This is a genomic window from Izhakiella capsodis, assembly GCF_900115045.1.
Lineage (GTDB): Bacteria > Pseudomonadota > Gammaproteobacteria > Enterobacterales > Enterobacteriaceae > Izhakiella > Izhakiella capsodis.
The window spans coordinates 115,344-576,716 of record NZ_FOVC01000001.1 but is presented as its reverse complement, the minus strand read 5'-3'; the positions used below and the strand labels follow the sequence as shown (position 1 = coordinate 576,716).

At 51.0% G+C, this 461,373-nt stretch carries 391 protein-coding genes, 8 tRNA genes, 24 pseudogenes and 1 riboswitch (1 of these 424 cut by a window edge); of the genes and pseudogenes, 161 read left to right on the top strand and 262 right to left on the bottom strand.

Annotated elements, in window-relative coordinates; all coding sequences use genetic code 11:
• From tyrR to pspA, 7 genes are all read right to left on the bottom strand, one after another.
• Positions 1-1,233, bottom strand: partial view of a transcriptional regulator TyrR gene (gene tyrR, locus BM191_RS02680; protein WP_092874766.1) — the 5' portion only. 363 nt of this gene lie to the left of the window's left edge; the window shows 1,233 of its 1,596 coding nt (coding positions 1-1,233); it begins with the start codon at positions 1,231-1,233; its stop codon lies off the left edge, out of view.
• A 225-nt stretch (positions 1,234-1,458) separates the two neighbouring features.
• Complete coding sequence (locus BM191_RS02675) at positions 1,459-2,514, bottom strand: TIGR01620 family protein (protein WP_092874763.1); 1,056 nt, start codon at positions 2,512-2,514, stop codon at positions 1,459-1,461.
• The gene (locus BM191_RS02670) at positions 2,511-3,908 is read right to left on the bottom strand and encodes a YcjX family GTP-binding protein (RefSeq protein WP_092874760.1); all 1,398 of its coding nucleotides are present in this window, start codon (positions 3,906-3,908) and stop codon (positions 2,511-2,513) included. The genes BM191_RS02675 and BM191_RS02670 overlap by 4 nt, the downstream gene beginning before the upstream one ends.
• A complete protein-coding gene (locus tag BM191_RS02665; RefSeq protein WP_092875207.1) occupies positions 3,871-4,140 on the bottom strand; it encodes a phage shock protein PspD in 270 nt (89 codons plus the stop codon). The genes BM191_RS02670 and BM191_RS02665 overlap by 38 nt, the downstream gene beginning before the upstream one ends.
• A 41-nt stretch (positions 4,141-4,181) precedes the next feature.
• The gene (gene pspC / locus BM191_RS02660) at positions 4,182-4,532 is read right to left on the bottom strand and encodes an envelope stress response membrane protein PspC (RefSeq protein WP_092875205.1); all 351 of its coding nucleotides are present in this window, start codon (positions 4,530-4,532) and stop codon (positions 4,182-4,184) included.
• A complete protein-coding gene (gene pspB / locus BM191_RS02655) occupies positions 4,532-4,756 on the bottom strand; it encodes an envelope stress response membrane protein PspB (RefSeq protein WP_092874757.1) in 225 nt (74 codons plus the stop codon). Before pspB ends, pspC begins: the two co-directional genes overlap by 1 nt.
• A gap of 63 nt (positions 4,757-4,819) precedes the next feature.
• The gene (gene pspA, locus BM191_RS02650) at positions 4,820-5,491 is read right to left on the bottom strand and encodes a phage shock protein PspA (protein ID WP_092874754.1); all 672 of its coding nucleotides are present in this window, start codon (positions 5,489-5,491) and stop codon (positions 4,820-4,822) included.
• Between the two features lie 157 nt (positions 5,492-5,648).
• Between pspA and pspF the strand changes: the two genes are divergently transcribed.
• The 10 genes from pspF to BM191_RS16460 all read left to right on the top strand — a co-directional run bounded on the left by pspF (position 5,649) and on the right by BM191_RS16460 (position 15,038).
• Positions 5,649-6,656 carry a phage shock protein operon transcriptional activator gene (pspF, locus tag BM191_RS02645; RefSeq protein ID WP_092874750.1) on the top strand — a complete coding sequence of 336 codons (1,008 nt, stop codon included), beginning with the start codon at positions 5,649-5,651 and terminating at the stop codon, positions 6,654-6,656.
• A 202-nt stretch (positions 6,657-6,858) separates the two neighbouring features.
• Positions 6,859-7,095: a putative hemolysin gene (locus tag BM191_RS02640; RefSeq protein ID WP_092874747.1), complete on the top strand. Its 237-nt coding sequence runs from the start codon at positions 6,859-6,861 to the stop codon at positions 7,093-7,095.
• 151 nt (positions 7,096-7,246) lie between these two features.
• Positions 7,247-7,762 carry a YagU family protein gene (locus tag BM191_RS02635; protein WP_092874744.1) on the top strand — a complete coding sequence of 172 codons (516 nt, stop codon included), beginning with the start codon at positions 7,247-7,249 and terminating at the stop codon, positions 7,760-7,762.
• A gap of 409 nt (positions 7,763-8,171) precedes the next feature.
• A complete protein-coding gene (sapA, locus tag BM191_RS02630) occupies positions 8,172-9,779 on the top strand; it encodes an ABC transporter substrate-binding protein SapA (protein ID WP_230479502.1) in 1,608 nt (535 codons plus the stop codon).
• Complete coding sequence (sapB, locus tag BM191_RS02625) at positions 9,776-10,741, top strand: putrescine export ABC transporter permease SapB (protein ID WP_092874738.1); 966 nt, start codon at positions 9,776-9,778, stop codon at positions 10,739-10,741. The genes sapA and sapB overlap by 4 nt, the downstream gene beginning before the upstream one ends.
• Complete coding sequence (gene sapC, locus BM191_RS02620) at positions 10,728-11,618, top strand: putrescine export ABC transporter permease SapC (RefSeq protein ID WP_092874735.1); 891 nt, start codon at positions 10,728-10,730, stop codon at positions 11,616-11,618. The genes sapB and sapC overlap by 14 nt, the downstream gene beginning before the upstream one ends.
• Positions 11,618-12,610, top strand: a complete 993-nt coding sequence (gene sapD, locus BM191_RS02615; protein ID WP_092874732.1) for a putrescine export ABC transporter ATP-binding protein SapD — start codon at positions 11,618-11,620, stop codon at positions 12,608-12,610. The genes sapC and sapD overlap by 1 nt, the downstream gene beginning before the upstream one ends.
• Positions 12,611-13,417, top strand: coding sequence for a putrescine export ABC transporter ATP-binding protein SapF (gene sapF, locus BM191_RS02610; RefSeq protein ID WP_092874729.1), 807 nt, complete (start codon positions 12,611-12,613; stop codon positions 13,415-13,417).
• 150 nt (positions 13,418-13,567) lie between these two features.
• On the top strand, positions 13,568-14,356 hold the full coding sequence (gene fabI, locus BM191_RS02605; protein WP_092874726.1) for an enoyl-ACP reductase FabI: 789 nt from the start codon (positions 13,568-13,570) through the stop codon (positions 14,354-14,356).
• Between the two features lie 469 nt (positions 14,357-14,825).
• Positions 14,826-15,038: a hypothetical protein gene (locus tag BM191_RS16460; protein ID WP_143088779.1), complete on the top strand. Its 213-nt coding sequence runs from the start codon at positions 14,826-14,828 to the stop codon at positions 15,036-15,038.
• A 227-nt stretch (positions 15,039-15,265) separates the two neighbouring features.
• On the opposite strand, the pseudogene BM191_RS02600 reads toward BM191_RS16460, so the two are convergent.
• Positions 15,266-16,052: pseudogene (locus tag BM191_RS02600) on the bottom strand (LysR family transcriptional regulator).
• Positions 16,053-17,210: 1,158 nt separating this feature from the next.
• Between BM191_RS02600 and BM191_RS02595 the strand changes: the two are divergent.
• From BM191_RS02595 to pdeR, 5 genes and pseudogenes are all read left to right on the top strand, one after another.
• Complete coding sequence (locus tag BM191_RS02595; RefSeq protein WP_092874723.1) at positions 17,211-19,517, top strand: FdhF/YdeP family oxidoreductase; 2,307 nt, start codon at positions 17,211-17,213, stop codon at positions 19,515-19,517.
• Positions 19,518-19,668: 151 nt separating this feature from the next.
• The gene (locus BM191_RS02590) at positions 19,669-21,603 is read left to right on the top strand and encodes an exoribonuclease II (protein WP_092874720.1); all 1,935 of its coding nucleotides are present in this window, start codon (positions 19,669-19,671) and stop codon (positions 21,601-21,603) included.
• 167 nt (positions 21,604-21,770) lie between these two features.
• A complete protein-coding gene (locus BM191_RS02585; RefSeq protein WP_092874717.1) occupies positions 21,771-23,837 on the top strand; it encodes a carbon starvation CstA family protein in 2,067 nt (688 codons plus the stop codon).
• Between the two features lie 94 nt (positions 23,838-23,931).
• A pseudogene (locus BM191_RS17000) lies at positions 23,932-24,123 on the top strand (YbdD/YjiX family protein); the annotation flags it as partial.
• A 162-nt stretch (positions 24,124-24,285) separates the two neighbouring features.
• Positions 24,286-26,262 (top strand): cyclic di-GMP phosphodiesterase, encoded by a 1,977-nt coding sequence (gene pdeR, locus BM191_RS02575; protein ID WP_092874711.1) that lies wholly within the window; start codon positions 24,286-24,288, stop codon positions 26,260-26,262.
• A 6-nt stretch (positions 26,263-26,268) separates the two neighbouring features.
• Here the strand turns inward: pdeR and BM191_RS02570 are convergent, their stop codons facing one another.
• Complete coding sequence (locus tag BM191_RS02570; RefSeq protein ID WP_092874708.1) at positions 26,269-27,138, bottom strand: crotonase/enoyl-CoA hydratase family protein; 870 nt, start codon at positions 27,136-27,138, stop codon at positions 26,269-26,271.
• 494 nt (positions 27,139-27,632) lie between these two features.
• On the opposite strand from BM191_RS02570, the gene osmB reads away from it, so the two are divergent.
• Positions 27,633-27,851, top strand: a complete 219-nt coding sequence (gene osmB / locus BM191_RS02565) for an osmotically-inducible lipoprotein OsmB (RefSeq protein ID WP_092874705.1) — start codon at positions 27,633-27,635, stop codon at positions 27,849-27,851.
• An 81-nt stretch (positions 27,852-27,932) separates the two neighbouring features.
• Here the strand turns inward: osmB and yciH are convergent, their stop codons facing one another.
• The 5 genes from yciH to pgpB form a co-directional block, all read right to left on the bottom strand.
• Entirely contained in the window at positions 27,933-28,259 is a 327-nt protein-coding gene (gene yciH / locus BM191_RS02560; RefSeq protein WP_092874702.1) for a stress response translation initiation inhibitor YciH, read from the bottom strand.
• Complete coding sequence (gene pyrF, locus BM191_RS02555; RefSeq protein ID WP_092875203.1) at positions 28,260-28,973, bottom strand: orotidine-5'-phosphate decarboxylase; 714 nt, start codon at positions 28,971-28,973, stop codon at positions 28,260-28,262.
• A gap of 265 nt (positions 28,974-29,238) precedes the next feature.
• On the bottom strand, positions 29,239-30,408 hold the full coding sequence (gene lapB, locus BM191_RS02550) for a lipopolysaccharide assembly protein LapB (protein ID WP_092874699.1): 1,170 nt from the start codon (positions 30,406-30,408) through the stop codon (positions 29,239-29,241).
• Positions 30,409-30,414: 6 nt separating this feature from the next.
• On the bottom strand, positions 30,415-30,720 hold the full coding sequence (locus BM191_RS02545; protein ID WP_092874696.1) for a LapA family protein: 306 nt from the start codon (positions 30,718-30,720) through the stop codon (positions 30,415-30,417).
• Positions 30,721-30,841: 121 nt separating this feature from the next.
• Entirely contained in the window at positions 30,842-31,603 is a 762-nt protein-coding gene (gene pgpB / locus BM191_RS02540; RefSeq protein WP_092874693.1) for a phosphatidylglycerophosphatase B, read from the bottom strand.
• 228 nt (positions 31,604-31,831) lie between these two features.
• On the opposite strand from pgpB, the gene ribA reads away from it, so the two are divergent.
• Positions 31,832-32,419: a GTP cyclohydrolase II gene (gene ribA, locus BM191_RS02535; RefSeq protein ID WP_092874690.1), complete on the top strand. Its 588-nt coding sequence runs from the start codon at positions 31,832-31,834 to the stop codon at positions 32,417-32,419.
• Positions 32,420-32,468: 49 nt separating this feature from the next.
• On the opposite strand, the gene acnA is transcribed toward ribA, so the two are convergent.
• The 4 genes from acnA to topA form a co-directional block, all read right to left on the bottom strand.
• Positions 32,469-35,147, bottom strand: coding sequence for an aconitate hydratase AcnA (gene acnA, locus BM191_RS02530; protein WP_092874687.1), 2,679 nt, complete (start codon positions 35,145-35,147; stop codon positions 32,469-32,471).
• A gap of 370 nt (positions 35,148-35,517) precedes the next feature.
• Positions 35,518-35,676, bottom strand: a complete 159-nt coding sequence (locus BM191_RS02525) for a YmiA family putative membrane protein (RefSeq protein WP_092874684.1) — start codon at positions 35,674-35,676, stop codon at positions 35,518-35,520.
• A gap of 505 nt (positions 35,677-36,181) precedes the next feature.
• Entirely contained in the window at positions 36,182-37,156 is a 975-nt protein-coding gene (gene cysB, locus BM191_RS02520) for an HTH-type transcriptional regulator CysB (protein WP_092874681.1), read from the bottom strand.
• Positions 37,157-37,338: 182 nt separating this feature from the next.
• Entirely contained in the window at positions 37,339-39,927 is a 2,589-nt protein-coding gene (gene topA, locus BM191_RS02515; RefSeq protein WP_092874678.1) for a type I DNA topoisomerase, read from the bottom strand.
• 406 nt (positions 39,928-40,333) lie between these two features.
• Here topA and BM191_RS02510 point away from each other — a divergent pair, with 406 nt between their 5' ends.
• Positions 40,334-40,588, top strand: a complete 255-nt coding sequence (locus BM191_RS02510; protein ID WP_092874675.1) for a DUF2498 family protein — start codon at positions 40,334-40,336, stop codon at positions 40,586-40,588.
• A 40-nt stretch (positions 40,589-40,628) separates the two neighbouring features.
• Here BM191_RS02510 and sohB read toward each other — a convergent pair whose 3' ends face one another.
• Positions 40,629-41,675: a protease SohB gene (gene sohB, locus BM191_RS02505; protein ID WP_092874672.1), complete on the bottom strand. Its 1,047-nt coding sequence runs from the start codon at positions 41,673-41,675 to the stop codon at positions 40,629-40,631.
• Positions 41,676-41,897: 222 nt separating this feature from the next.
• Between sohB and BM191_RS02500 the strand changes: the two genes are divergently transcribed.
• Positions 41,898-42,659: a YciK family oxidoreductase gene (locus BM191_RS02500; RefSeq protein WP_092874669.1), complete on the top strand. Its 762-nt coding sequence runs from the start codon at positions 41,898-41,900 to the stop codon at positions 42,657-42,659.
• 8 nt (positions 42,660-42,667) lie between these two features.
• A pseudogene (gene cobO, locus BM191_RS02495) lies at positions 42,668-43,249 on the top strand (cob(I)yrinic acid a,c-diamide adenosyltransferase); the annotation flags it as partial.
• A 49-nt stretch (positions 43,250-43,298) separates the two neighbouring features.
• Here cobO and rluB read toward each other — a convergent pair.
• From rluB to rnm, 3 genes are all read right to left on the bottom strand, one after another.
• Positions 43,299-44,189: a 23S rRNA pseudouridine(2605) synthase RluB gene (rluB, locus tag BM191_RS02490; protein WP_092874666.1), complete on the bottom strand. Its 891-nt coding sequence runs from the start codon at positions 44,187-44,189 to the stop codon at positions 43,299-43,301.
• Between the two features lie 155 nt (positions 44,190-44,344).
• On the bottom strand, positions 44,345-44,965 hold the full coding sequence (locus tag BM191_RS02485; protein ID WP_092874662.1) for an L-threonylcarbamoyladenylate synthase: 621 nt from the start codon (positions 44,963-44,965) through the stop codon (positions 44,345-44,347).
• Positions 44,962-45,855, bottom strand: a complete 894-nt coding sequence (rnm, locus tag BM191_RS02480; RefSeq protein WP_092874659.1) for an RNase RNM — start codon at positions 45,853-45,855, stop codon at positions 44,962-44,964. The genes BM191_RS02485 and rnm overlap by 4 nt, the downstream gene beginning before the upstream one ends.
• 279 nt (positions 45,856-46,134) lie before the next feature.
• On the opposite strand from rnm, the gene BM191_RS02475 reads away from it, so the two are divergent.
• From BM191_RS02475 to BM191_RS02445, 6 genes and pseudogenes are all read left to right on the top strand, one after another.
• Positions 46,135-47,697 (top strand): anthranilate synthase component 1, encoded by a 1,563-nt coding sequence (locus BM191_RS02475; protein WP_092875201.1) that lies wholly within the window; start codon positions 46,135-46,137, stop codon positions 47,695-47,697.
• Positions 47,697-49,302: pseudogene (trpD, locus tag BM191_RS16995) on the top strand (bifunctional anthranilate synthase glutamate amidotransferase component TrpG/anthranilate phosphoribosyltransferase TrpD). The gene BM191_RS02475 and the pseudogene trpD overlap by 1 nt, the downstream one beginning before the upstream one ends.
• A gap of 2 nt (positions 49,303-49,304) precedes the next feature.
• Positions 49,305-50,666, top strand: a complete 1,362-nt coding sequence (gene trpCF / locus BM191_RS02460; RefSeq protein WP_092874650.1) for a bifunctional indole-3-glycerol-phosphate synthase TrpC/phosphoribosylanthranilate isomerase TrpF — start codon at positions 49,305-49,307, stop codon at positions 50,664-50,666.
• Between the two features lie 48 nt (positions 50,667-50,714).
• A complete protein-coding gene (gene trpB, locus BM191_RS02455; RefSeq protein WP_092874647.1) occupies positions 50,715-51,905 on the top strand; it encodes a tryptophan synthase subunit beta in 1,191 nt (396 codons plus the stop codon).
• Positions 51,905-52,708 (top strand): tryptophan synthase subunit alpha, encoded by an 804-nt coding sequence (gene trpA, locus BM191_RS02450; protein WP_092874644.1) that lies wholly within the window; start codon positions 51,905-51,907, stop codon positions 52,706-52,708. The genes trpB and trpA overlap by 1 nt, the downstream gene beginning before the upstream one ends.
• A 138-nt stretch (positions 52,709-52,846) precedes the next feature.
• Positions 52,847-53,164: a BON domain-containing protein gene (locus BM191_RS02445; RefSeq protein ID WP_092874641.1), complete on the top strand. Its 318-nt coding sequence runs from the start codon at positions 52,847-52,849 to the stop codon at positions 53,162-53,164.
• A gap of 61 nt (positions 53,165-53,225) precedes the next feature.
• Here the strand turns inward: BM191_RS02445 and ompW are convergent, their stop codons facing one another.
• Positions 53,226-53,858, bottom strand: a complete 633-nt coding sequence (ompW, locus tag BM191_RS02440; RefSeq protein WP_092874637.1) for an outer membrane protein OmpW — start codon at positions 53,856-53,858, stop codon at positions 53,226-53,228.
• Between the two features lie 343 nt (positions 53,859-54,201).
• Between ompW and BM191_RS02435 the strand changes: the two genes are divergently transcribed.
• The 3 genes from BM191_RS02435 (at position 54,202) to yciA (ending at position 56,038) form a co-directional block, all read left to right on the top strand.
• Positions 54,202-54,945 (top strand): YciC family protein, encoded by a 744-nt coding sequence (locus tag BM191_RS02435; protein ID WP_092874634.1) that lies wholly within the window; start codon positions 54,202-54,204, stop codon positions 54,943-54,945.
• A gap of 72 nt (positions 54,946-55,017) precedes the next feature.
• On the top strand, positions 55,018-55,560 hold the full coding sequence (locus BM191_RS02430; RefSeq protein WP_092874631.1) for a septation protein A: 543 nt from the start codon (positions 55,018-55,020) through the stop codon (positions 55,558-55,560).
• 46 nt (positions 55,561-55,606) lie between these two features.
• On the top strand, positions 55,607-56,038 hold the full coding sequence (gene yciA, locus BM191_RS02425; protein WP_092874628.1) for an acyl-CoA thioester hydrolase YciA: 432 nt from the start codon (positions 55,607-55,609) through the stop codon (positions 56,036-56,038).
• A 35-nt stretch (positions 56,039-56,073) separates the two neighbouring features.
• On the opposite strand, the gene BM191_RS02420 is transcribed toward yciA, so the two are convergent.
• On the bottom strand, positions 56,074-56,823 hold the full coding sequence (locus tag BM191_RS02420) for an energy transducer TonB (protein WP_092874625.1): 750 nt from the start codon (positions 56,821-56,823) through the stop codon (positions 56,074-56,076).
• Between the two features lie 188 nt (positions 56,824-57,011).
• Between BM191_RS02420 and BM191_RS02415 the strand changes: the two genes are divergently transcribed.
• Positions 57,012-57,308, top strand: coding sequence for a YciI family protein (locus BM191_RS02415; RefSeq protein WP_092874622.1), 297 nt, complete (start codon positions 57,012-57,014; stop codon positions 57,306-57,308).
• A gap of 74 nt (positions 57,309-57,382) precedes the next feature.
• On the opposite strand, the gene cydH is transcribed toward BM191_RS02415, so the two are convergent.
• On the bottom strand, positions 57,383-57,472 hold the full coding sequence (gene cydH, locus BM191_RS02410) for a cytochrome bd-I oxidase subunit CydH (RefSeq protein WP_094030731.1): 90 nt from the start codon (positions 57,470-57,472) through the stop codon (positions 57,383-57,385).
• A 281-nt stretch (positions 57,473-57,753) separates the two neighbouring features.
• Here cydH and purR point away from each other — a divergent pair, with 281 nt between their 5' ends.
• Positions 57,754-58,779, top strand: coding sequence for an HTH-type transcriptional repressor PurR (gene purR, locus BM191_RS02405; protein ID WP_092874619.1), 1,026 nt, complete (start codon positions 57,754-57,756; stop codon positions 58,777-58,779).
• 12 nt (positions 58,780-58,791) lie between these two features.
• On the opposite strand, the gene punR is transcribed toward purR, so the two are convergent.
• Positions 58,792-59,697: a DNA-binding transcriptional activator PunR gene (gene punR, locus BM191_RS02400; protein WP_092874616.1), complete on the bottom strand. Its 906-nt coding sequence runs from the start codon at positions 59,695-59,697 to the stop codon at positions 58,792-58,794.
• A 108-nt stretch (positions 59,698-59,805) separates the two neighbouring features.
• Here punR and punC point away from each other — a divergent pair, with 108 nt between their 5' ends.
• The 3 genes from punC (at position 59,806) to BM191_RS17625 (ending at position 63,114) form a co-directional block, all read left to right on the top strand.
• Positions 59,806-60,957 carry a purine nucleoside transporter PunC gene (gene punC / locus BM191_RS02395; protein ID WP_092874613.1) on the top strand — a complete coding sequence of 384 codons (1,152 nt, stop codon included), beginning with the start codon at positions 59,806-59,808 and terminating at the stop codon, positions 60,955-60,957.
• Between the two features lie 320 nt (positions 60,958-61,277).
• Complete coding sequence (gene cfa / locus BM191_RS02390) at positions 61,278-62,426, top strand: cyclopropane fatty acyl phospholipid synthase (RefSeq protein ID WP_092874610.1); 1,149 nt, start codon at positions 61,278-61,280, stop codon at positions 62,424-62,426.
• Positions 62,427-62,844: 418 nt separating this feature from the next.
• Positions 62,845-63,114: a hypothetical protein gene (locus BM191_RS17625; RefSeq protein ID WP_456236151.1), complete on the top strand. Its 270-nt coding sequence runs from the start codon at positions 62,845-62,847 to the stop codon at positions 63,112-63,114.
• Between the two features lie 289 nt (positions 63,115-63,403).
• Here BM191_RS17625 and BM191_RS02380 read toward each other — a convergent pair whose 3' ends face one another.
• Positions 63,404-64,039, bottom strand: a complete 636-nt coding sequence (locus BM191_RS02380; RefSeq protein ID WP_092874607.1) for a riboflavin synthase subunit alpha — start codon at positions 64,037-64,039, stop codon at positions 63,404-63,406.
• Positions 64,040-64,261: 222 nt separating this feature from the next.
• Between BM191_RS02380 and BM191_RS02375 the strand changes: the two genes are divergently transcribed.
• The 6 genes from BM191_RS02375 (at position 64,262) to BM191_RS02345 (ending at position 68,397) form a co-directional block, all read left to right on the top strand.
• Positions 64,262-65,635 (top strand): MATE family efflux transporter, encoded by a 1,374-nt coding sequence (locus tag BM191_RS02375; RefSeq protein WP_092874603.1) that lies wholly within the window; start codon positions 64,262-64,264, stop codon positions 65,633-65,635.
• Between the two features lie 165 nt (positions 65,636-65,800).
• Positions 65,801-65,877, top strand: a tRNA-Val gene (locus BM191_RS02365).
• 2 nt (positions 65,878-65,879) lie between these two features.
• Positions 65,880-65,956 (top strand) — tRNA-Val (locus BM191_RS02360).
• A gap of 66 nt (positions 65,957-66,022) precedes the next feature.
• Positions 66,023-66,099 (top strand) — tRNA-Val (locus BM191_RS02355).
• Between the two features lie 344 nt (positions 66,100-66,443).
• The gene (pykF, locus tag BM191_RS02350) at positions 66,444-67,856 is read left to right on the top strand and encodes a pyruvate kinase PykF (RefSeq protein ID WP_092874597.1); all 1,413 of its coding nucleotides are present in this window, start codon (positions 66,444-66,446) and stop codon (positions 67,854-67,856) included.
• Between the two features lie 304 nt (positions 67,857-68,160).
• A complete protein-coding gene (locus BM191_RS02345) occupies positions 68,161-68,397 on the top strand; it encodes a major outer membrane lipoprotein (RefSeq protein ID WP_013201929.1) in 237 nt (78 codons plus the stop codon).
• A 71-nt stretch (positions 68,398-68,468) separates the two neighbouring features.
• Here the strand turns inward: BM191_RS02345 and sufE are convergent, their stop codons facing one another.
• The 6 genes from sufE to sufA are packed head-to-tail and all read right to left on the bottom strand — an operon-like array spanning position 68,469 to position 74,065.
• Positions 68,469-68,885, bottom strand: a complete 417-nt coding sequence (gene sufE, locus BM191_RS02340; RefSeq protein ID WP_092874594.1) for a cysteine desulfuration protein SufE — start codon at positions 68,883-68,885, stop codon at positions 68,469-68,471.
• Positions 68,886-68,911: 26 nt separating this feature from the next.
• Positions 68,912-70,132, bottom strand: coding sequence for a cysteine desulfurase SufS (sufS, locus tag BM191_RS02335; protein ID WP_092874591.1), 1,221 nt, complete (start codon positions 70,130-70,132; stop codon positions 68,912-68,914).
• Positions 70,122-71,411: a Fe-S cluster assembly protein SufD gene (gene sufD / locus BM191_RS02330; protein WP_092874588.1), complete on the bottom strand. Its 1,290-nt coding sequence runs from the start codon at positions 71,409-71,411 to the stop codon at positions 70,122-70,124. Before sufD ends, sufS begins: the two co-directional genes overlap by 11 nt.
• On the bottom strand, positions 71,386-72,132 hold the full coding sequence (gene sufC, locus BM191_RS02325) for a Fe-S cluster assembly ATPase SufC (RefSeq protein WP_092874585.1): 747 nt from the start codon (positions 72,130-72,132) through the stop codon (positions 71,386-71,388). Before sufC ends, sufD begins: the two co-directional genes overlap by 26 nt.
• Positions 72,133-72,182: 50 nt before the next feature.
• Complete coding sequence (gene sufB, locus BM191_RS02320) at positions 72,183-73,685, bottom strand: Fe-S cluster assembly protein SufB (RefSeq protein WP_092874582.1); 1,503 nt, start codon at positions 73,683-73,685, stop codon at positions 72,183-72,185.
• A gap of 5 nt (positions 73,686-73,690) precedes the next feature.
• A complete protein-coding gene (sufA, locus tag BM191_RS02315; protein WP_092874579.1) occupies positions 73,691-74,065 on the bottom strand; it encodes a Fe-S cluster assembly scaffold SufA in 375 nt (124 codons plus the stop codon).
• Positions 74,066-74,452: 387 nt separating this feature from the next.
• Between sufA and BM191_RS02310 the strand changes: the two genes are divergently transcribed.
• Positions 74,453-74,848, top strand: a complete 396-nt coding sequence (locus BM191_RS02310; protein WP_092874576.1) for a hypothetical protein — start codon at positions 74,453-74,455, stop codon at positions 74,846-74,848.
• Between the two features lie 32 nt (positions 74,849-74,880).
• Here the strand turns inward: BM191_RS02310 and ydiJ are convergent, their stop codons facing one another.
• Entirely contained in the window at positions 74,881-77,958 is a 3,078-nt protein-coding gene (ydiJ, locus tag BM191_RS02305) for a D-2-hydroxyglutarate dehydrogenase YdiJ (protein ID WP_092874573.1), read from the bottom strand.
• Between the two features lie 243 nt (positions 77,959-78,201).
• On the opposite strand from ydiJ, the gene ydiK reads away from it, so the two are divergent.
• On the top strand, positions 78,202-79,323 hold the full coding sequence (gene ydiK, locus BM191_RS02300) for an AI-2E family transporter YdiK (RefSeq protein WP_092874570.1): 1,122 nt from the start codon (positions 78,202-78,204) through the stop codon (positions 79,321-79,323).
• Between the two features lie 538 nt (positions 79,324-79,861).
• Here ydiK and ppsA read toward each other — a convergent pair.
• Positions 79,862-82,246: a phosphoenolpyruvate synthase gene (ppsA, locus tag BM191_RS02295; RefSeq protein ID WP_092874567.1), complete on the bottom strand. Its 2,385-nt coding sequence runs from the start codon at positions 82,244-82,246 to the stop codon at positions 79,862-79,864.
• A gap of 470 nt (positions 82,247-82,716) precedes the next feature.
• Between ppsA and ppsR the strand changes: the two genes are divergently transcribed.
• Both ppsR and BM191_RS02285 read left to right on the top strand, forming a co-directional pair.
• Positions 82,717-83,550 carry a posphoenolpyruvate synthetase regulatory kinase/phosphorylase PpsR gene (ppsR, locus tag BM191_RS02290; RefSeq protein WP_092874564.1) on the top strand — a complete coding sequence of 278 codons (834 nt, stop codon included), beginning with the start codon at positions 82,717-82,719 and terminating at the stop codon, positions 83,548-83,550.
• 161 nt (positions 83,551-83,711) lie between these two features.
• Positions 83,712-84,749, top strand: a pseudogene (locus BM191_RS02285) (3-deoxy-7-phosphoheptulonate synthase).
• A gap of 111 nt (positions 84,750-84,860) precedes the next feature.
• Here BM191_RS02285 and BM191_RS02280 read toward each other — a convergent pair.
• The 15 genes and pseudogenes from BM191_RS02280 to thrS form a co-directional block, all read right to left on the bottom strand.
• Positions 84,861-86,300, bottom strand: a complete 1,440-nt coding sequence (locus tag BM191_RS02280) for a protein adenylyltransferase SelO (RefSeq protein WP_092874561.1) — start codon at positions 86,298-86,300, stop codon at positions 84,861-84,863.
• A gap of 97 nt (positions 86,301-86,397) precedes the next feature.
• Positions 86,398-87,138 (bottom strand): EAL domain-containing protein, encoded by a 741-nt coding sequence (locus BM191_RS02275; RefSeq protein WP_092874558.1) that lies wholly within the window; start codon positions 87,136-87,138, stop codon positions 86,398-86,400.
• 136 nt (positions 87,139-87,274) lie between these two features.
• Positions 87,275-87,742: a C40 family peptidase gene (locus BM191_RS02270; protein ID WP_407927842.1), complete on the bottom strand. Its 468-nt coding sequence runs from the start codon at positions 87,740-87,742 to the stop codon at positions 87,275-87,277.
• A 30-nt stretch (positions 87,743-87,772) separates the two neighbouring features.
• A complete protein-coding gene (locus BM191_RS16990) occupies positions 87,773-88,159 on the bottom strand; it encodes an ATP-binding cassette domain-containing protein (protein WP_230479486.1) in 387 nt (128 codons plus the stop codon).
• 112 nt (positions 88,160-88,271) lie between these two features.
• A complete protein-coding gene (locus tag BM191_RS16985; RefSeq protein ID WP_230479485.1) occupies positions 88,272-88,466 on the bottom strand; it encodes an ATP-binding cassette domain-containing protein in 195 nt (64 codons plus the stop codon).
• Positions 88,467-88,534: 68 nt separating this feature from the next.
• Positions 88,535-89,086: a glutathione peroxidase gene (locus BM191_RS02260; RefSeq protein ID WP_092874555.1), complete on the bottom strand. Its 552-nt coding sequence runs from the start codon at positions 89,084-89,086 to the stop codon at positions 88,535-88,537.
• Positions 89,087-89,124: 38 nt separating this feature from the next.
• Positions 89,125-90,106, bottom strand: a pseudogene (gene btuC, locus BM191_RS02255) (vitamin B12 ABC transporter permease BtuC).
• 505 nt (positions 90,107-90,611) lie between these two features.
• Positions 90,612-90,911 (bottom strand): integration host factor subunit alpha, encoded by a 300-nt coding sequence (gene ihfA / locus BM191_RS02250; protein WP_092874552.1) that lies wholly within the window; start codon positions 90,909-90,911, stop codon positions 90,612-90,614.
• 4 nt (positions 90,912-90,915) lie between these two features.
• Positions 90,916-93,303: a phenylalanine--tRNA ligase subunit beta gene (gene pheT / locus BM191_RS02245; RefSeq protein WP_092874549.1), complete on the bottom strand. Its 2,388-nt coding sequence runs from the start codon at positions 93,301-93,303 to the stop codon at positions 90,916-90,918.
• A 15-nt stretch (positions 93,304-93,318) separates the two neighbouring features.
• The gene (pheS, locus tag BM191_RS02240) at positions 93,319-94,302 is read right to left on the bottom strand and encodes a phenylalanine--tRNA ligase subunit alpha (RefSeq protein ID WP_092874546.1); all 984 of its coding nucleotides are present in this window, start codon (positions 94,300-94,302) and stop codon (positions 93,319-93,321) included.
• A gap of 141 nt (positions 94,303-94,443) precedes the next feature.
• Positions 94,444-94,488: a pheST operon leader peptide PheM gene (pheM, locus tag BM191_RS16455; RefSeq protein ID WP_001386830.1), complete on the bottom strand. Its 45-nt coding sequence runs from the start codon at positions 94,486-94,488 to the stop codon at positions 94,444-94,446.
• Positions 94,489-94,698: 210 nt separating this feature from the next.
• The gene (gene rplT / locus BM191_RS02235; RefSeq protein WP_092874543.1) at positions 94,699-95,055 is read right to left on the bottom strand and encodes a 50S ribosomal protein L20; all 357 of its coding nucleotides are present in this window, start codon (positions 95,053-95,055) and stop codon (positions 94,699-94,701) included.
• 93 nt (positions 95,056-95,148) lie between these two features.
• Entirely contained in the window at positions 95,149-95,346 is a 198-nt protein-coding gene (gene rpmI / locus BM191_RS02230) for a 50S ribosomal protein L35 (protein WP_001124225.1), read from the bottom strand.
• 98 nt (positions 95,347-95,444) lie between these two features.
• Entirely contained in the window at positions 95,445-95,987 is a 543-nt protein-coding gene (gene infC, locus BM191_RS02225) for a translation initiation factor IF-3 (RefSeq protein WP_092874540.1), read from the bottom strand.
• A 3-nt stretch (positions 95,988-95,990) separates the two neighbouring features.
• A complete protein-coding gene (gene thrS / locus BM191_RS02220) occupies positions 95,991-97,919 on the bottom strand; it encodes a threonine--tRNA ligase (RefSeq protein WP_092874537.1) in 1,929 nt (642 codons plus the stop codon).
• A gap of 364 nt (positions 97,920-98,283) precedes the next feature.
• Between thrS and BM191_RS02215 the strand changes: the two genes are divergently transcribed.
• The gene (locus tag BM191_RS02215; protein WP_092874534.1) at positions 98,284-98,535 is read left to right on the top strand and encodes a glycine zipper domain-containing protein; all 252 of its coding nucleotides are present in this window, start codon (positions 98,284-98,286) and stop codon (positions 98,533-98,535) included.
• Positions 98,536-98,621: 86 nt separating this feature from the next.
• On the opposite strand, the gene BM191_RS02210 is transcribed toward BM191_RS02215, so the two are convergent.
• Both BM191_RS02210 and BM191_RS02205 read right to left on the bottom strand, forming a co-directional pair.
• On the bottom strand, positions 98,622-99,377 hold the full coding sequence (locus tag BM191_RS02210; RefSeq protein ID WP_092874532.1) for a DUF481 domain-containing protein: 756 nt from the start codon (positions 99,375-99,377) through the stop codon (positions 98,622-98,624).
• 290 nt (positions 99,378-99,667) lie between these two features.
• Complete coding sequence (locus BM191_RS02205) at positions 99,668-100,207, bottom strand: YniB family protein (protein WP_092874529.1); 540 nt, start codon at positions 100,205-100,207, stop codon at positions 99,668-99,670.
• Positions 100,208-100,380: 173 nt separating this feature from the next.
• On the opposite strand from BM191_RS02205, the gene hxpB reads away from it, so the two are divergent.
• The 3 genes from hxpB to BM191_RS02190 all read left to right on the top strand — a co-directional run bounded on the left by hxpB (position 100,381) and on the right by BM191_RS02190 (position 103,382).
• The gene (gene hxpB / locus BM191_RS02200; RefSeq protein ID WP_092874526.1) at positions 100,381-101,049 is read left to right on the top strand and encodes a hexitol phosphatase HxpB; all 669 of its coding nucleotides are present in this window, start codon (positions 100,381-100,383) and stop codon (positions 101,047-101,049) included.
• A gap of 186 nt (positions 101,050-101,235) precedes the next feature.
• A complete protein-coding gene (locus BM191_RS02195) occupies positions 101,236-101,826 on the top strand; it encodes a metal-dependent hydrolase (RefSeq protein WP_092874523.1) in 591 nt (196 codons plus the stop codon).
• A 158-nt stretch (positions 101,827-101,984) separates the two neighbouring features.
• The gene (locus BM191_RS02190; RefSeq protein ID WP_092874520.1) at positions 101,985-103,382 is read left to right on the top strand and encodes an L-cystine transporter; all 1,398 of its coding nucleotides are present in this window, start codon (positions 101,985-101,987) and stop codon (positions 103,380-103,382) included.
• 122 nt (positions 103,383-103,504) lie between these two features.
• Here the strand turns inward: BM191_RS02190 and osmE are convergent, their stop codons facing one another.
• A complete protein-coding gene (gene osmE / locus BM191_RS02185; RefSeq protein ID WP_269017614.1) occupies positions 103,505-103,840 on the bottom strand; it encodes an osmotically-inducible lipoprotein OsmE in 336 nt (111 codons plus the stop codon).
• 531 nt (positions 103,841-104,371) lie between these two features.
• Between osmE and nadE the strand changes: the two genes are divergently transcribed.
• The 3 genes from nadE (at position 104,372) to cho (ending at position 107,072) form a co-directional block, all read left to right on the top strand.
• Positions 104,372-105,196 carry an ammonia-dependent NAD(+) synthetase gene (nadE, locus tag BM191_RS02180; protein WP_092874513.1) on the top strand — a complete coding sequence of 275 codons (825 nt, stop codon included), beginning with the start codon at positions 104,372-104,374 and terminating at the stop codon, positions 105,194-105,196.
• Between the two features lie 59 nt (positions 105,197-105,255).
• Positions 105,256-106,140, top strand: a complete 885-nt coding sequence (gene yddG / locus BM191_RS02175) for an aromatic amino acid DMT transporter YddG (protein WP_092875197.1) — start codon at positions 105,256-105,258, stop codon at positions 106,138-106,140.
• Between the two features lie 71 nt (positions 106,141-106,211).
• Complete coding sequence (cho, locus tag BM191_RS02170; protein ID WP_092874510.1) at positions 106,212-107,072, top strand: excinuclease Cho; 861 nt, start codon at positions 106,212-106,214, stop codon at positions 107,070-107,072.
• Positions 107,073-107,174: 102 nt separating this feature from the next.
• On the opposite strand, the gene spy is transcribed toward cho, so the two are convergent.
• The 5 genes and pseudogenes from spy to BM191_RS02140 all read right to left on the bottom strand — a co-directional run bounded on the left by spy (position 107,175) and on the right by BM191_RS02140 (position 114,464).
• On the bottom strand, positions 107,175-107,651 hold the full coding sequence (gene spy / locus BM191_RS02165; RefSeq protein WP_092874507.1) for an ATP-independent periplasmic protein-refolding chaperone Spy: 477 nt from the start codon (positions 107,649-107,651) through the stop codon (positions 107,175-107,177).
• 179 nt (positions 107,652-107,830) lie between these two features.
• The gene (lpxO, locus tag BM191_RS02160; protein WP_092874504.1) at positions 107,831-108,733 is read right to left on the bottom strand and encodes a lipid A hydroxylase LpxO; all 903 of its coding nucleotides are present in this window, start codon (positions 108,731-108,733) and stop codon (positions 107,831-107,833) included.
• A 619-nt stretch (positions 108,734-109,352) separates the two neighbouring features.
• A complete protein-coding gene (cobA, locus tag BM191_RS02150) occupies positions 109,353-110,186 on the bottom strand; it encodes a uroporphyrinogen-III C-methyltransferase (RefSeq protein WP_092875195.1) in 834 nt (277 codons plus the stop codon).
• Positions 110,187-110,191: 5 nt separating this feature from the next.
• Positions 110,192-113,140: pseudogene (gene nirB / locus BM191_RS02145) on the bottom strand (nitrite reductase large subunit NirB); the annotation flags it as partial.
• A gap of 646 nt (positions 113,141-113,786) precedes the next feature.
• Entirely contained in the window at positions 113,787-114,464 is a 678-nt protein-coding gene (locus BM191_RS02140) for a gamma-glutamylcyclotransferase (RefSeq protein WP_092874496.1), read from the bottom strand.
• 817 nt (positions 114,465-115,281) lie between these two features.
• Here BM191_RS02140 and chaA point away from each other — a divergent pair.
• Positions 115,282-116,373, top strand: a complete 1,092-nt coding sequence (gene chaA, locus BM191_RS02135; protein ID WP_092874491.1) for a sodium-potassium/proton antiporter ChaA — start codon at positions 115,282-115,284, stop codon at positions 116,371-116,373.
• A gap of 60 nt (positions 116,374-116,433) precedes the next feature.
• Here the strand turns inward: chaA and kdsA are convergent, their stop codons facing one another.
• The 6 genes from kdsA to hemA form a co-directional block, all read right to left on the bottom strand.
• Positions 116,434-117,288, bottom strand: coding sequence for a 3-deoxy-8-phosphooctulonate synthase (gene kdsA / locus BM191_RS02130; protein ID WP_092874488.1), 855 nt, complete (start codon positions 117,286-117,288; stop codon positions 116,434-116,436).
• 13 nt (positions 117,289-117,301) lie between these two features.
• Positions 117,302-118,111 (bottom strand): invasion regulator SirB1, encoded by an 810-nt coding sequence (sirB1, locus tag BM191_RS02125; RefSeq protein WP_092874485.1) that lies wholly within the window; start codon positions 118,109-118,111, stop codon positions 117,302-117,304.
• 3 nt (positions 118,112-118,114) lie between these two features.
• Positions 118,115-118,504: a SirB2 family protein gene (locus BM191_RS02120; RefSeq protein ID WP_092875193.1), complete on the bottom strand. Its 390-nt coding sequence runs from the start codon at positions 118,502-118,504 to the stop codon at positions 118,115-118,117.
• Between the two features lie 8 nt (positions 118,505-118,512).
• Positions 118,513-119,346, bottom strand: a complete 834-nt coding sequence (gene prmC / locus BM191_RS02115; protein WP_092874482.1) for a peptide chain release factor N(5)-glutamine methyltransferase — start codon at positions 119,344-119,346, stop codon at positions 118,513-118,515.
• A complete protein-coding gene (gene prfA / locus BM191_RS02110) occupies positions 119,346-120,428 on the bottom strand; it encodes a peptide chain release factor 1 (RefSeq protein WP_092874479.1) in 1,083 nt (360 codons plus the stop codon). The genes prmC and prfA overlap by 1 nt, the downstream gene beginning before the upstream one ends.
• Positions 120,429-120,514: 86 nt before the next feature.
• Complete coding sequence (gene hemA / locus BM191_RS02105) at positions 120,515-121,771, bottom strand: glutamyl-tRNA reductase (protein ID WP_092875191.1); 1,257 nt, start codon at positions 121,769-121,771, stop codon at positions 120,515-120,517.
• A 228-nt stretch (positions 121,772-121,999) separates the two neighbouring features.
• On the opposite strand from hemA, the gene lolB reads away from it, so the two are divergent.
• From lolB to prs, 3 genes are all read left to right on the top strand, one after another.
• On the top strand, positions 122,000-122,623 hold the full coding sequence (lolB, locus tag BM191_RS02100) for a lipoprotein insertase outer membrane protein LolB (RefSeq protein ID WP_092874476.1): 624 nt from the start codon (positions 122,000-122,002) through the stop codon (positions 122,621-122,623).
• Complete coding sequence (gene ispE / locus BM191_RS02095; RefSeq protein ID WP_092874473.1) at positions 122,620-123,489, top strand: 4-(cytidine 5'-diphospho)-2-C-methyl-D-erythritol kinase; 870 nt, start codon at positions 122,620-122,622, stop codon at positions 123,487-123,489. Before lolB ends, ispE begins: the two co-directional genes overlap by 4 nt.
• Positions 123,490-123,609: 120 nt before the next feature.
• Positions 123,610-124,557, top strand: coding sequence for a ribose-phosphate diphosphokinase (prs, locus tag BM191_RS02090; protein WP_092874470.1), 948 nt, complete (start codon positions 123,610-123,612; stop codon positions 124,555-124,557).
• Between the two features lie 269 nt (positions 124,558-124,826).
• Here prs and ychH read toward each other — a convergent pair whose 3' ends face one another.
• Entirely contained in the window at positions 124,827-125,102 is a 276-nt protein-coding gene (gene ychH / locus BM191_RS02085) for a stress-induced protein YchH (RefSeq protein WP_092874467.1), read from the bottom strand.
• A gap of 273 nt (positions 125,103-125,375) precedes the next feature.
• On the opposite strand from ychH, the gene pth reads away from it, so the two are divergent.
• Entirely contained in the window at positions 125,376-125,969 is a 594-nt protein-coding gene (gene pth / locus BM191_RS02080) for an aminoacyl-tRNA hydrolase (protein ID WP_092874464.1), read from the top strand.
• An 11-nt stretch (positions 125,970-125,980) separates the two neighbouring features.
• On the opposite strand, the gene BM191_RS02075 is transcribed toward pth, so the two are convergent.
• Complete coding sequence (locus BM191_RS02075) at positions 125,981-126,700, bottom strand: EAL domain-containing protein (protein ID WP_230479483.1); 720 nt, start codon at positions 126,698-126,700, stop codon at positions 125,981-125,983.
• Between the two features lie 336 nt (positions 126,701-127,036).
• Here BM191_RS02075 and ychF point away from each other — a divergent pair, with 336 nt between their 5' ends.
• A complete protein-coding gene (gene ychF, locus BM191_RS02070) occupies positions 127,037-128,128 on the top strand; it encodes a redox-regulated ATPase YchF (protein WP_092874461.1) in 1,092 nt (363 codons plus the stop codon).
• A gap of 691 nt (positions 128,129-128,819) precedes the next feature.
• On the opposite strand, the gene BM191_RS02065 is transcribed toward ychF, so the two are convergent.
• The 7 genes and pseudogenes from BM191_RS02065 to BM191_RS02030 all read right to left on the bottom strand — a co-directional run bounded on the left by BM191_RS02065 (position 128,820) and on the right by BM191_RS02030 (position 137,025).
• On the bottom strand, positions 128,820-129,155 hold the full coding sequence (locus BM191_RS02065; RefSeq protein ID WP_177203283.1) for a DMT family transporter: 336 nt from the start codon (positions 129,153-129,155) through the stop codon (positions 128,820-128,822).
• Positions 129,156-129,628: 473 nt separating this feature from the next.
• Positions 129,629-129,778: pseudogene (locus BM191_RS16980) on the bottom strand (DNA-invertase); the annotation flags it as partial.
• A 424-nt stretch (positions 129,779-130,202) separates the two neighbouring features.
• Complete coding sequence (locus BM191_RS02050) at positions 130,203-131,444, bottom strand: PAAR domain-containing protein (RefSeq protein ID WP_230479482.1); 1,242 nt, start codon at positions 131,442-131,444, stop codon at positions 130,203-130,205.
• Between the two features lie 449 nt (positions 131,445-131,893).
• Complete coding sequence (locus BM191_RS02045; RefSeq protein ID WP_092874452.1) at positions 131,894-132,181, bottom strand: hypothetical protein; 288 nt, start codon at positions 132,179-132,181, stop codon at positions 131,894-131,896.
• A gap of 154 nt (positions 132,182-132,335) precedes the next feature.
• Positions 132,336-132,581 carry a regulatory protein YcgZ gene (gene ycgZ, locus BM191_RS02040; RefSeq protein WP_092874449.1) on the bottom strand — a complete coding sequence of 82 codons (246 nt, stop codon included), beginning with the start codon at positions 132,579-132,581 and terminating at the stop codon, positions 132,336-132,338.
• A 636-nt stretch (positions 132,582-133,217) separates the two neighbouring features.
• Positions 133,218-134,189, bottom strand: coding sequence for an FAD:protein FMN transferase (locus tag BM191_RS02035; protein WP_230479481.1), 972 nt, complete (start codon positions 134,187-134,189; stop codon positions 133,218-133,220).
• A 58-nt stretch (positions 134,190-134,247) separates the two neighbouring features.
• Complete coding sequence (locus BM191_RS02030) at positions 134,248-137,025, bottom strand: flavocytochrome c (RefSeq protein WP_092874446.1); 2,778 nt, start codon at positions 137,023-137,025, stop codon at positions 134,248-134,250.
• Positions 137,026-137,622: 597 nt separating this feature from the next.
• Here BM191_RS02030 and BM191_RS02025 point away from each other — a divergent pair.
• On the top strand, positions 137,623-139,134 hold the full coding sequence (locus BM191_RS02025) for a DASS family sodium-coupled anion symporter (RefSeq protein ID WP_092874443.1): 1,512 nt from the start codon (positions 137,623-137,625) through the stop codon (positions 139,132-139,134).
• Between the two features lie 153 nt (positions 139,135-139,287).
• Positions 139,288-140,931 carry a class I fumarate hydratase FumA gene (gene fumA / locus BM191_RS02020; protein ID WP_092874439.1) on the top strand — a complete coding sequence of 548 codons (1,644 nt, stop codon included), beginning with the start codon at positions 139,288-139,290 and terminating at the stop codon, positions 140,929-140,931.
• 68 nt (positions 140,932-140,999) lie between these two features.
• On the opposite strand, the gene BM191_RS16695 is transcribed toward fumA, so the two are convergent.
• Complete coding sequence (locus BM191_RS16695; protein ID WP_177203275.1) at positions 141,000-141,137, bottom strand: hypothetical protein; 138 nt, start codon at positions 141,135-141,137, stop codon at positions 141,000-141,002.
• A gap of 110 nt (positions 141,138-141,247) precedes the next feature.
• Here BM191_RS16695 and BM191_RS02015 point away from each other — a divergent pair, with 110 nt between their 5' ends.
• Together BM191_RS02015 and treA are read left to right on the top strand one after the other, a co-directional pair.
• Positions 141,248-141,586 carry an ASCH domain-containing protein gene (locus tag BM191_RS02015; protein WP_092874436.1) on the top strand — a complete coding sequence of 113 codons (339 nt, stop codon included), beginning with the start codon at positions 141,248-141,250 and terminating at the stop codon, positions 141,584-141,586.
• A gap of 207 nt (positions 141,587-141,793) precedes the next feature.
• Positions 141,794-143,479, top strand: coding sequence for an alpha,alpha-trehalase TreA (gene treA / locus BM191_RS02010; protein WP_092874433.1), 1,686 nt, complete (start codon positions 141,794-141,796; stop codon positions 143,477-143,479).
• A gap of 39 nt (positions 143,480-143,518) precedes the next feature.
• Here treA and BM191_RS02005 read toward each other — a convergent pair whose 3' ends face one another.
• From BM191_RS02005 to aspS, 9 genes are all read right to left on the bottom strand, one after another.
• The gene (locus BM191_RS02005; RefSeq protein ID WP_092874431.1) at positions 143,519-144,076 is read right to left on the bottom strand and encodes a TorD/DmsD family molecular chaperone; all 558 of its coding nucleotides are present in this window, start codon (positions 144,074-144,076) and stop codon (positions 143,519-143,521) included.
• Positions 144,069-144,836 (bottom strand): phosphatase, encoded by a 768-nt coding sequence (locus tag BM191_RS02000; protein WP_092874428.1) that lies wholly within the window; start codon positions 144,834-144,836, stop codon positions 144,069-144,071. The genes BM191_RS02005 and BM191_RS02000 overlap by 8 nt, the downstream gene beginning before the upstream one ends.
• Before the next feature lie 55 nt (positions 144,837-144,891).
• Positions 144,892-145,833, bottom strand: coding sequence for a glyoxylate/hydroxypyruvate reductase GhrA (ghrA, locus tag BM191_RS01995; protein ID WP_092874425.1), 942 nt, complete (start codon positions 145,831-145,833; stop codon positions 144,892-144,894).
• Positions 145,834-146,032: 199 nt separating this feature from the next.
• Entirely contained in the window at positions 146,033-147,037 is a 1,005-nt protein-coding gene (gene ruvB / locus BM191_RS01990; protein WP_092874422.1) for a Holliday junction branch migration DNA helicase RuvB, read from the bottom strand.
• Positions 147,038-147,044: 7 nt separating this feature from the next.
• Positions 147,045-147,662, bottom strand: a complete 618-nt coding sequence (gene ruvA / locus BM191_RS01985) for a Holliday junction branch migration protein RuvA (protein WP_092874418.1) — start codon at positions 147,660-147,662, stop codon at positions 147,045-147,047.
• Between the two features lie 75 nt (positions 147,663-147,737).
• Complete coding sequence (ruvC, locus tag BM191_RS01980; RefSeq protein ID WP_092874414.1) at positions 147,738-148,262, bottom strand: crossover junction endodeoxyribonuclease RuvC; 525 nt, start codon at positions 148,260-148,262, stop codon at positions 147,738-147,740.
• 37 nt (positions 148,263-148,299) lie between these two features.
• A complete protein-coding gene (locus BM191_RS01975; protein WP_092874411.1) occupies positions 148,300-149,043 on the bottom strand; it encodes a YebC/PmpR family DNA-binding transcriptional regulator in 744 nt (247 codons plus the stop codon).
• A 46-nt stretch (positions 149,044-149,089) separates the two neighbouring features.
• Complete coding sequence (nudB, locus tag BM191_RS01970) at positions 149,090-149,521, bottom strand: dihydroneopterin triphosphate diphosphatase (RefSeq protein ID WP_092875185.1); 432 nt, start codon at positions 149,519-149,521, stop codon at positions 149,090-149,092.
• Between the two features lie 3 nt (positions 149,522-149,524).
• Positions 149,525-151,324: an aspartate--tRNA ligase gene (aspS, locus tag BM191_RS01965; RefSeq protein WP_092874408.1), complete on the bottom strand. Its 1,800-nt coding sequence runs from the start codon at positions 151,322-151,324 to the stop codon at positions 149,525-149,527.
• Between the two features lie 288 nt (positions 151,325-151,612).
• Between aspS and BM191_RS01960 the strand changes: the two genes are divergently transcribed.
• The 4 genes from BM191_RS01960 (at position 151,613) to cmoB (ending at position 154,997) form a co-directional block, all read left to right on the top strand.
• On the top strand, positions 151,613-152,179 hold the full coding sequence (locus BM191_RS01960; RefSeq protein ID WP_092874405.1) for a hydrolase: 567 nt from the start codon (positions 151,613-151,615) through the stop codon (positions 152,177-152,179).
• A gap of 167 nt (positions 152,180-152,346) precedes the next feature.
• Entirely contained in the window at positions 152,347-153,171 is an 825-nt protein-coding gene (locus tag BM191_RS01955) for a DUF72 domain-containing protein (protein WP_092874402.1), read from the top strand.
• Between the two features lie 117 nt (positions 153,172-153,288).
• Entirely contained in the window at positions 153,289-154,029 is a 741-nt protein-coding gene (gene cmoA / locus BM191_RS01950; protein WP_092874399.1) for a carboxy-S-adenosyl-L-methionine synthase CmoA, read from the top strand.
• On the top strand, positions 154,029-154,997 hold the full coding sequence (cmoB, locus tag BM191_RS01945) for a tRNA 5-methoxyuridine(34)/uridine 5-oxyacetic acid(34) synthase CmoB (RefSeq protein ID WP_092874396.1): 969 nt from the start codon (positions 154,029-154,031) through the stop codon (positions 154,995-154,997). The genes cmoA and cmoB overlap by 1 nt, the downstream gene beginning before the upstream one ends.
• Positions 154,998-155,071: 74 nt before the next feature.
• Here cmoB and BM191_RS01940 read toward each other — a convergent pair whose 3' ends face one another.
• Together BM191_RS01940 and cutC are read right to left on the bottom strand one after the other, a co-directional pair.
• Positions 155,072-155,695 carry a LysE family translocator gene (locus tag BM191_RS01940; RefSeq protein WP_177203274.1) on the bottom strand — a complete coding sequence of 208 codons (624 nt, stop codon included), beginning with the start codon at positions 155,693-155,695 and terminating at the stop codon, positions 155,072-155,074.
• Positions 155,696-156,085: 390 nt separating this feature from the next.
• Positions 156,086-156,841: a copper homeostasis protein CutC gene (gene cutC, locus BM191_RS01935; protein WP_092874390.1), complete on the bottom strand. Its 756-nt coding sequence runs from the start codon at positions 156,839-156,841 to the stop codon at positions 156,086-156,088.
• 91 nt (positions 156,842-156,932) lie between these two features.
• Here cutC and BM191_RS01930 point away from each other — a divergent pair, with 91 nt between their 5' ends.
• Complete coding sequence (locus BM191_RS01930) at positions 156,933-158,078, top strand: MalY/PatB family protein (protein ID WP_092874387.1); 1,146 nt, start codon at positions 156,933-156,935, stop codon at positions 158,076-158,078.
• Between the two features lie 9 nt (positions 158,079-158,087).
• Here the strand turns inward: BM191_RS01930 and BM191_RS01925 are convergent, their stop codons facing one another.
• The gene (locus BM191_RS01925) at positions 158,088-158,648 is read right to left on the bottom strand and encodes a VOC family protein (RefSeq protein WP_092874384.1); all 561 of its coding nucleotides are present in this window, start codon (positions 158,646-158,648) and stop codon (positions 158,088-158,090) included.
• Between the two features lie 474 nt (positions 158,649-159,122).
• Here BM191_RS01925 and argS point away from each other — a divergent pair, with 474 nt between their 5' ends.
• Positions 159,123-160,853, top strand: coding sequence for an arginine--tRNA ligase (gene argS, locus BM191_RS01920; protein WP_092874381.1), 1,731 nt, complete (start codon positions 159,123-159,125; stop codon positions 160,851-160,853).
• 117 nt (positions 160,854-160,970) lie between these two features.
• Here the strand turns inward: argS and flhE are convergent, their stop codons facing one another.
• From flhE to otsB, 16 genes are all read right to left on the bottom strand, one after another.
• Complete coding sequence (gene flhE, locus BM191_RS01915; protein ID WP_092875183.1) at positions 160,971-161,360, bottom strand: flagellar protein FlhE; 390 nt, start codon at positions 161,358-161,360, stop codon at positions 160,971-160,973.
• A 17-nt stretch (positions 161,361-161,377) separates the two neighbouring features.
• Positions 161,378-163,465, bottom strand: a complete 2,088-nt coding sequence (flhA, locus tag BM191_RS01910) for a flagellar biosynthesis protein FlhA (RefSeq protein WP_092874376.1) — start codon at positions 163,463-163,465, stop codon at positions 161,378-161,380.
• Complete coding sequence (gene flhB / locus BM191_RS01905) at positions 163,458-164,609, bottom strand: flagellar biosynthesis protein FlhB (protein WP_092874373.1); 1,152 nt, start codon at positions 164,607-164,609, stop codon at positions 163,458-163,460. Before flhB ends, flhA begins: the two co-directional genes overlap by 8 nt.
• A 183-nt stretch (positions 164,610-164,792) precedes the next feature.
• Complete coding sequence (gene cheZ, locus BM191_RS01900) at positions 164,793-165,437, bottom strand: protein phosphatase CheZ (RefSeq protein ID WP_092874370.1); 645 nt, start codon at positions 165,435-165,437, stop codon at positions 164,793-164,795.
• Between the two features lie 9 nt (positions 165,438-165,446).
• Positions 165,447-165,836 (bottom strand): chemotaxis response regulator CheY, encoded by a 390-nt coding sequence (gene cheY, locus BM191_RS01895; protein ID WP_092874367.1) that lies wholly within the window; start codon positions 165,834-165,836, stop codon positions 165,447-165,449.
• 41 nt (positions 165,837-165,877) lie between these two features.
• Positions 165,878-166,927 (bottom strand): protein-glutamate methylesterase/protein-glutamine glutaminase, encoded by a 1,050-nt coding sequence (locus BM191_RS01890; RefSeq protein WP_092874364.1) that lies wholly within the window; start codon positions 166,925-166,927, stop codon positions 165,878-165,880.
• Positions 166,924-167,799, bottom strand: a complete 876-nt coding sequence (cheR, locus tag BM191_RS01885) for a protein-glutamate O-methyltransferase CheR (RefSeq protein ID WP_092874361.1) — start codon at positions 167,797-167,799, stop codon at positions 166,924-166,926. The genes BM191_RS01890 and cheR overlap by 4 nt, the downstream gene beginning before the upstream one ends.
• A 77-nt stretch (positions 167,800-167,876) precedes the next feature.
• Positions 167,877-169,559 (bottom strand): methyl-accepting chemotaxis protein, encoded by a 1,683-nt coding sequence (locus BM191_RS01880; protein WP_092874358.1) that lies wholly within the window; start codon positions 169,557-169,559, stop codon positions 167,877-167,879.
• 231 nt (positions 169,560-169,790) lie between these two features.
• Positions 169,791-170,288 (bottom strand): chemotaxis protein CheW, encoded by a 498-nt coding sequence (gene cheW / locus BM191_RS01875; protein WP_092874356.1) that lies wholly within the window; start codon positions 170,286-170,288, stop codon positions 169,791-169,793.
• A 23-nt stretch (positions 170,289-170,311) separates the two neighbouring features.
• The gene (cheA, locus tag BM191_RS01870) at positions 170,312-172,318 is read right to left on the bottom strand and encodes a chemotaxis protein CheA (RefSeq protein ID WP_092875181.1); all 2,007 of its coding nucleotides are present in this window, start codon (positions 172,316-172,318) and stop codon (positions 170,312-170,314) included.
• Positions 172,319-172,328: 10 nt separating this feature from the next.
• The gene (motB, locus tag BM191_RS01865) at positions 172,329-173,393 is read right to left on the bottom strand and encodes a flagellar motor protein MotB (RefSeq protein WP_092874353.1); all 1,065 of its coding nucleotides are present in this window, start codon (positions 173,391-173,393) and stop codon (positions 172,329-172,331) included.
• A complete protein-coding gene (gene motA, locus BM191_RS01860; protein WP_092874350.1) occupies positions 173,390-174,277 on the bottom strand; it encodes a flagellar motor stator protein MotA in 888 nt (295 codons plus the stop codon). The genes motB and motA overlap by 4 nt, the downstream gene beginning before the upstream one ends.
• Positions 174,278-174,408: 131 nt before the next feature.
• Positions 174,409-174,987: a flagellar transcriptional regulator FlhC gene (flhC, locus tag BM191_RS01855; RefSeq protein WP_092874347.1), complete on the bottom strand. Its 579-nt coding sequence runs from the start codon at positions 174,985-174,987 to the stop codon at positions 174,409-174,411.
• Positions 174,987-175,337, bottom strand: coding sequence for a flagellar transcriptional regulator FlhD (flhD, locus tag BM191_RS01850; protein ID WP_092874344.1), 351 nt, complete (start codon positions 175,335-175,337; stop codon positions 174,987-174,989). The genes flhC and flhD overlap by 1 nt, the downstream gene beginning before the upstream one ends.
• A 1,067-nt stretch (positions 175,338-176,404) precedes the next feature.
• A complete protein-coding gene (gene otsA / locus BM191_RS01845) occupies positions 176,405-177,820 on the bottom strand; it encodes an alpha,alpha-trehalose-phosphate synthase (protein ID WP_092874341.1) in 1,416 nt (471 codons plus the stop codon).
• Positions 177,820-178,602 carry a trehalose-phosphatase gene (gene otsB, locus BM191_RS01840; protein WP_092874338.1) on the bottom strand — a complete coding sequence of 261 codons (783 nt, stop codon included), beginning with the start codon at positions 178,600-178,602 and terminating at the stop codon, positions 177,820-177,822. The genes otsA and otsB overlap by 1 nt, the downstream gene beginning before the upstream one ends.
• Positions 178,603-179,305: 703 nt before the next feature.
• On the opposite strand from otsB, the gene BM191_RS01835 reads away from it, so the two are divergent.
• From BM191_RS01835 to glgX, 4 genes are all read left to right on the top strand, one after another.
• Positions 179,306-180,079 (top strand): YoaK family protein, encoded by a 774-nt coding sequence (locus BM191_RS01835; protein WP_092874335.1) that lies wholly within the window; start codon positions 179,306-179,308, stop codon positions 180,077-180,079.
• A 416-nt stretch (positions 180,080-180,495) separates the two neighbouring features.
• Positions 180,496-182,283, top strand: a complete 1,788-nt coding sequence (gene treZ / locus BM191_RS01830) for a malto-oligosyltrehalose trehalohydrolase (protein ID WP_092874332.1) — start codon at positions 180,496-180,498, stop codon at positions 182,281-182,283.
• The gene (gene treY / locus BM191_RS01825; RefSeq protein WP_092874329.1) at positions 182,280-184,814 is read left to right on the top strand and encodes a malto-oligosyltrehalose synthase; all 2,535 of its coding nucleotides are present in this window, start codon (positions 182,280-182,282) and stop codon (positions 184,812-184,814) included. The genes treZ and treY overlap by 4 nt, the downstream gene beginning before the upstream one ends.
• Before the next feature lie 54 nt (positions 184,815-184,868).
• A complete protein-coding gene (gene glgX, locus BM191_RS01820; RefSeq protein WP_092874326.1) occupies positions 184,869-186,944 on the top strand; it encodes a glycogen debranching protein GlgX in 2,076 nt (691 codons plus the stop codon).
• A gap of 55 nt (positions 186,945-186,999) precedes the next feature.
• On the opposite strand, the gene BM191_RS01815 is transcribed toward glgX, so the two are convergent.
• The 9 genes and pseudogenes from BM191_RS01815 to emtA all read right to left on the bottom strand — a co-directional run bounded on the left by BM191_RS01815 (position 187,000) and on the right by emtA (position 195,338).
• Entirely contained in the window at positions 187,000-187,209 is a 210-nt protein-coding gene (locus tag BM191_RS01815) for a CsbD family protein (RefSeq protein WP_092874323.1), read from the bottom strand.
• 142 nt (positions 187,210-187,351) lie between these two features.
• Positions 187,352-188,554 (bottom strand): diguanylate phosphodiesterase, encoded by a 1,203-nt coding sequence (locus tag BM191_RS01810; protein WP_092874320.1) that lies wholly within the window; start codon positions 188,552-188,554, stop codon positions 187,352-187,354.
• A gap of 267 nt (positions 188,555-188,821) precedes the next feature.
• Entirely contained in the window at positions 188,822-189,916 is a 1,095-nt protein-coding gene (aguA, locus tag BM191_RS01805) for an agmatine deiminase (protein WP_407927850.1), read from the bottom strand.
• Entirely contained in the window at positions 189,894-190,781 is an 888-nt protein-coding gene (gene aguB, locus BM191_RS01800) for an N-carbamoylputrescine amidase (RefSeq protein WP_092874317.1), read from the bottom strand. The genes aguA and aguB overlap by 23 nt, the downstream gene beginning before the upstream one ends.
• 330 nt (positions 190,782-191,111) lie before the next feature.
• Positions 191,112-192,360: pseudogene (locus BM191_RS01795) on the bottom strand (oligosaccharide flippase family protein); the annotation flags it as partial.
• Positions 192,361-192,970: 610 nt separating this feature from the next.
• Positions 192,971-193,288 carry a glycosyltransferase family 2 protein gene (locus tag BM191_RS16970; RefSeq protein WP_230479480.1) on the bottom strand — a complete coding sequence of 106 codons (318 nt, stop codon included), beginning with the start codon at positions 193,286-193,288 and terminating at the stop codon, positions 192,971-192,973.
• A 778-nt stretch (positions 193,289-194,066) separates the two neighbouring features.
• Entirely contained in the window at positions 194,067-194,315 is a 249-nt protein-coding gene (locus BM191_RS01785; RefSeq protein WP_092874314.1) for a GlsB/YeaQ/YmgE family stress response membrane protein, read from the bottom strand.
• Between the two features lie 13 nt (positions 194,316-194,328).
• The gene (locus BM191_RS16965) at positions 194,329-194,451 is read right to left on the bottom strand and encodes a glycine zipper domain-containing protein (protein WP_230479479.1); all 123 of its coding nucleotides are present in this window, start codon (positions 194,449-194,451) and stop codon (positions 194,329-194,331) included.
• A 239-nt stretch (positions 194,452-194,690) separates the two neighbouring features.
• The gene (gene emtA, locus BM191_RS01780) at positions 194,691-195,338 is read right to left on the bottom strand and encodes a membrane-bound lytic murein transglycosylase EmtA (protein WP_092874311.1); all 648 of its coding nucleotides are present in this window, start codon (positions 195,336-195,338) and stop codon (positions 194,691-194,693) included.
• Positions 195,339-195,462: 124 nt separating this feature from the next.
• Here emtA and ldcA point away from each other — a divergent pair, with 124 nt between their 5' ends.
• Positions 195,463-196,389: a muramoyltetrapeptide carboxypeptidase gene (gene ldcA / locus BM191_RS01775; RefSeq protein WP_092874308.1), complete on the top strand. Its 927-nt coding sequence runs from the start codon at positions 195,463-195,465 to the stop codon at positions 196,387-196,389.
• A gap of 241 nt (positions 196,390-196,630) precedes the next feature.
• Here ldcA and BM191_RS17355 read toward each other — a convergent pair whose 3' ends face one another.
• The 3 genes from BM191_RS17355 to BM191_RS01760 form a co-directional block, all read right to left on the bottom strand.
• Positions 196,631-196,756, bottom strand: coding sequence for a hypothetical protein (locus BM191_RS17355; RefSeq protein ID WP_269017613.1), 126 nt, complete (start codon positions 196,754-196,756; stop codon positions 196,631-196,633).
• Positions 196,757-197,214: 458 nt separating this feature from the next.
• Entirely contained in the window at positions 197,215-197,607 is a 393-nt protein-coding gene (locus BM191_RS01765) for a hypothetical protein (protein ID WP_177203273.1), read from the bottom strand.
• Positions 197,608-197,967: 360 nt separating this feature from the next.
• Positions 197,968-199,419 (bottom strand): catalase, encoded by a 1,452-nt coding sequence (locus BM191_RS01760; protein WP_092874306.1) that lies wholly within the window; start codon positions 199,417-199,419, stop codon positions 197,968-197,970.
• 425 nt (positions 199,420-199,844) lie between these two features.
• Here BM191_RS01760 and BM191_RS01755 point away from each other — a divergent pair, with 425 nt between their 5' ends.
• The 4 genes from BM191_RS01755 (at position 199,845) to BM191_RS16690 (ending at position 202,270) form a co-directional block, all read left to right on the top strand.
• Entirely contained in the window at positions 199,845-200,744 is a 900-nt protein-coding gene (locus BM191_RS01755) for an SDR family oxidoreductase (protein WP_092874303.1), read from the top strand.
• Positions 200,745-201,082: 338 nt separating this feature from the next.
• Entirely contained in the window at positions 201,083-201,349 is a 267-nt protein-coding gene (locus BM191_RS01750; RefSeq protein ID WP_230479478.1) for a biofilm development regulator YmgB/AriR family protein, read from the top strand.
• Positions 201,350-201,412: 63 nt separating this feature from the next.
• Positions 201,413-201,480, top strand: a riboswitch (Fluoride riboswitch).
• An 86-nt stretch (positions 201,481-201,566) separates the two neighbouring features.
• On the top strand, positions 201,567-201,938 hold the full coding sequence (gene crcB, locus BM191_RS01745; RefSeq protein ID WP_092874300.1) for a fluoride efflux transporter CrcB: 372 nt from the start codon (positions 201,567-201,569) through the stop codon (positions 201,936-201,938).
• A 182-nt stretch (positions 201,939-202,120) separates the two neighbouring features.
• Positions 202,121-202,270, top strand: coding sequence for a hypothetical protein (locus BM191_RS16690; protein ID WP_177203272.1), 150 nt, complete (start codon positions 202,121-202,123; stop codon positions 202,268-202,270).
• Between the two features lie 494 nt (positions 202,271-202,764).
• Here the strand turns inward: BM191_RS16690 and icd are convergent, their stop codons facing one another.
• Positions 202,765-204,015: an NADP-dependent isocitrate dehydrogenase gene (gene icd / locus BM191_RS01740; RefSeq protein WP_092874297.1), complete on the bottom strand. Its 1,251-nt coding sequence runs from the start codon at positions 204,013-204,015 to the stop codon at positions 202,765-202,767.
• Between the two features lie 148 nt (positions 204,016-204,163).
• Between icd and rluE the strand changes: the two genes are divergently transcribed.
• The 8 genes from rluE to BM191_RS01700 all read left to right on the top strand — a co-directional run bounded on the left by rluE (position 204,164) and on the right by BM191_RS01700 (position 212,006).
• The gene (gene rluE / locus BM191_RS01735) at positions 204,164-204,763 is read left to right on the top strand and encodes a 23S rRNA pseudouridine(2457) synthase RluE (RefSeq protein ID WP_092874294.1); all 600 of its coding nucleotides are present in this window, start codon (positions 204,164-204,166) and stop codon (positions 204,761-204,763) included.
• Positions 204,764-204,839: 76 nt separating this feature from the next.
• Positions 204,840-205,316, top strand: coding sequence for an NUDIX domain-containing protein (locus tag BM191_RS01730; RefSeq protein WP_092874291.1), 477 nt, complete (start codon positions 204,840-204,842; stop codon positions 205,314-205,316).
• A gap of 57 nt (positions 205,317-205,373) precedes the next feature.
• Entirely contained in the window at positions 205,374-206,483 is a 1,110-nt protein-coding gene (mnmA, locus tag BM191_RS01725) for a tRNA 2-thiouridine(34) synthase MnmA (RefSeq protein ID WP_092874288.1), read from the top strand.
• 35 nt (positions 206,484-206,518) lie between these two features.
• Positions 206,519-207,169, top strand: a complete 651-nt coding sequence (gene hflD / locus BM191_RS01720; protein WP_092874285.1) for a high frequency lysogenization protein HflD — start codon at positions 206,519-206,521, stop codon at positions 207,167-207,169.
• A 20-nt stretch (positions 207,170-207,189) separates the two neighbouring features.
• A complete protein-coding gene (gene purB / locus BM191_RS01715; RefSeq protein WP_092874282.1) occupies positions 207,190-208,560 on the top strand; it encodes an adenylosuccinate lyase in 1,371 nt (456 codons plus the stop codon).
• 129 nt (positions 208,561-208,689) lie between these two features.
• Positions 208,690-209,364 carry a two-component system response regulator PhoP gene (gene phoP / locus BM191_RS01710; RefSeq protein ID WP_092874279.1) on the top strand — a complete coding sequence of 225 codons (675 nt, stop codon included), beginning with the start codon at positions 208,690-208,692 and terminating at the stop codon, positions 209,362-209,364.
• Positions 209,364-210,827, top strand: a complete 1,464-nt coding sequence (gene phoQ / locus BM191_RS01705) for a two-component system sensor histidine kinase PhoQ (RefSeq protein ID WP_092874276.1) — start codon at positions 209,364-209,366, stop codon at positions 210,825-210,827. The genes phoP and phoQ overlap by 1 nt, the downstream gene beginning before the upstream one ends.
• Before the next feature lie 54 nt (positions 210,828-210,881).
• On the top strand, positions 210,882-212,006 hold the full coding sequence (locus BM191_RS01700; RefSeq protein ID WP_092874273.1) for a ribosomal protein uL16 3-hydroxylase: 1,125 nt from the start codon (positions 210,882-210,884) through the stop codon (positions 212,004-212,006).
• Positions 212,007-212,102: 96 nt separating this feature from the next.
• Here the strand turns inward: BM191_RS01700 and pepT are convergent, their stop codons facing one another.
• The 5 genes from pepT to lolC all read right to left on the bottom strand — a co-directional run bounded on the left by pepT (position 212,103) and on the right by lolC (position 217,522).
• Positions 212,103-213,338 (bottom strand): peptidase T, encoded by a 1,236-nt coding sequence (pepT, locus tag BM191_RS01695; RefSeq protein ID WP_092874270.1) that lies wholly within the window; start codon positions 213,336-213,338, stop codon positions 212,103-212,105.
• Between the two features lie 136 nt (positions 213,339-213,474).
• Positions 213,475-214,308 (bottom strand): Sir2 family NAD+-dependent deacetylase, encoded by an 834-nt coding sequence (cobB, locus tag BM191_RS01690; RefSeq protein ID WP_092874267.1) that lies wholly within the window; start codon positions 214,306-214,308, stop codon positions 213,475-213,477.
• Between the two features lie 73 nt (positions 214,309-214,381).
• A complete protein-coding gene (gene lolE / locus BM191_RS01685; RefSeq protein ID WP_092874264.1) occupies positions 214,382-215,626 on the bottom strand; it encodes a lipoprotein-releasing ABC transporter permease subunit LolE in 1,245 nt (414 codons plus the stop codon).
• Positions 215,626-216,330 (bottom strand): lipoprotein-releasing ABC transporter ATP-binding protein LolD, encoded by a 705-nt coding sequence (gene lolD, locus BM191_RS01680; RefSeq protein ID WP_092874261.1) that lies wholly within the window; start codon positions 216,328-216,330, stop codon positions 215,626-215,628. Before lolD ends, lolE begins: the two co-directional genes overlap by 1 nt.
• Entirely contained in the window at positions 216,323-217,522 is a 1,200-nt protein-coding gene (gene lolC / locus BM191_RS01675) for a lipoprotein-releasing ABC transporter permease subunit LolC (protein WP_092874258.1), read from the bottom strand. Before lolC ends, lolD begins: the two co-directional genes overlap by 8 nt.
• A gap of 361 nt (positions 217,523-217,883) precedes the next feature.
• Between lolC and mfd the strand changes: the two genes are divergently transcribed.
• Positions 217,884-221,327: a transcription-repair coupling factor gene (gene mfd / locus BM191_RS01670; protein WP_092874255.1), complete on the top strand. Its 3,444-nt coding sequence runs from the start codon at positions 217,884-217,886 to the stop codon at positions 221,325-221,327.
• A gap of 61 nt (positions 221,328-221,388) precedes the next feature.
• On the opposite strand, the gene BM191_RS01665 is transcribed toward mfd, so the two are convergent.
• The 21 genes from BM191_RS01665 to yceD all read right to left on the bottom strand — a co-directional run bounded on the left by BM191_RS01665 (position 221,389) and on the right by yceD (position 238,352).
• Complete coding sequence (locus tag BM191_RS01665; protein WP_092874252.1) at positions 221,389-221,928, bottom strand: glycine zipper 2TM domain-containing protein; 540 nt, start codon at positions 221,926-221,928, stop codon at positions 221,389-221,391.
• A gap of 282 nt (positions 221,929-222,210) precedes the next feature.
• Positions 222,211-223,515, bottom strand: coding sequence for an NAD(P)/FAD-dependent oxidoreductase (locus BM191_RS01660; RefSeq protein ID WP_092874249.1), 1,305 nt, complete (start codon positions 223,513-223,515; stop codon positions 222,211-222,213).
• A 299-nt stretch (positions 223,516-223,814) separates the two neighbouring features.
• Positions 223,815-224,357, bottom strand: coding sequence for an alpha/beta hydrolase YcfP (ycfP, locus tag BM191_RS01655; RefSeq protein WP_092874246.1), 543 nt, complete (start codon positions 224,355-224,357; stop codon positions 223,815-223,817).
• A 39-nt stretch (positions 224,358-224,396) separates the two neighbouring features.
• Positions 224,397-225,410, bottom strand: a complete 1,014-nt coding sequence (gene nagZ / locus BM191_RS01650) for a beta-N-acetylhexosaminidase (protein WP_092874243.1) — start codon at positions 225,408-225,410, stop codon at positions 224,397-224,399.
• A 27-nt stretch (positions 225,411-225,437) separates the two neighbouring features.
• Positions 225,438-226,286, bottom strand: a complete 849-nt coding sequence (locus BM191_RS01645; RefSeq protein WP_092874240.1) for a phosphotransferase — start codon at positions 226,284-226,286, stop codon at positions 225,438-225,440.
• Positions 226,273-226,875, bottom strand: coding sequence for a penicillin-binding protein activator LpoB (gene lpoB / locus BM191_RS01640; protein ID WP_092874237.1), 603 nt, complete (start codon positions 226,873-226,875; stop codon positions 226,273-226,275). Before lpoB ends, BM191_RS01645 begins: the two co-directional genes overlap by 14 nt.
• A gap of 17 nt (positions 226,876-226,892) precedes the next feature.
• A complete protein-coding gene (locus BM191_RS01635; RefSeq protein ID WP_092874234.1) occupies positions 226,893-227,261 on the bottom strand; it encodes a YcfL family protein in 369 nt (122 codons plus the stop codon).
• 20 nt (positions 227,262-227,281) lie between these two features.
• Complete coding sequence (hinT, locus tag BM191_RS01630; protein ID WP_092874231.1) at positions 227,282-227,632, bottom strand: purine nucleoside phosphoramidase; 351 nt, start codon at positions 227,630-227,632, stop codon at positions 227,282-227,284.
• A 186-nt stretch (positions 227,633-227,818) separates the two neighbouring features.
• Positions 227,819-228,622 (bottom strand): metal-dependent hydrolase, encoded by an 804-nt coding sequence (locus BM191_RS01625; RefSeq protein WP_092874228.1) that lies wholly within the window; start codon positions 228,620-228,622, stop codon positions 227,819-227,821.
• A gap of 2 nt (positions 228,623-228,624) precedes the next feature.
• Positions 228,625-229,623: a DNA polymerase III subunit delta' gene (gene holB / locus BM191_RS01620; protein WP_092874225.1), complete on the bottom strand. Its 999-nt coding sequence runs from the start codon at positions 229,621-229,623 to the stop codon at positions 228,625-228,627.
• A complete protein-coding gene (gene tmk / locus BM191_RS01615; RefSeq protein WP_092874222.1) occupies positions 229,620-230,252 on the bottom strand; it encodes a dTMP kinase in 633 nt (210 codons plus the stop codon). The genes holB and tmk overlap by 4 nt, the downstream gene beginning before the upstream one ends.
• The gene (gene mltG / locus BM191_RS01610) at positions 230,242-231,258 is read right to left on the bottom strand and encodes an endolytic transglycosylase MltG (protein WP_092875175.1); all 1,017 of its coding nucleotides are present in this window, start codon (positions 231,256-231,258) and stop codon (positions 230,242-230,244) included. Before mltG ends, tmk begins: the two co-directional genes overlap by 11 nt.
• A 1-nt stretch (position 231,259) precedes the next feature.
• Positions 231,260-232,069, bottom strand: coding sequence for an aminodeoxychorismate lyase (gene pabC / locus BM191_RS01605; protein ID WP_092874219.1), 810 nt, complete (start codon positions 232,067-232,069; stop codon positions 231,260-231,262).
• 138 nt (positions 232,070-232,207) lie between these two features.
• On the bottom strand, positions 232,208-233,449 hold the full coding sequence (fabF, locus tag BM191_RS01600; RefSeq protein ID WP_092874215.1) for a beta-ketoacyl-ACP synthase II: 1,242 nt from the start codon (positions 233,447-233,449) through the stop codon (positions 232,208-232,210).
• A gap of 93 nt (positions 233,450-233,542) precedes the next feature.
• Complete coding sequence (gene acpP / locus BM191_RS01595; protein WP_092874212.1) at positions 233,543-233,776, bottom strand: acyl carrier protein; 234 nt, start codon at positions 233,774-233,776, stop codon at positions 233,543-233,545.
• Positions 233,777-233,930: 154 nt separating this feature from the next.
• A complete protein-coding gene (gene fabG / locus BM191_RS01590; RefSeq protein ID WP_092874210.1) occupies positions 233,931-234,665 on the bottom strand; it encodes a 3-oxoacyl-ACP reductase FabG in 735 nt (244 codons plus the stop codon).
• A gap of 14 nt (positions 234,666-234,679) precedes the next feature.
• Positions 234,680-235,609, bottom strand: a complete 930-nt coding sequence (fabD, locus tag BM191_RS01585; protein WP_092874208.1) for an ACP S-malonyltransferase — start codon at positions 235,607-235,609, stop codon at positions 234,680-234,682.
• Between the two features lie 15 nt (positions 235,610-235,624).
• Positions 235,625-236,578 carry a beta-ketoacyl-ACP synthase III gene (locus BM191_RS01580; RefSeq protein ID WP_092874206.1) on the bottom strand — a complete coding sequence of 318 codons (954 nt, stop codon included), beginning with the start codon at positions 236,576-236,578 and terminating at the stop codon, positions 235,625-235,627.
• Positions 236,579-236,584: 6 nt separating this feature from the next.
• Entirely contained in the window at positions 236,585-237,619 is a 1,035-nt protein-coding gene (plsX, locus tag BM191_RS01575) for a phosphate acyltransferase PlsX (RefSeq protein WP_092874204.1), read from the bottom strand.
• A 26-nt stretch (positions 237,620-237,645) separates the two neighbouring features.
• Positions 237,646-237,816, bottom strand: a complete 171-nt coding sequence (rpmF, locus tag BM191_RS01570) for a 50S ribosomal protein L32 (protein WP_038626789.1) — start codon at positions 237,814-237,816, stop codon at positions 237,646-237,648.
• Positions 237,817-237,830: 14 nt separating this feature from the next.
• Positions 237,831-238,352 carry a 23S rRNA accumulation protein YceD gene (yceD, locus tag BM191_RS01565; RefSeq protein ID WP_092874201.1) on the bottom strand — a complete coding sequence of 174 codons (522 nt, stop codon included), beginning with the start codon at positions 238,350-238,352 and terminating at the stop codon, positions 237,831-237,833.
• Between the two features lie 142 nt (positions 238,353-238,494).
• Between yceD and BM191_RS01560 the strand changes: the two genes are divergently transcribed.
• Complete coding sequence (locus BM191_RS01560; RefSeq protein ID WP_092875173.1) at positions 238,495-239,085, top strand: Maf family protein; 591 nt, start codon at positions 238,495-238,497, stop codon at positions 239,083-239,085.
• A gap of 23 nt (positions 239,086-239,108) precedes the next feature.
• Here BM191_RS01560 and rluC read toward each other — a convergent pair whose 3' ends face one another.
• Entirely contained in the window at positions 239,109-240,062 is a 954-nt protein-coding gene (gene rluC / locus BM191_RS01555; RefSeq protein ID WP_092874198.1) for a 23S rRNA pseudouridine(955/2504/2580) synthase RluC, read from the bottom strand.
• Between the two features lie 562 nt (positions 240,063-240,624).
• On the opposite strand from rluC, the gene rne reads away from it, so the two are divergent.
• Entirely contained in the window at positions 240,625-243,924 is a 3,300-nt protein-coding gene (gene rne / locus BM191_RS01550) for a ribonuclease E (protein WP_092874195.1), read from the top strand.
• Between the two features lie 222 nt (positions 243,925-244,146).
• Here rne and flgL read toward each other — a convergent pair whose 3' ends face one another.
• From flgL to flgB, 11 genes are all read right to left on the bottom strand, one after another.
• Positions 244,147-245,109, bottom strand: coding sequence for a flagellar hook-associated protein FlgL (flgL, locus tag BM191_RS01545; RefSeq protein WP_092874193.1), 963 nt, complete (start codon positions 245,107-245,109; stop codon positions 244,147-244,149).
• A 25-nt stretch (positions 245,110-245,134) separates the two neighbouring features.
• Positions 245,135-246,793: a flagellar hook-associated protein FlgK gene (flgK, locus tag BM191_RS01540; RefSeq protein ID WP_092874191.1), complete on the bottom strand. Its 1,659-nt coding sequence runs from the start codon at positions 246,791-246,793 to the stop codon at positions 245,135-245,137.
• Between the two features lie 115 nt (positions 246,794-246,908).
• Positions 246,909-247,847, bottom strand: coding sequence for a flagellar assembly peptidoglycan hydrolase FlgJ (gene flgJ / locus BM191_RS01535; RefSeq protein ID WP_092874189.1), 939 nt, complete (start codon positions 247,845-247,847; stop codon positions 246,909-246,911).
• Entirely contained in the window at positions 247,847-248,953 is a 1,107-nt protein-coding gene (locus tag BM191_RS01530; protein WP_092874187.1) for a flagellar basal body P-ring protein FlgI, read from the bottom strand. The genes flgJ and BM191_RS01530 overlap by 1 nt, the downstream gene beginning before the upstream one ends.
• A 10-nt stretch (positions 248,954-248,963) precedes the next feature.
• On the bottom strand, positions 248,964-249,665 hold the full coding sequence (locus BM191_RS01525) for a flagellar basal body L-ring protein FlgH (RefSeq protein ID WP_092874185.1): 702 nt from the start codon (positions 249,663-249,665) through the stop codon (positions 248,964-248,966).
• Between the two features lie 87 nt (positions 249,666-249,752).
• On the bottom strand, positions 249,753-250,535 hold the full coding sequence (gene flgG / locus BM191_RS01520) for a flagellar basal-body rod protein FlgG (protein WP_092874183.1): 783 nt from the start codon (positions 250,533-250,535) through the stop codon (positions 249,753-249,755).
• Between the two features lie 15 nt (positions 250,536-250,550).
• On the bottom strand, positions 250,551-251,306 hold the full coding sequence (locus BM191_RS01515) for a flagellar basal body rod protein FlgF (RefSeq protein ID WP_092874181.1): 756 nt from the start codon (positions 251,304-251,306) through the stop codon (positions 250,551-250,553).
• Between the two features lie 20 nt (positions 251,307-251,326).
• A complete protein-coding gene (gene flgE, locus BM191_RS01510) occupies positions 251,327-252,541 on the bottom strand; it encodes a flagellar hook protein FlgE (protein WP_092874179.1) in 1,215 nt (404 codons plus the stop codon).
• 25 nt (positions 252,542-252,566) lie between these two features.
• Entirely contained in the window at positions 252,567-253,241 is a 675-nt protein-coding gene (gene flgD / locus BM191_RS01505; RefSeq protein WP_092874175.1) for a flagellar hook assembly protein FlgD, read from the bottom strand.
• 10 nt (positions 253,242-253,251) lie between these two features.
• Positions 253,252-253,656 (bottom strand): flagellar basal body rod protein FlgC, encoded by a 405-nt coding sequence (gene flgC / locus BM191_RS01500; protein WP_092874172.1) that lies wholly within the window; start codon positions 253,654-253,656, stop codon positions 253,252-253,254.
• A gap of 3 nt (positions 253,657-253,659) precedes the next feature.
• Positions 253,660-254,073, bottom strand: a complete 414-nt coding sequence (gene flgB / locus BM191_RS01495; RefSeq protein ID WP_092874169.1) for a flagellar basal body rod protein FlgB — start codon at positions 254,071-254,073, stop codon at positions 253,660-253,662.
• 155 nt (positions 254,074-254,228) lie between these two features.
• On the opposite strand from flgB, the gene flgA reads away from it, so the two are divergent.
• The 3 genes from flgA to flgN all read left to right on the top strand — a co-directional run bounded on the left by flgA (position 254,229) and on the right by flgN (position 255,842).
• A complete protein-coding gene (gene flgA, locus BM191_RS01490; RefSeq protein WP_092874166.1) occupies positions 254,229-254,888 on the top strand; it encodes a flagellar basal body P-ring formation chaperone FlgA in 660 nt (219 codons plus the stop codon).
• A 220-nt stretch (positions 254,889-255,108) separates the two neighbouring features.
• Complete coding sequence (gene flgM, locus BM191_RS01485; RefSeq protein ID WP_092874163.1) at positions 255,109-255,405, top strand: flagellar biosynthesis anti-sigma factor FlgM; 297 nt, start codon at positions 255,109-255,111, stop codon at positions 255,403-255,405.
• A gap of 5 nt (positions 255,406-255,410) precedes the next feature.
• Positions 255,411-255,842: a flagellar export chaperone FlgN gene (gene flgN, locus BM191_RS01480; protein ID WP_092874160.1), complete on the top strand. Its 432-nt coding sequence runs from the start codon at positions 255,411-255,413 to the stop codon at positions 255,840-255,842.
• Between the two features lie 63 nt (positions 255,843-255,905).
• Here the strand turns inward: flgN and murJ are convergent, their stop codons facing one another.
• From murJ to rimJ, 3 genes are all read right to left on the bottom strand, one after another.
• Positions 255,906-257,444: a murein biosynthesis integral membrane protein MurJ gene (murJ, locus tag BM191_RS01475; protein WP_092874157.1), complete on the bottom strand. Its 1,539-nt coding sequence runs from the start codon at positions 257,442-257,444 to the stop codon at positions 255,906-255,908.
• Between the two features lie 126 nt (positions 257,445-257,570).
• Complete coding sequence (locus BM191_RS01470) at positions 257,571-258,500, bottom strand: Gfo/Idh/MocA family protein (RefSeq protein WP_092874154.1); 930 nt, start codon at positions 258,498-258,500, stop codon at positions 257,571-257,573.
• A gap of 29 nt (positions 258,501-258,529) precedes the next feature.
• Positions 258,530-259,114: a ribosomal protein S5-alanine N-acetyltransferase gene (rimJ, locus tag BM191_RS01465; protein ID WP_092874151.1), complete on the bottom strand. Its 585-nt coding sequence runs from the start codon at positions 259,112-259,114 to the stop codon at positions 258,530-258,532.
• Between the two features lie 586 nt (positions 259,115-259,700).
• Between rimJ and BM191_RS01455 the strand changes: the two genes are divergently transcribed.
• The 6 genes and pseudogenes from BM191_RS01455 to solA all read left to right on the top strand — a co-directional run bounded on the left by BM191_RS01455 (position 259,701) and on the right by solA (position 263,903).
• Positions 259,701-260,264, top strand: a complete 564-nt coding sequence (locus BM191_RS01455; RefSeq protein ID WP_092874145.1) for a lipoprotein — start codon at positions 259,701-259,703, stop codon at positions 260,262-260,264.
• 169 nt (positions 260,265-260,433) lie between these two features.
• A complete protein-coding gene (pyrC, locus tag BM191_RS01450; protein WP_092874142.1) occupies positions 260,434-261,480 on the top strand; it encodes a dihydroorotase in 1,047 nt (348 codons plus the stop codon).
• Positions 261,481-261,552: 72 nt separating this feature from the next.
• Positions 261,553-261,798 (top strand): DNA damage-inducible protein I, encoded by a 246-nt coding sequence (gene dinI, locus BM191_RS01445; RefSeq protein WP_092874137.1) that lies wholly within the window; start codon positions 261,553-261,555, stop codon positions 261,796-261,798.
• 133 nt (positions 261,799-261,931) lie between these two features.
• Positions 261,932-262,221 (top strand): annotated as a pseudogene (locus tag BM191_RS01440) (hypothetical protein).
• Positions 262,222-262,412: 191 nt separating this feature from the next.
• Entirely contained in the window at positions 262,413-262,667 is a 255-nt protein-coding gene (gene bssS / locus BM191_RS01435) for a biofilm formation regulator BssS (RefSeq protein ID WP_092874134.1), read from the top strand.
• A gap of 108 nt (positions 262,668-262,775) precedes the next feature.
• On the top strand, positions 262,776-263,903 hold the full coding sequence (gene solA, locus BM191_RS01430) for an N-methyl-L-tryptophan oxidase (protein WP_092875171.1): 1,128 nt from the start codon (positions 262,776-262,778) through the stop codon (positions 263,901-263,903).
• A 252-nt stretch (positions 263,904-264,155) separates the two neighbouring features.
• On the opposite strand, the gene proP is transcribed toward solA, so the two are convergent.
• Both proP and trhO read right to left on the bottom strand, forming a co-directional pair.
• Positions 264,156-265,619, bottom strand: coding sequence for a glycine betaine/L-proline transporter ProP (proP, locus tag BM191_RS01425; RefSeq protein WP_092875169.1), 1,464 nt, complete (start codon positions 265,617-265,619; stop codon positions 264,156-264,158).
• 409 nt (positions 265,620-266,028) lie between these two features.
• Positions 266,029-267,084 (bottom strand): oxygen-dependent tRNA uridine(34) hydroxylase TrhO, encoded by a 1,056-nt coding sequence (gene trhO / locus BM191_RS01420; RefSeq protein ID WP_092874131.1) that lies wholly within the window; start codon positions 267,082-267,084, stop codon positions 266,029-266,031.
• A 201-nt stretch (positions 267,085-267,285) separates the two neighbouring features.
• Between trhO and BM191_RS01415 the strand changes: the two genes are divergently transcribed.
• Both BM191_RS01415 and BM191_RS01410 read left to right on the top strand, forming a co-directional pair.
• The gene (locus tag BM191_RS01415; RefSeq protein ID WP_092874128.1) at positions 267,286-268,206 is read left to right on the top strand and encodes a Kdo(2)-lipid IV(A) acyltransferase; all 921 of its coding nucleotides are present in this window, start codon (positions 267,286-267,288) and stop codon (positions 268,204-268,206) included.
• Between the two features lie 396 nt (positions 268,207-268,602).
• Positions 268,603-269,001, top strand: a complete 399-nt coding sequence (locus BM191_RS01410) for a MysB family protein (RefSeq protein WP_092874125.1) — start codon at positions 268,603-268,605, stop codon at positions 268,999-269,001.
• 9 nt (positions 269,002-269,010) lie between these two features.
• Here the strand turns inward: BM191_RS01410 and BM191_RS01405 are convergent, their stop codons facing one another.
• The 3 genes from BM191_RS01405 to BM191_RS01395 all read right to left on the bottom strand — a co-directional run bounded on the left by BM191_RS01405 (position 269,011) and on the right by BM191_RS01395 (position 273,473).
• Positions 269,011-269,232: a YceK/YidQ family lipoprotein gene (locus BM191_RS01405; RefSeq protein WP_092875167.1), complete on the bottom strand. Its 222-nt coding sequence runs from the start codon at positions 269,230-269,232 to the stop codon at positions 269,011-269,013.
• 154 nt (positions 269,233-269,386) lie between these two features.
• Complete coding sequence (mdoH, locus tag BM191_RS01400) at positions 269,387-271,945, bottom strand: glucans biosynthesis glucosyltransferase MdoH (protein ID WP_092874122.1); 2,559 nt, start codon at positions 271,943-271,945, stop codon at positions 269,387-269,389.
• Positions 271,938-273,473: a glucan biosynthesis protein G gene (locus tag BM191_RS01395; protein ID WP_177203282.1), complete on the bottom strand. Its 1,536-nt coding sequence runs from the start codon at positions 273,471-273,473 to the stop codon at positions 271,938-271,940. The genes mdoH and BM191_RS01395 overlap by 8 nt, the downstream gene beginning before the upstream one ends.
• A 263-nt stretch (positions 273,474-273,736) precedes the next feature.
• On the opposite strand from BM191_RS01395, the gene mdoC reads away from it, so the two are divergent.
• The gene (gene mdoC / locus BM191_RS01390; RefSeq protein ID WP_092874120.1) at positions 273,737-274,879 is read left to right on the top strand and encodes a glucans biosynthesis protein MdoC; all 1,143 of its coding nucleotides are present in this window, start codon (positions 273,737-273,739) and stop codon (positions 274,877-274,879) included.
• Between the two features lie 11 nt (positions 274,880-274,890).
• On the opposite strand, the gene BM191_RS01385 is transcribed toward mdoC, so the two are convergent.
• The 11 genes and pseudogenes from BM191_RS01385 to uvrY form a co-directional block, all read right to left on the bottom strand.
• Positions 274,891-276,357: a phospholipase D family protein gene (locus BM191_RS01385; RefSeq protein ID WP_092874117.1), complete on the bottom strand. Its 1,467-nt coding sequence runs from the start codon at positions 276,355-276,357 to the stop codon at positions 274,891-274,893.
• Positions 276,358-276,736: 379 nt separating this feature from the next.
• Complete coding sequence (locus tag BM191_RS01380; protein WP_092874114.1) at positions 276,737-276,925, bottom strand: hypothetical protein; 189 nt, start codon at positions 276,923-276,925, stop codon at positions 276,737-276,739.
• A gap of 38 nt (positions 276,926-276,963) precedes the next feature.
• Positions 276,964-277,104 (bottom strand): hypothetical protein, encoded by a 141-nt coding sequence (locus tag BM191_RS16685; RefSeq protein WP_177203271.1) that lies wholly within the window; start codon positions 277,102-277,104, stop codon positions 276,964-276,966.
• 493 nt (positions 277,105-277,597) lie between these two features.
• Positions 277,598-277,708, bottom strand: a pseudogene (locus tag BM191_RS17480) (IS3 family transposase); the annotation flags it as partial.
• Between the two features lie 100 nt (positions 277,709-277,808).
• Positions 277,809-277,934 carry a hypothetical protein gene (locus tag BM191_RS17350; RefSeq protein WP_269017611.1) on the bottom strand — a complete coding sequence of 42 codons (126 nt, stop codon included), beginning with the start codon at positions 277,932-277,934 and terminating at the stop codon, positions 277,809-277,811.
• Between the two features lie 882 nt (positions 277,935-278,816).
• Positions 278,817-278,903, bottom strand: a tRNA-Leu gene (locus BM191_RS01365).
• A 12-nt stretch (positions 278,904-278,915) separates the two neighbouring features.
• Positions 278,916-278,989: transfer RNA gene (locus BM191_RS01360), tRNA-Cys, on the bottom strand.
• A 34-nt stretch (positions 278,990-279,023) separates the two neighbouring features.
• Positions 279,024-279,099: transfer RNA gene (locus tag BM191_RS01355), tRNA-Gly, on the bottom strand.
• Between the two features lie 151 nt (positions 279,100-279,250).
• Complete coding sequence (gene pgsA, locus BM191_RS01350; protein ID WP_092874105.1) at positions 279,251-279,799, bottom strand: CDP-diacylglycerol--glycerol-3-phosphate 3-phosphatidyltransferase; 549 nt, start codon at positions 279,797-279,799, stop codon at positions 279,251-279,253.
• Between the two features lie 70 nt (positions 279,800-279,869).
• Positions 279,870-281,702, bottom strand: coding sequence for an excinuclease ABC subunit UvrC (uvrC, locus tag BM191_RS01345; RefSeq protein WP_092874102.1), 1,833 nt, complete (start codon positions 281,700-281,702; stop codon positions 279,870-279,872).
• On the bottom strand, positions 281,686-282,354 hold the full coding sequence (uvrY, locus tag BM191_RS01340) for a UvrY/SirA/GacA family response regulator transcription factor (RefSeq protein ID WP_092874098.1): 669 nt from the start codon (positions 282,352-282,354) through the stop codon (positions 281,686-281,688). Before uvrY ends, uvrC begins: the two co-directional genes overlap by 17 nt.
• A 465-nt stretch (positions 282,355-282,819) precedes the next feature.
• On the opposite strand from uvrY, the gene BM191_RS01335 reads away from it, so the two are divergent.
• The 3 genes from BM191_RS01335 to cycA all read left to right on the top strand — a co-directional run bounded on the left by BM191_RS01335 (position 282,820) and on the right by cycA (position 285,656).
• The gene (locus tag BM191_RS01335; protein ID WP_092874095.1) at positions 282,820-283,044 is read left to right on the top strand and encodes a DUF2594 family protein; all 225 of its coding nucleotides are present in this window, start codon (positions 282,820-282,822) and stop codon (positions 283,042-283,044) included.
• A gap of 76 nt (positions 283,045-283,120) precedes the next feature.
• Entirely contained in the window at positions 283,121-283,465 is a 345-nt protein-coding gene (locus tag BM191_RS01330; RefSeq protein ID WP_092874092.1) for a GlpM family protein, read from the top strand.
• Between the two features lie 793 nt (positions 283,466-284,258).
• A complete protein-coding gene (cycA, locus tag BM191_RS01320) occupies positions 284,259-285,656 on the top strand; it encodes a D-serine/D-alanine/glycine transporter (RefSeq protein WP_092875164.1) in 1,398 nt (465 codons plus the stop codon).
• A gap of 30 nt (positions 285,657-285,686) precedes the next feature.
• On the opposite strand, the gene BM191_RS01315 is transcribed toward cycA, so the two are convergent.
• Together BM191_RS01315 and BM191_RS01310 are read right to left on the bottom strand one after the other, a co-directional pair.
• A complete protein-coding gene (locus BM191_RS01315; RefSeq protein WP_092874086.1) occupies positions 285,687-286,667 on the bottom strand; it encodes a metal-dependent hydrolase in 981 nt (326 codons plus the stop codon).
• A 26-nt stretch (positions 286,668-286,693) separates the two neighbouring features.
• Positions 286,694-287,293 (bottom strand): annotated as a pseudogene (locus tag BM191_RS01310) (TetR family transcriptional regulator C-terminal domain-containing protein).
• Between the two features lie 612 nt (positions 287,294-287,905).
• Here BM191_RS01310 and wrbA point away from each other — a divergent pair.
• Positions 287,906-288,507 (top strand): annotated as a pseudogene (gene wrbA, locus BM191_RS01305) (NAD(P)H:quinone oxidoreductase).
• Between the two features lie 20 nt (positions 288,508-288,527).
• On the top strand, positions 288,528-288,758 hold the full coding sequence (locus tag BM191_RS01300; protein ID WP_092875162.1) for a YccJ family protein: 231 nt from the start codon (positions 288,528-288,530) through the stop codon (positions 288,756-288,758).
• Between the two features lie 469 nt (positions 288,759-289,227).
• Here the strand turns inward: BM191_RS01300 and agp are convergent, their stop codons facing one another.
• The 3 genes from agp to BM191_RS01285 form a co-directional block, all read right to left on the bottom strand.
• Positions 289,228-290,907, bottom strand: a complete 1,680-nt coding sequence (gene agp, locus BM191_RS01295) for a bifunctional glucose-1-phosphatase/inositol phosphatase (RefSeq protein WP_092874080.1) — start codon at positions 290,905-290,907, stop codon at positions 289,228-289,230.
• A 294-nt stretch (positions 290,908-291,201) separates the two neighbouring features.
• Positions 291,202-291,528, bottom strand: coding sequence for an AzlD domain-containing protein (locus BM191_RS01290; protein ID WP_230479476.1), 327 nt, complete (start codon positions 291,526-291,528; stop codon positions 291,202-291,204).
• Positions 291,525-292,184: an AzlC family ABC transporter permease gene (locus BM191_RS01285; RefSeq protein ID WP_092874076.1), complete on the bottom strand. Its 660-nt coding sequence runs from the start codon at positions 292,182-292,184 to the stop codon at positions 291,525-291,527. Before BM191_RS01285 ends, BM191_RS01290 begins: the two co-directional genes overlap by 4 nt.
• Before the next feature lie 96 nt (positions 292,185-292,280).
• On the opposite strand from BM191_RS01285, the gene BM191_RS01280 reads away from it, so the two are divergent.
• A complete protein-coding gene (locus BM191_RS01280; RefSeq protein ID WP_092874073.1) occupies positions 292,281-292,829 on the top strand; it encodes a helix-turn-helix domain-containing protein in 549 nt (182 codons plus the stop codon).
• Between the two features lie 377 nt (positions 292,830-293,206).
• Here the strand turns inward: BM191_RS01280 and BM191_RS01275 are convergent.
• Both BM191_RS01275 and BM191_RS01270 read right to left on the bottom strand, forming a co-directional pair.
• Positions 293,207-293,294: transfer RNA gene (locus tag BM191_RS01275), tRNA-Ser, on the bottom strand.
• Between the two features lie 198 nt (positions 293,295-293,492).
• A tRNA-Ser gene (locus BM191_RS01270) sits at positions 293,493-293,580 on the bottom strand.
• Positions 293,581-293,809: 229 nt separating this feature from the next.
• On the opposite strand from BM191_RS01270, the gene yccA reads away from it, so the two are divergent.
• A complete protein-coding gene (gene yccA / locus BM191_RS01265) occupies positions 293,810-294,472 on the top strand; it encodes an FtsH protease modulator YccA (protein ID WP_092874070.1) in 663 nt (220 codons plus the stop codon).
• Positions 294,473-294,561: 89 nt separating this feature from the next.
• A complete protein-coding gene (locus tag BM191_RS01260; protein ID WP_407927838.1) occupies positions 294,562-294,900 on the top strand; it encodes a TusE/DsrC/DsvC family sulfur relay protein in 339 nt (112 codons plus the stop codon).
• A 3-nt stretch (positions 294,901-294,903) separates the two neighbouring features.
• Here the strand turns inward: BM191_RS01260 and yccX are convergent, their stop codons facing one another.
• The gene (gene yccX / locus BM191_RS01255) at positions 294,904-295,182 is read right to left on the bottom strand and encodes an acylphosphatase (RefSeq protein ID WP_092875156.1); all 279 of its coding nucleotides are present in this window, start codon (positions 295,180-295,182) and stop codon (positions 294,904-294,906) included.
• A gap of 85 nt (positions 295,183-295,267) precedes the next feature.
• On the opposite strand from yccX, the gene rlmI reads away from it, so the two are divergent.
• Both rlmI and hspQ read left to right on the top strand, forming a co-directional pair.
• A complete protein-coding gene (gene rlmI, locus BM191_RS01250; RefSeq protein WP_092874067.1) occupies positions 295,268-296,458 on the top strand; it encodes a 23S rRNA (cytosine(1962)-C(5))-methyltransferase RlmI in 1,191 nt (396 codons plus the stop codon).
• Between the two features lie 59 nt (positions 296,459-296,517).
• Positions 296,518-296,835, top strand: coding sequence for a heat shock protein HspQ (gene hspQ, locus BM191_RS01245; protein WP_092874064.1), 318 nt, complete (start codon positions 296,518-296,520; stop codon positions 296,833-296,835).
• A gap of 4 nt (positions 296,836-296,839) precedes the next feature.
• On the opposite strand, the gene BM191_RS01240 is transcribed toward hspQ, so the two are convergent.
• Positions 296,840-297,286, bottom strand: a complete 447-nt coding sequence (locus BM191_RS01240) for a CoA-binding protein (protein ID WP_092874061.1) — start codon at positions 297,284-297,286, stop codon at positions 296,840-296,842.
• A gap of 223 nt (positions 297,287-297,509) precedes the next feature.
• On the opposite strand from BM191_RS01240, the gene BM191_RS01235 reads away from it, so the two are divergent.
• Together BM191_RS01235 and BM191_RS01230 are read left to right on the top strand one after the other, a co-directional pair.
• Positions 297,510-298,112, top strand: coding sequence for a YccT family protein (locus BM191_RS01235; protein WP_230479496.1), 603 nt, complete (start codon positions 297,510-297,512; stop codon positions 298,110-298,112).
• 71 nt (positions 298,113-298,183) lie between these two features.
• On the top strand, positions 298,184-298,642 hold the full coding sequence (locus tag BM191_RS01230) for a methylglyoxal synthase (RefSeq protein WP_092874055.1): 459 nt from the start codon (positions 298,184-298,186) through the stop codon (positions 298,640-298,642).
• Between the two features lie 17 nt (positions 298,643-298,659).
• Here BM191_RS01230 and helD read toward each other — a convergent pair whose 3' ends face one another.
• A complete protein-coding gene (gene helD / locus BM191_RS01225; protein WP_092874052.1) occupies positions 298,660-300,714 on the bottom strand; it encodes a DNA helicase IV in 2,055 nt (684 codons plus the stop codon).
• A 125-nt stretch (positions 300,715-300,839) separates the two neighbouring features.
• Here helD and BM191_RS01220 point away from each other — a divergent pair, with 125 nt between their 5' ends.
• Positions 300,840-301,292 carry a YccF domain-containing protein gene (locus BM191_RS01220; protein WP_092874049.1) on the top strand — a complete coding sequence of 151 codons (453 nt, stop codon included), beginning with the start codon at positions 300,840-300,842 and terminating at the stop codon, positions 301,290-301,292.
• Positions 301,293-301,305: 13 nt separating this feature from the next.
• Positions 301,306-303,459, top strand: coding sequence for a YccS family putative transporter (yccS, locus tag BM191_RS01215; protein ID WP_230479475.1), 2,154 nt, complete (start codon positions 301,306-301,308; stop codon positions 303,457-303,459).
• Here yccS and BM191_RS01210 read toward each other — a convergent pair.
• A complete protein-coding gene (locus tag BM191_RS01210; RefSeq protein WP_092874043.1) occupies positions 303,422-304,045 on the bottom strand; it encodes a TfoX/Sxy family DNA transformation protein in 624 nt (207 codons plus the stop codon). The genes yccS and BM191_RS01210 overlap by 38 nt on opposite strands.
• Before the next feature lie 185 nt (positions 304,046-304,230).
• Here BM191_RS01210 and sulA point away from each other — a divergent pair, with 185 nt between their 5' ends.
• The 3 genes and pseudogenes from sulA to BM191_RS01195 all read left to right on the top strand — a co-directional run bounded on the left by sulA (position 304,231) and on the right by BM191_RS01195 (position 307,460).
• Positions 304,231-304,731 (top strand): SOS-induced cell division inhibitor SulA, encoded by a 501-nt coding sequence (gene sulA / locus BM191_RS01205; protein WP_177203269.1) that lies wholly within the window; start codon positions 304,231-304,233, stop codon positions 304,729-304,731.
• Between the two features lie 345 nt (positions 304,732-305,076).
• Positions 305,077-306,159, top strand: a complete 1,083-nt coding sequence (gene ompA, locus BM191_RS01200; protein WP_092875154.1) for a porin OmpA — start codon at positions 305,077-305,079, stop codon at positions 306,157-306,159.
• Between the two features lie 122 nt (positions 306,160-306,281).
• Positions 306,282-307,460, top strand: a pseudogene (locus tag BM191_RS01195) (IS4 family transposase).
• Between the two features lie 82 nt (positions 307,461-307,542).
• On the opposite strand, the gene matP reads toward BM191_RS01195, so the two are convergent.
• Positions 307,543-308,004, bottom strand: a complete 462-nt coding sequence (gene matP / locus BM191_RS01190; protein ID WP_092875152.1) for a macrodomain Ter protein MatP — start codon at positions 308,002-308,004, stop codon at positions 307,543-307,545.
• Positions 308,005-308,189: 185 nt separating this feature from the next.
• Between matP and BM191_RS01185 the strand changes: the two genes are divergently transcribed.
• Complete coding sequence (locus BM191_RS01185; RefSeq protein ID WP_092874037.1) at positions 308,190-309,947, top strand: AAA family ATPase; 1,758 nt, start codon at positions 308,190-308,192, stop codon at positions 309,945-309,947.
• Positions 309,948-310,016: 69 nt separating this feature from the next.
• Positions 310,017-310,535, top strand: coding sequence for a bifunctional 3-hydroxydecanoyl-ACP dehydratase/trans-2-decenoyl-ACP isomerase (gene fabA, locus BM191_RS01180; RefSeq protein WP_092874034.1), 519 nt, complete (start codon positions 310,017-310,019; stop codon positions 310,533-310,535).
• A gap of 58 nt (positions 310,536-310,593) precedes the next feature.
• On the opposite strand, the gene rmf is transcribed toward fabA, so the two are convergent.
• The 6 genes from rmf to rlmKL all read right to left on the bottom strand — a co-directional run bounded on the left by rmf (position 310,594) and on the right by rlmKL (position 318,583).
• Positions 310,594-310,761 carry a ribosome modulation factor gene (rmf, locus tag BM191_RS01175; protein ID WP_092874031.1) on the bottom strand — a complete coding sequence of 56 codons (168 nt, stop codon included), beginning with the start codon at positions 310,759-310,761 and terminating at the stop codon, positions 310,594-310,596.
• Between the two features lie 277 nt (positions 310,762-311,038).
• The gene (pqiC, locus tag BM191_RS01170; protein WP_407927837.1) at positions 311,039-311,620 is read right to left on the bottom strand and encodes a membrane integrity-associated transporter subunit PqiC; all 582 of its coding nucleotides are present in this window, start codon (positions 311,618-311,620) and stop codon (positions 311,039-311,041) included.
• The gene (pqiB, locus tag BM191_RS01165) at positions 311,617-313,260 is read right to left on the bottom strand and encodes an intermembrane transport protein PqiB (RefSeq protein WP_092874028.1); all 1,644 of its coding nucleotides are present in this window, start codon (positions 313,258-313,260) and stop codon (positions 311,617-311,619) included. Before pqiB ends, pqiC begins: the two co-directional genes overlap by 4 nt.
• Complete coding sequence (pqiA, locus tag BM191_RS01160) at positions 313,247-314,521, bottom strand: membrane integrity-associated transporter subunit PqiA (protein WP_092874025.1); 1,275 nt, start codon at positions 314,519-314,521, stop codon at positions 313,247-313,249. The genes pqiB and pqiA overlap by 14 nt, the downstream gene beginning before the upstream one ends.
• A gap of 16 nt (positions 314,522-314,537) precedes the next feature.
• Positions 314,538-316,454: an ABC transporter ATP-binding protein gene (locus tag BM191_RS01155; RefSeq protein ID WP_092874022.1), complete on the bottom strand. Its 1,917-nt coding sequence runs from the start codon at positions 316,452-316,454 to the stop codon at positions 314,538-314,540.
• Positions 316,454-318,583: a bifunctional 23S rRNA (guanine(2069)-N(7))-methyltransferase RlmK/23S rRNA (guanine(2445)-N(2))-methyltransferase RlmL gene (gene rlmKL, locus BM191_RS01150; protein ID WP_092874019.1), complete on the bottom strand. Its 2,130-nt coding sequence runs from the start codon at positions 318,581-318,583 to the stop codon at positions 316,454-316,456. Before rlmKL ends, BM191_RS01155 begins: the two co-directional genes overlap by 1 nt.
• Before the next feature lie 104 nt (positions 318,584-318,687).
• On the opposite strand from rlmKL, the gene BM191_RS01145 reads away from it, so the two are divergent.
• Positions 318,688-319,797 (top strand): YcbX family protein, encoded by a 1,110-nt coding sequence (locus BM191_RS01145; RefSeq protein WP_092874016.1) that lies wholly within the window; start codon positions 318,688-318,690, stop codon positions 319,795-319,797.
• 13 nt (positions 319,798-319,810) lie between these two features.
• Here the strand turns inward: BM191_RS01145 and BM191_RS01140 are convergent, their stop codons facing one another.
• From BM191_RS01140 to pepN, 3 genes are all read right to left on the bottom strand, one after another.
• Positions 319,811-320,353 (bottom strand): cell division protein ZapC, encoded by a 543-nt coding sequence (locus BM191_RS01140; RefSeq protein WP_092874013.1) that lies wholly within the window; start codon positions 320,351-320,353, stop codon positions 319,811-319,813.
• A 187-nt stretch (positions 320,354-320,540) separates the two neighbouring features.
• Positions 320,541-321,551 carry a quinone-dependent dihydroorotate dehydrogenase gene (gene pyrD / locus BM191_RS01135; protein WP_092874010.1) on the bottom strand — a complete coding sequence of 337 codons (1,011 nt, stop codon included), beginning with the start codon at positions 321,549-321,551 and terminating at the stop codon, positions 320,541-320,543.
• A 706-nt stretch (positions 321,552-322,257) separates the two neighbouring features.
• Positions 322,258-324,873: an aminopeptidase N gene (gene pepN, locus BM191_RS01130; RefSeq protein ID WP_092874007.1), complete on the bottom strand. Its 2,616-nt coding sequence runs from the start codon at positions 324,871-324,873 to the stop codon at positions 322,258-322,260.
• Between the two features lie 261 nt (positions 324,874-325,134).
• On the opposite strand from pepN, the gene pncB reads away from it, so the two are divergent.
• The 4 genes from pncB (at position 325,135) to BM191_RS01110 (ending at position 330,757) form a co-directional block, all read left to right on the top strand.
• Positions 325,135-326,340 carry a nicotinate phosphoribosyltransferase gene (gene pncB / locus BM191_RS01125; RefSeq protein ID WP_092874004.1) on the top strand — a complete coding sequence of 402 codons (1,206 nt, stop codon included), beginning with the start codon at positions 325,135-325,137 and terminating at the stop codon, positions 326,338-326,340.
• A 164-nt stretch (positions 326,341-326,504) separates the two neighbouring features.
• Entirely contained in the window at positions 326,505-327,905 is a 1,401-nt protein-coding gene (gene asnS / locus BM191_RS01120) for an asparagine--tRNA ligase (RefSeq protein ID WP_092874001.1), read from the top strand.
• Positions 327,906-328,211: 306 nt separating this feature from the next.
• Positions 328,212-329,384, top strand: a complete 1,173-nt coding sequence (gene ompF / locus BM191_RS01115) for a porin OmpF (protein ID WP_092873998.1) — start codon at positions 328,212-328,214, stop codon at positions 329,382-329,384.
• Positions 329,385-329,566: 182 nt separating this feature from the next.
• The gene (locus BM191_RS01110; RefSeq protein WP_092873995.1) at positions 329,567-330,757 is read left to right on the top strand and encodes an amino acid aminotransferase; all 1,191 of its coding nucleotides are present in this window, start codon (positions 329,567-329,569) and stop codon (positions 330,755-330,757) included.
• Positions 330,758-330,804: 47 nt separating this feature from the next.
• On the opposite strand, the pseudogene BM191_RS16960 reads toward BM191_RS01110, so the two are convergent.
• The 8 genes and pseudogenes from BM191_RS16960 to cmoM all read right to left on the bottom strand — a co-directional run.
• Positions 330,805-331,269 (bottom strand): annotated as a pseudogene (locus BM191_RS16960) (IS4 family transposase); the annotation flags it as partial.
• A 184-nt stretch (positions 331,270-331,453) separates the two neighbouring features.
• Positions 331,454-332,083, bottom strand: coding sequence for an MBL fold metallo-hydrolase (locus BM191_RS01100; RefSeq protein WP_092873992.1), 630 nt, complete (start codon positions 332,081-332,083; stop codon positions 331,454-331,456).
• A gap of 182 nt (positions 332,084-332,265) precedes the next feature.
• The gene (locus BM191_RS01095) at positions 332,266-332,817 is read right to left on the bottom strand and encodes a YcbK family protein (RefSeq protein ID WP_092873989.1); all 552 of its coding nucleotides are present in this window, start codon (positions 332,815-332,817) and stop codon (positions 332,266-332,268) included.
• Positions 332,818-333,001: 184 nt separating this feature from the next.
• Positions 333,002-334,645 (bottom strand): annotated as a pseudogene (ldtD, locus tag BM191_RS01090) (L,D-transpeptidase); the annotation flags it as partial.
• A gap of 296 nt (positions 334,646-334,941) precedes the next feature.
• Complete coding sequence (gene mukB / locus BM191_RS01085) at positions 334,942-339,408, bottom strand: chromosome partition protein MukB (protein ID WP_092873986.1); 4,467 nt, start codon at positions 339,406-339,408, stop codon at positions 334,942-334,944.
• Positions 339,408-340,127 (bottom strand): chromosome partition protein MukE, encoded by a 720-nt coding sequence (gene mukE / locus BM191_RS01080; RefSeq protein ID WP_092873983.1) that lies wholly within the window; start codon positions 340,125-340,127, stop codon positions 339,408-339,410. The genes mukB and mukE overlap by 1 nt, the downstream gene beginning before the upstream one ends.
• The gene (mukF, locus tag BM191_RS01075) at positions 340,108-341,430 is read right to left on the bottom strand and encodes a chromosome partition protein MukF (RefSeq protein WP_092873980.1); all 1,323 of its coding nucleotides are present in this window, start codon (positions 341,428-341,430) and stop codon (positions 340,108-340,110) included. The genes mukE and mukF overlap by 20 nt, the downstream gene beginning before the upstream one ends.
• Entirely contained in the window at positions 341,427-342,212 is a 786-nt protein-coding gene (cmoM, locus tag BM191_RS01070) for a tRNA uridine 5-oxyacetic acid(34) methyltransferase CmoM (RefSeq protein ID WP_092873977.1), read from the bottom strand. The genes mukF and cmoM overlap by 4 nt, the downstream gene beginning before the upstream one ends.
• Before the next feature lie 118 nt (positions 342,213-342,330).
• On the opposite strand from cmoM, the pseudogene elyC reads away from it, so the two are divergent.
• Positions 342,331-342,984: pseudogene (gene elyC, locus BM191_RS01065) on the top strand (envelope biogenesis factor ElyC).
• A gap of 132 nt (positions 342,985-343,116) precedes the next feature.
• On the opposite strand, the gene kdsB reads toward elyC, so the two are convergent.
• From kdsB to serC, 10 genes are all read right to left on the bottom strand, one after another.
• Positions 343,117-343,863 (bottom strand): 3-deoxy-manno-octulosonate cytidylyltransferase, encoded by a 747-nt coding sequence (kdsB, locus tag BM191_RS01060; RefSeq protein WP_092873974.1) that lies wholly within the window; start codon positions 343,861-343,863, stop codon positions 343,117-343,119.
• Entirely contained in the window at positions 343,860-344,042 is a 183-nt protein-coding gene (locus BM191_RS01055; RefSeq protein WP_092873971.1) for a Trm112 family protein, read from the bottom strand. Before BM191_RS01055 ends, kdsB begins: the two co-directional genes overlap by 4 nt.
• 272 nt (positions 344,043-344,314) lie before the next feature.
• Positions 344,315-345,295 (bottom strand): tetraacyldisaccharide 4'-kinase, encoded by a 981-nt coding sequence (gene lpxK, locus BM191_RS01050; RefSeq protein WP_092873968.1) that lies wholly within the window; start codon positions 345,293-345,295, stop codon positions 344,315-344,317.
• Entirely contained in the window at positions 345,292-347,040 is a 1,749-nt protein-coding gene (msbA, locus tag BM191_RS01045; RefSeq protein ID WP_092875146.1) for a lipid A ABC transporter ATP-binding protein/permease MsbA, read from the bottom strand. Before msbA ends, lpxK begins: the two co-directional genes overlap by 4 nt.
• A 34-nt stretch (positions 347,041-347,074) precedes the next feature.
• Entirely contained in the window at positions 347,075-349,342 is a 2,268-nt protein-coding gene (locus tag BM191_RS01040; protein ID WP_092873966.1) for a DNA internalization-related competence protein ComEC/Rec2, read from the bottom strand.
• Between the two features lie 175 nt (positions 349,343-349,517).
• Positions 349,518-349,841 carry an integration host factor subunit beta gene (gene ihfB / locus BM191_RS01035; RefSeq protein ID WP_269017616.1) on the bottom strand — a complete coding sequence of 108 codons (324 nt, stop codon included), beginning with the start codon at positions 349,839-349,841 and terminating at the stop codon, positions 349,518-349,520.
• Between the two features lie 50 nt (positions 349,842-349,891).
• Positions 349,892-351,568 (bottom strand): 30S ribosomal protein S1, encoded by a 1,677-nt coding sequence (gene rpsA / locus BM191_RS01030; protein ID WP_092873961.1) that lies wholly within the window; start codon positions 351,566-351,568, stop codon positions 349,892-349,894.
• A gap of 111 nt (positions 351,569-351,679) precedes the next feature.
• The gene (gene cmk / locus BM191_RS01025; protein ID WP_092873959.1) at positions 351,680-352,363 is read right to left on the bottom strand and encodes a (d)CMP kinase; all 684 of its coding nucleotides are present in this window, start codon (positions 352,361-352,363) and stop codon (positions 351,680-351,682) included.
• A 166-nt stretch (positions 352,364-352,529) separates the two neighbouring features.
• Positions 352,530-353,816 carry a 3-phosphoshikimate 1-carboxyvinyltransferase gene (aroA, locus tag BM191_RS01020; RefSeq protein WP_092873956.1) on the bottom strand — a complete coding sequence of 429 codons (1,287 nt, stop codon included), beginning with the start codon at positions 353,814-353,816 and terminating at the stop codon, positions 352,530-352,532.
• Positions 353,817-353,912: 96 nt separating this feature from the next.
• Entirely contained in the window at positions 353,913-354,998 is a 1,086-nt protein-coding gene (serC, locus tag BM191_RS01015) for a 3-phosphoserine/phosphohydroxythreonine transaminase (RefSeq protein WP_092873953.1), read from the bottom strand.
• Positions 354,999-355,298: 300 nt separating this feature from the next.
• On the opposite strand from serC, the gene ycaO reads away from it, so the two are divergent.
• The 4 genes from ycaO (at position 355,299) to pflA (ending at position 361,636) form a co-directional block, all read left to right on the top strand.
• Complete coding sequence (gene ycaO / locus BM191_RS01010) at positions 355,299-357,056, top strand: 30S ribosomal protein S12 methylthiotransferase accessory factor YcaO (RefSeq protein WP_092873950.1); 1,758 nt, start codon at positions 355,299-355,301, stop codon at positions 357,054-357,056.
• 455 nt (positions 357,057-357,511) lie between these two features.
• Positions 357,512-358,369 carry a formate transporter FocA gene (gene focA, locus BM191_RS01005; protein ID WP_092873947.1) on the top strand — a complete coding sequence of 286 codons (858 nt, stop codon included), beginning with the start codon at positions 357,512-357,514 and terminating at the stop codon, positions 358,367-358,369.
• Between the two features lie 77 nt (positions 358,370-358,446).
• Positions 358,447-360,729 (top strand): formate C-acetyltransferase, encoded by a 2,283-nt coding sequence (pflB, locus tag BM191_RS01000; protein WP_092873944.1) that lies wholly within the window; start codon positions 358,447-358,449, stop codon positions 360,727-360,729.
• A gap of 166 nt (positions 360,730-360,895) precedes the next feature.
• Positions 360,896-361,636, top strand: a complete 741-nt coding sequence (gene pflA, locus BM191_RS00995; protein WP_092873941.1) for a pyruvate formate lyase 1-activating protein — start codon at positions 360,896-360,898, stop codon at positions 361,634-361,636.
• Positions 361,637-361,704: 68 nt separating this feature from the next.
• Here pflA and BM191_RS00990 read toward each other — a convergent pair whose 3' ends face one another.
• The 6 genes from BM191_RS00990 to lrp form a co-directional block, all read right to left on the bottom strand.
• The gene (locus BM191_RS00990; protein WP_092873938.1) at positions 361,705-362,856 is read right to left on the bottom strand and encodes an MFS transporter; all 1,152 of its coding nucleotides are present in this window, start codon (positions 362,854-362,856) and stop codon (positions 361,705-361,707) included.
• A 700-nt stretch (positions 362,857-363,556) separates the two neighbouring features.
• Entirely contained in the window at positions 363,557-364,849 is a 1,293-nt protein-coding gene (gene serS, locus BM191_RS00985) for a serine--tRNA ligase (protein WP_092873935.1), read from the bottom strand.
• A 97-nt stretch (positions 364,850-364,946) separates the two neighbouring features.
• Positions 364,947-366,290 carry a replication-associated recombination protein A gene (locus tag BM191_RS00980; protein ID WP_092873932.1) on the bottom strand — a complete coding sequence of 448 codons (1,344 nt, stop codon included), beginning with the start codon at positions 366,288-366,290 and terminating at the stop codon, positions 364,947-364,949.
• Positions 366,291-366,297: 7 nt separating this feature from the next.
• The gene (gene lolA, locus BM191_RS00975) at positions 366,298-366,909 is read right to left on the bottom strand and encodes an outer membrane lipoprotein chaperone LolA (RefSeq protein WP_092873929.1); all 612 of its coding nucleotides are present in this window, start codon (positions 366,907-366,909) and stop codon (positions 366,298-366,300) included.
• A gap of 193 nt (positions 366,910-367,102) precedes the next feature.
• A complete protein-coding gene (locus tag BM191_RS00970) occupies positions 367,103-370,417 on the bottom strand; it encodes a DNA translocase FtsK 4TM domain-containing protein (RefSeq protein ID WP_092873926.1) in 3,315 nt (1,104 codons plus the stop codon).
• A gap of 120 nt (positions 370,418-370,537) precedes the next feature.
• Positions 370,538-371,032, bottom strand: a complete 495-nt coding sequence (gene lrp, locus BM191_RS00965; protein ID WP_092873923.1) for a leucine-responsive transcriptional regulator Lrp — start codon at positions 371,030-371,032, stop codon at positions 370,538-370,540.
• A gap of 507 nt (positions 371,033-371,539) precedes the next feature.
• Here lrp and trxB point away from each other — a divergent pair.
• From trxB to infA, 5 genes are all read left to right on the top strand, one after another.
• Positions 371,540-372,505, top strand: coding sequence for a thioredoxin-disulfide reductase (gene trxB / locus BM191_RS00960; protein ID WP_092873920.1), 966 nt, complete (start codon positions 371,540-371,542; stop codon positions 372,503-372,505).
• 139 nt (positions 372,506-372,644) lie between these two features.
• A complete protein-coding gene (gene cydD, locus BM191_RS00955) occupies positions 372,645-374,414 on the top strand; it encodes a heme ABC transporter permease/ATP-binding protein CydD (RefSeq protein ID WP_092873917.1) in 1,770 nt (589 codons plus the stop codon).
• Positions 374,414-376,147 carry a heme ABC transporter ATP-binding protein/permease CydC gene (gene cydC, locus BM191_RS00950; protein ID WP_092873914.1) on the top strand — a complete coding sequence of 578 codons (1,734 nt, stop codon included), beginning with the start codon at positions 374,414-374,416 and terminating at the stop codon, positions 376,145-376,147. The genes cydD and cydC overlap by 1 nt, the downstream gene beginning before the upstream one ends.
• Before the next feature lie 25 nt (positions 376,148-376,172).
• Positions 376,173-376,865, top strand: coding sequence for a leucyl/phenylalanyl-tRNA--protein transferase (gene aat / locus BM191_RS00945; protein WP_092873911.1), 693 nt, complete (start codon positions 376,173-376,175; stop codon positions 376,863-376,865).
• Positions 376,866-377,201: 336 nt separating this feature from the next.
• Entirely contained in the window at positions 377,202-377,420 is a 219-nt protein-coding gene (gene infA / locus BM191_RS00940; protein ID WP_002211347.1) for a translation initiation factor IF-1, read from the top strand.
• A 98-nt stretch (positions 377,421-377,518) separates the two neighbouring features.
• Here the strand turns inward: infA and clpA are convergent, their stop codons facing one another.
• The 4 genes from clpA to BM191_RS17345 all read right to left on the bottom strand — a co-directional run bounded on the left by clpA (position 377,519) and on the right by BM191_RS17345 (position 381,432).
• The gene (clpA, locus tag BM191_RS00935) at positions 377,519-379,795 is read right to left on the bottom strand and encodes an ATP-dependent Clp protease ATP-binding subunit ClpA (RefSeq protein ID WP_092873908.1); all 2,277 of its coding nucleotides are present in this window, start codon (positions 379,793-379,795) and stop codon (positions 377,519-377,521) included.
• Positions 379,796-379,823: 28 nt separating this feature from the next.
• The gene (gene clpS / locus BM191_RS00930) at positions 379,824-380,144 is read right to left on the bottom strand and encodes an ATP-dependent Clp protease adapter ClpS (RefSeq protein ID WP_092873905.1); all 321 of its coding nucleotides are present in this window, start codon (positions 380,142-380,144) and stop codon (positions 379,824-379,826) included.
• 524 nt (positions 380,145-380,668) lie between these two features.
• Positions 380,669-381,118: a hypothetical protein gene (locus BM191_RS00925; RefSeq protein ID WP_143088778.1), complete on the bottom strand. Its 450-nt coding sequence runs from the start codon at positions 381,116-381,118 to the stop codon at positions 380,669-380,671.
• A gap of 74 nt (positions 381,119-381,192) precedes the next feature.
• Positions 381,193-381,432 carry a DUF2813 domain-containing protein gene (locus BM191_RS17345; protein WP_092873899.1) on the bottom strand — a complete coding sequence of 80 codons (240 nt, stop codon included), beginning with the start codon at positions 381,430-381,432 and terminating at the stop codon, positions 381,193-381,195.
• Positions 381,433-381,567: 135 nt separating this feature from the next.
• On the opposite strand from BM191_RS17345, the gene BM191_RS00915 reads away from it, so the two are divergent.
• The 3 genes from BM191_RS00915 to ltaE all read left to right on the top strand — a co-directional run bounded on the left by BM191_RS00915 (position 381,568) and on the right by ltaE (position 385,388).
• Positions 381,568-382,467, top strand: coding sequence for a lysine exporter LysO family protein (locus tag BM191_RS00915; RefSeq protein ID WP_092873896.1), 900 nt, complete (start codon positions 381,568-381,570; stop codon positions 382,465-382,467).
• A 115-nt stretch (positions 382,468-382,582) separates the two neighbouring features.
• Positions 382,583-384,304 (top strand): ubiquinone-dependent pyruvate dehydrogenase, encoded by a 1,722-nt coding sequence (gene poxB, locus BM191_RS00910; protein WP_092873893.1) that lies wholly within the window; start codon positions 382,583-382,585, stop codon positions 384,302-384,304.
• A gap of 76 nt (positions 384,305-384,380) precedes the next feature.
• On the top strand, positions 384,381-385,388 hold the full coding sequence (ltaE, locus tag BM191_RS00905) for a low-specificity L-threonine aldolase (RefSeq protein WP_092873890.1): 1,008 nt from the start codon (positions 384,381-384,383) through the stop codon (positions 385,386-385,388).
• Between the two features lie 81 nt (positions 385,389-385,469).
• Here the strand turns inward: ltaE and BM191_RS00900 are convergent, their stop codons facing one another.
• Positions 385,470-385,793: a heavy metal-binding domain-containing protein gene (locus BM191_RS00900; RefSeq protein ID WP_092873887.1), complete on the bottom strand. Its 324-nt coding sequence runs from the start codon at positions 385,791-385,793 to the stop codon at positions 385,470-385,472.
• Between the two features lie 106 nt (positions 385,794-385,899).
• Between BM191_RS00900 and BM191_RS00895 the strand changes: the two genes are divergently transcribed.
• From BM191_RS00895 to artM, 5 genes are all read left to right on the top strand, one after another.
• Positions 385,900-386,439 (top strand): lipoprotein, encoded by a 540-nt coding sequence (locus BM191_RS00895; RefSeq protein WP_092873884.1) that lies wholly within the window; start codon positions 385,900-385,902, stop codon positions 386,437-386,439.
• A gap of 193 nt (positions 386,440-386,632) precedes the next feature.
• A complete protein-coding gene (gene artP / locus BM191_RS00890; protein ID WP_092875144.1) occupies positions 386,633-387,361 on the top strand; it encodes an arginine ABC transporter ATP-binding protein ArtP in 729 nt (242 codons plus the stop codon).
• 16 nt (positions 387,362-387,377) lie between these two features.
• Positions 387,378-388,109, top strand: coding sequence for an arginine ABC transporter substrate-binding protein (gene artJ / locus BM191_RS00885; protein ID WP_092873881.1), 732 nt, complete (start codon positions 387,378-387,380; stop codon positions 388,107-388,109).
• Between the two features lie 4 nt (positions 388,110-388,113).
• Positions 388,114-388,830 carry an arginine ABC transporter permease ArtQ gene (gene artQ / locus BM191_RS00880; RefSeq protein WP_092873878.1) on the top strand — a complete coding sequence of 239 codons (717 nt, stop codon included), beginning with the start codon at positions 388,114-388,116 and terminating at the stop codon, positions 388,828-388,830.
• Complete coding sequence (gene artM, locus BM191_RS00875; RefSeq protein ID WP_092873875.1) at positions 388,830-389,498, top strand: arginine ABC transporter permease ArtM; 669 nt, start codon at positions 388,830-388,832, stop codon at positions 389,496-389,498. Before artQ ends, artM begins: the two co-directional genes overlap by 1 nt.
• Positions 389,499-389,787: 289 nt before the next feature.
• Here artM and rlmC read toward each other — a convergent pair whose 3' ends face one another.
• The 6 genes from rlmC to BM191_RS00850 all read right to left on the bottom strand — a co-directional run bounded on the left by rlmC (position 389,788) and on the right by BM191_RS00850 (position 394,066).
• Positions 389,788-390,915 (bottom strand): 23S rRNA (uracil(747)-C(5))-methyltransferase RlmC, encoded by a 1,128-nt coding sequence (gene rlmC / locus BM191_RS00870; protein WP_092873872.1) that lies wholly within the window; start codon positions 390,913-390,915, stop codon positions 389,788-389,790.
• Positions 390,916-390,967: 52 nt separating this feature from the next.
• Positions 390,968-391,447 carry a YbjO family protein gene (locus BM191_RS00865; protein ID WP_092873869.1) on the bottom strand — a complete coding sequence of 160 codons (480 nt, stop codon included), beginning with the start codon at positions 391,445-391,447 and terminating at the stop codon, positions 390,968-390,970.
• A 394-nt stretch (positions 391,448-391,841) separates the two neighbouring features.
• Complete coding sequence (locus tag BM191_RS17475; RefSeq protein WP_177203267.1) at positions 391,842-391,991, bottom strand: hypothetical protein; 150 nt, start codon at positions 391,989-391,991, stop codon at positions 391,842-391,844.
• A gap of 170 nt (positions 391,992-392,161) precedes the next feature.
• Positions 392,162-393,064, bottom strand: a complete 903-nt coding sequence (gene rimK, locus BM191_RS00860) for a 30S ribosomal protein S6--L-glutamate ligase (RefSeq protein ID WP_092875142.1) — start codon at positions 393,062-393,064, stop codon at positions 392,162-392,164.
• 20 nt (positions 393,065-393,084) lie between these two features.
• Positions 393,085-393,807: an oxygen-insensitive NADPH nitroreductase gene (nfsA, locus tag BM191_RS00855; RefSeq protein WP_092873866.1), complete on the bottom strand. Its 723-nt coding sequence runs from the start codon at positions 393,805-393,807 to the stop codon at positions 393,085-393,087.
• Positions 393,808-393,832: 25 nt separating this feature from the next.
• Entirely contained in the window at positions 393,833-394,066 is a 234-nt protein-coding gene (locus tag BM191_RS00850) for a DUF1418 family protein (protein ID WP_092873863.1), read from the bottom strand.
• A 188-nt stretch (positions 394,067-394,254) separates the two neighbouring features.
• Here BM191_RS00850 and BM191_RS00845 point away from each other — a divergent pair, with 188 nt between their 5' ends.
• On the top strand, positions 394,255-394,518 hold the full coding sequence (locus BM191_RS00845) for a GrxA family glutaredoxin (protein ID WP_092873860.1): 264 nt from the start codon (positions 394,255-394,257) through the stop codon (positions 394,516-394,518).
• A 35-nt stretch (positions 394,519-394,553) separates the two neighbouring features.
• On the opposite strand, the gene ybjM is transcribed toward BM191_RS00845, so the two are convergent.
• On the bottom strand, positions 394,554-394,928 hold the full coding sequence (ybjM, locus tag BM191_RS00840; RefSeq protein ID WP_177203266.1) for an inner membrane protein YbjM: 375 nt from the start codon (positions 394,926-394,928) through the stop codon (positions 394,554-394,556).
• A gap of 266 nt (positions 394,929-395,194) precedes the next feature.
• Between ybjM and BM191_RS00835 the strand changes: the two genes are divergently transcribed.
• Both BM191_RS00835 and ybjG read left to right on the top strand, forming a co-directional pair.
• Positions 395,195-396,883 carry an aspartate:alanine antiporter gene (locus tag BM191_RS00835; RefSeq protein ID WP_092873854.1) on the top strand — a complete coding sequence of 563 codons (1,689 nt, stop codon included), beginning with the start codon at positions 395,195-395,197 and terminating at the stop codon, positions 396,881-396,883.
• Between the two features lie 416 nt (positions 396,884-397,299).
• Positions 397,300-397,905: an undecaprenyl-diphosphate phosphatase gene (gene ybjG / locus BM191_RS00830; protein ID WP_092873851.1), complete on the top strand. Its 606-nt coding sequence runs from the start codon at positions 397,300-397,302 to the stop codon at positions 397,903-397,905.
• A gap of 50 nt (positions 397,906-397,955) precedes the next feature.
• Here ybjG and BM191_RS00825 read toward each other — a convergent pair whose 3' ends face one another.
• Entirely contained in the window at positions 397,956-399,164 is a 1,209-nt protein-coding gene (locus tag BM191_RS00825) for a serine hydrolase (RefSeq protein ID WP_092873848.1), read from the bottom strand.
• A 668-nt stretch (positions 399,165-399,832) separates the two neighbouring features.
• Between BM191_RS00825 and rimO the strand changes: the two genes are divergently transcribed.
• Complete coding sequence (rimO, locus tag BM191_RS00820) at positions 399,833-401,140, top strand: 30S ribosomal protein S12 methylthiotransferase RimO (RefSeq protein ID WP_407927835.1); 1,308 nt, start codon at positions 399,833-399,835, stop codon at positions 401,138-401,140.
• A 31-nt stretch (positions 401,141-401,171) separates the two neighbouring features.
• On the opposite strand, the gene BM191_RS00815 is transcribed toward rimO, so the two are convergent.
• From BM191_RS00815 to BM191_RS00790, 6 genes are all read right to left on the bottom strand, one after another.
• Complete coding sequence (locus tag BM191_RS00815) at positions 401,172-401,621, bottom strand: DUF4385 domain-containing protein (protein ID WP_092875138.1); 450 nt, start codon at positions 401,619-401,621, stop codon at positions 401,172-401,174.
• A gap of 76 nt (positions 401,622-401,697) precedes the next feature.
• Positions 401,698-402,603: a glutathione ABC transporter permease GsiD gene (gene gsiD / locus BM191_RS00810; RefSeq protein WP_092873845.1), complete on the bottom strand. Its 906-nt coding sequence runs from the start codon at positions 402,601-402,603 to the stop codon at positions 401,698-401,700.
• A gap of 9 nt (positions 402,604-402,612) precedes the next feature.
• On the bottom strand, positions 402,613-403,533 hold the full coding sequence (gsiC, locus tag BM191_RS00805; protein WP_092873842.1) for a glutathione ABC transporter permease GsiC: 921 nt from the start codon (positions 403,531-403,533) through the stop codon (positions 402,613-402,615).
• Between the two features lie 49 nt (positions 403,534-403,582).
• On the bottom strand, positions 403,583-405,118 hold the full coding sequence (gene gsiB / locus BM191_RS00800; protein WP_092873838.1) for a glutathione ABC transporter substrate-binding protein GsiB: 1,536 nt from the start codon (positions 405,116-405,118) through the stop codon (positions 403,583-403,585).
• Positions 405,119-405,156: 38 nt separating this feature from the next.
• Positions 405,157-407,019, bottom strand: coding sequence for a dipeptide ABC transporter ATP-binding protein (locus BM191_RS00795; RefSeq protein ID WP_092875136.1), 1,863 nt, complete (start codon positions 407,017-407,019; stop codon positions 405,157-405,159).
• A 26-nt stretch (positions 407,020-407,045) separates the two neighbouring features.
• On the bottom strand, positions 407,046-408,002 hold the full coding sequence (locus tag BM191_RS00790) for an isoaspartyl peptidase/L-asparaginase (RefSeq protein ID WP_092873836.1): 957 nt from the start codon (positions 408,000-408,002) through the stop codon (positions 407,046-407,048).
• A 446-nt stretch (positions 408,003-408,448) separates the two neighbouring features.
• Here BM191_RS00790 and moeA point away from each other — a divergent pair, with 446 nt between their 5' ends.
• Positions 408,449-409,684, top strand: a complete 1,236-nt coding sequence (moeA, locus tag BM191_RS00785; protein ID WP_092873832.1) for a molybdopterin molybdotransferase MoeA — start codon at positions 408,449-408,451, stop codon at positions 409,682-409,684.
• A complete protein-coding gene (gene moeB / locus BM191_RS00780; protein WP_092873829.1) occupies positions 409,685-410,440 on the top strand; it encodes a molybdopterin-synthase adenylyltransferase MoeB in 756 nt (251 codons plus the stop codon).
• 278 nt (positions 410,441-410,718) lie between these two features.
• Here moeB and puuE read toward each other — a convergent pair whose 3' ends face one another.
• The 3 genes from puuE to BM191_RS00765 all read right to left on the bottom strand — a co-directional run bounded on the left by puuE (position 410,719) and on the right by BM191_RS00765 (position 415,332).
• Positions 410,719-411,654: an allantoinase PuuE gene (gene puuE, locus BM191_RS00775; RefSeq protein ID WP_092875134.1), complete on the bottom strand. Its 936-nt coding sequence runs from the start codon at positions 411,652-411,654 to the stop codon at positions 410,719-410,721.
• A gap of 375 nt (positions 411,655-412,029) precedes the next feature.
• Complete coding sequence (locus BM191_RS00770; RefSeq protein ID WP_092873826.1) at positions 412,030-413,622, bottom strand: ABC-F family ATPase; 1,593 nt, start codon at positions 413,620-413,622, stop codon at positions 412,030-412,032.
• Positions 413,623-413,844: 222 nt separating this feature from the next.
• Positions 413,845-415,332, bottom strand: coding sequence for a sugar porter family MFS transporter (locus BM191_RS00765; protein ID WP_092873823.1), 1,488 nt, complete (start codon positions 415,330-415,332; stop codon positions 413,845-413,847).
• A gap of 571 nt (positions 415,333-415,903) precedes the next feature.
• On the opposite strand from BM191_RS00765, the gene BM191_RS00760 reads away from it, so the two are divergent.
• Positions 415,904-416,086, top strand: a complete 183-nt coding sequence (locus BM191_RS00760; protein WP_092873820.1) for a hypothetical protein — start codon at positions 415,904-415,906, stop codon at positions 416,084-416,086.
• A gap of 4 nt (positions 416,087-416,090) precedes the next feature.
• On the opposite strand, the gene BM191_RS00755 is transcribed toward BM191_RS00760, so the two are convergent.
• The 6 genes from BM191_RS00755 to ompX form a co-directional block, all read right to left on the bottom strand.
• Positions 416,091-417,629 carry an efflux transporter outer membrane subunit gene (locus BM191_RS00755; protein ID WP_407927849.1) on the bottom strand — a complete coding sequence of 513 codons (1,539 nt, stop codon included), beginning with the start codon at positions 417,627-417,629 and terminating at the stop codon, positions 416,091-416,093.
• A 7-nt stretch (positions 417,630-417,636) separates the two neighbouring features.
• Positions 417,637-419,205 carry a DHA2 family efflux MFS transporter permease subunit gene (locus BM191_RS00750; protein WP_092873814.1) on the bottom strand — a complete coding sequence of 523 codons (1,569 nt, stop codon included), beginning with the start codon at positions 419,203-419,205 and terminating at the stop codon, positions 417,637-417,639.
• Positions 419,202-420,347, bottom strand: a complete 1,146-nt coding sequence (locus BM191_RS00745) for an HlyD family secretion protein (protein ID WP_092875132.1) — start codon at positions 420,345-420,347, stop codon at positions 419,202-419,204. Before BM191_RS00745 ends, BM191_RS00750 begins: the two co-directional genes overlap by 4 nt.
• 129 nt (positions 420,348-420,476) lie before the next feature.
• Complete coding sequence (locus BM191_RS00740) at positions 420,477-421,592, bottom strand: SLC13 family permease (RefSeq protein ID WP_092873811.1); 1,116 nt, start codon at positions 421,590-421,592, stop codon at positions 420,477-420,479.
• A gap of 22 nt (positions 421,593-421,614) precedes the next feature.
• A complete protein-coding gene (gene mntR, locus BM191_RS00735; RefSeq protein WP_092873808.1) occupies positions 421,615-422,082 on the bottom strand; it encodes a manganese-binding transcriptional regulator MntR in 468 nt (155 codons plus the stop codon).
• Positions 422,083-422,596: 514 nt separating this feature from the next.
• Positions 422,597-423,109, bottom strand: a complete 513-nt coding sequence (gene ompX, locus BM191_RS00730) for an outer membrane protein OmpX (protein ID WP_092873805.1) — start codon at positions 423,107-423,109, stop codon at positions 422,597-422,599.
• Between the two features lie 358 nt (positions 423,110-423,467).
• On the opposite strand from ompX, the gene rhtA reads away from it, so the two are divergent.
• Entirely contained in the window at positions 423,468-424,355 is an 888-nt protein-coding gene (gene rhtA / locus BM191_RS00725; protein ID WP_092873802.1) for a threonine/homoserine exporter RhtA, read from the top strand.
• A 313-nt stretch (positions 424,356-424,668) separates the two neighbouring features.
• Positions 424,669-425,172, top strand: coding sequence for a DNA starvation/stationary phase protection protein Dps (gene dps, locus BM191_RS00720; protein ID WP_092873799.1), 504 nt, complete (start codon positions 424,669-424,671; stop codon positions 425,170-425,172).
• Positions 425,173-425,451: 279 nt separating this feature from the next.
• On the opposite strand, the gene rlmF is transcribed toward dps, so the two are convergent.
• The gene (gene rlmF, locus BM191_RS00715) at positions 425,452-426,336 is read right to left on the bottom strand and encodes a 23S rRNA (adenine(1618)-N(6))-methyltransferase RlmF (protein WP_092873796.1); all 885 of its coding nucleotides are present in this window, start codon (positions 426,334-426,336) and stop codon (positions 425,452-425,454) included.
• Positions 426,337-426,493: 157 nt separating this feature from the next.
• On the opposite strand from rlmF, the pseudogene BM191_RS00710 reads away from it, so the two are divergent.
• A pseudogene (locus tag BM191_RS00710) lies at positions 426,494-426,815 on the top strand (urocanate hydratase); the annotation flags it as partial.
• Positions 426,816-427,058: 243 nt separating this feature from the next.
• Complete coding sequence (locus BM191_RS00705) at positions 427,059-428,219, top strand: M20 aminoacylase family protein (protein ID WP_092873793.1); 1,161 nt, start codon at positions 427,059-427,061, stop codon at positions 428,217-428,219.
• Here the strand turns inward: BM191_RS00705 and ybiB are convergent.
• Positions 428,213-429,187: a DNA-binding protein YbiB gene (ybiB, locus tag BM191_RS00700; RefSeq protein ID WP_092875130.1), complete on the bottom strand. Its 975-nt coding sequence runs from the start codon at positions 429,185-429,187 to the stop codon at positions 428,213-428,215. The genes BM191_RS00705 and ybiB overlap by 7 nt on opposite strands.
• Positions 429,188-429,197: 10 nt before the next feature.
• Positions 429,198-431,360, bottom strand: a complete 2,163-nt coding sequence (gene dinG, locus BM191_RS00695) for an ATP-dependent DNA helicase DinG (protein WP_092875128.1) — start codon at positions 431,358-431,360, stop codon at positions 429,198-429,200.
• A gap of 345 nt (positions 431,361-431,705) precedes the next feature.
• Here dinG and BM191_RS00690 point away from each other — a divergent pair, with 345 nt between their 5' ends.
• Together BM191_RS00690 and BM191_RS00685 are read left to right on the top strand one after the other, a co-directional pair.
• Positions 431,706-432,437: a MerR family transcriptional regulator gene (locus BM191_RS00690; RefSeq protein ID WP_092873791.1), complete on the top strand. Its 732-nt coding sequence runs from the start codon at positions 431,706-431,708 to the stop codon at positions 432,435-432,437.
• A 73-nt stretch (positions 432,438-432,510) separates the two neighbouring features.
• Positions 432,511-432,618, top strand: coding sequence for a protein YohO (locus BM191_RS00685; protein WP_092873788.1), 108 nt, complete (start codon positions 432,511-432,513; stop codon positions 432,616-432,618).
• A gap of 61 nt (positions 432,619-432,679) precedes the next feature.
• Here BM191_RS00685 and BM191_RS00680 read toward each other — a convergent pair.
• The 5 genes and pseudogenes from BM191_RS00680 to BM191_RS00660 all read right to left on the bottom strand — a co-directional run.
• Positions 432,680-432,895, bottom strand: a pseudogene (locus BM191_RS00680) (Rpn family recombination-promoting nuclease/putative transposase); the annotation flags it as partial.
• 148 nt (positions 432,896-433,043) lie between these two features.
• Complete coding sequence (locus BM191_RS00675) at positions 433,044-433,286, bottom strand: RES family NAD+ phosphorylase (protein ID WP_230479474.1); 243 nt, start codon at positions 433,284-433,286, stop codon at positions 433,044-433,046.
• Positions 433,270-433,711, bottom strand: a pseudogene (locus BM191_RS17420) (antitoxin Xre/MbcA/ParS toxin-binding domain-containing protein). The gene BM191_RS00675 and the pseudogene BM191_RS17420 overlap by 17 nt, the downstream one beginning before the upstream one ends.
• A gap of 284 nt (positions 433,712-433,995) precedes the next feature.
• Positions 433,996-434,193, bottom strand: a pseudogene (locus tag BM191_RS00665) (Rpn family recombination-promoting nuclease/putative transposase); the annotation flags it as partial.
• 116 nt (positions 434,194-434,309) lie between these two features.
• Positions 434,310-434,546, bottom strand: a pseudogene (locus tag BM191_RS00660) (recombinase family protein); the annotation flags it as partial.
• A 606-nt stretch (positions 434,547-435,152) separates the two neighbouring features.
• On the opposite strand from BM191_RS00660, the gene BM191_RS00655 reads away from it, so the two are divergent.
• Together BM191_RS00655 and BM191_RS16445 are read left to right on the top strand one after the other, a co-directional pair.
• A complete protein-coding gene (locus BM191_RS00655; RefSeq protein ID WP_092873785.1) occupies positions 435,153-442,892 on the top strand; it encodes a hypothetical protein in 7,740 nt (2,579 codons plus the stop codon).
• Between the two features lie 124 nt (positions 442,893-443,016).
• A pseudogene (locus BM191_RS16445) lies at positions 443,017-443,115 on the top strand (IS6 family transposase); the annotation flags it as partial.
• Positions 443,116-443,647: 532 nt separating this feature from the next.
• On the opposite strand, the pseudogene BM191_RS00650 reads toward BM191_RS16445, so the two are convergent.
• Positions 443,648-444,188, bottom strand: a pseudogene (locus BM191_RS00650) (IS110 family RNA-guided transposase); the annotation flags it as partial.
• A 292-nt stretch (positions 444,189-444,480) separates the two neighbouring features.
• On the opposite strand from BM191_RS00650, the gene BM191_RS00645 reads away from it, so the two are divergent.
• Positions 444,481-445,953 carry an MFS transporter gene (locus BM191_RS00645; RefSeq protein ID WP_092873782.1) on the top strand — a complete coding sequence of 491 codons (1,473 nt, stop codon included), beginning with the start codon at positions 444,481-444,483 and terminating at the stop codon, positions 445,951-445,953.
• Between the two features lie 26 nt (positions 445,954-445,979).
• Here the strand turns inward: BM191_RS00645 and idi are convergent, their stop codons facing one another.
• The 5 genes from idi to BM191_RS16915 form a co-directional block, all read right to left on the bottom strand.
• The gene (gene idi / locus BM191_RS00640) at positions 445,980-446,525 is read right to left on the bottom strand and encodes an isopentenyl-diphosphate Delta-isomerase (RefSeq protein WP_092873779.1); all 546 of its coding nucleotides are present in this window, start codon (positions 446,523-446,525) and stop codon (positions 445,980-445,982) included.
• A 231-nt stretch (positions 446,526-446,756) separates the two neighbouring features.
• Entirely contained in the window at positions 446,757-448,652 is a 1,896-nt protein-coding gene (locus tag BM191_RS00635) for a methyl-accepting chemotaxis protein (protein WP_092873776.1), read from the bottom strand.
• Between the two features lie 119 nt (positions 448,653-448,771).
• Positions 448,772-449,038: a suppressor of fused domain protein gene (locus tag BM191_RS16925; RefSeq protein WP_230479471.1), complete on the bottom strand. Its 267-nt coding sequence runs from the start codon at positions 449,036-449,038 to the stop codon at positions 448,772-448,774.
• A 1-nt stretch (position 449,039) separates the two neighbouring features.
• Positions 449,040-449,249: a suppressor of fused domain protein gene (locus BM191_RS16920; RefSeq protein ID WP_230479470.1), complete on the bottom strand. Its 210-nt coding sequence runs from the start codon at positions 449,247-449,249 to the stop codon at positions 449,040-449,042.
• 125 nt (positions 449,250-449,374) lie between these two features.
• Entirely contained in the window at positions 449,375-449,563 is a 189-nt protein-coding gene (locus BM191_RS16915; RefSeq protein WP_230479469.1) for a hypothetical protein, read from the bottom strand.
• Here BM191_RS16915 and BM191_RS16910 point away from each other — a divergent pair, their 5' ends adjacent.
• Positions 449,564-449,812: a hypothetical protein gene (locus BM191_RS16910; RefSeq protein ID WP_230479468.1), complete on the top strand. Its 249-nt coding sequence runs from the start codon at positions 449,564-449,566 to the stop codon at positions 449,810-449,812.
• Between the two features lie 412 nt (positions 449,813-450,224).
• Here the strand turns inward: BM191_RS16910 and bglX are convergent, their stop codons facing one another.
• On the bottom strand, positions 450,225-452,522 hold the full coding sequence (bglX, locus tag BM191_RS00625; protein ID WP_092873773.1) for a beta-glucosidase BglX: 2,298 nt from the start codon (positions 452,520-452,522) through the stop codon (positions 450,225-450,227).
• 187 nt (positions 452,523-452,709) lie between these two features.
• Between bglX and dld the strand changes: the two genes are divergently transcribed.
• Positions 452,710-454,416, top strand: coding sequence for a D-lactate dehydrogenase (gene dld / locus BM191_RS00620; RefSeq protein WP_092873770.1), 1,707 nt, complete (start codon positions 452,710-452,712; stop codon positions 454,414-454,416).
• A gap of 122 nt (positions 454,417-454,538) precedes the next feature.
• Here the strand turns inward: dld and BM191_RS00615 are convergent, their stop codons facing one another.
• Both BM191_RS00615 and pbpG read right to left on the bottom strand, forming a co-directional pair.
• Complete coding sequence (locus BM191_RS00615) at positions 454,539-456,986, bottom strand: DUF3772 domain-containing protein (protein ID WP_092873767.1); 2,448 nt, start codon at positions 456,984-456,986, stop codon at positions 454,539-454,541.
• Between the two features lie 307 nt (positions 456,987-457,293).
• A complete protein-coding gene (gene pbpG / locus BM191_RS00610) occupies positions 457,294-458,244 on the bottom strand; it encodes a D-alanyl-D-alanine endopeptidase (RefSeq protein WP_092873764.1) in 951 nt (316 codons plus the stop codon).
• Between the two features lie 384 nt (positions 458,245-458,628).
• Here pbpG and BM191_RS00605 point away from each other — a divergent pair, with 384 nt between their 5' ends.
• Together BM191_RS00605 and BM191_RS00600 are read left to right on the top strand one after the other, a co-directional pair.
• Positions 458,629-459,219, top strand: coding sequence for a DedA family protein (locus BM191_RS00605; RefSeq protein ID WP_092873759.1), 591 nt, complete (start codon positions 458,629-458,631; stop codon positions 459,217-459,219).
• Between the two features lie 165 nt (positions 459,220-459,384).
• On the top strand, positions 459,385-461,199 hold the full coding sequence (locus BM191_RS00600) for a glycoside hydrolase family 15 protein (protein WP_092873756.1): 1,815 nt from the start codon (positions 459,385-459,387) through the stop codon (positions 461,197-461,199).
• Positions 461,200-461,373: the final 174 nt, after the last annotated feature.

The following is a 461,373-nucleotide window of genomic DNA, read 5'->3' as shown; positions in this document are numbered from 1 at the left end:
GCTAAGTAAGGCCATCAACGGCGCAGAGAGTCGCGGGCAGGTAATACCCAACTCATCGGCAAAGCGGGCGACAAACATTTCACTCAGCGGGATAATATCCTGTGGACGCTCCCGCAGCGCCGGTAAATTGAGTGTGAGCACGTTGAGACGGTAATAAAGATCTTCACGGAATTCACCACGCTGAACTAACGCCAGTAAGTTTTTCTGCGTTGCACAGATGACTCGCACGTCAACATGCACCTCCTGCTCTTCGCCCACCCGGCGAAAGGTGCCGTCGTTTAAAAAACGCAGCAGCTTAGTCTGCATTCGCGAAGACATTTCACCGATTTCATCCAGCAATACCGATCCGCCGTTGGCCTGCTCGAAAAATCCCTTCTTCCCTTCCAGAGCGTTAGGATAAGCCCCCGGGGCGTGACCAAATAACTCGCTCTCTGCAACGTCATCAGGCAGAGAGGCACAGTTTAGCGCCAGGAAAGGCATTTTCCCGCGCGCACTGCGCAGGTGGCAGGCTCGCGCCAGCAGATCTTTTCCGGTTCCGGTTTCGCCAACAAATAGCAATGGCGCATCAAGCATCGCCAGCTTGCGCGCCTGTTCAACAACCTGGCGCATCCTGTCGCTCACCGCCACCATGTGCTGAAACTCTGTATCGTCGTTAACCGAAAGATTCTGCAACTGGCGCCCCATACGCGCCGTTGATTTGAGCATCACCACTGCGCCACTGAGAACTTGTTCGGTGGTGTAAATAGGCGTGATCTCCAATAGAAAATCACGGCCCTGTAGCACCACATGCTGTGATTGTGGGTCGACGCGCGAACTTTCAAACCAGCGCTGAAAATTAAATCCAGCGATTAAGCTTCCGGCATTACAGCTACGTAGCTTATCCTCACTGAGGGCAAAAAGCTGCTGGGCTGCCGGATTAGTCAGCTCGATTTTCGTTTTTAAATCAATGGAAAAAACCGGTTCAGGCAGGGCTATCAGCAATGCACTGAGTGCACGATGTTCCAGCTCAGAAGGCATCCAGCTGACGGTACGAACATCCGTTACGCCGGGGATCCGGCGGATTTCGCTCATCAGCGCACTGAAAATGGTGAAGTCAATAGCGGTAAAGTTAAGATAGATACGCCCTGTTAGCGCAATTTCGATACCACGCAAATCAATGCCGCGCTCAACCAATAAATCCAGTAATTCGCGCGTCAGACCAATACGGTCATAGCAAAAAACTTCCAAACGCATCGGGGCATCCTGATTAGAAAAAGGTGCAGAAGCAAATGATATGCTAACAGCTTGTCCCGAGATAAGAAATCTCTCAGAAAAAGTAGACCTTATGCCAGGAGTAAGCCGATCATCGCCGTACGCTATCAAAACATAAAATCATAAAATACATTATTAACAGACTTATATGCTAAATAAGTGAAAGTTACTGGCGTGGGAAAGCAGAACAGCGCCGGTAGATACCTGTTATTTTACCGGCGCTTTATGCAACGATCCTTTTAACTGAGCGATTAACTCACGGCGGAAATCCCCCAGCCTGGGCTTATCATCCTCCAGCCACGGCAGCGGACGGCAAAGCTCCATCGTTTTTATCCCTAATCGGGCAGTAAGCAATCCAGCACCGATCCCTTGTGCAGCACGGGCAGAGAGACGAGCCGCTAAATCCTGTGACATCCAGTCCAGACCAACTTCACGGATCAGTTCGCTGGCACCGGCGAAAGCAATGTTTAACAGCACCAGACGAAACAGGCGGATACGGCTGAAATAACCCAACTCAATGCCATAGATCGCAGCTAGCCGATTAACCAGGCGGATATTGCGCCAGGCAATAAAGGCCATATCCACGAACGCGAGCGGGCTGACAGCAATCATCAGTGTTGATTCCGCCGCCGAGCGACTGATTTCACGGCGCGCCTGTCGGTCTAGCACCGGCTGAACCAAACGTGCATACAGCACCACAATTTCACGATCGTTATGGGTTTCATGCAAGGAGGCATGCCAGCGCTGCAACGCGGGATGACTTTGGTTAAGGTCGGCTTGTTGTGCCAACTTTTCGCAAAACGCCCGCCCGCCGCCCATACGATGACTATTTAATAACTCCCGACCCGTCTCCCGCTCCTGTACACGCTGGCGCAGTCTGAACAGTCGACGCCATTCAATAATTAACGCACCAACGCCAGCAACAACAATCAGGCTGACCGAAGCCCCCGCTCCCAGTTCAATCCAGTCGCGGTTAACCCAGGCATTGTGAACCCAACTCGCACCCTGAGCCAGGGTACTCACAACAAACAGCGTCAGTCCGAGTCCGACAAGCCGCCGCCACAGGCTTCGCCTGGGACGCAAGGCAGCCTCTACTGCTCGCTCGCCAGCATCCTCGTCAATGACCTCACTGCTGAGATCTTCGGGGATAAAATCACTTTCTGAACTGGCGTCAAAATGTCTGGACGGTTTCAGAACGCTGTCCTTTGACTCTTGCAGGGACTCTGCAAAATCGATGCGTCCTCTCAGTGACTGATTACTCATCGCAGCTTATCTCCCAATAAAAATTCCATAACGGCATCCATGCGTATATGCGGCAACGGCTTGTCAACATCGAGTCGCTGCGGTCTGAACTGCTCAAACTGAAACCCTTGTTTCTGCCAGAAATCCTGTCCTGGCAGACGTGACGGAACCTCGCCAGGATAGAGCGTCAGAGCAGTGTCATCACTTAACCGATGTCCGCGCAACGCGGGAATTTTTTCGCCCTGCTGTTCAACCAATCCACTCTGCGTCGCCTGGACAGCGGCCAGCCCCATACAGTCAACGCTAATGCCTTCAAACGCTGCATTTTGCCAGGCATCCTGGACCAGTTGCTGAAGGAGTGAAACCAGGTTGGCATGTTGATCGGCCGTAATGTGATCGGCTTTGGTGGCGGCAAATAACAGTTTGTCTATCACCGGAGAAAAAAGTCGGCGAAACAGCGTACGCTGTCCGTATGAAAAACTTTGCATCAGCTGGGTTAAAGCCAAACGCATCTCATCAAACGCCTGCGGACCACTGTTAAGCGGTTGCAGGCAGTCGACCAGCACAATTTGCCGGTCGAAACGCAAAAAATGATTGCGGTAGAAGCTTTTCACCACGTGCTGACAGTAATACCGATAGCGCGCCTGAAGCATACCGAAATTGGAGCTGTCGTCAGCCTGCGTCAGGCTGGCTTGCATGGCGTCATCAGCCTGAGGCCAGGGGAAAAATTGCAGGGCGGGCGCCCCGGCCATTTCACCCGGCAGGACAAAACGGCCGGGCTGGATAAAATGCATCCCCCGCTGTTTGCACTGATACAAATACGCGGTCCACTGTGCTGAGATTTCTGCCAGCAGGCTTTCATCGGCAGGCGCCAACGGATCAAGTGAGGCGCAGCTTTTGCGCCAGGCCCGCGCCAGACTGGCACGCTCACCCTGTAGCAAAGCGATCATTTGCCGTGACCAGCTAAGATAATCTTGTGACAGCATTGGCAAATCAAGTAGCCATTCGCCTGGATAATCAACAATTTCCAGATAGAGCGTAGAAGTACTGACAAAATGGCGCATGAGCGACTCACGCGAACGAAACCGCAGTGCCAGGCGAACTTCACTCACACCGCGGGTGGGTGTTGGCCACGCTGGGGATTCACCATAGAGCTGCGCTAATCCCTGATCATAGCTAAAACGTGGAATGCCAAAATCACGCTGGGGTATGCGTTTAACACCCAGTAGGCGTCCTTCGCGGGCAGCGGAAAATAACGGTAGACGTGCGCCGGCATTGAGGCTGAGCAGCTGATTAACAAAGGATGTGATAAAAGCGGTTTTTCCGCTGCGGCTTAGCCCGGTTACCGCCAGTCGCAGGTGGCGATCGGTTCCACGATTAATCAGTGAAATGATTTCGTCTTGCATGCGTTTCATCTTTCTCCCTGATAATCCGTTTACCTAGCCTCGAAAAAATGCGGCTCAGCATGGGTTCCAGCGTCAACGTTAGCAACAGCCGCAGTGGCTTACGCGTGACCGACTTGACCGCCCAGCCGGCAATGCCACCCGGCACTGCAGCAACCGCATTAATAATGATAAATGTTCCTGCGCGCTTCAACGCCGGCGATGAGCGGCGTATTGCCTGATGAAATGACGAAGCTTTGCTCATAATATCTCCCCATCCGGCCCCGCTTTCACAGGTGCCGCTCATTATAACTGGCGAAAACGACTGCGGGTGGAAAAGGTTTCAGAAGTAACATAGCGCTCTACGTCGCGCAGACGATGTTCTCCCTGACGCAGGATCCTGTCTGCCTCGTCCAGCAACTGATGCCGGCTAAGGGGTATCTCTGCGCCGACCTCCCCCGGAGAGCGTGGATCTAGCACAAAACTTAGGATGATATAAAGCACCACGGTAAAAGCGAATAAGCCGAAAAACAGTGACAGCACGGTAATCACACGCACCAGCATCACCGGAATATCCAGATAGTGCGCGATGCCCGCACAAACGCCTTTTATTTTCCCCTCTTCCGGGATACGGTGAAGTTTACGCCCCTGAAACATCATGATTGCCTCCAGTTTGGGTGCTCAGCATCGAGAATTTCCTCCAGTGCCTTAATACGATCGGCCATACGCTGGGCCTGCTGAGTAAGATGCTGCAAACGCTGTATCTCAGAAGCGTTTGGCTCCCCGCCATTCTGGCGGTTACTGTAATGCAACCATAACCATACTGGCGCAACAAACAGCACAAATATGGTTAGCGGTATAGCTAAGAATAATGCGCTCATTCACTCTCCTTGACCTGAGTTTAACGTCCCGACAGCACCGGACATTGCCTCGTATAAAAATGATTATTCTGCATCTCGCAAATTCATGCGCGCTTTTAACGATGCTAACTGCTGGCTTATTTCATCGTCTGCTTTCAGATCGGCGAACTGTTGAACAAGGTTTTTGCTTTTACCAAACCTATGGCTTTCGGCTTCCGCTTCCATATGATCAATACGGCGTTCAAAAGACTCAAAACGGGCCATTGCATCGCTAAGCTTGTTGCTGTCCAGCTGACGACGTACATCTCGCGACGATGCAGCGGCCTGATGACGCAGGGTCAGTGCCTGCTGACGGGCGCGCGTTTCATTCAGTTTATTTTCCAGCTCGCCAACTTCCGCTTTCAGGCGCGCCAGCGTCTCATCAATCTGCGTGACCTCATTATGTAGCGACGCCGAAAGGCTGGTTAACTTTTGCTTTTCAATCAGCGCCGCTCGCGCCAGATCTTCTTTCTCTTTACGCAACGCCAGCTCAGCTTTTTCTTGCCATTCACCGATCTGCGCTTCTGCCTGATCAAGACGCCGTAGCAGCTGTTTCTTCTCTGCCAGCCCGCGAGCTGAGTTTGAACGAACCTCCACCAGCGTGTCCTCCATTTCCTGAATCATCAGCCGAACCAGTTTTTGTGGATCCTCTGCTTTATCCAGCAGCGAATTGATATTGGCATTAATGATGTCAGCAAAACGCGAAAAAATTCCCATTTGTTCATCCTCATAACGATGGCCGTGTATTCATGTTTCTTAATACAAATTACATGCCAACTTTTATCTCACTAATATTTAGACGTTTTAATAAGTTGCATTCGTCTGTGTAACATCTAAAGTGGTGAAAAAAACTAACTACCTGGTGATTTTCATCATGACAGAACATCTGGATACTCTGCTGGGAGAATCAAACCTGTTTCTTGAAGTGCTTGAGCAGGTATCAAAAATCGCCCGTCTGGATAAACCTGTGCTGATAATCGGTGAGCGTGGCACCGGTAAAGAGCTGATTGCACGGCGGCTACATTTTCTTTCACCTCGCTGGCAAGGCCCTTTTATTTCGCTGAACTGTGCCGCCCTGAACCAAAATTTGCTGGATTCTGAGCTATTCGGCCATGAAGCCGGTGCGTTTACCGGAGCACAGAAACGTCATCAGGGGCGTTTTGAACGCGCAGATGGTGGCACGCTGTTTCTTGATGAGCTGGCTAATGCACCGATGCTGGTACAAGAAAAGCTGCTGCGGGTTATCGAATATGGCCAGCTCGAAAGGGTTGGCGGGAGCCAGTCATTGCAGGTCAGCGTGAGACTGGTTTGTGCAACAAATGACGACCTGCCTGCGCTGGCGCAGCAAGGGCGGTTTCGTGCCGATCTACTCGACAGGCTGGCATTCGATGTTGTGCAGCTACCACCTCTGCGCCTGCGACACACTGATATCCTGTTGCTGGCTGAGCAGTTCGCTATCCAGATGTGCCGCGAGCTTGGATTACCTCTTTTTCCTGGTTTCACACCGCGGGCGGTTGACACCCTGACCCATTACTCCTGGCCGGGAAATATTCGTGAGCTCAAAAACGCCGTCGAGCGCTCTGTCTATCGCCACAACAGTAGCGAGGAAGCACTGGATAATATCGTAATCAACCCCTTTGCTACCTCCAGGCATATTGCTGCATCACCGACTGCAAAAGCAGAAAATATCCTGCCGGCACTGCCACTGGATTTACGACGCTGGCAAAACGACAGTGAGGCTAAATTGTTAAGCAACGCGCTTACCGCCGCCAGATATAATCAGCGCACAACCGCCGATTTGCTTGGCCTGACCTATCACCAATTGAGAGCGATAATGAAAAAACATTACAGGGCAGTCAAAAATTCGGTGGATAAAGATTAATTCGTGACCGTTCACAGGATGATAACTTGCTGGACAGGGTTGACTACCAGAGTCCAAAATTGATGGCTAAGTTGCTCCGCTGGCCATTGTAATATTGCATTGTTAAAAATTGGGTAGCTGAGGTTTATCCGCCTGTATAATGACCGTGACTCAATATGTTGCTTTTTGACCAGTTTCTTTTACCTGTTTAAGTTGAACCATAATGAAAAAACTATTTATTTTGATCGCGATGCTAACAATGGCCTCATGTACGGCAAGACATCAGGCGCTTACTCCGCAAACCGGCCTGGCTAACCCTGCTTCGGTTTATTGCGTAAAAATTGGCGGTAAAAGCGTCATGGTCAACACTAAAGGAGGCGTGACCGGAAATTGTATTCTACCCTCAGGTAAAGAAGTCGATGAATGGTCATTATATCGCCACGCACATCATAAAAATTAGTGCCGGATACGCAGGCAATAAAAGCAAAGTGATATTACTAATTTGTTGCGTTATTGTTTAATGCGTAATTTGCATTGCACTGTATCTTGCAGTGATAGCCACAGCATACACAGTGTGCTGACCACATGAACATTAAAGGGTTTTCATTTAAATGCTTAATATTTTCGAAACTACCGCAAAAAAAGAACGTAAGTTTGTTAGCGCTTTTTTCATCGGTATTATCACTGGCATCATCTCTGCTTTTATAAAATCAGGCACTGAAGATATTCTCCCTCCGCGCACGCCAGACCGCATTGCACCTCCGGTAAAAGTGCTTGATGACCTGGGTATAGACTGGCACAACCTGGCCTATCATTATTCCGACCAGATCGTCTATTGGGGAGGCAATGTAGTTCATATTCTTTTTTCAGTCGCCGCTGCCGTTTTTTACTGCATGTTCGCCGAAATTTTTCCGCGTATAAAGCTGCTGCAAGGAATTATTTTTGGTCTGTTTTTCGCGGTAGCCTGTCATGGCATTATCCTGCCTGCATTAAATCTTTCACCAGGCCTGAGCCACCTACCTTTTGATGAAGTCTTATCCGAAATCCTCGGGACCTGCCTGTGGGCCTGGTCAATTGAACTCCTGCGGATCAGTTTACGACAAAAGTTTACCCGTACTAAGGCCTGAACGACCCAATTCGCCGTAGTTATTACGGCGAATGCATTTTATGCCTGTGCTTGTCGTTTCTTAAAGCAGTATTCAGATTACAAAAAAAAAGCCCACGCAAGGTGGGCTAAAAATACTGGAAGCAATGTGAGCAATGTCGTGCTCTTCTTCGGTAGAGCCACCGTTGAAGCGCGAAACAATAATAATCATTCTCGTTATCATTTGTAAAGCCGTTTATTGAGAATTTTTCTCATTTCCATACTCTTCTTGCGCCTATCTTAAATCTGTTTAGCCGCTTTGAAGTTTCCATAAGCTGTAAATTGCGGCTTTTACTCTTTACTCCGCACCAAATTTGAGGCACAGGCTCAATGTACGGTACACTGAGAAAATTGCCTGAATTGACTGAAACTCTATGCGCACATTTCTTCTGATGCTGCTGTTCACGCCTCTGCTGTTTGCCAGACCGGCGCAGGCAGCGGAGAACAAAGACATTCGCCAGACCGGCTTCGTTTACTGTGTTAATGGCGTGATTAAGACCTTTAACCCCCAATTGTCGTCAGGTGGCGTAATCGTCGATACCGTGGCCGCTCAGATCTATGATCGCCTGCTCGGCGTCGATCCTTATACTTATCGGCTAGTACCGGAGCTGGCTAAAAGCTGGGAAGTGAGTCATAACGGTACAACCTATATTTTTCATTTACGTCACGACGTATCGTTCCAAACGACGCCCTGGTTCACTCCTACTCGTCAGATGGATGCCGATGATGTTGTATTCAGCTTCGAGCGTATCTTCAATCGTAAATCACCCTGGCATAACGTAAATGGCGGCCACTACCCCTATTTCGACAGCCTCCAGTATGCCAACGCGGTGAAGAGCATCCGCAAACTGGATCGCTACACGGTAGAAATCCAACTTGAAAAACCTGACGCCTCCTTTCTCTGGCATATCGCAACCCACTACGCGCCAATCCTTTCCGCTGAATATGCCGCTAAGCTTGCCCTTGAGGGCCGTAAGGAACAGCTTGACTTCAAACCAGTCGGTACCGGCCCTTTTCAGTTGCAACACTATCAGCCCGGACAGTTTATTCGCCTGCAACGCAATCCTTCCTACTGGAAAGGAAAACCACGCATGGAAACAGTCGTTATCGATCTTTCAGCCGGCGGAACCGGGCGATTATCTAAATTGCTGACGGGTGAGTGCGATGTCCTCGCCTACCCGGCCGCCAGCCAACTCTCGATCTTACGTGACGACCCGCGTTTGAGGCTGACATTACGACCCGGAATGAACATTGCTTACCTAGCATTCAATACCAGTAAAGCACCACTCAATCAACCTGACGTCCGTCAGGCTCTGGCGTTGGCGATCAATAATCAGCGTCTTATAGACTCGATCTATTACGGTACGGCAGAAACTGCCGCCTCAATTTTGCCACGCGCCTCCTGGGCATTTGACAACTCGGCACATGTCACCCCTTACGATCCGGATAAAGCAAAAAAGGATTTACAGGCGTTGGGCATAAAAAATCTACATCTGTCACTCTGGGTGCCGTCAGCATCCCAGGCATGGAACCCTAGCCCGCTGAAAACTGCCCAGCTGATTCAGTCAGATTTGGCACGGGTCGGGGTGCAGGTCACCATTCATCTCCTGGAGGGGCGTTTTCAGGAAGCCCGCCTGATGGAAACGAATCACGATTTGACGCTGAGTGGCTGGGCGACGGACAGCAACGATCCGGATAGCTTCTTACGGCCTTTGTTGAGCTGCGATGCGATCAGTTCACAAACCAATCTGGCGCACTGGTGCGATCCGAGATTCGATGCCCTGTTGCAAAAGGCTGTGCGTTCTCAACAACTGGCAACGCGAATAGAAGACTATGATCAGGCACAACAAATTCTTTCAAGCCAGCTGCCGATACTACCGCTGGCCTCTTCACTCCGTTTGCAGGCCTATCGATATGATATTCACGGGCTGGTATTAAGTCCTTTTGGCAATGCTTCATTTGCCGGGGTTTATCGTGATTCTGACAAGGAAAATCCATGATAATTTACACCCTCAGACGTCTTCTTCTCTGGGTTATTACCCTGTTTTTCCTTTCGCTGGTCGGCTTTAGCCTGAGCTATTTTCCTCCCCATGCGCCGCTTCAGGGGGACTCATTGTTTGACGCCTGGCACTTCTGGTTTAAAGGGCTGATGCACTTTGATTTTGGCGTATCAAGCATCAACGGCATAGCGATCAGTCATCAGCTGCGCGAAGTATTTCCCGCTACGCTGGAACTGTGTATTTTAGCCTTTACAATGGCACTGTTAGTCGGAATTCCACTGGGCATTTGTGCAGGGGTTTTACGTAATAAATGGCAGGATAAGCTGATAAGCACGGTAGCATTGCTGGGTTTCTCGCTGCCGGTATTCTGGCTGGCGCTGCTGCTTACGCTGTTTTTCTCACTGACGCTCGGATGGTTGCCAGTTTCTGGCCGCTTCGATTTGCTCTATCCCGTGGTAAATATCACCGGTTTTGGTTTAATAGATGCCTTTCTTAATCCGCCACAATGGCGTCATGAGATTATCATCAGCGTCCTTCGCCACTTGGTCCTGCCGGTCATTACGCTGTCCGTTGCGCCAACAACCGAAGTTACGCGCCTGATGCGTATTTCAACGCGCGAAGTAATGGAGCAGAACTACATTAAAGCAGCCGCTATTCGCGGCCTCTCACGCTTCACTGTTATCCGTCGGCATGTATTGCACAATGCGCTGCCGCCGATTATTCCCCGCCTCGGACTGCAATTTTCTACCATGCTGACTCTGGCGATGATTACCGAAGTGGTGTTTAGCTGGCCTGGAATGGGGCGCTGGCTGATTGACGCCATTCGCCAGCAGGATTACGCCGCTATTTCTGCCGGCGTGATGGTGATTGGCGGCTTAGTGATTAGTGTTAACGTCCTGGCCGACATTTTTGGCGCAATAATGAATCCACTTAAGCACAAGGAGTGGTATGCGCTTCGATAATCTCTACGCAGAAAAGCGGCAACCCAGCCCACTACGCCACACCTGCCGACTCTTCTATCGTGATACCAGCGCAATGATTGGCTTATATGCCTTCATCGGCCTGCTATTCTTATGCCTTTTCGGCAACCTGCTGGCCCCTTACAGTTCCGATCAGCAGTTTCTTGGCTATCAGCTGTTGCCACCCTCCTGGTCTCATTATGGGGATGTATCCTTTTTCCTCGGCACCGATGATCTAGGCCGCGATGTGCTCAGCCGTCTGCTCAGAGGCGCGGCACCTACGGTCGGTTCTGCAATAATTGTGACTCTGCTTGCCTCGCTGTTTGCCACGTTGCTTGGCATTTCCGCTGGATTAACTCACGGATTACGCTCCGCGATACTTAACCACATCCTGGATACCTTTTTATCAATCCCATCGCTACTGTTAGCCATCATCGTTATCGCCTTTATGGGTCCGGGATTCGATCATGCTCTGCTGGCGGTATTTCTCGCAGTGCTTCCGCGTCTGGTGAGAGAAATTTACAGTGCAGTGCATGATGAAATGGAAAAAGAGTATGTTATTGCCGCCCGGCTTGATGGCGCCCATAACAAGAGCATTCTATGGTATGCCATACTGCCTAATGTAGCCCCGCGGCTGGTCTCGGCATTTACTCGTGGATTATCGATGGTGATCCTCGATATTGCGTCACTGGGCTTTCTGAACCTTGGCGCCCAGCTGCCATCGCCAGAATGGGGCGTAATGATGGGCGACTCTTTGGAACTGATTTATGTTGCTCCCTGGACCGTTATGCTGCCTGGTGCCGCGATTATGATTAGCGTACTGATTGTTAACCTGCTGGGCGAAGGTATTCGACGCGCGATTATTGCGGGGATTGAATAATGGCATTACTGGATATACGTAACCTGACCATCGAATTTATGACTGCCGACGGGCCGGTAAAAGCCGTCGATCGCGTCAGTTTGAGTCTTGCTGAAGGCGAGATTCGTGGGCTGGTGGGAGAATCCGGTTCTGGGAAAAGTCTGATAGCCAAAGCGATCTGCGGCGTAACCCGTGAAAACTGGCGCGTCACCGCCGACCGCATGCGTTTTGAAGATGTCGACCTGCTAAATCTGACCGCCCGCGAACGCCGTAAGCTGGTTGGGCAGAATGTATCCATGATTTTTCAGGAGCCACAGTCTTGCCTCGACCCCTCCGAGAGCATCGGCCGACAGCTGATACAGGCGATCCCCGGCACAACCTTTCGCGGCCGCCTGAGCGAGCGTTTCCGATGGCGTCATCGTCGCGCTATCGAGTTACTCCATCGGGTAGGCATAAAGGATCACAAGGACATTATGGAGAGCTTCCCTTATGAGCTGACTCAGGGCGAGTGTCAGAAGGTAATGATCGCCATTGCTTTGGCAAACCAGCCACGTCTGCTTATTGCCGACGAACCCACCAATGCGATGGAACCAACGACCCAAGCGCAGATATTTCGCCTGCTTGCACGATTGAATCAGAATAATAACACCACCATCTTACTCATCAGTCACGATTTGCAAACCATGAGCCGATGGGCCGATCGCATCAACGTAATGTACTGCGGTCAGACGGTTGAAACTGCCGACAGTGAGGATTTAATTACCGCACCACATCATCCCTATACGCAGGCATTAATCCGCGCAATGCCTGATTTTGGCCGTTCGCTACCACATAAAAGTCGTCTGAATACCCTACCCGGCGCTATCCCTTCACTTGAAAGCCTGCCGATTGGCTGTCGCCTTGGCCCGCGCTGTCCTTACGCACAGAAAAATTGTATTGAAGTACCACGACTGAACGGCACCAAAAACCACCTGTTTGCCTGCCATTTTCCGCTGAACCTGGAGACGCCCTGAATGGTTGAAACACTGCTCGAGGTGCGTAACCTGAATAAAACCTACCGCTATCGGACCGGCCTGTTTCGTCGTCAGCATGTCGAAGCGGTAAAAAGCGTCAGCTTCACCCTGCGTGAACGCCAGACACTGGCGATCATTGGTGAGAACGGGTCGGGGAAGTCGACCCTGGCAAAAATGCTGAGTGGTATGATCGCGCCCAGCGATGGCGACATTATTATTGATGATCATCCGCTAGCTTTTGGCGATTATGGCTACCGTAGTCAGCGTATTCGCATGATTTTTCAGGACCCCAGTACCTCACTTAATCCGCGTCAACGTATCAGCCAGATTCTGGAGTTTCCTCTGCGCCTGAATACCGAACTGACAGCCGAAGAGCGGCAAAAACGCATTGTTGCTACCTTACGCCAGGTCGGGTTGCTACCCGACCACGCCGCTTACTATCCTCACATGCTGGCACCGGGACAGAAGCAGCGTATCGGTTTGGCGCGTGCGCTCATTTTACAACCAAAAGTTATTGTTGCCGATGAGGCACTGGCATCGCTGGATATGTCCATGCGTTCTCAACTGGTTAATCTGATGCTTGATCTTCAGGATAAACATGGGATTGCTTATATCTACGTTACACAGCATCTGGGTATGATGAAGCACATCAGCGACCAGGTGATCGTAATGCATCAGGGCGAGGTGATTGAACGTGGCGGCACGGCGGATGTGCTCTCCGCGCCGCTGCATGAACAAACCAAGCGCCTGATTACCAGCCATTTCGGCGAAGCATTAACTGCTGAGGCCTGGCGAAAAGACAAATAACCAACTGAATTATAATATCATTCAATCGTGTACGTTGTCAGATTAACGCCGTTAAACGAGTTGTGCTAGAATCGCCGGGTCGATTAACGCAGGCCGTATCTATAATCTCTCCCACGGCCGCAACAACAATGACTTATAAGGATTACAGCTATGGGTTTTCTTTCAGGTAAACGCATTCTGATTACTGGCGTTGCCAGCAAACTTTCCATTGCCTATGGTATTGCGCAGGCAATGCACAAACAGGGTGCAGAGCTGGCCTTCACTTATCAGAACGACAAGCTCAAATCCCGCGTGGAAGAGTTTGCCAAAGACCTCAGCTCTGACATCATTCTGCCGTGCGATGTTGCTGAAGATGACAGCATCAAATCGTTGTTTACTGAACTGGCAAAAACCTGGCCCAAATTTGATGGCTTTGTACACTCAATTGGCTTCGCGCCGGGCGATCAGCTCGATGGCGACTACGTAAACGCTGTAACCCGTGAAGGTTTTAAAATCGCTCATGATATCAGCGCTTACAGCTTCGTTGCGATGGCGAAAGCGTGCCGCCAAATGCTCAATCCAAATTCTGCGCTTCTGACGCTCTCATATCTTGGAGCAGAACGCGCGATACCTAACTATAACGTTATGGGTCTGGCTAAAGCCTCGCTGGAGGCCAACGTGCGCTATATGGCAAACGCTATGGGCCCGGAAGGGGTGCGTGTTAACGCGGTCTCAGCTGGCCCAATTCGTACGCTGGCCGCATCCGGCATCAAGGATTTTCGTAAAATGCTGGCGCACTGCGAGGCGGTAACGCCAATCCGCCGTACCGTCACCACTGAAGATGTCGGCAACTCTGCCGCTTTCCTGTGTTCTGATCTTGCCGGTGGCATTACTGGCGAAGTGGTTCATGTTGACGGTGGTTTTAGCATCGCCGCAATGAACGAGCTGGAGCTGAAGTAAGGGCTACGCGTGGGGCTGCGGCCTCACCCTCTTCTTTCCGTTATAGCGCCTGCAACAAGTTAATGCTGAAGATTCTTTTATCTGACCGCAAGGTCAGGCGAGGATAGTCCTGATATTCATTCTGTCGCCGCCCTGTTACTGCATGGTCAGCGCTGATAACAAAGCCTTTCTTTATGGGATCACCTCACTTTCCCGGTAATAATCACGGGTATCACAAGACCCTTGCCATCGGGCGGAAAGACACGCCGCCACGGAGGCAGATCCCTTTTTACTGGATGCCACCGGAAATCATGCAGAATTACTACAGCTAATGCGCACCAGCGTACGATGTTGCAAATCTCCGGGGGCCTATACCCGCAGCTTTTACCCACGCAGGTAACCACCAGTCACCTGCATACGTTAACGCTTTATGAGCGACTGAGCAGCGCATTATGGGTTGCGCAGCTTAGCAGTGTTCAGCAATTGTGCAATGATTATGCCGCCAGACTCAATCCGCAGGACCGGCCTGACGCTGGCCGACATTATCACCTTCCACCAGCTGATTGGTTTTATAATCTATCAGGCATGTATTATTGCCGGAATTTATGCATTCCGTCGACAGCACGTGAGATGGCTACGAAGGCGGGATATCAATCCGGATGCGCCTTTTGTTGCAATAGAAGACCCGTATAGATGGCACTGACCTTTACCGTGCCCGCAAAACAGCCATCTTTCAGCCAGTTAACGTGACATTGTCACTCAATGTGCTGATTAATATCTTCGATCAGGCGTGTTTAACCTGGTGCTACTGGTTAAAAAAGTTTCACTGACAATGAGTCAATTACAGCGGCAGGCAGATAACATTAGCCCACCGGCTGAGGCTGTATTCATGACAGGGGTTGGTGTCTGCAACGGTATTGCGATAAATATTCAGGAAAGAGCGTTAATCCTTGCTACCATCTGGTTTACACGTGCAACGTGAAAAAAATGCCCAGCCAGCGGCGTGACCCGACCTGGACTGGCAATCGCTACGGCACCGTAGCGTGCCATTGGGGGCATATTTACCGGTAATGCATGCAGTGACGGCAATAAATGCCCCACGGGCGATATCGCGCAGCCCAGCGCAGAGTGCACCGCCAGCATCAGTGGGAAAATCGAACGACTTTCCAGCACGATACGCCGCGTCACTTTTGCCTCGCGGAAAATAGTCCGGATTAAAAATCAGCTTAACATCGCAGTCAAAAAGCGGCTGGGCCTGAAACTGGAATCTGCTCAGCGTTGCCAGCTCAAACGAACCAATGCCGACATCAATGGTATGACTTTGCAGCGCCTCCCGCAGCTGGTCGGCACTCAGCACCGCCACGCAGTTATCCGACCGGGGAAACGGCTGGTTAACGCTTTTTAGCAGCGCGGCAAGTGCAAGGCTACATGCGGCACGATGCCAATGCGTAACGTCCCGTTGACGCCCTGCTTCAGCGACTCCACTTCCAGCTTTAACCCCTGTTAAACTGAAACAATTTCGCGTACCCAGTCCAGCACTCGCTCATCTCCTGCGGTAAACCCGGCAAAATTATGGCTGCGATTAATTAGTCGGACGCCCAGCTCACGCTCCAGATTTTTCAACCGCATTGATCACGTCGGCTGGCTGACGAAGCTGCCCGGCCAAAGTGGCGCTCGCGTTCAAGGTTACAGGGTATATCAATTGCATGATGTCTATTTTATTTCTCTTTTGCGGGATCATTTTATCTGGCATGAGGAGAAAAAGGAGCGCTGCATAGTCTGCCAACTGCGCTGGCTACCCCCGAACATTCCAGGTGTTTATCCCATCTCAACACTCATCTATCATCGACTAATTCAATGAGTAATTATTAAGATCGCTCAAACAGCGGGTACCAATGGCTCACTCACAGATCGTCCAGCTGAAAAAATATTGGTTTGAACTCATCTTATTGTCGTAGATAACTCATTCGAAAATCTCATTTAAAATCATCCCCGACCCAAAAAATAAACATATTCACTTCCACAGTGCCAGTGAAATAATAACGTTAAAAAGAAATTCACCTCTCTTCTGATGCAGTATATGTCTATGCGAAAGAAAAAATCACTTGTTCTAATCAGCATCAAATTTATAATAGCCCTAAATCGGATCCAGGAAGGATGAATGTCATATTAACGCGAAAAATTTCTGCCGCACGCTTAACAACATGAAGATTATTCTTAATTTAAAAAATGACAAAATATTTACCTTACGAATAGTAAATATTTATTTAAAATATTAATCCGCACTGGAGTCACACAAGTGCAAAATTTTTGCGATTGAGTTCTGTATACTGGATAACTCTAATTTTGGTACCACTTATCGATTTGTAATCCTACTCTCGGGGCCTGCCCCTCTGGCTGACTGACCAAATGCATTAATACCACTAATGTTTAATTTTAAATAAAAGCGCTGAACTGTAACAACATTTTCATTTCTAACCTGTCATTTTGCTAAAGGTAAATACCAATTACAGCGAAAATCTGATTATAAAATTCAGATGCTCTTTACTTATCCGAATCAAACAGTCAGATTTAGGGAACTCGTCAGCGCAGACCGAATCCTTTACAGTGCGCCTAAAAAGGACAGCCACTTATGATACAACGTTCAGGAAGCAGCACGATCCTAAATCGGTTAACATTATCACTCACCATTTGCTCCTTGATGGGCAATAAATGACCTCTTTTACCCGAGCTTACGTCCATTTACTCGCCACGACAAACCAGACTAATCGCACGATTTCCTCAATCAATTAGACAATTTATTTACATACAGCCACAATAATAAAACTATTAAGACAGATAATGCCAATAACTAGCCAACAATCTCTCGCCGACTATGAAATTTAAATCGCAGATCAAACCGTACCAATCAGCCGCTGGCGGCTGGGGTTCACTGGAAGCCACCACCCGTTTCGTTTTTGACAGCAAGCAGGTCATTAAAAATTTGCGCAATCTGATGCACGTAAACAAGGCAAAAGGCTTTGACTGCCCAGGCTGCGCATGGGGCGACGATAATAAAAGCACGTTCAGTTTTTGTGAAAATGGCGCTAAAGCGGTAACTTGGGAAGCGACTCGTCGCTATATTGATGCCGATTTCTTCAAGCGCTATAGCGTGACTCAGCTGTATCAGCAAAGTGATTACTTTCTCGAATATCAGGGCCGTATCGTTGAGCCACTTCGCTACAACCGCACGACCGATCACTATGAGCCAATCAGCTGGGATGACGCATTCGCTTTGATTGCCCGACATATCAAGTCGATGAGTAATCCGCATCAGATGGAGCTTTATACTTCTGGTCGCGCCAGTAACGAAGCCTCGTGGTTATATCAGCTGTTCGGCCGTATGGCCGGCACCAATAACTTTCCCGACTGCTCGAATATGTGCCATGAAGCAAGCGGTACCGGTTTAAAGAACAGTATTGGTGTTGGTAAAGGCACAATTCTGCTTAACGATTTTGAACAGGCTGACGCCATCTTCGTTTTTGGCCAGAATCCTGGCACCAATCATCCTCGGATGCTGCACAGCCTGCGCAACGCTGCCGATCGCGGCGCCCGCATTGTGACCTTCAACACGCTACGTGAGCGCGGTCTGGAGCGCTTTTCCGATCCGCAAAAGCCGGTTGAACTGCTGACCCCCTTATCAGGCGCAATTAGCTCTACCTATTATCAACCCCGTCTGGGGGGGGATATGGCTGCGGTACGTGGCATGGTAAAAGCATTGCTGGAAATCCATCGCCTGCGCATCAATGCAGGCGAAGAGGGGATTTTCGCGCAGGCGTTCATCGCTGAACATACCCAAGGTATGGATGACTATCTTGCGGTGGTGGACGCAACGGACTGGCATACTATTACCCAACAATCCGGGCTCAGCGAGCAGCAGCTACGTCATGCTGCGACGGTTTATCAGCAGGCCGAGCGCGTTATCTGTACCTGGGCGATGGGGATCACTCAGCACAAACATTCGATTGATACTGTCCGTGAAATCGTTAATCTCCAGCTACTTTTCGGTCAGCTTGGTAAGCCGGGTGCCGGTCTGTGTCCGGTTCGGGGACACAGTAATGTGCAGGGTAACCGGACGATGGGTATCGATGAAAAGCCGGGCGCCGCATTCCTCGATAGCCTGGCGGCACATTTTAACTTTTCGCCGCCGCGCGAAGCCGGACATAACACCGTGCAAGCATTAGAGGCGATGCTGCGTAACGAAATTAAAGTATTCATTGCGCTGGGTGGCAACCTTGCCGCCGCCGCACCTGATAGCCCGCGTACCGAAATGGCATTGCAGCGTTGTGGGCTTACCGTTCAGATCAGCACCAAGCTCAACCGTACTCACCTGGTACCAGGAAATGAGGCGCTGATTTTGCCAACGCTTGGCCGTACCGAAGAAGATATACAAGCCAGTGGCGCCCAGTTTATTACCGTCGAGGACTCATTCAGTATGGTTCATGCCTCGCAAGGCGTTGGTAAGCCGCTATCCGACACACAGCGTTCGGAAACCGCAATAGTGGCAGGCATTGCTCAGGCGACCTTAGGCAACGAGAAAATAGACTGGCTGGCGCTCGCCGGAGATTACAACCTGATACGTGACCATATCGCCGCTACCATTCCAGGCTTTGCAGACTTCAATCAGAAATGCGAGCATCCCGGTGGGTTCTGGCTGGGAAATGCAGCGGCGCAATACTGCTTTAATACCGATAGCGGTAAGGCCAATTTTAGCGCGGCCAGTCTGCCCGCTTCGTTATTTCCGTCTATCGGCCAGAATGAAGCGCCCTTCACCCTACAGACTCTGCGCTCTCACGATCAGTACAACACCACTATTTATGGTCTTGACGACCGCTACCGGGGCGTATACGGCCAGCGCGAGGTGCTATTTATTCATCCTGATGATATGACTGATATGGGGCTGAAAGCCGGCGACAGCGTCGATATCGAAACACTCTGGAATGATGGCATCATCCGGAAAGTGGAAGGGTTCAAATTGGTACCCTATGCGATCCCTCGCGGTAACCTGGCCGCGTATTATCCGGAAACCAACCCACTTGTACCTCTTACCAGCTATGGCGATGGCACCGGGACGCCGACGTCAAAATCAGTGCCGGTAAAAATTACCCTTTCGCAAAATCATGACGATCTACGTATTGTCTGATAGTGCGCTTAGCCCGTGCGTGATACCGTACGGGCATCCCCGTCGCACCCATGTTTTTCTCCGTTTACTGCGGTCAATATTAACCTTGCCGCCCGCGTGCTATTCGCGTAAAACTGTCACCCGCTCTTAGGCCACTAAAACTGTTGAAATTATGTTCCAGGATAATCCGCTGCTTGCGCAGCTCAAAGAGAAGCTTCACTCCCAAACCCCACGCGTTGAAGGTTCAGTGAAAGGCACGGAAAAAGGCTTTGGTTTTCTAGAAGTAGATTCGCAGAAGAGTTACTTCATTCCACCACCGTTTATGAAAAAAGTGATGCACGGAGATCGCGTGGTAGCTATCCTCCAAACTGATAAAGATCGCGAAATTGCCGATCCGGAAACGCTGGTAGAGCCATTCCTTAGCCGTTTTGTCGGTCGGATACAGAAAAAAGACGATCGCCTTTTTATTATTCCTGACCATCCGCTGCTCAAAGACGCTATTCCCTGCCGCCCGATGCGCAATGTTAGCCATGAATTTAAGGTGGGAGACTGGGCGGTCGCTGAAATGCGTCGTCATCCGTTAAAAGGCGATCGCGGTTTTTACGCTGAGCTAACCGAATATATCACGGCCGCTGATGATCACCTGGCCCCCTGGTGGGTGACGTTGTCACGTCATAATCTGGAGCGTGAAGCGCCCTCAGATGCACCGATCGCGATGCACGACCAGGCTACGCAGCGCGAAGATTTGACTGCTCTGGATTTTATTACCATTGATAGTGCCAGTACTGTCGATATGGACGATGCGCTTTACGTTGAAGAGACGCCCGGCGGCGAACTACAACTGACCATCGCTATTGCCGATCCAACCGCGTGGATCGCCGCCGGTAGTAAGCTGGACCACATTGCTGCCGTACGCGCTTTTACCAACTACCTGCCGGGATTTAATATTCCCATGCTGCCGCGCCAGCTTTCCGATGATTTATGCTCACTGCGCCCTAACGAACGTCGGCCTGCGCTGGTGTGCCGTGTGACCGTCGCCAAAGAGGGTAGCCTCGGTGATGACGTGCATTTTTTTACAGCCTGGATCGAATCCAAGGCCAAGCTGGCGTATGACGACGTGTCAGACTGGCTGGAAAATAGTGGCCGCTGGCAGCCACAAAGCGCAGCGATAGCCAACCAGATCCGCCTGCTGCATCGCATGAGCCTTGCCCGAAACGAATGGCGTCGGACTCACGCTCTGGTTTTCAAAGATCGGCCTGATTATCGCTTCCTGCTTGGTGAAAAGGGTGAGGTGCTGGATATTGTCACCGAACCACGTCGCACCGCCAATCGTATGGTTGAAGAAGCGATGATCGCGGCGAACATTTGCGCGGCAACAGTATTACGCGACCAGCTGGGCTTTGGCGTCTACAACGTCCATCATGGGTTTGATAGCGCCAACGCCCAGCAGGCCAGCGCAGTACTGGCTAATCACGGTATTGTCGCTGATCCGCAGGCTATGACTACCCTGGAGGGCTTCCGTACGTTACGAAGAGCACTCGACCAGCAGCCAACTCAGTTCCTCGATAGCCGCATTCGGCGATTCCAGTCTTTCGCCGAAATCACCAGCGAACCCGGGCCGCACTTTGGCCTTGGCCTGGAGGCTTATGCAACCTGGACCTCGCCAATCCGTAAGTATGGTGACATGCTCAACCACCGCCTGCTGAAGGCGATTATAAACGGTGAGCAGGGTCAACGTCCCGATGCCGATGCCATACAAAAAATGAGTGAGCGCCGTCGTCTCAATCGCATGGCTGAGCGCGATGTCAGCGACTGGCTGTACGCGCGTTTCCTGCGAAATTCAGCTGGCACCGATAGGCGCTTCAGCGCTGAGATTATCGACATTTCTCGCGGAGGTATGCGTGTAAGATTGTTGGATAACGGCGCAATGGCCTTTATACCTGCCCCCTTCCTGCACACGGTTCGCGATGAACTTATTTGCAGCCAGGAAGCCGGTACCGTCGGCATAAAAGGGGAGATCATCTGGCGCGTTTCTGACCTTATTGAGGTCACCATCGCCGAAATACGGATGGAAACCCGCAGCATTGTTGCCCGACCGGCTGCGTAAAATACGAGGTGAGGCCGCAATGGCCTCACCCCGGCATCGTCATTAAAAAACACTTGTTAATTCACAGATTCCTCAGCAAATACCTCCGCTAACAAAAAATTACATTACTTTTAATTTTCCATAAGCCTTCCTGATATGTCATCAGTGGAAAGACAAGGAGTTAAGTAATGAAAAATCTCAAATCCAGTTTAATCTGGACAGCAGTGACGTTGGTGGGTGTCGCCGCTTTTGCCATGCTGGCACTGAAGCGCGGCGAGCAGGTTAACACCCTCTGGCTGGTCGTCACCGCAGTAGCCTGTTACTGCATCGCATATCGTTTCTACAGCCTGTTTATTTCCCGACGAATTTTTGAATTGAATGATAACCGTCTGACCCCTGCCGAACGCTATAACGACGGACTTGATTATGTTCCGACCAATAAATGGGTGTTATTCGGCCATCATTTCGCCGCCATCGCAGGTGCCGGACCGCTGGTCGGGCCGGTGCTGGCAGCACAGATGGGATTTTTGCCCGGTACTGTCTGGATACTGGTTGGCGTGGTGTTTGCCGGCGCCGTACAGGATTTTCTTATCCTGTTCATTTCCACCCGCCGCGATGGACGCTCTCTTGGTGAAATGGCGCGTCAGGAACTTGGCCCTTTTGCCGGCGTGGTTACCATGTTGGGCGCATTTGGCGTCATGATCATCATTCTGTCTGCACTGGCATTGGTGGTAGTAAAAGCACTATCCAACAGCCCCTGGGGGCTATTTACCATTGCCGCAACGCTGCCTATCGCCCTCTTGATGGGTATCTATATGCGTTTTATCCGTCCTGGCCGTATTCTTGAGGTGTCGGTGATCGGTTTTGTATTGATGATGGCCGCAATTGTCTATGGCGGCTCAGTGGCACAGGACACGTTTTGGGGGCCATTCTTTACCCTGAAAGGCACCACGTTGACCTGGGTTTTAGTTATTTACGGCTTCGTTGCATCTGTGCTACCGGTTTGGCTGCTGCTGGCACCGCGCGACTATCTGTCAACCTTCCTCAAAATTGGGGTGATCCTTGGCCTTGCACTCAGTATCGTTATCGCCATGCCCGTATTAAAAATGCCTGCCGTGACCAGGTTTATAGACGGTAGTGGGCCAGTATTTGCCGGGAATCTCTTTCCGTTCCTGTTTATAACGATTGCCTGCGGCGCTATTTCTGGCTTCCACGCGCTGGTATCCAGCGGAACAACGCCCAAGCTGATTGAGTATGAAAGCCATATCCGCGTCATTGGCTACGGTGCGATGCTAATGGAGTCATTTGTCGCAATAATGGCGCTGATTTGCGCTTCGGTAATCGATCCGGGGGTCTACTTTGCGCTCAACGCCCCTGCAGCAATAATTGGTACAACGATTGAACAGGCCGCACAGGTAATCAATAGCTGGGGCTTTGTGCTGACGCCAGAAACACTGACGCAAATTGCACATGATGTCGGTGAAACTTCAATACTTTCACGCGCCGGCGGTGCCCCGACCTTCGCCGTGGGCATGGCTCATATCCTCACCGAGGTAATAAACAGCCGGGCTATGATGGCCTTCTGGTATCATTTTGCTATCCTGTTTGAAGCACTGTTTATTCTTACCGCCGTGGACGCGGGTACCCGCGCCTGCCGCTTCATGGTGCAGGATCTGGTGGGCATGGTTATACCTTCGCTGGCGAATAACCGTTCCTGGGTGGGAAATATTATCGGCACTGCGGTTGCCGTTGCCTGTTGGGGATTCTTCGTTTATCAGGGAGTCATCGATCCATTAGGTGGCATTAACACCCTGTGGCCGCTGTTTGGTATCGGCAATCAGATGCTGGCATCAATGGCGCTGATCCTCGGCACCGTCGTGCTATTTAAAATGAAAAAGCAGCGTTATACGTGGGTCACTATCCTGCCAACCATCCTGCTGTTTATAACTTCCATGACTGCCGGCTGGCAGAAGATTTTCGATGCCAGCCCGACCGTTGGTTTTCTCGCTCAGGCGAAAAAGTTTGCCCGTGGCATCGACAATGACATGATCCTCGCCCCGGCAAAAACCATGACAGATATGCATACTATCGTTATCAGCAACCAGATTAACGCCGTGTTGTGCGGTTTTTTCATGCTGGTTGCCGTTACAATGCTGATAGCGGCAATATTTGTGATACGCAAAGCTCTGGCAAGTAGCATCGCCACAACCCACGAAACTTCGCCTATATTGCGTAATGAGGTTGACCATGTTTAGCGCGGTAAAAACACCTATCCGCCCCCCTCTGTCCGGGCCATTTAAAACGTTCACCCGGCTAAATGAGCCGGTTATTACCTCACCAACCGGCTGTCGCCTGATATTGAAACGGTTAATTCAATGTTTCCGGCTGATGGTTGGGGTCCGGGACTATCAGACCTATCTGGATCACATGCAACGCATACATCCGGAGAAGACGCCGATGACCGCCCGTGCGTTTCATCGTTATTGTGTCGACGCACGATTTCCCACTAACCCCGGTTCTCCAGGGCGATGTCCCTGCTAGCAATATTATCCCGGCGTGCGCCCGGGGTATTTTTCAAACTTCCAGCCTGCCTGATTATAAAAATATATCCACAATGTTTCTTGTAACCGTACAGATAGCTGAATACTGTTGTTAAAATAGAGAGATAGACCGGCACTATCGTCACAGCATGAGGAGCTAAATATGACCGATGAGTTGGGCCAAACGTTGCTGTATACCTGCTTTGGCACGACCAGCCCCCATTGGCGTCTTACTGCCGATAGTGACGCACTACGATTTGCCAAGGATGAAAAGTCTCAGACAAGCTCTGCGGTGGCGCTCAACGCACCGCAGGCCAGCCTCATCCGCGCGATGACGGTGATCACTTCCAGTATCAATCTGAACCTGCGCATTCAGGGCGAAGAGCTGCCTGTGCATCTTGTCGGCCGCAGGATTAACCAGTACGAATGGGCGGGAACCGCTTCCGCTTGGGGCGATAGCACAACCGTTGCTCGCGAGCTGATACAGGGGCTTTCTTTTGCTGAGCAGATTGTTTCTGAAGCCAACTCGGTCATTGTCATCATCGATCGGCGCGGCAATATTCAGCGCTTCAACCGCCTCAGTGAAGAGTATACCGGCCTCAAGGAGCAGGAAGTCATCGGATATAATGTCTTTCAGCTGTTCATGAGCAAACAGGAGGCTGCCGCTTCGCGCCGCAACATCACTGGTTTTTTTCGTAACGGCCAATCGTATGAGGTAGAGCGCTGGATTAACACTAAACGCGGCCAGCGTCTGTTCTTATTTCGCAATAAATTCGTTTATAGTGGCGGCAGTCGTGATGAACCGTTCCTGATCTGTTCAGGAACCGACATTACTGAAGAGCGTAGCGCACAGGAGCGTCTGCGCGTACTGGCCAATACCGACTCTATTACCGGCCTGCCCAACCGCAACGCCATGGTTCAAGAGATAGCCGAAGCGCTTGAGCAGCGGGGTGACAGTGAAGTCGGCCTCATCTATCTTGATCTCGATAATTTCAAGAAAATCAACGATGCCTATGGTCATCTGTTTGGCGACCAATTATTGAAGTCAGTTTCTCAGGCCATTCAAAGCTGCCTTAAGAAAGAACAGGCATTAGCACGCTTGGGCGGCGATGAGTTTTTGATACTGGCAGAAAATACCAGTGAGATAGCGCTGAAGAGCATGGCAGAACGAATTATTGAGCGATTGAAGCAGCCATTTCGTGTCGGGCCGATTGAGGTATATTCAGGCTGTTCGATTGGCATTGCCATCAGCCCTCAACATGGGAAGGACAGGGAAAGCCTGATTCGAAATGCAGATACTGCCATGTATAACGCCAAAGAGAATGACCGGGGTAAATTTTGCATTTTCAGCACCGGGATGAATAAGCGCGTATTTGAATATCTATGGCTTGATACCCACCTCCGTAAGGCCCTGGATTTGCAACAACTAGTCATCGACTATCAGCCCAAAATCGATATTAATGGTGAGGTGGTCAGCGCTGAAGCACTGGTGCGCTGGAACTCACCGGAGCGAGGGCTTGTCCCCCCTGAAAGCTTCATTCCTTACGCAGAGGAATCAGGGCTGATAGTGCCACTCGGCCGATGGGTTCTACTGAATGTATTAACCCAAATCGCTGACTGGCAACGTAGGGGGATCAGCCTGAGAGTGGCCGTCAACGTGTCACCGCGCCAGCTCATCGACCAACGTTTATACAACGATCTGAAAAAGGCGCTTAACGATGCACAGATGACGGATTGCCCACTGGACATTGAGCTCACTGAGAGCTGCCTGATTGAAAATGAGGAGCAAGCACTGGCTTTGATGCAGTTATTTCGCCAGCTGGGTGCGCAAATTCATCTGGATGATTTTGGTACCGGCTACTCCTCGCTTTCACAGCTCACACGTTTTCCGATCAACGCGATTAAGCTCGATCAGAGCTTTATCCGAGGTGTTAATGTGCAACCTGTTTCACAGTCACTGGTGCGCGCCATCGTGGCCGTTGCCAGAGCGCTGGACTTGTGCGTGATCGCCGAGGGAATTGAAACTGTTGAGGAAGACAAGTTTGTTATTGCTAACGGTGTTAACATTCGTCAGGGTTTTCTGCATGCAAAGCCAATGCCCGCTGAGGCTCTGGAACATTGGCTTAAACATCGACGCTAGTGTGAATTACCCAGCCTTGCGTAATGTTTGTGCGGTATGGCGATTTTGTAGCAATACCAGACGCTCCATGTACGCCAGGTCTTTCGCCTCAATAGTGAACGCTGAATCCACCCAATCTTCAGTGATGTCCATCAGTTCGGAGCGACTAAGCTGTATAACACGCTGACGGGCGCGCAGCATTGCCTTTATACCGTTAAGCTTAGGCGCCAGTGTATCGATGAAGGTGCGGGTGGCACGGTAACCCTCCCCCGACTCAAATAGTTTATCCACTAACCCCCTTGTTTCGAACCAGTCTCCGGTGTGCGTCTCTCCCTGACAAATCAACTCTTCCGCCAGTCTCATCCCTGCACGTCGCGCCACTAATGAATAGCCCCCCATCCCAGGGAACAGATTAAAAGCAATTTCCGGAAAACCCATACGCGCAGTGTCCTGTGCAAGAATAAAATGATGAGCCAGAGCCGCCTCAAATCCGCCTCCCAGTGCGCTTCCCTCAACCATAGCCAACGTTACCGCGCCAGTGCCAAAGCCGTGCGCAGCCGCATGAATGCAATCAACACAGGCGCGGGCATAGGCACGTAGCGCTTCACGACGTCCGGATTTAATTGAGTCAACAAAAAAGCGCAAATCTCCGCCAGCGTTGAACATGGCGGGAACCAATGAGCCTGTTACCCAAAAATCAATCCTCAGTCCCGAACGCTGAGCTGCGTAGCTTAGATTCATTATTTCTTCGATTAACCCATGATTGAAATTTGGGCGGGGCTGAGAACGCAATAGCATCCACATCGTGTGTCGCCCCTCTTCGTAGTAAGCAGAGAGCTGTGCATTATCACCGGATTCCGTAAACAGTCGGCAGGTAGTCTGATCAATTGCTGTCATAATCATTTCCTCAATTATTAATGGGTCTTTCTCAATGTCAGACTAATCGAGACTGCCTTATCACTAAATACGTGGTTAATTTCCAGTGCAAAAAATACATTGAATGCTGCCAGTCATGGAGGCGGGAAAATAGTAATTATTTAGAGAAACTTATTAAACACATTAATGCCGTCACGATACAACCATCGATTTATTGATGGTTAATAACTCGTGACCAGACCTGGTCACTCTCCCTTTCAGACTATTTACCTGTGAAAGCCATCAGTATTCGATAAACTCAGCTAAAGTTAATTCACTATAAGGTAATAATTGGTCTGATTTACTTACATTTCTTAGTTCAGGCAAAATCATTGCTCTGTGATCGAGCAAGGCATGAAGCGTGATCGCGAGTCCTTATAGAGAATTATATCGTTTTTAGCGATAACTCAGCTGTTATACAACGTGCTATTAAGATTACTCAGGCAACTTAGCTGTTTTTTCGACGGAGAATTATGATGAATAAAATAACTAAGAGCTACACAGGCGTAATACTGGCTACCCTTCTGAGCGTTTCTCTTACTGGTTGTTCTCACTGGAGTAAGCGCGATCGTAATACAGCAATCGGTGCAGGGGTCGGTGCTGTAGGCGGACATGTGCTGACGAATGGTAGCGGATTGGGCACGCTTGGCGGGGCGGCGGTTGGCGGAGTAATTGGTCACCAGGTTAATAAGTAATTAAAAATTAAATCAGGTGCTTTCCCTGGCAAATGGGGCTGCAGATTTTAATAATGGTTCGGGCATGTTAAATCTGCGGTCTTAGCCTCCGGCCAGCTTCACTTTCATCCCTTTGCTTTCGAGCAGCGATTTGAGCAGATCGCGCTTGTCACCCTGAATTTCAATCACGCCATCTTTAACCGAACCGCCACAACCACATTTCTTTTTCAACTCGCCGGCCAGTTGATTGAGCGAAGCATCATCAAAGTCAATACCTGTAATCAGGCTGACCCCCTTTCCCTTGCGTCCACTGGTTTGGCGGTGGATACGTACAATACCATCGCCTTTAACCCGCACTGATTTAATCGTTTCTTCCTCAATCCGACCGGTTTCAGTTGAATAGACCAGCCGATTGTTAATGTCGCTCATTTATGCATCCTGTAAAGAGGTAAGGATATTCCGCAATATGGTAGCAGGATCGGCTGACTGTGTGACAGGGCGTCCTATTACCATGTAGTCGACGCCCACCTGCCTGGCCTGCTGCGGCGTCATCACGCGACGCTGATCGCCCTTATCACTGCCCGCGGGACGAATACCTGGCGTAATTAATTTAAAATCATCGCTAAACCTTTTTCTGAAGCTGGCGACTTCCTGGGCAGAACAAACTACCCCGTCCAGCCCACAATCATAAGTTAGCGCAGCCAGCTGGGTAGCATAGGCTTCAGGTGTCAACTTAATCCCCAGCCCGTCCAGATCCCCGGCATCCATGCTGGTCAGAACAGTAACGGCGATAAGTACGGGTGCCTCCTTATCATAGGGTAGCAAAGCTTCACGCGCGGCATTCATCATTCGCGCCCCACCGCTGGCATGAACATTTACCATCCAGACGCCCAGTTCGGCCGCCGCGGCAACTGCGCGGGCAACGGTGTTAGGAATATCATGAAACTTAAGATCTAAAAAAACCGCAAACCCACGCTTGTGAAGCTCATGAACAAATTGCGGCCCGAATAAAGTAAACATCTCTTTGCCGACCTTGAGTCGACAGCTCTGTGGGTCAATTTCATCAACAAAAGCCAGGGCGCGATTGCGATCAGGGTAATCGAGGGCCACAACGACGGGTGACTGAATAACTGGAGATTGCATGGTCTGGCCTTTACATACTGCACCTGAGTGCGAACAATAAATCGCGAGTATTTTACAAGGCTGAATAAAAAAATCATCTTTTGAGGCCATTTGCGGTGAAATTATCTGCCAGAAAAAGGTGCGTTGTGGTGACTGAAAGTTCATTAAATAAAAATTAGAATGTTGTAACTAAAATGCATTAAGTCATCGGAACAGAAGTCAGAAATATGAGTTTTTCAGTGGGAAGCCATTATAAGGACCTGACGGTGAAAGCGGATAAATGTGTTTACTGGCCGTCCAGTCCGCGGATCGGCTTTACTGAAGACCATGCGCGACACGATGGGCAATGCCAGTACAACGTGTGAGCAGTAAAACCACATTTGTGGCAACGATAACGTGGTTTAGTACGGATCTGCTCGCCAACCATTCCCTGCAGCACCTGCAAACTCTCCTTAGCACGACCGTTTTCAGCTTCCTGTAGGTGAAAATCCATTAGCCGATAAAAGCCGCGCATGGTCGGATGACGCTGCATCTGCCCGTTGATATAGCTCTGTGCCGCTTCTGTGCCCTGCCGCCGCTCCAGTATGTCCGCCAGATGAAGTTCAGCTGAGGCGCCAGTGTTCTCTTCGACACAGCGGCGCAAATAGTCGGCCCATGCATCCTGTCGGTCCAGCTGCATATAGCAATTCTCCAACATATCCAGCGTTTCGCTGACCAGCTCCTTGTCCTGTTCCAAAACGCGTTGCAAACGGTCAATGGCGCGTCTGAACTCTTTCTTCGCAATGTGAATACGCCCCATCATGATAGACACGCGAGCGCTGTCACGATTGGCCGCCTCACCCTTTTTCAGAAGGCTTATCGCCCGCTCCAGGTCATCGTGGCTCAGCGCCTGCAACGCCAGCTCACAATAAAAATGCGCAATTTCCAGACGCTGCTGCTCTTTACCTTGCTTCACCAGTTTTTCTGCCACATCGATAGCTTTTGGCCAGTCACTCACAGCCTGGTGGATAATAAGCAACTGTTGCAACGCGCCAACGCGGAAATCGGTTTCATCAACTAACTGATTGAACATGCCCTCGGCGCGATCGTAGAAACCTGCCGCCATGAAATCGCGGCCAAGTTGCTGAATAGCCAGTAGACGCTGCTCATAGGAGAGTGAGGCGCTTTCCATTAGCGACTGGTGGATACGGATCGCACGATCAACTTCACCACGCGAGCGAAACAGATTGCCAAGCGTCAGATGGGCTTCAACGGTGCCGCTGTCCTCTTTTAACATGTCAAGGAACAGATCGACTGCTTTATCCTGCTGATTAGAAAGCAGGAAATTCACTCCTGCGACATAATCACGCGAGAGACGATTCGCTTCCTGCTGCTTATCCTGCTGCGCACTCCTGCGCCCCATATACCAACCATAAGCGGCGGCAACGGGCAGTAACAGAAATAGCAGCTCATACATAAAACATCATTCCTTGAGGGCTGGCGCTGAGGCAGTAACGGCTGTTGTTTCGTTCTGCATCTTTTGCTGAAGACGTTTAAGTTTGCGCTGGCTATGAGCCAACTGCATGCGAACACGCAGCCAGAATAAACCACAAATCGCCCAGCCAAGCAGAAAACCTGAACCAAAGAGGGTCGCAAGCAGGGTTGAAATACGAAACTCTCCCTGAGCCAACAGGAAGTTAAACGTCACTACCTGATCGTTTTGCGCTCCGAGCGTGATTGAGATAATAAAAATCACCAAAACCAGTAAAAAGAGCAGTAGGTATTTCACGGTTTGTCCTGTCATTGATGGTAAGCGGGTGAATTATGCCAAAAAAAACGTCAGGGTGCTCGTAATCCGATGCGCTCACTAAACTTGTCAAGTTATGGGGGCTTATTGTGTAAAAACAATGCTACTTTGTGCTTTTACGCTGCACTATCAGGCGCTGCTCACGCGGCTTCATCGCCAGTATACCCCAGCGCTGCGCGCACCAGGTCGAGACAATAACCAATAGCCAGCTCATCAGCACCGCCGCCACGAGATCGCGCGGCCAGTGCATACCCAAAACCAGTCTGCTTGTCATTACACCAGTGGCCCATATCATCAGGACGGCAACCGTTTTGTAATGGCGACGCGGCCATAGCAAACCAACGCTTAACAAAGCCCAACTGGCAGAAAACATCGTATGCCCGGAGGGCAATGCAAACCCAGTTTCAAAAGACCAGTGTTGTTTCAACCAGGCCGGAATACGATTATCATGATCGGTCATCTGCGTCACCTGTACGCTGCGCGAATCACGGGGCTGAGCGTAAAAATCCTCGCTTGTAATGTGGTGAGTCTCTTCCAACCAGCGCACGTAAGGCCGGGGTTCTTTTAGCAGCGTTTTGATCACTTGATTGCTGAACTGACCACCGGCAATGACTGCAATCATGATAGCCAGCAAAACCAATGCAGATTTGAAGTGCAATCGGAGACACCAAAGAAACCAGCCGCACAGTAAAGCGCTGGTCAAAATGCCCCAGGGACGAGTAACGCTTTCAGTCAGCCAATATAATACGTACTGAATATCGTAATTTCCTCCCGGCGCCCAGCGCCAGCGTAAGACCCAGACGACAAGCGGCATTAAAATCAATAGTAGTGAACCTACGCCGGTACGCTTGATAATATCGCCCATTCAGCTTTCCTGTAACATTGGATTTAAACGTGGTTATTGATATAAAATATTAGCAAAAATAATAACCTATATATAAAAAACGTGGTATTAACATCAAATAATGTTTATAGCTCTTAGCGTTACGCTTATCAGATAGGGATGTGGCAGAATATACGCCGAATCGACTTCGTTAACGTGCTGACAACATGCCGGTAATAAACCGCGTAACCTGAGTATTCGGAGAAAAAGATGCAGCTTAAACGGGTGGCAGAAGCCAAACTACCTACTCCCTGGGGAGATTTCCTCATGGTGGGTTTCGAAGAACTGGCTACGGGCCATGACCACGTGGCGCTGGTTTACGGGGATGTCAGTGACGATAACCCGGTACTGACGCGCGTTCATTCAGAGTGCCTTACCGGTGATGCATTGTTCAGTCTGCGCTGCGACTGCGGATTTCAGTTGGAAGCCGCGCTGAGGCAAATTGCTGAAGAGGGGCGCGGTATTCTGCTCTATCATCGTCAGGAGGGGCGTAACATCGGACTGCTGAACAAAATTCGCGCTTATGCTCTTCAGGATAAAGGTTTTGATACAGTAGAAGCTAATCATCAATTAGGATTTGCGGCTGATGAACGCGATTTCACCCTTTGCTCTGACATGTTTAAGCTGCTCGGCATTCATCAAGTCCGGTTGCTAACAAATAATCCACATAAGGTCGAGATACTCAGCCAGGCAGGCATCAATATCGTGGAGCGCGTACCATTGATTGTTGGCCGCAATCCTAAGAATGCCCACTATCTTGACACCAAAGCCATCAAGATGGGGCATCTGCTTAAATAAGCCTGCCTGATAAAAAAGCCTGGCACCGTGCCAGGTTTTTTTTATGTCTTCAGTTAAGCATATTACGAATGACGTAATGTAATATGCCATCGTTTTGATAATAGGTGAGTTCGTTTCCAGTATCGATTCGACAGCGCGCCTCAATCTCAAGCTTGCTGCCATCTTTACGACTCAGTACCACCTTGACCATACAACCCGGCTTAATGCTGGCAAGATCGGCAATATCAATCACCTCTTCTCCGGTCAGCTTAAGCGTTTTGCGGCTTTCCCCCTGCGGAAACTCCAGCGGCAGGATCCCCATGCCGATCAGGTTCGAACGGTGAATACGTTCAAATGACTCCGCGATAACCACTCTGACACCCTGCAAACGCGGTCCTTTGGCTGCCCAGTCGCGACTTGAACCCGACCCGTATTCCTTCCCGGCTATTATCGCCAGTGGAATACCTTCTTTCCTGTAACGCATAGCTGCATCATAAATCGCCAGCTGCTCGCCTGAGGGAATGTGACGCGTTATTCCGCCCTCAACACCCGGCACCATCTCATTACGGATACGAATGTTGGCAAAAGTGCCACGCATCATCACCTCATGATTACCGCGCCGTGACCCATAGGAATTAAAATCATGCGGTTCAACGCCGTGTTCCTGCAGATAACGCCCTGCCGGGCTGTCTGCTTTGATGCTGCCTGCCGGAGAAATATGATCGGTAGTGACCGAATCGCCAAGCATCGCCAGCACCCTGGCGCCCTGGATATCCTGCACTGGTTCCGGCGTTCTGCCCATATCGTCAAAAAACGGCGACAGGCGAATATAGGTAGAACCTTCGTCCCAGTCGTAAGTCTGTGCCTCACTTACACGAATTTTCTGCCATTCAGGGGTGCCTTCAAATACTTCGGCATATTCTTTATTAAACATACTGGTCGAAACCTGCTGCACCGCTGCCCCAATCTCTTCTGGCGTCGGCCAGATATCCTTGAGATAAACGGGCTTACCGGTTTTATCTACACCAATCGGCTCATGTTGCAGATTAAGCCTCATATTACCCGCGAGGGCGTAGGCAACAACCAGCGGTGGAGAAGCCAGCCAGTTAGTTTTTACCAGCGGATGTATTCGTCCCTCAAAGTTTCGGTTACCCGAAAGCACGGCCGCCACCGTCAAATCCCCTTCTTTAATCGCGCCTTCAATAGCGTCTGGAAGTGGCCCGGAGTTGCCGATACAAGTGGTACAGCCATAGCCGACCAGATTAAAGCCAAGCTTATCAAGGTAAGGTGTCAGACGCGCGCGTGCCAGATAATCGGAAACCACTTTTGACCCCGGTGCCAGGGAAGCTTTTACCCACGGTTTACGTTTCAGACCTAGCTCGACGGCTTTCTTAGCCAGTAGTCCTGCGGCCATTAGTACACTGGGGTTAGACGTGTTGGTACAGGAGGTTATGGCCGCAATAACCACCGCACCATCGTCAAGCTGTTCCTGTTGCTTTGTCAACACATCCTGATAACTGACCGCGCTATGCTCTTTTCGCGCATGATTGACCTCAAGCTCATTGCTGGCGTTGAAGGCCTCTGGCGCCTTGTCCAAAGAAACACGATCCTGTGGTCGTTTTGGCCCGGCCAGACTGGCTTCAACATCGTTCATATCCAGCGACAGCGAACTGGTAAAAATAGGCTCGTCACCTGTGTTACGCCACATCCCCTGCTTTCTGGCATAGGCTTCAACTAACGCGACTTGCTGGTCGCTACGCCCGGTCAGACGCATATAATCCAGCGTAACCTGATCCACCGGGAAAAAACCGCAGGTTGCACCATATTCTGGGGACATATTTGCAATTGTCGCCCGATCTGCCAGCGGCAAATCATCAAGGCCATCGCCATAAAACTCGACGAATTTTCCTACAACACCATGCTTACGCAGCATCTGGGTAACGGTCAGAACCAAATCTGTCGCAGTGATGCCAGCCCGCAGTTTTCCACTCAGCTTAAAACCTACCACGTCGGGAATGAGCATAGACACAGGCTGACCTAACATAGCGGCTTCAGCCTCAATACCGCCAACACCCCATCCAAGCACTCCCAACGCGTTAATCATCGTGGTATGGGAATCGGTTCCGACCAGCGTGTCCGGGTAGGCAACTTCCTGGCCGGCAAGCATTTCGTGCCAGATGGATTTGCCTAAATATTCTAGATTTACCTGATGACAGATACCGGTACCCGGCGGTACAACGCGGAAACGATTAAAGGATTTCTGCCCCCAGCGAAGGAAAACGTACCGCTCGTGATTGCGCGCCATCTCCAGAAGTACATTTTCCTCAAAGGCATTATCATTGCCAAACTTATCCACGGTAACAGAATGGTCAATCACCAGATCAACCGGTGAAAGCGGATTAACTTTATCAACATCACCACCGAGACGTTTAACGGCTTCGCGCATCGCGGCTAAATCGACCACCGCCGGTACACCGGTAAAATCCTGCATCAGTACGCGTGCCGGGCGATAAGCGATCTCACGCTCGGCATGCGCCTTATCTTGCCATTGCGCCAGCGCGAAAATATCTTCCTCTGTGACAGATTCGCCGTCCTGCCAGCGCAGCAGATTTTCAAGTAGCACTTTTAAAGATTTAGGTAATTTTGCTATGTCACCTAACTTTTGTTGCGCTCGCGGCAGGCTATAAAATTGATAACGAAGACCTGCTACCTCCAGGGTATCTTTACTTAAATCCCCTAATGTTGACATTGCTCCTCCTTATAATTCTGACGTCAACAGGTATAACCCGAACAAATGCAGGGTTAGATTTAAAGATAGTACACATGAAACTTAACGTCTTGATAACAACACTATTTGACAAGTCTTACGCGAACAAAATGTGGAAAGCCCCGCAGACAATGCCTGCAGGGTTTTTATTAAATGTTCATCCGTTATCTATTTGCAAACTATCTCAGCCATGACTTGCCTGTAGCTGATTAATAGTAAAATTAATGATCTGCTGGGCGGATCGAATGTTAACTCATTTAGCTACCCGCGGAACGACCCTCGTTCCCGATCGTTTTTTTCTGAATCTGATGAATGGTTGCGCACTGCGCCGACGAACGTAAGATGTATTGGATTAGCCAAAGATGTGCCAGGCCAGCAGAGCGACTACCATCCAGAAAAGCGTTGAGCCTGCCAAAATCGCTAACCATGTTTTACGCTTCAACTTACGGGAACGTACGACCCTCACAGTTTTATGACTACGTTCGGGATGCACTGATAATCTTGTAACCATACTTAGTATTAATCACTCTCAATTGAACGATCGTCTGTACTTATTACGAATTAAGATGAATCCTAAACATTTTCAGCCGTAATTTCCAGCCAATGACGTTGCAGAATACGACCAGCAGCATCAGACAATGCCTTAATAAATAACCGCTTAATCATCTTCAGGCAAAGCCGTGAAATATCATGGCACCACTCATTCTGTCATTTTCATCACAAAACAATCTCACAATTAAACACAGAAAGTTCAAACCCAGCCTGATGCAAAGGAGTTGTTTACATGAGCACACATAAATTATGAGAATTTTCTCAGGTCACTGCAAAATGTAAACTTTAAATTTGTGCTTCAAACCGCATTTAGAAATAACAATCCTGAGAGCTGTCATGGGGTTGGTATTTAAAAAATAAAAAACACTGTTTGAAAATTTTTATTGATGCCAAGGGTATACCTGACCAGCGACAGGGAAAGAGCGTAGCGTAAAGAGTGTTGACATTCATTCACACAAACTGGCCTATTTCACCGGCAGCTTGATATCTTTAAACATCGCTTCTATATCCTCGTTAGCACGGAGTCCAATTGCTGTATCAACGACGTCACGAGTAAGATGCGGTGCAAAACGCTGAATAAAATCGTACATGTAGCTGCGTAGAAACGTACTACGGCGGAACCCGATTTTAGTTGAGCTATAGCTGAATACATCTGCCGCCTCGATGCGAACCAGATCGGCGTCAGTAACCGCATCCACCGCCATACTCGCAATAACACCGACACCCAGCCCAAGGCGAACGTAGGTTTTAATCACATCGGCATCAGTGGCAGTAAAAACAATATGCGGTGTTAGCCCTGCACGATTGAATGCCGTATCCAACTCCGAGCGTCCGGTAAAGCCGAAGGTGTAAGTTACCAACGGAAATTCAGCCAGATCTTGTATCGACAGAGTCTTTTTGTCTGCCAGAGGATGATCTGCCGTGACGACGACTGAACGATTCCAGTGGTAACAAGGTAACATCACTAAATCATCGTAAAGGTGCAGCGCCTCGGTAGCAATGGCAAAATCTGCATTGCCTTTAGATACCGCCTCAGCGATTTGGTTTGGCGAACCTTGATGCATGTGTAACGATACCCTGGGATAACGCTCGATAAATCCCTTAATAACACCAGGTAAAGCGTATCGCGCCTGGGTATGAGTCGTCGCGATATAAAGTGAGCCTTTATCCGGCCATGTGTGTTCACCGGCGACCGACTTAATGGCATCAACCTTCGACAACACCTCGCGGGCGATGCGAATAATTTCCTGACCTGCGGGAGTGACTTGAGTTAAATGTTTTCCGCTGCGCGAGAATATCTGAATGCCCAATTCATCTTCAAGCATGCGTACCTGCTTACTGATACCGGGCTGAGAGGTGTATAGTCCCTCGGCGGTGGATGAAACGTTGAGATTATGATTGACGACTTCTACGATATAACGCAACTGCTGCAATTTCATTATTCATTATCCCAATCGCATAGCGCCGCTCCGTCATCACCTACAATGCCAACCAGAGCTATAATATGAAAATATAATAAAAAATGCTTTTTCTATAACCACTATAACATTGTTGTCACAGATGTATATAGAGTATCGATTGGGAAAAGTGCAGGGCCAGCATTGACACCGGCCCGATGTGATTATTTGCTGCTAACCTGCCACTTACCGTCAACGTAAAAAGCAGACCAGCCGGTAGCTTTGCCCTCTTTTTCACTGCTGACATATTGCTGCTTAGTTTTGCGACTGAAGCGCACTAGCGTTTTATTACCTTCGTCATCAGCGACCGGCGCATCAGCCAGATAGCGTAGCTTTTCCGGTAACCTGTCGCGAAAACGCAGTAGCTCCTCAACCCACGGCGCACGCGTTTCACGCGACTTGGGAAAGGTATTAGCGGCAAGGAAGACACCGGCAGCGCCATCACGCAGAACGAAATAAGCATCCGATCTCTCACACGGTAGTTCGGGTAGCGGAACCGGATCTTCTTTTGGTGGCGCCACTTCACCATTGCGTAAAATTTTGCGGGTGTTTTTGCAATCTTCATTGGTACAGGCCATATATTTACCGAAACGCCCCATCCGGAGATGCATTTCCGAACCGCACTTGTCACATTCCACAACCGGGCCGTCATAGCCCTTAATACGGAACTCTCCCTGTTCAATCTCGTAACCATCACAGGCTGGATTATTACCGCACACGTGCAATTTACGATGGTTATCAATCAGGTAGCTGTCCATAGCTGTACCGCATTTCTCGCAGCGACGGCGGGCACGCAGCGCATTGGTTTCGGCATCATCGCCTTCCAGTATGTTCAGCACTTCATTTTCAGGGATCAGATTGATCGTCTGTTTGCAGCGCTCTTTCGGTGGCAAAGCATAGCCGGAGCATCCTAAAAATACCCCAGTGGTCGCCGTACGAATTCCCATTTGGCGACCACAGGTCGGGCAGTCGATCGAGGTCAGGATCATCTGGTTAGGTTGCATGCCACCGTCTTGAGGATCTTTCTCTGCCTGCCCGAGTTGCTGACTGAAATCACTGAAAAATTTATCCAGAACCGATTTCCACTGCGCTTCGTTATTAGCCACCTGATCGAGGCTGTCTTCCATGTGCGCGGTAAAATCGTAATTCATCAATTCGCGGAAATTATTTTCCAGCCTGTCGGTCACGATTTCGCCCATTTTTTCTGCATAGAAACGGCGGTTTTCACTCCGCACATAGCCGCGATCCTGAATGGTTGAAATGATTGATGCATAGGTGGACGGGCGTCCAATGCCACGCTTTTCCAGCTCGCGCACCAGCGATGCTTCGCTGAAGCGGGCGGGCGGCTTAGTAAAATGCTGGCCTGGTACCAATTGCTGCAGGCTGAGCTCATCCCCGACATTGACCGCAGGCAACGTGCGATCTTCATCGCCTTTACGCAACGCTGGCATCACTTTCGTCCAGCCGTCAAAGCGCAGCGTACGGCCTTTTGCACGCAGTTTGAAACCTGCCGCTTCAACGGTCAGGGTGGTGGAGTCATACCGAGCCGGCATCATCTGACAGGCGACAAACTGGCGCCAAATCAGCTGATAAAGTTTTTGCGCATCCGCTTCCATATCTTTGAGGCTATCACTGGTAACACTGACGTCAGAAGGTCGGATGGCCTCATGGGCCTCCTGAGAGTTTTCTTTACTGGCGTAATGGTTCGGCGCGTCGGGAAGATACTGATCGCCATAGCTTTTACCAATGTAATCACGCACCATACCTAGCGCATCCTGACTCAGGTTGGTGGAATCAGTACGCATGTAAGTGATGTGCCCCGCTTCGTACAGGCGCTGCGCCATCATCATTGTTTTCTTCACGCCAAAGCCGAGACGAGTGCTGGCGGCCTGCTGCAACGTTGACGTGATAAAAGGGGCGGAAGGCTTACTACTGGTCGGCCGGTCTTCACGATCGTTCAGTACAAAGCGAGCTTTTTCCAGCAAACTTACCGCAGCTTGTGTTTGTTCGCGATTTACAGGACGAAAAGCTTTATCACCCTGATGAGTCACTTCCACCGGAAGATCGCTGCCTGATGGCGTGGTCAGGTCGGCGGCAAGCTGCCAATACTCTTCAGGCACGAAGGCTTTAATTTCGCGCTCGCGCTCAACAACCAGCCGTACCGCCACCGACTGCACACGACCCGCAGATAGACCTCGTGCGATCTTTTTCCATAGTAAAGGCGACACCATATAGCCTACAACACGGTCCATGAAGCGGCGCGCCTGCTGTGCATTTACCCGATCAATATTCAGTCCGGCTGGCTTTTCAAACGCCTGACGGATGGCGTTCTTAGTAATTTCATTAAATACCACGCGGCTGTAGCGTGCATCATCACCGCCGATCACTTCACGCAGATGCCAGGCAATGGCCTCCCCTTCGCGGTCAAGGTCGGTAGCCAGATAGATGTGTTCTGCGTTCAGGGCAAGTGCTTTCAGCTCAGATACGACCTTCTCTTTGCCAGGCAGGATCTGATAATTCGCTTTCCAGTCATGCCAGGGATCGACACCCATGCGGTTGACCAGCGCGCTTTTCTCATCCTTTTTTTCTGTTTTACTGGTTTTAGAGTCAGCACTCTTTTTAACGGTTGAACCACTGGTCGGCAAATCCCGTATATGACCGACGCTGGATTTCACCACGTAGTCCTTTCCGAGATATTTATTGATTGTTTTAGCCTTTGCCGGTGACTCAACAATTACCAGAGCTTTACCCATATTTACCTTTACCTGATGATAACTTTCGAGTTTAAGAAAAGACGTAAACTTAAATCAGTTAACTGCACACGTCTAATATTCTGGCGGGTATGTTCAATATCAACCCAAGCAAGCCACTCCAGGCACATTGATTATCTGTGCCTCAAGCTGCTGATTCACAGTATTTTTCTCTGGCTAACATCCTGTATGCTACGCCTGTATACTCGTGAATCTACGCCGGAATTCTGAAACGCCCACACTGTACCTGATAAAATCTGTTACGCAACTTAATTAGCATCCGTCGGCGATTTACGCCAGAAACCTGATGAAAATCATCTATTGCAACACTCAGCGCTGTTAGCATTTCGTTTATTTATTAGAGGGTGCCCTCAGCCGTTGGTTTGTCGGCATAAATGGAGGAGATTTCATGACTCAATTGCCAGAGCCAATCAGCGCCGACAAACTGCTGGTTGTCGCCAATAACTTGCTCCAAGAACATGAAGATTATCTGCCAGGGGTAGAAGCTCTTTCGGTGAAACAGCGGGGAGACGTACTGATATTTAACGGCGACTTTTATCTCGATGAGCAGGGGTTGCCAACGCCACGAACCCCCGTCGTATTCAATTTATTCAAATATCTGGCGCATAAGTTGTCGCCGCAATATCGCCTCAAAGAGGCTTGATAGCAGAAGAGGGCCAGTAAACCTACCGACCCCGGTGCAATTAATTCAGTGGTCGGCTACCGCGCTGCCACAGGCGCAGCAATAGCTGCTCTATGTTGGCGCTGGCGCTGTGAGTGAAGCGATCAAGCATTTTTTTGCGACGACTGAAATGCACTGCAATCACCTCAAATCGCTCAAGATGACCGATGATGACATCGTCGCTGGTACTTATTGCATCAATCAATCCTTTTTCGCGAGCCTGAGTGCCGTACCAGTGCTCTCCAGTTGCCACCTGATCGATATCAAGTGCGGGACGCATTTGGTGCACAAACTGTTTAAACAGCAGATGCGTTTCATTGAGGTCTTCACGAAATTTCTCCCGACCTTCATCGGTATTTTCACCTAACAGCGTCAGAGTACGCTTATACTGACCCGCGGTATGCAGTTCAATATCAATATCATTACGCTTGAGCAGTCGATTGAAGTTAGGAATCTGCGCCACAACACCAATAGAGCCGATGATTGAAAAAGGAGCAGCAACGATTTCATCCGCCACGCAGGCCATCATATAGCCTCCGCTGGCAGCAACCTTATCGACAGCAACAGTCAATCGAATGCCCTTCTCACGCAAGCGCTGAAGCTGTGATGCAGCAAGGCCATAACCATGAACGACGCCACCAGGGCTTTCCAGTCTGACCAACACCTCATCATGCTCACCGGCAACCGCGAGCACAGCGGAAATCTCCTCGCGCAACGACGCGACCTCACCGGCATCCATGCTACCTTTGAAATCAATAACATACAAAACTGGTTTACCAGCAGTTACATCATTCAGCCTGGCGCGTTTTTTTTCCTCTTTCGCCTCCAGTTTACTTTTTTTCTTCTGCGCCTTGTGCCAGAGTTTTTGCTGATGATGTTTCATGCACTCAAGCTGCATGTTTTCTTTCATGGCCTGGTAACGATCACCGAGATTGGTCAATTTTAGCTGGCCGGATTCACCGCGTTTACGCATCGCTACGTTGGCAATCAGCATTATCAGCACGGCGATAGCAACGACCAGCGTCACCGTTTTAGCAAGAAATAGACCATAATAAGAAAGTAACTCCACAGATTCCGCCTTACAAAATATAACATCCGATTCAGATGATAATCAGTTTAACCGGGTTAAGGTACCACGTCGCCTGTTTCACAAGGTCGGCGCACAAATTACGCTTATCCACAATTGAACTGGCGTTTTTTTTCGGGCATAAGGCTTATCATTCATCAGGTTATTTATCAGTAAGCAAGGGGCAGATCCATACTGTCCCACACGCCAGCGAGGATTGTTAACGTGCACTATCAACCTGAACAGGATCTTCTGCAAAACCGTATAATTTTGGTTACCGGTGCGACCGACGGCATCGGCGCTCAAGCTGCACTGACCTACGCACGCTATGGCGCAGAGCTTGTGCTATTAGGCCGTAATAGAGGAAAACTCAGTCAGATTGCCGATAGAGTCCGACTTGAGGGCAACGGCCGGGTTCATCACTGGCAGCTGGATTTGAATACCACCAACGCTGGAGATTGCCAGATGCTGGCCCACGAAATAACCCAGAGACTGCCGCGGCTGGATGGCGTATTGCACAATGCCGGCGTACTTGGCAGGATCGTGCCAATGATAGACCAGGCACCGGAAATCTGGCAGCAGGTCATGCGTATCAACGTCGACAACACTTTTTTCCTTACTCAGGCTCTGCTGCCCCTGCTGCTTAAATCAGACGCGGCGTCTCTGGTTTTTACTACCTCAAGCGTAGGCCGTCATGGGCGTCCCGGCTGGGGCGCCTACGCCGTATCTAAGTTTGCCACTGAGGGAATGATGCAGGTACTGGCGGAGGAATATCGCGGTCAAAACTTACGCGTGAATTGCATTAACCCTGGTGGAACGCGAACCAAAATGCGCGCCAGTGCCTTTCCCGAAGAGGACGCTACCCTGCTAAAAACGCCAGCAGATATTATGCCACTCTATCTCTATTTAATGGGTGATGACAGTCGGTTTAAAACTGGTATTAGCTTCGATGCCCAACCGGGTCGTAAGCCCGGAGCGGCAGAATAATGACATAGGATCGTCACAAACAGCGCCAGCAGCGGCTTAAAGAACAGATTGATACACGGATTGCCGCCGCCAACGAAAAACGCGGTATTCTGATGGTGTTTACTAGTAACGGCAAAGGGAAAACCACCGCCGCATTTGGCACAGCCTGCCGTGCGGTCGGCCATCGCCACCATGTCGGCGTGGTTCAGTTCATCAAAGGGGAATGGCCCAACGGCGAGCGTAACGTGCTCGAACCGCAGGGCGTCGAATTTCAGGTAATGGCGACCGGATTTACCTGGGAAACACAAAGTCGCCAGGCAGACACTGACGCTTGCCTTGAGGTGTGGCAACATGCCGTACGTATGCTGGCAGATCCGACGCTCGGCCTGGCCATCCTTGACGAACTCACTTACATGCTAAGCTTCGACTATCTGCCGTTGAAAAAGGTTATTCAGGCGCTGCGATCCCGACCGCCACATCAGAACGTGATAATTTCCGGCCGTGGCTGCCATCGGGAGCTGCTGGATATGGCTGATACCGTCACTGAAATGCGACCGTCTAAGCACGCTTTCGACGCCGGTATTCAGGATCAGGAAGGTATTGAATGGTAGTAAAAGCGGGCCTCGTAGCCCGCTCAAATTTAGATAGCGTAAGCGGCAACTAACCGCGCCGTGTCGACGGCCGGCGCGTGTGTCCGGCGCGGGAAGAACCGGCACCGTTGCTGGTATGACGCTTTACAGCACGACGGATCTGATTGGCCTTAGTGCGGCGACGATCTTTTTCTACTGGCACGCGACTTTCCGTTTCCGCTGGTAAACCCACCATTTCACGCAGATAGTTAACCGGCTTTAAGTCCAGCTCGATCCAGCCGCCGCGTGGCAGCCCTTTCGGCAGCGATATATCGCCATATCGTACGCGCAACAAGCGGCTTACCTGAACGCCAACGGCTTCCCACATTCGACGAACTTCACGATTGCGCCCCTCGGTCAGGGTGACATTATACCACTGATTGATGCCCTCACCGCCTGTGTATTTCAGCGTTTTAAAGGATGCCGGTCCGTCCTCCAGCTGCACACCCCGGCTAAGCTGACGAATTTTCGCATCATCAATCTGACCGAAAACACGAACGGCATACTCGCGCTCAACTTCATTACTGGGATGCATCAGGCGATTAGCCAGCTCACCGTCAGTAGTGAACAGCAATAAGCCGCAGGTATTCACGTCAAGTCGCCCTACAGCAATCCAACGAGCACCACGCAGGCGCGGCAGACGATCGAACACTGTCGGACGCCCATCCGGATCGCTACGGGTACAAAGCTCACCTTCTGGTTTGTAATAGGCAAGCACCCGGCAGACTTCACTTTCGCTTTCGACTACATTGACCAGGTGACCATCGATACGGATCCTGAGGCTTTTGTTCGCTTCAACGCGGTCGCCCAAGGTTGCCAGCTTGCCATCAATGCTAACCCGACCGGCGGCGATCATCGCTTCAATTTCACGACGCGATCCATGCCCGGCACGGGCTAAAACTTTTTGTAATTTCTCGCTCATTTAGCGACCTCGCTGTCGCCTTCACAGGCATCAGTATCATTATTAAGACCACCAACAGGCAGAGACGGCTGGCAGTAGACAAAGGCCAGGCATTCTACCCGAACTTACGCTCGATGGGTAATAAATAGCGGGCGGAGGGCAATTCCGGTGCTTATTTATAGAAAAGGCTTAACGCTACCTGCCCCTTCGCGCATAACAACCGGCACGTTATCAGTCAGGTCAACAACCGTGGTTGGCTGCTGGCCCAGTGAGCCACCATGAATGACCAGCTCAACCAGATTACCCAGTTTGTCGTGAATTTCATCAGGATCGGATTCGGTAAAATCGTTGCCGGGCAAAATCAGCGACGTAGACATAATTGGCTCGTTGAATTGTTCAAGCAAAGCCAGAGCAACCGGATTCGAAGGCACTCGCAGGCCAATGGTTTTTCGCTTGTCATTCATCAGTCTCCTCGGCACCTCCTTCGTTGCTTTTAATATGAAGGTATAGTTGCCGGGGGTATTATTTTTGATCAATCGAAACGCGCTGTTATCAACCTGGGCATAGGTGGAAAGCTCAGAAAGATCCCGGCAGATAAGGGTAAAATTATGGCTGCCTTCGAACTGCCGGATACGGCAAATCCGCTCCATCGCATTTTTTTCTTCCAGTCGGCAACCTAAGGCGTAACCGGAATCGGTTGGATAGACCATCACGCCGCCTTGATTGACGATCTCCACCGCCTGTTTAATCAGGCGGGGCTGTGGATTTTCCGGATGTATATGAAAAAATTGACTCATGTTTCCTCCTGACCGACTAACCCGGCCTGAGGCTGTAATTCCGGATATTTTATCCAGATGGCCTCTACGCAGGCGGGAAGCCAAAGTTTTTTGCCCAGCTCAATCCATGCACAAGGCTGATGGAAATCAGAGCCCTGAGATGCAGCTAAATCATAATCACGGGCATATTGTGCCAGCTGGCTGCGCTCCGCAGGTGCTTGCTGGCACTGCGCAACTTCCATTGCATCCCCCCCTTCCTGCTTGAAGCACAGCATTAACCGCTTCAGCCATTTAGCGGAAAGATTATAGCGCCCCGGATGGGCCAGCACCGATCTGCCACCAGAGTGACGAATAGCATCAATGGCTTGTTTCATTGTACACCACTGGGGTGGCACGTAGCCGATTTTCCCCCGCGCGAGGTAATTCTTAAATACCTGGGCCATATTCGACGCCTTACCTTGCCCGATAAGAAAACGGGCAAAGTGTCCACGGGTGATTACCCCACCGGCAGACAGCGCCATTGCCCCTTTAAGGGCGCCGGGGATATGCGCATTCTCAAGTCGACAGGCGATCATCTTTGCGCGGTTCAGTCGGCTTTCTGATTGCAGCTGCAATAGCGCCTGCATTGCAGCCGCATTGGGATCGATACCAAGACCAACAATGTGAATTTCGTTATTTTCCCACAGCGTGGAGATTTCAACGCCAGGTAAAAGATGCAAAGGCAACCCTTGCTCGGCAATTGCTTGCTGTGCCGGAGAAATACCGGCTACCGTATCATGATCGGTTAACGCCAGAATCCCGACCCGCATTTGTACGGCTCTGGCAACTAATTCCGCCGGTGTGAGCAAGCCGTCCGACGCCTGAGAATGGCTGTGTAAGTCATAAAGCGGAAAGCTGTCAAGTATGCTCATAACCGTTGATAAAGTTCCATTGCGTTAAACCAGCCCGCATCATACGCCGTTTAAACAAAGATGAGAAAAGCTGCTTGACATTCGCGCCATGAACCAGTTTACTAGTACGCAAGTTCAAAGGGGTATTAACATCATGGCATCTTTAATTGACGAATACATGGGTTGGTGGCGCAGCGCTCATTTATGGGCCGAGTCGTCATGCAGCCGTTAAACGGATGATGCAGATACCTGAGCCCGCTTTCGCGGGTTTTTTTTTACCTGATGGTTGGGAATATTGTTATGCCGAATGTTAAACCAACGCTCAAACTGATTATCAGCGAGGCACCTTACCGCGAGGATGCCGCCAATGTCTTTAATCAGCTTTGTGGCGCCCGCCCGGCGTCACTGCTGCTCGAATCTGCGGATATCGACAGCAAACATAATCTCAAAAGTTTGTTGATAGTAGACAGCGCTCTACGCATCACCGCACTTGGCAATCAGGTGACGATTAAAGCCCTTTCAACGAACGGTGTTGCGCTGTTACCTCTGCTGGATGCCGCGCTGCCCTCCAACGTTGAGAACCGCATCCATCCTGACGGCCGCACGCTCCTTTTTCCGGAATTTTCCGGGGAGCTTGATGAAGACTCCCGGCTAAAATCGCTGTCGGTATTCGATGCTCTGCGTCTGATTCCAGCGCTGGTCAGCGTTCCTGAGGATGAACGCGAAGCGATGTTTCTGGGTGGGCTGTTTGCCTACGATTTAGTTGCCGGTTTTGAAGATATACCCCTATTAGAGAGCGATCAACGCTGCCCGGACTACTGCTTCTATCTGGCAGAAACCTTGCTGGTGATCGACCATCAGAAACAGCAAGCTCGCTTACAGGCCAGCCTGTTTGAACAGGAATCCGCAGAGTTTCTGCGTTTGCAAACCCGTATCGAGCAACTACGCCGCCAGATGACCTTACCCGCCCCTCCGTTATCAGTCATGCCGGTTGAAAATATGACCCTGAGTTGCAATCAGAGCGACGAAACTTATCGCAACATTGTCGTTGAGATGCAGCAGGCGATCCGCCTCGGCGAAATTTTTCAGGTGGTGCCATCGCGTCGTTTTTCACTGCCCTGCCCATCCCCTCTGGCCGCCTATGATGTGCTGAAAAGAAGCAATCCCAGCCCGTACATGTTTTTTATGCAGGACAGCGACTTTACGCTCTTTGGTGCTTCGCCGGAAAGTTCGCTGAAATACGATGCACAAAGTCGAAAAATTGAAATCTATCCCATCGCTGGCTCACGTCCACGCGGACGCTTTGCCGATGGTTCGCTCGATCCCGATCTCGACAGCCGTATTGAGCTGGAAATGCGCACCGACCACAAAGAGCTGGCCGAACACATTATGCTGGTCGATCTGGCACGTAACGATTTAGCGCGTATTTGCGTGGCCGGTAGCCGCTATGTCGCTGATTTGACGAAAGTAGACCGCTACTCCTTCATCATGCACCTGGTATCACGCGTCGTTGGTGAACTTCGCGCCGACCTGGATGTTCTGCACGCTTATCGGGCCTGTATGAATATGGGCACCCTGAGCGGCGCGCCTAAAGTACGCGCAATGCAACTTATTGCCGGCGCAGAGAAAAGTCGCCGTGGCGCATATGGTGGTGCTGTGGGTTACTTTACCGCGCACGGCGATCTCGACACCTGCATCGTCATCCGCTCAGCTTACGTCGAAGACGCTGTCGCTTATGTACAGGCGGGCGCTGGCGTGGTACTTGACTCCTCCCCACAGGCCGAAGCCGATGAGTCAAGGAATAAAGCGCGCGCCGTCCTGCGGGCGATCGCCATCGCCCATCACTGCAAGGAGATGTTCTGATGGCTGAGATCCTATTGCTCGATAACGTCGACTCTTTCACTTACAACCTGGTCGATCAGCTGCGCGCATTTGGTCATCGGGTACAGGTTTACCGTAATAGCGTACCGCTCGGCATTCTGACTGAGCAACTCAAAACGTTGGAGAAACCCGTGCTGATGCTTTCTCCCGGCCCAGGTACGCCGTCACAGGCCGGCTGTATGCCAGCGTTATTACGCCAGCAGCGCGGTTACCTGCCAATTATCGGTATCTGTCTTGGCCATCAGGCTATTATCGAAGCTTATGGCGGCCATGTCGGTCAGGCGGATGAGATCCTGCACGGTAAGGCCTCGGCAATAACCCATGATGGTCAGGCGATGTTTGCCGGTCTGAACAATCCCTTACCCGTCGCCCGCTATCATTCACTGGTTGGCAGCAATACGCCGGATGAGCTGATTGTTAACGCCACTTATAACGGCATGGTGATGGCCGTGCGTCATGAACGTGATCGCGTATGCGGTTTCCAGTTTCATCCTGAATCGATTTTGACGACCCAAGGGGCGAATTTGCTCGAGCAGACGCTCTCCTGGGCGCTTGCCTGATGTGCGTACCAGAGGAAGGAGTTATTTCATGAATAGCATTCTGGAAAAAGTGTATCGGGGTGAGTTTCTTAGTCAGACTGAGAGCCAACAGCTGTTTTCATCAATCATTACCGGTCAGCTCGAACCCACCCAATTGGCTGGCGTTTTAATTGCCATGAAAGTGCGCGGCGTACGGCCGGAAGAGATCGCCGGGGCCGCCACCGCGCTGCTGGAGGATGCCGAGCCTTTTCCGCGTCCGGATTACGCCTTTGCCGATATCGTCGGTACCGGCGGCGACGGCAGCAATAGCATCAATATTTCAACAGCCAGCGCTTTTGTCGCTGCAAGCTGTGGCCTGAAGGTGGCGAAACACGGTAATCGTAGCGTATCCAGTAAATCCGGGTCATCCGATCTGCTGGCAGCCTTTGGCATCAGTCTTGACATGCCCGCCAAACAGGCACGCCAGGCACTGGACGAACTGAACGTCTGCTTTCTGTTCGCGCCGCAATATCATCGCGGTTTTCGCCATGCAATGCCCGTTCGTCATCAGTTAAAAACCCGCACCCTGTTTAATGTCCTGGGACCGCTGATTAACCCAGCCCGTCCGGCGCTGGCCGTTATCGGCGTTTACAGCGCAGAGCTGGTGCAACCCATTGCTCAGACGCTAAAGATGCTGGGCTATCAGCGCGCAGCGGTGGTACACGGCGGCGGGATGGATGAGGTTGCTCTGCACGCACCAACCCATATTGCCGAGCTGCGCGATGATCAAATTACCAGCTATCAGCTCACGCCACAGGATTTCGGGCTGGATGCACATTCACAAGAAGCACTGGCAGGCGGAACGCCGGAAGAAAATCGTGACATTCTTACCCGTTTACTCCAGGGTAAAGGCGAGCGCGCTCATGAAGAGGCGGTTGCCGCTAATGTGGCGCTACTGTTGAAGATTTTTGGTCATGAAGATTTACGTTCAAATGCTCAACTGGCGCTGGAAACCATTCGTAGCGGACAGGCCTGGCAGCGTGTTGTCGACCTGGCAGCCAGAGGATAATCATGCAAGAAACCGTACTGAATCAAATCGTTTGTGATAAAGCGGCCTGGATTGAAGCGCGAAAAGTACGCCAGCCACTGGTCAGCTTTCAAAATGAGATCGTTCCGGCAATGCGCAGTTTTTATGATGCGCTGAGCGGTAATCGCACCGTGTTTATACTTGAATGTAAAAAAGCATCGCCTTCTAAAGGCGTTATTCGGGATAATTTCGACCCCGCGGCAATCGCCGGGATATATAAAGAGCACGCCGCTGCTATTTCCGTACTAACCGATGAAAAGTATTTCATGGGTAGTTTTGACTTTCTGTCGCAGGTTAGCGCGGCCGTTCATCAGCCGGTGCTTTGCAAAGACTTTATCATCGACCCGTATCAAATCTATCTGGCGCGTTTGCATCAGGCAGATGCCATCCTGCTGATGCTTTCAGTGCTGAATGACGAACAATACCGGCAGCTGGCGGCCGTTGCTCACAGCCTGAATATGGGTGTACTGACCGAAGTCAGTAATGAGGACGAATTGATGAGAGCAAAAACGCTCCAGGCCAGAGTGGTCGGGATCAATAATCGCGATTTACGCGATCTCTCTATTGATCTTAATCGCACTCGTCGCCTTGCCCGCTGTCTTGGCGAAGGCGTGACAGTCATCAGTGAGTCAGGTATCAGTAACTATGGACAGATCCGGGAGCTGAGTCGCTTTGTAAACGGCTTTTTAATCGGCTCGGCGCTGATGGCAGAGCAGGATTTGGCCGCAGCCGTTCACCGGGTATTGCTTGGCGATAATAAGGTTTGCGGTCTGACCCGCGCTGAAGACGCCCAGGCTGCACATCATGCAGGCGCTATTTATGGCGGCCTTATTTTTGTTCCAGGTTCGCCACGGCAGATCGATGAACACCAAGCCCGCGCTATCATCGAATCCGCACCGTTAAAGTACATTGGTGTATTCCGTGATGCCGATTTGAGTGACATTGTCACGAAGGTTCAGTGTCTCAGCCTCTTTGCCGTGCAGTTACACGGCAATGAGAATCAGCGATTTATCAACCAGTTACGCCAAGCGCTGCCAAAGGCGACGAAAATATGGAAAGCACTCAGCGTCAGCGACACCTTGCCTGCAATGGATCTTCAGCATGTAGATCGCTATCTGCTGGATAACGGTCAGGGTGGAAGCGGCCAGCTTTTCGACTGGTCACTGCTTGCCGGACAAAACTTGTCACAGGTGATGCTCGCTGGTGGTCTGAGCGCTGATAACTGCGTTCAGGCGGCGCAGTTAGGCTGTGCCGGCCTTGACTTCAATAGCGGCGTAGAGAGTGTCCCTGGTCGTAAGGACGCGGCAAAAATCGCCGCGGTTTTTCAGACGCTGCGGGCCTATTAGCTTTATGGGCGCTCAGCGCCACTGGTATGTCTTACTAAGGAAGCATGAATGACATTACTTAACCCCTATTTTGGTGAATTTGGCGGCATGTTTGTCCCACAGATCCTAATGCCTGCGCTGCAGCAGCTGGAAGAAGCTTTCGTTAATGCTCAACAAGATCCCGAGTTTCAGTCTCAGTTTTCCAGCCTGCTAAAAAACTATGCCGGCCGCCCTACCGCGCTGACCCGCTGCGATAACCTGACCAGGGGGACCGCTACCCGGCTTTATCTCAAGCGTGAAGATTTACTGCATGGCGGCGCACATAAAACTAACCAGGTACTCGGTCAGGCACTGCTTGCCAAACGGATGGGTAAAACGGAAATTATTGCCGAGACGGGTGCCGGCCAGCACGGTGTCGCGTCGGCTCTCGCCAGCGCGCTGGTAGGTTTGAAATGCCGTATTTATATGGGTGCCAAAGACATTGAGCGCCAGTCACCTAACGTATTCCGTATGCGTCTGATGGGCGCCGAGGTTATACCGGTACACAGTGGCTCCTCGACGTTAAAAGATGCCTGTAACGAGGCGCTGCGTGACTGGTCCGGCAGCTATGAGACCGCTCATTACATGCTGGGTACTGCTGCAGGCCCACACCCTTATCCCACCATTGTGCGTGAATTTCAGCGCATGATTGGCACAGAAACCAAGGCGCAGATACTCGAAGCCGAAGGTAGGCTGCCGGATGCAGTGCTGGCCTGTGTTGGCGGAGGATCGAATGCAATCGGTATGTTTGCCGACTTCATTGATGACCCCAGCGTTAGCCTGATTGGCATTGAGCCGGCCGGACATGGTATTGATACCGGCGAACATGGCGCACCGTTAAAGCATGGTCGCATTGGCATTTACTTCGGCATGAAAGCACCGATGATGCAAACGGAAGATGGGCAAATTGAGGAATCTTACTCTATCTCTGCCGGACTGGATTTCCCCTCTGTCGGTCCACAGCATGCACACCTTAACAGCATCGGACGAGCAGACTACGTTTCAATCACCGATGACGAAGCGCTGGACGCTTTTAAAACGCTGTGTCGCAGTGAAGGCATCATACCGGCGCTGGAGTCATCACACGCTCTGGCTTATGCCCTTAAATTGATCAAGGCTAATCCACAAAAAGAGCAGCTCCTGGTGGTGAATCTTTCAGGACGCGGCGACAAAGATATTTTTACCGTTCACGACATCTTGAAAGCCAGGGGGGAGATCTGATGGAGCGTTATCATCAACTGTTTAACCGGCTAGCCAGAAAAAAAGAAGGTGCTTTTGTGCCTTTTGTTTCGCTGGGTGACCCAACACCTGAGCTTTCTTTGCAGATAATAGACTCGCTGATTGAAGGCGGGGCCGATGCCCTGGAGTTAGGCATTCCCTTTTCCGATCCCCTGGCAGATGGCCCGACGATCCAGGGGGGTAACCTGCGTGCTTTCTCCGCCGGAACCAATCCGCAAATTTGCTTTGAGCTACTGTCATCAATCCGACAGAAATACCCCGAGATGCCGATCGGTTTATTGATGTACGCCAACCTGGTTTTTCACAACGGCATCGATTTTTTTTACGCTCGCTGCCAGCAGGTTGGCGTTGACTCAGTACTGATTGGCGACGTCCCGCTGGAAGAGTCGGCGGCCTTTCGTCAGTCCGCGATGCGCCATAACATAGCCCCCATATTCATGTGCCCGCCGAACGCCAGCGATGAACTGTTAAGAGAACTGGCATCACACGGTCGGGGCTATATCTATCTGCAATCGCGCGCCGGAGTCACCGGAACCGAAAATCGTGCACAGAAGTCACTCAGCGCACTGGTCACCAAACTGCGTGAGTATAATGCCGCCCCTGCTATTCAGGGATTTGGTATCTCTGAAGCATCCCAGGTGCGTAACATTATTGCTTCCGGCGCCGCCGGGGCGATTGCTGGCTCCGCCACGGTAAAGCTGATTGAAAAACATTACGCCCGTCCGGCGGAGATGCTTACCGCACTACGCGATTTTACACGCCAGATGAAAGCAGCTACTTGCTGAATCTGACAGCGCCTTATTCTAGAGTATAAGGCGCATCTAACATAATTTACTCTCCCCAATGGCACTTATTTCTCCTGAGGCTAAACTTATCGCGCAGCACTGTTGCTGCTACCGTTTTGATTTACAGGGAGAGCAGAGATGAAATGGTCTAAATCGCTGGGTGGACTTTTTGCCGCTATGATGATGGCGCTGACGCTAAGCGCGTGCGCCCCGACTGAACACAAAGAAGGCACCGGTGGTTACATTGACGATACCGTCATCACAACCAAGGTTAAAAGTCAGTTGTTCGGTGATGAGCAGCTAAAAAATACCAATCAGATAAGCGTTGAGACGTTTAAAGGACGGGTACAGCTAAGCGGCTTTGTTGCATCGCCACAGATGGCCGAGCGCGCAGTTTCAGTCGCGCGCCGCGTGGCGGGTGTAAAATCGGTCATAAACGATATGCAGATTCGCTAACCGTCGACTGAAAGCGATTAAGCCAGCGCAGAGATAACCCTTTGCGCTGGCTTTTTTTAAATCAGAATTTGTAACCGGCACCGAAGAAGAACACCACCGGGTTAATATTGGTATTAATGCTATTCTGTTTAACGCCATTGACACGGAAGCTAACGTCGGTATTGATATTCATATACCAGACAGAAGCATTAAGCATCCAGTTATCAGTCAGCTGATAATCCAGACCGGCAACCCCGGCGAAACCCAGTGAGTTTTTGGCGTGTAAATCGCTCAGTCCCGCACCGCGTCCGGTATCGTTGAAGCGCTCCTGATAAAAATAGGTATAGTTAACGCCCGCGCCGATATAAGGATTAAATTTACCTAATCCGCTGAAATACCACTGCACCACCAGCGATGGCGGCAGCTGTTTTAACGTCGCAATATCACCAAGTGACGGCAAACCAACCCGATGACGAAACGGCGTGGCACCCAGCAACTCGATACCAATGTTATCGGTCGCCATGTAGGTAAACGTAAGCCCCAGCTGAGTTTCATTGCTGACATTAAACTCGCCCAGGCCAAGAACGTCATCTGAGCCTCCGGTTGGCCGCACGGTTGCGCTACCGGCACGGATAAAAAAGTCACCCGCCTGATGCGCAGAAGCGACTGCCGGAAGTAACATACACGCTGCCAGCACTGTTGCTTTTAGTTTCATTCACCCCTCCTTTATTAATATCTGTTACGTCATTGTCAGTTTTCGTCAGCATTACCTCCTGGCTAACAATTGAATTCATTGATACAGCGCAACCAATGCGTTGGATCAATTTTTTTGTTATAAGAAATAGAAGCCTACTTGATCAGAATCAAGTTTCGAATTTTAGTGAATGTAAAAACTCACAGCACCCAGGTCTGCGACACGGCATAGAAAAAGAGTGTTTTGCTCGCTTTTTGTTGCCAGTGTGATTTTTGTTAATGAAAGTTATGTAAGACAGGGTGCCAGTCCGTTATCAGACCATGTACAATCGCCGGATTCGTTAATCAGGCTTTAAGGAGAATACATGTCAATCACGGCTGGCTCGTTATACCGTGACTCGGGAAATTTTTTTCGGCACCAGCTGGTAACCATCTTGCTGATGGCACTACTTAGCGCATTTATCAGCGTCATGATTGGCCACGCACTTACGCCTGGCGTAGAACAGTTATCACAACTTCCTCAGAATGGCTTGTCCAGCAATAACCTCGTGGAAATGGTGCGTAATCTCTCTCCTGAGCAGCAGCAAATCCTGCTACGGGCCTCTTTTGCCGGCTCACTGGCCTCTCTGGTGGGTAACACCCTGTTGATCGGTGGAATGTTGACGCTGATCCCGCGGGTAAGTGCGGGTGAACGCATCAGCGCGCTGCGGGCTATCGGCCTGTCGGCACCACTGTTGCCTCGCCTGCTGGTCCTGTCATTTCTGATGACGCTGGTGATTCAGCTTGGTTTTCTTTTTGTCGTGTTACCGGGCATTATTCTGGCTATCCTGCTCTCACTGGCGCCGGTGATACTCGCTTCAGGCAACGGCATTTTTGCCTCAATACGACAAAGCGTCAGTCTGGTATGGCGAAACATGCGTCTGGTTACGCCTGGCGTACTTTTCTGGTTGCTGGCAAAGATGATCTTACTGCTAGTTATAACCCGACTTCTGCCTGAGCTGGCGCAGCATTACTACACCCTGCTGAGTGTGCTGGCTAACGGTGTAAGTAATCTCATCTCGGCGCTGCTGATAATATATCTGTGCCGCCTGTATATGTTATTACGTTAACTTTTCCGATGGCGTGCGCTCACGCCATCGTGACGAATCCATGACCACTCTGTTCTGGTATCTAAAAAGCTTATGAAGCAGTTACTTGATTTTCTCCCTCTGGTGGTATTTTTTGTTTTTTATAAAATGTACGATATTTTTGTTGCTACCGGCGCACTGGTTGCCGCTACTGCCTTAGCGCTGGCAGCAAGCTGGTTTTTGTATCGGAAAATTGAAAAAATGACCCTGGTCACCTTCGCTATCGTGGTGGTATTCGGCCTGCTGACGATCATTTTTCATAACGATGAGTTTCTCAAATGGAAAGTAACCGTTATTTACACGCTGTTCGGCATCGCCTTGCTGGTCAGTCAGTTCATAATGAATAAGCCGCTGATTGAAACCATGTTAGGTAAAGAATTGAAGCTACCAGATCGGGCGTGGCGGAGGCTGAACGTTGCCTGGGCGCTGTTCTTCCTGGCCTGCGGCTTGCTCAACATATATGTAGCCTTCTGGCTGGCGCAGTCAGTTTGGGTTGACTTCAAAGTCTTTGGCCTGACCGGTTTAACGCTGCTATTTACCCTTTTAAGTGGTGTTTATATTTACCGGTTGATGCCGCAACAAGAACAGAAAAAGTAGCTTTACGGCTGACTAAGCAGAAACTTTCGATACGAGAAGCAAATGGATGAATGAAGTAAAAAAATTGCCACGGGGTGAAATGGTATTGCGAACTCTGGCGATGCCCGCCGACACCAATGCTAACGGTGATATTTTTGGCGGTTGGTTGATGTCCCAGATGGATATGGGCGGCGCAATTCTGGCAAAAGAGATTGCTGGTGGGCGCGTGGTGACCGTTCGCGTAGACGGTATGACCTTTTTAAAACCCGTCGCGGTGGGTGATGTGGTTTGTTGCCATGCGCACTGCATCCGTACCGGAACAAGCTCAATGACGATTAACGTTGAGGTGTGGATAAAAAAAGTCTCTTCCGAACCTATCGGTCAGCGTTACTGTACGACCGAAGCGGTGTTTATCTATGTTGCAGTTGATAACAACGGAAAGCCGCGTTCCCTGCCGGAAGGTAAAAGTCACTTCACGCTGGATGAAAACAAAAACTGAACTATTTCCGCGTCGCCGGGACGCGGAAATTACGCCTAATCTAAATTAATGCCCCCCTCAAGGCGGAACTGAATATTCATAGTGACATTCTGTCCCGGCTTACCTGGCTGATAGCGCCATCTACGCATCGCCTGCTTAACTTCCCTCTCAAACATATTCTGCGGCTTAGCGGAGAGAATACGAATATTTTCCACCCGCCCTTCATTATTGACATCAAACGCCACTCGCACGTTACCCTCAATACGCAATGCATTAGCACGTGACGGATAGATTGGTTTCACTGTGCTCAGCGGTTCGGGGCCGGTTGAAACCGACTTCAATGGCGAGGGTGGCGCTTTGGACACGCTAGAAGGCTGAATCGGCCGGGACGTTGCCTGGTGTTGTCCAAACGGATTCACCGGACGCTGCTGTGGTTTTGACGCGGCTTTCCTGGGCTTTATCGGTTCTTTTTTTACCGGCTTAGGTTCAGGTTTTGGTACAGGCACTGCTTCAGGTTTCGGGACAGGCACTGGTTCAGGTTTCGGCGCCTCAGGTACTGGCTCAGGCGGTAAAGGCTCCGACTGGGGTTCTGGCTCAGCCATCGGCGTGGTAACGGCCTCGGACTGGGGCTGAACTTCAGGTGCCACAAGAGTCACGCTAAAAGGCTGAGACGCGTTGGGCTTCTGCCGCACGTGATGGTACGAAGCGTACAGCATCGCCGCCACCAGCGCACCATGAAGCAGTATTGAGACCAGCATGGCAAGCGGCGAACGGCTGGCAAATTCCGTAGGGGTCAACGTCGTCATAATTCATATTGTCGTTTAATGAAGCCATGCATTTTAAATGCAAATAGCAATCAATTTCAATAACAGGCAGCCATTGTTCCACTTTTTGTGCGCTGAGCTTATGTTACGGTTTTCTTGCCTGACAAATTGCACTACCTTAGCGAAAGCTCACCGATGTCCATGTTATTTATCTGTCAGGAGTTCTACCCGTGCTTTATATCATTTTCGCTGAAGATAACGCTGATTCACTCGAAAAGCGTAACACCGTCCGAGCTGCACACCTTGCCCGTTTGCAGCTTCTGCAGGACGAGGGCCGTTTGATTGTTGCCGGACCTTTGCCTGCTGTTGACAGTAACGACCCTGGCAATGCGGGCTTCAGCGGCTCAGCCATTATTGCCGAATTTCAGTCACTGGAGCAGGCTAAAGCATGGGCTGATGCCGATCCTTACATTGCTGCAGGGGTATACCGGGAGGTGACTGTGCGCCCTTTCAAACGGGTATTCTGACGGTAACTAAAATTTAACTGATGACAAAAAGGGGCTATTCACGGCCCCTTTTGCTTAATTAGACGAGTTACAGATTAATGCATTGCTGCTGTCAGACCAAACGTCACAATCATGGTTAAGGCACAAACTGTCGTCAGCAACGCCATTTTCAAATCGGTGGACATTACTTCTCCTTCAAAAGGCTCAATTTCATCACAGGTTCAATTTTGGCATAATTGCGGGTAAAGATCTCGTGTTCTGCCAGGAGGCTTGTTAAAATTCGTTTCCTCATTGCGTAACAACGATATTGCCAGCATCAGGTCCACAACAAAGAAGGTCCGCCCCGCTCTGGCCGCAACATGACTCATTGACATTGTTATTTTTGGCCCTTTAACGCCTGCATTTTTCAGGCAAACGATTAACATAAGGCTTATCCCGGAAAGATCAGGCCAGGAGTCCTTGGTAAATGGCAACGATTAAAGATGTGGCAAAACAAGCAGGGGTTTCGACAACCACGGTTTCCCACGTCATCAATAAAACCCGCTTTGTCGCTGAAGAGACACGGGAGGCAGTATGGCACGCGATCAGAGCACTGCATTATTCCCCCAGCGCGGTGGCCCGCAGCCTCAAAGTAAACCACACCAGAACAATCGGTTTGCTCGCTACCGCCACCGAAGCGCCCTATTTTGCTGAAATCATTCAGGCCGTAGAGAATCGCTGCTTTGCCCGTGGTTACACGCTGATCCTGGGTAACGCTCATAATGAATTGCAAAAACAGCAGGCCTATCTGGCGATGATGGCCCAAAAGCGGGTAGACGGTCTGCTGGTGATGTGCTCGGAGTATCCCAACGACCTGATAAAGATGCTTGAAGAGCATCGCCATATTCCTATGGTTGTCATGGACTGGGGTGCATCCCGCGGCGACTTTACCGATACCGTGCAGGATAACGCATTCAACGGTGGTTACATGGTTGGTCGCTACCTTATTGAGCGAGGTCATCGGGATATTGGTGCTATTCCGGGACAAATGGAGCGTAATACAGGGGGCGGACGTCATGCAGGCTTCCTTAAGGCGTTACAGGAGGCTAACATCAGCTTGCGTGATGAATGGGTCGTTCAGGGCGATTTTGAACCCGAGTCGGGCTATCATGCAATGCAACAAATTTTGTCACGCAAACAGCGCCCTACGGCCGTATTTTGCGGCGGCGATGTTATGGCAATGGGTGCTATTTGTGCTGCTGATGAAATGGGCCTGCGCGTACCACAGGATATCTCAGTTATTGGTTACGATAATGTCCGCAACGCCCGTTATTTCACCCCTGCATTAACGACAGTGCATCAGCCGAAAGAACGGCTAGGGGAAACGGCACTGGATATGCTACTTGACCGCATTCTCAATAAGCGCGAAGAGCCTCAGACAATTGAAGTGCATCCTCACTTGATCGAGCGTCGCTCAGTTGTCGACGGTCCCTTCCGCGATTACCGCCGTTAAGTAATCCTCAGACTATTCCTGTAGCCATTCAGCATTTAGCGTATCCGGCTCGCCAAGGTAGCTTAGCAGCCAGGGCAGCGCCGGTGAGCTATTTGCCTGATGCCAGCTTACGCAACACGGGCTTGGAGGAACTGGCATTTCAAGTCGGAGTTCCGTCAGCGTCCCTCGCTCCAGCCAGGGACGCGCCAGATGCCCAGGAACCATGCCGATCCCCAGCCCCGCCTCAATGCAGCTAAAAGCCGTCTCCCAGTCCGGCACCACACGCCTTTGCTGATGATCAAGCGTCCAGGTCGTACGACGGGGTAATGAACGAGCGGTATCCTCGATTACCAGCGAAGGACAGCTACGGATCGCCTCTTCACTGAGAAGCTGATTAATAGTGGCTAACGGATGTGTTGCACTGGCCAGGCAGCGCCAGTTCAATCCGCCCATATCACGGAAGGCAAACTGACCGCCGACCGGTACTGCCTGCGTAGCACCAATTGCCACTTCAACCCGCCCTTCAGCTAATGCATCCCATACACCGTTAAATACCTCAAGCGTAATATGGAGCTCCATATCCGGGAAATGACGATAAAAATCGCGCACCAGCTGACGCGTTCGCCCAGGCTTGACAATGCGATCAATGGCAATAGTTAATTCGCCTCGCCAGCCTTTTGCCACCTGCTGGCAGCGTCGTCGCGCATCGTGCATTTTTTTGATAACAGAACGTCCTTCCTCAACAAAAACCTTTCCCGCTGGCGTGATAGCCACATCACGGTGACGTCGCTCAAAAAGCGCCACGCCAAGCCAGTTTTCCAGCTGACGAACGGTGTAGCTTACGGCTGAGGGTACGCGGTGTAACTCCTGAGCCGCAGCGGTGAAACTTCCACTACGCGCCACCGCATCTACCACTTCAAGGACGTATTCTGACCACATAATCTGCCTTCAATTTTTTTGATACCAATCCTCAAATTATAGCGTTTTACAAGTACCCGTTCAGCTCAGTAAACTTCGTGCGCGCAAAAAAAAGGAGTTTTCACACATATGCAAAATCTGGGTTTTCTAGTTTATCTGGCGTTATTGAGTATGCTGGGCTTTCTGGCAACCGATATGTACCTGCCAGCATTTGGGGCAATAGAACATGGGCTGCAAACATCAGCGGGGGCAGTAAGCGCATCGTTAACCGTATTTCTGATTGGTTTTGCGCTGGCTCAGGGATTTTGGGGATCGTTATCAGACCGGCTAGGACGCCGCCCAGTGTTGCTTTATGGGCTGGGTATTTTCGCCTTTTCATGCCTGGCCGTTGTCTGGATCAGCAGTGCCTGGCAACTGCTGATTCTACGCTTTTTACAAGCATTTGGCGTTTGTGCTGCAACTGTTAGCTGGCAGGCACTGGTTGTCGACCGCTACAAGGGGCAGCAGGCAAAGCGCATTTTTGCCACTGTTATGCCTCTGGTTGCCCTTTCCCCGGCGCTGGCCCCTCTGGTCGGAGCCTGGTTGTTGAATCATCTTGAATGGCAGGCGATTTTTATCGTACTGATGCTAATAGCCGTCGCACTGCTGTTGGTTACCCTGAAATTGCGCAGCCCAGAAGGGCAGATAAAAAAAGAGGAGCCCGTTGGATATTGGCAGCTACTCAGTTCGCCGGTATACAGCGGTAATGTGCTTATCTACGCGGCCTGCTCTGCCAGTTTCTTTGCCTGGCTGACGGGGTCGCCCTCTATTATGGCCGGGTTGGGACTGAAACCAGTTGACATCGGCCTAAGCTACGTCCCACAGACAATTGCATTTCTCGCCGGTGGATTCGGCGCACGGGCCCTGCTAAACCACATGCAGGCCAGCCGACTGCTGCCATGGTTATTAACATTTTATGCTATCAGTGTGGTCGTGCTGTTTATCTGTGGCCTGCAGTCCACGCCCACGTTAGTTTCTTTATTGGTTCCCTTCTGTGGCATGGCACTGGCGAACGGTGCTATCTACCCTATCGCGGTTTCTGGCGCTCTACTACCATGGCCTCAGGCGACCGGTAAAGCGGCCGCACTTCAAAATATGCTGCAATTGGGGTTATGCTCTGTTGCCAGTCTGATAGTTGCTTCATTTATCAATACGGTTACGCTGACGACAACAATTGTCATGCTAATGACCGTTTTATTGTCTATCATTGGATTTGCTCTACAGCGTAATGACAAAAAATAAACGGGTTACCGACACCATTGCACAGACTGAAATAGCACGTTTGGCCAATTAATTAGCAAGCTAACAGTAAGCATTGAACATTGTCGCTGGTAAGCATATACTCTCTGCGGTATCAACATAATAATCTGATAAAATTTTTACTGACAGGGCCGTCAAATGACTACTAAACCGTAAAAGTCGTCAAAGTACCCTGCCGAAATTTATTGTTCAATCCTCTGTTAACGTCAGATTTAAGACGCACGGATTTTACGTGATAATTCTCAATCATCTGGAAGAACTACCCTGTTTTTCCGGTTCGGCCATAGGGTAATGGAGAGATTATGAGTTCATCGTGCATAGAAGAAGTGAGCTTACAGGATAACCAATGGTACAGAATAATTCAGGAACTACTTGATAGGGCTGGAATTGAAATTAACGGCTCTCAGCCCTGGGATATTCAAGTGAAGGATCCAGAGCTATTTAAGCGCGTTATTCATGAAGGTTCACTAGGTTTAGGTGAAGCCTATATGGATGGCTGGTGGGACTGTGAACAGCCTGACGTATTTTTTTATCGTGTACTTAAAGCCCACCTGGATAAGCAGCTTCCCCATCATTTACGCGATACCCTACGTATCGCCAGTACTCGGCTGTTTAACTTACAATCCCGCCGTCGCGCCTGGATTGTTGGAAAGGAACACTACGACCTTGGCAACGATCTGTTTACGCTGATGCTCGATAGCCACATGCAATACTCCTGCGGATACTGGAAAGACGCGCAAACGCTGGAGCAGGCGCAACGTAATAAGCTCGACATGATTTGTAAAAAGCTGAATTTGCAACCGGGAATGACGTTGCTTGATATTGGCTGCGGCTGGGGTGGACTGGCTGAATATGCCGCCCGCAATTTTGGCGTAACTGTGACTGGTGTGACTATTTCAGCTGAGCAGAAAAAGCTCGCTCAAAAGCGCTGTGAAGGTCTCGACGTATCTATTTTACTTCAGGATTATCGCGATCTTAACGAGCAATTTGATCGCATCGTTTCTGTCGGAATGTTTGAACACGTCGGCCCCAAAAATTATGCCACTTATTTTAACGTAGTTGATCGTAACCTCATACCAGACGGCCTGTTCCTACTGCATACCATCGGGGCGAATAAAACCGATGATAATGTTGATCCTTGGATCGATAAATATATATTTCCCAATGGATGCCTGCCATCAATACGGCATATTGCCAACGCTTCGGAACCACATTTTATTATGGAGGACTGGCACAGTTTTGGCGCAGATTATGACACCACGCTGATGTCATGGTATCAACGATTTCTTAAGGCCTGGCCACAGCTCGAGCCAAAATACGGCGCGCGCTTCAAGCGGATGTTTACCTATTATCTTAATTGCTGTGCTGGCGCATTCCGTGCACGTGATATTCAGCTCTGGCAGGTAGTATTCAGCCGGGGTGTGGAGGGAGGTCTGCGCGTCCCACGCTGACCACCGGCAATTAAAAAGCGGATATCTCTCCTGTGGGCCTTCACGACAATGAGACAGGCATAGCGTGATTTTATCTGATTGATTATGTGAATAATTTCAAGGAAATTACTGCTATACTTGCCAGTTCATCTCTACCGCCGTCAATCCCTGGTCCACGCAACCAGTACTGTCATAAATGGTGCTTCCTTTACGCTTACCCGCATCGGACGCCATTTGGCAGGGACTGCACAAAAATAAGCCTGTGGAACGACTGCAGCGATTATCCGAATCACTTGCAGAATGCTTCACACCGGAAACTGATATCATTGCTATTACAGATGCCGATTTTTAGGGACGATGGTTTCAACAGGTCAATTCTCCTGTCTGGACTTATTTATGCCAGAAGCTGGAAAATCATTATTACAATATGGGTGTATGGATGGGAAAAGATGGTGCATATCAGCTCAAGGCATCAGTAACAACCGTTTATCCGGATGAGGGCCTGCCGGGACCAAGCAAAGAAGCACAACATCAGAGGCATTTTTATCTTTATCAGTGTGAACTTAAAGACCGGAGATTTAAACATTCAAAGGAAAGCGCTGTCCGAGCAACGGTGACAGCTAAAGCGCGGACAACAGGTAAATCATCTGGGTTTATTTTCACAATAGGTTTGGTGCCAGCCATTCGCCCGAACGAGTGGCAGTATTGAGCCCTATCGCGACTTTTAGCCAGTCTCATTATGTGATTGAACGTTTTTTTTTCTGGCGAAAAAAGACATACAACTTAAATATCAGGCAAATACGGTGAAACACTGATGGGTCATTTCTTTGCTAAAGCTGACGGAGAATGAATTCAGACATTCTCCGCTATTATTGAAAACCCTGTCGCTGGAGTCAGAATTGAAAAAGTTACAGTAAAGGTATATCTATATGATATTTATTCACTCAATTTTCAGGAGATCTCCCCCGCTTCTCAATTCTTAACGTTATAAAATTTAATTAACCCTGGACCAGCGCATCATTCCGCGTACGGTTCGCCAGAACTCGCTCGACGGTATCAACAATCGCTTGGGTGTGGGGATCAATCTCAATATTGACATATTGCCCGAGACGTTTAGCGCCGAGGGTAGTACGTTCAAGCGTTTCCGGGATCAGGTGAACGCAGAATTTGCCCGAAGTTACATCGCCTACAGTAAGACTGATACCATCAATACCCACAAATCCCTTGTATAAAATATATTTCATCAGACTAACATCTGCGGGTTTAAACCAGATTTCCCGGTTGTTTTCAGACTGCACGATTCGACCTATCTCGGCTGTAGTCATAATGTGGCCCGACATTAAATGTCCACCAATCTCATCACTGAACTTTGCTGCACGCTCAACATTTACCTTGTCGCCCAATTTTAGCCCTCCAAGGTTGGTGATACGCAGCGTCTCTTTAATCAGGTCGAAACGCACTTTATCGCCATCAATTTCAGTTACCGTCAGACAGCAACCGTTATGTGCAACTGAGGCACCAATTTCCAGACCCGGCAAAAGCGCCTGCGGCAATCTGACCGTGTGGGTACGAAAGTTGGGTTTTTCATCAATCGCCAGCAATTCTGCAGTACCCTGAACAATTCCCGTAAACATAGACTCTTAACCTCTGGATTATATGGTCATCTGGCGTTAGTTTGCCATTCAGCGCGCTGACGGGCAAATGCCGGGCCTTGATCGTCGTGAAAGAAAAACTATTTATACGGTTGGCTAAATCATCTACCCACTCTACACTATCCCACCTGAGTCAGGCTTTTCAGCAATCGAATTCAGCTACGACTCTTCTCCCGGGGAAATAAACATAATAAAGGTGTATGCGTGCAGAAGTATTTTGTCGAGGCGCGTCAATTATTAGCATTGGCGATACCCGTCATCTTCGCCCAGGTGGCACAGACAGCAATGGGATTCGTCGATACCATTATGGCTGGTGGTGTAAGCGCTACAGATATGGCCGCCGTTGCGGTAGGCACGTCGATTTGGCTTCCGACAATCCTGTTCGGCCATGGTCTGATACTGGCACTAACACCGGTAGTGGCCCAACTCAACGGTGCCGGGAGGCGTCAGCATATTTCCCACCAGGTGGGTCAGGCCTATTGGCTGGCGGGTATCGTTTCGATCGTGGTAATGCTCGTGCTGTTCAATGCCGGTTTCGTCATCTACGCCATGCATAATATCAATGCCGAACTGGCGGATAAGGCAGTACGCTATCTGCGCGCTTTGTTATGGGGAGCACCAGGCTATCTTTTTTTCCAGGTGTTACGTAATCAGTGCGAGGGCTTATCAAAAACCAAGCCGGGTATGGTACTGGGCTTTCTTGGGTTACTGGTCAATATCCCGGTAAACTACATTTTTATTTACGGTCACTTTGGTATGCCCGCCATGGGCGGGGTTGGCTGTGGCGTCGCGACTGCGTCGGTTTACTGGGTAATGTTCATCTGCATGAAAGCATGGTGTCGGCGCGCGGCATTCCTGCGTGATATTCATCAGTCAACCCCGGTTGCCGGGCCGGACTGGCAGGTTCTCAAGCGGTTATTTTTCTTAGGCCTGCCTATCGCGCTGGCGCTTTTTTTTGAAGTCACCCTGTTTGCCGTTGTTGCACTGCTGGTTTCACCCATGGGAATTGTGGACGTTGCCGGACATCAGATCGCTCTCAACTTTAGCTCCCTGATGTTTGTTGTCCCTCTCTCGATAGGCGTAGCCGCTACCATCCGCGTCGGCTATCGACTTGGTCAGGGTTCAACTCATGCTGCCCGCACCGCCGCCTGGACGGCACAAATAGTCGGCGTACTGATGGCCTGCTGCACCGCCCTGTTTACTGTCACCTTTCGTGAACACATCGCGCTGCTTTATAACGATGATCCTGCGGTTGTGACCCTGGCGGCTCAACTTATGTTTCTGGCTGCTATTTACCAACTATCTGACTCAATCCAGGTCATTGGCAGCGGAGTACTACGCGGCTATAAAGATACGCGCGCCATTTTCTTTATTACGCTGGTCGCATACTGGTGTCTTGGGTTACCCAGTGGCTACATATTAGCCCTGACTAACTGGGTAGTTCCCGCAATGGGGCCAGCGGGTTTCTGGTGCGGCTTTATCATCGGCCTGACCTGTTCAGCAATCATGATGCTATGGCGCATATGCCGACTTCAGCAGCAGCCGGCCGAAATTATCCTGGGACGTGCGGCTCGTTGATCGGGCATACCGTAACGAATGCTTAAAATTACTGCGCTTGCTCAGAAGCGCAGCAGTTACGCAGAAATTTATCGCTTTTCCCTTGCCAGTCGTTCAGCCTGCCGCTAATATTCGTCCCCGCTGTAAGTCTGCTGATTTTTTGCATATCATCGGTGATAGCAGCGCGCGTTCTTAGCTCAGTTGGTTAGAGCACCACCTTGACATGGTGGGGGTCGGAGGTTCGAGTCCTCTAGAACGCACCAGTGCGTCCGTAGCTCAGTTGGTTAGAGCACCACCTTGACATGGTGGGGGTCGGTGGTTCGAGTCCACTCGGACGCACCAAACAAGATATTCGCAGGTTATTGCCGTTTGTAACGCAATTAACGGCATAAAAGTTAGAGAGATTTTGCGTTCTTAGCTCAGTTGGTTAGAGCACCACCTTGACATGGTGGGGGTCGGAGGTTCGAGTCCTCTAGAACGCACCAGACCGCCCATCTCTTTTTTGTGATTTCCCCCTTTATTTCATCAATTCCCCATAAATAGTCGCTGTTTTTTAATTGGTTTTACATAGCTTCACGACTATAATGCCACTTTGAACGACTTGAATGGTTTCAGCGTATGGAAGAGCCAGAATTGATGCCTTTCCCTGCTTGCGCAATCGTGCAATGGCCTGCCGCAAACCCTGCTCAGAACTTCCGCTGCTTACCCAATCGCTATCTCCTATCCTTAAAGCTGTATCGCGGTCCGTTACAGAACATCCAATTCCTCTCCCAGCCACTGGCTGTGAGACAACTGCTAATCATCCATTACAACTTATAGAAAACTCGCCATGAAAAAGACCAAGATTGTTTGTACTATCGGCCCAAAAACCGAGTCTGAAGAGATGCTGACTAACCTGTTGGACGCAGGAATGAACGTCATGCGTCTTAATTTTTCCCACGGTGATTATGAGGAGCATGGAAGACGCATCACTAATCTGCGCAATGTAGTGAAAAAAACCGGCCATCAGGCCGCAATCCTGCTTGACACTAAAGGCCCGGAGATCCGCACCATGAAGCTGGAAGGCGGCAAAGATGTCACATTAGAGGCAGGCCAGACCTTCACCTTTACGACTGACAAGAGCGTAATTGGTAATAGCGAATGTGTCGCCGTCACCTACTCCGGGTTCAGCAGCGATTTAAGCATCGGAAATACCGTGCTGGTTGATGACGGTCTGATTGGTATGAAAGTTACCCAAATAACCGGTCAAACCGTCGTATGCCGGGTTCTGAACGGTGGTGACCTTGGTGAAAATAAAGGTGTCAACCTGCCTGGCGTTTCAATCCGGCTACCGGCGCTGGCGGAAAAGGATAAGCATGATCTAATCTTTGGCTGCGAGCAGGGCGTTGACTTTGTTGCAGCATCGTTTATTCGTAAGCGTTCCGACGTACTGGAAATTCGCGAACACCTTAAAGCTCACGGTGGTGAGCATATTCAAATCATCTCTAAAATTGAGAATCAGGAAGGTCTCAACAATTTCGATGAGATCCTTGAAGCTTCAGACGGCATCATGGTTGCCCGTGGCGATCTCGGCGTTGAAATTCCGGTTGAGGAAGTGATTTTCGCCCAAAAGATGATGATTAAGAAGTGTAATCAAGCCCGTAAAGTGGTGATTACCGCAACCCAGATGCTGGACTCAATGATCAAGAATCCGCGCCCTACTCGTGCTGAAGCGGGTGACGTGGCTAACGCCATTCTTGACGGTACCGATGCAGTCATGCTTTCTGGTGAGAGCGCTAAAGGTAAGTACCCACTTGAAGCAGTAAGCATCATGGCAATCATCTGCGAACGTACCGACCCGGTCATGAAAAGCCGTACTGAAATCAAAGATCCGCAGCACAGAATGCGCATTACCGAGGCCGTCTGTCGGGGTGCGGTAGAAACAGCTGAGAATCTTGAAGCTCCGCTTATCGTAGTAGCAACCGAAGGCGGAAAATCGGCAAAATCAATACGCAAATATTTTCCGCACGCCACTATTCTCGCCCTGACAACAAATGAGCTGACTGCCCGCCAGTTGTTACTGACCAAAGGCGTAGAAACCACGCTTGTTACTGAAATCGCCTCAACGGATGATTTCTACCGTCTGGGTAAAGAAGCGGCACTCAAAAGCGGCTATGCGAAAAAAGGCGATGTCGTGGTAATGGTTTCGGGTGCACTTGTGCCAAGTGGAACCACCAATACCGCATCCGTACACGCCATTTAAGCGAAGTTCGATCTTAAAGATTTTTAAGCGCCCCAGGGCGCTTTTTTTTTCGTTAAATTTTTAATTAAAATTGCCAAAAAACCGGATTAATTTAATTATTCAGCGCAAGCCGTTATTAAGATTGGTCCGATTGAAGATACATGTTTTCTTTATTTTTTTCCCCAATAGTAACGCTCAGCCGCTTCTTTGAGCTAACGATCAAAATTAAGCGTGTTATAAGTAAAAATTTATTCTCATCCCAAAAAAGTTTGTGTAATACTTGTAACGCTACATGGAGATTAACTTAATCTAGAGGGTATAAATAATGAATCGTACTAAACTGGTACTGGGCGCGGTAATTCTCGGTTCAACTCTGCTGGCTGGTTGCTCAAGCAACGCTAAAATCGACCAGCTGTCTACTGACGTTCAGACTCTGAACGCCAAAGTTGATCAGCTGAGCAATGACGTGAACGCAATGCGTTCTGACGTTCAGGCTGCTAAAGATGACGCAGCGCGTGCTAACCAGCGTCTGGACAACCAGGCTCACTCTTACCGCAAGTAAGAATTCCTGTATGAAAAATGGCGCACTATGTGCGCCATTTTTTTGTCCTAAAAAACCCTGTACCGATCAGATCAGATTAGTCTTCCTGCTTTCTGACGAATTGCACGAACCATCGCCTCAAGTCCCTGCGTGCGCGACGGTGTCAGGTGTTGTGTTAAAGCCAGTTGCTCAAACCAAGGGCGCACATCAAAGGTGACAATTTCTGCGGGATCCAGCTGCTGATACAAAATAAATACGACGGCAATTAATCCTTTAACGATGGCAGCATCGCTATCTCCCTGCAGAATAACTTTTCCATTCTTATCCTGCGTAAGCAATAGCCAGACCTGGCTCTGGCAGCCGGATATGGCGTTTTCAGGCTGGTGCAAAGAAACAGAAAACTCCGGCAACGCCACCCCTAATTCAATGATGTAAAGGTACTTCTCTTCCCAGTTTGCGCAACGATTGAAGTTGCGCACCAATTTCTCTTTATCTGGCAGCGTAGCCATTCACTCCTCCTGTCAGCCCGCCATTGTCAGCCGAGCAGACGGTGTATACGTATCAGCCCATCCGTCAGTCGGTCAGCTTCTTCCTCGGTATTATACAGGGTAAAACTTGCCCGGCACATGGCGGGAACACCATAGTGGCTCATCAGTGGCATAGCACAATGGTGACCGGTACGAATGGCTATTCCGTACTGATCAAGGAAGGTACCCACGTCATAGGCGTGATGTTTACCTAAATTGAAGGAGATGACGCCAGCGCGATCCTCCGGTCCGTAGATTACCAAATCGGGTACAGTCGCCAGCTTGTTCTGTGCATAGCGCATCAGCTGTTGTTCATAGTGGTGAATATTATCGATACCCAGTTCGCTGACATAGCGAAGCGCAGCACCGAGACCAATAATGCCACCGGTATGCGGCGAACCGGCTTCAAAACGCCAGGGTGCCGTATTCCAGGTGGAGCCACTTTGCAGGCTGACGCTTTGTATCATTGAACCACCGCCTTCCCAGGGCGGCATTTCATCGAGCAAGGCCTTACGTCCGTAAAGTATACCGATGCCGGTGGGGCCATAAATTTTATGCCCGGAAAATACGTAAAAGTCGCAGCCTAACTCCTGTACATCCACCGCCTGATGTATCACCGCCTGAGCGCCGTCAATCAACGTGGTAATGCCAGCAGCACGCGCTCTGGCAATCAGTTTTTTTAGCGGGTTAACCGTGCCCAGCACGTTAGAGACCTGAGTGAATGCCAGCAGCCGAGTACGATTATCAATAAGCGCATCGAGCTTAGCGATATTTAACCGGCCTTCATCTGTAATGGGTATATAACGCAATTCAGCACCGGTACGCTGCGCAAGCAGCTGCCAGGGCACAATATTGGCATGATGCTCCATCTCGGTGATGATCAGATTGTCGCCCGCTTTGATCTGACTCTGTCCCCAGCTATTCGCTACCAGGTTAATGCCTTCGGTAGTGCCGCGAACAAAAACAATCTCTTCCGGTGAAGCCGCATGAATAAAGCGCGCGACCTGATGACGAACATCTTCCATCGCCCTTGTGGCCTCTGCGCTTAGCGTATGGACGCCACGATGCACCGCCGCATAGCCATGCTGATAAAAATGACTTTCCGCCTCAATCACACTGAGCGGCTTCTGTGCGCTGGCAGCACTATCGAGGTAAGCCAGCTTGCAACCGTTTACCTCCCGGGTTAGCACAGGAAAATCCGCTCTCACGCGACGGACATCAAAACTCATTCTGACCTCCGGGAAAGCGCAACGCAATACGCGCTAAGACCGCTTCTTTCAGGGGACTGTCGCTGATAGCTTCGGTCAGTTCAGCGGCAAAAGCATAGATAATCATGCGCTGAGCGGCCTGTTCATCAATCCCACGGGCGCGCAGATAAAACATCTGCTCATCATCAATACGACCAATAGTTGCCCCGTGGCTGCACTTGACATCATCGGCATAGATTTCGAGCTGGGGCTTAGTATCCACCTCAGCCAGACGTCCCAGTAACAGATTGTTATTGGCCATTTGTCCGTCAGTCTTCAACGCATGTTGCGCAACGGTAATCTTTCCATTGAAAACCGCTTTAGCCCGATCGCGAACAATGGTTTTATGAAGCTGGCGGCTAACACAATAGCCCTTATTATGCTCCAGATAACTGCGAGTATCGCATACCTCATTATCCACTGGCAGCACCAGACTGTTAAGCAACAGCTCGCTGTTCTCGCCGTTCAGCTGGACGCTGGTATTGTGCCGCGACAATCCGGAACCAAGTAAAAAGCTATGGCTTTCAACCCGCGCATCACGACCAACACGAATATCATTATGGGCGAAGTGATAGCTGTTAGCGCTTTCAAAACCCAGTTTATAGTGGCTAAGTCTGGCGTTATCCCCTACCTGAAAGGTGAAACGCGCACCGCTGAAGTGGCCGCTGTTGTTAAGGCTGACATAGTGTTCGATCAGCATTGCCTCAGCACCCGCCTCCAGTTCAAGATGGTGTCGATAGTGAATGGTATTGACCACACCGCTACGACCGCTGCTAATATTTAGCAAGTAAAGCGGCCGCACAGCACGCTTACCCCGAGCCAGCCGCACTATGGCGGCGTCCTCGGCCAGACTTTCCGTCAGATGCAGAAACAGTTCAGGCTGGATTGGCGTATCAAACTCACGACGTCTGGAGGCTTGCTGAATTTCAACCTGGAATGAACCGTAATTTTTGTCGCTTAATTCCGCATCGAAACGCCCATCAACAAATACCAAGCGAACCGCATCGATATCCAATGCCAGCGGTGCTAAGTCGTGCGCATTGAGGCGTGTGGCGGACTCTGGCAGTGCAAAACGTTCAGACAGCAATTGGTCAAGCGGCGTATAACGCCAGTTTTCATGTTTGCGCGTCGGCAATCCAAGCCGCAAAACCTGTTGCCAGTGCTGCTGCGCCTGCATGGAGCGCTGGTCACTACGGCTTTCAAATAAATGGTGCCATTGCTGTATCGCGTTGTCGTTACTCCTGGTCTGTAAGCCAGCCATAGCCCTGCTCCTCCAGCTGTTTTACCAGTGTCAAATCGCCAGATTTAACGATTTTCCCCTGATAGAGCACATGCACGAAATCTGGCTTAATGTAGTCAAGAATGCGCTGATAGTGGGTAACGATAATGAAAGCACGCTTGCCGTCACGCAGCGAGTTAACGCCATTTGCAACAATTTTCAGCGCATCAATATCAAGACCGGAGTCAGTCTCATCAAGAATGCACAGGTCTGGCTCCAGTGCCGCCATTTGAAGAATATCATTACGTTTTTTTTCGCCTCCGGAAAAACCGACGTTTACCGAGCGCGTCAGCAAATCCTCCGGCATTTTTAATAACTGAATTTTATCTTCGATATAATCCTGAAAGTCAAAACGGTCGAGCACCGGCTGTTCACGGTATTTTCTTACGGCATTAACCGCTGTTTGCAGGAAAAACTGATTACTGACGCCGGGTATTTCCACCGGATACTGGAATGCCATGAAGATACCTTCACCTGCGCGGTCTTCCGGAGCAAGTTCAAACAAATCCTTACCCTTGAAGCTGACGCGGCCGCCCGTGACCTCATACTCTTCACGCCCGGCCAGAGTCGCTGATAAAGTACTTTTTCCAGAACCATTTGGCCCCATAATCGCGTGTACTTCACCGGCGTTTATCTCCAGATCCAGCCCACGTAGAATTGCTTTATCTTCAATATTTACCTGTAAATCTTTAATACTTAACATAGTTTTCCCTTGTCGATACCTACTGGTACCGATGAAAATACGCAGGTGCTTTATCCAACGCTATGTTCCAGACTGATTGCCAGCAGCTTTTGCGCTTCTACGGCAAATTCGAGCGGCAGCTCAGAAAATACATCCTTACAAAAACCATTTACAATCATTGAGATAGCATCATCTTCGCTGATGCCACGCTGCAAACAATAAAACAGCTGATCTTCGCCGATGCGTGAGGTGGTTGCTTCATGCTCAAGCTGAGCACTGTTATTTCGCACTTCAACGTAAGGAAAAGTATGAGCGCCGCAATCAGGTCCAATTAACATTGAGTCGCACTGCGTGAAATTACGTGCGTTAGTTGCCGTTGGCATAATTTTGACCTGCCCACGGTAGGTATTCTGACTTTTTCCGGCTGATATTCCCTTAGAAATGATGGTCGATTTGGTATTTTTACCAATGTGGATCATTTTAGTTCCGGTATCTGCCTGCTGGCGTCCACTGGTCAGGGCAACGGAAAAGAATTCGCCGACAGCGTTGTCGCCTCGCAGAATACAGCTGGGGTATTTCCAGGTGATGGCCGAACCCGTTTCTGACTGTGTCCAGGACATCTTGCTATTTTCCCCTTCACACAGCGCACGCTTGGTCACGAAATTGAGAATGCCGCCCTCGCCTTCACCGCCAGGAAACCAGTTTTGCACCGTCGAATATTTTACTTCGGCATTTTTATGAATGATGACCTCGACCACCGCCGCATGCAGCTGATAGGTATCACGAACCGGAGCCGAACAACCCTCGATATAACTCACGTAGCTGTCTTCATCGGCGATCAGGATAGTACGCTCAAACTGGCCCGTTTTGGCCGCGTTGATGCGAAAATAGGTGGATAGCTCCATCGGACAGCTTACGCCTTTCGGGATGTAAACAAACGTCCCGTCCGATGCCACCGCTGAATTAAGCGCAGCAAAAAAATTGTCATTGTGCGGCACGACCGTTCCAAGATACTGCTTGACCAGTTCAGGGTGTTCCTGTATCGCCTCACCAAACGAGCAAAAAATTATGCCCTGTTCCGCCAGCTTATGACGGTAAGTTGTGGCAACGGATACCGAGTCGAAAATAGCATCAACGGCAACCTCACGACCTTCACGTACGGGTACGCCTAGCTGATCGAACGCTTTTTCGACTTCTTGTGTGAGAAAATTACTGGCGGGTTGAGCACCGGAAGTTTGGGTTGTGCCTTGCTCAGAAGCACAGCTGTCATTACAAACCCCGCAGGAAGGCGCTGAATAATAGCTGTAATCCTGATAGTTAAGCGATTTGTAATGGGCTTTGAGCCAGTGCGGCTCCTCCATTTTTAACCAGGCATTATAGGCCTTCAGGCGAAACTCCAGCATCCATTCTGGTTCGTTACGCTTAGCGGAAATAGCGCGAACGACCTCTTCACTAATACCATGCTCCAGTTCATCGGTTTGCAGCTGAGTAAAAAAGCCCTCTTTATACTTTTGTGGACCGCCTTCCCAGATATGTACCTCTTCAGATGCTGAGATATCGTTGTTACGAGACATAAGAATCACTCAATGCCAAAGCTTTCACCACACCCACAGGCATGTTGCGCTTTAGGATTATTAAATTTAAACACCTGGTTCAACCCTTCGCGGACATAATCCACTTCGGTACCATCAATGAAAGGCATCGCTTGTAACGGTACAAACAAATGCGCCCCTTGATGCGTAAAAACAAGATCATCGCTGGCAGGCTCTTTAACCAAGTCCATGGTATAACCAAATCCGGCGCAGCCGGACTGCTTTACGCCAAGCTTCAGCCCCTTAACTTCCGGATCGCTGGCTGTCAGCGTCATAATTTGCCTCGCGGCTCCGTCGGTGAGCGTCAATCCTTTCCAGACGAAATCCTCCGGTGAAAATGATGCGGCTTTTACAGATTGCATAACTTACCTCACTATGCGATAGCCCTGCTTTTTCCTCTATGGTAGTGATAACACTAACCACTTCAACCTCTTGTTTTGCAGGGATAATATGAAATGACCTTTTTTTCCCGGTGATAACCTAATTTTAGACCTTTCCTGCCCCGGTCTACGGTTGTATACATTTAAAATTATTCTTAGCTATCTGAATGTTTATAAATGATAATTTCCGACAGCTATCGACAATAATTCGGTTTACCCCGCCATAAACAACCTTTTCAAAAAAAAAGATTGGTTGCGCCTATCTTTGCAACAAATAGCATATTCGGATAAATACAACGGCCTTATTGATAATTTTTTTCGCCCGTATATGATAATAATTATCATTACTATGAATAATGGCTGTTAACGATGACGCAATCTATTAATGCCTGGCTTCAGCATCAAATCGATGAATATAAATTCCGCATACGCGATCTCACCATAGATTTTTACCTGGCCCAGGCCAAACTTAACCGAACGGAGTGTAATCTTGATCAGCTGCGCAGTTTTAATGAGATCTGTATGGATATGGCCGAGTTGTGTCATATAAACGGCGACGACCACAGCTATCTTCATGCGCTCGGGCGACTGCATCAGCGCCTCCTGGCTGAGGTGAGCAACCACCGTCGCGATAAATTGTTTCGCATGCAGGCCTGGCAGCTGGCTCGTCATTCGTTAACGCGCTTGTGCCATCAGTTGGCGATTAACGGTGAATGGCAAAAGGCCAGTACTTTACAAACCGAGTTTGTAAAGTACGCCTGGTAAACTTTTCCTCGCCCACGTTACTCACCGGGTGCTCACTGCGCAATTGCCGCCTGTTCCGGTATCAGCTCCAGCAGCGCTTGCAGCGGATGGCGTACCCCATTGCCCTCAACGCGTCTTATCTGGCTGCGGCAGGAGTAGCCCGTTGCCAGGCAGCGCTGACGCGGCATTTTTTCCAGTGCGGGATGCCACGATTGCTGAAAAATAGCCAGTGAGTTTTCATGGTTTTTAGCCTCATGTCCGAAGGTTCCCGCCATACCACAGCAGCCGGTACTGATATTTTTTAAGGTTGCACCAAAATACGCAAAAATGCCCTGCCACTGCTGCGGCGCAGACGGTAACGCCGTGACCTCTGTACAATGGCTAAACAGATACCACACGTCTCCGCCAGCCGGTGCTGTTTCACGCCCGGCCAGTACTTGGTTAAGCCATTCATGCACCAGCAACACATGAAAATCGCCGCGCTTATCGCCCAGAGCCTGTCGATATTCGTCGCGATAGCAAAGCACCATAGCGGCATCAACACCGATTATTGGCATTCCCAGAGCAGCAACACGATTGAGAAATTCTGCGGTTTTTTTCGCCGTACGGACAAAACGTTGCAAAAAACCTTTCACATGCTGAGCTTTACCATTGGGTGAAAATGGCAGTACCACCGGCTGAAACCCCAGACGGGAAATCAAGCGGACTAAATCCGTAATCAGCTGCGCCTCGTAAGCGCTGGTGAAAGCATCCTGGACCACCAGTACGGTATTAGCCCGGGCCTCACTGGTCAACGCTTCCAGCTGACCGAGCGTCATAGTGACGTTACCGTGGCCGATCAGTTGCTGTTTTAGCGGCGGCGAGGAAAGCAGCGGAAGATCGACCATACCAATATGCTGGCGACTCAATTCACGCATCCACGGCTGGCGCAAAAAGAAGTTGAAGGTTTTTGGCGCTTTCGCCATAAGCGGCGCATAACTTTCAATACTGGCGACCAGATAGTCACTAGCCGGGCGCAGGTAACGCGTATGATAAAGTTGCAGAAAGCGTGAGCGGAAATTCGGCACGTCAATTTTAATCGGACACTGCGTTGAGCAGGCTTTACAGGCCAGGCAGCCAGACATCGCTTGTTTTACTTCGTGGGAGAAATCGTATTCTCCCTTGCGAGCGTGCCAGCTATTACGCGTACGCTGTATTAGCGCGCGCAGGCTCATGCGCCTTTCCGTTAGCTCTCTTTCCAGTGTAAGGGGATCGACACCCTGCTCTGCCAGCAGTCTCAGCCACTCACGCATCAGCGTAGCGCGCCCCTTTGGCGAGTGAACGCGGTTGCGGGTAATTTTCATTGATGGGCACATCGGGCTGTTGACGTCAAAATTAAAACACAGGCCGTTGCCATTGCACTCCAATGCACCGCGATATGCGTTACGCACAGTAACCGGGATCTGGCGATCAAAGCTTCCACGGGTGGGGGAGTCGACGGTTTTCATCGCAGCGTCAATCCCATAAGGGGGGCAGATTTTTCCAGGGTTCAGCCGGTTCAGTGGGTCAAAAGCAGCTTTAATGCGACGCAGTTCATCGTAGAGTTCGTCACCAAAAAAAGCGGGACTGTATTCGGCGCGAAAACCTTTACCGTGCTCACCCCACAACAATCCCCCGTAGCGTGCCGTCAGCGCGACCACTTCATCAGACAGTGTTTTCATTAGCTTTTCCTGCTGCGGGTCACACATATCCAGCGCAGGGCGAACATGCAGCACCCCCGCGTCAACGTGACCAAACATGCCATAGCTCAGATGGTGACTGTCCAGCAGTGCGCGAAACTCAGTAATGTAATCAGCCAGGCGCTCTGGCGGAACACAGGTATCCTCAACAAAGGGGATCGGCTTGGCGCGGCCTTTTGCATTACCTAACAGGCCGACTGCTTTTTTACGCATGGCGTAAATACGTTCAATATCCTGTAAATCGCCACAAATCTGATAGCCGATAATACCGCCCTGCCTGGACGCGATTAATGTATCCAAATCCTGACACAACGAATTAAGCTGTTTGTCAATAGTGTCCTCATCGTTACCGACAAACTCAACGATATTCAATCCCTGCATAATTTTATCCGGCACCTGGGTTATCAGATCCTTTACCGAATGCCAGACGATATCTTCACGCGCCAAATCAAGCACTTTCGAATCAACCGTCTCAACCGAAAGAGCATTGGCTTTCAGCATCAGCGGCGCGTTGCGCAGCGCAGAATCAAATGAATCATATTTGATATTCACCAGCCTGCGTACTTTTGGCACCGGTGTAATATCCAGTCGTGCTTCAGTAATCAACGCCAGAGTCCCTTCCGAGCCGCAAAGAATACGCGTCAAATCAATATGCTGCCTATCGTCGCTAATGACGTGGCGCAGATCATAACCGGTAAGAAAACGGTTAAGTTTGGGAAACTTTTCGAGGATCAGCTGGCGCTGCTCCAGACAGCGCTCCAGCACGGTTTTATAAATACGTCCTTCCGGGGTATTTTCGCCAGCAAGCGTCTGTGCCACTGCTACCGGTACTGTGCGGGTGTCGATAATTTCCCCACCAAGCAGTACCGCCCGAAGACCCAGCACGTGATCGGAGGTTTTACCATAAACCAGCGATCCCTGACCCGATGCGTCGGTATTAATCATGCCGCCAAGCGTTGCGCGATTGCTGGTGGACAACTCCGGCGAGAAAAAGTAACCATAGGGTTTCAGCCAGGCGTTAAGCTGATCTTTTACTACCCCTGCTTCTACTTTGACCCAGCCTTCCTGTGGGTTTATTTCAAGGATACGGTTCATATAGCGCGACATATCAATAACGATACCCTGATTAAGCGCCTGGCCATTGGTACCCGTCCCGCCGCCGCGCGGGGTAAACACAAGTGATCTAAAAGGCGCTTCTTCAGCGACGCGTGAAACAAGTGCAACATCCGCTGTAGAGCGAGGAAAAATAACCGCGTCCGGCAGCAGCTGATAGATGCTGTTATCGGTTGACATAGCCAGACGATCGGCATAGCTGGTGGCGCTATCGCCGGTAAAGCCTTGCTGTTTGAGAGTGTCTAAAAATGTCAGCACCAGTTGAATCAGGCCTGGCGCCTGGGGAATCTGTGGGATCATTATCAGGTGACCAACTCGGTTAAATAAATCCTTGGCTATGCCTACGCCCTCTCCATGCCGGATTTACTTTTTTATCATAATTTTCCGCCTGTTGTCGTCTGTTCTGCGACTTATCATTTTAACTGCAGTTTGCTTCTGTAAAAAAGTGCAGAAATAGATCATCCTTAGAGATGTTCCCCAAGCGGTTCTGCCCCGGAACCTGGACGATTTATCTTAATCATTTATTAAAGGAAGTCTTGCTGTATGAACCTATCGCCAAAAGAATGGGATTTACCACAAATCATATTCTTACTGTTGTTCATCACCCTGTTGATATTGGCCTGCTTTTGGGTGGTCGAGCCATTTATATTAGGTTTTGCCTGGGCAAGCATGGTGGTCATTGCAACCTGGCCTGTGATGATACGCATCCAGGGATGGCTCTGGGGACGTCGCTGCCTCGCGGTAATTGTTATGACGATGCTGCTGCTGCTGCTGTTTATTATTCCCGTCGCGTTACTGGTGAGCGGTTTGATAGATAACAGTGCGCCGGTGATCGCCTGGGCCACCTCTGGGCATCTACAGCTACCCGATCTTGCGTGGTTAAAAAGCGTTCCGATGGTAGGCGACAAACTTTATACGGGCTATCATAGTCTGGTGGCTGGCGGCGGCAGCGCAATGATGGCAAAGATCCAACCTTACATCGGCCGCACTACCAGTTTTTTTATGGCACAAGCAGGCCATTTTGGCCGCTTTATGATGCATCTTGGCGTCATGCTTCTGTTCAGCATTTTGCTTTACTGGCGCGGTGAGCAGGTAGGGCATGGCATACGACACTTTGCCTTTCGTCTGGCCGCACGTCGCGGCGATGCCGCGGTATTGCTGGCCGCGCAGGCTGTACGCGCTGTTGCACTGGGTGTTGTGGTTACCGCACTTGTTCAGGGCGTACTGGGCGGCCTCGGACTGGCAGTCTCCGGCATCCCCTATGCCACGCTGCTGACAGTTCTCATTATCCTGTGCTGTCTGGTGCAACTCGGCCCCTTAGTGGTATTAATTCCGGCGATTATCTGGCTGTACTGGAGCGGCAATACCACCTGGGGAACGGTTCTGTTGGTCTGGAGCTGTGTGGTAGGCACCCTCGACAACGTTCTGCGACCGATGCTTATCCGCCTGGGCGCTGACTTACCCATGATCCTCATCCTTTCCGGTGTGATTGGCGGACTCATCGCTTTTGGCATGATTGGGCTGTTTATTGGTCCGGTCGTGCTGGCGGTTTCTTATCGACTTTTATCCGTCTGGATGAACGAATCGCCGGCACCAGAATACGATCCGGAAGAGGCGGTGGAGGCGCTGCTCGATGAGCAGGAAGAGCTCAAAACCAATCCTTAATCCTCACCCCATCGCCTGTTAATTCTCCGGCTATCCGACATCTCACCGCAGCGTCTGTCGCTGCGGTGAGTTGAGTTATTAATCCGAACAACAAAGAGGTAATGTTAAGTTTTACTGATTAAAAAACATCACTTTCCAATTGAGCCTTCAAATGCAATAGATTTAAGTGATGTTCTGATTCGGTTTTATTTTAACAACGGCATTGATTTTAAAAAAAAAGATTATAAAATCTTAACTATTAGGAGGATTCTTAAAGACGCTGAGAGCCACTCTGAATAGTATGAAGCGTATGATCAAAGCACCATCCGCTTTCTCTGATAAGGTAAAAAATTGCTGTGTGTAGTCTTTGCCCATTCCATGCGATGGGCATTTTTTTACCTGACACCTACTTCAAGCTCCACCGACCTGCTGATAAAATCCTTGGTCGCTGGATTAACCCTCTTATAACTCTTTATGTTGAATCTTACGCTTACGCCCTAAAATCCTGACATAAAGAAAGTTTTCGGCGAGATCTGTTGTCATCCAATAACAGTCTGATTCAGCGGGGTGACTTCAGCTTTGATAGCGATAGCCAGGTTTGCACTACAGAATCCGGATTGAGAGAAAGACTGTCGATCCCCTCTTCCATTAGCCAGGCGGCAAAGTCTTCATGATCCGATGGCCCTTGCCCACAAATACCAACATATTTACCCTGTTTCTTCGCCGCCTTAATTGCCATCGACAACAGCGCTTTCACAGCGTCGTTACGCTCGTCAAACAGTTCGGACACCACGCCGGAATCTCTGTCCAGTCCCAATGTCAACTGCGTCATATCATTAGAACCGATAGAGAAACCGTCAAAGTACTCAAGGAACTGCCCTGCCAGCAGCGCGTTAGAAGGAATTTCACACATCATGATCAGTCGAAGACCGTTTTCACCGCGACGCAGTCCCTGACGCGCCAGCTCCTCGACTACCGCTTTCGCCTGCGCCACGGTGCGTACGAACGGGATCATTATTTCAACGTTGGTCAGTCCCATATCGTCACGCACGCGCTTCACGGCAGCACATTCCAGCGCGAAGGCCGCACGAAAACTTTCTGACACGTAGCGACCGGCTCCGCGAAAACCCAGCATCGGGTTCTCCTCTTCAGGCTCATAACGATCGCCACCGACCAGATTGGCATATTCATTAGATTTAAAGTCGCTAAGACGCACGATCACCCGCTTAGGCGCGAAAGCAGCCCCTAAGGTGGCAATTCCTTCGGTCAGCCGGGCAATGTAGAATTCAACCGGATCATCAAACCCTTTCATCATCTCGCGGATCTGGCGCTGTAACTCCGGCGTTTGCTGGTGGAACTCCAGTAACGCACGCGGATGAACGCCAATCATGCGGTTAATGATAAATTCCAGACGTGCCAGCCCGACGCCCTCATTCGGCAAGCAGGCAAAGTCAAATGCCCGATCCGGATTGCCGACGTTCATCATAATTCTTAGCGGCAGCGGCGGCATTTCATCGATCTGCGAACTGGTTACCTCAAAATCGAGAAGATCATCGTAAACATAACCGGTATCTCCCTCTGCACAGGAGACGGTGACCTTGTGACCCTCTTTAATTTTGTCAGTGGCATCGCCACAACCGACGACAGCGGGTATCCCCAGCTCGCGCGCAATAATCGCTGCGTGGCAGGTACGTCCACCGCGATTAGTTACAATCGCTGCGGCCTTTTTCATAATCGGTTCCCAGTCCGGATCGGTCATATCGGTAACCAGCACGTCGCCTTTCCTGATACGATTCATTTCGCTGATATCGTGGATCACTTTTACTTCACCAGCGCCGATACGATGTCCGATAGCACGTCCTTCGACGACCACCTTACCTTTTCCTTGCAGAGTATAGCGCTCCATCACCTGGCCGTTAGAACGGACAGTTTCCGGTCGCGCCTGGACGATGAACAGCTTGCCGGTGTGCCCATCTTTTGCCCATTCGATATCCATCGGGCGTCTGTAATGTTGCTCAATCTGTATCGCCTGACGCGCCAGCGCTTCAACCTCATCATTAGTCAGGCAGAAACGTTCACGTTCAGCTTCTGCAACCTCCTCCACCATGACCTGCTCGCCATGTAGGCGGGAATTAGCATAGACCATGCGTACTTTCTTCGAACCCATGTTACGCCGGACGATAGAAGGCCGGCCCGCGACAAGCGTTGGTTTATGCACATAATATTCGTCTGGATTGACCGCGCCCTGCACAACCATTTCACCTAACCCAAGCGCCGCGGTGATAAACACGACCTGATCGAATCCCGATTCGGTATCAATGGTGAACATCACTCCGGAAGCAGCCAGATCCGAACGCACCATACGCTGTATGCCAGCAGAAAGCGCAACCCCACGATGGTCATAGCCCTGATGCACGCGATATGAGATCGCACGATCATTAAATAATGAGGCGTATACGTGCCTGACAGCGGTCATCACCGCATCAATGCCCTGAACGTTAAGAAAAGTCTCTTGCTGACCGGCGAAGGAGGCATCCGGCATATCTTCAGCCGTTGCCGATGACCGCACAGCAAATGAGGCCCCGACATCATTATAACAAAGGGTCTCATAAGCTTCGCGGATCGCCTTTTCAAGCGACGGCTGAAAGGGGGTATCAACTATCCACTGGCGAATTTGCTTACCCGCTCTGGCCAGCTCATCCACATCGTCCACATCGGTTTTATCCAGTAATTGATAGATACGCTGGTTAACGCCACTTTGATCGAGAAATTGATTAAACGCCGCTGAAGTGGTTGCAAAACCATTGGGCACTAAGACGCCCAGGGACGACAAATTGGTGATCATCTCACCCAGAGAGGCATTTTTTCCTCCCACCCGATCAACATCATTCATGCCTATCTGGTTGTACCAGAGCACGAGCGGCACATCACATTTCGTGGACATCGACGCTATCCTTTTTACATTCAGTCAGAAAGGGGATCTACATTTTGTGTTAAATAATCGATCCTGAGCCTGGCATATTTTTTTAGATTAAATAAAGTGGTGAATCGTTAAAGCGCTGAAAAAAATCCTATTTTAAGAAAACTCCGCTAACACCGACAATTTGCGCAATAAATAATCAACATAACATAATGATTTGAAGTGTTTTTTATCAAATCACCAATACAAAGGGGTTATATGTTGCGCAACAATATGGAATGAATGAAAGGAATGTTCTATCACTGATACAGATTAAAATGGAATCGAAAACTGAAACGCCATTTCTTTTTTAATTCATTTAAGATTGAACCAGATTCGAAATTAAATGCTCGCTCGTCATCATAGCGATCCTGAGTTTTTAAATTTTTGTTTCGCTCACAGATTCATTCTTGCGTTACGCTTTGCAAATAAATCTCGGGCCTTCGGGGGAATAATTGGATACCAACAATGAACGCAGCGTGTTTTACATTTCAGACGGCACAGCTATTACCGTCGAAGTATTAGGACATGCCGTGCTGTCGCAATTTCCAGTCGGCACTAACAGCGTTACGCTACCCTTTGTAGAAAATGTCCAACGCGCTCAGGCCGTCAAAGCCCAAATTAACGCCCTTTATCAGCAGAGCGGGGTGCGTCCACTGGTGTTTATTTCCATTGTCACCCAGGAGATACGGGATATTATTTTGCAAAGTGAGGGCTTCTGCCAGGATATTATGCAATCTCTGGTGGCACCTTTGCAGCGGGAGCTGGGTATCGCACCTGCTCCCGTGGCTAACCGCACCCACGGACTAACCGCCAACAATTTGGGTAAATACGATGCGCGCATCGCCGCAATTGATTACACGCTGGCTCACGATGACGGCATCTCACTGCGTGGGCTCGAAGAGGCGCAGATAATACTGCTGGGCGTGTCACGCTGTGGCAAAACGCCAACCAGCCTCTATCTTGCCATGCAGTTTGGCATCCGTGCCGCTAATTATCCGTTCATTGCCGATGATATGGATAACCTCAAGTTGCCTGCAGCGCTTAAAACGTTTCAGCATAAGCTTTTTGGCCTGACGATAGACCCTGAACGCCTGGCCGCTATCCGTCTTGAACGGGCGGGAAATACCCGTTATGCGTCTTTGCGTCAGTGCCGGCTTGAAGTTGGCGAAGTGGAAGCACTGTTCCGTACTCATCAGATTCGTTATCTCAATACCACAAACTACTCGGTTGAAGAGATAGCGACTCGCATCCTTGATATCGTCGGCCTCAATCGTCGTATGTACTAGAAACAATATTTGCAGGTAGCCAATTTCGCTTTTATCCGGAGACATGAAGCTGGGGCAGAAGTGTTGCCATGCGGTTGAAGTTTCCAGCCATTGGTATATTGTGATCGCCATCACTTCCCGGCGCTAATGCTGTTGCGAAGCACTTAGTTTCAGAGAAATACATGGACAAAACCGATGGATCACGTACGGCACATAGAGGCAGTCTCATCACCCCGGACGAGCTGACACTCAAATTGCCGCTTAGCTCCGCGATCACCAAAAATGTGACGCTGTCACGCAAACGAATAAGCGAAATACTTTCTGGCCGCGATCCCCGATAACTGGTCATTGTTGGCCCCTGTTCCCTACATGACCCCTGCACTGCGTTGGATTATGCAAAACAATTGCAAACGCTACGCCTGCAATATAGTGACCGCCTGGAGATTGTAATGCGCGCCTACTTTGAAAAGCCGCGCACCGTGGTTGGCTGGAAAGGGCTGATCTCCGATCCGCACCTGAAGGGCAGCTATCAGGTTAATGAAGGGCTGGCAACCGCCCGGAAGCTGCTAATGGATATCAACGCGCAGGGAGTGCCAACTGCCACTGAATTTCTGGATATGGTTATTGGGCAGTTTATCGACTTGGTTAGCTGGGGAGCCATTGGCGCACGCACCACGAAAAGTCAAATAGATCGCGAAATGGCTTCTGCTCTTGCCTGCCCGATTGGTTTTAAAAATAGCACCGATGGCAATACCTGGATCGCTGTCGATGCGATACGCACAGCACGCGTTAGCCACATGTTTCTCTCGCCTGATAAATCTGGCCAAATGACTATCTACCAGACCAGCGGGGATCCTGACGCACATATCATTATGCGCGGCGGCAGGCAGTCTAATTACCATCCACAGGATATTGCAGCGGCCATAAATAGTCTTCGCGAATTTGACGTGCCTGAGCGAATGATCGTCGACTTCAGTCACGGCAACTGCCTTAAACAGCATCGCCGACAGTGCGATGTCGCCCAGGCCATTGCACAGCAAATCTGTGATGGTCAGAGCGCCATCGCAGGTGTAATGATTGAAAGTTCTTTACAGGAAGGCAGCCAGAAAGTCACCGCCAACCGGCCATTGACTTACGGCCAGTCGATTACCGATCCCTGTCTCGGTTGGGAAGACACTCAATCTGTGCTGGCGCTGCTTTACGATGCGCTCGGTAACTGATTTTAAATAATCTGGGCGCTGAATCGGCCCCTTCAGCATAACGGCAGCAGAGGGAGAAATCTTCTCTTGTTTCAGCACGACGGCGTGGGGAAAACGGACCTGAGACCCCACTTAACTTGAACAGCTCACTTCCAGTGTCTTCCCCCAGGACGGCGGTGGTTGCAAATAATCACTGTTGCGCTGGTCAACGTTAAATGGGTCCAGCAGTGCCTGATGTAAACGGGTCAGCTCGCTGATATCATCCTTTTCTGCTTTTTCAATCGCCTGCTGTGCCAGATAGTTTCGCAGAACCAATGCCGGATTAATCGCTTTCATCACCCGCTGACGTTGCAGGTCATCGCACTCGTCGCGCAGTAGCCTCTGGCGGTATTGTTGGTACCAGCTGTCAAATGCTGCCCGATCGATAAACTCATCACGCAGCGGTGAACGCAGCTGCTGCTGTTCAGTCTCACTTAGTCGACGAAACACCCGTGTATAATCACTGCCTTCTTTTGCCATCAATGCCAACAGCTCCGTTAGAATACGATTGTCATCATCAGACGCCGTCATCAATCCCAGCCTGGCCCGCATTCGCTCGCCCCACACTTGCAGCAGCGTCGGTTCATAAGTGCTCAGCGCCTGAGCGAGCTGGTCGTGACGCATCAAGCTGGATAAGGCATACGCCAGTCGATTCAGGTTCCACAGGCCAATCGTTGGCTGATTATTAAACGCATAGCGCCCCTGATAATCGCTGTGATTACTCATTAAACCAGGCTGATAATCATCCATAAATCTGTAAGGGCCGTAATCCAGCGTCAGTCCTAACAGAGACATGTTATCGGTATTCATTACGCCGTGAGCAAAACCACAGCTCTGCCATAGGGCAATCAGGCGAGCAGTTCTTCTGACGATATCGGTGAACCAGAGCAAATAGCGTTCATTGCTGTCCGCCAGCTGCGACCAGTGATGGCGAATGGCATAGTCAGCCAGCTCCCTGACCTTTTCGGGCTTTCCGGCAGAGTGGAAGTGCTCAAAATGCCCAAACCGCAGATGACTTTCTGCCACCCGCAGCAACATTGCGCCGCGCTCCGTTTGTTCACGCTGCACCGGCTCGTCGCTGGTAACTATCGTCAACGCCCGGGTTGTCGGGATCCCCAGCGCATGTATTGCTTCAGAGGCGAGGAACTCGCGTATCGTTGAGCGAAGCACTGCCCGACCATCACCCATTCGCGAATAGGGTGTCAGTCCGGCACCTTTCAGGTGCCAGTCGAATTTACGGCCATCTGGCAGACGCTGCTCACCAAGCAGAATGCCACGCCCGTCACCCAGCTGACCGGCCCATTCGCCAAACTGATGACCACTGTATACCTGTGCCAGTGGTTGCATACCGGTGATCAGCCCATCGCCACACCAGATTTTACTCTGCTCGCCGCTGAAATAGTTGTCATCCAGCGTCAGGATTTTCGCCATAGGACGGCTGTAATACAGCAAGCGCGCCCCATGCAAAGGGGTCGGAGAAAGTGCGGTATAGCTGCCGCGAAGTTCATTGAACCAGCTATTATCAAACCTCATAGTCACTCCGCCAGTCAGCTCGCGTTTTAATCATCAATTGCCACACTTGCCATCAGTGTAAACAGAATCAGGGGAGGAAAATACCAGACAGGCTTAATCAGTCCGGATTAGCAGTCAGTATTGTGGGGGCGGTAACCAGCGTCGGCAGCGCTTCTTCGCAGACCCTGGTGAATAGAATACTGGTGATACCATCAATATCGAACTGACGGATTACCTGCATCATTTCCACTGTATCAACCCCCTGAACCACCAGCTGCCGGCAATAAGGACGGACATTAGTCAGAATCGCGTCAAAAAAAGGGTCAAAGGAAAGTTTACCTATCTGCTTTTGGATAAAACTTTTATCTATCGTTATACGCTGAAACACAGAGTCATAGACCGCCCTCGAATTTGCTTTACCCGCACCATAATTAGCCAGCGCCAGCGAGGTTATCTGGTAAAGTTTTTTTAGCAGGACATTCTCAATTCCGTTATTAATACCAGAAAACTGCTCGGTAACTTCAAGCTCAAGCGCCGCAATGCCCGCCACTTTATGCTGGAGAAACTCACTGTCCACGATAGTCTGAGCCATCCATTCATCGACAGTGATAATGATCCGAATCTGACGTTCAAGTAAAAAAAGCGATATTTTTTCTGCAATCTGCAGTTTTTTCTGGAGCAAACTCAAACGCTGTTCATCGTCCAGTTGCAGTAAAACTACTTCCTGTGGGATCGATACATTGGCGTTTATCTGATGAAAGTGAAGCTGTAACGTGACGGACAGAAGTGTCCCATCAGGACGATATGTGGGATAAAAAAGTGGAGAACTAATATAATCCGCTTCAAGATGGATTTTCATGTTGCTAAGCCATCATTAAGTGGCAATTGACACATCCGTTCAATCCTTAAAGACAATCAACAGCGCAAATTTTAATAGTAAAGCTCGCCTGAGATTAATGCTCTTTTATCTGAAATCATCACGCACTGATTCAGTATTACAAACGTCTTGCTTGCCAGAATTTTTTTTTCCAGTAAACATTCTTGAGTGAAGAACGAATGACGCCCTGGCTGGTTGAAGCGTGAATAAACTGATTATTCGTATCGTAGATCCCGACGTGTAAACCACTTTCCCCGGCCCCTGTTTTAAAAAATACCAGATCGCCGGGCAATAGATCCCCTTCAGGTATCCTTGTACCGATAGCGATTTGCGCTTCAGTCGTCCGCGGTAGCTTCAGCGCGAAACGGTCACGCATAGTCAGGTAAACAAATCCCGAGCAATCAACGCCCCCTCTCGACATCCCTCCGTAGCGATAAGGGGTACCATGCCATTGAGTGAGCTGCTCATTAAGCTGCGAAATAACTCTAATCGAATCAGTAAGATGGTTGTTTTGCGGTGGCGCATGATAGCGGCTACCACACCCAGAGAGAATCAAAATTAGCAGCATTAAACTCAGTCGCAGCATAGCCTTTCCTATTCAGGTTACCCGGAATAATTAACCCTGGTTGTTGTCGGACTCAGATGACAACGCTTCTGCCAGTAACCAACGCTGTTGAGCCAGCTGAGCCTGATAAAAAGCAATGCCATACAACGATTGTAGACTGTCTGTTGTCATCACCTCCCCCGTATCGCCCTCGGCTACGACTTCTCCATCGCGTAGCATCCAGACGCTGTGTGCATGGTGCAGCGTGTGATTGAGATCGTGGCTACACATTACAACGCTTACGCCCGAAGACAATACAGGGGAAAGCAAGGCGTTAAATGCCGCCTGCTGCGCAACGTCCAATCCGCTCAGCGGTTCATCAAGCAGTAGCAACCTGCCCTCCGGCTGTGCTAGCTGGAAAAAAAACAGCGGCAACACGGACGCGCTGCCATTCGCCACCGGAAAGCTTCTGGAGTGGGTGGCTTAGTTTATCGCCGAGTTGAAGTATTTCTACCACCTGCATCAACGCAGCCTGGTTTAGCGGCGTCCCGGAGACATGATGCATCATCATTTAATGCCAGACGGGCATTGCCGCAGGGCGAGGTGCTTGCTGGCTAAGGTAGCCACGCATTCTGGCAAGCTGACGCCCGGAGTGGGAGAGAAGCCTCCGCCCACAAAACTCGATCTCTCCCTCACCGTGCTCTAACCCCGCAAGCAGCGCCAGGAGTATGCTTTTACCGGCGCCGTTTGGCCCGATCAGGTGCACGAGTTCTCCAGGGACCACCTCAGCATTAAAGCATTTCAGACGACCTTGCAGCGTAAGCTCCCGTAGGATTAGCATCGGTCAGCAAGTGCTTTTTCAATCTGAACGAGTATGTGTGTGTCATCCGGCAGCATGTCCGGTGAAAAACGTGCGACGACATTACCCTGCCGATCAATCAGAAACTTTTCGAAATTCCATAAAATGTCGCCGGTCTGCTTCGGCGATCGCCCTTTGCTTACCATTCGCGCCAAAAAATCGCTATCCGGTGGCGCAACAGCTTGCGGTTGTGCTGCAACCAACTGCTGATAAAGCGGATGACGCTGTGCTCCGTTAACATCGATTTTACCACTCATCGGAAAAGTAACGCCATACGTGGTACTACAGAACGTTTTAATGTCCTGCGGATCGCCGGGTTCCTGTCCGAGAAACTGATTGCATGGAAAGCCGATAACATTGAAACCCTGTTGATGGTATTTTCTCTGCAAGGCTTCTAATTGCTCATACTGGGGTGTCAGCCCGCATTTCGAAGCCACATTAACCAACAGTAGGACGTCTCCCTGCCACTGACCAAGCGTTGTTTTGTCACCCTCAAGCGTAGTTAACGGCGTTTCATACAGACTCATACCCTCTCCTTTCTACAGGCTGTTGACAATGCAGGCTATCACGCGTTACGCAGTAATAACCAGATAAATAGCGGAGCACCAAGGGTAGCGGTTACTACGCCGATCGGCAATTCGGCGGCTGCCAGCGCCTGACGCGCAATAATATCAGCCAGCAGCAATACTGCTCCACCGCCCAAGGCACAGGCAGGCAACAATGCGCGGTGATCGCTGATACCACATAGCCGCAAAATATGCGGGATGACCAAGCCAATAAAGCCGATAGCACCAGCCAGCGCCACGCTAAATCCCACCAGCCAGCCAGTGACGCACACCAAAAAAGCGCGCCAGAATACCAGACGCAATCCAAGCTGCTGCGCGCTCATACTCCCCAGGGCCAGTAGGTTTAGCTGTTGACCCTGAGTACTCAGCCAAAGAATAACCGGGAAAAGCGCCAGCATTAACCAGCGATCCTGCCAGTCAGTACCGCTGAACCCTCCCTTCATCCAGTATATCAACTGACGCAGATCGACGCGGGTACTGAAATATACCGTCCAGGTCATTAATGCACTGCTGATGATACCTATCGCAACGCCAGTCAACAGTAGACGATTATCAGGAAGGATCTGCCGTGCAACATACAGCAAGATGAGGGTAACCAGAATGGCTCCGCAGATGGCACCAACACTGAGCTGCCAAGAGCTGCCAACCCAGGGTGATACATAGCATGATCCCCACTCCGGAACCGCCGGAAACACCGAGCAATCCGGGTTCAGCGAGGGGATTGGCGAACAGTGCCTGCATCACTGCCCCACAGACTGCCAGCAGCGCTGCGCCGACCAACATCACCGCCAACGTGCGCGGCAGCCGAAGTTGCCAGACGAACAAACGTCCTTCCGGTGTAAACCAGTGCAGCGGTGACAACCATACCTCCCCTGACGACAGGCTACAAACAGTCAGTAATAGCAAAATTAGCAGCAGCAGGATGCACAGACGCAAGCTGCGCTGTTGTGCGCGCTGACTATATTGAGTGAATGGCAACATTGCGGCAGTTTGTTCCGCAAAATGAGAGCGTTAATTGTAATTGCTCACGAGTAAAAATACATGGTCAACGTGATTATCTCCCCCTGATTGCTTATTACTACGCATCAGAATATTCCGAAGATAGAGTCTCTGCTGCGGCAATGATGATAGCTCTCATGATGCACAAGGCGTATATCATACCAACCCCCTCATGCCGACCGCATTGCAACGTAACGCAGACACTTTTCCATTGGGTTGACATAACAGCTGAAGGCTATCCAAGCCATACGGCCATAACCGTCGATGTGAGCTTATTTTTAATGTGCCTGATCAGATAATTACGTCATTATCTTATTGTGACGATAACATTGAGGGCACCAGCTAAATAACCTTATATAAAGAGAGAATGGGAAAACCAGAGGACAAAACATAAAAAAATAAAATCGCTGGAACAATCCTGTTGCTCCAGCGAGATCGTGCGGCGCGTTTTACCGGGAACGGCAAACGCCGTTCCCGGTCACTGAAACTAATCGTCTTTCGGTGAAGCGTTCTCAACGCGACTTTTCAACTTCTGCCCTGGACGGAAGGTCACAACCCGCCGCGCGGTGATGGGGATATCTTCACCGGTTTTCGGGTTACGACCCGGGCGTTGATTTTTGTCGCGAAGGTCGAAGTTACCAAAGCCAGAGAGTTTAACCTGTTCACCATTTTCGAGAGCCCTGCGGACCTCCTCGAAAAACAACTCTACCAGTTCTTTAGCATCCCGTTTGCTAAGCCCAAGCTTTTCAAACAGGTATTCGGACATTTCAGCTTTTGTAAGCGCCATAGGTTCAATCCCTCAAGGTTGCCTGGAATCGCTCTTTCAATACCGCAACACATTTGGCGACGGTTGCGGCGATCTCCTCTTCTTCCAGTGTCCGGGCGGTATCTTGTAAAATAAGGCTGATAGCAAGGCTCTTTTGACCCTCATTTACACCCTTTCCTCGGTACACGTCAAACAAGTTTACGCCAACTATCTGATTTACGCCAACTTTCTTACACGCCGCGATGATGTCTGCTGCTGCCACGTTTTCATCGACCACCACAGCAATATCGCGTCGGTTCGATGGGAAGCGTGAAATATCACTGGCCTGAGGTAACGTACGCTGGGAAAGTGCCTGCCACAAAATTTCGAAGACCACCGTACGGCCATTCAAATCAAGCTTACGCGCCAGTTCCGGATGCACTACACCAATAAAACCAATACGTTCACCGTCAAGGTACAGCGCCGCACTTTGTCCGGGGTGTAATGCCGGATTAGCTTCTGCAAGAAACGCCACTTTATCCAGTTTACCGGTTAACTCTAATACCGCTTCCAAATCGCCTTTTAAATCATAGAAGTCAACGGCCTGACGCGCCAGATCCCAATGCTCTTCATAGCGATTTCCACTGATAACACCCGATAACATAACATCCTGACGAATACCAAGGTTTGCCTGGGCATCCGGAACAAACCGCAATCCGCTTTCAAACAGACGAACGCGTCCTTGCTGACGGTTCTGGTTATAAACTACCGCGCCAAGCAGGCCACTCCATAATGAAAGACGCATTGCTGACATATCAACGGAGATCGGGCTTGGCAGCAGCAGCTGTTCATCGTCCGGGTGGATCAGCCGCTGTACTTTGGGATCGACAAAACTGTAAGTAATCGCTTCCTGATAGCCTTTATCAACCAGCATGGCTTTGACGCGTTTCAGCGACAATAAAGCCTCGCGATGTTCAGTCATCACCAGGCTGGCCTGTACCGGCACGTTCGGAATGTTGTTATAGCCATAAACGCGTGCGACTTCTTCGATCAGATCTTCTTCAATGGCCATATCGAAACGCCAGCCTGGCGCCGTCGCTGTCCATCTATCCTGTTCTTCCGTGATTTCACAACCCAGGCGACGTAAAATATCAGATACATCCCGCCCACTGATATGATGACCGATTAATTTATCAAGCTTCTCACGGCGAAGGACCATAGTTGCCGGTTTTGGCAGTTCGGACTGCCGGGTAACGTCGATCACGGGCCCGGCCTCACCGCCGCATATTGCCAGCAACAATGCTGTTGCGCGCTCCATGGCCCTGAACTGCAGAGCCGGGTCAACTCCGCGTTCATTACGATGAGATGCATCAGTATGCAAACCGTGACGACGAGCGCGCCCGGTGATTGCCAGCGGATTGAAGTAAGCACATTCAAACAGAATATTGCGCGTTTCGCTGTTCACCCCGGAATGTTCGCCGCCGAAAATCCCTCCGAGCGCCAGCGCTTTGTGATGATCGGCAATAACAAGGGTATCAGCGTCGAGTTTTGCCTCAGTGCCGTCAAGCAGCGTCAGCGTCTCATCCTGCTGCGCCATACGCACGATAATACCGCCGTCGATGCGATCAAGATCAAACGCATGCATCGGCTGTCCAAGCTCAAGCAGAACGAAGTTGGTGATATCAACTACAGGATCGATAGAGCGGATACCACAGCGACGCAACTTCTCTTTCATCCAAAGCGGTGTGCTGGCATTGATGTTAATCCCTCTAACCACGCGCCCCAGATAACGCGGACAGGCTTGCGGCACATCAACGCGAACGGGAAAAGTGTCAGCGATGGTCGCACTCACCGGTGCCATTTCAGGCAAGGTCAGGGGCAGCTTGTTGAGCACGGCAACATCGCGCGCAATGCCAATAATGCTCAGGCAATCGGCGCGATTCGGCGTAACGCTGATTTCAATGGTATGATCATTAAACTTCAAATATTCACGAATATCGCGGCTAATCTCAGCATCTGCTGGCAGCTCGATAATACCGCTATGGTCGTCAGATATACCTAGCTCTGACCACGAACAAAGCATGCCTTCTGAAGGCTCCCCGCGCAGCTTTGCCGCTTTAATTTTAAAGTCTCCAGGCAACACAGCGCCGACAGTGGCAACAGCCACTTTCAATCCCTGACGGCAATTAGGCGCACCGCAGACAATATCCAGCAGGCGCTCGCCTCCGATATTGACTTTTGTCACCCGGAGCTTGTCAGCATTCGGATGCTGGGCGCACTCTACAACCTCGCCCACAACAACACCATTGAACGGGCCGGCAACGGTTTCAATGCCGTCCACCTCAAGACCAGCCATGGTGATTTGCTCCGCCAGAGCGGCAGTATCAATGGCCGGGTTAACCCATTCACGTAACCAGAGTTCACTGAATTTCATTGGTATAACCTGCCCTTATTTAAACTGTTTAAGAAACCGAAGATCGTTTTCGAAAAATGCACGTAAATCGTTCACGCCGTAACGCAGCATGGTCAGGCGCTCCATCCCCATACCAAAAGCGAAACCGGAATAGACTTCCGGATCAATGCCAACGTTGCGTAACACGTTCGGATGCACCATGCCGCAGCCCAGGACTTCCAGCCATTTCCCATTTTTCCCCCTAACGTCAACTTCAGCACTCGGCTCAGTGAATGGGAAATAGGAGGGGCGAAAACGCACCTGAAGGTCCTCTTCAAAGAAATTGCGCAGGAAATCATGCAGCGTTCCCTTCAGATTGGTGAAACTGATGTTTTCATCGACGATCAGCCCTTCCATCTGATGGAACATTGGTGTGTGAGTCTGATCGTAGTCGTTACGGTATACGCGTCCAGGCGCGATGATACGAATGGGAGGTTGCTTATCTTTCATGGTACGAATTTGTACCCCGGAGGTTTGCGTTCGCAGCAGGCGAGTGGCATCAAACCAGAAAGTATCATGATCAGCGCGTGCCGGATGATGCGCCGGAATATTGAGCGCGTCAAAGTTGTGGTAATCGTCCTCAATTTCAGGCCCCGTTGCTACGCTAAAACCCAGCTCACCAAAAAAGGTTTCAATACGATCTATTGTACGGGTCACCGGATGCAGGCCACCATTTTCAATACGCCGGCCGGGTAATGAGACGTCAATCGTTTCCGCTGCAAGACGAGCGTTGAGAGCGGCTGATTCCAGCGCGTTTTTACGCGCATTAAGCGCGTCCTGTACCTGCACTTTCGCCTCATTGATCACGGCACCCGCTGCCGGGCGCTCTTCAGCTGGCAGCGCACGCAATGACGTCATCTGAAGTGTCAGATGCCCTTTTTTACCCAGATATTCTACGCGGACGCTATCCAGCGCGTTGACATCCGGAGCAGCTGAGACAGCCGCTTTGGCGCTGGCCACCAGTTCTGCAAGATGTGACATTATTTCCCCTTCTTTCAGCCGCACCGGCTGGTTTTATCATTAAAAGTAAAAGCTTCACGTCCCGGACATGAAAAAGCCTCCACAAGGGAGGCTTTTCACGCGATTTTTCGTTTCTTTTCTTTGCGCAAAAGCCCCCGGATGTCAGGTGCTAAAGTAAAAAAAGAAGCGGAAAATAGCTGCATTCATACTTACGTTACCTAAGTTGTGTATCAGTGCTATTGAAAATCGCGGGCGTTAAAAAGTCAATTTTTTGCTCAGGTTAGCCTGATTTTAACTTAATGCGTAAATTCAATGCTCGAACAGTTCAAAGTGATTGCAGAAAGCCAACGCCAGGGAATCTTCTAACGTTTCGCTTTACAAAACAAAAGAGGGAGCAATGCTCCCTCCTCGTCCGGCTTACGCCAGTGCTGATTTTGCTTTTTCGACCAAGGCAGTAAATGCCGCTTTGTCGAATACGGCGATATCAGCCAGAATCTTACGGTCGATTTCAATAGAGGCTTTTTTCAAGCCATTGATGAACCGGCTGTAAGACAAGCCGTTCTGACGAGCTGCTGCGTTGATACGCGTGATCCACAGCTGACGGAACTGGCGTTTTTTCTGGCGGCGGTCGCGATAAGCGTACTGACCAGCTTTAATGACGGCCTGGAAGGCAACACGATAAACACGCGAGCGCGCTCCGTAGTAACCTTTAGCCTGTTTTAAGATCTTTTTGTGACGTGCGCGAGCAATTACACCACGTTTTACGCGAGCCATCTGGACTCTCCTGTTTCAAATTCTGTTATTACTCAACTTGTGTTGGTTGCGGCTAAACCGCATGGCACAAGTGAAGAGTAGAAAAAAGTTAACTTATGCGTACGGCAGGCAGGCAATAACCAGACCCAGATCGCCTTTGGACACCATGGCTTTAGGGCGCAGATGACGTTTACGCTTAGTTGCTTTTTTGGTCAGAATATGACGCAGGTTAGCGTGCTTGTGCTTAAATCCACCTTTACCGGTTTTTTTGAAGCGTTTTGCAGCACCACGTACTGTTTTAATCTTTGGCATTTTAAAAATATCCACTTCGCATTGTTAATAAAACGAATCAGACAGGCGAATAAACATCCGCACAGCACGAATGCTGCGCGGCATTATTACTTGATGGCCTACTGTTTCTTCTTGGGAGCGAGCACCATGATCATCTGGCGGCCTTCGATCTTCGAAGGGAAGGACTCAACGACTGCCAGTTCACTCAAATCGTCTTTGACGCGGTTAAGCACCTCAACGCCGATTTGCTGATGCGCCATCTCACGACCACGGAAACGCAGCGTGATTTTGGCTTTATCGCCATCTTCCAGAAAACGAATCAGGTTGCGTAGTTTGACCTGATAGTCGCCTTCGTCAGTACCAGGACGGAATTTAATTTCCTTAACCTGAATAACTTTTTGCTTTTTCTTCTGTTCCTTAGAAGATTTGCTTTTTTCGTAGAGGAATTTGCCGTAATCCATAATGCGGCAAACCGGCGGTTCGGCGTTAGGGCTGATCTCAACTAAATCTACACCTGCTTCTTCCGCCTTTTCGATGGCTTCACGCAGAGTGACAACGCCTAATTGCTCGCCATCAACGCCTGTCAGACGGACCTCAGTTGCACGGATTTCTCCGTTAATTTTATTTGGACGCGTCGGTTGAACTCGTTTTCCGCCTTTAATACCTTATTCCTCCAATTGATGAAGATTGCGGCTGCGAATCTCTTGTTGCAGCTTCTCGATTACATCGTTTACGTCCATGGTTCCAAGGTCTTTACCTCGGCGGGTACGCACGGCGACAGCGCCGGCTTCTACCTCTTTGTCACCGCAAACCAGCATGTAAGGTACGCGACGTAAAGTGTGCTCGCGGATTTTAAAGCCTATCTTCTCGTTTCTCAAGTCTGCTTTTACTCGAATGCCAACATTCTGCAATTTTTGCGTCAGTTCGGACACATAATCAGACTGGCTATCGGTGATATTCATCACCACTACCTGTACCGGAGAGAGCCAGGTTGGGAAGAAACCGGCAAATTCTTCGGTCAAAATACCAATAAAGCGTTCCATTGAACCAAGAATGGCACGGTGGATCATTACCGGCGTTTGTCGATCATTATTTTCCCCCACGTAGGTAGCGTCAAGACGCTTCGGCAGGGAGAAATCCAGCTGCACCGTTCCACACTGCCAGGCACGATCAAGGCAGTCGTACAAGGTGAACTCAATCTTAGGTCCGTAAAAGGCACCTTCACCCGGCTGAAACTCAAAGGGAATGTTATTTTCGTTCAGAGCGGCTGCAAGGTCCTCTTCCGCGCGATCCCACATATCGTCGCTGCCGATACGTTTCTCCGGGCGCGTAGAAAGTTTAACCACGATCTTCTCAAAGCCGAAGGTGCTGTACATGTCGTAAACCATGCGGATACAGCTATTAACCTCTTCACGCACCTGATTTTCGGTACAAAATATATGCGCATCATCCTGGGTGAAACCACGCACGCGCATCAAGCCATGTAGCGCGCCGGAGGGCTCGTTGCGATGACAACTACCAAACTCGGCCATCCGCAGTGGTAGATCGCGGTATGATTTCAGGCCCTGATTGAAAATCTGCACATGACCCGGGCAGTTCATCGGCTTAATGCAGTATTCACGATTCTCAGACGAGGTGGTGAACATCGCTTCTTTATAGTTATCCCAGTGTCCGGTTTTTTCCCACAGCACGCGGTCCATCATAAATGGGCCCTTTACTTCCTGATACTGGTATTCTTTCAACTTGCTGCGAACGAACACTTCCAGCTCGCGAAAAATCGTCCAGCCGTCATTGTGCCAGAACACCATGCCCGGTGCTTCTTCCTGCATATGGTACAGGTCGAGCTGCTTACCAATTTTACGATGATCGCGCTTAGCGGCTTCTTCCAGCCGTAGCAAATAGGCCGTCAGCTGTTTTTTATCCGCCCAAGCGGTGCCGTAAATGCGTTGCAGCATTTTATTATTGCTATCACCGCGCCAGTAAGCGCCTGCGATTTTTTGTAACTTGAAATGGTGGCAAAAACGCATGTTCGGCACGTGTGGGCCGCGGCACATATCGACATATTCTTCGTGATGATAAAGCCCAGGGCGATCGTCACGGGCGATATTTTCATCGAGAATGGCAATTTTGTATGCTTCGCCACGCGCAACAAAAGCGTCACGCGCTTCCTGCCAGTTTACTTTTTTCTTCACCACGTCATAGTTTTTTTCCGCCAGCAAATGCATGCGCTTTTCCAGCAGTTCGAGATCTTCCTGCGTCAGGGTGTGATCTAAATCGACGTCATAATAGAAGCCATTGTCGATAACCGGACCAATCGCCATTTTCGTGTCTGGCCATAGTTGTTTGATAGCGTGCCCCAGCAGGTGCGCGCAGGAGTGGCGAATAATTTCAAGTCCGACATCATCTTTAACGGTAATGATTGAAACGGCAGCATCTTCATTGATGGGATCAACCACGTCTACCAGTTCGCCATTTACACGACCAGCAATACAGGCTTTAGCTAAGCCAGGGCCAATATCCTGCGCGATCTCCATGACGCTAACAGTGTGGTCAAACTCGCGCTTGCTGCCGTCGGGAAGGGTAATTACGGGCATGTTACATCCTTAATTGCAGTGGTATTCCGCACGCAGGAATACTTGCATTGGTTGGTTAAAGTATCACCACAGTCTTTCAGGACGCAAACTGACTTACGGTCGCCAATTAGCTACTCAACGTGCGATAAGCGATCCGTTGGCTGAATGACAAATGAGGGCGCTATTTTACACAGCGATGACTAAAATGCCAAAGCGACAAAGCCAGAATCCGCATTGAATAATCATGCTCTGTCTGCCCGTTCACTGTGGTCAGATGTCGAAAATCAGTCAGAATTATTCTTTTATACATTGCCATGGTTGGTAATAACTGTGTTTCCAAACGGCTGCTACACTTTAAAATCCATCAACCAAAAAGGAACACAACATGTTATCAGGCAAAGCGAAAGGTAAAGCCGAAGAATTTGCTGGCTTAGCAGAGGAAGCTTACGGAGAAGCCACAGACGCCCCAGATCACCGTTTACGTGGCGCAACCCGTCGATACGCGGCTCAGGCCAGCGATACCGCGCGCGAGGTTACCAATAACGTGCGCGGTCAGGTGTCAGATAACCCACTTTCCGGACTGGCCATCGCTGCTGGCGTCGGCATTATTTTTGGTTACCTTCTTGGACGCAAATAATTAATACGTAGACAATCAATTTTACACACAATCCAAAAAAGCCGCCTCATTTATGAAGGCGGCTTTTACATCAGTGCAACGCAGCGTTACATAGCGTATGAAAGCTGGATAGTGGTTTTGGTATCGGTATGATCCGGCGCCGATTCTGGCGGACGTTGGTTCCAGGTAACGTTGTAAGCCAGTTTGAGTGCAAACTTATCATTCAATGCCACCTGCAAGCCGGTTTCGGAGTTTACCGTAGTGTCATCGCTGCCCAGCACAGATACACCCTGGATGAATTTCGTGTTATCAGTCAGCTGCCACTGATAGGTAAGCGCGCCGTAGGCCAGCGCCTGCGTTTTATGGCCACCGCCACGATAATCGTCATAGCGAACGCCAGGACCGATTTCAGCACGCAGCGAGTGAACCGGGCCATTAAGGATTTGTCGACCATAACCAAGTGCTGCAACGGTACGTCCATCGTATCCATTGAAACGGTCGCTTAACCAGCTTAACTGCCCGAACAGATAATCAAAGTCATTAACGTTGTAACGAGAACGGCCGCCTACAGAGTAGGTCTCGGAAGAGCGTTCATCGTTTGACGATGTGTTTGCTCCGTTGCCCCACAGACTGTAAGCCGTCGATGGCTGATACCAGGTAGCATTTACTGAAGCCGTCGCTGAGGAGCTTTTGCTATTACCGCTCTGCGCCAGATAGCCGGCTGCAATATTACCCTCAAAAGGTTGTTTTGCTGTTGATGGGTCATCCATAACGGTGAAAACACCATTGTCGGCGAGAGCCTGTTGCGAAAAAACACCCGTTGAGAATAGAAGAACTGCAGATAACTTATGAAGCGTTTTCATTAAATCAAGACCCGTTACATTTTATTTTAAAAGACTGAGTCTGCAGACTTTTACAAGGTGTTCAATGCAAATTAAGGTAAGCATTGTAACAAAATATTAACTCCTTCTATTTACTGGACATTCTGACAGATATGCGCGAAAAAATCAGAAATTTCCTATCTGAGATCTCCCATTAGCCATGCACTTCAGAAATACAAAAATTTCGCCTTTAACGTCATTTGCCCCCCTGAAACAGGCACTTTAAGCCACGAATTTCAGGAGAAAAACAGTAGGTATAACCAGCCTGAAAATCAATGAATAAAACCAACGAGTTTGAAGATAAAATAACTCACTATCACGATGATAACAGGCAGAATATAGAGCGGAAAAATCTGCAGGAAGATAGTGTGATGCGGCATCACGACTCTATTTTCCAGCGCCTGTCGACTTTGCCCTTCTTCACCGCGAGCTTTCTCAAGAATCAAGCGATCCTCAATCCCCTCGCGGACATAACGATACTGACGCCACATGCGCGCACCCGATGCCTGAAATGCCAGCCCGACAAAAATCAAAATAAAAATTATCCAGAAACCAATACTGCCCCCACCGTTAAAACTTAATGTTGGTGAGCCGTTCCAGAAGCCATTGAGAAATGGCGTGTTATAACGCGCCACATCAATCATCACATGAATAAAATCTCGCATAACTGCATTGATTCCATCATCCTTATCATGGTGCAGATCGAGAAATTTGAGCAAAGAAATGAGTGTCGAAATAAATGCCGGGATAAAAATTACCCAGCCTAAAATGCGCTTGGCGATGGCAATTCTGCCAGCCTGATGATAGGTCATGCTCTCCCCCGCCCGGAAACAATTTTGGCAATAATTCTACCTGCATTTATAGAGAATCGCCTGTAAATTTCCTGCCTTCGAACCCTCACAACCTGGTGGCAGCTGAGAACCAAAGTTTGTTATGCCAGGGATCACTTGATACTGTGTCAAAAAAATTATCAGGACAACGCAGTATGTCTTATACCAGACCGGTGAAAGCGGCAATCTTTGATATGGATGGCTTGCTGATTGATTCAGAACCTCTGTGGAAACAGTCTGAAATAGAGGTTTTCTCTAGCATCGGCGTTGACCTTTCACGCGCCAACGAGGTACCTGAAACCTTAGGTTTACGCATCGATCAAACGGTTAGATTGTGGTACGACGTGTTGCCCTGGAAAGAACCAGATCGCCAGGAAGTGACCGCACGGATCATCAGCCAAACCATCAGAAAGATAGAACAGGCCCGCCCATTGCTGCCGGGTGTCAGGCAGGCGCTGCGCTTATGCAAAGACGGGGGGCTTAAAATCGGCCTCGCTTCCGCCTCACCCCTGTATATGCTCGAAAAGGTGACGGAAATGTTTGCCATACGCCCGTGGTTTGAAGTGCTGGTCTCCGCAGAGTTACTCCCTTACAGCAAACCGCATCCGCAGGTGTATCTCGACGCCGCCCTGCAGCTGGGCGTTGATCCACTCAACTGCGTCACGCTGGAAGACTCGTTTAACGGCATGATTGCTACCAGGGCCGCGCGTATGCGCTCCGTCGTGGTACCCGCCGTAGAACTCCGTCAGGATCCGCGCTGGGCGCTGGCGGACGTCAAGTTAAACTCGCTCGATGAGTTGCAACTTCATCATTTGACCGGTTAATCATTAACAATGTCGCTGTCCGCGATAGTCGGCACCCGCAGTTCCACTATCGCGACAAACGCCGTTTACTGACTGCACCCACTCACGACGCCATCATAACTTATTATTAGTTACAGGGTCACTGTTGCCTTATACTGTATAAATATCCTACACTGTATAAATTACCATGCATTAATGGAACATCCTATGACAGCGGAAGGTCACCTGATTGTTGCCATTGCCAGCGCGATATTTGCTAAGCGCGCGGCACTGACCCCAGAGCTGGCGCACGCCGACTGGTGGCACCTAATTCCCGCGTCGCTGTTAACCTGCCTGCTCCCCGATATTGATCATCCCAAATCATTTCTCGGACAGCGATTGAGCTGGATATCACGTCCTGTCGCGCGCCTGTTCGGTCATCGCGGTTTTACCCACAGCCTGCTGGCGATCTGCGCTGGTGTGGTGCTGTTGCAGCTGCATTTACCCAAAAATGGCTGGATCCCGGCTGATGCTCTCCAGGGAATGGTATTAGGTTATCTCAGCCATATTGCGGCAGATATGCTCACTCCGGCTGGCGTTCCTTTATTGTGGCCCTGCCGCTGGCGTTTTCGCCTGCCACTGCTAAACAGCGGTAAAGGCAATCAGTTAGAGCGCGTATTAAGCGTTGCGCTGATAATACTTGCCATGTGTTTTCCCACAGACGCGTCGCCACTGGGTACGGATGGCTGGTGCGCACATATGGTTAACATCGCGCGAAGTGGCTTTCAGCGGCTGGTATCCTTTTCAAATGGCTATTAAGTAAAGAAAATCCGCTCATCAGTAATAAGACATTCTATTTGGTTATAAGAAGAGGCCTGTGCGCCCATGCTATCATGCATTTCGGTTACAACTTAACGCGAAATATATCGTGAACGCCTTCGCCTGGATTAACAAGGCGAATGAGAAGGAGAACGGGGATGAATTATCCATTAATTGCTAATGTTGCAGTATTTTTTACCTTACTGATCGCGCTGGCAAAAACTACACGTTCCAGCTGGAGCCTGTCGCGTAAAGTGATGGCTGGTCTGGTAGTCGGTGTCGTCTTCGGCTTTGCTTTGCAGCTTATTTATGGTGCCAACAATCCGGTACTGATAGCCTCTGTAAGCTGGTTTAATATCGTTGGTAATGGCTACGTTCAGCTATTGCAAATGATTGTGATGCCACTGGTGTTTGTGTCAATTCTGAGCGCCGTCGCGCGGCTTCACAGCGCCTCTTCGCTCGGCAGGATCAGCATACTCACCATCGGTGTGCTGCTATTTACCACTATGATCGCCTCGCTGGTCGGCGTTCTGGTCACCACGCTGTTCGGCCTGACTGCCGACGGTCTGGTTCAGGGTGCGCAGGAAACGGCGCGTCTGGCCACGATCCAGAGTAACTATGCCGGTAAAGTGGCCGACCTGACAGTACCGCAGCTGCTGCTGTCATTTGTGCCCAAAAATCCGTTCGCCGACCTGACCGGTGCTAATCCGACGTCGATTATCAGCGTGGTGATTTTCGCCGCATTCCTCGGCGTGGCCGCCCTGCATCTGCTGCGTGATAATAACGAGAAGGGCCAGCGTGTGCTGACAGCGATTGATACGCTGCAAAGTTGGGTGATGAAGCTGGTCCGCCTGGTGATGAAGCTCACCCCTTACGGCGTAATGGCTTTGATGACCAAAGTGGTCGCCAGCTCAAGCGTGAACGACATTCTCAAGCTGGGTGGTTTTGTTGTGGCCTCTTATCTGGCGATGGCCATCATGTTTGGCGTTCACGCACTACTTCTGTCAGCAAATGGGGTTAATCCGCTGCGATTTTTTCGCAAAGTCGCCCCGGTTCTGAGCTTTGCCTTCACCAGTCGCTCCAGCGCCGCCAGCATTCCACTCAGCGTTGAAGCACAGACCCGACGACTGGGCATTCCGGAGTCGATTGCAACCTTCTCCGCCTCGTTTGGCGCGACTATCGGTCAGAACGGCTGTGCCGGTCTCTATCCAACAATGCTGGCAGTCATGGTAGCACCGACGGTTGGCATTAATCCACTCGACCCGGTGTGGATCGCCACCCTGGTTGGGATTGTCACCTTAAGTTCAGCGGGGGTAGCGGGCGTAGGTGGCGGCGCAACCTTTGCCGCGTTAATCGTACTGCCTGCGATGGGTTTACCGGTCACGCTGGTCGCGCTACTGATCTCCATAGAACCCCTGATCGATATGGGACGCACCGCACTAAACGTAAACGGTTCAATCACTGCTGGTACGCTTACTAGCCAATGGCTACGACAGACAGATAAAAAACTGTTGCACGCCGATGCTGAACAAAATTTTGAGTTAGTTAATCGTTAATCACGGAGTTGAAAAAACGGTCGTTCAGAGTCTCGCTAAGTGGTTCAAGGGGGCTTTTTATTGTGTGCACAGAAAAACAACGGCCACCTTTGGTGGCCGTTGTTTCAGGAGCGGATTTAATATTACTGAGCGATTTGTGGATCAGTATCGTACTCTTTACAGCTCTGGAAGCCGTAGTTCATTACGCGACCCGTATCACTGTAGCTGACAAAATAAGTCTGCTGTTTACCATCACGATGACCAATAATATAGGTCTGACAGGTTCCACGAGCATGCAGCATGCTGATTTCTGTTGCAGGAGGCCCGGCAATGTCGCGCACCTGCTGTTTGGTCATTCCTTTCTTAACATCCTTGACCACCGGCTTAGTCACATAACTTTCTGCACGGTCGTATGCCGTACAGCCAGACAAAACCACCAGAGCTAGAACACCACCCATCAGTCCTGTTAACTTATTCACTATTACACCCTCATTATTGTCCATGTCATTCATAAGCCTGGAATAGACTGGCACAATTATCAAGTTGTTAACCTGATTAAAACTTTGCTTTTGATAGCCATTGCCGAAGCAACAAGCCCTGATTACTCTGCACAGCCTGCTGATAATAACCTATTGAAAATCTACTTTGTTGAGCACCGAGCCAGGCCCACATCTCGCCGCCGCACGATGTCTGCACTGAACCGAAGCAAGACGGCCTGGAGCGCCCTGGTGCAGACAGGTACTATTGCTTACGATAGGTATAATGCCCGTGCGTTAACAAATTCTTCGCGTTTTCTGATAGTGTGTCGGTCTGATTCGCGCTTCATCAATAAGCGCACGCCCGGACAGTATTCCCAACGTCATTAGCCGTCGGCAAATCGGTTTAATTCAACCGTAGCCAGAGTGCGACGCACGGAATTGCGTCTTGTTGTTCAGCGCGATGGGCATTAGATTTAATCGATAATGACCGCGCCTGGCGGCGCATGCCGTAACCTAACCGAGGAGTAATAAATGGCTCTGCAGCAGGAAATTATTGCCGCTCTGGGTGTAAAACCCACCATAGACGTTCAGCAGGAAATTCGCATCAGCGTTGACTTCCTGAAGGCATATATGACAAAAAACACCTTCATTAAAAGCCTTGTACTGGGCATCAGTGGCGGCCAGGACTCGACCCTGACTGGAAAACTGTGCCAGACTGCAATATCTGAACTTCGTCTGGATACCGGGAATAACGACTACCGATTTATTGCCGTGCGTCTGCCCTATGGCGTACAGGCTGATGAGCAGGATTGTCAGGACGCCATTGATTTTATTCAGCCGGACCACGTGCTGACGGTCAATATTAAAGAGGCAGTACAGGCAAGTGAGCGCGCACTCCAGGCTGCGGGAGTAACGATCTCTGATTACATTCGCGGCAACGAAAAAGCGCGTGAACGTATGAAAGTGCAGTACAGCATCGCCGGAATGAATGCTGGTGTGGTAGTCGGTACCGATCACGCAGCGGAAGCGGTTACCGGTTTTTTTACCAAATACGGCGATGGCGGCACGGATATCAACCCTATTTTTCGTCTGAATAAAGGTCAGGGAAAACAGCTGCTCAAAGCGCTTAGCTGTCCAGAGCACCTTTATCTTAAACATCCAACCGCCGATCTGGAGGATGATCGACCCGGTTTACAAGATGAAGTGGCTCTCGGCGTCTCTTACGCGATTATTGACGCTTATCTCGAAGGTCACACGATTACTCCGGAGGCAGCTAAAACCATCGAAAGCTGGTATTTAAAAACCGAGCATAAACGACGCGGGCCAATTACGGTATTTGATAACTTCTGGAAATAGTGACTGAGTTTCATCGCCTTTATGAAACTACGTGTTTCATCTACTTCAACTGGGACAGCATGATAAATAATTCACAACGCGCTACTCTCAGCGGCCTGTTGGCCATCGTTCTCTGGAGCACCTCAGTAGGGCTGATTCGCAGTATTACCGAAAACTTCGGCACGCTGGGTGGCGCGGCCATGCTTTACAGCGCTACCGCTCTACTACTCTGCTTCACACGCGGTTTTCCACGCTTGCACACCGCTCCGAAAGGCTGGCTGCTCAGCGCCAGTTTGCTCTTTGTTAGCTATGAGATTGCCCTTACCACTTCACTGGGACTGGCAGCAAACAGACAGCAGGTGCTGGAACTTGGGATAGTTAATTATCTCTGGCCCAGCCTGACCATCGTGCTGGCGATCCTACTGAACAACCAGCGCTGCCGCTTTTGGCTCTGGCCTGGACTCATACTGTCATTAGTGGGGATTATCCGCGTACTGGGCGGCGATGATGCCGTTAGCCTGACGGCGCTAAAAATCAATATTCAACAGCAGCCCCTTGCCTATGCGCTGGCAGGCTATGCCGCGTTTTCTTGGGCGCTTTACAACAATCTTACCCGCCGCTTCGCAGCGGGTTATAATGGTGTTACCCTGTTTTTTCTCGTCACGAGCCTGACGCTGTGGGCAGGCACGATATTCTCGCCGCATCCACTGAAGCTAAGTGGGCAGCCAGCCGCCTGGTTTGAACTGCTTATCATGGCTTGTTTTTTCGCCGTCGCCTATTTCTCATGGGACCGGGGTATACAGCGAGGTAACCTTAGCCTACTGGCAGCAGCCTCTTACTTCACGCCTGTCCTCTCCTCGCTACTTGCCGCTCTTTGGCTGGGTATAACACCGGCAGCCGCTTTCTGGCAAGGCGTAGCAATGGTCACCTTGGGTTCACTGATTTGTTGGCGCGCAACGCGGTAGTGTCATCGCGCAATACTTTCCGTCAGCACTGCCTGCTATACTGTATGTAAAAACAGTGCTACGGAGATTTTGTGACCAGGTCCTTTACCGCCAATCGCTCAGAATACGACAAGCGAGCAATTTATCAATATCCTGAACATCTTCGGCCCTCTTTGGCGGCCCTGCCAACCCGCCCGGGTGTCTATACTTTCCATGGCGAAAGCGACTCAATGCCGTTATATATTGGCAAAAGCATCAATATTCGTCATCGGGTGCTTTCTCATTTGCGGGCGCCAAATGAAGCCTCGATGTTGCGCCAGGCAAGACGAATTAGCTTTATCACCACCGCCGGTGAACTGGGTGCTTTGCTACTGGAAGCGCAGATGATAAAGCTACAACAACCGTTGTTTAATAAACGTCTTCGTCACAATCGTCAACTCTGTTCACTGCAGCTGATGAACAGCATACCAACAGTGGTCTATGCTAAAAACGTTAATTTTGCGACCACGTCGAATCTTTATGGTCTCTTTTCCAGTCGTACTACCGCCTTAAAGATGTTGCACAAATTGGCCGATACTCACCGACTTTGTAACTCATTACTGGGTCTGGAGCGAGGCATGCGAGGCAGAGCCTGCTTTCGCTACGCACTTGGACGCTGTAGCGGCGCCTGCTGTGGTAAGGAAACGACAGAAAGTCATTTTCTGAGGCTGTGCCAGGCACTTGAAGCGTTGAAGGTACAATGCTGGCCATGGCATGGGGCTGTGGGGCTAGTGGAGGTTGGTCCGTACGGTCGTCAAATCCACGTGATATGTAACTGGTACTATCTTGGATCGGTCAGCGATATTTGTCAGGCTGATGCTCTGACGCGTCCGCTTTCCGGTTTTGATCACGATGGCTATAAAATTCTATGTAAACCACTTTTAGATGGAGCTTATGAAATTATTGCGCTTTGATCAGTGACAATAGAAAAAATCTCGAATCTGCCCACACGCGTTATTTGGTACAGGCAGTATTCGTCGGTCTATTCGCTATGATTTCAACACTATGAGTGATAATTAACTCTTGTTAGCCGGACCTGGGCGATGGTGTTCCGGTTTTTCAGTCAAATGCTTTTCGAAATTCGCATTGTACTGTTTTTTCTGTTCAGCTGTCAGTACGTTATACAGTTTATTCTGCGTTTCCATCATTTTCATCACGCGAACCTTCTCTGTTGCAGCAACTTTATCTGCCTGCGCCTGAGCTTTTGTTGAATCAAAGCTGTCAGCAGCAATAATGCTGTGCATTTCGCGACGCTCACTCAGTGATGGTGGCGGCATATCTTTACGGGCTTCTTTCATAATGGTACGCATTTGCTGCTTCTGCGCATCGGTCAGGTTGAGATGTTTAAACATCCACATACCATGCGGATCTTTATGCATTATCGGAGCCGGCGGTGGCGGTGGCGGCGTCAGATTATCGGCAGCAGCATGAACCAGATTAGCTGCGCCAAAAGCCAGAGTAGTAGCAACAATAATCGAGGTTAACTTACGCATAGTTTTTTCCTTAAAGGTCAGTGCAATACAACAATTCAACGTAATGTTGAAAACTATTTTATAAAACCTAACGTCAAGCTATGCGCATCGCGGGTAAAGCCATGTAAGCATAAATACAATTTGCGACTAACTTAACCTATTGCACAAAGTATATTCCAATTTACATGTTGCGGAACGCATCAGAGCGCACACCAAATCACGACAGCAATTGAGGCAAATAATATCCATTTAATTAAATAATAGACGGGTTTATTCCACTGTTTCAATCTTTTGCCTACCTTTCGGATGGCGTAGATGTATTTGAAGGCCCGATTAATCCCGCCGGTGCGATCGCCCTCCTGATTAGGTGCTGCTGCCGCTCCTACCAGATGACGGCCGAACCAGTGATTGACGTGTTGAGCCCAGCGATAGCGCATAGGTCGTTCAATATCACAAAACAGAATCAGACGATTTTCGCCGCTAGTGTTTTCGGCATAGTGAATATAAGTTTCATCGAATATAACGCTTTCACCATCACGCCAGCTATAGCGGATGCCGTCAACCTCAATAAAACAACGGTTGTCATTAGGTGTAGCCAACCCCAGATGATAACGCAATGAACCCGCATAGGGATCGCGGTGACGCGGCAGACGGCTGCCATCCGGAAGCTCAGCAAACATCGCGGCTTTCACACCTGGAATAGTACGAAGCAGCTGGGTAGTGAAAGGACACAGTTCACCTGCCGAGGGGTGGGCATCGTCGTACCATTTCAGATAAAAGCGTTTCCATCCACTTTTAAAGAATGAATTAAAGCCAGCATCGTTATATTTATCGGACGTTTTAATTTGTTGTAGTTTTTGTAGCGCATTACCCTCGTCGCGGATCTTTTGCCAGTTATCCTGCAAAACACTAAGCTCAGGAAAGCGTTCAGTAGGCAAAAAAGGGGGTGTCGGAACTCTGGAAAAAAGATACATAAAGCAGTTCAATGGTGCGACAAAAGTCGAATGATCGGAAAGCTGGCGCCAGAATCCATAGCGTACTTTCCCACGACGGTGGACATAGCATACCGAAACAATATAGATGAATAAAATGAAGTATTTCATGCCGTGAATAATTTCCCTGATAAGTTCATCCCGTGTCCCTGCCGTTACATCAGGATCGTTACGCAGAAATTATAGAAAAATTTACGTTCTTGACAAACAGTTGACTCACAAAATCGTTAAATTTTGTTTTACATAGCTCTAACAGATAATTAATCCAGATTGGGGGCGGCTTTACCGCGAAAGTGCCAGAAAGCACCTCAGGATGCTGAAACAAAAGTATCCCGCGATGAATAAATTGACCGGCTTAGCCGTCTTAGTATGTCTGACAGAGGATGGCGGCTAATGGAGCGGATCTGACTTTTAGCGTTGAGCAGCAAACAACCATTTTTTTCACACTCACAAGAGTTGGCTGTGATTGATTCCGGTTTCTATTACCGCGCACTGAATGAAAAAAATCAGACGCACACACTGTTTCAATACCAGCTTAAGGAAAACACGCTCTCCATCAGTAACGTATTTTACGGGTTAAAAGACGGTCCGAAAGGGTATTCTGCAAATGGATCCATTAAGGAGCTGGCAAAGCGGCTTCCTGTTTTTCTGCCGCCTCTCCAGCATCATTGAGTATGGTTGCCGGGAGCGTTACACGATTTCCGCTAATATCGGCAGGCAAACAGAAAGCTTAGCAACAAAGTGGCTGACTTTGCTTTACGATGCTAACGGCATGATAAAGACTGACAACCTCTCCGATAACGATGAGGGTTGGCGACTGTAGCTGATGACGGTTAACATCATCAGCCAGATTTTGCAGGCTGCTGATGAAAACCCGCTGTTCGGTTCGGGTACCGTTTTCAATCAGCGCCACAGGCGTATCAGCACAGCGACCGGCGGAAAGCATCTGCCGGCAAAGCGCTCCACACCAACGCAGCCCCATATAAAACACCAGTGTTTGCTGGCTATCAGCCAGCAACTCTGCGTCAATTTGCGGCGCGCCGCTGCGTCCATGACCGGTAATAAATCTTACCGATTGTGAATAATCGCGATGGGTTAACGGGATACCCGCCGATGCCGCACATCCCGAAGCGGCAGTGATACCCGGCACCACGTGGCAAGTAATACCTGCCTGCCGTAGCCACAGCATCTCTTCCCCTCCGCGACCAAAAATGAACGGATCGCCCCCTTTAAGGCGAATAACCCGCCGTCCGCTTTGGGCTAACTCCACCAGCAACTGGTTGATATGTTCCTGTTTCATACCGTGATGGCCAGCACATTTACCTACGTTAATTAGCTCAGCCGTGGGTGCCACCAACTGCATTATCTCGTCACTGACCAGACGATCGTAAACGACAACCTGAGCCTGATGCAGCAAACGTACAGCTTTAAGCGTAAGCAGTTCGGCATCCCCTGGACCTGCCCCCACCAGCCAGACGTCACCCACGGCGTCTGGCTGTACGGGCGTGGTGAGCACGACCTCTGCTCCCCGCGCAATAGCTACCTTGGCAGCGCAGTCTTGCATCGTGGTCACGGCGCTACCTGTTCATCGCACATTTCAGTCAGCGGCATCGGCTCGGCAGACACCTGTACCTCGCCGTTCACTACCTGTACCGGCCAGCGGCGCAGACGACGGCTCTGGTCATCAATGCTCCGGCCATCCTGCAAACGAAAACGCTGCTTATAAAGTGGAGAAATAACCACCGGTTCGCCGGCAACATCACCAAGAATACCGCGTGAAATGACGCTGGCATGCGTCCCTGGCTCCTGGTCGTCGAGAGCAAAAACCTCGTCGTTCAGGCGAAATAACGCGATGCGTTCATCGCCCAGGCGGGCGCCAATTCCTGCCTGAGGGGGGATGGTATCCAGATCGCATAAGGTTTGCCAACCCTCCGAAGGCCACTGAGATGACGTCAGTGGGTGATACTCCGTAGCCGGACGCAGCTGACCACGTTCAGACTGCCGCTGCAACGTTTCATCCTGCTGCTGGCTGTTAACCGTCGTATGGAAGAGCGCAAGCCTGTCAGGATGTTCCAACGTGGTTTTCCACTCACACTGATAGGTATCGACCACCCGCTGCATTTCAGCCTCCAGCACGGCGACAATCCCCAGTGAGTCCTCAATAACAACCTCGCGCAAGTAATCCAATCCCCCTTCAAGATTATCCATCCAGACGCTGGTACGCTGTAAGCGGTCGGCTGTGCGAATATAGAACATCAATATCCGGTCGACGTAGCGGATCAGCGTTTCACTATCAAGGTCGCCGGCGAACAGGTCAGCGTGGCGAGGCTTCATGCCGCCGTTGCCGCAGACATAGAGATTCCAGCCTTTGTCGGTAGCAATAATGCCAATATCTTTACTTTGTGCTTCGGCACATTCGCGGGTACAACCAGAAACCGCCATTTTAATTTTATGCGGCGAACGCAGGCCTTTATAACGATTTTCCAACTCGATGGCGAAGCCGGTAGAGTCCTGTACACCATAGCGGCACCAGGTCGCGCCAACGCAAGATTTAACCGTCCGTAATGATTTACCATAGGCGTGACCGGTTTCAAATCCGGCGGAAATTAAATCGCCCCAGATTGATGGAAGCTGATCGAGACTGGCACCGAACAGGTCAATACGCTGTCCACCGGTGATCTTACAGTACAGCTGATACCGCTGGGCAATTTCGCCGATCGTAATCAGGCCCTGCGGGGTAATTTCTCCGGCGGGGATGCGTGGAACAACCGAGTAACTGCCATCTTTCTGAATATTGGCAAAATAGCGATCGTTAGTCTCCTGCAAAGGCAGATGCTCCGGTTTCAGCAGATATTCATTCCATGTCGAAGCGAGCAGAGACCCAACAAGCGGCTTACATATTTCACATCCAAGACCGTGGCCATGCCTGGTGAGTAGCTCATCAAATGATTTGATCTCTTCAACCTGAATCAGATTTAACAGCTGCTGACGAGAAAAGGCGAAATGTTCACAAACGTCTTTTTTCACCGCCACGCCGTTCTGTGCCAGCTGATATTCCATCACCTGTTTTACCAGCGCTACACAACCACCACAGCCGGTTCCTGCCCGAGTGATAGCCTTAACCGCGGCCAGATCGGTCGCACCATCGTTAACAGCCTGGCAGATTACGCCTTTATTGACGTTGTAACATGAACAGATCTGTGCGCTGTCAGGCAGTGCTGCTACGCCCAGTGCTTTTGGCGACGTGCCGTCACTTTGCGGTAAAATTAAGCTTTCCGGCGCGGCTGGCAACGGCATTTCGTTGAGCATCATTTGCAATAGCATGCTGTATTCGCTGCTGTCGCCAACCAGTACCGCGCCAAGCAGACGTTTGCCATCTGCGGAAACCACAATTTTTTTGTAAATTTCCTGTGGCTCGTTAGTCCAGTAATAGCTCTGACTGCCAGGCGTCCTGCCGTGGGCATCTCCTAATGAGGCCACTTCAACACCGAGCAGTTTGAGCTTGGTGCTCATATCAGCACCGGCAAATGCGGCCTTTTCACCCGCAAGGCTGGCTGCCAGTGTTCGTGCCATCTGATATCCCGGCGCAACCAGGCCAAAGCTTACGCCATGCCATAGTGCGCATTCACCGATAGCATAAATATCACTATGGGAGGTCTGACACTGGTCATTGATTTCGATACCTCCGCGCGGGCCGAGGCTTAATCCGGCGGTACGTGCCAGCGAATCTTGCGGTCGAATACCAGCTGAAAACAGCACCAGATCAGTCTCAAGGAGAACTTCATCAGCTAAGCGTAGTTGCAATCCCCCGTTCGGGGCAGGCTCGATAGCCTCGGTGACTTTACTGGTGTGAACCCTGACGTCGAGTGCTTCTATTTTACGATTGAGCATTTGCGCACCGCCATCATCGAGCTGAACAGCCATCAGGCGTGGGGCAAACTCAACGACGTGTGTTTCAAGCCCCAGCTGTTTTAATGCGTTCGCAGCTTCAAGTCCCAGCAGACCGCCACCAATTACCACGCCCCGCTTCGCGCCGAGCGCCCAGGCGCTAATTGCTTCCAGATCGTCCAGCGTCCGATAAACAAAACAGCCGGGCAAATCATTGCCCTCAATGGGCGGAACAAAAGGATAAGAGCCGGTTGCCAGCACCAGCTTGTCCCAGTGCAGCTCTTCGCCGTTGCTGTCGCGCAAAATATGACGTTCACAGTCAACAGCCAGCACCTCGCAGTGAGTGTGCAACGTAATTCCATTTGTCTCAAAAAAACCATCTTCAACCAGTGAAAGGTCATCACTGGATTTACCACTAAACCAGGAGGTAAGATAAACCCGGTCATAGGCCATCTGACGTTCAGCGCCATAGACCTCAATCTGATAGTGCTGATGCAACTGCTTTTCTACCAACTGCTGAAGAAAATAGTGGCCAACCATGCCATGACCGACGACGGCGAGAATGGGTTTGCGCCTCATCATTACAAATCCTCCTGATGATTTTTTTACTGGCGATATTAAATCTGACAGCGAATTCTCCCGCCCTGAATGATTAGTTGCGCTGATTTATATCAAAACCAAAGCATTAACCACCCAAAATTGATCTGTAACGAACTCACCACAACATCTTTATCAGGCTGCAAGATTACTCGATCAATTTTCATCGACGATAATGCACCTATCTCATGAGTCTGAAAGGGCGTAAAAATGAATGTCGGATGCTGGCGTCGATATCAAAATGCGCATACCCTGTTGGTGTCTGAAGTTGCCCGGATGATCAGTCACAATTTGCGTGAGAGTTAGAGTAAGGGACGAGAAATTTAGTCATGAGTACAGCGCACCGGTCAGAGGATTTATCAGCCGCCCAGCTACAGGCCTCTGAATAACGTCGTGCTATTTACAGTTCCAATCAGTCACAACAAAACCCCGTTCGGGAACTCATTTAACGTTTTTACTCGCCTACGGCAAAAGAATCTGAATACGTCGTTTAAATGCTTTCTGGCGAGGAATTTATGTATATCTGCAACAGGGAGGCTCACCAGTAATCAGGATTCATCAATGTCTGCAGATCAACAATGAAATAAATTTTACCATCATATCCAATATCGGTAATCGTCCTGAGTTCAGGATCTAGGGCATGATACTGACCGCCCGGTACCGGGCTTACCTGCCAGCCTCAACCAGCCAGTTCTTGATGCTTCAGATGTATATCACGTACTTGCTGTACAAGATCGGTAAGGCAGTCATCCTGCATACCGCGCTGGCTCAACTCCTGCTCCAGATTAAAAAGATACTGAGCGTTGCTACCGAGCGGTCCGCTGGCGCTGGCGATCAACGGTGCGATAGTATCGGTGCGAACATCACTCTCATAAAGAGGATGACCTGGGTCCATCACAAATACCAGCGCCGTTACCACACGTCCATCATCCAGCTGCAATTCGCACCAGGTGGGTAAATAGCAGCCTGTGACCATTTCACGCTTCCAAAGCAGCTCCAACTCCTCTTGCAAGCGGCTTTGTGCTAAGCAAAACGCCACCCCGAGCGTTTCTCCCCCTTCTTTGAGCGCCAGCATGCGGCCAGGCTGCGCAGCGTTACCGCGTCCTGCCGTCAGGCGCAGGCAAAAAGAACGATGCCAGCCTTTAAGTGTACCCTGTGCTATCTCATCAGCTTCAAATACCGGATTCCACATCAGCGAGCCATAGCCAAAAATCCAGACGGCGGAACCATCAGTACGGCAGGAAAGCGTCGCAGCCAGTGAGACAGCACGCTGCTCGCTAGTCCACAGAACCGACTCATCAATATCTCCGAAAGCCGTTTTACAGTCGGCCCCGAGTAAAAAATCACGCGTTAACACCCTGCATCTCCAACGCTTTTCCCCTCACCCAATTAACCAGGTCCGGATTATCAATTAATTAACAACAAAGCGATATGACACTATCAAATATACGATCAGGATCAAATATGTGAACCGAATCAAATTCGGGTATAGGTCTGGCAACCGACATCGTTATCAACCCCTATCGGCAGCATCAGGAAAAACCTCAATCTCAATCAGAACCCACATCTCAGTTTTTGTGCCAGGTTTCGCCATCACCTTTTTAAGTTCATCTTTTACCAGGAGTCAGTCGACGTTCCATGATATTTCCTCACGTGAACCCTTTTCGCAGTACGCTTGTTTTATTCAGGACACGAAAAAATATCTGCGAGTAAATATCCTGCACATGCTCGGGTGACAGATTATGAATGCCATCCGGCAATTCAGCTGGTGATAAGTCCAGCATAGACCCCGCTTTAACGAATTAAGGATGGCTGATGCGTTTTTACCGCACAATACGGTATAAATAAAAATCTTAACTTGAAATTATACCCGAAACACTATTTTCATATATTATCAATGGGGGAAAAACAAAAATATCAGTTTTTTTCTTTTGAAGTAAACTGTAAAAGGCTCTGTATTTATTGGTAATTAATAGATTAATAACTAAAAAAAAGCGCCATTGGCTTAAATTTTCATAAACCGTAAAAAGAGGTAAAATTTATGAAAATTTTCATACAAACACCTACAATCATCTCATTGGACATTAATCTATACCTCTCGGACTTTTTGCGGCATTCTCCCAACTACCGTTAAACAGCGTCCGTCGGTGTACTGTTTTAAGGAGAACCCCATTATGCATGGCCATGAGGGTATAAAAACCCGTCATACAGAATATAGCCTGCTCTTTCCCATCGCCGCACTCCTGGTGCTCTGGCAGTGGGGAGCGGTTCAAAGCTTCCTGCCGGTTATCGGCATCAATTTACTGGCGCTGATCGCGATACTCAGCAGTGCATTCAGCGTGGTGCGTCATGCAGATGTACTGGCTCACCGACTGGGTGAACCCTATGGTTCGCTGATCCTGAGCCTGTCAGTCGTTATTCTGGAAGTCAGTCTGATTTCTGCACTGATGGCTACTGGCGACGCAGCTCCCGCGCTGATGCGTGATACGCTATTTTCAATAATTATGATCGTCACCTGCGGCCTGGTTGGTTTTGCTCTGCTGCTCGGGGGACGAAAATTTGCCACTCAGTACGTTAATCTGGGCGGGATTAAACAATATTTGATCGCCATTTTCCCTTTGTCGGTCATTGTACTGGTTTTTCCTGCGGCGATGCCTGGCGGTAACTTTACCAGTGGCCAGGCGTTGTTGGTGGCCGCTATTTCTGCCGCTATGTATGGCGTCTTTCTGCTGATACAGACTAAAACCCATCAAAACCTTTTTGTTTATGAACACGAGGACGATGGCGACGATCCTCACCATGGTAAGCCGTCGGTTCACTCCTCCGCCTGGCACACGCTGTGGTTAATCATCCATTTGTTGGCGGTGATTAGCGTAACGAAAATGAACGCTAACCCTCTGGAGCACCTACTTGGCGAACTGGATGCGCCCGAACAGTTTACCGGCTTTCTGGTTGCACTACTGATCCTGTCACCGGAGGGCTTAGGTGCGATTAAAGCCGTACTGGTAAACCAGACACAACGAGCGATGAATTTGTTTTTTGGCTCGGTTTTGGCCACCATCTCACTGACGGTGCCGGCAGTGACGATTATCGCCACCCTGACTGGGCAGCAGTTAATTTTTGCCCTTGAACCACCCCAGATGGTGGTGATGTTAGCGGCGCTGTTGCTCTGCCAAATCTCTTTTTCTACCGGACGTACCAATGTACTTAACGGCGCAGCCCATCTGGCGCTATTTGTCGCCTATCTGATGACGATCATGCTGTAAGTACAAATTAAAAAAAGGCGTCGCTGTCGCGGCGCCTTTTGACGTTCAGACGCGACGCCCCTACTCGGAAGTATCTAACTCAGGGAAGTTTTTCACCAGATCGTCGATGGCTTTCATCTGGATTAGGAAGGGTTCCAGCTTATTTAACGGCAGCGCCGAAGGTCCGTCGCATTTAGCACTGTTCGGCTCTGGATGCGCTTCAATAAATAAACCGGCTAATCCTACTGCCATCCCTGCACGCGCCAGTTCGCTGACCTGAGCACGCCGTCCACCTGACGCGGCGCCAAACGGATCGCGGGTCTGCAGCGCATGAGTAACATCGAAAATAACCGGGCTGTTTTTAGTGACGTTTTTCATCACGTTAATACCCAGCATATCAACCACCAGGTTGTCGTAGCCGAAGTTAGCGCCGCGCTCGCAGAGGATCACCTGATCATTGCCCCCCTCGGCGAATTTCTCTACGATGTTTCCCATCTGTCCTGGACTAACAAACTGCGGCTTTTTCACGTTGATCACCGCACCAGTTTTCGCCATCGCCTCGACCAAATCGGTCTGGCGGGCCAGAAAAGCCGGCAGCTGGATCACATCTACCACTTCTGACACTGGCTGCGCCTGCGATGGATCGTGAATATCGGTGATCAGCTTAACGCCAAAATCCTGTTTGATTTCCTGGAAAATTTTCAGTCCCTCTTCCAGGCCAGGCCCGCGATAAGAACGGATAGAAGAGCGATTAGCTTTATCGAACGAGGCTTTAAATACGTAAGGAATATTCAGTTTTTGCGTGACGGTGACATAGTGCTCGCATATGCGCATCGCCAGGTCGCGTGACTCCAGCACGTTCATACCACCAAAAAGTACAAACGGCAGATCGTTTGCTACCTTAATTTCGCCAATGCTGACAACTTTTTCTTTCATGTCTTCGCCTTATTCAATGAAGGGTAATCTGCTTATGCTCTATCGCGTTGATCTGCACCTTTATCAGCTCGCTGATTGGGTCCTCCGGACACTGCTCAACAAAATAGGTCAGATCGGTCAGGGCAATATGCTCACACTCAAGCTGTGCAAAAATAAGTCCACGATCGCGAATTTCATAGGGGTCCTCCGGGTCCATCTGCACCAACGCCTGACTGGCCTGTAGTGCCAGCTCCATCTGCTTTTCTTCCATCAGGGCCGACTTTAGCGTGTCGAGCATTTTACGAATGACGACCACCGGTTCAGCCTCTTCCAAATCGTCTTCGAACAGCTCTTCGACTGGACCAATGTTTCCTTTCAACCACACATCAAGGGTGTGTTCATCAAGGGTTTCTCCGTCAAACGGATTAATCAGCCACATTTCACCATCCAGCCAGTCGGCGCGCAAAATAAGCTGGGTTGGAAAAATCACCGGCATCAGGGGCAGTTTTAGCTCATGCGCAATATGTAAAAGCACAATACCCAGCGAAACTGCCGAGCCCTGACGGGTATGTAGTACATTATCCAGCCAGAGTACGTCTGAAAGCCGGTAAACGCCGCTGGCACCGCCAAACCCCCAGCGCTGATAAAACAACTTCAGCAGCTGGTCGACCTGCATATCCTGTTCAAGACTGGCGGGGATCGTTTCTCTCGCTTCGGCAACCAACGCCTTCAACTGCGCCCGAACCCGTTCTGCCGGAAAATCCTGACGGATAGCCTGTAATGCAACAATTGCCGCTTCGCTGAGCGGCGCCCCATGAAAATCAAATTCTGTAAGGGAGGTCATTATTTACCCCAGTAAAAGACTTTTAGTGATGGCCAGACGAATGATCAGAGCCACCACCGCCAGCGCGATAATAAAGGCCGCCAGACGTATTTTCTGCGAGCGAGGACGACGTCCTAACGCTATCGAGCCCAGTGCGATGTAAATAATAACGCCAATTAGCTTTTCCGTCAGCCAGCTATCCTGAGTTAGCAGCGCGCCAGACTGTATCAACGTCACCAGCGCGATACCAGACAGCAGCAATAGCGTATCATTCAGATGTGGCACAATCTTAATCCAGCGCTGTTCCAAGCGCGCCGGCGATACTGACAGCCAGAAAAAACGCAGCGCGAACAGGCTCAGGCTGATGATGACGGTAAGGATATGGAAACTTTTGATCGAAAGATACCAATTCATTAGCTCGCTCATTTAGCTACCCGACCACGGGTAACACGCTCATTGCCGCCATAATCCCGACAGGTTTTTACACTGGTAAACCCAGCAGAAAACAGAATCTGACGCACCCGGTCAGCCTGCTGCCAGCCATGCTCAATCAACAACCAGCCATCGGGTCGTAAGTGCGCAGCCGCATGCAAGGCAATATGGCGGATATCAGCCAGCCCCCGATCGGCGGCAATCAGCGCACTTGTCGGTTCGAATCGAACGTCGCCCTGCGTCAGATGAATGTCATCAACATCAATATAGGGCGGATTAGTCACAATCAGATCAAAACGGCGACCGCCGACTGCGGAAAACCAGTGACCCGGTAAAAAGCTGACGTTATTAATCGCCAGATTTTTACCATTATGCTGCGCCAGTCTGACGGCCTCAGCAATGCAATCGACACCGGTTACCTGCCACCCAGGCCGCTCACTAGCCAGCGCCAGCGCAATGGCCCCCGTTCCCGTACCCAAATCCAGAGCGTGCCCCTGTGGGGTATCCATTTTCTCCAGCGCACACTCGACCAGCACCTCAGTGTCGGGACGGGGAATCAGCGTGACGGGTGAAACCCGCAACGCCAGTGACCAGAACTCGCGCACGCCGGTAATATAGGCCACCGGCTCGCCTTTTGCCCGTCGGGCTATCAGCGCGGTGAGAGTGGCAAGCTGTGTTCCATCCAGTGTCGTTTCATCAAAAGCGCGTAGCCAGCTGCGGCCCTTACCGGTAACAAAGCTCAGCAAAATTTCTGCATCCCGTCGCGAACTCTCGCTATTTTCCAGACGCGCTGCAGCGACAGGTAGCCAATCACGAATTCGCATTACTCGTGTCCGGCCAACGCCGCCAGCTGATCGGCCTGATACTCATGCACGATAGGTTCAATCAGCATATCCAGTTTGCCCTCCATCACCTCATCCAGCCTATAAAGTGTCAGATTAATGCGGTGATCGGTCACCCTGCCCTGGGGAAAGTTATAGGTCCGGTTGCGGTCGGAGCGATCGCCGCTGCCCAACAGATTGCGCCGGGTAGAGGCTTCTTCCTGCTGACGTTTTGCCGTTTCCGCTGCATGAATACGGGCGCCGAGAACCGCCAACGCTTTGGCTTTATTTTTATGCTGCGAACGTTCATCCTGGCACTCGACGACAATACCGGTTGGCAAGTGCGTAATACGGATTGCCGAGTCAGTGGTATTAACGTGCTGACCACCGGCTCCTGAAGAGCGGAAAGTGTCTATTTTCAAGTCACCGGGATTAATCTCAGGCATTTCTGCCTCCGGCAGCTCAGGCATCACTGCCACGGTGCAAGCTGAGGTATGTATTCGTCCCTGAGATTCAGTTTCCGGTACCCGCTGCACCCGATGACCCCCGGATTCAAACTTGAGGCGACCGTAGGCGCCCTCACCAACGATGCGGGCAATTACCTCTTTATAGCCACCATGCTCGCCGTCATTGGCACTAAGCATCTCTACCTGCCAGCGGCGGCTTTCAGCATAGCGGCTGTACATCCGGAACAGATCACCGGCGAAAATCGCAGCTTCATCACCACCGGTACCCGCTCTGACCTCCACAAAACAAGGACGATCATCATCGGGATCTTTTGGCAGCAAAAGAACCTGAAGCTGTTGCTCCATCTGTTCGCTCTGTTCGCGCAGGGTTTTTAACTCCTCCTGCGCCATATCACGCATTTCAACATCATCAAGCATCATCTGTGCGGCCTGAAGATCATCTTGTATCTGTTGCCAGCGGCGAAAGCAGAGGGTGACGTCAGCCAGCTGAGCATATTCACGCGACAGCCCCCGAAACCGTTCCTGGTCAGCAATAACACCGGCATCGCCGAGCATCACCTCCACTTCTTCATGGCGTTCCTGTAACGCTTCCAGTTTGGCAACAATAGAGGTTTTCATCGTTCTAATTAGTACCTTGCAAAAGAGAAGAAAAAATCGGGTGGCAGAATGTACTCCGCCGCAGATTTCGCTGCGGCGGAGTACATCTAATCGAGGCTTAAACTATTACGAAGCAGAAGCAGACGTTCATGATCACCATCACGTGCCGCCTGCTGAAGCGATTTGGTCGGGGCGTGGATCAAGCGGTTAGTCAGCTTGTGCGCCAGTTCATTCAGTACGGTTCGTGGGTCCACACCCTGGTTTAAGGCAGCAAGCGCTTTACTTTCCAGTTCCTGGCGGATCAAATCAGCCGAGGTGCGGTATTCCCGAATGGTATCAACGGCGCTTTGCGCACGCAGCCATGACATAAAATCACTACTTTCCTGCAGGACAATGCTTTCTGCTTCACGTGCAGCAACCCGACGTTGAGCCATGTTTTTATCAATAATGGCTTGCAGATCGTCAACGCTATAAAGATAAGCGTTAGCCAGCTTACCCACTTCAGGTTCAACATCGCGCGGAACGGCGATATCAACCAGTAGCATCGGCTGATTTCGACGCTGCCTGAGCGCTCGCTCTACCATTCCCTTACCGATAATTGGCAGCGGGCTGCCCGTTGAACTAATAATGATATCTGCCTCGGCAAGACGTGCATCGATATCAGCAATGCCGATCACTTCCGCACCAACTTCATCTGCCAGAAGCTTTGCACGCTCGCGAGTACGGTTAGCAATCATTAGCTTTTGGACACGGTGTTCGCGCAAATGACGGGCGACCAGCTCAATGGTTTCCCCTGCCCCCACCAGCAACACGTTAACTGTCGTCAGCGATTCAAAGATTTGGCGTGCCAGCGAGCAAGCAGCAAAAGCGACGGAAACCGCGCTGGCGCCGATATCGGTTTCGGTACGAACCCGCTTGGCAACAGAAAAAGTTCGCTGAAAAAGACGTTCCAGTTCGCTTGAGTGAGCATGACCACGCAGTGAATCGGCATAGGCTTTTTTAACCTGTCCGAGGATTTGTGGCTCGCCAAGCACCAGAGAATCAAGGCCGCTAGCAACGCGCATCAGATGGCTTACCGCTTCATTGCCCTGATGCCAGTAAAGACTGCTCCGCACCTCAGCTTCGCTCACCTTGTGGTATTCACACAACCAACTGACCAGTCTTTCCTGCAAATCAGCACGCTGTTCAACACTCAGATACAACTCGGTACGGTTACAGGTCGACAGCACCACGCCCCCCTGAACCTGCGGCTGAGACAACAAACTCTCCAGTGCATGTTCGAGGATGTCCGGCGCAAAAGCTACGCGTTCACGTAGCGCAACAGGGGCCGTTTTGTGATTGATACCGAGTGCCAGAAGCGTCATGGTAATTTGGTCTGATTGATCCCACAGTCGATAGGGTTTTATGAGGCGCATTCTACAAGATGCTCGTTAGCAAGGAAAGTGACTCAACGGGCCGCCAGTAAAGAAACTCCCCTCTCCTGCCCGAATCAGAACCATTTCTCGATTGACGCCTCCCGTCAGGCTCGTTATTTTGAGCGGTTAAATTTAGCTACACTGCTAATTGTCGAGTCTGAGGAGATGACCCACGCTATGTTCACACGGCCCCCCCGTTTTCTAAGGCTGCTGCCGCTTGCCAGCGTTATGCTTGCTGCCTGTAGCATCAATAAACCCATCGGTCCCGGTAAAAGTCCCGACTCGCCGCAATGGCAACAGCATCAGCAAGCAGTACGTCAAATTACCCATTATCAAATCCGGGGCGCTTTCGCCTATATCTCCGATAGACAAAATGTTTACGCCCGTTTTAACTGGCAACAAACCGCCCCCGATCGCTACCGTCTGCTACTGACTAATCCGCTAGGCAGTACGGAGCTACAACTTGACGTGCAGGGTAAAGTTGTCCAGCTGGTTGATAATAATGGCAAACGTTACGTCAGCAACAATGCCGAAAAAATGATTTCACAGCTCACCGGCATGGATATTCCACTCAACGACCTGCGTCAGTGGATGATCGGACTGCCGGGCGATGCCAGCAACTATACGCTTGATGACCAATATCAGCTGAAAACCGTTCACTACAGTCGCAACGGCCAGAAATGGTATGTGGTATTCAACAGCTATGACAATGCGCAAAAACCGACTTTACCTTCCAATCTGGAGCTTATTCAGGATGGCCAGCGCATTAAGCTGCGCATAGATAGCTGGACGTTGAAATGACCGTAACCTGGCCCGCACCGGCAAAGCTCAATCTCTTTTTGTACATAACCGGCCGGCGCCCTGACGGTTACCACAATTTACAGACGCTTTTTCAGTTTCTCGACTTTGGCGACCTGCTGCATATTAATATTGATGACAGTGGCAAACTGTGCCTGAGCAACGACGTCGAGGGTGTTGAGCACGACAGCAACCTCATAATTCGCGCGGCTCGTTTGCTGCGCGATCGCGCCGTGGCTGACGGGAGGTTGTCGCAGCAAGCTGGTGCTATTTTTCAAGTGGAAAAACGGCTGCCGATGGGAGGGGGGCTTGGCGGCGGTTCATCAAACGCCGCGACTACGCTGGTGGCGCTGAACGTGCTATGGCAGCTTGATTATGATATCGACACCCTCGCCCAGCTGGGTCTGACACTGGGTGCCGACGTTCCGGTATTCGTACGCGGCCATGCTGCTTTTGCTGAAGGCATTGGCGAACAGCTTCGGCCGGTATCGCCGCCAGAAAAATGGTACCTTGTGTTGCATCCGGGCATCAATATCTCCACGCCGCTGGTTTTTAATCACGCTGCGCTTATCCGCGATACGCCGGTGCGCGATTTTGACAGCCTGATGCAACAAGAGTTTCGTAATGATTGTGAGTCAGTCGTGAGAAATCGTTTTCGCGAGGTTGATACGCTTCTCGTCTGGCTGCTAGAATATGCGCCGTCGCGCCTGACAGGAACCGGGGCTTGCGTGTTTGCTGAATTCGACACCCAGTCCGCAGCTTGTCAGGTGCTGGAAAAAACCCCGAAAGGAGTGCAAGGATTTGTGGCTAAAGGCGTTAATCTTTCGCCTCTGTATCGCACGCTTTCCGGGCATTCTGACCCGGCATGATCGCATCATCCCGTTCCTGATGCGACAGCCGGTTCATCACTTACCTGTCTGATCTCACAGCGTCTTATCGTCGATGCAAACTGAGATCAGTCTCTGGACCTAAAGCCTGAGGTTCTTCTCGTGCCTGATATGAAGCTTTTTGCTGGTAACGCTATCCCGGAACTCGCTCAACGTATTGCCGACCGTCTTTACACCAACCTGGGCGACGCTGCTGTCGGTCGTTTCAGCGATGGTGAAGTGAGCGTACAGATCAATGAAAATGTCCGTGGTGGTGATATTTTCATCATTCAGTCCACCTGCGCACCCACCAATGACAACCTGATGGAGCTGGTCGTGATGGTCGATGCACTGCGACGCGCCTCTGCTGGTCGAATTACTGCGGTTATTCCCTACTTTGGCTATGCGCGTCAGGATCGGCGTGTGCGCTCTGCTCGCGTGCCAATCACTGCTAAGGTGGTTGCCGACTTTCTTTCCAGCGTAGGCGTTGACCGCGTATTGACTGTTGACCTTCATGCTGAACAGATTCAGGGCTTTTTCGATGTTCCCGTCGATAACGTATTCGGTAGCCCTATTTTGCTTGAAGACATGCTGCAGATAGGGCTTGAAAACCCGATCGTCGTGTCACCGGATATTGGTGGCGTCGTACGCGCCCGCGCCATAGCCAAGCTGCTTAACGATACCGACATGGCAATTATTGATAAGCGCCGCCCGCGTGCTAACGTGTCTCAGGTAATGCATATTATCGGCGATGTCGCCAATCGTGATTGCGTACTGGTCGACGACATGATCGATACCGGTGGCACGCTGTGTAAAGCGGCGGAAGCGCTAAAAGAGCGCGGTGCTAAGCGCGTATTCGCCTATGCCACTCACCCAATTTTTTCCGGAAATGCCCTGGAAAATCTGCGTAATTCGGTGATTGATGAAGTGGTTGTTTGCGACACTATCCCACTTTCCGATGAAATCAAAACACTGCCTAACGTGCGCACTTTAACGCTGTCTGGCATGCTGGCGGAAGCCATTCGCCGTATCAGCAACGAAGAATCAATTTCCGCGATGTTCGAGCATTAATCGAAGTGGGATGGGATATTCCATCCCGCATATCTATACCAGTGATGACATTGGCTTACTCAAAAGATAACTGACAAAAGTAGTGCAGCTATTTTATTCGCAGAGCATCCCCCCCGATATTTAAGCAAGAAAAGTGAGAGCCTTAACCCGGGCAACCCGATTACGGAAGCCGTCGGTATTCTTTCAGGGGTAAAGCCTGGTATGAAGAGCGAAGTTAATGCCAGAGAAAATCGCCATAACCGATCCGTGCTGGCATAGAGCCTATCCGTTTAATGCCCCGGATGATGGCGGCGGCAGCGTTTATCGCCATAGTGACGCAGCCAGAAATAGCGGTCAGCCACTTTTTCCCTTCCTCCCAGGCGCGCGCCTGACAGCCACAGCATAGCGCCGATAAAAATGGCGAATATAGCCGCATGAGAAAGTAATTCCGGCAAGTTTGAAGATGGTAGCTGATTGATTACTGAACAAACAATACCCAGAATCATAACCAGCAGACCTAACGCCATCAGTATATTACCCGTGATAACAGCATATCTTTTGTTCATTACCGTCACCTCCCTCAATAAAAAATGTGAAACTGACAAACTCCGTCGACTTTGGTTAATTATTTTAGAAAATGGAAGTGTGTTCTGTTGCGTGCAGCATCACATTACTGCCTAAATTTGACAGAAACTTACTTCTGTAAGTTTTTTTTACTTAAAAAAACAATAATCACTGATGATAATCATTTTTCCTACAGATGGCGCTATAGGCTTTGAGTTCCCATCCGGCAGGCAGTAAACTGACGCCCTGAATTAGTTATTCATCAGGAACATGACGTGGAAGCAGTTAAGCTAATCGTTGGGCTTGCTAACCCTGGCGCGGAATATGCGACAACGCGTCACAATGCGGGCGAATGGTATGTTAGTTATCTGGCACAGCGCTACAATGCGTTGCTGAAAGATGAACCTAAATTTTATGGTTACACCGGTCGTATTGCTATCGCCGGGGAAGACATACGCCTGTTGGTGCCGACAACGTTTATGAATCTAAGCGGTAAAGCCGTTGCGGCTACGGCGAGCTTTTACCGCATTGCACCCGAGGAAATTCTGGTCGCTCATGATGAGCTGGACCTGCCACCCGGCGTCGCAAAACTTAAACAGGGCGGCGGTCACGGTGGTCACAATGGCTTGAAAGATATCATCAGTAAGCTTGGAAACAATCTTAACTTTCACCGGCTACGCATCGGCATAGGCCATCCCGGCGAACGAAATAAAGTCACCGGCTTCGTACTTGGCAAACCTCTGGCCGCTGAACAGAAGCTGATTGAAGATGCCATTGACGAAGCGGCGCGCTGTACTGAACTCTGGCTACGGGAGCATGATCGCCTGAAAGCAATCAATCGCCTGCACGCCTTTAAAGCGCAGAGCTAGCAGAACAAAGATTAACGCAAGTCACGTCTCAGGCAATCCAGTCGGACTGAGGGTCCATAATAGCCCTGCACGCCCCAGATATGATTTGCGTGTAGCGTTTCAAGTTGCTGCGTATTCTCTACGCCTTCAATGATAATCCGTTCGCTGAATTGGTGAACTTTGTTGATAATCACTGAAAAAAACGGCTTGCCAACGTGTTTCAGATAAAAACGTCGGTCAAACTTTACCGCTTCAAACAGGCAAGACTGTAACGCACTCAGATTGCAAAAGCCGGCACCCAGATCGTCCAGCCACAGTCGATTTTTCTGCTCAATAAGGCTGTGTATCAAAGGATTATCCAGCCCGTCATCAAGATTCGGGAATTTTTCCGATATTTTTAGACGAACAAACGTCAGCTTTCTCAAAGTTTCCTTTATCACCGGCGAGCTGGTGATAATTCCGGCCAGGTGGAAATCAATATTCACGCCGCAGACCAGATTTTCGCTAAGAAAGAAATCTGCCTGCTGTTCAACTGCCTGCAGCTGTCTGAGCAATAATCTTTCTTTTTCAGTAAACGATATCTGCGAATAATTGTCACGAGCCGCTAACCGATCATCCTTCAACTCTCGCGCACTACTAATAAGGCTGAGATCCACACCAATTATCCCACCGCAAGGCGTATGGATTGGCACGCAAATAAATTCATTGGTCATATATTTTGCCGTTGCGATACTGCTGATTGAAAATCGCATTTGTTCCCGCGACCCGCAAATAAATCAGCGATAGACTCCGGCGCGATTCCCTTTTATCGGCACCAGTAGCAACAAACTTTATTGGTTTTCAGCAGCAAAATTGCCAGATGAGACAGCCCGATTTATCCGGGTGTTAGCTCCGACACTAACGGCTGTGTCCCTGCGATAAACGCAATTAGGGCGACGCTGGCTAAGTCATCTCACTGATTGGCGCCAGACGATTAAATCGGCCCCAATCAAGGGGTATTTATGTGTATAATGCTCTCAGTCGTATCAAGTTATCGTCAATGCGATCATATAACGCATTGAATTAAAAGAATTTAAGGTGATTTAACCATGGGTTTCAAATGCGGTATCGTGGGTCTGCCAAACGTCGGAAAATCCACCCTGTTCAACGCGCTGACCAAAGCAGGTATTGAAGCAGCTAACTTCCCATTCTGTACCATTGAGCCGAACACGGGCGTGGTTCCTATGCCTGACCAGCGCCTGGATAAACTGGCTGAGATCGTTAAGCCACAGCGCACAGTGCCCACATCAATGGAGTTCGTTGACATCGCTGGACTGGTAAAAGGCGCTTCCAAAGGTGAGGGTTTGGGTAACCAATTCCTGACAAACATCCGCGAAACTGAAGCTATCGGCCACGTCGTACGCTGCTTTGAAAACGATAATATCATTCACGTTTCCGGCAAAGTTAATCCCGCTGAAGACATTGATATTATCAACACCGAGCTGGCACTTTCCGATCTTGATACTTGCGAACGCGCGTTGCATCGTATCCAGAAAAAAGCTAAAGGGGGTGATAAAGACGCAAAAACCGAGCAGGCGGTACTGGAAAAATGTCTGCCACACCTGGGAAATGCTGGCATGCTGCGCGCACTTGGCCTCTCTGATGAAGAAAAAGCCGCTATCCGCTACCTCAGTTTCCTGACGCTAAAACCCACGATGTATATTGCTAACGTCAATGAAGATGGTTTCGATAACAATCCCTACCTCGACCAGGTACGCGCTATCGCTGAGCAGGAAGGTTCGGTGGTCGTACCGGTATGCGCGGCGGTGGAATCGGATATCGCCGAACTCGACGACGAGGAGCGCGACGAATTTATGGCCGAGTTGGGTCTCGAGGAGCCGGGCCTGAACCGCGTCATTCGCGCCGGCTATTCCCTGCTAAATTTGCAGACCTATTTCACCGCTGGCGTTAAAGAAGTTCGCGCATGGACCATTCCAGTGGGCGCAACCGCACCGCAGGCCGCGGGTAAAATTCACACCGATTTTGAAAAAGGCTTTATTCGCGCTCAAACCATCGGATTTGATGATTTTATAAGCTACAAAGGTGAACAGGGTGCTAAAGAGGCCGGTAAAATGCGCTCCGAAGGTAAAGAGTACATCGTCAAAGATGGCGATGTAATGAACTTCCTGTTCAACGTCTAAGCGAAATAGTGGCAGGACCGGCAAAGTCACTTCAGGCTGGTACTGTATACAAAAAGTCAGTTTGTTTGACGTAGAAAATCGCTGAAGACATCGTTCCGGTTATGCCCGGGAGCGCCCCCGGGCAGATCGGATTCACTATTCTTAAGTGCATTCAACCCTCTGAATAGGAAGTACTATCACCTATCCGCTTGATATCCGCGCAGAATAAAGTCAGGGCTTACTAAGAAATCATCTGCGCGGGATAAAACATCTGAATGAGTAACCGTAGCACTGAGTACCTTGTACAATAGCGACACCACTGACATGTTACGTTATGGTAAGACAGCTTCTCCGGCGGTGAAATTTCGCTGGAAAATTTTACTCTGCGGCAACGCCAATCTCTATTGCTACCAATCAGGCCTGATGATCAACTGCCTTCCTTTTCCGGCAGCTGAAGCTCTATTACCGCCTTGTACGCCCTGCCGACGCGTTAATTGATAACGACTTTTCCCGTCATATCATAAAGCAACATCATTACGCGTTTCATCGCGCGCTAATTTTTCTCGTTGAGAGATGACACAGCTATGCTGACGACCGTGATATTCTGTGCTGTTTCGGCTCGAATCCTGGGTTACTGCCGGTAATAATGTGAGCCAATTTTCAGAAAACACAGGCGCCAACAAACGCCTGTAGTGATGAAGCCTAAGAATAATTATGATTCAATCACTGAACCAGAGAAGAGATTAATAATCACCACACCCGCGATAATAAAGGCGATACCAATAATCGCGGCTAAGTCGAGTTTTTGATGGTAATAAAAATAAGAGATCATTGATACGAGAATAATTCCCAATCCAGCCCATATCGCGTAAGCAATGCCCAAATTTAGCACTTTCACAACGTGGGAAAGGCCGTAAAACGAAATGGCATAACCCACCACCACAATGACTGACGGCACCAATCGGGTGAAACCATCAGTCGCTTTCACCATTGATGTCGCTAAGGTTTCAGCAATTACCGATACAATCAGAAGCAGATAAATTTTGATCATTCAATCAAAGTCCTGTGGTGGAAGTGAGTCCGAAACTGCTGTGTATTCACAGCTTTTGGCACCGTAATCATACCAGTGAGGCTTGCAGAAATCTCTATGACCGAGAAAGGGGGCACCATATCAACTGCGGTTATTCTTATCACTATTTGCCTCCATTTTAGCTATCCTCTGGCGGCGCGTTCCAATTCTGAATTGTTTCATTTTTTTATATCTACACAGGGAGTTATCCCTCACTACTGGGAGCCAATGACTTGTTGCGCCGCACGATAAGTGCGCCCATCCTCGTGACATAAATGGCATTGCTGCAGCATTTCAATATTGCAAAAAAATGGCCGAATGCCAGCGTGATGGCCCTCGCCCTATCTATTCACGGTAATGCGGCTTTAATGGGTTGGACCTTCCACCTATGCCCCATACCCTGGCTACCGCCACACTGTCTACTCTCCACACGGCAGGGGTGTCTTCGCTATTAACGCACGTTTCAGGCCAGAACAGCTGGCAACTTTTCCGCTCATGCAGTCTTCAGAAATGCGGTCGCAGTTTGCACTTGTGAGTATATTACGCTGCAAATCGCTGTTTTGATCGATTGTTAATACGTTGATATAACCAATGACGGCCATCAACTCTCCTCTACTTATGATATTGCCGCTTTATTCAAGCCAGGAAAAGTCAGATAAAACTTGTCAGGAAGCATCTCGCGACCTGGATTCTGGCAAGCTTCAAACATTCGATCGCATCATTTTGCCGCTGATCATGTCCGTTATCGTTGCAGACTGCCTGTTAGTATTGTTGCCGTGATGGGGCTATTCATCAATTCGTTCAACGCATCGCGTTTCTGTGTCACCCCAATAGCGGTTTTCCTTAAGTAACCACGACAGATAGCAGTGAAAAACGGCGTTGCCGTTATGGCTCGACAGTATATCAACCATCACGCCGAAAAAGCAGTTGCGCGCGGCTGATAGTATACTCTTGAATGTTTGAGTAATCAGCCCTGCTATTGCTGATTACTCGCCGTCACTAATACGACACACTACAGAGGAATGTTTAAAAATCGTCATGAGGAACCCAGCGCTCTACTGTATTAACTACAACAATATTATTGGGATTAATTTGAGTATTATCCAAATGGACTTCTCTGTATTCACCTGCACCTTCTGCAATATCAATGGGTCTGCTATTCGGCGACCAGTGATTTGCAATAGCTGCACTGCTTTGCCTTTCTACATTTTCCATTAGTGAAGATCCCCTGACATTTTGCGCATCTATTCTGTATACGTAAAATATATTACGCCCGCTCTGATTAAACAGGTTATCTTCCCCATACTGGGTTGCACCATCTTCAGTATCAGATGCAATTAAAATATTATCGCCATTAATCATCCGTGGAACACCGTCAAAATTATTAGAGCTACTAAATCCATGAGCCAGCACCTCATCGGGAGGAGTGCGATCTGCTCTGTAGACATATTCACCATAAACTTTTTTTTCAATAAACCCTAAACTATTCTCCTTATTCTCTCCGGTGGATGTTTCCACTTTCGATGTGCTTTTCTGTTTACGACAACTAGCACAGGTTTGACCTTTACTATCACTGCCATCGACATATTGACTGGAATTCTTGTCAGGCAGTGATCCACTGACTTCATTGGTATCAGGTTGATTGTCGGTTGATGCGTATCTACCATGATGAGGATTGTCAGTTGACGCGTATCTGCCATGATGACGAGGAGAATCGTCAAACGAGTCTATATCCATATAGTCTACGCTGAGAGGAGGACTTGCGGTTGTATTGTATCCCGGATTAGGCGGGATAAAATCAAAGGACTCTAAATCCAAATTTTCTACGGCGAGAGGAGGAGTCCCAGTTGTAGTATATGCTTGATGATGGGATATATTATAATCTTGCAGATCTACGTCCATTGCCTCGTGACCCAGGTTTAAATTTTGAAATCTTGCCGTCAGATCGCTTATGTCACCATCAGAAATACCCGCACTTCTGATTATTCTGTTTGATGATCGCTGGCCAATAAACACGCTTTCTGCCCCATTAACCGCTGTATGGCCTGAATGATTAGAATTAACACAGGCTGCGTGCAGACCATTTATTTTAATTTTTTCCTGTCCTGCATCCACACCGCCACCGCATTTGCATCGATCTCCAGAACGAGCAGCCGGTTTCCCTTCAATAAATACGTTTGATGAGCCCGATGTTATACGAGTATGCTCGCAATGTGGACATGTAACAAAGTCACCCACTCTCACTGCGTGATCCAAATTACGCGACATATATTCTCCTTGAATATATAATAGAATATGCTCCCAGAATATGTAATAGAACATGGGATTTAAGAAGTGAATTTATACTTTTTTTCTTTAATCATGCGCGCGTCATCTGAAGTCACTTAAATATTTTTTTATATTTGATCTGCCTTAAGTAAATATTTGATACAAGACTCGGAAGTAACAAGCGTTTTTGCTTTGTTGCGGTAGCCCGGCAGTGAATTAGTTACAGGCTGAGACAGACGCCCACCCACACCCTCTACAAAACGCTGTTGGAAGGTTGAAAGTCAGACCTAAAAACTAAACCGCCTCTCGTGTTTAAAGCAGAGAAGCAGTGGGTGTTCAGGCAAACGGCGACGCCAAACTTAAGCCCGCCGGACGATACAGTGCTGTAACCGGCTAACGTAATGATAGGTAGAGGCTTATATGATGAGGAATACTTAGCCACTGTCACATTAATGTTTGCGCGCCGGGGAGCAATGTTCAAATAGCGATCGGCTAGCGTTTTGCTGGACGTTTGCACCACGATCGGTACGGTGCCGGTAAGCATCAATACTCTGAATAACTTCACTGATCGCACCGAATATCGATTGGCGCCTTATTACGTTTTGCTCCTCTGATGCCATCCGGCCTAACTCATCGGTAAGCGCCTGGGTATTGAGCGGACCATCTGACTCCAGTAGCGTCATCACAGCCTCACCGATCAGTTCATCAATGCATCTTATGTCATCGCTTCTTTTCATTACGACATCTCTGTATACCGTTACAAGTGCTGTTGCCTCAATCCTGTCATGCCCAAAAAGATCCAGACCTGATTAAAGCTCATACGCTGCAACGTTATGTTCCGGTTTCCTGCCCGGCCTCTTATCGCCACCGCGATATCCCTTTAAAAATCGATTAACTCTGGCGGTCGAACAACAGTCCAATAAGCTCGTGATAGTGGCTTTCTTCATCTGGCCCACCGGCCAGCTCAAGCCGACGCAACAATTTTGTACAAATTGATTTGCGATTTAAATTTCGGCCGTCACGTAATATTTCAACCACAATCTGCCCCAGCGTTTCCTGCTGCGAAGGCAGACGGGCTTTGCTGAAATAATGGGCAATGGCTTCCGAGGTAGTGAGGTTGTTTCTGTTCTGGCGCATTGTATTACTCCATCATCAATAGTGCGGCTAACCCCGCAAAAAAAGTTATACGTATTTTAAAAAATTGTACAACTAATAAAACCAGATTTTACAACGCAATGCTTGAGCAAAAAGTGCTATTATTAGCCAGCTATTGTAATCGGTGGTTATCATTATCAGGCTAACTTGAAGGTATCGACACTGTCTTTTAAGATCTATTCGCTGCAGCGTTGCCCACGCTCCAGGAGCATGGTATCGCCTGATTGATTCTATTTCTGTCACAGGAAACTTTCGTTTTACTTAGCATAAGGCCTTGCTGTTTGCCGGACTTGTGATGCGCGGATGAAGCTGAACGTTGCAAATAATAGAGGTGACAAAATCAACTGCCCTTTCAAATAAACTTGTACAAGTTTGCTAGCTGTTATCTGACATGTCCGAGGGATGAGGCGGACGTAAGCTCCGTTAACTTATCGCCTCTGCCCTCCGAAGGATTACAGCGATTGTTCTGCGACATCATGGCAAGGGGAGATTACGCCACCTGAGCCGTTGACCAGAGGACATCCGGACTACATCCGTGTTGATAAGGCGCAACGGGAGGGCGGGTATCATTACCGGCTACAAGCCGGGATGTCTTGTGCCGCTATAGCAGCATTACCATTAATCGCTCGCCATCCGGTATTGCTTGTCTGTCAGCGTAAAATCAAAAAGCCGCCGGGAGCTGCAAATCACGCGCAAATCGCGGGTGACGAAAACAGCCTCAATATCCGTATATCCTTGTAACATCTGACAGCCCCGCCCGATGCCCATACCGTACAGCAGTGTGGTGAAGATATCGCCATCAACTGAACGCCGGGAGACAACGGTCACGCTAAGCAACTCATTATCCAGTGGATAACCCGTCGCCGGGTCAAGAATATGGTGGTAATGGTGACCATTTAGTAAAAAAAATCGCTCATAAACCCCTGAGGTCACGACAGACATCGCCGCGACATCGATCGTACCTATCAGTGTCTCCCTGCTGGCGAAGGGTTTTTGCAGACCTACGCGCCAGTTCCAACGGTGCGCATGTGGTGGAGAGCCCAGCGTCTGCACGTTACCGCCGAGGTTGATGAGTGCCTGATCCACTCCCTGTTGGCGCAGATAATCCTGTACACGGTCGGCGATCCAGCCTTTGGCAATAGCACCCAGATCAATTTCCATTCCGACGTGACGCAGAAAAACGGATTGCGTCGCGTCATCCAATTCAATATCGCGCGGGTTTATCAGTGGCAGCAGCCGGGCGATATCATCCGCAGGCGGTACGCTATGGCCCTGAAAGCCAATTTTCCAGCGTTTAACCAGCGGGCCGATGGCGAAATTAAAACAGCCCCCGGGGATCAAGCTGGCCTCACGGGCCAGTTTAATGAGCTGATAAACCGGCAGACTCACGCTCACCGCATGACGACCTGCCGCCTGATTTATTGCCATCACCTGCGAGGGTGAACGATTAACCGTCAGTAAATTTTCCAGCTGCTTAATCAGCTGGAACACCCGCCGCGCTAAAGTCTCATCCGGCTGGAACAGCTTGAGGAGTATGGGGGAGCCCATCATAACTGCGGAGTAACGATAGCTACCGGCATCTTCAGGCACGCATTGCCTCCGCGTTCAGTCAGGCGCCCCACCCGCCGCAGCGACGCGGATACGCAGATCAGCCCAGTGCGTATTCGGCCGCATTGCGACCCGCTTTGATACCGAAAATAATAATATCGGCAACGGCATTTCCCCCGATTCGGTTAGCGCCGTGAATACCCCCGACCACTTCACCTGCCGCCCATGCGCCGGCAATAACCTGTTTGCGGGTATCAAGCACCGAGGTCTCAACATTGATCGTCACGCCCCCCATCGTGTGATGAACCCCTGGCGCAACACGGATGGCATAATAAGGACTCAGAGAGAGTGGGTAACGCAGCGCGGTAGTGCGTCCAAAATCCTCGTCATTTTGCTGGCCAACAAACTGGTTGAAGCGTTTTAGTGTTGCCTGCAATGCTGCCGGGTCCATATTGATTTTTACTGCAAGCTCTTCGGGGGTTGCCGCGCTGATAACGAAACCACGGCCGATATATTCATCAGCTGCCTTGTTATTAAGCCGGATGTGTTCGTCAAAGATGATCCAGGCACTTTTCTCTGGCAGAGCGATAATTCCTGCCGAGACTTTATCCCGGGTTTCCATTTCGTTAAAGAAACGCAGACCCGCCTGGCTGACCAGAATCGCCCCGCCACCGCGTATCGATTCTGAAATTAGATAAGACGTTGTTTGCTCCACCGTAGGGTGGATCTGAATCTCTTTCATATCAACGGTATCTGCGCCAATTTTCTGCAACATGGCTATCCCGCTACCGGTCGCACCTTTATGGTTGGTCGTGACAAAGCCATCCAGCTCAGGGCGATATTTAGCCACCATTTCACGATTAGCGCTGAAACCGCCGGTAGCAACAATCACACTCTTCGCGTGCAGAATACGTGAGTCATTATATTCATCGACCACCTTCACACCGGTAACCGCCCCATTTGCAAACAGGATTTCAGCCACCGACGTCTCAAGCAGAACCTCAATATTGCGTGTGTTAATATTTTTGACCAGGCCGCTTATCAGAAAGCCGCCGACGGCGGAGCGATCCGCCGGGCGATGGGTACGGTCGATACTCATGCCGCCGGTAATGGTGATATCATTCAGCTCAATGCCGTGGGACGCCAGCCAATCGATCGCTTCAGGTGCCTGCTGAACAAATTCGCTGAGCAGCTGCGTATTGTTTTTAAACTTACCGCCTTTAAACGTTTCGTCGTAAAACAGCTCTTTGCTATCTTTGATCCCTTTCAATATCTGGAAGTGGGTTTCCGCCGCATTCATACCAACTGATGCTTTAATCGTATTACCACCGATGGTCGGCATTTTTTCGATGATGGCAACGCTAGCACCATGATCACAAGCCTCGATTGCCGCCGCCAGTCCGGCACCGCCGCTACCCACCACGACAACGTCGTAAACCACGGGAGCACTGGGATTACCGCCCTTTTCAATCACATGCTCTTTAACCGAGGTGGCTAAAACGCGTGAAACCGCTTTTTTTAGCGCCTCACTCTGGGTCGTCGCGCCAGTGATGGCATCAACATGTGGGCTGTTGGCGACCAGAATACGTGAGCGCAAACTGTCAAAAGTCGCGCTGAAATCAACGTCGAGGCTATCGTCCGGCACCAGCGCAATATCCAAAATACGGTCGGTGCCCAGGGTCACGTTGATTTTCAGCTTCAGCGCTTCGGCCTCCACTTTTTCCTGAAATACACCGGCTTTATATTTACGGCCGCTGGCGCTCATATCGCGGATCATGGCATCGACCAGCGAGAAGCGCCATAGCGGTTCAGGAATGGTCAACGCTTCGCGTCGGGTACTATCAATAAACAGCTCAAGTGGCTCATTATTCAAAATGCGATCGGCCCAGTCCGGATAGGCGATGCACGCTTTACCAATCGCCACCAAATCATAGCCATGCTGTAACGCCGTTTCGACATCGGCTTTGCTGACCACCCCGCCAACACCTATTACGGGTACTTTTGCCAGTACAGGTGAGCGCATAGCGATGTATTTATCAATCAGCGGCGTCGGATCCTGGGTATCAATAATAGAAGGGCGAAGTAAGTCACCTACCGAAAAATGAACGTAATCCAGGCCACGTGCCGCCAGTTTTTCCAGAAGATAGAGGCTGTCATCAAAGCGGATACCCGGGACTTCTATCTCTTCCGGTGAAAAACGGTAGCCAATAATGAAAGAGTCATGGGCGAAGCGATCCGCCATCTGATGGGTGATTTCCAGTACTGCCAGAGGGAAACGTGCGCGCTCATCCCGACCCCCGCCCCATTTATCATCACGTTGGTTAGAGTTTGGCGAATAGAACTGCTGAATCAGATACGTATTAGCCCCGTGGATCTCAACACCGTCAAAACCTGCTTTAATCGCACGGTTAACCGCGTCACCAAACCAGGTGATCGTCATATCAACCTCTTCAGCGCTAAGCGCCTGCGGTGTGGCCGCCCCTACACGCGGTGCGGCAATGGCACTCGGGGCAACAGGGGTTTTGCCACCAATCAGCGCCGGGTCCACCATGCGACCACCGTGATAAATCTGCAAAATTGCTTTCGAACCGCGCGTTTTTATTGCGTCGGCTATCCGTGCCAGCCCGGGAATTTTATTATCATTATCAATAGCAATTGCGCCGGGAAAGGCCGGTCCTTTGTTATCGATATAGCAGCATTCAACAATCACTGTTCCGATACTTCCTGCGCGTACGCGATAGTATTCCACCAGCTCACTGGTCACCGAACCATCATAAAAACCCGTACAGGTTGTCATTGGCGCCATAACCAGACGATTTTTTAGCACCGCGCCATCAGGCAGCGTGAGCGGATTAAGAATCGGCGTAATTGCAGTCATTATCAGTAATCCCCAAAACAAAAAGGCCTATAAAACAGTTTAAAACTTTGTTGTGATTAATTAAGCGATCCAAATTAACGTCGTTACCATAGCAATCAGTTTGATCAAATCACTGATAAAATCATCTGATTAATCTTCAATCTTACTGAGGTAGTTTAATTATTATCGGGCCAGTAAAAATAGTACAATTGTTATTTATTTGTTGCATCAACGCAAGTCAATTCATTGAAATAAAAATAAATTATTATGATCATATAGTTATAAATGGTGCAAGTATACATACCAGAATAATCAGGATAAAAAACCCTATGAGAAAATACCTATAATTCATAATTTTAATGAATTAGTTAATAGCGTAAAAACAGAATTAACACAATTTTCATTGATAGAACAAATGATAAAACCAAAGAGGAGCACTCTAATGAATAAAATTATTCCCACATAATTTATATTGTTATTAGAGATAAGATCTTTCTTATAACATTATTTACGCACATCAATATGATTCAGTTGAAAAAAATCAATTGAGCAACTAAAAAATAGAGATGAAAGACCGGGCGTTTCACTAATTTTTTTTCTAAACTACAGAGCAAAACTATGAAACCACTACCCAACTCCCGTAAACCTGCAAAAGCCGTATCGATGACATCAGGTAAAAAAAATCGGCTGATAATGCTGTTTCTGCCGGTCATTGTCGCTGTTCTGCTGCTGCTGATTCCTGTACCTCATGGCCTGGAGCCTTATAGCTGGCACTTCTTCGCTGTGTTTGTCGGCGTGATCGTCGGCCTGATTTTCGAACCCCTGCCTGGTGCGGTAATTGGCCTGACCGGCGTAGTGGTGATCGCGCTATTCAGTCAGTGGCTGCTGTTCAGTCCGACAGAGCTGGCATCACCGGGTTTCAATCAAGCTACACAGGCCTTTCAATGGGCAGTTAGCGGATTTGACAACTCAACCGTGTGGCTAATCTTTGCCGCCTTTATGTTTGCCGCTGGTTACGATAAAACTCAGTTCGGGCGCCGGCTGGCGCTGATTTTAGTGAAATATCTCGGCCGGCGCAGTCTCACACTTGGCTACGCCATTACCTTTGCCGACCTGTTGCTGGCTCCATTCACGCCGTCAAATACCGCGCGCAGTGGCGGTACGATCTATCCTATAATTGCTAACCTTCCACCGCTGTATGACTCTAAACCTAACGACCCCAGCGCCCGCCGTATCGGTTCTTATCTGATGTGGGTGGCGATCACTGCGGCCTGTATCACCAGCTCAATGTTTCTTTCTGCGCTGGCCCCTAACCTGCTGGCACTGGCGCTGGTGAAAAGCGTGGTTGGCTTTAACATTTCATGGGGCATGTGGTTCCTCGCCTTCCTGCCACTCGGCCTCCTGCTGATCCTCACCATGCCGCTGCTGGCCTATTGGTTCTACCCACCGCAGGTGAAGTTCAATGATGAGGTTCCACGCTGGGCAAGCCAGGAGCTGGAAAAACTGGGTAAGCTTTCTCGCAATGAAATCATGCTGATGGTGTTTGTCATCTGTGCACTGCTGATGTGGATTTTTGCCACCGCATGGATTGAGCCGGCGATGGCTGCACTGCTGATTGTCGTGCTGATGCTGTGGACCGGGATCCTGAACTGGAACGACATTATCAGTAATAAAGCGGCCTGGAACACCTTCGCCTGGTTCGCAACGCTGGTCGCGCTGGCTGACGGCCTGGCGAAGGTTGGCTTTATCGTCTGGCTGGGTAAAGAAGGCGCACAGCTGCTTCACGGTATTGATCCCCAGGTATCCGCAGTCATGCTGCTGGTCGCGTTTTATCTGCTTCATTACCTGTTTGCCAGCTCTACCGCACATACCACGGCGCTACTGCCCGCCATGCTGACTACCGCAGCCTCCATTCCGGGAATTAACATGCCGGTGTTTTGTCTGATGATGGTGACTTCACTCGGCGTAATGGGCATTATCACCCCCTATGGTACCGGCCCCAGCCCAATCTATTACGGTAGTGGCTATCTGCCAACCAAAGACTACTGGCGACTCGGGACTATTTTCGGAGCCATCTTTTTAATCGCGCTAATGGCGATCGGCTATCCATGGATGACAATGATGTTCTGATAGTGTTAGTAGTAAGTTAAAATACATTCACAAAGTGGTAGAATACTGCGCCGGTCCGTAAAACGACTGGCGCAATAACAACAAATAGCCATTATCCACGCGGCCACCTTGCCTGCCTGTGGCCCGGACTGCACGTGATTAAGTGAGCTTGAAATGTCGAAAAAATTCTTTTATTACCAAGAGCCATTCCCACTGACAAAAGACGTCACCGAGTATTACCTGCTGACTAGCGACTATGTTTCGGTTGCCGAATTTGATGGTGAGGAGATACTAAAAGTCGATCCTCAAGCGCTGACGCTGCTGGCACAGCAAGCCTTTCATGATGCCTCTTTCATGCTGCGTCCGGTACACCAAAAGCAGGTCGCGGCCATTTTGGACGACCCGGAGGCCAGCGAAAACGATCGCTATGTCGCACTGCAATTTCTGCGCAACTCGGAAATTGCAGCCAGGGGCGTGCTTCCAACCTGCCAGGATACCGGCACTGCGATTATCAGCGGCAAGAAGGGGCAACGCGTCTGGACCGGTGGCGGCGATGAAGCAGCACTTTCGCAGGGGGTCTATAACACCTATACCGAAGATAATCTGCGCTATTCACAAAACGCCGCGCTGGATATGTATAACGAGGTGAATACTGGTACCAACCTCCCTGCTCAGATCGATCTGTACAGCGTTGACGGCGACGAATATACGTTTCTTTGCATTGCTAAAGGCGGTGGCTCGGCCAATAAAACCTATCTCTATCAGGAAACTAAAGCGCTGTTGACACCCGCGAAGCTAAAAAATTATCTGGTCGATAAAATGCGCACCCTCGGCACCGCCGCCTGCCCGCCCTATCACATTGCTTTTGTTATCGGTGGCACCTCGGCGGAAAGCACACTGAAAACGGTAAAGCTGGCTTCAACGCACTACTATGATGGCCTGGCGCACGAGGGCAACGAACACGGGAAGGCATTCCGCGACCTGCAACTTGAGCAAGAACTGTTGGTGGAAGCACAAAAACTGGGGCTCGGCGCTCAGTTTGGTGGTAAATATTTTGCCCACGATATTCGCGTGATCCGCCTGCCTCGCCACGGTGCATCCTGCCCAATTGGTATGGGTGTTTCCTGTTCGGCCGATCGCAATATCAAAGCCAAAATCAACCGCAATGGTATCTGGATCGAAAAACTGGAAAATAATCCAGGTCGTTATATTCCAGCCGAACTTCGCCAGCAGGGCGAAGGTGAAGCCATAAAAGTCGATCTCAACCGCCCGATGAAGGAGATTCTGGCACAGCTGTCCGCCTACCCGGTATCTACCCGACTGTCGCTCACAGGCACCATCATCGTTGCACGAGATATTGCTCATGCCAAATTGCAGGAGCGCATTGATAATGGTAAAGGCCTGCCACAGTACATCAAAGATCATCCAGTCTATTATGCCGGCCCGGCGAAAACGCCATCAGGCTATGCCTCCGGCTCACTCGGACCAACAACTGCCGGACGGATGGACGCTTATGTCGATTCACTACAGTCTCACGGCGGAAGCATGATTATGCTGGCTAAAGGTAATCGCAGCAAACAGGTGACCGATGCCTGCCACAAGCATGGTGGTTTCTATCTCGGCAGCATTGGCGGTCCGGCAGCGGTACTGGCGCAGCAGAGCATAAAGCAGCTGGAGTGCGTGGAGTACGCCGAACTGGGAATGGAGGCTATCTGGAAAATCGAAGTAGAAAATTTCCCGGCGTTTATTCTGGTTGATGATAAAGGAAATGACTTCTTCCAGCAAATCCATACCCCGTGTACAGCCTGCCTGAAGTAACACAGCGTGGTTAACTAGCGGCCATCAGCGAATATGGCTCTTCAATTTTTTCCTGCTGCGTGGCTGAGCTAGGCGCTCACTGCTCCCACCGCCCGACGTGTCGCACCCTGGCCCACTTCAGCCACCGGGCGAACATCGGCGGCGCAAAAAGATCGCCGACGTTGCCGCCCCTGACGTTCATCCGGCTGGCTGGTTGATGGTAACATCGGCTGCAAATACCTCTCCCTGGGGCATCAGGTTGCATAATGTCCACTGTTGAACAACTCAAACAGTTAAATCCGGAGCTAAAACATGGGCATTCGGTCATTCGCCTGCAGTGCTTGGCAGGCTTACGGCGCTGGTCGTACGAGGCATAAAAACGGCCACCCGCTGCTCGCAGGCGTCTTATCAGCAGAAGAGCGTGGATGACGTCAAACCGGGGAGCTATCAGATCATCGTCGATGGTCGTGAGCGGCCAGAGTGCGTTATTCGCATTCACTCATCAGGTCTTATTCGCTTTAACAACATGGCCGCATCACTGGCAGCCATGGAAGGCGAAGACGATCTGTCACTGAGATCCTGCGTAAAGTCCATAGCGCCGGATAACCGTAAAATGCCATACTGCTTGCTCTTCCCGCCACACTCTGACAGGCGAAGTCCTCAGCCCCGGCCTTAATTCCTGGGCCGTAGCGCTGATAAAGCGTGCATGCACCCTATTATTCGCCCTCTGCGGCCGATATGGCAGAAAGCTGAAAAATGCGCGCAGACCATCATTGTTCTCACGGTCTATCACCAAAAAACGGGAAAATTTGCCAGCTTCGTCTAAAGTCGTTTGAGGCTTAGCCAGTTATTGCTAAGTGCGACCAGACAAGGAGAAAGACGAATGCAAAAATCTGTCGGTTACCGCCGTAGCAAATCAGCAAATATATTGCCCTGGATGCTTTCGGGATTACTGATTAGCGTTAACCTCCCCGTGCAGGCCGACGGCTTGCAGCGCTCACTCGGCGAAAATAATCAGCCACCTGATATACGTTTCGGTCCGCTTTATATCGCCGTGCAATCAGCAAAAGTTTTTCCCGACCAGAAAACCTTCGCGGACGCCATCCCAAAGTTTGATCCCAATACGATTATTGCTGACTGGCAGATGCAAAAGCGTCAACGCAACTTTGATTTAAGACATTTTATTGCGCTTAATTTTTCCCTACCCGGGAGCGGTTCCAAATATGTTCCGCCGGTCGGGCAGAGCCTGCGCGCCCACATCAATGGCCTTTGGCCGGTATTAATCCGCCATTCAGAAAAGGTGGCGCGTTGGGACTCTTTGCTGTCGCTGCCAAAACCTTATGCGGTGCCTGGCGGCCGCTTTCGCGAGGTTTACTACTGGGACAGCTATTTCACCATGCTTGGCCTGGCTGAGAGCGGGCACTGGAACACCGTGCGGAACATGGTTGATAATTTTGCCTCGCAGCTGGATCGCTACGGCCATATTCCTAACGGCAATCGCACCTATTATCTCAGCCGCTCGCAGCCCCCTTTTTTCAGCATGATGGTTGATTTGCTGGCGAGTCATGATGGCGACGCCGTATACCGCAACTATCTGCCTCAGTTACAAAAGGAATATGGCTACTGGATGGCCGGTGCCGAGAAGCTTAACCTCAACGATGCCGATTTACGGGTCGTTAAGCTAAGTGACGGCACTGTTCTGAATCGCTACTGGGATGACAGAGACGCTCCGCGTACCGAGTCCTGGCTGGACGACGTGCAAACCGCGCAGAAAGCGCCATCGAGAGAAAAGCAGCAGGTGTGGCGCGATCTCCGCGCAGGTGCCGCCTCTGGCTGGGACTTCAGCTCGCGATGGTTTGATAACCCCAATGATCTTGCCTCAATACGTACCACAGCGATCCTGCCGGTGGATCTCAACGCATTGCTCTATCATCTTGAAGTGACGCTGGCAAAAGCCAGCAAGCTAAACAATGATGCTGCCGCCAGCAGCCATTTTGCTGAGCTGGCTAAAAACCGCCAGCAGGCAATAAACCGCGTTTTGTGGGATAAAAAACAGGGTTGGTACGCTGACTATGACTGGCAGAAAAAAACGCTTCGTTCGCAACTCACTGCGGCCACCCTTTTTCCACTTTATATGCAGATAGCCAGTCAATCACAGGCTGACCTTACGGCAACAGCGGTACAAAATCAGCTCGTCAAACCCGGCGGTCTGGTCACCACTACCGTAAATAATGGTCAGCAATGGGATGCACCGAACGGCTGGGCACCGCTGCAATGGGTCGCGGTCGAGGGGCTGAATCATTACGGTAAACAAACGCTGGCACGCGAAATTGGCATGCGCTTTCTCAATAACGTGCAGAAAACCTACGATAAGGATCACAAGCTGGTTGAGAAGTACGCAGTGGAAGGTAAAAATATGGGCGGTGGTGGCGGCGGTGAATATCCGTTACAGGATGGCTTTGGCTGGACGAATGGCGTGACCCTGAAGCTGATGGACAGCTGGTGTCCGCAAGGCGCAACCTGCAATAACGTCGCAGATATCCCGGCGACGGCGGAGAAAAGAGAATAAATCGCTTTCGCCACCACTCAGTGTGGTGGCGCACCGCGACTAGGCGTCGTCGTCCTGCTCTTCTAATTCTTCCCGCATCGCTTGAATAGCATCACGGGTTAGTGCGGCCAGCGTGCGATAAAACAGCGCAGTGGCATGCGCCTCCATCTTGCCGAGAAACACCCCACACCAGGGCATCAGGTAGTCATCGAACAGCGCTTTCTGAGCGTCAACAGAGACGGACTCCCCCTGATCTTCTAACCAGGATGATGCCAGCAATATCTGCCCGATGTGATCGGCAGGTGCCTCACTTAGCGGCATACCCTGCGCTTGTAAAAACTGACGAACCTTGGCCTCCTGTGGGCCGTTTTCCCAGTGCGAACCATAGGGTGAAACGCGACAATCCTCACCGACAAACAGCGCGTTATAATCGGTCGCCAGCGCCTGCGGATCGCTACTCTGCTGCAAACGCGTCAGTAAATCATCCTGCTCCAGTGGCCAGCTTTGCTTAAGCTTTCCATCCTGCAACAGGGTGAACAGCGGCACCAGCAGCGGGTCCTGCGGCTGGCGGTTAAATAGCGAGCCGAGAACGCGGCAAATGATGGAAAATTCATTCATCGATCGGTTTCCGTTGGGAGAATAATTGAGCAAATTCAGGGATAGTTTTACCGGTACGCTGCGCGAGAAACGACAGCAGGCGCTGCGGTGAAGCATTTAACACGCGTTCCTGCGGAAAATCCACTTCATTCATAATACGAATACAGTGTTCAAAATTACCGAGGGTGAACGCGGTATGCGAATCAGAGCCAAGGGCCAGCCATCCACCGGCCTGTTTTACTGCGGCAACTATCGCCCGACAGTTCGGCTCACTGCCGGCACGTGAGGTGGTAAATGAGGAATTATTTAACTCCAGTGCGACATCATATTGCGCGGCCGCCCGGGCAATCGCCGGGATATCTACCGGGTAACGCGGGTTACCGGGATGGCTGATAATATGTACCTTACCGCTGGCCATTGCGGCTATCATCGCGGCGGTGTTCGTCACTTTATCCTGCGGCAGCAGCACCGGCTCGTGGAAGCCAGCGATAATCATATCGACTGAGTCCATCATTGGTCCACTACAATCAATTTCACCGTGGATATTTTTAATATTCGCTTCAATACCACGCAGGATACCTACGCCATCCACCAGCCGTGGCCAGATGCGCATATTGACAAAATGCCAGTAATGCGGCGCATCGGCCATATCGGGGCCGTGATCGGTGATCGCCAGCAGCCTGATACCCACCTGTCTGGCCTGTAAAACATAGTCCCGCAGGGTACTGTAGGCATGGGTGCTGGCAAGGGTGTGCATATGTAAATCAACCGGATACTTCATCTGATCTCTCCTTAATAATCGGTAAGTTACTCCAGGCACCCTGCCTGAGCCAGGATTAATAGCCGAGTTGACGATCTACCCTGCCTGGCGGGATCTCACCGGCTTCGAGTTTAAGAATGGCGCTGGCTATGTCGTCCATCGCCGCTTCTGGCAGGGTGACCGCCGCGTTATGCGGCGTGATCGCCACTGCCGGATGACGCCAGAATGGGTGCTCCGTGCTCAGCGGTTCCGTGGCAAAAACATCAAGCGCCGCGCCGCCAATTTCGCCATCGTCCAGCGCAGCCAGCAGGTCCCCTTCGATCAGATGGGCACCGCGGGCAAGATTAAGAATAAAAGCGCCGTGCGGCAGCTGGCGCATCAACGCGCGATTAATTATCCCCACCGTCTGCGGCGTACTGGGCAGCAGATTTATCAGTACCTGGCTGCCACTGAGGAAAGCCTGCCGCTGATCATCACCGTAAAAACTGGTCACGCCGTCCAGCTGCTTAGCTGTCCGGCTCCAGCAACGCAACGGAAAGCCAAAAGGTCGCAGGCACTCCGCCACGCTTTTACCCAGCACCCCGGCCCCCATGATCCCAATGGAAAATTCGCTGTGACGACGCGGTTTAAGAGGATGCCAGTAGTGCTGCTGCTTTTGCTGCTGATACTCCGGAAAGCGCCGGAACCAGCCCAGTACGTGATAAAGCGCATATTCCTGCATCTGCAAAGCCATGCCGGTATCTTTGAGGCGGAACAGCGGAATCTGTGGCGCCAGCATGTCAGGGTGCAGTTTGAGCTGATCGAGAACGTCATCAACGCCCGCGCCAATAGCGAACAGCGCCTTTAAATCGTTTCGCCCTTGCAGCATTTCGACCGGCGGTTGGCGCACCAGCGCGTAGTCAGCCGGACCATCGTCCCCTGGCTGCCATAATCGCACGTGAGTCGATGGCAGCCGTTTTCTCATGCCACTGAGCCAGACTTCCGGGTTAAAGGAAGGGTGATAATAAATAATATCCATGCAGGACTCCTTTTTCTCTTAGGCTCGGAGAAAATGAGGTCGCAGGCAAGAAAAGATTATCAGCAGGCTAAGGATTTACGCTTCAGCCTGACGTTTTAACCTCTTCAGACTGTGAAATCGCGGATTTACCGAGGAGTAACTACAGATGAAATTCGTCGCGTCTGATGCAGCAGCAGCACTGCCTTAGACTATATGCCGACTAAGCTCCGCGGGTAATACCGAAATGACGGTATGCGTGTTGGGTCGCCATTCGTCCACGCGGAGTACGCTGGATGAACCCCTGTTGAATAAGGTAGGGCTCCAGCACGTCCTCAATAGTTTCACGCTCTTCGCCGATAGCCGCCGCCAGGTTATCCAGCCCGACCGGGCCACCGGTAAACTTATCGATAATCGCCAGCAGCAATTTGCGATCCATGTAGTCAAAGCCTTCAGTGTCAACGTTAAGCATATCCAGTGCCTTTGCCGCCACTTCGCCGCTCAGTTCGCCATCGGCACGCACTTCAGCGAAGTCGCGCACGCGGCGCAGCAAGCGATTGGCGATCCGCGGAGTACCGCGCGCCCGGCGCGCCACTTCCAGCGCGCCTTCAGATGAGAGGGCCAGACCGAGACAGCTGGCGCTGCGGGATACGATATGTTGCAGATCAGGCACCTGATAAAATTCGAGACGCTGTACAATGCCGAAACGATCGCGCAGCGGCGAAGTCAAAGAACCCGCACGCGTGGTAGCACCGATCAGTGTAAAAGGGGGGAGGTCCAGTTTGATAGAGCGGGCAGCCGGGCCCTCACCAATCATAATATCCAGCTGGTAATCTTCCATCGCTGGATACAGCACTTCTTCGACTACCGGTGAAAGACGGTGAATTTCGTCAATAAACAGCACATCGTGCGGTTCAAGATTGGTCAGCATCGCCGCCAGATCGCCGGCTTTTTCCAGCACCGGGCCAGACGTGGTACGCAGATTTACGCCCATTTCGTTAGCCACGATGTTTGCCAGGGTCGTTTTGCCCAGGCCTGGCGGCCCGAAGATCAGCAGATGGTCCAGCGCATCACCGCGCATTTTGGCTGCTTTAATGAAAATCTCCATTTGTTCGCGTACCACGGGCTGACCGACATACTCCTCCAGCCGCTTAGGGCGAATAGCCCTGTCAACTATCTCCTCGTCACTCACGGTGCCCGGTGCAACCAGGCGATCGGCTTCAATCATGCTTACCTCAGATGGCCGCGCGTAGCGCTTCGCGGATCAGCGTTTCACAATCGGCATCCGGCCGCCCTACTTTACTCACCATCCGACTGGCTTCCTGCGGTTTATACCCCAACGCCACCAACGCCGCAACGGCTTCAGATTCAGCATCATTGCTTGCCGTCGCCGCCGGGGATTCGCTGATCAGAGAGAATGCAGCATCCGGGGCAAACAGGTCGGCATGCATACCTTTAAACCGATCTTTCATTTCCACCACCAGACGTTCGGCGGTTTTTTTGCCGACACCTGGGATCTTCACCAGCGACGCGACTTCTTCGCGCTCAACGGCGGTGACGAACTGCTGTGCGGACATGCCTGAGAGGATCGCCAGGGCAAGTTTTGGCCCCACACCGTTAACCTTAATTAACTCGCGAAACAGTGCCCGTTCCGGTTTGCTGTTAAAACCAAACAGCAGCTGAGCATCTTCGCGCACCACCAGGTGGGTAAAAATAACCGCTTCATGATCCAGCGCTGGTAGCGCGTAAAAACAGGTCATCGGCATATGTACTTCATAGCCTACGCCATTGGCTTCCAGCAAAACCTGCGGTGGCTGTTTTTCCAGAACAATGCCTCTAAGACGACCGATCACCGTGTTTACCTTGTGCTAATGAAGAAGTGGATTGGTTATAACATAAAAAAGGCTGGATGAATATCCAGCCTGTCATCAGGAGCGCAACCGCCCTCGCGCAAGATTAAGTCGCGTTTCACTCAGCCGGTTGACGTTCTGACTAACGTGGCAATGTGTGATTGCGATAGCCAGCGCGTCAGCCGCGTCTGCCTGAGGGTTAGCGGGCAGCTTCAGCAATGTACGCACCATGTGCTGAACCTGGCTCTTTTCGGCGCTGCCGATGCCGACCACCGTTTGTTTGACCTGACGCGCGGCGTATTCAAACACCGCTAAATCAGCGTTTACCGCAGCGACAATCGCCGCGCCGCGCGCCTGTCCCAGCTTCAACGCTGAATCGGCATTTTTTGCCATAAAAACCTGTTCTACGGCGAAAAAGTCCGGGTTGAACTGGGTGATAATTTCACTGATCCCGGCGTAGATTAGCTTCAGGCGGGTGGGAAAATCAGTCACCTGAGTGCGAATGCAACCGCTGCCCAAATAGGTCAACTGTCTGCCCACCTGGTGGATGACGCCGTAGCCAGTCACCCGCGAGCCGGGGTCAATCCCCAAAATAATCGCCATTTCGCGTCTCCTGCCGCCCGCAGCTTAGCCATGACCCCTAAAGGGTTTCAGCTATTTCATCTGAGATCTCGCCATTATGATAGACCTCCTGCACGTCGTCGCAGTCTTCCAGCATATCAATCAAACGTAGCAGCCGGGGGGCCGTTTCGGCGTCCATTTCTGCTTTCGTCGACGGGATCATAGAGACCTCCGCACTGTCGGCTTTAAGGCCAGCCGCCTCGAGAACATCTTTTATCTGCCCTAACGCCTCCCAGGCAGTGAATACGTCGATCGCGCCGTCGTCGTAGCTGATGACATCTTCAGCACCCGCGTCCAGCGCGGCATCCATTACCGCATCCTCTTCCAGACCGGGCGCAAAGGAGATCACACCTTTTTTACTGAACAAGTAGGCAACGGAGCCATCTGTACCAAGGTTACCGCCCGTTTTGCTGAATGCATGGCGCACCTCGCCAACGGTACGATTACGGTTGTCGCTCAGGCACTCCACCATAATGGCTGAACCGCCCGGACCGTATCCCTCATAAATGATGGTTTCCATGTTGCTGTTATCATCGCCGCCCACACCGCGCGCAATAGCGCGATCCATCGTGTCACGGGTCATATTATTAGCCAGGGCTTTATCCATTGCTGCTCGCAGACGCGGGTTAGATCCCGGATCGCCACCGCCGAGTTTTGCTGCGGTAACCAGCTCGCGAATAACTTTGGTGAAGATTTTACCGCGCTTAGCATCCTGCGCTGCTTTGCGGTGTTTGGTGTTCGCCCATTTACTATGTCCGGCCATCGGGATATCTCTCTATAGGATACAAAGGCTAAATTACGCCACTCTATTAAATAAATGCTTCAATAGCCTGGCGATTACTCCAGGATTTTGTCAGCGCCGCGGCGGCTGTTTTATCCAGCCATCGCGCCGCCAGATGTTCACTCAGAATGACCTGCCGCTCATGCGGCAGGATCAGGCGAAACCAGTGCTCACGGTTGTGCGTAACATCAGGCGCGTAGCGATGACGAAACTGTGCAAAGATTTCGAACTCAATGCTGTGTTGCAGATCATCAAGCTGCAACCCTTCGCGCAGAATATCAATTGCCAGCTCCTCAAATACTTCACGAACGGCTGCCTGCACCGGCTGTTCGTTTGCCTCAAGGCTGCCCGTTACCGACTGCCAGAAACTGGCATCATCACGCCGTTGTAGCATGAGCACCCTTCCGGTCTCTGCCGCACCGATAACCACCAGCACCGAAACCGGCTGCTTGAAAGAGATCAATTACGCTTTGCCAGCGCCGGATTGCCGATTTTCCGCTTTGTATTTTTCCATAACCTGAACCCCTAAGTCTGCCAGTGCATCTTCATTGGCAAAACTTGGCGCTTCGGTCATCAGGCAGGCCGCCGCGGTAGTTTTAGGAAAAGCGATAACGTCCCGAATATTATCGGTTCCGGTTAACAGCATAACCAGTCGGTCAAGGCCGAAAGCCAGGCCTGCATGCGGAGGCGTACCGAACTTCAGCGCGTCCAGCAGGAAGCCGAACTTCTCCTGCTGCTCTTTTTCTTCAATGCCGAGAAGGCTGAATACCGTCTGCTGCATTTTACCGTTATGGATACGTACCGAACCGCCCCCCACCTCATACCCGTTAATCACCATATCGTAGGCATTTGCCACCGCCGATTCCGGGTCCTGACGCAGCGCTTCCGGGGACATATCACGCGGTGCGGTGAACGGATGGTGCATGGCTGCCAGTCCGCCTTGGTCATCGCTTTCGAACATTGGGAAATCAATCACCCACAGTGGCGCCCAGGCATTGGTATCAGTCAACTGCAGATCGCGTCCCAGCTTCAGACGTAAAGCACCGAGCGCATCCGCAACGACGTTAGCTTTATCAGCACCGAAGAAGAGCAGGTCGTCATCTTGTGCAGCCGTGCGCATCAGGATCGCCTCAATAATCTCTGCATTAAGGAACTTAGCCACCGGACTACTGATACCGTCAAGGCCCCTGGCACGTTCGTTCACTTTAATATAAGCCAGGCCCTTAGCACCGTAGGTTTCAATAAACTTAGCATAGTCATCGATTTGCTTACGGCTCAGCTGCGCCCCGCCCGGCACTCGCAGGGCCGCCACGCGCCCTTTTGCATCGTTGGCTGGCGCGGCGAATACCTTGAACTCAACCTCTTTGACCAGATCGGCGACGTCCACCAGCTCCATCGGATTACGCAGGTCTGGCTTATCTGAACCGAAGCGGCGAATCGCGTCGGCATATGTCATTATCGGGAAGTCCCCCAGATCGACCCCTTTGCTCTCCTGCCACAGTGCGCGGATCAGCGTTTCCATGATGACACGCACTTGTTCGGCGGTCATAAATGAAGTTTCAACATCAATTTGCGTAAATTCCGGCTGACGATCAGCACGCAAATCCTCATCACGGAAGCATTTAACAATCTGGTAATAGCGATCAAAACCCGACATCATCAGCAGCTGTTTAAATAGCTGAGGTGACTGCGGCAGCGCGTAAAACTTGCCTTTGTGCACCCGGCTGGGCACCAGATAATCGCGCGCCCCTTCCGGCGTCGCTTTCGTCAGCATCGGCGTTTCAATGTCGAGAAAACCATTGGCATCCATAAAGCGCCGCACAAAACTGGTGATACGTGCGCGCATTTGTAGCCGCTGCGCCATTTCCGGGCGACGCAGATCGAGATAGCGAAATTTCAGCCGCGCTTCCTCACTATTGGTCTGATTGGCATCCAACGGCAGCGGCTCGGCGCGATTAATGATCGTCAGCTCGGTGGCGAAAACTTCAACGCCACCGGTTGCCATATCGGGATTACGGTTCTTTTCTTCACGCGCGCGCACCGTGCCGGTGAGCGCAATGCAAAACTCATTGCGCAGCTCGGAAGCTAAATCAAACGCCTCTTTGCGGTCAGGATCGAAAAACACCTGAACAATCCCTTCACGGTCTCGCATATCAATAAAGATCAGACTGCCAAGATCGCGTCGACGATTAACCCAGCCACACAGCGTTACCTGCTGGCCTACGTGGGACAGGTTGAGCTGTCCGCAATAAAGAGTACGCATGAGGATATCCTTTTGACTTGCTGCTGTGGCATGAACCATGCCAGATTCTGTCGCCCTTCGTTTGAAGAGACGCTGCCGCGAAAAAGGCAGCCAGTATAATAGAAAAAAGCAGGCAGGATAAGAGCCAGACGCCGCCGGATAGCCGCGTTTCTTCACTGAGTTAACGGTTTGCTTTCTTACAATCATAATCGTTAACAAAATTGTACTTTCTTCAGGCGACGGCTTAGCGTCTGATAGATGCCCCTGAACGTTATCCCCCTTCTTGCGTTAACTATTTATGGAGTCACTATGCTGAAATTAGCAGCCACATCAACCGCACTGGTACTGATCGATTTACAGGAAGGTATCCTGCCTTTTGCCCGCAGTCCCCACAGCGCTGAGCAAGTTGTTAACCGTGCGGCCAGGCTGGCGGAAGCCTTTCGCGCACATCATGCACCGGTGATATTGGTACGCGTAGGCGCCTCTGACGATTTTGCCGACGCGCTCAAGCAGCCGGTTGATATGCCCATCCCCGGCGGGGTACTGCCGGATAACTGGTGGAACTATCCCCCTGCGTTGGGCAAAAAACCGAGCGACCTGGAAGTCACTAAACGTCAGTGGGGCGCGTTCTACGGTACGGATCTGGAGCTACAGCTGCGCCGCCGCAACATCGACACCCTCGTACTGGCGGGTATTTCGACCAATATCGGCGTCGAATCTACTGCCCGTAATGCCTGGGAACTGGGTTTTAATTTGGTTATCGCAGAAGACGTTTGCGCCGCTTCCAGTACCGAACAACACCATAGCAGTCTGCAGTGGATATTTCCGCGTATCGCCCGTGTTCGTCAGAGCGATGAAATTATCGCCGCGTTTTAAGATGCAGGGGCATCATGCGCCACCGAATTAACCCATCAGTGTTGCCTTTTCCACGGTCTGACTGACGTGTTTCATCTTCGGCCCGGTCCCAGGACTCCCGGTTGATTTGGGGGGGTGCAAACCGCCAGGTTAAACTGGCAGTGCCTGTATCTGATGAAGGATAAAACATGACCCGACCGAGGATCGGCCTGCCGCAGTGGCAACACCCTCAATGGAAACGTCTGGGCATGGAAACCCTTGCGGATTACGCGCGTTATTTTAACTGTGTTGAAGGCAACACCACGCTATATGCGCTGCCACGTGCGGAGATCGTCCGCCGCTGGCATGACATGACTGACGATGAATTTCGTTTTTGCTTCAAATTTCCCGCCGCCATCAGCCACCAGGCAGCGCTGCGTAACTGTCAGAAGTTGCTGACGGCGTTTTTTACGCTGATGGCCCCGCTGGAAGGACGCATCGGCCAGTACTGGCTGCAAATGCCAGCGGCCTTCTCACCGGCTGACTTGCCTACCCTGTGGGACTTTTTACTGCTGTTACCCACTGGATTTAGCTATGGGATCGAAGTTCGCCATCCGGAATTTTTTGCCAAAGGCGATGCTGAACGTCAGTTGAACCAGGGTCTGCACCAGCGCGGAGTTAATCGGGTGATCCTTGATACTCGTGCCATTCACAGCGCCATCCCCGCCAATCCGGCCATTATTGAAGCACAGCGCAAGAAGCCGCGTCTGCCCGTTCACGCACTGATGACCGCCGATCAGCCCATCATCCGTTTTATCGGCGGCGATGATCCGCTGGCGAACCTTGACGGGTTTGCCGCCTGGCTCAAGAAACTGCCAGACTGGTCGCAGCAAGGCACCCCCTGGCTGTTTATTCATACCCCTGATATTGCTTCAGCCCCAGCGCTGGTGCAGCATCTCTGGCCGCATTTACAACGTGTTCTACCTGCACTCGGACCGATGCCTGACTGGCCGCATCAGGTGAGTTTATTCTGAACATTCACGCTATCTCACATCCTCTTCGCCGGGATCAACGGCGTTCAGAACCGGATGCAGCCCGGCGCAGTTTCTGCCAGAATAGCGCCTTTACTGAAACCACCCGGTATAGGAACAATGTCTGACCGCGATACTCTGTTTTCGGCCCCCATTGCTCAGCTTGGCGACTGGACCTTTGATGAACGTGTAGCCGAAGTATTCCCTGATATGATCCAGCGCTCAGTGCCGGGCTATTCTACGATTATTTCCATGATTGGCATGCTGGCCGGACGCTTTGTTAGCGCCGGCTCACAGGTTTACGACCTCGGCTGTTCACTCGGTGCAGCAACGCTGTCGGTGCGCCGTAATATCAAGGCTGAAGGTTGCAGGATTATTGCCATCGACAACTCACCGGCGATGGTAGAGCGCTGCCGTCGTCATCTTGATGCTTTTCGGGCTGAAACGCCGGTAGAGGTACAGGAAGCGGATATTCGCGAGGTTAAGATCGAAAACGCCTCGTTGGTGATACTGAATTTCACGTTACAGTTCCTGCAGCCTGACGATCGCCTGGCGCTGTTGAAAAAAGTCTATTCCGGGCTGAATCCCGGCGGTGCGCTGGTACTCTCGGAAAAGTTCAGCTTTGAAGATCAAACGGTCGGCGATCTGTTGTTTGATATGCACCACGACTTTAAACGCGCTAACGGCTATAGCGAGCTGGAGATCAGCCAGAAACGCAGCATGCTGGAAAACGTGATGCTGACCGACAGCGTGGAAAGTCATAAAGCACGACTCTCAGCCGCAGGCTTTCAGCACGCGGGCGTCTGGTTTCAGTGCGTCAACTTTGGTTCACTGGTGGCCGTTAAGGAAAACCATAAGTAATGATAGATTTCGGCCTTTTTTATCAGCAAATTGCTACCGGACCGCTGGCGTTGTGGCTTGAAACGCTACCAGCCCAGCTCGGCAGCTGGCAGCGGGATGCACAGCACGGCCATTTTACCCGCTGGGAGCGCACGATTGAGCATCTGCCGCAGCCTGAGCCGGACGTCATTGATTTGCTGCACGGCGTCAGCGCCGACAGCACACATCTCAGCGAACGTCAGCGCCAGGGAATTGAAACGCTCTTACGTAATCTGATGCCGTGGCGCAAAGGCCCTTATTCGCTGTATGGCGTCAACATCAATACCGAATGGCGTTCAGACTGGAAATGGCAGCGAGTACTGCCACATATTTCATCACTAAGCGGCAAAACAGTGCTTGACGTAGGCTGTGGCAGTGGCTACCACATGTGGCGCATGGTGGGCGCTGGCGCACAGTTGGTGGTTGGCATAGATCCGATGCAGCTTTTCCTCTGCCAGTTCGAAGCGGTGCGTAAGCTACTGGGCAACGACCGCCGCGCTCATCTGCTACCGCTCGGCATTGAACAGCTGCCGACGTTGGAGGCGTTCGATACGGTATTTTCTATGGGCGTGCTGTACCACCGCCGCTCGCCGCTCGACCATCTGATACAGTTAAAAAATCAGTTGCAAAGTGGCGGCGAGCTGGTACTTGAAACGCTGGTGATTGCAGGCAACGATCGCGAGATACTGGTGCCTGGCGAGCGCTACGCACAGATGCGCAACGTTTATTTTATCCCCTCAACCGGCGCGCTGAAAAACTGGCTGGAAAAATGCGGTTTTGTTGATGTGCGCATCGTTGACTGCGCATTAACCTCGGTTGAAGAGCAGCGTCGGACAGACTGGATGACCAGCGAATCACTGGCGGAGTTTCTCGATCCTGATGACACGAGCAAAACCGTTGAAGGCTATCCGGCACCGCTGCGCGCGGTACTGATCGCCACCAAACCCTGAGAGCGCTATCAGCCGGGAACAGTAATTAGCCATCGTCGACAACGCCGCTAATCCGTGAACGCCTCCCGACAAGCCTAGCGTCGGGAGAGCGCCAGACTGGCGGCAAAACCGATAAATACCAGCCCCGTCAGGCGATCCATCACTTTCATCACCGCCGGACGACGCAGATGTCCGGCAAAATAGTGCGTTGAGGCAATCAGTACCGCCGACCAGCTCAGACCAATGACAACATGGGTCGTCGCCATAGCAATGCTCCAGAGCGCAACGGACGCGTCCGCCGGGATAAACTGTGGTAGAAAAGAGATATAAAACACCCCAACTTTCGGGTTAAGTAAGTTGCCAAGAAACCCTTTCATAAAAAACGCACCGTAACCACGACGACGGTGAGTATCCGCTTGCGGCGCTACCAGCACGCTACGTGGACGCCAGAGCAACCCCAGTCCCAGCCAGAGTAAATAGGCTGCTCCGGCAATTTTTATCAGATTATAGGCCAGCTCTGAGGCCAGTAGCAGCGCACCAAGGCCAAAACCAACCGCTGTCCCCCAGACCAGGCACCCCATATTGATGCCCAGCGCGGTCATGGCAGCTTTGCGCCAGCCATTCACTGCAGAAGTTCGTAATACTAACGCGGTGTCAAAACCGGGTGTCAGTATAAGGATGGTGATAGCAATTAAAAATGAAATGATAGAAACGACCACTGACACCTCCATAAAAGCAAATAATCAAGCCGGAATTCCATTGCGGCTTTCAATTAATAACCGTCGCAACGCGGGTCCTTTTATCTTGTTACGAGGTTGAACAGCGTTCTATTTACCATGCTCTGCATGAATTTAACAATGAGATAAACGAAAATAGCGGCCTGCGTCATTATGAGATGTTCTGTCAGGACAGAACATCAGGTTCTGCATAACCCAGGCTTATTCACGTTATTAAAACCCGCCGGTTTTCTTACGCGGGTCTGGCGGATAATCAGTTGCTCACCCCTCTGCGCTAATTTTTTGCGCCAGCTTAAAAAAAACCCCAACAAAACGCTGGGGTTTGGTACTGGCAAACATCACGTCAGAGTTGGCGTGCTGTGCGGCTAAGGGTTAGGTTGCTACTGCCAGAGTGTGCGATGTCATAACATTTTTCATCGCCTCGACCATTACTCCGTCAACGCTCTGCCGGGTAAATTCATCGGTTTCGCTGTTGGAGCACATGGTGACCCCGGCTTTGCGATAACGCATCGACGAACCCACCTGCTGGCTGGCAGAGCTGTGCAGCTCCTCTATTCCGGCATCAAGAAATTTCGTGATATTACTTAGACGGACGCCTGCACCTGCCATAATTATCGGACCGCAGCTCAGGGCAGTTAGTTCCCTTAGTAATCCAAGCCCAATTTCTGCGCTCTGCTGTTGACCTGATGTAAGAATACGTGCAACGCCAAGATCGCTCAGCTGTTGCAGCGCAATGGCTGGGTTATGACAAAGATCAAACGCCCGGTGGAAAGTGACCGCCATGCCTTCACACAGCCTCATCAGAATGCGCATACGTGTCATATCAATGTGTCCATCGTTATCCAGTATGCCAACAACCAGGCCGCTGAATCCCAACTCTTTAACCAGTGCGATATCTTCACAGATAACCGCAAACTCATTAGCCGAATAACAAAAATCCCCGCCTCGCGGTCGAATGATAGGATGAACCGGCAACGTCAGCTGCTGACGCGCCTGACGTAGCATTCCGGCCGATGGCGTCAACCCACCTTCTGAAGGCGCAGCGCAAAGCTCTACCCTGTCAGCACCTGCTTTCTCTGCTTGCAACGCACAATCCACGCCGAAGCAGCAAACCTCAAGTTTTGCCATGCCAACCCTCCACATTCAGGTCAATGTCTGTTGTCTATTTTTGCCATCGAGATTAGGCTTCTGGATATAGATTCTACCGGGACACTGCATCATGACATTCAATTTTGATCAGCGAATAGACCGCCGTCACAGCGATAGCCTCAAGTGGGCGAAATATGGGGAGCGTGACATCCTGCCACTGTGGGTGGCAGACACCGATTTTCGTTCGCCCGAATGCATTATCAGTTCGCTTCATGAGCGCGTCAGCCACGGTGTTTTCGGTTATGGCAAAGAGCCGATTGCGCTGACAGAAACCGTTGTTGAGCGCATGGCCTGTCGCCATCAGTGGCACATAGAGCCAGAGTGGGTGATTATTCTGCCTGGCATCGTCAGCGCCCTGAATATCAGTGTACGTGCGTTGACGTCTCCGGGTGAAAGTACCATCGCCCCCACCCCTATCTATCCGCCCTTTCGCAGCGCCGCATCGTTAGCGTCACGCGGGCAAATTAATGCGCAGATGCGACAGGACAAGGACGGGCGCTGGCTGATGGATCTGGCGGCGCTGGAACCGCAATTACAGGGCCACGAAAAACTGCTGATGCTTTGCAATCCACATAATCCCGGCGGCACCGTCTATCGTCGCGAGGAGCTGGAGGCACAGCTGGCTTTTGCCCGGCGTCATGATCTGCTGGTCTGTTCAGATGAGATCCATTGCGATCTAATACTGGAACCGGGCATCAGCCACACGCCTTTCGCCAGCCTCAGTGAGGATGCAGCGGCGCGCAGTATTACGCTTATTTCGCCTTCTAAAACCTTTAATATTGCCGGGCTGGGTGCCTCTGTGGCCATTATCCCCGACCCGGAGCTTCGCAAGCGCTTTATTAAAGCCCGTAGCGGTATTGTTCCTCAGGTAGACGTTCTGGCGATCGTCGCCGCTACGGCAGCATGGCGTCACGGGCAAAGCTGGCTTGATGCCCAACTTGACTATCTGCTGACCAGTCGCGACCTGCTGGTCAGCGCAGTCAATCAGCTGCCCGGGTTGCGGATGAATGCGCCGGAAGCAACCTATCTCGGCTGGATTGACTGCCGGGACATGCAGCTCGACAACCCTGCGCTATTTTTCGAAAAACAGGGACTGGGATTTTCGTCCGGACGGGAGTTTGGTGACGACGGCTATGTCCGTTTTAACTTTGGCTGTTCCCATGGCCTGCTGGCTGAAGCCATACACCGGATGCACGTCGCCGTCATCAACGCCTGATTCGATGATTTACCCTTCGCTGGCGAGAATCTCCTTGAGCGACCAGGGATGAAACTTAATTGTCACCTCGCCATCAGTCACGCCCAGCGTCGGGTTCGGCAAGCGCTCGCACTCACCTCTCGGCGCGCTGGTTTTAAAAGAGATACCGGGCTGAATTAGCCCGGTATCAGAAAACAGCGCCATCGCACGCTGCCCGAGACTTTCCGCCTCACCACGCAAAACAAATTCAACGTGTTCCCAGCCATCGTGCCGGTAACGTTTCTCTCCCGGCCAGGGCAGCTCAATAACATAGATATCCTTACCCTGAACATCCAGCGGTAGCGGCAGTTCAAACAGCGCGATGGGGCGAGCATTGATTATTTTCTCCGACAGCAGGGTGCCGCACTGCAAAAAACCGCTTCTCCAGCGCTCAGCGGTACTGACCTGCTGGCAGCGTAAGGCAATGTGATCGGCTTCAAGAACCGCCAGATCCAGTGATAAACGGTCGGCGAGCAGGGCTAGCGCCTGGTTAAAATGCACAAGATCATCAATCAGGTCCTGTAACTGTTCAACATCCTGCCACTTTTTCATCGTTTTCCCGTTGGATTCTTTATTGGTTTTTCGCACCGCTTAACGCATCAAAATACCGCCCTGCTTTATCGTTGAGTAAAAAAGTAACTGGCGGCAGCAACAATATTACTCTTTTTAAAAGATTATCAGTACTGCCATTCAAAGGGCTGCTGTAAGTTGATATTGTGATAGATTGCTAGCACTGGCCCAGTGGGGCTGCCTCCGATCTGGTGATCGGTCACAGGCGACAAATCAGGCAATGCCGGAAGTTAAGCTGCCGGTGGGGATGGGTAACATTCCGCCGCAGACAGCGTTTTTTCTTCGTGCTGCGCTATTATTCAGCGCCGCGCGCGATGGGCGAATAACGACACCCAGAATAAAAGTCAGTATACTTCGGTCTCATTTTTAACGTTGCCAGTCACCAGATGATGACAACGGATTAATTCAACCACTTGCGGTTTAACGCAAATTTGATGTGAATGTTAAGGTAACCCGGTGAATATTCAGGCTCTTCTTACAGAAAAAGTCAGTCAGGCAATGATTGCGGTTGGTGCGCCCGCCGATTGTGAACCTCAGGTGCGTCAGTCAGCAAGGCCGCAATTTGGTGATTATCAGGCAAATGGTGTTATGGCCATCGCCAAAAAACTGGGTATGCCGCCGCGACAACTGGCCGAACAACTGTTAGAAAAGCTCGATCTGACGGGAATTGCCGAAAAAGTCGAGATCGCAGGCCCCGGTTTTATTAATATTTTTCTTGCACGTGACTGGCTGCAATTACAGATTGACAGTGCGTTATCCTCGCCACGCCTTGGCATTCCGCAGGAAAAGCCGCAAACCATCGTGATTGATTATTCGGCGCCAAACGTCGCAAAAGAGATGCACGTAGGTCACGTTCGTTCAACCATCATTGGCGATGCCGCCGCCCGTACCCTCGGCTTTCTGGGCCACAAGGTTATCCGCGCCAATCACGTTGGCGACTGGGGCACGCAGTTCGGTATGCTGATTGCTTTTCTTGAAAAGAAACAGAACGAAAATCACGAAGAAATTGCTTTGGCCGATCTGGAAAATTTTTACCGTGAAGCGAAACGTCACTACGACGAAGATCCAGAATTTGCTGAGCGCGCACGCCGTTACGTCGTCAAATTACAGGGCGGTGACGAATACTGCCGCAAAATGTGGAAATGCCTGGTTGACATTACGATGGCGCAAAACCAGAAGGTCTACGATCGCCTGAACGTCACCCTACAGCGCGATGACGTTATGGGCGAAAGCTTATATAACGCTATGCTGCCGGGCATAGTTTCAGACCTGAAAGCGAAAGGGCTGGCGGTGGAAGATGATGGCGCAACCGTGGTTTACCTTGATGAATTTAAAAATAAAGAAGGTGAACCGATGGGGGTTATCATCCAAAAAAAGGATGGCGGTTACCTCTACACCACAACCGATATCGCCTGCGCTAAATACCGTTATGAAACGTTGCACGCCGATCGCATACTCTATTACATTGACTCTCGTCAGCATCAGCACCTGATGCAGGCGTGGACCATCGTACGTAAAGCGGGCTATGTACCAACCTCCGTTCCGCTTGAACACCATGCATTTGGCATGATGCTGGGCAAAGACGGCAAACCGTTCAAAACCCGCGCCGGCGGGACTATCCGGCTATCTGATCTTCTGGATGAAGCGGTCAGCCGCGCCCGCACGCTGATCGCCGATAAGAATCCCGATATGTCTGACAGCGAGCTGTCGCAAATGGCAGAAGTTGTGGGCATCGGCGCAGTGAAATATGCTGACCTTTCCAAAAGTCGCACCACGGACTACATCTTCGACTGGGATCTGATGCTGGCGTTTGAAGGCAACACCGCCCCTTACATGCAGTATGCCTATACCCGCGTGATTTCTGTTTTCCGCAAGGCGGGCATTGACGAAAACAGCGTTCAGGGTGCGGTTATCATCGGCGAGCCACGTGAGGCATCGCTGGCCGCACGCCTGCTGCAATTTGAGGAAACGCTGCTACAGGTTGCCCGTGACGGCACACCACATCTGATGTGCGCCTATCTTTACGATCTGGCTGGCCTGTTCTCCAGTTTCTATGAGCACTGTCCAATCCTTGCCGCTGCTGAGGAAGCCACGCGTAACAGTCGCCTCAAGCTGGCGCTGCTGACGGCGAAAACCCTCAAGCTGGGCCTCGATATGCTGGGTATTCGTACCCTCGAGCGCATGTAATAATTGGCGCTTTCATGAAAAAGGCGCATCCGCAGAGGCGCTTTTTTTGCTGTATCCCCGTCAGCCTTTCGCGTTGTTGATCCCGCCTGACGGCGCTTTTCCATTGCCCCGGCGTTCTTACTGGCTGTAGTTGACCATGATCTGATTGCTTTTAACCCGCAACGTCGGCCAGAGACGCCCGGCTCCTTCAACCTGGTAGATAAAACGTAAGGTTTCTCCTGCTGGTACGTTGGTCAAACCGCGTGTTTCACCGCTTTGCCCCTCAAGGATTGCGCAGCGGGTGCGGCTACACAAACGCACTATCAGCCCCACCGGTGCCGGCGCAGACAGCTCGTAGCGCCACCCGATGGTCGTCATGGTGCCTTTCACTGCATACGGCGGTGAAAGCGGGCGCGAAGAGGCAGCCACGCCGCGATTATCCAGTGACGGACCGATATCCGATGATTGCCAGGCACCGCCCTTCGCCGCCAGAACCAGGCATGGCGCCAGCAGCAGGCCAGAAAATATGGCAGGCAGTTTTTTTATCACTCCAGCCCCCCGAGGGTTGCCGTCATACGGATTTGCCGGTTATCACTCAGCTCAAGATTTGACAGCACCGCCAGCTGAGGCAGATTACGCCGCAGAAAGCGGGAAAGCAGCGCGCGCAACGGATGATTGACCAGCAGCACCGGCGGAGCGCCAAGAGACTCCTGACGTTGCAATGCCTGCGATGTCTGATCCAACAGCCGCTCGGCAAGACCGGGTTCCAGACCACCACCACCCTGCATTGCCTGTAACAACAATCGTTCGAGGGTGGTATCCAGACCTATCACCTGAACCTCGCCATGACCTGGAAACCACTGCTGAGTGATAGCCCGGCCCAGCGCAACGCGCACCACGCTGGTCAGCTCCTGGGCGTCGCTCTGCACCGGCGCATGTTCCGCCAGCGTTTCGATGATGGTACGCATATCGCGGATCGCAACCCGCTCAGACAGCAGGTTTTGCAACACCTTATGCAGGGTAGTTAGCGTCACTACCCCGGGCACAAGATCTTCGGTCAGTTTGGGCACTTCACTGGATACGCGATCCAGCAGCTGTTGAGCTTCCTGACGACCAAAGAGCTCGCTGGCGTATTGACCGATGAGATGATTGAGGTGGGTGGCAACAACGGTACTGGCTTCAACCACCGTGAAGCCCTGCGTTTGCGCCTGCTCTTTAAGCGCACTGTCAATCCATACCGCCGCCAGACCAAAGGCCGGATCGACCGTGGGTTCACCGGGCAGTGAACCTGCGGCCGTACCGGGATTAATTGCCATCCAACGCCCCGGATAGGCGTCACCGCTACCTATCTCCACCCCTTTCATCAGAATACGATAGCGCGCGGGCGGCATATCCATATTGTCGCGAATATGCACCACCGGCGGCAGGAATCCCATTTCCTGGGCAAATTTCTTACGGATGCTGCGGATGCGTCCCAGCAGTTCGCCATTTTGCTGATGGTCAACCATGGGGATCAGACGATAGCCCACTTCCATCCCCAATGAATCTTCCAGCTGAACGTCGGTCCATGAAGCTTCGACGGCGCCTGAAGCGGCTTCTCCTGCGGGCTTGATCACTTGCGGTACGGCCTGCGGCTTGATCTGCTTTCCGCGCATGTACCAGGCGAGACCAAGCAGCCCGGCGGTAAACAGTAAAAAGACCAGGTTTGGCATACCGGGAACCAGCCCCAACAATCCAAGTACCCCGGCGGAAAGTAGCATTACCCGCGGGTTGTTAAACAGCTGGGTGACCATCTGTTCGCCCACGTCCTGCTCAGTGCTGACGCGGGTGACAATAACGCCGGCTGCGGTAGAAATCACCAGGGCGGGGATCTGGGCAACCAGACCGTCACCGATAGTCAGCAATGTATAGCTGCGCGCCGCGTCACTGAACGGCAAACCGTGCTGCACGACCCCTACCAGCAGACCACCGATCAGATTGATCACCATGATCATAATGCCGGCGATGGCATCGCCACGCACAAACTTACTGGCCCCGTCCATTGAACCGTAGAAATCAGCTTCCTGAGTCACTTCTGAACGACGATTTTTCGCTTCTTCCTCGCCGATAATACCGGCGTTCAGGTCAGCATCGATAGCCATCTGTTTGCCGGGCATACCGTCGAGCACAAAACGCGCGCCGACTTCGGCGATACGCCCAGCACCCTTCGTAATGACCATGAAGTTGATGATGACCAGGATAATAAATACCACGATACCGATGGCGAAATTACCGCCGACCAGGAAGTGGCCAAACGCTTCAACCACACGTCCCGCCGCCGCCGCACCGGTATGGCCTTCCAGTAGAATAATGCGGGTAGAGGCGACGTTGAGCGACAATCGTAGCAGCGTTGAGAACAGCAGAATGGTGGGAAAGGCGGCAAACTCCAGCGTGCGCTGGGTGAACATCGCCACCAGCAACACCATAATCGACAGCGCAATATTAAAAGTAAACAGCAAATCAAGGACAAAAGGTGGCAGTGGAAGCACCATCATCGACAGAATCAGCAAAATAAGTACCGGTCCGGCCAGCACCTGCCATTGCGTCTGTTTAACATTGTCGGGTAAGCGTAATAAAGCGGCCAGATTAGCCATCAGTTTTTGTCTCGCTTGCAAAGTCCAGTGCTTCTGGCACCGGCAGATTTTCAGGTTTCTTCGGTATCAGGCCACCTTCCCGTCGCCAGCGGCGCAGCTGCCAGACCCAAGCCAGCACTTCCGCCACGGCGGCGTACAGCGTACCGGGGATGTGTTGACCAATCTCACTATGACGATAAAGCGCCCGTGCTAACGGCGGGGCTTCGAGAATTGGAATACGGTTTTCTGTACCCAGTTCGCGAATACGCAGTGCGATCTCCCCTGCGCCTTTCGCCAGCACTTTAGGGGCGCTCATTCTGCTTTCAACGTACTGCAGCGCGACCGCATAATGTGTCGGGTTGGTAACGATAACATCAGCTTTTGGTACGTCGGCCATCATGCGGCGGCGTGCGGCGGCGCGCATCGCCTGGCGTATACGCCCTTTAATATGCGGATCGCCCTCCTGGCTTTTAAATTCATCCCGAATTTCCTGACGCGTCATGCGCAGGTTTTTGTAATAGCTGTAGAGCTGCCAGAAAACGTCGAACCCGACCATTGGCAGCAGACCAAGCACCACCAGCATGCTGCACATCGCCAGCATGTTAAGCGCCCCTGTTAGCGCAGTGACCGGTGATTCGCTCATCAAATGCAGCATTACCGGCCATCTTGTCCAGATGTACCATCCGGTTACCACGCCGACCAGCACCGCTTTCAGAACCGACTTCAGCAGTTCGGCAAATGTCTGAGCAGAAACAATTCGCCCGAGTCCGGATAGCGGATTAAGCCGGGTGAGATCGACATTGATCGCTTTGCCGCTAATGACGATACCGCCAAGCAGCATCGGGGCCGCTATCGCCATCAAAACCAGCCCCAGCATCATCGGTACGATGGCACCAACGGCACGCATTGCCAGGTGCGCCAGCTGAATCAACATGCGGTGGTCGTCTTTCAGTAGCGCCTGATTAAAGCTCAGACCGTCTGACAACATGCCGCCCAACTCATGCGCCATATGTTCGCCACCTACCCATAAAATCCCCAAGCCGGCAAAGAGCATCAGAAACGAAGTCAGCTCCCGCGAACGCGGGATCTTTCCCTCTTCACGAGCTTTCTCCAGGCGGTGAGGGGTTGCGGATTCTGTTTTTTCCTCGTCGCTATCCTCAGCCACTGTGTGTTACCTACGCTGCTGTAAAGTGATAGGGGCATTTTGCCGGAAAACCAGCCGGAATAATGGCGAGAGAAAACGCGTAAATAAGAGGTATTTCCGCTAATCAGATAGCCGGAAATGGATAACAGTGGGATGGTGGGGACACCCGGTCCCCGTCCGCGTGTAGCAGCTCAGCCTGGTGGATCAGAAGCCCAGGCTGTCGAGTAAGTCATCGACCTGCGCCTGGTTTGCTACCACCCCCTCAGCATCCGCATGGATCTGCGGACCGTTGAGCAGGCTGGCGTTATCCTTCACTTTGCTGGTGACGTCGTGCGGCATATTATCGATGAGCACCATCAACAGTTCGCGCTCGATCGCCTGGACCACGTCGTTCATACGCTTTATGACCTGGCCGGTCAGATCCTGAAAATCCTGGGCCATCATGATTTCCATCAACTGCGCGTTGGTAAAGGCGGTATGCTGCGGCACCTCAGACAGAAATGAACGGGTATCGGTTACCAGCGAGCGTGCATCAGCCAGCTCAACCGGATGTTCAAACCATTCATCCCAACGCGCAGAAAGCGTCTTAGCGCTATTTTCCATCATATTCTGGCGCGGCTGCGTATCATCAACGGCATTCAGCACCCGTTCGGCTGCCTGGCTGGTCATTTTGACCACATAATCCAGCCGGTCACGCGCATCGGGGATGGCCTCCGCGGCCTCGGCGATTGCCCGTTCCAGCCCAAGATCGCGCAGGCTTTCACGCAACATGCGAGTCAGGGAGCCAATGCGGGCAATGATATCATGCGCCGACGCGGCCTCGTCGTTCTGTTTAGCAGGTTCGCTCATGATAGCTCCTTACATACCCAGTTTTTCGAAGATCTTGCCCAATTTTTCTTCCAATGTGGCCGCCGTAAAGGGTTTCACCACGTAGCCGCTGGCCCCGGCCTGAGCCGCCGCAACGATATTCTCTTTCTTCGCCTCAGCGGTTACCATCAGTACCGGCAGCTTAGAAAGAGCGGTGTCGGCACGGATCGTCTGTAACAGTTGCAGTCCGTCCATGTTAGGCATGTTCCAGTCGGAGATAACAAAATCAAAGGGGGACGCCCGTAACTTATTCAGCGCATCGACACCGTCTTCCGCCTCTTCCACATTGTTGAAACCTAATTCCTTTAACAGGTTACGGACGATACGACGCATCGTGTTGAAATCGTCCACGACCAGAAATCTCAGATTCTTATCGGCCATACTCACTCCTGTTTTGTCCAGCCCCTCAGGACCGTCGCTTATTAGATACGTAATGCCTGTACGGCGCTCATTTTTGCCAGCATATGCTGGCTGATTTCATGCAGATCAACGACCTCACTGGCAGCCCCGAGCACAATCGCCTCACGGGGCATACCGAATACCACACAGCTCGCCTCACTTTGGGCGATAGTCCAGGCGCCGGCCTGCTTCATATGTACCAATCCGGCGGCACCATCGTTTCCCATCCCGGTGAGGATCACGCCAATCGCATTGCGACCGGCAAACTGGGCTACTGAGTTAAATAAAACGTCCACCGAGGGTTTATGCCGGTTAACCGGCGGGCCTTCGTTAAGCTTCACCTGATAGTTAGCACCACTGCGCACCAACTCCAGATGCATCGCACCGGGTGCGATGTAGGCATGGCCCGGTAACACGCGTTCGCCGTCCTCTGCTTCTTTCACCGTAATCTGACACAGCTTATTGAGGCGCTCTGCAAAAGAGCGGGTAAACCCCGGCGGCATATGCTGCGTAATCAGCAGTGCCGGACTGCTGGCCGGTAGCGGCTGCAACACATGGCGGATCGCTTCGGTTCCCCCGGTTGACGCGCCGATGGCAATTAATTTTTCGCTGCCCAGCAGCGGGACACTCTTGAGTATGGCCGGTGCCGCTGCTAGCTTACGTATCCCCAGTCGCGCGCGCGAGGCGGCACGCAATTTTTCGCCGATCAACTGGCTGTAGGAGAGCATGCCTTCACGAATACCGAGGCTCGGTTTGGTGATAAAATCCACCGCCCCCAGCTCCAGCGCACGTAGCGTTACCTCGGAACCTCGCCCGGTTAATGACGACACCATCACCACCGGCATCGGTCGCAGACGCATCAGTTTTTCCAGGAAATCGAGACCGTCCATATTCGGCATCTCGACATCCAGCGTCAGTACATCGGGGTTAAACTGTTTGATTAACTCACGGGCAACCAGTGGATCTGGCGCACTGGCCACCATTTCCATATCAGGATGACTGTTGACAATTTCCGTCATCAGCTGCCGCATTAGTGCCGAATCATCGACGCACAGTACCCTAATCATTTTCATTTTTTGTCCCTGCTCAGCCCATATACCGTCTGTCCGCGCAGATAAAAATCTTTGCTTAGCTGACTGAAGTTTTCAGAGTGACCAGCGAACAGCAAGCCGCCGGGTTTCAGCAGAGACACAAAGCGCCGCAGAATTTTCTCCTGCGTTTCCTTGTCGAAGTAAATCATTACGTTGCGACAAAAAATTGCGTCAAATGGCCCTGGTAATGCCCACTCATTAGCCAGCAAATTAAGCTGAGCGAATTGAATGGTGCCACTCAGTTCGCTGCGCACCCGCACCATCCCTGCATGAGGTCCTGTGCCGCGCATGAAAAAGCGTTGCAGCTGCTGTGGCGAAAGCGTCCTCAACTCCTCCTGGCGATAGATCCCCCCCTGCGCCTTTTCCAGTACCTGGGTATCAATATCAGTGGCGTGAACCTGAAATTTACCCGGTCCGGACCCCAACGCTTCCGCCAGCGTAATGGCGATTGAATAAGGTTCTTCACCGGTAGACGCTGCAGCACACCAGACACTGAAACTACCACTGCGTTTTTTTGCCTGTTCAGCCAGCAGAGGAAAGTGGTGAGCTTCACGGAAAAAAGCCGTCAGGTTAGTGGTCAGTGCGTTAATAAATGCCTGCCATTCGGCGCTACCAGGCGTGTTTTCAAGCAGCGCCAGGTAACGACCAAAATCGTCCAGGTTGAGTATCCGCAGCCGCCTGACCAGGCGGTTGTAAACCATTTCACGTTTGTGATCGGCGAGAACGATCCCTGCGCGTTGATAAATCAGCTCGCTAATACGCTTGAAATGCACATCCGATAGCGGCAGGCGCTGGAACGCCTGTATTAACGGCGTAGCGTTGCTCTGGAAATCCAGCAATGTCGATTTTTTCATGCAAATCACCTGGCAACATGCCGATTAACCGTTTTAAAACCGCTGCATTCCCTGCACTCCGGTGCGTGTTTAGCCGTTCAAAAGGTTTCCCAGTTATCATTTGTGCGCGCTGCACCCGGCGCCACTTTTTGCGCGCCGTCAGGCTGAGTCAGTCGAAGAAGTTGTCCTCCTGTCGCGTTATTAACGGCGGCTGACAAATTTTCTTTACTGATTCGAAACAGGGCTACCGCATGAGACAGCTCGCTGGCCAGCTGCTCCAGCGCGTTAGCAGAGGTCGCGGAGGCCTGCACCAGCGCCACGTTCTGCTGCGTAACGCGATCCATCTCATTGACTGCGATATTAACCTGATCGATGCCCCTGCTCTGTTCATCTGACGCCGACGCTATCTCACCCATAATGTCGGTAACACGGGTCACCGAGCTGACGATTTCACTCATGGTTTCGCCCGCGCTTCCCACCAGGACCGCGCCGGCATCCACGCGCGATACGCTCTCCTCGATCAACGCTTTGATCTCTCTGGCGGCACTTGCACTTCGCTGCGCCAGGTTACGGACCTCGCCGGCGACCACCGCGAAACCGCGTCCCTGCTCACCCGCACGGGCCGCCTCTACTGCGGCATTCAGTGCCAGAATATTGGTCTGAAAAGCGATACCGTCAATAACGCTGGTGATATCAGCAATTTTTTTCGAGCTGCCCGCTATCTCATTCATTGTCTGCACCACGCCGTCAACGACCTTGCCGCCGCGCTGCGCCGTTTCCGAGGCGCTGAGCGCAAGCTTTGAGGCCTGTCGTGCGTTATCCGCATTTTGTCGAACCGTTGAGGTCAGCTGCTCCATGCTGGCCGCCGTTTCTTCCAGCGAAGAGGCCTGTTGTTCGGTTCGCGTCGCGAGATCGTTACTGCCGGCAGAGATCTCTATTGCGCCGCTGTTGATCGCGTTCGACCCATCGCGAACGGTGCTGACGGTGCGGATAAGCGCCTGCTGCATATCGCGCAGGCTGGCCGTTAGCTGTGACATTTCATTTTTGCCCTCGACGGTGATTGACTGCGTCAAGTCGCCATTAGCAATATGACGAATATGATCAATCGCCAGCGTTAGAGGGCGGAGCAGAATGCGATACATACCGCTCCAGGCCAGTACGATAATCAGCAGCGTCGCCAATGCCACCGTCAGTAAAATAATTTGCGTATGCTGCCAGGCTATCTGATTGTTCACCACGCCCTGACTTATCAGCGCGTTATTGACCGTTAGCCAGTCGTTATACGATTTTTCGAACTGATCCTGATACCGCTGTGTTGGCTGATCGAGATACGCCTGAAAGCGATTGCTTTTCAGCATTGCGATCAGCTCAGTCAGCGCCTGATGATAGATTCTATAATTGGCGTTTATGGCCTGTACCGTCGGCGCGGCACGCGTCTCATCCATCAGGGCAAGATTAAAGCGGGCCAGCGCCTGATCGGCCTCGTCCAGTTTGTCAGCGGCCTGGGTTAATAATGTCTGCACGCCGCTATCGTTAGCAGCCTGTGACGGATTCAGCGCATAACGCGTTCCAGCCCGGGCTAACGTGACACGCGCTTGCACCAACGCGACCCAGGATTTACCCATATCGCGCTGCTGCATGTTGAGACGCTGATTAAAAGAGAAGTTCTGCCGGTCAACGGCCACCGTGCGATAGAACATGGTACCGGTCGCCAGCTCCAGTAGCGTAAACAGCGCCAGAACCGTCACCAGAGCGGTGATAACTTTGATTCGTTTGAACATAGTAAACCTCAGGATCACGATGAATGACTCTGTTATCGGCAGGGTTCAGATGAACTTTATGAAAAGCAGGCCAGTGGGCCAATCGCAGCGAAGATGGCAATATCACGTAGGGTTTGCACTATGCCCGCGGCCATATTGCGCAAAAAAACCGCGGCCTGGCTGTCTGTTTCCCGACCATTGTCACCGCTGGCGGCTTGCTTTCAGGCGAAAAAACGCATTCAGCCGCACTGATCATGACGCGCGAAGCGTATCGACAAGTGCCATTTCCTCGCTGTTTAGCAATTTTTCAATATCAACCAGAATCAGCATCCGCTCATTCAACGCGCCAAGACCGGTCAGATACTCTGTTGACATCGTGACAGCAAATTCCGGTGCCGGGCGGATCTGCGTTTGTTGTAACGACAGAACATCTGAAACACCGTCAACCACGATACCCACCACACGCTGCATTAAATTCAGCACAATGACGACGGTGTTGTCGTTATAATCGACATCAGGTTGCGAAAATTTTAGTCGTAAGTCGACGATCGGCACGATAACGCCCCGCAGATTGGTCACCCCTTTGATGAACGACGGCGTATTCGCAATGCGGGTGACCTGATCATAGCCACGGATCTCCTGTACTTTAAGAATATCAATTCCATACTCTTCATCGCCCAGTGTAAAAACCAGGAACTCCTGACCGACGCTTTCGCCCGCGAGATTGGTGACAGTTGCCATTTCAGTCATTTTTTTACCCTTATGCTGTTAATTCAGGCTGCGGCCCCGGCCACGCGCTTTTCACGATTCAGAGATTGCAGCGCTGAAACGTCTACGATCAGCGCCACACTGCCATCACCGAGTATGGTAGCGGCAGAAATCCCCGGCACTTTGCGATAATTACTTTCAAGATTTTTTACGACAACCTGATGCTGACCAATCAACTGATCAACCAATAGTGCATAGCGCTTACCGGCACTTTGCAAAATGACCACAATGCCTTGCGTCGCTTCCTGTTTCGCGCCATTAACCTCGAACACGTTCCACAGCTCGACCATCGGCAAATACTCACCGCGGACTTCCAGAACGCGTTCGCCGCCGGCCAGCGCCTTCAGCTCTTCAGTGCGCGGCTGCAGGGATTCCATCACCGCATTCAGTGGCAGGATAAAAACCTCGTCGGCGACGCGCACCGACATCCCATCGAGGATCGCCAGTGTCAACGGCAGCAGGATGCGAATGGTGGTGCCTTTACCCTGTTTTGACGCGATCTCAACATGCCCGCCCATTTCGAGAATATTTCGCTTCACAACGTCCATGCCGACACCGCGGCCGGAAACATCGGTTACCTGCTCTGCTGTCGAGAAGCCAGGAGCAAAAATCAGCATGTTGACTTCGTCATCGCTCATGCTGTCATGAACAGGCAGGCCTGATGAGAGCGCTTTAGCCAGAATGCGCTCGCGGTTCAAACCTGCGCCGTCATCGATAACCTCGATACAAATGTTACCGCCCTGGTGCTCTGCCGAAAGCGTCAGGTTACCGCTGGCACTTTTACCCGCTCTGCTGCGTTTTTCCGGCGGCTCAATGCCGTGGTCCAGACTGTTACGCACCAGATGGGTTAAGGGATCGATGATGCGTTCAATCAGACTCTTATCCAGCTCAGTTGAACTTCCCAGAAGCGTAAGCTCAACCTCTTTACCCAACTTGCCAGCCAGGTCGCGTACCAGACGCGGAAAGCGGCTGAATACGTACTCCATCGGCATCATGCGAATCGACATCACCGACTCTTGCAGATCGCGTGCATTACGCTCCAGCTGTACCATACTGTTCAGCAGGTCACCGTGCTGAACGGGATCGAGTAAATTGGAACGCTGCGCCAGCATCGACTGGGTGATAACCAGCTCGCCAATCAGATTAATCAGCTGATCCACTTTTTCTACCGCCACGCGGATACTGTTCGATTCGCCAGCCCGTGCTGGTGCTGGTTTTTTCAGCGCGTCCGGTTTATCCTCTGACGCGATCTTCATTGGTGCAGGCTGGACCTTAGCACTAACCGCACCCGTTGCCGTTTCATTGATTACTTCGTCCATGCTGGCGGCACGACCAGCAAAAGCGATTTGCTTTTCATCAATGACAAAACAGAGCACCGCGACGATGTCGTCTTTACTGACAGACGACGTCAGCGAGGCTTGCAGGCTGTCCTCATTGCGCTGGATATCGCTGACAGTGCCGAGATTACCCAGTTCATCTATCAGAAGATCGATTTCATTGGCTTTGAGATCCGAAAGTATAATGCGCAACGCGCCGCTGTCAGTGCCTGCCGTCGTTACGGCAACGGCGTCAAATGCTGAGGTTGAGGTTAACGCGATCGTCTCAGGCGCAGCAATCATTTCACCTTTTGCTTTCAGCGCCAGCTGGCGCAGTGCCTTACAGATATATTCAAAGGCAGCCGCATCCGGCTCCTGAGCGGACTTATAAGCATCTAACTGTTCCTGCATAATGTCCTTCGTTTCCAAAAACAGGTTGATGATATTGGTACTCAGCTGCATTTCTCCGCGACGCGCACCATCGAGTATATTTTCCAGAATATGCGTGGTTTCCTGCAGTACGCTGAACCCAAAAGTGCCGGCGCCCCCCTTGATAGAGTGAGCAGCACGGAAGATAGCGTTAAGCTGTTCAGAATCAGGGGTTTCCGGATCAAGCCCCAACAGATGTTGTTCCATCTCGGCCAGGAGTTCGTCGGCTTCATCGAAAAACGTCTGATAAAAATCGCTGATATCCATGCTCACGGTATCACCTCTGCTGTGAGTCGCGCTGGTTTTGCGCTGCCGGTTGCTGCTCAGCCTGGGCATGAGTTCCCGTTGCTGCTGGCAACGCGGCGGGCGCGGCCGTTAAAGGTTGAGATTCAGGTTTCTTACTGGCGTTCGCAGGCGCTGCCGGCGCCGCTATTTGTTTCAGATTCTGCAGGCTGCCATCATCAGCCAGCGGAACTGAATCACTTTCCGCATTCTCTTTTTCAATCGCCTGTTCGGTATCATGATTGAGCACCAGCAGGCTAATACGTCGGTTAACCGCCTCATCCCCGCCGCGATTTTTCAGTTTCATGGTGTCTGCCATGCCGACCACCCGCAGCATTTTGCCCCCATCCAGCCCCCCCAGCACCAGTTCGCGACGTGAGGCATTCGCGCGTTCTGCCGACAGTTCCCAGTTGCTATAACCGCGATCGCCGTCGGCATACTGGAAATCATCGGTATGACCGGCAATGCTGAGCTTATTTGGCAGCTCATTGAGGATCGGTGCGATTGCCCTCAGGATATCGCGCATATACGGTTCCACTTCCGCGCTGCCGCGTTTAAACATGGGTCGGTCCTGACTGTCGATAATCTGAATACGCAGACCCTGATCAACCAGATTAATCACCAGGTGCGGGCGCAGCGCTTTGAGCCGGGGATCGGACTCAATCAGCTGATCCAGACGTTCACGCAGCCGGTTCAGACGTATCTCGTCAAGCTTACGTTTTTGCTCGTCAAGCAGACGCTTTCTGTCATCAGCTTCAACCGTTTTATGCACTTCTCCGTTCTGCCGGGTCGGGTCATCGCCCCCTCCGGGAATGGGACTTTCGCTATCACTGCTACGCGGACCGCCGTTTAAAGCCACCCTCAGCGGCGTTTTAAAATATTCGGCAATCTGCACCAATTGCTGCGGATTAGAAATCGAGATCAACCACATCACCAGAAAGAACGCCATCATCGCCGTCATGAAGTCAGCGTAAGCGATTTTCCATGATCCATGCCCGCTCTCATGTTTTTTTTGCTTACGCTTTTTAACCAGTACGATGGGATGATTATTCTGCTTCATGCATCTTGATCCGACGTCTGTTTCGCGGATGTCTTCACGTTACGTACGTGCTCTTCCAGCTCGATAAACGAGGGCCGCTCGGTGGAGTAAAGCGTTTTACGGCCAAACTCGACCGCAATCTGGGGCGCGTATCCATTAAGGCTGGAAAGCAGCGTTACCTTAATGCACTGCATCACCTTAGTCGTCTCCGCACATTTCTGGCGCAGCACACCAGCGAGCGGAGAAATAAATCCGTAAGCCAGCAGAATGCCAAGAAAGGTTCCAACCATCGCGTGAGCAATCAACCCCCCCAGTTCAGCCGCCGGGCGATCCGCCGAAGCCAGTGCATGGACTACGCCCATTACCGCCGCAACGATACCGAACGCCGGCAGCGAATCACCGACAGTTTGTAGCGCCACCGCGGGTACATCGCATTCGTGTTCGTAGGTTTCAATCTCTTCGTCCATCAGCGCTTCGATCTCAAAGGCGTTCATATTGCCGCTCACCATTAGGCGTAAATAGTCAACGATGAAGTCCACTAACCTTTTATCGGCAACAATGCGCGGGTATTGAGAGAAGATTTCACTCTCCTGAGGATTTTCGATGTCGCGTTCAAGAGACAGCATCCCTTGCTGACGGGATTTCGCCATCAAACGAAAGAGCAGTGCCATCAGGTCCATATAGACCGCTTTGTTGTATTTTGAGCCACGCATCAACAGCGGCAATGCTTTGCCCGTTGCCTTGATTGCTTTACCGCTGTTGCCCACGATAAAAGCGCCAAAACCAGCCCCGCCGATAATCAGCAGCTCAGAAGGTTGATAAAGCGCGCCGAGATGACCACCAACCAACATGTACCCGCCCAGCACGGACCCAATAACCAGGATATAACCCAATATAACCAGCACAATAAGTCCTTACGTTAATAGCGTGTGGGATGAAGGAAAAATCCGCTCTGTTTAACAAGACCTGGGGTGAGAGTAAAAAAAAGCAGCGGTATTAACCGCTGCTGGATGCACCTCACAATCGGACGAACTTGTTAAATAGCTTGCTTCATCTGTTCATCCAGCAGTTGTGGAATGTTATCGGCAGATCCCGCCGGAAGTTTACGTCTTTTTACTGCGCGCGACGGCGGCTGGCATAGACTACAAATGAAGCTGCCTTCTGGCTGGTGTGCATGGTTTATAAAACGGCCATTACAGCATTTGCAACTGGAGAGTTCGAGCATATTACTTTCAACAAAGCGCACCAGTGTCCAGGCACGGGTCAGCGCAAGTAACGGAGCGTCATCACTTTGCGGACACTGTTCGAGATAAAGCCGGTAAGCTTTAATAACGGCATCAATGCCGGAAGTCAGACCGCTTTTCAATAAAAACATCCAGGCATTACAAAACATAGTGGCATGAATATTTTGCTGCCATGTCATAAACCAGTCGGTGGAAAATGGCAACATCCCTTTAGGCGGAGGGCAACCACGTAATTCTTTATATAATTTAATTAAGCGACCGCGACTTAATTGCGTTTCACTCTCAAGCATTTGCAAACGAGCACCCAACGTTATTAATTCAATAGCCAACTGAATATCACTTGCTTCCTGGACGATACTTTTTTCGCTCATTACCCTACCCTCCGTTTGGGCTGTTCGTCTTCTTTTAAAACGTCGCGCAGCAGACGGCTTGATAATAAAATTCCGGTATGAACCTGCTGTAAATCGTCTACGCGCGATTCCTGAGTTAACAGATTAATTATACTGTGATCGTTAAAACGGAACTGACAAACCAGCTGATTGGTTTCCGCCAGTTTTACCATTTCAGGCAGTGTCAACTGTGCCAGCGCGGTAGCCATCGATTCATCGATACCCAGACGAAACATCGCTGAAGCTTTATCCTGGTTAATTAAACGCTGTGTAAGCAAAAGGTATGAAAGATTGATGTCATAAATATGTTTAAGTAGTTCTGAAGTACCCATGCACCCACCCTGACTGACACTAATTCAATGATTGCGGATAGATCTGACCGCACCTTTAGTTGCTGTTTAGTAACTCTACAAAATTGCAAAAAAAAATATGACGACAAAGGACAATTTTGAAGGAAAATTATCTTATTTCCCGGAATCATTCAGCCTGATTGTTATTTAAACTCAAGAGTCATTTAATTTCCTCCTGAGTTTTAACTATATTTACTGTATTTTTTTCTAAGATTCGATTATTTAATTTGCGCACCAATCACAGTCAGGACAGAATTTTCTTAATCTCTGTTAAGAGTAATCCGAAATGTAACGCAACTCTATCCCCTCTATTTGCGACATACAACGAGCGGAGCGTGAAATTTTAGATAAAGTGTGATGAACATCACATTTTTTAGGAAAATATTACAAAAAACCCATCAGAAACATTGTTGATTAGTTTACTAAGTAATCAATATAAGTTCTTTTTTGTTGAATTTATGTTACTCACAAACAAACGACATAATTATCAAGCTAACTTTTAATCATTTCGCATCGCGGCTGATTATTGATAGGATTATTCAGAACATAATAAAGATTAATAATCTAAAAAAAGGTTTTTATTCTTAAAAAGAGAATTAAATAAGATTTAAATTCATTCTGACTCTGTTCAACAGGCTAAATCTCAATGCTGGCGGTTGCTTTTTCAACTTCGGCTCACGCGACTGAATGTCGCGTTTCGTGACGAAGATTTCAGCCACACTCAATGAGGGCAATAACTTGAAACCTTCATTTACATAAGAAATATGAATGTATTGCCAGGATAACCATGGTGCTTCTCTGCCGACGGCAGAGGGTTATCTTCCGCAATTGATGGACCTGTTTTCCATTGGCAGCGGGTTTTATCGTTCCAATGCAGGTTTAGCGTGCGTGACTAAGGGCTGTTTAACGCGGTGCATAAAATAATGAACGGCAGGGAAATATCATAATTTATTAATGTGGGTTACGGGTACGAATAAGAGGGTGGGGGGATGAATCCGTTGTTCCCCCGCACGTGGCAAGACGCAGGTAGGTGCAGGAAACTTTAGCCGCTATGCCAGTTCAGGCTGCTCCCTTAGTTGATCTCCACCTCGCGAAGATACCCTCTGCAAGTCGTTAAGGAACGTTTTGCCCCAGGTGGCGATATCATTGCGCCGTAGCACCGCCATCATCTCTTTGTAGCGTTTGATGCGCTCTTCACGTGGCATCGTTAACGCGTCATGCAGTGCGGCGGCGACATTATCCCGATCGTAAGGATTGACGATCAGCGCCGAGGTAAGTTCATTTGCCGCACCGGCAAAGCGCGACAGTACCAGCACGCCCGGATCATCGGGATTTTGCGCCGCAACGTACTCTTTGGCGACCAGATTCATACCATCACGTAACGGCGTTATCAGGGCGACGTCGGTCAGTCGAAAGATTTTCATCAAAAGACGTCGATCGAAATGCTGATTGAGGTAATAAAGCGGCGTCCAATCCAGGGTGCCATATTTACCATTGATACGCCCGGCCTCTGTTTCAAGCTGATGGCGAATATCCTGATAAGCTTGAACATCCCCACGTGAGGTTGGCGCAATTTGAGTATAGCGAATATGGCTGCGATGCTGAGGGTAATTTTCCAGCAGCGCCTCATAGGCGAGAAAGCGCTCAGGCAGCCCTTTAGAGTAATCCAGCCGCTCACAGGCAATAATATTTTTAATCTCTCCCAGGTCACGTTTCATGGCCGCCATTTTAGGCGGTAGCGGGCCAGAGGCCATTTTTTTGATGTTCTCAGGCTCAATACCAATAGGGTAGACCTCAGTGGCGAAGTCATTGTCAAAAGCGTGATGCTGTTTGGCTCCCCGGCTCTCTAACCGGGTGATCTGAGAAACGCTGTTAAGAAATGCCAGCCGGTCGATTTCGGTCTGAAAACCCAGCAGATCATAGTGACACAGGCTGCTTAACAGCGTTTCATGCGGCGGCAAAGCGTTGAAAATTTCCGGGCTCGGAAAAGGAATATGCAAAAAAAAGCCGATAGGGTTACTGACGCCCAGCTTGCGGAGTTCAGCCGCAAATGGCAGTAAGTGGTAATCGTGTATCCACAGCGTATCATCCGGCTTTAAGAGTGGCTGTAGGCGTGTGGCCAGTAGCCTGTTGACGCTGCAATAGCCCTCCCATGCGTCGCACTGATACTGAACCAGGTCGAGGCGATAGTGGAAAGCCGGCCAGATAACCGCATTCGAAAACTGTAAATAATAGCGATCATAATCCCCCTGCTCAAGACCGAATGAAACGTAGGTGATACCACCATGCTCCTGCGTTTTTAGTGGCGCCTCTACAGCTGTTTCACTAATTTCACCATTCCAGCCGAACCACAAGCCACCGGTTGACTCCAGCGCATCGAGAACCCCAACCGCCAGCCCTCCGGCGCTGGCTTTCCCGCCTTCGGGCAGAGCGATACGGTTAGAAACGACAACTAAACGACTCATCACCTCAACTCCTTACCGATAAACGTTGTATCCTGATGTAATTGTGATGTCAGTTTTTCTAGCCAGCGGTGAACCTCCTCCACGTTGTCCATACGGAACGATGCTTGCGTCTGACCTTGGCCAACTTTTATTGCCACACCTCCTAATGCATTGACGACGCCGAAGCCGGTTTCGTCGGTCACATCATCGCCGACGAATACCGGAATGCGCCCTGAAAATAGCGCTTCCTGCATAAACTGGTGCAGCGCCAGACCTTTATCGACGCCTTTGGGTTTTAGCTCAACGACGCATTTTCCCGGTTGTAGTACCAGTTGTGGGAACTGCATGACCATTTTTTCCGCCAGGTCTTGCACCTCATCGGCATACTCCGGCGCATTACGAAAATGCAGCGCAAACGCCATCCCCTTGCTTTCAAGCAGGGTACCAGGCAGGGTTGCCAGCACCTGACGCAGTTGCTGTAGCACCGACTTACTCACCTCGTCGGGCAGGCTGATGCAATGCACTTTTCCGGCGACATCGCGGCGTTCAGCACCATGCACGCCGGCAAGTGGTAGCCTTAACGGTGCAGTAAGCGCATCCAGCTCGCTTAGCGGGCGCCCGGAAACCAGCGCCAGTGCGTTGCCACAGCCAACAGAGAGTTTCTGCAAGCAGGTTATTACCGACGAGGGAATAAAAACCTCGTCAGGCCGCGACTGAATGGCTGCCAGCGTACCATCAACGTCAAAAAAAAAGGCGTGGTTATCCAGGGTAACGACTGGCGCAATAACAGCGGGGTGATTCACGCTCTTCTCCGGGTCAGGTAGGTGAAAGTACGTTCAGCACAGCATTTTGCTGGAAAGTCCTGCTTTGCGAAGCAACGAATTAACCGGATCACCCGCACGCCTGAAAAGATGATATTGAACGCCATAAGAGATGAAAACTGGACTGCCAGCCCGGCGTCCTGAAAACGAATAGAATATTGAAGATAACCATTTAAAATTTACATCCCTTACCAACACATTGGGTAGCACCCTATCCAAAAGCAGCAGCAACGTATTGATGATTATTCAGACTGGCTAATACAGCTTGTCAGTATAGGTGCTGGACTGGAAATTTCCAGGTGCGTTGCCTGTAAGCTCCAATAAAATAGTTATACACAGTGCGATTTCAGGCATATCTGACCATTGTATTATGGTAATTAATAACGTCTGCGTCGCAGTCATTTCATCGGATTGCAATAAAAATCGCGTCCTGAAACCCTAGGGAATGAGATATTTCTTATAGGGTTTTTTTAATAATTTAAACGCAGAGATATAACTTTAAGAAACGTTCATACAAATAACTTATGGAAGGCGATTATATAAGAGGAATTTAATTTATTGAATAAACTGCCGGTTTATGACCTTTATGATTCAGTAAACCTGAACTATTATCTGATGTGAGATAATCATTACTTGAAATCTTTTATTTGAATGTTGCCAAGTGCTAATTCTGCTGGAGAAGCCTGTGCTGATCAAACGCAAACGCGTACGCTCTCATAATGAAGATCGCTGGTTGGCGCTGGTACTGGCCACCAGCGCCGGCACCCTCAATGCGATGGCGCTTAGCGCCTTTGGTTTTTTTCCATCCCATATGAGCGGTAACACCTCACAGATTTCAAGTGAAGTTTCGCGATCGGACTTCGAAGATTTATTTTTTTTCAGTCTAATCCTCATTGCCTTTATCGCCGGAGCATTTAGTGCCCGGTTGGCGGTTGCCGCAGGTTCTAAAAAAAATCTACGCACCATATATTGCCTGATGCTATTGGCAGAGGGTATCGCACTCTCCTTATTGTCAGGCATTGAACTGCTATTTCATTCATCGGAAAATAATCGTGAATCTATTATATTCCTCGCCTTTTTAATGGGTATTCACAATGCCACGTCAACCCAGCTGTCAAACGGCAGAGTCCGTTCTACGCATATTACCGGCACTGTTACCGATGCCGGCATTGCGCTGGGTTCTATGGTGGCTGGATGGCTGTCGCGTGACGCAAACAGTGTCCAGCGTGCGCAATATAAGGTTCTGTCGACCCATTTGACCACGCTGTTCTCTTTTATTGGCGGAGGCATTGCCGGACTGCTGCTCTACCGGCTGGCAGGCTTTGCCGCCATGCTGGGTGTTGGCATTTTTCTGATACTGGTGGCCTCAGGCGCCATCATGCTTGCGCTTAGCACCACACGCAGACCACGGAAAAGCACCGTCAGACCGAGGGGGATAACCAGTCAGCAAAGTGAGTGATAAGTAAAATGATACGACAATACCGGTTATTACCGGAATATCCACGCTCTTTTACTCTTACTATTCATGCATTGCGTTAAATAAGTTCTCGCCAAAATTGATGATCTTATCTTCAACCGTGCGTGCAACCTCAGCCCCTGCGTAGCTAAAGATCGATTAACCTGGCCGCTCCGGCGCACACCTACCTCTAAGCCAGCATCACTGCTGCAATGGTCTATGATTGATCTGTTAACCCACCCACGGTTAAAGGTTATCGCTGCCAGCGCCGCCCGAATAAACAAGACACCGACATACAGTCAGGCTGCACGACCTTATGTTGACGTTTTGAATCGTTTCTCCCCGCGGTTATCAGGGGCCAGGTGCTGAAAAAACAGGTTTGTTTTCAGAGTGCCCATCAATCGAACAAGGAAAAACAGATGAAACCAGGGTCATTTACCGGCAGTTGGGGAGCGGAAATTATGCCGGGGGAAGAAACTCGCTTTCGCCTCTGGGCACCGGATCAGCAACGTCTCGCGATCCGTCTTAACGGTGTTGACAAAAACATGAGCCACGTTGGCGATGGCTGGTTTGAGCTGCGGCTGTCTGGCGTCACCGAGGGTGCCGAATACAGCGTTGTACTTGCTGATGGTACGCAACTGCCTGACCCGGCGTCGCGCGCGCAAAAATCCGACGTCAACGGCCCGTCTCTGCTCTGTAACCCCTGGCGCTATCCGTGGAAAAATCGCCAATGGCGAGGCCGTAGCTGGGAGGAGAGCGTCATTTACGAATTGCATATGGGTACTTTTACTCCTGAAGGCACGTTTCACGCAGCGACACAGAAGCTCGCTTATCTTGCCGATCTGGGTTTTACCGTGGTTGAGGTGATGCCGCTGTCGCAGTTTGGCGGAACACGCGGCTGGGGCTATGACGGCGTGCTGATGTATGCGCCGCATTCAGCCTACGGAACGCCGGATGATTTCCGCGCTTTTGTCGATACGGCTCACGGGCTGGGGATATCGGTCCTGCTGGATATTGTTCTTAATCACTTTGGCCCCGAGGGCAACTCTCTGCCGCAGCTGGCCTCCGGTTTTTTTGATAAACAGCGTATGACGCCATGGGGGGCCGGCATTGACTATGCGGCTAAGGCACCGCGTCAGTTTATTATTGAGGCACCGCTGTACTGGTTGCAAGCCTACCGGCTGGACGGTCTGCGCTTCGACGCAATCGATCAGATTGAAGACAGCGCCGGACAGCACATATTAGTCGAGATAGCTGAGCGCATCCGACAGGAAATCACTGACCGGCCCGTTCATCTGACCAGCGAAGACTCGCGCAACATCACCGCACTTCACCCTTATGACAATCAGGGCAAACCGCTGCTTTTTACCGCCGAATGGAACGATGATTTTCACAATGCCGCTCACGTTCTGGCGACCGGGGAGACGCATGCCTACTATGCAGACTTTGCCACCGCACCGGCAAAGCTATTCGCCCGGCTACTGGCAGAGGGGTTTGCCTTTCAGGGCGAAGTGGCGCCGCAGTCCGGCCAGCCACGTGGTGTCAAAAGTGGCGCCCAGCCGACGGTGGCGTTTATCGACTTTTTACAGAACCACGATCAGACCGGTAACCGGGCGTTGGGTGAAAGGCTACTGCCGCTGGCCGGTGCCGACAGCGTTACGGTGTTACTGGCCACACTGCTTCTCTCCCCGCATATTCCACTCTTGTTTATGGGGGAAGAGTATGGCGAGACCAATCCGTTTCTGTTTTTTACGGATTTTCACGGCGATCTGGCGCGCGCAGTACGTGAGGGTCGCGCCCGTGAGTTTGCCGATCATGCCGGCCATCAGGACGCGGAGGTTCCGGACCCGAACGCGATGGATACGTTTGAACGTTCAAAACTGGACTGGCATAAACTTGAAACATCCGACGGCAAACGCTGGCTGACACTGGTTAAAACGCTGCTGGCACTGCGGCAACAGTACATCGTTCCACTCTTGCGTCAGCCTCAGGGAAATACCGGACGCGTAGTCGATCTTTCGGGAAGGCTGATCGTCGTTGCCTGGCATCTGCCGAACGGTTCGCTATCCATGGCGATTAATTTGGATGATAAAAGCCATCCGCGACCCATTCTGCCGGGGCGGACACTCTATTCCTGGCCGCCTTCAACAGAAGAACTGCCCCGCAATGCCATACTCGTTCGCCTTGACAGTGGAGAAAACCAATGACGTTACCCGTGGCGACCTATCGCCTTCAATTTCGTAACGGCATGACCTTTGATCGCGCCGTTGGCCTGGTGCCCTACCTGAAAAAACTTGGCATCAGCCATCTGTATGCGTCACCGCTCTTCACTGCCACTAGCGGCTCCACTCATGGCTATGACGTCACCGACTGTTGTCAGATTGATCCTGTACTGGGCGGTCGTGAGGGTTTTGATCGTCTGGTCAGCGCACTACATGAAGCCGGTTTGCAGCTGATACTCGATATCGTGCCAAATCACATGGCCGCCTCGCTGGAAAATGCCTGGTGGCGAGATCTGATTGAACACGGTCGCGCCAGCCGCTATGCACACTATTTCGATATCGACTGGTCACGCCCGCTGACACTGCCGGTGTTGGGTGACAGCTTTGACACGGTGCTGAAGAGAGGCGAGCTGCATATTGACGCTGACCCACAGTCCGGTCATCCTGCACTGCGTTATTTTGATCAGTACTATCCGCTGACGCCTGCCAGCTGGAAAAGGCGTAAGGATCTGCTTTTACCCACCACCGACCCGCAGCTAATTGCCCGGATTCATCAGCAGCAACCCTGGCGACTGATGAGCTGGCGTGATGCCCGACATACGCTCTCCTACCGGCGTTTTTTTGAAATTACCGGTCTGGTCGGCATACGCGTTGAAGATAAAACGGTTTTTGAGGCCACCCACGCATTGATTCTTGAGCTGGTTCATTGCGGCGCGGTTGACGGGCTCAGAATCGACCACATCGATGGTCTTTCCGACCCCAAAGGCTACCTGATCCAGCTGCGCCAGGCCGTCGGTCTCCAGTGCTATATCATCGTCGAAAAAATTCTTGCTGCCGCCGAACACTTGCCAGTGGACTGGCCGGTTGCTGGCACGACCGGTTACGAGTTTATCAGCGCGATACCCGACGCGCTGATAGACGCTAATAACATCGAAGCACTGCGCCAGCTCTGGAACAACACGCTGTCCGGACCTGAAGATATGGCCGCCTCACTGCGCGCAGCAAAGCGGCAGATGGTCGAGGTTAATTTTGCCGGCGAATTCGCTACCTTGCTGGCGCTGGCGGTAGACTATGCCGCGACGGAGCCGGAAATGGTTGCCCCCGGGCAGCTTGAAACAGCGTTACGGGAGCTGCTGCTGGCTTTCCCCGTTTATCGTACCTATGCCAATCAGCAGGGTGTGCCAGCCCCTGACCGGTCGCTATTAAAGCAGGTCATTCAGACCGCGTCTGCGCGGATCCCACCCGCCGATCGCCGCGCGTTGCGTATCCTGAGCGAGATCCTCATCGGTGGCCCGCAACCAGAAGGGCGAGAAACGGCACTGAGATTTTGTACCCGCTTCCAACAGCTGACAGGCCCGCTGATGGCTAAATCGGTGGAGGATACGCTGTTTTACCGTCAGCATATGGCGCTGGCACTCAATGAGGTGGGTGCCGATCCACTCATCACTACGTTCTCCCTTCCCCGTTTTTACGCCCAGATGCAGACACGCGTTAACCTGCAACCTGAGGGTTTGTGCGCCACGTCAACTCATGACACCAAACGCGGTGAGGATGCCCGCGCCCGGCTGTATACCCTGGCCGAAGCGCCCGAACGTTGGGCAATGCTGATGAACCGCTGGCGTGAGGTTCATCGACAGCAGGTTAAAATGCTGGCTGACGGCCCGGCACCAGAGCCAGGCATTGAGTGGATGATTTGCCAGGCACTGGTGGGCGTATGGCCGCCTGCGCTGCGCGCAGATGACGCTCAGGGTCTGGCCGCGCTGGAGGCACGCTTTATTCCCTATGTCGAAAAAGCGCTTCGCGAAGCGAAGTTGCGCACTCACTGGGATGATAACCATGAAGATTATGAGCACGCCGTGCTGGAGTATGCCCGCTATCTGTTTTCTCCGGCGGCGCACGCATGGCGGATGGAGTTTATCGATTTGTTACAGCCTTTTATTCGCGCCGGGTTGGTTAACAGCCTGAGTCAGACGCTCCTTAAACTGACGGCGCCGGGCACTGCGGACATTTACCAGGGGAGTGAAGTCTGGGATTTTAGCCTGGTCGATCCCGATAACCGCCGCGAACCTGATTTTGCCGCGTTGATCCTGCGCACCGATACGGTGAGCCAGTTGACTATCGCTGCAGAGAGCAGCTGGCTTGACGGCAGCATTAAACAGTACGTTATCCGCACCCTGCTGCATTTTCGTCAGCAGCATCAGCAGCTGTTCAGAGACGGCGATTTTTTGCCACTCACCGTCAACGGCGAACATTCCCACAAGGTTATTGCCTTCGCCCGCCAGCATGACCGGAGCGTGCTGATTGTCATTCTGCCACGGCTTATTTTCCATGACCTGCGCGACACCTGTGATTTGCCCGGTTCGGCCTGCTGGTCCGGTACGCAGGTGATGTTACCCGAACAGCTGGCCGGGAAACGCTACTCCAGCCTGCTTCACAGCGAGGAGGGGATACTCAGCAACAGAATAGAGATCGCCAGCATTTCCGGCCCGCTTCCCTTTTTACTTCTGAGCGCCTGAAAAGAGAGGTTATGGCCTTACCTGCAAATTCCCTTTATCTGATTGGAGAGATGTATGTCAGAACGCAAAACGTACCGTATTCTGGCCGGGAGCAGCTATCCTCTGGGCGCTAATTACGATGGTGAAGGTGTCAATTTTGCTCTTTTTTCCGCCTACGCAGAGCGCGTAGAGCTTTGTCTGTACGCGCCGGACGGAAAAACGGAAATAGACAGACTGGAACTACCGGAATATACCCATGAAATCTGGCATGGTTATGTGCCAGGACTGCAGGCCGGCGCGCTGTATGGGTTCCGTGTTTACGGCCCATTCGAACCGCAAGCCGGTCACCGTTTCAATCCTAACAAGCTACTTATCGATCCTTACGCCCGCGAACTGGTGGGGAATATTGACTGGAACGAGGCCCATTTCGCCTATGATTTGCTGCACGATGATCGCGACTTAACCTTCGACAGCCGGGACAGCGCCCCTTTTACCGCAAAATGCCGGGTTATCGATTCACATGAATCTATCACCCGTGACGCCAGCCGACCGGCCATCCCCTGGCCCCATACCGTGATTTACGAGGCCCACGTAAAAGGCTTTACCCAGTGTAATCCTGCGCTACCCGCTGAATTACGCGGCACCTATGACGGCATGGGCCACAACGCCTCCGTTGAATACATAAAAAGTCTTGGCGTGACGTCGGTGGAGTTACTGCCTGTTCACTGGTTTCCCGACGATCAGCATCTGCTTGATCGAGGGCGGGTCAACTACTGGGGTTACAACACGCTGGGTTTTTTTGCGCCAGCCTCGCGCTACTATGGCCCTCGCGGGCTGACAGGCGTTCGTGATATGGTCCGTGCGTTCCACGATGCCGGTATCGAGGTGATTCTTGATGTGGTCTATAACCATACGGCAGAGGGCAACGAGCTTGGCCCCACCCTCTCTTTCAGAGGCATTGACAATTTTTCTTATTATCGCACGCTACCTGACCAGCCGCGCTACTACATTAACGATACCGGCACCGGTAATACCGTGAATACCTCACACCCTCGCGTGTTACAGCTGGTGACCGACTCACTGCGCTACTGGGCCGATACCATGGAGATTGACGGCTTTCGTTTCGATCTCGGTACTATCCTGGGTCGCGAGCCGGAGGGATTTGATCAGCGCGGCGGTTTTTTTGATGCCATCACTCAGGACCCGACGCTTGCCCAGCTTAAACTCATAGGCGAACCGTGGGATATCGGACCTGGAGGCTATCAGGTCGGTGGCTTCCCGCCGGGTTGGGCGGAGTGGAACGATAAATACCGCGATACCGTCAGAGAATACTGGAAAGGCGATAACGTCTCCCGTGATTTCGCTGCCCGGCTTCTCGGCTCAGGGGATATTTACGATCTGCGCGGCAGACGCCCCTGGGCAAGCGTCAACTTTATTACTGCACATGACGGATTCACACTCAACGACCTGGTGTCTTACAACGACAAGCATAACGAGGACAATGGTGAGGATAATAACGACGGTCACAACGACAACCGTTCCGCCAACTACGGCTGGGAGGGACCGACTGACGATAACGAGATAAACTCGGTGCGCGAACGGCAAAAGCGGAATTTTCTTACCACGCTGTTTTTTTCTCACGGCACACCGATGCTGCTGGCCGGTGATGAAACCGGACGTTCACAGCGAGGCAATAATAATGGTTACTGTCAGGATAACGCACTCTCATGGATTCAGTGGGAAAATCTGTCGGATGGCGCTGAGGCGCTACGCGCGTTCACTCAACATATTATTCGCCTGCGCGCACAACAACCCTTACTACGCCGCGATAACTGGCGCGATGGTATGGAAATTAAATGGTTCAACGCTGGCGGTGGCTTCCAGCTGCCCGAGCAATGGGAAGAGGGGACGACACTCGGCGTGTACATCGGACGCGCCGATGACAGTGTCGGGGAAGAGCTCTGGCAGGAAATACTGATGCTGCTAAATCCTTATCAGGCCAGCGTTGATTTTCGTATACCACAATTTGGGGAAGATGGCTGGATACTGGAGCTGTCTACCGCCGATACAGCGCAGCACGGACAGGTCGTGTCGCGGGAGATAGATTATGCGCTGCCGGGGGGCAGCATCACCCTGTTTCGTCGCCCCTGAATGTTAATCAGTCTAATTGCCCTGGCGAGATAACCCGCGCCAGGGCCTGGGCGCATTACCATTTGAAGCGGTTTGAATTTTCCCAGTCTTTAAGTTCCTTCTCCGCCTGGTCTTTGCCGTAGCCATAACGTTCCTGTATACGTCCGACCAGCTGGTCACGTTTACCTTCTATCATCCTGAGATCATCGTCGGTGAGCTGACCCCATTTTTCCTTCACTTTTCCTTTGAACTGCTTCCAGTGTCCGCTGATACGATCTTCGTTCATAAAGGCTCTCCATTTGGTCAGTGTTGCCATTTGACAGACTGATGCACAGTTTATTCGGCTGTGTAGCAATAACTATAGTTGCTTTATCTGGGTTGAGCCTTATTCACGGAACAAATACAGATAATTCCTTATTGCTGCGACGTTATTCATTATCCGGCCAGGCTACCGGTGAAATGCCATTCAGCACCGGGGCGGCAAACAGGAGGCCCTGGAAAGTGGTAATACCCGCCGCCTCCAGCCACATCCACTCCTCCGGCTTTTCCACACCCGAAGCGATGAGGCCGATCTCAAGTGACTTGCAGCAGCGGATGATAGCATGGACAATCGCCTGCCTGGGGCCGCTACGGTGGACATCATTTATAATGCTGCGATTGATTTTTATCCTGTCCGGCTGGAAACGTGTCAGCAGCTGCAAGCCAGCAAACCCGGCGCCGAAATCGTCAATCCCTACACTAATCCCGGCCGCTTTTAACTGACGTATCGCCGCGCCAAACTCGTCGGGACGAGAAATAACTTCCTTTTCAGTAAATTCGACGATAATTTGCTTCGGCACCAACCCGCTCTGCCGGATCTCCCTCAGCAGACGCTCAACGGCATCCTGCACCCTCACCAGTGTCATCGGCAGCAGGTTAATCGCCAGCGACTGACGGCCAATTTCAAGCCGCTTTGCCATCGTGAAAGCCTGCACTTTACTGCTCAGGTCAATTTCATACAGGCGTTCAGGTGGCAGATCGGGCAGATAGAGGCCGCCTTCAGGGTTACGGACCAACGCCTCCAGCGTGACGATTTCACGTGCAAAGGGATCCACGACCGGCTGGAAAGCGAAGCGGCAATCAGCGGACTCATCCGGCACCTGGACAGTTTTCACCTCCTCGCCTTTGTCATGGGTAAAAACCCAGTGACCCGGCAGTGGGATCTCGTAATACGTCTCCTTTTCTGTGGCTTCAATGAACGTACGTAAAAAGCCCAGCGCACGATCATCATAGGTCAGCTGATGCGTTGACGTTCCCTTGCTCAATACCACATTCAGCACGCTCTCCCTGTCATGCTCACGCAAATCGAACAGTTCCATCCCCAGATTACCGAAACGTCTTTCAGGGGCATAATCGCGCATCAGCTCAACAATATTGTGATGGCGCTCGTCCTCATAGATACGATTATAAATCTCGATAACCGCTTTTTCTGGCCCTTCAAGCACCTGGAAAAAATGGGTGCCATTAAATAACAAGATGCCCGTTACGTCGAACAACGCATTTGTTTTATTCGCCGATGCCACCATTTCTTCAATGTGTTTTAAAGGCACATCGTCACGAATATGACTGCGATAAATCAAAGTAGAGAGCATGGGAAGATCCTGATATCAGGGAAAGATAAGAAGCTCACGTTAACAGAATATGCCGGCAGGTTATACCCTTCCTGACCGGGGCGATGTCCGGTGGCATGTTTTGGTCGCATGCGGGGAATGTCGCTTTCGCGATCACCCAACCAGCCTTAATCGCGTTATGGTTTAGCATCTGACAATGCGTTGCCGGGATCGTTGTTGATGAGAGTGGTAATGAACAGGGAGATAAACGCCCACGCTCGCGTTTATCTCCCTGTTATCGATGCGGGCTTAGCCCCGGGGAATTTGCTGAGTAATGCAGTGAATATTGCCGCCACCCAATAGAATTTCACGCGCGGGTACGCCGGTGATCAGGTAGCCAGGAAAAATCTGCTGAAGCAAATCGCGCGCCAGACCGTCCGTTCTCGCATCGAGCAGTGGGAAAATAATCTGCTGATTACTCACCAGATAGTTAACATACGATGCCGCCAGACGGTTGCCTTCGCGGCGTTCAATCGCGTTACCACTGCTAACATCCCGCGTCTCTTCAACGCGGGCATATTGCACCGGCGGTGCAGGCATTTTCCAGACTTTCAGCCGACGGCCACGGGCGTCAACCGCCTGCTCAAGCACCGCCAGAGCAGAATTTGAACGGGCGTATTGTGGATCGCTCGGATCGTCACACCAGTGCAGGATGACCTCGCCCGGCCGGACAAAACAGCACATGTTATCGATGTGACCGTCGGTTTCATCGTTATACACCCCTTCCGGCAGCCAGATGAAATGCGTAACGCCCAGATATTGACTCAGCAGGCTTTCAATCTGCGTCTGCGACAGCTGTGGATTGCGGTTAGGATTGAGCAGGCACTCCGCCGTGGTCAGCAGGGTGCCTTCGCCATCACTATGAACAGAGCCCCCCTCCAGCACCAGCGGCGCCTCAAGGCACGGTATACCGAGCTGCGCCAGCACCGCCGTCGCCACCTTTTCGTCCTGTGACCAGTCGTCATACAAGCCACCATTTAGACCGCCCCAGGCGTTAAACTGCCAGTTGATACCTTTACGCTGACCATCAGATGAAACCACCACAGTGGGTCCGGTATCACGCATCCAGGCATCGTCGCTTGGCATTTCAACCAGCGTCACGCCCTCGCCCATGACGGCCCGCGCCTGCGCCATCATCGTGGATGGCACACCCATAAAAACTGGTGTGCGTGCGCTAATCGCAGCAGCCACAGCGGCAAAAGCCTGCTGCGCAGGGCCGGCCTGTTGACGCCAGTTATCCGGACGATGGGGCCAGAGCATCCATATCGCCTGATGGGGTTCCCACTCACCGGGCATTCTCAATGTGCCGCCTGCTGCCATATCACTTACTCCAGGATTTACCATCAGACGTAGCGAGTCGTCCATACATTTCCGGACGACGATCGCGGAATAACCCCCAAGCCGCACGCTGGGCGGCAATGGCTTGCAGATCGAATTCATGAACCAGCACGCACTCTTCGGTTTTTCCGGCCTGAGCAACCAGCGCACCGGTTTGATCGGCGATAAAAGAGGAGCCGTAAAACGTCATTTCCAGTCCGTCGACATATTTGCTGGCTTCGGTGCCGATGCGGTTAGAGGCAATAACCGGCACCAGATTAGCGGCGGCATGGCCCTGCTGCACCCTGGTCCAGTGGGGCTGACTGTCTATTTCCGGGTAGGCCGGTTCAGAACCGATTGCCGTCGGATAGAAAATAATTTCTGCCCCCATCAGCGCGAGGCTGCGGGCAGTTTCAGGGAACCACTGATCCCAGCAGATGCCGACGCCGACTTTGGCATAGCGGGTTTGCCACACCTTAAAGCCGCTGTCGCCTGGTACAAAAAACTGTTTCTCCTGGTAGGCCGGACCGTTCGGAATATGGGTTTTACGATAGGTATCCAGCACGCGGCCATCAGCATCAATCATGACCAGCGAATTGTAATAAGCATTGTTAGCACGCTCAAAGAGGCTCAAAGGCAGCACGACCTCTAACTCCGCCGCCAGTGCGGAGAAATGCTTTATCAGTGGACTGTTATGGACCTCTTCCGCCAGCGCGTAATGCTCCGGGCTCTGATCAATGCAGAAATATGGCGCCGCAAACAGCTCCTGAATCAGAATAATTTGCGCCCCCTGGGCATGGGCCTGTCTGACCAGCTTCTCTGCGTTTTGAATGTTTTTCGGCAAGTCCCAGCTGCACGCCATCTGAGTTGCAGCGACTGTTACTTTTGTCATTAGACCCTCTTTGCCATTCGGTTAAATGAGTTTCAGTGATAAAAACGGCCTCAAACCTTCATGCATACGTTGATGTGCAGGTTGTCCGTATGAAGCCCATTCCGGCTGCAGGCGTTATACACGTGCGCAGCCCTGTTGCCAATACGTGTGCAAAATAAAAAAACGCCCGCGCGGTATGGCCTGTGCTGTTACCGGAAGTGTAACACCCTCCGCCTTTATCTGCCCGAAAAGGAAGTGGATCTCATCAGGTTGTACGCTTCGCTGTTCACACCATTTTATCAAGTTTTTCCCCCGAGAAGCGTCCAGTAAAGCTGCGTGATTGCGCACCCGATACGCAGCAAAAATACCGTTTTTTACCATCAGCCAGACTATGCCGCAAAATACCAGATACTCGGCCAGTACCAATGAACAGGCCGCGCCGATAGCGCCAAACTGCCATGCCAGTAAACCGCATACTGGCAGATTGATCAGGCCGGCGATCCTCATCATGTACATACGCTGACGCGCCAGTCTGTGAGGGATTAGAATCTGCAAACCGGCCGGATAGCTGACGTTACCGAAGATAAAGCCGCAGACGGCAATACGCAGGACGTTGGCCGGCTCAAGAAACTCCGGCCCCAGCAGAATGCGAACAATGAGATCGGCAAAGCAAAAGGCAAACACCACGATAAAAAGGCTGATAACAAAGGAACAAAAAATACTTTTTCCACGTTGCTGCTATCGCCGCCGAACGGTCCCTGTTAAATAAGAAACTCACGCGGGGAAAAAAGCATTATCAATATGTTCAGGCAGCGAGTTAGCGGCTTTTTTTAACCGGTCGGCCCCGTTATACAAGCCCACCCTATACATATTGGTGGCACTGGCCAGAAATAATACATTGCTATTGTCGAACATGTTGGCGCCAAAACTCGCCAGGAAAACGTGTACGCTATCCTTAATTCGCGACCCTATTTCCTGAGGCTCAACGCGATAAAGACCAATAACCCGCATCCTGATAACGAATGCAAGGGTTATCAGAGCAGAAAAGAACGTCGTCAGACTTGGGATCAGGACTGCCAGCCAGGTATCTGCCAGACCTTTAACCAGCAGGAAAGTCAGTGACATAGGACAAAACTGACCGATGGTAGCAATTATCGCGGTTTTACCCAGCTTCTCATAACCTTGCATCAGCCAGCCAAACGAAAACAGACTGCCGACCCGCACCGTCGAATTTGCCAGCACGATGAAAAATAAAGGGTGCCACTGAGGACGTAGGCAGATGGCGAGTAACAACACCGATAGTGTTATCCCCCATCAGCAGCTTGGCGTTGAACGTCGACCAGAACCGCTGCGTGACGCGTAGAGGATCATCGCAGTGATGCGCAATATCTTTGGTGGTGTCGACGTTAAAACCCCAGTCTGAAATTGTGCTGCAATACATCACGCAGGCAAGTCCCAGCGCCAGAAGCCCCATATGTTCCACCCCCAGCACTCGCGCCAGATAAGGCAGCGTAACCAAGGGGAAAATAAACGAGGCGCCGCGATAAGCCAGCAGCGATAATAAATTTATCACCAGCCCTTTATCGAAAACTTTTGCCATTCGCTGTAACCCTCTGTCGTGACACCACTTATTGCCACTTATCTGTAGCCATGTTTAATTCAAATCAAATGAGAATACCTCTGCGGTTTGTTTAACAGTCACCAGTCAATCATGCCGCCCGCTTTCAGATTCTTTGCCCAACGTATAAATAGCGTCAGTGACGTAACTCGGTACTGGCGCGCCGTTTAACAGTGATAAATGGATCATCAGACGGAATGAGTGAATTAAAGAGAGCTGACGCAGCGGCTTTAACGCCTGTTGATCGGTTATCAGCTCGTTGAGTCTGTCATAACTCTCTCTGAAGGCGTCCTAACGACGGCGGAAATAGTCATCACCTTTGATGCTTTTGGTCAGTGTTCCCTGACGCACACGCTGGCGGTAACAGATATTCTGGCTGACCCATGCGTGGCGGATATGTAAAAATGCCTAGGGTATAAACATGATCCTCAAGCTGCCGGGCGACATATTTCATCTGGAAATCAATGATGACCTGCCGTCGTAGTACATAATTCCAGGTGGCGGAGGTGTAGGCACCACTGCGCAGTCAGTCGCTCAGTACGCCACCCAAAGGCAGCGAGCCAAACTGGTGATGTTCGACTTTTGACCGGGTTTATGAAGAATTATGGTCATCGAACATCGCAGAATTGAAGCAAAATAGCTCCAGCTGTGGGTGCTGACTGGTCACCCTAGCCAGCTCGTTGAAGAAATCATCGCAGACTATGTCGTCTGGATCGCAGCAGAAAATGAATTTACCCCTGGCCATCGCAATACCGGTATCGCGCGCATTACCTAGCCCGCCGTTCGGGATAGCGACGATCTTTACATGGCGATGGTCAGCATATTGCTCTTCCAGTAACGCCAGAGTGCTATCACTGGAACCATCGTTAATGACGATCAGCTCATTCGGTTCAGGAATTTGCTTCAGCAATGAATCCAGACATTCAGAATGTATTTCTCTACGTTATAAGCAGGCAGGATCATCGACAACTAAGGTTATGTTGTCATAAATACCTCAGCGTTTTTAACTTAATCTCAGCGTAAATTATCCCAAGTTATTTTCGCGTGCGTCAACATTCTGGCGTTATTACGACGATGATTAGGATAATGCTTAATATATTGCTCTCAGTCGATTAAAAAACCTCACAATAATGATTAGTCAATACTAATAAGCATAAAAATTAATATATCTTCTGGACGTCTCTGAATTGAAAAGTCATCCGCATTAATCTGATAATTATTTTTCAGATAAATTCAATCTCATTTAAAATCAGACAAATTCCAGAGCAACTTGAAACAGTCCACAGACTCCATGGCTGGTGGCCTGACTTATCACCTCAGACGTCGCCCCTTTCTATTTATGTGCGTTTAGATACCGCCAGGCGATTTCGTCGTCAGTTCTGGCCGATGCCAGTGTCAACCTGCCGGACCTACGCGTGCTGAAAAGCCTGAAAACGGATGATCACAGTTCAGCGCAAATAAGCTGGCTAATCGACAAAATCTGACCGGTTGCATGACAATAAATACCAATTATCAGCGAGTAAGCATTCGAACGAAGCGGCCTTTGCTACGACTTCTGATTATTTCAGCACAGCAGCGTGAGAATTGCGGTATTGGATTCCGAGAGACTAAGAAGTATCTGACGAGATAATCAAAGGAAAACAAAACACGCAGGCTGAAACCTGCGCGTTTTGTTCGTATTCTGCCAATCAACTGCGCAGTTTTCGGTATATAAACAACACCACCAACGCGCCAACAATCGCAACAACAAAGCTGCCGATGTTAAAGCCGTCAACTTTGCCAAAGCCCAGAAGGGTGCTGATCCAGCCGCCTACCAACGCGCCAACAATCCCCAGAACCACGGTTACAATAAAACCACCACCGTCTTTTCCCGGCATGATCCATTTCGCCAGAATACCGGCAATCAAACCGAAGATAATCCACGCAATAATGCCCATCTGTTTTTTCTCCTTATTTAAAACTCAGTAATGCACCAACCACTAATCCGAGAGTGGCACCGATGCCAACGCCAGCCCAAGGATGTTCTTCAATGTAGCGACAGAATAACCGGGTCAGATGACACGCTTCGCTCATGGCTGTACAACGGGTTCATCCCACCAGCGCATTGCTCTGTTCAACGACCTCTCTTACCTGCCTTCTGTTTACCATATCATCACTCCTGATATCGATATAACGAAAATGACGAAACTTAGTATAGATGGAAAAATCAGTAGCAAGAGTATTCTCTGAATAATCACATACGCACAGGGAACGAAACGAAATTAATCACGATTGATTTCCCCACGGTAGTAAGCAGAAAATCGATAGTCTTATCAACTGATAGTGCGATAGGCGGTAATCACTTTCCATAAATAGCGCGGTGCCTGGGCCGCCGGGTGATTGCGCTGAACATGTTGATAAAACGCTTCGGGCGACATGGCATTAATCTTGGTAATCGCCCTTTCACGGTCGGACGAGAAGGTGCGTAACAGCGCCCCCGCACCGTTAGCATAAGAGACGATGAGCGCATAGCGCATCGTCTCTGGATCGCGTATCCCCGCCAGCGATTTCGCCCGCAACAGGCTGAGATAGGCAGTACCAATATCAATATTAATGGCCGGATCGCACAAGTCACGGCTGGTTGGCTGCCCGTGACGCCCCTGATAACGGTAAACTTCCCTGCCCGCCGTGGAGGCTTTGATCTGCATCAGACCGATGGCATTAGAGCGGCTCACTACCGTCGGATCGCCCCCCGACTCTACGCTGATAATCGCGTCGATCAGCTTCTGATCGACGCCATAAATTTTTGACGCCTGCTCGGTAAACATTGACCAGCTATCAACCCTTTTACGGAGTGGCGCTTCGGTCAGTGGCGTTATATGCTCAAGGGCCGTCGATTGATGAGGAGGGTAAGCCTGCTCGCTGGCGCATCCGGCCAGCAGTAAAATTAAAACGCAAAAGGGCAGCGTACGTTTCTTCACCCATTTATTCCTTATTCGCCGTTTCGCGCTCAATCATATCAGGCTGTAATTCTGATAAAAATACCGATAATCTTAAAGTGACTTAAACATTGCTGACTTCGCGATATCGAATGGAATTTCAATCATGACGACTCCAGCGGCTCGACATTTGCGACTCATCGCCCCCTCCGGCTACTGCAATAATCAGGTGGCAGCCCGACGCGGCATCGACTATTTCCGTCATCTGGGCGTTAAGGTCAGCGGCGAAGAGGTGATTAATCGTCGGTTTCAGCGCTTCGCAGGCAGCGATGGGCAGCGCCTGGCCGACTGGCAGTATCTGCAGGATTGCACACAGTTACCGGATATAGTGCTGGCGGTTCGCGGCGGCTACGGCGCGACACGGCTGCTACCCGCGCTGAATTTTCCCGCACTGGCCGCCAGATTACGCCACCAGCCTGTGGCGCTTTGCGGTCACAGCGATTTTACTGCCGTGCAGATGGCGCTACTCAGTCAGAGCGGCATCATCAGTTTTAGCGGCCCAATGCTGGTGGGTAATTTTGGCGCTGAGCATCTATCTGAGTTTACGCTCAGCCACTTCTGGCACGCGCTGACTTCTCCTGCATTACAGATTGAGTGGCAAACATCGGCAAGGCAGCTGGATCTCAGCGGTACCCTCTGGGGAGGGAATCTGGCCATGCTGGCCTCTCTGGTGGGAACACCGTGGTTACCGACGATTGAAAACGGTATTCTGGTGATCGAGGATGTTAATGAGCATCCTTTTCGCACTGAACGAATGCTGTTGCAACTGGCGGACAGCGGCATACTCGCACGCCAGGTCGCCATCATCGTCGGCAATTTTAGCGGCAGCAAGCTGACCGAATATGATAATGGCTACGACTTCGACAGCGTCTGGGCGTTGATAAGCGAAAGAACCGGTTTACCCATAATCACCGGCCTGCCTTTTGGCCATGATCGAGATACGGTAACGTTACCGCTGGGTGCCTGCGCGCATCTGCAGGTGAAGGAAACACACTGCAGCTTGACGCTTTCAGGCCACCCGACACTGCGTTAATCGCTGTTGCAGGAGTGCGCCATGATCCAGCTTTATGATGATTCATAGGTGTGGTTCCCCAACAGGTAGCGAAAAGCACTGTGATGTCGCCGATGATAATACACGGTTTTTTACTGAAACATACCCGCGGCAATATTCTGATTTCCCGTATGCAAAACCCGTTGGATCATCAGGCTATTGAACAAAAGGGGGGGTGTTTTGTCACTATCTGACTCACTGCCACCTGGCGGATCCATCAACGTCATTGCTGCCAGAGCGCTTCAATGAAGCGCTTTACTGTCATAATAAAGCCCAGGATGCCATAACACATTATGCGCAACCAGATGGCATCTTCCGCCACCCCGAAGTCCACTGCGGTAGCTTCCATGTCATGCCAACGCCTGGCAGCCCCAGCTATCTGTAAGTCTTGCCGAATGGGTAAACCTGTTTGTTGGTTGGCGATACGCTAACGCTGTATAACGCAGGTGGGTGACGATGCTGGGAGAAGACAGCAATGTCACGGATTTACATCTTAGCCTCGACTTTTACCGGTCACTGCGACCCGATGTGATACTGCTGAGCACCACTACCTACGACGACGTGTGACAAGAAGTTGATTTATCCCGCTGGCTGGCGATTATCGGCGAAGCCGAAAGTTCGCCGCTTAACCTCGATCAGGCTGAAATGCAAATGCTGTTAACCGATGACGCGTCATTTCTTTGGTGAGCCAGCAGCGCTACTGAACGGGATACCAACCATCCGGTATGGAAAGGTGGGTCTGGATCATAATCCACTGAGCCACGGGTCTGAATTCCGTCCTGATAGCCATACCAGGCAGCGTTACATTCAGCTACTCAGACTACTGGCCGGTGGTTCCCATGGCGGCAGCATGACGCCATGCATATCAAAATCAGCACTACGCACACAGGAGATAATCTTATCGCTACCTGCATAGGAAAAAAACGTTTCCTCAGTACGATCGTCCACCATCATCTGGTCGCCATTGCGAAACTGCGTGACCGACACTCTATCACCACTCGTCAGCTGTGAGAACGTTTCGCCTGCGGCGATCTCAAACTGATGCTCAGGCCACATCAGGGTACTGATGCCGTAATCATCCCTCGAAACCGTCATCGTGGCTCGTCCCGGGCAAGTTAATTGAAACTCATAGTTCCCTTTAGCGAAAGCTGCATGGCTGACAACAAGCAGTATCAGGCCAGCCGAAAGGTAAACAGGCACAAGATCCTCTCTTTATGAAATTTTTCTTAGCCGGAACTTAATTTACGCTACCCCGCAAAATAAGGGATATAGCGTGAAATCCACTTGCGTACCGGCTACGTGATTGCCAGATGAGTATGCACAAAATGGCGGGCAGCAGTGGCATCAATCGGTAACAAAATTACTCGCTGCTGACAAATAGGGTGGCCTTTTAAGGGGCATATTCATTGGGGGAAATGGTGAGAAGAGACATCCGTTGACCGGGTCCGCGCGCCAATATCAAGGGCGCCAACGGCACCCTTAATAGGTCGGGATGAGCTCAGCATATCAATGTCGCCTAAACAGCGATGGATACAATCCCCTTTGATAAGAAGTAAAACATCAGATCTTGTTGATGCCCAAGCCCTGGGCAATAGTATTACCGTAGTCTTTATCCGCCTTCAAGAAATGAGCAACCTGCCGTTGCTTAACCTCAAGGCTAACCGAGGCCATCGCCCGAATAATATTATCCGTCAGAATTTTTTTCTGTTCGGCGTTCATTAGCCGATAGAGAGCACCGGCCTGACTGTAATAGTCATCGTCTTCACGGTGATCGTAACGATCGGCTGCGCCGCTAAAATTTAATGCTGGCTCGCGAAAGGCTGCATTTTGCTTTGGTTCTGTATCATAGCTGTTCGGCTCATAATTCGCGCTGCCGCCGCCGTTTCCATCAAAGCGCATCGCACCATCGCGCTGATAATTGTGATAAGGGCAAGCCGGCGCATTAACTGGCAGTTGTTGATAGTTGGTACCAACCCGATAACGCTGTGCGTCGGCGTAAGCAAATACACGCCCCTGAAGCATTTTATCCGGCGATAAACCGACTCCAGGAACAACGTTGCTGGGAGCGAAGGCGGCCTGCTCAACCTCGGCAAAATAATTAGCCGGGTTGCGGTTAAGCTCGAGGATGCCCACTTCCTGTAACGGATATCTCTTCTGAGACCATGTTTTTGTCACATCAAACGGATTTTCAGCCCGTCCCGCCGCTTCGGCTTCCGTCATGACCTGGATACAAACCCGCCAACGCGGATAATCGCCGCGCTCAATCGCCTCATATAAATCACGCTGCGCATAGTCAGGATCGCTGCCAGCCAGTTCGGTTGCAGCCTCAACGCTAAGATTGCGGATCCCTTGTAGCGTCTTAAAATGCCATTTAACAAAAACCCGCTCACCCTGAGCATTAATCAGGCTGTAAGTATGGCTGCCGAAGCCATGCATATGGCGATAGCCATCAGGAATACCACGATCGGAGAACAGCGTTGTGATCTGATGCAACGCCTCCGGCGAGAGTGACCAGAAGTCCCAGGTCATCTGCGGCGACTTCATGTTAGTTGCCGGATCGCGCTTTTGCGTATGGATAAAATCAGGAAACTTCAACGGATCGCGAATAAAGAAAACCGGGGTATTGTTACCCACCAGATCCCAGTTACCTTCAGAAGTATAAAATTTAACGGCGAAGCCGCGCGGATCGCGCTCGGTATCCGCAGATCCTCTCTCACCGCCCACGGTGGAAAAACGTAAAAAAACGGGCGTTTCTTTACCAATATCCGAAAACAGCGCGGCCCGTGACAGATGCGTAATATCCTGCGTCACACGAAAGCTACCGAAAGCACCGGAGCCTTTGGCATGCACACGTCGCTCAGGGATAACCTCACGGTTAAAATGGGCCAGTTTTTCTACCAAATGGAAATCATCCAGCATAAGCGGACCACGCGGGCCAGCAGAGCGCGAATTTTGATTATCAGCAATCGGGATACCACTGGCAGTGGTCAGCGTCTTCATTTTATTACTCATTATGAATCTCCAGCATAAATGTAACCAGTTGATTTCTACTCTAAACAGGAAAAGGTCACCGCGATAATTTATTACAACGATTATGTTGATAGCTAAATTAAACATGCGTGCATGAAGTCATTCTGGTCGGTTAATTATTCGAGCATCGCCAGACCCTTAATCAGTGCTCACAATATTTCAGGCATACCCAGTGCGGTTCGTTCACCTGGGGCTAAATATGCCACTTTTTCCCACGAATGCCCGCCCAATAATGAGCTGATAATTTATCAATTGGTAAACAATGGGGATTAAAAGAAAAAATTGATAATTTATTAGTACAAACAGAAACCACTGCCACAGGTGCCAATGACCCACGTTTAGTCTGACAACGGCAAATATGAGATCGCTGTCTATAATTAATTTTCATTTCATGAGTGGAGATAACGATGACAGCGCAGATTAATCAAACTGATAAAGTACCAACAAACGACTATCCGGCGCCCCCCTTTCCTGAGCAGCCCCAGACTGCACCCGGGCTGGCCAGTAAAATGACGCCCCGCCCCGATCACGGTGAGCAACACTACCACGGAACGGGCAGGCTCCAGGGACGCAAAGCGCTAATTACAGGTGGCGATTCCGGTATTGGCCGGGCAGTCGCCATCGCCTATGCTCGTGAAGGTGCCGACGTTGCCATCAGCTACCTGCCGGAGGAGGAGTCAGACGCAGCAGAAGTCATTGCTTTGATTAAAGCAGAAGGATGCAAAGCGGTCGCACTGCCGGGCGATATCCGCAGCGAACCATTTTGTCGCCAGATGGTACAAAGCGCAGCAGAGCAGCTGAAGGGGTTGGATATTCTGGTTAATAATGCTGGCCGTCAGCAGTATAATGAATCGATACGTACTCTCTCGACCGAAGACTTTGATGCGACATTTAAAACAAACGTCTACGCAATGTTTTGGATCACAAAAGCCGCTCTGGATTATTTGCCACGCGGCGCTTCAATTATCAATACCAGTTCGGTACAGGCATTTAATCCCAGCGAAATCCTACTGGATTATGCTCAGACTAAAGCCTGCATAATCACCTTCACCAAAACACTGGCTCAACAGTTAGCTAAAGATGGGATCCGCGTCAACGCCGTTGCACCCGGACCGTACTGGACACCATTGCAGTCCAGTGGAGGTCAGCCTATGGATAAAGTGACTCAGTTTGGTGCCACCACGCCACTTGGCAGACCGGGACAACCGGTGGAGATCGCGCCGCTCTACGTCACTCTGGCCTCTGCTGAAAGTAGCTACTCCTCTGGCCAGGTATGGTGTTCAGACGGCGGTACAGGCACATTGTGATCACTCATGCTTCACATCAAGCCAGCCTCAGGGTTGGCTTGATGCACTTTGTCGGGATGAAACGTTAGTTCCCGAACGCAGAAAGCTGCTCGGTTGAGGTGCATGACTGAAAAGCACGAAATGCTCAAAGGTTAATTGTACAGAATTAGATTTATTGTATAAGTTTAAGTGGCTTTCAGTCTGCATACAAATGAGTAGGTAACGTAAACGCGCAATGACGCGGCGGGTATAATAATTTTTTCAACGTTTAACGTTGTACAACTTTATTAAAACTACCACAGGGCAATTTTGTATGATTTCGCAAGTTTCTGGCTCGACCACTATATTGAGGCATCACAATGACCGATATGTCTGCAGTTGTTGCATCACATTCAACGCGTATCGCTGAGTTCTTTAACGAAAGCGCCGACGTGTTGCACAGTGAATCACAAGTCATCAGCCAAATTCTGGCCGAACTGTCGGCGCACAGAAGCTTCGTCAGTAATAAAGACATTATAAGTGCACTGTTGGTACGCATGGAGATTGAACAGGAGCCAGTTAATCATGACATCCTGCGCAAAGCGCTGGAAGTTGTAGTACAAAACACCCCGGATGACACGTTCTGATAACCATGCGGTCGTAACCTCAGGCAACGCAGATTGATTTTCTCGATGATTATAGCTACATTGGCGGCATCGGGTGATGGCGTTCCACCTGCCCCAACCGCCCTTTTTGGGCTGATGACGCCTGGCAAACAATCCTTAACTTTATGGGGATGCCAGGCGTTTATCTTTATATTCCGTGCTGGCCTCTCCCCGTTAAACTCACAGAGAGGTCATTTAAATGAAATCGTTACTGGCCGTTATTATTGGCGGTTCCGTTGGCTGCGTTATTCGATGGTTACTGGCGGTAAAACTTAATCCTACCTTCCCCTCACTTCCCCCCGGCACGTTGCTGGTTAACCTGGCAGGCGGGTTTATCATCGGTGCTGCTATGGCCTGGTTTATGAAAAACCCCCAGCTTGATCCGGCATGGAAACTACTGATAACCACTGGACTTTGTGGTGGAATGACAACCTTCTCTACCTTTTCAGCGGAAGTTGTCAGCTCATTTCAGGCTGGAAATATTCTCTGGGCCTTCACCTCAATTTTCATACACGTTACCGGTTCACTAATAATGACGGCGTTGGGCTATATGTTGATCAATGCGTTATAGCAATTTGGCGGTGGGTGCACCTCAAGCCTACCGCCAGCACGCATCACAACCAATAAATCACAATAAGGGAATTCATTGTTGGGCATTTTTAGTCGAAAATGTAAACCTATATTTCATTGCGATGATAGTCAGAAATTCACAATTGACAAAATCCTTTCAGGTTTCAGGAATGGCTGTTCATTGTGCGCGATAATAATCTGATTTACAGTCAGAGCTGGCCCATATCGACTACTGGCAACTTCTTCACAATGCTGACTGCGCTTGAGATTGATAGTGCAGACAACTCAAATGAGCTGGCATCACCGCCTCCGTTCACTACCGATCTCGCGTAAACCTATTGCATGATGGCTGCTTTTACCTGCTCAACGTTATCGCATCTGATCGCCCTGCGGGATCTCACCTATGGGACAATCATTATTTTACTGAGATCTGAACATGTTAATAAATCAGTATCTGGTGCATTTTCGACTCACCCCCTCACAAGCAATCAAGGAGAACACGTGTTTGGCTATCGCCACACGGCTAGATGTTGAATACCAAGAATCGGTGCGCTATAACATGGCCGGAGGAAACCGCGCCAACGTCTCGTCAACAGCGCTCTCTGTCTGAACATCTGTAACGGGAACAGGGGGGAGGCTGGAGACGCAAAAACTATCAGGCCATAAATCGCAAAAATGACCGATAAATATAATGATGATCGGTGTAATGAATGGGCTGTATTAGCCATGTAATGGCTTAGCTATTGTACAGTTCAGGAAAAGACGCGGAGATCAGATAGCCAACATAAAATCAACAAATCATGTTGGCCATATATTACCGTAATTGCTTACATATTTTTAACGATAGCATCGCCAAACTCTGAGCATTTCAGCAGCTTAGCGCCGTCCATCAAACGTTCAAAGTCATAGGTCACGGTTTTGGCGGCAATCGCCCCTTCCATTCCTTTAACAATTAAGTCGGCGGCTTCTGTCCAGCCCATGTGACGCAGCATCATTTCAGCGGAAAGAATAACTGAGCCCGGATTTACTTTATCCTGACCGGCATACTTAGGTGCCGTACCGTGCGTCGCTTCAAAGAGCGCGCATTCATCACCGATATTGGCACCAGGTGCAATACCGATACCACCAACCTGTGCCGCAAGCGCATCAGAAATGTAATCCCCGTTCAGATTCATACAGGCAATAACATCATACTCAGCCGGACGCAGCAGGATCTGCTGCAGGAAGGCGTCGGCAATCACATCTTTTATCACAATGTCTTTGCCGGTTTTTGGATTTTTGACCTTAATCCACGGACCGCCGTCAATCAGCTCTCCACCAAATTCTTCACGCGCCAGCTGATAGCCCCAGTCCTTGAACGCCCCTTCGGTGAACTTCATGATATTCCCTTTATGGACCAGGGTCACAGAGTCACGATCGTTAGTGATAGCGTATTCAATTGCTGCACGTACCAGACGCTTAGTGCCTTCTTCAGAACAAGGTTTGATACCGATACCACACTGCTGGGCAAAACGAATTTTCTTCACGCCCATCTCTTCACGCAGGAATTTGATTACTTTATCCGCTTCAGCCGTACCGGCTTTCCATTCAATCCCCGCGTAGATATCTTCTGAGTTTTCACGGAAGATGATCATATCAGTATCTTCAGGGCGTTTTACCGGGCTTGGCGTACCTTTATAATAACGAACCGGACGCAGACAGATGTAAAGATCCAGCTGCTGGCGCAGGGCAACGTTCAGAGAGCGGATACCACCGCCAACCGGCGTGGTCAATGGGCCTTTGATGGCGACGCGGTACTCTTTAATCAGATCGAGGGTCTCCTGGGGTAGCCAGACATTCTGCCCGTATAGCTCAACGGACTTCTCACCCGTGTAAATTTCCATCCAGGAGATTTTACGCTCGCCCTTGTAAGCTTTCTGTACGGCGGCATCCACCACTTTGATCATCACAGGCGAGACGTCAACACCAATGCCATCCCCTTCTATAAACGGGATAACAGGATTATTTGGTACGTTGAGTTTGCCCTGTTCCAGGGTGATTTTTTTACCTTCCGACGGAACAACCACTTTGCTTTCCATTAACTTCTCCTTAGAGCGATCTTTTGTTAATGATTTGTAAGATGCTCGTCAATACTACTTGAATATTATCTTCGCGCCAATCTCCTCGCCGCTAAGCTATAATGCGCCGATTAACCGTTACTGCAGAGATAGGTGAAAAGCGTCGCTTATGAATTATAAACCTCAACGTTACAGCCGTAAGCCTCCGCCAAATGCACAAGTCAACGCTCTGCCGCGGGTGGTACTGTTCAATAAACCTTACGATGTGCTGCCGCAATTTACCGATCAACTTGGCCGCGCCACGCTAAAAGATTACATAGACATTGCCGGTATTTATGCTGCTGGCCGCCTGGATCGAGACAGTGAGGGCCTGATGGTGCTGACGAATGACGGTGCGCTGCAAGCCCGGCTGACGCTGCCGGGTAAACGAACCGGTAAGATTTATTACGTTCAGGTTGAGGGTGAACCCGACGAATCCCCACTGCAGCGGCTACGCGATGGCGTTAATCTCAAAGATGGTCCGACGCTACCTGCATCGGTGGAGCTAGTCAGCGCTCCCGGCTGGCTCTGGCCCCGCCAGCCGCCGATCCGTGAAAGAAAATCGATCCCCACCAGCTGGCTGAAAATAACCTTATATGAAGGGCGTAATCGTCAGATCCGACGGATGACGGCACATATTGGCTTCCCGACGTTGCGGTTAATTCGCTATGCGCTGGGCGAATACAGCCTGGGAAAACTGGCCTGCGGCAAGTGGCAGGAGTTAACCTAACCAGAAAGTCGCGGGCTTCAGAACTGTCGGAGACTCTGCTACTGTCGAAAGCTACTTCTTTCTTAGGAGCGCTAACATGTTTAAACCCCACGTCACGGTCGCTACCGTGGTGCAAGCTGAAAATCTTTTTTTAGTGGTAGAAGAGCGGGTACGAGGCCGTCCGACCTGGAATCAACCTGCAGGCCACCTTGAGGCCGATGAAACGCTACTCCAGGCTGCCGTGCGTGAGCTGTACGAAGAAACCGGTATTGAGGCGGTTCCACAGGTATTTTTGCACCTTCATCAATGGATCGCCCCGGATAATACGCCCTTTCTGCGCTTTCTTTTTGCCCTCGATCTGCCCCGGCGAATTGAGCCCCACCCCAACGATCGCGATATCGACTGCGGCTGGTGGCTGAGCGCCGAAGAAATCGTTAATGCCGGTAAAAAGTTACGTTCACCGCTGGTTGCCGAAAGCCTGCGTATTTATCAACAGGGCGTGCGCTACCCATTGAGTATGTTAAGCGCCTTCCAGTGGCCATTTAACGAAGATGCGCAGGCCAGCTACGCATGATAGACTATGCCGCCTTTTTCGCGGTCGCGTGTACGACCTTAATCTTGAGTATGACCCATGTCTGACAGCCAGAAAAAAGTGATCGTCGGAATGTCCGGCGGCGTTGATTCCTCTGTATCCGCCTGGTTACTGCTTCAGCAGGGATACCAGGTGGAAGGTCTGTTCATGAAGAACTGGGAAGAAGATGACGGTGAGGAGTACTGTACTTCCGCGGAAGATCTGGCCGATGCCCAGGCGGTATGCGACAAGCTGAACATTCCGCTACATACCATTAATTTCGCCGCCGAATACTGGGATAATGTCTTCGAACATTTTCTTGCCGAATATAAAGCGGGCCGCACGCCAAACCCGGATATTCTTTGCAACAAAGAGATCAAATTTAAAGCCTTTCTTGAGTATGCCGCTGAAGATCTGGGGGCCGATTTTATCGCCACCGGACACTACGTTCGCCGTGCTGACAACAATGGCAAAGGTGCGCTGCTACGCGGGCTCGATGAGAACAAGGATCAAAGCTATTTCCTTTATACACTGAGCCACCAGCAGCTGACCCAAAGTTTATTTCCGGTCGGCGAATTAAACAAACCGGAAGTACGCCTTCTGGCCGAAGCGCAGCAATTGATTACCGCAAAGAAAAAAGACTCAACCGGCATCTGTTTTATAGGCGAGCGTAAGTTTCGCGATTTTCTCGGCCGTTATATACCGGCGCAACCCGGTGCGATCCTCAGCATTGATGGCGACATTGTGGGAGAGCATCAGGGACTGATGTACCATACTCTCGGCCAGCGCAAAGGGCTTGGCATTGGCGGCATGAAAGATGCCCGCGATGAACCCTGGTATGTGGTCGATAAAGATCTCGCCAACAACCAATTGATTGTTGCTCAGGGCGCTGACCATCCGCGGCTGATGTCGGTCGGTCTTATCGCTCAACAACTGCATTGGATTGATCGCCAGCCACTGAGCGCCCCATTACGCTGTACGGTTAAGACACGTTATCGCCAGGCCGATATTCCATGCGATGTAACGCCGCTGGGGGAGGACCGTATCGAGGTACGTTTCGACGTGCCTGTCGCCGCGGTTACTCCCGGCCAGTCGGCGGTGTTTTATCTGGATGAAGTGTGTCTTGGCGGCGGCATTATCGAACAGCGTTTACCGCTGGTCGACGCCTAAGTAATTTACACCGGCCGCTAAGGGAGCAAACAAACATGGCAAAAAACTATTATGAAATTACTCTGGCGCTGGCCGGGGTTTGCCAGGCTGCCCATCTGGTACAGCAGCTGGCACATCATGGACATTGTGATCAGCAGGCGCTGAACGTTTCGTTGAGCAGCCTGCTGGATCTCAGCCCCTCATCAACCCTGGCAGTTTTCGGCAACGATGAAGCTAATCTGCGCCCAGGACTTGAAACGCTATTGGCCGTGTTCAACAGTAGCGGCCGACAGGGAGCTGGCGCTGAGCTGACACGCTATACCCTGAGTCTGATGATGCTGGAAAGCAAATTAAGTAAAAATCAGAATGCCCTGGACGAACTTGGTCAGCGTATCGCTCAGCTGGATCGTCAACTGGCTCACTACGAGTTAATGTCACCCACCCTTCTTAGCGCGATGGCTGGCATCTACGTTGACGTCATTAGCCCACTCGGGCCCCGTATTCAGGTTACCGGGTCATCGGCCATGCTGCAAAATGCACAGCTGCAAAGCAAAGTGCGGGCGTCATTACTGGCCGGTATGCGTTCCGCAGTGCTCTGGCGCCAGGTTGGCGGTGGTCGCCTGCAATTGATGTTTTCTCGCGCCCGTCTCACTGGCGAGGCGAAAAAGATGCTAGACCGATTAATGTCGCACTCAACTAACTGTTAACCAATCCAGGAGTTGCCCCTATGGAGTTATCCTCTCTGACCGCCGTATCCCCCATCGATGGCCGTTACGGCGAAAAAGTCAGCCCGCTGCGTGCAATTTTCAGTGAGTTTGGCTTACTGAAATTTCGCGTCGAGGTGGAAGTGCGCTGGTTACAGAAGCTGGCCGAATGTGCAGAAATTAAAGAAGTTCCCTTATTTGATCGGGACGCAAACGCTTTCCTTGACCAAATAGTCTCCACTTTTTCAGAACAGGATGCGGCACGAATTAAAACGATTGAGCGCACCACCAACCATGACGTTAAAGCCGTAGAGTATTTTCTTAAAGAAAAAGTCGCAGAGATACCCGCGTTACAGGCAGTGTCAGAGTTTATTCACTTTGCCTGCACTTCTGAAGATATCAACAATCTTTCCCACGCGCTGATGCTGGAAACCGCCCGGCGTGAGGTGCTTATCCCCCTCTGGAGCCAGATTATTGCCGAGGTGAAAAGGCTGGCTGCAGAATACCGCGATATCCCTCTGCTATGTCGCACTCACGGCCAACCGGCAACCCCTTCTACGATGGGCAAAGAAATGGCTAACGTCGCTTATCGCTTAGCCCGTCAATTGCGTCAGCTGGAACGCGTGGAAATCCTCGGTAAGATCAATGGTGCTGTCGGCAACTACAATGCTCATATTGCTGCCTACCCGGAAGTCGACTGGCATCAGCTCAGCGAAAGCTTCGTTACCTCGCTGGGCATAGGCTGGAATCCCTATACCACGCAGATCGAACCGCATGATTATATTGCCGAACTCTTTGATTGCATCGGGCGCTTCAATACTATTCTGATTGATTTCGATCGCGATATTTGGGGCTATGTTGCGCTAAACCACTTCAGACAGAAAACTATCGCAGGTGAAATTGGCTCATCAACTATGCCACATAAAGTCAATCCTATTGATTTCGAGAATTCCGAAGGCAATCTCGGTTTGGCTAATGCGATGATGCAGCATCTGGCCAGTAAGCTGCCAGTGTCCCGCTGGCAACGTGATCTTACCGACTCTACCGTACTGCGTAATCTCGGCGTTGGCATCGGTTACGCGCTGATAGCTTATCAGGCTACGCTTAAAGGCATCTCCAAGCTGGAAGTCAACCACGAGCGTCTGCTGGCGGAACTGGACCTGAACTGGGAAGTTCTGGCAGAGCCAGTACAGACAGTAATGCGACGTTATGGTATTGAAAAACCTTATGAGAAACTAAAAGAATTAACTCGAGGCAAGCGCGTCGATGCGGCAGGAATGCGCACCTTTATCGACGAACTGGCGCTGCCGGAGCATGAAAAAGAGCGACTGAAGCAAATGACCCCGGCAAACTATCTCGGCCGGGCCAGTCAGATGGTAGACGATCTTAAGTAGTCTGTAATTTCTACACCCTCTGGGGATGGGGGTGTTGACTTACTGTTTACGTTAATCTGTGGTTTATTTCCTCACGACTATAATTAGATATCATGTGATTGAATAAGTCATAAATATAAGGAACAGACTATGCGCGTTCTGGTTGTGGAAGATAATGCCCTGCTGCGTCACCATCTTGCCGTACAGCTACGTGAGTTAGGTCATCAGGTCGACGCTGCCGAGGATGCACGGGAAGCAGATTACTTTCTGCAGGAGCATATTCCGGATATTGCGCTGGTTGATCTTGGCTTGCCGGATGAAGATGGCATGAGTCTGATTCGCCGTTGGCGTAATGACGGGATTAAGCAACCTATTATGGTTCTGACCGCACGTGACGGCTGGCAGGCAAAAGTTGAAGCGCTGGAGGCCGGTGCCGATGATTACGTCACTAAACCTTTTCACATTGAAGAAGTGTCAGCCCGCCTACAGGCGCTGATGCGGCGCAACAGCGGGCTCGCTTCACAGTTGATAACCCTCGATCCATTCCAGATTGACTTATCGCGCCGTGAGCTAACCATCAGTGCGTACCCGATCAAACTTACCGCTTTCGAATACACCATTATTGAGACGCTCATCCGCAATGCGGGTAAAGTCGTCAGCAAAGACTCTTTGATGCTACAGCTTTATCCCGATGCTGAACTGCGTGAGAGTCATACCATAGACGTACTAATGGGACGACTGCGTAAAAAGATGCTCAGTCAATATCCGACGGATGTTATTACCACCGTCAGAGGCCAGGGTTACCGCTTCGATCTACCAGACTGATGAAGCGCTGGTTTGCGGGCGCGAGGCCTTTTTCATTACGCGTGCGTTTTCTGCTGGCCACTGCGGTAATCGTCCTGGTTTTATCGCTGGCTTATGGCATGGTGGCGGTCGTAGGCTATGTAGTCAGTTTTGATAAAAATGGCTACCGAATCATGCGAGGTGAGAGCAATTTACTGTACAGTCTCGCGCAATGGCACGATGGCAAATTGACCATTGGTCATCCAAAGGGGTTTAACCTTAACTTCCCTACTCTGATTTTCATTTATAATGACCAGGGCCAGCTGCTTTGGCAACAACGTCCTGCACCCGAAATACGCAATAAAATCAAGCCCTACTGGTTAAAACGATCTAATTTCTATGAAATTGAAACCACTAATCAGACCAGCCGGGAAGCGCTGGGCAATAACCCGGACGCTCAGAACCAGATCACCGCTTACGATGACGATGGTAATGATACCTTTACCCACTCAGTCGCGGTTAATCGCTATCGCGCAACCAAACATCTGCCAGAACTGACTATTGTAGTCGTCGACTCGATGCCTCAGGAACTTCAACATTCAGATGTCGTCTGGACCTGGTTCAGCTACGTGCTACTTCTCAACCTGCTGCTGGTCGTGCCGCTGTTGTGGTTAGCCGCTAACTGGAGCCTGCGTCCCATTGACGTTCTGGCCAGTCAGGTCCGGGAACTGGAAACCGGGCAGCGGGAAACTCTCGATCCACAGCCACCGCGCGAACTACGTCGGATGGTCCGCAATCTCAACTTGCTACTGGAAAGTGAGCGCAAACGTTACACTCGTTATCAGACCACGCTTGCCGATCTTACGCACAGCATGAAAACGCCGCTGGCAGTGCTGCAAAGTTCATTAAGGGCGCTACGTGGTGCCAGGCCACAGTCAATTGAGCAAATAGAGCCGGTGATGCTGGAGCAAATCAGCCGCATCTCCAGCCAGATAGGCTATTACCTGAAGCGCGCAACCATGCAGGCCGATCACAGCGTGTTAAAACGTGAAATACACTCTGTTCCGGCCCTGGTCGATAGCCTCTGCTCTGCGCTGAATAAGGTCTATCAGCGAAAAGGCGTCGACCTTACGCTGGATATATCCCCTGAAGTGACCTTCATTGGTGAGCAAAATGACTTTATGGAAGTGATGGGCAACGTGCTGGACAACGCCTGCAAGTATTGTCTTGAGTTCGTCGAAATTAGCGCACGCCAGGCGGGAGATATACTTTGCCTGATTGTTGACGATGATGGTCCCGGTATCCCGGACAGCAAGCGCGATATCATTTTTCAGCGTGGACAACGCGTGGACACCATGCGTCCAGGACAGGGTCTTGGCCTGGCAGTGGCTCGCGACATTCTGGAACAGTATAAAGGTGATATCCAAATCAGTAGCGCCCCGCTCGGCGGGGCACGGATGGAGGTTTACTTTCGTCGTCAGGATATAGCCGATAGCAATGGCTGACCGGACGTTCAGGCTGTTATAATTCCCGTCATTTACTGCGTTCAGGACGCCAATATGGACTATCAGCTCGATCTCAACTGGCCCGACTTTCTCCAGCGCTACTGGCAAAAACGCCCGGTGGTATTAAAACAGGGATTCAAAAACTTCGTCGACCCAATTTCTCCTGACGAACTCGCCGGGTTGGCAATGGAGAACGAAGTTGACAGTCGGTTGATTAGCCACCAGGAAGGAAAATGGCAGGTCAGCCACGGTCCTTTTGAAAGTTACGATCATCTCGGTGAAACAAACTGGTCATTGCTGGTACAGGCGGTCGATCACTGGCATGAGTCCGCTGGGCGGTTAATGCGCTCCTTCCGCGCGCTACCTGACTGGCGTATTGATGATTTAATGATTTCATTCTCTGTGCCGGGAGGCGGCGTTGGCCCACATCTCGACCAGTACGATGTATTTATCATTCAGGGAACAGGCCGCCGTCGCTGGCGCGTTGGCGAAAAAACACCCATGAAGCAGCACTGCCCTCATCCCGACCTGCTTCAGGTTGCCCCTTTTAATGCCATCATTGATGAAGAGATGGAGCCGGGTGATATTCTTTATATTCCGCCAGGGTTCCCTCATGAGGGATACTCACTGGAGAATGCGCTTAACTATTCCGTTGGTTTTCGCGCACCAAGCGGGCGTGAGCTGATCAGTGGGTTTGCCGACTACACCTTGCAGCACGAACTGGGTGGCGAACGCTATAGCGATCCCGATATTTTGCAACGCAGTCAGTCCGCCGTGATTTTGCCGCAGGAGATGGCGGACATTCAGGCCAAAATGCTGCAGCTCATTCAACAACCGGAAAGCTTTCGCCAGTGGTTTGGCGAGTTTATTTCTCAATCGCGTCATGAGCTGGACATCGCGCCACCGGAGCCGCCCTATCAGCCTGATGAAATTAATGAAGCACTGATCGGAGGCGACAACCTGACTCGACTTGGCGGTCTGCGGGTGCTGAAAATTGACGATCGGGTATTCGTTAACGGCGAGCAGCTGGCGTGCGATAACCAGAGTGGCCTCCAGGCATTGACACAGCATCTGACATTAAATAAAGCAGTGCTGGGAGCAACGCTTGACGATCCCGCATTTCTGGCGCAGCTGACTACGCTGGTTAACGGCGGTTACTGGTATTTCAGCGCAGAATAGCATCAACGAAAACGGGCCGGAATCCTGTTCCGGCCCGTTCAGATTTCAGCTCCGACGATATCTCAACTATCTCTGCCCGTTTCGCCCCGCAGGCGACTAAACCGGGCGACCGCCTTCGGCGGTTAGCAGCGCAATACGCTTAATCACTTCAACCGACTGTTGCATGATATCCAGCGATGCGAACTCATGCTTACCGTGATAATTAAAGCCCCCGGTAAAAAGATTTGGACAGGGCAGCCCCTTGAAGGATAAAGCCGCGCCGTCGGTCCCCCCCCGAATAGGTTTAACATCAGGCACAATGTTACAATCGCGCATCGCCTGCAGCGCCAGATCGATGATATGCGGATGCACTTCAACTTTTTCACGCATATTGTAATAGCTATCGCTCATGCTAAGCGCAATACCGCAGCCGTCACTTAACGTCCTGTTAATAGCGTTGGCAATCGTGTACATCATTGCCTTACGCTCTTCAAACCGCTCCCGCTGATGATCGCGAATGATGTAATGCATTTCCGCCGATTCTACCGTTCCTTTCATGCCATGCAGGTGAAAAAAACCTTCATAACCTTCGGTGTGCTGCGGCTGTTCCTGTTGCGGGATGGCTGACTGAAAGCGCACCGCCAACTCCAACGCATTGACCATCACATTTTTCGCGCTGCCCGGATGAACGTTGTTACCGGTAATGTTTACTGTAACCGATGCGGCATTAAAATTTTCATATTCAAACTCACCAATGCCGCCGCCGTCCACGGTATAAGCCCAATCGGCATCGAACAGATCGACGTCGAAATACCGCGCACCACGACCAATCTCTTCATCCGGTGTAAAGGCAATGCGGATATCACCGTGTGGTTGATCGCCGCTTTTCAGTTCAGCAATAGCCGTCACTATTTCCGCTACGCCGGCTTTATCATCAGCCCCGAGCAGCGTTTTACCATTCGTGGTAATCAACGTATGCCCAATCAGCTGATGCAGCACAGGAAAACGTACCGGCGAAAGAATTTCATCACCTATTCCCAGCGCAATATCACCGCCACGATAGTTTTCAATCACCTGTGGCCGCACGTGTTTTGCAGTAAAATCCGGTGAAGTATCGACATGCGCAATAAAACCAACTGTGGGAACCGGCCAGTCAACGTTACCAGGCAGGGTCGCCATCAGAATGCCCTGTTCACTCAGGCTGATATTGGCCAGACCAAGATCTTGCAGCTCCTTTTTCAATAGCTCAGCCATTTGCCACTGGCCCTGACTGCTTGGTACCTGCCTGGCATGGGGTTTGGACTGCGAATCAATCGCGACATAGTTAAGAAAACGTTCCAGTAATTGCGTCATAAACTATCCCGTTGAGAATTCATTTTATTATTATCAGCTGCGGACAAAGAAATGTTGAGGCAGGTTAATTATTTGCGCAATTATATTCGCCGCCGGGAAGCGGCGGCTTTGCCGCGCCCCGACGCTGGCAGAAAACTTAGCGCTTAATTTGATGGATAAATTTGCTCACCCAGGCCGGCACGACTTCGCTGGCCGGTCCGTATATTTTCTCATCGAATTCACTATTCACCTGGCTGGGCTCCAGGTTCAGCTCAACGGTATGCGCTCCATGTAGCTTAGCCTCATGGACAAAGCCCGCAGCCGGATATACGTGGCCTGAGGTCCCGATCGCCAGAAAGTAATCCGCCCCGGCAATCGCCTGATAAATATCATCCATCTGCAGAGGCATTTCACTAAACCACACCACGTGCGGGCGCAGTGGGGCCGGAAACTGGCAGCAGTGACAGCGGTCATTGTCGGTCACCTCGTCCGCCCAGTCCAAAATTTGCCCACTTTGTGTACAGCGAACCTTGAGAAGCTCGCCGTGCATATGAATAACGTTAGCGTTGCCAGCACGCTCATGCAGATTGTCGATATTTTGCGTCACGATCAGCAGGTTATCTCCCAGCACTCTCTCCAGCGACGCCAGTGCTGTGTGCGCCGGATTGGGCGAAATATCGGGCTGTTGTAGCTGCTGGCGGCGAGCATTGTAAAACGCCTGCACCAACCGAGGATTACGGGCAAACCCCTCAGGCGTAGCAATATCCTCCACCCGATGCTCCTCCCACAAGCCATCTGCCGCACGAAAGGTGCGTATACCGGATTCCGCAGAGATCCCTGCGCCGGTAAGAATCACTACGTTAGGTAAAGTATGCCGGGACATTTCAAGATGGCGATCGCGTTCAAAAATTCGCTGCCTGAAGCGCTGATGCACCAGACGGCGGCACTTTTTATAACGAGTCAGGCGCAGACGCCGACGGGAAATGCGCATAAAAAAATCCTCAGCTTCCTGAAATCAGGTCAGGCGTGATTTACCCACCTGACGTGGTAATAAAACCGCGGCATTACTGCCCGCTTAGCACGCGCGCCGGATCGATACGACTGGCACGCCGCGCCGGATACCAGCTGGCGATCAGAGTTAACAGCAATGCAGTCACCAGTACAATCACCACGTCCCGCCAGTGCAACTCGGAGGGTAAAAAATCAATAAAATAGATATCGCCTGACAAGAAATGATAACCCGTAACGGCTTCAATCCCGCGCATGATTGGCGTCAGATTTAGCGAAACCAGCACACCGACCGCCACACCGCTCAGGCTACCAATCAGTCCGGCCAGCAGTCCGTACCAGACAAATATCGCGCGGATCAGACCATCTCTGGCACCGAGGGTACGCAGCACCGCGATGTCACTGCTTTTATCCTTAACCGCCATCACCAGTGTAGAAACAATGTTAAAACAGGCAACGCCAATCACCAGCACCATCGCCAGATACATAATGGCGCGGATCATCTGAATATCGCGATACATATAACCGTAGGTACCAATCCAGCTGCGGATATAGACGTAAGCCCTGGTCGCTTCACCTGCGGTGCGCACCAGCTTATTCGCGCTGAAGGGGTCCTTCGCCTTGATGGCAATACCGGTGACGCTGTTGCCCATATCAAGATATTTTTGCGCATCAGCCAGCGGCACCAGCGCCAGGCTATGATCCAGCATGCCACTCAGTTGCAGAATACCGCTGACCTGCAGGCGCACACGTTTGGGCTGTAATAATTTGTGCGCGGGATCGCTATTGGGGATCATGATTGAGACCCAGTCTCCCTGCTTCACCTTCAGGCTATTGGCCACGCCGTGACCGAGAATTATCTGATGTTTTCCCGCACTAAAACTCTGCCAGGCGTTATTACGCACGTAGTGTGGCAGCGCACTGAGCTGCATCTCCTGCTTTGGATCAACCCCTTTTATCTGAATGGCCTCTAACTTCGCGGCACTTTCTATCAGGCCGGTAAAGTTAACGTAGGGTGCTGCCGCCGCAACGCCGGGTACATTACGCACCACGGACAGCATCTGTGGCCAACCGTTAAAGGGCTGATTAACCGGCTCAATTTCACCCTGTGGCACCACTGCAAGAATGCGATTGTTCAGCTCACGTTCAAACCCGTTCATCGCACTGAGACCAATAATCAGCACGGCAACGCCAAGCGCGATACCAACGGTTGAGATAACTGATATCAGCGATACCATACCGCCGCGACGGCGCCCGCGACTAAAGCGCAACCCAAGCAGAAAAGAGAGAGACCCGGCCATTACAACCTACCCGCCAGCGTAACATCCGAGCTCAGCTGTCCGTCACGCATCTCCATTTGACGCGGCAGACGTTTTGCCAAATGCAAGTCATGGGTCACGACCAGGAACGCTGTTCCCTGACGTACGTTTAACTCACCAAGCAGATCGAAAACGGCATCGGCATTGCGGGCATCAAGGTTGCCGGTGGGTTCATCAGCCAGCACCAGACACGGATTGTTCACCAGCGCCCGCGCAATCGCTACGCGTTGGCGCTCGCCGCCTGACAGCTCGGAGGGGCGGTGCGATGCACGCGGCAAAAGGCCGACTGCTTTGAGCATTTCCAGCGCCTGTTTTTGCGCCTCGGCCCGCCCTTTTTTGCCAATAAGCAGCGGCATTGCCACATTCTCCAACGCGCTGAAATCGGGCAGCAAATGATGGAACTGATAAATAAAACCAAGGTGTTTATTGCGCAAATCAGCACGGGCCGCCGGTGAGAGTTTACTCAACGCTTTGCCGTTGAAAATCACCTCACCGGAAGTTGGGGTATCCAGCCCGCCTAACAGGTGCATCAGGGTGCTTTTACCCGACCCTGAGCTACCCACTACGGCCACCATCTCGCCTGGCGTGATGCCGAAAGATACATCGCGCAAAACTTCCGTCTGCACGCTGCCTTCCAAATAGCGTTTACACAGTTTGTCACACTGCAACAGTAATGCATCACTCATAACGTAAAGCCTCAGCGGGTTGAACGGCGGCGGCGCGCCAGGAGGGATAAAGCGTAGAAAGCAGAGCGACCAGCATCGCGACCAGCATAATAGTCACCACCTGCGAACCGGAGATAGCAACCGGTAACGCCGCGCCGTCAAGAAACAGACCAATCATCGGCATCAGGCTATTGAGTTGACTGGACAACAATACGCCAAGTAGCGTTCCCATCAGCGATCCAACGATCCCCGCGCTCGCCCCCTGAACCATGAATACCGCCACTATCTGGCGGCGGGTCAACCCCTGCGTTTGCAGAATTGCTACTTCGCTCTGTTTTTCCATAATCAACAGGCCAAGCGAGGTAAGAATATTAAATACCGCGACGGCAACAATCAGGCTTAACAGCAAGCCCATCATATTTTTTTCCATCCGTACGGCCTGAAACAGTTCGCCTTTACGTGCGCGCCAGTCTTTCCAGACCATACCGGCTGGCAGCGTCTGATGACTGAGGCTGTCGACATCCAGTGGATTTTTTAACCAAAGGCGCCAGCCGGTAATATTGCCAGCAGGATAAAGCATCAGTCGCGAAGCATCCTGTTGATTGACCAAAATCTGGTAGCTGTCGACGTCGCTGTTAGCGGCATAGATACCAGCAACGGTAAACAAACGTTGGCTGGGAATACGCCCCACGGGCGTAAACTGGCTGGCCGAGGGCACCATCAGGCGTAACCGGTCACCGAGTGTCACACCAAGCTGGCTGGCAAGCGGTTCACCAAGGATCACGTTATATTTGCCGGGCTGTAATACATCGGCATTGCCGTTAATCAGAAAGCGCAGCAGCGGATCTTTTTCTCCGGGATTGATACCGATCATCACGCCTACGCCAACACTGGTGGCGCTTTGCATCACCACATCGCCCGTGGTGAGTGGCGTAATATTGCTGACACCGTTAAGTTTCAGCTGGCTGGCTGGATGGCTGACAGGATTTATCGATCCCTGTTCGCTGGTAATCAGCGCCTGGGGCATCAGGTTGAGAGTGCTTTTTTCCAGCTCCTTCTCAAAGCCATTCATCACCGAGAGTACGGTCACCAGTGCCATCACGCCGAGCGTAATACCGATAGCCGATAGCCAGGAGACAAACCGACCAAAGCGATCGGAGGCGCGTCCACGCATGTAACGCAGGCCAATAAATAACGCAACAGGTTGATACATGAAATCCGTCTTTGTAGCGCTCGAAGCGGGAAGTTAACCCCGCATAATAAAGTACCGCTGCACGATATGGAACCACTGAACCCATGTGTTAAGTACTTTGTTTTGTCAACTTATTCGCAGAGAACGCGCTAATGAATAAAAAAACAACAAAAAGCGTCTTTCCTCGCAAGTTACGCGCTTAGCTGACCCTTATCGCTATAATTATGCCCGATGTGTGGCATGGCGGGTGAGTCAGGCGCCGATACGCTGCCCGGACTGGATCAGTCGGCGGAAGTTGCGTAAACTTCCGCCGGTATGCTTACTGCCTGATCTGAATAGGTTTGTATCCCTCACATTCAGAAAAGAGATTGCCTAGGTGACTATGCCTGAAAAAAATCGTTATACCCTGCCAGTGAAAGCTGGCGATATCCGCCAGCTGGGGCAGCTCACCGGCGCCGCCAGCGCGGTAGAATGTGCGGAGATACTCACCCGACACGATGGACCGGCGCTGTTGATTACCCCGGATAAGCAAAGCGCACTAAGGCTTCAGGACGAAATCAACCAGTTCAGCCCGCAGCCCGTTTCCAGCCTGTCAGATTGGGAAACGCTCCCCTTCGACAATTTTTCGCCCCATCAGGACATCATCTCTTCGCGTCTGGCTACCCTGTACCAGCTTCCAACATTAAAAAACGGTCTGCTGATTTTGCCGGTCAACACGCTGATGCAGCGCGTATGCCCGCACAGCTTTCTGCATGGACATGCGCTGGTGATGGAAAAGGGTCAGACGCTCTCCCGCGATCGCCTGCGAACGCAGCTCGATCAAGCCGGCTACCGGCATGTCGATCAGGTGATGGAGCATGGTGAGTACGCCACGCGTGGTGCGCTGCTCGATCTGTTCCCTATGGGGAGTGAGCATCCTTACCGTATTGATTTTTTTGATGATGAAATTGACAGCCTGCGCCTGTTTGACGTTGATACTCAGCGCACGCTGGAAGACGTTCCGGCGATAAATCTGCTGCCAGCCCATGAATTTCCAACCGACAAAATTGCCATTGAACTGTTTCGCAGCCGCTGGCGCGAGAACTTCGACGTCCGACGCGATGCTGAACATATTTACCAGCAGGTCAGTAAAGGCACCCTGCCTGCGGGAATTGAATACTGGCAACCGTTGTTTTTTGAACAGCCCCTGCCCGACCTGTTCAGCTATCTGCCTGCTAATACGCTGCTTATCTGCTGTGGCGACCTTGAGAGCAGCGCCGAACGCTTCTGGCAGGACGTCAACTCACGCTATGAGAGTCGCCGCATTGATCCAATGCGCCCGTTGCTAAAGCCGGAAAGCCTTTGGCTGAAGACCGATCAGCTCTTTGCCGCGCTGAAAAAGTGGCCGCGCATTCAGCTCAGCCAGCAAACCCTCAATCCACGTGGCGGCGTGACCAATCTGGATTATCAACCGCTTCCCCCCCTGGCGGTTGAACCCCAGGCCAAAGCACCGCTGGATGCCCTTCGCCAGTTTATCGAGCAGTTCGATGGCGCGGTCATTTTCTCGGTGGAATCCGAAGGTCGGCGCGAAACGCTTCAGGAAATACTGACGCGCATCAAACTGCGTCCGCAAGCACTGGATAATATCAATAACGCCGGCCACAGCGGTTACTGGCTAATGCTGGGCGCCAGCGAACAGGGTTTTATTGATACCGCACGTCAGCGTGCGCTGATTTGCGAAGGCGACCTGCTGGGCGAGCGCGTCAGCCACCGTCACCGCGATAATCGTCGTACGATCAATCCAGACGTGCTTATTCGCAACCTCGCTGAACTGCGGCCAGGCCAGCCGGTGGTGCATCTTGAGCACGGAGTTGGGCGCTATAATGGCCTGACAACGCTGGAAACCGGCGGCGTCAAAGCGGAATACCTGATGCTCTCTTATGCCGGAGAGGCGAAACTTTATGTTCCGGTTTCATCGCTGCATCTGATTAGCCGTTACGCGGGCGGCGCGGAAGAAAACGCGCCGCTGCATAAGTTGGGCGGTGATGTGTGGCAACGCGCCCGTCAAAAAGCAGCGGAAAAGGTGCGCGACGTCGCCGCTGAACTGTTAGATATTTATGCCCAGCGCGCCGTCAGGACCGGCTTTGCCTTCAGGCACGATAAACAGCAGTATCAACTCTTCTGTGAAGGCTTTCCGTTTGAGGTGACCACCGATCAGGCCCAGGCCATTAATGCGGTGCTGAGCGATATGTGCCAGCCGTTAGCGATGGATCGTCTGGTCTGTGGTGATGTCGGTTTTGGCAAGACTGAAGTGGCGATGCGCGCCGCATTCCTTGCGGTAGAAAATGGCAAACAGGTTGCGGTGCTGGTGCCAACCACCTTGCTCGCTCAACAGCACTATGAAAATTTTCGTGACCGCTTTGCTAACTGGCCGGTACGCATTGAAGTACTGTCTCGCTTTCGCAGCGTCAAAGAGCAAAGCCAAGTGCTGGAAGCCGCTGCCGAAGGTAAAGTCGATATTCTGATCGGCACCCACAAACTCTTGCAAAGCGATATCAAATGGCGCGATCTCGGTCTGCTGATCGTCGATGAAGAGCACCGCTTTGGCGTACGCCATAAAGAGCGGATTAAAGCTATGCGCGCCGATGTCGACATTTTGACGCTGACCGCAACGCCTATTCCGCGCACGCTAAATATGGCGATGAGCGGCATCCGTGACCTGTCGATTATTGCAACGCCGCCCGCACGTCGCCTTGCGGTAAAAACCTTCGTGCGCGAGTATGACGCGCTGGTGATACGTGAGGCGATCCTGCGCGAGGTGCTAAGAGGCGGGCAGGTTTACTACCTTTATAACGATGTAGAAAATATCGACAAGGCAGCGACACGTCTGGCCGATCTGGTGCCTGAGGCACGCGTAGCCGTAGGGCACGGTCAGATGCGCGAGCGCGATCTTGAGCGAGTGATGAATGATTTCCATCACCAACGTTTCAACGTGCTGGTATGTACCACTATCATCGAAACCGGAATTGATATTCCCACGGCCAATACCATTATCATTGAGCGTGCCGACCACTTTGGCTTAGCCCAGCTTCATCAGCTACGCGGACGCGTGGGCCGTTCTCACCACCAGGCTTACGCCTGGCTACTGACACCCCATCCGAAAGCCATGACCGCCGATGCGCATAAGCGACTGGAAGCGATTGCCAGCCTTGAAGATCTGGGGGCTGGCTTCGCACTGGCAACGCATGATCTGGAGATACGGGGTGCCGGAGAGCTACTGGGTGAAGGCCAGAGCGGCCAGATGGAAAACATCGGATTTTCGCTGTACATGGAGCTATTGGAAAACGCCGTTGAGGCGTTGAAAGACGGGCGCCAGCCTTCACTGGAGGATCTCACAAACTCACAGACCGAGATTGAACTCCGCATGCCAGCACTGCTGCCGGATGACTATATACCCGATGTTAATACCCGACTGTCGCTATACAAACGTATCGCCAGCGCAGCGACGGAAGCCGAGCTTAATGAGCTAAAAGTGGAGTTGATCGACCGCTTTGGTACGCTGCCTGATGCGGCGCGTAACCTGCTGGACAGTGCGGCGCTACGTTTGACGGCAAGAAGGATTGGTATCAGGCGCATAGAGGCCAGCGATAAAGGTGGCTACATTGAGTTTGCCGATAAAAACCATGTTGATCCAGGCTGGCTAATCAGCTTGCTGCATAAAGAACCTAAGCAATGGGCGCTGGACGGCCCCACGCGGCTGAAATTTATCTGTGACCTGAGCGAGCGCAAGCGACGTATAGAATGGTTGCAAACGCTCCTTAACACGATGCCACTGCTGGCCGAATAAGCAAAAAAAACCGCCGGGAAACCGGCGGCGTATGCTGAACGACGTCTTTGCTCCGCGTACGTTAAATCTGATCGTTAACAACCAGTTGACCGTTTCTGTCAATGGGAATCCGCGTACCAGGATTTTTATCCATTCGAATTTTGCCCTGCTCGTTGCCGATTTTATAGGTCACATCATAGCCCAGCATTTTGTCATGTTTGTCGTAGACCGTCTTACAGCGCTGCTCATGGGTAGTGTAAGTATCGCTCTTTTGCATATAGCCCTGAACCTGATTACCGGCGTAGCCGCCGCCGAGCGCGCCCGCAACGGTGGCGACATCGCGTCCGCGCCCGCCGCCAATCTGGTGACCCAGCACGCCGCCCGCAACAGCTCCTAACACCGATCCAGCAATACGGTTCTCATCCTGAACCGGGCGTCGGTGAGTCAGAGTGACGTTGCGACACTCCCGGCGTGGATTTTTGATTGTCTCTTTGATGGGTATTGCTGAGAGCACCTGAGCATACTGCGGGTCACGATTAAACACATTCATACCTGCGACAGCCGCAACGCCCAGCGCCGCTGCGATCCCCATTCCAATTCCCGCCAACATTGACTTGTTCACAGGAAACCTCCCCAAAAAAAAGTTACCGCGCAATATGGCCTTCCGAACTCTTTGTTTCTGATATTGGCTACCCGACGTACGCGACGCGTCGATGTATTCCGCAAAATTTTGCGAGGGATCGTTAAGCAGAGCTATAAGACAAAAGGAAGAAATAGGCGCTGATCACTCATTAAAACTGGTTTTCAGAAGAGTCCGAACATAAGTCACAATGTCACTTATGTCCGGCGTTAACCAATTTAAAACTAAAAAATGTGACCGCGTTACAAGCGCCCTCAATCTGCATTAATGCAATTTTAAACGCGGTCGGATCACACGATTCAGACTGCCCACCAGCATCATTAAGCCGGTTTTAAAGTAGCCGTGCAGCGCTATCTGGTGCATCCGATAAAGAGAGATGTAAACAAAACGGGCAATGCGCCCTTCTATCATCATAGAGCCCTTGGTCAGGTTGCCCATCAGGCTGCCAACAGTACTGAAGCGCGAAAGGGAAACCAGTGAGCCGTGATCTTTATAGACATACTCTTTCATACTGCCGCCGCTCATATCAGCCAGAATGTTGGCCAATACGCAGGACGCCATCTGGTGGGCAGACTGCGCTCGCGGAGGTACGAACTTACCATCAGGCAGCTGACATGAGGCACAATCACCAATGGCATAGATAGACGGGTCCCGACTGGTCTGTAACGTTGGCGTCACAACCAGCTGATTAATACGATTGGTTTCAAGACCCCCGATATCCTTCATAAAGTCCGGTGCCTTGATCCCTGCCGCCCAGACCATCAGATCGGCTTCGATCAACTCGTCTGATTTAGTATGCATACCGCTTGCATCGGCGCTGGTTACCTGGGTTTTGGTTAACACCCGTACGCCCAGCTTAGTTAACTCCTGATGAGCTGCTGCCGAAATACGCGGCGGCAACGCAGGCAAGATGCGCTCACCGGCTTCCACTAATGTGACGTTAAGCGCCCGGTTATCCAGCCCACGGTAACCATAACTGTGCAGCTCCTTAACCGCGTTGTGCAGCTCCGCCGAGAGCTCAACACCGGTGGCACCGCCGCCAACAATGGCGATATTTACCCTTTCACGCTCACCGTTACTGGCGGAGAATTTCAAAAATAAGTTCAGCATTTCATTATGAAAACGGCGTGCCTGCTGTGGATTGTCCAGGAAAATACAGTTGTCTTTTACTCCCGGCGTTCCAAAGTCGTTGGAAGCACTGCCGAGGGCCATTATCAGCGTGTCATAAGGCAGCTCGCGGGCTGGAACCAGCAGTTCGCCCTGCTCATCGCGGATTTCAGCCAGCTGCAAACATTTACTTTCGCGGTTGATATCAATCAGGGTACCTAACTGGAAAAGGAAATGGTGATTACGCGCGTGCGCCAGATAGCTTATGGCGTCAAGCCCCTCATCCAGCGAGCCGGTTGCAACTTCATGCAGCAATGGCTTCCACAGGTGGCTGTGGTTACGATCAACGAGGGTAATTTCTGCTTTTTTCTTCCTGCCTAGTTTGTCCCCGAGCTGAGTGGCCAGCTCCAGACCGCCGGCTCCCCCGCCAATAATGACGATTTTTTTCATAATTAAAGTCAAACGCCCCGCGTGAAATGTGAATCATTGGTTAAGTAAGAGTTAAAATATCCTTACTAAACATAGGGTTGGCGACATAAAAATCGCGAGCTGGAGAGAGAGTATCACGCAGAATTATTTACTGATACAAATATTGATGCAGGTCAAAAATCAAATTTAATCGCTGAGTCCCGGACGTATTCAGGATTGGAATTCACACACCGGCTTGAAACAAAGCGCCCTGCACCATTCAAGGCACAGGGCGCAGATTACTTCCGACGTGGCCTGCCGCTTTACGTCGCCATACAGGCCTTTAGCGCATGTCAGCCCAGAGTCTTAAAAGCCTTAATTCTTTGTGAGTGAGGTGAGATATTCTTAAACTTATGGTCGGCTTCATCGTTCCAGATTATCTCGTAGAAGGGATGCAGCGCTTGCGCACTGCGTGTGCTATCCAGCACTTCGTCCTGCCGTGAGAGTACCACCAGGCAACGGTCACGGTTTTTCTCACGGAAATTGCTGACACATTTGGTCGCAATGTGCTGATACTCCTCCGGACGATCGATTTTACCTGTCATATTCTCGACAGGCCACAGGTTGGGGTTAAAAATGACCTGCCGGATATCACACAGAAAACCAATGCGCTCAGCCCAGTATCCTCCTAAACCAACGCCGCAGATTAATGGCCGATCATCGACCGAGAGCTGCAACATTTTATCGGTCTCTCTCAGCAAATGCTGCATATCATGCTTGGGATGCCGGGTGCTATAGCTCAGTAGCCGCACGTCGGGATCAATAAACTGTAACTGAAGTACTTTTTCATGATTGCCGGGGCTACTGGCATCAAATCCGTGCAGATAGATAATCATTGCTTTCCTCCAATACTTAACACCCCGGCGGGATCAGCACTACCGGACTGCTTTATGCTCCTGCCAGCGCTGCTGCAAGTCGCTGAGCGTAGCGCTGGCACGCTTCCAACGGCTGCTTTCCTGCAGCTGTCGGCGGTCATGTCGTGCACTATGATATAACCCACTAACGCGCTCTGCCTTAATCTGTGGCAAATTATCCAGCGCGCTGACCGCTCCCTGACGATTGTTACACACCAGAATCATGTCGCAACCCGCGCTGAGGGACGCTTGAGCACGCTCAGCATAACTCCCCATGACGGCCGCGCCCTCCATCGACAAATCGTCAGAGAAAATAACGCCTCCAAAATTCAGCTGCTGACGCAGCACCGTCTTTAGCCAGTACGATGAACCGCTGGCAGGTCGTGGATCAACATCAGTATAGATAACGTGTGCGGGCATGATGGCATCCAGCTGGCACTCGATAATTAACTGGCGGAAGATCGTCATGTCATGATTGAAAATCTGTTCAGCCGCACGCCTATCGCACGGAGTCTCTTTATGAGAATCAGCCGCCACCGCGCCGTGACCGGGAAAATGCTTGCCGGTGCATTTCATCCCCGCACTGTGCATACCGGTAATAAATGCACGAGCCATATCTAGCGCAATCCCGGGCTTTTCATGAAATGAACGGTCGTCGATTGCGCTGCACATATGACCGATATCCAGTACCGGAGCGAAGCTGATATCGATATCCAGGGCGGTCATTTCTGCTGCCATCAGCCAGCCAGCTTCCTGGGCCAGCTGACGCGCTTTTAGCCGCGGATGAAGCGCGGCAAATGACTGCATTGCCGGCAGCATAGTGAAGCCATCACGAAAGCGCTGTACTCGCCCACCCTCCTGATCGACCGCGATAATCAGCCGCTGTCGGCAAGTCTGCCGTATTTGCGCAATCAACGCCTGCAACTGCGCCGGGTCATGATAGTTTCGGGCGAACAGAATCAATCCGCCGACCAGCGGATGTTGCAGTATTTCACGCTCTTCAGCATCCAGCTCATAGCCAGAAACATCTAACATTACCGGACCCACATCAACCTCTTTTCTTCATTGTTCCTGTTCAATCTGAAGCAGGGCTTCGCGCGCCAGCAGTATGAGTGCCTCATCCTGACTCTGACTGGCGCGCAGACTGTACCAGCTGGCCATTAATAATTGCACCCAGGGACGCCAGCGCTCAATCTTAAGCGCCAGTAGCCCGGGATTTAGCGACATGGCATGCGCATAACTATCGAGCCAAAACGACCAGCGTTCAGAGGCAATTACATCACCGCACCTGAGCATGCAGAGCTCCAGCGCGACATCACCCTCCGCAGCGTACTCCCAGTCAATCAGCCGGAGCCCCTGCGGGGTCTGCAGCAGATTCCCACGGTGGATATCGAGATGTAAAAGAGACTTACGCAGCCCAGATGGCAACCCACTACGCGTTAGACGCTTTAACTGCCTGAGCCAGCGCGCACTTTTCTCACGCGGATGGCAAAGCTGCCAGTAGCGCCAGAGTAACGCCGGAAGATTAAGGGTCGAACCAACAGGCGGCAGGCGATGCAAACGACACAGCAACGGCAGTAGCTGCTGCTCAAAGCACTCAGCCGTCATCTTTGCTGCGTTCTCTCCTGGTGTCCACTCAAGCAACAGCCAAGGTGATTTCCAGCCGAGAGGGACAGGCGCAAGGCCATCAGCAGCGAGCTTACGTAACAGATGGTATTCTCGCTGGCGGTTAACGCCCGGGATCTCCTGTCCGGCTTGCGGCTGACGTCGTGCTATCAGCGGATGGCCGTCGTACTCAAGCCGGTATGTCAGGCCGGTAAGCCCCTGTAGTGAGGCAGCAGAACCGACGGCTTGCGCCGCCGGAAATACCTGCTTAATCATACGCTGTAACGCGGGATCAGTTTTGAACAACGCTGTTACCAGACCAGACCATTTCGCCGGACTGAACCAGCATTAACAGCATGTCCAGCGTCGGGCTTTTCGCATCGCCGTTAACGGAGGTATAGAGCACATACTGCGCATTGGCCGCACGTGCAATGCCAATAGCTTTACTGCGTGTAATCAGGCTATCAGTTGAAGAAAGCCCAAGACTTTGACGCGCCGCCTGTAACTGCTCAGGTGGTACAAGCCTGAACTGATGTTGAGTACTCAGTACATTAATCACCGAGTCCCTCACGCTTGCCAGCTGGATGCTACCATTAGTGTTGTTGCGGGTTCCTGCAACCAGCAGTACGCTGCCAGGAGTAACACCATCGGCATTCAGCATTTGCGCTATCAGAGGCTGGACACTGCCATTCCAGTCAAACGTCTGAAGCTTAGGAGGTTGAGGAACACCCGGCAGCGGTTGTTGTGCCGGCTGCGGCGGCTGCGATACCGTAACCGGCGGCTGTGTTGATGTAGGCTGCGTAGCCTCAATGGGGGCCGGTTTTTGCTGTTGAACGATACAGCCGCTAAGCAGTAATGACAGCGACAGCAAGCCAGTCAATCTGGTTAAACGCATTTTCACGCCCTTCCCTCTCAAAGATAAAGATAAAGTCTGACTTTACTGGCCGTCAGATTTCCTGTTAGTGATGTAATATCGACTTTACTGTGTGCCGGCACCGTAATTTCGCGTGGCTTTTCAAAAGGCAGAATTTGCAGCCCTTTATCGTTATACCAGTAGAAGCGATAATTGAGCCTCACCGGGTGATCCTGCTCGTTGTAGAGCACTGACGTAGCCTGCTGTTGTCCATTATTCACTGAAATAGCAGGCTGATTGGTCGTGATGCCGGCAGACAGTACGTCGGATTCCATTACCAGCGATTGAGACGTGTTTATCATCGTGCGATCGCTGCTACAGGCTGTAAGCAGCGGCAGCATAACCAGAGTGAACAAAATCAGGCGCATGATGAAAATTTTGCTCCGTATCAGTTGGCCAGTATCGGTCCTAGCGGACGCCCGCCCAGCAAATGCATATGGATGTGATAAACCTCCTGACCGCCGTGCTCATTACAGTTTACAATCAGTCGGTAACCGTTCTCCGCAATGCCCTCCTGCCGGGCGATTTTCGCCGCGGCAGTAAATAAACGCCCCAGCGCTGCCTCGTGCTCTGGCAGGACATCATTACTGGTAGCAATTTCAACATTGGGAATAATCAGAATATGCGTCGGTGCCCTTGGAGAAATATCGCGAAATGCCGTCACCAACTCATCCTGATAGACAATATCAGCAGGGATCTCGCGACGAATGATTTTACTGAAAATCGTTTCTGCTGCCATGATACAAATCCTTAGCGGTAGAATGGATACGAAAATAATTTCCCGGGTTCATTCTGTCAGTATGATCGAAAAATTTGTTTTCTTTCAAGCCGAAAACCGTTCCCGGATGCGCAAAATAGTTATTAGCGCGGACAGGATGCCTGACGTTGAGCCGTCAGGCATAACCGGAAGCGTGGCGGCAGCTTATCAGCCGCCGACGCTGAGTCCCAACTTTTCTGGATCGAGGTGAAACAGCCGGGAAAAGTTCGCCGTCGTTACCCGTGCCAGTTCCTTTACGCTGACGTCTTTCAACACCGCCATATATTCCGCAACCTCACGGGTAAAGGCCGGTTGGTTCTGCTTACCGCGATGTGGCACCGGCGCAAGATAGGGCGAATCGGTTTCTACCAGCAGACGATCAAGGGGCACGTAGCGCGCGACATCACGAAGCGCATCGGCGTTACGAAATGTTACAATACCAGAAAAAGAGATATAAAAGCCCAGATCGAGCAACTGCTCCGCTGTATGCCGGTCTTCAGTAAAGCAGTGCAGTACGCCACCACATTCATCTGCACGCTCTTCCCGCAGCAGCGTCAGGGTGTCATCGCGCGCGTCGCGCGTATGAACGATAACCGGTTTGTTAAGCTGTCGGCCCACGCGGATATGCTCGCGGAAAGAGTCCTGCTGCCGCTGGCGGGTTTCCGGGTGATAATAATAATCCAGCCCGGTTTCACCGAGCGCAACGACGCGCTCATCGGCAGCGAGCTGATGAAGTTCGCTAAAATCCCACTCTTCGTCCAGATTAAGCGGGTGTACGCCGCAGGAATAGGCTACGTTGGACCGCTCGCCAATCTGCTTCACCATTGCCCGATAACCCGGTAGGGTCGTCGCCACTGCCAGGCAGAATTTCACGTCACGTGCGGCGGCTTTTGCCAGCACGTCATCAATATCATGATGTAAATTTTCATAATCCAAGCCATCAAGATGGCAATGAGAGTCAACCAGGAACATCGTTATTTAGCCTGTAACGGGCTGGTAGCAATCAATAGTTGTTCCCAGCGTAATAATTGGTCAGTCAGCACCAGTTCACGGTTTACCGACGTCACACTCAGTAATTGTTCGCGACAGCGAAGCCACTGACGTAAACTCTCATCCAGTACACTGGCTGGCAAACGGCTGGCAAGCTGTTTCACCAGCGGCAGGCTATCGACATTAGTCAGCATCATTTCACCACTCTGTTGCCATTTCAACGCATCCAGCAGCAGCATACTCAGCCAGCTGATACGCTGCGCTGCATCTTCGTGATTAAGATGTTTCATCAGGCTGAGCAAATCCTGTGACAGACCGTCCTGCAACCCCTGGCACAGCGCCTGGCGGGCAGACCAGGGTTTATCATTTAGCAGTTCGAGCGCAGCAGCCGGTGCGCCACCGCTCAGACGTAGCGACGTCGTCATTTCTTGTAGATTTTTCTGCGTCTGGCTTTGCAACCACTTCAGGCTGAAAGACTCCTCGGGCGGCGGCAGATGCCAGCAAATACAGCGGCTGCGTAACGTTGCCAACAACCGTCCTGGCTGGTGGCAGCAGAGTACAAACCAGGTATTGGCTGACGGTTCCTCCAACGTTTTCAGCAGGGCGTTGGCCGCCGCCTCCGTCAGTTGGCCTGCATCGGGGATCCAGACGACTTTTTCTCCACCCTGTTGTGAACGGTGATAAAGCTTTTCAGCCAGCGAACGCACAGCATCGATTCCGAGCGCACTTTTTCCCTGCTCGGCAGCAAGTTTATACCAGTCAGGATGCGTTGAGGCCTCCATGAGCTGACAGCTGTGGCAGCGGCCACAACTTTTCAGCCCGTCACGTTGCTGACACATAAGCCAGCGACTGAGACCCCAAACCAGAGACGCATCGCCCATACCCGGTTGCGCCTGAATGAGTAGCGCATGATGAGCCCGTCCCTGCTGGTGTTGTTCAATAAGCTGTCGATAAGGTACGTTAAGCCAGGGATACCAATTCATTTCTGTTCCTGCAACCATTGGGCCAGGGTGAGGCGAATGTCGGCGGTTACCCTCTCCAGAGGTCGCATGGCATCAATCGTTCTGATGCTGTCATCGTCAGCAGCCAGCGTCAGATAACGCTCACGGGTGCGGTGGAAGAAACTCAGTGACTCCTGCTCAATTCTGTCCAGCTCACCGCGTGTACGGGCTCGCTGCAAGCCAGCTTCCGGGGTAACGTCGAGGTAAAGCGTTAAATCGGGACTAAAATCGCCCAGAATGGTCTGACGAAGCGTCGCCATCAGGGTGGCGTCCATACAGCGACCACCTCCCTGATAAGCTTGCGAAGAGAGATCGTGACGATCGCCAATTACCCAACTGCCGCGCGCCAGCGCTGGCTTTATGACGTTTTCCACCAGCTGCACACGCGCAGCGTACAGCATAAGGAGTTCGGCACGATGGCTGATAACTTCGCCATCAATACCCTGTTTAATCAGATCGCGTAGCTTTTCGGCCAGCGGCGTACCACCCGGTTCCCGGGTAAAAACCAGGTCAGTGATCCCATGGCCCTGTAATTCTGCAACCAGCGCATCGCGCGCAGTCGTTTTACCGGCACCCTCCAGCCCCTCGATGACGATAAACTTACTTTTCATGCTTTTCCTTTTCGATTCGCCGCCAGACATCTACCGCTCGGTTGTGGCTGGCCAGATTGGTGCTAAAGGTATGACCGCCTTTACCGTCAGCAACAAAATAGAGGTAGTGAGTATGATCAGGATGAGCGGCCGCTTCCAGTGAGGCTTTGCCAGGCATAGCGATCGGACCGGGTGGTAGCCCGTTAATAGTATAGGTGTTATAGGCCGTGGGCGTTTCGAGATCGGTGCGCGTGAGCACGCCTTTGTATTTATCGCCCATGCCGTAAATCACCGTAGGATCGGTCTGGAGACGCATTCCCAGCCGTAATCGGTTAATAAACACCGAGGCTACGCGCGCACGCTCCGCGGGTAACGCCGTCTCTTTTTCCACCATCGACGCCATCGTAATCATGGCCGTAGGATCGGCATAGGGTAAACCGTCTTGCCGATGCTGCCATAACGGAGTCACGATCTGTTCCATGCGCTGATGAGCGCGCTCGAGGATTGCCACATCGCTGGTATTAGCGGTATAAGAGTAGGTATCCGGATAAAACCAGCCCTCAGCACCGTTTTTCAAATCAAGCGCTTTTTCAACCGCCTGGGCATCATCCTGTTTAAGCGTGTGTTTTATATAGGGGGCTGTGCGCAGCTGCTGCAGCCACTCACTCAGTCGCGAACCTTCAATAAAGCGGATAGGAAACTGGGCTTCTTTGCCACTAACCAGCAGCGCCAGCATTTCACGCACCGTCATCGACGGCTGGAAACGGTAGGTTCCTGCTTTGAATTGCGCCAGACCTGGCTCGATTTTTAACAGCAAATCGAACCAGGGACCGCTGCCAATTAATTTTTGATCCACCAGCTTCTCTTCAAGCCCTATCCGACCGGTTCCGGCTGGCAGAGTAAAAATTAACGCCTGATTCATCATCAACCGTGACGCGGCAAACTGTTTAACCTTCCAGTAAACGCCGCCAGCCGCAATGATCAGCACAACCAACGCGCTCCACAATATTTTGCGCTTTTTCGTCATATTATTTCCAATCGTCATTGTTTTCTGTCAGCTGATGGTAGAACGCCCGCGACGTAAAGCGGTATGTTTCTGCCTGAATAACCGGCACCAGCGGCATCAGCGCGTTACAGATAAAAACCTCCTCGGCATCGCTTAATACCTCCGGTGTTTCACGCACAAACGCCACCGTCCAACCCAATAATTGCGCCTGTTGTATCAGATGGTGACGGGCAAGCCCGGCCACACCACAGCGGGATAAGTCGGGGGTAAAAAGTTGCTTGCCCTTACGCCAGAACAGGTTGGCGGCACAACATTCTACCAGCCGACCTTCAGTGTCAAGCACCAGCGCTTCATCTGCTGTCTTTGCGTCCAGTTCGGCACGAATAAGAATCTGTTCAAGGCGATTAAGGTGCTTGAGTCCAGCCAATACGGGGTTAGAACCCAGCGGCGTCGAAACCAGCATCAGGTGGGCGCCACTTTCACGCAGGCCGGAATAATGGGTGGGATAAGGAGAGCAACTCAGTATTCGCACAGGCGAGCCGCAACCCGCCATGCTGTAACCCCGACCGCCAGCACCACGGGTGATGATTATTTTCAGCACCGCCTGATCCTGTTGGGATGCCAGCCTGCGCATCTCTTTATCAAGCTTCGTCCAGTCTGTTTGCGCGATCATTAGCCGCTGGCAGGCTTGTTTAAGGCGCATCAGATGTGCATTGTGCCAGACCACTTTCCCCTGGCGCACTCTGGCGGTGGTGAAGCAGCCATCACCAAATTGTATTGCGCGGTCCCGGGCATCAAGCTGATGTTGCGCAACCCCGTTAATCAGCATCATCGGTTTTCCCGTAGGATATTTTTAGCTTAAGAGTACCAGACCGTACAAAGGAATCATCCACGAAAGATAATAATTTACCGGGAATGAAAAAGGCCCGCGTTACGGGCCCTGTATAAGAAGATTTTGGTGAAATAGCGGCTAGAGGCGTTTGAAGATGAGCGAGCCGTTTGTGCCGCCGAAACCAAAGGAATTACACAGCGTGTACTCCAGCGTATCAACCTGACGTGCCGTATGCGGTACAAAATCCAGATCGCAACCTACATCCGGGTTATCCAGATTAATCGTAGGCGGAATGCTTTTATCGCGTAGCGCCAGGATGGAGTAGATGGCTTCAATTGCACCCGCTGCACCAAGCAAGTGCCCGGTCATCGACTTCGTCGAACTGACCATCACTTTACTGGCGGCCGCACCGAACACCGATTTCACCGCCTGGGCTTCGGCAATATCACCCGCCGGCGTTGAGGTGCCGTGGGCATTGATATAACCGATCTGCTCTACACTAATTTGCGCATCGCGAATCGCATTCACCATCGCCAACGCGGCACCGGCTCCATTTTCAGGTGGAGAAGTCATATGGTAGGCATCACTGCTCATACCAAAACCAACCACCTCTGCGTAGATTTTAGCGCCGCGTTTTTTTGCGTGCTCATACTCTTCGAGCATCAGAATACCGGCACCATCACCCAGTACAAAGCCATCACGATCTTTATCCCAAGGGCGACTGGCAGCCTGAGGATCTTCATTGCGCGTAGAAAGCGCGCGCGCAGCACCAAATCCGCCGACACCCAGCGGAGTACTGGCTTTTTCTGCACCACCTGCCAGCATCGCATCTGCATCGTTATAGGCGATAATGCGTGCTGCATGGCCAATGTTATGCACACCGGTTGTACAGGCCGTTGCAATCGAGATGCTCGGCCCCTTCAGTCCATACATAATCGTTAAATGCCCTGCGACCATGTTAACAATGGTAGACGGAACAAAAAACGGACTGATTTTACGCGGGCCGCCGTTGACCAGTGAGCTGTGATTATCTTCGATAAGCCCAAGTCCACCAATGCCAGAACCTATTGCTGCGCCTATACGTCCGGCGTTTTCATCGGTTACCACAAGACCGGAATCCCGCATGGCCTGTGCGCCAGCAACAATCCCATATTGAATAAAGGCATCCATCTTGCGCTGATCTTTGCGCGAGATAATATCATCACAGTTAAAATCATTAACCAGCCCTGCAAAACGCGTTGCATATGAACTGGTATCAAAATGGTCGATCGGGCTGATGCCACTCTGTCCGGCAAGGAGAGCACTCCAGGTTGACTCTACGGTATTGCCGACAGGAGACAACATGCCAAGACCGGTCACAACTACACGACGCTTGGACACGTTCGTCCTCCAGGGAGGGTAAACTTAGAATAATATGGGACGCTGCATAAAACTCAGGCGGTCAAATGACCGCCTGGACAGTTCACTAACTCGTTACTTAGCTGCGTTGATGTAATCCATCGCTTTTTGAACGTCAGTGATCTTTTCTGCTTCTTCATCCGGAATCTCGATATCAAACTCTTCTTCCAGAGCCATAACCAGCTCAACGGTGTCAAGAGAATCGGCGCCCAGATCTTCCACGAAGGAAGCGCTGTTGGTGACTTCTTCTTCTTTCACGCCCAGCTGCTCAGCGATGATTTTCTTAACGCGTTGTTCGATGTCGCTCATACTATTAAATTTCCTATCAAAACTCGCTATTGCGATGGTTTTCGTAGTGTATAAAAAGTTGAAAAAGATGCAACTAAATCCCGGCTGGTCTAACCACGATTTGGCGTTATTTTGCGTGAATCACCACAAATAACGCAAATAGATTTCGTGATTATCAGACCATATACATTCCGCCATTGACGTGAAGCGTCTCACCAGTGATGTACGCCGCTTCGTCAGAGGCTAAAAATGCAACAGCATTTGCGATTTCCCGTGGGTCGCCCAGACGCCCCGCCGGAACCTCGGCCAGAATGCCGGCCCGTTGGTCTTCACTCAGTGCACGTGTCATATCGGTTTCAATGAAACCGGGTGCCACGACGTTAACGGTAATACCCCGTGACGCCACTTCACGCGCCAGTGATTTGCTGAACCCAATCAATCCTGCCTTTGCTGCGGCATAATTGGCCTGACCTGCGTTACCCATAGTGCCAACGACGGAGCCGATAGTAATAATCCGGCCCGTACGTTTCTTCATCATGGCGCGCATTACCGCCTTTGAAAGGCGAAATACTGATGAAAGATTGGTGTTCAGGATATCCTGCCACTCCTCGTCTTTCATGCGCATCAGAAGATTGTCACGCGTAATGCCTGCATTATTAACTAAAATGTCCACTTCGCCAAATTCCGCGCGAATTTTTTCCAGTGTGCCATCAATTGATACCGCGTTAGTGACGTCGAGCGCCAGACCGACCCCGTTGTCACCGAGGTAATCGCTTATTACCTTTGCGCCGCCGTCGCTGGTAGCGGTACCAATTACCGTTGCGCCACGAGCGACCAACGTTTCAGCAATTGCGCGGCCAATACCGCGACTGGCGCCAGTCACCAGGGCTATTTTCCCATCAAGGCTCATCATTTTCCTCGTTTTTATTTTTCCAGCGCCGCTGAGAGCGTTGCAGGATCGTTCACGGCTGACGCACTCAGGGTGTCGACAATACGTTTGGTCAGGTTGGTCAGAACTTTACCCGCTCCAACTTCAAGCAGCTTGCTCACGCCTTGCGCTGCAATAAATTCGACTGATTCTGTCCAGCGAACAGGATTATAAAGCTGTCGAACCAATGCATCACGGATCGCCTGAGCGTCACTTTCGCATTCAACGTCAACGTTATTCACTACCGGTAAAACCGGGGCGTTGAAGGTGATATTCGCCAGCGCCAGCGCCAACTGTTCAGCCGCAGGTTTCATTAAAGCACAGTGCGAAGGTACGCTGACCGGCAGCGGCAGCGCACGTTTGGCTCCCGCGGCCTTACAAGCCACGCCCGCACGCTCAACGGCCTCACGATTACCAGCAATGACCACCTGACCCGGCGAATTAAAATTAACGGGCGACACCACTTGTCCCTCTGCAGCTTCTTCGCAGGCCTTAGCAACTGCCGCATCATCAAGGCCGATAATCGCCTGCATAGCGCCTGTTCCTTCCGGTACCGCCTGCTGCATCAGCTTGCCGCGCAGCTCCACTAATTTGATCGCTTCGGTAAACTCAATGACACCCGCGCACACCAGCGCGGAATACTCACCCAGACTGTGTCCTGCCATCAGAGATGGCTGAGGGCCATTTTGCTGTTGCCAGACGCGATAAACCGCTACTGATGCAGCCAGCAGTGCCGGCTGTGTTTTCCAGGTTTTGTTCAGCTCTTCCACCGGACCCTGCTGCACCAGCTGCCAAAGATCGTAGCCCAACGCTGTAGAGGCTTCGCCAAAAGTATCTTCAACCAACGGGTTAACAGCAGCCAGATCTGCTAACATCCCCAGGCTCTGCGATCCCTGACCGGGGAAAACCATTGCAAAATGCGTCATCACTTTATCCTGTTATTAAAAACGAACTAGCGCTGAGCCCCAGGTAAATCCACCGCCGAAGGCCTCCAGTAAAATCAACTGACCGCGTTGAATGCGCCCGTCACGGACGGCCTCATCCAGCGCAGCAGGTACGGATGCCGCCGAGGTATTACCATGACGATCAAGCGTCACCACGACCTTCTCCATTCCCATACCGAGTTTTTTTGCTGTCGCGCTGATAATTCGCAGATTAGCCTGATGTGGCACCAGCCAGTCAAGCTCGCTACGGTCAAGGTTATTCGCACTCAGGGTTTCTTCAACAATATGCGCCAGTTCGGTTACCGCAACTTTAAATACTTCATTACCCGACATCGTCAGCCAGGCCGTCTCAGCGTGCGGTTCGCGCGATTGATAAGGTAGCGTAAGTAGCTGAGCATAACGACCATCGGCGTGCAAATGGGTTGAAATAATACCCGGCTTTTCGCTGGCACCCAGCACCACCGCTCCGGCACCATCACCAAACAAGATAACGGTGCCGCGATCCTCAGGATTAAGCGTACGTACCAGCGCATCGGCGCCAACCACTAACGCATACTTTATAGCGCCATTTTTGACGTACTGATCGGCAACGCTCAGCGCGTAGGTAAACCCGGCACAGGCGGCGGCGAGATCAAAAGCCGCACAGTCTTTGATTTCCAGCTGCTGCTGAATAATGCAGGCCGAACTAGGGAATGCATGACTGGATGAGGTGGTCGCCACAACAATCAGACCGATATCATTTTTGCTGACACCCGCCATTTCCAGAGCCTTATTAGCTGCCCGGGTCCCCATAGTGGCAACCGTTTCATCGGCATCGGCAACCCGTCGTTCACGAATACCGGTGCGGGTAACTATCCACTCATCTGAGGTATCCAGCACTTTTTCCAAATCGGCGTTAGTACGCACCTGTGCGGGCAAATAGCTGCCCGTACCAAGAATCTTCGTATACATGTACGTTCAGTCACTCTTCGGTAATACCGCTTCAAGGCGCAAGGCGATTCGTTCCGAAACCTGCCGCTGCACCGCCTGCTCTGCTTGTTGAATTGCCACCGTAAAAGCACGCTGATTAGCCGCGCCGTGGCTCTTAATGACCGTACCACGTAATCCTAACAAGCAAGCGCCATTGTACTGATCGGGATTCAGATGGACGAACCGCCTGGACAAACGCTTTTGTAACCAGCGTCCCAGCATCTTCATCCACCAAGCCCTTTTCCCCCCACCGCCTTCTGATTTGAGCAGTGAAAGAAACATCCTTACTACGCCTTCCATGGTCTTCAACGTAACATTGCCCACAAAGCCATCGCAGACAAGCACATCCGTTTTGCCCGTGAGAAGATCGTTACCTTCAACATAACCAATGTAATTGATATCTGCCAGGCCACGTAGTGTTTCTGCGGCATGGCGAATGGTGTTCAGCCCTTTACTTTCTTCCTGGCCAATATTCAGCAAAGCGACTCTCGGATTAGCAATGGCAAGTAAATCCTCTGCCATTACGGCGCCCATCACCGCAAACTGCACCAACATGGTACTGTCAGAATCAACATTAGCGCCCAGATCGAGCACCACCGTCCTTCCCTGTTGCTGGTTGGGTAAAACAGTCATCAGCGCAGGACGCTCAATGCCATCCAGCGGCTTAAGCAATAATTTCGCCAACCCCATTAGCGCGCCGGTATTGCCCGCGCTGATGCAGGCCTCTGCTTTTCCCTCTTTTACCATTTCCAGTGCGATACGCATTGACGAACCACGACTGTTGCGGATCGCCTGGGAAGGCCTGACATCACTGGCTATAACAGACTCAGCCGCAATAATTTGCAGCCGTGCGCAAATCGCGGAATCAGCTTTAGCAAGTGAGGTTGAGATGGCGTCGGGATCACCGACCAGAAGAAGATGTAACTGCGAATTCGCGGCCAGTGCCTGCAATGACGCAGGCACTGTGACGCAGGGACCAAAGTCCCCGCCCATGGCATCTATTGCCAGGGTCAAACGAGTCAAAGTATCGCCTTGCGCAGCCGCAAGAATTACTTAACGATAACTTTGCGACCGCGGTAGTAGCCATCCGCAGTGATGTGATGACGCAGATGAGTTTCACCAGAAACTTTATCTACTGACAGAGTGGACGTAGTCAGTGCGTCATGAGAACGGCGCATACCACGCTTGGAACGGGTTGGTTTATTCTGTTGTACGGCCATGGACCTTACTCCTATTACTTACGCTTTAAACTGGCTAATACGGCAAATGGATTTGGTTTCTCTGCCTCTTCAGGCAATTTGCCAAAGACCATGTCCGCTTCGGACACTTCACAGTGTTCAGAATCATGCACCGGTACCACAGGCAATGCGAGAATGATTTCATCTTCAACCATTGCCAGCAGATCGATCTCGCCAAACTCATCGACATCAACCGGCTCATAGGCTTCCGGCAGTGCCTCGGCCTGGTCGTCATTACTGACCGGGCTGAAACAGTAGGTTACATGGATCTGATGTGCAAACGGCTGTCCACAGCGCTGACAAGTCAGCGTAACATCAACCAGCGCCGTACCATTCAAAACGGCAAGACGCTGGTTATCGATGGCAAAGGACATGGCACATTCCACATCACTGTCCACGCTGGCGACTGATCCGGCGATACGCTCAACCTGATCGGGTGTATATATACCCTGGTAATCAAGGCGCTTTTGAGCGGTACGGATTGGATCAAGCGTCAGGGGTAATTTTACCTTTTGCATAGGGCGCGCATATTAACTTTGTAACGTCTTAGAGTCAAAGAAAAAGGCCGCATTACGACATCTTTCACCCAGTATTCGCATCCTGTGCGGCGCACAGTTTAAAATGAGAGTTCTTTTAACGCCACATGTTGTGAAAAAAATTATGCCTCAACTGGTCTTAGCCTCAACGTCACCCTATCGCAAATTACTGTTAGAGACACTGAGATTGCCTTTCATCACTGCTGCCCCGGAGGTTGATGAAAATCCTCAGCCAGGTGAGCAGGCCCAGGCACTGGTTCAGCGTCTGGCAACAGCGAAAGCTGTTGCCCTCGCTGAGCGTTATCCACAAGATTTGATTATTGGTAGCGATCAGGTCTGTGTGCTGGATGGTCAGATCACCGGCAAGCCGCATACCCCTCAGGCGGCTTGCCAGCAATTGGCCCTTGCCAGCGGTAATCGCGTAACGTTCTATACCGGACTGGCGCTGTTTGACAGCCGCGAAAAGCAGCTTCAGCTCTGCTGTGAGCCGTTTTACGTCTATTTTCGCACGCTGAGTGAATCGGAAATTGTCCGCTACATTGAGCGCGAACAGCCACTTAACTGTGCCGGTAGCTTTAAAAGCGAGGGGCTAGGGATCACGCTTTTTGAGCGGCTCGAAGGCCGCGACCCCAATGCGCTAATCGGCCTCCCGCTTATCGCCCTATGCGAGATGCTGCGAAAGGCGGGTTGCGATCCCTTGATGCAAATTCAGTAGTAAAAGTGTCGGGCTGCGGCCCATTAAAGTTGCGTTCGTAACGCAGCCAGACAACCCTTTAGCCCGGTGTCGAGCGGTGCTTCAATACGCAGCGTTTCGCCCGAAACCGGATGGATAAAGGTCAGCGCAGCGGCGTGTAAAAACAGACGCGACAGGCCCGTTGGTGCCAGCTGCCGGTCAAAGTCGCGATCGCCATAGCGATCGTCAAAGGCAATCGGGTGACCTGCATGTAGCGCATGCACACGTATTTGATGCGTGCGCCCGGTAATCGGGCTGGCTTTTACCAGCGTAGCGTCACTGAAACGCGCCTCCACCTTAAACTGGGTTTCAGAAGGTTTACCCTCGGCGCTAACCTGGACCACCCGTTCTCCGCTTTGCAGAATATTTTTCAGTAGCGGTGCCTGAACAGTTTTCAGATGAGAAGGCCAGCTGCCCCGCACCAACGCGAGGTAATCTTTTTGCATCCCTTTATCGCGGAGTTGTTCATGCAATGCGCGCAGCGCAGATCGTTTTTTAGCGACCAGCAAAACACCCGACGTATCGCGATCCAGACGATGCACTAATTCCAGAAACCGCGCCTCCGGACGCAAAGCTCTTAGCCCTTCTATCACACCGAAACTCAACCCGCTACCACCATGAACGGCCGTGCCTGACGGCTTATTTAACACCAGAATCGCGCTATCTTCGTGGAGAATACAGGCTTCCAACGACGCGACCTTTTGCAGTTTTGGCGAAAGCGCTGACTCGTCGCGCTCGGCAACCCGGACGGGCGGAATACGCACCTCATCACCGCTTTCGAGTTTATAGTCCGGTTTGATGCGTTTTTTGTTAACGCGCACCTCTCCTTTACGCAGGATGCGGTAAATCATGCTCTTAGGCACGCCCTTCAGGCGGGTGCGCAAAAAGTTATCAATTCGCTGTCCCGCTTGATCGGCAGAGATAGTCACATTCTGTACTGTTGGGGATGTTGTTTTCATGATGGGCGATTCTAATTACCGCGCCATAATAGCGCCACTTCTTTTTCTGTGCTTAACTGTCAGTCTGGCCTGAATAGATAGTTTTTTTCAGTTTATTAAAAAAATTGGTTGCAAAGTGTCACATAACGCAATTTTAAAACTTGAGTAATCTATCAGGGTCGGAAAAGTCATCTTGCTATCACGAGGTTAGCAGTGGAATAATGCACGGGTTTTCCTGCAAACTTTGCGAAAACAAGAAAAGCGTATGAAAAATTTTGCCGGATAGCACATACACGCAGCAATGGCGTAAGACGTTTTGTGAAATCAGGCAGTTAGCGGGCTGCGGGTTGCAGCCTGGACGATAGTCGGGATTGGTTCACTTGCTGCTCTGCAGTAGCGGTACCCCCTGTAAGCGCTGTTATCCCATATGAAAAACAGGCTGCCGAGAGTTTGCGTCCCTTTAGCTGACGACAACCGTGAGGTTGACGACCATGCGATAAGACACGGGGCCATCGGTTATTTACGTCCAGCGTCACCATGCCCGTAGCTCTGTCACTAATGTAAGAATAATGAGTAAGCTACGATGAAAAGAATGTTGATTAACGCAACTCAGCAGGAAGAGTTGCGTGTTGCCTTGGTTGATGGACAACGTTTGTATGACCTGGACATTGAAAGCCCCGGATATGAACAGAAAAAGGCCAACATCTATAAAGGAAAAATTACCCGAATCGAACCCAGCCTTGAAGCCGCATTTGTTGATTATGGCGCTGAAAGGCACGGATTTCTCCCTCTGAAAGAAATTTCCCGCGACTATTTCCCCAGTAACTATAATGCGCATGGCCGCCCGAATATCAAAGATGTGCTGCGTGAAGGTCAGGAAGTTATCGTCCAGATTGATAAAGAGGAACGTGGCAATAAAGGTGCCGCGCTGACGACGTTTATCAGCCTGGCAGGAAGCTATTTGGTCTTAATGCCAAACAATCCGCGCGCAGGCGGTATCTCTCGCCGCATTGAGGGAGACGATCGCACTGAACTAAAAGAAGCGCTGTCAGCATTAGAACTGCCCGATGGGATGGGACTGATCGTTCGCACCGCTGGCGTCGGCAAATCGGCCGAAGCGTTACAATGGGATCTCAGTTTCCGCCTTAAACACTGGGAAGCGATAAAAAAAGCGGCGGAAAACCGCGCCGCGCCATTCCTGATCCACCAGGAAAGTAATGTTATTGTCCGCGCTTTTCGCGACTATTTACGTCAGGATATTGGTGAAATTCTCATCGATGATCCAAAAGTACTTGAGCTGGCTCGTCAGCACATCGCCGCCCTTGGCCGCCCGGATTTTAGCAGCAAAATTAAACTCTATACCGGTGAAATACCCCTATTTAGTCACTATCAGATCGAGTCACAGATTGAATCGGCTTTCCAGCGCGAAGTGCGTCTGCCCTCCGGCGGTTCCATCGTTATTGATACTACCGAGGCTTTAACCGCCATCGATATCAACTCCGCACGCGCCACTCGCGGGGGCGATATCGAAGAGACGGCGTTTAATACCAATCTGGAAGCCTCTGACGAAATTGCCCGCCAGCTGCGCCTGCGCGACCTCGGCGGTTTGATTGTTATTGACTTTATCGATATGACGCCGGTACGCCATCAGCGCGCCGTTGAAAATCGTCTTCGCGAAGCAGTTCGCCAGGACAGAGCGCGTATACAGATAGGCCATATATCTCGTTTTGGCCTGCTGGAAATGTCGCGCCAGCGTCTTAGCCCGTCGCTGGGCGAATCCAGCCATCACGTCTGCCCGCGCTGTAGCGGCACTGGCACCGTTCGAGATAATGAATCACTGTCACTTTCTATTCTGCGCCTCATCGAAGAAGAAGCGCTGAAAGAAAATACCAAAGAAGTTCACGCTATTGTGCCGGTGCAAATCGCCTCGTATCTGCTCAATGAGAAGCGCGAAGCAGTCAGCGCAATTGAACGACGTCAGGGCGACGTCCGGGCAGTTATTGTGCCGGATGAGCGTATGGAAACACCGCACTATTCCGTACTGCGCGTACGCAAAGGTGAAGAAACAAAAATCCTGAGCTATCATCTGCCGAAACTGCATGAAGCTGAGATGGCTTTGCCCTCTGAGGAAGAGCAATCTGAACGCCGCCGCCCTGAAACCCCGGCGCTGGCTACCTTCGTGGTGCAGGATGCCCCACCAGTCCTGCAGGATACGCAGGCTGGCCAGGCGAACGTCACCTCACGCCGCAAAACCAAATCCCAGTCTGCGGTTCGGGGGGGAGCGACCGACGGTCAGGCTTCAGGTGGTTTCTTTGGTCGACTACTGGGTAGTCTTAAGAAAATTTTCACTGCTGAACCTGCTGAAACCCCGTCCATACCAGCCGAGCCAGCTAAGGCATCAAGCGAAGAGCAAAATACCCAGCGCGGCGAACGTCGCGACCGTAATAATCGTCGCGATCGTAATAACAACCGTCGCGATCGCACTGGCCGTAATGATCGTAGAGAAAACAGCGAGCGTCAGCGTGAGAACCGCAGTGGCGAAACCTATGAGGATTATCGCCGTACTAAGCGTCAGAACGCCCCTTTACAGGATGAGCAACCCGCAGTTAATCCGAATGATAATGACAGAAGTCGTGAACAGCAGCAGCGTCGGGAGCAACGCACTGACCGTCAGCGTCGTCGCCAGGAAGAGAAACGTCAGGCGCAGCAGGAAACAAAAGCCGCTGAACAAGGCCGCAACAACGAAGAACCGTCCTCTGAGAGTGCGGATACAAACCGTAACGAACAGGTTCAGGTGATGCCGCGTCGCAAGCCGCGACAGCTAGCACAAAAAGTACGGGTCAGCAGCGGCGAAACTCCGCAAGAAGACATTAACCTACCCGCTATTGTGGCTGAGTCCGACCACCAGTCTGCACCAGTCGTCGAACAAACCACACTGGATCAGCAAGAAAGTGAAACGCGTGAAAACAGCAATATGCCACGCCGCTCCCGTCGCTCTCCACGTCACCTGCGCGTCAGCGGCCAGCGTCGTCGCCGTTATCGCGATGAGCGTTATCCGCAGGTATCACCAATGCCGTTGAGCAGTGCCAGCGCTTCCCCGGAGATGGCTTCAGGCAAAGTATGGATAAGCTATCCGGTTAATGGAGAACAGCATGATGAAGTTCGCGATGTTAACCAGCCAACCCCCGGCGAGGAAACTGCGGTAGCTACTCCGTTAATCGCGGCAGATGAATACGTTGCAAGCCAGGGCACGAGCGACGTGCCGTCAGTGAAAATCTCTGAGCCAGCGCAACCCGATATCACCGTAATAAATACAGATGACATTGAGGCAATCAGCCATCCCGTCGGCGAAGAACCCGACGTCGTCAGCAACGCTGATGATGATCTCGTCCGGCGCACAGCGCAGGAAGCGTTGCCTGTCGACTCCACCCCGCCCAGCGTTGACACCTCAATCGGTGAAGTCGTTGAAGAGACTGGCGCGGGAACTCAGGCTCAGCAGGAAACCCGTATGGTGACCGAAGCCAGCCAGCAAGCAGCCGACCATCCGTCGGACGTTAGCACGGAGTACGAAGCAAAAGCGGATATTCCCGCACAGATAGGCGACGAAGAGCCACAAGCGGAGATAATGGAGCCGCATGCGCCCGTTCCTGCTCGTGATATTCTGCCAGCGGCAATCGCGGAAGCGGCGCCGTCAGAAACCAGGACAAAAATGGCAACGCGCCACGCCAGCGCGCCGATGACACGCGCACCGGCGCCGGAGTACGTAGCTGAACCCGCACGTCAAAGCGACTGGATTCGAACGGCATTTGATTTCAACGGCAAAGGTGCTGCAGGTGGCCACGCGGCAACGCATCAGGCAAACGCGCCGGCAACCCGCCCGTAATAAGGCAGGAAGTCGTAATGAACCCGCCCCGGCAATGCCGGGGCTTTTTATTGCCGCTAATAACCGCTGCCAGCTAGCTAAGCTCCGTATACACCGAGAGGATAGCGTTCAAGGTTAAAGAATTTTTTTCGCGTCCGGATTCTACTGGGCAAAATAAACCCGTTAACCGCAAAACAGTTAACGGGATAACGTGAACGGCCCGGTTTAAATCCGTTCAAAACTCTACTGATTAAGCTTGAACAACGACATCGATGACATCTGCTGAAAAGTGCTGTACGAGGCGCTTAGCTGCTCCTTTAGCATGACGTAAGAAGAGATAGCGCTGGTATAGTCAACGTCCACAAGATTGCTCATTTGGGTCTGCATGATCACCGCGCGATCATTACCGAGTGAATCAAGGTTGTCTAACTCGGTCAGGTTAGTGCCCAATTCGGAGCGCACCGCCAGAATATTGTTAAAGGAGTTACTCAATCCACGCATTGACTTAGCCAGCGCGTTTTGTGAATCACTCGCGGCAGTCTGGTCGCTACCTAATGGAGTGTCGAGTGCGTCAATAGCCGTTTTCAGCGTGGCAAAAATATTACTTTCACCATCGGTTCCATCGGGCTCTTTTTTGGCGTTGCTGGTCAGGGTCATAAATACTTCGCTACCGGTATGGTTGGTCACCATATTGCGGTTAGCATCAACCTGCTGGGTAATGGCCGTGGTGCCACCGGTGTAGGTTACATTGCCATCACTGTCCATACTGAACGGCGCACTGTCAGATTTGTAGCCAGCGAACATGTATCGTCCGTTACCGTCCGTGCTGTTTGCCAGATTAAGCAGCTGATCGCGCAACCCCTTAAGCTGCGTGGCATAAGAGGCCCGATCGTCGTCTGACAGTGTGCCATTATTGGCCGCCACCAGAATGGTCTGCGCATCGGAGACGACGCTGGTAACCTGTTGGAGAGTACTCTCCTCGGTTGAGACGCGCTGAATGGCAAAATCACGCGCCGATGCGAACTGCATACCCTGTGCCTGCGCCTGCTTCAGAACGACCGCATTCGCTGCGGATATCGGATCGTCGGAAGGGTTAATCACGCGTTTACCGCTAGAGAGTTGTTTACCGACCTCCAGCCAGCTGCGTTGCGCTTCGAGCACACCGCTGGTCTGCTGCTGATAAATCATATTGGTGCTAAGACGCATTGTTTATGTCCTTCTCCGTTAGCGATTAGCTTAGCGCGCCTATCAGTGAATTAAAGGTCGCCGAAGCGGCCTTTAATACCTGTGAGTTGGCGATGTAATACTGCTGATAGCGCGTCAGGTTGGCATATTCTTCATCAAGATTGACCCCCGAAACGGACTGCTGCTGGCTAGTCAGTTGGGTCACGACGTTGGCCTGGGTCGTACTGGTGGTTTTCAGGTTATCGGTCTGATTACCCACATTCGCCACCAGACTGGCATAGGCCTGCGTCAAGGTGCTGCTACCATTGACCACTTTTTTCGTTTGCAGTGCTAACAGCTGTCTGGCATTTTCATTATCACTCTGACCACTGTCCTTAGTGCCCGCCGCCGCGATCTGTGATTCATCGGTGATATTGACATTCATGCCCGCAATGACATCGCTAACGGGTTTAACCACAAAACTGTCTCTGACCGCTGGCGTGCCGCTGACGCTAATCTGCAAGCCATCAAAGTTGAGCGTGGGATCGCCGCTGCCGTCAGTTCCGGCGGTCACGCTGACCTCATTATTACCGGGCAGTTTAGTCACGTTCCATTGCGAACCATCGTAACTTACTTGATAATTACTGGCCGTTACATCGCTGGTTTTTGTGTAGCTGATATTCAGGCTGGCCGTGCCGGTATTTTTACTGTTAGCAACAGCGGAAGCTGAACCAAGATTAAAAAAGGCGATGCCCTGGTTTCCCTTGGCGTCGTAACCCTGCTCGTGCTGCGTGTTAAAACTATCGCCCATAGCCAGCGCCAGCTGGTTAAGATCATTACGTGCTGGATCAAGATTCTGCGTTCGGAACTGGATCACACCGCCCAGCGAGCCACTGTTAAGAAATTTTTCCGGAATTTCGCTGGTAGCCTGGGTTACCGGATCAACCGACGCGACTGTCAGACGGCTGGGATCGCTGCTGGATGGCACCGCCGCGAGCTTATTGTATGAGTCGCCCTGCACCAGATTAACGCCGCCAGCTATGCTGATAATGTAGCTGCCACCATCCTGCTGGCTGACATCAACACCCACCAGCTGATTGAGCCGATTAACCAGCTGATCGCGCTGGTCAAGCAAATCGTTAGGTGCGTTACCAGCGCCAGCCCCTTTTAGCTTAGCAATCTGTGAATTCAGATTGGCAACCTGTGACGAGTAGGTGTTTATCTGATCAACATTTGAACTTATCGAGGTATTGACGCTGGCGTCAAGGCTACGCAAATAATCATCTGTGGTCTTAAAGCGATTAACCAGTTCAGCGCCGCCGCCGAGAAGCGTAGTGCGTGAGGAAGGATCTTCAGCGCTGTTAACCACATTCTGCACGCTATTAAAAAAACTTTGTAGGGTACTGGAAAGTGACGTAGTGGAGTCGGCCAGCAAATTATCAATATTCGACACCTGGTCATATTGCGTCGTCAGCCCGCTGCCGATCGCCGCCGTATTACGTAGCTGTGCTGTAATAAACTGATCATATTCACGGTTTATTCCGCTGGTAATAACACCGTTACCATAATACTGCGTACCCATCAGTGTACTCTGCGCTTGCGACAGTACGATTGTTTGTCGTGAGTAGCCTGCTACCGTATGGTTACTGATGTTATTGCCGGTGACGCTCAGTGCGTTCTGCGCGGCGCTCAGCCCACTCATCGCGGAGTTAATTAAGCTGGACATAGTGGTTCCTTTCTACCCGTACTACACAAGATATATTCATTTCGGCACAGGTTTATCACCCATGCCAGCCTAATCCTGTTATCGGCCATCCGCAGCCAGACTTGAGGACATATAGTTAAAACAACGTGGATAAATCCTGGCTGTAGGCTTTGACCGCTTTTTCACCCATGCTCTTAAATTGTTGAATCATGGCTACCAGCTTTTGCGCATAATGCGGATCGGTAGCATAGCCTGCTTTTTGCAGGGCATGTGCGCCCTGCTCCGGCGTTGAAGCCATGGTCACTGCGGCATAGCGTGGGTTATTACTTAACAACCTGACATAGTCATTCAAAGCGTCGAAATAGGAGTCATAAACGCGAAATTTCTGCTTCACCTTCTGTGCCACGCCGTTTTCAAATTCAGTGGTCATCACGTCGGTAGTCTTACCGTGCCAGCTGGCGTTGGCTTTAATACCGAAAATGTTATAACTCGAACGCCCGTCCTGAGTCAGAATTTGCCGCTGACCCCAACCGGATTCTAATGCCGCTTGGGCTAAAATAAGATGGTGCGGAATACCGCTCGCCTGGCTGGCCATTTGCGCTGGTTGCGTCAGCTGGGCGATGAATTCTGCGCTGTCACCACGCATTGTCGGGCCAGGTGCCGGCATGCGCGGCACGGCGCGGCGCACCACCTGCTCCATCATCACCGGTGGAAGGGTATTGATGAACGATTTATCCAGCGGCATTGGCAGGGTGCCAGCCGCCTCATCCGGTGCCTGAGCACCGGCCATCTGTTTAACGATGATATCGGCCAGCCCCAGCCCTTTGGCACCAATCTGTTGTGCAATCTGCTGATCATACATTGAGGTATACATCCGTGACTGATCGTTACTCAGTAAACCGTCCTGCGGCAGCGCATCACGCATGCTTTTCAGCATCATCTGCACAAACATGCCTTCCACCTGTTTTGCAACCTGGCGGGCATGTGCTTTCGGATCGGCACTGGCTGCACGCTTCAAATCGTTCAGCGATCGGCTGTCATACGCCGCGTTCATCAGCGATTGCGCGTCACTCATTAGTTAATTTCCAGTTTGGCGCGCAAGCAGCCAGCGCTCTGCATCGATTGTAAAATCGACATCAAATCGATGGGCGTCGCGCCCAACGTATTCAACGCGCGGACGACGCTGTTCAGGTTAGCGCTGGCGTTTACCGTCTGCAGCGCTCCCCCCGATTGGCGCAAATCGATCTGCGTTTGCGGCGTCACGACCGTCTGACCACCAGCAAACGGCGTATCCGGCTGGCTGACATTCTGCTGCTGATTGACGGTGACCGACAGATTACCCTGCGCAACCGCACAGGCGCTGAGCATCACTTCGCGATTCATCACCACCGAGCCGGTACGTGAGTTGATGATTACTTTGGCGTCCTGCAACGGTACAGAGACATCCAAATCCTGAATATAAGCCAGTGTGCGGACTTGCGAAGCGTTGCCCTGCTGCAAACGAACCTGCACGGTACGGGCATCCAGCGGCTGGGCCAGGCCGTAACCGCGATTATTTATCGCATCGCTAATGCGTTGCGCCATTGAGAAGTCATCCTCGTTCAGCTGCAGATTGATTACGCTGCCGCTGCCGAAGTTGCTTGACAGTTCGCGCTCGATGGTTGCGCCGCCCGTGATGCGACCACCATTAAGCTGGTTAACCTGGACGCTGGAGCCACCGGCGGCGGCACCGGCGCCACCGACCAGAATGTTACCCTGCGCAAGGGCATAGACCTGATTATCAACCCCCTTCAGCGGCGTCATCAGCAGCGTACCGCCACGCAGACTTTTTGCATTTCCCAGTGAGGAAACGACAACGTCAATAGCTTGCCCCTGACGGCCAAAAGCAGGCAGTTTGGCGGTAACCATTACCGCTGCGACGTTTTTTAACTGCATATTGGTACCTGCCGGGACGGTAATACCCAGCTGGGACAGCATGTTATTGACGCTCTGAGTGGTAAACGGCGTCTGCGTAGTCTGATCGCCAGTCCCATCCAACCCCACCACAAGACCATAGCCGATCAGGGAGTTTTCACGCACGCCCTGCACAGTGACCAAATCGCGAATACGGTCGGCGTGGACAAGGGTGCAAACCAGCATCAGGCTCAGCGCTAGGGCGCTAATAAAAAGTGAGTGACGCATAATAAACCTCTTACATCGGTGACAGATTGAGAAAGAAACGTTGCAGCCAGCCCATGGTCTGCGCCTCATTGATGTAGCCGTTGCCGACATATTCAATGCGTGCATCTGCCACCTGCGTGGAGATAACCGAGTTAGATCCACTAATCGTGCGCGGATTAACCACACCGGAGAAACGGATAAACTCAGTGCCTTGGTTTATCTCTATCTGTTTTTCGCCAACCACGTTCAGATTACCGTTCGGCAGAACCTGATTCACGGTGACGGTAATGGTGCCCGTAAAGGTATTGTTAGCAGTCGCGCCGCCTTTACCGGTGAAATCATTTTTCCCCTCGCCAGCAATATCCGCGCGGCCATTACCCAGCGGCCCTGAGAGATAACGCGGTACAGTCGTCATACCAAAACTGGTGCTACCATTGCGGCTGGCGTTGGCGGAAGAGTTTTTACTCGCACTGACATTCTCCTGCAGCACAATAGTCAGGGTATCGCCGACATTGCGTGGGCGACGGTCCTCAAACAGCGGCTGATAACCATAGTTCATCGGCATGACGCCCTGAAAAATGGACCCGTTGATCACTGGCGGCTGGGCCGGTAAAGGCTGCGCCGTTGTCGCCCCCTTTACCAGCGGCGTACGGGGGACCAGCGCACAACCGTTAAGCGCTAGCAGCAATGCGGTTACTAATGCACGTCCAGGCATTGATATGAGCTTAGCCATGAAATAACACCTTTAATAATATGAAAATAGTCGTTTTTAAAGGCGGACCCCATCGCCTGGACGCGGCAAACCGCACCGGAATAATGCTCAAAGTTGTGTCAGTTTTGCCAGCATCTGGTCGGAGGTGCTGACCGCCTTACTGTTAATTTCATAAGCGCGTTGAGTTTGGATCATGGTTACCAGCTCTTCCGCCACGTTAACGTTTGAGGTTTCGACGTATCCCTGATAAAGCGTTCCGGTTCCGTTTTGTCCAGGGTTACTTTCGGTGGGCGCACCTGACGCCTGCGTTTCCTGATAGAGGTTTTCACCCATGCTTTCCAGACCCGCATCGTTCATAAAGGTGCTCAGTGTCAGCTGACCGACCTGTACGGGTTGTACGTTACCCTGCTGGGTCACCGACACCACGCCATCACGGCTAATTGTCATGCTGATCGCGTTAGCCGGAATGGTAATGCCTGGCTGAACAGGGAATCCGGCATTAGTCACCAGTTGACCATTCTGATCCGTCTGGAAAGAGCCATCGCGGGTATACGCGATCGAACCATCTGGCATCTGAACCTGAAAAAAACCGAGTCCACTGATCGCCACATCTTTAGAATTATCGGTTTTTGACAGGTTGCCCTGGGTATGCAAACGCTCCGTGCTCACCGGGCGGGTACCCGTGCCAATTTGTAAACCAGACGGCAGGTTGGTCTGATCGGAAGAGAGCGCGCCAGGCTGGCGCAGTGTCTGATACATCAAGTCTTCGAATACCGCGCGCTGACGTTTGAACCCATTAGTGCTGACGTTTGCCAGGTTATTGGCGATAACGTCCATATTGGTTTGCTGCGCATCCAGGCCAGTTTTTGCAATCCACAAAGAACTAATCATTAGTTTTCCTCACACTCAGCTCATGGAGAGCAGCTGGTTAGCACGTTGTTCGTTCTGATCGACGCTGGAAATCACCTTCATCTGCATCTCAAAACGACGGGCGTTGTTAATCATGTCGACCATTGTCTCTACCGGCTTGACGTTGCTGCCTTCCAGTACGCCGGGCATTACGTGGATCGTCGGGTCATTTTGCAGCGTGGCACCGCGCGTCGCCTGGGCGCCAGCAGTAAGACGAAACATGCCGTCATCACCACGGATGACTTCCTGCGCACTGGCCTTCACCAGCTTCAACCTGCCAATCTGCGTAATGGCATTGGGCTGATCGCCAGGATTGAGCGAAGTGATGCTGCCGTCAGCGGCAATCGTCAGCTGCGCCCCTTGGGGAATCGCAATGGGACCGCCATCCCCCATAACCGGATGTCCCTGAATAGTCAGTTGGCCGGCGGGGCTAACTTCAATATTACCGTTGCGGGTATAAGCTTCAGTGCCATCAGCCATTTGCACCGCCAACCAGCCATCTTGCTGTACTGCCACATCCAGATTGCGGCCGGTATAATCGAGCGCCCCCTGTGACATATCCGCACCGGGTGTGGAAGCGGTAACCAGCGTCCGGGTAGGAAGCGACTCCCCCGTGACCGGCACCGCACGCATCGCCATCAGCTGCTGACGAAAACCTGGCGTTGCTGCATTGGCGAGATTACTGGCCGTCACCGCCTGCATATTGAGGGTCTGCGATGCAGCCCCCATTGCGGTATAGATCGCGTGATCCATCGAAGCACCCCATTAAGTCCTTAGCGCAAGTTAACCAATGTGTTCAGAACCTGATCCTGAGTCTTGATGGTCTGAGCGTTAGACTGATAGTTACGCTGGGCCACAATCATGTTGACCAGCTCTTTGCTGAGATCGACGTTTGACGACTCCAGCGCACCGGCGGTAAGGGTGCCGAGGTTTCCGGTTCCGGCCAGACCTACCAGCGCCTGACCGGAAGTGGCCGTTGATGACCAGACGTTATTGCCTTCTGATTTCAGTCCTTCCGGATTCGCAAAGTTCGCCAGCACGATCTGACCCAACACCTGTGACTTCTCGTTCGAGTAATTACCCACTACCGTGCCATCATTGTTGATCTGATAGCTGGTCAGGTTACCGGGCTTATAACCATCCTGAGTCGGGTTACCGAATGTACTGGTGCTTCCATTATTCTGTTGGGTAGAGCCGGTCATGTTGAGCGTAAAAGACTGGCCTGCAGCGGAACCATTCAGGACACCGAGATCAACACCAACGTTAGCACTGGAAGTGAGCTGACCGCTGGTGTTGAAATTCAGTGTGGTTTTGGTGCTCTGTGTACCGGTGGTGGCGTCAACCGGGTAGACATCCCACGTATTCGCTGTGGTATCCGACTTGACGAAGTACAGGTCGACGGTATGCGCATTGCCGAGCGAGTCGTACGCCGTCATCGAAGACTTGGCGTTGTACATCGACGAAGAGATATTGCTGCCGTCCCATACGGTAGCTGGCGCACTCTCCGATGAGTTCAGGCTGGCGGTAAGCGCCCCGCTGGTGGTGGCAAGAGCAGACATTGCGACGTCAGGAATGCTCAGTGTAACGGGATTAGCACCGGTCTGTATGGTGGGTGGCGTACCGGTAGCCGGATAGCCAGTCAGCGCCATCCCGTCCGCATTCACGATGGTACGATCGGAATTAAGTGTGAACTGACCATTGCGGCTGTAATAAATGTTGCCTGAAGTATCCTGCATACGGAAAAAACCCGCCTGGCTGATAGCAACATCCAGCCCACGGCTGGTCGTCGTTGTGGTGCCGTCATTAAAGTTCTGCGTCACCGCCGCCACTTTGGTGCCAAGCCCAACCTGCGATCCGGCAAACATATCTGCAAAAGAGATGGTGCTGGATTTAAAGCCGACGGTTGCCGAGTTGGCGATGTTATTACCAATAACGTCAAGATTACTGGATGCCGCGCTCAGCCCGCTGACTGCTTGTGAAAATGACATGTGTCACTCCTGAGATAATAAAGGGTTAGAGGATTTGACGCACTTTATCCAGCGTCGTTGTCCCGTAGGTACCAAGGTCCAAAATTGCGCCGCTGTTGCCATTGGTTACCCCGTTGACATAGGCGTAATTTAGCGGTTGTGCGCTCAGCTGCCCGGTACTGTTACTGGCGGCAATAGACACAGTGTATTTTCCATCCACCACAGTGGCACCGCTGCTATCGGTACCATCCCACGAGAAGGTATGAACACCGCTGGACAGCGGCCCGAGATCAATACTGCGGACAACATCGCCATTGGCGTTGGTAATGGTAGCGCTGGCACTGGTAGACGCTTGCGCCAGTTCAACACCAAATGGCGTGGTGGTGCCCTTGCCAACCAAAATACTGGCCCCGTTGACCATCACTCCGTGATTGATCAGCGTCGAAGCCTGTAGCGATTGGGATGTGTTCAGCTGGCCGGAAATCGACCCCAGCGTGGTATTGAGCTTCTCGATACCGCTCAGGGTATTAATCTGCGCCAGCTGTGACGTCATCTGGCTGTTATCCATCGGATTCGTCGGGTCCTGATTTTTTAACTGCGTGACCAGCAAGGTCAGAAACTGGCTCTGCAAGTCAGCAGCGCTGTTGCCGCTCGCGGCACTGGAAACCGGCGTATTACCGGCAATCGTGGAGGAATCATTAACGCTAACGGCAATACCCATGCTGTTCTCCTTATTGGCCCAGGGTCAGAGTTTTCATCATTAACTGCTTAACGGTATTAAGCACTTCAACGTTCGCCTGATAGCTACGCGAGGCTGACAGGGTGTTAACGGTTTCCGCCACCACATCAACGTTCGGCATCTTGACGTAACCTTTGCCATCAGCCATCGGATTGCCAGGGTCATAGACCAGCCTGGGCGGTGTTGGATCATCAATGACCTGTGCCACTTTCACCCCGCCAGTTGGTAATCCCGCTGCGGCATCAACCTGAAAAACAACCTGTTTTGCGGTGTAAGGCTGACCATCCGGTCCGGTCACGCTGTCAGCATTTGCCAGGTTACTGGCACTGACGTTCAGGCGCTGAGACTGCGCCGCCATTGCCGAACCGGCAATATCAAAAATAGTTAACAGTGCCATCGATTATTGCCCCTGCAGCACGGACATCATGCCTTTAAGCTGGCTGCCAAGAACGGTGAGATCGGTCTGGTATTTCAGACTGTTGTCCGCAAACTGCGTGCGTTCGCGATCCATATCAACGGTGTTGCCATCCATCGACGGCTGGTCTGGTACGCGATACAGCAAATCCATTGAAGCGGGCTGTAAGCTTTCCGCCGGAATATGACGCGGGGAGGTGATAGCCAGCGACATGCCTGAACCCTGCACCCGCCCGTTATCGATGACATTTTTTAATTGGCTGGCGAAGTCAATATCACGAGCCTGATATCCGGGGGTATCAGCGTTAGCAATATTGGAAGCCAGGATTTCCTGACGCTGCGCACGCAAATTGAGCGCTTCAGTCTGAAACCGCAAGGCTGCATCCAGTTTGTCGAGCATGCTCACTCCAGTGTTAAGAGTTTTCCGAGCTGACAGCATAATCGCGTGCTCAAAGAACGATCGTCAGAATAGCGCTAAAAAGCGCGGCTAATTTGCCCTTTGGCTTGTACAGCGGACGGTTAGAATCGCTTCAGATTGAATGAGGGAAGCTCACGATGATAAAACTGAAAGCGCTGGGAATTATCGCGCTGAGCGTGCTAAGCGTACAGGCTTGGGCATCGCCATTAACTGCTCAGCTAACGCAATTCTTTAAAGCCCGTAACGGACAAAATGGCGAGCTTATTCAGGTCGTGGTGAAAACACCGCAAATGCAGTGGCCACCTTGCGATAATCCGCAGTTTTCTTTGCCAGGCAACGCCCGGTTGTGGGGAATGATGAGCGTTGCCGCAAACTGCGACCAGAAACGTCGTTATATTCAGGTTCAGGTACAGGTAACCGGCGAATATGTCGTTGCTGCCCAACAAATCTCCCGTGGAGCCACGGTAACCCCCCGCGATTTGAACATTGTCAAAGGTCGCCTCGATACGCTTCCAGCGCGTACCGCGATGACACCCGATGATATTGTCGACGCTGTCGCTCTGCGTGATATTATGCCCGGACAACCGGTTAACCGGATGATGGTGCGGCAACCCTGGCGTGTGAAAGCGGGCCAGACGGTAAGGGTGACGGCATCCGGCAATGGCTTTGCCGTTTCCAGTGAAGGCCGGGCAATGAACAATGCCACGTTAGCACAGCCGGTTCGGGTCAGAATGCCTTCAGGGCAAATTGTCAGCGGCAAAGTGAATGCGGATGGGAAAATTCTCATATCGCTATAAAGCATTAAAGAAAGGCTCAGTTCTGCCGATAGAATCGACAACGTTCAAAATAGAATTCGTTCTCAGATCGTCTGCTCCTTGTATATTCAGGGCATGGAAAATACGCAACTTGCTCTATTTTCGCGGTTAAATGCTAAGCTGCAGGATAGCGAGTCATCTACTTAAATCCGGCTCAGTGAATGATAAACGGGACGGGGTCTGAATCAACAGGAGCCAAATTATGAGTATCGAGAGAACTCAACCGTTAAAACCCGCTGCAACCGTTCAACCGCGTGATAACAATGATGTTACGGTGAACAAAGCACGTCCGGTTGAGAACAAACCTTCGGCTTCAGGCACTCAGGTTGTTCTTAGTGGTGCCCAGTCGCAGCTGACGAAAACCAGCTCGCAAGACATTAATGAGGCGCGCGTCGAGCAATTGAAAACCGCTATCCGCAATGGCGAACTGAAAATGGACGCCGGCAAAATTGCCGACGCCCTGATTCAAGAGGCCAAATCTTCGTTACAGGATAATTGATCGCTATGAACATGCTGCTATCTTCACTGGATAAAATGCAGGAGGTCCTCGCCTCCCTCACCGATATCATTAACGCAGAGCAACAACAGCTCTCTGCCGGTCAGGTAAACAGCAGCCTGTTGCAACGTATTACTGAAGATAAAAGCGCCCTACTGGATACTCTGAATTTTATTGAGCAAATGCGCCGCGATGCCAGCGAGCGTCTGGGGTTACATGCGCCCTATTCTGAACAGTCGCAGCTGGCACAGCGCTGGTCGGTCATTCAGGAGCACACCCGCCACCTGCGCGACAAGAACCAGCATAATGGCTTGCTGCTGAATTATCAGATGACGCACACCGGGCAGGCGCTCGACATATTGCGACCGTTGCAATCGCAACACTTTTACGGACCGAACGGCCAGGCAAGCAGCTCGGCGTTTATCAGCCGTAAGGTCTGATGTGACCTCCGGGCAGCCAAAACACCCGCCAGCATCGCTAAGCGGATGTTTATACCTGTAAGATCACATGTTCATCCGTCTGGCGAAATGGTGCAGACGAAAGCCAAGAAGTGCCAGCACTGCAAAATAAGCGCCGCCACCAGCCACGCAAACACCGGCAAGCCGCAGCAGGCGCCAGGGCATTGATCCACTGGCCCAGTCAGGCATGAAGTGAAGCGCCGTCAGTAGTACCCCGACCATCACAACAATGCCTACCATCACGCGCCAAAAAAACCCGCGCCAACCGGACTGCGGATGGAATATTTTTCTTTTACGTAACTGCCAGTACAGCAAAGAGGCATTCAGACAGGCTGCCAGCCCAATGGACAGCGCCAGGCCTGCGTGCTTCAGCGGACCAATAAAGGCCAGGTTCATTAGCTGGGTTACCACCAGGGTAAAAATGGCGATCCTTACCGGCGTTTTGATGTCCTGGCGGGAATAAAAACCCGGAGCCAGCACTTTCACGATGATAATCCCCATTAATCCGACCGAATAGGCTATCAGCGCCCGCTGAGTCATCAATGCATCAAAGGCGGTAAATTTACCGTACTGGAACAGGGCCACCGTCAGCGGTTTAGCCAGAATGCCGATGCCAACGGCGCTGGGCAGCGCCAAAAGGAAGCACAAACGCAATCCCCAGTCCATCAGGCGGCAGTACTCGTCATGATTGCCGCTGGCGAAGCTTTTCGCCATTGAGGGTAAAAGAATGGTGCCGAGCGCCACGCCGAGTACGCCGGAAGGAAACTCCATCAGGCGGTCGGCATAGTACATCCATGACACCGAGCCAGAAACTAAAAAGGAAGCAAAGATAGTATTAATAATTAATGATATCTGCGTAACGGAAACGCCAAGTATTGCCGGTCCCATTTGCCGCAGTACGCGCCAGACACCACTGTCTTTCAGGTTAACGCGCGGCAGTACCAGCATGCCTATCTTTTTCAGGTGCGGCAGCTGATAAAAGAGCTGCAATACCCCCCCAACCACGACTGCCCAGGCCAGAGCCAGGATGGGAGGATGAAAGTGTGGCGCGACAAAAAGGGCGAAAATAATCATGCTGATATTCAGCAAAGTAGGTGCGAACGCTGGCACCGAAAACCGATTCCAGGTATTGAGGATCGCCCCCACCAACGAAGCCAGCGATATCAAAAGAATGTAGGGAAAGGTGATCCGCAGTAGCGAGGTTGTCAGCGAAAATTTATCTATCGTATCGGCAAAACCCGGGGCCGTTACCCAGATAACCCATGGAGCAGCCAGCATACCGGCAACGGTAACCAGCGCCAGTACCAGTGTCAGCAAGCCGGAAACGTAGGTGACGAATATTCGCGTCGCCTCTTCACCCTGCTTATTTTTATACTCTGCCAGGATAGGGACAAATGCCTGCGAAAAGGCCCCCTCGGCAAAGATACGCCGCAGCAGGTTTGGCAGTTTAAAGGCGACAAAAAAGGCATCGGTGGCCACTCCCGCCCCGAATACACGCGCAACTATCGCATCGCGGGCGAAGCCTAGCACGCGCGAAAACAGCGTCATTGAACTGACTGCCGCGAGGGATCTCAACAGATTCATTTGTTTCCTGCAGGTCCGTTAGAAAAAAAAAGCCGCGCCGTAGCGGCTATCAGGTCGGCATGATGCCGCAGGGGGCATAGTCTACCGGGGAAAAATAAAATCACCATGATCGAATGTTACCAGCAATTATTCCTGAGATAGCTCCCGCCAGATCCGCTCAACCACACGCTGCGCCAGCAGGGCCTGTTCACCGCTACATTGCGGCATTGTCTGATTTTCCACGCACTGAATAAAATGCTGCGCGGCACCGGCAAAACCGCGCAATAACTCCAGCGTTTGCCAGCCCGGAGAGGGGGCAATAATCAGCTGCCCCTGTCGTTCGCAGCGCCAGTCGCGCATATCGTCCACCTGAAACATCGCGCCGTCGGTAATCAGCTCCACACGCTCACGCTGGGTGCCAGCACGCCGATGCATGTAAGTCGCCACCTGCAGACCGTTAACGCTAAAGTGGTGCTCAGCATAAAGCATCTCGCCACCGTCGGTGGTTTGTAACGTACCGGTCAGCCGATCTGCTTTGCCAGCGGCCAGCCACAGTGCGGTATCCACCACATGCAGGTAATCATCAAGCAGCGTGAACCAGGCATCATGGGGACCTACGCTATCACTTCGATGCCTTTCCATACGCAGCGATGATACTAAGCTGATGCCCATTTGCTGTTTTAACTGCAGATAACGCGGCGCAAAGCGACGGTTAAAGCCGACCATCAACTTGCGGCCGTTTTTTCTCGCCAGCTCAACCAGTTTTTCAGCATCGCTGAGTCTGGCAGCCAGGGGCTTATCAACCAGCACGTCAACGCCGGCTTTAAGTAGTTGCGCGACTACCTCGACGTGACTTGCGGTGCTGGTGTGGACAAACACCGCGTCGCAGTCAGACGCCAGCAGGTCTAGCGAGGAGTAAAGCGGCATGCGATAGCTATCACACAGCAGCTGTGCTTTACTCTGATTGGGGGAAAAACCGCCCACCAGCTGCCACCCAGTCGCCTGCCCAAGCACCGGTAACCAGGCTTTACGGGCGATGCTGCCGAGGCCTGCAACGCCAACACGCACCTGACGCATAGGTCCTCCTTCGTTAACGGTTAATTAACTCACCGCCCCACTGACCAGGTTTTCATCGTCAGTGCGGTCAGTACGTGATCCTGCCAGCGGCCGTCGATTAACAAATAATCTTTGGCATAGCCCTCTTTCTCAAAGCCGAGACGGGCCAGCAGATTACCACTACGCTGATTATGGGGCATATAGTTGGCCATGATGCGATGAATACGCTGCTGGCGCTGTATATAGCCTATTGCCGACTGCAATGCTTCATACATTAAACCCTGCCCCTGCCATTTTTCGCCAAGCGAATAACCAAGAAAACAGGCGTGGAACGAACCTCGCAGCACGTTACTGAAATTGGCTACCCCGCAAATTTCCGTCTCTTCGACATCCAGCAAAGCGAAGTAAAATGCCGAACTCTGACGATGCATTTCAGTAATCAACCCCAGGCGTGCCTGCCAGCCAGAAGGATAACAGTGGCTCTCATCGCGCACCGGCTCCCACGGCTTGAGAAAATCGCGATTAGTAGCATAGTAATCAGCCAGACGCCATGCATCGCACTCATGGACAAGTCGGACAACCAGACGATCGGTAGTCAGCCGCACTTTCGGCGCGGCGAGGCGATAGCCAAACATTATTTCTCCTGCCTGGCGGGACCAGTAAAGAAAGTTCATCAAAATGTGGGATAAACGGTGCAGGCGACACGTTTCGCCGCCAGTTTACATATTTTACTATATCTTCTCCCGCGATGACGGGGGAAGTGTTGCCTTAAAAACGTGGGGATAGCACAACTCCGACTTTTCTTTTAATCAACAGGGCGCAGAGTAGATGAAAAATATAAATTCATGTTGGCCGGGGAAAAGGCAAATGGCTAAGAATGATCATTCGACATTTTTTGCCCTCCGACGGCAGGGGCTGGTGATAATGCTGGATAACGCGCAGGCGAATGGAGGTAATTCCGCTGGTTTACCCTCTAATGCAATCTCTTTCACCCTTTTGAATTGGTAACGAAGAAATTGCCATCGATTATTCCCTTCCATTTTCCGGTGCTGTACGCTCTGACGCTTGTTTGCGGCGGGGATAATCTTGCGCTCTCCCTCCCGCTTCGTTAATCCCGTCGTCAGCTCTGACTTTACGTCGAATCCTAATGACAGAGATGACTGATTTAGGCATCCTGGTATCCGGACGTCACGCGCCCGCATATTAATCAAGAGGAGCTTCATGAAAAAGGTATTTCTGAGTTTGATAGTACTGACAAGTGCGATATTGCTGAGCGCCTGTGATCAACTCACGCAGTACACTATTAGCGAGCAGGAGATCAACCAAGCTTTGCAAAAACAGCAACATTATGAAAAACAACTTGGCATCGCTGGATTGGTTGATGCGCACATTACGCTAAGCGATCTTAACGCCGCCATTGGACGCGAAGAGCCGAACAAAATAACCCTGACTGGTCAAGCCGACGTTAATATCAGCTCACTGTTTGGCCCACAGCAGGCGCAGCTGACGCTGAAAATGAAAGCTCAACCTGCTTATAATCAGCAGGAAGGTGCGATTTACCTTAGGGATCTTGAGATTGTCGACGTTCAGGTTCAACCTGAAAAAATGGATTCAATACTTAAAGCGCTGATCCCCTACCTCAATCGATCACTAAAAGAGTATTTTAATCAAAAACCAGCTTACGTACTGAGTAGTGACGGCAGTGAAGCCGAGTCGCTGGCGAAACGCTTCGCTAAAGGACTGGAAGTTAAGCCCGGTGAGCTAATCATTCCCTTTACCAATTAAGCTTCAGCGTTATCCAATGGGCCAGACGTACTGGCCCTATAGTCTGACATGCTGAACCATTACCCACACTTTATAAAACGGATGCAATCGTCGCCGTTTCACCTTATGCTTATACCCCGGCGCAAAAACAGCCATTCTGACTGATTTTACTCACTGCCGGAGCACATCAATGACCACGACCCCCCAGCAACTGACCATCCGCCGTCCTGATGACTGGCACGTACATTTACGCGATGGCGAAATGTTAAAAACTGTTGTGCCTTATACCAGTGCAGTGAACAGTCGGGCGATCATCATGCCAAATCTGGTGCCACCCGTAACCAGCATTGAGGCGGCCATCGCCTATCGCGAACGTATCATGGCCGCCGTACCTACCAGCCACAATTTCACTCCACTGATGACCTGTTATTTAACCGACTCGCTGAGTGCAGATGAAATTGAGCAGGGATTTTCCTGCGGCGTGTTTCACGCTGCAAAGCTCTACCCTGCTCATGCCACAACCAACTCCAGTCACGGTGTTACCAGCATAACAGCGATTAGCAGCGTGCTGGAAAGAATGGAAAGCATCGGCATGCCGCTGCTGATCCACGGTGAAGTGACCGACGCGAATATTGATATTTTCGATCGGGAATCACGCTTTATCGACAGCGTTCTCGATCCACTACGCCAGCGTTATCCGCAGCTTAAAATTGTACTGGAACACATCACCACCAAAGATGCGGCCGACTACGTGCGGGATGCTAACGCGCTGCTTGGTGCGACCATTACCCCGCAGCATCTCATGTTTAACCGTAATCATATGCTGCTCGGCGGCATACGCCCGCATCTTTATTGCCTGCCGATCCTGAAACGTAATATTCATCAGCAGGCGCTACGTGAGATGGTGGCTGCCGGTCATCCACGTTTCTTTCTTGGCACTGATACCGCACCACATATGCGTCACCTTAAAGAGGGCAGTTGCGGCTGCGCAGGCGTATTCAATGCCCCCACATCACTGGCGGCCTACGCTACGGTATTTGAAGATCTTGGCGCTTTACAGCATCTTGACGCTTTTTGCAGCCAAAACGGTCCGCGCTTCTATCAGTTACCGCTTAACCAGCAGCAAATAACACTGGTACGCCAGCCCTGGACGGTGGAAAAAACAATCAATATTGGCAATGACCAACTCGTCCCCTTCCTTGCTGGCGAGACGCTCAACTGGCAAGTAAAAGTCTGACGACAGTTAAAATAGATATTGTTGACCGCAAAGATACTGTATATAATAACAGTATCTTTCGGAGGCATATTTATGCGTATTGAAATTACCGTCGCAAAAATCAGTCCGCTACCCATTGGCGCAATGGAAGCCCTCTCAGCGGAGCTATCCCGCCGAATAAAGGCATCTTTTCCTGATAGCACTAACAGCATTTCGCTCCGCTACGCGAGCAGTAACAACCTGACGGTCATGGGTGCCGATAAGCAAACCCGCGACAAAATCAACGAAATTCTGCAAGAAACCTGGGAAAGTGCAGACGACTGGTTTTTTGCTGATTAACCTTCTCTCGTTAATGTTGTGCATTTGCCGGATTTTGCCATCCGGCTTTTTTGCAACGGCCACTCGCCGTTAATCCGGTGACAATATTCACTCAAAAAGCCTCGTCAAGCCGCTGTTTCAGGAGATAAACAACATGACGACTGGCAACCCGGAAGGAAATATGACCTTCGGCGAACTGCTGGCGCTGATCGGCAGTCAGCAACGGCGGCTAACAGTGCTGGAAAATGCGTTTGCTTTCCTCTCTTTCTGTCTCGATGAAAAAGCTAATCAGCTGCTGATCCACAGTCTGCGCCTTGAATCTCAAATCATAATCGCGATGAAGCGCAGCAACAACATTTCTCCCACCAGGCAGAACAACTGGAAAAACGCAGCGACATCAGCTTCCCTGCAGGTGATATTTGCGGTTGTAATACGTCTCATTAAATTAACGTCTAAGTTTTACTAAAGTTTATTTATTGAACTTATTATTCTCAAATCATATCCGGGCTTATTTAATCATATCGCCATCACTTATTTCGGTGTTATAATTTAAAAGCTCTGTGCAAAAAAGCCGCATTGAAACTCAGAAACCACGTCGTATCAGGTTTTTCATCAGTCATTAATGGGGGTTTCAAATGGACAGCAATAAAGACGTCATTCAGACACATCCCCTGGTTGGCTGGGACATCAGCACCGTAGACAGTTATGATGCTATGATGATCCGCCTCCATTCTCCCTCATCTGCTGATCCCAAAAGCGATGAAACGGAAGTTGGTCAGACATACTGGCTAACAACGGATGTAGCAAAGCAGTTTATTTCCATTCTTGAGGCGGGGATCGCCAAAATTGAATCTCAGGATTACCAGGATCGCGACTATTATAGGCACTGAATAATTGTCAGTATTATGAGGCACCCAATGGGTGCCTTTTTCATATCTGCAGCTTTTGCTATCCTCGACGCTATTACCAGTGAAAGGCAAAAAGGAGCTGTCAGGCTGATGATTTACGATTTAATTGTGGTGGGTAGCGGTTCAGTAGGTGCAGCGACTGGCTGGTACGCAACCAAAGCCGGGCTAAACGTCCTTATGATTGATGCCGCACATCCTCCCCATTCAGAAGGTAGCCATCACGGAGAAACACGGCTTATTCGCCATGCTTATGGCGAAGGTGCGCGTTACGTTCCCTTGGTGCTGCGTGCTCAGCAACTGTGGGATTGCCTTGAGCAGCAAGCCGGTGAGCGCCTGATGCATCGCTGCGGCGTACTGAACCTTGGCCCGACCTCCTCCGCGTTTATCGCTAACGTGCTACAAAGCGCAACGGAATACGGATTGAACGTTGAAAAACTCAACAGCAGCGAAGTGATGACCCGCTGGCCGCAGTGGCAACTCCCGGAAGATTACAGCGCCGTTTTTGAACCTCAGTCTGGCTATCTGAAATGCAATCTGGCTATCCGTCACTACATCCGCCTGTCGGAGAACGCCGGCTGTGCGCAGCTGTTTAACTGTCCGGTAACCGCCATCCGTCGCACCGACGACCTGGAAATTGTGGAAACTCCTGAAGGAACTTTTCGCGCGCGCAAGTTGCTGATTAGCGCGGGAACCTGGGTGAAGAGGCTACTGCCGGAGCTGCCGATTACCCCATTACGTAAAGTTTTCGCCTGGTATCAGGCCGATGGGCGCTACAGCGAAAATAACCGTTTCCCGGCCTTTACCGCTGAAACCTCAAGTGGACAGTTTTATGGTTTTCCGGCCGACAATAACGCGCTCAAGCTCGGGCGTCACGATGGCGGTCAGCTTATCGATCGCCCCGAAGAGCGCGGAACATTTGGCTCCAGAGCCGAAGACGGCAGTGAAGCATTTACTTTTCTGCGCCGTATGCTGCCAGGCGTCGGGGGCTGTTTATTCGGCGAGACATGTAGCTATGATCTGTCACCCGATGAGAATTTTATTATCGATACACTGACGGATAATCCACGTCGTCTGGTTATCAGTGGCCTTAGCGGACACGGTTTTAAATTTGCCAGCGTGTTGGGAGAAATCGCCGCGCAGTTCGCTGAGGGCAAAACAATCCCGGGGGACCTGACCCCTTTCTCACTGTCACGTTTTGAAGCTGCCTCCCTGGCCTGATGACTGATTGCTGCCAGCGTTGCTTGTAGCAAACTTTACCTGTGGCTGATACCGCCTTTGCCCTGCATTTCTCCGCGCCATCATGACCAGTTTATGAGAGGCGCACTTCAATGTCATGTATCGGTTAGCGAAATCAGGTCAGTCAACGATGTCACCCTCTCGCAGAACGGCAGATTGTCCTACTGCGAGAAAGGCTCAAAAGCATGTCAGTGAGTACTAAAAACGTTAAGGCAGCGCACGCCCACTATTCGCCTATTGCTGGTCGGCCTGCTGGCGCTGCTCACGTTGACGACGAAGTCGCAATTTCTGAACCAGATTACGAGCCTCCGCTTCTGACTCAACCGCAGGTGCCGAGCCGTGAAGCGGCTTACGGGCCGTTTCACGGGTGGTGAACACGGTGATTACCCCAATCAATCCTGCTGCCATCAGATAGTAAGCTGGCATCATCAGATTCTGCGTTTTTTCCACCAGCCAGGTGGTGAGTAACGGCGTAGTTCCACCAAACAGCGATACCGATATATTAAAACCTATTGCCAGCGCGCTGTAGCGAATTTCAGTGGAAAACAGAGCTGGCAGAGTGGCTGGCATCGAACCGCTGAAACAGGTATGAAGCACACCGAGTATCATTAATCCTACAAAAACCCATAGCATACTGCCGGTGCCGATCAACATCAGGCAAGGAACCGCTAATACGATCAGGCCAATCGCACCAAACCAGATAACCGGACGACGGCCAAGCCGGTCATTCCAGTGCCCCCAAAACAGCGTCAGCGGCATCATGACAAACATGACAACCATCACCAACATCAGGCCGCTTAGCTCACTCAACCCGAGGATACCGGTCAGATAGCTCGGCATGTATGAAGTCAGCATATAGTTTGAGACGTTAAACAACAGCACCAGGCCAATACATTTCAGCATCTGAGCACGGTATTTATACAGCATCTGGAACAGGCCAAGACGTGGCCTGATGTACTCCCGCTCATTCTGCTTTTCCATATGTTTCTGAAACGCAGGCGTTTCTTCCAGCTTCAGGCGAATATAAAGCCCAAATAAGCCGAGCGGTGCGGCAACGAAAAAGGGAATACGCCAGCCCCAGCTCAGCATATCCTCGGCTGGCATCGCGGCCGTCAGGCCAGTAACCAGGCCTGCTCCAAGCAGATAGCCTCCCAGGGTGCCGAACTCCAGCCAGCTCCCCATAAAACCGCGACGATTATCAGTTGAGTATTCAGCGATAAAAGTTGCTGCTCCGCCGTATTCACCACCGGTTGAAAAGCCCTGTATCAGACGTGCGACCAGCAACAAAATGGGGGCCATAATGCCTATAGACGCATAGCCGGGTATCAATCCAATACAAAAGGTACCAATCGACATCATGATCATGGTGATAGCCAGCACCTTTTGCCGACCAATACGGTCACCGAGAGGGCCGAATACCATCCCGCCGATTGGACGCACCAGAAAGGCGGCAGCAAAGGCACCGAAGGTGGCAATCAGCTGGGCAGCTGGATTACTACCGGGGAAGAAAACCTTACCGATAGTGACAGCCAGATAGCTGTATACGCCAAAATCGAACCATTCCATAGCGTTACCCAGCGCGGCCGCGCCAACGGCACGCTTGAGCAGGTCCTTATCGACGATAGTGATATCCTCTACCGTGAGACCGTTTCTTGGTTTTTTACTCCAGAAATGCTTCTTGCCTGGTCGGGAGGCCATTTCCGCTGTGCTATTCATTCAATCTCCTCTGGTGTCAGGCTGTACCTTGCCATTATTCGCGGCGAAACCGTTATTCAGCCATGCGCAAATTACCGATCTGATCCATTCAAATCAGCATTGCGAAACGCGAATGAATACTGCAAGGCAATAATATGCAGCACCATAGCTTTCTCCGTCATTACGCCACACTGGCAGGGCGAAGAAAGCTATAAAGCAGCCGGCATGCAGGTGATAAATCACCCTGGTGAAAATTAGCAGGATGACAATCTATACAAAACATCGCTGTTTTTCAAGTTTGTGACTTTTACTTCTGAATAACAGCATGAGCATCGCACAGTCATAAAACAAAACGGCTGCTATTGATCATAGCAGCCGTTTTACTTATCAGAAGGCATCGTCCTCAGACTGATTATTTTCTATCAGGAGCGGGAATAGCCAGCGTCATATTAAGCAGATCGCGGGATTTATTGAATATTTTATTGCCGTTCTCGCGTCCCGCGCGGCGTGCGCGCTGCTCTTCCGGCGGAAGCGCCAGCTCTTCCATACAAACCGGACTGCAGCAGTTTTGATATTGCGTGGCGCAATCGGAACACTGAATAAATAAAAGATGACAGCCATCGTTCAGGCAATTCACATGGGTATCGCATACTGCACCGCACTGGTGGCAATGAGCGATAACATCCTCGGAAATACGCTCTCCCATACGCTCATCAAAAACGAAGTTTTTGCCTTTGAAGCGTACTGGCAGCCCCTGCTCTTTCGCCCGGCGGGCATACTCAATAATGCCACCCTCAACGTGATAGACATTTTCAAAGCCATTATGCAACATCCAGGCACTGGCTTTTTCACAGCGAATACCACCGGTGCAGTACATCACTATTTTTTTGTCTTTCTGCTGCTGCAGCATGTCTACCGCCATTGGTAGCTGATCGCGAAAAGTATCGGCAGGCACCTCCAGCGCGTTATCGAAGTGGCCGACTTCGTATTCATAATGGTTACGCATATCAACGAAAACCGCATCGGGATCGTCGAGCATAGCGTTAACCTCTGCCGCCTTCAGGTAGGCTCCGACTTTACTGGCATCAAAATCACTATCGTCAATACCGTCCGCGACAATGCGCTCTCGCACCTTCATGCGTAACACCCAGAACGATTTTCCATCGTCATCAAGCGCTACGTTCAAACGCAGCTTATCAAGAGCCGGATGAAAGCCGTAAAGCATTGCTTTCATCGCCTCAAACTGACTGGCCGGCACGCTAATCTGGGCATTGATGCCTTCGTTGGCGATATAAACTCGCCCGAAAACGTTTAGCGCGACCAGCGCTTTATACAGCTCGTCGCGAAAAGATTTCGCGTCATCAATAAGAAAATACTTGTAAAAAGAGACCGTAGTGCGCGCTTCAGTTTCCGCCAGCATACGCGCCTTCAGCTCTTTATTGTTCACAAGGTTATGTAACACTGGCATGGTGTACGCTCCTTAATTGTAATGAGTGTTAATTTTAGCGAGCGTATAATACCGTAAACCTCAGTACAATAAACCGCCTGAGCGTAAAATAGCCGTCATCACTGCGCGTTAAGATCTGTTTTTCAGTGCAGAAAAAAATGGCACAATATGTGGCAAACAAATACAGCAGGTGCCGCAGTGCATCGTCTTCACTGGAATCTCATGACACAATTGCCTACGTTTTCGCGCAAGCTGCTTCATCCTCGCTATTTTCTGACCTGGTTTGGCATCGGCATTCTCTATCTTTTGGTGCTATTGCCTTACCCGGTGATTTATCACCTCGGCTGTAATCTCGGCCGACTGGCAAGACACTTCATGAAACGCCGGGTAAAGGTCGCCAGACGCAATCTGGAGCTCTGCTTTCCCACTATGCCAGCTGCCGAGCGCGAAGCGCTGATAAAAGCAAACTTTGAATCTGTCGGTATGGGCCTGTTGGAAACCGGTATGGCGTGGTTCTGGCCTGACTGGCGCATTCGCCGTTGGTTTACCGTCTCCGGTCTTGAGCATCTGGAGAAAGCTAAAGCGCGTCGGCAGGGTATCTTACTGATAGGTATGCATTTTCTTACGCTTGAATTGGGCGCCCGCATCTATGGTATGCAAGATCCAGGCATAGGGGTTTACCGTCCAAACGATAATGCACTGCTTGACTGGCTGCAAACATGGGGCCGACTGCGCTCTAACAAAGCCATGCTTGATCGCAACGATCTGAAGGGAATGATCCGCGCGCTGAAGCAAGATGAAACCATCTGGTACGCACCAGACCATGATTATGGCCCAAAAGCCAGCGTGTTTGCGCCCTTTTTCGCGGTGACGGATGCCGCCACTACTAAAGGCAGCTATATGCTGATCCGCATGGCCAATCCGGCAATTTTGCCTTTCGTTCCACGCCGACTGCCTCACGCTAAAGGCTATGAGCTGATAATCATGCCGGATGCGCAGGATATCCCGATTGACGACGAGCTGATGACCGCAAAGCGCATGAACCAGCTGATTGAGCACGCGATACTGCTGGCACCCGAGCAATATATGTGGCTGCACCGACGTTTTAAAACCCGCCCGCCGGACGCACCATCACTTTATTAGCGATAAACGGCTGTTGCGGCAGCCGTTTATTATCCCCTCGCAAAATCATATTGTTATCAGACAGAAAAATATCTGCGCTCCAAAGTTAATTACGTTCTCTGATGCAGGATGAAATGTGCTTTTTTACCCATCCGCTTATTATTATGTATTTCTGTGAATCAATCTGTCATCAGCTAGCCTTCAGACTGCTTACTCTCTTTGCGAAACGACGTGCAAAACCTGCCACCTGCCACCTGCCACCTGCCACCTGCCACTAACACAAGATGATTCAGCCCGTCAGTTTTAAAACACTCAGTTTATCTATTTTTAATAAATTTTTATCCCTCTCTTTCTCGCTCAGGACAACATCGTCTATCCTTTCCGAAAGCCAAATAATTAGAGTGAAGGAGAAATATCATGGATCTGTATGCAACCCTTGAAGAAGCCATCGACGCCGCGCGTGAAGAGTATCTGGCGGCCAACCCGGATATCGATGAAGAAGATGTCAGCGTTTCCCAGTTCAATTTGCAAAAATATATCATGCAGGACGGTGATATCACGTGGCAGGCTGAATTCCTCAGCGAAGAGGGGGATCAGGGGGAATGTCTTCCGCTGCGTAGCGGTGAAGCCGCCCAGGCGATTTTTGACGACGATTATGATGAAATTGAACTACGTGAGGAGTGGCTAGCGGAAAATACCCTGCATGAATGGGATGAAGGTGAGTTTCAGCTCTCGCCGCCAACGGACACCGAAGAAGGCGCAGCAGCAGCTGAGGAGTGGGATGATGATAACAGCGATTCAGACCGCTGGGCATAAGTCGCTGAATTAGTCGTAAGGTCCGTGATGGAGGTCAATTGGCAGCAGCAAAGTATCAAACACAGCTGACAGTGGTAAATCGATGATTGTCAGCACCCGCCATGGCTTGTCACGCAGGTCCCAGCGAACGCCAGGATAATATTGATGGCTGTGCCCTTGCCCCGGAACGATGCGGCTGATAATGCTGCCGCAGCCGCTAAGCAGCAGCGTACACAGCCCTACGCAGATCATACGCCCTGCATAATAACGCTTCATCAATTAATCTCCAGAACCAGGTCACTGCTCCGCCGGATAGGGACCCGGCATGCTGTATATTTAAGTGAGAGCAAAGCCAGAAAATAAAAAAGGCAGCATCGGTACTGCCTTTTTACCAGGAGTATCTCGCTTATTTTGCGGCCTTCAGTACCTCAGGATGCAACGAGAACTGTCGGTAATAATCGAACCAATCGCGGTATTTATCGGCCTGCTTCCACAGGCGAGTATGCATGCGCGTCAGCAAGATCGGATCGCTAATCAGTGTCAGGCGCTGATCGCGTCCCAGCCTCTGCGGATGCTCACCAAGTGCCTGATCCACTACTCTGTCGCGGGCAAAATCCACAATATCACTTTTAAGGTGCCTTGCCGTTGCCATGGCGGCGGCAAGCGCATTAAAAGAGGGGTGTAGCAGCGCATGCATAAAGCCCTGTTCCAGCCTTCGTACATGATTTAGCTGTAAATAGCGATCGGTGTCCACCAGCACTTTAGGCGGCGCATACTCCTCCGGGATCAGAAACAGTTTGGCACGCTGGGTCGCCAGGCCGATAGTTGAACGGCTTGAAATGACCGAAACGAACGGCGAAAGGATCAGCGAAAAGACGATAGGTGCCAACCACCACAGGAAATTAAGATCCAGCCAGCCCATACCGATAGCCCAGACTGCACCGAGCAACAGCTGAGAGCCATGTCGTCGAAAAGCCTCCCCCCAGGGCGTCGCATCATCATCACGCTGTGGAGAATTCCATACCACTTTCCAACCGAGAAATGCGCTGACGACGAATACCGTATGAAATAGCATACGTACCGGCGCAAGCAGCACGGAAAACAGCATTTCCAGTATCAGAGAGATCAACAGGCGTATCGCTCCGCCATACGGCTTCGATCCCTTACACCAGATAAGAACCACGCTAAGCAGCTTGGGCAAAAATAGCAGCACTAACGTTGTCGAGAACAGCGCGATAGCCAGTTCAGGACGCCATTGCGGCCACACAGGGAATAGCTGGCGCGGCTGCAAGAAGTACTGAGGTTCCATTAATGTATGCACCACCTGTAATGCAGTGGACAGCGCAAGGAACATGAACCACAGCGGTGCCGAAAGGTATGACATGACACCAGTAAGAAACACGGCACGATGAACGGGATGCATACCCTTAACCAGAAAAAGCCTGAAGTTCATCAGGTTGCCATGACACCAGCGGCGATCGCGTTTCAGCTCGTCGAGCAGGTTAGGCGGCAGTTCTTCATAGGAGCCAGGTAGATCGTAGGCAATCCACACGCCCCAGCCAGCACGACGCATTAGTGCGGCTTCAACGAAGTCATGCGAAAGAATGGAACCGGCAAACGACCCTTCTCCCGGCAACGGAGCCAGCGCGCAATGTTCGATAAAAGGTTTTACCCTGATTATCGCATTGTGCCCCCAGTAATGGGATTCACCCAGCTGCCAGAAGTGCAGCCCGGCAGTAAACAGCGGACCATATACACGAGTGGCAAATTGCTGACAGCGAGCATAAAGGGTATCCATGCCGGAGGCTTTTGGTGAGGACTGAATAATACCCGCAGTTGGATTAGCTTCCATCATGCGCACCAGCCCGGTCAGACAGTCACCGCTCATGACGCTATCGGCATCAAGAACCACCATGTAGCTGTACTGACTCCCCCAGCGGCGGCAAAAGTCATCTATATTACCGCTTTTACGCTTCACACGCCGACGGCGGCGGCGATAGAAAATTTTGCCCTCTCCGTCCACGTCGTCAATCAGCTCCATCCAGGCTTTCTGTTCGGCAATGGCGATATCCGGATTATAGCTGTCGCTGAGAATAAAAACGTCGAAATTCCTGGCTTCACCAGTACTGACTACCGATTCCCAGGTTGCGCGCAATCCGGCGAAAACACGCTCTACATCTTCATTACAGATAGGCATAATCAGTGCGGTACGGTGTGCCGGGTTTATCGGCTCATCGCCCACAGTATTGTAGGAAATACTGTACTTATCTTTACCGATTAGCAGCTGCAAAAAGCCCATCAGGGCGGTCCAGAAACCTGCAGAAACCCAGCAAAAAAGGATGGCAAATAAAAACAGAATGCCCGTTTGCAAAATATAGGGCAGCAGCTGGACAAAACTCTGCTGCCAGTTTTGATGCAGCATATCCATTGGATCGATCAGCGCCCAACCCTGGTAAGGCAAAATCGTTTTCATATACCAGGTTGCTACCACCGTTTGCATTACTGTCAGGATCAGCAGAATGTAGCGGCGGATAGTGCCGACGTAGCGCCACTTATCTTCATGTTTCTGCTGCTCCTCGCTGGCATAGCGATGGGTGATCTTCTCACCACGCAAACTATCCCAGAAGCGGCTGACCGGATTCGTGCGCCAGGCTTCAGGATACATTGAGGAGCGATGATGCCGCGGCATCGCTTTGAGGGTTGTTCGCCCCAGTTCGTCGCAATCAAACTGGCTTCCCTCCTGGCCTGTGGAGCCTGGCCAGCTGCTTTCAATGCGTTTTTTTACCGACCACAACGCTATGTCATCGCCGCCTGGGGTACTGGCGGCATCATGCGCAAGCGCAGTATGAATAGCCGAAAAGGCTTCAGGGGCAGGCCGATCGATGTCGACCGACACCACTGCGCTTCGCGCAGTGGCCGGTAATGCCGCTATGTAGTCAGCAGGAGTTACTGTTGTTTTATTCATTGGCAGGTAACTGATAGCTCCAGGTTTCGGTCAACGGCTTATCGCCATTCATCAATATCGCACGCATTTCAGTAGGCTGTGTGTTGTCCTTGACACGAACGCGCAGGATTAAACGCCAACCTTTAGTGACCGGATTGTAACGCACTCGGTTCTCAACCAGCTCTCCATTTTGGCCGATGCTGACCTGTGGCGTCACTGCGGTTTCATCCGGCAGTTTACTCATAGCTCCGCCAACAAAATCGATAACGAAGGCTATCGAACCATCGGGCTGACGCACAAGATTAGACTGCTTCACATCACCCGTTGAGCGCAAGGTATCTTTAACCCAGGCAAGCTTGCCGGGATGCAATTGCTCTTCATTACGGGTAAAGCGCAGAAGATAGTTGAAATCCATCTCCTTACCGGGAGCTGGTTGATTATCCGGCGTCCAGAACGCAACAATATTATCATTGGTTTCGTCAGATGTCGGAATCTCAACCAGCTCAATGTGACCTTTACCCCAGTCGCCTTTGGGTTCGATCCAGGCGCTTGGGCGTAAATCATAACGATCGTCGAGATCCTGATACTGATCGAAATTACGAGCGCGTTGCAGCAGGCCGAATCCTTTTGGATTTTCCACACTGAAATCACTGATGGCTAAGTGTTTAGGATTATTTAATGGCCGCCAGATCCACTCTCCGTTGCCAGCATGGATAGACAGCCCATCTGAGTCATGGATAGCAGGGCGGTAATTTGGCACCGGGGACGGCTGATTAGGGCCAAACAGGAACATGCTGGTCAGCGGTGCGATACCGAGTTTGCCGACGCGAGCGCGCAGATAAATTTTGGACTGCACATCAACCGTGGTGTCTTTTCCTGGCGTAAGATCAAAACGATAGGCGCCCGTGGCGCGTGGCGAATCCAGCAGCGCATAGATAATTAAATGTTTATCTTGCGGTTTTGGACGTCGAATCCAGAACTCTTTAAAGCGCGGAAACTCTTCGCCGGAGGGCAGCGCGGTATCGATAGCCAGACCACGGGCAGAAATCCCATAAACCTGTCCGGCACCAATAACGCGAAAATAGCTGGCGCCGAGAAAGCTGGCAATTTCATCCTCTTTCTTTTTGCTGTTGATAGGATAGAGTACTTTAAATCCGGCAAATCCAAGATTCTTAACTGTATCGGCATCGTGCTTCACATTGCCAAAATTAAAATAATCAGGCGAATATTTAATCTCACGTACGGTGGAGGCAACGACTTCATTGATTTTTACCGGGGTATCGAAATACATGCCCTGGTGGTAAAACTCAAGCTTAAAAGGGGTTTTTAGCTTGCCCCAGTATGCTTTATCGTGGTTGAACTGAATTTGCTGATAATCAGCGTATTTCATATCGCGAAACTGGGAAGGTAGATTGCTCTTAGGCGCCTCATAGCTCTTACCCGCCATCTCCTTCGCCTCTTTTGCCACATCATCAATGCCAAAAGCCCAGCAATTGCTGGCATACATTGAAAGCAAAACTGCCGCGCTAAGCCAACGCAGTTTTATCAGTTCTGGTTTTTTTTTCATTTTAATTAGCACACCCCCCCCCTTTAGTTGTGCTTAAATCGATCTCATCCATATTAATGGATAATTCTGCTTTCAGACAGTATGACCGCAATTTTGTTCCGCATTAAAGAATCGTTAACCATCAGATTCTCAAGCATTTCCGGGAAACAGATTTGCCTGATAGCGCCTGAACTGAAAGCGGGCTAGAGTTATCACCAAACGAGCTCAGGGTGAGCTTAAGTTAACGTATTGAAAACAGATGTGATATGACGAATAAACTACAACAACGCGAACATTATCTTGACTCGGTACGCGCATGGTTAATGCTTCTGGGCGTACCCTTTCATCTTTCATTGATTTACTCCACGCAAAGCTGGTCGGTTAACAGCCCCCATCCTTCTGAGTGGCTAACGCTGCTAAACGATTTTATTCACGCTTTTCGTATGCAAGTGTTCTTTGTTATTTCCGGCTATTTCTCCTACATGCTCTATCTGCGATACACAGCGCGCCGTTGGATCAAAATGCGGCTGGAGCGTGTAGGCATACCGATGCTGGCTGCGGTGCCGCTGCTGACGCTTCCGCAGCTATTCATTCTCAAAGAGTGGACGCCGCGCCTTGATGGCTGGGCAGCGATGACCCCTTACAAAAAATTTAACGCGGTAAGCTGGGATCTGATTTCTCATCTATGGTTTTTATTGGTGCTCTGCATTCTGACTATTCTGGGCCTGATTGTGTTCCGCCTTCTGAACAAAGCACGTCGGGCGAAAACAGATTATTCCGGTCTCAGCTGGCGTCAGCTTTCGCTAGCAATTCTGGCTTATAGCTTGTTGTGGGGTACCTTTCGCCGCACCATACTTCTTTTGCAGCCGCAGTTGCTCTCGAATGGATTGTTCAGCAATATCGTCATGCAATCACTCTATTTTCTGCCGTTTTTTATTCTCGGTGCGATGGCATGGAAATATCCGGCAATTAAAGCGCTGTTTGTTCGCCCTGATTACCGGGTCTTTGCTTGCGCCGCACTTGCTTTTGTCGCCTATGTGGCGAATCAAACCTGGAGCATCGGCGCTGGCTGGTTGTACGAGCTGGATGCGGTGATCGCTATGCAAATGGGATTGTGGATGGTAAACGTGACCTTTTCTGCCGGACACCGTTTTCTGAATTCGCATTCACCACGCATTGTCTATCTGGTCAATGCTTCGCTATTTATTTATCTGGTGCATCATCCGCTAACCCTGCTGTATGGCATTTTTATTACGCCGCTTATCGCCAGTGACACGCTGGGCTTTTTTGTCGGTCTGCTGATGGTATTTGGCGCAGCCTTTTTACTTTATGAGTTGCACCTGCGCGTAGCGCTACTGCGATTCTTATTCTCCGGCAAACCGCAGAAAATGCGCAGTACAGGTACATAGATTAAACAGCATCAAAGTAGCCATTCAATCGGTAAATGCCACACCAGCCTGACTAACAGACGCTGAATAAAGCGGGTTTGCGGCTCATGCTTGTGAACCCGTTCTTTCTCTCCTTCGCCAGGGTGTTCAACCCAGTTAACCCTCCCCCACCTATCCAGCCTCAGCATCCAGGTTTTGTCTCCCATACTGTCATGGAAACGGCGATGGATATCGCCTGCCAAACTCTCACTTTCAATCAGCAAACCCATTTCGGTGTTAAGCATTGCTGAACGCGGGTCAAAGTTGAATGAGCCAATAAAAACTTTGCGCATATCCACACTGAAAGTTTTCGCGTGCAGACTGGATCCTGAATTACCGGTAATACCGCGATCGTGCGCAGTACCCCTTTCGCTATCAGGTTTTAGTTCATATAGCGCCACGCCGTGGCGCAGCAGCTTTTTGCGCCAGCGGGCGTAGCCGGCATGCACAACCGACACATCATTCGCGGCTAACGAGTTAGTCAGAATGGCAATTTTTACCCCGCGCCGCACCAGCGAAAGCAGTTGAGCAACGCCGTACCGGGTTGGCACAAAATAGGCTGAGATAATATCGAACTGCTGCTGCGGCTTACCAATTACCTCCAGTAATCGCTGCGGCAGCAGCGTGGCAGATTTTGCTCGCCCCAATCCTTTACGCGGATCATCACTTAGTAAGCGCGTTTTTGCCCAGATAAAATTTAACTCACCGCTTTCCAACAGCCTTCGAAAGCTGCTGTGCTGCAAACGGTATAAATAACGCCGCGCTTTAGTGCTGTCACGCCAGGCGCGTGGAAGTTTGACCTGACGACGATCCTGCGCCTTTTTACCGCCAACAACCTGCCGCAAGGGTGTAACCGCCCGGCTGTTCCAGTAGCGTAAAAAATCCTTCCCGACTTCCGTGACGACAGGGCCAATGGCCAATACATCCAGGTCGGAAAATACCGGATCTTTTCCGGCTCCGAAATAGGCATCACCGACGTTACGACCACCGATAATGGTTGCCATACCATCAACGGTAAAGCTTTTATTGTGCATACGCCGGTTAAGACGAGCAAAGTCCGTCAAATAGCCTAGTGCGCGCAGCGTACGAAAAGAAAAGGCGTTAAATAATCGCACTTCAATGAGTGGATGTGAATTCAGCTCACACAGTACGTCGTCCATGCCGATGGTATTGTTATCATCAAGCAGTAAGCGTATCGCAACACCGCGATCGGCCGCATCAAGTAGCGCGCTGAACAGTAACCTGCCTGACAAATCGTTTTGCCAGATATAGTATTGTATATCCAGTCGGATCTCCGCCATCTCAATCAGCAGGTAGCGGGCAGCAAAGGCGTCCAGGCTGTCTGCCAGTGGATGTACGCCGCTAAAGCCTGGGTGAGACTTAACGCGCGATCTAACCGCGCGTTCAAGGCGAGTTGCATTGTTGTCGTTCGCTATGGAAAACGGTAAGGCTTCAACCATGTGTTCCGTTCCCTGTCAGGAAAAGGCCGCCGCATACAACGGCAAAACTTATCACGTGTTCTGATCTATTCATCATAACGTGTTCAGAAAATTATGCTCAGTGTTGGTTTACTTATGTGCATGAGGCCGTCGGAAGAAATAACGATGATGAGCGGGGAGCGACAAATAAAACGATGCCCTGAATCACAGCGTTATCGTCGACCGCGCACGGAGATTTTCGTGGTCGACCTGCCGTTGAGTCCGCTGCTGATCGTTATGCTGGCAGCATAAGCGGGTTAGTCGATAAGGAATCCACTGTGACGACAAATAAAGACGCCCCGTTTTTCTTGCCTCAACGGGGCGTCTTTTTCGCAACCTGCGAACAAAACAGCCAGTGTTTTCAGGGCTCCAGAGTTGCTTGCGGAAAAGGTTTAGTCTGCCGGCACTGTCCGGTATCCGCGACATTCAATGGCGTGGAGTGGGAAACAGAAAGCCAGGTGGCGAGAAACACCACAATGACCGCGACCAGTGCTGCGCTCAGCAGACCAATCACGGCAAGCAGCTTGTCTTCTCTTTCATAGCAGTCCATCTTCTCCTCCAATGAGGCCAATCACGCTGACAAATTAGTCAGGTCATCCACCATGTAATGGTCAGCACAAAAATTATAAGAATAAAAGAAGCGACTGCAAGCACCACTACAGCAAATTGCGCGTCATCCAACGTAACGCGGCTATCATTCTCAGGCGGTAACTCGTGTGGCTTTTTCATCAGATAATCACTTCACTTCCGAATCTTACGTCGGCGACAGCATCAGGAAAAGTTAACTATCCCGGCGGTAATTTATTCTGCTGGTTGAGTCGGTTACGATAGCACATTATCTCATTATTAGTTAGGCAAAACCGCCAATATTAAATCCGTCATATTACAGTCACTATTCTGGCAACCTTAGGTCAGAAATTACAACGCACTACGCCTTATATTATTAATAAGGGTAGAACTCATATAGCTCTAATAAAGCTGGCGTCTCACGAAAATAACATCCGGCGATAAATCACGCCATATAGCGGAGTAAAGTCAGCGATGAACAAGCAGGATATCGTATCAATTTAAGCGGTGCGTTGATATTGAACTGACGATGGCTGAACCAGCCACAGAATAAAATTTATCTCGTATCCCTAGCGCCATATACAGTTATCAACCAAAATCAGGCCTTATAAATAAACTGCATTTGTCGGACACTTTATTATGTGTTAGTTGAAATTCACTGAGTCCGGTATTGTACCGGTCTCAGGCCATTTAATTTAACTTTGATCCGCTCCTGGTTGCAGTAACGGATGTACTCATCCACTTCTTCTCTTAACTGAAACACATCATGATACTCTTCACAGTGTCAACATTCTGATTTCCGTATTCCAAAAAATTCTCCATCACCGCATTATCAAGGCAGTTTCCTGTACGTGACATACTCTGCGTCAGACCTTTTGATGAGCGTTTTCCTGATACACAGCCAGCTGATATTGCCAGCCCAGGTCTGAGTGAAGCACCAGACCATCGCCAGATTTCAGCCCATCCAGAGCTTCACTCAACATTTTTGCCACGAGGTCTGTGCCGGGATGCTCACCCCTATTCCTGCCAATAATCTCGCTGTTGTAAGGATCCTTAATGGGAGAGAGGTATCACTTTTTGCTTCCTACTCTGAATGCCGTCCCGTCCGTCACCCATTTCTGGCCCGGCTTATCGGCAGTAAAGTGGCGTTGCAGCAAATTTGCTGTAGTGCTCCAATCTGTGCCCTTGTAGGCGTCGTAGTTTTTAGCCCTCAGATTTGACGATAGCTGCTGTTCACGCATGAGCTTAGGGACCTTTTATGGTTTATTACATCCCTCTCAATGCGCAGAGCCAATGTAAAACGGCGATATCCATAACGCCCTTTATGATAATGGAACAGAGCCATACTTCTTTGCCTGAAGAAAGAGTGGCGCTCATCACGGCAACTGATTTTCAACTGATAACAGAACGTGCTACGTGCCAAACCGGCGATGTGCGGAAGCGCTGAAAGCTTTTATACGGGCCTTAATACAGAGACTATCCGCGTTTTGTCTTTCGTTCCTGCAACTGTTTTTCCTGGATTAAGGCATGCCGCTTTTTTCGTTAAGCGCTCTCGACGCGAAGGTACTCCGGCCCCTTTTCCGGGGCCGTATACCTGGTCGCTAGCAAACATGGATGGAGGCTATTCTGGATTTTCTGGCCGACACTCCAGGGCGCCCTCGGAGCTTATCCATTACTGTCGGAACGCCGGGCTGTTCACCATTATCACTGTTGAGGTAACGAGCAATAACCCGCTGCTTAAATTCTGGTGTGGGCTTTTCCCTGCCCATAAAACAAAAAACCCCTAACCGTTGGGTGTCCAACTTTCGGGGTTCACTTCATTGCGGCGGAATGACATTGCTTTCTAACTGTTTGTTTTTATTCGTTATAATCAGTGGTGCCCGGGGCGGGACTTGAACCCGCACAGCCTAATGGCCGAGGGATTTTAAATCCCTTGTGTCTACCGATTTCACCACCCGGGCATGGGTGTTAAGTGGAGGCGCGTCCCGGAGTCGAACCGAGGTGGACGGATTTGCAATCCGCTGCATGGCCACTCTGCCAACGCGCCTTTGATATTGCTTCCTTCATACGAGGAAGGAATCTGGAGCGGGAAACGAGATTCGAACTCGCGACCCCGACCTTGGCAAGGTCGTGCTCTACCAACTGAGCTATTCCCGCATGTTTATCAGACGTTTTACAACTTACTGATTATGTTGGTTTCTTACGACTAAGCTGCCGTTCGATGCGTTGCATTCTACTGACATGAGCGGTTGAGTCAATAAAATTATCCCCCTCACGCATTTGTTTGCTGTTTTTTAAAGCGCTTAGATCAACCTTCAAACAAATCGGCTCGCGCGGCGTTCAAATACTGAAACATTGACCAGAAAGTCAGCACCGCCGCGATATAAAGCGCGATAACTCCAGCACCGATTACTATATCGTTTGGACGCCACAACAAACCCACCAGCGCCAACATCTGTGCTGTCGTTTTCACTTTGCCAATCCAGGAAACCGCCACACTACTGCGCTTACCGATTTCAGCCATCCATTCGCGTAACGCAGAAATAATAATCTCGCGCGCTATCATAGTGGCTGCGGGCAGTGTTACCCACCAGATATGGAAATGCTCTGCAACAAGAACCAGCGCGATTGCTACCATGACTTTATCCGCGACTGGATCGAGAAAGGCGCCAAAGCGCGTGGTTTGCTTCCAGAGGCGTGCAAGCCAGCCGTCGAACCAGTCGGTGATTGCCGCCACCACGAAAATCAGCGCACAGGCAAACGGTGCCCACTGAAATGGCAAATAAAATGCCAGCACAAAAAATGGAATCAGAATAACGCGAAATAAGGTCAGCAAAGTTGGAATGTTAAAACGCATATAGTAGCTAACAGTCTGGACAGAGTGGGATTGCAAGTATGTTGCTACAATGTCCGGGGGGTTGCAACGATTAGTGTTTCAATGACCAATAGATTTTTTCTGCCAGAACATGAGAGATCCCCGGTACTTTAGCGATTTCATCAACCGTTGCATTCATCAACGGTTGCAGACCGCCCATGTATTTCAGCAGCATCTGGCGCCGTTTCGGCCCTATTCCTTCAACAGACTCCAGGGTGCTGGTTTTTTTCACCTTTGCGCGTTTATTTCGATGCCCTGAAATTGCGTGATTGTGAGAATCATCACGAATATGCTGTATGACGTGCAACGCTGGCGAGTCTGATGGCAGTGAAAACCCCTCGCCTTCTGGCTCAAAAAACAGCGTCTCCAGCCCCGCTTTGCGATCGCTTCCTTTCGCCACGCCCAGCAATAACGGGTGATCTTTGTCCCAGGAGACATCAAGTTCGGCAAAAACATTTTTTGCCTGCGCTAACTGACCTTTTCCACCATCAATCAGGATAAGATCTGGAATTTTTCCCTCGTCCAGGGCTTTGCCATAGCGACGACGCAGTATCTGGTTCATCGCCGCATAATCATCACCTGGCGTAATACCAGTAATGTTGTAGCGCCGGTACTCACTGCGCACTGGGCCGTTAGCATCAAATACCACGCAAGAAGCAACGGTTTGTTCACCCATCGTGTGACTAATATCAAAACACTCCATACGACGGATCGCCGGCAGGTCGAGCACTTCTGCCAGACTGGCGAGGCGCTGATGGATAGTCGATTGTTGAGAAAGGCGACCAGCCAACGCCGTAGCGGCATTGGTTCGCGACAGTTTAAGATAGCGAGCACGATCGCCACGCGGTTTAGACTGAATATTTATTCGCCGCCCGGCCATTGCACTCAGCGAGTCGGCCAGCAACATTTTTTCCGGCAGCATGAAATCCAGTAAAATTTCGCCTGGTAACGTTCTTGCCTGGCTTCCCTGCAAATAAAACTGCCCGACAAACGTCTGCACCACTTCCGCGAGTTTGGTGCCCGATGGCACCTTAGGAAAATAGCTTCGGCTACCCAAAACCTTACCTTGGCGGATGAACAGTACGTGCAAACAAGCTATGCCCGCATCGTAGCTGACGCCAATAACATCGAGATCGTCACCCTGGTTATTGACAAACTGTTTCTCAGTCACACGTCGTACCGCCTGAATCTGGTCACGCGCGCGCGCGGCTTCTTCAAATTTCATTGCGCGGCTGGCCGTTTCCATACGCTCAACCAATTGCGTCAAAACCTGATCATCTTTACCGGAGAGAAACAGTCGCACGTAATCCGTTTGTTGCTGATATTCTTTTTCACTGACCAGACCCGCAACGCAAGGACCGAGGCAGCGGCCAATCTGATATTGGAGACAGGGACGCGAACGATTGCGATAAACGCTGTTTTCGCACTGACGGATTGGAAAGATTTTTTGCATCAGTGCCAGCGTTTCACGAACGGCATAGCCATTAGGAAAGGGGCCGAAATACTCACCTTTTGCGTGTTTTGCACCACGATGTACCGCTAAGCGTGGATGCGTATCGGCGCTAAGAAAAATATAAGGATAAGATTTATCATCACGCAATAACACGTTGTAGCGCGGCTGATAAAGCTTAATATAGTTGTGCTCCAATAGCAGCGCTTCCGTTTCAGTGTGTGTAACGGTAACGTCGATGTGGCGAATATTATCTACCAGCGCTTCAGTCTTGCGACTGCCGATCTGACTCCGAAAGTAACTGGAGAGTCTTTTTTTGAGATCTTTTGCTTTACCGACGTAGATAACCGTATCGGCACCATCATACATGCGATAAACCCCAGGCTGGCTGGTAACGGTTTTCAAAAAAGATTTGGCGTCAAACACATTTTTCACTGTTGATCAACGATTCCGCGTTGAGCATACCATGGCGAATAGCAAGATGCGTAAGCTCTACGTCGCCACTGATATTCAACTTACTAAACATACGATAGCGGTAGCTGTTTACCGTTTTAGGACTCAGATTAAGTTGTTCCGAAATTTCAGTGACCTTTTGCCCGCGAGTAATCATAAGCATAATTTGCAACTCACGCTCGGAAAGGCAGCTGAAAGGCGTTTCTGCTTTATCAGGCTCAATCTGGCTGAGAGCCATTTGCTGAGCGATATCAGAGGCGATATAGCGCTGACCGGAATAAACGGCGCGAATAGCATTGATCATTTCTTGAGGCGCAGCGCCTTTGCTTAAATAGCCGGAAGCACCAGCCTGCATGACTTTAGCAGGCAGTGGATTTTCAGTGTGAATGGTCAGCATTATAATTCGAGAGTCGGGATTGTAACGCACGATTTTACGAGTCGCCTCAAGACCACCAATGCCGGGCATATTCATATCCATCAGCACTACATCCACGCGGTTAGAGCGACACCATTTCACTGCGTCCTCGCCACAGTTCACCTCACCGGCAACGCGGATACCTTTAATATCTTCCAGTATGCGTCGGATTCCGGCGCGAACTAGCTCATGGTCATCGACAAGAAGAACGCTGATCAAGTAAACACTCCAGGCAAAAATGCCAAAGCCTAAACGTCAATCTTACCCTTTTTTTAGAAAGTAATGAACTCACAAAATCACCACGACAGTTTTTTTTCTTTAAAAGGAGAACAGTAAAAAATATTTTTTTATTATTACAATTAATTTCTATTGTCTTCAATATCTTTTATTACGTAGAATATTAACAATAAGAAGAATAAAGTAAGTAAAATTCAAGTAGTTACATTAAATCACTCCGTTGATAACAACCGATAGTTTACCTGGTGTATTACACAGCTTTAATTCACCCTTTTTTGTGCCTAATTTAATAAAAATATACGTCACAGGGTATTTAGTTTTCTATTTGACAAGCTTTTATCCGATTTTAAACGCAAAGTCTAAGTTGTTCTGAAGCTTATGATATAATCGTTTTTACCAATTTGTACAATAAGCAGTGTTATAACATTAGATCTAAGGAAATTTTTTATGATATGCCAAAATTTCAATACTCAGCAGGATGTACAGACTCTGGCAAACGAAGTTGCCGGTATGAAAGCCCTGATTACCTTAATACTTAAAGGGATGGGTCAGGCTGATGCAGGTAAAGTAATAATCAACATGGAGCGCTACATAGGTGAACTCAAAGACCCTGAGCAAGCCGAGGTACTAAGCACAACCGTTAAACAGATAAAACAAGCTTATCGTCAGTAACCCCAAAAGCACCCATTGATTTTTTAGCGTCTTTAGGTCAATGTAGACAGATATTCTGTCTGCTAATTAAAAAACAATGGGTTTGTTGCTTAAAGCGCTACTTGGCGCTGGCGTAGTACTGCTAATCGGGGTGCTTTCAAAAACTCGCAGTTATTATATCGCCGGACTTATCCCTCTCTTTCCAACCTTTGCACTCATTGCCCATTACATCGTCGGCAATGAGCGTAGCCTTGAAGCGCTTCGCAGCACAATAATTTTTGGAATGTGGGCTATCTTACCTTACTTTGTTTATCTGCTCTCGCTTTATTGGCTGGCTGGCGTTTGCCGACTGCCAGTGGCCCTGACAGGTGCAGTCGGCTGCTGGCTTGTAGCCGCTTGGTTGTTGATAGCTCTCTGGGTAAAATGGCATGGACAGGCTTAGGGTACTACTTCGCTTCAGTTTACAGATGCGCCAACGCGGATAAGACACACGATGGGTCGGGACGCTGCGAGCCGTGGAGATTTTTAGCAGGTGTCAGCCAGTCAACCGAGCGCACACAGTAAATATCATTTTCCGGCTGAACCGAGCCCAATTCCGTTAATCTGCCATTCATAAAATAAACGTAGACATATCTTCGGATATCAGCATGATCGAGCATTTTACTCTCCCATTCCCGTTTGTTCAGCAAACAACGTGCGCCAATAAACTTCCTGAGTCTATTATTTGTCAACGCCCATGCGAGTAACAGAATGTGACATTACTAAAGCTGCCGTTGATTGCGCTGCCGAATAGAAAAAACAGCCTGCTTATCATCAATTTTGTCTATAAGGGGGATCAAAAGTTCGCATTGGCAAATCCACATCTGAGAATGCCATGCAAGTACTTCGTTAGTATCTGAAGGAACAAAGCGATCGTATCAAAATATTCAGGCATGCCGTTCTTTCCTCTCAAACTCCGCATCTTAACGAACTCTTCCTGATCATTCAGCATAGTTGAGCCGGGTTTTTCTGTTTTTTTACTGCCTTCATAGCAGCGTTGAGATAAGCTTTTGATCCGGTCATTACAAGTCGTTACCCGTAGCGCAAAAACGAGGCAGCCCTCACGATTGTTAATATTCATTTATTTATTAACAATGTGTTTACTATATCTTGTTGCCCTATATGGCGGGATTGCAATGCCATCAAAAAGCCAGCCAGAGCTAACACAGCATCATCTACAGGAACAGGAAACCATTATGGTTGATCAAAATAAAGCGATTGCCGCTGAGAGCAGTGACACTGGAGAACTACAGCGTCACTTGCATAATCGCCACATTCAGCTGATGGCCATCGGGGGTGCCATCGGCACCGGCCTTTTTATGGGCTCGGGTAAGACGATCAGTATGGCAGGTCCATCAATAATTTTCGTTTATATGATTATTGGATTCATGCTGTTCTTTGTAATGAGGGCGATGGGCGAACTGCTCCTGTCAAATCTTGAATATAAGTCTTTCAGTGATTTCGCCGCCGATCTGCTCGGCCCCTGGGCTGGCTATTTTACCGGCTGGACTTATTGGTTCTGCTGGGTAGTGACCGGTATTGCCGACATTGTCGCCATCAGTTCCTATTTTCAACTTTGGTTTCCCGGCTTCTCCATCTGGATGAGCGCCCTGCTATGTATCATCGTATTCCTGGCGCTCAATATCGTTACGGTTAAGCTGTTTGGCGAAATGGAATTCTGGTTTGCGATTATCAAAATCGTTGCCATCGTCACGCTCATCGTCACCGGTATGGTACTGGTTTTCCTTCATCACCCCTCACCCGGTGGCGGTCACGCGGCGCTAAGTAATCTCTGGGATCAAGGCGGGTGGTTTCCGAAAGGTATTAGTGGTTTTTTTGCCGGCTTTCAGATAGCCGTATTCGCCTTTGTCGGTATTGAGCTGGTCGGCACCGCAGCGGCAGAAACGCGCGATCCACGTAAAGTATTACCGCGCGCGATTAACGCTATTCCACTGAGAGTGATCATGTTTTACGTCTGTGCTTTGATCGTGATTATGGCGGTTACCCCCTGGTATCATGTCATTGCCGATCGCAGCCCTTTTGTTGAAATGTTTGTACTTATCGGCCTACCAGCTGCCGCCAGCATCGTCAACTTTGTAGTGCTGACGTCTGCTGCGTCCTCAGCCAACAGTGGTATATTTTCCACCAGCCGTATGCTTTATGGCCTGGCACAGCAGAATGTTGCCCACCGCCTGTTTGGTAACCTCTCGCCGCGTGCGGTACCCACCAACGGACTGTTCTTCTCCTGCCTGTGCTTACTGGCTGGCGTTGCGCTGATTTATCTAATCCCCAATGTAATGAAGGTATTCACCCTGGTTACCACCGTTTCAGCGATCCTGTTCATGTTTGTCTGGACCATCATTCTTTGCTCTTATTTGGCTTATCGCAAGCGTCGTCCGGAGCAACATGCTATTTCGGTGTATAAAATGCCGCTGGGCAAAATTATGTGCTGGGTAGTCATGGCCTTTTTCGTTTTCATTATGGTGTTATTAACGCTGCAAGACGATACCCGTCAGGCGTTAATGGTCACCCCTCTGTGGTTCGTCATTCTGGCCTTCGGTTGGATGATGCGCCTGCGCCGACAAAGTCGCTGACGGCCTTTAAGGCCGGAAATCCGGCCTTTTTTAAAAACGCGCCATTAATTTTCGCCACGCTTGCGCCACCGGCGGTCGGTTAAATGGTAAACGAGAGGGGACTACCGTCGAATTTCGCAAAGGCTCAGGCCCGAGGTCGAAAGTGAAAGTATAGTGGGGCTCATCTCCCATCCGTAAATCGGTAATATGCACCCGCCCGTTGAGTTTGCTCATTGAAAAAAAACCGTGACTAAACCACGCGACGCGCTCAACATACCAGTTACCTTTCAGACGAGCGAACAATGCCATATCGCGCGGATAGTGTTTAAATTCTATCGGCTTATACGGATGCAATAATGAGAAATAAGCTTCGCTGTATCCCTTTTCATGCAGACGAACCAGCCGCCATTGCAGCGTGTTGTACAAAGTAGGCGTCACCAGCAACGGGGCCGGCTTTTCTCCTGCAGCAGCCAGCTGCTTGCTAACTTGTTCACTGACCCAACTCTGAGCCATAACGCTCCAGGCAAGGTAAAAGCCCCCCAATGACAAGCCAGTCGCATTAATTTTTAACCCGTTCCGCCCACGCAGCCATAGTGCACAAACGCAGCCAATCAGCAGCGGCAAAGTAAATAAAGGATCGATGATAGATATGCTACCTATAGCGAAAGGTCTGTCGGTAAAAGGCAGCCCAAGCTGGGTTCCGTAGACGGTAAAAATATCTAGCAGCGGATGAGTGATCAGCGACAGCCAGACAATCAGCCACCAGCGGCCGAAAAGTGAAGGTTGTCCTTTACAAAAGGTAAGCAAAACCGCGATCAGTGGCGAAATCAGGGTTAACCAAAAAAGAGAATGACTATTGGTGCGATGCAGCGTCATATTGCGGATGGCGTCGCCATGATCGATAAATACATCGAAATCCGGGAGAGTCCCGCAGGCAGCACCAACCGCAGCGGCCAGCCAGAGCGGAATTTTACGTCCGGCAACCGCCACGCTGACTGAAGCACCCAGTAAAAACTGTGTTAAAAAATCCATACTACCCCCGGATAATTAACTAATTATCAAACGCGAGTGCCTTCAAAAATCATACGCTGGATGTTATCAACGGTCTCAGAAAAAACTGACTGTCTTCAAGACGACTACCTGTAATCGCCATCACCTGTCTGGCATAATCAGCATAGTACTGTGTTGCAGCCCAGAGCATAAAAATTAAATGATGGAGTTCTAGGGCTGCGAGCTTTCCTTCATCTATCTAGCGAGTCGTAAAATCGTTGACGTTGTATTGATCAGGGATTAAAGACTCTGTTCCTGCTTCAGCAAAGGGGCATCTTGTATCCTTTCATACAAAACAGCTTTGACGCCTGAGGATGATCGCGAGACACCTCGAGCATTAGCCGAATGTGTGAGGGATCGTCTCCGGCGGCTCCTGCTAATAATTAAGCGCCTTAGACGGAGCTAATCAGATGTCGAGGATATCCTCTAGCACTGCGAGATAGAAGGCCGTTTTAGACGAGGGAATAGTATACAAATTAGTTTTTTACTGTTGGGTGCTCAGCGATCTTATCCAGACTTATACCGTGAAAGCCGAACTGAGAAAACAGGCTGAGCGCGGATTTCAGAAGCGCTCTTCGCTTAGCAGCGAGCGGTACGACGACTCCCATTCCGAACACTAATGCTTCATATTCACTCCGTTCTGACTGACGTAGCTGAAACTGGCGCGATGGTAGCAAAACCTGTAAAACGTTAACTAATCAGATAATATCTGCTGCTAAAGTCTCAATCACCTTCATGTTTAAATCCTCAGGTGACCGGCAAATCTCTCTGGAAGACCATATAAAGAGAGTCTGATAGTACAGTGTAATGAAGCGTAAAAAACTATTGATCAGTCGATAACCGTCAGAGAGATGAATGGAGAAAGAGCAGATATTAATGAGCAAATTTTCTAATTAATCTTTGGATGTATATGACTGATACGATTGCTTTTCCGCCTTAAAAACCACGTTTGCGGATCGCTAATAATTTTCAACACAGCCACACGTCAATGGATTATTTACGTCGGCATATGCCTGCTGATAAAAATTTAAACCAAGCAAATGCGCTCCCGTCAAAAGAGCATTAATGACGATAAGTTACCCAGATAGCACGGGTATATATTAAATAAAGTTTATCAATAATCCGCATAAGCTTGGCAAGCGATGCCCTGCGCCAGGCAGGTTTAGCACCCTCTTCTATACTTATTTCTGTGCTATTTAAAACAGGAGCATGAAAAAATCATGGCTAAATTGCTGGTGCTTTATTATTCAATGTATGGACATATTGAAACAATGGCACATGCCGTAGCTGAAGGTGCCAGGCGCGTTGAGGGTGTGTAGTAGTAACCATCCGACGTGTTCCTGAAACAATCGATGCAGAGCGCTTTAAACAGATTGGTGGCAAAATGGATCAGTCAGCCGCGGTCGCCACTCCGGAAGAGCTTGTGCAATATGACGCTATAATATTCGGTACCCCTACTCGCTTTGGCAATATGAGTGGGCAGATGCGGACGTTTCTCGACCGTACCGGCGGCCTGTGGGCCTCTGGCGCGCTTTACGGCAAGTTGGCAAGCGTTTTTTGTTCAACAGGTACCGGCGGCGGACAGGAGCAGACGATATCTTCGACATGGACAACCCTTGCTCATCACGGCATGGTGATTGTGCCAATCGGCTATACCGCTAAAGAACTTTTTGATATTTCCCAGGTTCGGGGCGGTACGCCTTACGGAGCAACTACCCTGGCCGGTGGCGATGGGGCACGCCAGCCCACGGAGTCCGAGCTGAATATTGCGCGCTATCAAGGTCACCATGTGGCCGGGCTGGCGCTCAAACTCAACGGATAAATATGACGGGAGAACTAAAAATGGCAACAGATCAATACAAAGCTCACCACGTTGGCGAATGGGCTTCATTACGATCAACCTCACCGGAAATTGCTGAGGCTATTTTTGAAGTAGCTAATTATGATGAAAAACTCGCCGAAGAGATTTGGCAGCAACAAGGTAGCGATGAAGTCCTTTTCCGCGCCTTCGACAAAACCGAGCAGAACACCCTGATATGGGATAATAAACCGGTGGAACGCCGCAATATTTAAGCAATCGATGATTTTCCCGCCCTCGCAAGAGGGCTTTTTCTTTGCCTGGTACGCAATACTCCGGAATATAGCTATATCAATGCCTTCGTGATAATCCGGCACAGAATGACGAACGTTTTGCCTCTGTCGTCCAGCTTTGTATTATCCGTGATAACAATGAAGCCCCAGTAATCGCCAACATTTCGCCTTTAGTTACGGTTATGCCATTTTCTCTGGCCCCTCAATCGCGCCCAATACCAGACCTCACGAATTGAAACGGGTGTGATTTTTATCTTTTCAGCCAGTAATACCCTCGCAGAATGGCCGTTCGGCGGCGTTACATGTTCGGGCTTTGGCCGCGAACTTCCAACCGGGGCATCAACGCGTTTATCAATCTGAAGCTGGTTTAGACAGTTCATGAAAGGTAGAGCGCAAAAAAAACCGTCCCGATGAGGACGGTTACTGTAAGTAAGGGACTCTTTACGGAAGTTTATTGCGCTTTAGGTGCGCTACTATCCACGCCTTTCTTATCATCATTTTTGACAGATACATTACTGGCAGGTTTCGTCGACTCGTCAGGCGTTTTTTCATCCTGAACGGTTTTATCAACTGCGGTTTTGTCCTTTTCGGCTTTATCTGCAGCAGTCTTTTGCTGAGCAGTGTGATCAACAGCGGAATTTTCGTGCGATACCTTATCCACATCGGCCTTTTTCTGTGCAGCGTTATCAGCAGCAGCCTTATCCGTATTGGCCTTTTTCTCTGCGGCTTTGTCAGCAGTAGCCTTATCCGTATTGGCCTTTTTCTCTGCGGATTTGTCAGCGGCAGCTTTTTCCTGCGCTGCCTTATCCGCATCAGCCTTAGTTTGTGCGGTTTTATCAACAGCCGGTGCCGCGGTATTGGTTGATTGCTGAACGGCCTGGGAAGGAGTCTGTAATGCGCTATTCAACACCTTGACGAATTGATCCCATGGGCAATAGCCATTGGCATCGGTCTGACAGCCAGCCATTTGCAACGTTACGCGCTCAGGCGGTCTGGTCAGGCTGAGGGGAGTCGCATTACGCAGCTGCTCAGTAGTCTGATAAACATATTCAACCTTAATTAGATCGCGGTTATCTTTATTGTCGTGCCAGCGCTCGAACACCAGCATACCCCCAATAGGGGTCTCTTCATTCTGCTCAGGCAAAGAGTAAGGTTTGAAATCCAGCGCCTTCAGTATCGAGCCAATATTAGAATCATGGCCAACCATTAACGTCACTTTGGGTGCGCTATTTTTATCCTGATCGACCAGTATACTGCGGATATAGTCGATTAGCGGTTCCGCAACATTACGTGCAATCGCCGGAATGCCGAATAGGGTATTCTGATAGGCGTTTTTAATTGCGACCAACTCTTTCCACTGCTCAGGCGTTTTTATTTGTCCCCAGGCTACCTTATCCAATGGCATGCCTTCGTAATACTGCAGGATAAAGGCATCAACCAGTGCATTGGCGGTGCGTAAAGGTCCGCTGACACTCGGCTCTTTGCCATTATCGGCAGTGAACTTATTCTGTTCACTGTCGGTGAGATCACAGATTCTCTTTCCTTTGCAGTCAGGCGAAGCTTTGTAATCAATAATTTTTTCCAGACGTTGTAGCGCGGGTTTCAGGGCCAGTTTTTTATCAGCCGCAACCATGTCTTTAATCGCTTGCTTCTGGAAGTCTTTACTTTCGTTGGTGATCACCGGATTGAATATTGGGTCCATTGTGCCCATTTCATCCTGATGATAAACCGACACGTCGCAGCCAGGAAACGCGCCGGTAACAAAATACTGCGCCGTCGCCAGCGTACGCTGCAGACTGTTGGCATAAGCATATACAGCATTATCTGCCGGACATTCACTCGCTTTAATTAATCCCTGCTTTGCTAACCATTCACGAGTATAATTGCCCATATAAACTTCAAGAATCCCACCTTTTGCGGTCAACTGGCCGCCGGGTACATCCCATGACGGCCAGTTTTTCTTCGTCGCCTGTTGCAGCACGCTGCCGTTATTAGCTAACGGAGCGCGCAAATTGTGGCGGCTAAGCATTAAAACCTGCTCAAGCTGATAATTCCCTTCGGCACCCCAGGCTCCCCCGACCGAAAGCCCGATGCAAACGGACAATGCACACCAACTCATTTTTTTAATCATACGTTTATTCCATTATATTGACGGTCACATTCTGACCAGCTTAGGCGATGATGCCAGTTTCGCATAAACCCCGAATATCGCTAGCCACAATATTATTCAGAGCAAAACACCCAAATGTTTTAAGGCATTAAAAGTATGGAGAATATAGCAGACTCTACCGCTCCGGGTTTAGTCCCCTGACAGCGTTGAAAAGCAACAGAATGTTATCTGTAGCCAGATAAATATCATGACTGAAAAACAACAGTTAATAATGATAAAATATTGGCTTTTCACAGTGCAAAAACACGGCAAAGGTCAGTGAATCCCGAAATATCTTAAAATCGCTGTCACCGCTGCCGCGGTTATTACAACCACTATTATCGACTGACGTGCTAAGGCCAGTAATAATCCTGCAACAACTCCGGCAACTCTTGCTGCGCCGGAAAAGTGACCGTCCTGTTGAAAAGCCGCACTAACGGCAACGGTAACCAACAGGATAGTTGCAGCATCATTCAGTAGCTGGCGACTGCTCTCTCCAAGTCCTAGTCGATTACCTAACACCACACCCATCAGTCGAATTAAGTAGGTGCCTACAGCCAACGCCAGAATCCCCCCAACTATCCACCAGGGATGCTCCATCATGTTTTTCTCTTCCTGATAAGTAACCCACTGAGCGCACTAAGAATCGGCAATCCTACCGGCAAAAAAGGCGAAGCCAGAAGCGCAACGGTCACACCCGATAAAGCTGAAATCAATGTCTGGCGATTTTTCAGTGCATCCAGGGTTAGCGCCAGCAAAATTGCCGGGAAGACGGCATCTAAACCAATAGACGCGGGGTCCGGGATTATCTTCCCGATAATCCCGCCCAGAATAACGCTAAGTGGCCAGATGAGAAAAATACCTATGCCGCAAAACCAGAAAGCGGCTCGCGCCCTGCGCGGTGACTTTTGTGATAATCCCACCACAACGCTCTCATCGTTCATGATGTGATAGCCCAAAAAGCGCGTAGGCGAACGCCCGATAAGATCTTTCACCGCCATGCCAAACGGCAAATGCCGCGCATTAACCAGCAAACCTGCCACCAACGCTGCGGTGATGCTGCCACCACCACCGACAATAGTGATAAATAGAAACTCTGACGCTCCCGCCAGCACCAGTAATGACAGCGCCGCGGGTACCCACAGGGGGAAATCATAACTGACAGCGGTTGAGCCGTAAGACAGGCCGAAAATACCATCCGCGAAACAAATTAAAAGAATGGATTTCAGTAACTTTTTATTGATATAACGCCAATGCATCCGGTTAATCACCACAACAAAAAAAACGATTGTTCATTATAATGAACATTTCAGACGCCATTTACAATGCATCCATACCATCTTGTGGACATTAATATGAATACACCGATTGCTATAATCGCCAAAAATTTGGTCAAAGAGCGCCTGCGTAAGGGGCTCAGCCAGGGAGAGCTTGCACGCCAGGCAGGTGTGGCAAAGTCAACGTTATCTCAGTTGGAGGCGGGCAACGGTAACCCCAGCATCGAGACGCTGTGGTCACTTTGCGTACCACTGGGCATTTCCTTTGCCAATCTGATGATGGAGCCGCACAGGTCGACCCAACTTGTACGCCGGGGTCAAGGCCTGACGGTGGCTGCGGAGCAGGCAGACTACCAGGCGATCCTGCTGGCCACCAGCCCGCTGGGCGTTCGTCGGGATATTTATCAGGTCGAAAGCCAGCCTGGAAAAGGTCGCCATTCGCGCCCCCATCTGCCGGGAAGCGTTGAACACATCATTATTACTCACGGGCGGGCGTTGGTGGGTCTGAGTGAAAGGCCGGTTGAATTAAACGTTGGCGACTATTTGTCTTATCCGGCAGACCAGGAACATCTTTTTCAGGCACTGGAGCCAGATACAAGGGCGATAATGATGATTGATCATATTTGAATATCCTTGCTGCTGCGGGCTTACGCTATTGGGTATTACCTTTGTCATTGCATTTGCAAAGAAGAGCCCAGCTGGCGGATAATTGCAAAACCTACTCCTTCTCAAGGTGCTGCAAAACATTGATGGTGTTTAAGCGGAACACAATCATGCCACGCTCTTAGAATTGTAGCGTATTCTTTGCCCGGGAGAGTCAATAACAATACCGCCTGATAGCACCTTATGGCTGTTTTCCAAAGCCATGTCCCGTAGATCAGAATATCGCCATGATAATGAAACGCCCTTCATCCCGGTCAGTAACCCGGCGACCAGCAAATATGATGCTCAGTACATTCAGGCGAAAAAAAACCCACGCTAATTAAACAGCATGGGTTGATATCTGGCGGAGGAGGAGAGATTCGAACTCTCGAACGGTTTCCCGTCGCCGGTTTTCAAGACCGGTGCCTTCAGCCACTCGGCCACCCCTCCGCACATCATCGCGTATACTCTGATGATGGCGCGGGAGTATACGCAGCTGAATACACTTTGCCAATCTATTTTTAAGTAACTTCGCGTGATTGTATAATGCTTAACCGCCCTGCCAATGAACATCTGTGATTCAGTCGATTTAGCACAATTTCTCGCAATGAAAAACCCTGCGCTGAAAAACAGCGCAGGGTTTGTATCTGGCGGAGGAGGAGAGATTCGAACTCTCGAACGGTTTCCCGTCGCCGGTTTTCAAGACCGGTGCCTTCAGCCACTCGGCCACCCCTCCGTAATGAGGCGAACTATAAACACCCACTCAAAATATGTAAAGGTAGTTTTGCTTCAGGTGCGTGAAAAACAGGCAATCACATCTCGTTTGCGCTTATAATCGCCAGTTTGCTCACAGTTCAGGCGCTCCTGCAGCGTAAACTACGGGTAAAGAAGGGTAAAACGGCTTCCCTTGGTGGTTACCACTTAATATTCTTATCTCAGTTTTGTGACTCTAAGTGAGGCATTTTATGGATCGCATCATTACCTCTTCGCGTTCACGCAGTCGGTCGCTGATCAGCAGCCATAGGGTTCTGCGCAATACTTATTTTTTACTGGGACTTACGTTGACGTTCTCAGCGGTGACCGCTACGGCCAGCACCGTATTTGCTTTACCTGCACCGGGTTTCATCCTGATGCTGGTCGGGTTTTACGGCCTGATGTTTCTTACTTACCGGCTGGCCGATCGTCCAGCGGGCATTCTCGCGGCCTTTGCATTTACCGGTTTTCTCGGTTACTGCCTTGGTCCGATCCTAAATAGTTTTCTGATGGCAGGCATGGGCGATATTATCGCTCTGGCACTTGGCGGCACCGCTCTGGTGTTTTTCTGCTGTTCAGCCTACGTGCTGACGACGCGCAAAGATATGTCGTTTCTGTCAGGGATGCTTTTAGCTGGCTTTGTGGTACTGCTGTTAGCGGTCATCGCTAATCTGTTTTTGAACTTGCCTGGCCTGCAATTAGCAATCAGCGTTATGTTTGTATTGTTTTCCTCGGCCGCCATCCTATGGGAAACCAGCAATATTATTCAGGGCGGCGAAACTAACTATATTCGCGCCACGGTCAGCTTGTACGTCTCAATTTATAATATTTTCATCAGCCTGCTGAGCATACTTGGTTTCACTCGCAGCAATTGATGTCTTGCTATTCACATCCCCTCGAAGCCCCTGACGGGGCTTTATTTTTACCCTCACGAAAATTTGTTACACTGCGCACCTGAACGCATATGAGGCTGAAAGTGATACTTGCAGGAAAAAAAATTGCCCGCGATGCCAACGGCTATCTGGAATCTATTGATGACTGGACTCCGCAGATCGCCGCATTACTGGCAGCGGAGGAAGAAATAGCACTCAGTGAAGCTCATTGGGAAGTGGTTGACTTCGTGAGGGCATTTTACCTTGAATTTAACACATCCCCTGCCATACGCATGCTGGTAAAAGCAATGGCGCAAGAATATGGTGAGGAGAAGGGCAATAGCCGCTATCTGTTTCGTTTATTTCCTAAGGGGCCAGCAAAGCAGGCAACAAAGATTGCCGGCCTGCCAAAGCCAGTTAAATGTTTGTAAGGCTTAATGAATGCTAAAACGCCTTGGCTCCTTTTGGGGCTGGTGGGGCTCAGTCAAAACCCTGTCTACTCTTGCGCGGCAAGGTCCACCGGCTTTCAGCCAGCTAATTAAACTATCCACCTGCCCACAGTCTCCCCATACCAGCACCTCAACTGAACCGTCATCCAGATTGCGCGCATGGCCACACAGCCCAAGCTCCCGCGCCTTGCGCTGAGTACTGTAACGGAAACCAACGCCCTGCACCCTTCCATATGCCCAAGCCAGAACTCCTTTTTTTACCATCATGATCTCCATAGTGCGGATCCGTTGCTTTTTTGCCGCATCACACCGACAATACGGTCCGTTTTCCTGAAAATAAGCATAGCAAATGTCAGCGCGATTAATTCTTGCCAAAGGACGTGATAAGTCCCTACTCCGTCGTCATCCCTGGATTTTTTCCGGGGCAGTTTCAAGAATTGAAGGTAACCCCGCAGCGGGAGAAACCATCGAAATCTGCGATAGTCAGGGCAACTGGCTTGCCACGGGAGCTTTTTCTCCACAGTCACAAATTCGCGCCCGCGTATGGAGCTGGGACGAAAACCAACCAATCGACTGTTATTTTTTTGTCCGTCGTCTCCAGCAAGCGCAGAAGCTGCGCGACTGGCTGGCGCTGCGCGATGGCCTGGACAGCTATCGGTTGATTGCCGGCGAGTCTGATGGACTGCCTGGCGTGACCATCGATCGCTATGATCGATTCCTTGTATTACAATTACTTTCCGCCGGCGCTGAATATCAACGCCCTGCCCTGACTGCTGCACTACAGCAGTGCTATCCACATCTGTCTGTTTACGACCGCTCCGACGTCAGCGTACGTAAAAAAGAAGGACTGGCGCTCAGTCAGGGGTCAATCTGTGGCGAACTGCCACCTCCCTTGCTAACCATTGCTGAGCATGGAATGAAGTTGCTGGTCGATATTCAGGGGGGACACAAGACCGGTTACTACCTCGATCAGCGTGATAGCCGCCTTGCCACCCGCCGATATTCCACAGGTAAGCACGTGCTGAACTGTTTTTCTTACACCGGCGGCTTTGCGGTTTCAGCACTACTTGGCGGTTGCCAGTCTGTCGTCAGCGTTGACACCTCACAGGCCGCACTGGAGCTTGCACGTAAAAATGTTGAGCTTAACGCGCTGGATAGCGGAAAAGCGCAGTTTATCCGCGACGATGTATTTAAATTGCTGAGGACCTGGCGCGATGATAATAAAAAATTCGATCTCATCGTGCTGGATCCACCGAAATTCGTAGAAAATAAAAACCAGCTCGCAGGTGCCTGCCGGGGATATAAAGATATTAATATGCTGGCAATGCAGCTGCTCAATCCTGGCGGCACGCTATTGACCTTTTCCTGTTCAGGGTTAATGCCAACCGAACTATTCCAGAAAATTATCGCAGATGCGGCATTAGACGCGCATCGCGATGTACAATTTATAGAGCAATTTCGTCAGGCTGCTGACCATCCCGTTATCGCCAGCTATCCTGAAGGCCTTTACCTCAAAGGATTCGCTTGTCGGGTTCTGTGACTTGAAAAACATCAACTAACCCTCATATAGAATCAGTATAATGCTGAGGGAGTGTCATAATGATTGCCAGTAAATTCGGTATCGGCCAACAAGTCCGACACAAAATGTTCGGGTTTCTCGGTGTAGTAGTCGATGTTGACCCCGTGTATTCGCTTGATGCTCCCGCTTTTGATGAGGTAGCTAACAGCGAGCAGCTGCGGGGATCCCCCTGGTATCATGTGGTGATGGAAGATGGTGACGGCCAGCCAGTGCATACCTATCTGGCTGAAATTCAGCTCTCCTGGGAAGCACCAGCTGAATATCCGGAGCAGTCTTCACTCGACGAACTGGCCGACTCTATCCGCAGACAGCTTCAGGCTCCCCGTCTGCGTAATTAACCTTTCAGTTAAAGGCTGACAGCCCTCTGTCGGCCTGATCTATATCAAGTCCCAGACGGGAAATCTCAATTTTAGGGCAGCGATCCATAATGACATTAAGCCCCGCCGCCTTTGCCAGAAATGCGGCTTGTTCATTGATAACTCCCAGCTGCAACCATAATGTTTTTGCACCTACGGCAATAGCGTCCTGAGCAATCCCACAGGCTGCCTCAGAATTACGGAATACATCAACAATATCAATTGAATAAGGTATTTCAGCCAGTGAGCCATAAACAGTTTGCCCCAGCAGTACACTTCCCGCCAGCTTAGGACTTACCGGAAAAACCTGATATCCCTGCTCAAGGAGATAAGCCATTACAGCATAGCTTGGGCGCGCAGGATTATCGCTCGCACCAACCAGCGCTATATTATGGCTGGCTTTGAGCACATCTTTGATTAAATCGTTAGACATATCGTCTCCGCTAAATCGACCTTACGTATTCGCGTAATTTACCACCGCTTTTACAACAGAATGAGTTTGAACCCGATTTATAATCAGTTAATCGCACAAATAAATGTGTTTAAATGTTAATATAGTGCCTTATTGAAAAAAGTAGATACACTTAACCACTAATGTACTCCTTTCGGTTGGAGAAAGAATGAAATTGCGTGTGTGCTGCGCAGGCCTGTTGATTATGCTGATCGCTAGCGCTATTCATGCGACAACGCTCAAGCTGAAGCCTGAAATTGATTTGCTGATGTTAGATGGACATAAGATATCCGGCTCCTGGCTAAAAGGTGCCGACGGCATCGAGCTCGAAAAAGGACAGCACCAGTTTCTGTTCCGAGCGAGTAAATCGTTATGCACTAACAGTCAAAATGCATGCCCAACTTCTGTACCGCTAATCGCTACTTTTTTTGCAGAAAACAAATCTGTCAGCATCCGCTTTTCAACGCCTGAAACGCTAAATAATGTTATGAAACCCGGAAAAAAATTTTACTTTGAACTAATTGATGAGCATGGACAGGTAATAATAAGCCAGAAAGATACACTCAGTCCGGGGACGGACAACAACGTTGAACAAGCAATGATGATCTACAATCTTGAGGATCGTATTGCCTCCGTACCACACTTTGCTGTGACAGAGCATTCACTGGAGCATCTATCGCAGTCTGCAGAAGGTATCGCGATGAATTATCCTTCTGATTCTACCGTCCTTTATCGATGGTACATGCAGCTAGACAGCGCAACCCGTCAGCATTTACGTTGTCTGCTTGAAGCCATTCATACCAGTTGAATGCAACCGCCACAGAGCGCTAAACTCACATTGTCATACTTAGTCCGATTATTCTCACCAGGATATTCTTAATGGATCAAACCACCCGAAAAATTCCAGAAAAAAAACACATTGCGCTGGTCGCTCACGATCACTGTAAAACTGCACTCATGCAGTGGGTTGAACTTTATAAAGAGACGCTTAAACAACACAGCCTTTATGCTACCGGTACCACCGGAAATCTTATCCAACGAGCCACAGGCCTGCCGGTTAAATCAATGCTCAGCGGGCCAATGGGCGGCGATCAGCAGGTTGGCGCCCTGATATCTGAAGGCAAAATCGACGTCCTAATTTTTTTCTGGGATCCGCTCAACGCTGTACCACACGATCCGGATGTTAAAGCGTTACTGCGTTTGGCTACGGTATGGAATATTCCGGTTGCCACCAACCGTGCTACGGCAGACTTCATTATCCATTCGTCGCTTTTCAACAGTGAGCAAGAGATATTGATCCCGGATTATCAGCGTTACATGCAGCAGCGCCTGCAATAAACGCTCCGGGACAGACTTCACGGCTTGCGCTGAGTGGGTACGCCAAGCCGCTTAAAATCATCAACAAATACAGAAGGCGTATCAGCATCAAACAATAACCACACCTGCTCTTTCGCCCTTGTCAACGCAACATAGGCCAGACGTCGCTCTTCTGCATGCGGAAAGTTCTCCGGCGCAGGCAGCAGTACTTTCTCCATAATTGACTCCCTTGCCTGAGCTGGGAATCCGTCGCATCCCCCGCGAAGACCAAGCAAAATAACGTAGTCTGCCTGCCGGCCTTTACTGGCATGAATCGTCATGAATTCGATATTGAGCTTAGGCCAGCGCGTCTTTGCTTTATCCAGCTCCGCCGGACGCAGATAATGATATCGTCCCAGAATCAGAACCTTTTCCTGTTGCTTTACGAAGCCACTTAACTTATTTAACAGCGATTCAAGCTGATTCTCCGGCAGCAGGATCACTGCTTTCTTATTGCCTTTACGTAAGCTATTAAGGGGTTTTTTCAGCTGATATGGGTTCTCCTGAATAAAGCGATTAGCGATGTCACCAATGCGTTCGTTAAAACGATAGGTTGTATCAAGTATACAGCGTTCTCCTTCACCAAAATGGTGATGGAAAGCCGTGGTCAGTGTCATTTCCGCACCGCTAAAACGATAGATAGCCTGCCAGTCATCGCCAACGGCAAACAGCGAAGTTCGCTTATTCTGACGCCTCAGCGCGGCTAGTAGCAAGGCACGCTGTGGCGATATGTCCTGAAATTCATCGACCAGGATCGCTTTCCATGCGCTGATGAAGCGACCTTTGTCCAACACGTTAACCGCCTGATGAATTAAGCCAGCAAAGTCGACTGCACCTTCTTCCTTCAGCGCATTTTTCCAGGCCTTAAGTATCGGCGCCATGAGCCTGACCCTTTTAGCAAACATGTCACGCAGCTCAGGCGGGGCGCTGTCGATCATTTCTGCCTGCGCGCCACCCTGGGTGCGCATCAACCCCAGCCAACGTTCAAGCCTGCTGGCGAGTCGGTCGGCTAGCCGATCATTTTGCCAGAAAGCCGTTTCATCCACCGACCAACCGAGCTCCTCCTGCAGCCACTGACGCCAGCCTTTAGCCTGAGTTTTCTTTTCTGCACACTGCTTACGCCACTCGTCAATAATAAGCTTGCGCCTTTTGCTTATATCGGTTTCCAGAACGCTGATAGTCGGAGTTCGTTGGTTGCCCTGTTGGATGATATGCAGGGCCAGCGAGTGAAACGTCCTGGCTTCTATTTTTTCAGTATTTAGTCTTTGAATAATACGATCGTTCATTTCCTCTGCCGCCTTACGCCCGAATGCCAGCAGCAAAATTTGCTCAGGTTTAGCGAGTTTACGCTGCATCAACCAGCCAGCTCGGGCAACCAGCACCGACGTTTTACCACTGCCGGCACCGGCAAGCGTTAAGAGTGTATCCTCACCATTGATTACCGCCCTTGACTGGGACTCATTCAACGGCGAGGCTTCTACCAAATTGAAGAACTCCGCATGTGCCTCCAGCATCTGCGTACTCCATTGTGCATTACGCTGCTGGCGCTTCTCTTCGGCCTGATGATACCAATCCTGACAATACGCCCACTGTTGCGCACAGTTTTCAAATTGGGAAATACGCTGATGAGGTAATGGCAATCCGGCGAAAAAACCATCGAGCCGCTGACGCAGGCTGACAATATCGCTGCGGTTAATCCAGCGTGATTGCTGTTCGAGATCGTTGATATCGCTTAAAGCATCGGCCAGTACCCCAACGCTAACCTTGCTCATCTCCTCACTCCACTCAGTCCAGGCTCTGTCCAGATAGTGAAAGAAGCGTTGAGTCTCTGCCCACTCAGTACCATGAAGGCGTACGACTTTCTCATCAATCAAGGTGAACTCCAGTTCACCCCAGACAAGCCCCCGTTTGCAGCGGATGGAAAGCAGTTGATTGAACGGGATCAGATACTGATGCTTTTCTCCACTGACCTCAACACCGGCATTAAGTAAACGAACCCTGTTATAGGGATGCTGTGCCAGATGCCTGCCAAGCGACGTTGATTTAAGTTCCATGCCCCTGACCTGTAGTGTTAAAAATTATCTTCTTAGTTTACCGGCAGGAGGTTTAGCGCTCCAGTGCTAAAACGCGTTACAATCAATGCATTGAGCTTTGCATTTATTTCATCGGGAGAGGCAATATGCGTACCGTACTTAATATTCTTAATTTTGTGTTGGGTGGCTTCGCCACCACGTTAGGCTGGTTGCTGGCAACGCTCTTCTCCATCATACTGATTTTTACCCTGCCGCTTACGCGCTCCTGCTGGGAAATAACCAAGCTCTCCTTACTCCCTTATGGTAATGAATCCATACACATTGATGAGCTCTATCCTGAGAATCAAAATTCTCTTCTTAACGGTGCCGGCACGCTGTTAAATATTTTCTGGTTCATCTTATTTGGCTGGTGGCTTTGCCTGAGCCATATTTTTATTGGTATTGTGCAATGCTTCACCATTATTGGGATCCCGGTAGGTATCGCTAATTTAAAGATTGCCGCCATCGCACTCTGGCCTGTTGGCCGTCGGATTGTTTCTGTGGAAGTCGCTCGTGCAGCACGCGAAGCCAATGCCCGACGTCGTTTTAATCAGGCTTAGTGTGCAGCACACAATGAAGCATCTGTTTCGGCAATTTAATATTAGCAGCCCCTGGCTTTATAACTTACGCATTTTGCTGGCTCTGATTGGCACCACCGCCGTTCCTCTATGGCTACAGCACGTTACCTGGACCATTCCGCTAACGCTTGGCGTAGTAGCGGCAGCGCTGGCCGATTTGGACGACCGGCTGACAGGACGCCTGCGTAATCTGGTGATTACGCTGGTCTGCTTTGGCATGGCTTCAGTATCGGTTGAATTGCTCTACCCTTGGCCATGGCTGTTTATTATCGGGCTTGGCCTGTCGACATGGGGTTTTATTCTGTTAGGAGCCTTGGGACAGCGCTATGCAACTATTGCCTTCGGTGCCCTGCTTATCGCACTTTATACTCTGCTTGGGGCCGGGCTTTTTGCACAATGGTATCTGCAGCCGTTTCTGCTACTGGTAGGGGGCGCATGGTATAATTTATTAACACTCTGCGGACATCTGATTTTCCCCATCCGTCCGCTCCAGGAAAATATTGCCGGTACCTTTAACCAGCTTTCCCGTTATCTGGGGGCCAAAGCCGACCTGTTCGATCCCGATATTGAAACCGGTGACATACAAAGGGTGATCGACGTAGCAATGGCAGACAGTCGGCTGGTTGAGCAGCTCAACATGGCGAAAGCATCGGTTCAAAGCCGACTTCGTGGCGAACAGTGGCAACGTGGCACGCAACGAGCGTTACATTATTATTTTGCAGCTCAGGATATACACGAGAGGGCCAGCTCATCTCATGTTAAATATGATACTTTACGTAGAGCATTCCGCCACAGCGATATTCTTTTTCGCTTTCAGCGGTTAATGACCCTTCAGGCAAAAGCCTGCGAACACCTGGCGAAGGCGATCATGCTTCGACGCCAGTATCAGCATGATCCACGTTTTGAATATCATTTTGCCAATCTAAGTATTGCGCTAGATAAGCTCGATTCGGGGGTAAGCTATCCAAGCGAACGCAAAGCGATGCATTTCCTGCTCAATAACCTACGAGCAATTGACGCCCAACTTGCTACCATTGAATCAGAACAGCGACTAACGCACATACACGCAAGCGAGAGCCAACTTTCATATGATGGGTTAACTGGCTGGCAGGATATTCGCCTGCGCTTCAGCCGTCATCTTTCCCCCGCATCGGCGTTATTCCGGCATGCGGTGCGCATGTCATTATTACTTTGCTCTAGCTACGCCATGATTCAGCTTACCGGCATGAAACATGGCTACTGGATCCTGTTGACCAGCCTCTTTGTCTGTCAGCCAAATTACAACGCGACAAAAAACAGATTAGCACTGCGCATCATCGGAACCCTTGCCGGCATAGTGATAGGGTTGCCGGTGTTATGGCTGGTACCTACAGTACAGGGGCAACTGTTAATGATTGTTATTAGCGGCGTGCTGTTTTTCGCTTTTCGAACCGTGCAGTATGCCCTCGCCACGATGTTTATCACACTGCTTGTGCTGCTTTGCTTTAACCTGTTGGGCGAAGGGTATGAAGTGGCCCTGCCCCGAATAATCGATACGCTGATAGGCTGCGCACTCGCCTGGATGGCAGTCAGCTGGATCTGGCCAGACTGGCGTTTTTGCGATTTACCCACGGTGCTACACCGCACGCTGAATGCACATTGCCGCTATCTGAACGCCATCCTACTGCAATATAAACAGGGCAAAAATAATAAGGTCGATTATCGTATTGCCCGACGAAACGCACACAATGCTACAGCCGAATTAGCGTCAGTCGTAGCTAGCCGCTCTGATAAAAAAACACCTTTCAGGTTGCGGGAGGAAGACGCTTTTCGTCTCCTCTGCCTGGTGCATTCCCTGCTTAGCTATGTTTCAGCACTTGGCGCCCACAGAGAGAAACTGGATGACGAAGCGCTCTTATTATTGTTGGATGATATCGTTTGTTATATTGATGATACCCTGCAACCAGCAGTTGCTGTTTCCCCGGTGTTGATTGAACAGCTTGCTTCATTTTTTAAAAAAATTGAAACTCTTGAGTCACAGGCAGAGGGTAGTGCGTATATTATTTTGCAACAGATCTCATTACTACTCTCACTGCTTCCGCAGCTAATTGAGCTTCAGGTTCGTATAATCGCTATCGACAACGCTCACGCTCTAACTGCGCAATCTTAGTTTCATACCAGCTGCGCAGTTCGGCTTTTACCTCTCCAGGCAAAGCCTGGTAATAAAAACCGCTCAGCGCCCCTTCCAGCGCATAAAGCGTATTTAATCCGAGATGCTTATTCAGAGCGCGTAACTTGAGCCAGCTGGCTTTAGCCCCTTGTGCCCTGAGCATGTTTACACTCCCGATCCCTGCTTCGCGTAACAATCGCTCCAATTGATGCCCAATATTGGGTAAATCACGCATGCCTCTCGCCTGTTTCGACTGCTCATTGTGCTCCCGGGCCCCTTGTAAACAGAGCCGGGATATTGCCAGTAGCTGTTCAGGCTCCCGCCAAAGAGTTTCATTTACCCGGTAATAATCAAGTCGGACAGGCACACCTCGTTTTTGCAGCTGTAATGTTTGTAATTTACGTTCGCAGAGGTATGGCTTTGACGCCTCGCAGGCACGTAAATAAAGCTCCCCTTGCGAAACAACGGCAAATACCGCTTTACCCACACTCAAACTGTAGCCACCGAATTGAGTACGCACTTTAATTGCGCCAAGTGGATCCAGTAACTGTGTTATACTCTCAATACGCCCTTTTTTTATCATCATTCCCTCCTTGTTAATAAACCGAGTACTCAAGACATTAGAGATTTAAGTAATAGCATTCAATGCTTCACTCATATTTTTGCTTACGCCGCACAAAATTTGCGAGCCGTTTTCAAAAAATCAGGTTGATCTTAAGCTCAGGTAGCTATACTGTATGTTTATACAGTATCATTACAGGTAAAGAGATCATGCGTACTCAAACTTCAAATTCTTACCGCGTCGGGAAAACTGTGCATTTAGATCATTGCTCCTCTCTCACCCTGAATTCAGGTACGATTGCCGAACTGGTATTCAGCAAGAATCAAAGCGCAGTGATGCACCTTATGTTATTACCGCTTCTTCAACAGCTGAGCATCGAATCACGCTGGCAATTATGGTTGACATCAAAGCATAAACTTAGCCGCCATTGGCTGAAATCTACCGGACTACCTTTGGATAAAATGATGCAAATCCAGAGCCCGGGTGAAAAGCCAACGCTGGAAGCAATGAACAGAGCCTTGCGTACAGGAAATTTCAGCGCGGTGATTGGTTGGGTTCAGACGCCCCCGACGAATGAACAGAGAAAAATGCTGGAGAGAGCAGCTGAAGCCGGACATGGATTAGGCTTAATTTTATGCACGTCAGTGTTCGGCGAACCCACGGCGAGACCAACAAACAGCTTAAAAATTCCCTCCAGTTTGTATCACTAAGTAAAAATGGGAATATTCTCAGAATTGATTCATCTCCGCCCTTGGAAAATCAACTGATTCAATTATGACCCTGTGTGACAATGAGTTAGCCACTTAAGTAGGTAAATTGTCACTTAATTTTCACCCTATAAATGTTAAAAAATATGTAGAGAACGCTTTTTTTTTCTTTTATCACCCAACATCATACTTGTAAGTTTTTCACGACGTTGTAGACTTTATTACGCCGAGGTGCTCCAACAACCTCCATGCGGAAGCGGAATAATAGAGCTACAAAGCCCGGCGAAGGATTAAACCAAGAGCTAAATTCAGCTCCTTGCCTATTTGGATGATAACGAGGCGCAAAAAATGAAAAAGACAGCTATCGCAATTGCAGTGGCACTGGCTGGCTTCGCTACAGTAGCGCAGGCCGCTCCGAAAGATAACACCTGGTATGTCGGTGGTAAATTGGGCTGGTCTCAGTTCCACGATAAAGGCTACTACGGCAACGGTTACACCAATAATGACGGTCCGACTCATGATAGTCAGCTCGGTGCAGGTGCATTCCTGGGCTATCAGGCGAATCCTTATCTGGGCTTCGAACTGGGCTATGACTGGCTGGGACGTATGCCATACAAAGGCAATACCGTTAACGGCGCATTCAAAGCTCAGGGTATCCAATTGGCTGCCAAACTGAGCTATCCGCTCACTGATAACCTCGACGTTTATACACGTCTGGGTGGTATGGTATGGCGTGCTGATTCTACTCAGTACAATGCCACTACTGGTAACCGCATCAGTGACAACGACACTGGCATATCTCCGCTGGCCGCTGTTGGTGTTGAATACGCTCTGACTCAAAATTGGGCTACCCGTCTGGATTACCAGTGGGTTAACAACCTTGGCGATGCCAGCACTGTTGGTGCTCGTCCAGATAACAGCATGCTGTCTCTGGGTGTTTCTTATCGCTTCGGTCAGGATGATGTCGCCGCTCCAGCTCCGGTTCCTGCTCCGGCGCCAGTTGTTCAGACGAAACGCTTCACACTGAAGTCTGATGTTCTGTTCAACTTCAATAAATCATCGCTAAAAGCTGAAGGTAAGCAGGCTCTTGACCAGCTGTACAGCCAGTTGAGTTCTATGGATCCGAAAGACGGCTCCGTTATTGTTTTAGGTTACACTGACCGCATAGGTTCCGAGCAGTACAACCTGAAGCTGTCTGAAAAACGTGCTCAGTCTGTCGTTGATTACTTGGTATCTAAAGGTATCCCGGCTAATAAGATCTCTGCACGTGGCTTGGGCAAAGCTGACCCTGTTACCGGTAGCACCTGTGACAGCGTAAAAGGCCGCAATGCACAGATTAACTGCATGGCGCCTGATCGTCGCGTAGAAATTGAAGTTAAAGGTATTAAAGACGTTGTTACCCAACCTCAGGCAACCCAGCCTCAGGCATAAATAATACGGCTTTAAAAATCCCGCTAATGCCGAAGAATTCCCAGTAATTGGCGGGTAAAAAAATGACTGGCATAGAGTTTGTGATCTACTGATTGTGCAACTAATTCAATGAGATCACCTCTATGCCTGCACGTTTGATATGTCAGAATTCCTTTCGTAACGCCATACCCCTTTCACAAATACCGACAAAATTACCTGCTGGATGACCCCACTGTTTAATTAATGACACATCACTGACGCTGACCAGCATCAGACGCTCTTTGACGGGTGTTGCCCAGGTCAAAAATAAAATCAAACGTGTTGAATGCCTACTGGGGAGTGAATCGATTCATCAGGATATTCCTCTGATTTCAGGAATATTATATCGACGCCGACGACTCAGTTATCCCTGTGTGTTATTGTCGTTGACTGGAGTGGTTACCCGTCTCAGGAATACTTCGTGCAAGTCTGCTCTGCAACGAGCGTGCAATCCCTTTATTAAGCCGGGTAGTATCTTCAGAAAAGCAGCATAACTTACAGATGCAAAGGGCTTTTCTGTACACCCTTTATGCTGCGGTTAATTCACAGGCCCGGGTCATCATTTTCACTGATGCAGGGTTCCAGGACGCCTGGTTCAGACATATTAAATCACTCGGCTGGAACTTTATTGGCCGGATACGGGGCAATAAACAGCTGCAACTGAACAGGAAAGGCGAATACTGATTCAGGCGACAGGCGCTGCGGGCCCGCAGTAAACCCGAATGCCCGGGGCCGGGTACGCTTTCCCATGCAGAATATGCTCAATGTGATGGTCACTTTTATCTGCATGAAAAAGAATTTAAAGGACGTAAATTTTGCCGGTCCGGTACCGGATAGAACGCCAATCTCAGGTCAGTGACGGGCGTTCTTCAGCCAAAGAGTCGTGGTTACTGTTCAGCAGCACAGATGATTCAAATCAAGTGAAATCATAAAGTTGTACAGCCGTCGTATGCAGACAGAGCAAACTTCCTGGATGAAAAAGGCGAGCGCTTCGGATTCGGTCTGCGGACAAGCTACAGCCGTTGAGCCGGAAGAATGCTGGTCCTGAGCCTGCTGGCGATACTAAGCACCATAGTGCTGTGGCTTGTAGGGTATCAGACAAAAATAAAGGGTTATATCTGAAATACCAGGTCAACAGCATTAAGTCACGGCGGGTCATCTCGTATCTGACAGTAGTGGAGAAGCTCCTGCGGCACTTTCCGCTAATTTTAAAGCTAGCGAAGCTGAGCGCCATTCTTAATCACCTCGCCAGAACCTATCAGAATATGGTGTTAGTTTATTAGCGCTGATTTATGAGGAGCCCTCAGCGCGAATGCGGTTTTTTCTGCGCGGTGAAATGTTATCTCAGTCGTACTCGCGATAACATCAGTTCTCTTTATTACTACCCAAAATAGCCTGCAAATCCTCTTTCAGAAGCGACATTGCACTGGCGTATTTCTCTTTACGTTCAGCATCCTCTATCAGCTGTATGATAGTTTCAGAAAGGGTACTGCTACGACGCTGAGCCAATCCTGCAAGCCGCTGCCAAACGAGATACTCAAGATCTACGGATTTTTTACGCGTGTGCTGATGCTCGGCATTAAAATGGCGTTTACGCCGCGCCCGTATCGTCTGTTTCATGCGATTTTCCAAGGCCGGATTGATATGCTTCTGTACCCACAGCAATACGTCTACTGGCTGGTTTTCTATCGCCAGCAACTGATCAACCGCAGCCTGAGCCGCACTCAGCTCGATATAGCGCGTAATTAATTCGCCTTCGCGGTGCTTTTTAACCAGATACTTCCACTTCCATCCGCTTTCAAGATTTTCGAGTTGCTGATATTTCATCGGAATCTCAATGCTGAACGCCCTGATTACAAAGCATAACAGTTTTTTAGAACACATAAACTGAGAAAAAATTTTACAGTTGCTAAAACTGCACATCCCCAAAGCTAATTGTTCAACCGCGATGCTTAAAAGGCTGAAATACAGTATAATCTGCCCTTTGTTCATTTCAGATAAAAACGACGACATTGACCAGTACGAAACTTGATTGGCAGGCACTACGGCCGCAAACCGATAACTACCAGCACTATTTTCCTCAAGCTCCAGGAGATACATCCGGATGCTTTGAAAAGACCCAGGCGCGACTGGCAAACGGCTTGCAGGCATTCAGTCAGACACCGATAGAACCGGCATTGATGCTGGTAAAAGTCGCTGAGTACAGTCAATATCTGACGCTTCTGCGCAACCAGTTGACACAGCTGGAGGCAAGTAAATCGTCACAATGGTGCGGCGGCCAATATACCCTTGAAGGTAATCAGGCACACTATCGCGCGTTTAACGGTCCTGAAGATAACTTCGCCTGTAAAAGTAATCAGGTCGATATTGCCGACTGGATTGAACCCGAACAACTCTTCGGCTGCGTGCGCCTTTTCCGTGAAACGCTGGCGCTTGAGCCGGGCCTGCTCCACCGTCTCAATGGTGGCACGCTGATTATCTCGCTGCGTAGCATACTGAGTCAGCCTCTGATGTGGCTGCGTCTGAAGCAAATTTTCCTTAGCCAGCAATATGTTTGGCTGTCGCTGGATGAAACCCGGCCTCTACCGATATTCCTCCCCACCATGCCACTGAAATTTAAGCTTCTGATCGCAGGCGATCGTGAAGCTCTGGCCGAATTTCAGGAAATTGAGCCGGAATTATCATCGCTGGCTATTTACAGTGAATTTGAAGAAAACATCCAGATCGTTGACGATAAAGAGATAGCAGACTGGTGTCAGTGGGTAAATAGTGTTGCCGTTGATGCAGAGATCGGCGCCATTGACGCCGATCTCTGGCCGGAACTCATTATTGAAGGTACACGCTATACTGGTGACCAGAAAACGTTACCGCTCTGTCCCTGTTGGCTAGCCCGTCAGTTACAGGACGCCGCTATTTACAGCAACGATAAACGCCTCACGGCCAGAGGGTTAAAAAGCGCACTTGAAGCCCGCGCATGGCGCGAAGGTTTTCTTGCGCAACGGATGCAGGATGAGATCCTGCTCGATCAAATACTGATCAATACTGAAGATGAAGTTATTGGTCAAATTAACGGTCTGTCGGTTATTGAGTTTTCAGGCCATCCACGTGCATTTGGCGAACCATCACGAATTAGCTGCGTAGTTCATCCAGGAGATGGTGAGTTTACTGATGTAGAGAGAAAAGCGGAGCTTGGCGGTAATATACATGCCAAAGGCATGATGATTATGCAAGCCTGGCTGATTTCAGAGCTGGAGCTGGAACAGCAGTTACCCTTCTCAGCCTCAATCGTATTTGAACAATCATATTCCGAGGTAGACGGCGACAGCGCGTCGCTCGCCGAACTTTGCGCCCTGATTAGCGCCCTGTCAACACAGCCAGTTAATCAGCAAATTGCGGTAACAGGTTCGGTCGACCAGTTTGGTAACGTTCAGTCTGTTGGCGGACTCAATGAAAAAATTGAAGGTTTCTTCCAAATTTGCCAACGGCGCGGATTGAATGGGAAACAAGGTGTTATTTTACCAGTCAGTAATGTACGTCATCTGGTGCTGAACGACGAGGTGGTCAATGCCGTCAGAGATGAACAATTTTATCTCTGGACCGTCAGCCACGTAGAACAAGCGCTACCACTGTTAATGCAAATATCATGGAACACAGAACAAGGTGCCTGTCTGCTGCGAACAATTCAGGATCGTATCGCGCAAATGAATCAGCAGGAGAACCGGCATCGACCGTGGCCACTACGCTGGCTAAACTTGTTTAACCTTAACTGATCGGAGTTGTTGAGCGTACACCTGTTCGCTAATCTTCGTCACTCACGAAAATAGGGCTAAAAAACGTATATGGTTGATAAACGCGATTCCTACTCTAAAGAAGATCTGATCGCCTCAGGTCGCGGTGAGCTGTTTGGCGAAGGCGGCCCCCCCCTTCCGGCGGGCTATATGCTCATGATGGACCGCGTGATCCAAATGAGCGAAACCGGTGGCAATTACAATAAAGGCTATGTTGAAGCAGAGCTGGATATTAAGCCGGACCTCTGGTTCTTTGGCTGCCATTTCATCAACGATCCAGTGATGCCCGGCTGCCTGGGGCTGGACGCAATGTGGCAACTGGTTGGATTCTATCTCGGCTGGCTGGGTTCAGAAGGTAAGGGGCGTGCGCTTGGCGTAGGCGAGGTGAAATTTACCGGACAAGTCCTACCTACAGCGAAAAAAGTGAGCTATCGCATTCACTTTAAGCGCGTTATCAGTCGTAAACTGGTTATGGGTGTGGCTGATGGCGAAGTACTGGTAGATGGTCATGTTATCTACACCGCGACTGATTTAAAAGTTGGTCTGTTCAAAGATACCAGCGCATTCTAATGTGCAAAAATAAACCTCCGCGGCCTGGCGGAGGTTTATTTTTTGACACCGAATAACCTCAGGCAATTGCCGTTCTGTCCTCCATGGCTTGACGCCAACCGCCCAACCAGTGAGACCGGGCATCAATCATTTGGTAAGGACATATCTCTTTTGAGCGTCCGCTTATGCCTGCCTGATAACCGCGTGAATGTGCGCGTTCTAATCGGTCTCTTTTCTGTCTCTTCATGCCTTGTTTCCCTCATTTTGACTGGTGGAATCTGGATGTTAAGAAAGCAATGGCTACCTGTTAACGCAACCGTAAAACTGGTTTTAACGCTTGCCGATACAAAGATCAATGCGCAAGTTTCACGCCAATATCATCAAATTCACTTGTAAAGTTATGTTCCTGCTGCGATTAGGACTAAGGTTTTGTGCAGCTAATAGGCTGAACGACAATCGAAAAGTCTCCCATTCTGAAAAATTTTCATCTTTCAGAGATCAAAGACTTAGCGAAAGGATCATATTTATTTATTTACTGAACTTTGCGACAGCTGCCGGGATATTTGAACAGATACTTCTTGCCAGCCCTGTCCTAAAGTCTTGACCAATGCGTCGTAGCCATCGTGATGCTGTGGCAGCACCAGATCAAACCCTCGACGCTCAATCTGATCTCCCTGCTGTAACACCCAGTCCCCACTGACAATCACTTTACCATCGTAGCGTCCCTGGAATCCCGTAACGTTAACACTAAGCGTATCAGGACGTGTGCCCAACGGTAGGGCAGATATAACTCTACCAGGGAGTTGAGCTGATAAGTTGCTTACCAGTGCCTGTTTGAGCTGTTGATCAAGCGGGCTGGCCCAGAGATGGCTGACCGCAATCACATATTTAACGCTGCTGGTCTGGTACACCACACCATTGCCGGATAAATAGTCCGGCATCGTGACGCGGTCCACCCAAAGAGCCGGACTGGCACCAGTAGTATTTTGCAGTTGGGCACTGACCGGTGATACTGTCAGCGGGATCTGATAGTACGCTGGCGACAAAGAGTTGCCGCAAGCGCTCAGGATGAGCGTCACCAATAACACAGGGAGGCATTTCATCATTTATTTGCCCTCTTTGGTTGAGGATCATGACCCGGTTTAGCCTCGAACACTAACGCGTTGCTCTTAGTATTCAACGTACGCAGTACCGGTTGTAACTCACGTAATACCTGATCCAGGCGCTGCATATCTGACATAATACGGTTGTACGCCGGTGAGCCAGGTTGCACTCCCCGCAGGCTACGATTAACCTCTCGCAGCGTCTGCTGCATGTCCGCCGGCAGTTTCTGCATTTCCTGGCTACTGATAATTTTATTGAGACCACTCAGCGTGCGATCCAAATTTTGCATGGAACGCTGACTTTGTTTCAGTGTCCTTGTTGCCTCATTTATCATCGGATCAATTGGCAGATTGTTGATCTTATCCAGCACTCTCATTAGCTTTTGCTGGATCTGATTCAAACCGCCATCAATAGTCGGGATAATCTCGTAGCCAGCCACTGAAGCAGGACCCTTGTAGGCCTTCGCATTTTGATAGAAGTCAAGGTCAACATAGAGCGCCCCAGTCAGTATATTGCCGGTTTTCAGCGAAGCACGCAGCCCTTGTTGTATCCCGGTTTCCAGATGCTGCTTAATGTTAAAATCTTTGCCCAGCATGCTGCGGAAACGGTCAGGCTCAATGCGGATCAGAACCGGAATACGGTAATCATTATCCAGCCTCTGCACTACGGGCATCGATCTGAATGGCACTTCGGTAACGGTGCCAAGGCGAATGCCGCGAAACTCAACGGGTGCCCCGGGCTGCAAGCCTCTGATCGACTGATCGAAGAACATCAGGAAGTTCTGATGCTCGGTATAAAGTGAATCCTGAATGCTACGCTGATCGTCGAACAGACGATATTCGGCATTATTGTGTGCCAGCTGGCCCAGATCCCATCCCGAAGGCACATCAAAACTCACCCCGCCGCTGAACAACGTAGTCAGCGAACCCATTTCGACGCGCATACCTGAAGCCGACATATCCACGGCTATACCGCTATCTTTCCAGAAACGCACGTTAGTGGTGACCAGCCGATCATAGGGGGCGTTAATGAACAATTGATAAGTCATCATGCGCTTTTCGGTATCAAAGTGAGCCGTCTCCACAGAACCGACCCGGTAGCCACGAAACAACACCGGATCACCGGGGTTCAACTGACCGGCCTTATCACTGTCCAGGGTAATATGTATCCCTTTTGCATCCGGTGACGCCAAAGGCGGAGCATCCAGCAGATTATACTCAGTAGCTTCACCGCCCTTACTGCCGGGCTGCAATTCAATATAAGCACCTGACAGCAGCGTACCCAGGCCGCTGATGCCTGAACGGCTAATCGTCGGTTTTACTACCCAGAAAACGCTATCACTATGCAACAGCTTTCCCATTCCCGAATTAAGACGCGCGGTGATCTTTACATGATGTAAATCATCAGTGAGCTCGGCACTCTCAACAATGCCAATGTCAACGCTGCGGCTTTTTATCGCCGTTTTACCCCCTTCAATACCTTCGGCATTAGTCGTAATCAGCGTGACTTCCGGCCCCTGATGACTGTAATGCCAGAACAGGATCCACCCACCAATCAGCAGAGTTACAATAGGGACGATCCATACCGGTGACCAGCGTCTGATCTGCTCTATCTGGGCCGAGCTCTGATTATTCTCCTGCAATTTCCAGCTCCTTCCCGTTTTTCCTGGCGTAATGCTCTCGATCCCACGTCAGGCGAGGATCGAAGGTCATCGACGCAATCATGGTCAAAATCACTACGAGAGCAAACAGTAGCGCGCCGATAGCCGGATAAATATTCATCAGCTGCCCGATCCTCACCAGCGCGGAGAGAATAGCAATGACAAAAACGTCAATCATCGACCAGCGACCAACAAACTCCACCACCTCATAAATTAAATGCATTTTTTCACTGTCCCGACGACCATAACCTGCCGCATCCCAACATAGCCAACCTATCGCCAGCATTTTTAGTGATGGCACCATAATACTGGCAATAAAAATAACCAGCGCTACCGGATAAGATCCCTCCCCCCACAGTAGCACCACACCCGCCATAATTGTCGAGGTGAACTTAGAACCCAATGCCTGAGTCACCATGATTGGCAATAAGTTAGCCGGGATATACAGCATCAATGAAGTCAGCAGCAGCGCCAGTGTCCACTGCAGGCTGTAGCGCCGACGTACAAAGCCGCGCGTATGGCATCGGGGGCAGATGATTTGCTCCGCCGGAAGTATCGCGGCACAACAGCGACAGGAGCGCAACTGTTGTTGCAGTCCGCTAACGCCCGGCATCGGTGCACGCGGCAGCGCTGGCAGTGGCGCAACCTCCTGCCATAACACGCGCTTATCAATGCACATAAAAGCACGGAGCTGTAGCAGGCAAAACAAACACCAGGGAAAAAAACTGGTTCCTAAGCCGATATCGCCGTAGGCCATCAGTTTAACGAAACTGACCAGAACGCCGACGAGAAAAATCTCTGCCATTCCCCAGCTCCTAAGGTGAAACAGCAGTCTGGTCATCGCTCGCTTCCATGTCAGCGGCAAGCCAACCCGGTTTACCAGTAGCAAAATAGTGAGCATACATAGCGCAGGCACACCCTGAACCAGTATCAAAAATAGCGTTGCCAGGCTAGCGTAATCTTCATCGATCATCACTTCGGGAATACGCCACAATGTGATCTGACTGCTGAGACCGGCAACATGCATGCTGATAAAAGGAAAAAGATTCGCCAGCAACAACATAAACAAGGCCGCAAGCGTATAGCCAGTCGAGCGCTTACGGTTATCGCGCCAGCGTGTCAGCAGCGTAGCGTGACAACGTGGGCAGCGTGCTTTCTGCCCCGGCAGCAGCACCGGAATATGGGTCATCAAATCGCACTGCGGGCAGAGTATCCATTCTTCCGCTGGCTGTGATGCACACATGCATCTCTCCTGTGGATTATTCGCTGTTTTTAAGCGATTCAAGATACTCCCAGCGTTCAAAGGCCGCGTCCAGTCTCTTCTCGGCCTCGGTCAGCGCATCCAGTACTGGCTGCGTGACGTTGTGAGGCTGATTAAAGAAGGTGGAGGCGCTCACCTCTGACTGTAACTCTGAGATCGCCAGTTCCAACGTTTCCAGCTGTTCGGGTAGCAGTTCAAGTTCGCGTTGCAAGTTGTAGCTCAACTTACTGGTACTGCGTTTTACCATTTCGCCCTTAGGCGTCTCGTTTTTGCTTGTCGGTACAGCAGTCGTTTTGACTGGCTGGCGCGATTGTTTCCAGGCTGCCCGCTGCATCTGCGCATCATGATAGCCGCCAACAAAAGTACCGATTTCCCCCTGGCCCTCAAAAATCCAGCATTCGGTCACGGTATTATCGACGAATTGACGATCGTGGCTGACCAGCAGCACTGTCCCTTGATAGCCTTCGATCAACTCCTCCAGCAGCTCCAGCGTTTCAACATCAAGATCGTTAGTTGGCTCATCGAGGATCAGTAGATTACTGGGTTTAAGAAAAAGTTTCGCCAGTAAAAGGCGGTTACGCTCACCGCCAGACAGCGCGCGCACAGGCGTCATCGCTCGTTTAGGGTGGAAGAGAAAATCCTGCAAATAACCCAGTACGTGGCGAGGCTTCCCGTTAACGGTCACCTCCTGCTTACCTTCGGCCAGGTTATCCATCACCGTGCGATCCGGATCGAGTTCAGCCCGATGCTGATCGAAATATGCAACTTCCAGTTTCGTACCGCAGTGTACCCGCCCACTGTCCGCTTTTAATTGTCCAAGCATAATACGTAATAGCGTCGTTTTACCGCAGCCATTTGGACCAATCAGTGCGATCTTATCGCCACGCAAAACCTGAGTGGAAAAATCTTTCACCAGTGTCTTTTCCGGTGTGCTGTAATTAACCTGCTCCAGCTCAAAAACGATTTTGCCAGAGCGACTGGCTTCACCCACCTGCATATTAGCTTTACCCATCACTTCGCGGCGCTCAGATCGCTCACGTCGTAATGCTTTCAAAGCCCGTACCCGTCCTTCATTACGCGTGCGGCGGGCTTTGATGCCCTGACGAATCCACACCTCCTCCTGCGCCAGCTTGCGATCGAACTCGGCGTTTTGCATCTCTTCCACCCGCAGGGCTTCCTCTTTTCCGCTGAGATAAAGATCGTAATCCCCCGGCCAGGAAACCAGTTTGCCGCGATCGAGATCAACAATGCGCGTCGCCATATTACGGATAAAAGAGCGATCGTGTGAGATGAAAACAATACTGCCCTGGAAGCCTTTAAGAAAGCCTTCGAGCCAGTCGATCGTTTCGATGTCAAGATGGTTGGTTGGCTCGTCGAGCAGCAGTACACGTGGGTTGCTGACCAGTGCGCGGCCAAGAGCGGCCTTACGCAACCAGCCGCCGGATAAGGAAGAAAGCGGCATATCTGGCTGCAAACCAATTTGCTGGAGGACATCGTTGATGCGACTTTCCAGCTGCCAGAGATTTTGATGATCGAGAATGCTTTGCAGACGCGCCATTTCATTCAGATTTTTTTCGCTGGCGTCATGCATAACCGCATGAGAAATGGCATGATAGGCTTTCAGATATTTCGCCTGTTCTTCAACACCTTCAGCCACGAAGTCATAAACCGAGCCGACAATATCGCGCGGCGGATCTTGCTGCAAACGGGCCACAATCAGATCGTTTTCATAGACTATGCGTCCATCATCCAGCGGCTGCTCCCGGTTAATAATCTTCATCAATGTCGATTTACCGGCGCCGTTGCGGCCTACCAGACAAACCCGCTCATTGTCTTCGATATGCAACTCGGTATTATCTAACAGCGGCGCATCGCTGAACGACAGCCACGCGCCATGAATACTAATCAGTGACATTAATTGGTTTCCTTGCCAGCGTGCTGAATCAGCCAGCAGTTATGTATCTGGCGGTTACGGGCGAAGTCTTGCGACTGGGTCTGCGCCGTAATCTCTTTAGCCTGCAGACCGAGAGCGCTCAACCCGTCTCGATCCATTTTAAAACCCCGGCGATTATTGGAAAACATAATCGTGCCACCGCGCCGCAGCATGCGCTTAAGATCGGTCATTAGCCGCAGATGATCCCGCTGAACGTCAAAACTATCTTCCATACGTTTTGAATTAGAGAAGGTCGGCGGATCGATAAAAATAAGGTCAAACTGCTCATCGGTTTCGCTCATCCAACCGAGGCAATCTGCCTGCATCAGTCGGTGCTGACGTCCTGTCAGGCCATTGAGCCTCAGGTTACGTTCAGCCCATTCCAGATAAGTACGGGACATATCTACCGTGGTGGTGGAACGTGCACCGCCCAGCCCGGCGTGAACGCTGGCGCTGCCGGTATAGCCAAACAGATTGAGAAAATCTTTACCCTTGCTCATTTCCCCCAACATACGCCGGGCGATACGATGATCGAGAAACAGGCCAGTGTCCAGATAATCCGTCAGATTAACCCACAGGCGGGCACCATATTCACGGACTTCGAGGCTGTCGCCCTTGCCACTTAGCTTCTGATACTGGTTTTTACCTTTTTGCTTTTCACGGGTTTTCAGCACCAGTCGATTAGCGGGAATCTCCAGCACTGACAGCGTGGCAGAGATAGCGTCGAACAGCCGCTGGCGCGCACGAGCCGCATCAATAGTCTTAGGCGCGGCATACTCCTGAATCACCACCCAGTCGGCATAGCGATCAACAGCAACGTTGTATTCCGGCAGGTCAGCATCGTATAACCGATAGCAATCTATACCTTCCTGGTTCGCCCATTTATCGATTTTTTTCAGGTTTTTACGTAGCCGGTTTGCGTAATCTGCCGCGATTTCTGCAGGCGCCGTCTCGCCACTCGTATTACTGGCAGTGAGGCGATAATTTTTTTGTATACAATCCAGTGGGCCATTTTTAGCTTTAAACTGCCGGTCGGCGCGCAGCTGAAGGCAACTTAGCAAATCGACGGAGGCGCTGAATAACGACAGTTGCCAGCCGCCGAAATACTGTTTTAAGCGACGGCCCAGCTGGCTGTGCAGCGCAATCAGCGCGGGTTCGCTGTCCAGTCGTTCACCGTAAGGTGGGTTGCTTACCACGGTTCCAACCGGCCCCTCTGGCAGCGGATGAGTCAGATTTATTACATCCTGTTTTGTAAAACTCATCAATCCATCAACACCCGCACGACGCGCATTGGCTTTTGCCTGCTCAAGTACCCTGCCATCGTTGTCATAACCAAAGAAACGCGATGTGGTTTCCTGCAAACCGCGGCGAGCACGCACCTGAGCTTCACTGTAAACGCTTTTCCACAGATCGTTGTCAAACTGCGACCAACCGAGAAATCCCCAGTGTTTACGATGCAGCCCCGGAGCGCGGTCACTGGCCATCATAGCGGCCTCAATCAGCAAAGTACCAGAGCCACACATCGGGTCGACCAGTGGCGTGCCGCGCTGCCAGCCGGAACGTAATACAATTGCGGCAGCGAGATTTTCTTTCAACGGTGCCAGGCCCGCCTGCTGGCGATAACCACGCTGATGCAGTCCTTCACCGCTCAGATCGAGCGCAATGCTGGCAGTCTCCTTGTTCAACCAGACGTTGATGCGAATATCAGGCTGCTCGCGGTGAACGTCTGGCCGCGCGAGATTTTTACGCGTGAAGCTGTCAACGATGGCATCTTTGACTTTCAACGCTCCGTACTGACTGTTGCGAATAACCTCATTAGTACCACTAAAATTTACCGCGAAGCTCTTGTCGCCGGTAAAAAGGTGAGTCCAGTTGATGGACTGAACGCCAAGATAAAGATCCAGATCGCTGTAAACGTTACACTCGGTCAGTGGCAGCAAAATACGCGAGGCCAGGCGGCTCCACATCAGCGACTGGTACATCAGACGATCGTCACCCTGATAATGCACGCCGCCCTGGACGACCTGGCATTTTTCAGCGCCCAGCTGCTCCAGTTCAGTTTTTAACAGCTCTTCGAGACCGCGTGCCGTACTGGCAAACAGAGATTTCATAATGTCACTTATCGTCTTCTTAAAAATTGTTGCGCATTATAGCGAATGCGCGTCACATGTCATAAAGTTAGCTTTTTTAGTTTCAATCTGAGCAAGGAGCTTTGATGATCTCGCTATCACGTCTGTTCATCCATCCAATTAAATCTATGCGCGGACTGCACGTTTCGCACGCTCAGGCGCTGGATAGCGGGCTGGCATTCGATCGCACGTTTATGATTAGTGATAATAGCGGAACGTTTCTTACCGCCCGCCAGTTTCCTCAAATGGTACTATTTACACCCGCACTGATGGCTGACGGTCTTTACCTTACCGCGCCGGACGGAAGTAGCGCCGCCATACGTTTTCAGGACTTCCAGCCTCAGGCAGCGCCCACTGAAGTATGGGGCCAGCATTTTACCGCACAGATCGCCCCAGAGATGATAAACAACTGGCTGAGCAACTATTTTCCACGTCCGGTCCAGCTTCGCTGGGTCGGCAAGCAAATGAGTCGCCGTGTCCAAGATTTTGAGCAAGTGCCTCTGGGCTTTGCTGATGGCTTTCCATACTTACTGATCAACGACTCCTCTTTTCGCTATCTGCAGAATAAAGTGCCTGCAGGGATAAAGATTGAACAATTTCGCCCTAATCTGGTCGTAACTGGCGCTGCAGCCTGGGATGAAGACAGTTGGGCGAGCATTCGTATCAGTGACGTGGTATTTGACGTGGCAAAACCTTGCGGGCGTTGCATTCTTACCACCGTCAGCACCGAGCGGGGTCGTCAACATCCGGATGGCGAACCGCTGGCAACCCTGCAAACCTTCCGTTCAGCGGCGGACAACAGCGGAGATATCGATTTTGGTCTTAATCTGGTTGCCCGCAACAGCGGAATACTACGAGTCGGCGACGAGATGCAGGTTCTGACTCGTCAATCGCCCCGGATTTACGTTGCAGGCAAGCCGACAGAATCATTGCAAGCGGATACAGATGAGCCACAGGAAGTGACGATTCACTTTCAGGGTAAAACGGTCAAAGGCAACAATCAGCAGGTTTTGCTGGAACAGCTGGAGATGCATGGATTTCGTGTCCCTTACTCCTGCCGCGCAGGAATTTGCGGGTGCTGCCGCATGAGATTGATATCCGGGAAGGTGAAATCAATGAAACAGGGTGCCGTTGACGACGATGGCACTATTTTGTCGTGCAGCTGTATTCCTGCAGGCGATCTGAGCCTGGCTTGAGAAACGCGGTTTTTCAAACGGCGCGATCGTAACGTAACGCGCCGGCCTGCAACGAGGGTATCAGGCGGTCATGCATTACCTTGATGGCATCGCCCAGAACCATTGAACGTCCGGCGACCATAAGCTTTGGCTGCGCCAACAGGCAAAGCGCAGCATTCTCACCGTTTTCAATCACAAGAAGCTCAACCCGTGCGCCGTTTTCACAGAGCGTTACGGCGACACGATCACCTGATTCAGGACTGAGGCTTTGCGACTGCGAAACAAAATGCCAGCTTTTGGGCATCAGGGGCTTCAGAAAACGTAATGCCACCAGCGCATTCAATATCAGCTCAGCGCGCTGATCGGGGCTTAATCCGCAATGACGGCACTTTTCTTCAAAAATAAAATAAAGTGCGGCGTCATCAACACAGAAGTGACTTTCAGTGAAAGCATCCGGTGTTAACATTTTACGCGAAAAACGTGAGCGAAAAAGCATGCCATCAGCCAAATCCAGCATCATTCTTTCCTGCTTGTCGTCGTAAAACCAACGCCAGTTATCGTCAGGTTTAATCCTCATGATGTGCTCTATGCCCTAAATTAAAAAAATAGTTACAAATTTATCGCTTTCGGCCCTTAAAATCGCTTGTATTAATCGATATTTAATTTCCGAAGGCCAACGGCAATAAAATAACAATAAACAGAATAAAATATAAACGAGCCAGAGGTTAAAATAAAGCCCCTGAACACGTTAACTAAGAATTAGCTTAGAGGTGGTTCACAATTTGTTTTATCAGCGAGGGACCTTTATAAATAAATCCGGAATAAATTTGCACCAGTGACGACCCGGCAGCAATTTTCTCCCGGGCCGCCAATAACGAATCAATACCGCCAACGCCAATAATAGGAAGCTTACCCTGCAACTCTTTCGCCAGACGACGAATAATCTCAGTAGAGCGAAGCTGTACAGGACGACCGCTCATTCCGCCCACTTCATCGGCATATTTTAATCCCTGCACCAGGCTACGGTCGAGGGTAGTATTAGTGGCGATGACACCATCGATATTATGTCGGATCAAACTATCGGCTACCTGGATCAATTCCGCCTCGGAAAGATCAGGGGCGATCTTAACAACGATGGGAACATATTTATGGTGCCTGACTTCAAGCGCGTTTTGTTTATTTTTAATCGCGCTTAATAGATCATCCAATGCATCACCATATTGAAGCGCACGTAATCCTGGGGTATTGGGTGAAGATATATTAATAGCAATGTAACCCGCATAAGGATAAATTTTGTCCATGCAAATTAAATAATCATCCTTCCCCTGCTCTACCGGCGTGTTTTTGTTCTTACCGATATTGATACCCAATACTCCGTCGAAGCGCGCTTTTTTGACATTTTCGACCAGATGATCGACGCCCAAGTTATTGAATCCCATGCGGTTTATAATACCTTCAGCTTCCAGCAGCCTGAACATCCTGGGTTTTTCGTTGCCCGCCTGAGGAAGCGGCGTAACGGTACCTATTTCGATAAACCCAAACCCCATCGCGGCAAACGCATCAATACATTCACCATTTTTATCCAGTCCGGCTGCCAGCCCTAAAGGATTTTTGAAGCTAAGGCCCATGCACTTCACAGATCGTCCAGTAGTCGACTGGTGGATTAATCTTTCGAACGGTGTGCCGCTAATAATGCGTAGTTGTTTAAAGGTTAAATCATGCGCCAGTTCTGGATTGAGCCGAAACAATGCCTGTCGGATGAGAGGGTAGAACATGTAATCTCCTGAATTCCCGATACGAATCGGGACGAGATTATCCGCTATACCGGACTAAAATAAAATGTCCTGCCGCAAAAGAACCAAACGTTTGCGTCCCTCAGGCTTCAGCCTGGTATTAATAGGAACAATTCATTTCAGCCAGGCCGAACGGCCTGCCATAACCTGTGACCGTGGATCTATCAGGATGAAGCAATGGCGGCTGGTTCAGGAGTATCAATGCGAATGGTTACATTGACGAGAAGTCAGGATTGGTAAACTTTCTGCCTGCGGGATTACTGAGTGCCAGCGTTGCCACTCACATTACTGGCCTAAGATGAAGTTTTGCAAAGTACACCGGCTTTTTCTCTGGATCACTTGCATCTAAAACTTTATTTGTGGACCAACTAAAAATGTTGTTCAATTTGCCGTCAACGTGCGCCGGAACATAAAATATCCTGCCGTAGGCAGCTAATAACCATCTGAATCAGATGGCTGGTGGTCACTCTGCAATTAAAGATAATTATTGTCCCTCTGAGAGAACCTGAAAGAGAAGGAAAAAGGACATGCGTATTTATTCCGGATGATGGACTTTATCGTCAGCAGAATTAGCGTTAATTTGCCCCGCCGATAGCCCCCCGCGTCCTGACCGGTTCAACGTATATTTGCTTTTTTCGTTATTAATTAAGGGCGCCATAAAGGCAAGGCGCCCTGATCGACTATACAATCAAGCACTTAGCGCGCGGGAGATCTTCTCATAGAGATCGCCTGACAGCTTATCCAACCCCTGTAGCTGCTCCAACGCCTGGCGCATTAATCCCTGACGCTCACGATCATAACGTTTTAGACGAATCAACGGTTCAATCATACGCGCCGCAACTTGTGGATTACGACTGTTAAGATCCGTTAGGATCTCGACGAGGAACTGATAACCGCTGCCGTCACGAGCATGGAATGCCGCCGGGTTCGCTGAGGCAAACGCGCCAATCAATGAGCGAATGCGGTTAGGGTTGCTCAGAGAGAATGAACGATGCGTCATTAGTGCCCGCACTTGCCCCAGTACGCCTGCCGCCGGGCTGGTCGCCTGAAGAACAAACCATTTATCCATCACCAGCCCATCCTGATGCCAGCGTTCGTCGAAAGCCGCCATTAGCGCATCTTTACAAGGGAGCTGAGCCGCTACCGCCGCTGATAGTGCCGCCAGCGCATCGGTCATATTATTCGCCTGATCGTATTGCCTGCGTACCCGCGCATCAGCCTGCGCGGATTCACCAAAGGCCAGATAGCTCAGGCAGACGTTTTTCAGCGACCGTTTGCCGATGTCAGCATGCTCAATGTGATAAGCATCAAGCTGATTAGCGTTGTACACCGCCAGCCATTCATCAGCCAGCTCGAACGCCAGTGTTTGCTGCAATGCATGGCGCACTGCGGCAATCGCCTCGGGATCGATGGTGCTGAACAACTCGGCGATTTCATTTTCTCCCGGCAGCGTGAGTATCAATGCCATTAACGCGGGATCGCTATTTTCATCAAGAAGGACTGCACGAAAAGCATCTGCCACATGCAGTGGCAACGAAAGAGGCTGCTGCTGCTGATAACGCGCAACATTGAGTTTGATATAGGTCGCCAGCAGACTTTGGGCAGCATCCCAGCGAGAAAAATCATTACGCGCATGGCACATAAGAAAAGTAAGCTGCGCATCGCTCCAATTGTAGTCAAGTTTTACTGGTGCAGAAAACTCACGCAGCAGCGAAGGTACGGGCAGGGAATGGACATTGTCGAATATAAAGCTCTGGCACGCTTCGGTTACGTTTAACACATGATGTACCGGATGGCCATTGTGCTGCAAAGGAATGACGATTCCTTCGTTATCGTACAGTTCAATGTCCAGTGGGATATGTAAAGGCCGCTTTTCTTTCTGATCAGCCGTCGGCGGCGTCATTTGCTGCACATGCAGCGTATACTGCGCCAGCTCAGGGTTATAATCGTCGCGCACTGTCAGTATCGGCGTTCCTGACTGGCTGTACCAAAGGCGGAATTGGGAGAGATCTACATTAGAGGCATCTTCCATCGCCTGAACAAAATCATCACAGGTAGCCGCGCTGCCGTCATGACGTTCAAAATAGAGTGCCATCCCTTTCTGAAAGTTTTCTTCACCCAGCAGGGTATGCATCATACGAATAACTTCCGAGCCTTTCTCATAAACGGTGAGCGTATAGAAGTTATTCATCTCGATCACCTGATCCGGTCGAATCGGATGAGCCATTGGGCTTGCATCTTCGGCAAACTGGGCACCGCGCAATACGCGCACGTTGTCTATGCGATTAACCGCCCGCGATCCGAGGTCTGAGCTAAACTCCTGATCGCGGAATACCGTCAGGCCCTCTTTCAAGCTCAGTTGGAACCAGTCGCGGCAAGTCACGCGATTCCCCGTCCAGTTATGGAAATATTCGTGGCCGATTACCGCCTCGATACCAAGATAATCTTTATCAGTCGCGGTCGCGGCTTTCGCCAGCACGTATTTTGAATTAAAGACGTTAAGGCCTTTATTTTCCATCGCGCCCATATTAAAAAAATCAACGGCGACAATCATAAAAATATCGAGATCATATTCAAGATTGAAACGCTGTTCATCCCACTTCATGCTGTTCTTGAGCGAAGTCATCGCCCAGTCGGCACGGTCAATGTTGCCCCGGTCGACGAAAATTTCCAGCGCCACATCGCGACCTGAGCGCGTGCGAAAACTATCGCGCAATACGTCGAAATCACCGGCTACAAGAGCAAACAGATAGCATGGTTTAGGAAAGGGATCCTGCCATTTAACCCAGTGCCTGCCCTGCTCCAGATCGCCACCGTCAATACAATTGCCATTAGATAACAGATACGGATAGCGTGACTTATCAGCGTGAATCGTCGTGGTGAAACGTGCCAGCACGTCCGGCCGATCGGGATAAAAAGTGATATGGCGAAAACCTTCAGCTTCACATTGTGTACACAAAGCTTCGCCCGACTGGTAAAGCCCTTCTAATGCGGTGTTCTTATCCGGGTGGATGATATTCACAATTTTTAGCGTGAAATCCTCTGGCAGACCGCTGATTAACAGCCCGCCGTCCACCAGCTCATAATTGCTCCACGGCTGACCGTCAACGTCAATTGCCGTGAGCGTTAAATCTTCGCCATCCAGTTTTAACGGCCCCCCTCTGTTACCCAGACGCTTAACCCGACTAACTGCCGTCACCTGCGTGCGAGCAGGGGCTAAATCAAAGGTTAAATCGATATCAGTGATGGTATAGTTCGGGGCAAGGTAGTCGTGGCGATATTTGGCTTGCGGCAGTTGAGTCATATGGCTTTCTCTTTGCGTTATATAAGTCGTTTGACGTAAGTCTATTCTGGTTATCGCCAGCTTGCTATTGCTGAATCGTTATCCAGGCTGCAATTCATAGTTATTGATACAATTACTTAACAAAGGCACAGAATGTTCTCGACCTGCTGAATGCTTTTTGTTGTGATCGGATTCACTCTTTAAAGAAACGGGTTATACTTCGCCGTCTTTTATTTGAAACCAGGGACAACGCTCTTAGCCAGAGGATGCTGAAACGCAACCATGACACGACACGCTCCCCCTATAATTCAGAGTCTACTGGACACCGATGCCTATAAGCTGCATATGCAGCAGGCCGTTTTCCATCGCTACCTGTCGGTAACGGTAACGGCAGAGTTCCGTTGCCGTGGCGACGATCTGCTCGGTTTTTACGCCGACGAGATTTCTGCCAGCATCGAAAACATGCGCAGTCTGGCACTCAGCGAGGAGGAGTATCGCTGGCTGGCGTCGCTGCCTTTTTTTCATCGGGACTACCTGGATTGGCTGCGGACTTTTCGCTATGATCCAACGCAGGTCAACGTACGTAATCATCAGGGAAAACTTGATATTCGTATCAGCGGTCCCTGGCTTGAGGTTATACTTTGGGAAGTACCGCTGCTAGCGCTGATCAGCGAAATTGTTCATCGTCATCGATCGCCCGCAGTGACGGTCGAACAAGCGGTCGAACGCCTGCAAGTAAAACTTGACGACTTCCAGCAACAAGCGCACGGCATGGACATGAGCCGCTTCAAACTCATGGATTTCGGCACTCGTCGACGCTTTTCCCGGGAAGTGCAGTTTGCGATCGTCAGTACGCTTAAAACCGATTTTCCCTGGCTGGTTGGTACCAGCAACTACGATCTCGCTCGTCGACTTCAGCTGACACCGGTTGGCACTCAGGCGCACGAGTGGTTTCAGGCGCACCAGCAAATTAGCCCGGTGCTGGCTAACAGTCAGCGTGCAGCATTAGAAGCGTGGCTGGCGGAGTATCCCGATCAGCTAGGTATTGCACTGACAGACTGCATCACGATGGATGCTTTTTTACGTGATTTCGGCCTGGCCTATGCTCGCCAGTACCAAGGTTTACGTCATGACTCCGGCGACCCGGTAGAATGGGGCGAAAAAGCCATCGCGCATTACCAGAAGCTGGGTATCGATCCGCAAACCAGAACGCTGGTTTTTTCCGACAATCTTGATCTGAACAAAGCATTAGATCTTTATCGTCATTTCGGCCAACGCGCTAACGTTATTTTTGGTATAGGCACACGGCTGACGTGTGACATTCCGTTAGTTAACCCTTTAAATATTGTCATAAAACTTATTGAGTGCAACGGCAAACCAGTAGCCAAACTTTCAGACAGTCCAGGCAAAACAATTTGCCACGATAAAGCCTTTGTGCGTGCATTGCACAAAGCATTCAATTTACCACTGGTAAAAAAAGCCAGTTGATATCGGGCACCCTCACTCGGGTGCCGGTAGCCTTCCCTGCTATCCGACATAATTCTCCGCCTGTCGGCGTCAAATCTGCTTGTGTCCTGACAGTCGTCAAGTAACATAGCAATACCCTGAAATATGGGATCTATTTTATAACTGACCTAATAGAGAGAAAACTTATGAGCGTTGTGCCTGTAGCGGACGTACTGCAAGGTCGCGTTACGGTTGACAGTGAAGTCACCGTGCGCGGCTGGGTACGTACCCGAAGAGATTCAAAAGCCGGTATTTCTTTTGTCGCTGTCTATGACGGCTCCTGCTTTAATCCTGTTCAGGCGGTCATAAATCATTCTCTGATTAATTACCAGGATGAAGTGCTGCGTCTGACTACCGGCTGCTCAGTGGTGATTAGCGGTAAAGTCGTGGAGTCTCCGGGGGAAGGACAAAGCTACGAGTTGCAGGCGACAAACGTTGAGGTAATCGGTTGGGTGGATGATCCGGATACCTACCCAATGGCGGCCAAACGCCACAGTATTGAATACCTGCGCGAAGTTGCACATTTACGCCCACGGACGAATCTGATAGGCGCTTGTGCTCGCGTACGACATACGCTGGCTCAGGCGCTCCATCGCTTTTTTGACGAGCAGGGCTATTTTTGGGTTTCAACGCCCGTTATCACCGCGTCGGATACGGAAGGCGCGGGTGAAATGTTTCGCGTTTCAACTCTGGATTTGGAAAATTTGCCGCGCACACCGCAAGGTAACGTGGATTTTTCCGAAGACTTTTTCGGTAAGGAAGCATTCCTTACTGTATCGGGTCAGCTCAATGCGGAAACCTACGCTTGCGCCCTGTCAAAAGTTTACACATTTGGCCCGACCTTTCGGGCTGAAAACTCAAATACCAGCCGTCATCTTGCTGAATTCTGGATGCTGGAACCTGAGATTGCTTTTGCCGATCTGAACGATGCCGCAGCACTGGCAGAAAAGATGCTGAAATATGTCTTTAACGCCGTACTGACGGAACGTGCCGATGACATGGCATTCTTTGCTGAGCGCGTTGATAAAGAGGCCGTTACCCGACTACAGCGTTTTGTCGCTACCGACTTTGCTCAGGTGGACTATACCGACGCCGTAACCATTCTGGAAAACTGTGGCGAAACGTTCGAAAACCCGGTCTATTGGGGAGTGGATTTAGCCTCAGAGCACGAACGCTATCTGGCGGAGAAACATTTTAAAGCGCCGGTGGTGGTAAAAAACTATCCGAAAGACATCAAAGCCTTTTATATGCGACTTAATGACGACGGAAAAACCGTCGCAGCAATGGATGTGCTGGCGCCGGGTATTGGCGAGATCATCGGCGGCTCTCAACGTGAAGAACGCCTTGATACGCTTGATCAGCGACTGGCCGAAATGGGGCTGAATAAGGAAGATTATTGGTGGTATCGCGATTTACGTCGTTACGGTACTGTGCCTCATGCTGGCTTTGGATTAGGTTTTGAGCGTTTGATTGCCTATGTTACTGGGATACAAAATGTAAGAGATGTTATTCCATTCCCACGTACATCTCGTAGCGCCAGCTTCTAAATCTCCGCATTAATCATAATAAATTCATATATATAAAGAGGCCATCCCTGGTGGCCTCTTTATATTTGTAATTTATAAAATGTCTCATGAAGCGGCACAAAAATACACCCTGATACACTTTATTTCATGTTGAAACCAATATGGGTTATTTGTAGCATTTTCACACTAGATAATCGTATCACCGAATGGAAAGATGCCTGCAGATACAGGAAGTCACTAAACTTTCTACATAATTCTTGCATCATTTTGTAAGAGTTTATGCCGACAGTGGCATGTATCAAAAAACTCCAACGAGGGTAATAAATAATGATGAAGCACAACATCCTTGCAGTAATGATACCAGCACTGTTCACTGCGGGTGCAGCCAATGCTGCAGAAATATATAACAAAGATGGCAACAAGTTGGATCTGTACGGCAAAGCGGTCGGTCTCCACTACTTCTCTAAAAATGATGGCAAAAACGCTTACGCGGGTAATGGCGACCAAAGCTATGGCCGCCTGGGCTTCAAAGGCCAGACCCAGATAAACGACAAGCTCACCGGTTATGGCCAGTGGGAATACCAATTCAACTTTAATAATTCAGAAGGCGCTGATGCGCAGGATGGTAACAAAACTCGCCTGGGCTTCGCCGGTCTGAAATACGGTAACGTGGGTTCAATTGACTACGGTCGTAACTACGCCGTTGTTTACGATGCCCTGGGCTGGACCGATATGCTGCCGGAGTTTGGTGGTGATACTGCCTATACCGATACAGGCGTAACAGGTGGGCGTACTACTGGCGTCTTAACCTACCGTAATACCAACTTCTTCGGCCTGGTTAAAGGTTGGGATTTCGCTCTGCAATATCAGGGCAAAAACGAGCGCGCTGACGTTCGTCGTGCTAACGGGGATGGCTGGGGTGCCTCAACCACTTATACCTCTGAAATCGGTCTGGGAATCGTTGGTGCCTACGGTCAAAACAATCGCACCGCCGCACAGGCTGCCGGTGGTACGCTGACCACTAAAGATGCTAATGGCAACACCATCAGCACCGGTACTGGCGATATTGGTCGCGGTTCTAAAGCTGAGCGTTGGGCAACTGCTATTAAGTATGATGCTAACAACACCTACCTGTCTGCAATGTACAGCGAAGGCCGTAACGCCATTCCAATCGGCGTGCCTCAGGGCACTGATGCATTCGGTGATTCTCTGTCTGCCTCAGGCTATGCAAAAAAAACACAGACCATCGAGCTTGTTGCACAGTACCAGTTTGACTTTGGTTTGCGTCCGTCAATCGGCTACGTTCAGACCAAAGGTAAGGACATCGAAGGAATTGGCGATGTTGATATCATTAAATACTACGAAGTAGGCGCAACTTACTACTTCAATAAAAACATGTCCACTTACGTTGATTACATCATCAACCAGATTGATAAGAACAACAAACTGGGTCTCGGATATGATGACACGGTAGCCGTAGGGTTAGTTTACCAATTTTAATCCGACTACCCTGCTAAGCAACAACAAAACGGGGCTTTTAGCCCCGTTTTCATTGGTTAAAGATGAGATTATATTTGCGTCAATCCGCCCTCCAGATTTTTATCTTAACGGTTGGAATTTATATTTTCTGGCGTTAACCTGACGTTGCCTCTGGAATTGAACTTCGAAACGGATAAACACTCATGTTTGAAAATATTGCTGCTGCACCCGCCGATCCGATACTCGGACTTGCCGATCTTTTCCGCGCTGATGAGCGACCAAATAAAATTAATCTTGGTATTGGCGTTTATAAGAATGAAACAGGCCAGACGCCTGTTCTCACCAGCGTAAAAAAAGCCGAACAATATCTGCTGGAAAATGAAACCAGTAAAAACTATCTCAGTATTGATGGCCTGGCTGATTTTGCCCGCTGCACACAGGCGCTGCTCTTTGGCGCTGATAACGACATCATCAGCGCCAAACGAGCCCGCACCGCACAGACACCTGGTGGTACCGGCGCTCTGCGCGTGGCCGCCGATTTTCTTGCTACTCAGACAAATGTAAAACGGATTTGGGTTAGTCATCCCAGCTGGCCTAATCACAAGAATGTTTTTGAATCCGCCGGTCTGCAGGTTTGTGAGTATCAATACTACGATGCTGAACATCATCAGCTCGACTTTACCAGCATGTTAGACAGTCTGCAGCAAGCTCAGGCTGGCGATGTGGTGTTATTCCACGGATGTTGCCACAATCCTACGGGAATCGATCCGACCATTGAACAGTGGGCGGAACTGGCCGAGCTGTCACAATCTAAAGGCTGGCTGCCGTTGTTCGACTTTGCCTACCAGGGGTTTGCCAACGGGCTGGAAGAAGACGCCGCCGGACTGCGCCTGTTTGCCGCTCGCCACGCTGAGTTGCTGATAGCCAGCTCTTACTCAAAGAATTTTGGCCTGTATAATGAGCGCGTTGGCGCAATGACGCTGGTAGCTGAAGATAGCGTGACGGCTGATACCGCCTTCAGCCAGGTAAAATATACCATCCGCGCTAACTATTCTAATCCCCCCGCTCACGGCGCGGCAATCGTGGCAACGATTCTTAGCAACCCGGCACTGCGCGATATCTGGGAGCAGGAATTGACCGACATGCGTCAGCGCATTCAGCGTATGCGTCAGCTGTTCGTTAATACGCTACAGGAGAAAGGCGCCACCCGGGATTTCAGATTTATCATTCAGCAGAACGGCATGTTCTCATTCAGCGGACTAACAAAAGATCAGGTCTCGCGCCTACGCGAAGAGTTTGCTGTTTACGCGGTCAGTTCAGGGCGCGTCAACGTTGCAGGTATGACTCCGGATAATATGGCACCGCTATGCGAGGCTATTGTCGCTGTGCTGTAGTTGCCTCATCGGGTCTAATAAAAAGGCAACTCAGGTTGTTATGCCAGTCAGTTAAGCAACTGACTGGCTTTTTTATCCGCTTTTGAATACTTCCACGGCCTCTCTTTTACCACTCGCGGGAAGGCTATTTTTCTTCTTACCGTCGGTTTTACCCTCTATCCCTACTCTCCGAAGTCCCCTTCAGCTCGGGATTATGCCCGGTGACGCCCCTGTAATGACATCAGCATGCGCATTTTACTTCTCAGCATCAGTCTGTTCAGTTGCATCGTATGCGTTATCTCCCGGTATCACAGCTCGATTTCACGGCAATGGCTCTTTAACGCTCTGCTAAATCTGCGCCCGGATAAGGCACGGCGTCCCTCATCGATGTCAGCAGGCGGCAGACTTTTCCTTTGCGGTTCACAGTCAGCTGGCGGGTTGTCACCTCATTTGCCTGAGCAGGCCACTTTTTTCGTGCTTGTGGGCTGGTTCAGCTCCACCAGATGATCGCCTTTACCTCGTTTTCTGACCTCTTAAGATAAGTCAGGGGTTGCGTAGAGGATCGTAAAGGGATATCAGCTCATGAGCCTGACCAGTGTGCCTTAAAAAAATCCGGAAATGCGTGAACATTTCCGGATTCTTACACAGCGACAGGATCGATCATCCGATTCTTAACTGATCGGCATGACAACTCAGGTTACCTGTTTCATTGATAATTTATTGCAGGAAAGGATTGCTGGTGCGCTCACGCCCCAGGGTAGAGCCCGGCCCATGCCCAGGCAGAAAGACCACCTCGTCACCTAGCGGTAGCAGTTGGGTGATAATGGCGTTTATCAGGTCGGCATGGTTACCTTGTGGAAAATCAGTTCGGCCCACGCCGCCGCGGAAAATAACATCACCAGAAATCAACAGCCGCTGCTGACGATTAAAGAAGACAATATGGCCGGGTGTATGACCCGGACAGTGCAACACCTCAAGCTTAATCTCCCCCACCATGATCGTATCGCCTTCGCTCAGCCAGCGTTCTGGCGTAAGCGCTTCGCAGTGCGCGAGTCCGAACATCTGACTCTGAGCGGGTAATGCCTGTAACCAGAAATTGTCTCTGATATCCGGTCCGTTAACCGGTACCGAATAAAGCGCAGCAAGCTCAGCCGCAGCGCCGACGTGGTCAAGATGCCCATGAGTCAGCAAAATCTGCTTGACCTCCACACCCTGTTCGATTACCGCTGCATGGATGGTCTCAGCGTCGCCTCCCGGATCAATAATAGCCGCTTGTTTGCTATGAGAGCACCACAGCAAGGTGCAATTTTGGGCGAAAGCCGTGACGGGGATAATCCGATACTCCATAACACTCCCGAAATTAATGATAGATGGTTATCGCAGTAAAAATTCAAGAGCAAGCGATAATGCAACAGGCAGCCGTTGCCAGGCAGTATTTTAGCATCGTCAAAGTCAGGAGAGATGATTTACACACTGTGGATCAGAATAAAGTTAACGCGATCGTCCGGTGGCGACAATCGCATCTGTAATCATGCCCAGTGCCGCACCGGCCCGGTGTCAATGTGGACAAAGTTGCTGCGGGGATAGTAACCCACGCCGCCCATCTTCAGTGACATTGCCGCCTTACGCACCTGGCTTAATGAAACTCCGTCGATGTGAAAGTCCATCGCCTGCCCTTTGGTATGATAGCTATGCTTAGCAACACCTTCGCTGCTGCCACGTAGCATATTATTCGTTGCCAGCGTGCGATAACCTGAAATCAGCTGCACTGGCCTACGTGTATTAAGCATCACCTGCAGGCGATATAAATGGTCAAAGAGAGCCGGATCGATCGACTTTATCCTTTCAGCACGATAATCGCGAAAAAAATGATTCAGCCGACTGAGTTCATCTTTATTATAAGTCTTACCGTTGAAAAACTCCGTTTTCAGCGTCTCACCGGTATGAAGATTATTCAGGTTGAGAATACGGGGGCGAGCGGTAGAAAGTGAAGCGAAAGCCTGTTCTGGTAAAAATGAGCATCCCAGAACAGCGGCCCCCATCACCAACAGTTTACGACGGTGCGGATCGAAATTAGCCATAAATCATCATTACTCGACAAAAGGTATAAAATGCTAATAAGGCAACAGCACGAACCATACCTGTCTAAAAAATCGTCGTCAACCCGATAAACCGTGACCCGTACCACCTTTTTAAAATCAACGATAAAGGCGGAAATAAAATTTATCTACCCGATAATAAGTTAACAAGTTGATTGCTGGTGAGTTACATCAGCAATTTTTCCGCACGAGTAAGCGCCAGTAAGCCTGAGCGCACCATGAGGTCATAATTGTAAATATCTGTACGAAACTGTGGTTTGCCATCATCAGCGACCCAGGCCGTCAAATAATACAGATTGACCGGAATACGATGGCGAACTGGCACGTAACGCGTATCCCCTTCTTTGAGGGTGCTGGAGATCCTTGCGTCGTTCCAACCTGCGTCCTGTAACAACAGATTCGCCAAATCAGAAGCTTTATTCACCCTTACGCAGCCAGAGCTGAGCGCACGAATATCTTTCTGAAAAAGAGTGTGATTCGGCGTGTCATGTAAATAGATAGCATCAGAGCTTGGCATATTGAACTTATAGCGCCCCAGTGAATTCATTGCCCCCGGAGCCTGGCGAATACGATAGGGAAAATGAGCCGCCGAGATCATGTCCCAGTCGATCATCATCGGGTCAATAACCTGTGCGTCACTACTCCATCCTGACAGCAGCTGGTAGTTGTGCTTCCAGAGATAAGAGCGATCGGTTTTCATTTTCGGCACGATATCTTCACGCACCAGGGTGGTCGGAACATTCCAGGGGGGATTGAGCACAACGTTGTTAAGCGCACTGCGCATTAGCGGCGTTTTGCGATCCGGACGTCCAACAATCACCCGGGAAGTCAGGATCTGTCTGCCATTATTGTAATAAATCAGCGAAAAATTGGGGATATTCACCATGATGCCGTGGTGCATATCGTCCGGCAGCAGGCGCAAACGCTGAATATTAAGTGCCAGCAACGCTGCGCGCATCTGCGGCGTGGCATTCAGCCACTCGCGTGTACGGGTGCCGATTGCGCCGTCACTTTCGAGTCCCTGCCAGCGCTGAAAGCGTTTGACCGCCTCCACTAAGTCCTCAGAGTAAACGTCTGACCTAACCGCCATGCTTGCTCCTGGCTGCTCCGCACCGACAGGATGGGTAAGTTCATCAACCGGCACTGCTGACGGGCTTATTACTCCCCACTGTTTTCCGCCGTTCGACTCCGGAACGACAGGCGTAACATCATCACCAGGTTTTGACAGAATGGTTTTTATCGACAACATGCCAGAGCGCAACAAAATTTCGCGCAGAGCCGGCACATCATGACTTAACTGACCGGGTTTCAATGTCATTTTATCATTCAAGTGCGGCCAGGGAACATTGTCGGCCAGGAGCGCTTTAAGCGCCTCATGCATTGGCTGATATTGCGGATGCTGCGGCGCCAGCGTTGATACAAAACGATCCGCGCTACCTTCCGCTACGGCCTGCTGCCACTGGTTTATCACCGCAATGGCAGGCACTCCAATTTTGTAAGGCACCGTGCTGTAAAGCCATTGCTCACCTTTTGCTGGTACTTCACTGGTAAATTGCAAATAACCCAACATGGCATCGGACAGAATAATATCGCGTGCCATACCGGTAATATCCGGATCGGTAAGCAGTTGCACCCAGCGGGTAAACTCGGGCTGAACGCCAGAGATTGATACCTCAGCCAGCTGTTGCTGAAACTCCTGAACCGCCGCGCGATTCTGCCACATCGGCTGCATATTGTGACTATGATAAAGCGCTGCAAGCGTTGTCAGAAAATGAGGTCTGACATCTGCAGGCAAATCGGCCAACAGCTGATTCGAAACTGAGGCTATGGTGTCAGAAACCCGCGGAAACGCTGACAATTGTACAGCATAAGCCGGAACCATCGGTGTCAGGCTGAGGATGATGCAACTACCCGCAGCCACTTTTTTCAGTGAAAACTTACGCGCCAGTGACACTCCTTGCCCCCTGTTTAATGTTAAGCTTCCGGAAAAGAATCCGTTCCGGAAAGCGGTTAATTATTGTTATGAGTATAGAAACAGTAAACGGCAATTGCCCTATCAGCAAATGCCGTTTGCAAAGCAATTTATTTTTTTCGAAAGCGGGATTGTTAGTCGCCGCCCGCCTGACGATCATCCTCTGACGCACCGTTTGCCGCCTTAACCGGCTCAACGGAGAAGCCGCGCAGACCAACAACGTGCACATGCTCGCTGTTATTAATCACCTTACGTACCAGCTTATAAGTCGTGCCTTTCTCCGGACTGATGTTTTCTGGCGCAGCGATGATCAGCTGCATATCTAAACGTGCACAGAGTTCAAACAGCGTATTGATAGAACGACCATCCAGGCGGGCCGCTTCATCGAGGAACAGCAGGCGACACGGCAAAATATCTTTACCACGGAGACGGCGTGACTCCTCCTCCCAGCTCTGCACCACCATGATCAGAATGGCCATTCCGGTACCGATTGCCTCGCCGGTTGACAACGCGCCACTTTCCGCACGCAGCCAGCCATCTGATCCACGATTAACTTCAACCTCCATTTCCAGATAATTACGATAATCCAGAAGCTCCTCGCCGATAGTCTGCGGAGTACGCTGGCCCACATCAATCTGCGGATTGAGGCGCTGATAGAGTTTAGCTAGTGCTTCGGAGAAGGTCAGACGATGGCTGCTGAATAAATCCTGATGCTGCTCATGCTGCTCTGATAACACGTTTAACAACATGGCGTGGCTTTCGCGCACATTGACATTCAGGCGCACGCTGTTAACCTGGCCGAAACTGACGCTTTGCAGTCCCTGGTTCAGCTGGCGAATGCGTGCCTGCTCGCGCTGAATCGTTTTGCGAATAATATTTGCCACGCTGCGCGAGCTAATTGCCAGCATCTGTTCGCGTGCGGTCAACTCCTCGGTCAGACGATTTAGCTCGATCTCCATCTGTTCGATGGCTTCAACCGGATCGTCGGTGCGAATAATATCGTGGCGAATACGCTCCCGAAGATGCTGATAAACCGAGACGAAAAAGGCGATTTTCCGCTCAGGACGTTTAGGATCTTCAGAAAGACGCAGCACATCGCGCAGATGCTCATTATCGGCTACCGCCAGACGCAGTGCCCCCAACGCCTTATCCGACATTGAACGCAGCTCATCGCCGCTAAGATAAGCCAGTTCACGCTTGTGCAAACGACGCTCAACCCCGTTCTCTTTCACCAGACGCATGACGGCGCACCAGCCAGCTTTAGCACTGACGACCACTCCACGCGCGGCTAAATACTCTCGCTCCAGACGTTTAAGTTTCTTCTGTAGTGCGTCCATTTCTGCTTCACAAAACGTGAGCTGTTTTTCCAGATGATTGCGGCGAGCGCGATTATTACTCAGCGCACTGTAAAGCTCATCGCGACGCATACGAGCGCGCTCTTCAGCGCTGGCATCAGCATGTACACCAATATCACGAATCTCCTGCTGCAATTCCTTCAGCATATCGTGCTTGGCATCCCAGGCGCTTTTCAGCGAGGCCAACAGCTGCGAATATTGCGCCAGCTGCTGTTGATGCTGGCGCAGTGCATCGCGGGCGCTAGCCCGATCGCTTTCCGCCTGTTCCAGGCGACGGCGCAGCTGTTCGTTCAGATCATTATTGCCGTCTGACATTGCCACAGCATCCTGATAGCTGAAGTGCGATCGGCGCTGAACGACCTCCGTCAGAGCAAACGCTTTTTGCCGCGCCTGTCGCTGCGTTTCTAATGCCAACTGGTAATCCTGTTGTAGCTGTTCGTGTTGCTCAGGATCATTTTGCAATACCGCGACAATCGGCTCGAGCTTCGTCAGACTGGCTCCGTGCTGTTGTAAATATCGCGCCGCTTCCTGTGCCTCATCCAGCCGTTCAAGGATTTCATCGTAACGATCCTGAAGGGTGTTATCACGCAGCAGGCCCAGCCGTGGCAGAATACGGTTCAGCCAGCCAATGGCCTCTTTGGCCTGGTCGAACTGCTGACGCTGCTGCTGGTTTTCATTTTCATGCTGGCTCAGCGCACGCTCCAGTTCGTTACGCCGAACGTTAAGCTGACGAATTTGCGCCTCCGGATCCTGGTCAAAGGCCACGCCAAGATGGCTACCGATAAAGCGGCTGAAAGACTGATGCAAACGTTGAGTCTTCTGCACATCAAAGGATAAGGTCGCGAAACGCTCATTCAGCGCATCGCGATCCGCGCGTAGCATTTCCAGCTGATTTTCACGTGCTGCACGTCCGAACAGCGGTATTTTAGGAAAACGCGAATAGCGCCACTGGCGGTCGGCAATTTTGACAACAACCGCACCATCCAACTCTTCAACGCTGAATACGCTGTCATCAAAAGACTGAGGATCACCTTCAATCAGGTAGAGATCTTCCGGGCAATCTTCAAGGTTATCCAGCTGTTCGCGGATTAACGACAAATCAGACACAACGATGGCATGACGCGAAGGACCATAAAGCGCAGAGAAGTAAGGTGCGTCAGCAATAGTCACATCATCATAAATCTCTGATAACAGAACACCACCGAAGCGCTCCGCCAGCGCATTAAGCCTGCCGTCCTCCGCGCCACCGGGCTGACTTAATCGCAGGATCTGCTGCTCAATATCACGCCGACGGCCAGAAACTTCATCACGCTCAACGGTAAGCTCGCGCTCGCGCTCCAGCAGCTGCTGCATAAACTCGGTCACCTGCTGGCTACGAGACAGCATTTGCCCACTCTGCTCACTAAGCTGCGCCAACAGCTCCTGAGCCGCCAGCCACTGTGGCGCCCGACTGTTCTGCTGCTGTATCTGCACCCGCAGCTGCTCCAGCTCCTGACGCATTGACATCCGACGCTCACCGGCTTCCGCTACGCTCTCACTCAGCTGCTCAGTTAACGCCTCCAGCTCATGCTGCAGGTTTTCCAGCTCTTCAATTTCATAGTCTTGCCCCTGGCGCTTACAGAAGTCATCAAACAAGCGCTCGGCATCCTGTTGCTCACGCAGGCGCTGCTCCAGTTCGGAGAGTCGCGTACGCAGGCCAGTTAGCTGTTCGCTATAATGTCGCAAATCTGCGGCATTGCGCAGTAGCTCACGGCCGGTTTGCCAGGCATCACTTCGGCTGACCGGACCCGCAATCTTGCTGACCAGCTCAAAAGCTTGTTCAAACTGACCGTGTGCGGCATCGGCAACGCTGAGCTTTTGCTCAAGGGCCAGCAGATGGCTGGTTGCTTCGCGTTCACGCTGCTGGAAGTTATCATGCCAGTCAACGGCGTTTTCCACCATGAGGTCAGGTAACTGGCAGAGTGCGCGAGCGCGCTCCAGCGCTTGCAGTGCTTGCTGATACTGAATGGCTCGCGTCTGCTGAACGTCAAGCGCCTGTTGGTAATTTGCCAGCTGGCTTTTCAGCTCGTCAACTTCCAGCTCAGCAGCCTCAACCTGCGCTTCGTTATCTGCATGGATTTCACGCGCTTCGACGACAACTTCGTTCTGTTCTTCCAGACGGATACCGAGATCTTCGATATCCGCCTCGTAGCGGGCAATTTTTTCCTGCTGCCGCACCGCTGTCTGCACCAGGTTAAGGTGATCACTGGCGGCCTGATATTCAGCTTCCAAATCGCCTTCGGAAGCCGCTTGCTCGGCAAGTTCGCGCGCCATTTCAACGTGGCGGTACTGTTCATTACCAAGCTGATTTCGGGTGCACGACAGCTCCTGACGCAGTTGCAGTGCGCCATCGAGATGCGAACGACGTTCGTTAGCATGACGCATATAATCTGCCGCCACATAGCTGGTAGATTCGGAGATTAAATGCTTAAAGAGATCGCGATCCGACTGGGTTACACGGATAGCTTCCAGCGTCATGCGGTTTTCACGCAGCGCGGCTTCCATGTCCTGGAATGCCTTACGCACGCCACTGTTTTCCGGCAGAAGGTAATCACGTAGCGATCGGGTAATGGCGCTGGAGATACCACCGTACAACGACGCCTCGATCAAACGATAATATTTGCTGCGATCGCCAGCAGAACGCATACGCCGCGCAACAATACCGAGATCAAACATCAGCGCATGGTAGTCAGTGATCGAATTGTACTGGCGGAACTCCACGCTTTCACTGGTTTCAAACTTATCTTTCAGCTCCGTCAGTGGCAGCACTCGTGCCTGGCGGGCATTAACGGTTTCTGTCAGCAATTCGTTCGGATGAATATTTGCCGGCAACCCCTGAAGGCTAAAAGGTTTAATATCGACTTTGCGATCGCGCCCCGCGACCTGTTGCAAACGCACACCAACCAGCACCCGCTGTCCCTGAGAGTTCATCACATCGAGGGCGGCATAACAAACGCCGGGACGCAGCTTTCCGTGCAGTCCCTTATCGCGGGAACCAGACGTTGCTCCGGCTTCGGTGGTATTACGAAAATGCAGCAGGGTCAGATCGGGTATAAGTGCCGTAATAAATGCCGCCATCGTCGTTGATTTACCGGCTCCGTTTCCGCCAGAAAGCGTCGTGACTAAATCATCCAGGTCGAAGGTTCGGGCAAAAAAACCGTTCCAGTTGATGAGCGTCAGGGAAAGAAACTTGCCGCGTTCAATCATTATTGTTCATCCTCCGCGTTATCCTGTGACGCCGCTATGCCAGGATCGTCATCGTCATCATTCAATGCCAGGCCACCTTCCAGTGACATCGCTTCACCATCGCGGATCATACGCAGCTGGGCTTCACGCGGATCATCGCCGCTGCGAACGTCAGCACCGAAACGAAATACCGATTCAGTGATACGAAACTTACTGTTGTCATTGCCAGTAAACCAAACCATGCCAAGACGGCGCAGGCGATTGAGCGAGGCCCGCATTTTCTCCTGTAGCTTCTGACGGTCAAGATCAGATCCGGTCGAACGCTGGTTAACCAGCTTCAAAAGCTTGCTTTCGTCGGCAAGATTCATCAGCTCGTCATACAGCTCCTGCTGGGTAAAAATACCTTCGTTAGCCAGCCGCTCAGGACTGAGATAGAGATAGCAGAGGATTTTTCCCACCATCATATCCAGTTCAGAAAGTACCGAGCGGGAAATCAGCGTCGTCGAGCGCGGTCGCAAATAAAAGAAGCCTTCCGGCGCACGGATCAGCTCCACGTTGTAGCGGGCGTAAAACTCTTCGAGGTATTCCTGATAATCCATCAGAAACACATGATTATCTAATTCTTCAATTCCTATATGGCGCCCGGCGCGCAGCTGGCTGTCTAAAGACGGAAAAATTGGATTTGCCAGAGCCTGAGCCAACTTAATCGGCATCACTTGTTCAATATTTATCGATGACATGCGCCTGCACCTTGGCTCCGTAATCATTAATGGCCTGCCACTCTGCGGGCAGACCGGAAAAGTCGGCTTCGGCCACGCCCAAACGCACGGCCTGGTCGACGACAATCCGCGCAACGTCAAAATGACGCGCTCGCGGATATTGCGCCAGATAGTCTCGCATCACCGCACCAAGATTGAGCGGTTTCAGCTGCTGCTTGTAAGTTTGCAACGCCTCTTCAATCAGCGCCGTGAGTTGCTCTCGGATGGCGTTGAACTCTTCATATTCAAGTTCAGAAGGCAATTCGCCCATCACCTCCTCATTGCGCAGCGTCAACTCTTCGTCGCGCATGTCAAACAGGCGGTCGGCATTAGCATAAGTCAGCGCCCAGGGGGCGTCAAAATAGCTCTGCAATGACTGGCGCAGCCGCTGGGCAAATACGCGGTTTTTATCCATGTCTATTGCGGTACGGATAAATTTGTGTACGTGGCGATCATAGCCAATCCACAGATCAATAGCTTGCTGCCCCCAGCTAATAATGCGATCCAGCTTGCTTTGCAGATCGAATACCAATTGGTCGATAAACATCAGATCCGGGCTGTGTGTTATGGCGTCCTGAATGCGTAGCAGATTCGCCTGTAGCTTATCACCAGCCGCCTCCAGGGTATCCTGTAACTCACGCAGCGTTTCCGACGTTTCGGAAAGCAGATGTTCACAGCTTGAAATGGCCGCCTGCCAGTCCTGATTCAGCAGTTGGGCGATGTCATCTTTCACCGACTGCTGCTGTTCATCCATCACGCGCTGAGAGAGATCGATGCTGTCGAAAATCTCCGCCACCGAATACTTGAGCGGGGCAAAAACGTGTCGGTGCCAGTGAAATTCGTCACCGTCTTCGTCAGCGGCATCTGCGGCCCGCTTAAGCTCACCGGCAACAATAGACAATTGCATGGAAAGGCGCAGCGTAGAGAATTCACGCTGTCTGATGTAATAATCAGTAATACCAATCGCCAACGGCGTTAAACGATAGATCGCGTTGCCTTCGTTAATCTCGCTGATAAAACGATTAAGCAAGCGCTGCCGCACCATATCGTTAATCGCGTTGTTGGCTCGGGTGTTTATCGTCTCGCTGGTCTGCTCGAAACCTTCACTCACGTGACGAAAAACATCGACCAGATCGCCCTCGCCCATTTCGCTATCCAGTCGCTCGCCGTTTAACGTAGCGATAGCCAGCAGAAAAGTCAGGCGTTCAGTAGGCAAAGAGACGGAAAAATCATTCTTTCGCGCCCAGGCAACCAACTCCGGTACAGTCTGGGAAAAATCACTCATAGTTCGTCCTTCTGCACAGGCTTACGCGCGGCGACGTGTATATAACGACCCAGGCTTAAAAAGGGCTCCTGACGGCAATAATGCGATTCCAGCGCCAGCAGCTCATCAAATCGTTCAGTCTGCAGATGTTTATCCCGCATATAATCGTGAAAAACGCGAATGCCTGTTTTTTCACCCACTTCAAAGCCGCACGCAGCCAGCCAGCGATAAACCTCCTGAGGTTCGCGCGGATAATCCGGCGAAAGGCTACGCTTTTTCCGTTTCGGCATGTTCGCCTGCAAATAGGCAAAATTGCCTAAAACCAGGTTACGCATTCTGAGGCCATTGATGTTGTAAAACATCAACGATAGCACTCCACCGGGTTTCAGGCTGGTAAATAATGATCGCAACACGGCCTGAGGATCGGCAACCCATTCAAGTACAGCGTGAAACAATACCAGATCCACTGGCGTATCCAAATGCAGCGCGACATTCTGCGCTGCAATTTGCTTAAACTGCATGTTTTCGCTGACACCTTCACTTTCAGCCAGCTGTTGCGCGCGCGCGATCATCTGCTCTGAAAGATCACACAAAAGCACCTTGTGTCCTAGACCAGCCAGCGTGCAGCTAATTTGGCCTTCTCCGCCACCAGCATCCAGAACCTGCAGCGGCATGGCTGGCAGGGTGGCTAAAATACGCTCCAGCTCCTGCCAGAGAATCGCCTGGCGTACCCGACCTTTCGTCGTGCCATAGATATTTTTCGAGAATTTTTCAGCAATGTCGTCAAAGTTACGATCCTGCATGACTGGGCTCCGGGCGTGTTTTACCGCCCTATTTTGTCATACACTGGCGAAGAATGAACCTTTCCATCATCACTTAACTATTAGATGGTGTTTTTTCAGACAAAAGAGGTCCGGGATTATGATTTTCGTCCTGAAAAAAACAATTGGTGGGCTACTTTTGCCATTGCCACTGTTACTCATCGTGATGGGAATCGGACTTTTTTTACTTTAGCGTAGCCTTCGTCAGCAAACAGGTAAAATCCTGGTTTCCATCGCCTGAGTCGGATTGCTTTTACTCAGCCTGCCATCCGTGGCGGATCGACTGTTACGGCTACTGGAAGATGACTACCCAACATGGCGTCATCAGCAGCCAGTACAATAACTGGTAGTACTTGGTGGCGGTTAGACCTGGAACGCTGACTGGGTGACCGTCTCCAATCTAATCAATAACCTGCCGCGAATTGCCAGGGGTATTCGCCTGTGGCGAAAGAATCCCGGCGCAAAGCTGATACTTACCGGCGCGGCGGCGCAAAATAATCCGACGAGTTCAGCAGCCGTAGCGACGTTAGTTGCACTATCGCTCGGAGTCCCCTCCGACGCGATTATGACCCTTGATGAACCCCGTGATTCCATCAGGAGGCCGTGGCAATTGGCCAGGCACCGTTTTTACTCGTCTCGTCGGCCAATCAGCTGGCGATAGGCTCGCCGCTCTCTCTGAGAACGAGCACTGCCGTCCTCACAATGGCTGGGCCACAGCGAACGGGCCGGGTATGAAATTTCAGAGCATCTGTGACAAAACGGAACCGCCACCAATGCAGCTGTCACTGAGCCAGAAGGAAGTGACTGAGGCGGTCAACGCGCGTCCGATCCTGGCAGCCAGTATCTACCATGTAGTGAAATAGGGTCTGATAATGCCCCGAGAAAATTACTGCATGGCGGCACGAACACGCTGTAAATCTTCCGGCGTATCAACGCCAACGCCAGGGATCTCGCGCGCCACGTCTACATGGATTTTTTCGCCGTACCATAAAACCCGCAGCTGCTCCAGCAGTTCAATCTGCTCCAGCGGACTTGGTGCCCAGCTTATATAACGGCGTATAAATCCCGCCCGGTATGCGTAAATACCGATGTGTCGTAAAAAATAATCACCGATTGAGGCTTGTGACTTGCTGAACCTTTCCCGCTCCCAGGGGATGGCCGCACGTGAAAAGTAAAGGGCAACCCCCTGCGCATCACGAACAACCTTCACCGCGTTAGGATTAAAAGCCTCCTCCGCGTGCTCGATAGGTACGGCCAATGTTGCCATACCGACATCACAGCGCCGCAAGTTTTCCGCAACCTGGTGAATAATCACGGGAGGAATCTGTGGTTCGTCACCCTGTACGTTCACAACGATAGTATCATCGGAGAAATTATAACGCTCAACAACCTCCGCAATGCGCTCGGTACCGGAATGATGATCTGCACGGGTCATACAGATTTCACCACCCGCAGCCGTTATCACACTGGCAACATCAGGATGATCGGTGGCCACGATAACGCGTCCAGCTCCTGCCTCCTGCGCACGTTCCATCACATGCACAAGCATAGGCTTACCGTGAATATCAACCAGCGGTTTTCCCGGCAACCGGGTTGAAGCCATTCGAGCAGGGATAATGACAACAAAACTCATGAATGGCTCTCTTCCAGCGCCAGGGTCCGGGCTTCATTTTGCAATAAAACAGGAATACCATCACGCACCGGATAAGCAAGTCCGTCCGGTTTGCAAATCAGCTCTTGTTGATCTTTATTGTAATAAAGTTTGCCATTGCACACCGGGCAGGCAACGATTTCCAGTAAACGATGATCCATATATCCTCCGTTGTCACCAGGGTTATGAAGGCAACAGCTTAGCACAACCTTCTCTGAGCCAGCTATGGCGTCAGTCAATCTGTTAGTCTGACGTTATACAGCTATGCAGTACGTCAGGGCGCATTGATTTAGCAACGTGCATTGATCCCTTCCTGGTGGCAAAAAATAGTCATGCTGACACTTTGTCGCCAGCGTTTAGCATTCACAAATATCACGATAATGCTATGCAGCTATCCTGTTCAGACGCGCAGGTACAGTGAATGCCGGCAGCCTTAATGGAGTGGCCGCAGCCGGAGGATCTCACCGGTCAAATCATGATCCCGCTCGTCCAGCTGCGCATCAACCGGCAAATACCACCAATTATCACAGGCAAAAGCCCGAACCTTCACCGCATCTTTTTCCGTCATCAATAAGCATTCGTCTACCGCTGCCAGCGAGGCGAGCAGCGTGGCATCGTAATGCTGGTGATCGGTAAAAGCAATTTCACGCCGGGGGACTACGCCGAGCTGGCGTAAAGTGGCAAAGAAGCGCGGAGGATGGCCAATACCCGCTATCGCCACTACGTTTTGTAGTCTGTCAGCAGGCAACTGCTTACCTGAGCGCAGGTTAGTCGCCAGACTGGGGATCAATGTCATGCTGATTTCATCTGCGCTGACCTGACCGCCATTGACAACCCGTGCATTAACCTGCTTCAGACGTGAAGCGCGCTCGCGCATTGGCCCAGCTGGTAGCCACCAGCCATTACCAAAACGGCGCTCTCCGTCAATCACTACCAGTTCATAATCACGTGCGAGGGCATAATGCTGCAAGCCATCATCAGTAATGATGATATCGATTTCACCTGTTGCCGTCAGCGCCCGTACGGCATCAACTCGCCGCGGCGCAACGGCTACCGCCGCGCCAGTGCGCTGCCAAATCAAAACTGGCTCATCTCCCGCCTGCGCAGGGGTCGTCGCCGAATCCAGCAGCAGCGGATAGCGCTCTGCCTTGCCGCCGTAACCGCGTGAAACCACCCCCACACGCAGACCTGCTTGCTGAAGACGCGTTACCAACCAGATAACCAACGGTGTTTTACCGCTACCACCGGCAGTGAGATTACCGACCACCACCACGGGCACCGGTGCCCGCCATACCTTACGCCAGCCAAGCTGGTAGCTAAGGCGAATTAAATTGCTTATCAGGCCGTAGAGCAAACTCAACGGCCACAACAGCAACCAGAGAGGCGATTGACCACTCCAGATGCGCGCTATCATTGGCCAAACTGCATGTTGTGTAGCTGCGCGTAGGCACCATTTTTTTCCAGCAACGCCTTATGAGAACCACGCTCGACGATACGACCATCTTCAATCACCGCGATCTCATCGGCCTTCTCAATGGTTGACAGACGGTGAGCAATCACCAGTGCTGTACGATTTTTTTGCAATTCATCCAGCGCTGCCTGGATAGCACGCTCTGATTCGGTATCCAGCGCCGAAGTTGCCTCGTCAAGGATCAGGATCGGGCAATCGCGCAGCAGCGCTCGCGCGATGGCAATGCGCTGGCGCTGCCCGCCGGAAAGCAGTACACCGTTTTCCCCGATCACCGTATCAAGCCCGTTATCCATCCTGGAGATGAAATCCATTGCATAGGCCATACGCGCAGCGTTCTCGATTTGCTCACGGGTGTAATGTTCCTCACGCGCATACGCGATGTTATTGGCAATAGTGTCATTAAATAAGTGCACGTTCTGCGAAACCAGCGCGACCTGATTACGCAGCGAACCTAAGGTGTATTCACGTAGTTCATGACCGTCTATCAGAATTTCGCCCTGTTGAATATCATAAAAACGCGTCAATAAGCTGGCGATAGTGGATTTACCCGATCCTGAACGGCCAACCAACGCCAGCGTTTTACCTTTAGGAATGGTGAGACTGATGTTATGCAACGCTGGCACGTCCCGTCCGGGATAGGTAAATGTCACGTTTTTAAACGCAACATCGCCCTGAGCGCGATCGATAACCCGTTGACCGTTGTCCACTTCCTGCTCCCCGTCCAGAATAGAAAATAGGGTCTGGCAGGCAGCCATGCCACGCTGGAACTGTGCATTAACGTTGGTTAATGATTTCAGCGGGCGCATCAGCGCCACCATTGACGAGAAAACTACGGTAATAGTACCGGCCGTCAGCGTCTCCATTACGGAAGGGAAGCTAGCGGCATACAGCACAAATGCCAGAGCCAATGAGGCAATCAGCTGAATAATTGGATCGGAAATAGAAGATGCTGAAACCAGTTTCATTCCCTGCTGACGCATGCGGTTGCTAACCTTCTCAAAACGGTGCGTTTCCACACTCTGACCACCAAAAATCAGCACCTCTTTGTGACCCTTGAGCATCTGCTCAGCGCTGGTGGTCACCTGTCCCATCGTGTTTTGCATATTTTTGCTGATGTTACGAAAGCGTTTAGAGACCGAGCGAATGGCAAACGACACGATGGGTGCCAACAGGATCAGAATCAATGAAAGCTGCCAGCTATAATAAAACATTAAGATAAAGAGACCAATAATCGAGGCCCCCTCCCGTACCACCGTAACAAGTGTGCCTGAGGAGGAGGAGGCAACCTGCTCAGAGTCATAGGTAATGCGAGAAAGCAGCGTACCTGTAGACTGTTGGTCGAAGAAGGATACCGGCATGCCCATCATATGGCTGAACAGACGGCGGCGCATTTTCATTACCACATTGCCGGATACCCATGATAAGCAGTAACTCGCTATGTAGCTGGAGATACCTCGCATCAACATCAGTCCAATTACAACCAGTGGCATCCATATCAAAACTGAGTTATGCGATTTGCCGAAACCATCATCCAACAGCGGCTTTAGCAATGATATCATCAGCGCATCACCCGCCGCGTTAATTACCAGAGCGACAGCAGAAACTATCAGGCCGGCTCTGTACGGTGAGATCATTGGCCACAGTCGGCGAAAGGTTTGCCAGGTGGTAAGGTCTTTATCCAGATGCATTATTAAACCGCTTAAATTGAAATAGCTGCTCATTCTACCTGGAATCGCGCGGTGCGCCAAACCACTGATGATACCATCTGGGCATTATTTGCTCGCGAAATCCGCTAATTGTCCAGTGGTTAGGGTAAAATTTAACGCTTATCTGACCTGATTTCGCCGTATCCCACCACAGATACTGATTATCGGCGTACTTTTTCATGACGGTTTTAGCTGGCAGTCTCCAGGGATTGTTGCGTGAAGTTGATGCCAGTGCAGCCTGCCCGGCAATGGCGCGTAGCCACGGCAGTGATGATGAGGTGCGGCTACCATGATGTCCAACTTGCAGAATGTTTGCCCTTAGCGCACTCAGGCCAAACCCAAGCAGTCGGTACTCAGCGCGAGTTTCCAGATCGCCGGTAAGCAGGATGCGCCAGCGCCCGTCGCTTACGCGAATAACGCAGGAGTGATTGTTGCCTTCGCCTTTATCACTTTTCAGCGGCCAGAGCACGCTGAAGGTTAACCCCTGCCACTGCCAACGGTCACCGCGATCGCAGGGTAGCCGCTCTGCAGGACCAAAGTGACTGCGTACCAATACCTTCGGCCAGCGCCTTAGCAAGCTATCAAGGCCGCCGACGTGGTCAAGATGGGCATGACTTAAAATGATGAGATCCGGATGTAAATTATGCCATTGAAGCCAGGGAATAATAACGCTTCTTCCCATATCACCGTCAGGCCAGCGCTTTCCCGTATCATAGATCACCGCCCGTTGACCGCGTGAAATAACCACTGCCAGCCCGTGACCTACGTCCAGCATGTCCATCCGCCATAGCGGTCGGGGAGCGTTAATACGCCACATGCAGAGTGCGACCATCAGCACCGATAAACTAGCTAAGTGCCCGCGCCAGAGCGCAAAACGCCATGCGGCCAGCACCAACCAGACTCCAGTCGTAAGCCAGCACTGTGTTTCAGACAAGGTAAACCAGCCCGTAGGGATACGTTGTAACGGCCAAAAGACAACAACCAGACTCCAGTCGGCCAGCCACCAGAAAAAATGTGTCAGTATATTGAAGGGCGAAAGACAAACGGCGATGAGGCTTAGCGGCACTGAGACCAATGATACCAGCGGTACAGCCCATAGGTTCGCAAATAACGCGCTGAGGCTAAAACCATGAAACATCATCGCCTGCACTGGCAACATCAGCAGCAGCATTCCCAGCTGCAAATGAAGTAAATGCAGCCACCCCCAATACCACTTACGCGGAATGCAGGCAGGCATCGGCGCCAGACGATACCAGAGTAAAAGCCCACCGACCGCGCAGACTGAGAGGATCAGACTGTCGGAAAGCAGGCTTATCGGATCGGTAAATAACAGTAATGCGAGGCAGATTAGCCAGACATGCTCGCTGCGGCAATGCCAGCCAGCAAGGCGAAGTAAACTCCAGCACAGAAGCGCCAGAATAGCGCGCATTACCGGTGGGTTTGTACCCGCTAACCAGCAGTAAGCAATGGCAACGCTGATACCAATAAATAATGGCATTTTGTAGCCTATCTTTGTCGCTGGCAGAAAAAACTGTATTTGACGCCCAAGCAGCCAACCAGCAGCGGCGGCAAAGCTAATATGGAGGCCGGAAATCGCGATTAAGTGCATAATTCCGGTTTCCCGCAGCAGCTGATTAGTGTCGCTACCGATACCGCTGCGATCGCTGAAAGTCAATGCATCAAGGATCCCGCCCCATTGCAGTTGTTTAGTATGACGTTGCGCTATCGCTATCAGACGTGCACGATAGCCACACGCGCTGTCTATCGGTATTGCAGACAACAGCCGCCCCTGTAGCGGATTACCATTTGCTAACCGGAAACGCTGGCTATCGAATCCACCTTCATTAAGCCATCCATGTACCGGCCGAAATTTTAGTGTCATTTGCCAGCGCTGTCCGCTGCAAAAATTAGCCAGACGGCTCCCGGATAGATATATTTGCGCACGCAGAGCAGGAAACTGCGGCTGGTAATCAATACGATCGAGGCTAATTTGCACCATCTGTCTGTCGGGCTGAACATCAGTAATGGTCACCGTGGCGCTAACGCTGCCGGTGGCCACATCATCAATCCGCGTCAGCAGACGCCGCCCGTGTCCAGTAGACCAGCAAAAAACCAACAGCATCAATCCGGCATACCACATCCAGCGGCAGGGTAATCGCAGCAGTAAGAAACCCAGACAGGCACATAAGGTGAGAAATTCCGCGCCCGGAAGCGCAGGAAGGAACGCCAGAGGCAGTGTTGCCAGTACCGTGATTCCAGCCAGTTGCGTTAGGGTTACGACCATATTTTCCCCCTGAGGTCAGAAGAAAAGTATGCCTTGTCCCCGCGCCGGTTTATCCTATGGAATCAGCGCCATGCGCGCCAACGCGCAAAATTTTGCGCTCTCGTATGCAAATTTCAGTGTTGAAAAATAACAAAAAAAAACGACACCGGAGTGTCGTTTTTAATCAATCTCAGACTTAGCCGTAGATATTTGCCCGATCGCGTAGCTCTTTACCCGGCTTAAAGTGAGGAACGTATTTACCTTCCAGATCCACTTTATCACCCGTTTTCGGATTACGTCCGGTGCGGGGCGCACGGTAGTGCAAAGAGAAACTGCCAAATCCTCGGATTTCAATGCGCTCGCCCTGTGACAACGTTGTCGCCATATGGTCGAGCATTTCTTTCACCGCATCCTCGACGACTTTCGCAGGAATATGAGTATGCTGCCCTGCAAGTCTTTCGATCAGTTCTGACTTGGTCATGAATCCTCCGGTTGTGCTTGTGGCATAGAACTTAGCAATTATCAACGACTTGAGGGTGACGGTATACCGTCGCCCTGCACAGGCTGTGATTACTCGCCTTTAGCTGCTTTGAACGCTTCAGCCATCGCGTTAGAGAAGTTGCTCTCTTCCTGCTTATTGTTATTCACAGTAGCAATAGCATCTTTCTCATCCGCTTCGTCTTTGGCACGAACAGACAGGCTTACTACGCGGTTTTTGCGATCAACACCAGTGTATTTGGCTTCAACTTCATCACCCACGTTCAGAACCTGAGTTGCATCTTCGATGCGGTCCCGTGAAGCTTCAGAAGCGCGCAGATAGCCTTCTACGCCGTCAGCTAATTCAACTGTAGCACCTTTAGCGTCAACTGCAGTGACTTTACCAGTGACAATTGCACCTTTTTTATTCAGAGAGATGTAGTTGTTGAACGGATCTTCCGCCAGCTGCTTAACGCCGAGGGAGATACGCTCACGCTCTGCATCGACTTGCAGAACCACAGCTGCGATTTCGTCACCTTTCTTGTACTCACGTACGGCTTCTTCGCCAGTCGCATTCCATGAGATGTCAGACAGGTGTACAAGACCGTCGATGCCGCCGTCCAGACCGATGAAGATACCAAAGTCAGTGATAGACTTAATTTTACCTTCAACGCGATCGCCTTTGTTATGGGTCTCAGCAAACTGCTGCCATGGGTTGGCTTTGCACTGCTTCAGGCCAAGGGAGATGCGGCGGCGCTCTTCATCGATATCCAGGACCATGACTTCAACAACATCACCGACGTTAACCACTTTAGACGGATGAATATTTTTGTTAGTCCAGTCCATTTCAGATACGTGAACCAGACCTTCAACGCCCTCTTCAATTTCTACGAAGCAGCCATAATCAGTCAGATTGGTCACGCGACCGGTCAGGCGAGTGCCTTCCGGATAACGCTTAGCGATAGCGACCCATGGATCTTCGCCCAGCTGTTTCAGGCCAAGAGAAACACGCGTACGCTCGCGGTCGAACTTGAGCACTTTAACAGTGATTTCGTCGCCCACGTTAACAATTTCACTCGGATGCTTGACGCGTTTCCACGCCATATCGGTGATATGCAGCAGGCCATCGACGCCACCCAGATCAACGAATGCACCGTAGTCAGTAAGGTTCTTAACGATACCTTTAACTTCCATGCCTTCCTGCAGGTTTTCCAGCAGCTGATCGCGTTCTGCGCTGTTTTCAGACTCAATGACAGCACGACGGGATACCACAACGTTGTTACGCTTCTGGTCGAGCTTGATAACTTTGAATTCCAGCTCTTTACCTTCCAGGTGCAGGGTATCACGCACCGGACGGACGTCGACCAGTGAGCCTGGCAGGAACGCGCGAATGCCATTCAGCTCAACAGTGAAGCCGCCCTTGACTTTGCCGTTGATTACACCAGTAACGGTTGCTGCTTCTTCGTAAGCTTTTTCAAGCATCAGCCACGCTTCGTGGCGTTTTGCTTTCTCACGAGAGAGCTGCGTTTCACCGAAGCCGTCTTCTACAGCATCCAGTGCGACGTCAACTTCGTCACCAACCTGGATTTCCAATTCGCCCTGGGCGTTTTTGAACTGCTCGGCCGGAATGGCTGACTCAGATTTCAGGCCGGCATCAACCAGAACTACGTCTTTGTCGATAGCAACAACAACGCCACGCACGATAGAACCCGGGCGGGTTTCGATTTCTTTCAGGGACTCTTCAAAGAGTTGAGCAAAAGATTCAGTCATATTGATAATCTTCAGGATTCTTCAATTTAACGTCCATCTGTCATCATGACGGATGGGGTTGTTTCACATACCTGCAAACATCCTGTCAGCAGGGGCACTACAAATTTAAGCCTAAGAGAAAGCCAGTTTTTGACGCGCATAATTAAGCGCTTTTTCAATCACCAGCTCGATGTTCATGCTGGTTGAATCCAGCACCAATGCATCAGGCGCAGGCACTAACGGCGCGATAGCGCGATTACGATCGCGATTGTCGCGCTCCCTTATCTCGGCTAAAAGGCGCTCAAAGTTAACACTAAAGCCCTTCTCCTGCAACTGTAGCATACGGCGGCGGGCGCGCTCTTCGGAGCTGGCATCCAGGAAGATTTTTACCTGCGCATCGGGAAAAACGACCGTTCCCATATCCCGGCCATCCGCAATCAACCCAGGCGCTTCGCGAAAAGCCCGCTGGCGCCGAAGCAACGCCTCGCGCACACGGGGAAAAACGGCAACTTTCGAAGCGGTGTTACTGACCTCCTGGGAGCGAATTTCCACAGTAACGTCCTCAGCCTCAAGAACAACGTGGGTATCGCCGTTATTAACGACGAAACGCACGTCCAGATGTGCAGCTACTGGGACCAGAGCATCTTCAGCACTGATATCAATATGATGATGAAGTGCCGCCAGAGCAAGGACGCGATAAATAGAGCCGGAATCAAGCAAGTGCCAGGAGAGCGTTTCCGCCATCGCTTTACATAGCGTCCCTTTACCCGCTCCGCTTGGACCATCAATAGTTATCACCGGGATTGTTGATATCATTCACTGTCTCCTGTCGGTGTTAAGCCTGTTTTATTAGTTTTATGGCTAAGACGGGTGCATATTATACGCCGCTCTAAGAAGAATAGTTACCCCCCTGCTAAGCAAGCCAGAAAAATATCTCCGCTTGAAAAGCTGTCGGCGCGCCACCGACAGCAGAGAGGCAGTATCAGGCAGGTATGCTGATACGGGCGAACTGCTCAAAGTAGTCGGGGAAAGTTTTCGCCGTACAGCCCGGATCGAGGATGGTCACTGGCGTATCTGATAACGCTACAAGCGAAAAACACATTGCCATACGGTGGTCGTTGTAAGTGCCGATCTCGGCGGCTGTCAGCGTCGCGGGTGGGATAATGCGAATGTAGTCTTCGCCCTCCTCAACCCCTGCACCGACTTTGCGCAGCTCTGTGGCCATTGCCGTCAGACGATCGGTTTCTTTCACCCGCCAATTATAAATGTTACGCATAGTCGTCGTGCCATCAGCGAACAGCGCTACGGTAGCGATGGTCATTGCAGCGTCAGGAATATGGTTCATATCCATATCTATCGCTTTCAACTCACCGCGCGTGCAAGCGATGTAATCGTCTGCCCATTCAATGGTGGCCCCCATTTTTTCCAGCACATCAGCAAAAAGAACGTCTCCCTGCACGCTGGTTTTACCGATACCCGTTACCTTGACCGTACCGCCTTTTATTGCCGCGGCAGCGAGGAAGTAGGAGGCTGAAGAAGCATCGCCTTCTACCAGATATTGCCCCGGTGACTGATAATGTTGCCTTCCTTTTATGCGGAATGAGCGATAGTGGTCGTTTTCCACTTCAATGGCGAAGGCTTTCATCAGATGCAGGGTGATATCTATGTAGGGTTTAGATACCAACTCGCCCTTAATGCGGATAGTCGTATCTTTCTCCGCCAACGGCGCCGTCATCAGCATCGCGGTCAGAAACTGGCTGGATACTGAACCATCGACCTCGACGCTACCGCCGCTAAAACCGCCCCGAAGCCTCAGCGGGGGGTAATTTTGCTGCTCAAGATAGTCAATCTGCGCCCCCCCCTGACGTAAGGCATCAACAAGGTGTCCGATCGGGCGCTCTTTCATCCGCGGCTCCCCTGTCAAAACAACATCGTTTTCTCCCAGACAAAGCGCGGCGGCCAGTGGGCGCATGGCAGTGCCCGCGTTGCCTAAAAAAAGCCTCTGCGCACTGGTACTGTGCAATGGCCCGTTAACGCCGATCACCTCGCACGTACGGCGGTCGTCGGAAAGGTGATAGGACACACCGAGGGTGGTGAGCGCATTCAGCATATGTCGTACATCATCGCTGTCTAACAGATTGGTCAGCCGCGTGGTACCGGATGCCATAGCTGCCAGCAGCAGCGCACGATTAGACACGCTTTTTGATCCCGGCAGATTAACGGTACCATCAATCCGGGAAACTGGTTGTAACGTCAGGGAGTCCTGCATGTAAAACGTATTCTCCAACAATAAAAGGAGCTGAAGCTTTAAGCGTATTGCTTCAGCGCTGTCATATCACAATGCGGTTATGAATCTTATTAATACTCAGCCGTGGCGACGTTCAAAGTCAGCCATAAACTCAGTCAGCGCTTTTACGCCTTCCAGCGGCATCGCATTGTAAATAGATGCACGCATACCGCCGACAGCGCGGTGCCCCTTGAGCGCCTGCAATCCTGCATTCAGCGATTCAGTGAGGAATAAACTATCGAGCGAGTCATCGGCCAGCTGAAAAGGCACGTTCATGCGAGAACGGTTAGCGGGAGCGACATCATTACGATAAAAATCGCTGCTGTCGATAGCGCCATACAGTAAATCTGCCTTCGCCTGATTACGTTTGTCCAGCTCAGCGACGCCGCCCTGCTCTTTAAGCCACTTGAATACTAACCCGGACAGATACCAGGCAAAAGTCGGCGGAGTATTAAACATTGAATCGTTTTCGCTCAGAACCTGATAATTTAGAATGCTAGGCAACGACTGGTGCGCATTACCCAGCAGGTCATCGCGCACTATTACTAACGTCAACCCCGCCGGACCAATATTTTTCTGCGCCCCGGCATAGATGACCCCGTAGCGATTAACATCGATCGGGCGCGAAAGCAGTGTGGAAGAAAAATCGGCGACAACGACTTTATCGCCAAAATCAGGCTGTTCTTCGATGGCAATGCCATCAATCGTTTCATTCGGGCAGAAATGAACGTAAGCCGCGTGATCCTGTAACTGCCATTTGCTCATCGGCAGGATCGCACGCTGACCGTCTATGCGGATTTTGGCGTCAAAAACGTTAGGCGAACAGTATTTCTTCGCTTCTTTAATCGCGCTGGCCGCCCAATAACCGCCATCGACATAATCCGCTGTGGATTTGTCACCCAGCAGATTGAGAGGCACGGCAGCGAACTGTGCACGGGCGCCACCCTGGCAAAATAACACGTTGTAGTTTGAGGGGATTTTCAGTAAATCGCGAAAGTCCTTCTCCGCCTCCTGGGCAACCTGAATAAACGCGTTGCTGCGGTGGCTGATTTCCATCACCGAGGTGCCGGAGCCCTGCCAGTTGCAGAGTTCCTGTTCCGCGCGACGTAACACTTCTGCCGGCAGCATTGCCGGGCCGGAGCTAAAATTGAAAACCTGACTCATTTCCCCTCACCACTTGTTAGCAATTAATCTACTTGTTACACCCGGTTTTAACACCCCGCTCCGGGCGCTGCAATGACTTATCTGTTTAGCAAGCCAGTTTTTCCCGCTGAAAGACAGTGGAAAATGCTGCTCAAACACAACGATGCATAATTTTATCCAATTAGCTACGTTTCAATTTCGCTGGCCCGCGGGTCTGAGCTGTAGTCAGGCGGATGAAAATGTCAGCGTAGCGGATAGCGATAAGTGGTAAAACCCCGTATGATTGCGCGCTTTCCGCACAGTTAATAATGGTGGGCCGTTATGACGCAAACGTACATCCCAGGCAAAGATGCCGCGCTGGAGGATTCAATCTCCCGCTTTCAGCATAAACTTCAGGATCTTGGTTTTCATATAGAGGAAGCTTCCTGGCTCAACCCTGTACCTAACGTCTGGTCAGTGCATATCCGCGACCGCGATTGTCCACTTTGCTTCACCAATGGTAAAGGTGCCACTAAAAAAGCCGCACTGGCATCGGCACTCGGCGAATACTTTGAACGTCTTTCAACCAACTATTTTTTTGCGGACTTCTGGCTTGGCGCTGCGATCGCCAACGGCGACTTTGTTCATTATCCCAATGAAAAATGGTTTCCGCTACCCGATGATGATACTCTTCCGCAAGGTATTCTGGATGACTCTTTGCGCCATTTTTACGATCCAGAAAATGAATTAACCGCCAGCGCACTCATCGACCTACAATCCGGTAATAGCGCGCGTGGTATTTGCGCACTCCCGTTTGCGCGCCAGTCTGATCAGCAAACGATTTATATTCCAATGAACATTATTGGAAACCTGTACGTCTCAAATGGAATGTCAGCAGGCAATACGCGCAATGAAGCGCGGGTACAAGGGCTTTCAGAAGTCTTTGAACGCTATATCAAGAACCGCATCATCGCTGAAGCAATTAGCCTCCCGGCTATTCCACAGATCGTACTGGACCGCTATCCTCTCGTCACTGAAGCCATCGATAAACTTGAAGCGGAAGGCTTTCCGATCTTTGCTTACGACGCCTCGCTGGGTGGCAAGTATCCGGTAATCTGCGTGGTACTTTTCAATCCGGGCAATGGCACCTGCTTTGCTTCTTTCGGCGCCCATCCAGACTTCGGCGTAGCGCTGGAGCGTACCGTCACTGAATTATTGCAAGGTCGCAGCCTGAAAGACCTGGACGTGTTCACACCACCGACTTTCGATGATGAAGAAGTGGCAGAGCATGCTAACCTGGAAACCCACTTTATTGATTCCAGCGGCGCTATTTCATGGAATCTGTTTAAAGATAAAGCCGATTATCCCTTCGTCGACTGGCGTTTCGAGGGTTCTACGGAAGAGGAGTTCGCCACGTTGATGGCCATCTTCCGTGCTGAGAATAAAGACGTATATATCGCAGACTATGAACATCTCGATGTATACGCCTGTCGTATTCTGGTGCCAGGTATGTCGGACATCTATCCGGCCGAAGACTTGCTGCTGGCAAACAATAATATGGGGGCTGGCTTGCGTGATACCCTGCTCTCCTTACCGAACAGTCGCTGGAAAGCGGAGGAATACCTGGCGTTAATTGAGCGTCTCGATGATGAAGGCTACGATGATTTTACCCGCGTTCGCGAACTTCTGGGTCTCGCAACAGGTAACGATAATGGCTGGTTCACCCTGCGCATTGGCGAACTAAAATCAATGCTGGCACTGGCAGGGGGCGATCCTGAACAGGCGTTGATTTGGACAGAATGGACGATGGAATTTAATAGCTCAGTGTTTACGCCCGAGCGAGCGAATTATTATCGCTGCCTGCAAACCTTATTGCTGCTGGCGATGGAAGATGAACGCTCACCGGGACAGTATCAGCACGCATTCATCCGTATGTATGGACAAACGGCGCTTGAGGCCGCTACCGCAGCCCTGAGCGGAACATCGCCTTTTTACGGTTTACAAGCCGTCGATGCCGAACTGAATGCTTTTCCGGCGCACCAGTCATTGCTGACAGCTTATGAAAAGCTTCAGCAGGCTAAACGCCGTTTCTGGAAATAAGCATTTCATGGCTACCTGTGGGTAGCCATGCGTTTTCTGGCAGCATCTGCGCCGGTTATCAGACGATTAACACCACCCTCACCTTCCGATGATGTCGTTTGGTACGGAAATAATAGAAGTTGATAGCTTGTTACCAGACTAATAACGCTTCCTATTTCACTGAATTGCAACTTTTTTGACCCCATTTATTATCACTTTTCATTTCCTAGACAACCTTAAGCACATTATCACTACATATCACGCTTTTAGGTGAAAATAGCACTTCGGCAAATTCAAAAAAAACTATATTTTTTAAAATTAATTTTTTAAATAAATATCATTATGTTAAGCATAAAAAAGTCATCCGGCACCGCTGCATCCGGTCAAGTGGTCAGGCCAATATGATCCAGGTCAAATTTCTGCCTATAATGGTTTGTTAGTATTTATTTATTGACAAATATTGGGAGAGCGTTGGTGTGAAAGCTGACAATCCGTTCAATTTGCTGATGCCTGCCGAGATGGCAAAAGTAGCCGAAGACGCAGGCGTCTATAAAGCGACAAAGCACCCTTTTACTACTTTCTTTCTTGCCATTACCGCTGGCGTATTTATCTCAATTGCCTTTGTTTTCTATATCACTGCCACCACAGGAACGGGGGTGATGCCTTTTGGCGTCGCCAAACTGATTGGCGGTCTCTGCTTTTCTCTTGGGCTAATGCTGGTTGTGGTCTGCGGCGCGGATCTTTTTACCTCTACGGTATTGATCGTCGTCGCTAAGGCCAGCGGGCGCATCAGCTGGACGCAATTGATCTATAACTGGATTAATGTATATATCGGCAACCTGTGCGGCACGCTGCTGTTCGTTACTCTTATCTGGTTTTCTGGCCAGCATATGCTCGCTAACGGCGCCTGGGGTGCAAACTTATTGGAAACAGCCGATCATAAACTGCATCATTCGTTTATTGAGGCTGTGTGTCTTGGCATTCTGGCAAACTTAATGGTTTGCCTCGCAGTCTGGATGAGTTATTCCGGTAGAACTTTGTTGGATAAAATGTTTGCTATGGTGCTGCCCGTTGCAATGTTTGTTGCCAGCGGTTTTGAACACAGCATCGCCAATATGTTCTTAATTCCGCTCAGCATTGTGGTTAAAAACTTCGCCTCGCCCGATTTCTGGCACATGACAGGGTTAACTGCGAGCCAGTTTCCACAAATGAATGCCGCTGATTTTATTATCCATAATCTAATCCCGGTTACTATCGGTAATATTATAGGCGGGGGGCTGCTGGTTGGACTGACCTATTGGGTGATATATCTGCGTGAGTCTGATAAACGCTGATAATGCGCAACTAATTTATATCCTGTCAGCGACAGGAGACATCAGGAAAAATTTCACATTATAAGGTAGGTAATATCATGACCGAGTTGAATGAAAAAATGTCGACTGCGTGGCGCACTTTTCAACAGGGTGAATGGCAGAACGGCATCAATGTTCGTGACTTTATTCAGAAAAATTATGCCCCCTATGAAGGCGATGAAGCCTTTCTGAGTGGTGCCACCAGCGCAACCACCCAACTGTGGGACAGCGTAATGGAAGGCATTAAGATCGAAAACCGCACCCACGCGCCTGTCGATTTTGATACCAGCCTTGCTTCGACAATAACCTCGCACGATGCCGGCTACATTAATAAAAAACTAGAAAAGATCGTTGGCCTCCAAACTGAAGCACCGCTGAAACGCGCCATTATTCCGTTTGGTGGTATCAAAATGGTCGAAAGCTCCTGCAAAGCTTATGATCGCGAACTCGACCCATCACTGAAGAAAATCTTTACCGAGTACCGTAAAACGCATAACCAGGGAGTATTCGACGTTTATACCCCCGACATTCTGCGCTGCCGCAAGTCCGGCGTGCTGACTGGTCTGCCCGATGCTTACGGGCGCGGTCGTATCATCGGTGATTATCGTCGCGTTGCGTTATATGGCATTGATTACCTGATGAAAGATAAGTTGGCACAGTTTACTTCGCTGCAACAGGATCTGGAAAATGGTGTCAATCTGGAAGCCACTATCCGTCTACGCGAAGAGATTTCCGACCAGTACCATGCACTGGATCAGATTAAGCAGATGGCCACCAAATACGGTTGCGACATCTCTGGTCCGGCAACCAATGCCCAGGAAGCCGTACAATGGGTATATTTTGGCTACCTGGCGGCAGTTAAATCGCAAAACGGCGCTGCAATGTCTTTCGGACGCGTTTCAACCTTCCTCGATATCTACTTCGAGCGCGACATAAAAGAGGGTAAGCTGAGTGAAGAACAAGCCCAGGAACTGATCGACCATCTGGTAATGAAGCTACGTATGGTTCGCTTCCTGCGTACACCTGAATATGATGAGCTGTTCTCCGGGGACCCGATCTGGGCGACAGAGTCTCTGGCCGGTATGGGACTGGATGGTCGTACGCTGGTTACTAAAAACAGCTTCCGCTTCCTGAATACGCTGTACACTATGGGGCCATCACCGGAACCCAACATGACCATCTTGTGGTCAGAAAAGCTACCGGTTAACTTCAAACGCTATGCGGCTAAAGTCTCAATCGACACCTCATCATTACAGTATGAAAATGACGATCTGATGCGTCCTGACTTTAACAACGATGACTATGCCATCGCCTGTTGCGTCAGCCCGATGGTTGTTGGTAAACAAATGCAATTCTTCGGCGCTCGTGCCAACCTGGCGAAAACGATGCTGTACGCTATCAATGGCGGTGTGGACGAAAAGCTGAAAATGCAGGTCGGGCCGAAAGAAGCACCTATCAGTGATGACGTGCTGGATTTCGATACCGTGATGGCACGTATGGATCACTTCATGGACTGGCTGGCAAAACAGTACGTTACCGCACTCAATATCATCCACTACATGCATGATAAATACAGCTACGAAGCCTCTTTGATGGCACTGCACGATCGCGATGTGTATCGCACCATGGCATGCGGTATTGCCGGACTGTCCGTTGCGGCTGACTCGTTGTCCGCTATCAAATATGCCAAAGTGAAACCTGTGCGCGATGCTGATGGTCTTGCGATTGACTTTGAAATTGAAGGTGAATATCCGCAGTTCGGCAACAACGATGCCCGCGTAGACGATTTGGCCTGTGACTTAGTCGAACGCTTCATGAAGAAAATTCAAAAGCTAGCGACCTATCGCGGAGCTGTACCGACTCAATCTGTGCTTACCATTACATCTAATGTGGTTTATGGTAAGAAAACGGGCAACACACCTGACGGCCGTCGCGCTGGCGCACCTTTCGGCCCAGGTGCTAACCCTATGCACGGACGCGATCAGAAAGGTGCTGTTGCCTCTCTGACCTCAGTCGCTAAGCTGCCATTTGCCTATGCAAAAGATGGTATTTCTTATACCTTCTCAATTATTCCAAATGCGCTGGGTAAAGACGATAATGTACGCCGCACTAACCTCGCTGGCCTGATGGATGGTTACTTCCATCACGAAGCCAACTTGGAAGGTGGTCAGCATCTTAACGTCAACGTAATGAACCGCGAAATGCTGCTTGATGCAATGGATCACCCGGAAAATTATCCGCAGTTGACCATTCGTGTATCTGGCTATGCAGTACGCTTCAATTCTCTGACTAAAGAACAACAGCAGGACGTCATCACCCGTACCTTTACTCAGACCATGTAAGATCTGGCGACGGTCGCAGGAACAATAAGGAAAAGGCTCCCGCAGGGGGCCTTTTTATTCAAGTGAGATTTGCAGGCCTTCCTGACCAGAGGGCCTGCAAATCTCACTTCACGCAGCTGAGAAATTGCACCCTGTTGTTCGGGTATATTATGGAGAGAACATCGCAATGTCTGCCAAAGGCCGAATTCACTCTTTTGAATCCTGTGGAACCGTTGATGGCCCGGGGATTCGCTTTATCACCTTTTTCCAGGGATGCCTGATGCGCTGCCTCTATTGTCACAACCGCGACACCTGGGACACCCACGGCGGCCGCGAAGTGACAGTGGAGGAGTTGATGAAAGATGTCGTTTCCTACCGCCACTTCATGAATGCATCCGGCGGTGGCGTTACCGCTTCGGGCGGTGAAGCCATTTTACAGGCTGAGTTCGTTCGTGACTGGTTTCGTGCCTGCAAGGCTGAGGGGATCAGCACTTGCCTTGATACTAACGGTTTTGTACGCCGCTATGATCCGGTTATCGATGAACTGCTGGAGGTAACCGATTTGGTCATGCTCGATCTGAAGCAGATCAATGATGATATCCACCAGATTCTGGTCGGCGTATCTAATCATCGCACGCTGGATTTCGCTCGTTATCTCGAGAAAAAGAACATTCGTACCTGGATCCGTTACGTTGTAGTACCCGGCTATTCCGATGATGACGATTCAGCCCATCGGCTGGGTGCCTTTACGAAAGACATGCAGAATGTTGAAAAAATCGAACTGCTTCCCTATCACGAACTGGGCAGACACAAATGGATAGCAATGGGCGAAGAATATAAGCTTGAAGATGTTCATCCGCCAAAAGCAGAAACGATGGAACGGGTTAAAAATATTCTCGCCAGTTACGGCCATGAGGTCATGTACTAAGCTTGCTGATAACAACAATAAAAAAGGCGACCCCGGTCGCCTTTTTTATTTTCTGACGAGCGCGTCATTCAGGCATGTGCCACCGGCGTTGCGTGATGATCGGCCTTACGCAGCAACATAAGCAGGTAAACACAGGCTACTGCAGCAATCATGACAAACAACAGTTTGTCAGAGTAACTCTCCATCAGCATCGCAGTCATGCTGGGGCCAACCAGACTGCCGACGGTATAACTCAGCAACAGCGCCTGGTTCATGGCAACTAGCTGATGGTGTGGTACCGTTTCACAGGCCCAGGACATGGCTAACGGATAAAGGGTAAAGCCTGCGCAGCCTAGCACAAACAGCGCCGGGGCCATTGCCGCACTCCCCAACATTGCCACCGCACCCAGTATGACGATAAATACCTGCACGCGCAGTACCATCAGGCGACCGAAGCGATCAGCAAGGCGCCCAACCGGCCATTGACCGATGATGCCAGCACTCACCAGAAGCGCCATCCAGTAACCGACATTGGCATCACTCATACCCTTATGAGAGAGATAGACCGGCATCAGGCCATACAAAGAACCCAGCACGATGCCGGAAATAATGCAGCCATTGATTCCGAGCCGTGAGGTACGGCGTAACAGCATCGGCCAGAGATTTGACGGTGCCTCTTCAGCATCAGCACTGTTGCCCATAATTTTTACAAACGCCAGCGGCAGCATGCCAGAAACAACCATCGCCACGACCCACGGCAGCACGTTGAAAAGTTCGGTTGAGACTCTGCTCACCAGCAATTGCCCCACCACCGTGCCAAGATAATAGACAATCATATAAGCAGCTAACAGTTGTCCGCGATTTCTTAGGGTTCCACTGCACAGCAGCGCGCTTTCAACGACTACCCAAATCAGCGCGCAGCCTACGCCAGCAGCAAAGCGCCACAGCGACCAGGTCCAGAAGCCTTCAGACATCCCCATTACCAGGGTCGCCAGAGCGAACAAGCTGGTCGCGAGGTAATAACTGCGATTAAAACCAACGCGTTTGATCAACCATCCCGCTATCAGCGTCCCCGCCAGATTACCGCTATAGTACGCTGAACTGACCATCCCAAGCTGCCAGGTAGGCAGTAGATCATGGCTCAGCCAGAGTGGCACCAGCGTATTTAAAACGGCAATAGACACCGTCAGCAGCATCAGGCCACACAATAATAAAGTAACGGGTCGGGACCAGGTGAACATAGCTTCAGAAACCAACAAAAGTGGACGATTTTATCGGCATATTGCCATTACTGTTGGTGAAGTCAATGAACAAAAAATAGACTCAGCACAATTTGCTGAGATATGATTTATTTATTTTTTTTAACAGTCGTTTACAACACTGATTGAACACTATTTATTATACGCATCTCTTTGAAAAATCTCCTATACCCTGTATAAGATGCTAAATATCGATGAGATTTCTTTTTGAAAAATCTTTCACAATCGGGCTTTTATTTGTTCGGCATGCATGAGGCACATGATTGTTTTAATCTGATAAACATGGCAAAGCTACGCATTGGTTCACAGAACGGAACACCACTCGTGCAATATCAGGATTAACCTATAAGCCCTTCTGTTCCGTAAACGACACCATGACTGGGTAGATCAATTGCATCGGCATTATGGCCTACCCGAATCTCATGCAGGGCTGAACTTAAAATCTCAGCCGACATCAGTCACCAAAGCGTTAATGCGGTAACTTCATTTCTCAGGCAGCTATTTAAAGGTAAATGTAAGGATCGAACAGTAAGTAATGTCGTATTGTCCCGCTGAATGAATACCTGACGCGATGTTTTGTCGACGTCAGGCCTTATATCATTGATACAGTGTAAAGCTGGCTGTTCTGCCCGCAACTCAGAGAATTGAATGAACCAATCTCTTCACTCCGGGGTACAGATAATTAGCCGATAAAGTTCAGATCTTTCATATACGGGCGTAGAACCTCAGGCACCACGATGCGTCCATCAGCCTGCTGATAATTTTCCAGCACCGCCACCAGCGTCCGTCCAACCGCCAGGCCAGATCCGTTCAGCGTATGCAGCAGACGCGTTTTTTTCTCACCTTTCGCCCGGCAACGTGCCTGCATGCGACGCGCCTGAAAATCCCACATGTTGGAACAGGACGAAATCTCACGGTAGGTATTCTGGGCCGGTAACCAGACTTCAAGATCGTAAGTTTTACAGGATCCTGCGCCCATATCGCCGGCACAAAGCAACATTTTGCGATAGGGCAGTTTCAGCAGCTGCAACACTTTCTCAGCATGTCCGACCAGTTGCTCAAGCGCCTGCATTGAGCACTCTGGATTAACAATCTGCACCATTTCAACCTTATCAAACTGATGCATACGGATCAGACCGCGCGTATCGCGTCCGTAAGCGCCCGCTTCTGAACGAAAGCAAGGTGTATGGGCGGTGAGTTTCAGCGGCAAAGCTTCTTCATCAAGAATTTCGTCACGAACCAGATTAGTCAAAGGCACTTCTGCCGTAGGGATCAGCGCATAATTGCTACTGCTGGCCTCTTCTTCGAGCGGACGGGTATGAAACAAGTCTTCGCCAAATTTAGGCAGCTGGCCGGTGCCATAAAGCGTGGCGTGGTTTACCAGATAAGGTACGTAAGTTTCAGTGTAGCCGTGCTCTTCCGTATGCAGATCGAGCATAAACTGGCTCAGAGCACGATGCATCAGCGCAATTTGCCCTTGCATCACCACAAAGCGGGAGCCAGTCAGCTTGGCCGCTGAGGCAAAGTCCAGCCCTTTAGCCATCTCGCCCAGCTCAACGTGGTCACGCACCGGAAAATCAAAGCTACGCGGTTCGCCCCATCGGCTGATTTCCTGATTTTCTGAATCGTCTTTACCATTCGGGACTTCATCAGCCGGGATATTCGGCATTGTCAACGCCAGCTGGCGTATCTGATCCTGCAGGGCTTCAAGCTCAACTTTAGCGGCATCAAGGCGCTCACCAAGCACGTTGACCTCGGCACGCAGTGGCTCAATATCCTCGCCACGCGCCTTAGCCTGGCCGATGGATTTGGATCTGGCGTTGCGCTCCGCCTGTAAGGTTTCCGTTTCCACCTGCAGCACTTTGCGGCGCTCTTCAAGAGTTTGCAGAGTGGCGATATCCAGTTTAAAACCTCGACGGGCCAGTTTTTCAGCGACTGCGTCTGGCTCATTACGCAGCAGATTAGGATCGAGCATTATTGTCCTGTGCTTATGCTAATTGAAAGTATCCGGAGGGATGTAAACGCAGCGCGAATACGTTGAAATTGTTAATAACCTTACCGCAACGTCTGGTTCAGCGGTAGCGTTTTGTCGGGCTATTTTGATCCTGTTCTGCCAGCCAGGCTAACTTTTCAGCAATTTTGCTTTCCAGACCGCGTGCAGTTGGCTGGTAGTAGCGCGTTTGTGCCATTTCAGGCGGGAAATAATTCTCACCCGCAGCGTAGGCGTAAGGCTCATCGTGAGCATACCGATATTCCGCGCCAAGCCCCATCTCCTTCATCAGGCTGGTTGGGGCATTGCGTAAATGCTCGGGCACGTCAAAATCTGGCTTTTCACGCGCATCATGCATCGCGGCTTTGAACGCGCTATAAACCGCATTACTTTTTGACGCACAGGCCAGATAAACAATCGCCTGAGCAATGGCACGCTCGCCCTCTGCCGGACCTACCCGGGTAAAACAATCCCAGGCGGCGATCGCAATCTGCATTGCACGCGGATCGGCATTACCCACATCTTCTGAAGCAATCGCAAGAAGCCTGCGGGCAACATAAAGCGGGTCACCGCCAGCAGTAATAATGCGTGCATACCAGTAGAGCGCGGCATCTGGTGCAGAGCCGCGTATCGATTTGTGCAGCGCTGATATCAGATCGTAGTAACGGTCGCCTTTATTATCAAAACGTGCACTACGTTCGCCCGAAACCTCATTTAACAGGGATGGTGTCAGCACGCGTTGCCCAGCAGCGTTGATTTCAGCCATATCCGCCATCATCTCTAACGTATTCAATGCCCGGCGGGCATCGCCATTAACCAGCCCGGCAATCATACTACGCGTATCATCAGGCAATACGAGGTTTTGCTTGCCATAGCCTCGTTGGTCATCCGCCATCGCCTGCATCAGTACCCGCTCGATATCATCGGTACTGAGCGATTTCAACAAATAGACACGCGCTCTGGAAAGCAAGGCTGAGTTAAGTTCAAAAGAGGGATTTTCAGTTGTGGCGCCGATGAAAGTGATCAAACCGTTTTCAATATGCGGTAAAAAAGCATCCTGCTGACTTTTATTAAAACGATGCACCTCATCGACAAACAGGATGGTGCGACGGCCGGCATCCCGATTTCGCCGGGCGCGCTCGATTGCCTCTCTGATCTCTTTGACGCCGGAGGTGACCGCCGAAATGCGTTCAACATCGGCCTGACCGTAATGGCCAATGATTTCGGCCAGCGTGGTTTTTCCTGTGCCAGGCGGCCCCCAGAGGATCATCGAATGCAGGTGACCCGCTTCAATAGCCCGGGGCAGCGGCTTGCCCGCCGCCAGCAGATGCTGTTGTCCGGTATACTCCTGCAACGTTCTGGGGCGCATCCGCGCTGCCAGCGGCTGAAAATTACCGTCAGAAAAATCCAAAGAGAGATTACTCACGCGAGCCTCACTGGCGCTGATCGTCCACCGTTACCCCTTTCGGCGGGTTGAATGTAAACTTGCTCGGGCTAATAGCACCATTTTCCTGGCTTTTCAGCGTATAACTACTGCGCTGTCCATCCTGCTCAATAGTGCTGAACTGGTTGATAGTACCTGACGGCGTTACGTTAATAGTAAACTCTTTCAGATTACCGTTATCCTTCTTTGGGGTCAGCACAAAATTATCGCCCTGCTGTTTTACATTGTACTGCGCCCAGTCAGCAGACTGGTTACGCGCAATAAGCATAAATGGCGTATTGCTGGTAGCATCTTTCAGCCAGGTTGCACTTACCTGTTCAACAAATGGATTATAAAACCATAGCGTTTTGCCATCAGAAATAAGAGTACTTTCATCCGGTGCACTCATGTGCCAGTTAAATAAATCCGGGCGTTTGACCCATAGTTCTCCTTGCCCGCTCTGAAGCGGGGCACCGCTTGCGTCAGTGACTTTTTGTGTAAAACTGGCGTGGAAGCTACTGATCTTATTCAGACGCTGCTGCAGGTCCTGCGAAGCATCCGCAAGTACGCTGGCCGAAACAAAAGCGCTCAGTAAGCTACAGGCAATAACAAATTTTTTCATTGGGCATCCTAATTGAAAGGCTCTCTGGCACCGTCATGGCGATGGCGGTCAAAACCAGACTGCGCGGCTGTCGCTGGATTAAGCGCTGGCAGAAAATAATCCTGATTGCTCAGCGAAAATAGCGTATACCCGGGCTAAAAATTTATGGGCCAGTCAAGCCTGGCCCATATACATAATGACATCAATACGACCATCACATTTCGTGCGGTGGTGGTGCCAGAACTTCCCGGTTGCCGTTATGTCCAGGCGAAGAAACAATCCCCTGCATTTCCATCTGCTCGACGATACGCGCTGCACGATTATAGCCGATGCGAAACTGGCGTTGAACGCCAGAAATAGAGGCGCGACGCTTTTCAACGACGAAACTGACTGCCTGATCAAACAGGGGGTCCAGCTCTTCATCGCCATCAATACCGCCAGTCCCGCCCTCACTATCTTCACCGCCGCTGAGAATGCCCTCTTTATATTCGGGACGCTGGCGGGCCTTCCAGTCCTGTACTACCGCATGAACCTCCTGGTCGCGCACGAAAGCACCGTGAACACGTACAGGGATAGATGAGTTAGGAGCCAGATAAAGCATATCACCCATCCCCAGTAACGATTCCGCGCCGCCCTGATCGAGAATAGTACGCGAGTCTATTTTACTGGAAACAGTAAAAGCAATACGCGTAGGAATGTTGGCTTTAATCAATCCGGTGATAACGTCGACGGATGGGCGCTGGGTGGCCAGAACCAGATGGATCCCAGCGGCGCGGGCTTTCTGTGCCAGTCGCGCAATCAGCTCTTCCACCTTTTTACCAACAGTCATCATCAGGTCGGCAAATTCGTCCACCATCACCACAATATAGGGCTCTTTTTTCAGTACCGGCGGCGACATATCCATGCTGTCTGTTGGTTTCCAGAATGGATCGGGGATAGGTCGTCCCATTGCTTCAGCCAGGTCTACTTTTTCGTTATAGCCGGCAATATTTCGTACGCCCAGTGCCGACATGAGTTTATAGCGACGCTCCATCTCCACCACGCACCAGCGCAGCGCGTTGGCCGCATCCTTCATGTCAGTGACCACTTCCGTCAGCAAATGCGGAATGCCTTCATAAACCGACAGCTCCAGCATTTTAGGATCTATCATAATAAAGCGAACCTCTTTCGGGGTTGCCTTGTACAGCATGCTGAGGATCATGGCATTAACGCCAACCGATTTACCCGAGCCTGTCGTACCTGCTACCAGCAGATGCGGCATCTTGCCGAGGTCGGCCACCACCGGCTCGCCAGAGATATCTTTACCCAGTACGATCGACAACGGTGAAGGGCTGTCGCGAAATGCCGGGCAGTCCAGGACCTCGCGCAGATAGACGGTCTGACGATGCTTATTCGGCAACTCAAGGCCAACGTAAGGTCTACCGGGTATAACTTCCACTACGCGTACCGCAACCGCTGACAGTGACCGAGCCAGATCGCGCGAAAGGTTAGAAATCCGGGCAGCCTTAACTCCAGGGGCTAAATCAAGTTCGAAGCGGGTAATAACCGGGCCGGGTGAGCTGCCTACCACATCGGCTTTTACCCGATAATCCGCCAGCCGCGCCTCGATAAGACGAGAAGTCTGCTCCAATGCAAAATGATCCACTGGCTCGGTTTCTTTCGGTGGCGAGGCAAGGAGATCCAATGTAGGCAGTGGTGTCGTTGGCCGTTGTACCGGCTGTTCGTCTCGCACCAGAAACGGATGAAACAGGCTATCTTTGAATGCACCAGCCGGCGTTTGCTCTTCAGGCTCCACAGCAAACGTCTGCTGGGCCACGCCAAAGGGCGATGAGTCGGCGTCAAGATGCGACGGCGACGCGACGGTTGGAGTGATAGCGGTTACAGAAGCACTCTCTACTGGCGCAGTAGTAAACAGCGGCCCCGACGGATTATCATCCACTAAATCGGCCAGGGATGAAACATTAAAGGCATTACGCGTATCCAGCGCCGGTTTTTGCCCCTGTCCGACACTTTGTCGTATTTTGTCATCGCTATCGTAGCGCTGACGCTGTTGCTCAGCGAACTGGCGAGCTAACATCGCATGCTGCAGCGCCTCTTCATCATCCACATCATTAAGACCTTTACTGTAACGCTGCTGTTGCTGCGCAAAAAAAGCTTCACGCAGCACCGCTTGCTGCATAGCATCATCATCGTCCACGCTGTGATCTTGCCGGGATTGAAGATCTTCACGCGCTTTCTCTTCCGTCATACGCTGAGATGGCAGTTTGATACCGTATGAAGCTAACTCACGACGCGTCGGCAGCTTCACCTTATTTGGCCGGGGAAGTTCAGGACCAATACCCTGTTTTACCTGCGGATTATAGTTTCCACCCTCATTGGTTGCGCCAAAAGCAGGCACAAAGGTTGCTGAACCAACAACAACATCGACCGACGCCGATGTTGTATCAGCGGGTAAGATCGGTGGTTGATGTACTGAGAGGTGTGTAGAGTCCAGCGCTGGAGAGTCTGCCTGCTGCCAGTTACCCAATATCGGGCCATCCTCATCCTCAACCTGAACAGATGGAGACCGCACATCCTGGGGAACGTCAAAGCGATACAGCGGAGGATTATCCTGGTGAGAATTCGTCGTAGCGGTCACTGCTTGCGCCGTAATATCATCGGGTTCGAAAACGGCAAACGCGGATGCTGATCCCGGAGCGGAATCATTGGGTGTTGAAGACGCAGTCGGCTCGCCTTGTTCTGCAACAGAATAAGCAGAATTAAACAGCGGGTCGGTCTCATCATCATAGGCGACTACGCGTTTCGGGATCGCTAACAAAATATCATCTTCATCTTCTGGCTGTGCAACACTATGATGAATTTTCCCGTCGACTTCTGAATGCTCCTTTTCTTCTCGCCAGACTTCTTCATGGCGTGAACGGTTGCTGGCAAAAGTCAGAGCGCCCATAATCACCGCGCCGATTTTTTCTGCAATCGTTAGCCATGACCAACCGGTATATAGCGTGACGCCAGCCGCCCAGATGCAAAGTAGCGTCAGCGTGCCACCAGCCGGACTGAACCACGGAGAGATCGCGCTGCTAACCAGACTGCCAATGACGCCACCTGAAGTAAAATACCAGATGTCATCAGCATTAATCGCAGCCAGTCCACAGGTTGTAATCACCAATGCCAGAACCCCGATCAGGCGCAAGCCTACGCCAAAATAATCGATGTAGTCATGATGATCGCGCTGACGAAAGGTGATCCAGCACAGACCGACAATGATTGGAGGAATAGCGTAGGCCATGATGCCGAAAATAAATAACAGCATATCGGCCAACCAGGCGCCGATACTGCCACCCAGATTATGAATAGGTTCATGCCAGGCAGTTTGTGACCAACTGGGATCGGATGGATTGAAACTGACCAGTGCAACCATCAGGTAGATGGCAAACAGACTAACCAGAATCAGCAAAGCTTCGAGCAGGCGGCGGCCGCTGCTCAATGGGCGCAATGTAACGTTTTTATCTTCTGTATATTCCTGGCTCAAGAGAACTCTCCAGGTTCCTGTGAACTAAGCAGATAACAACGCCGGAGATAGCCCGACGCTGAACCTGTATGAATGCACAGGAGTGTAACCAAAACTCTCGAGTTTTGCACCTGGCTTATGTTACCGGGTCTTAATGACCAGACGGTTACTCTGCTTCACTTCTTCCATCACAACATAGGTGCGCGTATCGTTAACGCCGGGAAGACGCAGCAGTGTTTCACCCAGTAATTTTCGGTAAGCGGACATATCAGGCACGCGGGTTTTCAGCAGATAATCAAAGTCGCCTGAAACTAAATGACACTCCTGGATTTCCTCGAGCTTTTGTACTGCTGTGTTAAATTGTTCAAATACATCTGGCGCACCACGATTAAGAGTAATCTCAACGAAAACCAGCAGTGAAGCGTCCAGATAGTGCGGGTTCAGTAGCGCAGTGTACCCAAGGATAAACCCCTGGCGCTCAAGGCGACGAACACGCTCAAGACATGGAGTCGGTGATAACCCAACCCGCTTGGAAAGTTCAACATTTGAGATGCGACCGTCTTTTTGCAGCTCGTTAAGAATGTTTCTGTCAATGCGGTCGAGATCTTTACCAGGGCGTTTTTTATTTTCTACCATTATTATTGTCTCTCTTAATTCCTACCCTCAACCTGCCATATTCTGAATAGCGTTAATGTGCAGGGATTTCTTGAAAAAGACGTTTACCTGATGCTTGATTAAGCACCCATCTCCCTGACGCATGGGCTCTGTCCACCTCATGAGTCAGGACGGATGGCAGGCGATCGTATGCTGCCGCTTTCATCGGGAGGGGTATTAACCTCGACTTCGCCGACAGCCTCTCTGCTTACTACATTGTTTTCGCAAAACAGCAGGCGATTGTCAAAGTAAAACAATAAGAATCAGGACAACATGCCATAATTTCGCGTTCGGCCAGGTTTTTAATGGATATTTTGTCGCATATTCCCCTTTCGTCACCTTATGTCCTGTTAATAAGCCATAGCTATTCAATCTCTGACTACAAAACAACCTGTTAAATCGATTGTTAACTTCAATCCCTAGCGCTTTTTTTGCTGTTGATAATTACCTACAATCGAACCATATCTTAGCCAGTTGAATGAGGGTTTCATGAGTACGGCCAAACACAGCAAACTTTTGATTTTGGGCTCAGGGCCAGCAGGCTACACCGCTGCGGTATATGCGGCTCGCGCAAATCTCAAACCGGTGTTAATTACCGGCCTTGAAAAAGGCGGGCAGTTAACCACAACAACCGAAGTAGAAAACTGGCCTGGCGATCCAAACGATCTCACCGGTCCGCTGCTAATGGAACGCATGCAGGCGCATGCAGAAAAATTCAATACTGAAATCATCTTCGATCATATTCATTGTGTCGATTTGCAACAGCGTCCATTTCGTCTGACTGGCGATAGCGGCGAATACACGGCTGACGCGCTGATAATTGCAACAGGGGCATCAGCACGCTATCTGGGGCTTCCATCGGAAGAGGCTTTCAAAGGTAAGGGTGTTTCAGCCTGCGCAACCTGCGACGGCTTTTTCTACCGCAACCAAAAAGTAGCGGTTGTCGGTGGTGGCAATACCGCCGTTGAAGAAGCACTTTATCTGTCAAATATCGCCGCTCAGGTTCACCTCATTCATCGCCGTGACAGCTTCCGTGCAGAGAAAATCCTGATTGACCGTCTGATGGATAAAGTGGCTAAAGGCAACATCGTCTTGCATACCGATCGTATCCTCGATGAAGTCATTGGCGATCAGATGGGCGTAACAGCTGTTCGTTTACGCGCCGTGGCTGACAGCCAGGATACTGAAATCATTGAGGTTGCGGGCTGCTTTATTGCCATCGGTCATAGTCCAAACACCGCTATTTTCGCCGGACAGCTCGAACTTGAGAATGGCTATATCAAAGTGCAGTCTGGTCTGCACGGCAATGCAACCCAGACCAGCATCAGCGGGATATTCGCGGCGGGTGATGTGATGGATCATAGTTATCGTCAGGCTATTACTTCAGCAGGTACTGGCTGTATGGCCGCATTGGATGCAGAACGCTATCTGGATGGATTGATTAAAAAATCGTAACGGATAGTTTAACCTCCTGATCATATTTACAAAAGGCGACACTCCCGTGTCGCCTTTTTGATTTGCTGCGGGTAACATTAGCCGCATTTCCCGTTTTACGCCGTAGTCCCGATTACGGCAAAAATTGATCTGGCATACGATGAATAAAACCCGACAGCAGGAACTTACACGCTGGTTACGTCAACAAACTGCACCGGCTAAAAAATGGCTGCGGCTCTCATCGCTTTTGGGTGTCATCAGTGCGCTGATTCTGGTGGCCCAGGCGTGGCTGCTGGCATCGCTACTTCAGGCATTGATTGTCAATCAAATCCCACGCGACAGCCTTGTGACGCACTTCTTGCTTCTCATCTTGTGCTTCGCATTACGCGCGCTTCTTACGCTGGCGCGAGAGCGTGCAGGATTTCGCTGCGGTCAGAGCATACGTCTGGCTCTGCGCCAGCAGGTGCTTGATCATCTCACGGCGGCAGGCCCGGCCTGGATTCAGGGCAAACCAGCTGGCAGTTGGGCAACGTTATTGCTGGAGCAAATAGAGGAAATGCACGATTACTACGCCCGCTATCTGCCACAAATGACCCTGGCAGTATTGATCCCTGGCTTTATTTTACTTGCTATTTTTCCGGTGAACTGGGCGGCAGCATTAATTTTATTGATTACGGCTCCGCTGATACCATTTTTTATGGCATTGGTTGGTATGGGAGCCGCTGACGCCAATCGACGTAACTTTCAGGCGCTTAGTCGTCTCAGTGGCCAGTTTCTCGATCGCCTGCGCGGACTTGATACCTTACGGTTATTCGACCGCGCCAGCGCGGAAAAAGCGGCTATCAGCCAGTCAACCGATCAGTTTCGCCTGCGCACAATGGACGTTCTGCGCCTGGCATTTCTTTCCTCCGCTGTATTGGAGTTTTTTGCTTCGCTGTCTATTGCGATCGTCGCGGTATATTTTGGCTTTTCCTATCTTGGTGAATTACATTTCGGCAGCTATGGAGCCGGCGTAACGCTATTTGCCGGTTTTCTGGCGCTGCTTCTTGCACCGGAGTTTTTTCAACCACTGCGAGACCTGGGTACGTTTTACCATGCAAAAGCACAGGCGACAGGCGCCGCCGACTCGCTTGAACAGTTTCTCAGACTGCATCCTGAATCACACCAACCGCAGAGACAATTTCAGCTACCCGCGGGCCAACCGCTATCTATTCATGCCCGAGAGCTGTTTATCAAGTCCGCTGGAGGCGTCACCCTTGCCGGGCCACTTAACTTTCACATTGAGGCCGGTGCGCGTATCGCCATTGTCGGCCTGAGCGGGGCAGGCAAGACGTCATTGTTCAACGTACTGATGGGTTTTTTACCTTATGAGGGTTCTCTGACACTGAGTGGACAAGAGCTACGTGACATTACGCCAGCGAGCTGGCAACAGCAGGTGGCCTGGCTCGGACAAAATCCACATCTTCCCGCACCAGACATACGGGAAAATATTACTCAGATGTCGCAGCCTGAAGAGGATCGCCTGCAATGGGTTCTTGAGCGTGCAGGGATCAGTGAATTTATCGATCGCCTTCCCGCGGGACTCAATACCAAAATTGACGAGCAGGCCTCAGGGCTGTCAGTCGGACAGGCGCAACGCATTGCTCTGGCGCGCGCACTGCTAAAACCATCATCACTACTGCTACTGGATGAACCGTCAGCCAGTCTGGATGCGGTGAGCGAACGGCTGGTTAACCAATGTTTACTCGCCGCCTCTTACCAGCAAACTACTCTGCTGATAACCCATCAGCTGGATCAGCTTGACGACTGGGATACTATCTGGGTCATGGAAGACGGGCAGCTCGTTCAACAGGGAAATATGCAGGCTCTGCTTCAGCAGCCTGGCGTCTTTGCCCGTTTACTCAATCGGCGAATGAGTGAGGTATCCTGATGAAAATATTGCTTCCTTTTCTGAAACTCTATCGACGCCATAGCGTCCTCCTGACGCTTGGCGTGATACTGGCCATCTTAACCCTGCTTGCCAGCATCGGATTACTGACGCTTTCGGGATGGTTTCTGGCTGCAGCATCCCTTGCAGGTTTTGCCGGATTATACAGCTTCAATTATATGCTACCGGCAGCCGGCGTGCGCGGCGCCGCCATTACACGCACCGCCTCACGCTACTTTGAACGACTGGTAAGCCATGATGCAACCTTTCGTGTATTACAGCATCTTCGCGTCACTCTTTTTACCAAACTGCTGCCACTGACACCCGGAAGACTGTCCCGTTTTCAGCAGGGCGATCTGGTTAATCGTCTTGTCGCCGATGTGGATACACTTGATCACCTGTATCTTAGGGTTATCTCACCGATGGTCGGCGCCTTGTGTGTCGTGCTCGTGGTGATAGCTGGCCTGAGCTGGCTGGATGTCCAGCTGGCGATGACGCTGGGCTTTATTCTGCTAGCAACGCTGTTAATACTGCCACCGCTGTTCTATCGACTCGGCTACGCTGACGGGGCGGCGTTAACCCGTCAGCGCAGTGAGTATCGTAGTTTACTGATGCGCTGGTTACAGGGAATGGCCGAGCTGCGTATTTATGGTGCTGAACCTGACTATCGGCATAAGCTGGAGCTAATGGAGCAACAATGGCATAGCACTCAGCAGCGGCAAGCCGGGCTAAGTGCATGGTCACAGGCCATACTAATGTTGATCAGTGGCCTGACAATAACGCTGATGCTTTGGCTCAGCGCCGCAGGCGTTGGCAATATGATCAAACCGGGAGCGCTTATAGCTTTGTTTGTCTTCTGTAGCCTGGCAGCTTTTGAAGCGCTGGCACCTGTGGCAACCGCCTTCCAGCATCTGGGGCAGGTTATTGCATCTGCTGAACGAGTAACTGAGATCACCGCTCAGCGCCCGACAGTCAGTTTTGATGACGACAGGCAGCAAGCAGCAACGCAGGTAAGCATCGCACTGGAGTGCGTCAGCTTCAGCTATGAAAATAGTGCCTTTCCGGCATTGCAGAATATTTCCCTGCGTCTACGGGCAGGCGAAAAGGTGGCGTTGATTGGTCGTACAGGGAGCGGTAAGTCAAGTTTATTGCAGCTTCTCACTCGCGCCTGGGACCCACAGCAGGGTGAAATCACCCTGAACGACCAGCCACTGGCGAGCTGGCAGGAAAGCGCACTGAGGAAAATGACAACCGTCGTCAGCCAGCGTGTACACTTGTTCAGTGCCACCCTGCGCGATAATTTACTGCTGGCCGCTCCCGGAGCCAGCGATGCCCAGCTGTCTCACGCGCTACAGCAGGTTGGCCTGGAGAAACTGCTGAGCAGTCCGGAGGGCCTTAACGCCTGGCTCGGTGAGGGTGGACGTCAGCTTTCCGGCGGCGAACGGCGTCGGCTGGGTATCGCCCGGGCACTGTTGCACGATGGCGCCCTCTGGTTGCTGGACGAGCCGACTGAAGGACTCGATGCCCACACTGAGCTGCAAATCCTCAGCCTGCTGCAAAACGTTACGCGCGATAAGAGCGTAATCATGGTAACCCACCGGTTGCAGGGCGTTGAAAATATGGACAGGATTGGCGTTATGGATGGTGGTCAGCTTATTGAACTGGGTAGCCATCAGGAATTAATCGCTAAACGTGGGCGCTACAGCGACTTTCAGCGGCGTAACGCGCTACAGTGAATCAGATTCAGCAAAGTGAAAATCCATGCGCGTGATTCAACTTTCCCATGACTCAATTCAGTTCCCGCCACCTGAAATGGCACTCCGCGAGCCAGACGGTCTGCTCGCCATGGGTGGCGACCTGAGTTCCGCACGCTTATTGAACGCTTATCATCACGGCATTTTCCCCTGGTTTTCTCCTGGAGATCCAATCCTCTGGTGGTCACCAGATCCCCGCGCAGTGATGCGACCAGAAGCGTTTCGGCTCAGTCGCAGCATGAAACGTTTCCATAAGCAGTCGCCTTATCAGATCACGCTGAATCGTGCATTCCCCGAAGTTATTGCCGGCTGCGCCAGCGATCGCGTTGGAGGAACGTGGATCACCACTGAGGTAAAGCGGGCATGGATTAAGCTATGGCAGTTGGGCCACGCCCACTCAATTGACGTATGGCAGGATGAAAACCTGGTTGGCGGCATGTATGGTCTCGGCTTAGGGCAAATTTTCTGTGGAGAGTCGATGTTCAGCCGCAGCGTTAACGCGTCAAAAACCGCTCTGCTGGTTTTTGCTGATTATTTTCGGCGTCAGGGAGGAGAGTTAATCGATTGCCAGGTATTGAATCCGCATACACAATCGCTGGGTGCCTATCATATTCCCCGTGTCGATTATCTCACATTGATTAGCCAGCTGGCTGACCGGCCGGTTAGCGATTGGTGCTGGCATCCTAAGCGCTTGTTCTGAGGCTAATGTTTTCTGCGCAATGCACAATGTTTGATGGTATAATCCGAAGATATTATCAGTAATCTATGCTCGTGTTTAACCGAGCAGGAACAGGCCCCGTTGGGAATTCCCTGGCATTTTATCGAACTGACTCAATGGCTTTAGCCGCGAGTAGCTCCATATCCGCTATCCCTCCCCGCAGACGTCATTACTGACCGTATCTATCCGCGTGGTTGTTCACAGGAACCTGACCACCGGTTAGTGTTGGTATTTGCACCAGCAATTCTTTACATAAATCAGGAAATTCGGCATTATCTTGCCGGTCCAAATTTTAGATTGTCATACCCAGAGGATTCGATGGCAAAAGAAGACAATATTGAAATGCAGGGTACCGTACTGGATACGTTACCTAATACCATGTTCCGCGTTGAGCTTGAAAATGGTCACGTGGTTACCGCTCATATTTCCGGTAAAATGCGTAAAAACTATATCCGCATCCTGACGGGCGACAAAGTCACTGTTGAGCTGACCCCGTACGACCTGAGCAAAGGCCGCATTGTCTTCCGTAGCCGCTGATTTATTGGGCGGCTGACGGAGACGCCCGTACGCGCCCCTGCCGCATAAAAAAGCCGACTTTACCGTCGGCCTTTTCTTCTTTACGCATTGCCAGACAGTTAATGCACCGAGCCTTCGGTTTTACGCTTTTCCGCACTCAGGAAATGGTAAGTCAGTTGATGACGCTTTTTGTCGAGCGCAACGGATACCGAACCACCGTCTACCAGAGAGCCAAACAGCAGCTCATTTGCCAACGGTTTTTTCAGATTCTCCTGCACGGTTCGCGCCATCGGACGTGCACCCATCGCTTTGTCATAGCCTTTTTCTGCCAGCCAGCCGCGAGCGTCGTCACTGACCTCCAACGAGACACCTTTAGCATCCAGCTGAGCCTGAAGCTCGACAATAAACTTATCCACCACCAGATGAATAACGTTTGTCGAGAGATGGTTAAACCAGAGAATATTATCGAGGCGGTTACGGAACTCTGGCGTAAACACTTTCTTTATCTCTTCCATCGCATCTGTACTGTTATCCTGATGAATAAGTCCAATGGACTTACGTTCAGTTTCACGGACGCCGGCGTTAGTGGTCATGACGACCACCACATTACGGAAATCAGCTTTACGACCATTGTTATCGGTCAGCATACCGTTATCCATCACCTGAAGCAGCAGGTTGAACACGTCCGGATGGGCTTTTTCGATCTCATCAAGCAGCACCACGGCATGCGGATGTTTGATAACCGCATCGGTCAGTAGTCCGCCTTGATCGAACCCGACGTAACCCGGAGGTGCACCAATAAGGCGACTGACAGTATGGCGTTCCATATATTCCGACATATCAAAGCGAAGCAGCTCAATGCCGAGCGCTTTGGCCAGCTGAACGGTCACCTCCGTTTTACCTACGCCGGTTGGGCCAGCAAAAAGGAAAGAACCGACAGGCTTACGTTCCTGCCCCAGCCCGGCACGACTCATCTTGATCGCTTCGGTCAGGGCTTCAATTGCATTGTCCTGACCGAAAACAAGCATTTTCAGTCGCTCGCCAAGATTTTTGAGCGTATCGCGATCGGTGGCAGAAACGCTTTGCTCCGGAATGCGGGCAATGCGCGCTACCACCGCTTCAATATCCGCCACATTAACCGTTTTTTTACGCTTGCTGACCGGTACCAATCGCGCACGAGCGCCAGCCTCGTCGATCACATCGATAGCTTTATCGGGTAGATGACGATCGTTGATATACTTTACTGCCAGCTCAACCGCCGCCCGCAACGCTTTTGCGGTATAGCGCACATCATGATGGGACTCATATTTAGGCTTCAGGCCGTTAAGGATCAGGACGGTTTCGTCGACCGACGGTTCAGTAATGTCAATTTTCTGGAAGCGACGAGCCAGCGCCCTGTCCTTCTCAAAAATGTTGCTGAATTCATGATAGGTCGTTGAACCCATTACGCGAATTCTACCGCTTGAGAGCAGTGGTTTGATCAGATTAGCTGCATCAACCTGACCGCCGGAGGCAGCGCCTGCGCCAATTATTGTATGAATTTCATCAATAAACAGAATGCTATTGTTATCCTGTTCAAGCTGTTTTAGCAGGGCTTTAAAGCGCTTTTCAAAATCGCCACGATACTTAGTACCCGCCAGCAATGACCCCATATCCAGCGAATATATGGTGCACTCTTTGATTACTTCAGGAACGTCACCCTGCACGATACGCCAGGCAAGCCCCTCAGCGATAGCCGTTTTACCCACACCGGACTCACCAACCAACAGCGGGTTATTTTTGCGGCGGCGACACAGGACCTGAATAGTGCGCTCCAGCTCTTTCTCGCGACCGATCAGCGGATCAATACCCCCAACGCGTGCAAGCTGGTTCAGATTGGTGGTGAAGTTTTCCATACGTTCCTCCCCGCCTGCTTGCTCTTCATTGACTGGATTTTCCGAATCCTGCTGTGAATTTGGCTCATCTTTACGCGTGCCATGAGAAATAAAGTTAACCACATCAAGGCGACTAACCTCATGTTTACGCAGCAGATACGCTGCCTGAGACTCCTGCTCGCTGAAAATCGCCACCAGAACATTAGCGCCAGCAACTTCACTGCGGCCGGATGACTGTACATGGAAAACGGCACGCTGAAGTACACGCTGAAAGCTGAGCGTAGGCTGCGTATCACGCTCTTCTTCAACGACAGGTAATACTGGCGTTGTTTGTTCGATAAAAGCTTCAAGTTCCTGACGAAGGGTGACAATATCGACCGTACAGGCTTCGAGCACTTCTCTTGCTGAGGGATTACTGAGCAATGCCAGCAGCAGGTGTTCAACGGTCATAAATTCATGTCGGTGCTCGCGCGCTCTGGCGAAAGCCATATTTAAACTGAGTTCCAGTTCTTGATTGAGCATAGGCACCTCCCCAATTTAGATCGCCTTTTCAGGCTTTTTCCAGCGTACACAGCAACGGATGCGCGTTCTCCCTGGCATATTTATTAACGTGAGCGACTTTGGTTTCTGCCACTTCCGCGGTAAAAACACCACAAATCGCTTTACCCTGATAATGCACCGTAAGCATCAATTGCGTTGCGCGTTCAACATCATAAGAAAAGAACTTTTGCAGAACGTCAATAACAAATTCCATCGGTGTATAATCGTCATTATTAAGTATAACTTTATACATCGAAGGTGGTTTGAGGCCTTCGTGCAATTTGTCTTCTGCAAAATGTTCAACGTCAAGCCAGTCGTTCGTATTACCCATTACGTACCCAGTGTTATCAACCATCGTAACCACTTACACCCTGATTCCTCGTATAAGTTTAACACGTGAAAACAGGGTTTCCGACAGCATAAAAAAGCGTGGCATTTACCGACGCGATTTGCCGCACAAAAAGTCATCAGCACGTTATCTGCCTTAAATTTTGACAATTCCGCTGCCGGAATAGCATTGACGCTACAGGGTTTTATTCTGCATTGCTGCAATACACGCAGACTGCTGTGGTTCACAGGTTATCAGGCAACCAAGCCTGATATCTTCATGTAACAATCACTGTTATGCGAGGTATCCAGCAGCAAGGAGACGAACAGTTAAATGATGCTACATACGCCAAAAGTGACGTCGTTATCTGTCCGAAAGATGGCGGCGATAATATCTTTGCGCACCCTTCACCCTATTCTTAATTTCCCCCTGACAAATGTGCCAGCTGCCAGGGTTGGCTTTTTTCTGAGAACATGTCACTACGGGTTAAATAAGTTGGGTCCGGCAGCAGCGTTTTCAAACGCTATTTACAAATCTTTCTCATCGCTATTAAGCTCAGCCTGTTGCAAAACCTCAGTAAACATTTGCCGGAGCAAAGATGAGATCGCATTGCGCCTACGCTCTGCGGCATCTGAAGCGACGGTAATCGCCAGCCCTGGCTTTGATTCCTGATGAATCGCTTTTGTGATGGCTTTGCGCATGCTCGCCGGTACGCCCGACGGTAGACGAGCCATACGATGATAGACGTCTGAAAAACCAGCCTTATACTGGAAATGCTCCATATCCGGTGAGGGTAATTGCGTTACGAAGCGCGGCACAGTTTCCACAGGCGCATCTGGAATCATGTTTCGGGCGCTGGCAGCGTATTTTTGTCCGGCCGCGTCACCATCAGTAAGACATGCCAGCCAATGCCCATACGTTGGGTAAAGCGCAATGTTCGGGCCATTATGATGTCGGGTAGTGCGTGTATCTCGCAAGCGCAAAACCAGATGCAGGCGGCGCAATAATGCTATTGACTCTGGCGTTATCGCTTATTTCAACGGCTGGCCTCTCACGCCCGCTTCTCCCTGAAGTAAAACCGCAAATGTAATCGATCCCCTGCGGGCTGGTAGAAATCCTGCTGACGAAAAGCGGGCGCCTTTGCGCCCGGTGCGAAAGCGATTGACAGCGCATCCAGCAGGCTGGTTTTTCCCCACACCTTCTCGCCAATGAGTCCATTATTATCGTCAAGCGTCAGAGAAAGACGGTAAATGCCACGGAAGCCCTCGATATCAATACATTGCAGAATCATATTTCACGCTGTCCTTCCCTGCGAATTGCCCGAGCATGTGAATTGATCGCTGAGGGGTCAAGCGAACCTTTACATGATGATAAAATTTCGCTAGCTTTTCGCCGCCTCCCCTTCGCCACATGGATGGAAAATTCAATGTATTCAGGCCTTATACTTATTCTTCTGCCGCTGATTATTGGCTATTTTCTGCCTATTACCTGGAAATCAATTCTGAATGTTGTCAATAACCTCCTTAGCTGGATGGTTTATATCATTCTATTTTTTATGGGGATTAGTCTGGCCTTTCTTGAAAACCTCAGCGAAAACTTACTGAATATTGCACGGATTAGCCTGATTTCTGCCCTGTGCATTATCATTTTTAATGTCATCGGACTGGAACTACTGGCACATCGCTATCCCTGGCGCCATACACATCGGCAGCAGGTACTCCCGTCCCGGCTGCAGATGGCGCTGGAGTCACTCAAACTAGGTCTGGTGGTGCTGGGTGGCTTTGCCGCGGGTCTCAGTCACTGGGCGCCATTGCGTCATGCCAGTGAAGCTAGTGAATATGCCCTACTTCTACTGCTCTTTTTTGTCGGCATACAACTGCGCGGAAACGGCATGACGCTGCGTCAGATACTCCTGAACCGTCGTGGAGTGACAATTGCCAGTGTAGTATGGCTCACGTCATTAGCTGGCGGCCTGCTGGCATCACTGTTACTCCAGGTCCCGCTGAATACCGGGCTGGCTTTAGGATCGGGATTTGGCTGGTATTCGCTGTCAGGTATATTGATGACTGAGTCATTTGGTCCGGTCATTGGCAGTGCGGCATTTTTTAACGACCTTCTGCGTGAACTGCTGGCCATCACCCTGATCCCAGCGCTGATCACCCGTCATCGCACCAGCGCGCTGGGATTATGTGGTGCAACCTCGATGGATTTTACGCTGCCAGTCTTACAGCGTAGTGGCGGCAATGAAATCGTGCCTGCCGCTATCGTCCACGGTTTCTTGCTCAGTCTGCTGGCCCCGGTGATGATGGCGTTGTTCTCAACCTAAATTTTTACATTTCTCCCACGATCAGAAAAATACATCGCCCCGGTTTAGACTATGCTTTGTGATGGTTATCCCATTTCACCAGGATGAACTGTTCGACAAATAAAGGAAGATATATATGAAGCAAACGGTCGCAGCCTTAGTGGCGAAAACACTTGAAAACGCTGGGGTAAAACGTATTTGGGGCGTCACGGGAGACTCACTTAACGGTCTCAGCGACAGCCTGAACCGGATGGGAACGATTGAATGGATAGCAACCCGGCATGAAGAGGTTGCCGCCTTTGCCGCCGGCGCGGAAGCACACATCAGTGGGGAGCTGGCTGTCTGTGCTGGCTCCTGTGGGCCTGGTAATCTACATCTGATTAACGGTCTGTTTGACTGTCACCGTAACCATGTGCCGGTTCTCGCTATCGCCGCTCATATCCCCTCCAGTGAGATAGGCAGCAACTATTTTCAGGAGACCCATCCTCAGGAACTATTTCGCGAATGCAGCCATTATTGTGAGCTGGTTTCAAACCCGGAGCAGCTGCCGCAGGTCCTGGGCATCGCCATGCGTAAAGCTATCCTTAATCGGGGCGTTTCGGTCATTGTTCTACCCGGCGATGTCGCACTGCAACCCGCTCCCGAAGAGGCACGCGTAACCTGGTACCCACCCGCCGCACCGGTTGTGCTGCCTAATATCGATGAACTTAATCGCCTGATCAGCGCATTGAACGAATCAAATAATATTACTCTGATGTGCGGCAGCGGCTGTGCAGGAGCGCATGCTGAGGTCATTGAACTGGCAAAAACGCTTAAGGCGCCGATCGTTCACGCACTGCGTGGCAAAGAACATATTGAGTACGACAACCCCTACGACGTTGGCATGACCGGGCTGATAGGCTTCTCTTCTGGCTATCATGCCATGATGAATGCCGATACCCTGGTGCTGCTCGGCACCCAGTTTCCCTACCGTGCCTTCTATCCGGAAAAAGCCAAAATCATCCAGATCGATATTAATCCTGCCAGCCTCGGCTCGCACTGCCATGTCGATATGGCGCTGGTAGGCGACATTAAACAAACACTTACCGCTCTGCTGCCGCGTCTGAAACTGAAAACCGACCGCCGCTTTCTCGATAAAGCGTTGTCACACTATGCGGATAGCCGCAAAGAGCTCGATGACCTCGCCACCGCCAACGATAAGCAAGCCATTCATCCGCAATATCTGGCACAGCAAATCAGCAACCTCGCCGCAGATGATGCAATTTTCACCTGCGATGTGGGGACACCAACCGTCTGGGCAGCTCGCTATCTGAAAATGAACGGCAAACGCCGCCTGTTAGGTTCATTCAGTCATGGTTCTATGGCTAATGCGATGCCCCAGGCACTGGGGGTACAGGCGACAGATCGCCAGCGTCAGGTGATCGCAATGTCAGGCGACGGGGGCTTCAGCATGCTGATGGGTGACTTTCTTTCCGTTGCTCAACTCAAACTGCCAATCAAAATTGTGGTGTTTAACAATAGCGAGCTGGGCTTTGTCGCGATGGAAATGAAAGCAGGCGGCTACCTGACCGACGGCACGGATTTGCATAATCCTAACTTTGCCGACATCGCCAACGCCTGCGGCGTTAAGGGAATTCGCGTTGAGAAATCCACAGAACTGACCGGGGCGCTGCAGGCGGCTTTTTCGCATGACGGGCCGGTGCTGATTGATGTGGTCACGGCGAAAGATGAACTGGTGATGCCACCGCAAATTAAGATGGAGCAAGCAAAGGGCTTCAGCCTCTATATGCTGCGTGCGTTGATTAACGGCAGGGGAGATGAGATCGTCGAGCTGGCAAAAACCAACTGGCTGCGATAAAACAACAGTCAATTGAGTAACACATTATTACCCAGCGGGCGCGAAAGCGCCCGTTTTTTTTAACAGGAGATTAAGCGTGATTGATTTACGAAGCGATACCGTTACTCGCCCTGGAGAGGCGATGCTCAGCGCCATGCTGACGGCTGAAACCGGCGATGATGTGTATGGCGATGACCCAACGGTTAACGCGCTCGAAGCCGAGATTGCTCATCGTAGCGGTAAACAAGCCGCCCTTTTCTTACCGACGGGTACACAGGCAAATCTGGTTGCACTGCTGTGCCACTGTAATCGCGGCGAAGAATACATTGTTGGTCAGCTGGCTCATAACTATAAATATGAAGCAGGGGGCGCAGCGGTACTGGGTAGCATTCAACCACAGCCCATCCTTCAGGAACGGGATGGCACCCTACCACTAGCTACCGTTGAGCAATTTATCAAGCCCGACGATATTCACTTTGCCATCACCCGCCTGCTTAGCCTGGAAAACACCTTCAACGGTAAAGTGCTGCCACTGAGCTATCTTGAACAAGCCTGGGATTTTACCCGACAGCACGATCTGGCGCTGCATATTGATGGCGCACGGATCTTTAATGCTGCGGTTACCCTGGGCCTGCCACTGGAGGCCCTGGCCCGTTATGCTGACAGTCTGAGTATCTGTTTGTCTAAAGGATTGGGCGCACCAATCGGATCGTTACTGTGCGGTAGTCAGCAATTTATTCAACGCGCTCGCCGTTGGCGACAAATGACCGGTGGTGGGATGCGCCAGGCCGGTATTTTGGCCGCCGCTGGCCTTTATGCTTTAGAGCATAACGTCGCTCGCCTGCAACATGATCATGACAATGCGGCCTGGCTGGCAGAGGAATTAAAAGCGGCAGGCGTTGCCGTTTCGCGTCAGGATACCAATATGGTGTTCATTAAACTGCCGCAAGCGCAGATAGCGCCGTTAAAAGAGTGGCTGAAACAGCGCGATATTCTGGTTTCTACCGGCGAGGTTACCCGCCTGGTCACACACCTGGACATCGACCGTCGTGCGCTGGAAAACGTGGTCGATGCCTGGCGCGAGTTTCTGCAACTTTACGGCTGAATACCCCGGAGAGAAGCCTGTTTTCCCACAGCAACCGGCTACAAGGCAGGCTTCAGTGAAGCAGCGGCGCTACATTGAGCGTCAGTTGTCTACTTTCACTGCGGTTCCGCTGACGCTGACCATCAGCATGCTGCCGTCCTTGCCGATGGTTTCATAATCAATATCAATGCCAACCACCGCGTTGGCCCCCAGGGTTTCAGCCTGCGCCTGCAAAGTAGAAAAAGCCTGTTCACGCGCTTTGCGTAATACTTTCTCATAAGAAGAAGTGCGCCCACCGACGATATCGCGAATACCGGCAAAAAAGTCACGAAATATATTGGCCCCGAGAATCACCTCTCCGGTTACCACACCGCAGTATTCGATAATCTTTTGCCCTTCAAGGGTTGGTGTTGTTGAGAGCTTCATCCGTATTCCTCCGTTTGTTGCATCACTCAAGAGTAAACCACGCGTAAGAACAAAGCGGCTATACTCAATGCTAAAAATTGACATCCGGTTACACCAGGAAAACATGATGAACAATAAAACGCTAACTGCTCTTGTTCTGCTGACGTTACTTATGAGCGCCTGCACCACCGTTCAACCGGCTTTTAACGATACGGGAACCCGGATAAGCCCCTGCACCAGTGGCGGCCCTGACACCGTAGCACAAGCTTTTTACAACCTGCGTGTTCAGAGTCCAGGTCAGGGTATACCTGATAGCGCAACCTTAAGCAAATACCGCCCCTATCTGAGCGACCATTTATATCAGTCACTGCTCAAGGCCAGCCAGGATACGCAGCTGCGTAATCAACTCCAGGGTGATATATTCTCCAGTGTCGACGCAGGCCCAAGCGCTGTCGATGTTATGGACGCCTCTTCTATTCCGAATACTGATGCACGCAACATACCGCTGCGGGTGAGTATGAGCCGCGACGGCAATCGCCCGATTGGATGGAAAGACGAAGTACTGATGATACGTGAAGGCAGCTGCTGGGCGCTGGATGACGTTCGTTACCTGGCAAAAACATCCCATATGGCTAATGCCAGCCTTTCAAATGTGCTGGGAAAATAACCTGTCCCGCGCACGGAACCGGCGCGTCAACCGTTAATTGCTGTTTTTATCGGCGCACTTTCACACATCAACGCTACCTTGTGCTACGCTTCAACTTTATTGCAACCATAAATATATTTTAACGCATCCTGATTGCATAACTATGCTGTCAGCGTTACTATTCGCGCTATCTATCGCTATTCATTTTTCTCGCATGAGTATTCAACTTAACGCCATAAACTGCTTTTATGGCCCCCATCAGGCTTTGTTCGATATCGACCTCAGCTGCTCGCAGGGTGAAACCCTCGTCTTGCTTGGCCCGAGTGGTGCAGGTAAGAGTTCGCTATTACGGGTGCTCAACCTGCTGGAAGTGCCGCGTACCGGTACTTTAAACATTGCAGGCTCTGAATTTAACTTCGCACAACGGACCGATGACAACGCAATCCGCACGCTGCGCAAAAATGTCGGTATGGTGTTTCAACAGTATAACCTTTGGCCACATCTGACGGTCATGCATAACCTGATTGAGGCCCCCTGCCGTGTTCTCGGATTGAGCAAAGATCAGGCACATCAGCGGGCGGCGAAACTGCTGTCACGTTTGCGCCTTGAAACCTTTGCCGATCGCTATCCGCTGCATCTTTCCGGCGGCCAGCAGCAGCGCGTGGCCATTGCTCGTGCGTTGATGATGGAGCCGCAGGTACTGTTATTTGATGAGCCAACTGCTGCGCTTGATCCAGAAATAACTGCTCAGATAGTTGAAATTATTCAGGAGCTATCGCAAACCGGGATCACTCAGGTGATCGTCACTCATGAAGTGGAAGTTGCTAAAAAAACGGCCACCCGGGTGGTTTATATGGAGAATGGCCGCATCGTTGAACAAGGTGATGCAAGCCATTTCACACAGCCGCGAACAGATGCGTTTGCCAGCTATCTTTCGCATTAACGCAGGACAGACACCAATGAAAAAAATTATTGTTGCCACCGTACTGATTGGATTGAGCCTTAGCGCCAGCGCCGCTCAGACAATACGCTTTGCTACCGAGGCCTCCTATCCTCCGTTTGAGTTCGTTGACTCCGCTAACAAAATTCGCGGTTTCGATGTCGATCTGGCAATGGCGATGTGTAAAGAGATGGATGCCACCTGCACTTTTACTAACCAGTCCTTTGATAGCCTGATCCCCAGTCTTAAATTCCGCCGCTTCGATGCCGTAATGGCCGGGATGGACATCACGCCCGACCGCGAGAAGCAGGTATCATTCACCCAACCTTATTATGACAATTCGGCGCTGTTCATCGCGCAAAAAGGTAAAGTTGCCAGCATAGCCGCGCTAAAAGGGCTGCGCGTCGGCGTGCAGAATGGCACAACCCACCAGAAGTATCTCATCGATAAGCATCCGGAGATTATAACGGTTCCTTACGATAGTTATCAGAATGCGATGCTCGATCTGAAAAGCGGTCGCATCAACGCGGTATTCGGTGATACGGCGGTCGTTAACGAGTGGCTGAAGGAGAATCCAGGCCTGGCACCAGTAGGTGAAAAAGTCACCGATAAAAATTACTTTGGTTCAGGTTTAGCGATTGCGGTACGTAAAGGTAATACCGACCTGCGCAATGAGTTTAATACCGCACTGGAAAAAATTAAGGCAGACGGTACTTACAAAACTATCTACAACAAATGGTTCCAGCATTAATTGAATGAATGAGTTCATACCTCTTGCCAGCGCAGCCGGGACAACCGTCAGCTTATCTGTTTGTGCCCTGCTAATTGGGTTGGTGCTGGCGATGCTGTTCGCCAGCTGTGAATCATCGCCTGTTAAGTCGCTCGCCTGGTTAGTGACCGGCATCGTTACGCTAATTCGTGGGCTACCTGAAATATTGGTGGTTCTGTCTATTTATTTCGGCGCATCACAATTATTAATCTCGCTGTCTGACGGCTTCAGTATTAATTTTGGTCTGTTCACTCTGCCGGTAAAAGTCAATATTGAGAATTTTAACGTCAGCCCTTTTCTCTGCGGCGTGATTGCGCTTTCCCTGCTCTACTCAGCTTATGCGTCGCAGACGCTGCGCGGTGCGTTAAAAGCCGTTCCTCAGGGCCAGTGGGAATCCGGTAACGCGCTGGGTATGCGCAAAAGCGCTATTTTCTTCCGGGTTATCATGCCCCAAATGTGGCGCCACGCCCTGCCGGGTCTGGGAAACCAATGGTTAGTATTGCTGAAAGATACCGCGCTGGTGTCCCTGATCAGCGTCAACGATATTATGTTGCAAACCAAAAGCATTATTACCTATACCCTGCAGCCTTTTAATGGCTATCTGGTGGCGGCGGCCATTTATCTGATTATCACGCTGATCAGCCAGCAGGTTCTGAAATATGTTGATGCCAGAGCGACGCGTTTCGAACGGGGGAGCCACTGATGCTGAGCTATTTTCCTGAGCTGCTGAAAGGCCTGCAAACCAGTCTGACGCTGACCATCGCTTCGTTGATTGCGGCTCTTCTACTGGCGCTGCTTTTTACCATAATTCTGACGTTGAAAACGCCCGGGTTCAACCCTGCGGTGCGGGCCTATATTACACTTTTTACCGGTACGCCGTTGCTGGTACAGATTTTCCTTATTTACTATGGTCCCGGGCAGTTTCCGTCTATCCAGCATATCCCCTGGCTCTGGAATTTGCTTTCCCAGCCCTGGCTATGTGCAATGCTGGCGCTGTCGCTCAACAGCGCCGCCTACACGACTCAGCTTTTTTTTGGCGCGATCCGCGCCATTCCCTCCGGCCAATGGCAGTCCTGTGCGGCACTGGGTATGAGTCGCAGTGACACATTACACATTTTACTGCCTTATGCCTTTAAGCGTGCGCTATCTTCTTATTCTAACGAGGTAGTGCTGGTGTTTAAAAGCACATCGCTGGCCTACACGATCACTCTGATGGACGTTATGGGCCATGGACAGATGTTGTTTGGCCGCACTTATGACGTTACGGTATTTGCCGCCGCTGGTATCATTTACCTCTGGGTCAACGGCCTGTTGACGCTCTTAATGCGGCTGATTGAGCGCCGCGCGCTGGCATTTGAGCAACGAAATTGAGCCCCTGGCGTAGCCGTTTTGTCGACGACTACGCCGGTTTATGCTAAATAACCGTCCGGGCGGCATTCCTGTCGGCCCCTCACCGCCCTGACGACCGATTTGACCCAACGCCTCTATGCAGAGATGCATCACCCGAATATTAAAGCCATTCCTATAAAAGCGGGGTGCTCTGTTGAAAGTTACCGCTTCGATTTGCTGCTTAAACTCATGACGCTGCACTGACGAAACGGGAGGAAAACTGCACGCTGGCTAAATCACAGCTTAAAAAGCACCGGCCAGACTCATTACCTTAAGAAAGCGTTAGCAGCACCAGTACCTCAAAATGGCTGCTGTGCGGAAACATATCAAACAACTGTACACGACTGATTTTATAGCGCTCCAGCCGCGATAAGTCCTTCGCCAGGCTTTCAGCCTGACAGCTGGAATAAAGGATCCAGCGCGGTGCATGATTATCCAGCCACCGACACAGCTCTGCACCAATGCCCCGGCGCGGCGGATTGACCAGTACCAAATCCGGCGCCTGCTCTTTTCCGGTAGCAAAAGCGGCGGAGTCCAGTGCAGTAAACCTGACTTTATCCAGCCCTAATTCGTGCGCTGAGCGGCGTGCACAGCTGATCGCTTTGGCGTTTATTTCAATGCCAGTCAGCGACATCTCAGGCGTTGCACAGTGCAGTCCGAAACCGCCGACGCCACAGAACAGATCCCACATGGTGTGTATCGGAAGATCGGCCAGCCAGTCGCGGGCACTGGCATAAAGAGTGGCAGCCACCGACGGGTTGGTTTGAAAAAAACTGCCGGGTCTCATCCATAACGGCACCTGGTTAAGTCTTTCAGCCAACACCTGTTCATCGCTGAGAAAAATTTCCTCTTCGCCTTCAAGGATCGCCATATGTACCGGCTGAATATTCACGCTGATCACGTTAATATGCGGCAGCTGCTCACGTAGCCAGGGAAGAGCTGACCTTAACTGAGCAAGCTTGAGCGTCGAACGTAGCACGAACCGCAGCATCATTGCTCCGCTGTCCCGACTCTCCGTCAGCAAAATATATTTCAGTTCACCGCGACGGCGAGCGACGTTATAGGGCGTCAACCCGGCGCGGGCAATGAATGGCTTCAGGCTGGCGAAAACCGGCGCGAAGCTGGCAGGATAAAGCGGGCATTCGCACAGATCGACAGTGCGTCCATCACCATGCATGATCCCAAGCAGAGGTCGCTCAACGCTTCCGCTGACCACCATCTTTGCCTTGTTACGAAACCCCTGTTGATCTGAGGGCTGCGGTTGGCGCCATTCGGCAACATCGAAAGGTGTCATCAGTGTTTCAAGATAGGATTGTTTATGGCTAAGCTGCGCCGGATAAGGCGTCTTAAGCCACTGGCAGGAGCGACAGCGTCCGGTGTCGTACAGCGCGCAATGCATGGTAAAACCTGTTGTCATTCATCAAGCGGAGGGGGATTGTATCATCACAAGATCAAGCTTTCCGAAAAAATTGCCGGCTGGTACTGGGCAGAAACAGCAGCATGATAATCAGTAGGTCAGGAAACTTTTGCACAATAAGCCGATGCAAAATCTGTCCGTCATTCTCTCCGCTAATGCTGAAAATTTCCGGATACACCCAGCCCATTGAAGCAACGAATAAATAGCACAACGTGACAATCTGACTAAAAATATACCCCCAGCGTCCCCAGTTTTTACCTTTAATAATGGCTGCAGCACAGCGTAACTCAAAAAAGAACAGCAGCTGGCTGAAAATAAAAATTAGGGTCGAATCCCAGGCCTGGGCGCTACGATGGACAAAATTAAGTAGCTCATCCACGCCGAGTTCAATGCCTGACAGCAGTAAATCTAACAATCGGATAGCAATAATGGTAATTCCAGCGATTAAAACCGTGACGGGAGCCCTGCCTGCCTGCCTGATCGTCACTTGCACTTCCCGAAAGGTATCTGACATGGACCTTTACCTCTACTGCTATCGTGGTGACGATCAGACATGTTTAATACCTTAACTAACCGCATTCACACCACCTAATTATTAGCGTAATCCATCAATAGTTCCATTATTCGTATCACGATAAATAACGAAGTAAACAGACCGTGCAACGTGCCCTCCAACCTGTTTAATGTTCCCCCCCTGGGGATTGAATCGTATGTTGACGCTGTTTTTCATTGTGAGCCAAAACACCGGGCAATCCCCCAACCGACGAAACAGACACCCATCTCAACCACTCTAAACAGCGGCATTCCAGAAATAAAATCGGTTTATACGAGCGTGTAGCAGGGTAAAGGCGTATCACCGCCGGCAAAGAGTTAAAACGGACTGCGCCAAAAAAGCGGTCCCGTCAAGGTTACTGCCACTCCTGAGCAAAGACAGGTGTGATAGCAACGACCCTAATTAAGATAGTCAGCGCGCTGTGTTGATTTGCCACTAATCCCCACCAAGGGATAAGTACGTCAGGCTTCGCTTCAGCAAAGCGCCGAAAAGAGAGTGACGTCATCGGTCAGTGCTTTTTTTTATTTGAATATGTCATCAACATTTTTTAAATGCGGCAAATACAATGCCTGGCAGGCATCACATTCAAATCAGATACTCTTTTGCTAAGCCCGCCAGCGTCGCACCATGCCGGAGTCCGGCACCTTCAGAAGACACATAGCAGGCTACCGGACATCAGCCCCCCGTTTTCAGACTGAAACCAGGTCGCGCCTGTTCTTCCAGCCAGCTGATGATCATTCCGGCAATATTCAGCCCTGTCGTGCTTTCGATGCCTTCAAGTCCCGGCGAAGCGTTCACTTCCATCACCAATGGCCCCCGTTTCGCCCGTAGAATATCAACCCCGGCGACGTCAAGACCTAAAGTATTGGCTGCCTTAACGGCGACCGCTCTCTCCTGCGGTGTAATCACTACCGCCCGGGCTTGCCCACCACGGTGTAGGTTTGAGCGAAAATCCCCCTCTTTTGCTTCCCGCTCAATGGCTGCCACGACCTCATCGCCGATGACAAAACAGCGAATATCCCGGCCGTGTGCCTCTTTAATAAACTCCTGAACCAGAATATGGGCCTTCAGACCACGAAAAGCATCAATAACACTTTCCGCCGCCTGACGCGTTTCTGCTAGCACGACGCCAATCCCCTGTGTACCCTCAACTAGTTTCACCACCAGCGGAGCACCACCGACCATCTCAATTAAATCCTGCGTATCGTCCGGCGAATGCGCAAAGCCGGTTACTGGCAAATCAATACCCTGCCTGGCCATCAGCTGCATAGAACGCAATTTGTCACGCGCCCTGGTAATAGCCAGTGACTCATTAAACGGATAGCTGCCGCACATTTCAAACTGGCGCAACACTGCCATACCATAAAAAGTGATAGCCGCGCCGATGCGTGGGATCACCGCATCGAAATAAGGGAGCTGACGCCCATGATAATGGACGCACGGTGAGGCTGGATTAATATTCATATAGCAGCTGAGAGGATCAATAACCTCCGCCTGATGGCCACGCTCACTGGCAGTTTCCAGCAGGCGTCGGCAGGAATAGAGCGCTTCGTCACATGAAAGAATAGCTATTTTCACCCTGACCTCCACCGGCGTGGTTAACGAGTGGCCCATCCTTGCTGATGGAGATAATCCAGCATAAAAGCTCGATTCTCTTCAACGATCGTACGCTGAATATGTTCACTCCAGCTATTAACACGTTGGTTGCTGTCACGGTTGGCGTAATAATCACGCTGCTGTTCATCATAGTCGGCCAGCACCGTCGGATCGATGGGTTGATAACGATTTTCATGCATCATCATTTGCGCTGGCATTCGTGGCTTAAGATCAGGCTGATATTCTGGCCAGCCGAGGCAAAGGCCAAACAGAGGCAGTACAAACTTAGGGCAGGCCAGTAGCTCAGTTACCTCAGCAATATGGTTGCGGATACCGCCGATAAAACAACCACCAAGTTCCAGTGACTCAGCCGCTAGCAAGGCATTCTGCCCCATGAGTGCCGTATCAACGCAGGCTAACAGAAGCTGCTCTGCCAGTCCCAGCTGCGCCTGCGGGCAAATTTGCTGGTTGCGATTAAAATCACCACAGAACACCCAAAACTCCGCCGCACTGGCAACATAACGCTGCCCACCACTGAGCATCACCAACTGCTCACGCAGCGCCGGATCGGTAATACGGATTATGGATGAGCACTGGAGAAAACTGGAGCTGGAAGCAGACTGTGCGGCAGCGAGGATAGCCTCGCTCTGTTCAGCGGCTATCGGCTGACCTGTGAATGAGCGAATCGAACGGTGGGCGCGCTGTAGCGCGATGGTTGGTGTCATGTAAAAACTCCTTATTACTTTCGGGTCAGCTCCTGCTCCCTGGCAGCCAGCTCCGCAGGGTACGCCAGACAATAGTCATCGCAGCCGGCAGCATCAGTATTACGCTTGTCAGCACCAATCCTCTGGCCAGTGACGGCTCATTGAAGCTGGAGGGAAGAGGGAAAAGACGGTGTAACACCAAAAAAGCCGCCAGCAGCAGCAAAATGCCAACCATTTCGAGCCACAGTACGGGCCGTGGTACGCGACTAAAAGGGCGCATTGTGTAACTCCTGCCGACAGTTTATAGGATGTAGTGCAGCTTAGCCTCGTGTCGACGCTATAGCCAGCATTTATCAATCCGACAGGCAGATCCTGCTTTTAATCTCTTAACGAAGCGGGCATCATAGCGGACAAATTTGCCCAATGTGATTTTAATCACATATTTAAAGCCATCATAAGGAGCAAGCGATGTTTGCTGTGATTTTTGGTCGTCCCGGCTGTCCTTACTGTGTCCGTGCCAAAGAGCTGGCAGAGAAGCTAACGCAAGAGCGGGATGATTTTGATTTTCGCTACGTTGATATCCACGCGGAGGGTATTACTAAGGCCGATCTGGAGAAAACCGTCGGCAAGCCGGTTGAAACCGTGCCACAAATCTTTCTTGATCAAAATCACGTCGGCGGCTATACCGAGTTTGCCGCCTATGCAAAAGAGAATCTGGGCTTATACCAGTAATTCGATTCAGCCTGCCAAATAATAGGTGGGCTGATTTATTGCTTGCCTTGTCTCATTTCCAGTAGCGCTCTTCCTAACGTAACGCTCAATGCCCCCAGTCCACACCAGAAAATTGCACTAATAGAAAACGCGCACTCTTGCCAGAAACTGTGAAAAAACATCATGCCCTTTATCATCATAGTCAAACAGAATGGCGTCGCCAGCAAAGAACCGGCAACAGCCACGCTCAAGGGTGCCTGCTTACTGGTCAATGCAGAAACGGCGCCAGGTAACAAAAATAACAACATTACCGGCTGGGCCTGATGAACGACTGAATGTGCCATCAGGATCTGATGGCGCACGGTGACAAATATCATAGTATAAAAAATAGTGCAGGCGACAACACCTGACCAAGACACACTTCTAAACATTATTTTGCTCCAACCAGTATCATCTTCAATCCGGAAATAAAACATAATTAATCTCAAAAAAATAAATGCTTAATATGCTGCTCAGACACAAAATGTTTACTGGCTGAAATTATTAGAACTGACTAAAATGACCGATAATTTGACGACATCCTGAGCGGCTTTTCCTTGGTGAAAATTCTAATGCATTTTCTTTCGTGAATGCAGACCAAATGTAGCCTGGAAAGCCAATAATTACAACAGGTTACTGGTAAACAAGAAGTTAAATCGTGAATATAAACATCTCAGAATTGTTAAGCGGAAATTACATATTACTGCTATTCGTCGTTTTGGCTCTCGGCTTGTGTCTAGGGAAAGTTCGCCTGGGCTCGATTCAACTTGGTAATGCAATTGGCGTTCTCGTTGTTTCCCTGGTACTGGGACAACATCATTTCGACATCGATACGGACGCACTTAATCTTGGCTTTATGTTATTCATTTTCTGCGTGGGGGTTGAAGCCGGGCCTAACTTTTTTTCCATTTTTTTCCGTGATGGGAAAAATTATCTGATACTGGCAGTGGTAATGGTAGTCAGCGCAACGGCAATCGCCCTCGGACTGGGCTACCTGTTTAAATGGAATATTGGCCTGACGGCCGGGATGCTGGCTGGATCGATGACGTCAACACCTGTGCTGGTCGGTGCAGGCGATACGCTCCGTCAGACAATTAACAACGCTGACATGCTCGCCCATGCACAGGACGATCTCAGCCTCGGCTATGCCCTCACCTATCTTATCGGCCTGGTCAGCCTGATTATTGCTGCCCGCTATCTACCTCGCCTGCAACATCATGATCTCTTCACCAGTGCCCAGCAAATCGCCCGTGAGCGCGGGCTGGACAGTGACAGTCAGCGTAAAGTATGGCTGCCTGTGATACGCGCCTATCGGGTTGGGCCGGAGCTGGTTGCCTGGGCCGACGGTAAGAATCTGCGCGAGTTGGGAATTTATCGTCAGACGGGATGTTACATTGAGCGCATTCGACGTAACGGCATTCTTGCCAGCCCTGATGGTGACGCCATTTTGCAACAGGATGATGAAATATCGCTGGTAGGATACCCGGAAGCACATGCCCGTCTTAACCACAGTTTTCGCGATGGTAAAGAGGTATTTGAACGCGATTTGCTGGATATGCGTATTGTTACTGAAGAGATTGTGGTGAAAAACCACAGTGCAGTGAACAAACGCCTGAGCCATCTGCGGCTGACTGATCATGGCTGCTTCCTTAACCGCGTTATTCGCAGTCAGATAGCGATGCCTATTGATGAGAGTATCATTCTGAATAAAGGCGATGTGTTACAGGTCAGTGGCGAAGCGCGCCGGGTAAAATCTCTTGCCGACCGCATTGGCTTTATTTCCATTCATAGTCAGATGACGGACCTGCTGGCGTTTTGTGCCTTTTTCGTCCTTGGCCTGATGATAGGCATGGTCACTTTCCAGTTCAGTAATTTTAATTTTGGTTTGGGCAATGCCGCCGGGCTGCTGTTTTCAGGAATAATGCTTGGCTTTTTGCGTGCCAATCATCCAACCTTCGGCTACATACCGCAGGGTGCACTGAATATGGTTAAAGAGTTTGGCCTGATGGTGTTCATGGCCGGCGTTGGCCTTAGCGCGGGCAGTGGATTGTCAAATGGACTCGGCGGTAGCGGTCTGATGATGCTGCTTGCGGGCATTGCAGTGAGCCTGGTACCGGTAGTGCTCTGTTTTTTGTTCGGCGCCTACGTGCTGAAAATGAACCGGGCACTGCTATTCGGTGCCATCATGGGGGCCCGGACTTGCGCACCAGCAATGGATATCATTAACGACGCCTCCGGCAGCAATATACCGGCGCTGGGCTATGCAGGAACCTATGCTATCGCTAACGTTCTACTGACGCTGGCAGGGACGTTGATTGTGGTGATCTGGCCGTTGTTGCATAGATAAATATTTTTTACGAAATCGCAGAACTTTCAGTCTGGGTCGCAGTCTTAATAAGTGCCACTGCTTTTCTTTGAAATCCCAAATTGAGGAGCCCGTTAATGTTTTATTAGCGGGTTTTTTTCTTTCCGCTCAGTCTTGCCATCCTCTACCGTTTAAGTAAGCCTTTACTGGCATCTCCTTACACTCCGCAACGTATTGAGCGTCTGCTGGTTTACATCTTCTTAAAGTTTCTTTAGGGTTCACCCAACCTTAACCAAGGTCAAACCACTATGTCTACGAGGCATGATTCCCTTTACCCGGAAGTGCCTGGTTCCTGTATTATTTCACTGTTATTATCGTTCCCCAGCTTAACGTATCTGGCTGTGTCAATTACGCACTATTTAGCACGATATATCGAAGAGGCAGAAGAAGGCAAAGCTATGGAATCATTAAACCGTGCGCTGTTTTTATGGATTAACGCGACACCGAATTCACCACACTGGCTGGTCGTACTGGCCATCTTCGCTGCCCGCGCGCTCATCGCTGTTGTACCGGGGCTTATCATCGCTCTCTGGCTATGGGGACCGCAGAATCAACTGAGCGCCCAACGGGTGTTGGTACTGAAAACAGGTATTGCTTTAGTTTATGCAATGGCGATTGCATGGTGTCTCAGCATGTTGTTTCCGCATCCTCGTCCTTTTGCGATCGGCATCGGCTATCAGATGCTACCTCACATTGCAGACAACTCCTATCCAAGCAATCATGGCACCGCTATTTTTACCTGCGCACTGGCGTTTCTCTTCTGGCATCGCCTCTGGTCCGGTATGGTATTGATGGTGATCGGCATGTTGATCGCCTGGTCGCGTATCTATCTTGGCGTCCACTGGCCGATGGACATGCTGGGAGGATTTATGGTCGGTTGTCTGGGCTGTTTATTCTCACAACTCGCCTGGAGGCTATACGGCAACACACTTCTAAAGTACTGCGGATTGTTATACAAAGTGATATTCGCCATTCCTATCCGCAAAGGATGGGTCAGAGACTAGAATGCTGGCTTCGGGAAGCGCGTATGCTTCCCGTCGGGCAATTAGCGAAACTATTTCCCGAATAATGTACTGACTTTCAACATAATAAAATCCCAAATCCGACTGAAAAATCCGCCCTCTTTTACCGTGTCCATAACAACCAAAGGGCGCGTTTCAATCGTTTTACCGTTTAATTTGAAATCAATCGTGCCAACGACCTGGTTTTTCTTCAGCGGCGCCAGTAATTGAGGCTGATTAAACACCAGACTGGCTTTGAGGTTCTTCAGCTGCCCCCTGGGAATAGTAATCGCCGCGTCCTGGGCAACCCCCAGGTTAACATTGCGATGGTCGCCATACCAGACGCGCTGAACATTGAAGGCCTGGCCTGCTTTTATTGGCGTGACGGTTTCAAAAAAATGAAAACCCCAGTTCAGCAACTGTTCACTTTCGCGGAATCGGATTGCATCGGTTTTCGCCCCCAACACAACGGAGATCAGCCGCTGATTACCGTTGGTTGCTGATGCCACAAGGTTATAGCCAGCGCCGCTGGTATAACCTGTTTTAATACCGTCAACGTGCAGATTGCTGCTCCACAGCAGACGGTTTCGATTCATCTGACGGATATTATCAAAGGTGAACGACTTTTCCTTATTCAGGGCATATTCAGCAGGAACGTCGCGAATCAGTGCCTGACCAATTAGCGCCATATCACGCGCCGTACTGTACTGCCCTTTAGAGTCAAGGCCATGAACAGTGGTAAAGTGGGTGTTTTTGAGACCAAGCTGCTGCACGTAGCGATTCATCAGGCCAACAAAGGCATCCTGGCTGCCAGCGATATAATCCGCCAGCGCGATACTGGCATCGTTGCCGGATTGAATCACGATACCTTTATTCAGATCGGACACCGAGACCGTATCGCCAGGCTTGAGGAACATCAATGACGATCCTTGCAGGATGGGATTACCCGTTGCCCAGGCATCCTTACCGATGGTAACCATATCTTGCGGTGTGATACGGCCTGATTTGATAGCCTGCCCGATAACATAGCTGGCCATCATTTTTGTCAGGCTGGCAGGGTCAAGACGCTCATCAGCATTCGACTCAGCAAGAATTTTACCGCTATGGTAATCCATCAGAATCCAGGCTCTGGCATCAATCTGAGGGGGCGTTGGTACATTTGCTACAATATTTGCTGCATATGAAGCGAATGAGGCAAAGAATATTAGCGAGGCGGAGGTCGCCAGCGCAGTGATTCTGACGGGAAAAGACACTTTTTTCATGGAGAAACCCTGTATCCATCTGAAAAAGAAGTGATTATCGACTTCAGGCAATGGGAGTGCTTTACCCTAGCGCGTCTTACAGCGTAATTGAATGGTCAGATCGTAAAGTTAATTAGAGTTTATTCGATATTTTTCGCTCTTTACGTTCAAAGCCGTCAGAATTTCACAGACAGAGATCACGCTCATCAGAAAAACGTCTACTTTAGTCATCACCGTTACCCTGATCACAAAGCAGCAACCATCGAAGTAGTGCTTTTCTGACTCGATGAAACGTTGATCTGTGAAGATGAGCTCAGGATTATGGCTGCCCTGGCTGGTTTCACAGGGGTACGCCCCTGGCGATATTCTGAAAAAAGAGCGACCTGATGACGCAGTGTTATGTCGGCTCTCAGCCAATCGAAGACTATATGGCGCTAACGTTGTCGCCGCTGAATGGCTAAAGCGTTGCCACCGTTGATGCTTGTAACGTCACTAACGGCAGAAAAATGCGCAGACTCCCGGACGAAGTGGACCCGCGATAAACCGGGCTGCTGACCGCCAGGAGAACAAATTACTACTCCGCATCACCTTTTCCCCAAAGATACCGGGAGGGCAGCAAGCAGAAATGTGAATATAGTTTAAGCGTGTTGTATACTCCGCGTTTTCTGAGCAATGTACAGTATAAAGACATGTCTAAGATTGGCTTTTTATCATTGGGCTGCCCTAAGAATCTGGTCGATTCTGAACGCATCCTCACGGAACTGCGCACTGAAGGTTATCAGGTCGTACCACGATACGACGATGCCGATCTGGTCATCGTTAACACCTGTGGCTTTATCGATAGTGCGGTTCAGGAATCTCTGGAAGCCATAGGCGAAGCGCTGAACGAAAATGGTAAGGTGATCGTAACCGGCTGTCTCGGCGCCAAAGAGAGTCAGATCCGCGAAGTGCACCCTAAGGTACTGGAAATCACCGGCCCTCATAGTTACGAACAGGTGCTTTCGCACGTTCACCGTTATGTTCCCAAACCGAGGCACAATCCGTTTCTCAGCCTGGTTCCTGAGCAGGGCGTCAAGCTGACGCCAAAACATTATGCCTACCTGAAAATTTCGGAAGGCTGTAATCATCGCTGCACCTTCTGCATCATTCCTTCTATGCGCGGTGATCTCGACAGTCGGCCCATTGGCAACGTACTCGACGAAGCCAAGCGCTTGGTAGATTCCGGCGTAAAAGAGCTGCTGGTCATTTCTCAGGACACCTCGGCTTACGGAGTGGACGTTAAGCATCGCACCGGTTTCTGGAACGGTGCGCCGGTAAAAACCAGCATGGTCAGTCTGTGCGAACAACTGGCTCAACTCGGCATTTGGGTGCGCCTTCATTATGTTTACCCTTATCCTCATGTGGATGATGTCATTCCACTGATGGCAGAAGGTAAGATCCTGCCCTATCTCGATATTCCACTACAGCACGCCAGCCCGCGTATTCTTAAACTGATGAAGCGTCCGGGGGCGGTAGAGCGCACCCTGGAGCGCATCAGACGCTGGCGTGAAATCTGTCCGGATCTGACACTCCGCTCTACTTTTATTGTCGGCTTTCCGGGAGAAACCGAAGAAGATTTCCAGATGCTACTCGACTTTCTCAAGCAGGCACGCCTGGATCGGGTGGGCTGCTTTAAGTACAGCCCGGTGGAAGGTGCCGGAGCCAATCAGCTTCCCGATCAGATAGCCGAAGAGGTTAAACAACAACGCTACGATCGCTTTATGCAGTTGCAGCAGCAGATTTCCGCTGAACGTTTACAAGAGAAAGTGGGACGCGAAATTCTGGTACTCATTGATGAAACTGACGAAGAAGGTGCCATTGGTCGCAGCATGTCGGATGCCCCGGAAATTGACGGCGCGGTTTATCTGAACGGCGAGTGTGGGCTGAAAGTCGGCGAGGTGGTACGCGTGCGTGTTGAACATGCTGACGAATACGACCTGTGGGGTAGTCGGATTTAACGTTCCACATGTATCCAGGTAAAAAAGCGCATCAGCCATATTTTTGCTGATGCGCTTTTTTACGTCTCAGATAGTCTTCATCAGCACGCAACTTGTCCCAGCTTTGCTTAAATATTGCCGCCGACCGGGCCTTTTCCTTATCGATCTTACCTGCCAGCACTCGCCGTTGGGCGTCATACTTTCGACCGCCTTTATGGTTGGCATAACGCCGCGCACGCGTGTAGCCCATCTGAATAAACTTACGCGCCATGTCCATACCAACAAAATCCTCAGCCTGACGATAGTCTTCAAAGAGCTGCATAATTTTGTCTGCTGACTGCCGGGCCAGTCGCGGTGTCCGAAAACGCCAGTGCGGCAAAATTTCGCTTTTGTAGGGTTCAACCATCAGCACGCCCTGCTCTCCACGGCCAACCTGATAGCGCTCAGGATAGCGGCGAAAATCGAGACGCTTAAAATCCTGCTGATAATTAAAAGGTTTGATCGTCATACTATTCATTATCGCGTTGGGCAGAAACTTTGTGCGTCCGTCCAATGCCCTCTGTCATTGCATAGAAACTTTAGCTTTTGAGTTTTGGGTCCAGCGCATCACGCAGACCATCACCCAGCAGGTTAAACGCCAGCACCGTAAGAAAGATCGCCAGGCCCGGGAAGATAGCCACATGAGGAGCCAGTACCATATCAGCTCGCGCCTCATTGAGCATCGTTCCCCACTCAGGCGTCGGTGGCTGTGCGCCCAGTCCCAAAAATGAGAGACTGGCGGCGGAAATAATTGAGGTGCCAATACGCATAGTAAAATAGACAACGATCGACGGGACAACTCCCGGCAGAATATGACGCCAGATGATGGTCACATCCGAGGCGCCAATACTGCGCGCCGACTCGATATAGGTCAGATGTTTAAGCACCAGCGTATTACCACGCACCAGCCGGGCGAATGCCGGGACGCTAAAAATAGCCACCGCGATGATCACATTCGACATGCCGCTACCCATCACGGCCACGACCGCAATAGCCAGCAATATCCCAGGAAAAGCAAACAACACGTCGCAGCTTCGCATGATGATGCGATCCCACCAGCCCTCGAAATAACCGGCCAGTAATCCGAGAAAAGCACCGATCGCCGCGCCAATTGCCACAGAAAAAAATCCGGCAATTAGCGAAATACGCGTGCCGACCAGTACCCGGCTGAATATATCGCGCCCGAGGGCGTCTACCCCAAACCAGTGCAGCGCCGAAGGGCCTTGATTTAACCGGTCATAATCAAAATAATTCTCGGCGTTAAAAGGTGCCAGCAAAGGCGCAAATACCGCCAGGATAACCAGCATCAACACAAATAATCCTGCGGCAATGGCAACGGGTTGGTGGCGAAAACGCCGCCAGAATTCACGCAGGGGTGTGCGAACGCGCGTTGGTTTTATCACAGGCATTGCGGACAGCACCGCGTGACGTCGCCAATTTCTCATTACGCATCCTTATTTATAGCGGATCGCCGGATTTATCGCGGCATAGAGCATATCAACGATCACGTTAATCAGAATAAATTCCAACGAAAACAGCAAGATCTCAGCCTGGATTACCGGATAATCGCGCATCTCAACCGAATCAACCAAAAGCCTTCCGAGGCCCGGCCAGTTAAATACCACTTCGACCACAATCGAGCCGCCCAGTAGAAAACCAAACTGGAGGCCCATCATGGTTACCACCGGGATCAGGGCGTTACGCAGTCCATGCTTCAGCACCACCAAACTCTCGCGTACCCCTTTAGCCCGCGCGGTGCGCATATAATCTTCTTGCATCACCTCGACAAAAGAGGCGCGGGTAAAACGGGCCATGACCGCCGCCACCGCAGCACCCAATGTAATCGAAGGCAGGATATAGTGTTGCCAGCTGTCGGCACCGACGGTTGGCAACCAACCTAACTGCACGGAAAATATCTGCATCAGCAACATCCCAAGCGCAAAAGCCGGAAAAGAAAGCCCGGAAACCGCCAGCGTCATACCTAATCGATCCGGCCAGCGATTGCGCCATACAGCGGAGATGATACCGATCGCCATGCCAAAAATGACCGACCAGACCATACTGGAAAGCGTCAGCCAAAGCGTGGGTAGAAAACGCAGGCCGATTTCAGTGGAGACCGGTCGTTTCGATACCATTGAATAGCCAAAATCCCCGCGAAACGCTCCAGTGATAAAATGCCAGAACTGTGTAATCAGCGGCTGGTCCAGCCCTAACTGCTGGCGCACCATCGCCACTACCGTGGCGTCCGCCTCTGGCCCAGCAATCAGACGCGCAGGGTCTCCCGGCAGCAAATGCACAAACAGAAACACCAGCACCGCCACAATTAACAGCGTGGGGATCAGCCCGGCAAGACGTTTTATAAAATAATTGAACATGCTTCTTCCTGTGAAGCGCCGCCGCTCCGTCCGGCGGCGCTTCTCAACCTTATTTCAGATCGGCCTCGTCAAAACTGAAAGCGGTATCTGGCATTACGTAAAATCCGCTCAGATTTTTACTTTTTGCCGAAACCAGCTTCTCAACAACCAGCGGGATCCACGGATGATCATTCCAGATGCGATCCTGCGCATCTTTATACAGCGCGGCTTTTTTCTCGTTGTCGGTTGTCTTTAATGCGTCTTCGAGATCCTGATCTACCTGCTTATTACTGTAAAATGCCGTGTTAAAAATTGCCGGTGGCCAGGAGGTGGTGGCAAACAACGGTGTCAACGCCCAGTTTGCTTCACCAGTAGAAGCCGACCAGCCGGTATAAAACATGCGGACATCGCTTTCTTTTTGCCCCTTGCCTTCAACCTCTGCTGAGCGCAGGCCCGCATCCATTGCCCGTACTTGCACTTTAATACCTACCTGAGCCAACTGTTGTTGGGTGAATTGCAATACTTTTTGTGCCGTACTGTGATTATGTGATGACCACAGCGTGGTCGTAAAACCGTCAGGAAAACCCGCTTCTTTTAACAGTTCACGCGCTCTGGCAGGGTTGTACTGAATCGCAGGATAACTGCGGGAAAACTGAATTGCTGGCGGCACAATACCGGTTGCAGGGGAGGCATAGCCAGCAAATGCCACTTTCACCAGCGCCTGACGATTAATGGCATATTCAAGCGCCTCACGCACCTTAGGATTATCAAACGGCTTCCTGGTCACGTTCAGGCTGATATAGCGCTGCATGATAGACGGCGTGGCAACCAGATCGACCTTATTGCTTTTCTCAAGCAGCACGGCCTGTTCGTAAGGAATAGGGAAAGCGAAGGTCGCTTCACCGGTCTGCAACATTGCAGCACGGGTATTATTATCGACTACCGGCCGCCAGGTAATGCTATCCAGCTTAGGATAGCCTTTGTGCCAGTAGTCACTGAATTTTTTCACCTTCACGAAATCGGTCTGATTCCAGGCATCAAACTGATAAGGTCCGGTACCGACCGGGTGGAAACCAATATCCTTACCATATTTTTTCAGTGCTGTCGGTGAAATCATTGCAGCAGCCGGACTGGCGAGGGTATTGATGAAGGCTGAGAATGGCTGGCTGAGCGTAATCTTCACGGTATGAGCGTCCAGCGCCTCCGTTTTTGCCACCGCGTCGAACAGATTGTAACGCTTAAGATGATTCTCAGGATTGCTGGCGCGATCGAGGTTCACTTTGACCGCCTCAGCATTGAAGTCGCTACCGTCCTGAAACTTCACACCGGGACGCAGTTTAATCGTGTAGGTCAGTCCATCGGGGCTGACCTGGTAGCTTTCCGCCAGTACGTTTTTCAGCTTCATGTTCTTATCGAAGCCAAACAAGCCTTCGTAGAACGATTTCGCAACAGCCTGTGACAGAGTATCGTTTGCGTCATAGGGGTCCAGGGTAGTGAAGTTTGATCCCACCGCAACGGTGATATCCTTCGCCGCCCAGGCGGGTACTGCTGCAACACTACTCAGTAACCCGGCCGTCAACAACCAGTTATGTGATGCTTTAATCATTATGTTTATTCTCCTGTGGTCCCGGTCTTTTTCGTCAATTATTTTGCCAACTGTGAGTCAGAGTCGTAGCGGGCGACAAAATGGCCCGGTGACACCTCCATCAGTTGTGCGCTTTCAGGCTCTTCACCGAGCGGATGAACGGCGCTTGAAATTTTCTCCACCAACAGCGGTCTTTCCCGATGCTGCGCTTGCGGATCGGCCACCGGCACCGCCAACATCAGCTTGCGAGTGTAAGGATGCTGAGGGTGTTCAAACACCGCCTGACGCGGGCCAATTTCAACGATTTGTCCCAGATACATCACGGCCACCCGATGGCTGATGCGCTCTACCACGGCCATGTCGTGCGAAATAAATAAAAAAGCAATGCCACATTCCCGCTGCAGATCCAGCATCAGATTGACAATCTGAGCCTGAATCGAGACATCCAGCGCCGACACTGCTTCATCGGCAATAACGACCTTAGGATTAGATGCCAGCGCACGGGCAATACAGATGCGCTGACGCTGACCACCGGAAAACTCGTGCGGATAACGCCGGGCGTGCTCTGGCTGTAAACCTACGCGTTCCAACAGGCTGGCAACCCGCGCTTCAGCCTCTGCCCCACCGGCAATGCCATGCACCAGCAGTGGCTCCATGATCGAAAAACCCACGGTCAGACGTGGGTCGAGCGAGGCGTAGGGATCCTGAAAAATAAACTGAATATCGCGCCGCAGGTGCGCCAGGGCCGGACCTCTCAGATTATCAATTCGCTGACCGTTAAAAGTAATGCTGCCCCCCTGATTTTCGACCAGCCTTAACAACGACCGTCCGGTGGTCGATTTTCCGCAGCCCGACTCCCCGACCAGCGCCAGGGTTTCACCCGGCATTAAATCAAAACTGACCTTTTCAACCGCATGCACCCGGCGAGTGACGCGATTCAGTAACCCACTACGTAGATCGAAACGGGTGATCAGGTCGCGAACCTGCAACACCGGCGCTGCCTGCAGATCGACAGTATCCTGTTCTGTTTGTGTGGATTGCGACCCGTCGAGTAACGGAAATTTCAATGGGAATGGCCTGCCACGCATAGCGCCCAACCGGGGTACCGCCGCCAGCAGTGCGCGGGTATAGCTCTGATGCGGCGCGTTAAAAATCTGTTCAACCTCGCCACTTTCCACCGTTTCGCCACGGTACATCACCTGAACCCGATCTGCCATTTCAGCAACCACGCCCATATCATGGGTAATAAAAATCACCCCCATATTCATCTCTTTTTGTAGCAAGCGGATCAACGACAAAATTTGCGCCTGAATGGTCACATCCAGCGCGGTCGTCGGCTCATCGGCAATCAGCAGGGCGGGACGACAGGAGAGCGCCATAGCAATCATCACCCGCTGGCGCATCCCACCGGAAAGCTGATGGGGATAACGATTTAGTACGCTGTGGACATCGGGAATTCGGACCCGCTCCAACAATCGCAGCACCTCCTGACGCGCCTCGTGGTGCCCCTTGCGCTGGTGCAAACGAATCGATTCTGCGATCTGCTCTCCGACCGGAAAGACCGGATTAAGCGAGGTCATTGGCTCCTGAAAAATCATCGCCATATCCGCACCACGCACAGTACGCAGTGCCCGCTGAGGGGCGCTGGCCAGATCCACTATGCTGCCGTCACGCCGCCGCAGCCACATCTCACCACCGTCAATGACGCCCCCACCCTGCTCGACCAGGCGCATCAGAGCCAGCGAGGTCACGGACTTACCTGAACCAGACTCGCCGACAATTGCCAGCGTCTCTCCGCGCCGTACGGAGAGCGATATATTTTTTACCGCCTGAATATGTTCGCCTTCGCGCTGAAAACTGACGTTAAGATTACGTACCACCAGAACCTGATCGCTCGCCATCAGCGCCGGGGGATTTTCCATCATGCCGTCTCCTTGCATTACATCGATCAGCGATAAATACCGACGTCAGGCGCATCGCCGATATAACCGTAGCCACGGTACATCCCCTCACTGTTGAACGGCAGCGCCACGTTACCCAACCGATCCACTGCTACCAGACCGCCACTGCCACCCAGCTGCGGAATTTTTTCCATCACCACCTTCTGACAGGCTTCCTGCAATGAAAGGTTGCTGTAAGTAACCAACGCAGCGATGTCATAAGCCGCCAGGGTTCGCATAAATACCTCACCGCTACCGGTACAGGAAACCGCTACGCTGGCATTATTTGCATAGCAACCCGCACCGATGATCGGTGAATCACCCACTCGTCCTGCGTGCTTATTAGTTATACCGCCGGTTGACGTTGCCGCAGCCAGATTGCCGAGCTGGTCCAGAGCAACGGCCCCCACGGTGCCAAATTTTTGGTCTGGCGGCATAAACTGCACGCCACCTGCCGCTGCACCGCCATGATCCAGCAGCATCTCGCCGCGTTGTCGTGCCAGTTTAAGCTGTGCAAAACGCTCAGGGGTGGAGAAGAACTCATTTTCAACCCGCTCTAATCTTTGCTGTTCCGCAAAGTCTTCAGCCCCATCGCCGGTTAACATAACGTGTGGCGAATGTTCAAGGATGGCGCGTGCCGCCAGTATCGGATTACGAATATGCTTAACGCCAGCTACAGCGCCAGCTTGCAGCGAAAAACCATCCATGATGCTGGCGTCCAGTTCATGGTCGCCCGCATGGGTAAAAACTGCGCCTTTCCCGGCATTGAAGAGTGGACACTCTTCTAACAAGCGCACCGCCTGGGTGACGGCATCCAGCGCACTTCCCCCTCCGGCAAGCAGGCGTTGCCCGGCACTGACTATCTTGCGCAGCGCGGCAAAATATTGCTTTTCTTTTTGCACACTTAGGCTTGCCTGGGCGATCGCTCCCGCGCCACCGTGAATAGCAATGACTGCGTTACACATTTTCCGATGGTCCCGTTTGATAAAAGCCAGCCCAGGCAGACGCTAAATCGTTTTTAAAACACTGGGTTAGATTACTTTCATTCGTATTCGTGTGATTTTCGACTATAAGTAGGCGACGAAACGATGTAAAGGATAAAGTTTGGCCGCTGATAATAACAATTGGTTTTAAATTATAGCTAATAGTTAGCGCCGATCATGTGCGTATGAGCAACAGAACCCGTGCTGGTGTATCACTCAGCCTGAAGCGACCGGCAAACACCGCGTCATGCGACGTGAACGTAGCTGGCCGCAAAGCCCATCATTTTCAGAAAATCGCCCTGTTTTTAATCAGCGTTATACCCGGGAAGCGTAAAACGTTTGTTCTGCTTCAATCAGCGGCAGGATTCAGGTGATAATAGGTCGATATACTGTTACGGCAACATCTTGTGGATAGATCTGGAGAAAAAATGGAAAGTTTTACTGCGGGGCTTATTTCGCTCGACGAGGCGCTCAATACCATGCTGGCGCGCCTGACACCGATCACGCAACGACAGCGCGTTGCATTAGGCGCCGCCGCCGGGCTGATTACCGCCATCCCGGTGATTTCCCCGGTAAACGTCCCCCCTTTCGCCAATGCCGCTATGGATGGTTACGCGGTGCGTATCGCCGACCTCGCCGCGAACGACACGCTATACATTGCCGGTAAAGCCTTCGCCGGTAACCCCTGGCATGGTGAATGGCCGCCAGGCAGCTGCATCCGTATCATGACCGGTGCGCCACTGCCCTCCGGAGCTGATGCAGTGGTAATGCAGGAGGAGGTACAGCCCCAGGGCAATGCGGTTCGCTTCACCGCGCCGGTGAAAAGCGGACAGCATATCCGCCTGCCAGGAGAGGATATACGCTTGGGCGACAGAGTACTGAACTCAGGCGTAAAACTTGGTGCTGCCGAGCTGCCGCTGCTGGCCTCGCTTGGCATTTCTGACGTCGAGGTATTACGCCCGCTGAAAGTGGCACTGTTTTCTACCGGTGACGAGCTGTGCCTTCCCGGCCAGCCGCTGGCTGAGGGACAGATTTACGATACCAACCGTCTGACCGTTAGCCTGATGCTGAACAAGCTCGGCTGCGCGGTTATCGATCTTGGCATTATCCGCGACGACCCGGACGCACTGCGCAATGCCTTTCTGCGGGCTGACAGTGAAGCTGATGTGGTCATCAGTACCGGTGGCGTTTCGGTGGGGGAAGCCGATTACACCAAAGCCATGCTGGAAGAGCTGGGCGAAATTACCTTCTGGAAGTTAGCGATTAAGCCCGGTAAGCCTTTCGCCTTTGGTCGCCTGCAGCACAGTTGGTTTTGTGGATTGCCTGGCAACCCGGTTTCCGCCGCCGTCACCTTCTATCAGCTGGTACAGCCGCTGCTGGCAAAACTCAGCGGTCAGCAAGGCGCTGCGCTGCCACAGCGCCTGCGTGTCCGCACCCTCAGCCCGCTTAAGAAATCCGCTGGTCGTCTCGATTTTCAGCGTGGCATTCTTACACGCAATGAGCAGGGCGAGCTGGAGGTGCGGAGTACGGGCGCCCAGGGCTCGCATATTTTCAGTTCTTTCAGTCAGGCTAACTGCTTTATTGTTCTTGAATGTCAGCGGAGCCATGTTCAGCCGGGAGAATGGGTTGAAGTCGAGCCGTTTAACAGATTGCTGGAGGGATGAATGTCGCAGGCACTGAGCAATGAAGAGTTGCTGCGCTATAACCGTCAAATCATGCTGCGCGGCTTCGATTTCAACGGACAGGAAGCGTTAAAAGCAAGCCAAGTGCTGGTGGTTGGGTTAGGCGGCCTCGGCTGTGCCGCCGCTCAGTATCTGGCGAGTGCCGGCATCGGTCACCTGACGCTGCTCGATTTTGATCGCGTTTCGCTGTCTAACCTGCAACGACAGGTACTGCACAGCGAAGCAACAATTGGGGAAGCAAAGGTTAATTCAGCCCGTCAGCGACTGGCTGCGCTCAATCCTCTGGTCACGCTGAGCGCTATCGACGCCCGGCTGGATGATGACCAGATGGCTGAGCTGTTGCAGCATCAGCAATTGGTGCTTGATTGCAGCGATAATCTCGGCACACGCGAGCAGTTGAACCGGCTATGCTATGCCCAACGCCTGCCGTTGATATCCGGCGCGGCCATCCGGATGGAAGGACAGATTAGCGTTTACAACTGGCAGCAAGAGGAACCGTGCTATCGCTGTATGAGCCGCCTGTTTGGTGAGCAGCTATTAAGCTGCGCTGAAACTGGCGTGATGGCACCGCTGGTCGGCATAATTGGCGCGCTGCAGGCAATGGAAGCTATCCGTCTGCTAAGCAATTACGGCGAGCAGGTCGCTGGTAAGCTGTTACTTTATGATGCAATGACACTGCAGTTTCGCCAGTTGAGGTTAAAAAAAGATCCTCAATGCGAGATCTGTGGACAATCCTGAGGCCTAAGTCCGTAAAATCCCATAACCTAACCGCGCCTCCGATCGGCTAACGGCGCTGAACCGCGTTCTGCAATCGCTGGTGCTGGACGTCATGTGAAAGGACAGGATCCCATATACTCCCTGCGGAATGATGAAAACCTGATGGTCCCCTGACAGGATTATGAAAGGCCCGTTGCCAGAGAAAATAATCGATCAATAGTTTTGTAAAAAAACGGGTGGCATCGTTTTGGTTGCCCCCCGTCAATACGTCGCCGGGCTAAATAACCCGGTAGCCGTTATCAGGCTTTTTTATAAGGGAAATTCTTCAACCAGAAGTCAGCAATATTTTGTCGGGTACAGATCCAGACATCGTTCTTTTGCTGAATATAATCAAGAAAGCGAACCAGCCCCATAAATCGTCCGGGACGCCCAAGCAGGCGGCAATGCATGCCGATCGATAGCATTTTTGGATGCGTCTGACCTTCAGCATACAGCACATCGAAACTATCTTTTAAATAAGTGAAAAACTGCTCGGCGGTATTAAAACCTTGTGCAGTAGCAAAACGCATATCGTTACTGTCGAGCGTATAGGGAATAATCAAATGCGGTTTTATCTGTTTATTGCTGCATTCAACTTCGGTCCAGAAAGGAAGATCATCACCATAATTGTCGCTGTCATACTGGAATCCCCCGTTTTCAACGATCAGCCGCCGGGTATTGGGGCTGTCGCGTCCGGTATACCAGCCGGTGGGCGGCTTACCAAAAAGCTGAGTTTGTAACTCAATAGCCTTTTCCAGATGCGCCTTTTCCAGCTCCTGCTCTTTGTTCTGATAATGGATCCAGCGCCAGCCGTGGCTGACAACGTCGTAGTCGGCCTTTTTAATTGCCGCGACAACGTCAGGGTTTCGAGCTAATGCCATCGCTACGCCAAATACAGAAAGCGGCAGCTTTCGTTTCTGGAATTCATTATGAATGCGCCAGAAACCTGCACGTGAACCGTATTCATAAATTGAATCCATCGACATATGTACATCCGGATAGCTTTCAGCACCAATTATCTCCGACAGGAAACGCTCAGAGCCTTCATCACCGTGATAGACGTGCTGTTCCGAGCCCTCTTCATAATTCAGAACGAATTGTACGGCAATTTTGGCATTACCCGGCCAGCGGAATTCTGGATAGTGGCCGGCATAGCCAATCAAATCGCGAGGATAATCTTCACTGGATAATGATATTGGTTTTTTACCGCTAATGACTCCGGCATTAGCCGCTGCCGCCGATGACCTGCCATAAAGACTGGCCGCGCCGGCAACAGAAGTTAATATAACCGATTTACAGATATCCCTTCGGCTAATCATTTTCACTCCTTTTTTTAACAAGTTCCGAATTTAATCATCAGTCACCAATAAAATAAGAAAAATTAATATTAGTGATTCCGATGAAATTTATTACAGAGCTGAATGAAAATGCAATACCTATTTTGCATAAGTATGCCGTGGCGCTTAAATAGAATGATAAGGCGTCAGAACAGAGGTAAGTCGTCAGGTTTTTGGCACCGCTCCAGTGAGAACGGCGCGAAAAAAATGGCACACTGAATAAGGTAAAAAAGCTTATTCGAGGTCTTGACTTAGAAGATAGTCTTCATAATTTCCAGTGAAATCTATAATCCTGCTTGATCTTATTTCAAGGACACGGCTTGCCAGAGAGCTGACAAACTCGCGATCGTGCGAGACAAAAATAAGCGTTCCCTCAAACAACTCCAGCGCCATATTAAGCGCCTCGATAGATTCCATATCCAGATGGTTGGTCGGCTCATCCATAATCAGAATGTTCGGCCGTTGCATCATCAGCTTACCGAACAGCATGCGGCCCTTCTCACCACCCGACAGCACCTTTGCTGGCTTTTTGATGTCATCCTGGCCAAACAGCAGACGCCCCAGTATGCCGCGCACAGCCTGCTCATCGTCACCCTGCTGTTTCCACTGGCTCATCCAGTCAAAAACCGTCAGGTCGTTATCAAAATCTTCCGCATGATCCTGGGCATAGTAGCCAATGCGCGCATTTTCGGACCATTTTACGCTGCCGCTCTCCGGCGTCAGGTTACCCACCAGCGTTTTTAGCAGGGTGGTTTTACCGATGCCGTTAGCGCCCAGTATCGCCAGCTTCTCACCGACTTCCAGCAACAGGTTGACATCGTTGAACAGCGGCCCCTGTTCAAAACCTTTGGTCAGCCCTTCAATTTCAAGCGCGTTGCGAAACAGCTTCTTTTCCTGCTCGAAACGAATAAATGGATTCTGACGACTGGAGGCCTTAACCTCATCCAGCTTAATTTTGTCTATCTGTTTAGCACGCGACGTCGCCTGACGTGACTTCGATGCATTGGCGCTAAAGCGGCTGACAAATGACTGCAATTCGGCAATCTGCGCCTTCTTCTTTGCATTATCAGACAGTAAGCGTTCCCGAGACTGGGTCGCCGCCGTCATATATTCATCGTAGTTACCCGGGTAAACCCGCAGCTCACCGTAATCAAGATCAGCCATGTGGGTGCAAACCATATTTAAAAAGTGGCGATCGTGCGAAATAATGATCATGGTACTGTCACGCTCATTGAGCACATTTTCCAGCCAACGGATGGTGTCGATATCCAGGTTATTGGTCGGTTCATCCAGCAGCAAAATATCCGGATCGGAAAACAGGGCCTGAGCCAGCAGGACGCGCAGTTTCCAACCCGGCGCAACTTCGCTCATTGGGCCGTAATGCTGTTCCTGTGGGATACCCACACCGAGCAGCAGCTCACCCGCGCGAGCCTCGGCGGTATAACCGTCCATTTCGCCGTATTTCACTTCAAGGTCGGCCACCTGATAACCATCCTCTTCGCTCATTTCCGGTAGAGCATAGATTCGATCGCGCTCCTGCTTAACTTGCCAAAGCTCTGCGTGGCCCATGATTACCGTGTCCAGCACGCTGAATCGTTCAAAAGCAAACTGGTCCTGTCGCAGTTTACCGATACGCTCATTGGGGTCGAGCGAAACGTTGCCGTTGGTGGGCGGTAAATCACCGCCCAGTATTTTCATAAAGGTGGATTTACCGCTCCCGTTTGCGCCTATCAGGCCGTAGCGGTTACCGCCGCCAAATTTAACGGAGATATTTTCGAAAAGCGGCTTGCTGCCGAATTGCATGGTGACGTTGTTGGAAACCAGCACAAAATTGCCTTAATTATTGAATGTGTGAATTTGAGCACATTATGCCATAGTGCAGCACCGGGATCGCCTGCACTTAACAACGTTTTTCAGCCGGACAATACTGATCGGCCACGCAACGCTAAAGCGCGATGATCAAATTGTCATGCATGACAGTTAAGTCCCTGTGCTCAGGCACAAAAAAGGAACCCGCAGGTTCCTTTTATAGCTCAGCCTGCCCTTTCGTTAAAGCGTTTCAGCCTTATGCCCGGACAACACCTTTTTTTTGGACACACCCCCGTCGCTCAGCCACTCGTGCAAATAGTGTTCTACCTGTTCGAGAGAACGATTCCGGGTTTCTGGTATACAAAGCACCACAAACACCGCGCCTAATAGCCCGATAACTGCAAAAATAAAGAAAGATCCTGCCAGACCAACACTGGAGAGCATAAGCGGAAAAAAGAGGGAAATAAGGAAGTTGGCGATCCAATGCGCGAAGATCGCGCCGCCCATAAATATGCCACGCAACCGGGTTGGAAATATTTCCGAGAGCAGCAGCCAGGTGACCGGCGATAGCGCACCCTGCTGAAAGCTAAGGAATAACAACATTCCCAGCAGCACCAGATAGCCATGCAGCATATCAGGCTCACCGCCACTCTCTACGGGCATAAAAAAACATATACAGCCAATAAACAGCAGGCTCAAGGTACAACCAAATTGGCCTATCATTACTATAGGTCGACGGCCGATGCGCCCAATCATCCAGATACCGACAAAGGTCATCAGCACCGAAATAACCCCATTTGCAATCGTTGCTACCAGCGCTGCATTGTTGCTCATACCAAGACTGGTCAGCATGGTGGGTGCGTAATACATTATGGTGTTGACTCCTGACGTTTGCTGAATAACTGCAACGCCAAGTCCGATAAAAAATAATTTCAGTAGCCAGGGTTTTTTTATTTCGCGTAAATGCGGCTTACCCTTTACTTCATCGTCCTGCAACGTTTCCTCTATTTCGGTCAGTTCCCACTCCACGTCTTCTTTCGCCCGGGTGCGTTCGAGCACCTTACGCGCCTCTGCCAGTCGGCCTTTCATCGCGTACCAGCGCGGGGTGTCAGGCATATACAGCATGCCAAACCACAGCAAAACGGCAGGTAGGGTTGCTACCGCCAGCATCCAGCGCCAGGTGTTCTCCCCCCCCCAGAGCGCATCGAAACCGGCGTTGGAAATGTAAGCCAGCAGTTGGCCGGTAACCAGCATTAACTCCTGCATCGTGACCAGCTGCCCGCGTCGATTAGCGGGTGCGATTTCGGCGATGTAAATAGGTACCGTAGCCGATGCACCGCCCACCGCAAGGCCGAGAACCATACGGAAGAAAACCATCCACTGCACATCAGGAGCCAGAGCGGTCCCTAAAGCGCCTACAGCAAAAATAATTGCCAGTGCCAGAATAATTTTTCTGCGTCCCAGTGCAGCGGCAAAATGTCCCGATAACAGCGCACCAAAGGCCGCGCCAAAAAGGAGAGAACTGGTTACCAGCCCCATGGTGAACGATGTCAGGTGCAGCGATGGCCCCATAAACAGCAGCGCACCGGAGATCACACCCGTATCGTAACCAAACAACAGGCCGCCAAGCGTGGCGATACAAGCAATCACTTTAACAAATGGCTCCGTACGACCATTGCTGTTCGGGCCGGATGCTTTACTCAGCGTAAGATACTGTTCTTTACTCATCACATATCCCATCCAACAGATTAAAAACGACTTTGAGGCAAATCATTCAATGCCAACCCTTTCAGAGTCAAAAAAAGGTAAATCATTTATTCCATACCCGTTAACAAATGAAATTAATTTTTGATATGTCGATCTCACTTAGTAAGATTTAAATAGCGAAAATGAGATGCAGCCCCGGTTTAACGCTGTCATCACCGTCAACCTTGATGCGATAAAACCGCACGTTTATTCTGTTTTATATCCACAAGTTTAAATAGATTTCGTAAACTGCCTGCGCAAGCGCTGTCGACAAGATAAACGGCGGATAGCGAAACGAGGCTTTTTAGATCGCCGCATTTTCTGTAGAGTGAGTTCGTTCAGTACTAAGAACAGGGCAAGAAATACTTGGTTCGGCGGCTCACACCGGGAGATTTTTTGGTTCAACCGTCGGCCTGACGAACGTTTTTGCTTATACCTGTCTCAGGTAGGACATACAGCCTGCGTCGGGCACATAACACAGCTCCGAGCGGGAGGTTTTTACAACGCAATCTCTTTCTGAACCCGCGTCTGGCTCAGAAGCTCGTCATGACCGATGAATGATGTAAGCAGCAAGGAGTTAGCCCGCATTTTGCAGGCGCTATGCGTGCTGAATGGTTACGATGTTCCCGCGCTTAACGTTGCTGAATATACCAACAGTGAAACAGCAAACGAAGCCCGCCGCGCGCAGGCATTAAACAGGACTAAATACTGTGCAAACCGTCAACGTCGTCAGTAATTGATTATCCCTGAATGGCCTCGCCGGATACCGAAAACGCCGGCAAATTGACAGTCTGATAAGGCTCCCAGCCGCCGCCAAGAGATTTATACAAAGCCACTAAATCGACGCTGCTCTGCATCCGGGCTAAAACCAGTTGCTGGCGGGTTTGCGCTAGCTGGCGCTGAGCGTCCAGCACCTCGATAAAACTACTGAGACCTTTACTGTAACTATCCCGTGCCAGATCGAAAGCGCTTTGCTGCGCGTCAACTGTTTCATTCAGACTCGCCACCCGCTGCTGATCGGCGTGATAGCTAACCAACGCATTTTCCACCTCCTGCAGCGCATTCAACACCGTCTGGCGATAGCCCAGCGCAGCACTGGCTTGATCGGCTCGCGCCAGCTTCACGCTGGAAACCAGACGCCCGCCCTGAAAAATAGGAATGCTGAGTGAGGGGCCAACGCTGTAGAAATGACTGCTCCAGTTATCCAGATAGCTGGCATCCGTATTGCGCATCCCAAATTCACCGGTCAACGACAGGCTTGGGAACATCTGCGCAATCGCCACGCCGATATTCGCCGTGGCGGCATGCAGCTGTGCTTCTGCAACGCGCACGTCCGGACGCCGACGCGCCAGCGTTGAGGGGACGCCAACTGACACCCGTGCGGGCAATAGCGGCATTGCTTTTGGTGTCGCCAGTTCGCTATCCAGCGCACCCGGCACCTTACCGAGCAATACGGCCATTCCGCTCATCGCCTGACGAACCTGTGACTGATACTGAGGCAGCTGAGCACGCAGAAAACCTAACTGGGCACGAGCATTTTCGACATCGGTCATCGGTGAGAGGCCATTTTGCTGCTGACTCTGCGTCAGCGTTAGGGTCTGCTGCGCGACCTGAATCTGCGTTTCAATGGTTTGCGTTACCGCCTGCGCACCACGCAATTGCAGATAAGTGCGCGCAACCTCAGCTTCAAGAGAAACCAGCGCATCGTTGCGGGTCTCTATACTCTGTTGCTGCCGCGCCTTCGCCACTTCAACCTGACGGCGCACTTTACCCCACAAGTCCAGTTCCCAGGATGCATCAAAATGCCCCTGATAGAGCGTGACTGGCTTGGTAAGGCTATCCAGCATAGAGCGGTATTGTCCTGCGTTCTGATTCATCTGGTCGTAAACACCATTGGAGGCAAGCAGACCTTCTGCCCCAAGCTGCTGCCGCGTAATCTGACCGGTGCCAGCCACGCCGGGAAACCAGGCGCCGCGCGCCTGATCAATTTGCTGACGTGCAGAGGCGATACGCATCACCGCCTGCTGCAACGAGAGATTACCCGCAATCGACCGTGAGATCAGACTATCGAGTTGAGGATCCTGAAAGGTTTTCCACCACTGAGGATTGATGGCGCTTGCCTGCGGTTTTGAGCCGGTATCGCTATCCATCGCATTAAAATGGCTGGCGGTAACCGGTTTTGGCGCGTAGTAATCCGGACCTACCGAGCAAGCGGAAAGTGTTAACACGCTCAGCATCACAAGCGCCACCTGGCTGAATGAGAGACGAGTGGATATCATTTGCATGTTAATGTGCTCCCGCGCTGCCTTCGCTTTTAACTGGCGACAGCAGAAAACAAAAAGGTAATAAAATCAAGGCTAATAGGCTTAATCCAATAAAAACATCTATGTAAGCAAGAATACGCGACTGAGCGATCATTTCCTGATAAAGCTTTCCGCTGGCAATAGCGCTGGGATCACCCGCCATTGAGGAAAAATCTTTTACCGCCTGAGTCCAGCGAGCCAGCGTTTGTGTGAACGTCTCGTTGAGCGGCGACATGCTACCAGACAGATAAGCGCTGTGGGTTTGCTGGCGCTCGGTGATGGCCGCAGTGCATAGCGAGATACCAATTGAACCGCACACGTTTCTGAACATAGTAAAAAGCGCCGAAGCATCGGCGTTTAAACGTTGTGGTATGGTGACGAATGCGATAGTGGTCAGAGGGACAAACAGGAAACCAAGCCCGATCGTCTGTGCGCTGCGCATCAGCATCAAGGTGGTAAAGTCGATATTCGGCGTCAGGTTAGCGCTGTAGATAAACGACGCGCTCAGGCAGAGAAATCCAAAAGCAATAATCCAGCGCGTCTGTACGACAGGCATCAACTTCAGTACCAGAGGAATAGTCAAAATAATCAGCACCGCCCCAGGGGAAAGTACCAGCCCGGACCAGGTGGCGGTATAGCCTAAATCTTGTTGCGCCAGCTGCGGAATAACGACCGAGCTACCGTACAGAATTGTCGCCATGCCAGCCATCAACACTCCCGCAACCCAAAAGTTCCGATCCTTCATCACCTGCAGATCGACCACTGGCCTTCGGGTATAAATTAGCCAGTAGACCGCACCAACCAGACCAATCATCGTCAGTACGGCAAACAGGACGATAAAGTTCGAGTTGAACCAGTCCTCGTCCTCACCGCGATCCAGCATCACTTGCAGACAGCCTAGTCCAAGGGTAATCAGGCTGATGCCGATGTAATCGATTTTCAACTTGCCCGACGCCCAGCGTTTTTCCCACGGCGGATCTTCCAGCAGCTGATAAATAGCGATAACACAGAGGACGCCTACCGGAATATTAATAAAAAAAACCCAGCGCCAGCTGTAATTATCGGTGATCCAGCCACCCAGCGTTGGCCCCAGCACTGGCGCGACGATCACGGCGATAGAAGAGAGGCCAAAGGCTTTACCGCGATCTTCCGCTTTAAAATAGTCCAGAAGAACGGATTGCTGAACCGGCTGCAATCCGCCACCAAAAAACCCCTGCAATACCCGGAATAAAATGATCTGCCATAGTTCGGTCGCGATACCACACAGAAACGAACAAACGGTGAACATCACAATGCAGATCAAAAAAAACATTTTGCGGCCGAAAACCCGGCTAAGAAATGCCGAAATTGGCAGCACAATGCCGTTTGCCACCAAATAGGAGGTCAGCACCCAGGTGGATTCGTCATAGCTGGATGATAGCGAGCCAGCAATGTGTGGCAAGGCTACGTTTACGATAGTGGTGTCCAGAATTTCCATGAACACCGCCACCGTGACGACCATTGCCACTAGCCACGGATTACCTGCCGGTTTCCAGCTTTGCGCCTGTGTCATTTCACTATCACCGTCGGCTCAACAGAAAGCCCCAGAGGCAACGGTTTATTAGCATCAAGACCATGATCAATGACGATTTTCACCGGTACGCGCTGAACGATTTTTACATAATTGCCGGTCGCATTTTCAGCCGGGAAGGCCGAGAAACGCGAACCCGAACCCATCTGAATACTATCGACATGCCCCTCTAGCTTGAGATCTGGCCAGGCATCAACGCGGACATCAACCTTATCGCCGGGGTTCATATGTTCGAGCTGTGACTCCTTAAAATTAGCGATAATCCAGATATTGGGCGATACCAAAGAAAACAGTGATGAACCAGCCTGAACCAGGGTGCCCTGGTAGACATTACGTTTGGTCACAAAGCCGTCATAGGGGGCGCGAACATCGGTATAGGAAAGGTTTAACTCAGCGGTATTCAGCTGCGCTTTCGCCTGTTCAACCTGCTGCTGTCTGGCTTCAACGTTAGTCTCCTGCTGGCGAATTTGTAGCGCAACCTGCGAGGCAACCTCGACCTGTGCTTTAGCGCTTGCCAGCTGCGCTTTGGCGCTGCGTAACTGCGCGCTGGCGGAATCGATGTTGCGCTGTGAAGTTGCTCGCGGATCTACGCCGCGCTGACGGCGGTAATCAGCCTCAGCATTCATAAAATTGGCTTCAGCCTGCAACTGTTGTGCAAGGACCTGATCGCGCTGCGCCGGATATTTTATCCTCGAAAGATCCAGCTGTGCCTGAGCCTGGTGCAACTGCGCGATGGCAAGCCCCAGCTGCGCTTTTGCCTGATCGCGCTGCGCTGCGCTATCACGGGGATCGATACGCACCAGTAAATCGCCTTTTTTTACCCTCTGGTTATCACGCACCGGCAGTTCGACAACATAGCCAGAAACTTTGGCCGCAATGGTTACCGCATCTCCCTCGGTGAAGGCATCATCTGTCGTTTGCTGATTATGCGTCATCAGCCAGTAAATCAATGCGACGATAGCCATTACAACTACGATGATAACCAGAATAATCAGTGGCTTTTTACCCGGCCGTTTGCGCTCTGCATTATCACCCTTTCCATTATTGGGTTGTTGTGAGGCATCCTGCTGCCCATCCTGATTAATTTTGTCCTCTTCGGACGCGGGGTTATGTTGTTCAGCCATAGTTACCATCAATTGTTAGCAGGCTTTGAGGAAAGCCAGAAGCAGGCAAAATCGAGTAATTCAGCTTTTAACAATAGGAGAAAACGTAATACATTCCAGTACCTGAGAAGTAAAACAACAATACTCATGTCAAACCACATTAATTAAGAAAAATAAACACCCTCCTGCGAACAGGGAAAACAGCAGTGCAGGTATAGAGAAAAGGTGGAATTGCCACCAGATACTCCGGTCACGGGCCATACGTAGCGCAATCAAATTAGCCAACGAGCCAGGCAGAAAACCAAAACCACCAATATTCACAGACCATGCCAGTAACGTTGAGGCCGGTAGAAAATTTAGCAGTAATATGGTAGCGGGAACGTTGCTGATAATCTGCGATAAACCGATTGCCAGCAAGTAGTGTCCAGTCTGACCCCAGTGTGTCACCTGCTGCAAAATGGGAGTTAATAACGGTAAGCGGGTCAGTAGAAGTACGTCAATGAACATCAGAATAAAAACGACTAACAAGCTCCAGTCCAGTAACAAAAGAATACGGGGCGCGCGCCACAAAAAAAACAGCGCGACCACCAACAATGCATAAACGGCCAGATCCAGCTCAAGCGCAATAACAAACAATACATAAAGTGTCGCACACTGTATGAATAGGGCTTTTTGCCATTCTGAGGTTTCACTGTTTTGCTGCCGCTTAACGGGCTGTTTACTAAAGCTGAAAAACGTTAACAGCAACAGAGATGTAATCAGCAACGCGGCTAACGGCAGCATTTGCCAGATAAATTGAAAAAAGCCTTGACGCCCTTGACTCCAAAGTAAAATATTTTGCGGGTTGCCGATGGGCGTTAATAAAGAGCCGGCATTCACGGCCAGCGCTTCAAAAATAATTAATCGGTTAACTGGCAGCTGGGTAAATTTACGCAACGTCAGGGTCAACGGAACAGTAATAAACAGCGCAACATCATTGCTGAGAAAGGTAGAAAGCAGTGCTGAGGCAGCAACCATCAGCAGCGCCAGGGCGCGCTGGGTGCGGAAATGCAGGATGCATCGACGACCAAGTAAATCAAAATAGCCACTGCTTTCTATACCTTTAGTCAGCAGCAGCAAACAAGCGAGCGTGATAATGGTTTTCCAGTTAACCGCGAGGGCTAACTGGCGATAATGAAAATCAGCAAACACACTGATGATCAGCCCTAAAACCAGCAGGGCTTGCAAAAAACGATCGTGCAAAAAAGTACGCAGCAACGAACCCATGGCAGGCATCCGGCAAAGATTGTCAGTTTGTTTGTTGGACGTTACTGAATTTTTGAAATATCGCCAGCGTTTCGTCGCTGACATGATGCTCGATACCTTCGGCATCACGTCGGGCAGTATCCGGACTGATCCCAAGTGCCAACAGAAACGTCTCTACAATATAATGGCGCGCGCGGCTCTCCTCTGCCAGTTTCTCTCCTTCACTGGTGAGAAACACGCCGCGGTAGGGCACTTGCTCAATAAGACCAGCTACGCCGAGGCGTTTTAACATCTTAGCCACCGTCGGCTGGGATACCCCGAGACGGGCGGCCATATCAACCTGACGCGCTTCGCCAAACTCGCGAATCAAATCAGAAATAAGTTCAACATAGTCATCGATCAGCTCGCGGCGGTGCGCCTCCCGCACCTGCCGAAAGCCTTCAACATGCTCTTCAATATCTTTTAACTGGCCATTCGATACCGGCGCAGCGTCTTTCGCGCGACGACTCATTCAGCTTCCTTCTTTCTATACATTACGGACCCGCCATTACTGCATCAGCCAGTTGGGCTGCCATTGTAAACGATGGTTCATGATCCTCAAACAGTCATCTAAATAGCACTGGCTAAATAGTATAGCTTATGCTATAAGTCTCGATATTATACTCACTTCTTAGAAGTACGGAGAGTGTCATGGATAGCGTCTACATCCTACTGATGTTGTTTCTTACTTTTATCGGTGGGCTCTGCCTGGGTCTGACTGCGCAAAAGCGCCGTTAGAAGGCTAACACGCTGTACAGACGGAGGATAAAAATGAAAAAAGTCATTCAAAACCTGCCGCTGTTATTGCGTTCACCGTTTACCCTGCGCCTGATGCTACTTGAAATGCTCATCGCCGATAAAAAAAGTAGCCGAAAATGACAACGCCCGGTAAGCTTAATGTTCACGCCTGCTAACTAAAGGCAAAAAAAATCCGCCTAGACGGCGGATTTTTTTACCGACAGTGGGGATCATCCCACCGGGTATAATCAGAAGCTGTAACCTACACCAACAATCCAGGTGCCAACGTCAACACTACGAATACGGCTCTTCTCGTAACCGGTATCGATAGCGATGTTTTCCATTGGGTTAAACTGCAGGCCCGCACCGTAAGAGAAGCCGACATCACTGCTGCCAGACTTATCACGGGTGTTAATTGCGTTAGAATCGTATTTACCGTAGCCAAGACCGATCACGCCATAGATGCTGGCCCAATCGTTAATGCGGTAAGCAGGACCCGCGGTGATGCCGTAATACTGGCCTTTATCGTTAAAACCATTAACATCATGGTTTTTGGTGGTGTAGGTAAATGAACCAATCCAGCCCAGAGGATTGTTTTCATTTTCCCAACGATATTTCAGGTTGAAACCGTTAGCTTTGTTGACAACGCCCTGCATATCGCTCTGGGCATAACCAAGTGAAACGGTGCTACGTGCCATTGCTGAGCCAGCAGAAACTGCCAGAACACAAGCCAAGGCTGAAAGACATGCAATTTTTTTCATAACCACCTCAAATGTGAAAGTACTTCTTCTCCTGACAACGTTACAAATATAACAAAAGTCAGTAAGAAACTCTGCCCGTAAAAGGTTGTCTAACGATTGTTTTCATGTAACAAAAAGTTAATGAAATCGGATAACATATTGAATTCTAATTAAGAAAAGACCAAAAAAAATTATTTACTCCGCTAAGTAAAAAAAGGTTTTTTGCGCACTTTTTAAAAAAATCTGACATTTCTTGACACTTTTCCTCCTTGTACTTTCGTCAAAAGCACATTTTTCTGCGTCGTGTCGGTTTTTTAATAAGGTTCGATTACAATGAACGTTTATGGCTTATTATCGCAGGAAAGCGAAAGGTCACAGAATGTATTTAAACCGATTTAAATCTTCAGTCTGGTTTCCGATTGCAGTATTGCTGATAGCAATGACGTCCATTCAGGGAGGCGCCGCGCTGGCAAAAACGCTGTTCTCAGAGGTTGGCGCACAGGGAGTTACCGCATTACGACTGGGGCTGGGTACGCTTATTCTGATCGTTATCTTCAAACCCTGGCGCCTTCGATTCAGCAAAGAACAGCGCATGCCTTTACTGATTTACGGTCTGGCATTAGGCGCGATGAACTACAGTTTTTACCTGGCGATACGCACCGTTCCACTGGGTATCGCCGTTGCCCTGGAATTTTGCGGGCCGCTGGCACTGGCGCTGGCTGGATCACGGCGTATCAGTGATTTTATCTGGGTAATTCTTGCGGTATTTGGGCTATACCTGCTGCTCCCCTTAGGAAAAAATATTGGCAGCGTCGATATAAAAGGTGCCATGCTGGCGCTGATCGCCGGTGGTTTCTGGGTACTATACATTCTGACCGGTTCGCGAGCCGGCACTGATCATGGCCCGGCAACAGTGGCCGTTGGTTCATTAATTGGTGCGCTGGTATTCGTACCTATCAGCCTTAGCGCTGCCAGCAGTGAACTGTGGCATCCCGGCATCATCCCAATTGGCATCGCTATCGCCATCCTTTCCGGCGCGTTACCCTACTCGCTGGAAATGATGGCGCTTACCCGTCTGCCAGCGCGAGTATTTGGCACTCTGATGAGTCTTGAACCTGGGATCGCGGCGCTTTCAGGAATGGTATTTCTCGGCGAAATGCTGAACGGATTGCAATGGTTTGGCTTACTGGCGATTATCAGCGCATCTGTCGGTTCGACGCTGACAGCACAGCGGAATAAAGCCACCATCGAATCTATAACGCAATAATTTCGCGTGCAGGGACTGCGCAATCAAATAACGTTTATTATCTGTTCATTTACGGTGTAATTATTTACATACTGAAAAATAGTTCAATAATAATTGATAAGTTTATTCACAATGCAATCTACATGAGGTATTAACTAGCAGACTGGTTTTAAAAATTAATCTCAACCACGCTACTTAAATAACTTTGTTACCAAATAGTTACTCGTTGTTTTTAGCTATTTATGCAATAGTTGAAAACTGAACCACAGAAATAAAAATTCCTGCTACACTGAGTAATGAAGTTCAGGATTAACACATTAAGAGGATATTAATGATGAGTACCGCTAAACTGGTAAAAACTAAATCTTCTGACCTGATTTACACCCGTAATGACGTGGCCGATAACGAGAAAAGAGCTACTATCGAGGTGCTCAATCGTCTGGTAATTGCGTATATTGATCTCTCCTTGATCACCAAACAAGCTCACTGGAACATGCGCGGTTCAAATTTCATTGCTGTTCACGAAATGCTGGATGGATTCCGCACGGCGATTATTGCACATCAGGACACCATTGCTGAACGAGTCGTTCAATTAGGCGGCGTTGCCCTTGGTACTACTCAGGTCGTCAACGATAAAACTACACTGAAAAGTTATCCGCTCAACATTCATAGCGTGCAGGATCACCTACGAGCACTGGCTGACCGCTATGCCGTAGTTGCTAACGACACGCGTAAAGCCATTGGTGAAGTGAGTGATGAAGACAGTGCGGATATTTTCACCGCCGCTTCTCGCGATCTCGATAAATTCCTGTGGTTCATCGAGTCCAACATCGAATAACACATTTATGGTTTGAGTTAGATGTAGCATTTTACAATCAGAGCGTACAAGGCAGAGGCTGGCCCCTCTGCCTTTTTATGTATCCAGTAAATGTTCTCTGCGTCAGCGCTTTTGTTGCGATCCCTGATACTGATTTATTAGCAACCGGTTTCTGTGGATAACCACTGCCTCCTTTAGCTTATGGGGTCGGCACTGTATAGCTGGCCTTTAATTATTATTGGGGCTGCCAGAGCGGTGGTGCACAGCGTTAGTCAGGCATCGTACAGTGCAGTGATAAGTCTAGAAACGCCAGGCGATAAAGCGACTCTGCTTTTGCCCCTGGGCCATCGCCACGGTTTTAACCTCGCGCACGTTCGCACGCTTTAGGTGAGTATAGAGCGCCGGAAGGTTCTCTTTACGTGATACCAAGGTAGTAAACCAGCCACACTGTCGGGCAAAGCCAATGCTTTCTGCGATCATCCGCGTAATAAAGCCACTTTCCCCCCCATCACACCATAGCTCCTGCGGCTGGCCACCAAAGTTGAGCTGAGCATTGACGTCCAGTCCGAGATTACGTTGTTTGCGCTGGCTACCGGCCTGCGCTATTTCAGCAGAACGATGAAAAGGCGGATTGCACAGTGTAGCGTGAAAATATTCACCTTTATGGATGATACCCCTGAAGATCGCCTGCGGATTTTTCTGCCTACGCAGGCGAATTTTGCGATTGAGACCCGGATTAGCGGCAATGATTTTATTGGCAGCGTTGACTGCCAGTTCGTTGATCTCTGAGCCAGTAAAACGCCAGCCGTATTCATACTGCCCAATGAGCGGATAGATAAGATTGGCGCCGCAGCCGATATCCAGTATCGATGTCCCCAGGGTTTGCGGCTCCTGCGCCAGCAGATCGGCAAGATAGTGGATATAGTCCGCCCGACCAGGCACTGGCGGGCAGAGAAATGCCGGTGGCAGTGGCCATGACTGAATAGCATAATGAAATTTCAGCAGCGCCTGATTCAGAGTCAGAACCGCTTGCGGATCGGAGAAATTGATCGTTGCTTGGCCTGCGGGACTGTTAATAATAAATCCATCGAGCGGCGGATATGCCTCGCAAAGCGCGGCCATGTCGTAACGTTCGCGGTGGCGATTACGGGGATGTAACGGGGACTGCTGACGTACGGTCATCATCGCTCTCCTACTGAAGGCGCGTAAGATAACCGCCATAAAATAATTTTACCATTAAAATAATCTTGGGCTAATTTCTGAGGAATATCATGTTCAACGCACGTTATCCTTATCAGCCCTCGCCGGGCCACGGTCTAGCACAGGACCAACTCAAGCCATCATCGGCGCACTGAGCATTGTTCAGGGCACTTTTGAAACCTTTGTCGAGGCGGAACGTCAGCACTTTAACAACGATCTCAGCGGTAAATGGATATTCACTGCCGGGCTGGGCGGCAAGGGGGGAACCTAACCGTTGACTGGCGTGCTGGCCGTTGCCTGCGTACTGGCTATTGAGTGTCAGGGATCGGGCATTGATTTCCGCCTGCGCACCCGCTATGTCGACTATAAAACCCCTACGCTGGATGAGACTCTGAAGATGATTAGCGATGTTACTACCGCGAAAAAAGCGATCTTTTGTCGGCCTGCTGGGTAACGCGGCAGAAAGCTGTGGAATGATCCTGCAACCGGTGTCATGCCCGATGCCGACGTGGGTTACGAGCTGGCGCAGAAGTGACCCCGTCAGTATGAACTGAACCTGTCGCAGCAGAAGTCAACGCGCGGCTCCCGCCAGAGAACGGGAATTTTTTTAGCTGGTCATAACGTAAAGATTAGTTGATTCTCCCTGTGCCCCGCTGAATTTATGGTAGTTTTGGTAATCGGTAATCAGACCGTCAGGGAGATATTGCATGATCCTGCCCGCCTCACTTATCAACTGCGCCACCGTCTGGCGACATCAGCTGCACGCACATCCTGAACTCGGATATCAGGAACACAAAACCGCGGCGCTGGTCGCTGGTGAACTTCGTCAGTACGGCCTTCAGGTACACACCGGACTGGCGACAACCGGCGTCATCGGCACCTTGGAAAACGGCCCCGGCCCGGTTATTGGTCTTCGGGCCGATATGGATGCGTTGCCCGTTTCCGAACGCGGCGGCGCCCCATGGCGTTCGCAAACTGAAGGGATAATGCACGCCTGCGGTCATGACGGCCATACTGCCATGCTGCTGGCGGCTGCACGTTATCTCAGTACCCATCGCTACTTCAGCGGTACGGTACGCTTTATTTTCCAGCCAGCAGAAGAAAACCTTGGAGGGGCGCGAAAAATGATCGGTGACGGGCTATTCAGTCGTTTTCCGATGGATGCGATTTACGGTATGCACAACTGGCCGGGTCTTCCGGTCGGTCACATTGCACTCAACCCCGGCGCGATGATGGCATCGCTTGATGCCTTCACCATCACTTTACAGGGTAAAAGCTGTCATGCAGCAATGCCGGAAAATGGCGCAGATCCGATTGTCGCGGCGGCTCAGCTCATCATGGCGCTGCAAACCATACCAGCGCGTCGCCTCTCGCCGCTTGCCTCAGCGGTTATCAGCGTTACGCAGATTAACGGCGGTGAAGCCATTAACGTTATACCCGACCGCGTGACGCTGAGCGGCACGCTGCGCTGCCTGCAAAACGATGTACGGCAAGAAATAAAAGCGCTGATAGCTTCTTTTGTGGACAGCCTGACCACACCGATGGATATCAAAAGTACGCTGACTTTTTCCGGCGATTATCCCGTTACCAGCAATGATCCTGCCGCTGCCCTGCGGGTAAGGGAATGTGCCCGTTCGCTCCTGCCTGCCGATCATCTTCACTGGAATATTAATCCGTCGATGGCCTCTGAAGATTTCGCCTGTATGCTGGAGCACTGTCCGGGGGCTTACTTCTGGATTGGTGCCGACGGCGCCCTCCCCTGGGCGCCGCTGCACAATGCCAACTATGATTTTAACGATGCCGTGCTGCCACACGGTATCGCGTTCTGGATCGGGCTGGTGGAGCATCTCTGCCCGCCCCATCAGTAACCGGCGTCGGCCAGCTGCTGCAATCCCTGTTCAACGCTGGCAGCTCGTCCCACAGCCAACAGACAGCAGGCAATCTGTAACCTCAGCGACTGCGGCACAGGGATCTTGCGTGCCAGGCAACGTGTTATCCACCTTGCGGTGTCTTCAGCACCCTTAGACGCGGGTAAATCGTCAGCGTCCGGCACCTGCTCAGGCTGACGAGCGACCAGCTCCCGTGGCGCTTCACCAGAGCGAATGAGCGTTATGCCGGGACAGCGCTGCGGGTTGGCATAGATTTCTCCCTCAGTGCCATTCAACAGCAGTGCACTTGCGCCCAGATGCTGAAAAAAATCAGCAACGCGCGCAACGTATTCAGGGTGAGAAACGCTGGAAAGGCGCAGCGTTTGGTGTATACCAAAAGGAGAGAGTAACTTTGCGAGGGTATGCGCACTGTTGCGCACCCCCAGCTGCCAGCGCAGCGCCAGTTGATCTGCGAGCGGTGGGCAAAGCTGGTCTATAGTGATAAACGCAACGTCGCCATTGTCCAGCGCATGCTGCGCATGTTCAACGCTGGCAGCTGGCTGAATGTTTAATGCGGCAAAAACCTGCTTGCTGGTCACCCGCGTTTCATCTTCACGCACGCCGTGCACCAGCACGGGAAAGTCCAGCTTACTGAGTAGCAGCGCGAGCAGCGGCGTCAGATTCGCCTGCCGACGGGCGCCGTTATAACTGGGAATGGTCACCGGCAGCGTGCGCCCCGGCGGGGCTATCAGCTGTGGGACCTTTTCCTGCATTGCCTGATAGAAACCCGGCATCTCCTCCGGCCCTTCTCCCTTAATACGCAGTGCGATCAGTATTGCGCCCAGCGTCAGCGGCGGGACCTTGCCGTCCAGCATCAGGCGGTAAAGGTCACAGGCAGTCTGGCGATCCAAATGGCGGGCATGGTTTTTACCGCGACCAATCTCTTTAATGATGTGGTTAAATTCCATGATTCGACTCTCAGCGGCGGCGCCAGCGGCGCGGATTTTTTTTATGCTCAACGAGCGGAGCCTGCGGCAGCTCGCCCTCTGGCAGTGCGGGTTGCTCAAGTGGGAAAACCGGCAGTGCCGACAGCAGGCGCTTACCGTAGCGTTTGGTTAGCAATCTGCGATCGTAAATAATGATCTCACCGTAGCATTCATGACTGCGAATCAATCGTCCAACCTGTTGTATCAGATTGAAGGAGGCACCGGGCAGGCTTTGTACCTCGAACGGATAGCGCTGCAGGCTCTTCAGCCATTCGCCTTCGGTCAAAATAACTGGGCTGTCGATCGGCGGAAACGCAATTTTATGAATATGTACCTGAGTCAGCAGTTCGCCCTTTAAATCCAGACCCTCAGCAAAGGATTGTAACCCGACCAGAATGCTGGTCTCACCACGTTCCACGCGCTGACGATGTAAGGCGATCAGTGCCGGGCGGGGTTTATCGCCCTGGACCAGCATCGTCAGACGCAGCGAGGGGAGCAGCGAGATAAAATGCTGCATCGCCCGGTTACTGGCAAACAGCACTAAAATACCTTTGTGCCGCTGCTGACTCATCTGCTGGCGAAAGAAGTGAGCCATCTCCGCGAGGTGCTGGCTCTCACCGCTCAGCGTAGGCTCCTGCGTCAGCTGCGGGATCAGCAACCGGCCCTGCTTAATGTGATTGAATGGCGAATTCAGGGCAACGAAACGATCATCAGCCCGCTCCGCCAGCCCACTCATCTCTTGTAAACGATTAAAACTGTTCAACGAGCGTAAAGTTGCGGAAGTCAATACCACGTGGGGAACGTTACGCCATAATAGCTTTTCAAGCTGCTCACTAACGCGAATACCGGCACAGTGGAGCTGCAATAGCTCCTGACCATCACGCAGATCGCGCGTTACCCACTTTGATACCGGTGCGCCGGAAGCCTGGTTCATCGCCGCAAGCCGCCACAGTTTACTGGTGGCCTCAAACCAACCCAGCGCCCGGCTCATTTGCAACAGCGTACTGTGTAATTTAACCAGGTCATGCCTGGCCGTTTTTTCACTCAGATCGTTCAGCAGCGCGTCAGCAAGGCCACGCAGCCCCTCACTCAGTTTCGCCAGTCGCGCGCACAGCGTCATGATCTCATCAGGCAAGTGGCCCATTTCGAAACGATATTCGCCCGGTTGCTCGCCGGGTGGTAACCACAGCGCCAGTAGCTGCGCCAGACTTTGCAGGTGTTCGCGTATCTCTTCACAATGCTGCGTCAGCCGCTCAGCATTCCCCAGGCCGGGCGGCGATTTGGGACGAAACTGCGTCATGCATAGCTCGACCAGTCTCCGGAACAGATCCAGTTGAACGGTGGTCCAGCCTGGGGTAATTTCTCCGCTCATTTCCAGCGCATCGCGCGCCACATCGGGCAAATGGTGGCCTTCATCAATCACTAACAGCAGATCTTTGGCTGGCGGAAGCACTGACTCACTTTCCAGCGCCGCCATTACCAGCGCGTGATTGCTGACGATGACATCCGCATTTTCCATTTCACGCCGGGCAAGAAAGAAAGGACAGGTTTTGAACCAGTGACAATTATTACGCAGGCAGTTGGCTTTGTCGGTACTCAGCCGCTGCCAAAGATCGTCACTAATATTATCGTCGCAGTGGTCGCGCAAGCCGTCCCACTCCGATCGATCCAACGACTTTGCGAGCCCGGCGCACCGTTTCTGCTCTTCCTTACTGGCACTGAAGGTCTCTTCCTGCAAGTACATCAGTAAATCAGGCTGCTGCTGATCACTGGCTAACGCGACCAGGTTGCGCGGGCAAACGTAGCGACCACGGCCATAGGCGGCCGTAAAGCGCAAATCCGGTATTAACTTTTGTAGCAGCGGCAAATCCTTAGCGTAAATCTGTTCCTGTAAGGCAACGTTCGCCGTACTCACGACCAGCGGCTTCTCTTCGGCGCGTCCGATGGCAATCCCCGGGATCAAATAAGACAGGGTTTTACCCACCCCAGTCGGTGCTTCTATCGCCAGATGACGACCCTCTTCGCCAGCCAGCGTTCGCGCCACCTCGGCTATCATCTGACGCTGGGCTACGCGAGGAATAAAATCGGGGATTTGCTGCTGCAGGGCTTTATACCACTGGGCAATCTGTTCTTTTAACGCCGGAGTTAACGCCATAACCACCACTTTGCGACACGCTGACGGCTATTCTCCCACAGCGAGGGGCAGACGTCAGCCTCCCTGACTGAATTGTCTTGCTGGCCAATAAGCTACTTGATGACAACCTGCGGCGGAGAGCCATACTCAATAGGTATACCGTCGCTCCATCAGCCTTCCATCATTTAGCGTAAAAGTCTGCGGCTCGAGGCAACAGGCTACATCGGCGAAATACGCACGTTATTAAAAGAAAGCCTAAATTAACGAGGGGATCAAATTGTACATACAAAATAAAGGTTGTACAGATTAATGGTATTGGTTAAGTTTAAGGCGCTACAATCTGAAAGTCAGAGTTTAAGGAAGGTGATGGCTATATATAGTATTGGTGATGTGGCTGAACGCTGCGACATTAATCCGGTCACCCTACGCGCATGGCAGCGTCGCTATGGATTGCTGAAGCCAAAACGCACGGAAGGTGGACATCGTCAGTTTGATGACGAGGACATCCAGCGCATTGAGGAGATCAAACGCTGGATAGAAAGCGGCGTTCCGGTCGGTAAAGTTAAAGTGCTGCTGAGTGGAGATAACGTCGAAGTCCATGACGGCTGGGCTGCCTTGCAGGAAGAAATGATGATGGTGCTACGTCACGTCCGCCCTGCCAAGCTACGTGCCAGAATCCTGTCAGCGGGTCGTGAACATTCCGTTGACGCCCTCATCGATCACGTTTTTGTCCCGGTACGTCAGCGACTGGGGCTCGATCAAAACACCGCCCGCACCATGTGTAGTCTTCTGGATGGCGCGCTGATCGACTACGTTGTTTTTTGCCTTAATGCTTCTCGTAAAAAAGCGGGTAAAGATGCACTGTTGATCGGCTGGGGCAACGAAGATCGCACCCGGCTATGGCTGGAAGCATGGCGACTGTCTCAACAGGGATGGCGTATTGACGTGCTGGCTGAACCACTCGATCATCCCCGTCCTGAACTGTTCCCTGGTCAGCATATCTTTGTTTATACAGGCAATAAACTCTCACATCGCCAACAGGAACAGCTCTTCCATTGGCAGGATCAGGGTTTTTCTATCGCCGCCCACGTGAGTTAAAGCTCGGTCTCTTTAAGTAAAAAAATGCTAAAGGGCGTATACTACCGCCCCTTTTCGCGACGGATTTTCACCTATGAACTGGCAAAAAATTGCTGTCATCCTGCTGTTTTTATTTATGGCTATCTGTGGCGTAGGCGGCGTCATGCTGGTCGGATACTCGGTGATCGTTCACGCCAGGTAGCTTATTGCACACTACGCGGTTTATGCAGAATTTATACTCAGGATTGTTGCTATCCTGCCTTATCCGGAATGACCGTAATATTTGCCAGCGCAGGAGCGTCAAACTCATCCAGCCACCGGGTGGAGTACGGATACGGGCTGCGTTTACCGGTGTAAAACAGCATCGGTATCACCAGTGGCCGTTTTTTATGCCCTGCCTACAGGTGGCGCTGCATAGCCGCCACCGCATAGCTTATCTAGCGGAAAGCCATCTGTTTATCCGGCGTTGCCTGGTGCTCTTATGAAAAGCGATTGATTATCCGACGCTGATAGACTAAATCCTCGGGTTAGGACTCAGTCTGTTGCTGTATTAGTCTACAGGATATGATCACCACGAAGCAGCGCGATAAGGCGATCTGATGGTCTGAATTATCGTGGCTTTATACGTTATTTACGATCGGGTTTTAGCCGACTATCAAGCTGGAACGGTATAGCCTCAGCCTTCTCAATGATCCCGTAAAAAAAAACCGGGTGTTCAGGATTTAACAGGTAGTCATATTCCATTGGCGATAGCGCACTGGGCACATGCAGCGCTATCGAATCTTTAGAAAAACACCAGGCATCGCCGTATACGGTCAGTTCTGGCGGAGCGTCTTCATCAGCCGATAGAGGATCAAGAGTACACCCCATGCTCCAGACGTGTGATCAATTTAATGATATCGTAAGCCCCAGTTTCAGATGCAATCAGTCCTGCCGGGACTTGCCAACTTAGCGCCCTGTTGGCTCATTTCCCCATTTTGAGCCTCTTCCTTATCACCTTCAAACAACTCTATCGCCCGATCAATAACGCCGATAATACGAACCAGTCGTTCGCTTTGCCCGGAACTGAATCGCGCTTTTACGCTGCGACTAAACGTCGTTGACGGAATGACGGACATTTTGCCCAGATCGTTTGGTGTTATCTACGCCCAGTCAACGATCAGCTTAGCAGCCTTGCCATCAAGACCTTCATTAATCTGCCCCAGCAGCGCCACACCATCTGAATTGTTTAATCCGGCCACCTGCCATAAACGGGGTGGTCTGACCTGAGTTGTGGATAAGCTAAATGTTTTCATATCCCCGCCATTTAAAGGTTTTAGCATAAACATTTGGTTGGTTGAGTGTAAATATTAGCCTCCTGACCTGCATTTAGCTTTCGTTACTCCCCAAACTCTTGCTCTACTTTGCGATGTTTTTTATGCGGGGTATTTGAAACCAAAAAACTTCGTTAACTTAAAGGGGGTATGTTGTCACTTCACACAATCATTCGCTTTTCATAAGAGCACTTATGCAGTGCACCGCCTAAGTGCTCGACCAGGACATGAATATATCCGTCGCCGTCGGTAATTTTCAGGCTTTAGAGCACGCCGCTGAAATACTGGCGGAGATCTTCCTCAACGAACGAGCCGGATTCCAGCTTCAGCGTGCTGAGATCGCAGACTGCACGCAATTCTGCTGGCAGACGGATTTCCATGAAATCACGGGCAATATCCGGACACGTCAGAAACTGTCTTAACGTGGCGTCCTGGGGAGTGGATGTGCTGCTTTTCTTCTTCATCAGTCCCGGCGCTCAGAATGCCCCGAAGAGGTTATCACAGCCCGAAAAAACGAGTATTTTGCTAAACGGAGGTGCTGATATTTCAGAGGGTTATCGAGAGGGACCGACGCCCTCCTTTACTCGTTTTCTTTATTGCAGACGCGTATTACCGTCATGTTGGATACACCTGCCAGACGGGCTGTTTCGCGCAGAGATTTCCTGTGAATCAGGCGAAGAATGTGTATCAGTACATGTGTCTGTGCATCGCCCATCCTGCCCTGATATTTCCCTTCTGCTTCAGCCTTACTGATATCTTTTGCCTGGCGGCATCCACTCTCGTCGTTTTTTCTTGCGGTGGCCGCAAGCATATCCAGATTAGTCCTTTCATTAGTTAATGGCTACTTTTTAACCAGCAATCAGACTTTTAAGACGTACTCAACTTTGTCGTTAAAATGCAGCGATTTTCACTAATAATGAGGCTATCTAATCGCTAACTTAGCAATAGCGCTATATATTCAAATGATGTTTTTGATCAAAAATCATCCAGCGGCTTCCACTATGCTGCTGATTCACTATGACTGTCTGTCCGCGGGTATCACACGTATGTACTGAGCACGCACAACCGGGCATGGTGATGGCTGAGCGGAATAACGGGATCACACCACGCAGCATATCAGGATTCGCTGTCTGGTAGCGCGGCTGGAAACGATATTTTGCGGGCGCAAACAGATTTCGGAACAACACGAAACCATGGATAAATTTTTCTAAAAATCAAATGTCGTGTTGAGCGGTCGGTCCGTTTCGATCGCCATCACCTGATACGCCACCGGCATGAGAACATCCTGAAAGTGATGTGTTGTCAGCGTTGAAACAGTGCTGTTATCTGGCTGCCTTCAAGCCGGCAATATCCATTTTGCTTGCTGCGCGGCGTTAACCTCACGGCCCCCCTTATACCAATAACGTTATCCAGGAACATTCCTATGCCTTATATCTCTGCATTAAAAAAAGACATAACATACAGGAAAGATTACGCCCGGAATGAAAACCACAACGACGCTGAGCAGCAAGGCCAGCATAAGGCGGCAGCCTCATTTTGCCGCGCGGCGTCACGCTCAGCAGGCCGGCAGGCTGACAGTCATAACGACAGCCTGTTTGCTTATCTCCGCGACGTGCACCAGGCAGAAGCGCAGGAATTCAGGCGCAAGGGCCATAATGTGCAGATACCCGCGCTTAATCCGACATTAGTCGCACAGCTGCGTGAGGCACTGGCCGGCGCGCAGCAGAGCGGTGTCTTAGCGTCTGCCAGGGCCGGCAGGTCTGATGACGAGTGGCGACAGCGCCAGCTTGCTGCTCTCGACAAGCTGACAGCGCGTCTGTCTGACAACGCGCAGCGCTGGATTGACCATCAGCTGGGCGCTGTTCACGGTGACCCAAAATATGACGCGAAAAACCGGGCGGCGGCGCAGCAGCTGGCCGGACGGCTGGCGTCCGCGCTGCGAACGCTGAAGAATGCGGTTGATGTGCTTTTCCCGGCCGATGGTGGCGCCGTCATGCCGGACGGCGACATCGCCCGCGTAATCCGTGCGCTGCACAGTGAGGCAGAAAAAGACCGGGAAATAGCCCCGTTGCTATCGGCAACCGCCTGTTCTTTCTTCAGCGAGCTGGCGGAGTATTTCACCTCGCTTGGCACCCGGCTCAGTTCTGACAGACCTCAGGCCGCGGGGATTGACCCGGCGTCGGTGCGCCGGCTGCATGACGCCGTGACCGACGCCCGCGCGCAGTTAAACCACGGCATCAGCACCGGAGGGCCGTTTGATGCACCGTGGATGCGGGAAAAACTCAGCGCCATAGCGGCATTCGCCGCCCGGCTGTCAGAAGATAACGTCCGCCAGTGGATCAGCCATGAAAAAGCCATTAAAAACGCAGATAGTTACCCGTCGCTGATCATGCCGCTGACGTCCGCGATGCAGACGCTGACCGACATTACCGAAGAACTTCTGACTCCGGGCAAACTGACGGGATTCTCCACTTTCGGCGTGTTGCTAAAGAATGTCGGACATCAGGCCGGAATAATTGCGGATATCGCCGGGCAGCGGCAGGGGTCGCTGGCTGATTTCTTCAGGGACGTCTCGCAGTTTCTTGAAAATCTCCACCGGGAAATGAAGGACAAGTCGGTCAGACAGACCTCCAGCCCCCCGGATTGGTTCAAAAAAAAGGGGGCGCAGTGCGCCATCCTGCTGGCGGAGGCCAGCACGCTCAGAGCCGGGCTACACAGAAAGTTGCTGGACGTCGTACCGCCGCTCAACCCGGCAATGGCATCAGAGCGGCTGACTGCGGAATCCATTGTCAGAAGCATTCTGTGGTCGTGGCAGCAGATGGCGATAAAAACCCGTGACGCCAGCAGTGCGCTGTATGCAAAAACAAAAGTGCTGTATCCCATAAAGGATCGTGTGTTACCTGCGCCCGCATCGCACGACGGGGAAAACCGGGAAGATAACGATGCGGTAGCGGACAGCGCCGCGGTTCAGCAACGCACATCTGACGGCGATGAGCGAAAAAAATCCGCAAGCGTCCTGAGCGAAAAGATGGCGGAGTTGGATCGCCTGCTGGCGTGTGATATCGGGAGAGCAGCAAAAATCAACAGATGCCTCGCGACCGGGAAGGATGGCATTGCCAACAGTCTGGAAAAGCAGGCGCTTTCTGTTTACATAAACAGCAAAGATTCACTTTCTGAGTCCGTCTCCCGCAATCTGTGGTCAGCCTATGAAAAGCTGACGGGGGCATTTATGTATGATATTGCCGAAAGGCTTGCCGCCGCGGGCAGCGCGCTGAATAAGGCGATCATCGCTGCCGGCGACCGCGAACCCCATTATCACGAGGCGAAGGAAAGGTCAGAAGAAGCCCTGCTGCTGGCAACACAAGTCGAAAAGACACTCGCCGCCGCCGCCGCGAAACTGACTGGCCGCACGCTGGACGAATATTCGCGCGGTGCGCGTCTTGCCCGGCACTGGGCGGAGATCGCTCGGCAAAAAATGCCGGAAGACTGGGTGGAGCCGAACGCGGAGCAGGTGTCTGCCTTACTGAAAAAGCACCGGCTGACCGACGATGTGCTTTCAGCCGGCGATCCGCAGGGCTTTCTGTTTGCCACCCGGCTTGCCGCTGAGTTTGAAAATGCCCGCATCGGTGAGCTGAAGCCCGCGATAAGCCCGGAGCAGTATGCCGGCCTGGAAAAAGGGCTGGCCGAATACCTGACGAAATGGGGACAAAGAAAAATATCAGATCGCGCCGCGCGTATTGCTGTGGATCTCTCTTTGGATGCGCTGGGGTATCTGACCATCGGCCTGAGTGACCTGACTGGCATGGCTTTCAGGGCAGGGAGAGCCTGTATAAAAATACCCTGGTCACTTCATAAGTTAAATAAACACATCATGCCGGGCAGTGATATTCCTTATGGGGCTGTCTGTGACCTGCTGGAGAAGAAATTAACACAGCTGGGGTTCAGCGTATTGATTTCACCCGTACCGGGGATGATCAAACTGGCGGCAGGTGGCGCGTTAGTCGCGGGCGCAGGGGTGATCAACTACCGGGTTGGAACAAAAGAAAATACCTTTGACGCGATTTATGGACGGGTGACGACAGGGAAAAAGAGTCAACACATTAACATGGACTCTGGCGGGCAGATGCTGTCTGATTTGGTGCTCAGCGGCACCGCCATTGCCGGTTTTAAAGGCGCAACCGGTGCTCTGAAGGCCGGCGCGAATGTACCGGGTGCGCAGGTCCGGGAATATCCTGAGTGGCATCCGGCCAGTGAGGAGCAAAGACGGCATGACGTGATGATGGGTTCAGGCGCCGGGCGACAGACGCCGGTCAGTGGGACGCCAACCGACGCCGCGGAGCAGAAGTTACCGGCGGCTGCTGAGGCTGAGGCTGAGGCATTCGCCGGGAGCGGTGATAGTGAGGAGGCACACCCGCGAAGCAGAGGCAAGCGCAGCCTGGAGACTCAGGATGCAACAGCGGGCGCGTCGACCGGGCAGAGTTTACGGGCAGACCAGGTGGATTTTACTCCTCAGGAAGCCTGGAAGACATTTACTGATGACAAGAAAAAAACCACCTATCTGTACGGCATTAAGCAGGTGTTATGCCAGATAGAAAGCGATCAGAGCTTACCGCCGCGCGTCCGAAAGAATGCTCATCTGGCCAGAATCGGCGCCCCTCTCGTCGTCCCTGCTGATATCGCGGGGTATCAGCTCAACAACACGTTCCTGCTCCCTGATGCGCCGGGATCCAAATCCGGCGTCCTTGTTCGTCTGGATTCCGCACAGCCGTATTATTATGTAAGTAAAGGGAACGATCTGCTGGCCAATATTAAGTGGGCTTTTCCTCACGATGCGAATCAGAGGAAACGAAAAACACGTTTACCTTTCACTTTGACCACAATTGGTGGCGCAGAATTCCTGATGTATGAGAATGCCCAGGGTTTTCTTAGCGGTCTCAGAGACGGGACTTATGATTTCAATGATTATTTTAACCGGAATAATCCGTCTGCGGTCAATATTGCGAGCCTCTCTTCAGCGCTGGCGAGCACCATTGAGAACGATTATAAACTCAAAGGGAAAACCCCTGAGAATAAGCTGTTAATCACTAGGGCGATTCTTGGCGCTCTGATCCCCGACCCGGCCATGACAACAACCCAGCAAAAATACAAACTTCAAATTACCTGGGAGAGTCTGACGCCCGCCGAGTATCTGCGGTCATTTGCACGGCCATTCTCAACGCTCAGCGGGCAGACACAACTCGTGGTCAGCGACATCACAGGGCAGACGGTTCAGCAGACAGCGATAAATGTAGATAAGGCAGAATACATCGGCAGCTGGTTTGACGTGAGCGTCGGGGCCGTCACTTCATTTACATCGGGGGGGATCGTTCTCAGTGCCGTGCAGGCAGCCGCGGAGATTGCTGCCAATGTGGCAGACGGCGAGCAGCTGGATCCGCTGGCGGTTGCCGCGCTGACTGTCAGGAGCATTTCTGGCGGTAGCATCGCCGTCAAGCTGGGAAAATTCAGCCTAATTGGCGGGACCACGGTCAAATACGCGCTGATGGTTGCAGACAAAGCTGTCGACCTGGCGACTGTCGGGCAGAGCATCAAACAGGCTTACGAGACAGGAGAGCCGCTGGCCATTTATCAGGCGTTACTGACCAGCGGCATGAGTGTAAAGCACTCCTATGATATGGCAAAAAATATCGCTGCACAGATAAAACTCAGCAAACCCATGGAAGCATCCGCCTCTCTCGAAGCACTTGAGGAAATAGCAAGCGAGTTACCGGTCCATAAAGTGGAGTCTAACCTGCCGGTACGCAGCTTTAAAATCGGCAATACCGCGCTGCAAGGTAAAATCAACACCGGCGAATTCATGATTTCCAGAGATAACCGCGTCAGCTGGGAAAAGGGCAACCGCCTCCAGCTGCTCGCCTACAAGGTGCATAATGTCGACGGCGGACGCCAGCTTCCTGAAGCCGACGTATTCACGCAGACAAATGCCCCGGATGCCGACACGTCGGGCAGGGCGGGAGCAGGCGAGCGGAACGCTTTTGGAGAGGGCCTGGATTTTTCGCTGATTGATAAGGCACCCGGTGAAACGGAGAAGGCGTTACAGCGCTTTCTTTTTTCAGCGGGCCCGCATGCTGACAATCTGAAAAGATTCCGTGACAATCCATGGGGTTATGGTTACGAGGCGATGCTTAAGACATTCAATGTTCTGAAGGCACAGGGATTAAATCCCCGTGTGGTCGGTATGCTGGTCTATAAAAATCCCCATGATACCGGGCCTGAAAACCATTATGCAGTTCGTATCGCCAGAGATGGTGCCGATTTCGTAATCGACCCGACCATCCGTCAGTTTGATCCGGGGTTCCCGGACAGCGCGACGGTATTGCCTTATGCCGAATGGGAAAGTTTTATGAAGGAAGCAGCCGGAACGGGCGTCGGGCATTTTATCCTCTTGAAGGAATTTGCCGGTCCGTTGTCGGCCAGAAGAGTCGTGTCCGACATCCAGTCGTCCATGGGTAAGTTTTATCAGAGCGCGATGATCCAGGAAAGTAATGTTAATATATTAAACATCAATATAAAATTTAAAAACTTTATTATTGAAGCACTTGAAAACCGGGAGAATGCGCTAAGTAAATTAAAAACCAGCGGCAAAAATTCCAAGCACATCCGGAAAGATATAGAAAACCTGAAAAAGCTCAAGACCAGATTCAATCTGCTTTCACCTGGAGAAATCAAGCCGTCGGAAAAAGTCGGTAATAAAATAAAAAGAATTTCTTCGAGTCATACTGTGGCTGACTCAGATATCGACGCTATCGAAGCATGTCAGGACAGCAGCAGCGATATCATTAGCACCGTGACTGGCAGACACTATCTTAAAATAGGAAAAAATGCCTGGCTGGAGGTTGAGCAGGGTAAGAACAAAAACAAGATGCGGATTACTCATCAAGGTCTGAAAGATATTGCTATCAGATTCGACAAAAAAAAGAAAAAGTGGAGAGTGGCCGATTATGGAAAAATGAGTAAAGACACTTTTTCGGGTTCAGGAACGGTAAAAACAACCACTGGCGCAGGCTTTAAAATCTCAGTCCCATTACCCGCTTCTGACCTAGCAGGTAATAACGGCGGATTACTAAATATCTCCGATAAAAGAAAAACTGAAGTGTCACAAACCAAAGATAATAGAAGTCATGATGGAGTCCTGGATAAAGATCTCAATACCGGCGTTAACCCACCATCCCATTCTGCTGAAAAATCACCGAATGATGATGGACAGACTTATCCTGTTTATTCTGGTTTATTCCGACATCCTGACACTTCGTTTGACCGGACGACCGCACATCGTGTAACGCTCAATAAAGTCAGTGAATTTGTACTCAAAACAAAATTCGGCTGGCAAAAAGTACAGGTGTTTGATGCAAGCACGGGGAAATACACCGACAGCAGTGATTTTATGCTGACCCGCACCGGATTCACGGTCGAAAATGAGAAGTATCTTTCTTCCCAAAACCTGTACGCGGCGGTTGAAGACATGAAAAATACGTCATACAGACTGACTGGCGCACTGAGTCAATATTCAGGCCCAGATAAATCTGACATCCTCGACAATTTGCAGATCATTAAGCAGGCTCTGGAAGATATCAGCAAGAGTGTTGTTCCTGATAATACCGTACCTGATATTACCACCTACGCGCTGATGAAAAACAGGCAATCTTACTATGAAGGAAATACATATTACGGATTGGCTAATGTTCACTTTGATGTTGCTCAATCCGACCTATCAGTTCATTATCTGATCGCACATCCTTATGTGGTGGTGAATAAATATCCTGCGTTCAGGGATTATCTCATCAAGCAGGGTCTGGTCTCTGCCGAGATGCTCGCGAATTACAACATCAAAAATGTTGCACGGTATCTCGGTGCTCACATCCTGAATAGCGAACTAAAATTTCACAATTCAATCCCAGGCACCAAAGTTAAATCAATTTCTTTTTACTCTGCTAATCCGATAACCCAACACCTGGGATACTCACTTGAAAGGTTCACGAGGTTATTATCACTAAGACAATCCCGTGAGGGTAACCGCTTCGATTACGCCAGCCCTGATGTGTTATCACAACATCAGCTGCTCGCTCCTTATCAGGAGGGGCTGGATGATCTGAGAACCCAGGTGAGAGATGAATTTAACCCGGTGAGGCCGGTAGAAGTGATATCCGATGAGGCCACGGAGAAAAGGATAACGAGATTAATGCATGACTATCAGGCAGAAATCATTTCTGAAAACCTGCTGATGTCCAGGAGATTAGGTGAGTCGCGTGAGCTGCGCGAATTCTCTCAGGAAGTTATTAAGTCGATAAAGAAGGCATTCATAAAAGTCTCTCAGGTAAAATCCCTGTTTGATGAAGCCGATTCTCGCCCCGAAATCAAGGCTGAACTGAAAAGAATGCTCAATGAGGCGACCGGTCTGAATGATGATAAAACCATCGAAATTGATAAAAAAGACATTACTGCGATTTCTAACATGGTGTATGACCGGTTTAAAGAAAACCTTGTTGGAGTATATAGCTTTCTGAGCAGCCAGATAACCCATAACTACACCGCTTTTAATGTAATTGAGTATAAGCAGTTTGATTCATCCAAGCCGGATGCGTTTGCCCTGCCCTATGACAGGCAGCAGCGGATCCTGCTGGCGATGCTCCCTAAAACACTCCGTCATGGTGGTATGACGGATACCGTGATCCATGAGGCGTCGCATAACGCCGCAGCCACGCTTGATCATACCTATATAGGTAACATACGCGCCGAAAGCGGTTCATTTCCGCGCTCATTTCAGCAATCTGCCCGTGAAGATAGCCATTTTTTTGCAGATGACCGGATCAGTAAATTTAGCGCGACTTATGCGCTGGGTTTACCGGCAAGTGCCGTCCTCACCCCGCAACAGGAGCTTACAGCAAGGGATCTAATCGAGTGCAGCAAACTGGTTAAAGCCGATACTCTGTTAAACGCGGCGGAATATATTACCTATATTATTGACGTTCTAAGCCGTCACCACATACAAGGCTCCCGCATCTGGCCGAATGAGGGCACATCCAGACCAAAACGCAATGATGATGCAAGAAATCACAGACTTGAACTGACCATTATAGAGGCGGTTCTGGGCTTAAGTCTTCACTGAGATTCATATTACTGGCACTGTTACAGGGATAGCAGCATTGATAATCTTTGCTGGCGTTTCAACCCTTGACGGTATTTATGAGCGTAGTAAAGGTCGACATGTTTAACGAGGCATCATTCGATGGATGGTTCGCGGATGCTGCAAATATGGCATCAGCGACCGTGAGCTGCAGGAGATGCTGGTTGAACGCGATGTGAATGTCGACCACACCACGATTTACCGCTGAGTTCAGCGATACACGCCGGAAATGCAGAAGCGACTGCGATGGAACTTGGTACGTCTGTGGCCTGGGCGGCGCTGCAGCGCCGCTTGGGGGAGTTTGCATGATCGGAGATCCGCTTTATATTTTGCATCAAGTATATCCCGCGATTAGCAAAGAGGCGTTCACCGTCGTTGACGGCCGGAACCGCTAACCGGAAAAACACGGCGACAGCCTCAACCTGTAGGTACGCCTCTGAGTTTAGCGCCTGCTTGCCGGTTGAGTACGGCGTTGATTACTGGTCCGGCTCATGGTCAGCACCGGATCATGAATCAACAACGCAAAAAGGCGCGTTTATCTGCGACAGCGGCCTGTGCGCCATCTGGCAACGGCATGACATTGAAAACGTACGTAACTACCTGAAGGCGCATGAGAAAAAGTCCGCCAAAGAAGGCATAGTGCTTACCTGGGCTCAAATCGCAGCGTGGAAAAAGAAGGCCACGATGACCAAGCCAGTAGTGAATTCGAGTCGGCACATCCGGGCTATTCGGTGTTGTAATTTCAGTAATAACTGACTGAGATATTGAGGCAGACTACTGTCCTCAAGAATGGTGCTCAGTCGACTAATAACAGCAGCGCCTTCCGGAACGCTGATGCCAAATTCCAGTAAAAAAGCATGCATCTGATTGATTGTTTCTACCTTATCCTTAACCAGGGATTCACGGACACGGTGCAGAGCCCGCATTGCCTGCTGAGATTCTGTCAGGGGCTGCACGAAACGCATCGATGCACGTGATGCAGCTTCACAGATGGCTTCGGCATCGACGAAGTCATTCTTGTTAGTCTTAACTAATGGGCGGACAAATTGTGGCGATATCAGCGTTGTAAAAAGTCCCGGCTCGGCCAGCTTTCGCACCATAAAATGAGAACCGCCACAGGCTTCCTTTGCGATTGTCGTTACCGGGCATGCTGCCAGAAATTCGATTAGCTTGGCTTGGTAAACTTTTTACGATAAACAGCCTTTCCGCGACCATCCTGGCAATGAATATGGAAAGAGTTTCACCCGGATCGATACCAATGAGCGCAATGTTGCCCATAATGGTTCTCCGAATGAAGGCCTGTCCTCAGCATAGTACCGGGAAGGAAGGAGTGACCATCTCATTACATACCCTGCGCGAAGACTGACGTTAAGGGGGAGTGACCCGATAGTTGCGATAACTGCCAACTTTTGGCTTCCATCTTCTACGTACAAACGTTCGATTATCAAACTTATGTTTTGCTTCTATAATCATGGAAATGTTTTTTAATTTATAATCAGCAGGGATTTAACACCCAGCCAACAATCGTTATGCTCTCTGCTCCATTTATAATCAGAAAGCAAACAACAACATGTCCAATCTCTCATCTTCAGCAAAGGTTGCACTGGCTGGTGAAGCGCTAGCGGGAAAACCCGTGTTCATTCACAAGGCCAGCGACGTGGTCCGGCTCGTCAATAATAGCGATCACGCTCGTAACAATGCGCAAATTGTGATGGCTATTGCGCTTGGCGGCGTATTCCTTGACGCCTATGATCTCGGCGCGCTGGCATTTGGTATAAAAGACGTAGCACGCGAATTTAACCTCACGCCAGCCTGGACCGGTATCGTCGCCTCGGCGATTATGTTTGGTGCGATTGTTGGGGCGGCGATCGGCGGCTATCTGACTGACAAGATTGGCCGCTATCGGGTATTCATGGCTGACATGTTTTTCTTCGTCGTCGCGGCGCTGGCCTGTGCCTTCGCGCCAAATCAATACGTACTGGCTGGTGCTCGTTTTATCATGGGCCTCGGTGTCGGCATCGATTTGCCGGTAGCAATGGCCTTTCTGGCTGAATTCTCCCGGCTGCGCGGGCGGGGAAACAAAGCGGCCAGCATTTCACTCTGGTGTCCGACATGGTATGCGGCGATATCCATCTCCTATCTACTGGTGCTGCTGCTTTACGCCGTGCTGCCGCAAAGTCACACTGACTGGCTATGGCGACTAATTTTAGGGTTCGGCGCCGTACCGGCAATCATTATCATCGCGATACGCAGCCGCTATATGAGCGAGTCACCCGTATGGGCGGCTAATCAGGGTAACCTTGAAGGGGCCGCGAAGATTCTGCAGCGCTCCTGGGGCATCAATGCACGGGTTGCTGCCGATGCAGACAGCCAGCCGATAAGCCGCGTTCGTCGTGCCAGATGGGGAAACTACGGTGCGCTGCTTAAAGGGGTTTATCTTAAACGAACCATACTGGCAACGGTAATTGCCATCGCTTCTTCGTTTGCCTACAACGCGGTGGCCTTTGGCCTTCCGGTTATTATTTCCAGCTTTCTCGCTCAGTCAATGTTAACCACTATTCTGGTTTCGCTGGCGCTCAATTTGCTATTTGCTTTTACCGGTGGACTGCTGGCGGTGCGCTTCGTGCCGCGTTTTGGCGCCTGGAAAATGACAACTCTCGGATACCTGTTTCAGTTTTTGGCGTTAACCGGTTTAGCGTTAACGGGCCGTCCGGATAGCACAGCGGAAGCCACTTTGGCGATTGCCATGCTGGCGCTCTTTTTGCTTGGTCAGGGCTTTGGCCCCGGAGCGCACAGCATGACGTTCGCCTCGCTGAGCTATCCAACCTCACTGCGTGGCGTTGGCGTCGGCTTTAACCAAACGCTGATGCGCACCAGTTCGACCGTATCGCTATTTTTGTTTCCCTTGCTGACGGCCTCTCTGGACACCCATGTTTTCTGGATTATTGCTTTTGCGCCGCTGGTCGGATTGCTTGCGCTACTGCTGATCCGCTGGGAACCCTCCGGCTACGACATCGACGCTGAAGATTTTACCGACAAATAAGTCAAACGGTGCTTCAGCGCCGTTGTTTATCTCTTGCCATTTTTACCGGCAAAAAAGGCGGCCGCCAGCGTTGGGATCCGCGGAAAAGTATACAGGAACCAGGGTGTGAATGGCTGTGGATCTTGCGCTATAGCGTTGGCAAGGTCCGGCAGCGATGCATAGCGCCAGGCGTCGGCCTCCTGCGGATTCAGGCAAGGATGCTCATCGCTGCAGGCAAAGAACACGTGACCGTACTCATGCTCACTCATGCCGTTACCCAACGCCAGGTTATAACGCAGCTCGAATATCGGTGTAAGCGGCAAGCTAAGTCCCATTTCTTCACGCAGGCGCCGTTGCGCAGCGTGCGCGTTACTCTCCTGCGGCAGGGGATGACCACAGGTAGTATTGCTCCACAGGCCTGCACAATGATATTTGTCGCTGGCACGACGTTGCAGCATCAACTCACCCTGACGATTAAACACGTAAACGCTAATCGCACGATGTAATAAGCCTTTGGTATGAGCCTCCAGCTTTTCCATTGTCCCCAGAGGGCGGTCGGCTTCATCAACCAGAATAACGTCAACGGCGGACATGCAAACTCCTTCAGATAACGCGGTAATTATTTGACACTCTCTCCGGGCAATAACCGGCAGGAATGGCGAAGCAGAAAGCCCCGCTAGCGGCGCTTCAGTGGTATTATCCCGCCTGAAGCTACATTGACTCAATGACGAAGTTTTAACAAAGCCTGTACAACATTTTCAGATATACGGTATGAAAGCGGTTAGCTGAAAAGAGGGGACGGGCGTCGCCGTCCCTGCAAAATTTTAAAGCTTAAAGCGGCTGACAACCTGTTCCAGTTGAATCGTCTGATCTTCCATTGACTGCGCGGCGGCAGATACCTGCTCCACCAGCGCTGCGTTTTGCTGGGTCGTGTTATCAAGCTGATTGATGGCGGTATCAATCTGATCAATCCCCATGCTTTGTTCGCGACTGGCGGACATGATCTCGGACATTAAGGTGGCAACGCGGTTAACCCCGTGCGTCAGCTCATTCATCGTCGTTCCGGCCTGGTTCACAAGGTCGCTGCCGCGATCAATATTGGTCACTGACTCCTCTATCAGCTTTTTAATTTCGCGTGCTGAATTCGCCGAACGCTGTGCCAGATTGCGCACTTCCGAGGCCACCACCGCAAAGCCACGTCCCTGCTCACCGGCTCGGGCCGCTTCTACTGCTGCGTTCAGCGCCAGAATATTGGTCTGGAAGGCGATGCTGTCAATCACGCCGATGATGTCCACGACCTTACGCGAAGAGGCGTTGATGGCCCCCATTGTCGTCACCACTTGCTGAACCACTTCACCGCCACGTTCAGCAACCCGTGAGGCATCCCCTGCCAACTGGTTCGCATGAGTGGCATTATCGGCGTTCTGGCGCACAGTGCCGGTAAGCTGCTCCATTGAGGCCGCCGTCTCAACGATCGAAGAAGACTGCTCTTCAGTGCGTGAGGAGAGATCACGGTTACCGCTGGCGATCTGACGCGATGCCGAGGTAATCGCCAGTGTGCTGTCCCCGACCTGACGCATCAACTCTTGCAAGTACGCGATAAACTGATTAAAGCTCTGCGCTACCGCGTTAAACTCCGGGCTGCTGCTGGCTGGCAGGCGCTGGGTTAAATCGGCCCCACCGCTGGACAGTGACAGAATATTTTCATTCAGCCCCCGCAAACTGCGTATCAGCCTGCGAATAAAGCCGAGCAATATCAGCAGCAAGATAATGGCCAGTGGAATTTGCACCATACCTATCTTCAGCAGCATCGTATCCGTTTGCTGAGTGAGCAGCGCAGTGGGCACGTCACTCGCCACATACCAGGGGCTTCCGCTAATCGGCTGCACAAACAGAGTATGGTTGCCAGCACCACTATGGTAAGTTGACGTACTGGACTGGCTGCCGACGTTGCGTAACAGCTGTCTCAGAGGAGCCGCCATCGGCAGCGTCAGATCGCTCAGATTCTGCAATTTTGCCTCGCCACCCACCAGTGCTGCGTTTCCAACCACTTTGCCATCGTCTTCAACAATCAGCACCGTGCCGTGAATGGTGTCACTCATTTTCTTAACCAGCTGATTAAAAAAGCCAAGCGTTACGTCGATGGTGGCGACGCCCCAAGGGTTACCATTGCGATAAATCGCCATCGCGCAGTTGGTGCGCGGCTGAGGACTGGCGGCATCCTGATAAGCCTTTGCCCAGGCACACTGCCCTTTTGTCGCGGCCATTCCTCCCTTATACCAGGGCTGTTCCCAGTAGTTTTCAGCGGCAGGCTGGTTCCATACGGTATTGATCTGTAGCTGATTACTGGCATCGCGTGCGTAAAAGGTGCTGAATTTATCACGGGCAGCATCACGTTGACGCGGCAAAGGCCAAATCCCACCGCCAAAGACGTTGTTATCGTTGTACTGATTGATTAGCAACGGCAGCAGCGTATCTATCTGATCGCTGCTCAATACACTAACTACTTCCGTAATCGTGCGCTGTTGGGCCTGAACCCGGTTCATCTGATCGGTAATTGCACCGGACAAGCGATCAATCTGTAAACGAAGTAAACGTCCTTCGTTATGAGTGAGTTGTGGAGCAACCATCATTTTTATTGCCACAACGGTAACGGCTATCAGCACGATGAAAAAGCCGACGATCATGACAGTAAATCGGGCCTGGGTTGTTTTAAACATAGACTCACCACGTCGGTCGGAGAGGCATTATTGCCTTACCGAATTAACGGCAGCGCGTCGCAGATCTTGAGGTGGATAGACGGATAAAAAGCGTAGGTGTTACATCGCCCACATAACGTTCAACGCGGTTTCTTTTGCTGTAACTCAATATGTACCACCTGCGGTCGCGGACAGAAAACCTGTTCCACATCATCGTGCAATAAACGTGAATTGAGGCCAGCCCGCCCTCCTCCCCGGCCTGAAAAAAATTCGCGATCTGCTGTAGTGATCGGCATCGCCCACAGCAGGTTAACGTTGTCGCCTTCTCGATCAGGCAGCGTGAATTGCCCGGACTCACACGCCAGCGCGCTGGAGAGAATGAAGCCTTTGAATCTGATCGCTGCCACGTCATAAGTCCGTATGCCCTTCTCCCAACCCGCTGATATGCTGCCAGGGATAGGGCGCAAAGCTGGCAAGCGCACTGGCCATCTGAACCGCGCTGTGTTCCGTCATCACTTGCGCATCAATCGCCATCCCCAGCGCGCGACGCCGATACGCCGGTGCCTGGTCTTTATAAAGAAAATCAACCCAGGGCATCGGGCGGATACGCATGCCCAACGTAAGACAATTCCAGCAGCCCTGATGAAAACGCTACAAAATGACCGCTGGCGGCCAGCTGCCGTTATCAATGAGTATTGTAGCGTACCGATTCGCCAGACTGCGCCTCGTAGCAATACAGCCGTTCAGGCTGAAGGGTCGCCCAAAGATGGCCAGTCGTGCCACAATAAACGGTGCTGTACCGCCCTCGCATAATAATCATTGGCTGAAGCAGAGCCGGGCGGCGAAGTGATGCGGTTCTCACGGATACAACCGGCCGAAAAACTGGCCTGTTTGTCCTGATAAAGGCGCCAGCCGGGGATCGCCGCCAGCATTTGCCCCTGATACCGAAGCGAGGCGCCGTTACAGGCCGACGCCCAGATAACCTGCAGACTTGCCGCCTCACGCAGCGGCTCCGTTTACTGAGTGCGGCGATCGCCAGCCATCAGCAGCAGCGCTATCCCCTGCGTCATTTACCCGGTACGTTCATCCTGTCCAACCACGGCGCACAGCGTTTGCTGGCGGTTAGTCACCATCAGGATAAGGTGGGAATCTGTTATATGGCCTCAACGATCACACGTTGAAGATTAGCGCAGAATGCATCACGCGGCCGACAGCAGGCAACGGGAAATATCCCATAAGGCCCATCGGTGTAAAAGAATATTTTAAGCTCAACGCCGTTGAGCCCGTCTGATGAACATTGGGTGATGACGCCGATTCAAGGGGGGAATGACTGATTATCAGATACCGTCAGGTGATCTTATCGTGCATCTGTTGATTTTGAGAGACTGATTGGCTGTCAGGCCATACGCTTGGGATTAGCGTGCCAGTCAGGATTATTGGGTACTCTTCGTCGCCGCTATTTTTACCGATAGCGGGCTGATACCAGCAGAGTCCGGGACACTGGCTCGATAGCGGTCATGCGTCATCCCTGGCACAATCAGCGATAATATTGCCCCGCTGGCGGTGCAACGCCAGCGGGGCGACGGGACGACACTACAACAAAGTAAACACACTGTTTTTGGTACGGGCAGAATCAAGACCGATCATCACGTCGAACTTACCCGGCTCCGCTACATATTGCATATGGGCGTTCCAGAACTTCAACGCATTGATAGCAATCGGGAACGTCACTGTTTGCGACTCTCCTGCCTTGAGGAAAATGCGTTTAAAGCCTTTTAGTTCCTTAACCGGGCGGCTGACGCTGGCCGTCTGGTCATGCAGATAGAGCTGGATCACCGTGGCACCATCGCGTTTACCGCTATTAGTGACCGTCACGCTGGCATTAATCGAGCCGTTACGCGCCAGGTTTTTGCTGGATAGACGCACCTCTGATAGGGTGAAACGGGTATAGCTTAAGCCATAGCCAAACGGATACAGCGGACCGTTAGCGGCGTCATAGTAATGCGAGGTATATTTATTCGGGTGCTGAAAATCATAGGGACGGCCGGTTTGCAGATGATTGTAATAAATCGGGATCTGACCAACGGAGCGCGGGAACGACATCGGCAGCTTACCGGAGGGGTTGTAATCACCAAACAGCACGTCGGCAATGGCATTACCGCCCTCAGTGCCGCTGAACCAGGTCTCCAGTATCGCATCTGCCTGCTCATCCTCTTTTACCAGCGCCAGCGGCCGGCCGTTCATCAGCACCATAACCAGCGGCTTACCGGTAGTTTTAAGCGCATCCAGCAGCCGACGCTGACTGGGCGGAAGAGTAATATCGCTGCGACTTGATGCCTCGTGAGCCATACCCTGTGACTCCCCAACGACCGCGACAATCACATCTGACTTTTCCGCTATGGCGAGCGCGTCGTCGATCATTTTTTCCGCTGGGCGCGGATCGACGCTGACCGCATGTTCGTACAGGTTAAGAAAAGCCTGGATGCCGTTGTTGTCAGTAACATTCGCCCCCTTCTGGAACCTCACCACCGCCTTGTCACCGACCGCATTGCGAATTCCCTGCAGTACGGTAATCGACTGTCCGGCCACACCCGCAGCCGACCAGCTGCCCATGATGTCACGCTTGCTGTCCGCCAGGGGACCGATAACCGCAATGGTGCCGGATTTTTTCAGCGGCAGTGTTTCCAGGCGGTTTTTCAGCAGTACCAGACTTTTGCGTGCGACATCACGCGCTTGCGGACGGTGCAGGCGACTTTCTGCGTTAGTATTGATTGGGTCACTGCCCTTCGGCCCCAGATGACTATCGGGATCGTTAAATAATCCCATCTCGTATTTAACGTTCAGGACATGACGCACCGCATCATCAATTTCCATTTCGCTCACCGCACCGCTTTTCACCAGCCCTGGCAAATAGTTACTGTAATATTCATCACTCATACTCATATTGACGCCGGAGGTAATCGCAATGCGCACCGCATCCCGCGGATCGCTGGCAACACCGTGCTGCATCAACTCTTTAATCGCCCCGTGATCGCTGATGGTAATCCCCTTAAAACCCCAGCTGCTACGCAGAACATCCTTGAGCAGCCAGCTGTCAGCCGTGGCCGGTACACCGTTGAGTGAGTTTAGCGCCACCATGACACCGCCGCTGCCAGCATCCAGCGCAGCTTTGTAACCCGGCAGATAGTCCTGAAACAAACGCTGGAGGCTCATATCAACGCTGTTGTAATCGCGACCGCCTTCAACGGCACCGTACGCGGCGAAGTGCTTAACGCTGGTCATTACGTTATAGCGCTCAGCCGGACTTCTACCCTGCATGGCCAGCACCATTGCCCTGCCCATTTGCGATGTCAGGTAGGTGTCCTCGCCGAAACCTTCCGAAACGCGGCCCCAGCGCGGATCGCGCGTTATATCCACCATTGGCGCCCAGGTCATATTCAGACCGTCATCCGCCGCTTCATACGCCGATATACGCCCGACGGTACTTACCGCATCCAGATCCCAGCTGGAGGCCAGTCCAAGCGTGATAGGAAACACCGTACGTTGACCGTGGATAACGTCATAGGCAAAAAAAAGTGGGATCTTCAGGCGGCTGAGCTGCATCACCTGATCCTGCATTTCACGAATATCGGGGCGGGTGACGGTATTAAAAATGGCGCCAACCTGCCCTTTTTTAATCATCTCGCGGATCGCCTGTTTCGGGTTATCCGGACCAACGCTAATCAGCCGCAGCTGGCCGATTTTTTCGTCCAGGGTCATTTTTTTTATCAGGTCATTAACAAACGCATCCCGAGCCTGCGCCGTCAGGGGATGATGTCCAAAAAGCGTTTCAGCTATCACCGGCTGACAAGCCAGCATGGCCACCAGTCCTAAACTACAGATCCATTTCATCAAAAAATGCTCTCTCAATGCGTTGCCTACAAGAGGTCCTGAACTCAACGTTACAGATTAGCGCAATTTGTCATAACATGGCACACGCGCACAGCGCTATAAAATCAGGCTGAGAGGCCGCTAGCCTGAACCACGTTCAGAGGCCGGCTGCTATGGACAATGCTCGAATGACATAAAAGGACAGATTATGGAATCGACAGTTACGCCCGAAAATCGCAGGTTAATCGCCACGCTGGCACGTATTGTTGGCAAAGGAAATCTCCTGACCGATTCGCGCAAAACCGAGCGCTATCGCAAAGGCTTTCGCTCCGGCAGCGGCGAGGCGCTGGCGGTGGCGTTTCCTGGTTCGCTTCTTGAGCAATGGCGTTTGCTGCAAGCCTGCGTCGACGCAGAGATAATGGTGATAATGCAGGCCGCGAATACCGGACTGACCGAAGGATCGACGCCGAGCGGCAATGACTACGAACGCCCGGTCGTGATTATCAGCACGTTACGGTTAAACCAGGTACAGCTACTGGACGGCGGCAAGCAGGTCTTGGCCTTTCCTGGCAGTACGCTCTATCAGCTGGAGAAAATCCTCAGACCGCTGGGGCGTGAACCCCATTCGGTGATCGGTTCGTCCTGCATTGGTGCCTCAGTTGTTGGCGGCGTATGCAATAACTCCGGCGGCGCCCTGATTAAACGTGGGCCGGCGTGGACCGAAATGGCGCTGTATGCCCGTATTGATGAGCAGGGGAAACTGGCGCTGGTTAACCATCTCGGTATCCGGCTCGGCGCGTCGCCGGAGCAAATTCTGATGCGGCTGGACGACGAAACCTGGCGCCCTGAAGATGTTGACCATGACGAACGCCACGCCTCAGATAATGAATATGCCACGCGGGTACGCGATGTCGATGCCGACACGCCTTCACGCTTTAATGCCGACGCCCGCCGTTTGTTTGAAGCCTCTGGCTGCGCCGGCAAGCTGGCAGTATTCGCCGTGCGACTGGATACTTTCGTTGCTGAACCTGAGCAGCAGGTTTTTTACATCGGCACCAACAACACCGAAATGCTCACCAACCTGCGACGCCAGATCCTGACAGAGTTCACCCATCTTCCGGTTGCAGGTGAATATCTGCATCGCGATATGTTCGATATTGCCGAAAAGTATGGCAAAGATACTTTTTTGATGATCGACAAACTCGGCACCGATCGTATGCCGCTGTTTTTCACCCTGAAGGGCCGCGCTGAGGCGTTACTGAGCAAGCTATCCTTCGTGGCACCGAATGTTATCGATCGCCTGTTACAGCGGATGAGCGGCTGGTTTCCCGCACATTTACCCACGCGCATGACGCAATATCGTCACCGTTTTGAACATCATCTGATGCTCAAAATGTCCGGCGAGGGCGTTGAAGAAGCTCGCCGCTTTCTGTCAGGTTTTTTTGCTGAGGGTGACGGTGCGTTTTTTACCTGCACAGCAGAAGAAGGACGCAAAGCTTTTTTGCACCGCTTCGCTGCCGCCGGTGCTGCCGTGCGTTATCATGCGGTACATCAGGATGACGTTAGCGAGATTCTGGCGCTGGATATCGCCCTGCGCCGTAACGATAATAACTGGTTCGAACAGCTTCCTGCCGAGTTTGACGACATGCTGATCCATCGTCTCTACTACGGTCATTTCTTTTGCTACGTGTTTCACCAGGATTATATCGTGCGCAAAGGCGTGGATGTTCACGTGTTGAAAGAGAAGATGCTGGCACTGCTGCGTCAGCGCGGTGCCCAGTATCCGGCTGAGCATAACGTTGGCCATCTGTATGAAGCGCAGCCTCAGCTCAAGGCGTTTTACCAGCAGCTTGATCCCACCAACAGCTTCAACCCCGGAATTGGTAAAACCAGTAAAAAACGGTTCTGGCATTAAGCCGCCTGGGGCCCTGGGAACAAGATGGGACGGGCGTCGAACCTAACAGGCTTTATTAGCATAAAGCATCGGCACTGCAGACATGAAGCCCACAGGAAAGCCGCGACCAAACGGCGCTTCTCTCATATCTGGCCTCCTTCTGCTGGATCGGACATCGACGTGTTTGCATTACGCCGTTCAATAACCATTGTTTGTGGCGCTGAAAGCGCAATGCCCTCTTTACGCAGCCGGGTCAGAATATCAAACAGCAGATCGCTTTTCGCACCTGAGACCAGGCGAGGTGTTGACACGTTGCCGGTGACACTAAGGGTGATACCGGACGGTGTCAGATCCTTAAACGACACCGCGGGTTCCGGGTTTTCCAGAATTCGCTCGTTTTCGCTGTACACGTCCAGCAGTAGCTGGCGAACCTGTGTTGGGTCGATATCCAACGGGAACGTCAGGGTGATAGTCGCGACGCCCTGGGCGTTACCCATCGTCGCATTGCGCACATTTTGCGATATCAGCTGTGAATTGGGCACGATGACCGTGGATTTGTCAGAGAGCTGAATTTCCGTGGCCCGCACGTTAATCCGTCGGATGTCGCCTTCAATGCCGCTGATGCTGACCAAATCGCCGACCTTAACTGGCCGCTCGGTTAACAGGATTAGCCCGGAGATAAAGTTTTTCACGATCTCCTGGAGGCCAAATCCAATGCCTACCGATAGCGCACTGACTATCCACGCCAGCTTATTCCATTGCAATCCCATGATTGACAGCGTCAACAGGATCACCAGCACATAGCCAATGTTACTCATCAGCGTGATCAGCGAGACGCGCATGCCAATATCCAGCGATGTCTTGGGCAGGAAGTCACTTTCCAGCCAGCGACGCAGCGCGCGCAGGATATAAATACCGACAATCAGGCAAATCAACGCATTAACGACGTGAGCCGGAACAATATCCAGCGACTCCAGCCCTTTTCCGCCCCAAAACCCGATGAGTTTTTGTACCAGCTCAATCGGCGTTGCGCTGTTGAACGTTCCGTTGAGCAACGCCATCGCGGCCATGATAACCAGCAACGTTTTACCCAGGCCTGAGAGCAGCGACGCTGCCTGGGCCAGGTAGCGTTCGTCAATATTCAGCGAAGCCTGGATACGCTTACCACTCCGGTTATGCGTTGAAAACAGGGCCTCACAGCCGTCAACTACCAGCTGGCTGAGGATATAGAACGAGCCAAAAACAATGCCAAACCACACCAGCTCATAGCTAAGAAAGCGCGCCAGAGTGACATAGCCAATTATCAAGGAGGCCAGGATAGCGATACCGACCAGGGTTATGAACATCTGGATCAAACCAACCAGCGTTGAACGCGCTTCAGGCGTTTCTCCTTGCTGTATCATCTGCCGACGTACGCGGTTGCTGCGAAAGCTTATGGATAGCGCGGTCCAGCCAATCAGCAATGCCGTCAGGCCGTAGGCAAACACCGTCTTGGTGATACTGACGTTAGCGCTGATGTTAAAACTTTCAATCGCCTGGAAAACGAAAACCAGCGCGGCAGTCAGCGGCGGGAACGGCTTTAATACTAAGGCTACCGGGTCAGATATCGATGGTAAGCGCCAGGAGGGTCGACGGGTGGATAAAAATGCCCTCCCCAGCCCGGCAATTAAACCGCAGAGAACACTGAGTCGTACCAGAAGTTCGGCAAAATTACGCACGTCATCTGACACTTCCTCACGGCGAGTGAAGGCCATTTCAAAACAGCCGGAAGCAATCACCAGCGTAGCCAGCGTCGTCAGAGCAACCGCAGCGGCGAGGAAACTTCGCCGCAGTCGGCCCTCTGGCAGTTTATGAATGCCAACCCAGGCAAGAAACTGCTCCATATAGCGCCGGCCAAACGAGGCGATCAACAGACCTGCCACCATCCATAAAATTGTGCCAAAGCGCCAGTCAGGCTCCCAGCAAAGCGCAGCAGTGGCTTTCAGCTCGTTAACAAAATCACTGATTCTGCTGCTGTCTTCCTGTGGAGCATTGAACAGTGGCGCCCAAAATTTCGTCCCCAAAATACTGCCAGCATTCAGTGCCAGCTGGGTTTTAAACGCATTGCGGCGCAGGTTGACGATCTGGGTCGACAGGTTTATCGCACCGCTTTTGATCGCCTCGGCTTGCTTAATCTGATCGTCAAGCTGCAGCATCTGGCTGGTCAATTTTTTACGCTTGCTGGTCACCTCTGCGGTTTCCCTGACTCCGCTGTCTGGCTTGGGTGCCGGGCCAAGCACGCCAAGCTGAGTTTGCAGCTGAGCTTTTTGAGGCTCCAGCGCCTGTGCTAGGGTATCAGCATCGGTAGAGAGTTGCAGCGTCAGCTCATTGAGCGCGCGAAGTTTAGTTTCACTACTTTCGGCAGAAACTTGCTGCTTAATCTTATCCAGCACTTTTTGCATTTTGGTTAGCTCAACCTTAGGGTCGAGCTTTACTGCCTGTTCGCTGACTGGTGCATTATTATTGTTACCATTATCTGCCTGCACGGTCAGCGGCGTAAGCATTATCAACGTCAGCAGAAATACCCGTATAAACCCTGACCACCTGGACATAGCGTATTTTCCCATCGCTTACATCAGCGAACTAAAGATAAATCGTATCGTGAATAAATTTTGCACGACAGTTTATGCGGCTCCAGCTGCCAGTGCTATAAGAATTATTAACAAAAACCGGGGGAAAACGTCACGTATTTCTCTGATTTTTCTAACCACACAAGGCGTCACATTTACGCATAAAATCAGCATGCCGTATCTTTAAGGCTGCCTCTGGGGAGAGCGATGACGATCGACGCCCACCTTAATCAGGCAGCGTGCGCGGGGGCAGAATCAAGTCCTGCCCCGGAATCAGAATGAGTTCTGCTTATTCAACGGACTGCGACTCAACGCTACGGGCGCTGAGCATCTGAGAAGCTTTAGACTTACGATAGCTCAGGGCCGCCGCCGGCACCGGTGAGGCTTTACCGGTTTCCATCCACTCACGAATGCGGTTAGCATCAGCAAAATGCGTATATTTGCCGAAGGCATCCAATACCACCATCGCCACCGGTTTGCGATCCATTACCGTGCGCATTGCCAGGCAGTGACCCGCCTCATTAGTAAATCCGGTTTTTGTCAGATTTATTGTCCATTTGTCGTTATAAATCAGATGATTAGTATTTCTAAACGGCAACTGATAAGCCGGATGGCTAAACGTCGCGGTCTCTTCATGGGTGGTACTGAGCTGACCAATCAGAGGATAGCGTTTGGTTGCCAGCAGAAGTTTAATTAAGTCACGCGCGGTTGAGACATTTTGCACCGAGAGTCCGGTCGGCTCAACGTAATGCGTCCGCGTCATGCCAAGCGCAGCGGCCTTAGCGTTCATCGCTCTGATAAAAGCGGCATAGCCACCCGGATAGTGTGCTGCAAGACTGGCGGCCGCCCGATTCTCCGAAGACATCAGCGCCAGCAGCAGCATATTTCTGCGACTAATCTGGCTGTTGACCTTTACGCGAGAAAATACGCCGCGCATCTCCGGCGTATGACTGATATCCACCGTCAGCATTTCATTCAACGATTGGTGCGCATCCAGCACCACCATTGCTGTCATCAGTTTAGTGAGTGAGGCAATAGGACGGACGCGATCGGGATGGCTCTCAAACAGCACTTTGCCGCTGTTACTCTCGACGACCATCGCGCTGCCTGAGGCGATTTGCGGCTGTGCTACGGGCGCAACGTCTTCAAATTTTGTACGGGCGGATGCGTGATTGAACAGCGCGGATGCAGAAAGCAACAGCGCCAGAGAAAGTAGCGAAAGGCGATTTTTTGCAGACATTAAATTAACCGGATAGCATCAATGGGGATCAGGTACGTGTCGCATTTTGTCGCCGGCGACGACGGCGTGGCATCATACCCTGTTACCCGGACCTTGTCCTACCCTTCCCGCACTATTTTTCTCTTACCGCACACAGGTACAGCGGTATCCAGTATCAGATGAACAAATCATCCTGCCCACGGGCAGGGTTCATGATCATGCCACTGTTACAGATGCCGGACGGCTATTATCACCATCGACAACATGGCTGAAACACTTCACATATAATAGTGTTCATCAATTACGCGTCTGCCTGATTGTCTTTTAAGCTACCCGGTTAATCTACAGAACGAAAATAACCGATTGGCTGCAGCGATATTTTCACCGCGAACCAATGGAGGATGGATGCATCTCAATATCAGCCAGTTAATTGAACAATACGGTTATCTGGCCCTTTTTTTCGGCTGCATCGCCGAAGGCGAAACCTTTACACTACTTGGTGGCGTAGCCGCCCATGAAGGATTACTTCACTATGGCTGGACGGTACTGGTCGCGATAATAGGCGGCACTATTGGCGATACCGTGCTGTACTTAATCGGTCGTCACTATGGCGATCGCATCCTGAATCGTTTCAAAAAGCATCAGCCGCAAATACATAAAGCACAGCGGTGGATACAGAAATATCCCATCTGGTTTGTTATTGGCGTTCGCTTTATGTACGGCCTGCGCATCGTCGGTCCAATCATCATTGGCGCCAGCCATCTAAAGCTGCGACGCTTCCTGCCACTGAACATACTCGGCGCTATCATTTGGGCATTTATCTTTGTCACGCTGGGTTACGCCGGAGGCGGGGTTATTGGTCCCCTGCTGCATAAATTTAGCCACCCGTTGAAATATATTTTCTTGCTGGTGCTGGTGTTCATCGCCGCGCTGATTTTACGCAGGCTATGGCGCAATTATAAAAAGAATAATCACCACGCTAATGAGGGCGAATAATGCGCCATCCCGTCTGCGAGACCTGGCCGGTTGCTCTCTTTCAGAGGATTGCGATTAAAATCAGACCAACGATTATCTCTCTGAGCAGATTTATCAAAGCGTATCAACGCAGGCTGGCTATAGTTAGGTGATACGAATAATCTGCGAAGCGTTGAGAGGCATGGAATGAATGAGATTAAACGCCATATTGACGATCACGGTGTGATTGGTGACTTACGCACCTGCGCGCTGGTCGCCAGTGACGGCAGCATAGATTACTTTTGCTGGCCCGATCTCGACAGCCCGTCAGTGTTCAGCGCCCTGCTGGACAGCGACAGCTCAGGGCTCTTCAGTCTCGCTCCGGAATGGAAAAGCGCACGCCGACAACAAATTTATCTGCCGGAGAGCAATATCTTACAAACGCGCTGGTTAGCGGAAGAGGGCGTGGCCGAGCTGACTGATTATATGCCACTCGGTCAGCAGGATGATCAGCAACCCCGTATCATACGACGTATCAAAATGGTTAAAGGCGAAGCGGACATCACCTTGCGTTGTGCGCCGGTGCACGACTACGCGCGGGCAACGACCATGATGAGCACCAAACAGGGATACGCTGATTTCAGCGCTGCGGGTCAGCCGACGCTGCGTCTGTATTCACCTGTAAAGCTGGATCAAGACGGCCAGGCGGCAACGGCGTGCTTCACGCTGAAAGCGGGCGAGTCGGCTGAGTTTGTCTTGGGTGCAGCGGAAGATCCCGCGCTGACGCAGGAGGCCCGCGATCTTATTTTCCACGACACCTTGCATGCCTGGCGGCGCTGGAGTCAGCAAAGCACTTATCATGGACGCTGGCGCGAAATGGTCAATCGTTCAGCGCTGGCGTTAAAACTGCTTACCTCAGTGCAGCATGGTTCTATCGCCGCCGCTGTTACCTTCGGCCTCCCGGAAGCGTTGGGCGGCGAGCGCAACTGGGACTATCGGGCCTCGTGGATCCGTGATGCCTCTTTTAGCATGTATGCCTTAATGCGCCTCGGTTATGTCGATGAAGCCCGGCATTTTACCCATTGGGTGGCAAGCTGCATTGAAAACAGCCATCAGGATGTGGAAAAACTACAGGTTATGTACCGGCTGGATAGCGGAACCGAATTTCAGGAACGCACCCTTGATAACCTCAGCGGCTATGGCGGATCTCAGCCAGTACGCATCGGTAACGACGCCCGGCGCCAGCATCAGCTGGATATTTATGGCGAACTGATGGATGCCATCTATCTTGCCAATAAATATGGCGAGGCAATTTCCAATCGTGGCTGGATGCACGTTAGCAAGATGATCGACTACTTATGCGAAAACTGGGAGCAGCCCGATGCCGGCATCTGGGAGATGCGTGGTGAGCCCGAGCATTTCCTGCACTCCCGAATAATGTGCTGGGTCGCTCTGGATAGGGCGATACGTCTGGGAGAAAAACGCTCACTGTCTATGCCTTACCAACGCTGGAACGAGGCGCGTAATCAGATTCGCAGCGATATCTGGCAAAACTTCTGGAACCCGGAACTGCGGCATTTTACCTCAACCCGCCACGGTCATTATCTTGATGCCTCAATGCTCCTGATGCCACTGGTGCGTTTTGTCGGCGCGACCGACCCCGAGTGGCTGGCGACGCTGGATGCAATCAAAGCCAAACTGGTTAATGATGGCCTGGTGCGGCGATATGATATGCAGGAAACGCCAGCGGACCAGCTGAGCGGAAAAGAAGGCTTTTTCGTCACCTGCTCATTCTGGTATGTCGAGTGCCTGGCACGCGCCGGACGCCTTGACGAGGCGCACTTTGAATTTGAAAAACTTTTAAAGTACGCCAATCCACTGGGTTTATACGCCGAGGAGTTTAACGTGCAAGGATTTGCCCTGGGGAATTTCCCCCAGGCGCTCAGCCATCTGGCCCTGATCAGCACGGCGGTTTTTCTTGACCGTAAACTCAGTGGCAACGATCCTCTCTGGCAGCCCTGAGCAGAGCCAGAACGCGCGGTGTAGCGGGGTCAGACCGCAGATTGTAAGCGCAACGGTGATTGTGTGTGAAAGATAATCCAGACCATCAAAATGCTGGTTTATTCCCGGTGCATTATGCACATATAATGTTCAGCCTTGGGCAGATAGCCCGGCGTCCGACAGACCCTTAACTGC

Bases quoted from the DNA above. Each gene is read 5' to 3' on its own strand.
- BM191_RS02195 (WP_092874523.1), top strand. From the start codon at position 101,236: ATGACAGCGGAAGGTCACCTGATTGTTGCCATTGCCAGCGCGATATTT.
- mukE (WP_092873983.1), bottom strand. From the start codon at position 340,127: ATGTCATCGATAAATATTGAACAAGTGATGCCGATTAAGTTGGCTCAG.
- cmoB (WP_092874396.1), top strand. From the start codon at position 154,029: ATGATAGATTTCGGCCTTTTTTATCAGCAAATTGCTACCGGACCGCTG.
- BM191_RS02215 (WP_092874534.1), top strand. From the start codon at position 98,284: ATGTTATCAGGCAAAGCGAAAGGTAAAGCCGAAGAATTTGCTGGCTTA.
- ompA (WP_092875154.1), top strand. From the start codon at position 305,077: ATGAAAAAGACAGCTATCGCAATTGCAGTGGCACTGGCTGGCTTCGCT.
- infA (WP_002211347.1), top strand. From the start codon at position 377,202: ATGGCAAAAGAAGACAATATTGAAATGCAGGGTACCGTACTGGATACG.
- yciA (WP_092874628.1), top strand. From the start codon at position 55,607: ATGAATGAAGTAAAAAAATTGCCACGGGGTGAAATGGTATTGCGAACT.
- BM191_RS16685 (WP_177203271.1), bottom strand. From the start codon at position 277,104: ATGAAAAAGCCACACGAGTTACCGCCTGAGAATGATAGCCGCGTTACG.
- flhA (WP_092874376.1), bottom strand. From the start codon at position 163,465: ATGGCTAATCTGGCCGCTTTATTACGCTTACCCGACAATGTTAAACAG.
- rimJ (WP_092874151.1), bottom strand. From the start codon at position 259,114: ATGTTTGGCTATCGCCTCGCCGCGCCGAAAGTGCGGCTGACTACCGAT.
- BM191_RS00655 (WP_092873785.1), top strand. From the start codon at position 435,153: ATGCCTTATATCTCTGCATTAAAAAAAGACATAACATACAGGAAAGAT.
- lolD (WP_092874261.1), bottom strand. From the start codon at position 216,330: ATGAGTGATGCATTACTGTTGCAGTGTGACAAACTGTGTAAACGCTAT.
- pncB (WP_092874004.1), top strand. From the start codon at position 325,135: ATGACACGACACGCTCCCCCTATAATTCAGAGTCTACTGGACACCGAT.
- otsA (WP_092874341.1), bottom strand. From the start codon at position 177,820: ATGAGTCGTTTAGTTGTCGTTTCTAACCGTATCGCTCTGCCCGAAGGC.
- BM191_RS01815 (WP_092874323.1), bottom strand. From the start codon at position 187,209: ATGAACGAAGATCGTATCAGCGGACACTGGAAGCAGTTCAAAGGAAAA.
- pyrC (WP_092874142.1), top strand. From the start codon at position 260,434: ATGACCACGACCCCCCAGCAACTGACCATCCGCCGTCCTGATGACTGG.
- pqiC (WP_407927837.1), bottom strand. From the start codon at position 311,620: ATGATGAAATGCCTCCCTGTGTTATTGGTGACGCTCATCCTGAGCGCT.
- mukF (WP_092873980.1), bottom strand. From the start codon at position 341,430: ATGAGTGATTTTTCCCAGACTGTACCGGAGTTGGTTGCCTGGGCGCGA.
- matP (WP_092875152.1), bottom strand. From the start codon at position 308,004: ATGAAATATCAGCAACTCGAAAATCTTGAAAGCGGATGGAAGTGGAAG.
- BM191_RS01385 (WP_092874117.1), bottom strand. From the start codon at position 276,357: ATGGTTGAAGCCTTACCGTTTTCCATAGCGAACGACAACAATGCAACT.
- BM191_RS01785 (WP_092874314.1), bottom strand. From the start codon at position 194,315: ATGGGCATTATTGCGTGGATTATCTTCGGTTTGATTGCCGGTATTCTG.
- pabC (WP_092874219.1), bottom strand. From the start codon at position 232,069: ATGATGCTGATTAACGGGGTTGCGCAACATCAGCTTGATGCCCGGGAC.
- BM191_RS00705 (WP_092873793.1), top strand. From the start codon at position 427,059: ATGATCCTGCCCGCCTCACTTATCAACTGCGCCACCGTCTGGCGACAT.
- ihfA (WP_092874552.1), bottom strand. From the start codon at position 90,911: ATGGCGCTTACAAAAGCTGAAATGTCCGAATACCTGTTTGAAAAGCTT.
- ydiJ (WP_092874573.1), bottom strand. From the start codon at position 77,958: ATGATCCCACAGATTCCCCAGGCGCCAGGCCTGATTCAACTGGTGCTG.
- yciH (WP_092874702.1), bottom strand. From the start codon at position 28,259: ATGAGCGACATTAACAATCGGCTGGTCTATTCAACTGAAACCGGTCGG.
- ompX (WP_092873805.1), bottom strand. From the start codon at position 423,109: ATGAAAAAAATTGCATGTCTTTCAGCCTTGGCTTGTGTTCTGGCAGTT.
- phoQ (WP_092874276.1), top strand. From the start codon at position 209,364: ATGAAGCGCTGGTTTGCGGGCGCGAGGCCTTTTTCATTACGCGTGCGT.
- sufA (WP_092874579.1), bottom strand. From the start codon at position 74,065: ATGCAATCTGTAAAAGCCGCATCATTTTCACCGGAGGATTTCGTCTGG.
- pgpB (WP_092874693.1), bottom strand. From the start codon at position 31,603: ATGGGCGATATTATCAAGCGTACCGGCGTAGGTTCACTACTATTGATT.
- BM191_RS01515 (WP_092874181.1), bottom strand. From the start codon at position 251,306: ATGGATCACGCGATCTATACCGCAATGGGGGCTGCATCGCAGACCCTC.
- moeA (WP_092873832.1), top strand. From the start codon at position 408,449: ATGGAAAGTTTTACTGCGGGGCTTATTTCGCTCGACGAGGCGCTCAAT.
- aat (WP_092873911.1), top strand. From the start codon at position 376,173: ATGCGCGTGATTCAACTTTCCCATGACTCAATTCAGTTCCCGCCACCT.
- ppsA (WP_092874567.1), bottom strand. From the start codon at position 82,246: ATGTCCACGAAATGTGATGTGCCGCTCGTGCTCTGGTACAACCAGATA.
- pgsA (WP_092874105.1), bottom strand. From the start codon at position 279,799: ATGCGTTTTAACATTCCAACTTTGCTGACCTTATTTCGCGTTATTCTG.
- flgE (WP_092874179.1), bottom strand. From the start codon at position 252,541: ATGTCATTTTCACAAGCAGTCAGCGGGCTGAGCGCGGCATCCAGTAAT.
- agp (WP_092874080.1), bottom strand. From the start codon at position 290,907: ATGATTAAAAAAATGAGTTGGTGTGCATTGTCCGTTTGCATCGGGCTT.
- flgM (WP_092874163.1), top strand. From the start codon at position 255,109: ATGAGTATCGAGAGAACTCAACCGTTAAAACCCGCTGCAACCGTTCAA.
- sufS (WP_092874591.1), bottom strand. From the start codon at position 70,132: ATGAGTTTTGATGTCCGTCGCGTGAGAGCGGATTTTCCTGTGCTAACC.
- BM191_RS00845 (WP_092873860.1), top strand. From the start codon at position 394,255: ATGTTTGCTGTGATTTTTGGTCGTCCCGGCTGTCCTTACTGTGTCCGT.
- crcB (WP_092874300.1), top strand. From the start codon at position 201,567: ATGAAATCGTTACTGGCCGTTATTATTGGCGGTTCCGTTGGCTGCGTT.
- proP (WP_092875169.1), bottom strand. From the start codon at position 265,619: ATGGCCTCCCGACCAGGCAAGAAGCATTTCTGGAGTAAAAAACCAAGA.
- rlmC (WP_092873872.1), bottom strand. From the start codon at position 390,915: ATGCATTGCGCGCTGTACGACACCGGACGCTGTCGCTCCTGCCAGTGG.
- cheR (WP_092874361.1), bottom strand. From the start codon at position 167,799: ATGAAAAAATCGACATTGCTGGATTTCCAGAGCAACGCTACGCCGTTA.
- BM191_RS01925 (WP_092874384.1), bottom strand. From the start codon at position 158,648: ATGAAAAAGTGGCAGGATGTTGAACAGTTACAGGACCTGATTGATGAT.
- phoP (WP_092874279.1), top strand. From the start codon at position 208,690: ATGCGCGTTCTGGTTGTGGAAGATAATGCCCTGCTGCGTCACCATCTT.
- rlmI (WP_092874067.1), top strand. From the start codon at position 295,268: ATGTCAGCGCGATTAATTCTTGCCAAAGGACGTGATAAGTCCCTACTC.
- pepT (WP_092874270.1), bottom strand. From the start codon at position 213,338: ATGACGCAATTACTGGAACGTTTTCTTAACTATGTCGCGATTGATTCG.
- flhD (WP_092874344.1), bottom strand. From the start codon at position 175,337: ATGGGTACTTCAGAACTACTTAAACATATTTATGACATCAATCTTTCA.
- BM191_RS02595 (WP_092874723.1), top strand. From the start codon at position 17,211: ATGAAATTTAAATCGCAGATCAAACCGTACCAATCAGCCGCTGGCGGC.
- moeB (WP_092873829.1), top strand. From the start codon at position 409,685: ATGTCGCAGGCACTGAGCAATGAAGAGTTGCTGCGCTATAACCGTCAA.
- hemA (WP_092875191.1), bottom strand. From the start codon at position 121,771: ATGACGCTTCTGGCACTCGGTATCAATCACAAAACGGCCCCTGTTGCG.
- helD (WP_092874052.1), bottom strand. From the start codon at position 300,714: ATGGAACTTAAATCAACGTCGCTTGGCAGGCATCTGGCACAGCATCCC.
- BM191_RS00645 (WP_092873782.1), top strand. From the start codon at position 444,481: ATGTCCAATCTCTCATCTTCAGCAAAGGTTGCACTGGCTGGTGAAGCG.
- pspF (WP_092874750.1), top strand. From the start codon at position 5,649: ATGACAGAACATCTGGATACTCTGCTGGGAGAATCAAACCTGTTTCTT.
- pqiA (WP_092874025.1), bottom strand. From the start codon at position 314,521: ATGTGTGCATCACAGCCAGCGGAAGAATGGATACTCTGCCCGCAGTGC.
- rpmI (WP_001124225.1), bottom strand. From the start codon at position 95,346: ATGCCAAAGATTAAAACAGTACGTGGTGCTGCAAAACGCTTCAAAAAA.
- mnmA (WP_092874288.1), top strand. From the start codon at position 205,374: ATGTCTGACAGCCAGAAAAAAGTGATCGTCGGAATGTCCGGCGGCGTT.
- bglX (WP_092873773.1), bottom strand. From the start codon at position 452,522: ATGAAATGGATCTGTAGTTTAGGACTGGTGGCCATGCTGGCTTGTCAG.
- BM191_RS01560 (WP_092875173.1), top strand. From the start codon at position 238,495: ATGCCTCAACTGGTCTTAGCCTCAACGTCACCCTATCGCAAATTACTG.
- BM191_RS00675 (WP_230479474.1), bottom strand. From the start codon at position 433,286: ATGGGGTGTACTCTTGATCCTCTATCGGCTGATGAAGACGCTCCGCCA.
- BM191_RS01530 (WP_092874187.1), bottom strand. From the start codon at position 248,953: ATGCGTCACTCACTTTTTATTAGCGCCCTAGCGCTGAGCCTGATGCTG.
- BM191_RS01405 (WP_092875167.1), bottom strand. From the start codon at position 269,232: ATGATCTGCGTAGGGCTGTGTACGCTGCTGCTTAGCGGCTGCGGCAGC.
- flgK (WP_092874191.1), bottom strand. From the start codon at position 246,793: ATGTCCAGCTTAATTAACTCCGCGATGAGTGGGCTGAGCGCCGCGCAG.
- BM191_RS02435 (WP_092874634.1), top strand. From the start codon at position 54,202: ATGTCAATCACGGCTGGCTCGTTATACCGTGACTCGGGAAATTTTTTT.
- BM191_RS01210 (WP_092874043.1), bottom strand. From the start codon at position 304,045: ATGATGATAAAAAAAGGGCGTATTGAGAGTATAACACAGTTACTGGAT.
- sufE (WP_092874594.1), bottom strand. From the start codon at position 68,885: ATGGCTACGCTGCCAGATAAAGAGAAATTGGTGCGCAACTTCAATCGT.
- BM191_RS01580 (WP_092874206.1), bottom strand. From the start codon at position 236,578: ATGTATACGAAGATTCTTGGTACGGGCAGCTATTTGCCCGCACAGGTG.
- lpoB (WP_092874237.1), bottom strand. From the start codon at position 226,875: ATGCGTTTAACCAGATTGACTGGCTTGCTGTCGCTGTCATTACTGCTT.
- lpxO (WP_092874504.1), bottom strand. From the start codon at position 108,733: ATGAAATACTTCATTTTATTCATCTATATTGTTTCGGTATGCTATGTC.
- BM191_RS02430 (WP_092874631.1), top strand. From the start codon at position 55,018: ATGAAGCAGTTACTTGATTTTCTCCCTCTGGTGGTATTTTTTGTTTTT.
- pspB (WP_092874757.1), bottom strand. From the start codon at position 4,756: ATGAGCGCATTATTCTTAGCTATACCGCTAACCATATTTGTGCTGTTT.
- dps (WP_092873799.1), top strand. From the start codon at position 424,669: ATGAGTACCGCTAAACTGGTAAAAACTAAATCTTCTGACCTGATTTAC.
- ybiB (WP_092875130.1), bottom strand. From the start codon at position 429,187: ATGGAATTTAACCACATCATTAAAGAGATTGGTCGCGGTAAAAACCAT.
- cydD (WP_092873917.1), top strand. From the start codon at position 372,645: ATGAATAAAACCCGACAGCAGGAACTTACACGCTGGTTACGTCAACAA.
- lapB (WP_092874699.1), bottom strand. From the start codon at position 30,408: ATGTATGAGCTGCTATTTCTGTTACTGCCCGTTGCCGCCGCTTATGGT.
- artQ (WP_092873878.1), top strand. From the start codon at position 388,114: ATGAATGAGTTCATACCTCTTGCCAGCGCAGCCGGGACAACCGTCAGC.
- BM191_RS00635 (WP_092873776.1), bottom strand. From the start codon at position 448,652: ATGTTTAAAACAACCCAGGCCCGATTTACTGTCATGATCGTCGGCTTT.
- lrp (WP_092873923.1), bottom strand. From the start codon at position 371,032: ATGGTAGAAAATAAAAAACGCCCTGGTAAAGATCTCGACCGCATTGAC.
- flgN (WP_092874160.1), top strand. From the start codon at position 255,411: ATGAACATGCTGCTATCTTCACTGGATAAAATGCAGGAGGTCCTCGCC.
- ydiK (WP_092874570.1), top strand. From the start codon at position 78,202: ATGAACCTATCGCCAAAAGAATGGGATTTACCACAAATCATATTCTTA.
- BM191_RS02445 (WP_092874641.1), top strand. From the start codon at position 52,847: ATGAAATGGTCTAAATCGCTGGGTGGACTTTTTGCCGCTATGATGATG.
- BM191_RS02030 (WP_092874446.1), bottom strand. From the start codon at position 137,025: ATGACTGCAATTACGCCGATTCTTAATCCGCTCACGCTGCCTGATGGC.
- cobA (WP_092875195.1), bottom strand. From the start codon at position 110,186: ATGCAAGACTGCGCTGCCAAGGTAGCTATTGCGCGGGGAGCAGAGGTC.
- BM191_RS01330 (WP_092874092.1), top strand. From the start codon at position 283,121: ATGGGTTTGTTGCTTAAAGCGCTACTTGGCGCTGGCGTAGTACTGCTA.
- BM191_RS01040 (WP_092873966.1), bottom strand. From the start codon at position 349,342: ATGGTCGTAACCCTAACGCAACTGGCTGGAATCACGGTACTGGCAACA.
- ribA (WP_092874690.1), top strand. From the start codon at position 31,832: ATGCAGCTTAAACGGGTGGCAGAAGCCAAACTACCTACTCCCTGGGGA.
- chaA (WP_092874491.1), top strand. From the start codon at position 115,282: ATGCATGGCCATGAGGGTATAAAAACCCGTCATACAGAATATAGCCTG.
- fabI (WP_092874726.1), top strand. From the start codon at position 13,568: ATGGGTTTTCTTTCAGGTAAACGCATTCTGATTACTGGCGTTGCCAGC.
- cheZ (WP_092874370.1), bottom strand. From the start codon at position 165,437: ATGAGCGAACCTGCTAAACAGAACGACGAGGCCGCGTCGGCGCATGAT.
- ycfP (WP_092874246.1), bottom strand. From the start codon at position 224,357: ATGATTATCTATCTGCACGGATTTGATGCCAGTAGCCCCGGCAATCAT.
- BM191_RS01410 (WP_092874125.1), top strand. From the start codon at position 268,603: ATGGATCTGTATGCAACCCTTGAAGAAGCCATCGACGCCGCGCGTGAA.
- BM191_RS00790 (WP_092873836.1), bottom strand. From the start codon at position 408,002: ATGTGTAACGCAGTCATTGCTATTCACGGTGGCGCGGGAGCGATCGCC.
- BM191_RS01235 (WP_230479496.1), top strand. From the start codon at position 297,510: ATGCTGATCGCTAGCGCTATTCATGCGACAACGCTCAAGCTGAAGCCT.
- rlmKL (WP_092874019.1), bottom strand. From the start codon at position 318,583: ATGAAATCTCTGTTTGCCAGTACGGCACGCGGTCTCGAAGAGCTGTTA.
- hxpB (WP_092874526.1), top strand. From the start codon at position 100,381: ATGTCTTATACCAGACCGGTGAAAGCGGCAATCTTTGATATGGATGGC.
- BM191_RS01110 (WP_092873995.1), top strand. From the start codon at position 329,567: ATGTTTGAAAATATTGCTGCTGCACCCGCCGATCCGATACTCGGACTT.
- BM191_RS00745 (WP_092875132.1), bottom strand. From the start codon at position 420,347: ATGGCTGAACAACATAACCCCGCGTCCGAAGAGGACAAAATTAATCAG.
- cycA (WP_092875164.1), top strand. From the start codon at position 284,259: ATGGTTGATCAAAATAAAGCGATTGCCGCTGAGAGCAGTGACACTGGA.
- BM191_RS01930 (WP_092874387.1), top strand. From the start codon at position 156,933: ATGACATTCAATTTTGATCAGCGAATAGACCGCCGTCACAGCGATAGC.
- purB (WP_092874282.1), top strand. From the start codon at position 207,190: ATGGAGTTATCCTCTCTGACCGCCGTATCCCCCATCGATGGCCGTTAC.
- flgJ (WP_092874189.1), bottom strand. From the start codon at position 247,847: ATGAGTGACGCGCAATCGCTGATGAACGCGGCGTATGACAGCCGATCG.
- BM191_RS02000 (WP_092874428.1), bottom strand. From the start codon at position 144,836: ATGAAGTATCCGGTTGATTTACATATGCACACCCTTGCCAGCACCCAT.
- BM191_RS02275 (WP_092874558.1), bottom strand. From the start codon at position 87,138: ATGAAAATCCATCTTGAAGCGGATTATATTAGTTCTCCACTTTTTTAT.
- cydC (WP_092873914.1), top strand. From the start codon at position 374,414: ATGAAAATATTGCTTCCTTTTCTGAAACTCTATCGACGCCATAGCGTC.
- ompF (WP_092873998.1), top strand. From the start codon at position 328,212: ATGATGAAGCACAACATCCTTGCAGTAATGATACCAGCACTGTTCACT.
- kdsA (WP_092874488.1), bottom strand. From the start codon at position 117,288: ATGAAAGAAAAAGTTGTCAGCATTGGCGAAATTAAGGTAGCAAACGAT.
- BM191_RS01750 (WP_230479478.1), top strand. From the start codon at position 201,083: ATGACCGATATGTCTGCAGTTGTTGCATCACATTCAACGCGTATCGCT.
- fabD (WP_092874208.1), bottom strand. From the start codon at position 235,609: ATGACGCATTTTGCAATGGTTTTCCCCGGTCAGGGATCGCAGAGCCTG.
- BM191_RS01415 (WP_092874128.1), top strand. From the start codon at position 267,286: ATGACACAATTGCCTACGTTTTCGCGCAAGCTGCTTCATCCTCGCTAT.
- sufC (WP_092874585.1), bottom strand. From the start codon at position 72,132: ATGTTAAGTATTAAAGATTTACAGGTAAATATTGAAGATAAAGCAATT.
- solA (WP_092875171.1), top strand. From the start codon at position 262,776: ATGATTTACGATTTAATTGTGGTGGGTAGCGGTTCAGTAGGTGCAGCG.
- BM191_RS02525 (WP_092874684.1), bottom strand. From the start codon at position 35,676: ATGGTTACAAGATTATCAGTGCATCCCGAACGTAGTCATAAAACTGTG.
- glgX (WP_092874326.1), top strand. From the start codon at position 184,869: ATGTCAGAACGCAAAACGTACCGTATTCTGGCCGGGAGCAGCTATCCT.
- BM191_RS17345 (WP_092873899.1), bottom strand. From the start codon at position 381,432: ATGATTCTGCAATGTATTGATATCGAGGGCTTCCGTGGCATTTACCGT.
- dinI (WP_092874137.1), top strand. From the start codon at position 261,553: ATGCGTATTGAAATTACCGTCGCAAAAATCAGTCCGCTACCCATTGGC.
- gsiC (WP_092873842.1), bottom strand. From the start codon at position 403,533: ATGTTCAATTATTTTATAAAACGTCTTGCCGGGCTGATCCCCACGCTG.
- BM191_RS01285 (WP_092874076.1), bottom strand. From the start codon at position 292,184: ATGCATTGGCGTTATATCAATAAAAAGTTACTGAAATCCATTCTTTTA.
- BM191_RS16460 (WP_143088779.1), top strand. From the start codon at position 14,826: ATGATTATGCCGCCAGACTCAATCCGCAGGACCGGCCTGACGCTGGCC.
- BM191_RS02280 (WP_092874561.1), bottom strand. From the start codon at position 86,300: ATGAGGTTTGATAATAGCTGGTTCAATGAACTTCGCGGCAGCTATACC.
- BM191_RS02570 (WP_092874708.1), bottom strand. From the start codon at position 27,138: ATGACAGCAATTGATCAGACTACCTGCCGACTGTTTACGGAATCCGGT.
- BM191_RS00685 (WP_092873788.1), top strand. From the start codon at position 432,511: ATGAACTGGCAAAAAATTGCTGTCATCCTGCTGTTTTTATTTATGGCT.
- flhC (WP_092874347.1), bottom strand. From the start codon at position 174,987: ATGAGCGAAAAAAGTATCGTCCAGGAAGCAAGTGATATTCAGTTGGCT.
- trpB (WP_092874647.1), top strand. From the start codon at position 50,715: ATGACATTACTTAACCCCTATTTTGGTGAATTTGGCGGCATGTTTGTC.
- BM191_RS02380 (WP_092874607.1), bottom strand. From the start codon at position 64,039: ATGTTTACGGGAATTGTTCAGGGTACTGCAGAATTGCTGGCGATTGAT.
- BM191_RS02345 (WP_013201929.1), top strand. From the start codon at position 68,161: ATGAATCGTACTAAACTGGTACTGGGCGCGGTAATTCTCGGTTCAACT.
- yccA (WP_092874070.1), top strand. From the start codon at position 293,810: ATGGATCGCATCATTACCTCTTCGCGTTCACGCAGTCGGTCGCTGATC.
- trhO (WP_092874131.1), bottom strand. From the start codon at position 267,084: ATGCCAGTGTTACATAACCTTGTGAACAATAAAGAGCTGAAGGCGCGT.
- BM191_RS01055 (WP_092873971.1), bottom strand. From the start codon at position 344,042: ATGGATCATCGTTTACTGGAAATCGTTGCCTGCCCGGTGTGCAATGGC.
- yccS (WP_230479475.1), top strand. From the start codon at position 301,306: ATGAAGCATCTGTTTCGGCAATTTAATATTAGCAGCCCCTGGCTTTAT.
- artP (WP_092875144.1), top strand. From the start codon at position 386,633: ATGAGTATTCAACTTAACGCCATAAACTGCTTTTATGGCCCCCATCAG.
- punR (WP_092874616.1), bottom strand. From the start codon at position 59,697: ATGTGGTCAGAATACGTCCTTGAAGTGGTAGATGCGGTGGCGCGTAGT.
- BM191_RS16965 (WP_230479479.1), bottom strand. From the start codon at position 194,451: ATGAGCGAAGCGTGTCATCTGACCCGGTTATTCTGTCGCTACATTGAA.
- cmoA (WP_092874399.1), top strand. From the start codon at position 153,289: ATGTCTGACCGCGATACTCTGTTTTCGGCCCCCATTGCTCAGCTTGGC.
- BM191_RS01810 (WP_092874320.1), bottom strand. From the start codon at position 188,554: ATGCTCTCTACTTTGATTTATCGCAGTCATATTCGTGACGATGTGCCT.
- ycaO (WP_092873950.1), top strand. From the start codon at position 355,299: ATGACGCAAACGTACATCCCAGGCAAAGATGCCGCGCTGGAGGATTCA.
- BM191_RS01730 (WP_092874291.1), top strand. From the start codon at position 204,840: ATGTTTAAACCCCACGTCACGGTCGCTACCGTGGTGCAAGCTGAAAAT.
- clpA (WP_092873908.1), bottom strand. From the start codon at position 379,795: ATGCTCAATCAAGAACTGGAACTCAGTTTAAATATGGCTTTCGCCAGA.
- BM191_RS01315 (WP_092874086.1), bottom strand. From the start codon at position 286,667: ATGGATTTTTTAACACAGTTTTTACTGGGTGCTTCAGTCAGCGTGGCG.
- yddG (WP_092875197.1), top strand. From the start codon at position 105,256: ATGATAAATAATTCACAACGCGCTACTCTCAGCGGCCTGTTGGCCATC.
- idi (WP_092873779.1), bottom strand. From the start codon at position 446,525: ATGTCCGCCGTTGACGTTATTCTGGTTGATGAAGCCGACCGCCCTCTG.
- BM191_RS01525 (WP_092874185.1), bottom strand. From the start codon at position 249,665: ATGGCTAAGCTCATATCAATGCCTGGACGTGCATTAGTAACCGCATTG.
- BM191_RS02640 (WP_092874747.1), top strand. From the start codon at position 6,859: ATGAAAAAACTATTTATTTTGATCGCGATGCTAACAATGGCCTCATGT.
- BM191_RS00825 (WP_092873848.1), bottom strand. From the start codon at position 399,164: ATGAAAAAAGTGTCTTTTCCCGTCAGAATCACTGCGCTGGCGACCTCC.
- pspC (WP_092875205.1), bottom strand. From the start codon at position 4,532: ATGTTTCAGGGGCGTAAACTTCACCGTATCCCGGAAGAGGGGAAAATA.
- BM191_RS02120 (WP_092875193.1), bottom strand. From the start codon at position 118,504: ATGAATTGGTATCTTTCGATCAAAAGTTTCCATATCCTTACCGTCATC.
- flgD (WP_092874175.1), bottom strand. From the start codon at position 253,241: ATGGGTATTGCCGTTAGCGTTAATGATTCCTCCACGATTGCCGGTAAT.
- pepN (WP_092874007.1), bottom strand. From the start codon at position 324,873: ATGACTCAACTGCCGCAAGCCAAATATCGCCACGACTACCTTGCCCCG.
- flgL (WP_092874193.1), bottom strand. From the start codon at position 245,109: ATGCGTCTTAGCACCAATATGATTTATCAGCAGCAGACCAGCGGTGTG.
- fabA (WP_092874034.1), top strand. From the start codon at position 310,017: ATGGTTGATAAACGCGATTCCTACTCTAAAGAAGATCTGATCGCCTCA.
- BM191_RS00760 (WP_092873820.1), top strand. From the start codon at position 415,904: ATGAATGATGTAAGCAGCAAGGAGTTAGCCCGCATTTTGCAGGCGCTA.
- BM191_RS02050 (WP_230479482.1), bottom strand. From the start codon at position 131,444: ATGTCGCGTAATTTGGATCACGCAGTGAGAGTGGGTGACTTTGTTACA.
- rlmF (WP_092873796.1), bottom strand. From the start codon at position 426,336: ATGATGACCGTACGTCAGCAGTCCCCGTTACATCCCCGTAATCGCCAC.
- flgA (WP_092874166.1), top strand. From the start codon at position 254,229: ATGATAAAACTGAAAGCGCTGGGAATTATCGCGCTGAGCGTGCTAAGC.
- BM191_RS00850 (WP_092873863.1), bottom strand. From the start codon at position 394,066: ATGCGCCCTTTTAGTCGCGTACCACGGCCCGTACTGTGGCTCGAAATG.
- BM191_RS17625 (WP_456236151.1), top strand. From the start codon at position 62,845: ATGGGAAAAGATGGTGCATATCAGCTCAAGGCATCAGTAACAACCGTT.
- sirB1 (WP_092874485.1), bottom strand. From the start codon at position 118,111: ATGACCTCCCTTACAGAATTTGATTTTCATGGGGCGCCGCTCAGCGAA.
- BM191_RS00750 (WP_092873814.1), bottom strand. From the start codon at position 419,205: ATGACACAGGCGCAAAGCTGGAAACCGGCAGGTAATCCGTGGCTAGTG.
- mntR (WP_092873808.1), bottom strand. From the start codon at position 422,082: ATGAGTCGTCGCGCGAAAGACGCTGCGCCGGTATCGAATGGCCAGTTA.
- hspQ (WP_092874064.1), top strand. From the start codon at position 296,518: ATGATTGCCAGTAAATTCGGTATCGGCCAACAAGTCCGACACAAAATG.
- mukB (WP_092873986.1), bottom strand. From the start codon at position 339,408: ATGATTGAACGCGGCAAGTTTCTTTCCCTGACGCTCATCAACTGGAAC.
- cydH (WP_094030731.1), bottom strand. From the start codon at position 57,472: ATGTCCACCGATTTGAAAATGGCGTTGCTGACGACAGTTTGTGCCTTA.
- BM191_RS02210 (WP_092874532.1), bottom strand. From the start codon at position 99,377: ATGAAAACGCTTCATAAGTTATCTGCAGTTCTTCTATTCTCAACGGGT.
- BM191_RS00600 (WP_092873756.1), top strand. From the start codon at position 459,385: ATGAATGAGATTAAACGCCATATTGACGATCACGGTGTGATTGGTGAC.
- BM191_RS01155 (WP_092874022.1), bottom strand. From the start codon at position 316,454: ATGTCACTGATTAGTATTCATGGCGCGTGGCTGTCGTTCAGCGATGCG.
- BM191_RS00605 (WP_092873759.1), top strand. From the start codon at position 458,629: ATGCATCTCAATATCAGCCAGTTAATTGAACAATACGGTTATCTGGCC.
- cobB (WP_092874267.1), bottom strand. From the start codon at position 214,308: ATGCGCATTTCCCGTCGGCGTCTGCGCCTGACTCGTTATAAAAAGTGC.
- serC (WP_092873953.1), bottom strand. From the start codon at position 354,998: ATGAGTCAGGTTTTCAATTTTAGCTCCGGCCCGGCAATGCTGCCGGCA.
- trxB (WP_092873920.1), top strand. From the start codon at position 371,540: ATGAGTACGGCCAAACACAGCAAACTTTTGATTTTGGGCTCAGGGCCA.
- lolA (WP_092873929.1), bottom strand. From the start codon at position 366,909: ATGAAAAAATTTGTTATTGCCTGTAGCTTACTGAGCGCTTTTGTTTCG.
- rluE (WP_092874294.1), top strand. From the start codon at position 204,164: ATGAATTATAAACCTCAACGTTACAGCCGTAAGCCTCCGCCAAATGCA.
- spy (WP_092874507.1), bottom strand. From the start codon at position 107,651: ATGCGTAAGTTAACCTCGATTATTGTTGCTACTACTCTGGCTTTTGGC.
- cfa (WP_092874610.1), top strand. From the start codon at position 61,278: ATGAGTTCATCGTGCATAGAAGAAGTGAGCTTACAGGATAACCAATGG.
- BM191_RS00990 (WP_092873938.1), bottom strand. From the start codon at position 362,856: ATGTTCACCTGGTCCCGACCCGTTACTTTATTATTGTGTGGCCTGATG.
- topA (WP_092874678.1), bottom strand. From the start codon at position 39,927: ATGGGTAAAGCTCTGGTAATTGTTGAGTCACCGGCAAAGGCTAAAACA.
- cutC (WP_092874390.1), bottom strand. From the start codon at position 156,841: ATGGCAAAACTTGAGGTTTGCTGCTTCGGCGTGGATTGTGCGTTGCAA.
- BM191_RS01280 (WP_092874073.1), top strand. From the start codon at position 292,281: ATGAATACACCGATTGCTATAATCGCCAAAAATTTGGTCAAAGAGCGC.
- flgC (WP_092874172.1), bottom strand. From the start codon at position 253,656: ATGGCACTGTTAACTATTTTTGATATTGCCGGTTCGGCAATGGCGGCG.
- BM191_RS00765 (WP_092873823.1), bottom strand. From the start codon at position 415,332: ATGAGTAAAGAACAGTATCTTACGCTGAGTAAAGCATCCGGCCCGAAC.
- cheW (WP_092874356.1), bottom strand. From the start codon at position 170,288: ATGACTGAAATGGCAACTGTCACCAATCTCGCGGGCGAAAGCGTCGGT.
- motB (WP_092874353.1), bottom strand. From the start codon at position 173,393: ATGAAGCAGAATAATCATCCCATCGTACTGGTTAAAAAGCGTAAGCAA.
- rplT (WP_092874543.1), bottom strand. From the start codon at position 95,055: ATGGCTCGCGTAAAACGTGGTGTAATTGCTCGCGCACGTCACAAAAAG.
- BM191_RS02475 (WP_092875201.1), top strand. From the start codon at position 46,135: ATGCCGAATGTTAAACCAACGCTCAAACTGATTATCAGCGAGGCACCT.
- aguA (WP_407927850.1), bottom strand. From the start codon at position 189,916: ATGGTAAATCCTGGAGTAAGTGATATGGCAGCAGGCGGCACATTGAGA.
- ompW (WP_092874637.1), bottom strand. From the start codon at position 53,858: ATGAAACTAAAAGCAACAGTGCTGGCAGCGTGTATGTTACTTCCGGCA.
- BM191_RS00740 (WP_092873811.1), bottom strand. From the start codon at position 421,592: ATGGGTTCGTTGCTGCGTACTTTTTTGCACGATCGTTTTTTGCAAGCC.
- BM191_RS02420 (WP_092874625.1), bottom strand. From the start codon at position 56,823: ATGACGACGTTGACCCCTACGGAATTTGCCAGCCGTTCGCCGCTTGCC.
- BM191_RS01100 (WP_092873992.1), bottom strand. From the start codon at position 332,083: ATGGAGTATCGGATTATCCCCGTCACGGCTTTCGCCCAAAATTGCACC.
- rmf (WP_092874031.1), bottom strand. From the start codon at position 310,761: ATGAAGAGACAGAAAAGAGACCGATTAGAACGCGCACATTCACGCGGT.
- mfd (WP_092874255.1), top strand. From the start codon at position 217,884: ATGCCTGAAAAAAATCGTTATACCCTGCCAGTGAAAGCTGGCGATATC.
- ychF (WP_092874461.1), top strand. From the start codon at position 127,037: ATGGGTTTCAAATGCGGTATCGTGGGTCTGCCAAACGTCGGAAAATCC.
- ruvB (WP_092874422.1), bottom strand. From the start codon at position 147,037: ATGATTGAAGCCGATCGCCTGGTTGCACCGGGCACCGTGAGTGACGAG.
- punC (WP_092874613.1), top strand. From the start codon at position 59,806: ATGCAAAATCTGGGTTTTCTAGTTTATCTGGCGTTATTGAGTATGCTG.
- pheT (WP_092874549.1), bottom strand. From the start codon at position 93,303: ATGAAATTCAGTGAACTCTGGTTACGTGAATGGGTTAACCCGGCCATT.
- rpmF (WP_038626789.1), bottom strand. From the start codon at position 237,816: ATGGCCGTACAACAGAATAAACCAACCCGTTCCAAGCGTGGTATGCGC.
- ruvC (WP_092874414.1), bottom strand. From the start codon at position 148,262: ATGGCGATTATTTTGGGGATTGACCCCGGCTCGCGGGTGACTGGCTAC.
- BM191_RS02670 (WP_092874760.1), bottom strand. From the start codon at position 3,908: ATGAAACGCATGCAAGACGAAATCATTTCACTGATTAATCGTGGAACC.
- tmk (WP_092874222.1), bottom strand. From the start codon at position 230,252: ATGAAAAGTAAGTTTATCGTCATCGAGGGGCTGGAGGGTGCCGGTAAA.
- BM191_RS16915 (WP_230479469.1), bottom strand. From the start codon at position 449,563: ATGCTGGCGGCGATCCCCGGCTGGCGCCTTTATCAGGACAAACAGGCC.
- BM191_RS01880 (WP_092874358.1), bottom strand. From the start codon at position 169,559: ATGTTCAAACGAATCAAAGTTATCACCGCTCTGGTGACGGTTCTGGCG.
- bssS (WP_092874134.1), top strand. From the start codon at position 262,413: ATGGACAGCAATAAAGACGTCATTCAGACACATCCCCTGGTTGGCTGG.
- dld (WP_092873770.1), top strand. From the start codon at position 452,710: ATGGAATCGACAGTTACGCCCGAAAATCGCAGGTTAATCGCCACGCTG.
- msbA (WP_092875146.1), bottom strand. From the start codon at position 347,040: ATGCATCTGGATAAAGACCTTACCACCTGGCAAACCTTTCGCCGACTG.
- BM191_RS01240 (WP_092874061.1), bottom strand. From the start codon at position 297,286: ATGTCTAACGATTTAATCAAAGATGTGCTCAAAGCCAGCCATAATATA.
- cmk (WP_092873959.1), bottom strand. From the start codon at position 352,363: ATGATATCAACAATCCCGGTGATAACTATTGATGGTCCAAGCGGAGCG.
- BM191_RS02675 (WP_092874763.1), bottom strand. From the start codon at position 2,514: ATGAGTAATCAGTCACTGAGAGGACGCATCGATTTTGCAGAGTCCCTG.
- purR (WP_092874619.1), top strand. From the start codon at position 57,754: ATGGCAACGATTAAAGATGTGGCAAAACAAGCAGGGGTTTCGACAACC.
- sapC (WP_092874735.1), top strand. From the start codon at position 10,728: ATGCGCTTCGATAATCTCTACGCAGAAAAGCGGCAACCCAGCCCACTA.
- BM191_RS02205 (WP_092874529.1), bottom strand. From the start codon at position 100,207: ATGACCTATCATCAGGCTGGCAGAATTGCCATCGCCAAGCGCATTTTA.
- BM191_RS02025 (WP_092874443.1), top strand. From the start codon at position 137,623: ATGAAACCACTACCCAACTCCCGTAAACCTGCAAAAGCCGTATCGATG.
- dinG (WP_092875128.1), bottom strand. From the start codon at position 431,360: ATGGCGTTAACTCCGGCGTTAAAAGAACAGATTGCCCAGTGGTATAAA.
- BM191_RS01960 (WP_092874405.1), top strand. From the start codon at position 151,613: ATGCTGAAATTAGCAGCCACATCAACCGCACTGGTACTGATCGATTTA.
- sulA (WP_177203269.1), top strand. From the start codon at position 304,231: ATGCGTACTCAAACTTCAAATTCTTACCGCGTCGGGAAAACTGTGCAT.
- BM191_RS01890 (WP_092874364.1), bottom strand. From the start codon at position 166,927: ATGAAAATGATTAGGGTACTGTGCGTCGATGATTCGGCACTAATGCGG.
- BM191_RS01700 (WP_092874273.1), top strand. From the start codon at position 210,882: ATGGACTATCAGCTCGATCTCAACTGGCCCGACTTTCTCCAGCGCTAC.
- aspS (WP_092874408.1), bottom strand. From the start codon at position 151,324: ATGCGTACTCTTTATTGCGGACAGCTCAACCTGTCCCACGTAGGCCAG.
- pheS (WP_092874546.1), bottom strand. From the start codon at position 94,302: ATGTCACATCTTGCAGAACTGGTGGCCAGCGCCAAAGCGGCTGTCTCA.
- pflA (WP_092873941.1), top strand. From the start codon at position 360,896: ATGTCTGCCAAAGGCCGAATTCACTCTTTTGAATCCTGTGGAACCGTT.
- BM191_RS02005 (WP_092874431.1), bottom strand. From the start codon at position 144,076: ATGAATGAATTTTCCATCATTTGCCGCGTTCTCGGCTCGCTATTTAAC.
- BM191_RS01220 (WP_092874049.1), top strand. From the start codon at position 300,840: ATGCGTACCGTACTTAATATTCTTAATTTTGTGTTGGGTGGCTTCGCC.
- trpA (WP_092874644.1), top strand. From the start codon at position 51,905: ATGGAGCGTTATCATCAACTGTTTAACCGGCTAGCCAGAAAAAAAGAA.
- poxB (WP_092873893.1), top strand. From the start codon at position 382,583: ATGAAGCAAACGGTCGCAGCCTTAGTGGCGAAAACACTTGAAAACGCT.
- yceD (WP_092874201.1), bottom strand. From the start codon at position 238,352: ATGCAAAAGGTAAAATTACCCCTGACGCTTGATCCAATCCGTACCGCT.
- artM (WP_092873875.1), top strand. From the start codon at position 388,830: ATGCTGAGCTATTTTCCTGAGCTGCTGAAAGGCCTGCAAACCAGTCTG.
- ghrA (WP_092874425.1), bottom strand. From the start codon at position 145,833: ATGGATATTATTTATTATCACCCTTCCTTTAACCCGGAAGTCTGGCTC.
- BM191_RS02635 (WP_092874744.1), top strand. From the start codon at position 7,247: ATGCTTAATATTTTCGAAACTACCGCAAAAAAAGAACGTAAGTTTGTT.
- BM191_RS02485 (WP_092874662.1), bottom strand. From the start codon at position 44,965: ATGAGTCAATTTTTTCATATACATCCGGAAAATCCACAGCCCCGCCTG.
- pyrD (WP_092874010.1), bottom strand. From the start codon at position 321,551: ATGTTCTACCCTCTCATCCGACAGGCATTGTTTCGGCTCAATCCAGAA.
- BM191_RS02590 (WP_092874720.1), top strand. From the start codon at position 19,669: ATGTTCCAGGATAATCCGCTGCTTGCGCAGCTCAAAGAGAAGCTTCAC.
- trpCF (WP_092874650.1), top strand. From the start codon at position 49,305: ATGCAAGAAACCGTACTGAATCAAATCGTTTGTGATAAAGCGGCCTGG.
- prmC (WP_092874482.1), bottom strand. From the start codon at position 119,346: ATGCGAATTCGTGATTGGCTACCTGTCGCTGCAGCGCGTCTGGAAAAT.
- hflD (WP_092874285.1), top strand. From the start codon at position 206,519: ATGGCAAAAAACTATTATGAAATTACTCTGGCGCTGGCCGGGGTTTGC.
- sufD (WP_092874588.1), bottom strand. From the start codon at position 71,411: ATGGCTGGCTTACAGACCAGGAGTAACGACAACGCGATACAGCAATGG.
- holB (WP_092874225.1), bottom strand. From the start codon at position 229,623: ATGAATTGGTATCCCTGGCTTAACGTACCTTATCGACAGCTTATTGAA.
- gsiD (WP_092873845.1), bottom strand. From the start codon at position 402,603: ATGAGAAATTGGCGACGTCACGCGGTGCTGTCCGCAATGCCTGTGATA.
- rpsA (WP_092873961.1), bottom strand. From the start codon at position 351,568: ATGACTGAATCTTTTGCTCAACTCTTTGAAGAGTCCCTGAAAGAAATC.
- treZ (WP_092874332.1), top strand. From the start codon at position 180,496: ATGAAACCAGGGTCATTTACCGGCAGTTGGGGAGCGGAAATTATGCCG.
- asnS (WP_092874001.1), top strand. From the start codon at position 326,505: ATGAGCGTTGTGCCTGTAGCGGACGTACTGCAAGGTCGCGTTACGGTT.
- BM191_RS01300 (WP_092875162.1), top strand. From the start codon at position 288,528: ATGGCAACAGATCAATACAAAGCTCACCACGTTGGCGAATGGGCTTCA.
- BM191_RS01290 (WP_230479476.1), bottom strand. From the start codon at position 291,528: ATGATGGAGCATCCCTGGTGGATAGTTGGGGGGATTCTGGCGTTGGCT.
- cysB (WP_092874681.1), bottom strand. From the start codon at position 37,156: ATGAAATTGCAGCAGTTGCGTTATATCGTAGAAGTCGTCAATCATAAT.
- BM191_RS02075 (WP_230479483.1), bottom strand. From the start codon at position 126,700: ATGCGATTTTCAATCAGCAGTATCGCAACGGCAAAATATATGACCAAT.
- treA (WP_092874433.1), top strand. From the start codon at position 141,794: ATGCAAAAATCTGTCGGTTACCGCCGTAGCAAATCAGCAAATATATTG.
- lolB (WP_092874476.1), top strand. From the start codon at position 122,000: ATGTTCACACGGCCCCCCCGTTTTCTAAGGCTGCTGCCGCTTGCCAGC.
- BM191_RS01755 (WP_092874303.1), top strand. From the start codon at position 199,845: ATGACAGCGCAGATTAATCAAACTGATAAAGTACCAACAAACGACTAT.
- serS (WP_092873935.1), bottom strand. From the start codon at position 364,849: ATGCTCGATCCTAATCTGCTGCGTAATGAGCCAGACGCAGTCGCTGAA.
- sufB (WP_092874582.1), bottom strand. From the start codon at position 73,685: ATGTCTCGTAACAACGATATCTCAGCATCTGAAGAGGTACATATCTGG.
- rne (WP_092874195.1), top strand. From the start codon at position 240,625: ATGAAAAGAATGTTGATTAACGCAACTCAGCAGGAAGAGTTGCGTGTT.
- BM191_RS00795 (WP_092875136.1), bottom strand. From the start codon at position 407,019: ATGGAAAATCCCCCGGCGCTGATGGCGAGCGATCAGGTTCTGGTGGTA.
- pflB (WP_092873944.1), top strand. From the start codon at position 358,447: ATGACCGAGTTGAATGAAAAAATGTCGACTGCGTGGCGCACTTTTCAA.
- BM191_RS01145 (WP_092874016.1), top strand. From the start codon at position 318,688: ATGATCTCGCTATCACGTCTGTTCATCCATCCAATTAAATCTATGCGC.
- BM191_RS00615 (WP_092873767.1), bottom strand. From the start codon at position 456,986: ATGTCCAGGTGGTCAGGGTTTATACGGGTATTTCTGCTGACGTTGATA.
- sapD (WP_092874732.1), top strand. From the start codon at position 11,618: ATGGCATTACTGGATATACGTAACCTGACCATCGAATTTATGACTGCC.
- BM191_RS02310 (WP_092874576.1), top strand. From the start codon at position 74,453: ATGACGCAATCTATTAATGCCTGGCTTCAGCATCAAATCGATGAATAT.
- BM191_RS01955 (WP_092874402.1), top strand. From the start codon at position 152,347: ATGACCCGACCGAGGATCGGCCTGCCGCAGTGGCAACACCCTCAATGG.
- cmoM (WP_092873977.1), bottom strand. From the start codon at position 342,212: ATGCAGGATCGTAACTTTGACGACATTGCTGAAAAATTCTCGAAAAAT.
- BM191_RS01975 (WP_092874411.1), bottom strand. From the start codon at position 149,043: ATGGCCGGACATAGTAAATGGGCGAACACCAAACACCGCAAAGCAGCG.
- BM191_RS00915 (WP_092873896.1), top strand. From the start codon at position 381,568: ATGTATTCAGGCCTTATACTTATTCTTCTGCCGCTGATTATTGGCTAT.
- pyrF (WP_092875203.1), bottom strand. From the start codon at position 28,973: ATGCAATCTCCAGTTATTCAGTCACCCGTCGTTGTGGCCCTCGATTAC.
- BM191_RS01335 (WP_092874095.1), top strand. From the start codon at position 282,820: ATGATATGCCAAAATTTCAATACTCAGCAGGATGTACAGACTCTGGCA.
- pbpG (WP_092873764.1), bottom strand. From the start codon at position 458,244: ATGTCTGCAAAAAATCGCCTTTCGCTACTTTCTCTGGCGCTGTTGCTT.
- rnm (WP_092874659.1), bottom strand. From the start codon at position 45,855: ATGAGCATACTTGACAGCTTTCCGCTTTATGACTTACACAGCCATTCT.
- rimO (WP_407927835.1), top strand. From the start codon at position 399,833: ATGTCTAAGATTGGCTTTTTATCATTGGGCTGCCCTAAGAATCTGGTC.
- pdeR (WP_092874711.1), top strand. From the start codon at position 24,286: ATGACCGATGAGTTGGGCCAAACGTTGCTGTATACCTGCTTTGGCACG.
- aguB (WP_092874317.1), bottom strand. From the start codon at position 190,781: ATGACAAAAGTAACAGTCGCTGCAACTCAGATGGCGTGCAGCTGGGAC.
- acnA (WP_092874687.1), bottom strand. From the start codon at position 35,147: ATGTCAACATTAGGGGATTTAAGTAAAGATACCCTGGAGGTAGCAGGT.
- rluC (WP_092874198.1), bottom strand. From the start codon at position 240,062: ATGAAAACAACATCCCCAACAGTACAGAATGTGACTATCTCTGCCGAT.
- kdsB (WP_092873974.1), bottom strand. From the start codon at position 343,863: ATGAGTTTTGTTGTCATTATCCCTGCTCGAATGGCTTCAACCCGGTTG.
- BM191_RS00865 (WP_092873869.1), bottom strand. From the start codon at position 391,447: ATGTCAGATACCTTTCGGGAAGTGCAAGTGACGATCAGGCAGGCAGGC.
- rluB (WP_092874666.1), bottom strand. From the start codon at position 44,189: ATGAGCGAGAAATTACAAAAAGTTTTAGCCCGTGCCGGGCATGGATCG.
- ybjG (WP_092873851.1), top strand. From the start codon at position 397,300: ATGGAATCATTAAACCGTGCGCTGTTTTTATGGATTAACGCGACACCG.
- BM191_RS02510 (WP_092874675.1), top strand. From the start codon at position 40,334: ATGACTCAATTGCCAGAGCCAATCAGCGCCGACAAACTGCTGGTTGTC.
- BM191_RS01625 (WP_092874228.1), bottom strand. From the start codon at position 228,622: ATGTTCCTGGTTGACTCTCATTGCCATCTTGATGGCTTGGATTATGAA.
- osmB (WP_092874705.1), top strand. From the start codon at position 27,633: ATGAATAAAATAACTAAGAGCTACACAGGCGTAATACTGGCTACCCTT.
- BM191_RS01470 (WP_092874154.1), bottom strand. From the start codon at position 258,500: ATGCGTCAGGTGCGTGTTGGCGTTGCAGGCCTCGGCAGCATCGCCCGT.
- ybjM (WP_177203266.1), bottom strand. From the start codon at position 394,928: ATGTTTAGAAGTGTGTCTTGGTCAGGTGTTGTCGCCTGCACTATTTTT.
- thrS (WP_092874537.1), bottom strand. From the start codon at position 97,919: ATGCCCGTAATTACCCTTCCCGACGGCAGCAAGCGCGAGTTTGACCAC.
- nagZ (WP_092874243.1), bottom strand. From the start codon at position 225,410: ATGTTAGATGTTTCTGGCTATGAGCTGGATGCTGAAGAGCGTGAAATA.
- mdoC (WP_092874120.1), top strand. From the start codon at position 273,737: ATGACGAATAAACTACAACAACGCGAACATTATCTTGACTCGGTACGC.
- ldcA (WP_092874308.1), top strand. From the start codon at position 195,463: ATGACGACTCCAGCGGCTCGACATTTGCGACTCATCGCCCCCTCCGGC.
- BM191_RS02045 (WP_092874452.1), bottom strand. From the start codon at position 132,181: ATGAAAAGAAGCGATGACATAAGATGCATTGATGAACTGATCGGTGAG.
- sapA (WP_230479502.1), top strand. From the start codon at position 8,172: ATGCTGCTGTTCACGCCTCTGCTGTTTGCCAGACCGGCGCAGGCAGCG.
- cheY (WP_092874367.1), bottom strand. From the start codon at position 165,836: ATGGCCGATAAGAATCTGAGATTTCTGGTCGTGGACGATTTCAACACG.
- BM191_RS01095 (WP_092873989.1), bottom strand. From the start codon at position 332,817: ATGGCTAATTTCGATCCGCACCGTCGTAAACTGTTGGTGATGGGGGCC.
- BM191_RS01635 (WP_092874234.1), bottom strand. From the start codon at position 227,261: ATGCGCCTGATTTTGTTCACTCTGGTTATGCTGCCGCTGCTTACAGCC.
- sapF (WP_092874729.1), top strand. From the start codon at position 12,611: ATGGTTGAAACACTGCTCGAGGTGCGTAACCTGAATAAAACCTACCGC.
- icd (WP_092874297.1), bottom strand. From the start codon at position 204,015: ATGGAAAGCAAAGTGGTTGTTCCGTCGGAAGGTAAAAAAATCACCCTG.
- artJ (WP_092873881.1), top strand. From the start codon at position 387,378: ATGAAAAAAATTATTGTTGCCACCGTACTGATTGGATTGAGCCTTAGC.
- BM191_RS01380 (WP_092874114.1), bottom strand. From the start codon at position 276,925: ATGGACTGCTATGAAAGAGAAGACAAGCTGCTTGCCGTGATTGGTCTG.
- BM191_RS01140 (WP_092874013.1), bottom strand. From the start codon at position 320,353: ATGAGGATTAAACCTGACGATAACTGGCGTTGGTTTTACGACGACAAG.
- acpP (WP_092874212.1), bottom strand. From the start codon at position 233,776: ATGAGCGACATCGAACAACGCGTTAAGAAAATCATCGCTGAGCAGCTG.
- cheA (WP_092875181.1), bottom strand. From the start codon at position 172,318: ATGGATATCAGCGATTTTTATCAGACGTTTTTCGATGAAGCCGACGAA.
- aroA (WP_092873956.1), bottom strand. From the start codon at position 353,816: ATGCAGGACTCCCTGACGTTACAACCAGTTTCCCGGATTGATGGTACC.
- BM191_RS01230 (WP_092874055.1), top strand. From the start codon at position 298,184: ATGGATCAAACCACCCGAAAAATTCCAGAAAAAAAACACATTGCGCTG.
- treY (WP_092874329.1), top strand. From the start codon at position 182,280: ATGACGTTACCCGTGGCGACCTATCGCCTTCAATTTCGTAACGGCATG.
- nadE (WP_092874513.1), top strand. From the start codon at position 104,372: ATGGCTCTGCAGCAGGAAATTATTGCCGCTCTGGGTGTAAAACCCACC.
- yccX (WP_092875156.1), bottom strand. From the start codon at position 295,182: ATGGTAAAAAAAGGAGTTCTGGCTTGGGCATATGGAAGGGTGCAGGGC.
- hinT (WP_092874231.1), bottom strand. From the start codon at position 227,632: ATGGCAGCAGAAACGATTTTCAGTAAAATCATTCGTCGCGAGATCCCT.
- BM191_RS00895 (WP_092873884.1), top strand. From the start codon at position 385,900: ATGAACAATAAAACGCTAACTGCTCTTGTTCTGCTGACGTTACTTATG.
- flgB (WP_092874169.1), bottom strand. From the start codon at position 254,073: ATGCTCGACAAACTGGATGCAGCCTTGCGGTTTCAGACTGAAGCGCTC.
- ispE (WP_092874473.1), top strand. From the start codon at position 122,620: ATGACCGTAACCTGGCCCGCACCGGCAAAGCTCAATCTCTTTTTGTAC.
- BM191_RS16695 (WP_177203275.1), bottom strand. From the start codon at position 141,137: ATGTTACCATCAACCAGCCAGCCGGATGAACGTCAGGGGCGGCAACGT.
- rhtA (WP_092873802.1), top strand. From the start codon at position 423,468: ATGTATTTAAACCGATTTAAATCTTCAGTCTGGTTTCCGATTGCAGTA.
- mdoH (WP_092874122.1), bottom strand. From the start codon at position 271,945: ATGAATAAAACAACAGTAACTCCTGCTGACTACATAGCGGCATTACCG.
- lolE (WP_092874264.1), bottom strand. From the start codon at position 215,626: ATGGCCGGGTCTCTCTCTTTTCTGCTTGGGTTGCGCTTTAGTCGCGGG.
- fumA (WP_092874439.1), top strand. From the start codon at position 139,288: ATGTCGAAAAAATTCTTTTATTACCAAGAGCCATTCCCACTGACAAAA.
- ycgZ (WP_092874449.1), bottom strand. From the start codon at position 132,581: ATGCGCCAGAACAGAAACAACCTCACTACCTCGGAAGCCATTGCCCAT.
- BM191_RS00900 (WP_092873887.1), bottom strand. From the start codon at position 385,793: ATGAAGCTCTCAACAACACCAACCCTTGAAGGGCAAAAGATTATCGAA.
- BM191_RS01260 (WP_407927838.1), top strand. From the start codon at position 294,562: ATGAGGCTGAAAGTGATACTTGCAGGAAAAAAAATTGCCCGCGATGCC.
- lpxK (WP_092873968.1), bottom strand. From the start codon at position 345,295: ATGATAGCGCGCATCTGGAGTGGTCAATCGCCTCTCTGGTTGCTGTTG.
- BM191_RS02585 (WP_092874717.1), top strand. From the start codon at position 21,771: ATGAAAAATCTCAAATCCAGTTTAATCTGGACAGCAGTGACGTTGGTG.
- mltG (WP_092875175.1), bottom strand. From the start codon at position 231,258: ATGACGAAAAAGCGCAAAATATTGTGGAGCGCGTTGGTTGTGCTGATC.
- prfA (WP_092874479.1), bottom strand. From the start codon at position 120,428: ATGAAAACCTCTATTGTTGCCAAACTGGAAGCGTTACAGGAACGCCAT.
- BM191_RS17355 (WP_269017613.1), bottom strand. From the start codon at position 196,756: ATGGAAGCTACCGCAGTGGACTTCGGGGTGGCGGAAGATGCCATCTGG.
- nfsA (WP_092873866.1), bottom strand. From the start codon at position 393,807: ATGACACCAACCATCGCGCTACAGCGCGCCCACCGTTCGATTCGCTCA.
- BM191_RS02260 (WP_092874555.1), bottom strand. From the start codon at position 89,086: ATGAGTCTGTATGAAACGCCGTTAACTACGCTTGAGGGTGACAAAACA.
- fabG (WP_092874210.1), bottom strand. From the start codon at position 234,665: ATGAGCCTTGATGGGAAAATAGCCCTGGTGACTGGCGCCAGTCGCGGT.
- ychH (WP_092874467.1), bottom strand. From the start codon at position 125,102: ATGAACAAAAGATATGCTGTTATCACGGGTAATATACTGATGGCGTTA.
- BM191_RS02270 (WP_407927842.1), bottom strand. From the start codon at position 87,742: ATGCTGCGACTGAGTTTAATGCTGCTAATTTTGATTCTCTCTGGGTGT.
- BM191_RS00690 (WP_092873791.1), top strand. From the start codon at position 431,706: ATGGCTATATATAGTATTGGTGATGTGGCTGAACGCTGCGACATTAAT.
- flgG (WP_092874183.1), bottom strand. From the start codon at position 250,535: ATGATTAGTTCTTTGTGGATTGCAAAAACTGGCCTGGATGCGCAGCAA.
- clpS (WP_092873905.1), bottom strand. From the start codon at position 380,144: ATGGGTAATACGAACGACTGGCTTGACGTTGAACATTTTGCAGAAGAC.
- BM191_RS02665 (WP_092875207.1), bottom strand. From the start codon at position 4,140: ATGAGCAAAGCTTCGTCATTTCATCAGGCAATACGCCGCTCATCGCCG.
- sapB (WP_092874738.1), top strand. From the start codon at position 9,776: ATGATAATTTACACCCTCAGACGTCTTCTTCTCTGGGTTATTACCCTG.
- BM191_RS01455 (WP_092874145.1), top strand. From the start codon at position 259,701: ATGAAAAAGGTATTTCTGAGTTTGATAGTACTGACAAGTGCGATATTG.
- BM191_RS01760 (WP_092874306.1), bottom strand. From the start codon at position 199,419: ATGAGTAATAAAATGAAGACGCTGACCACTGCCAGTGGTATCCCGATT.
- pykF (WP_092874597.1), top strand. From the start codon at position 66,444: ATGAAAAAGACCAAGATTGTTTGTACTATCGGCCCAAAAACCGAGTCT.
- murJ (WP_092874157.1), bottom strand. From the start codon at position 257,444: ATGAATCTGTTGAGATCCCTCGCGGCAGTCAGTTCAATGACGCTGTTT.
- BM191_RS02190 (WP_092874520.1), top strand. From the start codon at position 101,985: ATGAATTATCCATTAATTGCTAATGTTGCAGTATTTTTTACCTTACTG.
- BM191_RS17475 (WP_177203267.1), bottom strand. From the start codon at position 391,991: ATGACGTCACTCTCTTTTCGGCGCTTTGCTGAAGCGAAGCCTGACGTA.
- lolC (WP_092874258.1), bottom strand. From the start codon at position 217,522: ATGTATCAACCTGTTGCGTTATTTATTGGCCTGCGTTACATGCGTGGA.
- gsiB (WP_092873838.1), bottom strand. From the start codon at position 405,118: ATGATTAAAGCATCACATAACTGGTTGTTGACGGCCGGGTTACTGAGT.
- pspA (WP_092874754.1), bottom strand. From the start codon at position 5,491: ATGGGAATTTTTTCGCGTTTTGCTGACATCATTAATGCCAATATCAAT.
- BM191_RS00755 (WP_407927849.1), bottom strand. From the start codon at position 417,629: ATGATATCCACTCGTCTCTCATTCAGCCAGGTGGCGCTTGTGATGCTG.